Annotated in this window: 430 protein-coding genes, 11 tRNA genes, 3 rRNA genes and 1 riboswitch (2 of these 445 running past the window's edge); of the genes, 197 read left to right on the plus strand and 247 right to left on the minus strand. The window is 32.6% G+C overall.

Annotated features, from left to right (window positions below):
* The 8 genes from CLU81_RS07245 to scpA form a co-directional block, all read left to right on the plus strand.
* Nucleotides 1-237, plus strand: the 3' end of a protein-coding gene (locus CLU81_RS07245; protein ID WP_099709216.1) for an energy transducer TonB. The gene continues 255 nt to the left of window position 1, outside the view; only the last 237 of its 492 coding nucleotides appear in the window; its start codon lies off the left edge, out of view; the stop codon is at nucleotides 235-237.
* A 64-nt stretch (nucleotides 238-301) separates the two neighbouring features.
* Nucleotides 302-1429 carry a methionine aminotransferase gene (locus CLU81_RS07250; RefSeq protein ID WP_099709217.1) on the plus strand — a complete coding sequence of 376 codons (1128 nt, stop codon included), beginning with the start codon at nucleotides 302-304 and terminating at the stop codon, nucleotides 1427-1429.
* Between the two features lie 78 nt (nucleotides 1430-1507).
* Nucleotides 1508-2389, plus strand: coding sequence for an SDR family oxidoreductase (locus tag CLU81_RS07255; protein WP_055095442.1), 882 nt, complete (start codon nucleotides 1508-1510; stop codon nucleotides 2387-2389).
* 257 nt (nucleotides 2390-2646) lie between these two features.
* Nucleotides 2647-3255: a uridine kinase gene (udk, locus tag CLU81_RS07260; protein ID WP_083695767.1), complete on the plus strand. Its 609-nt coding sequence runs from the start codon at nucleotides 2647-2649 to the stop codon at nucleotides 3253-3255.
* A gap of 152 nt (nucleotides 3256-3407) precedes the next feature.
* On the plus strand, nucleotides 3408-3743 hold the full coding sequence (locus CLU81_RS07265) for a septum formation initiator family protein (RefSeq protein ID WP_055095440.1): 336 nt from the start codon (nucleotides 3408-3410) through the stop codon (nucleotides 3741-3743).
* 17 nt (nucleotides 3744-3760) lie between these two features.
* On the plus strand, nucleotides 3761-5125 hold the full coding sequence (locus tag CLU81_RS07270; protein ID WP_099709218.1) for a methylmalonyl-CoA mutase subunit beta: 1365 nt from the start codon (nucleotides 3761-3763) through the stop codon (nucleotides 5123-5125).
* A gap of 44 nt (nucleotides 5126-5169) precedes the next feature.
* The gene (locus CLU81_RS07275) at nucleotides 5170-5373 is read left to right on the plus strand and encodes a hypothetical protein (protein WP_099709219.1); all 204 of its coding nucleotides are present in this window, start codon (nucleotides 5170-5172) and stop codon (nucleotides 5371-5373) included.
* 12 nt (nucleotides 5374-5385) lie between these two features.
* A complete protein-coding gene (scpA, locus tag CLU81_RS07280; RefSeq protein WP_099709220.1) occupies nucleotides 5386-7524 on the plus strand; it encodes a methylmalonyl-CoA mutase in 2139 nt (712 codons plus the stop codon).
* Between the two features lie 54 nt (nucleotides 7525-7578).
* On the opposite strand, the gene CLU81_RS07285 is transcribed toward scpA, so the two are convergent.
* The 4 genes from CLU81_RS07285 to dapF all read right to left on the minus strand — a co-directional run bounded on the left by CLU81_RS07285 (nucleotide 7579) and on the right by dapF (nucleotide 11215).
* A complete protein-coding gene (locus tag CLU81_RS07285) occupies nucleotides 7579-8226 on the minus strand; it encodes a peptidoglycan-binding protein LysM (protein ID WP_099709221.1) in 648 nt (215 codons plus the stop codon).
* Nucleotides 8227-8799: 573 nt separating this feature from the next.
* Entirely contained in the window at nucleotides 8800-9840 is a 1041-nt protein-coding gene (mltG, locus tag CLU81_RS07290) for an endolytic transglycosylase MltG (RefSeq protein WP_099709222.1), read from the minus strand.
* A gap of 10 nt (nucleotides 9841-9850) precedes the next feature.
* Nucleotides 9851-10384: a GNAT family N-acetyltransferase gene (locus CLU81_RS07295; RefSeq protein WP_099709223.1), complete on the minus strand. Its 534-nt coding sequence runs from the start codon at nucleotides 10382-10384 to the stop codon at nucleotides 9851-9853.
* A 48-nt stretch (nucleotides 10385-10432) separates the two neighbouring features.
* Nucleotides 10433-11215, minus strand: coding sequence for a diaminopimelate epimerase (gene dapF / locus CLU81_RS07300; RefSeq protein WP_099709224.1), 783 nt, complete (start codon nucleotides 11213-11215; stop codon nucleotides 10433-10435).
* A gap of 139 nt (nucleotides 11216-11354) precedes the next feature.
* Between dapF and CLU81_RS07305 the strand changes: the two genes are divergently transcribed.
* Together CLU81_RS07305 and CLU81_RS07310 are read left to right on the plus strand one after the other, a co-directional pair.
* Nucleotides 11355-12755 (plus strand): trypsin-like peptidase domain-containing protein, encoded by a 1401-nt coding sequence (locus CLU81_RS07305; protein WP_099709225.1) that lies wholly within the window; start codon nucleotides 11355-11357, stop codon nucleotides 12753-12755.
* A gap of 229 nt (nucleotides 12756-12984) precedes the next feature.
* A complete protein-coding gene (locus CLU81_RS07310; RefSeq protein ID WP_099709226.1) occupies nucleotides 12985-14433 on the plus strand; it encodes a glyceraldehyde-3-phosphate dehydrogenase in 1449 nt (482 codons plus the stop codon).
* A gap of 63 nt (nucleotides 14434-14496) precedes the next feature.
* Here CLU81_RS07310 and CLU81_RS07315 read toward each other — a convergent pair whose 3' ends face one another.
* Nucleotides 14497-14955 carry an Lrp/AsnC family transcriptional regulator gene (locus CLU81_RS07315; RefSeq protein ID WP_041516998.1) on the minus strand — a complete coding sequence of 153 codons (459 nt, stop codon included), beginning with the start codon at nucleotides 14953-14955 and terminating at the stop codon, nucleotides 14497-14499.
* 200 nt (nucleotides 14956-15155) lie between these two features.
* Here CLU81_RS07315 and ald point away from each other — a divergent pair, with 200 nt between their 5' ends.
* Nucleotides 15156-16274 carry an alanine dehydrogenase gene (ald, locus tag CLU81_RS07320; protein ID WP_099709227.1) on the plus strand — a complete coding sequence of 373 codons (1119 nt, stop codon included), beginning with the start codon at nucleotides 15156-15158 and terminating at the stop codon, nucleotides 16272-16274.
* Between the two features lie 135 nt (nucleotides 16275-16409).
* Here the strand turns inward: ald and pafA are convergent, their stop codons facing one another.
* The 6 genes from pafA to CLU81_RS07350 form a co-directional block, all read right to left on the minus strand.
* Nucleotides 16410-18056 carry an alkaline phosphatase PafA gene (gene pafA, locus CLU81_RS07325; RefSeq protein WP_099709228.1) on the minus strand — a complete coding sequence of 549 codons (1647 nt, stop codon included), beginning with the start codon at nucleotides 18054-18056 and terminating at the stop codon, nucleotides 16410-16412.
* A 346-nt stretch (nucleotides 18057-18402) separates the two neighbouring features.
* Nucleotides 18403-18512 (minus strand): 5S ribosomal RNA (gene rrf / locus CLU81_RS07330).
* Nucleotides 18513-18665: 153 nt separating this feature from the next.
* Nucleotides 18666-21547: ribosomal RNA gene (locus CLU81_RS07335) — 23S ribosomal RNA — on the minus strand.
* A gap of 136 nt (nucleotides 21548-21683) precedes the next feature.
* Nucleotides 21684-21757, minus strand: a tRNA-Ala gene (locus CLU81_RS07340).
* A 159-nt stretch (nucleotides 21758-21916) separates the two neighbouring features.
* Nucleotides 21917-21990 (minus strand) — tRNA-Ile (locus CLU81_RS07345).
* 124 nt (nucleotides 21991-22114) lie between these two features.
* A 16S ribosomal RNA gene (locus tag CLU81_RS07350) occupies nucleotides 22115-23628 on the minus strand.
* The 16S, 23S and 5S rRNA genes sit together here with 2 tRNA genes alongside, the layout of an rRNA operon.
* Nucleotides 23629-24838: 1210 nt before the next feature.
* Between CLU81_RS07350 and thrS the strand changes: the two genes are divergently transcribed.
* From thrS to CLU81_RS07415, 12 genes are all read left to right on the plus strand, one after another.
* A complete protein-coding gene (gene thrS, locus CLU81_RS07360) occupies nucleotides 24839-26785 on the plus strand; it encodes a threonine--tRNA ligase (protein WP_099709230.1) in 1947 nt (648 codons plus the stop codon).
* A gap of 22 nt (nucleotides 26786-26807) precedes the next feature.
* On the plus strand, nucleotides 26808-27359 hold the full coding sequence (gene infC / locus CLU81_RS07365) for a translation initiation factor IF-3 (protein ID WP_072974136.1): 552 nt from the start codon (nucleotides 26808-26810) through the stop codon (nucleotides 27357-27359).
* A gap of 115 nt (nucleotides 27360-27474) precedes the next feature.
* Nucleotides 27475-27672 (plus strand): 50S ribosomal protein L35, encoded by a 198-nt coding sequence (gene rpmI, locus CLU81_RS07370; protein WP_007810722.1) that lies wholly within the window; start codon nucleotides 27475-27477, stop codon nucleotides 27670-27672.
* Between the two features lie 101 nt (nucleotides 27673-27773).
* Nucleotides 27774-28118 carry a 50S ribosomal protein L20 gene (gene rplT / locus CLU81_RS07375; protein WP_007810721.1) on the plus strand — a complete coding sequence of 115 codons (345 nt, stop codon included), beginning with the start codon at nucleotides 27774-27776 and terminating at the stop codon, nucleotides 28116-28118.
* Between the two features lie 148 nt (nucleotides 28119-28266).
* The gene (locus CLU81_RS07380; RefSeq protein WP_099709231.1) at nucleotides 28267-28839 is read left to right on the plus strand and encodes a Crp/Fnr family transcriptional regulator; all 573 of its coding nucleotides are present in this window, start codon (nucleotides 28267-28269) and stop codon (nucleotides 28837-28839) included.
* Nucleotides 28840-28917: 78 nt separating this feature from the next.
* On the plus strand, nucleotides 28918-29352 hold the full coding sequence (locus CLU81_RS07385) for a carboxymuconolactone decarboxylase family protein (protein WP_099712696.1): 435 nt from the start codon (nucleotides 28918-28920) through the stop codon (nucleotides 29350-29352).
* Between the two features lie 162 nt (nucleotides 29353-29514).
* Nucleotides 29515-31239: a tetratricopeptide repeat-containing sensor histidine kinase gene (locus CLU81_RS07390; protein ID WP_144444480.1), complete on the plus strand. Its 1725-nt coding sequence runs from the start codon at nucleotides 29515-29517 to the stop codon at nucleotides 31237-31239.
* A gap of 2 nt (nucleotides 31240-31241) precedes the next feature.
* Complete coding sequence (locus CLU81_RS07395) at nucleotides 31242-33005, plus strand: tetratricopeptide repeat-containing sensor histidine kinase (RefSeq protein WP_099709232.1); 1764 nt, start codon at nucleotides 31242-31244, stop codon at nucleotides 33003-33005.
* A 2-nt stretch (nucleotides 33006-33007) separates the two neighbouring features.
* A complete protein-coding gene (locus CLU81_RS07400; protein WP_099709233.1) occupies nucleotides 33008-34783 on the plus strand; it encodes a tetratricopeptide repeat protein in 1776 nt (591 codons plus the stop codon).
* Nucleotides 34784-34795: 12 nt separating this feature from the next.
* On the plus strand, nucleotides 34796-35464 hold the full coding sequence (locus tag CLU81_RS07405) for a response regulator transcription factor (protein WP_099709234.1): 669 nt from the start codon (nucleotides 34796-34798) through the stop codon (nucleotides 35462-35464).
* Between the two features lie 145 nt (nucleotides 35465-35609).
* A complete protein-coding gene (locus tag CLU81_RS26765) occupies nucleotides 35610-35777 on the plus strand; it encodes a hypothetical protein (protein ID WP_158235317.1) in 168 nt (55 codons plus the stop codon).
* 112 nt (nucleotides 35778-35889) lie between these two features.
* A complete protein-coding gene (locus tag CLU81_RS07415) occupies nucleotides 35890-36693 on the plus strand; it encodes an endonuclease/exonuclease/phosphatase family protein (RefSeq protein ID WP_099709236.1) in 804 nt (267 codons plus the stop codon).
* On the opposite strand, the gene CLU81_RS07420 is transcribed toward CLU81_RS07415, so the two are convergent.
* The 15 genes from CLU81_RS07420 to tgt form a co-directional block, all read right to left on the minus strand.
* Nucleotides 36694-37953: an asparagine synthetase B gene (locus CLU81_RS07420; protein ID WP_099709237.1), complete on the minus strand. Its 1260-nt coding sequence runs from the start codon at nucleotides 37951-37953 to the stop codon at nucleotides 36694-36696. It lies immediately after the preceding gene.
* Between the two features lie 342 nt (nucleotides 37954-38295).
* Complete coding sequence (locus tag CLU81_RS07425; RefSeq protein ID WP_099709238.1) at nucleotides 38296-38961, minus strand: response regulator transcription factor; 666 nt, start codon at nucleotides 38959-38961, stop codon at nucleotides 38296-38298.
* A 110-nt stretch (nucleotides 38962-39071) separates the two neighbouring features.
* A complete protein-coding gene (locus CLU81_RS07430; RefSeq protein WP_099709239.1) occupies nucleotides 39072-39863 on the minus strand; it encodes a sensor histidine kinase in 792 nt (263 codons plus the stop codon).
* A gap of 168 nt (nucleotides 39864-40031) precedes the next feature.
* Nucleotides 40032-40793, minus strand: coding sequence for a hypothetical protein (locus CLU81_RS07435; RefSeq protein WP_099709240.1), 762 nt, complete (start codon nucleotides 40791-40793; stop codon nucleotides 40032-40034).
* A 121-nt stretch (nucleotides 40794-40914) separates the two neighbouring features.
* Nucleotides 40915-41655 (minus strand): hypothetical protein, encoded by a 741-nt coding sequence (locus CLU81_RS07440; protein WP_099709241.1) that lies wholly within the window; start codon nucleotides 41653-41655, stop codon nucleotides 40915-40917.
* 131 nt (nucleotides 41656-41786) lie between these two features.
* Nucleotides 41787-42527, minus strand: a complete 741-nt coding sequence (locus CLU81_RS07445) for a hypothetical protein (RefSeq protein ID WP_099709242.1) — start codon at nucleotides 42525-42527, stop codon at nucleotides 41787-41789.
* Between the two features lie 131 nt (nucleotides 42528-42658).
* Nucleotides 42659-43399, minus strand: coding sequence for a hypothetical protein (locus tag CLU81_RS07450; RefSeq protein ID WP_099709243.1), 741 nt, complete (start codon nucleotides 43397-43399; stop codon nucleotides 42659-42661).
* Between the two features lie 126 nt (nucleotides 43400-43525).
* Nucleotides 43526-44287: a hypothetical protein gene (locus tag CLU81_RS07455; RefSeq protein WP_099709244.1), complete on the minus strand. Its 762-nt coding sequence runs from the start codon at nucleotides 44285-44287 to the stop codon at nucleotides 43526-43528.
* 16 nt (nucleotides 44288-44303) lie between these two features.
* Nucleotides 44304-44939 carry a hypothetical protein gene (locus tag CLU81_RS07460; protein WP_099709245.1) on the minus strand — a complete coding sequence of 212 codons (636 nt, stop codon included), beginning with the start codon at nucleotides 44937-44939 and terminating at the stop codon, nucleotides 44304-44306.
* Complete coding sequence (locus CLU81_RS07465) at nucleotides 44940-45326, minus strand: hypothetical protein (protein WP_099709246.1); 387 nt, start codon at nucleotides 45324-45326, stop codon at nucleotides 44940-44942.
* A 137-nt stretch (nucleotides 45327-45463) separates the two neighbouring features.
* A complete protein-coding gene (gene dnaB / locus CLU81_RS07470) occupies nucleotides 45464-47008 on the minus strand; it encodes a replicative DNA helicase (protein ID WP_099709247.1) in 1545 nt (514 codons plus the stop codon).
* Between the two features lie 140 nt (nucleotides 47009-47148).
* Nucleotides 47149-48102, minus strand: a complete 954-nt coding sequence (locus CLU81_RS07475) for an acetyl-CoA carboxylase carboxyltransferase subunit alpha (RefSeq protein ID WP_099709248.1) — start codon at nucleotides 48100-48102, stop codon at nucleotides 47149-47151.
* Nucleotides 48103-48213: 111 nt separating this feature from the next.
* Nucleotides 48214-49101 carry a DMT family transporter gene (locus CLU81_RS07480; RefSeq protein WP_099709249.1) on the minus strand — a complete coding sequence of 296 codons (888 nt, stop codon included), beginning with the start codon at nucleotides 49099-49101 and terminating at the stop codon, nucleotides 48214-48216.
* Nucleotides 49088-50176: an LptF/LptG family permease gene (locus tag CLU81_RS07485; protein WP_099709250.1), complete on the minus strand. Its 1089-nt coding sequence runs from the start codon at nucleotides 50174-50176 to the stop codon at nucleotides 49088-49090. Before CLU81_RS07485 ends, CLU81_RS07480 begins: the two co-directional genes overlap by 14 nt.
* 89 nt (nucleotides 50177-50265) lie before the next feature.
* Entirely contained in the window at nucleotides 50266-51396 is a 1131-nt protein-coding gene (gene tgt / locus CLU81_RS07490; protein WP_099709251.1) for a tRNA guanosine(34) transglycosylase Tgt, read from the minus strand.
* Between the two features lie 365 nt (nucleotides 51397-51761).
* On the opposite strand from tgt, the gene CLU81_RS07495 reads away from it, so the two are divergent.
* The 4 genes from CLU81_RS07495 to CLU81_RS07510 all read left to right on the plus strand — a co-directional run bounded on the left by CLU81_RS07495 (nucleotide 51762) and on the right by CLU81_RS07510 (nucleotide 55164).
* Nucleotides 51762-52622, plus strand: coding sequence for a polysaccharide deacetylase family protein (locus tag CLU81_RS07495; RefSeq protein ID WP_099709252.1), 861 nt, complete (start codon nucleotides 51762-51764; stop codon nucleotides 52620-52622).
* 124 nt (nucleotides 52623-52746) lie between these two features.
* Nucleotides 52747-53046, plus strand: a complete 300-nt coding sequence (locus tag CLU81_RS07500) for a hypothetical protein (RefSeq protein WP_099709253.1) — start codon at nucleotides 52747-52749, stop codon at nucleotides 53044-53046.
* Between the two features lie 240 nt (nucleotides 53047-53286).
* The gene (locus tag CLU81_RS07505) at nucleotides 53287-54135 is read left to right on the plus strand and encodes a transketolase (protein ID WP_099709254.1); all 849 of its coding nucleotides are present in this window, start codon (nucleotides 53287-53289) and stop codon (nucleotides 54133-54135) included.
* 75 nt (nucleotides 54136-54210) lie between these two features.
* Nucleotides 54211-55164 (plus strand): transketolase family protein, encoded by a 954-nt coding sequence (locus tag CLU81_RS07510; protein WP_099709255.1) that lies wholly within the window; start codon nucleotides 54211-54213, stop codon nucleotides 55162-55164.
* 203 nt (nucleotides 55165-55367) lie between these two features.
* Here CLU81_RS07510 and CLU81_RS07515 read toward each other — a convergent pair whose 3' ends face one another.
* Nucleotides 55368-56519 carry an FKBP-type peptidyl-prolyl cis-trans isomerase gene (locus CLU81_RS07515; protein WP_099709256.1) on the minus strand — a complete coding sequence of 384 codons (1152 nt, stop codon included), beginning with the start codon at nucleotides 56517-56519 and terminating at the stop codon, nucleotides 55368-55370.
* A 79-nt stretch (nucleotides 56520-56598) separates the two neighbouring features.
* Here CLU81_RS07515 and CLU81_RS07520 point away from each other — a divergent pair, with 79 nt between their 5' ends.
* Both CLU81_RS07520 and CLU81_RS07525 read left to right on the plus strand, forming a co-directional pair.
* Entirely contained in the window at nucleotides 56599-56988 is a 390-nt protein-coding gene (locus CLU81_RS07520) for an RNA-binding S4 domain-containing protein (protein ID WP_099709257.1), read from the plus strand.
* A gap of 152 nt (nucleotides 56989-57140) precedes the next feature.
* Nucleotides 57141-57641: a phosphoribosyltransferase domain-containing protein gene (locus CLU81_RS07525; protein ID WP_099709258.1), complete on the plus strand. Its 501-nt coding sequence runs from the start codon at nucleotides 57141-57143 to the stop codon at nucleotides 57639-57641.
* Here the strand turns inward: CLU81_RS07525 and CLU81_RS07530 are convergent.
* Nucleotides 57633-58151: a shikimate kinase gene (locus tag CLU81_RS07530; protein ID WP_099709259.1), complete on the minus strand. Its 519-nt coding sequence runs from the start codon at nucleotides 58149-58151 to the stop codon at nucleotides 57633-57635. The genes CLU81_RS07525 and CLU81_RS07530 overlap by 9 nt on opposite strands.
* Before the next feature lie 127 nt (nucleotides 58152-58278).
* Here CLU81_RS07530 and CLU81_RS07535 point away from each other — a divergent pair.
* The 4 genes from CLU81_RS07535 (at nucleotide 58279) to CLU81_RS07550 (ending at nucleotide 59632) form a co-directional block, all read left to right on the plus strand.
* Nucleotides 58279-58351 (plus strand) — tRNA-Lys (locus CLU81_RS07535).
* Between the two features lie 40 nt (nucleotides 58352-58391).
* Nucleotides 58392-58464, plus strand: a tRNA-Lys gene (locus tag CLU81_RS07540).
* Nucleotides 58465-58508: 44 nt separating this feature from the next.
* Nucleotides 58509-58591 (plus strand) — tRNA-Leu (locus tag CLU81_RS07545).
* A gap of 276 nt (nucleotides 58592-58867) precedes the next feature.
* A complete protein-coding gene (locus CLU81_RS07550; protein ID WP_099709260.1) occupies nucleotides 58868-59632 on the plus strand; it encodes a HEAT repeat domain-containing protein in 765 nt (254 codons plus the stop codon).
* A gap of 449 nt (nucleotides 59633-60081) precedes the next feature.
* Here the strand turns inward: CLU81_RS07550 and CLU81_RS07560 are convergent, their stop codons facing one another.
* On the minus strand, nucleotides 60082-60357 hold the full coding sequence (locus tag CLU81_RS07560) for a hypothetical protein (RefSeq protein ID WP_099709262.1): 276 nt from the start codon (nucleotides 60355-60357) through the stop codon (nucleotides 60082-60084).
* Nucleotides 60358-60841: 484 nt separating this feature from the next.
* Here CLU81_RS07560 and CLU81_RS07565 point away from each other — a divergent pair, with 484 nt between their 5' ends.
* The 4 genes from CLU81_RS07565 (at nucleotide 60842) to CLU81_RS07580 (ending at nucleotide 63677) form a co-directional block, all read left to right on the plus strand.
* A complete protein-coding gene (locus tag CLU81_RS07565; RefSeq protein ID WP_099709263.1) occupies nucleotides 60842-61987 on the plus strand; it encodes a DUF6438 domain-containing protein in 1146 nt (381 codons plus the stop codon).
* A gap of 423 nt (nucleotides 61988-62410) precedes the next feature.
* Nucleotides 62411-63229, plus strand: a complete 819-nt coding sequence (locus CLU81_RS07570) for a 1-acyl-sn-glycerol-3-phosphate acyltransferase (RefSeq protein ID WP_099709264.1) — start codon at nucleotides 62411-62413, stop codon at nucleotides 63227-63229.
* A 260-nt stretch (nucleotides 63230-63489) separates the two neighbouring features.
* A tRNA-Lys gene (locus CLU81_RS07575) sits at nucleotides 63490-63562 on the plus strand.
* 42 nt (nucleotides 63563-63604) lie between these two features.
* Nucleotides 63605-63677 (plus strand) — tRNA-Lys (locus CLU81_RS07580).
* Between the two features lie 143 nt (nucleotides 63678-63820).
* Here the strand turns inward: CLU81_RS07580 and CLU81_RS07585 are convergent.
* Nucleotides 63821-64384: a hypothetical protein gene (locus CLU81_RS07585; protein WP_144444481.1), complete on the minus strand. Its 564-nt coding sequence runs from the start codon at nucleotides 64382-64384 to the stop codon at nucleotides 63821-63823.
* 154 nt (nucleotides 64385-64538) lie between these two features.
* Between CLU81_RS07585 and CLU81_RS07590 the strand changes: the two genes are divergently transcribed.
* Together CLU81_RS07590 and CLU81_RS07595 are read left to right on the plus strand one after the other, a co-directional pair.
* The gene (locus CLU81_RS07590) at nucleotides 64539-65444 is read left to right on the plus strand and encodes a LytTR family DNA-binding domain-containing protein (RefSeq protein WP_099709266.1); all 906 of its coding nucleotides are present in this window, start codon (nucleotides 64539-64541) and stop codon (nucleotides 65442-65444) included.
* Between the two features lie 101 nt (nucleotides 65445-65545).
* Nucleotides 65546-66700 (plus strand): acyltransferase, encoded by a 1155-nt coding sequence (locus CLU81_RS07595; RefSeq protein WP_099709267.1) that lies wholly within the window; start codon nucleotides 65546-65548, stop codon nucleotides 66698-66700.
* 90 nt (nucleotides 66701-66790) lie between these two features.
* Here the strand turns inward: CLU81_RS07595 and CLU81_RS07600 are convergent, their stop codons facing one another.
* Nucleotides 66791-67363, minus strand: coding sequence for a helix-turn-helix domain-containing protein (locus CLU81_RS07600; RefSeq protein WP_099709268.1), 573 nt, complete (start codon nucleotides 67361-67363; stop codon nucleotides 66791-66793).
* Between the two features lie 271 nt (nucleotides 67364-67634).
* Here CLU81_RS07600 and CLU81_RS07605 point away from each other — a divergent pair, with 271 nt between their 5' ends.
* The 8 genes from CLU81_RS07605 (at nucleotide 67635) to CLU81_RS07640 (ending at nucleotide 75191) form a co-directional block, all read left to right on the plus strand.
* Nucleotides 67635-68135: a tetratricopeptide repeat protein gene (locus tag CLU81_RS07605; protein WP_233209675.1), complete on the plus strand. Its 501-nt coding sequence runs from the start codon at nucleotides 67635-67637 to the stop codon at nucleotides 68133-68135.
* Between the two features lie 133 nt (nucleotides 68136-68268).
* Nucleotides 68269-69228 carry an ion channel gene (locus tag CLU81_RS07610; protein WP_099709270.1) on the plus strand — a complete coding sequence of 320 codons (960 nt, stop codon included), beginning with the start codon at nucleotides 68269-68271 and terminating at the stop codon, nucleotides 69226-69228.
* 75 nt (nucleotides 69229-69303) lie between these two features.
* Nucleotides 69304-70203 (plus strand): MerR family transcriptional regulator, encoded by a 900-nt coding sequence (locus CLU81_RS07615; RefSeq protein ID WP_099709271.1) that lies wholly within the window; start codon nucleotides 69304-69306, stop codon nucleotides 70201-70203.
* A gap of 37 nt (nucleotides 70204-70240) precedes the next feature.
* On the plus strand, nucleotides 70241-71707 hold the full coding sequence (locus CLU81_RS07620; RefSeq protein WP_099709272.1) for an NAD(P)/FAD-dependent oxidoreductase: 1467 nt from the start codon (nucleotides 70241-70243) through the stop codon (nucleotides 71705-71707).
* A 3-nt stretch (nucleotides 71708-71710) separates the two neighbouring features.
* Nucleotides 71711-72550 (plus strand): phytoene/squalene synthase family protein, encoded by an 840-nt coding sequence (locus CLU81_RS07625; protein ID WP_099709273.1) that lies wholly within the window; start codon nucleotides 71711-71713, stop codon nucleotides 72548-72550.
* A 204-nt stretch (nucleotides 72551-72754) separates the two neighbouring features.
* A complete protein-coding gene (locus CLU81_RS07630; RefSeq protein WP_099709274.1) occupies nucleotides 72755-73195 on the plus strand; it encodes a sterol desaturase family protein in 441 nt (146 codons plus the stop codon).
* Nucleotides 73196-73343: 148 nt separating this feature from the next.
* Nucleotides 73344-73802, plus strand: a complete 459-nt coding sequence (locus CLU81_RS07635) for an SRPBCC family protein (RefSeq protein ID WP_099709275.1) — start codon at nucleotides 73344-73346, stop codon at nucleotides 73800-73802.
* A gap of 93 nt (nucleotides 73803-73895) precedes the next feature.
* Nucleotides 73896-75191, plus strand: coding sequence for a deoxyribodipyrimidine photo-lyase (locus CLU81_RS07640; protein ID WP_099709276.1), 1296 nt, complete (start codon nucleotides 73896-73898; stop codon nucleotides 75189-75191).
* Nucleotides 75192-75395: 204 nt separating this feature from the next.
* On the opposite strand, the gene CLU81_RS07645 is transcribed toward CLU81_RS07640, so the two are convergent.
* Entirely contained in the window at nucleotides 75396-76700 is a 1305-nt protein-coding gene (locus tag CLU81_RS07645; RefSeq protein WP_099709277.1) for an AarF/ABC1/UbiB kinase family protein, read from the minus strand.
* Entirely contained in the window at nucleotides 76697-77359 is a 663-nt protein-coding gene (locus tag CLU81_RS07650; RefSeq protein ID WP_099709278.1) for a TetR family transcriptional regulator C-terminal domain-containing protein, read from the minus strand. The genes CLU81_RS07645 and CLU81_RS07650 overlap by 4 nt, the downstream gene beginning before the upstream one ends.
* A 96-nt stretch (nucleotides 77360-77455) precedes the next feature.
* Here CLU81_RS07650 and CLU81_RS07655 point away from each other — a divergent pair, with 96 nt between their 5' ends.
* Nucleotides 77456-78367, plus strand: a complete 912-nt coding sequence (locus tag CLU81_RS07655; RefSeq protein WP_099709279.1) for a TIGR01777 family oxidoreductase — start codon at nucleotides 77456-77458, stop codon at nucleotides 78365-78367.
* Between the two features lie 3 nt (nucleotides 78368-78370).
* On the opposite strand, the gene CLU81_RS07660 is transcribed toward CLU81_RS07655, so the two are convergent.
* From CLU81_RS07660 to rmuC, 5 genes are all read right to left on the minus strand, one after another.
* Complete coding sequence (locus tag CLU81_RS07660) at nucleotides 78371-78940, minus strand: YceI family protein (protein WP_099709280.1); 570 nt, start codon at nucleotides 78938-78940, stop codon at nucleotides 78371-78373.
* Nucleotides 78941-79386: 446 nt separating this feature from the next.
* Entirely contained in the window at nucleotides 79387-79782 is a 396-nt protein-coding gene (locus CLU81_RS07665) for a VOC family protein (RefSeq protein ID WP_099709281.1), read from the minus strand.
* A 25-nt stretch (nucleotides 79783-79807) separates the two neighbouring features.
* Nucleotides 79808-80356, minus strand: coding sequence for an acyl-CoA thioesterase (locus CLU81_RS07670; protein WP_099709282.1), 549 nt, complete (start codon nucleotides 80354-80356; stop codon nucleotides 79808-79810).
* 6 nt (nucleotides 80357-80362) lie between these two features.
* The gene (locus CLU81_RS07675) at nucleotides 80363-80728 is read right to left on the minus strand and encodes a 6-phosphogluconate dehydrogenase (RefSeq protein ID WP_099709283.1); all 366 of its coding nucleotides are present in this window, start codon (nucleotides 80726-80728) and stop codon (nucleotides 80363-80365) included.
* Between the two features lie 6 nt (nucleotides 80729-80734).
* Nucleotides 80735-82108 carry a DNA recombination protein RmuC gene (gene rmuC / locus CLU81_RS07680; RefSeq protein ID WP_099712698.1) on the minus strand — a complete coding sequence of 458 codons (1374 nt, stop codon included), beginning with the start codon at nucleotides 82106-82108 and terminating at the stop codon, nucleotides 80735-80737.
* Between the two features lie 186 nt (nucleotides 82109-82294).
* On the opposite strand from rmuC, the gene CLU81_RS07685 reads away from it, so the two are divergent.
* The 4 genes from CLU81_RS07685 (at nucleotide 82295) to CLU81_RS07700 (ending at nucleotide 86262) form a co-directional block, all read left to right on the plus strand.
* Entirely contained in the window at nucleotides 82295-83176 is an 882-nt protein-coding gene (locus tag CLU81_RS07685; RefSeq protein ID WP_233209676.1) for a protease complex subunit PrcB family protein, read from the plus strand.
* Between the two features lie 207 nt (nucleotides 83177-83383).
* Nucleotides 83384-83935 (plus strand): RNA polymerase sigma factor, encoded by a 552-nt coding sequence (locus CLU81_RS07690; RefSeq protein ID WP_099709284.1) that lies wholly within the window; start codon nucleotides 83384-83386, stop codon nucleotides 83933-83935.
* A complete protein-coding gene (locus CLU81_RS07695; protein WP_099709285.1) occupies nucleotides 83932-85698 on the plus strand; it encodes a hypothetical protein in 1767 nt (588 codons plus the stop codon). The genes CLU81_RS07690 and CLU81_RS07695 overlap by 4 nt, the downstream gene beginning before the upstream one ends.
* Nucleotides 85699-85734: 36 nt before the next feature.
* A complete protein-coding gene (locus tag CLU81_RS07700; RefSeq protein ID WP_099709286.1) occupies nucleotides 85735-86262 on the plus strand; it encodes a MepB family protein in 528 nt (175 codons plus the stop codon).
* 65 nt (nucleotides 86263-86327) lie between these two features.
* On the opposite strand, the gene CLU81_RS07705 is transcribed toward CLU81_RS07700, so the two are convergent.
* On the minus strand, nucleotides 86328-86696 hold the full coding sequence (locus CLU81_RS07705) for a hypothetical protein (RefSeq protein ID WP_099709287.1): 369 nt from the start codon (nucleotides 86694-86696) through the stop codon (nucleotides 86328-86330).
* Between the two features lie 196 nt (nucleotides 86697-86892).
* Here CLU81_RS07705 and CLU81_RS07710 point away from each other — a divergent pair, with 196 nt between their 5' ends.
* The 5 genes from CLU81_RS07710 (at nucleotide 86893) to CLU81_RS07730 (ending at nucleotide 89357) form a co-directional block, all read left to right on the plus strand.
* Nucleotides 86893-87099, plus strand: coding sequence for a hypothetical protein (locus CLU81_RS07710; protein ID WP_099709288.1), 207 nt, complete (start codon nucleotides 86893-86895; stop codon nucleotides 87097-87099).
* A 65-nt stretch (nucleotides 87100-87164) separates the two neighbouring features.
* Complete coding sequence (locus CLU81_RS07715; RefSeq protein ID WP_099709289.1) at nucleotides 87165-87749, plus strand: pseudouridine synthase; 585 nt, start codon at nucleotides 87165-87167, stop codon at nucleotides 87747-87749.
* Between the two features lie 52 nt (nucleotides 87750-87801).
* Nucleotides 87802-88257: a tRNA (cytidine(34)-2'-O)-methyltransferase gene (locus CLU81_RS07720; protein ID WP_099709290.1), complete on the plus strand. Its 456-nt coding sequence runs from the start codon at nucleotides 87802-87804 to the stop codon at nucleotides 88255-88257.
* 2 nt (nucleotides 88258-88259) lie between these two features.
* Entirely contained in the window at nucleotides 88260-88739 is a 480-nt protein-coding gene (locus CLU81_RS07725) for a hypothetical protein (protein ID WP_099709291.1), read from the plus strand.
* A 30-nt stretch (nucleotides 88740-88769) separates the two neighbouring features.
* The gene (locus CLU81_RS07730) at nucleotides 88770-89357 is read left to right on the plus strand and encodes a hypothetical protein (RefSeq protein ID WP_099709292.1); all 588 of its coding nucleotides are present in this window, start codon (nucleotides 88770-88772) and stop codon (nucleotides 89355-89357) included.
* Here CLU81_RS07730 and CLU81_RS07735 read toward each other — a convergent pair.
* The 3 genes from CLU81_RS07735 to CLU81_RS07745 form a co-directional block, all read right to left on the minus strand.
* The gene (locus tag CLU81_RS07735; RefSeq protein ID WP_099709293.1) at nucleotides 89350-90126 is read right to left on the minus strand and encodes an ABC transporter ATP-binding protein; all 777 of its coding nucleotides are present in this window, start codon (nucleotides 90124-90126) and stop codon (nucleotides 89350-89352) included. The genes CLU81_RS07730 and CLU81_RS07735 overlap by 8 nt on opposite strands.
* Nucleotides 90127-90242: 116 nt before the next feature.
* The gene (locus CLU81_RS07740; RefSeq protein ID WP_233209677.1) at nucleotides 90243-91271 is read right to left on the minus strand and encodes an iron ABC transporter permease; all 1029 of its coding nucleotides are present in this window, start codon (nucleotides 91269-91271) and stop codon (nucleotides 90243-90245) included.
* Between the two features lie 6 nt (nucleotides 91272-91277).
* Nucleotides 91278-92420 carry an ABC transporter substrate-binding protein gene (locus CLU81_RS07745; protein WP_099709295.1) on the minus strand — a complete coding sequence of 381 codons (1143 nt, stop codon included), beginning with the start codon at nucleotides 92418-92420 and terminating at the stop codon, nucleotides 91278-91280.
* A 178-nt stretch (nucleotides 92421-92598) separates the two neighbouring features.
* On the opposite strand from CLU81_RS07745, the gene CLU81_RS07750 reads away from it, so the two are divergent.
* The 8 genes from CLU81_RS07750 (at nucleotide 92599) to CLU81_RS07785 (ending at nucleotide 100316) form a co-directional block, all read left to right on the plus strand.
* Nucleotides 92599-92961, plus strand: coding sequence for a DUF5522 domain-containing protein (locus CLU81_RS07750; RefSeq protein WP_099709296.1), 363 nt, complete (start codon nucleotides 92599-92601; stop codon nucleotides 92959-92961).
* Nucleotides 92962-92992: 31 nt separating this feature from the next.
* Complete coding sequence (locus tag CLU81_RS07755) at nucleotides 92993-93379, plus strand: four helix bundle protein (RefSeq protein WP_099709297.1); 387 nt, start codon at nucleotides 92993-92995, stop codon at nucleotides 93377-93379.
* Nucleotides 93380-93402: 23 nt separating this feature from the next.
* Nucleotides 93403-93912, plus strand: coding sequence for a bifunctional adenosylcobinamide kinase/adenosylcobinamide-phosphate guanylyltransferase (gene cobU, locus CLU81_RS07760; RefSeq protein ID WP_099709298.1), 510 nt, complete (start codon nucleotides 93403-93405; stop codon nucleotides 93910-93912).
* Nucleotides 93913-94061: 149 nt separating this feature from the next.
* Nucleotides 94062-95741 carry a nicotinate-nucleotide--dimethylbenzimidazole phosphoribosyltransferase gene (gene cobT / locus CLU81_RS07765; RefSeq protein ID WP_099709299.1) on the plus strand — a complete coding sequence of 560 codons (1680 nt, stop codon included), beginning with the start codon at nucleotides 94062-94064 and terminating at the stop codon, nucleotides 95739-95741.
* A gap of 63 nt (nucleotides 95742-95804) precedes the next feature.
* Entirely contained in the window at nucleotides 95805-96596 is a 792-nt protein-coding gene (locus CLU81_RS07770; protein ID WP_099709300.1) for an adenosylcobinamide-GDP ribazoletransferase, read from the plus strand.
* Entirely contained in the window at nucleotides 96581-97117 is a 537-nt protein-coding gene (cobC, locus tag CLU81_RS07775; protein ID WP_099709301.1) for an alpha-ribazole phosphatase, read from the plus strand. Before CLU81_RS07770 ends, cobC begins: the two co-directional genes overlap by 16 nt.
* A 67-nt stretch (nucleotides 97118-97184) precedes the next feature.
* A riboswitch (cobalamin riboswitch) is annotated at nucleotides 97185-97388 on the plus strand.
* Between the two features lie 26 nt (nucleotides 97389-97414).
* Nucleotides 97415-99268, plus strand: a complete 1854-nt coding sequence (locus CLU81_RS07780) for a TonB-dependent siderophore receptor (protein WP_099712700.1) — start codon at nucleotides 97415-97417, stop codon at nucleotides 99266-99268.
* Nucleotides 99269-99272: 4 nt separating this feature from the next.
* Nucleotides 99273-100316, plus strand: a complete 1044-nt coding sequence (locus CLU81_RS07785; protein ID WP_099709302.1) for a YncE family protein — start codon at nucleotides 99273-99275, stop codon at nucleotides 100314-100316.
* Nucleotides 100317-100430: 114 nt separating this feature from the next.
* On the opposite strand, the gene CLU81_RS07790 is transcribed toward CLU81_RS07785, so the two are convergent.
* The 3 genes from CLU81_RS07790 to CLU81_RS07800 are packed head-to-tail and all read right to left on the minus strand — an operon-like array spanning nucleotide 100431 to nucleotide 103940.
* Nucleotides 100431-101588 carry an ABC transporter permease gene (locus tag CLU81_RS07790; protein WP_099709303.1) on the minus strand — a complete coding sequence of 386 codons (1158 nt, stop codon included), beginning with the start codon at nucleotides 101586-101588 and terminating at the stop codon, nucleotides 100431-100433.
* Nucleotides 101589-101590: 2 nt separating this feature from the next.
* Nucleotides 101591-102544 carry an HlyD family secretion protein gene (locus tag CLU81_RS07795; RefSeq protein WP_099712701.1) on the minus strand — a complete coding sequence of 318 codons (954 nt, stop codon included), beginning with the start codon at nucleotides 102542-102544 and terminating at the stop codon, nucleotides 101591-101593.
* Nucleotides 102545-102557: 13 nt separating this feature from the next.
* Complete coding sequence (locus tag CLU81_RS07800; RefSeq protein WP_099709304.1) at nucleotides 102558-103940, minus strand: TolC family protein; 1383 nt, start codon at nucleotides 103938-103940, stop codon at nucleotides 102558-102560.
* 266 nt (nucleotides 103941-104206) lie between these two features.
* On the opposite strand from CLU81_RS07800, the gene CLU81_RS07805 reads away from it, so the two are divergent.
* The 3 genes from CLU81_RS07805 to CLU81_RS07815 are packed head-to-tail and all read left to right on the plus strand — an operon-like array spanning nucleotide 104207 to nucleotide 108123.
* Complete coding sequence (locus CLU81_RS07805) at nucleotides 104207-105457, plus strand: hypothetical protein (RefSeq protein WP_144444482.1); 1251 nt, start codon at nucleotides 104207-104209, stop codon at nucleotides 105455-105457.
* Between the two features lie 53 nt (nucleotides 105458-105510).
* Complete coding sequence (locus CLU81_RS07810; RefSeq protein WP_099709306.1) at nucleotides 105511-106671, plus strand: porin; 1161 nt, start codon at nucleotides 105511-105513, stop codon at nucleotides 106669-106671.
* Nucleotides 106672-106692: 21 nt separating this feature from the next.
* Nucleotides 106693-108123, plus strand: a complete 1431-nt coding sequence (locus CLU81_RS07815) for an anion permease (protein ID WP_099709307.1) — start codon at nucleotides 106693-106695, stop codon at nucleotides 108121-108123.
* On the opposite strand, the gene CLU81_RS07820 is transcribed toward CLU81_RS07815, so the two are convergent.
* Entirely contained in the window at nucleotides 108120-108431 is a 312-nt protein-coding gene (locus CLU81_RS07820) for a GNAT family N-acetyltransferase (protein WP_233209678.1), read from the minus strand. The genes CLU81_RS07815 and CLU81_RS07820 overlap by 4 nt on opposite strands.
* 286 nt (nucleotides 108432-108717) lie before the next feature.
* On the opposite strand from CLU81_RS07820, the gene CLU81_RS07825 reads away from it, so the two are divergent.
* The gene (locus CLU81_RS07825; protein WP_099709308.1) at nucleotides 108718-109377 is read left to right on the plus strand and encodes an alpha/beta hydrolase; all 660 of its coding nucleotides are present in this window, start codon (nucleotides 108718-108720) and stop codon (nucleotides 109375-109377) included.
* 584 nt (nucleotides 109378-109961) lie between these two features.
* Here the strand turns inward: CLU81_RS07825 and CLU81_RS07830 are convergent.
* Complete coding sequence (locus CLU81_RS07830; protein WP_099709309.1) at nucleotides 109962-110477, minus strand: hypothetical protein; 516 nt, start codon at nucleotides 110475-110477, stop codon at nucleotides 109962-109964.
* Nucleotides 110478-110644: 167 nt separating this feature from the next.
* Here CLU81_RS07830 and rpmH point away from each other — a divergent pair, with 167 nt between their 5' ends.
* The 3 genes from rpmH to CLU81_RS07845 all read left to right on the plus strand — a co-directional run bounded on the left by rpmH (nucleotide 110645) and on the right by CLU81_RS07845 (nucleotide 115347).
* Nucleotides 110645-110806 carry a 50S ribosomal protein L34 gene (rpmH, locus tag CLU81_RS07835; protein WP_008464848.1) on the plus strand — a complete coding sequence of 54 codons (162 nt, stop codon included), beginning with the start codon at nucleotides 110645-110647 and terminating at the stop codon, nucleotides 110804-110806.
* Nucleotides 110807-110953: 147 nt separating this feature from the next.
* Entirely contained in the window at nucleotides 110954-113809 is a 2856-nt protein-coding gene (gene carB, locus CLU81_RS07840) for a carbamoyl-phosphate synthase large subunit (RefSeq protein WP_099709310.1), read from the plus strand.
* Nucleotides 113810-113964: 155 nt separating this feature from the next.
* Nucleotides 113965-115347, plus strand: a complete 1383-nt coding sequence (locus CLU81_RS07845) for a S41 family peptidase (protein ID WP_144444483.1) — start codon at nucleotides 113965-113967, stop codon at nucleotides 115345-115347.
* 48 nt (nucleotides 115348-115395) lie between these two features.
* On the opposite strand, the gene yiaA is transcribed toward CLU81_RS07845, so the two are convergent.
* The gene (yiaA, locus tag CLU81_RS07850) at nucleotides 115396-115794 is read right to left on the minus strand and encodes an inner membrane protein YiaA (RefSeq protein ID WP_099712703.1); all 399 of its coding nucleotides are present in this window, start codon (nucleotides 115792-115794) and stop codon (nucleotides 115396-115398) included.
* Between the two features lie 273 nt (nucleotides 115795-116067).
* On the opposite strand from yiaA, the gene CLU81_RS07855 reads away from it, so the two are divergent.
* Nucleotides 116068-116373 (plus strand): hypothetical protein, encoded by a 306-nt coding sequence (locus CLU81_RS07855; protein ID WP_099709312.1) that lies wholly within the window; start codon nucleotides 116068-116070, stop codon nucleotides 116371-116373.
* A 27-nt stretch (nucleotides 116374-116400) separates the two neighbouring features.
* Entirely contained in the window at nucleotides 116401-117297 is an 897-nt protein-coding gene (locus CLU81_RS07860; RefSeq protein WP_158235318.1) for a M57 family metalloprotease, read from the plus strand.
* Nucleotides 117298-117373: 76 nt separating this feature from the next.
* Here CLU81_RS07860 and CLU81_RS07865 read toward each other — a convergent pair whose 3' ends face one another.
* From CLU81_RS07865 to CLU81_RS07880, 4 genes are read right to left on the minus strand one after another with little or no spacing between them, the layout of a single operon-like run.
* On the minus strand, nucleotides 117374-117910 hold the full coding sequence (locus CLU81_RS07865; protein WP_099709314.1) for a DUF4252 domain-containing protein: 537 nt from the start codon (nucleotides 117908-117910) through the stop codon (nucleotides 117374-117376).
* 11 nt (nucleotides 117911-117921) lie between these two features.
* Entirely contained in the window at nucleotides 117922-118449 is a 528-nt protein-coding gene (locus CLU81_RS07870; protein ID WP_099709315.1) for a DUF4252 domain-containing protein, read from the minus strand.
* A 17-nt stretch (nucleotides 118450-118466) separates the two neighbouring features.
* The gene (locus CLU81_RS07875; protein ID WP_099709316.1) at nucleotides 118467-118925 is read right to left on the minus strand and encodes a hypothetical protein; all 459 of its coding nucleotides are present in this window, start codon (nucleotides 118923-118925) and stop codon (nucleotides 118467-118469) included.
* The gene (locus CLU81_RS07880; protein ID WP_099709317.1) at nucleotides 118912-119421 is read right to left on the minus strand and encodes an RNA polymerase sigma factor; all 510 of its coding nucleotides are present in this window, start codon (nucleotides 119419-119421) and stop codon (nucleotides 118912-118914) included. The genes CLU81_RS07875 and CLU81_RS07880 overlap by 14 nt, the downstream gene beginning before the upstream one ends.
* 242 nt (nucleotides 119422-119663) lie before the next feature.
* Here CLU81_RS07880 and CLU81_RS07885 point away from each other — a divergent pair, with 242 nt between their 5' ends.
* A complete protein-coding gene (locus CLU81_RS07885; protein WP_099709318.1) occupies nucleotides 119664-121136 on the plus strand; it encodes a S41 family peptidase in 1473 nt (490 codons plus the stop codon).
* 60 nt (nucleotides 121137-121196) lie between these two features.
* Here the strand turns inward: CLU81_RS07885 and CLU81_RS07890 are convergent, their stop codons facing one another.
* The gene (locus CLU81_RS07890; RefSeq protein WP_099709319.1) at nucleotides 121197-122831 is read right to left on the minus strand and encodes an ABC-F family ATP-binding cassette domain-containing protein; all 1635 of its coding nucleotides are present in this window, start codon (nucleotides 122829-122831) and stop codon (nucleotides 121197-121199) included.
* A gap of 200 nt (nucleotides 122832-123031) precedes the next feature.
* Between CLU81_RS07890 and CLU81_RS07895 the strand changes: the two genes are divergently transcribed.
* Nucleotides 123032-123475: a PepSY-like domain-containing protein gene (locus CLU81_RS07895; protein WP_099709320.1), complete on the plus strand. Its 444-nt coding sequence runs from the start codon at nucleotides 123032-123034 to the stop codon at nucleotides 123473-123475.
* An 88-nt stretch (nucleotides 123476-123563) separates the two neighbouring features.
* Here CLU81_RS07895 and CLU81_RS07900 read toward each other — a convergent pair whose 3' ends face one another.
* Together CLU81_RS07900 and CLU81_RS07905 are read right to left on the minus strand one after the other, a co-directional pair.
* Nucleotides 123564-124739 (minus strand): GlmU family protein, encoded by a 1176-nt coding sequence (locus CLU81_RS07900; protein ID WP_099709321.1) that lies wholly within the window; start codon nucleotides 124737-124739, stop codon nucleotides 123564-123566.
* A gap of 368 nt (nucleotides 124740-125107) precedes the next feature.
* Nucleotides 125108-125362: a type B 50S ribosomal protein L31 gene (locus CLU81_RS07905; RefSeq protein ID WP_029272307.1), complete on the minus strand. Its 255-nt coding sequence runs from the start codon at nucleotides 125360-125362 to the stop codon at nucleotides 125108-125110.
* Nucleotides 125363-125611: 249 nt separating this feature from the next.
* Between CLU81_RS07905 and CLU81_RS07910 the strand changes: the two genes are divergently transcribed.
* From CLU81_RS07910 to CLU81_RS07935, 6 genes are all read left to right on the plus strand, one after another.
* Nucleotides 125612-126142 carry a DUF4199 domain-containing protein gene (locus tag CLU81_RS07910; protein ID WP_099709322.1) on the plus strand — a complete coding sequence of 177 codons (531 nt, stop codon included), beginning with the start codon at nucleotides 125612-125614 and terminating at the stop codon, nucleotides 126140-126142.
* A 9-nt stretch (nucleotides 126143-126151) separates the two neighbouring features.
* A complete protein-coding gene (locus tag CLU81_RS07915; protein WP_099709323.1) occupies nucleotides 126152-127108 on the plus strand; it encodes a glycosyltransferase family 2 protein in 957 nt (318 codons plus the stop codon).
* A gap of 132 nt (nucleotides 127109-127240) precedes the next feature.
* Nucleotides 127241-128968 (plus strand): phospho-sugar mutase, encoded by a 1728-nt coding sequence (locus CLU81_RS07920; RefSeq protein ID WP_099709324.1) that lies wholly within the window; start codon nucleotides 127241-127243, stop codon nucleotides 128966-128968.
* Between the two features lie 5 nt (nucleotides 128969-128973).
* The gene (locus CLU81_RS07925) at nucleotides 128974-130011 is read left to right on the plus strand and encodes a YhcG family protein (RefSeq protein ID WP_099709325.1); all 1038 of its coding nucleotides are present in this window, start codon (nucleotides 128974-128976) and stop codon (nucleotides 130009-130011) included.
* Nucleotides 130012-131841, plus strand: coding sequence for an ABC transporter ATP-binding protein (locus tag CLU81_RS07930; RefSeq protein WP_099709326.1), 1830 nt, complete (start codon nucleotides 130012-130014; stop codon nucleotides 131839-131841).
* Between the two features lie 145 nt (nucleotides 131842-131986).
* Nucleotides 131987-132688, plus strand: a complete 702-nt coding sequence (locus CLU81_RS07935; protein WP_099709327.1) for a DUF2971 domain-containing protein — start codon at nucleotides 131987-131989, stop codon at nucleotides 132686-132688.
* Between the two features lie 300 nt (nucleotides 132689-132988).
* Here the strand turns inward: CLU81_RS07935 and CLU81_RS07940 are convergent, their stop codons facing one another.
* Genes CLU81_RS07940 through CLU81_RS07955 form a run of 4 tightly spaced genes read right to left on the minus strand, consistent with a single transcriptional unit; the run spans nucleotide 132989 to nucleotide 138561 of the window.
* On the minus strand, nucleotides 132989-133711 hold the full coding sequence (locus tag CLU81_RS07940) for a hypothetical protein (protein ID WP_099709328.1): 723 nt from the start codon (nucleotides 133709-133711) through the stop codon (nucleotides 132989-132991).
* Between the two features lie 46 nt (nucleotides 133712-133757).
* Nucleotides 133758-134408, minus strand: coding sequence for a hypothetical protein (locus CLU81_RS07945; RefSeq protein WP_099709329.1), 651 nt, complete (start codon nucleotides 134406-134408; stop codon nucleotides 133758-133760).
* Complete coding sequence (locus tag CLU81_RS07950; RefSeq protein WP_099709330.1) at nucleotides 134405-136867, minus strand: carboxypeptidase-like regulatory domain-containing protein; 2463 nt, start codon at nucleotides 136865-136867, stop codon at nucleotides 134405-134407. Before CLU81_RS07950 ends, CLU81_RS07945 begins: the two co-directional genes overlap by 4 nt.
* A gap of 11 nt (nucleotides 136868-136878) precedes the next feature.
* Complete coding sequence (locus CLU81_RS07955; RefSeq protein ID WP_099709331.1) at nucleotides 136879-138561, minus strand: M23 family metallopeptidase; 1683 nt, start codon at nucleotides 138559-138561, stop codon at nucleotides 136879-136881.
* 180 nt (nucleotides 138562-138741) lie between these two features.
* Between CLU81_RS07955 and CLU81_RS07960 the strand changes: the two genes are divergently transcribed.
* From CLU81_RS07960 to rny, 3 genes are all read left to right on the plus strand, one after another.
* A complete protein-coding gene (locus CLU81_RS07960) occupies nucleotides 138742-139032 on the plus strand; it encodes a hypothetical protein (protein WP_065451073.1) in 291 nt (96 codons plus the stop codon).
* A gap of 6 nt (nucleotides 139033-139038) precedes the next feature.
* The gene (locus CLU81_RS07965; protein ID WP_056246511.1) at nucleotides 139039-139332 is read left to right on the plus strand and encodes a cell division protein ZapA; all 294 of its coding nucleotides are present in this window, start codon (nucleotides 139039-139041) and stop codon (nucleotides 139330-139332) included.
* 207 nt (nucleotides 139333-139539) lie between these two features.
* Complete coding sequence (gene rny, locus CLU81_RS07970; protein ID WP_099709332.1) at nucleotides 139540-141102, plus strand: ribonuclease Y; 1563 nt, start codon at nucleotides 139540-139542, stop codon at nucleotides 141100-141102.
* Between the two features lie 67 nt (nucleotides 141103-141169).
* Here the strand turns inward: rny and CLU81_RS07975 are convergent, their stop codons facing one another.
* The 7 genes from CLU81_RS07975 to CLU81_RS08005 all read right to left on the minus strand — a co-directional run bounded on the left by CLU81_RS07975 (nucleotide 141170) and on the right by CLU81_RS08005 (nucleotide 147330).
* Nucleotides 141170-142690, minus strand: a complete 1521-nt coding sequence (locus CLU81_RS07975; RefSeq protein ID WP_099709333.1) for a PAS domain-containing protein — start codon at nucleotides 142688-142690, stop codon at nucleotides 141170-141172.
* A 144-nt stretch (nucleotides 142691-142834) separates the two neighbouring features.
* Complete coding sequence (gene xerD / locus CLU81_RS07980; protein WP_099709334.1) at nucleotides 142835-143731, minus strand: site-specific tyrosine recombinase XerD; 897 nt, start codon at nucleotides 143729-143731, stop codon at nucleotides 142835-142837.
* 81 nt (nucleotides 143732-143812) lie between these two features.
* A complete protein-coding gene (locus tag CLU81_RS07985; protein WP_099709335.1) occupies nucleotides 143813-144421 on the minus strand; it encodes a porin family protein in 609 nt (202 codons plus the stop codon).
* A gap of 192 nt (nucleotides 144422-144613) precedes the next feature.
* Nucleotides 144614-145198 (minus strand): porin family protein, encoded by a 585-nt coding sequence (locus tag CLU81_RS07990; protein ID WP_099709336.1) that lies wholly within the window; start codon nucleotides 145196-145198, stop codon nucleotides 144614-144616.
* 181 nt (nucleotides 145199-145379) lie between these two features.
* A complete protein-coding gene (locus tag CLU81_RS07995) occupies nucleotides 145380-145955 on the minus strand; it encodes a porin family protein (protein ID WP_099709337.1) in 576 nt (191 codons plus the stop codon).
* Between the two features lie 90 nt (nucleotides 145956-146045).
* A complete protein-coding gene (locus CLU81_RS08000; protein ID WP_099709338.1) occupies nucleotides 146046-146627 on the minus strand; it encodes a porin family protein in 582 nt (193 codons plus the stop codon).
* 193 nt (nucleotides 146628-146820) lie between these two features.
* A complete protein-coding gene (locus tag CLU81_RS08005) occupies nucleotides 146821-147330 on the minus strand; it encodes a hypothetical protein (protein ID WP_099709339.1) in 510 nt (169 codons plus the stop codon).
* Nucleotides 147331-147792: 462 nt separating this feature from the next.
* Between CLU81_RS08005 and CLU81_RS08010 the strand changes: the two genes are divergently transcribed.
* The 3 genes from CLU81_RS08010 to CLU81_RS08020 all read left to right on the plus strand — a co-directional run bounded on the left by CLU81_RS08010 (nucleotide 147793) and on the right by CLU81_RS08020 (nucleotide 151456).
* Nucleotides 147793-148353, plus strand: coding sequence for a porin family protein (locus tag CLU81_RS08010; protein WP_099709340.1), 561 nt, complete (start codon nucleotides 147793-147795; stop codon nucleotides 148351-148353).
* A gap of 129 nt (nucleotides 148354-148482) precedes the next feature.
* The gene (gene aroQ, locus CLU81_RS08015) at nucleotides 148483-148896 is read left to right on the plus strand and encodes a type II 3-dehydroquinate dehydratase (RefSeq protein WP_099709341.1); all 414 of its coding nucleotides are present in this window, start codon (nucleotides 148483-148485) and stop codon (nucleotides 148894-148896) included.
* Between the two features lie 70 nt (nucleotides 148897-148966).
* Entirely contained in the window at nucleotides 148967-151456 is a 2490-nt protein-coding gene (locus tag CLU81_RS08020) for a DUF5686 and carboxypeptidase regulatory-like domain-containing protein (protein WP_099709342.1), read from the plus strand.
* Between the two features lie 215 nt (nucleotides 151457-151671).
* Here CLU81_RS08020 and CLU81_RS08025 read toward each other — a convergent pair whose 3' ends face one another.
* The 4 genes from CLU81_RS08025 to CLU81_RS08040 all read right to left on the minus strand — a co-directional run bounded on the left by CLU81_RS08025 (nucleotide 151672) and on the right by CLU81_RS08040 (nucleotide 154989).
* Entirely contained in the window at nucleotides 151672-152547 is an 876-nt protein-coding gene (locus CLU81_RS08025; protein WP_099709343.1) for a cation diffusion facilitator family transporter, read from the minus strand.
* 13 nt (nucleotides 152548-152560) lie between these two features.
* On the minus strand, nucleotides 152561-153874 hold the full coding sequence (murA, locus tag CLU81_RS08030) for a UDP-N-acetylglucosamine 1-carboxyvinyltransferase (RefSeq protein WP_099709344.1): 1314 nt from the start codon (nucleotides 153872-153874) through the stop codon (nucleotides 152561-152563).
* A gap of 95 nt (nucleotides 153875-153969) precedes the next feature.
* Nucleotides 153970-154689, minus strand: coding sequence for a DUF4290 domain-containing protein (locus CLU81_RS08035; protein WP_099709345.1), 720 nt, complete (start codon nucleotides 154687-154689; stop codon nucleotides 153970-153972).
* A 3-nt stretch (nucleotides 154690-154692) separates the two neighbouring features.
* Nucleotides 154693-154989, minus strand: a complete 297-nt coding sequence (locus CLU81_RS08040; RefSeq protein ID WP_099709346.1) for a DUF493 family protein — start codon at nucleotides 154987-154989, stop codon at nucleotides 154693-154695.
* 261 nt (nucleotides 154990-155250) lie between these two features.
* Here CLU81_RS08040 and CLU81_RS27085 point away from each other — a divergent pair, with 261 nt between their 5' ends.
* The 7 genes from CLU81_RS27085 (at nucleotide 155251) to CLU81_RS08075 (ending at nucleotide 161145) form a co-directional block, all read left to right on the plus strand.
* Complete coding sequence (locus CLU81_RS27085) at nucleotides 155251-155406, plus strand: hypothetical protein (RefSeq protein ID WP_233209679.1); 156 nt, start codon at nucleotides 155251-155253, stop codon at nucleotides 155404-155406.
* 2 nt (nucleotides 155407-155408) lie between these two features.
* Entirely contained in the window at nucleotides 155409-156167 is a 759-nt protein-coding gene (locus tag CLU81_RS08045) for an alpha/beta hydrolase family protein (RefSeq protein ID WP_369804815.1), read from the plus strand.
* 394 nt (nucleotides 156168-156561) lie between these two features.
* Nucleotides 156562-157095, plus strand: a complete 534-nt coding sequence (locus CLU81_RS08055) for an AAA family ATPase (protein WP_099709348.1) — start codon at nucleotides 156562-156564, stop codon at nucleotides 157093-157095.
* A 65-nt stretch (nucleotides 157096-157160) separates the two neighbouring features.
* Nucleotides 157161-159056, plus strand: coding sequence for an ATP-dependent DNA helicase RecQ (locus CLU81_RS08060; RefSeq protein WP_099709349.1), 1896 nt, complete (start codon nucleotides 157161-157163; stop codon nucleotides 159054-159056).
* Nucleotides 159056-160003: a methionyl-tRNA formyltransferase gene (gene fmt, locus CLU81_RS08065; RefSeq protein WP_099709350.1), complete on the plus strand. Its 948-nt coding sequence runs from the start codon at nucleotides 159056-159058 to the stop codon at nucleotides 160001-160003. Before CLU81_RS08060 ends, fmt begins: the two co-directional genes overlap by 1 nt.
* Nucleotides 160004-160183: 180 nt before the next feature.
* Entirely contained in the window at nucleotides 160184-160456 is a 273-nt protein-coding gene (locus CLU81_RS08070; RefSeq protein WP_017498096.1) for an HU family DNA-binding protein, read from the plus strand.
* 128 nt (nucleotides 160457-160584) lie between these two features.
* A complete protein-coding gene (locus tag CLU81_RS08075) occupies nucleotides 160585-161145 on the plus strand; it encodes a YqgE/AlgH family protein (RefSeq protein WP_099712704.1) in 561 nt (186 codons plus the stop codon).
* Here the strand turns inward: CLU81_RS08075 and CLU81_RS08080 are convergent.
* Nucleotides 161142-161981, minus strand: coding sequence for an aminotransferase class IV (locus CLU81_RS08080; RefSeq protein WP_099709351.1), 840 nt, complete (start codon nucleotides 161979-161981; stop codon nucleotides 161142-161144). The genes CLU81_RS08075 and CLU81_RS08080 overlap by 4 nt on opposite strands.
* Before the next feature lie 54 nt (nucleotides 161982-162035).
* Nucleotides 162036-162428, minus strand: coding sequence for an START-like domain-containing protein (locus CLU81_RS08085; protein ID WP_026984135.1), 393 nt, complete (start codon nucleotides 162426-162428; stop codon nucleotides 162036-162038).
* A gap of 154 nt (nucleotides 162429-162582) precedes the next feature.
* On the opposite strand from CLU81_RS08085, the gene CLU81_RS08090 reads away from it, so the two are divergent.
* From CLU81_RS08090 to CLU81_RS08115, 6 genes are all read left to right on the plus strand, one after another.
* A tRNA-Met gene (locus CLU81_RS08090) sits at nucleotides 162583-162656 on the plus strand.
* A 78-nt stretch (nucleotides 162657-162734) separates the two neighbouring features.
* Entirely contained in the window at nucleotides 162735-162968 is a 234-nt protein-coding gene (locus CLU81_RS08095) for a GIY-YIG nuclease family protein (RefSeq protein WP_233209780.1), read from the plus strand.
* Between the two features lie 192 nt (nucleotides 162969-163160).
* Complete coding sequence (locus CLU81_RS08100; RefSeq protein WP_099709352.1) at nucleotides 163161-163805, plus strand: SMI1/KNR4 family protein; 645 nt, start codon at nucleotides 163161-163163, stop codon at nucleotides 163803-163805.
* Between the two features lie 145 nt (nucleotides 163806-163950).
* A complete protein-coding gene (locus CLU81_RS08105; protein ID WP_099709353.1) occupies nucleotides 163951-164211 on the plus strand; it encodes a hypothetical protein in 261 nt (86 codons plus the stop codon).
* Nucleotides 164212-164412: 201 nt separating this feature from the next.
* Nucleotides 164413-164601, plus strand: coding sequence for a hypothetical protein (locus tag CLU81_RS08110; RefSeq protein ID WP_144444484.1), 189 nt, complete (start codon nucleotides 164413-164415; stop codon nucleotides 164599-164601).
* A gap of 129 nt (nucleotides 164602-164730) precedes the next feature.
* Nucleotides 164731-165147, plus strand: a complete 417-nt coding sequence (locus CLU81_RS08115) for a helix-turn-helix domain-containing protein (protein WP_099709355.1) — start codon at nucleotides 164731-164733, stop codon at nucleotides 165145-165147.
* Between the two features lie 110 nt (nucleotides 165148-165257).
* Here CLU81_RS08115 and CLU81_RS08120 read toward each other — a convergent pair whose 3' ends face one another.
* The 3 genes from CLU81_RS08120 to CLU81_RS08130 form a co-directional block, all read right to left on the minus strand.
* Nucleotides 165258-166319: a hypothetical protein gene (locus CLU81_RS08120; protein ID WP_099709356.1), complete on the minus strand. Its 1062-nt coding sequence runs from the start codon at nucleotides 166317-166319 to the stop codon at nucleotides 165258-165260.
* A 68-nt stretch (nucleotides 166320-166387) separates the two neighbouring features.
* Nucleotides 166388-167524, minus strand: a complete 1137-nt coding sequence (locus CLU81_RS08125) for an AraC family transcriptional regulator (protein ID WP_099709357.1) — start codon at nucleotides 167522-167524, stop codon at nucleotides 166388-166390.
* A 207-nt stretch (nucleotides 167525-167731) separates the two neighbouring features.
* The gene (locus CLU81_RS08130; RefSeq protein WP_099709358.1) at nucleotides 167732-167971 is read right to left on the minus strand and encodes a hypothetical protein; all 240 of its coding nucleotides are present in this window, start codon (nucleotides 167969-167971) and stop codon (nucleotides 167732-167734) included.
* Between the two features lie 575 nt (nucleotides 167972-168546).
* On the opposite strand from CLU81_RS08130, the gene CLU81_RS08135 reads away from it, so the two are divergent.
* The 4 genes from CLU81_RS08135 to CLU81_RS08150 all read left to right on the plus strand — a co-directional run bounded on the left by CLU81_RS08135 (nucleotide 168547) and on the right by CLU81_RS08150 (nucleotide 170913).
* On the plus strand, nucleotides 168547-169110 hold the full coding sequence (locus CLU81_RS08135; RefSeq protein ID WP_099709359.1) for a DUF6642 family protein: 564 nt from the start codon (nucleotides 168547-168549) through the stop codon (nucleotides 169108-169110).
* A gap of 3 nt (nucleotides 169111-169113) precedes the next feature.
* The gene (locus tag CLU81_RS08140; RefSeq protein ID WP_099709360.1) at nucleotides 169114-170028 is read left to right on the plus strand and encodes an AraC family transcriptional regulator; all 915 of its coding nucleotides are present in this window, start codon (nucleotides 169114-169116) and stop codon (nucleotides 170026-170028) included.
* A gap of 72 nt (nucleotides 170029-170100) precedes the next feature.
* A complete protein-coding gene (locus CLU81_RS08145) occupies nucleotides 170101-170304 on the plus strand; it encodes a hypothetical protein (RefSeq protein ID WP_099709361.1) in 204 nt (67 codons plus the stop codon).
* A gap of 36 nt (nucleotides 170305-170340) precedes the next feature.
* Entirely contained in the window at nucleotides 170341-170913 is a 573-nt protein-coding gene (locus CLU81_RS08150; RefSeq protein ID WP_099709362.1) for a pentapeptide repeat-containing protein, read from the plus strand.
* Nucleotides 170914-171233: 320 nt separating this feature from the next.
* On the opposite strand, the gene CLU81_RS08160 is transcribed toward CLU81_RS08150, so the two are convergent.
* The 4 genes from CLU81_RS08160 to CLU81_RS08175 all read right to left on the minus strand — a co-directional run bounded on the left by CLU81_RS08160 (nucleotide 171234) and on the right by CLU81_RS08175 (nucleotide 179611).
* Nucleotides 171234-172796 carry a DUF5123 domain-containing protein gene (locus tag CLU81_RS08160; RefSeq protein WP_099712706.1) on the minus strand — a complete coding sequence of 521 codons (1563 nt, stop codon included), beginning with the start codon at nucleotides 172794-172796 and terminating at the stop codon, nucleotides 171234-171236.
* Nucleotides 172797-172830: 34 nt separating this feature from the next.
* Nucleotides 172831-174624, minus strand: a complete 1794-nt coding sequence (locus CLU81_RS08165) for a RagB/SusD family nutrient uptake outer membrane protein (protein ID WP_099709364.1) — start codon at nucleotides 174622-174624, stop codon at nucleotides 172831-172833.
* Between the two features lie 16 nt (nucleotides 174625-174640).
* Nucleotides 174641-177874: a TonB-dependent receptor gene (locus CLU81_RS08170; RefSeq protein WP_099709365.1), complete on the minus strand. Its 3234-nt coding sequence runs from the start codon at nucleotides 177872-177874 to the stop codon at nucleotides 174641-174643.
* A 570-nt stretch (nucleotides 177875-178444) separates the two neighbouring features.
* Nucleotides 178445-179611 (minus strand): MFS transporter, encoded by a 1167-nt coding sequence (locus CLU81_RS08175; RefSeq protein WP_099709366.1) that lies wholly within the window; start codon nucleotides 179609-179611, stop codon nucleotides 178445-178447.
* Between the two features lie 102 nt (nucleotides 179612-179713).
* On the opposite strand from CLU81_RS08175, the gene CLU81_RS08180 reads away from it, so the two are divergent.
* The 8 genes from CLU81_RS08180 to CLU81_RS26770 all read left to right on the plus strand — a co-directional run bounded on the left by CLU81_RS08180 (nucleotide 179714) and on the right by CLU81_RS26770 (nucleotide 189062).
* Nucleotides 179714-180547, plus strand: coding sequence for an AraC family transcriptional regulator (locus CLU81_RS08180; RefSeq protein WP_099709367.1), 834 nt, complete (start codon nucleotides 179714-179716; stop codon nucleotides 180545-180547).
* A gap of 70 nt (nucleotides 180548-180617) precedes the next feature.
* Nucleotides 180618-181001, plus strand: coding sequence for a hypothetical protein (locus CLU81_RS08185; RefSeq protein ID WP_233209681.1), 384 nt, complete (start codon nucleotides 180618-180620; stop codon nucleotides 180999-181001).
* A gap of 180 nt (nucleotides 181002-181181) precedes the next feature.
* Complete coding sequence (locus tag CLU81_RS08190) at nucleotides 181182-181712, plus strand: DUF3347 domain-containing protein (protein ID WP_099709368.1); 531 nt, start codon at nucleotides 181182-181184, stop codon at nucleotides 181710-181712.
* Nucleotides 181713-181756: 44 nt separating this feature from the next.
* Nucleotides 181757-182275, plus strand: coding sequence for an AraC family transcriptional regulator (locus tag CLU81_RS08195; RefSeq protein WP_233209682.1), 519 nt, complete (start codon nucleotides 181757-181759; stop codon nucleotides 182273-182275).
* A 330-nt stretch (nucleotides 182276-182605) separates the two neighbouring features.
* Nucleotides 182606-185146: a heavy metal translocating P-type ATPase gene (locus CLU81_RS08200; RefSeq protein ID WP_099709370.1), complete on the plus strand. Its 2541-nt coding sequence runs from the start codon at nucleotides 182606-182608 to the stop codon at nucleotides 185144-185146.
* 9 nt (nucleotides 185147-185155) lie between these two features.
* Nucleotides 185156-187408, plus strand: coding sequence for a multicopper oxidase domain-containing protein (locus CLU81_RS08205; RefSeq protein WP_099709371.1), 2253 nt, complete (start codon nucleotides 185156-185158; stop codon nucleotides 187406-187408).
* 150 nt (nucleotides 187409-187558) lie between these two features.
* Nucleotides 187559-188710: a hypothetical protein gene (locus tag CLU81_RS08210; protein ID WP_099709372.1), complete on the plus strand. Its 1152-nt coding sequence runs from the start codon at nucleotides 187559-187561 to the stop codon at nucleotides 188708-188710.
* A gap of 193 nt (nucleotides 188711-188903) precedes the next feature.
* Entirely contained in the window at nucleotides 188904-189062 is a 159-nt protein-coding gene (locus CLU81_RS26770; RefSeq protein ID WP_158235319.1) for a hypothetical protein, read from the plus strand.
* A 254-nt stretch (nucleotides 189063-189316) separates the two neighbouring features.
* On the opposite strand, the gene CLU81_RS08215 is transcribed toward CLU81_RS26770, so the two are convergent.
* Entirely contained in the window at nucleotides 189317-189769 is a 453-nt protein-coding gene (locus CLU81_RS08215; RefSeq protein ID WP_099709373.1) for a DUF4442 domain-containing protein, read from the minus strand.
* A gap of 231 nt (nucleotides 189770-190000) precedes the next feature.
* Here CLU81_RS08215 and CLU81_RS08220 point away from each other — a divergent pair, with 231 nt between their 5' ends.
* The 5 genes from CLU81_RS08220 to CLU81_RS08240 all read left to right on the plus strand — a co-directional run bounded on the left by CLU81_RS08220 (nucleotide 190001) and on the right by CLU81_RS08240 (nucleotide 194359).
* On the plus strand, nucleotides 190001-190480 hold the full coding sequence (locus tag CLU81_RS08220) for a DUF4870 domain-containing protein (protein ID WP_099709374.1): 480 nt from the start codon (nucleotides 190001-190003) through the stop codon (nucleotides 190478-190480).
* Nucleotides 190481-190610: 130 nt separating this feature from the next.
* On the plus strand, nucleotides 190611-190943 hold the full coding sequence (locus tag CLU81_RS08225) for a PadR family transcriptional regulator (protein WP_008464689.1): 333 nt from the start codon (nucleotides 190611-190613) through the stop codon (nucleotides 190941-190943).
* 3 nt (nucleotides 190944-190946) lie between these two features.
* On the plus strand, nucleotides 190947-192701 hold the full coding sequence (locus CLU81_RS08230; RefSeq protein ID WP_099709375.1) for a PspC domain-containing protein: 1755 nt from the start codon (nucleotides 190947-190949) through the stop codon (nucleotides 192699-192701).
* Between the two features lie 3 nt (nucleotides 192702-192704).
* Nucleotides 192705-193439 carry a head GIN domain-containing protein gene (locus tag CLU81_RS08235; protein WP_099709376.1) on the plus strand — a complete coding sequence of 245 codons (735 nt, stop codon included), beginning with the start codon at nucleotides 192705-192707 and terminating at the stop codon, nucleotides 193437-193439.
* A gap of 86 nt (nucleotides 193440-193525) precedes the next feature.
* Complete coding sequence (locus tag CLU81_RS08240; RefSeq protein ID WP_199174557.1) at nucleotides 193526-194359, plus strand: GIN domain-containing protein; 834 nt, start codon at nucleotides 193526-193528, stop codon at nucleotides 194357-194359.
* A gap of 164 nt (nucleotides 194360-194523) precedes the next feature.
* Here CLU81_RS08240 and trxB read toward each other — a convergent pair whose 3' ends face one another.
* The gene (gene trxB / locus CLU81_RS08245; RefSeq protein WP_099709378.1) at nucleotides 194524-195471 is read right to left on the minus strand and encodes a thioredoxin-disulfide reductase; all 948 of its coding nucleotides are present in this window, start codon (nucleotides 195469-195471) and stop codon (nucleotides 194524-194526) included.
* A gap of 176 nt (nucleotides 195472-195647) precedes the next feature.
* Here trxB and CLU81_RS08250 point away from each other — a divergent pair.
* Nucleotides 195648-195722: transfer RNA gene (locus CLU81_RS08250), tRNA-Pro, on the plus strand.
* 518 nt (nucleotides 195723-196240) lie between these two features.
* Here the strand turns inward: CLU81_RS08250 and CLU81_RS08255 are convergent.
* Entirely contained in the window at nucleotides 196241-196636 is a 396-nt protein-coding gene (locus tag CLU81_RS08255; RefSeq protein ID WP_099709379.1) for a RidA family protein, read from the minus strand.
* A 166-nt stretch (nucleotides 196637-196802) separates the two neighbouring features.
* Between CLU81_RS08255 and CLU81_RS08260 the strand changes: the two genes are divergently transcribed.
* Together CLU81_RS08260 and CLU81_RS08265 are read left to right on the plus strand one after the other, a co-directional pair.
* A complete protein-coding gene (locus CLU81_RS08260) occupies nucleotides 196803-197684 on the plus strand; it encodes an AraC family transcriptional regulator (RefSeq protein WP_099709380.1) in 882 nt (293 codons plus the stop codon).
* A gap of 124 nt (nucleotides 197685-197808) precedes the next feature.
* Nucleotides 197809-198234, plus strand: a complete 426-nt coding sequence (locus tag CLU81_RS08265; RefSeq protein ID WP_099709381.1) for a septal ring lytic transglycosylase RlpA family protein — start codon at nucleotides 197809-197811, stop codon at nucleotides 198232-198234.
* Between the two features lie 54 nt (nucleotides 198235-198288).
* On the opposite strand, the gene CLU81_RS08270 is transcribed toward CLU81_RS08265, so the two are convergent.
* Nucleotides 198289-200457, minus strand: a complete 2169-nt coding sequence (locus tag CLU81_RS08270; protein WP_099709382.1) for a hypothetical protein — start codon at nucleotides 200455-200457, stop codon at nucleotides 198289-198291.
* A 296-nt stretch (nucleotides 200458-200753) separates the two neighbouring features.
* On the opposite strand from CLU81_RS08270, the gene CLU81_RS08275 reads away from it, so the two are divergent.
* From CLU81_RS08275 to CLU81_RS08310, 8 genes are all read left to right on the plus strand, one after another.
* The gene (locus CLU81_RS08275; RefSeq protein ID WP_099709383.1) at nucleotides 200754-203261 is read left to right on the plus strand and encodes a DUF2339 domain-containing protein; all 2508 of its coding nucleotides are present in this window, start codon (nucleotides 200754-200756) and stop codon (nucleotides 203259-203261) included.
* The gene (locus tag CLU81_RS08280) at nucleotides 203248-204474 is read left to right on the plus strand and encodes a hypothetical protein (RefSeq protein WP_144444485.1); all 1227 of its coding nucleotides are present in this window, start codon (nucleotides 203248-203250) and stop codon (nucleotides 204472-204474) included. The genes CLU81_RS08275 and CLU81_RS08280 overlap by 14 nt, the downstream gene beginning before the upstream one ends.
* A 244-nt stretch (nucleotides 204475-204718) precedes the next feature.
* Complete coding sequence (locus tag CLU81_RS08285; protein ID WP_042566029.1) at nucleotides 204719-205486, plus strand: ParA family protein; 768 nt, start codon at nucleotides 204719-204721, stop codon at nucleotides 205484-205486.
* 5 nt (nucleotides 205487-205491) lie between these two features.
* Nucleotides 205492-206394: a ParB/RepB/Spo0J family partition protein gene (locus CLU81_RS08290; RefSeq protein ID WP_099709385.1), complete on the plus strand. Its 903-nt coding sequence runs from the start codon at nucleotides 205492-205494 to the stop codon at nucleotides 206392-206394.
* Nucleotides 206394-206954: a DUF5683 domain-containing protein gene (locus CLU81_RS08295; RefSeq protein WP_099709386.1), complete on the plus strand. Its 561-nt coding sequence runs from the start codon at nucleotides 206394-206396 to the stop codon at nucleotides 206952-206954. Before CLU81_RS08290 ends, CLU81_RS08295 begins: the two co-directional genes overlap by 1 nt.
* A 40-nt stretch (nucleotides 206955-206994) precedes the next feature.
* Nucleotides 206995-207696: a 4-hydroxy-tetrahydrodipicolinate reductase gene (gene dapB, locus CLU81_RS08300; RefSeq protein ID WP_099709387.1), complete on the plus strand. Its 702-nt coding sequence runs from the start codon at nucleotides 206995-206997 to the stop codon at nucleotides 207694-207696.
* 67 nt (nucleotides 207697-207763) lie between these two features.
* The gene (gene lepB / locus CLU81_RS08305; protein WP_099709388.1) at nucleotides 207764-209320 is read left to right on the plus strand and encodes a signal peptidase I; all 1557 of its coding nucleotides are present in this window, start codon (nucleotides 207764-207766) and stop codon (nucleotides 209318-209320) included.
* Between the two features lie 97 nt (nucleotides 209321-209417).
* Nucleotides 209418-210035, plus strand: a complete 618-nt coding sequence (locus tag CLU81_RS08310) for a WbqC family protein (RefSeq protein ID WP_099709389.1) — start codon at nucleotides 209418-209420, stop codon at nucleotides 210033-210035.
* A 144-nt stretch (nucleotides 210036-210179) separates the two neighbouring features.
* Here CLU81_RS08310 and CLU81_RS08315 read toward each other — a convergent pair whose 3' ends face one another.
* Nucleotides 210180-211478 (minus strand): S28 family serine protease, encoded by a 1299-nt coding sequence (locus CLU81_RS08315; RefSeq protein WP_099709390.1) that lies wholly within the window; start codon nucleotides 211476-211478, stop codon nucleotides 210180-210182.
* A gap of 171 nt (nucleotides 211479-211649) precedes the next feature.
* On the opposite strand from CLU81_RS08315, the gene CLU81_RS08320 reads away from it, so the two are divergent.
* Nucleotides 211650-212870, plus strand: coding sequence for a Xaa-Pro peptidase family protein (locus CLU81_RS08320; protein ID WP_099709391.1), 1221 nt, complete (start codon nucleotides 211650-211652; stop codon nucleotides 212868-212870).
* Between the two features lie 285 nt (nucleotides 212871-213155).
* On the opposite strand, the gene CLU81_RS08325 is transcribed toward CLU81_RS08320, so the two are convergent.
* The 9 genes from CLU81_RS08325 to CLU81_RS08365 form a co-directional block, all read right to left on the minus strand.
* Nucleotides 213156-217007, minus strand: a complete 3852-nt coding sequence (locus CLU81_RS08325; RefSeq protein ID WP_099709392.1) for a M43 family zinc metalloprotease — start codon at nucleotides 217005-217007, stop codon at nucleotides 213156-213158.
* Between the two features lie 388 nt (nucleotides 217008-217395).
* The gene (locus CLU81_RS08330; protein WP_099709393.1) at nucleotides 217396-218853 is read right to left on the minus strand and encodes a SusD/RagB family nutrient-binding outer membrane lipoprotein; all 1458 of its coding nucleotides are present in this window, start codon (nucleotides 218851-218853) and stop codon (nucleotides 217396-217398) included.
* Between the two features lie 11 nt (nucleotides 218854-218864).
* Nucleotides 218865-222071: a SusC/RagA family TonB-linked outer membrane protein gene (locus tag CLU81_RS08335; RefSeq protein WP_099709394.1), complete on the minus strand. Its 3207-nt coding sequence runs from the start codon at nucleotides 222069-222071 to the stop codon at nucleotides 218865-218867.
* A gap of 361 nt (nucleotides 222072-222432) precedes the next feature.
* Complete coding sequence (locus CLU81_RS08340) at nucleotides 222433-224595, minus strand: DPP IV N-terminal domain-containing protein (RefSeq protein ID WP_099709395.1); 2163 nt, start codon at nucleotides 224593-224595, stop codon at nucleotides 222433-222435.
* Between the two features lie 2 nt (nucleotides 224596-224597).
* Nucleotides 224598-225893: an aminopeptidase P family protein gene (locus CLU81_RS08345; RefSeq protein ID WP_099709396.1), complete on the minus strand. Its 1296-nt coding sequence runs from the start codon at nucleotides 225891-225893 to the stop codon at nucleotides 224598-224600.
* A 3-nt stretch (nucleotides 225894-225896) separates the two neighbouring features.
* The gene (locus tag CLU81_RS08350) at nucleotides 225897-227132 is read right to left on the minus strand and encodes an FAD-binding oxidoreductase (protein ID WP_099709397.1); all 1236 of its coding nucleotides are present in this window, start codon (nucleotides 227130-227132) and stop codon (nucleotides 225897-225899) included.
* 74 nt (nucleotides 227133-227206) lie between these two features.
* Nucleotides 227207-228217, minus strand: coding sequence for a 4-hydroxyproline epimerase (locus CLU81_RS08355; protein WP_099709398.1), 1011 nt, complete (start codon nucleotides 228215-228217; stop codon nucleotides 227207-227209).
* 2 nt (nucleotides 228218-228219) lie between these two features.
* The gene (locus CLU81_RS08360) at nucleotides 228220-229803 is read right to left on the minus strand and encodes an aldehyde dehydrogenase (NADP(+)) (RefSeq protein ID WP_099709399.1); all 1584 of its coding nucleotides are present in this window, start codon (nucleotides 229801-229803) and stop codon (nucleotides 228220-228222) included.
* A gap of 80 nt (nucleotides 229804-229883) precedes the next feature.
* Nucleotides 229884-230798, minus strand: coding sequence for a dihydrodipicolinate synthase family protein (locus tag CLU81_RS08365; protein WP_099709400.1), 915 nt, complete (start codon nucleotides 230796-230798; stop codon nucleotides 229884-229886).
* 177 nt (nucleotides 230799-230975) lie between these two features.
* Between CLU81_RS08365 and CLU81_RS08370 the strand changes: the two genes are divergently transcribed.
* Nucleotides 230976-231821: an AraC family transcriptional regulator gene (locus tag CLU81_RS08370; protein ID WP_099709401.1), complete on the plus strand. Its 846-nt coding sequence runs from the start codon at nucleotides 230976-230978 to the stop codon at nucleotides 231819-231821.
* Nucleotides 231822-231969: 148 nt separating this feature from the next.
* Here the strand turns inward: CLU81_RS08370 and CLU81_RS08375 are convergent, their stop codons facing one another.
* The 6 genes from CLU81_RS08375 to CLU81_RS08400 form a co-directional block, all read right to left on the minus strand.
* Nucleotides 231970-232986 (minus strand): endonuclease/exonuclease/phosphatase family protein, encoded by a 1017-nt coding sequence (locus CLU81_RS08375; protein ID WP_099712708.1) that lies wholly within the window; start codon nucleotides 232984-232986, stop codon nucleotides 231970-231972.
* 48 nt (nucleotides 232987-233034) lie between these two features.
* The gene (locus CLU81_RS08380; RefSeq protein WP_099709402.1) at nucleotides 233035-233898 is read right to left on the minus strand and encodes a rhomboid family intramembrane serine protease; all 864 of its coding nucleotides are present in this window, start codon (nucleotides 233896-233898) and stop codon (nucleotides 233035-233037) included.
* Between the two features lie 44 nt (nucleotides 233899-233942).
* Nucleotides 233943-234755, minus strand: a complete 813-nt coding sequence (locus tag CLU81_RS08385) for a rhomboid family intramembrane serine protease (RefSeq protein WP_099709403.1) — start codon at nucleotides 234753-234755, stop codon at nucleotides 233943-233945.
* Entirely contained in the window at nucleotides 234752-236671 is a 1920-nt protein-coding gene (mutL, locus tag CLU81_RS08390) for a DNA mismatch repair endonuclease MutL (protein WP_099709404.1), read from the minus strand. Before mutL ends, CLU81_RS08385 begins: the two co-directional genes overlap by 4 nt.
* Before the next feature lie 222 nt (nucleotides 236672-236893).
* A complete protein-coding gene (ribH, locus tag CLU81_RS08395) occupies nucleotides 236894-237466 on the minus strand; it encodes a 6,7-dimethyl-8-ribityllumazine synthase (RefSeq protein WP_099709405.1) in 573 nt (190 codons plus the stop codon).
* 93 nt (nucleotides 237467-237559) lie between these two features.
* A complete protein-coding gene (locus tag CLU81_RS08400) occupies nucleotides 237560-238342 on the minus strand; it encodes a tol-pal system YbgF family protein (RefSeq protein WP_099709406.1) in 783 nt (260 codons plus the stop codon).
* 390 nt (nucleotides 238343-238732) lie between these two features.
* On the opposite strand from CLU81_RS08400, the gene CLU81_RS08405 reads away from it, so the two are divergent.
* From CLU81_RS08405 to hisC, 6 genes are all read left to right on the plus strand, one after another.
* Nucleotides 238733-239827, plus strand: a complete 1095-nt coding sequence (locus CLU81_RS08405; RefSeq protein ID WP_099709407.1) for a DNA replication/repair protein RecF — start codon at nucleotides 238733-238735, stop codon at nucleotides 239825-239827.
* 303 nt (nucleotides 239828-240130) lie between these two features.
* On the plus strand, nucleotides 240131-240829 hold the full coding sequence (locus CLU81_RS08410) for a thioredoxin domain-containing protein (protein ID WP_099709408.1): 699 nt from the start codon (nucleotides 240131-240133) through the stop codon (nucleotides 240827-240829).
* A 10-nt stretch (nucleotides 240830-240839) separates the two neighbouring features.
* Nucleotides 240840-241517 carry a DUF2461 domain-containing protein gene (locus CLU81_RS08415; protein ID WP_099709409.1) on the plus strand — a complete coding sequence of 226 codons (678 nt, stop codon included), beginning with the start codon at nucleotides 240840-240842 and terminating at the stop codon, nucleotides 241515-241517.
* A 124-nt stretch (nucleotides 241518-241641) separates the two neighbouring features.
* The gene (locus CLU81_RS08420) at nucleotides 241642-242703 is read left to right on the plus strand and encodes a glycosyltransferase (RefSeq protein ID WP_099709410.1); all 1062 of its coding nucleotides are present in this window, start codon (nucleotides 241642-241644) and stop codon (nucleotides 242701-242703) included.
* 44 nt (nucleotides 242704-242747) lie between these two features.
* A complete protein-coding gene (locus tag CLU81_RS08425) occupies nucleotides 242748-244304 on the plus strand; it encodes a rhomboid family intramembrane serine protease (protein WP_099709411.1) in 1557 nt (518 codons plus the stop codon).
* 186 nt (nucleotides 244305-244490) lie between these two features.
* Nucleotides 244491-245591: a histidinol-phosphate transaminase gene (gene hisC, locus CLU81_RS08430; protein WP_099709412.1), complete on the plus strand. Its 1101-nt coding sequence runs from the start codon at nucleotides 244491-244493 to the stop codon at nucleotides 245589-245591.
* 15 nt (nucleotides 245592-245606) lie between these two features.
* Here hisC and CLU81_RS08435 read toward each other — a convergent pair whose 3' ends face one another.
* Entirely contained in the window at nucleotides 245607-246437 is an 831-nt protein-coding gene (locus CLU81_RS08435; RefSeq protein WP_099709413.1) for a hypothetical protein, read from the minus strand.
* Between the two features lie 244 nt (nucleotides 246438-246681).
* Here CLU81_RS08435 and murB point away from each other — a divergent pair, with 244 nt between their 5' ends.
* From murB to CLU81_RS08480, 9 genes are all read left to right on the plus strand, one after another.
* The gene (gene murB, locus CLU81_RS08440; RefSeq protein WP_099709414.1) at nucleotides 246682-247695 is read left to right on the plus strand and encodes a UDP-N-acetylmuramate dehydrogenase; all 1014 of its coding nucleotides are present in this window, start codon (nucleotides 246682-246684) and stop codon (nucleotides 247693-247695) included.
* A gap of 29 nt (nucleotides 247696-247724) precedes the next feature.
* Nucleotides 247725-248234, plus strand: coding sequence for a hypothetical protein (locus CLU81_RS08445; RefSeq protein WP_099709415.1), 510 nt, complete (start codon nucleotides 247725-247727; stop codon nucleotides 248232-248234).
* A 2-nt stretch (nucleotides 248235-248236) separates the two neighbouring features.
* Nucleotides 248237-248695: a GNAT family N-acetyltransferase gene (locus CLU81_RS08450; protein WP_099709416.1), complete on the plus strand. Its 459-nt coding sequence runs from the start codon at nucleotides 248237-248239 to the stop codon at nucleotides 248693-248695.
* An 18-nt stretch (nucleotides 248696-248713) separates the two neighbouring features.
* The gene (locus CLU81_RS08455; RefSeq protein ID WP_099709417.1) at nucleotides 248714-249328 is read left to right on the plus strand and encodes an FMN-binding negative transcriptional regulator; all 615 of its coding nucleotides are present in this window, start codon (nucleotides 248714-248716) and stop codon (nucleotides 249326-249328) included.
* 83 nt (nucleotides 249329-249411) lie between these two features.
* On the plus strand, nucleotides 249412-250518 hold the full coding sequence (locus CLU81_RS08460) for a glycosyltransferase (RefSeq protein WP_099709418.1): 1107 nt from the start codon (nucleotides 249412-249414) through the stop codon (nucleotides 250516-250518).
* A complete protein-coding gene (locus tag CLU81_RS08465) occupies nucleotides 250509-251060 on the plus strand; it encodes an RNA polymerase sigma factor (protein ID WP_099709419.1) in 552 nt (183 codons plus the stop codon). The genes CLU81_RS08460 and CLU81_RS08465 overlap by 10 nt, the downstream gene beginning before the upstream one ends.
* Before the next feature lie 155 nt (nucleotides 251061-251215).
* A complete protein-coding gene (locus CLU81_RS08470; protein WP_099709420.1) occupies nucleotides 251216-252040 on the plus strand; it encodes an energy transducer TonB in 825 nt (274 codons plus the stop codon).
* A 142-nt stretch (nucleotides 252041-252182) separates the two neighbouring features.
* Nucleotides 252183-252914, plus strand: coding sequence for a DUF4184 family protein (locus CLU81_RS08475; RefSeq protein ID WP_099709421.1), 732 nt, complete (start codon nucleotides 252183-252185; stop codon nucleotides 252912-252914).
* Nucleotides 252915-252978: 64 nt separating this feature from the next.
* Nucleotides 252979-253359, plus strand: coding sequence for a PH domain-containing protein (locus CLU81_RS08480; protein ID WP_099709422.1), 381 nt, complete (start codon nucleotides 252979-252981; stop codon nucleotides 253357-253359).
* A 67-nt stretch (nucleotides 253360-253426) separates the two neighbouring features.
* On the opposite strand, the gene CLU81_RS08485 is transcribed toward CLU81_RS08480, so the two are convergent.
* Nucleotides 253427-254293, minus strand: a complete 867-nt coding sequence (locus CLU81_RS08485) for a M48 family metalloprotease (RefSeq protein WP_099709423.1) — start codon at nucleotides 254291-254293, stop codon at nucleotides 253427-253429.
* Between the two features lie 329 nt (nucleotides 254294-254622).
* Between CLU81_RS08485 and lipA the strand changes: the two genes are divergently transcribed.
* From lipA to CLU81_RS08500, 3 genes are all read left to right on the plus strand, one after another.
* Nucleotides 254623-255489, plus strand: a complete 867-nt coding sequence (lipA, locus tag CLU81_RS08490) for a lipoyl synthase (protein WP_095382922.1) — start codon at nucleotides 254623-254625, stop codon at nucleotides 255487-255489.
* A gap of 74 nt (nucleotides 255490-255563) precedes the next feature.
* Nucleotides 255564-256562 carry a type I glyceraldehyde-3-phosphate dehydrogenase gene (gene gap, locus CLU81_RS08495; protein WP_099709424.1) on the plus strand — a complete coding sequence of 333 codons (999 nt, stop codon included), beginning with the start codon at nucleotides 255564-255566 and terminating at the stop codon, nucleotides 256560-256562.
* Nucleotides 256563-256588: 26 nt separating this feature from the next.
* A complete protein-coding gene (locus CLU81_RS08500; protein ID WP_099709425.1) occupies nucleotides 256589-258760 on the plus strand; it encodes an ATP-binding protein in 2172 nt (723 codons plus the stop codon).
* A gap of 8 nt (nucleotides 258761-258768) precedes the next feature.
* On the opposite strand, the gene lpxK is transcribed toward CLU81_RS08500, so the two are convergent.
* Together lpxK and CLU81_RS08510 are read right to left on the minus strand one after the other, a co-directional pair.
* Nucleotides 258769-259791: a tetraacyldisaccharide 4'-kinase gene (gene lpxK, locus CLU81_RS08505; RefSeq protein ID WP_099709426.1), complete on the minus strand. Its 1023-nt coding sequence runs from the start codon at nucleotides 259789-259791 to the stop codon at nucleotides 258769-258771.
* A 4-nt stretch (nucleotides 259792-259795) separates the two neighbouring features.
* The gene (locus CLU81_RS08510) at nucleotides 259796-260044 is read right to left on the minus strand and encodes a DUF2683 family protein (protein WP_099709427.1); all 249 of its coding nucleotides are present in this window, start codon (nucleotides 260042-260044) and stop codon (nucleotides 259796-259798) included.
* Nucleotides 260045-260250: 206 nt separating this feature from the next.
* Between CLU81_RS08510 and CLU81_RS08515 the strand changes: the two genes are divergently transcribed.
* The 3 genes from CLU81_RS08515 (at nucleotide 260251) to CLU81_RS08525 (ending at nucleotide 263163) form a co-directional block, all read left to right on the plus strand.
* On the plus strand, nucleotides 260251-261345 hold the full coding sequence (locus tag CLU81_RS08515) for a Nif3-like dinuclear metal center hexameric protein (protein ID WP_099709428.1): 1095 nt from the start codon (nucleotides 260251-260253) through the stop codon (nucleotides 261343-261345).
* A gap of 3 nt (nucleotides 261346-261348) precedes the next feature.
* Nucleotides 261349-262128, plus strand: coding sequence for a zinc ribbon domain-containing protein (locus CLU81_RS08520; RefSeq protein WP_099709429.1), 780 nt, complete (start codon nucleotides 261349-261351; stop codon nucleotides 262126-262128).
* 183 nt (nucleotides 262129-262311) lie between these two features.
* On the plus strand, nucleotides 262312-263163 hold the full coding sequence (locus CLU81_RS08525; protein ID WP_099709430.1) for an alpha/beta fold hydrolase: 852 nt from the start codon (nucleotides 262312-262314) through the stop codon (nucleotides 263161-263163).
* Between the two features lie 209 nt (nucleotides 263164-263372).
* Here CLU81_RS08525 and CLU81_RS08530 read toward each other — a convergent pair whose 3' ends face one another.
* Nucleotides 263373-264053: a helix-turn-helix transcriptional regulator gene (locus CLU81_RS08530; RefSeq protein ID WP_099709431.1), complete on the minus strand. Its 681-nt coding sequence runs from the start codon at nucleotides 264051-264053 to the stop codon at nucleotides 263373-263375.
* A gap of 73 nt (nucleotides 264054-264126) precedes the next feature.
* On the opposite strand from CLU81_RS08530, the gene CLU81_RS08535 reads away from it, so the two are divergent.
* The 3 genes from CLU81_RS08535 (at nucleotide 264127) to rluF (ending at nucleotide 266717) form a co-directional block, all read left to right on the plus strand.
* Nucleotides 264127-265212 carry a cytochrome P450 gene (locus tag CLU81_RS08535; protein ID WP_158235320.1) on the plus strand — a complete coding sequence of 362 codons (1086 nt, stop codon included), beginning with the start codon at nucleotides 264127-264129 and terminating at the stop codon, nucleotides 265210-265212.
* A 55-nt stretch (nucleotides 265213-265267) separates the two neighbouring features.
* Nucleotides 265268-265612, plus strand: coding sequence for an antibiotic biosynthesis monooxygenase (locus CLU81_RS08540; protein ID WP_099709433.1), 345 nt, complete (start codon nucleotides 265268-265270; stop codon nucleotides 265610-265612).
* 271 nt (nucleotides 265613-265883) lie between these two features.
* Entirely contained in the window at nucleotides 265884-266717 is an 834-nt protein-coding gene (gene rluF, locus CLU81_RS08545; RefSeq protein WP_099709434.1) for a 23S rRNA pseudouridine(2604) synthase RluF, read from the plus strand.
* Between the two features lie 76 nt (nucleotides 266718-266793).
* On the opposite strand, the gene CLU81_RS08550 is transcribed toward rluF, so the two are convergent.
* From CLU81_RS08550 to CLU81_RS08600, 11 genes are all read right to left on the minus strand, one after another.
* A complete protein-coding gene (locus tag CLU81_RS08550) occupies nucleotides 266794-267720 on the minus strand; it encodes a magnesium transporter CorA family protein (RefSeq protein ID WP_099709435.1) in 927 nt (308 codons plus the stop codon).
* 194 nt (nucleotides 267721-267914) lie between these two features.
* Nucleotides 267915-269306: a DUF4173 domain-containing protein gene (locus tag CLU81_RS08555; protein WP_099709436.1), complete on the minus strand. Its 1392-nt coding sequence runs from the start codon at nucleotides 269304-269306 to the stop codon at nucleotides 267915-267917.
* 147 nt (nucleotides 269307-269453) lie between these two features.
* Nucleotides 269454-269744 (minus strand): transcriptional regulator, encoded by a 291-nt coding sequence (locus CLU81_RS08560; protein WP_065450961.1) that lies wholly within the window; start codon nucleotides 269742-269744, stop codon nucleotides 269454-269456.
* Between the two features lie 8 nt (nucleotides 269745-269752).
* Nucleotides 269753-270367: a hypothetical protein gene (locus CLU81_RS08565; protein ID WP_099709437.1), complete on the minus strand. Its 615-nt coding sequence runs from the start codon at nucleotides 270365-270367 to the stop codon at nucleotides 269753-269755.
* 618 nt (nucleotides 270368-270985) lie between these two features.
* Nucleotides 270986-271870 carry a bifunctional 5,10-methylenetetrahydrofolate dehydrogenase/5,10-methenyltetrahydrofolate cyclohydrolase gene (locus tag CLU81_RS08570; RefSeq protein WP_056255237.1) on the minus strand — a complete coding sequence of 295 codons (885 nt, stop codon included), beginning with the start codon at nucleotides 271868-271870 and terminating at the stop codon, nucleotides 270986-270988.
* Nucleotides 271871-272018: 148 nt separating this feature from the next.
* Nucleotides 272019-273371, minus strand: a complete 1353-nt coding sequence (gene ffh / locus CLU81_RS08575; RefSeq protein WP_099709438.1) for a signal recognition particle protein — start codon at nucleotides 273369-273371, stop codon at nucleotides 272019-272021.
* A 289-nt stretch (nucleotides 273372-273660) separates the two neighbouring features.
* A complete protein-coding gene (locus CLU81_RS08580) occupies nucleotides 273661-275346 on the minus strand; it encodes an MBOAT family protein (protein WP_099709439.1) in 1686 nt (561 codons plus the stop codon).
* Nucleotide 275347: 1 nt separating this feature from the next.
* The gene (locus CLU81_RS08585) at nucleotides 275348-276769 is read right to left on the minus strand and encodes a GDSL-type esterase/lipase family protein (protein ID WP_099709440.1); all 1422 of its coding nucleotides are present in this window, start codon (nucleotides 276767-276769) and stop codon (nucleotides 275348-275350) included.
* Nucleotides 276762-278246, minus strand: coding sequence for an SGNH/GDSL hydrolase family protein (locus CLU81_RS08590; RefSeq protein ID WP_099709441.1), 1485 nt, complete (start codon nucleotides 278244-278246; stop codon nucleotides 276762-276764). Before CLU81_RS08590 ends, CLU81_RS08585 begins: the two co-directional genes overlap by 8 nt.
* 276 nt (nucleotides 278247-278522) lie before the next feature.
* Nucleotides 278523-279941 (minus strand): HmuY family protein, encoded by a 1419-nt coding sequence (locus CLU81_RS08595; RefSeq protein WP_099709442.1) that lies wholly within the window; start codon nucleotides 279939-279941, stop codon nucleotides 278523-278525.
* 12 nt (nucleotides 279942-279953) lie between these two features.
* Nucleotides 279954-282116, minus strand: coding sequence for a TonB-dependent siderophore receptor (locus tag CLU81_RS08600; protein ID WP_099709443.1), 2163 nt, complete (start codon nucleotides 282114-282116; stop codon nucleotides 279954-279956).
* A gap of 106 nt (nucleotides 282117-282222) precedes the next feature.
* Between CLU81_RS08600 and CLU81_RS08605 the strand changes: the two genes are divergently transcribed.
* From CLU81_RS08605 to CLU81_RS08615, 3 genes are all read left to right on the plus strand, one after another.
* Nucleotides 282223-283125 (plus strand): DUF6607 family protein, encoded by a 903-nt coding sequence (locus tag CLU81_RS08605; RefSeq protein ID WP_099712709.1) that lies wholly within the window; start codon nucleotides 282223-282225, stop codon nucleotides 283123-283125.
* Between the two features lie 382 nt (nucleotides 283126-283507).
* Nucleotides 283508-283810: a transposase gene (locus CLU81_RS08610; protein WP_099707978.1), complete on the plus strand. Its 303-nt coding sequence runs from the start codon at nucleotides 283508-283510 to the stop codon at nucleotides 283808-283810.
* Nucleotides 283807-284673, plus strand: a complete 867-nt coding sequence (locus CLU81_RS08615; protein WP_233209776.1) for an IS3 family transposase — start codon at nucleotides 283807-283809, stop codon at nucleotides 284671-284673. The genes CLU81_RS08610 and CLU81_RS08615 overlap by 4 nt, the downstream gene beginning before the upstream one ends.
* A 306-nt stretch (nucleotides 284674-284979) precedes the next feature.
* Here CLU81_RS08615 and argS read toward each other — a convergent pair whose 3' ends face one another.
* Nucleotides 284980-286758 (minus strand): arginine--tRNA ligase, encoded by a 1779-nt coding sequence (argS, locus tag CLU81_RS08620; protein WP_099709444.1) that lies wholly within the window; start codon nucleotides 286756-286758, stop codon nucleotides 284980-284982.
* Nucleotides 286759-287083: 325 nt separating this feature from the next.
* Here argS and CLU81_RS08625 point away from each other — a divergent pair, with 325 nt between their 5' ends.
* Entirely contained in the window at nucleotides 287084-289504 is a 2421-nt protein-coding gene (locus CLU81_RS08625; RefSeq protein ID WP_099709445.1) for a TonB-dependent receptor domain-containing protein, read from the plus strand.
* Nucleotides 289505-289592: 88 nt separating this feature from the next.
* Here CLU81_RS08625 and CLU81_RS08630 read toward each other — a convergent pair whose 3' ends face one another.
* The 3 genes from CLU81_RS08630 to CLU81_RS08640 form a co-directional block, all read right to left on the minus strand.
* Nucleotides 289593-290264: a copper homeostasis protein CutC gene (locus tag CLU81_RS08630; protein ID WP_099709446.1), complete on the minus strand. Its 672-nt coding sequence runs from the start codon at nucleotides 290262-290264 to the stop codon at nucleotides 289593-289595.
* 206 nt (nucleotides 290265-290470) lie between these two features.
* Nucleotides 290471-290794 (minus strand): GIY-YIG nuclease family protein, encoded by a 324-nt coding sequence (locus CLU81_RS08635; protein ID WP_099709447.1) that lies wholly within the window; start codon nucleotides 290792-290794, stop codon nucleotides 290471-290473.
* Between the two features lie 248 nt (nucleotides 290795-291042).
* Nucleotides 291043-292050 (minus strand): 3-oxoacyl-ACP synthase III family protein, encoded by a 1008-nt coding sequence (locus tag CLU81_RS08640; RefSeq protein ID WP_041519914.1) that lies wholly within the window; start codon nucleotides 292048-292050, stop codon nucleotides 291043-291045.
* A 266-nt stretch (nucleotides 292051-292316) separates the two neighbouring features.
* Between CLU81_RS08640 and CLU81_RS08645 the strand changes: the two genes are divergently transcribed.
* On the plus strand, nucleotides 292317-294728 hold the full coding sequence (locus tag CLU81_RS08645) for a prolyl oligopeptidase family serine peptidase (RefSeq protein ID WP_099709448.1): 2412 nt from the start codon (nucleotides 292317-292319) through the stop codon (nucleotides 294726-294728).
* Nucleotides 294729-294834: 106 nt separating this feature from the next.
* Here the strand turns inward: CLU81_RS08645 and CLU81_RS08650 are convergent, their stop codons facing one another.
* The 3 genes from CLU81_RS08650 to CLU81_RS08660 form a co-directional block, all read right to left on the minus strand.
* Nucleotides 294835-295785: an ABC transporter ATP-binding protein gene (locus CLU81_RS08650; protein WP_099709449.1), complete on the minus strand. Its 951-nt coding sequence runs from the start codon at nucleotides 295783-295785 to the stop codon at nucleotides 294835-294837.
* Nucleotides 295786-295890: 105 nt separating this feature from the next.
* Nucleotides 295891-296586: an OmpA family protein gene (locus CLU81_RS08655; RefSeq protein WP_099709450.1), complete on the minus strand. Its 696-nt coding sequence runs from the start codon at nucleotides 296584-296586 to the stop codon at nucleotides 295891-295893.
* 17 nt (nucleotides 296587-296603) lie between these two features.
* A complete protein-coding gene (locus CLU81_RS08660; protein ID WP_099712710.1) occupies nucleotides 296604-297107 on the minus strand; it encodes a lipocalin family protein in 504 nt (167 codons plus the stop codon).
* Between the two features lie 205 nt (nucleotides 297108-297312).
* Between CLU81_RS08660 and htpG the strand changes: the two genes are divergently transcribed.
* The 5 genes from htpG (at nucleotide 297313) to CLU81_RS08685 (ending at nucleotide 303962) form a co-directional block, all read left to right on the plus strand.
* On the plus strand, nucleotides 297313-299196 hold the full coding sequence (htpG, locus tag CLU81_RS08665) for a molecular chaperone HtpG (protein WP_099709451.1): 1884 nt from the start codon (nucleotides 297313-297315) through the stop codon (nucleotides 299194-299196).
* A 197-nt stretch (nucleotides 299197-299393) separates the two neighbouring features.
* Complete coding sequence (locus CLU81_RS08670) at nucleotides 299394-300659, plus strand: patatin-like phospholipase family protein (protein ID WP_099709452.1); 1266 nt, start codon at nucleotides 299394-299396, stop codon at nucleotides 300657-300659.
* 140 nt (nucleotides 300660-300799) lie between these two features.
* Nucleotides 300800-301636, plus strand: coding sequence for a hypothetical protein (locus CLU81_RS08675; RefSeq protein ID WP_099709453.1), 837 nt, complete (start codon nucleotides 300800-300802; stop codon nucleotides 301634-301636).
* Nucleotides 301637-301769: 133 nt separating this feature from the next.
* Entirely contained in the window at nucleotides 301770-302486 is a 717-nt protein-coding gene (locus CLU81_RS08680; protein ID WP_099709454.1) for a DUF4369 domain-containing protein, read from the plus strand.
* Between the two features lie 216 nt (nucleotides 302487-302702).
* The gene (locus tag CLU81_RS08685; RefSeq protein WP_099709455.1) at nucleotides 302703-303962 is read left to right on the plus strand and encodes a hydroxymethylglutaryl-CoA reductase; all 1260 of its coding nucleotides are present in this window, start codon (nucleotides 302703-302705) and stop codon (nucleotides 303960-303962) included.
* Nucleotides 303963-304120: 158 nt separating this feature from the next.
* Here CLU81_RS08685 and CLU81_RS08690 read toward each other — a convergent pair whose 3' ends face one another.
* The 8 genes from CLU81_RS08690 to idi form a co-directional block, all read right to left on the minus strand.
* Nucleotides 304121-304579: a hypothetical protein gene (locus CLU81_RS08690; RefSeq protein WP_099709456.1), complete on the minus strand. Its 459-nt coding sequence runs from the start codon at nucleotides 304577-304579 to the stop codon at nucleotides 304121-304123.
* 403 nt (nucleotides 304580-304982) lie between these two features.
* A tRNA-Thr gene (locus CLU81_RS08695) sits at nucleotides 304983-305056 on the minus strand.
* 104 nt (nucleotides 305057-305160) lie between these two features.
* Nucleotides 305161-305234 (minus strand) — tRNA-Thr (locus tag CLU81_RS08700).
* Between the two features lie 78 nt (nucleotides 305235-305312).
* Nucleotides 305313-305579, minus strand: coding sequence for a hypothetical protein (locus tag CLU81_RS08705; RefSeq protein WP_026982865.1), 267 nt, complete (start codon nucleotides 305577-305579; stop codon nucleotides 305313-305315).
* Between the two features lie 57 nt (nucleotides 305580-305636).
* The gene (locus tag CLU81_RS08710) at nucleotides 305637-306605 is read right to left on the minus strand and encodes a type I phosphomannose isomerase catalytic subunit (protein WP_099709457.1); all 969 of its coding nucleotides are present in this window, start codon (nucleotides 306603-306605) and stop codon (nucleotides 305637-305639) included.
* Between the two features lie 43 nt (nucleotides 306606-306648).
* Nucleotides 306649-307107: a peroxiredoxin gene (locus CLU81_RS08715; RefSeq protein ID WP_099709458.1), complete on the minus strand. Its 459-nt coding sequence runs from the start codon at nucleotides 307105-307107 to the stop codon at nucleotides 306649-306651.
* Between the two features lie 3 nt (nucleotides 307108-307110).
* Complete coding sequence (locus tag CLU81_RS08720; RefSeq protein WP_065450939.1) at nucleotides 307111-307521, minus strand: 6-carboxytetrahydropterin synthase; 411 nt, start codon at nucleotides 307519-307521, stop codon at nucleotides 307111-307113.
* Between the two features lie 23 nt (nucleotides 307522-307544).
* Nucleotides 307545-308072 (minus strand): isopentenyl-diphosphate Delta-isomerase, encoded by a 528-nt coding sequence (gene idi, locus CLU81_RS08725; protein WP_099709459.1) that lies wholly within the window; start codon nucleotides 308070-308072, stop codon nucleotides 307545-307547.
* Between the two features lie 296 nt (nucleotides 308073-308368).
* On the opposite strand from idi, the gene msrB reads away from it, so the two are divergent.
* The 5 genes from msrB (at nucleotide 308369) to CLU81_RS08750 (ending at nucleotide 312917) form a co-directional block, all read left to right on the plus strand.
* The gene (gene msrB / locus CLU81_RS08730; RefSeq protein ID WP_099709460.1) at nucleotides 308369-308923 is read left to right on the plus strand and encodes a peptide-methionine (R)-S-oxide reductase MsrB; all 555 of its coding nucleotides are present in this window, start codon (nucleotides 308369-308371) and stop codon (nucleotides 308921-308923) included.
* A 7-nt stretch (nucleotides 308924-308930) separates the two neighbouring features.
* Nucleotides 308931-309539, plus strand: a complete 609-nt coding sequence (msrA, locus tag CLU81_RS08735; RefSeq protein WP_099709461.1) for a peptide-methionine (S)-S-oxide reductase MsrA — start codon at nucleotides 308931-308933, stop codon at nucleotides 309537-309539.
* Nucleotides 309540-309763: 224 nt separating this feature from the next.
* Nucleotides 309764-311179 (plus strand): aminopeptidase P N-terminal domain-containing protein, encoded by a 1416-nt coding sequence (locus CLU81_RS08740; protein WP_099709462.1) that lies wholly within the window; start codon nucleotides 309764-309766, stop codon nucleotides 311177-311179.
* Nucleotides 311180-311315: 136 nt separating this feature from the next.
* Nucleotides 311316-312275 carry a quinone oxidoreductase gene (locus tag CLU81_RS08745; protein WP_099709463.1) on the plus strand — a complete coding sequence of 320 codons (960 nt, stop codon included), beginning with the start codon at nucleotides 311316-311318 and terminating at the stop codon, nucleotides 312273-312275.
* A gap of 90 nt (nucleotides 312276-312365) precedes the next feature.
* Entirely contained in the window at nucleotides 312366-312917 is a 552-nt protein-coding gene (locus CLU81_RS08750) for a hypothetical protein (RefSeq protein WP_099709464.1), read from the plus strand.
* A gap of 76 nt (nucleotides 312918-312993) precedes the next feature.
* Here the strand turns inward: CLU81_RS08750 and CLU81_RS08755 are convergent, their stop codons facing one another.
* Nucleotides 312994-314088 (minus strand): hypothetical protein, encoded by a 1095-nt coding sequence (locus tag CLU81_RS08755; protein WP_233209683.1) that lies wholly within the window; start codon nucleotides 314086-314088, stop codon nucleotides 312994-312996.
* 6 nt (nucleotides 314089-314094) lie between these two features.
* Nucleotides 314095-315654 (minus strand): NAD(P)/FAD-dependent oxidoreductase, encoded by a 1560-nt coding sequence (locus tag CLU81_RS08760; protein ID WP_099709465.1) that lies wholly within the window; start codon nucleotides 315652-315654, stop codon nucleotides 314095-314097.
* 454 nt (nucleotides 315655-316108) lie between these two features.
* On the opposite strand from CLU81_RS08760, the gene CLU81_RS08765 reads away from it, so the two are divergent.
* Nucleotides 316109-316348, plus strand: a complete 240-nt coding sequence (locus tag CLU81_RS08765) for a hypothetical protein (protein WP_099709466.1) — start codon at nucleotides 316109-316111, stop codon at nucleotides 316346-316348.
* Nucleotides 316349-316449: 101 nt separating this feature from the next.
* Here the strand turns inward: CLU81_RS08765 and recQ are convergent, their stop codons facing one another.
* On the minus strand, nucleotides 316450-318645 hold the full coding sequence (gene recQ, locus CLU81_RS08770; protein ID WP_099709467.1) for a DNA helicase RecQ: 2196 nt from the start codon (nucleotides 318643-318645) through the stop codon (nucleotides 316450-316452).
* A gap of 87 nt (nucleotides 318646-318732) precedes the next feature.
* On the opposite strand from recQ, the gene CLU81_RS08775 reads away from it, so the two are divergent.
* The 4 genes from CLU81_RS08775 to lptB all read left to right on the plus strand — a co-directional run bounded on the left by CLU81_RS08775 (nucleotide 318733) and on the right by lptB (nucleotide 321687).
* Nucleotides 318733-319698 carry an SIS domain-containing protein gene (locus tag CLU81_RS08775; protein ID WP_199174559.1) on the plus strand — a complete coding sequence of 322 codons (966 nt, stop codon included), beginning with the start codon at nucleotides 318733-318735 and terminating at the stop codon, nucleotides 319696-319698.
* Nucleotides 319698-320513: a twin-arginine translocase subunit TatC gene (gene tatC, locus CLU81_RS08780; RefSeq protein WP_099709468.1), complete on the plus strand. Its 816-nt coding sequence runs from the start codon at nucleotides 319698-319700 to the stop codon at nucleotides 320511-320513. The genes CLU81_RS08775 and tatC overlap by 1 nt, the downstream gene beginning before the upstream one ends.
* A complete protein-coding gene (locus CLU81_RS08785; RefSeq protein ID WP_089055264.1) occupies nucleotides 320506-320859 on the plus strand; it encodes a carboxymuconolactone decarboxylase family protein in 354 nt (117 codons plus the stop codon). The genes tatC and CLU81_RS08785 overlap by 8 nt, the downstream gene beginning before the upstream one ends.
* Before the next feature lie 87 nt (nucleotides 320860-320946).
* A complete protein-coding gene (lptB, locus tag CLU81_RS08790) occupies nucleotides 320947-321687 on the plus strand; it encodes an LPS export ABC transporter ATP-binding protein (protein ID WP_017494919.1) in 741 nt (246 codons plus the stop codon).
* Nucleotides 321688-321781: 94 nt separating this feature from the next.
* Here lptB and CLU81_RS08795 read toward each other — a convergent pair whose 3' ends face one another.
* Together CLU81_RS08795 and CLU81_RS08800 are read right to left on the minus strand one after the other, a co-directional pair.
* Entirely contained in the window at nucleotides 321782-322642 is an 861-nt protein-coding gene (locus tag CLU81_RS08795) for a glycoside hydrolase family 25 protein (protein WP_099709469.1), read from the minus strand.
* Between the two features lie 10 nt (nucleotides 322643-322652).
* Nucleotides 322653-323369 (minus strand): phosphatidylcholine/phosphatidylserine synthase, encoded by a 717-nt coding sequence (locus CLU81_RS08800; protein WP_099709470.1) that lies wholly within the window; start codon nucleotides 323367-323369, stop codon nucleotides 322653-322655.
* 275 nt (nucleotides 323370-323644) lie between these two features.
* Here CLU81_RS08800 and CLU81_RS08805 point away from each other — a divergent pair, with 275 nt between their 5' ends.
* Nucleotides 323645-324628 carry a PorV/PorQ family protein gene (locus CLU81_RS08805; protein ID WP_099709471.1) on the plus strand — a complete coding sequence of 328 codons (984 nt, stop codon included), beginning with the start codon at nucleotides 323645-323647 and terminating at the stop codon, nucleotides 324626-324628.
* Between the two features lie 37 nt (nucleotides 324629-324665).
* Nucleotides 324666-325802, plus strand: a complete 1137-nt coding sequence (locus tag CLU81_RS08810; protein ID WP_099709472.1) for a DUF4105 domain-containing protein — start codon at nucleotides 324666-324668, stop codon at nucleotides 325800-325802.
* Between the two features lies 1 nt (nucleotide 325803).
* On the opposite strand, the gene CLU81_RS08815 is transcribed toward CLU81_RS08810, so the two are convergent.
* The 61 genes from CLU81_RS08815 to CLU81_RS09115 form a co-directional block, all read right to left on the minus strand.
* A complete protein-coding gene (locus CLU81_RS08815) occupies nucleotides 325804-327198 on the minus strand; it encodes a sugar transferase (RefSeq protein ID WP_099709473.1) in 1395 nt (464 codons plus the stop codon).
* Nucleotides 327199-327255: 57 nt separating this feature from the next.
* A complete protein-coding gene (locus CLU81_RS08820) occupies nucleotides 327256-328605 on the minus strand; it encodes an O-antigen ligase (protein ID WP_099709474.1) in 1350 nt (449 codons plus the stop codon).
* A gap of 3 nt (nucleotides 328606-328608) precedes the next feature.
* Complete coding sequence (locus CLU81_RS08825; protein WP_099709475.1) at nucleotides 328609-329679, minus strand: glycosyltransferase; 1071 nt, start codon at nucleotides 329677-329679, stop codon at nucleotides 328609-328611.
* Complete coding sequence (locus CLU81_RS08830) at nucleotides 329676-330794, minus strand: glycosyltransferase (RefSeq protein ID WP_099709476.1); 1119 nt, start codon at nucleotides 330792-330794, stop codon at nucleotides 329676-329678. The genes CLU81_RS08825 and CLU81_RS08830 overlap by 4 nt, the downstream gene beginning before the upstream one ends.
* 1 nt (nucleotide 330795) lies before the next feature.
* Nucleotides 330796-331779 carry a glycosyltransferase gene (locus CLU81_RS08835; protein ID WP_099709477.1) on the minus strand — a complete coding sequence of 328 codons (984 nt, stop codon included), beginning with the start codon at nucleotides 331777-331779 and terminating at the stop codon, nucleotides 330796-330798.
* The gene (locus CLU81_RS08840) at nucleotides 331776-332777 is read right to left on the minus strand and encodes a glycosyltransferase family 2 protein (RefSeq protein WP_099709478.1); all 1002 of its coding nucleotides are present in this window, start codon (nucleotides 332775-332777) and stop codon (nucleotides 331776-331778) included. The genes CLU81_RS08835 and CLU81_RS08840 overlap by 4 nt, the downstream gene beginning before the upstream one ends.
* Nucleotides 332774-334312, minus strand: coding sequence for a glycosyltransferase family 2 protein (locus CLU81_RS08845; protein WP_099709479.1), 1539 nt, complete (start codon nucleotides 334310-334312; stop codon nucleotides 332774-332776). Before CLU81_RS08845 ends, CLU81_RS08840 begins: the two co-directional genes overlap by 4 nt.
* A 5-nt stretch (nucleotides 334313-334317) precedes the next feature.
* On the minus strand, nucleotides 334318-335472 hold the full coding sequence (locus CLU81_RS08850; RefSeq protein WP_099709480.1) for a glycosyltransferase family 4 protein: 1155 nt from the start codon (nucleotides 335470-335472) through the stop codon (nucleotides 334318-334320).
* Entirely contained in the window at nucleotides 335473-336348 is an 876-nt protein-coding gene (locus CLU81_RS08855) for a hypothetical protein (protein ID WP_099709481.1), read from the minus strand.
* A gap of 33 nt (nucleotides 336349-336381) precedes the next feature.
* Entirely contained in the window at nucleotides 336382-337263 is an 882-nt protein-coding gene (locus CLU81_RS08860) for a hypothetical protein (RefSeq protein ID WP_099709482.1), read from the minus strand.
* Entirely contained in the window at nucleotides 337263-338696 is a 1434-nt protein-coding gene (locus tag CLU81_RS08865; RefSeq protein WP_099709483.1) for an MBOAT family protein, read from the minus strand. The genes CLU81_RS08860 and CLU81_RS08865 overlap by 1 nt, the downstream gene beginning before the upstream one ends.
* 68 nt (nucleotides 338697-338764) lie before the next feature.
* Nucleotides 338765-340159: a UDP-glycosyltransferase gene (locus CLU81_RS08870; RefSeq protein ID WP_099709484.1), complete on the minus strand. Its 1395-nt coding sequence runs from the start codon at nucleotides 340157-340159 to the stop codon at nucleotides 338765-338767.
* A gap of 4 nt (nucleotides 340160-340163) precedes the next feature.
* Nucleotides 340164-341000, minus strand: coding sequence for a GNAT family N-acetyltransferase (locus CLU81_RS08875; RefSeq protein WP_099709485.1), 837 nt, complete (start codon nucleotides 340998-341000; stop codon nucleotides 340164-340166).
* A 9-nt stretch (nucleotides 341001-341009) separates the two neighbouring features.
* Nucleotides 341010-341921 carry a polysaccharide deacetylase family protein gene (locus CLU81_RS08880; protein ID WP_099709486.1) on the minus strand — a complete coding sequence of 304 codons (912 nt, stop codon included), beginning with the start codon at nucleotides 341919-341921 and terminating at the stop codon, nucleotides 341010-341012.
* The gene (gene neuC, locus CLU81_RS08885) at nucleotides 341922-343043 is read right to left on the minus strand and encodes a UDP-N-acetylglucosamine 2-epimerase (RefSeq protein ID WP_099709487.1); all 1122 of its coding nucleotides are present in this window, start codon (nucleotides 343041-343043) and stop codon (nucleotides 341922-341924) included.
* Between the two features lie 7 nt (nucleotides 343044-343050).
* Nucleotides 343051-344091 carry an N-acetylneuraminate synthase gene (gene neuB, locus CLU81_RS08890; RefSeq protein WP_099709488.1) on the minus strand — a complete coding sequence of 347 codons (1041 nt, stop codon included), beginning with the start codon at nucleotides 344089-344091 and terminating at the stop codon, nucleotides 343051-343053.
* A gap of 4 nt (nucleotides 344092-344095) precedes the next feature.
* Nucleotides 344096-345235: an acyltransferase gene (locus CLU81_RS08895; protein WP_099709489.1), complete on the minus strand. Its 1140-nt coding sequence runs from the start codon at nucleotides 345233-345235 to the stop codon at nucleotides 344096-344098.
* Nucleotides 345222-345896, minus strand: coding sequence for a cytidylyltransferase domain-containing protein (locus tag CLU81_RS08900; RefSeq protein ID WP_099709490.1), 675 nt, complete (start codon nucleotides 345894-345896; stop codon nucleotides 345222-345224). Before CLU81_RS08900 ends, CLU81_RS08895 begins: the two co-directional genes overlap by 14 nt.
* Nucleotides 345896-346990: a glycosyltransferase family 4 protein gene (locus CLU81_RS08905; RefSeq protein WP_099709491.1), complete on the minus strand. Its 1095-nt coding sequence runs from the start codon at nucleotides 346988-346990 to the stop codon at nucleotides 345896-345898. The genes CLU81_RS08900 and CLU81_RS08905 overlap by 1 nt, the downstream gene beginning before the upstream one ends.
* Nucleotides 346991-347032: 42 nt before the next feature.
* Nucleotides 347033-348109 carry a glycosyltransferase family 2 protein gene (locus CLU81_RS08910; RefSeq protein ID WP_099709492.1) on the minus strand — a complete coding sequence of 359 codons (1077 nt, stop codon included), beginning with the start codon at nucleotides 348107-348109 and terminating at the stop codon, nucleotides 347033-347035.
* Nucleotides 348110-348114: 5 nt separating this feature from the next.
* Nucleotides 348115-348987, minus strand: coding sequence for a beta-1,6-N-acetylglucosaminyltransferase (locus CLU81_RS08915; RefSeq protein ID WP_158235321.1), 873 nt, complete (start codon nucleotides 348985-348987; stop codon nucleotides 348115-348117).
* A gap of 13 nt (nucleotides 348988-349000) precedes the next feature.
* Complete coding sequence (locus tag CLU81_RS08920; protein WP_099709494.1) at nucleotides 349001-350020, minus strand: glycosyltransferase family A protein; 1020 nt, start codon at nucleotides 350018-350020, stop codon at nucleotides 349001-349003.
* Entirely contained in the window at nucleotides 350011-351153 is a 1143-nt protein-coding gene (locus CLU81_RS08925) for a glycosyltransferase (protein ID WP_099709495.1), read from the minus strand. Before CLU81_RS08925 ends, CLU81_RS08920 begins: the two co-directional genes overlap by 10 nt.
* A gap of 2 nt (nucleotides 351154-351155) precedes the next feature.
* Nucleotides 351156-351860, minus strand: a complete 705-nt coding sequence (locus tag CLU81_RS08930) for a class I SAM-dependent methyltransferase (protein ID WP_099709496.1) — start codon at nucleotides 351858-351860, stop codon at nucleotides 351156-351158.
* Nucleotides 351861-351882: 22 nt separating this feature from the next.
* Nucleotides 351883-352821 (minus strand): glycosyltransferase, encoded by a 939-nt coding sequence (locus tag CLU81_RS08935; protein ID WP_099709497.1) that lies wholly within the window; start codon nucleotides 352819-352821, stop codon nucleotides 351883-351885.
* A gap of 8 nt (nucleotides 352822-352829) precedes the next feature.
* On the minus strand, nucleotides 352830-353906 hold the full coding sequence (locus tag CLU81_RS08940) for a glycosyltransferase family 2 protein (RefSeq protein ID WP_099709498.1): 1077 nt from the start codon (nucleotides 353904-353906) through the stop codon (nucleotides 352830-352832).
* 129 nt (nucleotides 353907-354035) lie between these two features.
* The gene (locus tag CLU81_RS08945; protein ID WP_099709499.1) at nucleotides 354036-354926 is read right to left on the minus strand and encodes a glycosyltransferase family 2 protein; all 891 of its coding nucleotides are present in this window, start codon (nucleotides 354924-354926) and stop codon (nucleotides 354036-354038) included.
* An 85-nt stretch (nucleotides 354927-355011) separates the two neighbouring features.
* On the minus strand, nucleotides 355012-356256 hold the full coding sequence (locus CLU81_RS08950) for a TDP-N-acetylfucosamine:lipid II N-acetylfucosaminyltransferase (protein WP_099709500.1): 1245 nt from the start codon (nucleotides 356254-356256) through the stop codon (nucleotides 355012-355014).
* 55 nt (nucleotides 356257-356311) lie between these two features.
* On the minus strand, nucleotides 356312-357580 hold the full coding sequence (locus tag CLU81_RS08955) for an ABC transporter ATP-binding protein (RefSeq protein WP_099709501.1): 1269 nt from the start codon (nucleotides 357578-357580) through the stop codon (nucleotides 356312-356314).
* 48 nt (nucleotides 357581-357628) lie between these two features.
* On the minus strand, nucleotides 357629-358495 hold the full coding sequence (locus tag CLU81_RS08960; RefSeq protein WP_099709502.1) for an ABC transporter permease: 867 nt from the start codon (nucleotides 358493-358495) through the stop codon (nucleotides 357629-357631).
* A 213-nt stretch (nucleotides 358496-358708) separates the two neighbouring features.
* On the minus strand, nucleotides 358709-360676 hold the full coding sequence (locus tag CLU81_RS08965; protein ID WP_099709503.1) for a nucleoside-diphosphate sugar epimerase/dehydratase: 1968 nt from the start codon (nucleotides 360674-360676) through the stop codon (nucleotides 358709-358711).
* 85 nt (nucleotides 360677-360761) lie between these two features.
* Complete coding sequence (rfbA, locus tag CLU81_RS08970; protein WP_099709504.1) at nucleotides 360762-361646, minus strand: glucose-1-phosphate thymidylyltransferase RfbA; 885 nt, start codon at nucleotides 361644-361646, stop codon at nucleotides 360762-360764.
* Nucleotides 361647-361733: 87 nt separating this feature from the next.
* A complete protein-coding gene (rfbD, locus tag CLU81_RS08975) occupies nucleotides 361734-362579 on the minus strand; it encodes a dTDP-4-dehydrorhamnose reductase (RefSeq protein ID WP_099709505.1) in 846 nt (281 codons plus the stop codon).
* Complete coding sequence (gene rfbC, locus CLU81_RS08980; protein WP_099709506.1) at nucleotides 362579-363127, minus strand: dTDP-4-dehydrorhamnose 3,5-epimerase; 549 nt, start codon at nucleotides 363125-363127, stop codon at nucleotides 362579-362581. Before rfbC ends, rfbD begins: the two co-directional genes overlap by 1 nt.
* A gap of 37 nt (nucleotides 363128-363164) precedes the next feature.
* Nucleotides 363165-364304: a DegT/DnrJ/EryC1/StrS aminotransferase family protein gene (locus CLU81_RS08985; RefSeq protein WP_099709507.1), complete on the minus strand. Its 1140-nt coding sequence runs from the start codon at nucleotides 364302-364304 to the stop codon at nucleotides 363165-363167.
* Nucleotides 364297-364908 carry an acetyltransferase gene (locus CLU81_RS08990; RefSeq protein ID WP_099709508.1) on the minus strand — a complete coding sequence of 204 codons (612 nt, stop codon included), beginning with the start codon at nucleotides 364906-364908 and terminating at the stop codon, nucleotides 364297-364299. Before CLU81_RS08990 ends, CLU81_RS08985 begins: the two co-directional genes overlap by 8 nt.
* Before the next feature lies 1 nt (nucleotide 364909).
* The gene (locus tag CLU81_RS08995; RefSeq protein WP_099709509.1) at nucleotides 364910-365512 is read right to left on the minus strand and encodes a sugar transferase; all 603 of its coding nucleotides are present in this window, start codon (nucleotides 365510-365512) and stop codon (nucleotides 364910-364912) included.
* A gap of 1 nt (nucleotide 365513) precedes the next feature.
* A complete protein-coding gene (locus tag CLU81_RS09000) occupies nucleotides 365514-366434 on the minus strand; it encodes a glycosyltransferase (RefSeq protein ID WP_099712713.1) in 921 nt (306 codons plus the stop codon).
* A 10-nt stretch (nucleotides 366435-366444) separates the two neighbouring features.
* Nucleotides 366445-367050 carry an acetyltransferase gene (locus CLU81_RS09005; RefSeq protein ID WP_304529189.1) on the minus strand — a complete coding sequence of 202 codons (606 nt, stop codon included), beginning with the start codon at nucleotides 367048-367050 and terminating at the stop codon, nucleotides 366445-366447.
* Nucleotides 367051-367384: 334 nt separating this feature from the next.
* On the minus strand, nucleotides 367385-368179 hold the full coding sequence (locus CLU81_RS09010; protein ID WP_099709510.1) for a glycosyltransferase family 2 protein: 795 nt from the start codon (nucleotides 368177-368179) through the stop codon (nucleotides 367385-367387).
* 120 nt (nucleotides 368180-368299) lie between these two features.
* The gene (locus CLU81_RS09015; protein ID WP_144444486.1) at nucleotides 368300-369391 is read right to left on the minus strand and encodes a hypothetical protein; all 1092 of its coding nucleotides are present in this window, start codon (nucleotides 369389-369391) and stop codon (nucleotides 368300-368302) included.
* 82 nt (nucleotides 369392-369473) lie between these two features.
* Nucleotides 369474-370613 carry an acyltransferase gene (locus CLU81_RS09020; RefSeq protein WP_158235322.1) on the minus strand — a complete coding sequence of 380 codons (1140 nt, stop codon included), beginning with the start codon at nucleotides 370611-370613 and terminating at the stop codon, nucleotides 369474-369476.
* Nucleotides 370614-370733: 120 nt separating this feature from the next.
* On the minus strand, nucleotides 370734-371894 hold the full coding sequence (locus tag CLU81_RS09025) for a glycosyltransferase family 4 protein (protein WP_099709513.1): 1161 nt from the start codon (nucleotides 371892-371894) through the stop codon (nucleotides 370734-370736).
* A 43-nt stretch (nucleotides 371895-371937) separates the two neighbouring features.
* The gene (locus tag CLU81_RS09030) at nucleotides 371938-373194 is read right to left on the minus strand and encodes an EpsG family protein (protein ID WP_099709514.1); all 1257 of its coding nucleotides are present in this window, start codon (nucleotides 373192-373194) and stop codon (nucleotides 371938-371940) included.
* A gap of 9 nt (nucleotides 373195-373203) precedes the next feature.
* Nucleotides 373204-374598 carry a lipopolysaccharide biosynthesis protein gene (locus tag CLU81_RS09035; RefSeq protein WP_099709515.1) on the minus strand — a complete coding sequence of 465 codons (1395 nt, stop codon included), beginning with the start codon at nucleotides 374596-374598 and terminating at the stop codon, nucleotides 373204-373206.
* 14 nt (nucleotides 374599-374612) lie between these two features.
* The gene (locus tag CLU81_RS09040; RefSeq protein ID WP_144444487.1) at nucleotides 374613-375443 is read right to left on the minus strand and encodes a hypothetical protein; all 831 of its coding nucleotides are present in this window, start codon (nucleotides 375441-375443) and stop codon (nucleotides 374613-374615) included.
* Between the two features lie 162 nt (nucleotides 375444-375605).
* On the minus strand, nucleotides 375606-376214 hold the full coding sequence (locus CLU81_RS27220) for an acyltransferase (protein WP_099709517.1): 609 nt from the start codon (nucleotides 376212-376214) through the stop codon (nucleotides 375606-375608).
* A 56-nt stretch (nucleotides 376215-376270) separates the two neighbouring features.
* Nucleotides 376271-377545: a nucleotide sugar dehydrogenase gene (locus CLU81_RS09050; protein WP_099709518.1), complete on the minus strand. Its 1275-nt coding sequence runs from the start codon at nucleotides 377543-377545 to the stop codon at nucleotides 376271-376273.
* Between the two features lie 54 nt (nucleotides 377546-377599).
* Nucleotides 377600-378565: an SDR family oxidoreductase gene (locus CLU81_RS09055; RefSeq protein ID WP_099709519.1), complete on the minus strand. Its 966-nt coding sequence runs from the start codon at nucleotides 378563-378565 to the stop codon at nucleotides 377600-377602.
* Between the two features lie 191 nt (nucleotides 378566-378756).
* The gene (locus tag CLU81_RS09060; RefSeq protein WP_099709520.1) at nucleotides 378757-379827 is read right to left on the minus strand and encodes a Wzz/FepE/Etk N-terminal domain-containing protein; all 1071 of its coding nucleotides are present in this window, start codon (nucleotides 379825-379827) and stop codon (nucleotides 378757-378759) included.
* A 9-nt stretch (nucleotides 379828-379836) separates the two neighbouring features.
* Nucleotides 379837-382272 carry an SLBB domain-containing protein gene (locus CLU81_RS09065; RefSeq protein ID WP_099709521.1) on the minus strand — a complete coding sequence of 812 codons (2436 nt, stop codon included), beginning with the start codon at nucleotides 382270-382272 and terminating at the stop codon, nucleotides 379837-379839.
* A gap of 49 nt (nucleotides 382273-382321) precedes the next feature.
* Nucleotides 382322-383368, minus strand: coding sequence for a dTDP-glucose 4,6-dehydratase (gene rfbB / locus CLU81_RS09070; protein WP_099712715.1), 1047 nt, complete (start codon nucleotides 383366-383368; stop codon nucleotides 382322-382324).
* Nucleotides 383369-383375: 7 nt separating this feature from the next.
* A complete protein-coding gene (locus CLU81_RS09075; RefSeq protein WP_099709522.1) occupies nucleotides 383376-384383 on the minus strand; it encodes a mannose-1-phosphate guanylyltransferase in 1008 nt (335 codons plus the stop codon).
* A 31-nt stretch (nucleotides 384384-384414) separates the two neighbouring features.
* A complete protein-coding gene (locus tag CLU81_RS09080) occupies nucleotides 384415-385698 on the minus strand; it encodes a nucleotide sugar dehydrogenase (RefSeq protein ID WP_099709523.1) in 1284 nt (427 codons plus the stop codon).
* Between the two features lie 301 nt (nucleotides 385699-385999).
* Complete coding sequence (locus tag CLU81_RS09085; RefSeq protein WP_099709524.1) at nucleotides 386000-386464, minus strand: UpxY family transcription antiterminator; 465 nt, start codon at nucleotides 386462-386464, stop codon at nucleotides 386000-386002.
* Nucleotides 386465-386548: 84 nt separating this feature from the next.
* Nucleotides 386549-387940 carry a UDP-glucose 6-dehydrogenase gene (locus CLU81_RS09090; protein WP_099709525.1) on the minus strand — a complete coding sequence of 464 codons (1392 nt, stop codon included), beginning with the start codon at nucleotides 387938-387940 and terminating at the stop codon, nucleotides 386549-386551.
* A gap of 25 nt (nucleotides 387941-387965) precedes the next feature.
* A complete protein-coding gene (locus tag CLU81_RS09095) occupies nucleotides 387966-388949 on the minus strand; it encodes an SDR family oxidoreductase (protein ID WP_099709526.1) in 984 nt (327 codons plus the stop codon).
* 13 nt (nucleotides 388950-388962) lie between these two features.
* Nucleotides 388963-391407, minus strand: a complete 2445-nt coding sequence (locus CLU81_RS09100) for a polysaccharide biosynthesis tyrosine autokinase (RefSeq protein WP_099709527.1) — start codon at nucleotides 391405-391407, stop codon at nucleotides 388963-388965.
* A 15-nt stretch (nucleotides 391408-391422) separates the two neighbouring features.
* Nucleotides 391423-392214, minus strand: a complete 792-nt coding sequence (locus CLU81_RS09105; protein ID WP_099709528.1) for a polysaccharide biosynthesis/export family protein — start codon at nucleotides 392212-392214, stop codon at nucleotides 391423-391425.
* 71 nt (nucleotides 392215-392285) lie between these two features.
* Nucleotides 392286-392906 carry a recombination mediator RecR gene (recR, locus tag CLU81_RS09110; protein ID WP_099709529.1) on the minus strand — a complete coding sequence of 207 codons (621 nt, stop codon included), beginning with the start codon at nucleotides 392904-392906 and terminating at the stop codon, nucleotides 392286-392288.
* Nucleotides 392907-393087: 181 nt separating this feature from the next.
* Nucleotides 393088-393453 (minus strand): CoA-binding protein, encoded by a 366-nt coding sequence (locus CLU81_RS09115; protein WP_099709530.1) that lies wholly within the window; start codon nucleotides 393451-393453, stop codon nucleotides 393088-393090.
* Nucleotides 393454-393604: 151 nt separating this feature from the next.
* Here CLU81_RS09115 and CLU81_RS09120 point away from each other — a divergent pair, with 151 nt between their 5' ends.
* Nucleotides 393605-394234, plus strand: a complete 630-nt coding sequence (locus tag CLU81_RS09120; RefSeq protein WP_099709531.1) for a MarC family NAAT transporter — start codon at nucleotides 393605-393607, stop codon at nucleotides 394232-394234.
* Between the two features lie 75 nt (nucleotides 394235-394309).
* On the opposite strand, the gene ctlX is transcribed toward CLU81_RS09120, so the two are convergent.
* From ctlX to rpsL, 37 genes are all read right to left on the minus strand, one after another.
* Nucleotides 394310-395245, minus strand: coding sequence for a citrulline utilization hydrolase CtlX (gene ctlX / locus CLU81_RS09125; protein WP_099709532.1), 936 nt, complete (start codon nucleotides 395243-395245; stop codon nucleotides 394310-394312).
* An 86-nt stretch (nucleotides 395246-395331) separates the two neighbouring features.
* Entirely contained in the window at nucleotides 395332-396246 is a 915-nt protein-coding gene (locus CLU81_RS09130) for a dimethylarginine dimethylaminohydrolase family protein (protein WP_099709533.1), read from the minus strand.
* Nucleotides 396247-396312: 66 nt separating this feature from the next.
* The gene (locus tag CLU81_RS09135; RefSeq protein WP_099709534.1) at nucleotides 396313-397590 is read right to left on the minus strand and encodes a citrate synthase; all 1278 of its coding nucleotides are present in this window, start codon (nucleotides 397588-397590) and stop codon (nucleotides 396313-396315) included.
* Nucleotides 397591-397745: 155 nt separating this feature from the next.
* Nucleotides 397746-399038 carry a phosphopyruvate hydratase gene (gene eno, locus CLU81_RS09140; RefSeq protein WP_055093067.1) on the minus strand — a complete coding sequence of 431 codons (1293 nt, stop codon included), beginning with the start codon at nucleotides 399036-399038 and terminating at the stop codon, nucleotides 397746-397748.
* A 101-nt stretch (nucleotides 399039-399139) separates the two neighbouring features.
* On the minus strand, nucleotides 399140-400258 hold the full coding sequence (gene carA / locus CLU81_RS09145) for a glutamine-hydrolyzing carbamoyl-phosphate synthase small subunit (RefSeq protein ID WP_099709535.1): 1119 nt from the start codon (nucleotides 400256-400258) through the stop codon (nucleotides 399140-399142).
* 255 nt (nucleotides 400259-400513) lie between these two features.
* Nucleotides 400514-401002, minus strand: coding sequence for a 50S ribosomal protein L17 (rplQ, locus tag CLU81_RS09150; protein ID WP_007803683.1), 489 nt, complete (start codon nucleotides 401000-401002; stop codon nucleotides 400514-400516).
* Nucleotides 401003-401038: 36 nt separating this feature from the next.
* Nucleotides 401039-402031 (minus strand): DNA-directed RNA polymerase subunit alpha, encoded by a 993-nt coding sequence (locus CLU81_RS09155; protein WP_026109818.1) that lies wholly within the window; start codon nucleotides 402029-402031, stop codon nucleotides 401039-401041.
* 21 nt (nucleotides 402032-402052) lie between these two features.
* Nucleotides 402053-402658, minus strand: a complete 606-nt coding sequence (rpsD, locus tag CLU81_RS09160) for a 30S ribosomal protein S4 (RefSeq protein WP_026982953.1) — start codon at nucleotides 402656-402658, stop codon at nucleotides 402053-402055.
* Between the two features lie 95 nt (nucleotides 402659-402753).
* Nucleotides 402754-403137, minus strand: a complete 384-nt coding sequence (gene rpsK / locus CLU81_RS09165) for a 30S ribosomal protein S11 (RefSeq protein ID WP_007803677.1) — start codon at nucleotides 403135-403137, stop codon at nucleotides 402754-402756.
* Between the two features lie 8 nt (nucleotides 403138-403145).
* Nucleotides 403146-403520: a 30S ribosomal protein S13 gene (gene rpsM / locus CLU81_RS09170; RefSeq protein ID WP_007803675.1), complete on the minus strand. Its 375-nt coding sequence runs from the start codon at nucleotides 403518-403520 to the stop codon at nucleotides 403146-403148.
* A gap of 2 nt (nucleotides 403521-403522) precedes the next feature.
* Nucleotides 403523-403639: a type B 50S ribosomal protein L36 gene (gene ykgO / locus CLU81_RS09175; RefSeq protein WP_072945378.1), complete on the minus strand. Its 117-nt coding sequence runs from the start codon at nucleotides 403637-403639 to the stop codon at nucleotides 403523-403525.
* A gap of 12 nt (nucleotides 403640-403651) precedes the next feature.
* Nucleotides 403652-403867: a translation initiation factor IF-1 gene (infA, locus tag CLU81_RS09180; RefSeq protein WP_007136545.1), complete on the minus strand. Its 216-nt coding sequence runs from the start codon at nucleotides 403865-403867 to the stop codon at nucleotides 403652-403654.
* A 7-nt stretch (nucleotides 403868-403874) separates the two neighbouring features.
* The gene (gene secY, locus CLU81_RS09185; RefSeq protein ID WP_089351921.1) at nucleotides 403875-405221 is read right to left on the minus strand and encodes a preprotein translocase subunit SecY; all 1347 of its coding nucleotides are present in this window, start codon (nucleotides 405219-405221) and stop codon (nucleotides 403875-403877) included.
* 13 nt (nucleotides 405222-405234) lie between these two features.
* On the minus strand, nucleotides 405235-405687 hold the full coding sequence (gene rplO / locus CLU81_RS09190) for a 50S ribosomal protein L15 (protein ID WP_017495009.1): 453 nt from the start codon (nucleotides 405685-405687) through the stop codon (nucleotides 405235-405237).
* Between the two features lie 11 nt (nucleotides 405688-405698).
* Nucleotides 405699-405881: a 50S ribosomal protein L30 gene (gene rpmD, locus CLU81_RS09195; protein ID WP_017495010.1), complete on the minus strand. Its 183-nt coding sequence runs from the start codon at nucleotides 405879-405881 to the stop codon at nucleotides 405699-405701.
* A 12-nt stretch (nucleotides 405882-405893) separates the two neighbouring features.
* The gene (gene rpsE / locus CLU81_RS09200) at nucleotides 405894-406418 is read right to left on the minus strand and encodes a 30S ribosomal protein S5 (RefSeq protein ID WP_085950926.1); all 525 of its coding nucleotides are present in this window, start codon (nucleotides 406416-406418) and stop codon (nucleotides 405894-405896) included.
* A gap of 3 nt (nucleotides 406419-406421) precedes the next feature.
* Nucleotides 406422-406772, minus strand: coding sequence for a 50S ribosomal protein L18 (gene rplR / locus CLU81_RS09205; RefSeq protein WP_042565878.1), 351 nt, complete (start codon nucleotides 406770-406772; stop codon nucleotides 406422-406424).
* 11 nt (nucleotides 406773-406783) lie between these two features.
* Nucleotides 406784-407326 carry a 50S ribosomal protein L6 gene (gene rplF / locus CLU81_RS09210; protein WP_089478372.1) on the minus strand — a complete coding sequence of 181 codons (543 nt, stop codon included), beginning with the start codon at nucleotides 407324-407326 and terminating at the stop codon, nucleotides 406784-406786.
* Between the two features lie 18 nt (nucleotides 407327-407344).
* Nucleotides 407345-407743: a 30S ribosomal protein S8 gene (gene rpsH / locus CLU81_RS09215; RefSeq protein ID WP_017495014.1), complete on the minus strand. Its 399-nt coding sequence runs from the start codon at nucleotides 407741-407743 to the stop codon at nucleotides 407345-407347.
* Between the two features lie 104 nt (nucleotides 407744-407847).
* On the minus strand, nucleotides 407848-408117 hold the full coding sequence (rpsN, locus tag CLU81_RS09220; protein ID WP_007803655.1) for a 30S ribosomal protein S14: 270 nt from the start codon (nucleotides 408115-408117) through the stop codon (nucleotides 407848-407850).
* A 3-nt stretch (nucleotides 408118-408120) separates the two neighbouring features.
* Nucleotides 408121-408672: a 50S ribosomal protein L5 gene (rplE, locus tag CLU81_RS09225; RefSeq protein ID WP_007803652.1), complete on the minus strand. Its 552-nt coding sequence runs from the start codon at nucleotides 408670-408672 to the stop codon at nucleotides 408121-408123.
* 2 nt (nucleotides 408673-408674) lie between these two features.
* Nucleotides 408675-408989 carry a 50S ribosomal protein L24 gene (gene rplX, locus CLU81_RS09230; protein ID WP_007803650.1) on the minus strand — a complete coding sequence of 105 codons (315 nt, stop codon included), beginning with the start codon at nucleotides 408987-408989 and terminating at the stop codon, nucleotides 408675-408677.
* 11 nt (nucleotides 408990-409000) lie between these two features.
* Entirely contained in the window at nucleotides 409001-409369 is a 369-nt protein-coding gene (gene rplN, locus CLU81_RS09235) for a 50S ribosomal protein L14 (RefSeq protein WP_007803649.1), read from the minus strand.
* A gap of 2 nt (nucleotides 409370-409371) precedes the next feature.
* Nucleotides 409372-409632 (minus strand): 30S ribosomal protein S17, encoded by a 261-nt coding sequence (rpsQ, locus tag CLU81_RS09240; RefSeq protein ID WP_007803646.1) that lies wholly within the window; start codon nucleotides 409630-409632, stop codon nucleotides 409372-409374.
* A 17-nt stretch (nucleotides 409633-409649) separates the two neighbouring features.
* Nucleotides 409650-409841, minus strand: coding sequence for a 50S ribosomal protein L29 (gene rpmC / locus CLU81_RS09245; protein WP_007803639.1), 192 nt, complete (start codon nucleotides 409839-409841; stop codon nucleotides 409650-409652).
* 13 nt (nucleotides 409842-409854) lie between these two features.
* Nucleotides 409855-410280 (minus strand): 50S ribosomal protein L16, encoded by a 426-nt coding sequence (rplP, locus tag CLU81_RS09250; protein WP_007803637.1) that lies wholly within the window; start codon nucleotides 410278-410280, stop codon nucleotides 409855-409857.
* Nucleotides 410281-410299: 19 nt separating this feature from the next.
* Nucleotides 410300-411061 carry a 30S ribosomal protein S3 gene (rpsC, locus tag CLU81_RS09255; protein WP_007803635.1) on the minus strand — a complete coding sequence of 254 codons (762 nt, stop codon included), beginning with the start codon at nucleotides 411059-411061 and terminating at the stop codon, nucleotides 410300-410302.
* A gap of 5 nt (nucleotides 411062-411066) precedes the next feature.
* Nucleotides 411067-411480, minus strand: a complete 414-nt coding sequence (gene rplV, locus CLU81_RS09260) for a 50S ribosomal protein L22 (RefSeq protein WP_007803631.1) — start codon at nucleotides 411478-411480, stop codon at nucleotides 411067-411069.
* A 6-nt stretch (nucleotides 411481-411486) separates the two neighbouring features.
* Entirely contained in the window at nucleotides 411487-411765 is a 279-nt protein-coding gene (rpsS, locus tag CLU81_RS09265; protein WP_012022488.1) for a 30S ribosomal protein S19, read from the minus strand.
* A 6-nt stretch (nucleotides 411766-411771) separates the two neighbouring features.
* Nucleotides 411772-412596 carry a 50S ribosomal protein L2 gene (gene rplB / locus CLU81_RS09270; RefSeq protein ID WP_007803623.1) on the minus strand — a complete coding sequence of 275 codons (825 nt, stop codon included), beginning with the start codon at nucleotides 412594-412596 and terminating at the stop codon, nucleotides 411772-411774.
* Nucleotides 412597-412605: 9 nt separating this feature from the next.
* A complete protein-coding gene (gene rplW / locus CLU81_RS09275; protein WP_007803621.1) occupies nucleotides 412606-412896 on the minus strand; it encodes a 50S ribosomal protein L23 in 291 nt (96 codons plus the stop codon).
* 7 nt (nucleotides 412897-412903) lie between these two features.
* Nucleotides 412904-413533, minus strand: coding sequence for a 50S ribosomal protein L4 (gene rplD, locus CLU81_RS09280; RefSeq protein ID WP_089351922.1), 630 nt, complete (start codon nucleotides 413531-413533; stop codon nucleotides 412904-412906).
* Nucleotides 413533-414150 carry a 50S ribosomal protein L3 gene (gene rplC, locus CLU81_RS09285; protein WP_007803612.1) on the minus strand — a complete coding sequence of 206 codons (618 nt, stop codon included), beginning with the start codon at nucleotides 414148-414150 and terminating at the stop codon, nucleotides 413533-413535. Before rplC ends, rplD begins: the two co-directional genes overlap by 1 nt.
* Before the next feature lie 401 nt (nucleotides 414151-414551).
* Nucleotides 414552-414857, minus strand: coding sequence for a 30S ribosomal protein S10 (gene rpsJ / locus CLU81_RS09290; RefSeq protein WP_007803605.1), 306 nt, complete (start codon nucleotides 414855-414857; stop codon nucleotides 414552-414554).
* An 11-nt stretch (nucleotides 414858-414868) separates the two neighbouring features.
* Nucleotides 414869-417025 carry an elongation factor G gene (gene fusA, locus CLU81_RS09295; protein ID WP_055093057.1) on the minus strand — a complete coding sequence of 719 codons (2157 nt, stop codon included), beginning with the start codon at nucleotides 417023-417025 and terminating at the stop codon, nucleotides 414869-414871.
* Nucleotides 417026-417035: 10 nt separating this feature from the next.
* Nucleotides 417036-417512, minus strand: coding sequence for a 30S ribosomal protein S7 (rpsG, locus tag CLU81_RS09300; protein ID WP_007803600.1), 477 nt, complete (start codon nucleotides 417510-417512; stop codon nucleotides 417036-417038).
* A gap of 115 nt (nucleotides 417513-417627) precedes the next feature.
* Nucleotides 417628-418011 (minus strand): 30S ribosomal protein S12, encoded by a 384-nt coding sequence (gene rpsL, locus CLU81_RS09305; protein WP_007136570.1) that lies wholly within the window; start codon nucleotides 418009-418011, stop codon nucleotides 417628-417630.
* Between the two features lie 168 nt (nucleotides 418012-418179).
* Between rpsL and CLU81_RS09310 the strand changes: the two genes are divergently transcribed.
* The 9 genes from CLU81_RS09310 to CLU81_RS09350 all read left to right on the plus strand — a co-directional run bounded on the left by CLU81_RS09310 (nucleotide 418180) and on the right by CLU81_RS09350 (nucleotide 432521).
* Nucleotides 418180-419895 carry a hypothetical protein gene (locus CLU81_RS09310; RefSeq protein WP_099709536.1) on the plus strand — a complete coding sequence of 572 codons (1716 nt, stop codon included), beginning with the start codon at nucleotides 418180-418182 and terminating at the stop codon, nucleotides 419893-419895.
* Nucleotides 419896-419980: 85 nt separating this feature from the next.
* Entirely contained in the window at nucleotides 419981-423208 is a 3228-nt protein-coding gene (locus CLU81_RS09315; protein WP_099709537.1) for a SusC/RagA family TonB-linked outer membrane protein, read from the plus strand.
* 5 nt (nucleotides 423209-423213) lie between these two features.
* Entirely contained in the window at nucleotides 423214-424749 is a 1536-nt protein-coding gene (locus tag CLU81_RS09320) for a SusD/RagB family nutrient-binding outer membrane lipoprotein (RefSeq protein ID WP_099709538.1), read from the plus strand.
* Between the two features lie 302 nt (nucleotides 424750-425051).
* Nucleotides 425052-428207 carry a SusC/RagA family TonB-linked outer membrane protein gene (locus CLU81_RS09325; protein WP_099709539.1) on the plus strand — a complete coding sequence of 1052 codons (3156 nt, stop codon included), beginning with the start codon at nucleotides 425052-425054 and terminating at the stop codon, nucleotides 428205-428207.
* A gap of 12 nt (nucleotides 428208-428219) precedes the next feature.
* Nucleotides 428220-429695 (plus strand): SusD/RagB family nutrient-binding outer membrane lipoprotein, encoded by a 1476-nt coding sequence (locus CLU81_RS09330; RefSeq protein ID WP_099709540.1) that lies wholly within the window; start codon nucleotides 428220-428222, stop codon nucleotides 429693-429695.
* Nucleotides 429696-429823: 128 nt separating this feature from the next.
* Nucleotides 429824-430351: an immunoglobulin-like domain-containing protein gene (locus CLU81_RS09335; protein ID WP_158235323.1), complete on the plus strand. Its 528-nt coding sequence runs from the start codon at nucleotides 429824-429826 to the stop codon at nucleotides 430349-430351.
* Between the two features lie 21 nt (nucleotides 430352-430372).
* On the plus strand, nucleotides 430373-430858 hold the full coding sequence (locus tag CLU81_RS09340; protein WP_099709542.1) for a lipid-binding protein: 486 nt from the start codon (nucleotides 430373-430375) through the stop codon (nucleotides 430856-430858).
* Nucleotides 430859-430945: 87 nt separating this feature from the next.
* A complete protein-coding gene (rlmB, locus tag CLU81_RS09345; protein WP_099709543.1) occupies nucleotides 430946-431680 on the plus strand; it encodes a 23S rRNA (guanosine(2251)-2'-O)-methyltransferase RlmB in 735 nt (244 codons plus the stop codon).
* A 40-nt stretch (nucleotides 431681-431720) separates the two neighbouring features.
* Entirely contained in the window at nucleotides 431721-432521 is an 801-nt protein-coding gene (locus tag CLU81_RS09350; RefSeq protein ID WP_099709544.1) for a DUF2490 domain-containing protein, read from the plus strand.
* A 7-nt stretch (nucleotides 432522-432528) separates the two neighbouring features.
* On the opposite strand, the gene CLU81_RS09355 is transcribed toward CLU81_RS09350, so the two are convergent.
* Nucleotides 432529-433032 carry a hypothetical protein gene (locus tag CLU81_RS09355; RefSeq protein ID WP_099709545.1) on the minus strand — a complete coding sequence of 168 codons (504 nt, stop codon included), beginning with the start codon at nucleotides 433030-433032 and terminating at the stop codon, nucleotides 432529-432531.
* A 67-nt stretch (nucleotides 433033-433099) separates the two neighbouring features.
* The gene (locus CLU81_RS09360) at nucleotides 433100-433861 is read right to left on the minus strand and encodes a rhomboid family intramembrane serine protease (protein ID WP_099709546.1); all 762 of its coding nucleotides are present in this window, start codon (nucleotides 433859-433861) and stop codon (nucleotides 433100-433102) included.
* 150 nt (nucleotides 433862-434011) lie between these two features.
* On the opposite strand from CLU81_RS09360, the gene CLU81_RS09365 reads away from it, so the two are divergent.
* On the plus strand, nucleotides 434012-435289 hold the full coding sequence (locus tag CLU81_RS09365; RefSeq protein WP_099709547.1) for a replication-associated recombination protein A: 1278 nt from the start codon (nucleotides 434012-434014) through the stop codon (nucleotides 435287-435289).
* A gap of 15 nt (nucleotides 435290-435304) precedes the next feature.
* Here CLU81_RS09365 and CLU81_RS09370 read toward each other — a convergent pair whose 3' ends face one another.
* Genes CLU81_RS09370 through CLU81_RS09385 form a run of 4 tightly spaced genes read right to left on the minus strand, consistent with a single transcriptional unit; the run spans nucleotide 435305 to nucleotide 437913 of the window.
* Nucleotides 435305-436057, minus strand: coding sequence for a hypothetical protein (locus tag CLU81_RS09370; RefSeq protein WP_099709548.1), 753 nt, complete (start codon nucleotides 436055-436057; stop codon nucleotides 435305-435307).
* 2 nt (nucleotides 436058-436059) lie between these two features.
* Complete coding sequence (locus CLU81_RS09375) at nucleotides 436060-436746, minus strand: YjjG family noncanonical pyrimidine nucleotidase (RefSeq protein WP_099709549.1); 687 nt, start codon at nucleotides 436744-436746, stop codon at nucleotides 436060-436062.
* A gap of 3 nt (nucleotides 436747-436749) precedes the next feature.
* The gene (gene radC / locus CLU81_RS09380; RefSeq protein WP_099709550.1) at nucleotides 436750-437442 is read right to left on the minus strand and encodes a DNA repair protein RadC; all 693 of its coding nucleotides are present in this window, start codon (nucleotides 437440-437442) and stop codon (nucleotides 436750-436752) included.
* A gap of 12 nt (nucleotides 437443-437454) precedes the next feature.
* Nucleotides 437455-437913, minus strand: coding sequence for a GNAT family N-acetyltransferase (locus tag CLU81_RS09385; RefSeq protein WP_099709551.1), 459 nt, complete (start codon nucleotides 437911-437913; stop codon nucleotides 437455-437457).
* A 129-nt stretch (nucleotides 437914-438042) separates the two neighbouring features.
* Here CLU81_RS09385 and CLU81_RS09390 point away from each other — a divergent pair, with 129 nt between their 5' ends.
* Nucleotides 438043-438669 carry a DUF1287 domain-containing protein gene (locus CLU81_RS09390; RefSeq protein WP_099709552.1) on the plus strand — a complete coding sequence of 209 codons (627 nt, stop codon included), beginning with the start codon at nucleotides 438043-438045 and terminating at the stop codon, nucleotides 438667-438669.
* A 306-nt stretch (nucleotides 438670-438975) separates the two neighbouring features.
* On the opposite strand, the gene murC is transcribed toward CLU81_RS09390, so the two are convergent.
* Both murC and CLU81_RS09400 read right to left on the minus strand, forming a co-directional pair.
* Nucleotides 438976-440331 carry a UDP-N-acetylmuramate--L-alanine ligase gene (gene murC, locus CLU81_RS09395; protein ID WP_099709553.1) on the minus strand — a complete coding sequence of 452 codons (1356 nt, stop codon included), beginning with the start codon at nucleotides 440329-440331 and terminating at the stop codon, nucleotides 438976-438978.
* A 70-nt stretch (nucleotides 440332-440401) separates the two neighbouring features.
* Nucleotides 440402-441088: a lipopolysaccharide assembly protein LapB gene (locus CLU81_RS09400; RefSeq protein WP_099709554.1), complete on the minus strand. Its 687-nt coding sequence runs from the start codon at nucleotides 441086-441088 to the stop codon at nucleotides 440402-440404.
* A gap of 130 nt (nucleotides 441089-441218) precedes the next feature.
* Here CLU81_RS09400 and CLU81_RS09405 point away from each other — a divergent pair, with 130 nt between their 5' ends.
* Nucleotides 441219-447548, plus strand: a complete 6330-nt coding sequence (locus CLU81_RS09405) for an alpha-2-macroglobulin (RefSeq protein WP_099709555.1) — start codon at nucleotides 441219-441221, stop codon at nucleotides 447546-447548.
* Between the two features lie 143 nt (nucleotides 447549-447691).
* Here the strand turns inward: CLU81_RS09405 and CLU81_RS09410 are convergent, their stop codons facing one another.
* A complete protein-coding gene (locus tag CLU81_RS09410; protein ID WP_099709556.1) occupies nucleotides 447692-449836 on the minus strand; it encodes a S46 family peptidase in 2145 nt (714 codons plus the stop codon).
* A 313-nt stretch (nucleotides 449837-450149) separates the two neighbouring features.
* Here CLU81_RS09410 and CLU81_RS09415 point away from each other — a divergent pair, with 313 nt between their 5' ends.
* Nucleotides 450150-450680 carry an outer membrane beta-barrel protein gene (locus tag CLU81_RS09415; protein ID WP_099709557.1) on the plus strand — a complete coding sequence of 177 codons (531 nt, stop codon included), beginning with the start codon at nucleotides 450150-450152 and terminating at the stop codon, nucleotides 450678-450680.
* A gap of 100 nt (nucleotides 450681-450780) precedes the next feature.
* On the opposite strand, the gene obgE is transcribed toward CLU81_RS09415, so the two are convergent.
* The 4 genes from obgE to hpt all read right to left on the minus strand — a co-directional run bounded on the left by obgE (nucleotide 450781) and on the right by hpt (nucleotide 454542).
* Nucleotides 450781-451782: a GTPase ObgE gene (gene obgE / locus CLU81_RS09420; protein WP_099709558.1), complete on the minus strand. Its 1002-nt coding sequence runs from the start codon at nucleotides 451780-451782 to the stop codon at nucleotides 450781-450783.
* Between the two features lie 108 nt (nucleotides 451783-451890).
* Nucleotides 451891-453165, minus strand: coding sequence for a hemolysin family protein (locus CLU81_RS09425; protein WP_099709559.1), 1275 nt, complete (start codon nucleotides 453163-453165; stop codon nucleotides 451891-451893).
* Nucleotides 453166-453364: 199 nt separating this feature from the next.
* Nucleotides 453365-453937: an adenylate kinase gene (locus CLU81_RS09430; protein WP_099709560.1), complete on the minus strand. Its 573-nt coding sequence runs from the start codon at nucleotides 453935-453937 to the stop codon at nucleotides 453365-453367.
* 74 nt (nucleotides 453938-454011) lie between these two features.
* Nucleotides 454012-454542, minus strand: a complete 531-nt coding sequence (gene hpt / locus CLU81_RS09435; RefSeq protein ID WP_099709561.1) for a hypoxanthine phosphoribosyltransferase — start codon at nucleotides 454540-454542, stop codon at nucleotides 454012-454014.
* A gap of 184 nt (nucleotides 454543-454726) precedes the next feature.
* Here hpt and CLU81_RS09440 point away from each other — a divergent pair, with 184 nt between their 5' ends.
* The 6 genes from CLU81_RS09440 (at nucleotide 454727) to purE (ending at nucleotide 461288) form a co-directional block, all read left to right on the plus strand.
* Nucleotides 454727-455998 (plus strand): sorbosone dehydrogenase family protein, encoded by a 1272-nt coding sequence (locus tag CLU81_RS09440; protein WP_099709562.1) that lies wholly within the window; start codon nucleotides 454727-454729, stop codon nucleotides 455996-455998.
* Nucleotides 455999-456067: 69 nt separating this feature from the next.
* Nucleotides 456068-456442, plus strand: a complete 375-nt coding sequence (locus tag CLU81_RS09445; protein WP_144444488.1) for a hypothetical protein — start codon at nucleotides 456068-456070, stop codon at nucleotides 456440-456442.
* A gap of 236 nt (nucleotides 456443-456678) precedes the next feature.
* Complete coding sequence (locus tag CLU81_RS09450; RefSeq protein WP_099709564.1) at nucleotides 456679-458775, plus strand: TonB-dependent receptor; 2097 nt, start codon at nucleotides 456679-456681, stop codon at nucleotides 458773-458775.
* Nucleotides 458776-459351 carry a hypothetical protein gene (locus CLU81_RS09455; RefSeq protein WP_233209685.1) on the plus strand — a complete coding sequence of 192 codons (576 nt, stop codon included), beginning with the start codon at nucleotides 458776-458778 and terminating at the stop codon, nucleotides 459349-459351.
* 231 nt (nucleotides 459352-459582) lie between these two features.
* Nucleotides 459583-460737, plus strand: a complete 1155-nt coding sequence (locus CLU81_RS09460; protein ID WP_099709565.1) for a 5-(carboxyamino)imidazole ribonucleotide synthase — start codon at nucleotides 459583-459585, stop codon at nucleotides 460735-460737.
* Nucleotides 460738-460802: 65 nt separating this feature from the next.
* Nucleotides 460803-461288 (plus strand): 5-(carboxyamino)imidazole ribonucleotide mutase, encoded by a 486-nt coding sequence (gene purE, locus CLU81_RS09465; RefSeq protein WP_039111763.1) that lies wholly within the window; start codon nucleotides 460803-460805, stop codon nucleotides 461286-461288.
* Nucleotides 461289-461354: 66 nt separating this feature from the next.
* On the opposite strand, the gene CLU81_RS09470 is transcribed toward purE, so the two are convergent.
* Nucleotides 461355-461373, minus strand: partial view of a hypothetical protein gene (locus CLU81_RS09470; protein WP_099709566.1) — the 3' end only. 650 nt of this gene lie beyond the right edge of the window; 19 of the gene's 669 nt are visible here — the last part of the coding sequence; its start codon lies off the right edge, out of view; its stop codon occupies nucleotides 461355-461357.

The following is a 461373-nucleotide window of genomic DNA, read 5'->3' on the forward strand; positions in this document are numbered from 1 at the left end:
TTCAAAATTCCAAATGACAATCCAGCTCTAAAGGGTAAAATTTATATGACCTTTATAGTAGAAAAAGATGGTTCATTAAGTAACATTAAAATCCTGAGAGATATTGGATATGAAACAGGAGCCGAAGCTATTCGTGTTTTAAAGGCTTCTCCTAAATGGAAACCAGGACAAAAAAACAACAAATTAGTTCGAGTTCTTTTTTCACTGCCAATTTCTGTAAATAATTTCGCAAAGTAATTATTCAACAAAATAAAATTTGCCTTATATTGTACTCACAAGTTTTCCCTAATCAAACTTTATCATGAGTAAATTACCGCACATAACCACTAGTATTTTTACGGTAATGTCTAAAATGGCAACCGAATATAATGCAATTAACCTTTCGCAAGGATTTCCAAATTTCCCAGTTGACGAAAGACTTACAGATATTATTGCAAGATTATCCAAAGAAAACGTACATCAATATACGCCAATGGCTGGTTTTCCGCCTTTGATGAATCAAATTGCAAAATTAGTCCAAAGCTCTTATAATAGAACTATTAATCCAGAAACTGAAATTCTGGTTACTGCGGGTGCAACTCAAGGAATTTTCACTACGATTCTAGCTTTAATTAAAACGGATGATGAAGTAATTATTCTGGATCCGAGTTATGATTCATATGAATCTCCTGTTTTATTATGCAATGCAAAACCTGTTCGTGTCGCGCTAAATGATGATTATACCCCAAATTGGGAAACTATCGAAAAAGCGTGTTCGTCAAAAACCAAGATGATTATCATCAATAATCCGCATAATCCTACTGGAAAAATTCTGACAGAAGACGATTTTCTTCAACTGGAAAAATTACTTTCAAAATATCCTAACATTTTGGTTTTATCTGACGAAGTTTATGAATACATCACTTTCGAAGAGAAACATATTTCGGCACATACCAAAAACTTTCTTTTAGATCGTTGCATTATGGTTTCTTCTTTTGGAAAATCATTTCATATTACTGGTTGGAAAATTGGTTATACCGTTGCACCGGAATATTTAATGAAAGAAATTAAAAAAGTACATCAGTTTTTGGTTTTTAGCGTCAATAGCATTTCGCAAGCTGCAATAAGTCAATATTTAGATATTGTCGATGTGAATTTACTAGGGAAATTCTATCAGGAAAAACGAGATTATTTTCAAAAATTGCTTCAAAATAGCCGATTTGAATTAAAACCTTGCGAAGGAACTTATTTTCAGGTTGCTTCTTATGCTAATATTTCAGATGACGACGATGTAACTTTTTGCAAAAAACTAATTACAGATCATGGCGTTGCTGCAATTCCAATTTCCACCTTCTATTCTGACCATAAAGATCAAAAATTAATACGCTTTTGCTTCGCTAAAGATAATTTCACTTTAGAATCTGCAGCAAAAAAATTAGGTAATATATAAAGTTTATCAAAATTTTATAACATTATTATGCGTGCATCCTATTTATTTATTTAATATTGTAATCAAAAGAAAAAAAATATGAGCTATACAGATAAAATGTTAAGAGATGACGCTTTAAAAGGTAAGGTCATTGTTGTTACTGGTGGAGGAAGTGGTTTAGGAAAAGCTATGACCAAATACTTCTTAGAATTAGGAGCTCAGGTAGCGATTACTTCAAGAGATTTAGAAAAGCTTAAAAATACTGCCACGGAACTTGAAACTGAAACCGGAGGAAAATGTTTACCGCTTCAATGTGATGTTCGTCATTATGAAGAAGTAGAAAATATGCTTCAGGAAGTTTTAAAAACTTTCGGAAAAGTTGATGTTCTTTTAAACAATGCTGCAGGAAATTTTATTTCTCCTACAGAACGTTTATCTGCAAATGCATTTGATACTGTTATAGATATTGTATTAAAAGGTTCTAAAAACTGTACGCTGGCTTTTGGAAAACACTGGATTGACACTAAACAAACATCGGCAACGATTTTAAATATTGTTACAACTTATGCCTGGACAGGATCTGCATATGTGGTGCCAAGTGCTACAGCAAAAGCCGGAGTTCTTGCAATGACACGCAGTTTAGCGGTAGAATGGGCAAAATACGGAATTCGTTCTAACGCAATTGCTCCGGGACCATTCCCTACAAAAGGTGCATGGGACAGGTTATTACCTGGAGATCTTGCCGAAAAATTTGATATGGCAAAAAAAGTGCCTTTGAAACGTGTTGGTGATCATCAGGAATTGGCAAATTTAGCTGCTTATTTAGTTTCTGATTTTTCAGCTTACGTAAACGGAGATGTTATCACAATCGATGGTGGCGAATGGTTAAAAGGTGCAGGACAATTTAATTTATTAGAAGCAATTCCAGAAGAACTTTGGGATCAGCTTGAAATGATGATAAAAGCAAAAAAGAATAAATAATTTTACGTGCTTACTAAATTCAGAATATTTTATTATTAAAACTATACTGATTGCACAAAATCCCGAAGGTTCTACTTTCGGGATTTTTTTTATGTTTTTCGCCATATAAGTAATATAAGTTCAATGAAGTAATAAATTGTTTAAATATATGTTTGCTTAAATTTACTTATATCACTTATATGGTTTAATTCGTTAATATTTTTATTCAATTCAGTTAAATTATTATTTTTGCCAAACAAATATCAAACAAAAAATATATGCTCATTATTGGACTTGCAGGAGGAACAGGAAGTGGAAAAACGACAGTAGTACACCAAATCATGAACGAATTACCAGACACTGAAGTTGGCGTAATTTCTCAGGATTCGTATTACAAGCAAACTGATAATTTATCGTTTGACGAAAGAGCATTAATCAATTTCGATCACCCGCGTGCCATTGATTTTGAATTATTGGTTAAACATCTAAAAGCATTAAAAGCCGGAGAAACAATCGATCAGCCCGTATATTCTTTCATACAACATAACAGAACTGACGATACAGTATCAACACATCCTAGAAAAGTTATGATTGTTGAAGGAATCTTAATTTTGACAAATCCGGAGTTACGTGATCTTTGCGATATCAAAGTATTCGTTCACGCAGATTCTGACGAAAGATTAATTCGTCGTTTAAAAAGAGATATTTCAGAACGCGGACGTGATATCGACGAGGTTTTAACCCGTTACCAAAACACTTTAAAGCCTATGCACGAGCAATTTATCGAGCCGTCTAAAGCATTTGCCGATATTATAATTCCAAACGACAAATACAATACCGTAGCAATTGATGTAGTTCGTGCCGTAATTAATCAACGAATTTCATAATTTTTATCGTAAATTTATTGCATTAAAATAAGGAGCTATTTCCCGCTATCCGTTTCAATCTTTTGTGCCGAACCCCGGCACAAAAGTATTTTCACTTCTATCGGGGCTAGAACACCAATCGAATTTATAAGAAGTAATCTGTTAAAGAGAAAATGAAATTAAAAAATCCATATAAAGACAAGCGCTGGTTCAAATTAATGAGCAATAAATACGTTTGGGTTTTACTCTTTTTCGTGGTCTGGATGTTATTTTTAGACAATTACTCTTATTTTGATCATCGTTTTCTGGACGGACAGATTAACGAATTACAAGACAATAAAAAATATTATCAGGACGAAATAAAAAAAGATCAGGAACAGATCAAACAACTTAAAAACCCTGAACAAATAGAAAAATATGCTCGCGAAAAATACTTTATGAAAAAAGACAGCGAAGATATTTACATCATACAATTTGAAGGAGACACCATTCAAGATACTAAAGAATAATCAGAAAAAAGCACCCAATGGCTACTACCCTGTTCGACGATTTTAATCCGATTTCATCCAAACAATGGAAACAAAAAATTCAGTTTGAATTAGATGGCGCTGATTATAACGAAACCGTAATCTGGAACTCTCCAGAAGATATTCAGGTAAAACCTTTTTATCATATTGACGAATTTTCAAAATCAGCACCAGTAAAAACCAATGCTTCAAATTTCAAAATTTGTCAAAACATCTTTGTATACGATATCGAAAAATCGATTCAAAGAGCTATAAACACTATTGAAAGAGGTGCAGAAAGTTTACGTTTTACTATAGAAAACGAAAAAATAGATGTTCAAAAATTATTAGAAACTCTTCCTTTAGAAAACAGAACCGTTTACTTTAATTTGAGTTTTATTTCAATCGATTTCGTGAAACTATTAGACACAATTTCAATTCAGAAAAAAGCTGTTTTTTATTGTAATATTGATCCAATTGGTCATTTTGCAAGAGAAGGAAATTGGTTTACTACATCTGATAAAAGTAATTTTGAAACACTTGAAAATATTTCAAAAACAACCACAAATCTTTCACTTTTAAGTATAGATTTAGGATTATACCAAAATTCAGGCGCCAATATTACGCAACAAATTGCCTATAGTTTAGCACATGCAAACGAATATTTGAATCGTTTAACTACTATTACAAAACCAATTGTTTTTCAAATTTCGGTTGGAACTAATTATTTCTTTGAAATTGCGAAACTTCGTGCTTTACGAATGCTTTTCAAATTAATAGCTTCTGAATATAATCCAGATATAGAATGTCACTTTTTGGTAACGCCAACCAAACGCAATAAAACAATTTACGATTACAACGTAAATATGCTACGTACAACAACCGAATGCATGTCGGCAATTTTAGGCGGTGCAGACGCCGTTGCGAACTTACCTTATGATTCTCTATACCATAAAGACAATGAATTTGGTGATCGAATTGCCCGAAATCAATTATTGGTTTTAAAACACGAAAGTTATTTTGATAAAGTAAATAATCCTGCTGACGGAAGTTATTATATCGAAACTTTGACTGCACAACTTGCCGAAAAAAGTTTGAATTTATTTAAAGATATTGAAGCTAGCGGCGGATTTTTAAAACTTCTGAACGATGGAACTATCAAAAAGAAAATTCAGGAAAGTGCCGCTAAAGAGCAGGAACTTTTTGATTCAAAAAAAGAAGTTTTGTTAGGAACGAATAAATATCCTAATAAAGACGACAAAATGAAACATGATTTAGAGTTGTTTCCTTTTGTAAAAATAAAACCAAGAAAAACATTAATTACACCAATAATCGAGAAAAGATTAGCCGAAAAACTAGAACAGGAACGTTTAGAACTTGAATAATATAGATTTCAAATTCTCACATTTGAATATAAACCTAAATAATTATGGAAGCAATTAGACAAATATTATCAGTTGAAAACGATTCTGTAACTATTCTACCTCTTCAAAATGGCAAATCAGAAATTCCAAAATGGCAAATTGATGAAATTAGAAAAAGGACAGAAAACTATTTAAAGGATCCAAATAAGGCTGACGAAATTGATGATTTTTTAAATCAAATTGAAAGTGATTTAAACCTATTTAAATAACATTTTTTAAAATTGAGAAAAGACCTTAAACATATAAAGTTAGATATTAAAAGTGAGAACTTAAATGCTGATTATAAAGATCAAAATTTAAAATCTGAGAGCTTTTTTACAGCAGAAGGAATCGAACTAAAAGAAACCTATTCTGAAAAAGATATTGAGGATTTGGAGTTTCTTGAGTTTGGCGCTGGATTTGCACCAAACCTACGCGGACCTTATGCTACAATGTACGTAAGACGTCCGTGGACAATTCGCCAATATGCAGGATTTTCGACCGCAGAAGAAAGTAATGCTTTTTACAGACGAAATTTAGCTGCGGGACAAAAAGGACTTTCAATTGCTTTTGATTTACCAACACATCGCGGTTATGACTCTGATCATGAAAGAGTTGTTGGTGATGTTGGAAAAGCTGGTGTTGCAATAGATTCTGTCGAAGATATGAAAGTATTGTTCGATCAGATTCCATTAGACGAAATGTCTGTTTCTATGACTATGAATGGTGCGGTTTTACCTATCATGGCATTTTATATTGTTGCAGCTGAGGAACAAGGTGTTGCTATTGGAAAACTCTCAGGAACAATTCAAAATGATATTCTAAAAGAGTTCATGGTTCGTAATACTTATATTTATCCTCCAACGCCTTCGATGAAAATCATTGCAGATATTTTTGAATTTACGAGCAAGAAAATGCCGAAATTTAATTCTATCTCAATTTCCGGATATCATATGCAGGAAGCCGGAGCAACTGCTGATATTGAATTAGCTTATACTTTGGCAGATGGTTTAGAATATATCAGAACCGGACTTTCTACAGGAATGACTATTGACGAGTTTGCTCCTCGCCTTTCTTTCTTTTGGGCAATTGGAATGAATCATTTCATGGAAATTGCTAAAATGCGCGCCGGACGAATGATTTGGGCAAAATTAGTTCAGCAATTTAATCCTAAAAGTGATAAATCTTTAGCTTTAAGAACACATTGTCAAACCAGTGGCTGGAGTTTAACTGAACAAGATCCTTTTAACAATGTAGCCAGAACTTGTATTGAAGCAACTGCGGCAGCTTTTGGAGGAACTCAATCATTACATACTAATGCACTTGATGAAGCAATTGCTTTACCAACAGACTTTTCGGCAAGAATTGCTCGTAATACTCAAATCTTTCTGCAGGAAGAAACTAAAATCACTAAAACAGTTGATCCTTGGGGAGGAAGTTATTATGTGGAAAGTTTGACAAATAAAATTCTAAAAAGCACCTGGAAACTAATCGAAGAGGTTGAAGAACTAGGCGGAATGACAAAAGCTATCGAAGCAGGAATTCCTAAATTAAGAATTGAAGAAGCAGCTGCAAGAAAACAAGCCCGAATTGATAGCGGTCAGGATATTATTGTGGGTGTAAATCAATTTAGATTAGAAAAAGAAGATCCTTTGCATATTTTGGATGTTGACAACCAAATGGTTCGTAAGCAACAAGTGGAAAGGCTTCAAGAAATAAAAGCAACGAGAGATACTGAAAAAGTAAATCAATCACTGGAAAAATTAATACTTTGTGCAAAAACCGGACAAGGAAACTTATTGGAAATTGCTATTGAAGCTGCTCGAAACAGAGCGACTTTAGGAGAAATTAGCGATGCTCTGGAAAGTATTTTTGGTCGATTCAAGGCACAAATTAAATCCTTTAGCGGTGTGTATAGTGCAGCAATAAAAAATGACGAAAATTTTGAAAAGGCAAAACAATTAGCAGATGCCTTTGCAAAACAAGAAGGTAGACGTCCGAGAATCATGATTGCCAAAATGGGACAAGACGGACATGATCGTGGTGCAAAAGTGGTTGCCACAGGATATGCAGATGTAGGTTTTGATGTTGATATTGGTCCGTTATTTCAAACTCCGGCAGAAGCTGCTAAACAAGCTGTAGAAAATGACGTACATATATTGGGCGTTTCATCTTTGGCCGCTGGACATAAAACATTGGTACCGCAAGTTATCGAAGAACTTAAAAAACACGGACGTGAAGATATTATGGTAATTGTTGGCGGTGTAATTCCGGCGCAAGACTATCAATTTCTATTTGATGCCGGTGCAGTAGCTGTTTTTGGTCCCGGAACTAAAATTAGTGAAGCGGCAATTAAAATTCTGGAAATCTTAATTGACTAATAAACATAAAAAAATCCCGAATTTATCGGGATTTTTTTTGCTTTTGTTTGATGTTTAATCGTGTATTGTAGCATTACTATCCGCTTCAATATAAGAAAGATCATAACCGCCAAAGGCTTTCAGATAACTTTTCAAAGAAGTTCCGTAAGCATCTCTAAAATGCCTGTTTCCTTTGTTTTTGAAAAAGTTTTTAACTGAACCTGCTCCTCCAAGATGTGCTGCGGCTAAAATTCCGGATTCGGTAATTGCAATACCATTTACAATTTTTCCTTCATACCTTTCAATTTCATTACGCAGAATCCATTTGTTTTTGGACAACAACGCAATAAATGCTTTTTCTTGTAAGGCCGGATCTTTTAAAAAGGCTTTCTTATTTTGAACACCAATCGATCTTAATGCTTGGGTTCCAAATTGATATTTTCCCATGTAACCAAGTGAATTTACCAATCGGTATTTTCCTTGTGATTCTTTAAAGGCAACGGCTTCTTTAAAACCTATAAGACGTTTTCCTGTAAATGGGACATTTAACTTGTGTAAAGTAGGATAATCATCCTCTTCGAGCGATGGATATATGTATTCAGATCCATCTGTTTTTTCTATTAAAAACCAGGGTTTGGTTTCTAGATTAAAGGGTTTAAAACCCAAACTTAAAAATGTAATAATAACGATCAAACTCGCATAAAAATACCATTTCTTTATCATAAATTGTTTTTCTTCAAAACGCTGTCACCCTCTTGAAATTTCTACGGTGCAAAGATAAGAAATACAAAACAATACTGATAATCAATTATTTGCACAATTCAACAATTACAAATATACTGTCTAATCCCTTTATTGATGCAGTTTTCGAGCGTTCGGACAAGACTAATATTTTGCTTCAAAATTGTCAAAAAAGAAATTCTAAAAATGTCATTTTTATCATTTTTTTATCATTTTTGTTAAAATAGAAAGATAAAACCTACACTTTTTTAATGTTAATTATGAATACCAAATATTATTTTTATGTAAACTTTTAACAATTTACACGAAAAACAAAATTTACGTTTTTCAAATTTTAGGTTTTTACGAATGAATTAAAAAGGGAATTAAGTTTCTCTTCATTCTTGATTATATTTTCTAAAAACAATCTCAAAAATGAGAAATCCACAAATCTATAATTCATTTTAACATTCACTTCCATTCTATATTTTTCGCGTCGAAATCAATGATTAAAACTCATAAAAAAACCGAAGCTTTTAAACTTCGGTTTTTATTTATTTTTTAGAACAAGAAAAACTATCTTGTTACGCCTTGACTAGCTATCCAATCTGAATATTTCTTTGCATTTACATTATGTTCAGCTAACGTAGAAGCAAATTCATGATATCCAAAACGCTCAACACTCGCACAGAAATAAATATAATCGTTCTTTTCAGGATTTAAAACTGCTTCAAGTGCTGTAATATCAGGCATTGCAATTGGCCCAGGAGGAAGTCCAACATTCACGTAAGTGTTATATGGAGATTTCATAATTAAATCATTATAAAAAACTCTTTTTATAACCTGATCAAAGTTATTATCTCTAAGTTTTAAAGCATAAATAACGGTTGGATCTGCTTGTAATGGCATTTCTAAACGCAAACGATTCAAATAAACTCCTGCAATTCGAGGTCTTTCGTCTTTCTTTACAGATTCTTTATGAACTATAGAAGCTAAGATCGTAGCCTGAACTGGCGTTAATCCTTGCTTTTTGGCTTTTTCGATTCTTTCTGCAGTCCAGAAATTATGGTATTCCTTGATCATTTTATCACGGAACTTCTCTGCAGAAGTATTCCAGTAAATCTCATATGTATTTGGAATAAACATCGCAAAAACATTGTCTTCATTGAAACCATTTGTAGCCAGGAAAGTTGAATCTTTAAAAGCTTTCATTAATGATAAACTATCTGCTTCGATCTCAGAACCAACTCTTCCGGCAAAATTCTCTAAACGCTCCTGATTATTAAACGCTAATTTTACAGGAACATTTGAACGCATTGCACGAACCAAATCGATATTATTCATGTCTTTTTTAAGCAAGAAACGACCTGATTTTACATTTTCAGGATAGCTTCTTTTATTAGCAACCATTTCAAAATTCTCAAAGTTTTTGACATATGGTTCTAATATTTTTTTGACATCAGCATAATTAGCTCCTGTTGGAACATATACATATAATTCTTTTTCCTCGAATTTAGTATTAGCGCTGAAAATTTGACTAATTAAAACAAATCCGTAAATCATTAGGGCTGAAATTACGGCTACAGCAGTTATTGTGATTATTTTTTTTAGGCTCAAAGTGTAAATTTTAAATTTGTTTGTTAATTAATTGAAACATTGCTTCGTCTTGATAGTGGTTATTTAGCAAAATCCAATCTTTTTTAATTCCTATTTTCTCAAAGCCAAATTTAGTAAAAAGAGCTATACTTGCTACATTTCCTACAGCAATATTTGCATACAATTGATGTAAATTTAAATTATGAAAAGAATACTTAATTAAAAGTTCTAATGCTTCAGAACCTACATTTTGTCTTTTATTCTCTTCTTTTTGGATAACAATTCCAATTCCTGCCTTGTTATTTTTAGGATCAAACTCAAATAAATCAATCAATCCGATAGCTGGAAAATCTACATCCTGACAAATTGCCAAACGAAGTTGTTTAGCCTCATAAATATCCTGCTGCGCATTTTCGAGATATTGCCTAACTAAAAAACGACTGTAAGGTGTTTGTGTGTTACTAACTTCCCAAATACTTTCGTCATTTTCCATTGCATAAACAAACTCTAAATCATTAGGTTCTAAAGCACGCAGGTAAATATTTTCTCCTTTGAGTGTAATCATTTTGGAATTTTAATTTGTCTTCGACTCCGCTCAGACTGACATCATTGATTAAATTTCTATTGTTCCTTTAAAAACAAATTTTGCTGGTCCGGTCAAGAAAACATTAGTAAAATGATCTCCAATTTTATCAAAAGAAACTACAAGTTTTCCGCCTTCAACATTTAAATTAATTGAAGTTTTATCGGTTTCTCCAATCGCATTCATTGCAATTGCAACTGCCGTTGCGCCAGTTCCGCAAGCTAAAGTTTCGTCTTCTACGCCTCTTTCGTAAGTACGAAGCGAAAAAGTACTGTCGTCAACTTTCTTTACAAAATTAACATTACTTCCTTTTTCTCCATACAATTCACCATAACGAATTGCAGCGCCATTGTCTTTTACATTATAATGTTCTAAATCTTCAACAATCTGAACATGATGTGGTGAACCTGTATTTAAAAATGTGTATGAATCCTTCTTTTGTACTTCATCAACATCGATCATTTGTAACGAAATAATAGCATCGTCACCTACAGAAGCATGATGCAAACCATCTGTTGCAATAAAGGTTGTTTTGTTCTCGATAACTCCCAATTGATTAGCGAAAGCTACAAGACAACGACCACCATTTCCGCACATCGAACTTTGGTTTCCATCTGAATTATAATAGAACATTTTGAAGTCAGTTTCAGAGTCATTTTCTAACAAAATAAGTCCGTCAGCTCCAATACCAAAACGTCTGTCACACAGACGCTCAATTAATTTAATGTCTTCTTTTGGAAAGAAATTTGAACGATTATCAATCATTACAAAATCGTTTCCGGTACCTTGATATTTATAAAATTCTATTTGCATTTTTTTTACATTAGTAACACAAAAGTACGAACAAATAATTAATGAAATGTTAATCAATGTTAAAGAGCGTTAAACCACTTTACAACGGCTTTTTTTTGATATATTTTTACTTAAAATAACCTAAACATAGATAGTAATTATGAAAAGATTTTCAACCTTATTTTTAGTTTCACTCCTAAGCGGTGCTACTACCCTTGGTGCTTACAAGTTATTATTTGAAAGCAACAATTCTTTTTTTGGAAGAGGAAATTCTGTTGTTACTCTTGCCCCCGATTCTTTTGGTAAAAATGTTGGTTTAGCTGCCGAAACAGTCGATTTTACAGCTGCCGCAGATAAGACAGTTCATACGGTTGTTCACGTAAAAAATGTTTCGCGAAGAACGGTTAGTAATCCTATGATGGAATTTTTCTATGGTTATGGAGGCACACAACAACAAGAGCAAGTTGGTACCGGATCAGGAGTCATCATTTCTGAAGACGGATATATTGTGACCAATAATCATGTAATTAAGGATGCGACGGAAATCGAAATTACGTTAAATAATAAAAAATCATATCCTGCAAAACTTATTGGTACGGATTCTAAAATGGATATCGCGTTACTAAAAATTAATGCAGACGAAAAACTTCCTTATACTGCTTTTGCTAATTCTGATAATGTAAAAGTTGGCGAATGGGTTTTGGCAGTTGGCAATCCGTATAACTTGACTTCGACAGTAACTGCCGGAATTGTTTCGGCGAAAGCCAGAAATTTAGATGCAAAAGGAATTCAGTCTTTTATTCAAACTGATGCTGCTGTAAACCCAGGAAATAGCGGCGGTGCTTTGGTAAATACAAGAGGTGAATTGATTGGTATTAATACCATGATTTCGTCAATGACTGGTTCTTATGTTGGATATTCATTTGCTGTTCCTTCTAATATTGCTCGAAAAATAATTGAAGATATTATGGAATTTGGTAATGTTCAAAGAGGAATTTTGGGGGTTGAAGGCGGCGAACTAAATAGTACTGCTTCAAAAGAACTAGGTATTGCAGAAACACAAGGTTTTTATATTAGTAAAGTTTCTAAAAATTCAGGTGCCGAAAAAGCGGGTCTTGCAAAAGGTGATATTATTGTAAAACTTGATGAACAAAATATTGCTACTTATGCTGATCTTTCGGGTTACATTAATACAAAACGTCCAAACGATGTTGTTAAAGTAACTTATATAAAAGACGGAAAAACGAAATCTGTTCCTGTAACATTAAGCAAAAATGAATTTTACAGTACGGAATTTAAAGGAATCGAATTGGAAAATATCGATGCTTCTGATAGAAAGAAATTCAGAATTGATTATGGTGTAAAAATCAAAAACATCAATAATGAAAATCTTATGCAATATCAAAACGAATTACAAGGCAATATTATTTTGAGTATTGACAATGTAAAAGCAACGAATATCGAGACCGTTTCTAAACTTTTAAGTAAAAAAGACGAAGGACAAAGTGTACGTCTTGAAATGATAAATAAAAATGGAGAAATTCTTAGAATTATCATTTAAAAACAGTCTTTGTTTTCTGTTGAAATTTTCAGTCAATCTGAGCTAAAATTTAAAAACTTCGACTAAAAAAACTTCAAAATTAACAATTCAAAAAGCCATTCTGGAAAACAGGGTGGCTTTTTTATTTTCAAAAATAAATCACAAAATTGTTTACGAAATCGATTGAAATGGATACTTTTGCGCAAAATTAAAAAATATTTGTGTTTTTCTTTTTTCAATTTAATCAATTATGAGCAAAAAAACGTTGTACCAAAAAGAGGTATCATTACAAGTCGACCGAAGAAGAGCTGGTGTCGAATTAATCAAAATCATAAGCGATTTATGGTATGATAAATCCATAGAAATGGTTTTATTCAAAAATCAATTATTGGATAAAAATGTCAGCGATATTATTAATTTACATCAATACGCAGGCGAATTTGTAGGTAAACCAATTACTATTTTTGACTCGGTTGAAATTGCAAGAGTTGTTCTTTCGCTAGATCTTCCACCGGCAAAATTAGACCTTGGAAAACTTACTTATGAATATCGTTTAGAAGATGAAAAATATCCGGATGCAAGATATTTTGTTTTGGATAAACTAAAAAAGGCCAAATCATCTGAAGAAATTCAACCTAAGGATGTTGTTTTATATGGCTTTGGCAGAATTGGACGTATATTAGCAAGAGAGCTAATGTCTAAAACCGGAAAAGGAAATCAATTGCGTTTGAGAGCAATTGTTTTACGCGATAAAAGTGATGCATCAAGTTTAGAGAAACGAGCTTCTCTATTACGATACGACTCTATTCACGGTGATTTTCAAGGATCTGTAATTGCTGACCCAAAAAATAATGCTTTGATCATTAACGGAACAACTGTTCATATCATTACAGCAAACTCTCCAGAAGAAATTAACTATACACAATACGGAATCAATGACGCTTTAGTTATTGATAACACAGGCGCTTTTACTACTGAAGAAGCTCTAAAAAGACATTTAACATCGCAAGGTGTTAGCAAAGTTTTATTGACTGCTCCCGGAAAGGGGATTCCAAATATTGTACATGGTGTAAATCATAATGAATATAATCCTGACGAAATTGATATTTTCTCAGCAGCTTCATGCACTACAAATGCCATTACACCTGTTTTAAAAGCAATTGAAGATACTTTAGGTGTTGTCAAAGGACATTTGGAAACTATTCATGCTTATACAAATGACCAAAATTTGGTTGATAACATGCATAAAAAATATCGTCGTGGCAGAGCAGCGGCTTTAAATATGGTGATTACCGAAACTGGCGCCGGAAGCGCAGTTGCAAAGGCATTACCATCTTTAGAAGGTAAATTAACTTCGAATGCTATTCGCGTTCCTGTTCCGAATGGATCTTTAGTTGTCTTGAATTTAGAAGTTAAGAAAGCAACTTCAATTCCTGCAATTAATAAAATCATGAAAAAATATGCCCTTGAAGGCGAATTGGTAGAACAAATTAAATATTCATTGAATAATGAATTAGTTTCTTCTGATATTGTTGGAACTTCTGCACCTTCAATTTATGATAGTAATGCTACAATTGTTTCTAAAGATGGAAAAAACATTGTGCTTTATATCTGGTATGATAACGAATATGGCTATAGTCATCAAGTAATTCGTTTAGCAAAGTATATTGCCAAAGTAAGACGTTATACTTACTATTAATATAAGACCAAAATCAACTATTCTTAAAACCATCAAGTTCTCTTGGTGGTTTTTTGTTTTTATTTAAATCGGTAAAACGGTAGTACTCTTAACTTCTGAAATAACAAAAACCGTATTAATAAGAGAGACTTCGGGCAAAATTGATAATTTCTTTTGATGAAAATGGTGGTAACTTTCCATGTCCGGAATGATAATCTTGAGCATATAATCAAAATTTCCTGAAACATAATTACACTCAACAACTTCTGGTAAATTCAAAATTGACTGATTAAATCCTTCCGAGGTATCATAAGTCTGTTTTGTTAATGTAACCTGACAATAAACAGTCAGATTATTACCTAATTTCTTCTTATTTAAAATCGAAACATATTTCTCTATAACACCCTCTTTTTCAAGACGTTTAACACGATCATGAACAGGAGTTAACGATAGATTAATCTTGTTTGCGATGTCTTTTAAAGTGTAGTGCGCATTTTCCTGTAAAAGTCGTAAGATTTTTTTGTCTATTTCATCTAAAGCCATAACGAAAGCGTTTTCTATGAGTACTAAAATTTAGTCATTTTTTCTTTTTGAGGAAGTAAAATTGATCTCAAAAAGAATAATTTTCTGTAAAAGTATGAAATAAAATAATATTTTCTTATTTAATAAGCCAATATCAATAATATATTCTCTATCAGTAGATTTGTAAAACAATTTACAAAAAACTAAAAAAATATAACAAAATGATAATAGGCGTTCCAAAAGAAATTAAGAATAATGAGAATCGTGTAGCATTAACTCCAGCTGGTGTTTCTGAAATGAAAAAACATGGCCATACAGTTTATGTACAAGCAACTGCTGGTTTAGGAAGTGGATTTGCTGATGACGAATACGCAAATGCTGGTGCTGTAGTTCTTGGAACTATTGAAGAAGTTTATGCTATTGCTGAGATGATTATTAAGGTAAAAGAGCCAATCGCTTCTGAATATCCATTAATCAAAAAAGATCAATTATTATTTACTTATTTTCACTTCGCTTCATCTGAACCATTAACTCACGCAATGCTTGAGAAAGGTGCTGTATGTTTAGCATACGAAACTGTTGAAAAAACGGATCGTAGTTTACCATTATTAGTTCCGATGTCAGAAGTTGCTGGTCGTATGGCTATTCAACAAGGAGCAAAATATCTTGAAAAACCATTAAAAGGAAGAGGAATCCTTTTAGGAGGTGTTCCAGGTGTTCCACCAGCAAAAGTATTAGTATTAGGTGGAGGAATTGTAGGAACTCAAGCTGCAAAAATGGCTGCTGGTTTAGGCGCTCAAGTAACAATTATGGATTTAAGCTTGCCTCGTTTACGTCATTTAGATGATATCATGCCTGCAAATGTAAACACAGAAATGTCTAACCACTATAATATCACAAGAGCAATTAAAGATGCTGATTTAATTGTTGGAGCTGTTTTGATTCCAGGAGCAAAAGCACCTCACTTAATCACTCGCGATATGCTTAAATTAATGCGTCCGGGAACTGTTGTTGTTGACGTAGCTGTTGATCAAGGTGGTTGTATTGAAACTTGCACTCCTACAACTCACGAAAATCCAACTTTTATCATTGATGATATCGTTCACTACTGTGTGGCTAACATGCCAGGTGCAGTACCTTATACATCTACATTAGCTTTAACAAATGCTACTTTACCTTATGCAGTACAATTAGCTAATAAAGGATGGGAAAAAGCTTGTAATGAGAATGAAGAATTGAAAAAAGGATTAAATATTGCAAACGGAAAAATTCTTTACAAAGGAGTTGCTGAAGCTTGGAATCTTCCTTTTAATGAAGAATTAGTGTTAGCAAACGCATAGTGTTAACATTAAAATAAGTGCTTACTAAATAAACACTACTTAAAAGGCTTTTCTTAATTGAAAAGCCTTTTTTAAAGCATAAAAAAAGCCTGTCATGAATATGACAGGCTTTTACTTTATATGAAATAAAGAGAACTATTTTTTCTCGCTTTTCTCGCTTTTATCATTTTTCTCATCCAAAACTTCTTGCAATACTTTTGCTTCAGTACCATTAGGGAAAGTAACTTTAATTTTTTGAGCAATTGTTGGAGCGATCTCTGTTATTGCTTTTTTATGATATGATTCTCCTTTTTTAATATGCCATCCGTAAAAAATAGCCGGCACATGAGTATCATAACTATAAGGTGTTCCGTGTGATGTCCCTGTAGTTGAATATTCTATATCTCCAGGCTTATCAATAATTATCATATCACCATCCTGAGTTACGTCATATCCTTTTGCAACAAAATTTAAGTAATAATCATTTCCAGAATTTGCTAAAATTTCTTCCTCAGTATATACTCTTTTAACTTGAGGCTGTGTAATTAAAAACTCTTTAAAAGCTTGCTTAACTTTTACAAGCTCTAAACCTTTCTCTTTAATAATTTGTTTATTGAAGAAAATATTAAAGTTCGAATAATTTAAAATCAAATCAACGCCAAATGTCTTTACAGAGAAATCTTGCAAGCTCTTCTTAACATCTTTTGAAGGATAATTATCAACATTATATTTATGATCTTTCAGATAGATTACATTTTCAGCACCAGCATGATCAGCTGTCAGGAATAAAAGATAGTTCCCTTTACCAACTGTTGTATCCAAATAAATCAAAAAGTCAGCAATAGTTTGATCCAGTCTCAAATAAGTATCCTGAAGTTCCATAGATCGTGGTCCTAGTAAGTGACCTACATAATCTGTAGAAGAGAAACTAACAGTTAAGAAATCAGTAATATTATCTTTACCTAATTCTTCTTTTTCAATAGCTTTTTTAGCAAATTCCGCTAATAAATCATTCCCAAAAGGAGTAGCTCTTAAAACTCCTGCATCATTCTTCTCATACATACTTTTTAAATTATATGGAAAAACTGGAGCAGCACTTCCGTACAACTTTCCTTCATATGGATTGTTATCTGGTAAACTTTCATTGTAAGTTGAAGCTGGCTTATACAAATCCCATCCTTTATTAATGTAAGGCATGTAATGTTTCTCATTATTAAACTCAGTAACCCAATCTGGTAATTTCTCACCATAAAATGTACTAGAAATAAAAGATCCCGTTTTACTATACCAAAAAGCCCAGTTTGCAAAGTGACCTGCCGGTAAAATTGCTCCACGATCTTTAAGGCTCATACCAATAACTTTTCCTTGAAAATTAGTAGCCATTCTTACTTCATCTGTAATAGTGGTACTTTGAAGGTTTTTTGGAGACATTGCGCCTTCTTCAACTGTTCCATCCCCTACAGTTTTTACAGATGCATCATCAGTACAATACATTTCTTTACCAAGAGTTCTACTAAACCATTCGTTACCTACAATTCCATGAGTCGAAGGAGTTGTACCTGTATAAATAGAAGCATGTCCAGGAGCAGTATAAGTTGGCATATAATTATAATGCATATTCTGAAAAGTATATCCATTATTCATCAATCTCTTAAATCCGTTTGGAGAAAAATCATCCGAAAACCGATATAAATATTCCATTTTCATTTGATCAACTACAATACCTACAACCAACTTAGGGCGCTGCTGAGCACTTAAATTTGAGATAACAAACAATGTCAACAATACAATACTTTTTTTCATACTTAAATTATAATATTTACACAAAAATACTGATTCACATTTTAAAAGGCTAACTCATGATAATTTAAAACACAAAATTGACTTTTATTTAACAGAAACTAGTTTTGAAAATTATTCAAATTCTATTTATGGCGTCCCCCTCCGGGTCGGGCTATCCGCTAAATCTTTTGTGATAGCGGTTTTGTAGAAAATAAGAAGTGCAGGTTATCACAAAAGGATATCGCTTCTATCCCTAACGCACTCTGAGGTAATAAGAAATTTATTTTTCAACAGAAAAAAAGAGCAGAATTAAAAAATGTTATAAACCAAAAAATCCTCATCAAGTAAATGATGAGGATTCTTAAAAGAAAGGCGACGACATACTCTCCCACATAACTGCAGTACCATCTGCGCAGGCGGGCTTAACTACTCTGTTCGGGATGGGAAGAGGTGAGCCCCGCCGCAATAACCACCTTAAGGTCGTTAGTTGCTTTAGGCAACTTTTTAATTGTTAATTGTCAATTATAAATTGTTAATTATCAATTAAAGAATATCTTAACATACTGAGATAAAGAAACATAAAAGTATTTAGAAAGTTTCTCCCCGCACCTTGCAGTGCGGGAAAAGGGTGTACATAAGCTTACGGATTATTAGTACTACTCGACTATGACATTACTGCCTTTACATCTATAGCCTATCAACGTGGTCATCTTCCACGATCCTTAAAAGAAATCTCATCTTGTGGTGGGTTTCGCGCTTATATGCTTTCAGCGCTTATCCCTTCCAAACGTAGCTACTCTGCGGTGCCCCTGGCGGGACAACAGATACACTAGAGGTTTGTCCAATTCGGTCCTCTCGTACTAGAATCAGATCCACTCAAATTTCTAACGCCCACAGTAGATAGAGACCGAACTGTCTCACGACGTTCTGAACCCAGCTCGCGTGCCACTTTAATGGGCGAACAGCCCAACCCTTGGGACCTTCTCCAGCCCCAGGATGTGACGAGCCGACATCGAGGTGCCAAACCCCCCCGTCGATATGAGCTCTTGGGGGAGATCAGCCTGTTATCCCCGGCGTACCTTTTATCCTTTGAGCGATGGCCCTTCCATGCGGAACCACCGGATCACTATGCTCTACTTTCGTACCTGATCGACCTGTATGTCTCTCAGTCAAGCTCCCTTATGCCATTGCACTCTACGCACGGTTACCAAGCGTACTGAGGGAACCTTTAGAAGCCTCCGTTACTCTTTTGGAGGCGACCACCCCAGTCAAACTACCCACCAAGCAATGTCCCCCACAATATGGGGTTAGGCCTCAGATAAACAAAGGGTTGTATTTCAACAATGACTCCACAACGCCTGGCGACGCCACTTCACAGTCTCCAACCTATCCTACACATCATTTATCCAAGGTCAATACTAAGCTATAGTAAAGGTGCACAGGGTCTTTTCGTCCCACTGCGGGTAAACGGCATCTTCACCGTTACTACAATTTCACCGAGCTCATGGCTGAGACAGTGTCCAGATCGTTACACCATTCGTGCAGGTCGGAACTTACCCGACAAGGAATTTCGCTACCTTAGGACCGTTATAGTTACGGCCGCCGTTTACTGGGGCTTCAATTCAATGCTTCTCCGAAGATAACATCTCCTCTTAACCTTCCAGCACCGGGCAGGTGTCAGGCCCTATACTTCATCTTACGATTTTGCAGAGCCCTGTGTTTTTGATAAACAGTCGCCTGGACCTCTTCACTGCGGCCAGCTTGCGCTGGCGACCTTTCTCCCGAAGTTACAGGTCTATTTTGCCTAATTCCTTAGCCATGAATCTCTCGAGCACCTTAGGATTCTCTCCTCAACTACCTGTGTCGGTTTACGGTACTGGTACTAATTACCTGAAGTTTAGAGGTTTTTCTTGGAAGCCCTTAGGCGCACTATCTCTTTGTCCGAAGACTCCGAGTACTATCGTATTTCCCCAAGATCTGTGGATTTGCCTGCAGATCTTATAGGTAGGTACTTCAACGAACTATTCCGTCAGTTCGCGGCGCTTTCATCACTCCGTCACCCCATCACAGTAATTAGTAGTACGGGAATATTAACCCGTTAGCCATCGACTGTCCCTTTCGGGTTCGCCTTAGGACCAGACTAACCCACAGCTGATTAGCATAGCTGTGGAAACCTTAGTTTTTCGGTGTGCGGGTTTCTCGCCCGCATTATCGTTACTTATGCCTACATTTTCTTTTCTAACCAGTCCAGCATACCTTACGATACACCTTCAACCCTGTTAGAATGCTCCCCTACCACTTACAGTAAACTGTAAATCCATAGCTTCGGTAATACGCTTATGCCCGATTATTATCCATGCTCGTCCGCTCGACTAGTGAGCTGTTACGCACTCTTTAAATGAATGGCTGCTTCCAAGCCAACATCCTAGCTGTCTGGGCAGACAAACCTCGTTCTTTCAACTTAGCGTATATTTGGGGACCTTAGCTGATGGTCTGGGTTCTTTCCCTCTCGGACTTGGACCTTAGCACCCAAGCCCTCACTGTTATGAAACATTATATAGCATTCGGAGTTTGTCAGGAATTGGTAGGCGGTGAAGCCCCCGCATCCAATCAGTAGCTCTACCTCTATATAACTTTATGCATAACGCTGCACCTAAATGCATTTCGGGGAGTACGAGCTATTTCCGAGTTTGATTGGCCTTTCACCCCTACCCACAGGTCATCCGAAGACTTTTCAACGTCAACCGGTTCGGTCCTCCACTGTGTGTTACCACAGCTTCAACCTGCCCATGGGTAGATCACACGGTTTCGCGTCTAACACTACTGACTAAAGCGCCCTATTCAGACTCGCTTTCGCTACGGATCCGTGGCTTAACCACTTAACCTTGCCAGCAACGTTAACTCGTAGGCTCATTATGCAAAAGGCACGCCGTCACCCCACGAAAGGGCTCCGACCGCTTGTAAGCGTATGGTTTCAGGATCTATTTCACTCCGTTATTCACGGTTCTTTTCACCTTTCCCTCACGGTACTGGTTCACTATCGGTCTCTCAGGAGTATTTAGCCTTAGCGGATGGTCCCGCCAAATTCAGACAGGGTTTCACGTGCCCCGCCCTACTCAGGATCCCACTATCTATTATACTTGTTACCCATACGGGACTATCACCCTCTATGGTGTCACTTTCCAGTAACTTCCGGTTCCTTGTACATAAAATGTCGTGGTCCTACAACCCCAACAATGCCGTAACATCATTGGTTTGGGCTAATCCGCGTTCGCTCGCCACTACTTACGGAATCACTTTTGTTTTCTTCTCCTCCGCCTACTTAGATGTTTCAGTTCAGCGGGTTTGCCCACCTATCGGTGTACTATGTCTTCAACATAGTGGGTTGCCCCATTCAGGTATCTACGGATCAATCGGTGTGTGCCCGTCCCCGTAGCTTTTCGCAGCTTATCACGCCTTTCATCGCCTCTGAGAGCCTAGGCATCCCCCATACGCCCTTATTTTGCTTATTGTACCAATCATAAAATTAATTATGACCGTTTTTTTTTGCTTTTTACAATAAATTGTAAAAAACGCTTTCTACTTTTTATTATTTTCTTATCTCAATATGTCAATGAACTTTTATTTACTATCTTCACAGTAAATCAGTGGAGAATAACGGAGTCGAACCGTTGACCTCCTGCGTGCAAGGCAGGCGCTCTAGCCAGCTGAGCTAATCCCCCTTTTTAATTAAAAATTAAAAATCGTGAATTAAAAATTATGAACTTTTGATCCTAAATCTTTCAACTTCTAAAATTTCCTTTTTCTAAGCATACAGTCTTTTTAATTTATTTGCTTCTTATAATTTACAATTCATAATTTATAATTAACAATTTAAAAAGTAGTCCCGGGCAGACTCGAACTGCCGACCCCTACATTATCAGTGTAGTACTCTAACCAGCTGAGCTACGAGACTCTGTTTTACTTAAAATTTATTATTTGAACTAACAGCAAGAGTAATTGAATCTGGTGATTCAGAACCTTCTAAATAAACATCTTTTTTCCTCAACGTGTGTTTCCACTAACATTTGAGGCTCTAGAAAGGAGGTGTTCCAGCCGCACCTTCCGGTACGGCTACCTTGTTACGACTTAGCCCTAGTTACCAGTTTTACCCTAGGCAGCTCCTTGCGGTCACCGACTTCAGGCACCCCCAGCTTCCATGGCTTGACGGGCGGTGTGTACAAGGCCCGGGAACGTATTCACCGGATCATGGCTGATATCCGATTACTAGCGATTCCAGCTTCACGGAGTCGAGTTGCAGACTCCGATCCGAACTGTGACCGGTTTTATAGATTCGCTCCTGGTCGCCCAGTGGCTGCTCTCTGTACCGGCCATTGTAGCACGTGTGTAGCCCAAGGCGTAAGGGCCGTGATGATTTGACGTCATCCCCACCTTCCTCACAGTTTGCACTGGCAGTCTTGTTAGAGTTCCCGACATGACTCGCTGGCAACTAACAACAGGGGTTGCGCTCGTTATAGGACTTAACCTGACACCTCACGGCACGAGCTGACGACAACCATGCAGCACCTTGTAATTTGTCTTGCGAAAGATCTGTTTCCAAACCGGTCAAACTACATTTAAGCCTTGGTAAGGTTCCTCGCGTATCATCGAATTAAACCACATGCTCCACCGCTTGTGCGGGCCCCCGTCAATTCCTTTGAGTTTCATTCTTGCGAACGTACTCCCCAGGTGGGATACTTATCACTTTCGCTTAGCCACTGAAATTGCTTCCAACAGCTAGTATCCATCGTTTACGGCGTGGACTACCAGGGTATCTAATCCTGTTCGCTACCCACGCTTTCGTCCATCAGCGTCAATCCATTAGTAGTAACCTGCCTTCGCAATTGGTATTCCATGTAATCTCTAAGCATTTCACCGCTACACTACATATTCTAGTTACTTCCTAATAATTCAAGTTTAACAGTATCAATGGCCGTTCCACCGTTGAGCGATGGGCTTTCACCACTGACTTATTAAACCGCCTACGGACCCTTTAAACCCAATGATTCCGGATAACGCTTGGATCCTCCGTATTACCGCGGCTGCTGGCACGGAGTTAGCCGATCCTTATTCTTACGATACCGTCAAGCTGCTTCACGAAGCAGTGTTTCTTCTCGTATAAAAGCAGTTTACAATCCATAGGACCGTCATCCTGCACGCGGCATGGCTGGATCAGGCTTGCGCCCATTGTCCAATATTCCTCACTGCTGCCTCCCGTAGGAGTCTGGTCCGTGTCTCAGTACCAGTGTGGGGGATCTCCCTCTCAGGACCCCTACCCATCGTAGCCTTGGTAAGCCGTTACCTTACCAACTAGCTAATGGGACGCATGCTCATCTTTTACCGTTGTGACTTTAATTATAAAATGATGCCATTTCATAATACTATGAGGTATTAATCCAAATTTCTCTGGGCTATCCCTCTGTAAAAGGTAGATTGCATACGCGTTACGCACCCGTGCGCCGGTCTCTAATTCCGAAGAAATATACCCCTCGACTTGCATGTGTTAAGCCTGCCGCTAGCGTTCATCCTGAGCCAGGATCAAACTCTTCATCGTATATTTTAATATTATATTGCGATGATATCTATCGGTTCTTTTCAAATCTCTCGATTCTATTACTCTTATTCTTTTGTTTTAACATCTCTGTTAAAACGGCTGTCAATTCAATATGTCTACGAACGTGTATTTCTTTTTCTTTTCGCTTGTCTCTCAAAGCGGGTGCAAAAGTAGAAAACTTATTTCTAACTGGCAAATGTTTTTTGAAGTTTTTTTTAAGAAAATTTTCGTCTCTTTTAACTTCTTTATTTACCAATCTTTCAATGAACTTTCCGTGTTTTGCGGGGTGCAAATGTAATATCCCTTTTCGAATCTCACAAGCTTTTTTTAATCTTTTTTGAAAATAAATTTTCAATTTCAATTCCTTTGCTTGTCAGTATTTCTGTGAACGTCTATCGCTGTTGCGGGTGCAAAAATACACTCTTTATTCGCTTCTGCAAGCTTTTATTTTACTTATTTTTAATCTTTTTTATAACTGACTGGTTTAGCGTTTTTTAGCAGCGAAAGTTTTTTTGAGGTTTTCCCGTTTTTGAGCAATTGGAGCCATTTTACCGCAAAGAGGCTAAGTTTTTCTTCTCTGGATTTGTTTGCCAAAGATCGCAAAGCTGGATTTTTCCTTGACTTTATAGCTCGCAATCCCGATAGCTACCGGGAGCAAAGGCGTTAAGTTTTTGTTTTTGAAATGTATTTTTCTGTTTTACGCCCTGTCTTTCCTTTAGAATCCTCTGCCCTAGCCCCGATAGTAGTGGGAATCCTTTTGCTTTTTCCTTTAAAAAGCAAAAGATTGGAGCGGATAGCGGGAAATAGCTCCTGATGCTTATGTAAATTCTAAATCTGAAAATCCAAATTCCAAAACGAAAAGCTTCTTATGAACCTTCGGCTCGCTCAGCTCGACAAAAACCCTCCTTATATATAGGTGTCAAAAATAAACCTGACAGTCCCGATCCCGAAGTTTCGGGACGGGATAAAAACCTGTCGGGTTGCCGAGTGATATTCTTCCTTATATATAAGGAGTGTGAATTTCTACTTATATATGTATGCTTGCTACAGAAGCTTATTAAACTATATTATTACCTACTTATAGAGTACGAATAAATACATCTGAAAATAATTATGAAATTTTGTCTTACATATTATAGTATAAACATGAATATATGTATTGTATGTATTTCTGTAATGCGTTATATTTGCATTCACAAAATTATAAACAATGATTAAGATTACTTTACCCGATGGGTCAATTAGAGAGTTTGCTTCGGGCGTAACTCCGATGGAGGTTGCTAAAAGCATTAGTGAAGGATTTGCAAGAAACGTGATTTCGGCATCTTTTAATGGTACAACAATAGAAACCGAAACTCCATTGACGACCGACGGTAGTCTTATTTTATATACTTGGAATGATGCGGAAGGCAAGAAAGCTTTTTGGCACTCAACTTCGCACGTAATGGCGCAAGCGCTTGAGGAACTATATCCTGGAATTAAATTAACTCTTGGACCTGCAATTGCTAACGGTTTCTACTATGATGTTGATTTTGAAGATCAGAAGATTGTTGAAGCTGATTTTAAAAAGATCGAAGATCGTGTTCTTGAAATTTCAAGAGAAAAACACGAATTTAAAATGCGTCCGGTTAGTAAAGCTGATGCTTTGGCAATGTACAAAGACAACGTTTACAAGACTGAATTGATTTCGAATCTTGAAGACGGAACTATTACGTTTTGTGATCATGCAACTTTTACTGATTTATGTAGAGGTGGACATATTCCAAATACCGGAATTATCAAGGCTTTTAAAATTATGAGCGTTGCTGGTGCTTACTGGAGAGGTGACGAAAAGAACAAACAGCTAACTCGTGTTTACGGAACTTCTTTCCCTAAACAAAAGGATTTGACTGAATACCTTGAACTTCTTGAAGAAGCTAAACGTCGTGATCACCGTAAATTAGGTAAAGAACTTGAATTGTTTGCTTTCTCTCAGAAAGTTGGACAAGGTTTACCATTATGGCTACCTAAAGGTGCTGCACTTAGAGATCGTTTGGAGCAATTTTTAAAGAGAGCTCAAAAGAAAGCTGGATATGAGCAAGTAGTTACTCCACATATTGGTCAAAAGGAACTTTATGTTACTTCTGGTCACTATGCAAAATATGGTGCTGATAGTTTTCAGCCGATACATACTCCTGCAGAAGGTGAAGAGTTTTTATTGAAACCTATGAACTGCCCTCACCACTGTGAAATCTATAACGTGAGACCTTGGTCATATAAAGATTTACCTAAGCGTTATGCTGAATTTGGTACTGTATATAGATATGAGCAATCTGGTGAATTGCACGGTTTGACTCGTGTTAGAGGGTTTACTCAGGATGATGCACATATTTTTTGTACTCCGGAGCAATTAGATGAGGAATTCAAAAAAGTAATTGACCTTGTATTATATGTATTTGGTTCGTTAGGTTTTGAAAACTTTACTGCTCAAATTTCATTGAGAGATAAAGAGAACAGAGATAAATATATTGGTACTGATGAAAACTGGGAGAAAGCTGAAAATGCGATTATCAATGCTGCAGCTGACAAAGGATTGAATACCGTTGTTGAATATGGCGAGGCTGCTTTTTATGGTCCAAAGCTTGACTTTATGGTTAAGGATGCTTTAGGAAGACAATGGCAATTGGGAACTATTCAGGTTGATTATAACCTTCCAGAGCGTTTTGAATTGACTTACAAAGGTGCTGATAATGAATTACATCGCCCTGTTATGATTCACAGAGCTCCTTTTGGATCTATGGAACGTTTTATAGCAATTTTACTAGAACATACCGCAGGAAATTTCCCACTTTGGCTAATGCCGGAACAAGCTATAATCTTGTCTTTGAGCGAGAAATACGAAATATATGCTAAAAAAGTTTTAGATTTGCTAGAAAATCACGAAATTCGCGCCCTAATTGACAACCGAAACGAAACTATTGGTAAGAAAATTAGAGATGCAGAAATGCAGAAAACACCGTTTATGCTTATTGTAGGTGAGGAAGAGGAGAAAAACGGAACTATTTCGATCCGTCGTCACGGGCAAGAAGGAAAAGGGAATATTACAGTTACAATTGATGAATTTGTCGCTATTGTAAACGAAGAAATAAAAAAGACATTAAAAGTTTTTACAGTTTAACTTAAATTATAAAGTCATAGCAATAAGAAGCAACAGAGGTTACCAACCTCGAGTAGAAAAAAAAGATGCACACAGAATAAACAATAATATTCGTGGTGTACAAGAAGTAAGATTAGTAGGCGAAAACATCGAACCAGGTGTATTTAAGCTTGCAGAAGCTTTACGTTTAGCAGATCAATTTGAATTGGATTTGGTTGAAATTTCACCAAACGCTGAACCGCCGGTTTGTAAAATCATGGATTACAAGAAATTTGTTTACGAACAAAAGAAACGTGATAAGGTTTTAAAAGCTAAGTCTACGCAAGTTGTAGTAAAAGAAATTAGATTTGGTCCTCAGACTGATGAGCATGATTATGAATTTAAAAGGAAAAATGCTGAAAAATTCCTGAAAGAGGGTGCTAAGTTAAAAGCGTTCGTTTTCTTTAAAGGTCGTTCTATCATATATAAAGATCAGGGACAGATTTTATTACTACGTTTGGCAACAGATTTAGAAGAACATGGTAAAGTAGAAGCTATGCCAGTTTTGGAAGGTAAGAGAATGATTATGTTCATTGCTCCGAAGAAAAAGAAATAAGTCTTAAAGTTACAAGTCTTAAAGTCGAAAGTCATAAACTGACTTTTGACTTTTGACATTTAAACTTTCAGACCAAAATATAAGTAAGTAAGAATAAATTAAAACACTAGGAAAAATGCCTAAAATGAAAACAAAATCTAGCGCCAAGAAACGTTTCAAAGTTACTGGTTCTGGAAAGATTAAAAGAAAGCATGCTTTTAAAAGTCACATCTTGACTAAAAAATCTAAAAAACGTAAATTAGCTTTGACACACTCAGCGCTAGTTCACTCTACAGATATGAAAAGCATCAAACAACAATTAAGAATTATCTAATAATTCTTTAGGTTAAACAATTATTTATATAACCTTGGAGTATGGCCATTAAGTTCCTTTGATTTAATTCAGGACGCCTGCTACAAAAACACATTAAAATTATGCCAAGATCGGTAAATTCAGTTGCTAAAAGAGCAAGAAGAAAAAAAATAATGAAGCAAGCCAAAGGTTTCTTTGGTAGACGTAAAAACGTTTGGACAGTTGCTAAGAATGCAGTAGAGAAAGCAATGTGCTACGCTTACCGCGATAGAAAACAAAACAAAAGAAATTTCCGTGCTTTATGGATTCAACGTATCAACGCTGGAGCTAGATTAGAAGGAATGTCTTATTCTCAATTCATGGGGAAAGTAAAAGCTAATGGAATCGAATTGAACCGTAAAGTTCTTGCAGATTTAGCTATGAACCACCCTGAAGCTTTCAAAGCAATACTTAATAAAGTAAAATAAACGTTTTATAAACTCAATTTAGATTACTTACTTATCATAGAAAAGCCATTCGTTACGACGAGTGGCTTTTTGCTTTTAGATCTGTTCCTAAAACAGATATTTTTAGAAATTGAATTTAAAAAGTACATTTGTATAAACGATTATCTTCATGTTTACAGCACTCTTTCAGCATATAGAAAAATTTATACCATTAGAACCTTCAGAAATTGATACTCTGGAATCTTGCTTAAGTTTATCTTATATTAAAAAGAAAGATCACGTTCTAAAAGAAGGCCAGGTTTGTGATACGATGTATTTTATTGTAAAAGGATGTATGCGCCAGTATATTATTAACTCCAGAGGAAGTGAGCAAACGCTTCAGTTTGGGATTGAAAACTGGTGGATTACAGATTACTTAAGTTATCACAACCATGTTCCATCACATTTTTATATTCAGGCTGTTGAAAACACTGAAGTTATTGCAATAGAAAAATCTGTTCTTGAATCTTTATTAGTTGAGATTCCAAAGCTGGAACGTTATTTTAGAATCGTATCTCAGAAATCATTTGGTGCTGCACAAATGCGAATTAAGTTTTTGTTCACTATGTCGGCAGAAGAGAGATACCATCATTTTAATAATTTTTATCCTGAGTTTGTGCAACGTGTTCCACAATATATGCTTGCCTCCTATCTTGATTTCTCTGCAGAATTTATGAGTAAAATTAGAGCTGGAAAGATCTAAATTCATTTCTTGAAGTACTTCAAGTTTTTTAAGTTAAAGATGCCAGACCTTTGTATCAAACTTTTAAAAACAATCAAAATGAAATCAAGAATCGTCATCCCAACAGTTGCTCCAGAAGCTTATCAAGCATTAATGAATTTAGAAAAATACATTTCTACTACTTCATTAACTCCTGTTCATAAAGAACTAATTAAAATTCGTGCGTCGCAAATAAATGGTTGTGCTTATTGTATTAATATGCATACTGCTGACGGCAGAAAACACGGAATCACAGAGCAAAAAATATACTTATTAAATGCATGGCGTGAAGCTGATGTTTATACTGAAGAAGAAAAAGCAATTTTAGCCTTAACAGAACAAGTAACTTTGATTACAAACCATATTTCTGACGAGGTTTATCAAAACGCTGCAAATCTATTTGATGATAAATATCTTGCTGAAATTATCCTGTTAATCATTACTATTAATTCATGGAACAGATTAGCAATAGCAACAGGAATGAGAGCTGTATAAACAATATAATTAACATCTGTAAATTCTCAAGAAAACCTTCGTAATGAAGGTTTTTCTTGTATATACTACTAGACAAGAGCAAGATACCAAAGAATTAAGCAAACACACAAAATACCGTATTTATACTCTTTTTTAAAAGCTAAAAATAGTTATTTTTGACGCATGATACCAAAAAGATTGCGCTCACCTCTATATATAATCTTCACTTTTCTATTTTTTTTATCTTGCCAAGAAAAGGATTCTAAAATTCCTCAACAAAAAAACACAACAGTCGAAGTTCAAAAAGCAATTACTACTGCCGATACATTCTTTAATAACAATAAATTAGATAGTGCTTTTTACTACTATAATAAGGCAAAATTCATTTGTAATCCAATAACCAATGCTGACTATTATGTAACTACATTAAATCGCATGGCTGAAATTCAGCAAATGCATGCAGATTATGCAGGAAGCGAAACTACTCTCACAGAAGTCTTTCCGTTTTTAAAATATGCAAAAAAAACTCCTCAGATATGGAATTCTTATGTTATTCAAAGCATCAACTACTTGAATACTTATGACTATAACAAAGCAATATTATACAATCAAAAAGCTTTAGAACTAAAAACAGAAGAATGGCGTAAACTCATTGCCAAAAACAATATAGCTGTTATATTGATGGAAGAAGGAAAATACAAAGAAGCTCTTTCAATTTTCCTGTCTTTAATATCAAAGAAGGAATTAATTAATGATACTATATTTCAGGGAAGAGCCTTAGATAATATTGGTTTTTGTTACTTCAAAACTAATGATTCAGTCAAAGCTCTTGACTTTCTCAACAAAAGTCTACACCTCAGAAAAAAGACTAACAATCCTTTTGACTTAGGAAAAAGTTATATGCATTTTGCAAAATTCTACGAAAAAAGCAATCCCTCGCTGGCAAAGAAATATATGCTTCTTAGTTATGAAAAATTTAGTTCTATAAATAATACTGACGAAAAATTATCTTCTTTAAAGTTAATAATCACAAATAGTACTAATAAAGAACTAAAGAAGTACTCAACAATCTATGTTAATCTTGTCGATAGCGTCTTTGAAATAAGGCAAAAAGCAAAAAACCAATTTGCTAAAATTAAATACGATTCCAAAAAAGAAAAAAACGAAAACTTAAAACTCAAGACACATAAAGTAGAAAATGAATTACAGTTAGAAAGACAAAAAAACAAAAATATTATCTCGTATATAATTATTGTTTTAAGTCTAAGTCTAATTTTAGTACTCTATTTCTATTTAACTTCTAGAGGAAATCGTGAAAAAATTGAAGCTACGTACAAGAGTGAAACACGCATTGCAAAAAAATTACATGATGAACTCGCTAACGATATTTACCATACGATGGCTTTTGCAGAAAGTAAAAACCTTTCGCTAGCAGAAAACAAAGAACAATTATTGAACAATCTGGATATAATATATTTAAGAACGAGAGATATTTCTAAAGAAAGCAGCCCAATTGTAACTTCGGAAAAATATATACTCCATCTAAAAGAAATGATTTCTGGCTTCAACACTCCTCATATTAATTTACTAGTGAATGGTCTGGAAAGTATTCCATGGAATGAAATTGAAAAGAATAAAAAGGTAACAATATATCGAGTATTACAAGAATTACTTGTAAATATGAAAAAATACAGCAATGCTACTTTGGTGGGCATTACTTTTAAAATGACCTACAATAATGTTGTAATAACTTATACCGATAACGGAAAGGGTATTGACCTTAATACAATAATATTTAAAAACGGACTGCATAACGTTGAAAACAGGATTCTGGCAATTAAAGGAATAATTGATATTGATTCTGCTCCGGAAAAGGGATTTAAAGTTTTTATTAAATTTCCTGTTTAGTAATGAAAAGACAATTACATTTCATTCCGAACAAAACAATCTTAAGGCATCTTATACTGATACAATTTCTATTATTAGGAGGTTCTATAGTATTATTTCAATCTTATAAAAATGAAAATCCTACAAAAGATAATGCAACAGAAATAAAAAGACTTACAGATATCGCAGATGTTTTATTTGACTCAAACCAATTAGAAAGATCTTATGTTTATTTCAACAAAGTCAAAACACTTTGTAATCCTAAAACAAATACTATAGATTACGTTTATGCACTTACTTGTATGGCCGATATTAAAAATTACCAAGGTGATTTTATTACCAGTGAAGCAAATGCAACTGAAACCCTACCCTATTTAAAAAATATTAAAAATCCCAGATACGCATCGAATGTATATAATTTGTTAGGGATCAATTACAGTTGTACATATGATTATAACAACGCAATTTTATACTATAAGAAAAGTCTAGCTTTAAAAACAAAAATATCAAGAAAGTATATGGCTTTAAATAATATAGCTGTAACTTATATGAATCAGGCTAAATATGAAGAAGCCAAGAAAATTCTTGACATACTAGCAACCCAAAAAAAAACCTCAAAAGATGAAACCATAAGCAATAACAACTATTCTTATGTAATAGATAATCTAGGTTATTGCTACTATAAGTTGGGAGATTCTAAAAAAGCGTATACTTATCTTCACTCCGCTTTAGAAATTAGATTAAAACTTCCACCTCAAAACATGTTAATCCCTAGTTACCAACATCTTTCTGATTTTTTCGCAAAAACCAACACTAAATTAGCGAAAACATACGCAGAAAAAGCATATGAAGAAGCATCAAAAATAAACGATATACATGGAATGACTTCCTCGTTAACCTTACTAGTCAAAAATAGTGAAGGAAGTGACTTAAAAAAATACACATTAAATTATATCAAAATCTCAGACAGTACTAATGTAGCAAGGCAAAAAGCAAAGAATCAGTTTTCTAACATGAGGTATACTTCCAAAAAAGATAAAACTGAAAACCTACAACTTAAAGTTCAAAAAGCAGAAAATGAATTAGAAATAGAGAAAGAAAAGAAAAGGAACATAATTCTATATGTTATAATATTATTTATACTTGCACTACTTACATTTCTTTATTTTTATTTGACCTACAAAGCGAGAAAAGAAAAAAATGAAGCTGTTTATAACAGCGAAATGCAAATATCTAAAAAACTTCATGATGAACTTGCAAATGATGTTTATGAAACACTGTCTTTTGCTAATGAAAAAGATCTCGAACTTAGAGAAAATAAAGACAAACTATTAAAAAACCTGAATATAATATACTCTCGAACGAGAGATATTTCAAAAGAAAACAGCACAATTGTAACCAACGGGAATTATAATATTGCCTTAAAAGAAATGATTTCAAGTTTTAATACTTCTAATATTAATATACTTTTGAATGGTCTGGAAAGTATTTCATGGAATGAAGTTGAAGACACCAAAAAGGTAACTATTTATAGGGTATTACAAGAATTACTTGTAAACATGAAAAAATACAGCAATGCCACTTTGATTGGTATTACTTTTAAAAAGACCAATAATAATGTTTCAATAACTTATATCGATAACGGAAAAGGTATTGATCTTAATACAATAACATTTAAAAATGGACTTCATAATGTTGAAAATAGAATCTTAGCAATTAAAGGAATAGTCGATATTGATTCTGCTCCAGAGAAGGGATTTAAAGTTTTTATTAAATTCCCTATCTAATCATGAAAAAACAATTGCGCTTAATTCCCAATAAAACAATCTTAAAATATCTCTTAATAATACAATTTCTATTATTAGGAGGGTCTTTGCTATTATTTCAATCCTATAAAAATGAGAAACCAGTAAACCCAATAAAAAAAGATAATAGTGCCGAAATAAAAAGACTATCAGATATTGCAGATGTATATTTTGATACCAATAAAAAAGACAGCGCAATTTACGTTTTCACTAAGGCTAAAAAGCTTTGCGATCCCAATAAAAATGCTGTCGATTATGTATATGCTTTATCTTGTATCGCTGAACTTCAATTACAACAAGGGAATTATAATGCCAGCGAAGCCAATGCTACAGAAGCATTACCTTATTTAAAACATATCAAAAATCCCAGATATTCATGGATAGTATATAATTTATTAGGTATTAACTACACAGATAATTATGACAACGCCAATGCTATTATATATTTCAAAAAAGCTATAGACCTGAAAACTAGCGCATGGAGAAAATACATCGCTTTAAATAATTTAGCTGCTGTTTATATGAATCAAAAGAAATATAAAGAGGCAATGGATATATTTAATATACTAGCTTCACAAAAAAATATTTCAAAGTACGATGCTATTAATCATAACAATTATTCTTTTGTAATCAATAATTTAGGTTTTTGTCATTATAAACTAGGGAATTCAAAAAAAGCATTATACTGTTTTTACGAAGCATTAAAGATCAGATTAAAACCGGAGACTCAGGAAGGATTGGTGACAACGTATAAATATCTTTCGATGTATTTTGAAAAAACTAATCCAAATTTATCCAGAGAATATGCCAGAAAAGCTTATGATCATGCATCAAAATTAAACAATCCTACAGATAAAATTGAAGCACTAGGATTACTGATCAAACGAAGCGAAGGGACTGAGTTAAAACGACATTCACTATCTTATTTAAGACTTGTTGATAGCGTTAGTATTGCAAAACAAACTGCAAAAAATCAGTTTACAAATATCAAGTATACTTCTAAAAAAGACAAAGACGAAAATTTAAAACTTAAGGCTCAGAAGGTTGAAAATAAACTTCAATTAGAAAGACAAAAAAAACGAATTATTATTGCTTACATTATAATTGTATTTATTCTTGGACTTGTGGCGTTTCTTTATTTCCATCTAAAAGGAAAAGTAAAAAAAGAAAAAGACGATGCAGTCTTTAAAAGTGAACTACGAATATCAAAAAAATTACATGATGAACTTGCTAATGATGTTTATCAAACTATGGCTTTTGCAGAAAATAGAGATCTGAAATTAAGCGAAAACAAAGAACATCTCTTAACCAATTTAGAGAATATATACTTAAGAGCAAGAAACATATCTAAAGAAAACAGTAAAATAACAACAAATGAAAATTATCCCGCAGCATTAAAAGAAATGATCGCCGGCTATAAAACACCTAAAATTAATATTTTACTAAATGGTTTTGATTCGGTTTTGTGGAGTAAAATCGAGAAAAACAAAAAAATAGTCCTTTATCGGGTTTTACAAGAACTGTTTCTAAATATGAAAAAGCATGGTCAGGCAACATTAATAAGTATTACCTTTAAAATAATAGAAAAAAATATAGTCGTTACTTACAATGATAACGGCGTTGGAGTCAATAAAAATGATCTAATTTTAAAAAATGGCTTACAAAATGTGGAAAACCGTATTAAAACTATAAATGGAACTATTATTTTTGACCCTGATTATGAAAAAGGCTTTAAGTTAAGTTTCACTTTACCCATTTAAACAAAATATTATATGTTCAAAAAAGTTTTAGTTGCCGAAGATTTAGATAGTATAAGTATAGCTGTTATACAAGTACTTGAAGACCTTAAAATCCCAACAATTCATCATGTGAAGTATTGTGACGATGGCTTATTAAAAGTAAAAAAAGCATTATTAGACAATGAACCATACGATTTACTTATAAGCGATTTGTCTTTTAAAACAGATCACAGAAAGACGACTCTTACTAATGGCGAAGATTTAATAAAAGCTGTAAACAGTGTTCAGCCTCAATTAAAAAAAATAATTTTCTCTATTGAAGATAAATCTTATCGAATAAAATCACTTTTTAATGATTTGGGGATTAATGCTTATGTTTCGAAAGGAAGAAATAGTATTGAAGAACTAAGAAATGCAATTGAAGGAACTTTTAGAAATGAAGAAAAAATACTTTCTTCTGATTTATCTTTTAGTTTTAACGACAAAGCTCTTATCGAAATTGAATCATATGACATCTCAATCTTACAACTTTTAGCACAAGGATATATTTTAGAGCATATTTCAAATGAATTTAAAGCTTCATGTATTACTCCAAATGGAACAAGTAGTATTGAAAAAAGAATCAATAAACTAAAAATATATTTCAAAGCCAATAACAATGTTCATTTAATTGCGATTGCTAAAGACTTTGGTTTAGTTTAAATTTTCCTGTCTTTTACGGATTCCCGTAAGGAAATGCTTTTTTATAGCTATAGATTTGTATATAATCTATATAACTAACCAAATGAAACCACGATATAGAATTAATTTGGTATCTAGAATTAATACCACTAAAAATAAAATTATTATGAAAACTATGATTCTTTGTCTTTTACTATCAATGAGTTTTGCTTTCATTTCAGAAAAAACAGGATGGATCGAAGTAGATTGGAAAATGATATTTATTCCGGCCCTTCTTGTTTTACAAATTATAATTATTACAACAGCCTTAAAGAACAGATATAAAAAAGAGTAAAACCCGCTATCTAGTTTAATTTTTGTTAATGCTAAAAAAATCAAAACAATTAGAATAAAAGAAACTATTGTCAAATTTTGAAATGCTTATATTTGATTCTTTAAAATTTTGCATGAAAAATATCCTTAGCTTTATTCTTTTATTTTCTTATTTCTTCTCTTTTTCACAAACTAAAATTCTTTCCTGGAATTTAGAAAACTTTGGTAAATCAAAATCTGAATCTGAATTAAATTTTATAGCCAATACCATAAATAACTATGATATTGTTGCAATTCAGGAAGTTGTTGCCGGTTATGGCGGCGCTCAGGCAGTTGCAAAACTCGCAGAAATTCTAAATGAAAAAGGCGCTAAATGGCATTATCGCATTAGCGACCCAACTAGCAGCAGTAGTTACAAAAGAGAGCGTTATGCTTTTATCTGGAAAACTTCTAAAATAAAACTAAAAGGAAATACCTGGCTAGAAAAAAAATATCACGAAGAAATTGATCGTGAACCTTATTTTGCGACTTTTGAAATTGACAAGAGAACCATAACATTAGTCAGTTTTCATGCTATTACAAAAAGTAAACAACCCGAAACAGAAATTAAATATTTTAAGTTTTTACCTGCAGAATATCCGGATTTAAATTTAGTTTTTCTTGGAGATTTTAATTGTCCCCAATCACATACTGTTTTTAATCCTTTAAAAAAAATGGGATATAATTCTTCTTTACAGAATCAAAAAACCACTTTAAAACAAAAATGTTCTGCTGATAATTGTTTAGCTTCTGAATTTGACAATATATTCTATAAGTCTTTGTCGACAAAATATATTAATTCAGGCATAATTTCATTTCATAAAAAATTCATTTCCTTAAAAGAAGCCCGAAAAATATCAGATCATATTCCTATATGGCTTGAATTTTCTTTAAATTAATTATGTTTTCAGCTTTTTCTTTCTTGCAGCCGGAAACAAAACATTGTTAAGAATTAATCTGTAACCCGGAGAATTTGGATGTAAATCTAAAACTGTTGGCGGATCTCCAACCTGATGTTGAAAATCTTCGGGATCATGACCTCCAAAAAAGGTAAACATTCCTTTTCCTTTTTCACCATGAATATATCGCGACTCGCCATTTAGTTCGCAAGTTCCCATAACCAAAACATTAGATTTTATTAATGAAGAATCGAATGAAGTTGTTTGTCCCATAAAACCTTTAACCAATTGTGTATGATTCTGGCACAACATACTTGGAATTGGATCCCATTTTGCCGAAAATTCCATTAATGTAAAGTAATCTTTTTCAACAGGAATTCTTCGTTTTGTTGTCATATCAATATCTGAGAATTCATAAACTTCGGGTCTTCTTTCTAAAACAAAATCTTTGAAAGCAAACGAATTTGAATAATTCAACTTTGATTGATAATTTGAATCACTTGCATCACCATCAAACATAGCTTCACAAATATCAACTCCATCAGCAGCTAAAACAATATCAAAACTATCTGTTGCTGAACACATGGCAAACATAAAACCACCACCTATTACAAAGTCTCTAATTTTTTTTGCAACGGCACCTTTTTCTTGTGAAACTTTAGCATAACCTAGTTTTGTTGCCAGAGCTTCTGCATCCTTTTTTTGATCAATATACCAAGGTGTATTTTTGTAAGCTGCATAAAATTTTCCGTATTGTCCTGTAAAATCTTCATGGTGTAAGTGCAACCAATCATAAAGCAATAACTGATCGCTTAAAACTTCTTCGTCATAGATTGGTGTAAAAGGAATTTCGGCATAAGTCAAAACTAATGTTACAGCATCATCCCAAGGTTGTTTTCCTTTAGGTGTATAAACTGCAATTTTAGGAGCTTTTTCCAGAATAACAGATTCCATATTTTGCGATGGACTTGATATTTCTTCCAGAATTGAAGCTTCTTCACTATCTGAAAGAATCTCAAAACTAACACCACGAATCTGACATTCTTTTCTAATTTCGGCAACATCAGGCAATAAAAATGATCCTCCTCTATAATTAAGCAACCAACTTGCTTTATAATCTTTACTTAAACACCAATAAGTAATTCCGTATGCTTTTAAATGATTTTGCTGAGTTGTCTCGTCCATTGGTAATAAAATAAACGAAGCTTTTGCCGTAAATGAAAATAGAAATATGAAAATATAAACTAAACTCTTATTCATTAGAAAATTATTTTAGTAAAGATATAAAGGAAGCGCCAAAAAACACAACAGAACTCTAGTTTTATAGCAAGTTCAAACGTTAAATACGAAATCAAATAAATAATGGCCTGATTAAGTTGCAAAAACAGGTAAAAACACCTGAACCAGTAAAACTATTTCTAGCTAAATTTGCTATCCCGAATCATCAAACTAATCAATGAAAAAAAACCAAAACCATGAAGTTTAATGATAGTAATAACCAACCAAAGGGATTAAATGCAATGCAGAAAATTGGCTTATGTTTACTAGTACTGACAATTATTTTATATTATGTTTTATCAATACAATTTCTAGCCAGCTAAATTAAAGTGTGAGATCTGCAATTTCGTTTTGAATTGCATACACTACTAAACCAGCTATGTTTCTAGATTCTGTTTTAAGTAATAAATTATTGCGATGCCCTTCAACCGTTCTCGGGCTTAAATAAAGATGTTCAGCAATTTCTGAAGTTGTTTTTTGCTGACAAATAAGTTGTAGAATTTCTATCTCGCGTGGCGAAAGAAAACTAGTTTCTAAATTACCTTTTGTATTTTTAGACGAAACTATTGTCTCTTGTATTGTTCTTAAAACATTTTCATTATAATGAAATCCTTTTCTATGGACTTCATTAATAGTTCTGATTAAATCTTTGGGTGTTGTATTTTTTATCAAATATGCAACGGCTCCAACCTGAATCATATTGGCAATAAATGACTTTGTATCGTAACTGGTTAAAGCGACTATTTTAATTTCGGGAAATAATTTTCTAATTATTTTTGTTGCTTCAACACCATTTAATACCGGCATTTTTAAATCCATTACGATTATATCCGGTTTTGTTTCGATCTCTTGTAATTGAGAAATAAGATCTTCGCCATTTGAGGCTTCAAAAACGATCTCGATATTATCTTCTCTTTGCAACAAAAAAGAAATCCCTTTACGGAACAAAACTTCGTCATCGACTAAAGCAATTTTAATAGCGGCACTCATTTTTTTTATTTTTGGTCGTTTGGTCTGCCGAAATTACAAAATATGAACCAAACAAATACGTAAACCCTCATTATATTATGTGAAAAACCTATTTATTATTCGATTTTAAGTTAAAAAGTAAAAATTACAGCTATTCCTTTACCTACTTCAGAATCTATTTTGATTGTTCCGTTTAAAAACGAAATACGGCTATCAATATTCTTCATACCTAAACCTTTTTGATTTTCAATACTTTTGCTATCAAAACCAACTCCATTATCTTCGTAATTACAGGTATTAATTCCGTTTATATTTTTGAAGGCAACCCAAATTTCGGTTGCTTTTCCATGACGAAGTGAATTATTCATTAGTTCTTGCAAAACTCTAAAAATGTGCAAATGACGATCAATGTCTTTTTCGTCAAAATCAATTTCATTTTTATAATATGTTTTTATTGCTTTACTACTTTCAAATTCTTCGCATAATTCTTCAACACCCGCATTCAATCCGAATTTTTCAAAAACGGGCGGTAATAAATTATGGGCTATTTTTCTCGAATTTTCAAGTGCTTTGGTTGTCAATGCAATTATATTTCCGGTAATTTCCATTGTTTCAGCTTCGGTAAGATTTGGCGCAGTAAGTAAATGACTGTTTAGCGAAACAATATTAAGTTTAGAACTAATATCATCATGCAAATCCTGAGCGATTCTTTTACGCTCTTCTTCCTGAGTCACAATAATCGCATACAATTGATCTTTTTGATATTGGATTTCTAAGTTCTTATTTTCAATTTCTTTCTGAACAATTTTCTTTCTGGAGAAATAGAAAAACAACACCAAAACAAGTCCCATCAATAAAAAGGAAACACAACTAAATATAACAGTTGCTACGATTTCGGATTCTGGAATTACTTTTGGACTCATATAAAAGGGAAGCTTTATTTTTAATATTGTTCATCAAATACAAAATCAAATATATTATATTTAATCTAATTCTTACTTTAAAAGATTCTGGGACAAAAACAAATCTCTACCAAAACATAAATTTTAATAGAGATTTTATTTATTTTTATCTAAAACACACTTTCCGTTTTATGGAGCAGTTGGATCACCATTAGGTGGACAAGGACGCGTTGCATCATAAACATCTTGGCTGTCTGCAGTTTTACCTGTTGAAGATATTCCATTTTTAATCGCATTGTTTTTATCCAATCCTATCAAAATGGTAGTCACTTTTCCAATAGGATTAAGCACTAAAAACAACCCAATATTGGCCGTATTTTTGTTTTTTAACATATCAACAATGATAGCAACTTCTAAACTATAATATTTAAAACGGGATCCTTCATACGAAAGTACTTCGTCTAAATCTGAAACAGTATTCAATTTTTTCTGCCATGCATTAATACCATCCAAAGCAATATCAGGCGAAATTAAATGATCATTTAGAAGCGCTGTTCCTTTACTTGTTTTATTAGTTGATGTTCTTAATACAGAAAATTTATCTGTACCAGAAGCGTCTTTAAGAATTTTAGAATCAACACTGGCAAATTCTTTTCCGGTTTTATCAACTCCAATAACTTTAATTTGTAACGTATTATCACTATAGCCTAAAACAAACTGAACATATTCCACATTTGGTGTTTCCACCAATTTAGACATTGCATCAGTTGGAAATAAATAGGCTGTAACTTGTTTTTGAGAATCTGCGAATTTAGCATCCAGCTTTGCTGTTTGCCAATTCTCCTGTTCCGCTTTCGAAACAGCGGAATTGTTTTCTTGTGAATTCTCTTTTTGACAAGAGAACATCAATAGTGCTATCAAGGCAGCACCAAACAAACTGGTTCTTTTCATTGTTAGTAATTATTAATTAAACAAATAAGCAATTCAGCTTAGACTGAAATATTCAAAATAAAATCTCTATTAAAACATTCATTCCAATAGAGATTTATTAATTGTGGTTAATCTGAAATTATTAATATGGTGGTGAAGGACGTGCTCCGTCAAATACATCACCAGCATCAGCTTCTTTACCTGTAATAGAAGCGTTTTTAATCGAATTGTTTTTATCTAAACCGATCAAAAAAGTAGTTACTTTTCCAACAGGATTAAGTCCTAAAAACAAACCAATATTTACGTTTTTTTTGTTTTTAAGCATATCCGCAACGATAGCAGCTTCTAAAGTGTAATGCTTAAAACGAGCACCTTCATACGAAAGCACTTCGTCTAAATCAGAAACTGTATTTAATTTTTTCTGCCATGCATTAATACCATCTAACGCATCGTCAGGCGAAACTAAATGATCATTTAAAAACGTTGTCTCTTTTATTGTTTTGCTAGTAGATGTTTTTAATGAAGATAATTTATCTATATCAGAAGTTTCGCTAAGGATTTCAGAATCAACGCTTGCAAGTTCTTTCCCTCCTTTATCAACTCCAATAACTTTGATTTGTAAAGTATTATCGCTGTAACCCAAAACAAACTGAACAAATTCTACATTTGGTGTCTCTACCAATTTAGCCATTGCATCAGTTGGAAATAAATAAGCTGTAACTTGTTTTTGAGAAGTTGCGAATTTAGCATCCAACTTTGCGGTTTGCCAATTCTCTTGTTCCACTTTTGAAACTACGGAACTATTTTCTTGCGAATTCTCTTTCTGACAAGAGAACATTAAAAGTGCTATCAACGCAGCACCAAATAAACTGGTTCTTTTCATTATTAGTAATTATTGGTTAAACATAATAGATCATTCAGTTTATACTGAAATAATCAAAATAAATTTCTATCAAAACGTTCCTTCCAATAGCCATTTATTAATTGTGGTTAATCTGAGAATATTCTAATTAATCAAAATGGCGGTGAAGGACGTGTTCCATCATATACATCACCAGCATCAGCCTCTTTACTTGTTAAGGATGTTTTCTTTATTGAATTGCTTTTATCAAGTCCTATCAAAAAAGTAGTCACTTTTCCAATAGGATTAAGCCCTAAAAACACACCTATATTTACTGTGTTTTTGTTTTTCAACATATCAACAATAATAGCACTTTCGATGCTGTAATGTTTAAAACGAGCGCCTTCATAAGAAAGTATTTCGTCTAAATCAGAAACGGCAGACAATTTTTTCTGCCATGTATTAATCCCATCCAAAGCAACATCAGCTGAAATTAAATGTTCATTTAAAAGTGTTGTTCCTTTGTTTGTTTTACCGCTTGATATTTTTAAGGCAGACAATTTATCGGTATCAGAAGCATCTTTAAGAATTTCAGAATCAACGCTTGCAAGTTCTTTCCCTCCTTTATCAACTCCAATAACTTTGATTTGTAAAGTATTATCGCTGTAACCCAAAACAAACTGAACAAATTCTACATTTGGTGTCTCTACCAATTTAGACATTGCATCAGTTAGAAATAAATAAGCTGTAACTTGTTTTTGAGAAGCTGCGAATTTAGCATCCAACTTTGCAGTTTGCCAATTCTCTTGTTCCACTTTTGAAACTACGGAACTATTTTCTTGCGAATTCTCTTTTTGACAAGAGAACATTAAAAGTGCTATCAAGGCAGCACCAAATAAACTGGTTCTTTTCATTATTAGTAATTATTAGTTAAACATAATAGATCATTCAGTTTATACTGAAATATTCAAAATAAATCTCTATCAAAACGTTCCTTCCAATAGCAATTTATTAATTGTGGTTAATCTGAGAATATTCTAATTAATCAAAATGGCGGTGAAGGACGTGATCCGTCATATACATCATCTTCAGAGTCTTCTTTACTTGTTAATGATGTTTTCTTTACTGAATTGTTTTTATCTAAACCGATCAAAAAAGTAGTTACTTTTCCAACAGGATTAAGTCCTAAAAACAAACCAATATTTACGTTTTTTTTGTTTTTAAGCATGTCAGCAACGATAGCAGCTTCTAAAGTATAATGCTTAAAACGAGCACCTTCATACGAAAGTACTTCGTCTAAATCAGAAACTGTATTTAATTTTTTCTGCCATGCATTGATTGCATCCAATGCAACATCAGGCGAAATTAAATGTTCATTTAAAAGCGTTGTCTCTTTTATGGTTTTGCTCGTAGATGCTTTTAATGACGATAATTTATCTATATCAGAAGTTTCGCTAAGGATTTCAGAATCAACGCTTGCAAATTCTTTTCCTGCTTTATCAACTCCAATAACTTTGATTTGTAAAGTATTATCGCTGTAACCCAAAACAAACTGAACAAATTCTACATTTGGTGTTTCTACCAATTTAGCCATTGCATCAGTTGGAAATAAATAAGCTGTAACTTGTTTTTGAGAAGCTGCGAATTTAGCATCCAACTTTGCAGTTTGCCAATTCTCTTGTTCCACTTTTGAAACTACGGAACTATTTTCTTGCGAGTTCTCTTTCTGACAAGAGAACATTAAAAGTGCTATCAAGGCAGCACCAAATAAACTGGTTCTTTTCATTATTAGTAATTATTAGTTAAACATAATAGACATTTCAGCTTGCACTGAAATATTCAAAAAAAATCTCTATTAAAATATTCATTCCAATAGAGATTTATTAATTGTGTTAATCTTAAAATATTCTAATTATTGATTAGCAGGTTCAGGATCCCCATAAGGAGGACAAGGACGTGACGCATCATATACATCGGCGCTTGCTGTTTTACCACTAATAGAAGTTTTTTTAATCGAATTATTTTTATCTAATCCAATCAAAATAGTAGTTACTTTTCCTATTGGGTTAAGTCCTAAAAACAAACCAATGTTTGCAGTGTTTTTGTCTTTTACCATATCGGCAACGATTGCAGCTTCTAAAGTATAATATCTAAAACGTTGTCCTTCATAAGAAAGAACTTCGTCTAAATCTGATAAAGTATTTAATTTTTTCTGCCAAGCATTGATACCATCCAGAGCAACGTTAGGCAAAATTAAGTGATCATTTAAAAGAGCACTTCCTTTGCTTGTTTTGCTGTTTGATGCTTTTAATGCAGCCAATTTATCGATATCAGAAGTTTCGTTAAGGATTTTAGAATCAACACTGGCAAATTCTTTTCCGGTTTTATCAACTCCAATAACTTTGATTTGTAAAGTATTGTCACTATAACCTAAAACAAACTGTACGTACTCTACATTTGGTGTTTCGACCAATTTAGCCATTGCGTCAGTTGGAAATAAGTATGCTGTAACTTGTTTTTGGGAATCTGCGAATTTAGCATCCAGTTTTGCGGTTTGCCAATTCTCTTGTTCGGTTTTTGAAACCAAAGAGCTATTTTCCTGCGAATTCTCTTTTTGACAAGAGAACATTAAAAGCACTGCCAGAGCAGCACCTAATAAACTTCTTTTTTTCATCAATAATGATTATTAATTAAGTATTAATCGCTTTTTTATTAAAAAAAATCACTTTCCATTCATACAACACAAACAGCTGATAAACAACATATAAAATTGCATTAAGCATCCATGTTATCATATTGAAATTGTCACTGAATTTTACCGTTAAATTTCCAACTAAAAATAAAATCGTACTTGCAAAGAGGTACAATAAAACTCCCATGTTAATAAAATAAAATTCTTTTTTATCATCTAACATGTTGTAGAAATGAAACGTTGCATATATAATCAGCAAAAACGAAGTGATAAAGATTTCGTATAAGTTGAACTTAAAAAAAAGTTCGGTTTTTAATCCGTATTGAATCGCCAGAGTCAATAGAACTAATACAAAACCTATCTTTATTGCTTTCTTTTGAAATTGGTCCTTTACTAATTCCAGATAAAACAAGCTTAATAATATAAACTGTCCTATAAAATAAATATGCGATACAAAGAGATTATTACTGTAAAGCTCTTTAAAAACATAAGCGCTTAACTGAACACCAATTATCACAAATAAATAAACAGTAAAGATTTTATAAGCTTTTCCATTCTTAAAAAAGCCAAATCCAAATAATAAGAAATTAATCAATAAAAGAACATACCCCGCGTTTACAAAAAATGACCGCATTTATATATTCAACGGACTACCTGGATCAGCTTTACCAGGAGGGCTTGGTTCTGTAAAATCGTAAATTGCGGGAGGAATTGTAGAAAGTACTTCTTTTTCACCGCTTCCAGTAGGAATCATATCTACATAAATACCTGTTTTAGAATCATACTTTGTTCCTACAATCATTAAAGTTTGTTCTCCTTTAGCATTAATTCCAACATATGCTCTTGCAGCATCAATTCCCTGAGCTAAAACAAGCGCTAAATTTTGTACTGGAATTAAGTAAGAATCTACTTTTACTCTGTTTTCATGTTGTTTTGGGTCTTTCCAATTTTTTACCCATTCTTGTGCTGTTACTAAAGGAATTTGAGTATCTCCTTCTTTTAATCTGTTTTCATCTGCCATAATATAAATTTGTTTTTGGTTACAAGTTAAATAGACGACTATTTTAAGCAATCGAATTGCTAAACTACAGAATTTAAATAAGAATTTTAACATTTAAACATAAAAAAAGCCTTATAATAAGGCTTTTTAATAATTTGTTAAAATGGAACATCACTATCATCATCGTCATCATTCAGGTTACTTCCAAATGCTTCATTTGCTGATGGTAAATTTTTAGTTATAAACGGATTATCATCATGATTCATTTTTGATGGTAAGTCATCATAACTTCCTGAAAAATCATCAAGGTTATCAAACTTTCCAAGGTGTCCTATAAATTTCAATCGAATGTTTTCAATACCACCATTACGGTGTTTCGCGATCATAATTTCGGCCTGACCGGTAGTTGGCGATGCTTCATCATCATCCCATTCTTCAATTTTGTAGTATTCAGGTCGGTATAAAAACGATACAATATCAGCATCCTGCTCAATCGCCCCAGATTCACGAAGATCCGATAGCAACGGACGTTTACTTGATCCACGAGTCTCTACAGCACGCGATAATTGCGAAAGTGCAATTACCGGAACGTTTAGCTCTTTTGCCAAAGCCTTTAAGTTTCGGGAAATTGTCGAAATCTCCTGCTCACGATTTCCTCCACCTTTATTATTTCCTCCGGCAGTCATTAATTGCAAATAATCGATGATTATAATTTTGATACCATGTTGTGAAACTAAACGACGACATTTTGCTCTTAAATCGAAAATAGAAAGTGACGGCGTATCATCAATAAACAAAGGCGCTTTTTCTAAGTTTTTTACTTTGGTACTTAACATTTCCCATTCGTGAGGTTCTAATTTACCTGTACGTAATTTCTCTGACGACAATCCTGTTTCAGACGAAATAAGCCTCGTGATTAACTGAACCGAAGCCATCTCCAGAGAGAACAAAGCTACTCCGTGTCCATATTGAATAGCGATATTTCTCGCCATCGAAAGTACGAATGCTGTTTTTCCCATCGCAGGTCTCGCTGCGATAATAATTAAATCGCTGGGCTGCCATCCTGAAGTCAGTTTATCAAGATTATGAAAACCAGTTTCAACACCACTTAAACCTTCTTGTTTGGCAATTTCTTCAATCTTCTTTTTTGCCTGAAGTACTAAACTCTGAGCAGTTTCAGAACTACGTTTAATATTTCCTTGTGTTACTTCGTATAATTTTGATTCGGCCTGATCCAGCAAATCAAATACATCTGCAGTTTCATCATAAGATGCTTCGATAATTTCAGACGAAATTCGAATCAAACTTCTTTGAATGAATTTCTGAAGAATGATACGAGAGTGAAATTCGATATGCGCCGAAGACGCGATTTTTTGAGTAAGCTGAATTAAATAAAAATCTCCACCGGCCAATTCCAGTTTTCCATTTTTCTTCAATTGGGTCGAAACAGTCAGCAAGTCAATTGGCTGTGTTTCGGTAAAAAGCTGAACGATTGCTTCAAAAATAAATTTATGTGAATCTTTATAAAAAGCATCGGCCTGTAAAATATCAATTACATCATCTACCCCTTTTTTATCAATCATCATCGCACCAAGAACTGCCTCCTCTAATTCAAGTACTTGCGGCGGTAACTTTCCTTTTTCTAAGCTGATAATTGTGGTTTTATCTACCTTTACAGGGTTTACATTTTTGAAATTTTCCATATAGCGAAAGTAACAAAATTTAAAAAAAAATTGCTATCGAGTTATAACTATTAATTGTTTATAAATAAGTGTTTTTTGTTCATAACCAAAAAAAAATCCGAAACTGTAAGGCTTCGGATTTTAATCAATCTTGTAAGAATTTACTCTTTATACTCGCCCATATTACTGTATTTGTCCATTCTTTGGGCAATTAAGTCGGCTGTTGATAAGTCTTTCAATTCATTATATCCTTTGGTAATGTATTCGGCAACTGTTTTAAAGGTAGTTTCGCGATCATAGTGCGCTCCTCCTAGTGGTTCCGGAATAACATCATCAACTAATTTTTGTTTTTTCATATCAGATGAAGTCAATTTCAAAGCATCGGCAGCACGTTCTTTATACTCCCAGCTTTTCCATAAAATTGAAGAACAAGATTCTGGAGAAATTACAGAATACCAAGTATTCTCTAACATATAAACTTTATCTCCAACACCTATTCCTAAAGCTCCACCAGAAGCACCTTCTCCAACAATAATTGTGATAATTGGCACTTGTAAACGAACCATTTCAAAAATGTTTCTTGCGATAGCCTCTCCTTGTCCTCTTTCTTCGGCCTCAAGTCCTGGATATGCACCCGGAGTATCTACCAAAGTCAAAACCGGAATACCAAATTTCTCTGCCATTTTCATCAAACGCAAAGCTTTACGGTATCCTTCAGGATTTGCCATACCAAAGTTACGGTACTGACGTGTTTTTGTATTAAAACCTTTTTGCTGACCAACGATCATAAACGATTGTCCGTTTACTTTTCCTAGTCCACCAACCATAGCTTTATCATCTTTAAAATTTCTGTCTCCGTGAAGTTCTAAAAATGTATCACCGCAAATTGCTCTGATATAATCTAAAGTATAAGGTCTATTTGGATGTCTTGACAATTGAACACGTTGCCAAGCCGTAAGGTTTTTGTATATTTCTTTCTTAGTTTCTACTAATTTCTTGTTGATTTCCTTGCAGGTTGGTGTTACATCAACATCAGATTCTTTTCCAATAATAACACACTTTTCTAACTGTTCTTCAAGTTCTTTGATTGGAAGCTCAAAATCTAAATATTCCATGGATTTTTGAATTTTGTTTGTAAATCGAACCGCAAATATAAAAATATTATATCATTGGCACAGTTAATTGTTAGTAAAGTATCAAATTGTGATTTAAAAATAAGTAAACTATTACAGTTCTTTCTTATTTTTATAATGTTTAAAAACGCCATTTAAGATAACTGTAATTACAATTATAATGGCTCCAATATAAAATTCCGTACTCATTTTTTCTTTTCCTCCAAGAATAAAATAAGCCAGAATAATTCCGTAAACAGGCTCTAAATTAGTCGTTAACATCACCGTATAAGGTGTTAGTTTCTGCATCACTTTTACCGAAGCAGTAAATGCATAAGCTGTACAAACAGATGCAAGAACGAGTAATAGAATCCAGTTATCTAATGACATTGTAAAAAAGTCGGCAGTAAATTTTCCCTGAACTAAAAAATAAACAGAAATAAAGAAAACTCCTGCACCAAATTCATAAAATGTAATAACAGACGGTTCATGATCTGAGATTAATTTACCATTCATCAAGGTAAATAAAACACCAAGAATAATGGCTGCCAATGCATAATAAACACCTGTAAGATATTTAATTTCAACTTGCAAGATCAAAGCAAGTCCGGCAATTATAATTAATCCAAAGAAAACTTCATAAAACAATATTTTTCTTCCGTAAAAAAGCGGTTCTAATAAAGAGGCAAAAAATGCTCCCAAAGAAAATATCGAAAGCGTAATTGAAACATTAGAAACATGAATTGCTTTAAAAAAGAATATCCAATGCAGAGCAATCAGTAAACCAACAAAAATCAGTTTAAAGAGTTCTTTTATCGGAACTTGAAAAGATTGTTTTTTATAGACAATAAATGCTCCTAAAAAAATCATTGCAAGAAGCATTCTGAACCAAACCAAATTTTCAGCATCAATTGTAATTAAAGCGCCTAAAATGGCTGTAAAACCCCAGATAAAAACAATTAAATGTAGATTTAAATAACTTTTTAAATTATCGTTTCGCATTGCGTAATAAGTAAACCGCCAGAATTCCAAAAACTATATTTGGGAACCAAACGGCTAATAAAGGTGAGAATGTAGATTTTTCGGCAAGAGTACCGAATATTTTATCAAAGAATACGAAAGAAAACGCAATTGCAATTCCAATAGCCAAATTCGTTCCCATACCACCACGGCGTTTCATTGACGAAACTGCCACCGCAATAATAGTCAAAATAAAAGCGGAAACCGGAACACTATATTTCTTATAAAGTACAACTAAATAAGTATTAATATTTCCGGAACCTCTTTTCCTTTCTTTTTCAATAAAGTCAATTAATTTTCCAAGCGGAAGTGTTTCTGCAATATAAACTACCGGAGTTAAATCTGCCAGTTCAAATTTAAAAGCTACCTTTTTTTCCGGTACCTTTTCAATTACATCATTCAAATCCCCTAACGTTCTTTTTGTATAATCGTATAGAATATATGTTTTAGCTTTCGGATCCCATTTAATACGACTTGCCGTAATTTTATACGTCAATTTATCCTTTTCAAAATGCTCTAATGAAAAATTAAAAGCCGTTTTAGACTCTTCATTAAAACTATTTACAAAAATAAAATCATTATCATTAATTTGTCTGTACACATTAGTATTATTCCCCATCATCTCTGCTTTTCCTCCACCTTTTAGATACGTATATCTAAAATTATTAAAGCCTTCGCTGGCAGCAGGAACAATAAAAAATCCCATCAAAAGCACAAAAACTGATACTATAGAAGCACCAATAATGTATGGTCTTAAGAAACGTGTAAAAGAAATTCCAGAACTCAAAATTGCAATAATCTCAGTATTATTTGCCAGTTTTGAGGTAAACCAAATTACTGATAAAAACAGAAAAATCGGAAATAATGAATTCGCAAAATAAATTGTAAAGTTGTAATAATAGATTGCGATTTCAGTAAACGGAATCTTATTTTCCAGCATTTTATTAACCTTCTCAGAGACATCAATTACAATTCCAATTGGAATAAATAATAATATCATTACCGAAAAAGTCGCTAAATATCTTTTTAAAATATACTTATCTATTATCGTCAGCATATATTTTTTTTGTTTGTTTTGTTTGAGGTTTCAAGTTTCACGTTCTGGTGAGAACTTGAAACTTGAAACCTCAAACTTGAAACTATATTTTAAAGTCTTTGACTCATATTTTTAACCATCATTTCTTTCCATGGTCTAAAATCTCCTGCTAAGATATGTTTTCTGGCTTCACGAACCAACCACATATAAAAACCAAGGTTATGAATCGTAGCAATTTGTTTTCCTAAATATTCATTAGCAGCAAATAAGTGACGTAAATAAGCTTTTGTATATTCAGTATCTACAAAAGTATGTCCCATTTCATCAATTGGAGAAAAATCAGCTTCCCACTTTTTATTCTTAATATTAATTGTTCCGTTTGCCGTAAACAACATACCATTTCTGGCATTACGAGTTGGCATAACGCAATCGAACATATCGATACCTAACGCAATATTTTCCAAAATATTAATCGGAGTTCCAACACCCATTAAATATCTAGGTTTATCTTCCGGCAAAATTTCACAAACAACCTCAGTCATTGCGTACATTTCCTCCGCAGGTTCCCCTACAGACAAACCACCAATCGCGTTACCTTGCTGTCCTGAATTTGCAATATATTCAGCCGATTGTTGACGTAAATCTTTATAAGTACTTCCCTGAACAATCGGGAAAAACGTTTGCTCATACCCATATTTATAAGGTACTTTATCCAAATGGTTGATACAACGATCCAACCAACGGTGCGTCATATGCATCGAACGTTGTGCGTATCTGTAGTCACAAGGATAAGGCGTACATTCATCAAAAGCCATGATAATATCAGCTCCAATCGTACGCTGAATTTCCATTACGCTTTCCGGTGAAAAAAAGTGATAAGAACCATCAATGTGTGATTTAAACTTTACTCCTTCTTCCTTAATTTTTCTATTATTCGAAAGAGAATAAACCTGATAACCACCAGAATCAGTCAAAATATTACGATCCCAATTCATGAATTTATGCAATCCACCTGCTTTTTCAAGAATTTCAGTCTGCGGACGTAAATATAAATGGTATGTATTTCCCAGAATAATATCCGGATTAATATCTTCTTTTAGCTCGCGTTGGTGCACACCTTTTACAGAAGCAACCGTCCCAACAGGCATAAAAATAGGCGTTTCAATTACGCCGTGATCTGTAGTAATACTTCCCGCTCTAGCTTTAGATTGCGGATCTTTTTGTAATAAATCAAACTTCATCTGTTTCTTTTTTCAGTCGGCAAAGATAAGCTAATTTCAGGGAAAATAAATTAGATAATTTGGCAATTAGAAAATTAGATAATGATTATCGCAACCATAAGTTTTGAGTTTGGAATTTCTAAAATTGGAATTTAAGTATTTTGGGCGTTTTCGCCGCGGCGAACGGGCTATCCACTGCAAGTCCTCGCGCTTCCTTCGTCAGGCTGTGGGCTATCCGCTTCTATCCCTAACGCAAAAAAAGAAGTGACAGTTCCAAGAGAAATTTCTAAATTTGAATAAATCAGTTAGAGTTTCAAAAGAAACTAAATTATTGTCAGGCTGAGCGGAGTCGAAGCCCCGCGTGCCCATAACACAAACAAAATAAAATGAACTTAGCTCAAAAACTTGGATATCCAGAAAACACCAAACTATTAATCATTCATGCCGACGATGCCGGATTATCACATTCCGAAAATCAAGCTACTATAAAAGCACTCCAAAACGGATCTGTAAACTCCTATAGTATAATGGTTCCATGTGCGTGGTTTTTTGAAATGGCAACATTCGCCAAAAATAATCCACAATTCGATTGCGGAATCCATCTAACGCTGACTTGCGAATGGGAAAATTACAAATTCGGTCCAATTCTTCCAATAACCAAAGTATCAAGTTTAGTCGACAAAAACGGTTATTTTTATAAAACCCGAGCAGATTTCAAAAACAACGCAAAACCATCCGAAATAAAAAAAGAGCTTACGGCACAAATCGAAAAAGCATTACAATTCGGAATCAAACCTACACATCTCGACTCACATATGTGCAGCGTTGGCGTTACTCCCGAAATTTTAGAAATCTACAAAGAACTAGGAAGAATCTATAATTTACCAGTTTTCATCAACAAACAATTTGTAGAATCAATAAGCTTATCGGACGAAAAATATGATTTCGAAAACACACTTGTATCCGACAATCTTCTAATTGGATATTTCAGCGACTTCGAAAAAGGCGAACTTAAAGATTCATATAAAAAAGCTTTAGAAAACACAAAACCAGGATTCAACGTCTTTTTGCTTCATCCCGCTTTCGATGATTTTGAAATGCAGGGAATCACTATAAATCACCCAAACTTTGGCTCCGAATGGCGTCAGATTGATTTCGATTTTTTCACAAGTGAAGAATGTAAATTACAACTTCAGAAAAATAATATTCAATTAATAACATGGAGAGAAATTCAGGGAATTAGATAATTTGCCAATTAGAAAATGAGATAATGACTCATTATGTGAATACTAAAACTTTGTCAATTAAATATATAACATTCTGAATCCAATAATTTCATAACTTTAGTATCCACTTAAAAAAGTAGAAATCATGATAAATTCAGAAGACAACAATCCTATAAAAGAAGATCAAATTGAAAGAAATCTGGAAAATTTAGATTATCCGGCAAGTGAAGATATTTACAATCACGAAAACAAACAGGAAAACATTGATTTAGAAGAAATTTCAACTGACGAAACCATCATGCCTAAAGATCACGAATGGAAACAAAACAGCGATAAACTTGGAAATGATTTAGATGTTCCGGGTTCTGAACTTGATGACGAACAAGAAGAAATTGGATCTGAAGACGAAGAAAACAATTTTTATAGCGAAGGTGACACAGAATAAACTTTTCAAAACAATTAAAAATGAAAGTCCCAATTGGGGCTTTTTTATTTTAAATAATCATCAAAAATAGAGTCAGATAAAGAGCACTCATTCAAATAATCTAAACGAATACGAGTTTTTATTTGATATCGAGAAAAAAACGACCGCAATTTAACAAATACGCCAAACTAAAGCGAAAAATCATTTGTCAGCCCGCAAAATAACGATTACTTTTGCATCAGTTTAACTTTTACATATAAAATGAAGCCTAACACACAACAATTAAGCGATTTAACTATCCAAGTAAGAAGAGATATTCTTCGAATGGTACATGCTGTCAACTCAGGTCACCCAGGTGGTTCACTAGGTTGTACTGAATTTTTGGTAACTCTATACCAAAATATTATGGAGCGTAAAGAAGGTTTTGATATGAACGGAATTGGAGAAGATCTTTTCTTCCTTTCAAATGGACATATTTCTCCTGTATTTTATAGCGTATTAGCACGTAGTGGTTATTTCCCTGTTTCAGAACTTGCAACTTTCAGATTATTAAACTCACGTTTACAAGGACATCCAACAACTCATGAAGGATTACCTGGAGTTCGTATTGCTTCTGGTTCATTAGGACAAGGTTTATCTGTAGCTCTTGGAGCAGCTCAGGCTAAAAAATTAAATGGTGATAATCATATCATTTATTCTTTACACGGAGATGGAGAATTACAAGAAGGTCAAAACTGGGAAGCTATCATGTATGCTTCTGCAAAAAAAGTAGATAATATTATCTCGACTATTGACCTTAACGGAAAACAAATCGATGGTACAACTGACGAAGTTTTACCAATGGGAAGTATCCGTGCTAAATTTGAAGCTTTTGACTGGGACGTTCTTGAAATCAAAGAAGGTAACAATATCGATGCTATTCTTGCAGGTTTAAATGATGCAAAATCAAGAACCGGTAAAGGTAAACCAGTTTGTATTTTACTACATACTGAAATGGGTAATGGTGTGGATTTCATGATGCACACTCATGCTTGGCATGGTAAAGCACCAAACAACGATCAGTTAGCAAGTGCTTTAGCTCAAAACATCTCAACTTTAGCAGACTATTAAAAATTAGCTTTAAGCCTTAAGCAGTAAGCCTTACGCCTATTGCCTATAGCCTATTGCGTATAGCAAAAAAACAAAATGAAAAAATACGAAAATACAGGAAGTAAAGATACTCGTTCGGGTTTTGGAGCGGGAATGACTGAATTAGGTCAAAAAAATGAAAATGTAGTTGCACTTTGTGCTGATTTAATTGGGTCATTAAAATTTGATGATTTCAAAAAAAATCACCCAGAGCGTTTTTTCCAAATTGGAATCGCAGAAGCTAACATGATTGGTATCGCTGCAGGTTTAACAATTGGCGGAAAAATTCCTTTTACAGGAACTTTCGCTAACTTCTCTACAGGAAGAGTTTATGATCAAATTCGTCAGTCAGTTGCTTATTCTGATAAAAACGTAAAAATATGTGCTTCTCACGCTGGTTTAACATTAGGTGAAGATGGAGCTACACACCAAATCTTAGAAGATATTGGATTAATGAAAATGTTGCCGGGAATGACTGTAATCAACACTTGTGATTACAACCAAACTAAAGCAGCAACTTTAGCATTAGCAGATCACCATGGCCCTGCTTATTTACGTTTTGGACGTCCGGTTGTGCCTAACTTCACTCCTGCTGATGAGCCTTTCGTAATTGGAAAAGCAATTTTATTAAACGAAGGAACTGATGTTACAATTGTTGCTACAGGACACTTAGTTTGGGAAGCTCTTATTGCTGCTGAAGCATTAGAAGCAAAAGGAATTTCTGCTGAAGTAATCAACATTCACACAATCAAACCTCTTGATGAAGAAGCAATTCTTAAATCGGTTGCTAAAACAAGATGTATAGTTACTGCAGAAGAGCACAACTACCTTGGAGGTCTTGGAGAAAGTGTTTCTGGAGTATTAGCCCTAAACAACCCAACTCCGCAAGAATTTGTTGCTGTAAACGATAGTTTTGGTGAATCTGGAACTCCAGAGCAATTAATGGACAAATACAAATTAAACAATCAAGCAATTGTTGAAGCTGTAGAAAGAGTTATTAAAAGAAAATAATTTTTAGATTTTCTTACTTTATACAAAACCTCGAAAGTGATTTCGAGGTTTTTTATTACTACAACTGACCTACCTTCTAAAGAATTAAAACCTCAAACAAAAGGAATTATCTTCAATCGAATCAAAAGTCTACGCTCTAATTTTTAGACATAAAAAAACCTCGAAAATGATTTCGAGGTTTTTTTATATACTAAAGTCGAGACTTATTTCTTTTGATAAGGATATGTTTTATCCAAATGTATTCTTAACCTTGGATTAACTTTATAATCATCATCTACAAATTTACGTGGATTATCAATAGATTCTGGTTTACTAGGATCTGTAAGCGCACCTGTAGGTCTTCTAGGAATACCAAAAGTTTCAGATTCATTTGTATTTGGCGTCGCCGGATTATCCGCAATAGGATCCCAAGGATAAATCAAACTCACTCCTGTAACCGGAGCATCTACTGGTTTTGTAACCTCAAATCTAGTAGAATATCCATCACCATCATCGTCCAAATCTAAAAAATCAGGAATTCCATCACCATCTGTATCGTAATTTACTTTATAACTATCAGGAGGATTTGGAAATCTTGCCGTATCTCTCAAATCATACAGATAACCATCGCCATCAAGATCTTCTTTATAATCAGGAATACCATCTCCAACATTCACTGCACTACCATTTGAAAAAGTATATTCGTGATCCAATCTCTGAAGATCAAATAATTTAAAACTAAATATTAACGGAGAATAAGCTGGTATATTAGTCTGTGTATTTGCATAATAACCCAACCCTGATGGCAAGAACATAACTCCGGCTCCGAAGTTCTCATAAGTCACCGTACCATTATCAGAAGTTTTTGAAGTACCCGTTTTAAATTGAGGAAAGATCTCTCCCCAACCATCTATAACAGGACTATTCACGTATACATATAACTCAAAACTTCTTCCTATACCATAAGAATTATCGAAGACAGTTCCATCTAATAAATTCCCTGAATATGCTGCATTAACTCGGTCAGTATTACAAGGTGACAACCCTGTTCCTTTATTTAAAATTAAATAACGAACTTTATAATTAACACCACGATTGTAAACAGATCTGGTTGCTAATTCATAATCCTTTTGGTCCATAATAGATATTTGTGTTCCATTAGCCGGGATTTTTTCAAAAGTAATATCAAAATTAGCTGTGACTTCCTTAATATAATGGGTTTTAAGATATTTCTCAATCGAATCATTATCAGCTTTATACTGTACTTCATAATCTCTTAATGGAACTGTCACTACCTCATCATCATCTTTTTTAGAGCAAGAAACGAAAGAAATACCCGCAAGCAATAAAATAAAATAAAATTTAAATTTATTCATTATTGTTAATTTTTTAGGTGCGCAAGATACAATATTGATTTATTTTTGTAAAGAATTTAACTTTGATTTTAGAAAAATTATGAGAATAGACAAATACTTATGGTGCGTGCGCTATTACAAAACCAGAAACATGGTAACTGAAGCGTGCAAAAAAAACCATATTACTGTAAATGGGCAAGTTGCCAAGCCTTCTAAAGAAGTTTTTCCAACGGACAAAATTACTTTTAGAAAAGACCAGATTACACAAATTATAACTGTACTCGATATTCCCGAAAGTCGTGTTGGAGCAAAACTTGTTGATATATATAGAAAAAATGAAACGCCGGCCGAAGCTTATGCACATTTAGAACTATTAAAACTATCCAAAGAACATTATCGCAAGAGTGGAACCGGAAGACCTACCAAAAAAGATCGAAGAGATATCGACGAATATGGTAATGAAATTTTTGACGAGGACGAAACAGAATAAAATCCAATTTTTAAATTCAAAAATTAACTGAATAACAAAATTGCAAACTAAAATTTCAAGTCTCAGGAAATTCTAAAATCAAAACCTCAACATTGGAATTTGGAATTTTTATATTGGAATTTTAAATTTGTACTTTAGCAAAAAAATAAATCATGAGCAAAAACATCATTTTAACCAATCAGGAAATCGAACACAAAATAAAACGTATTGCATACCAAATTTACGAAACGTTTGTAGACGAAGAAGAAATTGTGATTGCCGGAATCGCTTCTAACGGATCTGTTTTTGCCCAAAAAATTGCTTCGGCATTAAGTAACATCTCAACACTTAAAGTATCACTTTGCGAAGTTAAAGTCGACAAACAAAATCCACAATTACCAATTCAAACCTCTTTGACAGCTTCAGAATACGAAAACAAAGGATTGGTTCTTGTTGATGACGTCTTAAATTCAGGCACAACCTTAATTTATGCTGTTCGTCATTTCTTAGACGTTCCGCTTAAGAAATTCAAAACAGCAGTACTTGTTGATAGAAATCATAAAAAATACCCTGTAAAAGCTGACTTTAAGGGTATTTCACTATCTACATCTCTACTTGAGCATGTTCAGGTTGTTTTTGACGAGAATGGCGATGATTATGCCTTTTTAAGCTAAGATCTCTAAAATATCATCAACCGTTTCTTCGACAGTTTTATTATCAACTGTAACTTTATGTTGCGCATGATTGTAATAAAAGCTTCTGTCGAATAAATGCTTTGCAATAAACTCTTTCATTTCCTCTTCATTCATATCAGCAATTAGCGGACGCTTACTCTTGTTATGTATCAATCTATCATATAAAGTCTCTATTGAAGCCTTTAAATATATCGAAGTAACATCATCACTTTTTAATAATTCGTGATTATTAGCATAACATGGCGTTCCTCCGCCTAAACCAATTATACTGTTTTCTGAAGATTGAAGTAATTCCAGAAACATTTCGTGTTCTAATTTTCGAAAATATATCTCTCCGTGTTGTTCGAAAATCTCATTTATAGACAAATTTGCTCTTTTTTCGATGCATTTATCTAAATCCAAAAACGGAATATTTGTAGATTTTGAAAGATTTTGAGCGATGGTTGACTTTCCGCACCCCATATATCCTAATAATATAATCTTTTTCATTTTAATAAGAACCTATAAATTAAGGCGTTGTAAATTTTGATTAAAAAAACACAAATTTAAAACAAAATTGCTTGCAAATATCAAAAATAACTCCTTATATTTGCACCCGCATTCAAGGAAAGAATATGACTCGATAGCTCAGTCGGTAGAGCACATCACTTTTAATGATGGGGTCCTGGGTTCGAGCCCCAGTCGGGTCACAAATTTTGTGATTTAACAAATACTTTTCTTGATAGCAATGACTCGATAGCTCAGTCGGTAGAGCACATCACTTTTAATGATGGGGTCCTGGGTTCGAGCCCCAGTCGGGTCACAAAAGGTCGAGTAATTTATTTTACTTGACCTTTTTTTATTTAAGGCCACGTGGAGAAACGGTAGACTTGCCATCTTGAGGGGGTGGTGCTCGTAAGGGCGTGTGGGTTCAAATCCCACCGTGGTCACATAAAAGCAAAAAGCCTGAGGATATAGATTCTCAGGCTTTTTTTATAATTCAAAAGTCCTTATGATTTTCTTCCAGTTTTCAAAAACTCCAGTATTTATTAAAGATTTTGATTTGAACCCTATCACGGATCTATAATTTATAAATTAAGTTTTTTATCATAACAGCGATAAAAACAATCCATAAATTAATTTTATCTTCGTTTATTAAAGCAGTTGATTTACAGCTACAAAATTAGTTGCAAACAAGTTAGTTGCAATTATGAAAAAACAAAACTATGTTATTTGGACTATTTAAAAGTTTAGACGAAAAAGTTAAAGAAGACAAAGAAAACCTAATAGCCAGGTTAAAAAACTCTGATGCAAAAACTTTAATTATAGAAATGGGAAACAACAATCCAATTTCAAACAATATAATTAAAAAGCAGAAACGTGATCAATCTTTAGGAAGTGAAGATTTTCCTAGCTGGTATGCTTATAGAATTTCTGATAAATTAAGTGATATAAACTTAAAACCCGAACTTATTGAATTACTTAAGAACAAAGATTTTTTTCAATATAAAAAATTCGTTTTAAGATGCCTAAGTAGCTTGTGCGCAAACTGCAAAGATTACGAGCTTTTCGACTTTTTGATTTCAGAACTCAAAAAAACTAATGAAGAAGAAGTAATTACAACTGTTCTAAGCAGGCTTAATGAATTGAAAAAACCCACTACTCTAAATATTGACTATCTTAAACAATTACTATTAAAAGGAACATACCAAAATAGAATTGACGCACTTAATGCTTTAAAAAACTCCGAACACAATGATTTAGAAGAAATTTTAATACAAAAATTTAACACCAGTGACCAACATACTAAATGTATGGTTTGCGCAACACTTAAATCCACAGGAACAATAAAATCATTAGAAATATTGAAAGCAGAATTTAAAAGAACAAGGAGTAATGATTTAAAATGTTTTATTCAAAGTGCAATAGAAGAAATTAACGAGCGAGAAATAGCAAAAGCTAAACATTTAAACTCCCACCAGAATCTTTAAATCTTCTAACAAACGGTAAGAATTCTACATCGTCAAGGTCACAATAAAAACAAAAAGCCTGAGAATATATATTCTCAGGCTCTTTTTTTTATGATTCGAAAGTTCTTATGATTTTCTTCTAGTTTTAAAAACACCTGTATTAGGCTTTAGCTGATCTATTTCTAATTTTCAAATTTAACTTCTATTACTTTCTTGAAAAGTTTGTTATCACTTGTTTTACATTCAAATTCTACGTGGTAAACTTCATTACTAAAAATTGCATCCTGCACAAAACCAGGACTAAATTCAATAATTTTATTTCCAAAAGCTTGATATGATTCAAAGATTGATATTTGGTTTCTAATTTCTGATATTGTCAATAAATTCTGATTTGCATTTATTAGAATATCTTTATAAGTAAAATCCTTGTCTAGTTTGAGGGAAAATGATTCTTCTAAAATTGAATTCTCCTAGATTTTTTCAAAAGTTGTCGCATAACATTTATTATTTAATCTCAAATTTAAACTTGCAACTCTTTCTGTTTTTTCTGTTATAGCAAACACAATATCATTCTTGAAAACTGAAGTTTCAACATAATTATTAAATTCTCGTTTATCGCCTCTGTCTTTTATTGTAGCGCTCCTAAATTCAATATCGTTTATTGACACATGCTCTAGTGGCGCGCAACTAAAATCTAAAAAAATAAGCAAAATATAAACTCCAATAATCTTAAGTGCTTTTTTCATATTGATTTTTTCATTTTTCTTGTCGTTCTGGTAAAATAACAGCTTACTTATATATATTTCTAACGATGTCCGACTTATCTACTCTAAATTACGTCGTCGTATCTGACAAATATCGATCTTTATTTATATTCAAAAATAGGATTTTTATCTAATAAACTATCAGAAGACTTTTATTTATTAAATACTATCCGTACTAACATGAGCGTGAATTTCAGTAGCCTTGCTATTTTGATAAAAGAGAACACGACTCCAAATAATGATATCAAATTCAAATAGCAAAATTACACTTCATTTAAAACCATTAAATCACCTAATAAGTGGTTCGAATTCTGCATCACCAAGGTCACATAAAAGCGGAAATCTTTATTCATAAAGGTTTTCGCTTTTTTAATTCTATATCACTCCAACTTCATATATTATCCACATATTACTTCAAAAATCTTCTATATTTACAATACTATAATATTAATCGTAGAAATAATTTATGAAGCAAAAAATTTCACTTTACGTTTTAACTGTTTTCATTTTATACTCTTGCCAAAAAAATAATGACACTCAATTAAACAAAAATATTCTTGGCGAGTGGACTTACATCAAAACAGAAGACCAAAGAAAACCGCAAAAAATTAGCGATATTAAATTTCCACCGCCTTCTCCTTTTGGCAACCACATATCAGGATACATCTTTTTAGAAAATAATGTATGCGAAAACAAATCTGGCTATTTTAATTTTATCAAAGCAAATGAGAGAGAAGACAGAAAGACATTTTTTTTAGGAACTACAACTAAATATAAAATCGAAAATGATAGTCTAAAAATTTTAGATCTAGTAAGCAAAACTTGGGAGAATCAAAAAATACATTCGATTATTGGAGACACATTGACAACACAAATAAGCGATAGCATCTTTGCAAAATACGCGAGAACAAAATACAAAATCGACCCTAGCGAAAATTACGACAAAATTATAGTTTCGTCTTCAGGCTGTTATGGCTCTTGTCCTGTTTCAAATATTAGCATTGACGATAATGGCAATATTCTCTTTTACGGTCAACATTATAATACTAAAAATGGAATTTTTAAATCTAAAATTTCTAAAAATCAATATCAAAAAATTCAAACCAGTTTTAAAAAAGCAGATATAAAGAATCTTAAAGATAATTATGAAGCAAATTGGACCGATGACGAGACAGTCTCTATAACATTTATCAAAAACAATAAAATAATAAAATCTATTAGCGACTACGGAAGAAAATCGCCGAGCGATTTAATTTGGGCTTATACACCTGTCAGATATTTATATCAGCAAATAAAGCTAAACCCTTTGAAAACGGAAAAACCCTTATTATCACTATGGAGAATAAGCTTTACAAAAGGAAATCAAATTTGTGACTTAACAAAATCTGATAGTTTTTATCTTTTAACCGAAATTTTTAAAGGCAAAGAAATAACCTATAAATTTGAAAATCGTTACCAGATTGAATTTTGGAATGACGAAGATAAAAAAGAAAGAATTAATACCGATGGAAGATTTTTTAAATACAGGGACAAAACTGTTGATATTGGCTATAATTTTTTGACCAAAAATAATCTGACTGACAAATTCAGACAGAAAGACAAATACGACTGATGAAAACTTCAACGATACAGCTGTACTTCAATTAAAATATAAATTGTTAGGCTTTTTTTATGATTCGAAAGCTACCTTACCATTTGCCTATTTTTACAAACCCCATATTTATCAACTTCATTTTCAACCATTTTTCATTCAATTTTTAAAGAAAACACAAAGACAACGTTAAGAAAAAGTATCTCTTTACCTTTCATCGTTACTTTTATTCGCATATAAAATTTTCACATATAAAATCCGAGTATCTTTACCCTCGATTGCATGAGAATATGTAGGTGATTAACGATCTCTTCTCTTCAAAATTCTTACTTCAAGTCATTAAATTATAACAGCAAAACGCAACAAATAAATATTATCCATTACTAATTCTATCCCTTTTAGGTTTTTATTAGTTTTCGCATTCAACCTTAATAGCTATAATATATGACATTGATATCCAAAGAAAAATTTTCTGAAGCTGCCGGCCTTTCTAAAATTCCGATTCCTGGATTATCCTCTTATTTAATGAAAGTAATGAAAATTAACAATTTAAATGAGATGGTAAAAGAAGGAGGCAATCTTGAGGGCGCAGATTTTACTAATTATGCTTTAAAGAAAATTGGCGTGAATGTTCAATTTGACGCTGCCGAATTACTAAATATTCCTCGCGAAGGAGCTTTTATCGTTGTTGCAAACCATCCTTACGGAGGCATCGAATCATTAGCCTTATTAAATACCATTGCAAAAATACGCCCTGATACAATGTATATGGGGAATTTTCTATTAAAGGAAATTCCAAATCTTGAAAAATGTATTATTGCCGTAAACCCATTTGAAAATGTGCAGAATTCTGCTAGTATTACAGGATTAAAAATGACACTTAAAGTTTTATCAGAAGGTGTTCCTGTTGCAATATTTCCTGCCGGAGAAGTATCATCTTTTAATTTTAAGACAAATAAAATCACAGATCCTGAGTGGCATCCTGTAGTAGGAAAAATTATGTGCAAAGCAGACGTTCCTATTTTGCCGATATATTTTCATGGAAATAATGGTTTTTTCTTTAGTATGTTAAAATCAATTCACCCCATGTTACAAACTTCAAAACTGATCTCAGAACTCTTTAACAAACAAGGACATGACTTGAAGATGACTATTGGAAAACCCATTTTTTTAGACAGAGTCAAAGGTAAAGTTTCCGATCCTCAAATGTTAAAAAACCTCAGAACTAAATTGTACGCTCTCAAAAATCAATTACACAATTAAAAAATGTAGATTAAATCTATTTGAAGCTTATAAAAAACCTTGAAAATTAAATACATTTTCTTTCCAAACCTCTTTCAAGTTGTTTAAAACATGGAAATCTTCAAGCAAAAGATTCAGGTTTTACACTATGAAGGCTACCTTACGTGCTTATAACCTCCATTTCAGCATATTAATTCTTTATTAAATTAATCTTAAAATAAGGTATTGTTATATCAAAAATAACTCCCTATATTTGCACCCGCGTTCAAGGAAAGAATTATGACTCGATAGCTCAGTCGGTAGAGCACATCACTTTTAATGATGGGGTCCTGGGTTCGAGCCCCAGTCGGGTCACAAAATTTGTGATTTAACAAAAACACTTTCCTTGATAGCAATGACTCGATAGCTCAGTCGGTAGAGCACATCACTTTTAATGATGGGGTCCTGGGTTCGAGCCCCAGTCGGGTCACACAAAAGGTTGTTCGCCATCGCGAATGACCTTTTTTCATTTTAGTCGTACATGGAGAGCAATAGATTTACCGACTCACAATAATACCCGTAAGGGCATTTGGATTCAAATTCAATTATTGTGGCTGAAACAAAAAATATTTCTTAATACTTATTTTTTTGTTCAACAAGATTCCACTTTTCATTTTTAAATTCATAAACCGGAAGCGGAAGAGTTTTACTGCAAGTAAACGTATAATCGTAATCAAGTACAGCCTTTTGATATTTTTTGTCAAAAATTGGTTTTCTTATAGAAATTATACCATTTGGACAGGCTTTCAAAACCTCTTTCACATTATCCCCATTTATAGACAACAGCTCTTTTAAAGTAATAATTTTAATATTATTATTCTTTAACGCCACCATATTTAAACTAAATCCTTTTGAAACATTAACTAAGCTATCGAGATTTGAACTATTCTTGGTTTTTAACTGTTTCATTACAGAACTTCGAATATCGTAGCGAGGATTTGCCAAAGTCATTATTTCGATCAATGATTCTTTTGGAATTTCCAGCAAACAATTACAATTATTACCTTTTAGTGTTTGAATAATAATTTCGTTTGCCTTTTGATTGTAAATTTCTTTTGGTTCTTTTCGGTCATTAACACACCCCATAAATGAAATACAGATTAAGAGCCGAAGAAGAGGATAATTGATTTTTTTCATTTACTCATTCAAATATTAGATGTTCGATTGCAATAACCAATATAAAACTATTTTTTAAACGAAAAATTACACTGGAATTATAAAACTATAAAAATTCAAACTTTGCTTAGAATCTTCAAATTTTCTTATTTTTAATCCCAAATAAGTTTTAATCATGAGATTCTACATCAACACAGCACATTTGACACAAGAAATTGAATATCCCAAAAGATATCAATCTCAGAATCTAATCAAAAGCTCAGTTACTGTATTTCTTATCCTTTTAGTATTCCTTTTATTATTCAAACCATTTGGAGTTTACGATCCGGAACTCAAAATGCATTACTTACTCATTTGTTTTTTTCATGCCGTAGCTCCGGCACTAATTCTATTCGCTTACTTTGGAATATTAAATTATTCTAAAAAAGCAAAAGATCAAATTAAATGGACTTTACTCAAAGAATATATCCAAATTGGGATAATATTGGTATTAATGGGCACAACGAGCTTTTTAATGCGGGATTTACTTTATAACAACCCAAACAATTGGTCATGGAATTATTTTTTTGAAGAAATTAGAAATTGTCTTATTGCAGGCACATTTTTCTACTTTTTTCTGAGATTATCAAGTTTTTATTTCGAATCAAAAAATGGATCTCCATTTGTTCTTCAATTTACTCCATTAGCAATTGAACCCGCAAAAGCAACTTTAGAAACTACTATTTTTATTAATACGCATGTAAAGCAAGATGATTTCAGCTTAGATATTAATCAGTTACTTTTTGCAAAAGCAGATGGCAATTATATCGAGTTAACAAAATCAAATGAAAATAAAATTACCACTGAAGTAAAAAGAATTTCCCTAACGCAATTTGAAGCTCAGATAATAGACTACCCACACTTTTTCAGATGCCACCGAACTTATTTAGTAAATATGTTTAAGATTGAAAAAATGTCCGGAAACTCTCAAGGCTATCTATTATCCTTTCATGAAACAGATATAAAAATTCCGGTTTCCAGAAAACAAATCGACAGCTTCAACAACCGTTATCAAGAACTTCAAAGTAAATATATTGCCTAAGCTTGTTGCTCGTCACAAAAGCTAGTTACCAGTAACAAGCCTTATTGTTACTGATTTTTCCTGTTGTAGGTTTGCCATCAATAACAATAAACCAATTTATTATGTCAACCACAATTGCTAGCACGAATTCAGATTTTGATTCTTCAAACAAACTATCTTACATAGACAACATCAAAGTTCTATTAACAATCTTAGTAGTACTTCATCACACTTTTATCGCTTACAGTACTTCTGAAGGTTGGTATTATTCGGAACAAACTAGCCTTTTAGGAGCCCGAATTCCTATGACAATGTTTATAAGCATTAATCAATCCTTCTTTATGGGGTATTTTTTTATGCTTGCAGCCTACTTTACCAGTTCTTCTTACTCCAGAAAAGGAACTTCAAAATTCACCAAAGACCGTCTTGTTAGATTAGGAATTCCTATTTTATTTAACTCCTTTATTCTTTCGCCATTCATCTCTTATCTTGTTTACTATTTCGCCAAAGAGCAACATATTAATTATCTTCAATATTTAAGCGGATATGACAATTGGATTGATTTGGGAGTTACATGGTTTCTGGCTGCATTATTACTTTTTTCTTTAATCTATGTGGGAGTAAAAAAAATATTCAATATCAGCTTCACAAAATCTTTGGCAACATCAAATTCAAGAACGATATTATTCTTTGCATTGACATTAGGAATTATTAGCTTTTTGGTCAGAATAAAATTTCCAGTAGGATGGGTTCTCGAACCAATTGGATTTCAACTTGGGCATTTCACACAATATATCGCCCTTTTTATTGTTGGATTATTAGCAGCCAAAAACAATTGGTTTGAGCAACTTTCTAATAAAACAGGCCGACAACTTAAAATATCGGCTTTAGTATGTGTATTGTTTTTTACGGTATTTCTTCTAATTAAATTTAAACTAAACTCCGATTCATCCTGGTTTTCCGGCGGTTTTCATTGGCAAGCTTTATTATATGCCGTTTGGGAACAATGGATTGGAATTTCTATACTAACAGCATTATTAATTAAAGGAAAAAGAAGCTGGAATACTTCTTCAAAACTACTTAGTAAATTATCCCGCTGTAGTTTTGCAGTTTACATTTTCCATCCATTAGTAATTGTCGGATTCACTTTAGCAATAAGAAACTGGGCTATTGATCCAGCAATAAAACTTCTTGTTGCAGCACCTATAATAGTTTTAGGAAGTTTTTTACTTGGTTCACTTATCCTATTAATCCCGGGAGTTAAGAAAATTATTTAGTCAATATTTCTAAAACAAAAGCCCGAAAAATCAATATTTCTCAGGCTTTTACTTATGAATTTCCACAACCTTATAATTACTCAATCTTTTTTATTTCTCTGTTTTAAAGAAAATATTCCCATAAAACAGAACGCCAATAAATATTAATATACAAGAAAATATCCACGTTCTAAATCCAGTATTCAAACCCAGATAAAAACCTTGCACCGAAATAAGATTAGCAAGAAATACTACCCATCCTATTCCAAATTTAAGAATCCGTTCTGTTACTCTCATTTTCTGAGTAAAATGAACAATGAAAAACGGAATAAAAAAACTTAGAAGAACTGCTCCCACTTTACTATTTATATTTGCTTCAAGCGGTAAAGTCAAATATCCAATAACCCCGACTAAGAGAATATTTAAAAGAATTAAAAAAAATCCATCAACAACAAAAGCTGTAGTAGTTTTACTTTGCGCCAATTCATTTAATTCTTGTAAATCTGCTTTATCAATTTGAAGAACATCACAAATAAGACTCAACGTTTTTCCACGTGGTTCATTTTTGCTGTTTTCAATTCTTTGAATTGTTCTCAAATTCACTTTTGATAATTCCGCGAGTTCTTCCTGAGTAAAGCCTTTTAGCTTTCTGGTTTCACTGATTTTTTTTCCTAGAGAATTCATAATTAGTATTTTATATTTTACTCCAAAATTATTTCAAAAAAGACCATCTGATAGCGGTTATCTTATGACATTCTTACGACATTTGACACACATACAAAGGACAAAGCTTTACGCTAAGTTAAAAACTTAAACCCTAATACTTTATTTATCAAAATATATTTCGACAAAAAAAATAATCGTTATTTCACAAAAGAACTTCTCTTACAAAATAAATCTTTCTTAAATTCGTTTCAGAATTAATTAACCTACTAACCTAATCCCAAATTGGTTTATGAAAAAATTATTACCCCTATTACTTATTATGATCAGCTGCTCAACCTGGGCACAATCCGCAACGGCTTATTTTGACAAAGCCATGAAAAAGGCCGAAGCCGGAAACACAAAAGGCGCAATCGCAGATTACACAAAAGCCATTGGAATGAATTCTAAATTTGTAGAAGCTTATCAAAATCGTGGTGTTGCAAAAATAAAACTCAACGATCTAAAAGGTGCTCTTGCCGATTTTAACAAAACGATCGAATTGGACGACATGAATGCTGATGCTTTTACAGGTCGCGCGAATGTAAACTACAAATTACTAAATTTTAAAGAAACAATAGAAGATTGCACCGCTTCTCTTGGTTTAAATCCAAAAGATTATATCGCTTATAACTTAAGAGGTTTAGCCTACAATAAAAGCGGAGACAAAAAGAATGCCTGCAAAGACTTCTCAAAAGCAATCGAATTAGGAAGCCAAAGCGCAATCAAAAACAAAGCAACTTTTTGTAGATAAAAACAAAATCGCTTAAAGCATTACTATAAAAGCAATCTGTAAAATATATTTTTCAGATTGCTTTTTTGATTCCGGGAACATCTTAATTTCATATTAAAGATATCCTTACATTTGCTCTTTAAACCAAACCATAATGGCACTTTTAAAAAAAATAAACCATCGCGTCGAAGCAGATAAAAATTCAGGTTTTGGAACCAATGCCGGCAGTTACGGAGGACGATTCGTAAATAAAAATGGAACTCCAAATATCGAAAAAAGCGGAATGCATTTACTCCGCCGAATCAGCTGGTATCACACCATGATTGATATGCCAAACTGGAAATTCATGCTAATTTTGTTTACCTTTTATATTGCAATCAACTTTGTTTTTGCAGTTATCTATTACGCAATCGGAATCCAGCATCTTGACGGAATTGCACAATCGCAAAGCCCATTGATTCAATTTGGACAAGCTTATTTTTTTAGTGCACAAACTTTTACCACAGTTGGTTACGGACATATAAGTCCCACCGGATTTTTGACCAGCGCACTTTCTGCTGCCGAAGCCTTAATTGGTCTCTTAAGTTTTGCCATTGCAACAGGTTTATTCTTTGGAAGATTCAGTAAACCAACAGCATTTTTAAAATTTTCGCATCATGCCTTAATTTCTCCTTACGGGAAAAACAAAGGATTAATGATTCGTGTTGTACCTTTTAAAAACACCAATTTTACTGATGCTAAAGCAAAAGTCACTTTAGGATTGAGCTTTGAAGAAAACGGTGAAAAAACAAATAAATTCTACAATTTAGAATTGGAACTTGATCAAATAAATGCTCTTTCATTAAGCTGGACATTAGTACATCCCATAACAGAGAATAGCCCTTTATATAATTTCACCGAAGAAGATTTCAAAAAAACACATGGCGAAATATTGGTTTTCATAACCACCTTTGATGATATGTTCAGTAATACCGTTGCAGCCCGAACTTCCTATACTTTTGAGGAAATAATTTATGGTGCAAAATTCGAAACCATGTACAACAGAAGCAGTGACAATACCAAAACCATTCTACATTTAGACAAACTGAACCAATATGAAATGGTTAACCTCTAATAATCCATCATTTTAATCAAGTTTTAAAGTTTTTTTCAGATTTTATTCTATTTTTGTTTATCAAATAGTATTATAATGGTGAACAACATAAGAACGGTCTTCAGTATTAAAGATCTGGAAAACTTATCTGGAATAAAAGCACACACGATTCGCATCTGGGAAAAGAGATATAACATCTTAGAACCAATGCGAACGGACACTAATATTAGACTTTATAATTTACAAAATTTACAGAAGCTTCTAAACATTACATTACTACACGAATACGGTTATAAAATTTCTAAGATCGCTACGTATCCCGAAGAAAAGATTCCGCAGCTTGTGCGCGAAATCATTTCTAAGAAAAATTCTCAAAACTACGCCATTACGTCATTCAAAATGGCGATGATGAATTTTGATCAGGAATTGTTCTTTAATACTTTTGATTGGTTGATTTCTGAAAAAAGCTTCAAGGAAGTTTTCAAAGATCATTTTTTACCATTATTGAAAGAATTAGGATTATTATGGCAATCTGAAACTATCACTCCGGCAAATGAACACTTTATGAGTCATTTGATTAAACAAAAAATCTTAATTTACACAGAAAGTCTTCAAATACAAAAACCAACCAAGACCGATCGCATTTTTGTACTATCGTTACCATTAAACGAAATCCACAAAATAGGTTTGTTATATCTGCAATACGAAATCCTGTCCAAAGGTTACAAAGCAATATATTTAGGAGAAAGTATGCCTATCGAAAATCTACAGGATTTAACCCGTCATTTTGAGAATATTACATTTGTATCTTTCATGACCGTTCAGCCAGATCGCAGCGTAATCAATCAATACGTAAAATCAATGGGACAAAAATTACTGCAACAAAACAATGAAATCTGGCTTATGGGTAACATGACAGAATACATTGAGCAGAAAAATTTACCTGAAAGAATCCGTATTTTCGACACTATGGACGAAACAATTAGCATGTTATAACATTTTTGTTTAAAGTTTTCTTATATTTGTTAAACAAATTATGAAAACTATAGCAATAATAGGGTCCGGCTTCTCAGCTTTAGCTGCTTCGTGTTACTTGGCAAAACAAGGAAACACAGTAACTATCTATGAAAAAAACGAAACTATTGGCGGACGTGCAAGGCAATTCAAAAAAGATGGTTTCACGTTCGATATGGGACCAAGTTGGTATTGGATGCCTGATGTGTTTGAACGTTTCTTTCAGGACTTCAACAAAAAAACATCTGATTATTACGAACTGATAAAACTAAATCCAGCTTATCGGGTTTATTTTGACATAAATGATTTCATAAGCATTTGTGATAATTTAGAAGCTATAAAAACCACTTTTGAAACCATAGAAATTGGAAGTGGCAAAAAACTTGAAACCTTTATCAAACAAGCCAAAAGCAATTACGACATTGCGATTAAAGATCTTGTTTATCGTCCGGGAATTTCACCACTTGAATTAATCACACTTGAAACAACGCTAAAACTCAATCAGTTTTTTAGTACTGTAAGTAATGATATTCGCAAGAAATTCAAAAACGAAAGACTGATTCAAATTCTTGAATTTCCTGTTTTATTTCTGGGAGCTAAACCTTCTAAAACACCTTCGTTTTATAATTTCATGAATTATGCCGATTTTGGATTAGGAACATGGCATCCAAAAACCGGAATGTTTGATGTTGTGCAAGCAATCGAAAAACTAGCCATAGAACTTGGAGTTTCTATACAAACAAATTCTCCAATTGAGAAAATAGTTGTCGAAAACAAAATCACAACCGGAATCATAATCAACGGAAAACATATAAAAGCAGACATCGTTTTAAGCGGAGCCGATTATCATCATACCGAAACTTTATTAAACGAAGAACACCGCGTTTACTCTGAAAAATATTGGGAAAGTCGTGTTTTCGCGCCTTCTTCACTATTGTTTTTTGTTGGATTTGATAAAAAAATAGAAAACATTTCGCACCATTCCCTGTTTTTTGATGTTGATTTTAACCAACACGCAATTGACATTTACGACGTTCCAAAATGGCCGGAAGCACCTTTATTTTATGCTAACTTTCCATCAAAAACAGATACATCTGCAGCACCCGAAGGAATGGAATCAGGTTTTTTCCTAATTCCGCTTGCTCCGGGAATCAAAGATAGTGAAGCGCTTAGAGAAGAATATTTTGAAAAGATAATAGATCGTTTTGAAAAGCTTACACAGCAAAAAATTAAAAATAATATTATCTTTAAAAGATCATTTTGCAAGAACGATTTTGTCACAGATTACAACGCATATAAAGGAAATGCCTACGGAATGGCTAATACATTGCTGCAAACAGCTTTTTTAAGACCAAAGCTAAAAAGCAAAAAAGTCAGGAATTTATATTTCACAGGACAATTGACAGTTCCCGGGCCAGGAGTTCCGCCTGCTTTAATATCGGGAAAACTAGTAGCTGAGTTAATTCAAAAATCTTTTAGATCTTAAAAAATGAAATCACTATTCGACACCGTTTCTTTCAAATGCAGCAAGCTAGTCACGCAAAGCTACAGCACTTCATTTTCGTTGGCAGTCAAAATGTTGTCACCAAGTATTCGTGATGCGATTTACAGCATTTACGGATTTGTTCGCTTTGCCGACGAAATTGTGGATTCATTTCAGGATTATGACAAAGAAAACCTCATCAATGATTTTGAAAAAGAATATTACAAAGCCTTCGAAGCTGGTATAAGTTTGAACCCAATTCTTAATTCATTTCAGCACACGGTAAAACAATATAATATTACAGACGATCTTGTTCAGGCATTTTTAAAAAGCATGAAACTCGATCTCATCAAATCAAATTACAACACACAAACGGAATACGAAGATTACATCTATGGCTCTGCAGATGTTGTAGGTTTAATGTGTTTGAAAGTTTTCGTAAAAGGAAACAATCAAAAGTACGAGCAACTTAAAAATGAGGCAATGCGTTTAGGATCGGCCTTTCAGAAAGTAAATTTCCTGAGAGATCTTAAAGACGATAATTTAGTTTTAAACCGAAATTATTTTCCAGGCGTTAACCTAAATTCTTTCGATGAAAATACCAAAACAGCTATCGTCAACGAAATCGAAGAAGATTTTAAAATCGCATATCAAGGAATTGTAAAATTGCCCATCGAAGCGCAATTTGGTGTTTATACCGCTTTTATTTATTACAAAAAACTATTAAAAAAGCTCAAAAACACACCTTATTACGAAATAGGAAACTCAAGAATCAGAGTTTCAAATTATACAAAAGCAGGACTTTTGGCACAATCTTTTGTAACTTATAAACTAAAATTAGTGTAGCTTCTAACTATACCCATAATCTTTGTCATTCCGAGGAACGAGACTCGAGTGATAGCGAACAGACGAAATAAATCACACAATCCCGAAGCTTCGGGACGCAAAGAAAAACACCAATCTTTGTAGATATAGCAACTAAGATTTCTCCTCCGTCGAAATGACAAGACTGGCGAAAATTGACAATTATAACAATTCAAAATATAAAAAATGATTTCTTTTTTAATCTTTTTAGGCGTTTTTCTCTTCATGGAATGTGTTACCTGGCTCACGCACAAGTATATTATGCACGGATTAATGTGGTATTTTCACGCAGATCATCACCAGCCAAAATACGAACATACTTTTGAGCGCAACGACATATTCTTTGTCATTTTTGCCACGCCAAGTATAATTCTCTTTTATTTTGGAGTTCAGGGCGGATTCAATTATTTGTTTTTCATTGCCTGTGGCATAACTTTATATGGTTTGTGTTACTTTTTAGTTCATGATGTATTGATACACCAACGTTTTAAATGGTTCAAAAACACTAAAAACAAATACCTGATTGGTTTAAGAAAAGCACATAAAATACATCACAAGCATTTAGGAAAAGAACATGGAGAATGTTTCGGAATGTTATTCGTTCCATTTAAATATTACAAGATGTAAAATAATTTGGGCGTTACCCGCAGAAAAAGCGGGTCGGGTCTTCCGCTCCCGCTTTTTTGCATCAGGCAAAAAAAGCCTGACACAAAAAGAGCTCCACTACAACCCCTAACGCAAACGTATTTCAAGAACCATCGTAATAATTGATTTTATGAAAGTATATAAATTAGAAACCGTACAACACTTAAACGCCAGTATCGAAAAATGTTGGGGCTTTTTTTCGAGTCCGCAAAACCTGCAAATAATAACACCTGACGATATGAATTTTGTTATTCAGGATTTCGACGGCAAACGAATGTATCCGGGACAAGTTATCACTTATACTTTAAAACCTCTTTTGGGTATTAAAATCAATTGGATGACAATCATAACCGTTTCTTCAGAAAATCAATATTTCGTAGACGAACAACGTTTTGGTCCCTACGCATTATGGCACCATAAACATTTTTTTGAACCAACAGAAACCGGTACAAAAATGACAGATGTCGTACATTATGCTCTACCCTTTGGTATCTTAGGGCAACTCGCCAATAAAATAATGGTCAGAAATAAATTGAAATCCATTTTTGAGTACCGTCACAAAAAAATTGAAGAGTTATTCAATTCATAATAAATCATGTAATAGATTTCACAGATTAAAAAATCTTTTAAAAATCATTAAAATCTGTGGCAAAAAAACATTCGCAAAACGCGATTTAATATAATGACAAAACAAAAAGCAACCTTTTTCTGGTTCCGACGCGATTTACGTCTCGATGATAATATTGGATTATTTAATGCACTGCAATCTGATTTTCCCGTAATTCCGTTATTTATTTTTGATGAAGATATTCTCGACAATCTTCCTCTAAATGATGCGCGAGTTAGTTTTATTTATGATTCTCTAGAGAAAATAAATGAAGAATTGAATACAATCAACTCTTCGATTTTAATCAAAAAAGGGAAAACGGCAGACGTTTGGCAATCACTTATCGAAGAATTCGACATTCAATCTATTTTCTTTAATAAAGATTACGAACCGTTTGCGATTAAACGTGATATTGCGATTCAGAAATTATTACAACAAAATAATATTGAAACCTTTTCTTTTAAAGATCATGTAATTTTTGAAGAAAAAGAAATCACAAAATCAGACGGACTTCCCTACACCGTTTACACGCCATATAAAAACAAATGGCTCGAGAAATATCATCTCGCAGGACAAGTTCTTGAATATGATACTAAACCTTTATTAAAAAACTTTGCCGAGAATCAATTCTCATTTCCTGACTTATCAGAAATTGGTTTTGAAAAAAGCACTATAAAAGTCCTTCCGCATAATTTAACACAAATTGCGAATTACAAAGAAACCAGAGATTTTCCGGCTTTAGACAGTACATCTTATCTTTCGCCACATCTACGTTTCGGAACCGTTAGCATTCGGAAACTTGTGAATTGGGCAAATAAAAAGAATCAAACTTTTCTAAGTGAATTGATCTGGAGAGAGTTTTTTATCCAAATCCTGTTTAACTTCCCAAATTGTGTAAATCATAATTTCAAGTCAGCTTATGATGGTATTCAATGGCGCAATAACGAAGAAGATTTTAAGCGTTGGTGTTCCGGAACTACAGGTTATCCAATGGTCGATGCAGGAATGCGGCAACTAAACGAAACCGGTTATATGCACAATCGCGTTCGAATGGTTGTTGCGAGTTTTTTATGCAAACATTTGTTGATTAACTGGCAATGGGGCGAAGCTTATTTTGCCGAAAAACTACTAGATTTCGAATTAGCATCAAACGTCGGGAATTGGCAATGGGCTGCAGGAACAGGTTGCGATGCTGCACCATATTTCAGAGTTTTCAATCCCGAAATTCAACAAAAGAAATTTGACGAAAAAGGAATCTACATCCGCAAATGGATTTCTGAATTTGACTTAGGATATAACGAACCAATGGTCGATCATGCTTTTGCAAGAGATCGTGCGATTTCCACTTATAAAGCAGGGATTTTGAAATAGTTTTTTTTTGTTTCAGGTTTCAAGTTTCAAGTTTCGCTATAACTAAAAACCTTTGTCAAAGTTTAAAACTTTGACAAAGGTTTATGTGTAAAAAATCCGTGTAAATCTGCGTTTTCGCGAAGCGAATCAGCGTCATCTGCGTGCCATTTATTGCAAACTTGCAATCCTAAGCGATCTCAAAACTTCGGGTGCAGGAAATAGCTCCTAATACTTCAAATAATTAGTCACGACAATCTTAGCTTTCAAATCAAACATCAAATTATACAAACCAAAGAAAGTTCGATTCATATAAATAAAATGTTTAGAACCACGATTTCCGTTCATTTTTTTGAGATTTGTATCATTTGAGAAACGTTCGCCTAATTTAGCAATACTATCAAAGAAAGTTTCATCGGCAAAATCGAAAGTTTCATCTTGAAAAGGTTTCGTGAAAAGTGACAACAAATCGTGAAACATCTCAGTAAAATATTCAATTTCCGAAGGCGAATCGTCCGGACGAAGAATCTCTAATTCAAACAATTTTTCGTTGAATCTTGTTTTATCTGTAATGACATTTTTATTAATCAATTCAAAATACGGAACATAAAAATCTTCCGGAATTTTCTTCATGCAACCAAAATCCAAAGCGATCAGATTATTTTGGTCGTCTACCAAAAAGTTTCCCGGATGTGGATCAGCATGTACTTTTCTTAAAACATGAATTTGATACATATAAAAATCCCAAAGTGCCTGACCAAGTTTGTCGCCCACTTCCTGATCTGTATTCTTAGCCGTAAACTCTGAAAGGTGAATTCCCGTCATCCAATCCATTGTAATGATTTTCTCTGACGAAAACTCCGGATAATAATTTGGGAACAATATATTCTCAATTTTATTGCAAGCTTTAACGACTTCTTGGCTTTGTTCAAGCTCCAGTAAATAGTTGGTTTCTTCGATAAGTTTATCTTCAACTTCCTTAAAATACTTATCAGAATCTTTTCCCTGAAGGTTAAACATTCTGATCGCAATAGGTTTTACCAAAGCCAAATCTGACGAAATACTATTGGCAACTCCAGGATATTGAATTTTTACAGCTAATTTTTTGCCGTTTTTAGTCGCCAAATGAACTTGTCCAATACTTGCTGCGTTTACAGAATTTGCATTGAATTCGTCAAATATTTCATAAGGTGTTTTTCCAAAATTGGTTTTGAAAGTTTTTAATACTAATGGTGCCGAAAGTGGCGGAACTGAAAACTGTGACAATGAAAATTTCTCCACATAAGCCTGAGGCAAAAAGTTTTTGTCCATGCTTAACATTTGAGCAACTTTTAATGCGCTGCCTTTTAGACTTTTTAATCCGTCATAAATATCCTCTGCATTATTTTCATTTAGTTTATCACGCGTTAAATCGGGATTTACCATTTTCTCAGCATAATGCTTAACATAGTTTACGCCAATTTTTGCGCCTGTTTGCACTAATTTTCCAGCTCTTTCTATTTTTGATGTTGGTATATAATCGATCGTTTTCATTGTTTGCTGTATATTTTTTCTTTGAACAGGAATTTTCCAAAATCCAAAAGATGATTCATTGGCGCAACATTCATTAATTCGAATGACACATTTACTGATTTTTCGATAAAAATATCGGTTTTCTCAAAAGCCGCCGATTCATCGTCCATCCAGAATTTTATAGTTATCATCAATTGCAGCCAAGCGGATTCCTGAATGGCTTTTTCCTGAAATTTTTGAAATTTTTCTTGTTCTAGTCTATAATCGTCTGTCAGAATTTCAGAAACATATTCTTTAAATCCTTCTCGAAGTGATGTTAATTGTACTAAATTTCTAATTGGATTTTTATCAATTTTCAAGGCTTGTAAAACATAACTTCTGTTGGCTGTCAAAATCTCAAAAAAGGTAAAATAGAAACTCAACATTTTATTCTTCATATCATATTCCTGATAATCGACATTTTTATGCAACAAATCAATTGTATTGACCAAAAAGAGTCTGAATATCTCTTTTTCTAAACCTTCTAATGTTCCAAAAAAGGAATAAAACTCAGCTTCCGTAAAATCATTTTCTTTCGCAAAATGATAAACTGACTTTGGCTTTTGCCCCTTTTCTAAAACCTCATCCATATATTTTGAAACGATATCATCCCTTGTAATTGCGTGTTTTTTAGTTGTCATTTCATTAAAATTTAGAATTTGCCTTAAAGGTAAGCAATGTTTAAGTACCTTTACTTATGCTTAAACCCGATGTACTGTTAAATATATTATAATATAATGGCTAAAAATGTTTTACTAACCGGAGGTACTGGATTTGTTGGTAAACATCTTACGGATGTACTTATCGACAATGGTTTTTTGGTTTCTATTTTAAGCCGTTCTGATCAAAAAAACACGCCTTCAATTACGTATTATAAATGGGATTTAAAGAAGAACTTTATTGATGAGAAAGCTATTCTTGAAGCAGATTATATTATCCATTTGGCAGGCGAAGGTATTGTAGAAAAAAGATGGACTACAAAACGTAAGAAAGCCATACTTGAAAGTCGTACAAAACCAATTGATCTTATTTTTTCTATTTTAAAAGAACAAAATAAAAATTTGGATGCTTTTATTTCGGCGTCAGGAATTGGATTTTATGGTGCTATTACAAGCCACAAAATATGTGATGAAACAACACCTCCGACAAATGATTTCCTTGGCAATACTTGTCAGGTTTGGGAAAACACCGTTGACCAGATCGCTACTTTGAACATTAGAACCGTAAAAATTCGCACAGGAATTGTTTTGGGCAAAGGCGAAGGTTTCCTAAAAGAAATTGTTCCAAGTTTTAAATCTGGTTTTGGAGCAGTATTAGGCACGGGAAAACAATATTTACCCTGGATTCATATCGACGATTTATGCCAGATTTATTTAAAAGCAATTCAGGACGAGCAAATACAAGGTGCTTATAATGCCTGCGTAACTGACACCACAACTAATTCAAGATTCTCTAAAGTATTGGCAAACTTATTTGGATATACAATTTGGCTTCCTAAAGTCCCAGCTTTTGTTTTAAAAATAGTTTTGGGCGAAATGAGTATAGCTATTTTAAAAGGCCAAAGAGTTTCCTCTGAAAAGATTCAAAAAACTGGTTTTGAATTTCAGTTTACAGATCTGGAAAAAACACTGGTAAATTGCTTGAATTAAAGCTTATTTCAAAGTTAAATACATTGAATCATTAGTTCGCACCACACCAATTAATTCTGTGTTTGCGGTTTGCGAAATTTTAGTTGCTATTCTGCTTGGAATTTGAATATTAAAATCAGTTACCAAAATAGGAAAATCAGAAATTATCTGGATTCCATCGCCTACTTTTTTAATCAAAGCATTTACGATTACTTCCTTCGTTTTTCCGTGCATTATAAGTTTGCCTTTTATTTGATATTCTTTTTCAATTTCGTTTACATCCTTCAGATCAAATTTCTGAATTTTTCCTTTAAAAACAGCTTTAGGATATCTGTGGCTCTCTAAGTAATTTTCATTAAAATGTTCCTGCATCAGATCTAATTTAAAACGAAAATCTTTGACAATAACAGTACAAATAAATGTACTTGTTTTAGGCTCCAAAAGAATTGCAACCTGTCTGTTTACGGCTTTTACTTCTTCAAAAAACGGAACTGAAGCTTCAAAGTTTATAGTCCCTGTGTTTGTAAAGAATTTTTCCTGTGCAATAACGGAATAAGCAGTAAATAGCAAAATAAGAAAAGTAGTTTTTTTCATAATCGTTAATAATTAAACAATTATGTCATTCACATTTTTTCATTTTAAGAAGAGAGAAAAACTGGACTTAATACAAAAATAGAATGGCAGTACTCCGTGAAAAACAGTAACTAAATGGTTATACTTAAAGTTACGAAATTTTAAGGAATACGGTTGCTTATTTATCCTAAATATTTGTGAATGTTTTTGACTTGTGAAATGTTGATTGTCAGATACAAAATATGCTAAATGTGTTGTCCCTACGGGACAAAATCGTTTTCGCATATTTTGTTTCTACCAATATATAATTCCTACCGGAATATTTTTAAAGATTAGAGATTATCCTTCATAAGAAAGAATATCTCGTAGAGATTAAATGTTGGTAAAAAACAATAACATCTACGAAATAATGTCCCGTAGGGACTACACAAATATTTCTTCAAAACATATTACAAAACAAATATCTTCTATCCTTGAACTTCGGTACAAATCTCAATTAAAAACCCATCTAAATCTCGCACATAAGCTACAATTTGTCCCCAGGGTTTCTGCGTAGGTTCTGTAACTAAAGTTGCTCCAACTGAGATTGATTTCTGTACCAGTTCTTCAACATTATCAGTTATGAATCCTATTTCGATAGCAAAAGGTTTGTTAGTAATATTACTTTCCTGAAAACCTTCTTTTAAGTTTTGTTTTGCTAATGATTTCGAAGCAAATGAAAGTGTTGTTTCGCCAGTAATTAATTCGCCGTAATCATTTCCCGGTGCTATAAATTTTCTCGAAAAACCAAATGCATTTTCATAAAACACTATTGACTTCTCGACATCTTCTACATATAGAATTGTATATCCAAACTTTACCATTTCAATTTATTTTAATAAAACTATTCTAACTAATCTCTAATAAGACATTGTATTTATCTAAACTTGCCAGATCTTCGATAGAACTCACATTTGCAGCTTTTTCATGTTCTTCTACTTCTTTTCTGACTTCGATATGTTTAATTGCTTTTCTAAAGCGTCGAACTTCTTCTAAATTAGACAAAATTAATCCGGGAACCTGAACACTTTTCCCATCTTTGTCTTTGGCGACCATTGTAAAATATGAAGAGTTACAATGCTTGATTGCACCAGTCTGAATATTTTCGGCTTCAACACGAATCCCTACAATCATAGAGCTTCTTCCCACATAATTTACAGAAGCTTTCATCGTAACCAATTCACCAACTTCAATAGGTTTCAAAAAGTTTACGGTATCAACCGAAGCTGTTACGCAATAATTACCGCTAAATTTTGACGCCGATGCAAAGGCAATCTGATCTAGTAGTTGCAAAATATATCCTCCATGAATTTTACCGCTAAAATTGGTGTGCGAAGGCAACATTAATTCGGAAATGCTAATTTTTGAGGAAGAAACGGGTTTAAAATCTGCGGTCATAATTGTTTATTTATATTTAAATGGGGAATTTTCTTTTCGAACTGCTGTGATGAAAAAACGTGAATCTCCCCACCAGCTAAATGTTTTATAGCGTTCGACATAAGTCAACTTTACATATTGACCTTCTAATTCATTCAATTGATCTATTACTTTTTGGTCACTGTCTAAAACTGAAAATCGGAATATTTGAGAACCAGAAACTCCCTGACTAAGTTCTCCTTCCCAGGTTTTCATTATTACACCTTTATGACTCATTCTTATTAATTCTCCAGAGCGATATCCTTCACTATAAGGAACAAAATAAATAAAGGCTAAATAAATGCTGACGATCAAAACGCAAGCTACCGCAATTATTAATAAAATTCTTTTCATGTGATCTTAGTTTAAAGATTGATTTTCATCTGAATTTGATGCTCTTGCAATAATATTTTCCGGAAGCGCTTTTTTTGCCTTTGCTCCCATTTTCTTTAATTTTTCTACACTCGAAATCAAGTTTCCTCTGCCATCAACCAATTTGCTCATAGCATTTTCGTATTCCGTTTTTGTGTCTTTTATTTTATTTCCAATTCTTAAAAGATCCGCAACAAAACCTTCAAATTTATCATATAAAGCTCCGGCTTGTCTGGCAATTTCAAAAGCATTTTCCTGTTGTTTTTGATTCGTCCACATACTATCAATCGTGCGCAAAGTCGCTAATAATGTCGTTGGCGTAACGATCACAATATTGCGATCAAATGCTTTATTATATAATGTAGCATCTTCGTTTAAAGCAATTGCAAAAGCGGGCTCGATTGGTATAAAAAGCAAAACAAAATCAGGACTTTCTATTTGGTATAAATCATGATAGTTTTTACTTCCAAGTTGTTCTACGTGTCTTTTTATGGAGTTTACATGTTCTTTTAGAAAATCAATTTTAAGAATTTCTGATTCCTCATTGATCCATTTTTCATAAGCAACCAGAGAAACTTTAGAATCGACGATCATTTTTTTTCCGTCAGGCAAATTAATTACAACATCCGGAAGAACTCTACTTCCTTCATTATTCGTAAAGCTTTGCTGAACCTCATATTCTCTGCCTTTTTCTAAACCTGATTTTTCTAAAACACGTTCCAGAACCAATTCGCCCCAATTTCCCTGCATTTTACTATCTCCTTTCAGCGCTTTTGTCAGGTTCAGAGTTTCTTTGCTCATTTGTGCATTCATCTCGCTTAAACCTACAATCTGCTGACGTAAAGCAGCGTGATAATCGATACTTTCTTTGTGTGTTTGTTCTACTTTTTGTTCAAAACCCTGAATTTTATCCTGCAATGGCAACAAGATATTCTTCATGTTTTCGCTATTTTGTTCTGTGAATTTTGCCGATTTTTCTTCGAGAATTTTATTGGCTAAATTTTCAAATTCTTTGGTGAATTTCTCCTGAAGTTCCGTGATTTCGTTTTTTTGTTCTTTATGACGTTCCCAAAGATTTTCGAAATCAACTTCTTTTTTTGAAAGCTGAATAGCTAAACTGTCTTTTTCTGTTCTGATATTTTCTTTCTCAGCATTTGATAATTGAAATTGCTTCTGAAAGTTATTTCTTTCGTTCTCGAATTGTTCTTTTTGCAATTGCATTTGATTTGCATTTGCATTTAATCGCTCTTCTAAACTTACTTTTTCTGCTTGAGCTCTTGCCGAAAACAACAATTTTCCTAAATAAATTCCAAGGAATAATGCAACGACAAAGGCCAATAAAAGCGGAAGAAAATCAAACATAACTGAGTTTATTTTTAAAGTAAAAGTAAGCAATAATAAGTATCGGATAATTTTTAAAATCAAATTTTTACTCATTACCACTGATTCTAAATCACTTGAACTTAAAAAAATAAAGAAAAAAAATATTCTTTTTAACGCAACCTTTTCAATAGAACCTCATCTACGAATTATAACCTAATATAATAAATGATGAAAAAATTAATGCTGAGCTTATTTATAGCTTTTGGATTTAGCGCATGTTCTCTTAGTAACGATGACAAAACGAATATAGATTGCGGAACTTATGCTGATGTTTCGTTTACAGGATATCCTCTTTCTTGCAATTATAGCATGATAACAAACCAAACTACTCCTGCGGCACTTATTGCAACTTCACAGGAAAAAATGGATAAGTATTTCAAAAAAAATGCAAGCTCATGTCCTAACGCAAGTGATCCTACAATCGATTTTACTAAATATTATCTAATTGGAGTTTTCTCTGGAATAAAACCTACAAGTGGTTATACTATTAAAATTACCAATATAGTTGAAAACAGCTGCCAAATGGTTGTTAGTTTTTACGAAAAACAGCCGTTAACAGGCGAAACAACATCACCGGCTTCAACTTATCCGGCAGATTATGCTTTGATTCCTCAAACTTCAAAACCAATCATCTTTATTAAAGCTACTGAAAACCCGGATAATATTATTATTGGAACTTATAAAGCACAATGTACCGGAGCAGATTGTCAAAATTTCTTCCAGATAAATGATTTTAGTATTCTAAAATTTCAAAATGTAGTTTCTGGAGGTTATGATTTTAACCAATACAGATACACTGCAAAAGCTAAGAGAGGTGATTATGCTGCATTATTATCAAGTGTTCCTTCTGAAATTTTAAACAACCAAGGGCAAACAAAAACATACGGTACTCCAGATTCAGCTGGTCAGGGCGGTGTATATTTTGAACTTCGTAAAGGTTTAAAAACTACGAGAATTTATATCGACAATAACGATACGGACGATCAGGGAAGTGAAATCAAATTGTTCAAGAAATTAATTAAAGATAAAATCGCGTCTTTAAAATAATCAAATTACGAGGAAAGATTTTGGTGTTTTTGATCCGTCAAAATTAGGTATGGATTTACTTTGAAAGCGAGACTTACAAAATAGAAAATACTGACAATCAAAATCTAACAATCGTAAATTATAATCAAGGCGCAACCCGTACTATTATAAAAGATAGTTTTATATGCTTATAAAAACTATTTTTGCAAAACCAAATTTAACCACTTCTTGAAAGACGATTTAGAAAAATATATCAAGCTTTGCCTTAAAAATGACAGAGAAGGACAACTGAAAATTTATCAGTTGTTCTCTCCTGTTTTATATGGTATTTGCCTGAAATATATGAAAAACGAAGACGATGCCAAAGATGTATTTCAGGAAGCATTTGTAATTGTTTTTCAGAAAATTGGTCAATATAAATTCGAAGGAAGTTTTGAAGGCTGGCTAAAGCGAATTTTTATCAATAAACTGATTGAAACTTTAAACAAAAAGAAAAAGGAAAGTTTCTTTCTCGATGTTTTTGATCCTGACACAGATTTTGTCGAAGAGGAAGAATTAGAAGGAATCCCAATTGAGCAAGAAAAACTGTTAGAATATATTAGGGATTTACCAGATCAATATCGAACGGTTTTTAACTTATACGTTTTTGAAAAATTGAAACACAAAGAAATTGCCGAATTATTAAAGATCTCTGAAGGAACATCAAAATCAAATTTAAATAGAGCCAAGCACATTTTGCAGAAAAGAATTTTGAGCATAAAAAATTTTAAAATAGCATGAAAAAGCAAAACATAGAAGATATTTTTTCATCAATGGAAGACTTTTCAAGTATTCCGCCTCCGGAATTATGGGGGCAAATTGAGGAAAAACTAGATAAACCTAAAAAGAAAAAGAAAGCTATTCTTTGGTGGTCGGCTGCGGCATGCTTACTATTAGGTTTGTTGCTTCCTTCTGTTTTACATTTTACTTCTGATTCTGGAATCAAAAATTTAAATATCGATTCTTCAGAAACCAATAAGGTTGTTATCGAAGAGAAAAATGGAGAGCACGAAAACAACTTGAATAATACTGCAATACCAACTGAGGAAAATAAAGCCTTGAAAGATGGTGTTGAAAAAGAATCAAATACAAACGAAGGAGTTTCACCATCATCAAAAAAAGTAAACAATCAATCTACTACTATTTACCCAAAATCAGAAACCGCAGTAGCTCAAGCTGATTCTGAAAATAAGACAATAAATAATAGTACATCTTCTAAATTAAATATTGAAAAATCAGTTATTGAAAAAAATCCTAAATCAAATATTGAGAAGAAAAATACACGCCAAGCTGTAGCGGAACAAACATTTACAACAGGAAAAGGAGATTCTTTTAATTCTGTTTCTATCCCGAGACTTCGGGACCAACTTCCAAATACTAAAAAAACTGCTACAGATAAGCTTCTTACTGAGAAAACATTTAATTCAGGTAAAACAAACGGATTTAATTCAAACACAAAAAGTCAATTGTCAAATTCTATTTTTGAAGACAAAACAAGCTCAAAAAACAGCAGTAATCTTGCTTTTACTTCTTCAAATTCAACATTGAAGAGTAATAATAATGTAACAAATGCGAGTAAAGTTCAAAATGGAGCAACAACAATCGATTATTCTAAAAGAGATGTTCTTGCAAGTGCTGAATTGAGCAATTCGAAAGCGAATAATTCAAAAGCAAATAATTCGGAAAGCAAAATAGATTCTGTTCAATTGTTACAACTTCAAAATTTGGAAAAAGGTATTGCAACAGCAGAACCTGAAACCAAAAAAGACAAAAAGAACAAATCTCTTTCTAATGCCGAAAAATGGGCTGTAGAGGTTTTTGCCGGTATAGCAAATTCTGAAAATACCAAAAACAACAAAACATTAGGTTATGCAAACGATTCTAAACAAGGTAGTACATACGGTGTAAAAACAAAATATAAGATTAATAATAAATGGGCTGTAGGTTCTGGTCTTAAGATTAATGAACTTGGTCAAAGTATTGCTGATATTTCTTATGTAGACTCAAAAAGTGTCGTTTCGTTAAGTCCGTCAGGTTTTTATAGCGCTGCTGAATCATCGGGTTCTTCACGAATAACAAATAATTCGAGCTATATTTTTGTTTCAAATAGTACTTCAGATGCTTTAAAAATGAATGATATACAAGGTGAGAATTTACAAAGCGGGAACATAGACCAAAGTCTTAAATACATCGAAATGCCTCTTGAAGTTTCATATGCTGTATTTACTAAAAACAAAGCAAGTATCAGTTTAAATACAGGCGGTTTTGTTGGGAAGCTGATTTCTAACGATGTCGCTCTTAATGGCAAATCTATTGGTAATAATATCAATGCAAATGATTTTGTTTACGGTTCGACTTTGAGTACTACGGTACAATATCGCATTTATAAAAAGACAAATGTTTTTGCTGAACCTGCGGTAAATTATTACCTTAATCCTCTGAATAATCAATCTTTCAACCAATTTCAATGGGGATTGAATTTTGGATTAAATGTTTCTTTCTAAAAAACAAAAACAAGTTTCAAAGCTAATCTTCTCAAAATGACAATTAAAAATCACTGGCCAAATCAAAAATCCATCTCTAAAGATTTAAATTTAGCCAAAGAAATGGTTTATGATTGTTTTGATTTTAATTGTTCAGAACCGGAAGCAGTAGTTGAAAGTGCTGATTATAATGGCTATCAATTTTATCTAAACGAAAAACTTATTTGTTATCGGGAAGCAAAAATAACTCCAAAAAAAACAGGTCAGTTTGTGACTTTATGGAAACGTAATAAATCCGGAATAATTGAACCTTTTGATTTTGCTGACGAAATAGATTTTGTAATTGTTAGCACAAGAAAAGAAGATCTTTTTGGACAATTTATTTTTCCGAAAGCCATTTTATTAGAAAAAGGAATCTTCTCTACAAAAACAAAAGAAGGCAAACGAGCAACACGTGTTTATCCGCCATGGAATGAAACAACGAGTTCACAAGCTCAAAAAACGCAGCAATGGCAATTGCGTTATTTTTATGAAATAACTCCTGAAACAGATCTTGAAACTTTTGCAAAATTGTTCCAATCTTAAATAAATAAAAAACGGCAATCTGAAATGTTCAGATTGCCGTTTTCTTTTACTTTAAATAGAAATTATTAATCGTCTAATTTCATATTTCCACGATCTTCATGATTATCAGGATGTGAATTTGGATAACGATTTGGATTCACATCAGAATTTCTGTCTTTGTTCTCAACCGTTTTTTTCGCCTCTTCTTCTGTCGAAACGCCACGGTTTGCATTTGGATTATTTGGATCTATTTCGTTTGAAACTTCTTTAATGTTTTCGTTTACATTTCTTGCACGATCTACAATTTCTTTATTTCCATCAGCGTCTGTTACAACTTCTTTTTTGAGCTTTGATGCATCAGATTCTTTATCATGAGAAACATTTTTTCCTTTTAATTCTTCGCTATCTTTTTGCGTTCCGTTTATCTTTTTGGAACCTAAATTATTATTTTCCATAACATTACATTTTTTTCATTACTATATAATATTACGAATTTTACAAATAGAAAATAAGTTCTTTAACATAGCTTTGGGTTTCTAAACAACTTTTATTTTCAACATTAAAAGTCTAAAATTCAATTTATTGAAAGTAAAAACATTCTAGATTCTCATTCAAAATTGTAACTTTAATAAAATTCTAAAATCATTTGCAATGAACTTTTTCAAAATCAAAACGAGTTGGTCAAACGCCGAATTTATTTTAATAAAACTATGTATGGCATCAGCCTATATTTTAATTGGAAGCTATTTTCATGATTTTTTTAAAGATTACTATTCTCCATTATTCATTCTATTGGGCATAACCGCAATTTGGTTCTTTTTTACATGGCTAAAGAAAATGAAAGCTTCAAAACCGTAATAATATAGTATCGGGAATTATTTACTTTCTCAAACAAAACTATCTTTGCAGTCTAAAAATACAGCATGCATCAACATTTTATTCTTTTTAAACCTTACGGCTATCTGAGTCAATTTATATATGAACTAAAAAGAAAGAAAAAGCTTTTGGGCGAATTATATGATTTTCCCGAAGGAACAATGGCAATTGGTCGTCTGGATGAAGATTCTGAAGGATTGCTTTTATTAACTACTGACGGAAAAGTAAGCGAGCAAATCAGAAGCAAAAAAGTCGATAAAGAATATTATGTCCAAGTTGACGGAGTTATTACGCCAGAAGCGATTGAACAATTGCAAAATGGTGTAGAAATTGGTTTTGATGGCGGCAAATACAAAACCAAACCTTGTTCTGCTTTTATTGTTACCGAAATTCCGGATTTTGGTCCGAGAGCAAAAAAAATACGAGACGAACGACATGGACCAACTTCATGGGCATCGATAATTGTAAATGAAGGAAAGTTTCGCCAAGTTCGAAAAATGACCGCTGCAGTTGGTTTTCCTACTTTAAGATTAGTTCGCGTTCGTATAGGAAATGTATATTTGCAAGACTTAAAAGCCGGAGAAGTTCTCGAAGTTTCCGATTTTTTTAAATTAGAAAATGAGTCAATTTGATAATTAGATAATTGGCAAATAAACGATTAACCGAATAAACAAATAAACGATAATGCTAAACGTAGTTCTTGTAGAACCTGAAATACCTAATAATACGGGAAATATTGGACGATTATGTGTAGGTACAGAAAGTAGATTACACTTGATTCATCCTTTCGGATTTGTGATTAATGATAAAAACCTGAAACGTTCAGGATTGGATTATTGGGTACATCTTGACGTAACCGAATATCAAAATATAGAAGAATGGATTGCACAGATTCCGGATCAATCACGTGTTTTCTTAATGAGTTCTCACGCAGATAAATCTTATCTGGAAACTGATTTTCAAGATGGAGATTGGCTCGTTTTCGGAAAAGAAAGTGTTGGCTTAAGCAAAGAAGTTTTAGCGCGTTTTGAAAATCATTTAACTATTCCAATGTCAAAATTAATCAGAAGCTTTAATATCGCTAATTCTGTCGCTTTTGTAGTTGGTGAAGCAAAGAGACAAATTGGATTGAAGGCTTAAATATGAGACCTTTTATTGACGTAAATAATCTTAGTTATTCTAAAGAAACTTTAATCTACTATTCAAGAAGTCTTATTTCTCTATGGATATGTATTCTAATTGGTTTCTCAATTGGTGCTATTTATGCTTTAAAAATAAAAAACGGTTACTTCTTATCCTTATTTTTATTAGTTTTTATTGTATTTCAAGGTAATGAACAATTCAAATTATTAAAAAGAATTAATGAAGTTCAATTTAGAATTAATTCAAAAGGAATCCAATATAGAGATTTGCCTTTAGTTTCATGGAGTAACATTGAAAACGAAAGAATTGTCACCGAAGGACATCGTAAGTCAAGAAGACATTTTTTTGTTTACTACATTATTAGCGAAGACAATAAAATGAAAATTGATATCGAACAATTAAATGTTGGGATTGGCGATTTAGAACATACCATTACTATTCACAGAAATAGATTTAAGAGAGAAAATAATATTGTTTAATTTTAAACTTCAAAACAAATCAGTTTCAAAATGACAGAAAGAATAATATTTACACTACAAGTAATACAAATAGATTTTTTTACTGCCTTTGGACTTTTTACTATTTTATACTTTCTAACTTCAATTTTTACAAAAAATCAGTTTATAAAAAACGTTGATGAAGAATCAAATCGTTTTATTTCATTTATTGGAATTCTTTATCTAATAATATGGTCTGTTGGATTATTTGTGGAATTAAACATTTTAAATGCCGAAGAAAAATCTCAACTTCTAAATCAAATGTTCGGAAAATATTGGTTTAGCTTTTGGCTTCAACCCTTACTTTGGATTTTAATAAGTCAGCTTTTAAGATTCAAATTCATTAGAAAAAGCATTTTACTAAGATTACTTTTTAGCATTTTATTTATTTTCTCAATAGAAAAATTGGTGATAATTTTCACTTCTTTTCATCGAGACTATTTACCAAGTTCCTGGACGATAAATAATGATTTAGGTATTTATCCTTCGAACTTACTTCTCGAATTACTAATGAAAATTACTGTTTTCTTTTTGTTTGTTGGAATTTTCTTTTTAATCAATCAAAAAATCAATAATTACAAAATTGCAAAAATTAAGTAATCACAAACTTTCCTTTCTCGGCATCAAAAATAATATGTTCGTCTTTGAATAAAGTAGCAAAACTTCCTTTTGAAATTAAATGACAAGGTTCATCCTGAACGATTAAATCCGGTGTCATAATAATCATTTCGTCACTTAATTGTATCGCCAAATCAATATCGTGTGTCGAGAATAAAATACACTTTTGGGTTTCTTGTGTTAGCTTTTTCAACAATTTAAAAAGCGATACTTTATGCAGTAAATCAAGATGTGTTGTAGGTTCATCCAAAATAATTAACGGTGTATCTTGTGCCAAAGCTCTTGCAATTAAAACCTTTTGCAATTGTCCGTCACTAATTTCGAAATGTCTTTTTTGAGCTAAATGTTCGATTTGAGTTAGTTCTAAAGCCTCTTGAACTTTCTCGATATCGGTTTGGGTCAAAGTCCCTATCCAATTTGTGTAAGGCTGACGTCCAAGCGCCACTAATTCAAAAACAGACAAATTACTTGGTGGCAATTTTTCGGTTAAAACCAAACTTAAATTTTGTGCTAAATCTAAAGGTTTATAATCACTTATATTTTTATCATTCAGAAAAACATTTCCCGCTAACGGATGCTGAATTCCTGTAATAGTTCTCAGCAAAGTCGATTTCCCAATTCCGTTTGCTCCAATTAAAGAAATGAGTTTTCCAGAACTTAAATTCAAATTTAAATCCTGAGCAATAGTCACAGTTTCTTTCTTGGACTTATAGCCAATACTTAAATTTGAGGTTTTTAGAATTGTGTTCATTTTTTTAAGGTACTAAGGTTCTGAGATACTACGTTGCTAAGTTTTTTTTGCCGCAGATTTAATGATTTAAAATCTGTGTTAATCTGTTTAATCCGTATAATCTGTGGCCTATATTTTTACTGAAAGTTTCTTTTTCGCATTAGCAAATAAACTACAACCGGCGCACCAATTATAGAAGTTATTGCATTGATTGGCAATGTGGTTTCTAAGCCCGGTAATTGTGATGCTATATCACAAAACAACATAATTATACCTCCATAAAAAAAAGTGCTCCAATATAATATTGCGTGATTACTGGTTTGAAAAGTCAGCTTTGCAATATGCGGAACTGCTAAACCTATAAAAGCTATTGGTCCGGCAAAAGCAGTAATGCTTCCGGCCAGAATACTTGTTGCAAAAATAATCGTAAGTCGGGCTTTCTTATAATTCAGACCCATACTTTTCGCATAATTTTCGCCTAAAAGCAATGCATTTAATGGTTTTATACTACTTGCACTCAAAAGCAAACCAAAACCCACACAAATTGCCAAAATAGAAATAGAAGTCCATGACAGATTTCCTAAACTTCCTAACGACCAAAAAGTGAATTTCTGCAATTGTTCAGCGGAACTAAAATAGGTTAAAACCCCAACAATGGCACTTGTAAAACTACCAAACATAAGTCCAACAATTAATATTGCCATTGTATTTCGTAAACGCTGTGCCACTAATAAAACCAGCAATAAAACTGAAACACTTCCTAATGTTGAAGCCAATACGATTACATATGGAGATAACAAAATTGAATTTAAGAATGCTGGCAATAAACCGGCACCCAAAATTACAATTGCAACTGCCAAAATTGCTCCTGAACTAAGTCCCAAAACATCAGGACCTGCAAGAGGATTTCGAAATAATGTCTGCATCAGCAAACCACTGATAGACAATCCAACGCCAACCAAAACAGCCGTAATAGCTTTTGGTAAACGATAATTGATAATTATATATTCCCAAGTCGATTTACTTGCTTCGCCGCCTGTTAAACTGGTATAAACTTCCTTGAACGGAATTGTAACCGAACCCAGACTAATGTCCAGAAAAAACATAAACAGAAGTGCTAAACCAAGTATGGAAAACAGGATTATATTTCGCTTTTTATTGACCAATTGCTTTTAGTTTAATTTAGATGCAAATGTAAACTCATAACTTGGCAATAAATCAGGATGAAATATTTTGATGTAATCTTTTAATACTAAATCCGGGCGACTTGGTGCTAACTCATAGTAAACAGTTCCGCCGGTTGCCCCAACTTTTCCTTCAAAAGTATAAACGTTTTTGTTTTTAAAAGCATCAAACTGACTGTAATGCGGATTCGTTTTTCCAAATTCTTCTAAGCTTTTAAATGACCCTGAAGCAATCCAGAAATTAGCGTTTTTTGCTTTTACCAATATTTTTTCAAAAGACAAACCTTCACTTCCGGTTCCTTTTAAATCTGCCCATAAATAATTAGCATGAGCATCTTTCATAAACTGAGCTACCCAACTGTTTCCTTTGGCTACATACCAGATATCCTGATACATAGAACCGTATAAAACAGTTGAAGTCGCAGGTTTATCAGCAACTAATTTCTTTGCCTGATCGTAACTCAAAACAATTTTATCAAACAATTCTTTAGCTTGATCTTCTTTACCAAACAAAGCTCCATAAAGCTTAATCCATTCTGCTTTTCCTAGCGGAGATTGCTCCATCCAATCGGCTTGAACGAAAACATTTAGTCCACTTTTTTTCAAATTCTCCAATGTTGGATTGTTATTGTCTACACCAAAAGTTACAATCAAATCCGGAGACAATTCTATTAATTGCTCAATGTTTAATTTCTCATTTTCGCCTACATTTTTAACAGAACCTTTGTCAATTAATGCTCTTGTTTTTTCTGAAGAAATATAATCGGTATGTGGAAATGCAACCAGTTTATTTTCAACTTCCAACATTTCAAGAAATGGAATACTTGTAGTTGATGTTACTACAATTGATTCTAAAGGAACTTTGATTGTATTATATTTTTGTAAACTATCCGGAACTTTTGCATCTTTCTCTTTTAAGACATAAGTGAATTTTGCATTGGCATTTGGCCAAGGATCAGAAACCGTTACAACCGAGTATCCATCATGCTTTACGATTGAAAGTCCGGAAGCATATTCTATACTATTTTTTGCAATTTCAGGTTTTGCAATCTCCGTTGTTTCATTTTTTTTACATGCTACAAGAAGAAAAAAGGGTAAAATAAAAATAAATTTAGGTAGTAAATGTCTCATATATAGGTTCTATTGTTTTTTAGTGGAATTTGGTCTCGTTTTTTCACTATTATGGCATGTAATTTGAATCTTTACATTTTCATAATTTAAGTTTTCGATAGTGACAAAGGTAAGGTAATTTCTATTTTTTTTGTTTACCTTTATTCTTACAAAACCCAAAAAATACCATCTTAATTATATGAATACCACAAAAACAAAAGTTTGCTCGAGTTGTGATTCTTCTTTTAGTTGTGGAGATACATCAACCGAAAACAAGTGTTGGTGTAATGACTTTCCTCCAATTTTCAATCTTTCAGAAGGAGGAGATTGCCTTTGTCCAAAATGCTTTAAAGAAGCTTGCGAAGACAAAATTGATGCGTATGTAGAAACAATGACTCCCCAAAAAGCACTTAAAAATAAAGCGATATCTTTACCCACACAAGAAAAACTAATCGAAGGAATTGACTATTATATTGAAAATGGCAATTACGTTTTTAAACCCTGGTTTCACTTAAAAAGAGGAACTTGTTGCGGAAACGATTGTCGTCATTGCCCGTATTAAATTGTTGATTATAAATTATTAATTGTTAATTATGAAGAATAACGTTATTAAAGATAAAAGTTTTGATTTTGCTATTCGAATAGTTAAGTTATATCAATATCTCTCTCTTGAGAAAAAAGAATTTATACTTTCAAAGCAGCTCTTAAGATCGGGAACAAGTATTGGGGCAATGGTGCGAGAAGCAGAACATGCCGAAAGTAAAAATGACTTTATTCATAAATTTGCAATTGCTCAGAAGGAAGCTAACGAATCTGTTTATTGGCTTGAATTATTAAACGCAACTGATTACTTAAGCAAAAAAGAGTTTGAGAATATTAATAATGATGCAATTTCAATATTAAAATTAATAACCAGCATTATTAAAACTACTAAAAGTCAACTCATTTCTAAACAGCCTCTACTTAAAATTCACAACTAACAATTTACAATTAATAATTAAAAATGATTTACTTAATTACCGGAGGCGAGCGATCAGGAAAAAGCAGTTATGCTCAAAACTTAGCACTGCAACTTTCAAACGCTCCAATATATGTGGCAACCGCCAGAAAATGGGATGCAGATTTTCAGAACAGAATCGACAGACATCAGCAAGAACGCGATGAACGCTGGACGAATATTGAGAAGGAAAAACATTTAAGCGAAATTGATTTTAGCGGAAAAGTTGCCCTGATTGATTGTGTAACACTTTGGTTGACGAACTTTTTTATCGATCATAAAAATGATGTTCCTTTAAGTTTGGAAGAAGCAAAAAAAGAGTTTCTATCAATTGCTGCTCAGGAAAATGCAACCTTGATTATTGTGACAAACGAAATTGGAATGGGTGTTCATGCCGAAACTCATATTGGCAGAAAATTTACAGAATTGCAAGGCTGGATGAATCAGTTTCTTGCGTCAAATGCGAATGAAGTTGTGTTGATGGTTTCTGGAATTCCGGTAAAAATTAAAGGTTAACAATTGCAAAAATCAATATCAATTGCAATTTCAAAAATCAATGTCAATTAAAAAAATACAATCTTTTAAATTTCAAATTCCAACATCGTGAAGTATCTTTACACATAATGAAAAATTGAGATTGAAATTGATTTTTGAAATTGAAAATTATGAGTTATTTAGATGATATCTTAAAATCCCGACGCGATACCCGACATTTTACGACGGATGAAGTTCCTGACGAGGTAATCGAAAAGGCTTTACAGGCTGGACATTGGGCGCCTTCGGTTGGATTAACGGATGCTACAAGATATTATATTATAAAATCTGCCGAAGTCAAAAATGCTGTAAAAAATCTATTTTTAGACTACAATAAAAAAGCAGAAGAACTTACCGATAATCCGGAACAAAAAGAACATTATAAATCGTTGAAACTTGAGGCAATCGAAGAAGCTCCAATTGGACTAATCATTGCTTATGATCGATCTGTTTTAAATCAGTTTACAATTGGAACCGTTGGAAGTAACGAAGCGGTGAAATTTAGCTCTGTTTGTGCAGCACAAAATATTTGGCTTTCGCTTACAGAACAAGGTTACGGAATGGGTTGGGTTTCGATTTTGAATTATTATCAGTTTAAGAAGATTCTGGATTTACCTGATAATATTGAGCCTTTGGGTTATTTCTGTATCGGAAAACCTGCAACGAATTACGATAATCAACCGATGTTGCAACAATTGCATTGGAAACAAAAATCTGAAACTCCGGATTGTAAAGAAATTAAACAAATAATTCAGAATCCTGTTTTAGATTTTGAATCAAAAACTCAAATTCAAGTTGAAAACAAAAGTAATTTCAGCACTCTTTTACAAGACAAAATAGATTCTAAAACGAAACCTATTGGTGCTTTGGGAACTCTGGAAACATTAGCTTTTCAGATGGCAACAGTTTTTGAAACTTTAATTCCAAAAATAACAAACCCAAATATTGTCGTTTTTGCTGCTGATCACGGTATTGCAAATCATGGCGTCAGTGCATATCCGCAAGATGTGACGCGACAAATGGTTGGTAATTTTCTGGAAGGTGGCGCTGCAATAAATGTGTTTTGTAATCAAAATAATATTCAATTATCAATTGTAGACGCTGGCGTTAATTATGATTTCCCTACAAATGCTAATCTTATTCACGCTAAAATTGCAAAAGGAACTCAATCCTTTTTGCATATTCCGGCAATGAGCGAAACTGAATTGCAATTGTGTTTCGAAAAAGGGAAATCAATCGTTACGAATATTGCAAAAACAGGTTCGAACTGCATTGGTTTTGGCGAAATGGGAATTGGAAATACTTCTACAGCGTCTGTTTTAATGAGCCTGTTAACTGGTTTTTCTATCGAAGAATGCGTCGGAAAAGGAACTGGTGTTGAAGATAAGAAATTACTTCAGAAACAAGATTTACTAAAAAAAGCAATTGAAAATTATTCCGGTCAAGCCGAATTAAAACAGCAATTGGCTTATTTTGGTGGTTTTGAAATTATTCAAATGGCAAGCGGAATGTTAACGGCTTTTGAAAACAAAATGCTTATTTTGGTAGACGGTTTTATTTGTAGTGTTGCTTTTTTAATCGCTTCAAAAATAAATCCTGATATTCATAAAAATGCTGTTTTCTGTCATTGTTCTGCTGAAAAAGCGCATCAAAAACTATTAAATTATTTAAATGCAAAACCTATTTTAAACCTCGATTTGCGTCTTGGCGAAGGAACGGGTTGTGCTGTTGCTTTCCCAATTTTAAAATCGGCTGAAGCTTTTTTGAATGAAATGGCAAGTTTTGAAAGCGCTGGAGTTAGCAGGAAATAGAAAAATCCAATATCAATGGCAAATTTCAATATCAATTAAAAAAATAAAAAATCAATTTCTTAAATGAAAAAAGAACTACATATCTTCTTTACCTGTTTAATGTTTTACACCAGAATTCCATGTCCAAAAAACATTGATCACAATCCTGATTATTTGAATAAAGCAACCCGATATTTCCCTTTCATTGGTTGGATTGTTGGAGGTATTTCTTTTTTAGCATTCTATCTTTTTTCACTTTTTTTATCTACCGAAACAGCTGTAATCTTAGCTATTATTGCTTCGATATTGACAACCGGAGCTTTTCATGAAGATGGATTTGCTGATGTTTGTGATGGTTTTGGCGGAGGCTGGACCAAAGAAAAAATTCTAATGATTATGAAAGACAGCGCCATTGGTGCTTATGGAGCAATTGGTTTAGTTTTGCTCTTTTTATTGAAGTTCAAATTGCTTTCAGAATCTATTTTGCTATTCGATGGTAAAAACTCTTATCTTCTTATTCTCCTTTTATTTGTTTCTGCTCACGCTTTGAGTCGTTTGGCTGCAATTTCAATTATTTTCACGCATGAATATTCTCGTGATGATGCTTCGAGTAAAAGCAAACCAATTGCTAAAAAACATACTTGGAAAGAAATTTCAGGATCATTTTTCTTCGGATTACTTCCGTTGTTGGTTTTCTCTTATTTTCAATATAAATTTCTCTTGGCTTTAATTCCGGTTTTTATAATGCGTTATTTTTTAGCCCGATATTTCCAGAATTGGATTGATGGCTACACAGGAGATTGCCTTGGCGCAACGCAGCAGGTTTGTGAGGTTGTTTATTATTTAAGTATTCTATTGGTATGGAAATTTATCTAGTTCGTCACACTGAAACTGTTTGTGAAAAAGGCATTTGTTACGGACAATCTGATGTAGATCTGGCAGAACCTTTTGATTTAGTTTTTGAAAACATTCTTTCGCAATTACCTTCAGAAGCTATTATTTTCTCAAGTCCTTTAAAACGTTGTGTTATTCTGGCTGAATATATCGAGAAGAATATCAAAACTATTTCTTTTGAAAAAGAAGAGCGTTTAATGGAAATGAATTTTGGCGATTGGGAATTGAAAAACTGGGATAATATTCCACAAGAAGAACTTAATCCCTGGATGGAAGATTTTGTCAATATTAAGGTTTCGAATGGAGAATCTTTTGTTGAATTACATCAAAGAGTTGGAGATTTCTTATCTGATTTAATTTCAAAAAAAATAACAAATCCTATTATTCTTGTAGTGCATGCCGGCGTTATACGAAGTATTTTATGTCATCAAACTTCATTGCCTCTAAAAGATGCTTTCAACAACAAGGTAGACTTTGGTCAAGTAATAAAAATAGTACTTTAAACACCATTTTGTTTAGAATTTGTTTTAAAAAGTGAAACAAATTTGAAAATTCGATAATTTTAACTTTATCTTTGCACGAAATTAAGGTTGTGTTCATTTTTAACACATTAAAAGGGAATCAAGTAATAATTCTTGAGCTGTACCCGCAACTGTAAGCTTTGTTCTGAAAAGAATGCTTGTTGTAACTACAAAACCACTGCTCGCCCCGGCGAATGGGAAGGTAAACAACAAGACGCAAGCCAGGAGACCTGCCTTTGTAACGAATATCGAGCTCTCGGGAAAAAGAGTTTAGAAATTATGACTTTAAAAAAACGGTTTGCTTTTTGTTTATTGCTGTTGTGCCAAATTATTTCGGCGCAGAACGACTCTATTACCAAATTGAAAGAAGTCGTAGTTTCTGACGCAAATCTTAAAAAATACTCCAATTCACAATCCGTTTTAAAGCTTAATGATTCTGTCATTAATAAAAATGAGGCTTTATTAACGGATCTTTTAAACTTTAATTCCACTATTTATTTTAAAGAATACGGCCGTGGAATGCTTTCTACAGTCTCTTTTAGAGGAACTACTGCATCACAAACCGCAGTAATCTGGAACGGAATTAATATCAATTCTCAGATGAACGGAAGTACTGATTTCAATACTATTTCTGGCTCTGATTATAATTCGATAAGTGTAAAAGCTGGTGGCGGAAGTGTTATTTATGGAAGCGGAGCCGTTGGAGGAACTGTACATTTAAACAACGATTTGGCATTTTATAGTCGGTTTGAGACTAATTTAAAACTTGATTACGGAAGTTTCAATACTATTGGAATCAATTTTAAAACTAATATTTCGAATGAAAAATGGAGCGCGCAAATTGGCTTTTCAAAAAATAGTTCGACAAATGATTACAAATACATCCATAAATACAACTGGAAAGGCGAACAACGCTGGAATCAAAACGGTCAGTATGATATAATAACTATGAGCGCAAATGTTGGTTACAAATTTGACGCAAAAAATAGTTTGAAATTATACACTCAAACTTCTAATACAGATAGAAACACTTCTTTAGTATCTGAAACGGAAACTAAAACCAGATATGTAAATGGTTTTAACCGAAACTTATTAGAATATGACGGCGATTATGGAAAGTTTACCACTAATCTGAAAGCAGCATATATATTCGAAAACTATCAATATTATCCTGATAATGCGATTAATTTTTTCACTTATGGAAAAACAGAAAGCTTTATCACAAAAGCAGATTTAGGATATAAAATTTCTAAATCAACACAAATAAACGGAGTTCTGGATTACAACAGAACTAAAGGTTACGGAACTGGTTTTGGAGATCACGTTAGAGAAATTAGTTCGGCTGCTTTATTGGTTAAACAAGATGTTTCGACAGATTGGAAAAATGAATTCGGAATTAGAAAAGAGTTTACAGACAATTATCAATCTCCTCTCCTATTTTCTTTAGGATCTTCGTATCAATTTAGCAAATTGTATAATCTGAAATTGAATTTATCACGAAATTTCAGAATCCCGACTTTTAATGATTTGTACTGGGAACAAGGCGGAAATCCAAATTTAAAACCTGAAAGTTCTTATCAGGCAGAAATTGGTAATGTTTTCACTTTCAAAAATATATCATTGACTCAAACCTTTTATTACATGAAAATAAAAGATTTATTGCAATGGATTCCGGGAAGCAACGGTATTTGGTCTCCACAAAATACGGATAAAGTAAATAGTTATGGTGCTGAAACATTATTAAGCTGGAAAAAACAGTTTGGTAAAAACATCTTTGCCGCAAATGCCACTTATGCTTATACGGCTTCAAAAAATGATGAAACCAAAAAGCAGCTTTTCTATGTTCCGTTAAATAAAGTAACTGGATCTGTTTCTTATTCCAGAAATAGAATTTCAGCTTATTATCAATTTATGTTTAATGGTTTTGTTTATACAACCGAAAATAATGACCCGAAGGATATAATAAATGATTATAATGTTTCGAATATCGGAATTGACTATGATTTTAAATTTCTCGACACTTTCAAACTTGGTTTTCAAGTATTAAATCTTTTCAATAAAGAATATGAAAGTTTGGAATACAGACCTCAGCCAGGTCGCAATTTTAATATGTATTTAACCCTAAAATTTTAATATAATGAAGTTTAGCAAATTATTTTTAGTAGCACTTAGTGTTTCGCTATTTGTTTCGTGTTCAAACGATGATAACAATAATGATAATGATACTCCAAAAGGAGTTTATGACAATGGTTTTTTTATCTTAAATGAAGGAACTACAAAAGGTACTGTTTCATTTTCGACTGATGATTTGACTTCTTCTACCAAAGATGTTTACGCTGCTGCAAATGGAACTGATGTACTTGGGAAATATGTTCAAAATATATTTTTTAGTGGCGACAACGCTTATATTATTTCCGGTGGAGCCAACAATATTACAGTAGTTAACCGTTACACTTTTAAATTAATTACTAAGATCGAAACTGGTTTAAAAAACCCAAGATACGGAGTTGTAAAAGATGGTAAAGCGTATGTTACGAATGCAAATACGTATTCATACGAAAATGCTGCAACAGGAGATACAGATGATTATGTTGCCATAATTAATCTTACAACTAATACTTATGAGTCAAAAATCGACTTGAACACAACCGCTAACAGAGTGGTTTTGAAAGATGGAAAATTATATATCACAGATTCTTACAGTGATAAATTATCGATTGTTGATATTGCGACAAAAAAACTGGATGCTCCTGTACAAATTGGTAAAACCGGTGATTGTATTGAAGAAGAAAACGGAATTCTTTACATCTTAAAAGGTGGTTATGAAAATATCAGCGGACTTGTAAAAGTAAAAATAACAGACAAAACATTTACTGAATTTGCTTTTCCTGACAACTTAAAAGAAGCAGGATTTATGGATGTTAATGACAGTAAAATTTACTATACAGTAGGAAGTGCTGTTTATGTAATAAACACTAATGCTACGGCTCCATCTACAACACCACTTTTAACTTCTGCAGCAACTAATATATATGGATTTGCAGTTAAAAACAATCGTATTTATGTTGCGCAAGGAAACTTTAAGACAGATGGTACAGCTTACATTTATAATTTAACCGGTGCATTACAAAAAGAAGTAACTACCGGTATAGGAAGTAACGGTTTTTACTTTAACGATTAATATTTTTTAGAATTAGTTTTTGGATTTTACCAAAAAAGGGCTTTCATTTCTGAAAGCCTTTTTTTATATCTCGTCCTGAAATAAGTTGGCATAAAATCAACCTATTTTATGGAATTACGCTTCTTTAAGAACACTTTTCTTTTTAAAGTATAAGGCAATAAAAGCCAAAATAAAACAAACCAAACCTATAATTATCATGTTCCAAATAGGTTTTGTTGTTTGCGAAAAAGTTCCGTTTTCGATAATTAATATTCTAAAAGCTTTCAAAAAATGTGTTAGCGGAATCACATTTGAAATCAACTGAACTCCTTGTGGCATTTGACTTAATGGCCAGGTAAAACCGCTCAGGATAAAACTGGGAGTTGCGATAACCATTAAAATTTCTGTCGCTTTTAATTGACTTGGAACCAAAATACTAACCAGAATACCTATGAAAGAAACCGAGAGTACAAATATCCCTGCTATAAAAGTTAGCGGAAGCAAATTTTCGTAAAAAGGCAATCTAAACCATAAAGTAAAAAGCCAATAGATAAGCCAAATTCCGAAACTCATAATCATATAAGGAATGATTTTTACCGCTAAAAGTTTTAAAACCGAAGGGCATTTTTTGACCAAATCTTTAAAAGTTCCGTTTTCAAATTCAGAAGCAAAAGAAAGTGCTAATCCTAAAAGTAAAACTTGTTGAAGAACTGTCGCAAGAACTCCCGGCCATAAAAAATACATATAATTGGTACTTCGGTTGTATTTTTTTATAAAAGTAGTTTTGAAAGGTTCATATTGTGAAGCAAGTAAATTTTCCGGAACGCCTTGCTTTCTTAATGTTTCAATTTGAACGCCTGCTTTTAATGTTCCAAGGCAAACTTGTATCGCTGTTGACGCATAATTAGCCGTTAGAACATTAGAGGTATTTACGATCGTTGTAATTTCGGGATATTTTTTTGTGAGTGTCATTTTCTCAAAATCCTTTGGAATAATAACCACACAAGTTGCTTCTTTTTGAATGGCAATCTGCGAAAGATTATTTTGATCGTACAAAATCGAAGCAATAGACAAAACCTCATTATCCTGAAACATTTGAATTGCTTTTGAGCTTAACTCAGATCTGTCCTGATCAACAACAATAATTGGAAGATCAGTAACTTTGCCTTTTCCGTAAACATAACCCAACAAAACGCCATAAAGAATTGGCGCTCCAATAAAAAGCAATCGAAGAACTTTATTACTCCAAAATAATCGGAATTCCCGTTTAAGCAATGAAAAGAAGTTTTGCATAATCAGAGAGATAAAGTAACAGTTGTTTTTGTAATGAGATCTTTTGTATCGCCAATATTCGCAGGCGTTATTTTTATTTCGAATAAACTTTCCTGCATTTCGTAATCCGGATAAGCGGTTGCAATATTTCCGTATGCTCCAAGTTGTTTTATAGTTGAAATAGTTCCTTTTACATCTTTTTTCAAATACGGAATATGAACATTTATTTCCTGATCTTTTTTAAATTTTGCCAATTGATTTTCAGGTATCGTAAATCGAAAGTATGCGCTGTTGGCAATATAACCATTGAATAAAGTATAACCCGGTAATGCCAGTTCGCCAAGATTTAGGGTTATGGTTTCAATACTCATGTCTTGCGGTGCAAAAATATAGCGTTCTTTATCAGCAGTTTCTACTTCCTGCAATGCGCCAAGAGCTCTGTCTTGTTGACCTAAAGCCATTGTTTGCTGTTCAATACGTGCGCCTTTTTTGGCATCATCCAATTCGGCAATAACAGCATTATATTGCGCCTGAGCTCCTTGATATTTAGCAAAAGTTTCATCGTAAGTTTGTTGCGAGATCAAAGAATCTTTTAGCATATTGGTCAATCGCTTAATAGATTTCTGAGCAAATTCATACTGTTCTTTCAGTCCCATTTTTTTGGCTTCAAGCTGTTTGATTTGATTTTCAGTTGCTCCTTTTACCGCCATTTTATATTGCGCTTTTGCAGAAGTAACGGCACCTTCGGCCTGACTTTTTTTAGCATCAACTTCAGGAATATCAAGAATTGCCAGTGTATCTCCTTTTCGAACAATATCTCCTTCTTTGACAAAGATTTTTAGAATCTTGCCGGGGATTTTGCTCACAACTGCAATTTGTTCTTTTTCTATTTTTCCTTGAATTATATTCTCTTTCTGCGCTTTTTGACAGCTTACATAAAGTAGAATTAAGGGAATTATAAGGATTGCTTTTTTCATAAAACAGAACTTTTTATTTAGATATTTTTTTTGATAAATCACCAGTAGCAATTATAGTTTCAATGGCAGCCAATCGCTGATCGATCAAAGTCGTGGTTTTGTTCACTGATGCTTTATAAGAATCATTTTCGGCTTCAAGGCGCTCAGATATATTGATAAGACCTTCCTTGTATTGTTTTATCGCCAGATTCAAATTATTGCCTGCCACTTTTTCCTGCTGTTGCGTGATATCGATTTTTTGCGTTAAAACGCTGTAATCAACTAAGTTTTTTTCAAGAAGTAATTCTAGTTTTTCTTTAGTATCATCAATTTGGTTTTGTACTTGCTCAATATTTATTTTGGCTTCGTGAACTTTGTGTTTTCTTTCAAAACCAGAGAAAACCTCCCATTTCATAGCAGCTCCAACAACCCAATTATTACTTATGGTTACTTCATTTAATCCTAAATATAATGCTTCATTTATTCCCGTGATAACAGGCGTTGTTGCATTTGCATTGAATAAACTGGAATACGAAACTCCTCCAAAAGCACCTAAAGTGGGTAAATAAGTTCCTTTTTCTTTTTTTAATAAATATTCATATGCGGTTTTAAACGATTCGAGTGCTTTAATTTCCTGTTTGTTTTCGGTACTTAATTTCTCATCCGTTATTAAATATGGAGCCAATTCGTAATGAACATTCTCTATTTCACTAATTGAATAGCCTGTTAAATATTGAATTTTTTTATAAACTAATTTTCGTTTTCCGTCCAGTTCAATCTTTTTCGAAGATAATTCCAGCGATGCCAATTTGATTTTATCGCGATCGTATGGTATTGCAAGTCCTTGTTCTATTGCTTTTGTTACGCGCTTAGTTTCTGTATCTAATCGTTTTTCACTTTCCTGTATTAGTTTATCAATCTCCTTCAGTAATTCTAATTGATCAAAAGTGTTTATAACATCTTTAATGATTTGGTCTTTTTCTGATTCTTTTAAAAACACAGTTCCTTTCGTTTTTTCTGCAATAGCTTTTGCTCCGTTTGGTATTTGCATTCCGCTAAATAATACGGTTTTTGCCATCACACTTCCGTTAAAAATATTTCCGTAGTTTTTAAAAGCCGTTTTCCCATCAAACAAAGGATAGTTTACAATTGGTATTGTAGCCGTAGGAAGATCAACAGTCAGTTTATTGTCAAAATAAGAATAAAGTGCACTCGCTTCAACCGTTGGAATGTATTTGTTCCAGACTCCTTTTTCCTGAAGATTTAGTTTTTCAATATCTAAGTCTTTATTTTTTAATGAAGTACTTTTTTCAATAGCCTTCTGAATCGCATCTTCTAAGCTTGAAGAAACCTCAATTTGACCATATCCATAAGTTAGATAAAAGAAGAAAAGTAAAAGAGATAAATGTTTTTTCATTGCAATTCTGTATCTATTATTTGATTAATTCTGAAACAAAATTTGTAGGACATCCTAAAAGAAAAGACAGACATAAATAACGTCTAATTACAAAGTTAAGAATATAAGTCTTACAATACCACCTTGTCAACAAGGAAAACACAGAGAAGATTTAAAACTTTTTTAATATTTTATAGTTGTAAAACAGAAAGTTATGAAGCACTGTTGGACTTTGTCTGTTTTTTCATACCTTAGTGACTGTAATTCTAAATTAACAAAATATTTGTATGAAAAAGAACTTCTTATTTTTTACGATTTTAATGACTAGTTTGTTTTCCATTCCTGTATTTTCTCAAACAGATAATGAACCTGTTGCTTTAGGTTTACCAGGAGATAATCTTAATTTATTTGCAGTTTTAGATATTTTTCAAAAATCTAAAACCTTAGAAGAGTTTGAAAAAGTCCTAAATGAACAAGACAGTAAGGTTAATAATTTGGATTTAAATAATGATGGCGACATTGATTATATTGAAATCGAAAGTCAAAAAGATGGAAATATACACTCAATTGTGCTTCAAGTTGCTATCAATAGTACTGAGAAACAAGATGTGGCTGTTATTGAAGTTGAAAAAGATAAAAAGAACAATATACACGTTCAGATTATTGGAGACGAAGATTTATATGGAAAAAATTACATTGTAGAACCTTCTGATACTGTTGCAGGAACACCAAATCCAGGTTATAAAGGAGATCAAACTGTAATTGTAAACAATAATACTACCAATAATTATAACACCACAACTAGCAATCCAAGTTATGTTACTACAAGTGTGAGTGCGTGGCCAGTTGTATTGTTTTTGTTTTCACCTATTTATGTACCATACAGATCTCCTTGGTATTGGGGATATTATCCTTCGTATTGGCGACCTTGGCGTCCTGTTTACTATCAGGATTACTGGGGATATCATGGACATTATTATCGCAATAATTATTACAGAAGAACAGCTGTTATAAGAAATCCTAGATATTATAATCGCTATGCATCAAGAAGAAATACATCAGTTGTTGTAAGAGATAATAGAGCTAGTGGCCGTTATAATACTACTTATAATGGAAGAGATTATAAAAGACCATCTCCTGTTACGACTACAAGACCAACCAGACCGGCGACAACGCGACCAGTAACTCGCCCTACAAATCCATCAACAAGACCTGGCACAACAAATCCAGGCACAACCAGACCAGTAACTCGTCCAACAAATCCCGGTACGACAAGACCGGCTCCGGTGACGCGTCCGGTAACTCCAACTAATCCGTCAACAAGACCAGTTGTTAGGCCAACGCAGCCTGTAACGCGTCCAGTAACACAACCTGTGACACGACCAACAAATCCAACAACGCGTCCTGTAACACGTCCAACGCAGCCTACAACTCGCCCGGTAACACAACCGGTAACACGCCCTGCGACCAGACCAGCACCAACTAGAAACACTGCAACGCCAAGCCCTGCAAGCGGTAGTTCTAATGGAAGAAGATAAAAATTAAAATTCTATAAAGAATCAATAATAGACTAACTTTTTATTTGCAGACTATGAATAAATCTTTACTAGTAAAAATTGCTTTTATTCTTTTTATAATGCCCTTTTTTGCAAATGCTCAAACTCCTACAGTTCTTGCTCCGGTACCAGAAACACCACCGGAAACGACCGTTAAATATCCACAATTTCAATTTAAGGGATTGTTTCAGGCGCGCTATCTGCAAGCTTTAGAAGATCGTGTTGATGTTATGGGAGTTCAACATTCTACAGGCGATGTTGTTCAAAGTACGTTTGATATCAAAAGAATGCGTGTTGGTGTTAATACCAAATTAAGCGAAGCTACAGAAGTTGTAATTTTGGTGAATCTTGCTGATTTTAAATCTGATCCTAAAGGGAAAGTTTTAGAAAATGCCTACGCCAAATACACTTTTAGTAAATATTTTGCAGTTACAGGAGGACAATTCCGACCAGCTTTTGGTATTGAAGAATTAGTTCCAGTAGATATTATCAAATCATTTGATTTCTCGAATCAATATTATGAGTTTGGAAAAAACGGCTGGACCAGTTTTCAAATTGGAGCTTCTGCAACGGGAGCTTTTGATCTTGGTAACATCCCTTTTAACTACGCTATTTCTATGTTAAACGGAAACGGGAAAGATCAGGAAATGGATAAGGATAACGGAAAACAATATTCGACACGACTGGTTTTTACATTATCAAAATTGCACAAAATTAATTTAGGACTTAATGGAGGTTCCGGAAAAGTCTTCAAAAAAAATGTTTTCGCTGTAGGTGCTGATATTACAAGTGATTTTAAATTAAATGATAAATTTACTTTCGATTTACAAATAGAATATAAACAAGGAACCAATCATAATTTATATTATTCTTTGCCAACTACAGCAAGAACCCCAAATGTTTCAGATTATCAAATGCGAGGAATTTATTTTCTGCCTAATTTGAGATATTTAGTGGATTATAAAAAACTAACTTCATTAGAAGTATCCTGCCGATATGAACGATTTGATCCAAGTTATAAAATCGATTCTAATGTTAGACAAACCTATACACCAATGATCAGTCTTGAATTTGGTAAAGCGTATACTGGCCGAATCGAATTAGGCTTAGAGATTGATCGTTTTGACAAAAACATTCCTGATACGTCAATGTATAATGACAACCTGTTTATAATTCAGTTTCAGTGCAGACTATAATTTAATCTAATTCTTATTGTTATGAAAGAAGTAAAAATTCCTCAAACCTTAATTACGCTTGCTGTTGGAGTAGCAATTTGGTTTATTCCGGCGCCAGATGGTGTAGTAATTGAAGCGTGGCATTTGTTTGCCATTTTTGTCGCAACAATTTTAGGAATTATTTTGAAAGCAGCACCAATGGGAACAATGTGTATGATCGCAATTGCCCTTACCGCTTTCTCACAAGTATTGGCGCCAGGTGAAGCTGGAAAATCAATTACGCTCGCTTTAAAAGGCTTTGGAGATAAAGTAATCTGGCTTATTGGAATTTCATTTTTCATTGCCAGAGGTTTTATAAAAACAGGACTAGGAAACAGAATCGCTTTCTTATTTATTAGAATATTTGGAAAAAGCTCACTTGGATTGGCATATGGTCTAGGATTAGCAGATTTAGTTTTAGCTCCAGCTGTACCAAGTAATACAGCACGAGGCGGAGGAATTATTTATCCTATTATGAAATCTATGTCAATGAGTTTTGGCTCAATGCCGGATCAGCCCGAAACACATCGAAAACTAGGTTCTTATCTTACGTTAAGCAGTTATAATGCAAACTTAATTGCTTCGTCTATGTTTTTAACCGGAACGGCGAGTAATCCAATGTGTCAAAAATTTGCACTTAATTTAGGCATAAAAATTAGTTGGATTTCCTGGGCCACAGCAGCTATAGTTCCGGGTTTGGTGGCATTTTTTGTAATTCCGCTTGTATTGTATAAAATTTATCCGCCAGAACTAAAGAAAACTGGTGATGCACCTCAGATTGCAGCTCAGAAACTTAAAGAAATGGGACCAATAACGCGTGACGAATGGATGATGTTATTGACTTTCTTCATCTTATTATTCCTTTGGATGACGGGCGATTTATTTTCTATTGATGCAACTACAACCGCATTTATTGGTTTGGTTATATTGCTTCTAACTTCAGTTTTGACTTGGGACGATGTCAAAGCCGAAAAAGGCGCCTGGGATACTATCGTTTGGTTTTCGGTATTAGTAATGATGGCGAGTTCGCTCAATGAACTTGGATTTATTAGTTGGTTCAGCGGTTTAATAAAAGCTGAAATTGGCGGATTAAGCTGGCAAATGGCTTTTCCTATTATTGTATTAGTGTACTTTTTTAGTCATTATCTTTTCGCAAGTGCCACAGCTCACGTAGCAGCAATGTACGCAGCGTTATTAGGAGTTGGAGTTTCCCTTGGAGTTCCTGGATTACTATTGGCTTTTATGCTTGGATTTGTTGGTTCAACCTACGGAACTTTAACGCATTATGGACACGGACCTGCACCAGTTTTCTTCGGAAGCGGTTACGTCGACCTGAAAAGCTGGTGGGTCAAAGGATTAATAACAGGATTGACAATGCTCTTGATCTATATGGTTATAGGAGGATTGTGGCTCCGATTAATTGGTGATTTTTAAATTCTGATTCCGGGAGGAAGTAATTCTTTGTATTCCGGATTCTTTTTAATAAACAAGACAATTCTAGGATGAATAGGCATTAATTTAAATTTCTTTTCAATGACGATTTCCATGATGTTTTTAAGTAAAGTATCAATTATCGCTTGATTGTCAAAGCCTTCCGGAGAGTTGATTTTGGTTAAGAAAATTTTCTTTTCCTGAAAAGAATATTCAATAGAAAGTAATCCTTCAGGGACTATGGTTTCAAATTGTCTTGCAAAAGTGTTGTCTTTGATTTCCATAGTTTCAATAGGTTCCATATTAGTCATGTTTTTTTGGGGAGATTGGATTAAAAATAATAGAAAAGAACGATAAGTACATTACATAAAAATCCTGGAAAGAGATTTAAATAATGATTATTATAACTACAAAGGTAATCATTTGATTTTCAATATAAAATTATTTTTTAAAGGCGTAATATTGCCTTAACCTTTCTATGGTTGAAATTTTATTGGGTTTGATGAATAATTGTGGTGTAAGATTTGCTGTGCATATTACTAAAAAAAGTAATTTTAGCTTGAATTTAATCTGTAACCATAATTCTTATTCTGCCAAATGAGTAAAATTCCTGTATACTTTATGCCCGGTCTGGCTGCTAGTCCGGCAATTTTTGAAAGAATCAAATTAGACGAATCTGTTTTTGAGACCTGTATGTTAGAATGGGAAATTCCCCAACCAAAAGAGTCTTTGTCTGATTATGCATTAAGAATATCTAAAAATATTAAACACGAAAATCCGGTTTTAATTGGAGTTTCGTTTGGAGGAATTTTGGTTCAGGAAATTGCAAAGCATATTCAGGCACGAAAAGTTATTATTATTTCAAGCGTTAGAAGTAATGCAGAATTCCCTAGAAGAATGAAAATCGGAAAAACTACAAAAGCCTACAAGCTGATTCCGATGAAGTTAATTTTGAATATCGAAAATCTTGCAAAATATTCTTTTGGCGAAAAAGTCAATAAACGCATTAAATTATACGAGAAGTTCCTGGCGGTTCGCGATCTGAACTATTTACAATGGGCAGTTGAAAATGTTATTTTATGGGATCGAAATGAAATTAATCCAGATGTTATTCATATTCACGGCGATCAGGATGATGTTTTTCCTATAAAGTATATCAACAGCTGCATTGTGGTAAAAGGCGGAACTCATATTATGATTCTGAATAAATATAAATGGCTGAACGAGAATTTACCTTCTATTATATTGGAAGAGTAAATTTTTGTTTCAGGTTTCAGGTTTCAGGTTTCAGGTTTCAGGTTTCAGGTTTCAGGTTTCAGGTTTCAGGTTTCAGGTTTCAGGTTTCAGGTTTCGATAACCTTTGTCAAAGTTTTAAACTTTGACAAAGGTCTGCACGCAATCATTACGCAAAGTTTTTCTCCGCAATCTTGTCATCCCGAGGAACGAGGGATCTCCGCAAGTAGCTCGACATGCTAAATAAACTTTGTGTTAGTTTCTTGTGGAGATACCTCGTTCCTCGCAAAGACAAAACTAAGATAATGCATCTTTAAAAACCTAAAGCCATAGCCCTGATAGAAGCGGTATCCTTTTTATCCGCTTTTTTGCGGATGAAAAGATACAAGTGGATAGCAGGAAATAGCTCCAAATTCTAACATTAAAAATTCTAAATTCCAATCGTTTTTTTTACGCAGGCAATGTCCTTGCGAGGAACGAAGCAATCTCACTGCAATAAAACACAACGTTTAATCTGTAAATGAGATTGCTTCGTTCCTCGCAAGGACAAAAAAATCCCATTCGCCGCGGCGAATGGGATTTTGAAAAATATTATAATTTAAAGAAATTTAGATTTTCTTCATTTGTTCTTTCATCATTGTGATTTGCTCTTTCAGCATTCCTTGTTTGTCTAATTTTTTAGCTTCGTTTAATAAATTAGTAGCTTCAAGTTTTCTTCGGCGTGACATTGCAACTCCGGCAAGGTTTAATTTTGCAACTGCCAAATCCATATCCATTGATAGTCCAAGTTCGATTGCTTTCTTGAAATGTTTCTCGGCTTGGTTGATATTTGTCTGAGATAACATGATTCCGTGTAGGTAATTAAAATATCCTTGTTGTTTGCGTACTAAAGCAGCTTCGGGATTTTTGATATATGCCAGCCATTTTTTAGCTCCTTCAAAGTCTTGTTTTCTTAATTTAAGGAAAGCTAAAAGGATAAATTCGTTTTTAAAGTAAAGAAATATTGGAATTGCAGTAAGCAATAAAAGGAAAATACCATTCCCGATATTACTTTCGGTAAATTGCCAAACGCCAGCAACTACAAGAAGTCCGGCCAAAATAAGTTTAATATTTTTATGAAACATAATAGATGTATATTTGTGATTGCAAATATAGTAAAATGAATTAAAAATATTTTTATTAAAGTACTTGCCAGAAAAAAAAGTCTTTGTATATTTGCACTCGGTTTTTGAGTAACGATATTCAAAAAACAGAAAAGAGATATTAGACACCATTTTAAAGATACAAAGCAATGAGCAAAAGAACATTTCAACCATCGAAAAGAAAAAGAAGAAATAAGCACGGATTTATGGACAGAATGGCTTCTGCGAATGGAAGAAAAGTTCTAGCGCGTAGAAGAGCAAAAGGAAGACATAAATTAACTGTTTCTAGCGAGCCTAGACACAAAAAATAATGTTTGTATAAACATACATAAGGCGATTACTTTTTTAGTATCGCCTTTTTTTATACCTTGTCGGTAAAAAATTTGTAACATTCTAGTTTCTAAAGCACTGTGAATGTTTTTGAATACATATTATAATAACTACACAATACATACAAAATGCCTAAAGACACATCAATAAAATCAGTTTTAATAATAGGTTCAGGACCTATTGTTATTGGACAAGCTTGCGAATTTGATTATGCAGGATCTCAATCTGCACGTTCTATTCGTGAAGAAGGAATTGAAGTTATCTTGATAAACTCAAATCCAGCGACAATTATGACCGACCCAAGTATGGCCGATCACATTTACTTGAAACCACTAACTACAAAATCGATAATTGAAATTCTAAAGGAACATCCACAAATTGATGCTGTTTTACCTACAATGGGTGGACAAACAGCTTTGAACTTGTGTTTGGAAGCTGAAGAAAAAGGAATCTGGCAGGATTTTGGAGTAAAATTAATTGGAGTTGACGTAAACGCAATCAATATTACAGAAGACAGAGAGCAGTTTAAACAACTTCTTGAAAGAATTAATGTACCAACTGCGCCTGCAAAAACTGCTACTTCTTACTTAGAAGGAAAAGAAATTGCTCAGGAATTTGGTTTTCCGCTTGTAATTCGTCCTTCATTTACACTTGGAGGAACAGGAGCAGCAATTGTTTACAAAAAAGAAGATTTTGATGAGCTTTTAACTCGCGGTCTTGAAGCATCACCAATTCACGAAGTTTTGATTGACAAAGCTTTAATGGGATGGAAAGAATATGAGTTAGAACTTTTAAGAGATAAAAACGATAATGTTGTAATCATTTGTTCAATCGAAAATATGGATCCAATGGGAATTCATACTGGAGATTCGATTACAGTTGCACCAGCAATGACATTATCAGACACAACTTTTCAAAAATTACGTGATTATGCAATCTTAATGATGCGTAGTATCGGAAATTTTGCCGGAGGTTGTAACGTACAATTCGCAGTTTCGCCAGACGAAAAAGAAGATATCGTAGCGATCGAGATTAATCCTCGTGTATCTCGTTCTTCTGCTTTGGCATCTAAAGCGACTGGATATCCAATCGCTAAAATTGCTTCTAAACTAGCTTTAGGATATAATCTTGATGAATTGCAAAATCAAATTACAAAATCAACTTCGGCTCTTTTTGAACCGACTTTAGACTATGTAATTGTAAAAATACCACGTTGGAACTTTGATAAATTCGAAGGTGCTGACAGAACTTTAGGACTTCAGATGAAATCTGTTGGTGAAGTAATGGGAATTGGACGCTCGTTCCAGGAAGCATTACACAAAGCAACTCAATCTCTTGAAATTAAGAGAAACGGTTTAGGAGCTGACGGAAAAGGATACAAAAACTACGAACAAATTATCGAGAAACTAACTTTTGCAAGTTGGGATCGTGTTTTTGTAATTTATGATGCAATTGCAATGGGAATTCCGTTGAGCCGTATTCATGAAATCACAAAAATCGATATGTGGTTCTTAAAACAATACGAAGAACTTTATACTTTAGAGAAAGAAATTTCGAACTATAAAGTATCTAATCTTCCTAAAGAACTTTTGCTTGAGGCGAAACAAAAAGGTTTTGCTGACAGACAAATTGCTCACATGGTAAATTGTCTTGAAAGCGAAGTACATACTTTACGTATGGATCAAAACATCAACCGTGTGTTTAAATTGGTTGATACTTGCGCAGCTGAGTTTAAAGCAAAAACACCTTACTACTACTCTACTTTTGAGGCTGAAATCGAAAAAGCAAACGGTGAGCGTTATGTAGACAACGAAAGTATTGTAACTGATAAAAAGAAAATTATCGTTCTTGGTTCCGGACCAAACAGAATTGGACAAGGAATTGAGTTTGATTATTCTTGTGTACACGGAGTTTTGGCTGCGAAAGAATGTGGTTACGAAACAATCATGATCAACTGTAATCCTGAAACGGTTTCAACTGACTTTGATACAGCTGATAAATTATACTTTGAACCAGTTTTCTGGGAACATATATATGACATCATTCAGCACGAAAAACCAGAAGGTGTAATTGTTCAGTTAGGTGGACAAACAGCTTTGAAATTAGCTGAAAAATTATCTAAATACGGAGTAAAAATCATCGGAACTAGTTTTGATGCACTTGATTTAGCTGAAGACAGAGGACGTTTCTCAGATTTATTGAGAGAATTACACATTCCTTTCCCACAATTCGGAATTGCTGAAACTGCTGATGAAGCTTCTGCTCTTGCAGATACTTTAGACTTCCCATTATTGATTCGTCCTTCTTATGTATTAGGAGGTCAGGGAATGAAAATTGTAATCAACAAAAAAGAACTTGAAGAGCACGTTATCAACTTATTGAAAACGATTCCAGGAAATAAATTACTTCTTGATCACTATTTAGCCGGAGCAATCGAAGCTGAAGCTGATGCAATTTGTGATGCTGACGGAAATGTGTACATCATAGGAATTATGGAGCATATCGAACCTTGCGGAGTTCACTCTGGAGATAGTAATGCTACTTTACCTCCTTTTAACTTAGGAGAATTCGTAATGCAACAAATTAAAGATCATACTTTTAAAATTGCAAGAGCACTGAAAACCGTTGGTTTAATCAACATTCAATTTGCGATAAAAGATGATACAGTTTATATTATCGAAGCAAATCCAAGAGCTTCAAGAACGGTACCATTTATTGCAAAAGCTTACGGAGAACCTTATGTAAACTATGCTACAAAAGTAATGTTAGGACATAATAAAGTAACTGACTTTGATTTTAATCCGCAATTGAAAGGATACGCAATCAAACAACCGGTTTTCTCTTTCAGCAAATTCCATAATGTAAACAAAGCATTAGGACCAGAAATGAAATCAACAGGAGAAAGCATCTTGTTTATTGATGACTTAAAAGACGATCAATTCTACGAATTGTACTCTAGAAGAAAAATGTATTTGAGTAAATAATCTCAAATCCTGATAATAAAAAAGCTCCATGAAAATGGGGCTTTTTTTATGACTTTTTCTTAGGTTGAATTTGATAATGAAATATTTAACTATATTTGATAAGCACCAAATTCAATTCCAAAATTTTTATCGTAACTAAATCCGAAGAAAAACATATGAAATCATTTTTCATCTATATCTTATTATTTATAATTGTTTTTAAAGTTGATGTCTTAGCACAGAAAAAAATAAATGAGAAATTCAAAAAAGAAACTATCCTTAAAATTGATTTATTGCTACAAGAAAATTACGTTTTTCCTGATCAAGCCAAATTAATAGCTGACCATTTGAATAAAAGTTTGAAGGAAGGGAAGTTTAAAAAATATGAATTAATTGATTCGTTTGCACTTGCTTTAACTAAAGAAATCAGAATTGTTAATAAGGATAGACATTTAGGTATATGGCCTGCTTTTACTCCTGTAAAAGGACAGGAAAGTTCAAGTGATGATTATCAAATGTATTTAAAAAAATATAAAGGCACCAGAAAAGAAGCCAACGGTTTTAAAGAGGCAAAAATAATAGATGGAAATATAGGGTATCTAAATATCAACTTTTTCCTTGCAGAAACTACAAAAACCCTTGATGCCTATATGTATCTCCTGGCAAATACGGATGCTGTGATTATCGATTTACAACATAATGGCGGTGGTAATCCTAATACGGTAAATTATTTATGCAGTTATTTTTTAGAGAATAATTTATTGATTAATACGCTTTATTTCAGACAAGGAAACCGAAAGGATGAAGTAATTACTCATGAAGTAAATGGGAAGAAAATGATTGACGTTCCTTTATTCATAATTACCGGTTCACAAACTTTTTCGGGAGCCGAGGAGTTTAGCTATAATATGCAAAGTCAAAGGAGAGCTACATTAGTTGGAGAAGTTACTGGAGGTGCCGCAAATCCAGGCGATGTTTTTAAGATAAATTCTGATTTAGAAATCTTTATTCCGACAGGTACGGGTACAAATCCAATAACAAAAACAAACTGGGAAGGAACTGGTGTTATTCCCGAAATCAAAACTTCAGGTGAAAATGCCTATTCTAAAACTATTGAATTGGCAAGTCAGGCTGCGGAAATCTACAGAAACAAAAAAGCATTAGAATCAAAAAACATATATGAAGAATTACAACATATTATTGACAAACAAGCTCAATATTCAGAAATTGATGCTTCAAAAATTGATCAACAAATAACTGATATTTTTAGAAAAGCAGTTGATTTAAATTTATTTAGCGAAAGTGATATTAATTTTTTTGGTTCTCAAAGCATCAAAAAAAATCCACTCATAGCAGAATCTATTCTAAAAAGCAATACTATTTTATATCCCAAATCTCCTATGACTTATCTGGCTTATGGTGATATGCTTGAATCCAATGGTAAGAAAAATTTAGCATTGACTAATTTTGAAAAATCAATATTGTTAGCAGAAGAACAAAAAGCTCCTTATCTGGAAGGTTTGAAAATGCGATATGAAAAAGCAAAAAGCAGTAAATAAAAAAAAGCTCCATTTTCATGGAGCTTTTTTATTTTTGATCGTTTATGTTTATTCGCTTTTTTCGAATACCATATTATCTCTTGTATTTTTTTGCACTGAAATTGCACCAAAAAGCGCCAGTAAAAAAGCAAATGCATAAAAACCTTTTTCACTTGGTAAAATAGTTGCATTCCATAGTCCAACAACTAATAACACAATCGACAACAAAGTTCCGAACCAGCAAATACCATAATAAATATCAGTTACAGGAAGTTTTTCAAGTCTGTCTCTCACGCTTTTTTGTAACGAAACAACAGCAAATAATCCAAACATTAAAACTGTAAAATAATATCCTTTTTCGTTTAATAACATTTCGGCTCTTGCAAGTCCAACGATAAAACCTACTGTTCCAGCTCCAAGAGCTACCCAAGATGCCGCAATAAAAGCATTCGATGTTTTTTGTACCATATTCTTTAATTTAATAATCATGTTTTGGTTAGCAACAAATATAATTAAATAAGATTCTGATTATAATAAAACGAAATAAATATTATTACGTATAATCTTCTAAAATGTTAAACAAAAAAAGCTCCATAATTGAATTTGCTAATATTTTTTTGAAGTACAAAAAAACACATCAAATGTCAGTATATAAAAAAAATAAGAAAATACTTTATTTTTTAACATTTTTTTAGAATTGTTTTTATATTTTTATAAGATTAATCTTAAAATAAAAATACTATGAAAAACCTAAAAATTATGTATCTAATTATCGCTTTTTGCTCCTCACAACTTTTTATTCAATGTACTAGTGATGACAATAAAAAAAATACAGGAAAAACTGAAACTGAACAGTATACAGATGAGGTTATCATGTTAAGAAACTTTCTTTCAACAAGTCTACCAATAGATATAAATAAAATAATTTATGACTCTACCATAAGTAGTTTTATAATTGATGGAGACGTAATAATGCCTTTAGAACAAGCCAGAGGCCATTATAGCAGTTACTCAGGTTTAAAAAACACAAATAAGATTAATCAATAATCAAGTGTTTATCAAATGAAACCCGAAATGGCAGCCTCAGTACAAGTATACACATCTTCAGAAGTTACATCAGAGTGGCGAATTGCAATAAATAAGGCAATAAATATTTGGAATGACACTAATTCAGGTATAAATATAACTACTGTAAACACTTCAACATCTTTAAGCGTCAATGTAGTTATGGGAGAAATAGGCGATAGATCTCATATTGCCAATGGCTATTATCCTTACGGTGGTAAACCCGGAACGAGGATAATGATAAATACTAACTTTATTAACAAATTAAAGGATGCCGATAGACTTCATACAATGATTCATGAATTAGGCCACACTTTCGGACTACGTCATACTAATGAACCTGCTGGATACCTAATACCATGTACTTCACCTAAAGACATTTGGTCCATAATGTTTGGGATGCATGACGACACCACAACATTTACTTATTTTGATAATGTCGCAATTAGCACATTATATCCCGTTGCCCTAGGAACAAAAAAATTATATAGATATAAAAAAAATCAGTATTATTTCTACGCAACAGATGCCTGTGAAATAACTCCTAGTAAAGATAGCTATATTTTGGATGGTGATGCCGGTTATTTACACTCGACACAAATCCCAGGAACCGTACCACTATATCGAATACTCAACGGTTCTACCGTTAAAGATCATAAGTTAAATAAGAATCAAACTTCATCTAATGATGTTATTTTAGGATATTTATATCCTACTCAACAACCTGGAACCACTCCTCTTTATAGTTATGGAATTTACGAATCGAAACCAGGACAAACTCCATCTTATATGTATCACTATAATTACACAACAACTAATTCTGAAGCTATATTAAAAGTCATCATAGGATATGTGAATAACAAAACAATTACAAAAGAAACCCCAAAATATCCTATTGTGTTTTGATAGAAAAAGATAAATGTGGTTAAAACAAAAAGCTCCATTTTCATGGAGCTTTTTTCGAATTTAAAGTAAGAATGTATTATTTCATTAATTGTTGCAAAGGTTTCAATTGATCCATATTAATATTTGATTGTTTCAAAACGCTCATCAAGGTCATAATATTATTAGGATTCATATTTTTTCCTAAAACACGAACCACTGCAAAACCATTTTCTTTTCTGTTGGCAAAAATCACAAATTCCTCGATATTATCATCAGTGCCAACATAACTTACAGATGCACCGTCTTTACCTGAACCAACTGTCATTAATTGTTGATATTTAGGATCTTTCAGAATTGCTTTAACTTTAGTTCGTTCTGTTTCAAACTGCGCCTGATTTTTATCGTTTGCTTTGAATGCCAGAATATTCATTTTGTCGAAAGAATTCAAAGCTTCACTTTGTTCTGTAGATAATTTTGTTTTATCTAAATTCAAAATGCTAGGCGAAACATCGAGCGCAATAAAATCTTTATTATCGCTGTTTTGTACAAAATACTTCTGTAATGAAGGTTCAGAATTACAACTTACTAAAGTTAGCAATACTAAAAGAGCTGTGGTAAAAACGTTTGCTTTCATATATGTTGAATTTATTTTTTGCCTTTAGAGGCTTTTTTAAGATCAGAACCACCAGGAAGTTGCATCTTATCTGTTAGTACTGAAATTTCGTTTAAATCAAAATTACCGGTTAGAGAAAGTAAAACAGTTTCGTCGTTTTTAGCTCCGTCAACAAACATTAGCAATTCTTTAATTTGCGTATCACTTGCACCTGATTTTACCATTATACGAACATTTTTTCCACTGTCGTTTACTCTCATTAATTCTTCTAAACCTGCTGTTTTAATGTATTTATCTGCTGCAGCTTTCATATCAGCTTCAATTTTTGGATTCTTCGTAGTAAACACTTTTAAGTAGTCTAATTTTTTAATCAGATTAATATACTGCTGCGTTTCTTTATCAGAACCATCAGCTTTTACCTTACTCATTAAATCAAACATTTTTTTGTTTACAATCACAGATGTTACATCGTCCTGACCATCAAATTTGTCAAAAGCACCTTGTGCATAAAAAGCTTGTGTAACGAATGCGAAAACTAGTGTTATGATGAAATTTTTCATTTTTGATTGAATTTTAATTATTGTTTAAAAATTTTGTTTTTTGATTGCTCGTATTCCTTAACGTATTGTACACTTTCGATACCTACATTAACATTGTTTGACAATAATGCTAAAGCTTTTTGCGTTGCCGCAAGTGCTTCTTCAGGATTGTCATAGGTTCCTAATTCTGATTGCGCTACAACCGGAGTTGCAGTTTTTTGGCTCACATAAAAAAAGGTTCCTATTCCTAGTAAAAGAACAGCTGAAGCTGCAATTGATAACCACGCCACATTTCGTTTTTTAGTTTGTAGTGGTATTTCCTGCGTCGATTTTTGTTCTCTTACCTGAGAGAAATAACCAAACATTGGTTTGTATTGCTCCAAATGCTGCGCAACATTTGATGACGAAAAGTATTCTTTTAATTCCTTTTCTTCTGCAATAGAAGTTTCTCCCTGAAAGTATTTTTCTAATATATTTTCTATTTTATCTAATTCCATAACTGTGTGTATTAACCATTGATTCTCGTATTTTTTTTCTCGCTCTCGAAAGTGCTACCCGAATAGCCGTTTCATTCATGTTGACAATTTTTGCTATTTCATCAAATTCATATTGTTCAACATCGCGTAACTGAATTAATATTTGAAGTTGTTCAGGCAACTGACTTATAATTTTCTCAACCCATTCCAGACTATCAGAATCTTCCAGCTTTTTATCTAATTGAGGTTCCCGATCTGTAAAATTGTTATGAACTATTTTAAGATTTCCTGCTCTTTTAGATTTTAGCTGATCCAGACAATAATTTTTAGTCATTGTCATCGCAACAGCTTCTATATTATTGTATGCATCCAAATTGTCTTTTTTATTCCATAATTTCACCATTACTTCCTGAGTAGCATCTTCAGCTTCTTCGGTACTAGTAAGCAATCGCTTTGCCAGACGAAAAACTTTGTCTTTAAAAGGATTTACTAATTCTATAAACACAATCTGGTTCATATATGGTTGTTTTGGTTTTTGGTCAATTAAGCAATCTGCCTGTTTTAGAAATTATTTGAACTATTTTAAGCTCTTTTTATTCTATAAACCGAAAGATTACCCGTTAGCTTATATAGTCAAGACGAGGCACAATTCTTTTTGTTACAGCCTAATTTATTTTTTTTTCGAAAAAATGAAATAAACTTATTATAGTTAAAACTAAAGATACTATTTTTACGTTAGTATTACATAGATACAACTATATGAAACCAATTCTAAAAAGCCTATTACTGCTATTTTTACTTGCATTTTCTTTGCAATCTTGCGAAGATCAGGATGATGTTGCAGCTCCTGCTGATTTGCAAATCAACAATTTTATCTGGAAAGGATTAAATCAATATTATTTATGGCAAGCTGACGTACCTAATTTAGCTGATAATCGCTTTAGCAACCAAGAAGCTTTAAATTCATTTTTAAGAGGATATTCAACTCCTGAAAATTTATTTCAGAATTTACTAAATAAACCGATTAGCAAATTTCCAAAAGGTCAGGCAATTGATCGTTTTAGCTGGATTGTTGATGATTATAGCGTTTTAGAACAAGAACTTCAGGGAACTTCTAAGAATGATGGTGTTGATTTCAGGCTTAGCTATAAACCGGGAAGCACAACAGAACTTGTAGGTTTTGTGCGCTATATCCTTCCAAATTCTAATGCATCAACCAAAGCTATAAAACGTGGCGATTTGTTCACAGGAGTAAACGGAACTCAATTAACAGCTTCAAATTATCAAGCACTTTTAGGAGCTGATAGCTATACGCTTAATCTTGCTTCTTACGATGGAAACAATGTTACGCCAAATGGCAAGACGGTTTCTTTAGCAAAAACAACTTTAGACGAAAATCCTATTTTTATCAATAAAGTAATCACTTCTGGAAGTCATAAAATTGGATATTTGATGTATAACGGATTTTACGCCAATTATGACGCTCAGCTTAATGCGGCTTTTGCAGATTTAAAAGCTCAGGGAATTACCGATCTTGTTTTGGATTTAAGATATAACGGAGGTGGCTCTATTCAAACAGCAACACGTTTGGCTAGTATGATTACCGGACAATTTAAAGATAAAATTTTTGCTAAAATAAAATGGAATACAAAAGTAAATGCTTACTACGAAAGTGAAGACGCGGAATCACTTAATGACAGGTTTGTTGACAAAATGGACGGAACTCCAATTAACAGTCTGAATTTGAGCAAAATTTATGTTATTACTACAGGCGGAACCGCATCTGCAAGTGAATTAGTTATAAATGGTTTAGTACCATATATTACTGTTATTAAAGTAGGCGAAACAACTGTAGGTAAAAACGTAGGTTCAATTACAGTATATGATTCTCCAACTTTTAGCAAAACAAACAGAAATCCAAATCATAAATATGCGATGCAACCTTTGGTTTTAAAAATTGTAAATGCTGCAGATTTTGGTGAATACACTGATGGTCTAAAACCAACTATTGAACAAAAGGAACTTATTGGAAATTTAGGAACTTTAGGAGATCCTTCTGAGCCATTATTAAGTATTGCAATTTCAAACATTACTGGTTCAACAGCAAAAAGAACCCAGCTAGGAAACGAAAAAGCATTACAGCCTTTTACAGATTCTAAAGCAATGAATGGTGTCAAAAACCAAATGTATCTCGAAAAAGCTCCCGAAGGACTTTTAAGAGCATTAAAATAAATCACATAAAAAAACCGAAGCTAATAACTTCGGTTTTTTTTATATTATAAAATTGTAAATCTATTTTTCGATTTCTCTCATAGAATCCATTTTCTTGTGAGCAAGGAAACCGGCAACATCTTCAAAGTGCTCTTTCACACGTTTGTTTCCAAATTCAAAAACCTTAGTTGCTAATCCGTCAAGGAAATCACGATCGTGAGAAACCAAGATTAAAGTTCCGTCAAAATCACGTAATGCATCTTTAATAATATCTTTAGTCTTCATATCAAGGTGATTCGAAGGCTCATCCAGAATCAATAAGTTAACAGGCTCCAACAACAATTTAATCATTGCCAAACGTGTTTTTTCTCCTCCGGAAAGTACTTTTACCTTCTTAGTAATATCATCTCCCTGAAACATAAATGCTCCAAGAATATTTTTAATCTGAGTACGAATATCTCCAACTGCAATCGCATCGATAGTTTCAAAAATAGTAGCATTTTCGTCTAACAAAGAAGCTTGGTTTTGAGCAAAATATCCAATTTGAGAATTGTGACCAATTTCAACACTTCCTTCATCGATACCAATTTCTTTCATGATCGCTTTGATCATTGTCGATTTTCCTTCACCATTTTTACCTACGAAAGCAACTTTTTCTCCTCTTTCGATCACAATATTAGCGTCTTTAAAAACTACGTGATCTCCATAAGCTTTAGAAAGTTCTTTTACCACAACAGGATATTGTCCTGAACGTGCTGCTGGTGGAAATTTCAATTTCAATGCCGAATTATCTACTTCATCAACCTGAACAATTACCAACTTCTCAAGCATTTTAACACGAGACTGAACAGCATCTGTTTTAGAGAAAGTTCCTTTAAAACGATCAATAAAAGCTCTGTTGTCAGCAATCATTTTTTGTTGCTCATCGTATGCTTTTTGTTGGTGAATACGACGGTCTTTTCTTAATTCTAAATAATGAGAATATTTTGCTTTATAATCGTAAATTCTTCCCATTGTAACCTCAATAGTACGATTCGTAATATTATCTACAAACGCTCTATCGTGTGAAATTACTACAACTGCTTTTGCCGAATTAATCAAAAACTCTTCTAACCATTGAATACTTTCAATATCCATGTGGTTCGTTGGCTCATCCAGTAAAATCAAGTCTGGTTTTTGCAATAAGATTTTTGCCAATTCGATACGCATTCTCCATCCTCCTGAAAATTCAGAAGTCTGACGTGTAAAATCTTCACGTTCGAATCCTAAACCAACAAGAATTTTTTCAACTTCAGCTTCGTAATTTACTTCTTCGATTGCATAAAATTTCTCACTTAAGTCAGAAACTCTTTCGATCAATTTCATGTAAGCATCACTTTCATAATCTGTACGAACCGTTAATTGCTCGTTGATTTCATCGATTTCAGCTTTCATTTTAAAAATTTCACCAAAAGCTTTTGATGCTTCTTCCATTACAGTAGAACCATCTTTTGTCAACAAATGCTGAGGCAAATAAGCCACTACAGCATCTTTTGGAGTAGAGATACTTCCGGTTGAAGGCTTGCTTTGACCTGCAATTATTTTTAAAAGTGTCGATTTTCCCGCACCATTTTTACCCATAAGGGCAATTTTATCATTTTCATTTATAGCAAAAGAAACATCGCTAAATAATGTAGTTCCACCAAACTGAACCGAAATATCGTTAACTGTAATCATTACTTTCTGTGAATTTGTTTAATCGGTTAATCGTTTAGCTGTTAACCCATTTTTTTCGTGGTGCAAAGATAGATTAATTAGACTATTAGACAATATTATTTAGATTACTGTGATCTCAGTTTTTCTAAATCATATAATTATTCCTACACTTTTTCGAAAATTATTTATATCTTTATAAGAATTCAAAAAATCAGGAAAATATGAGAACGAAATTAAACTTGACGATCTGTCTAATTGCAGGATTAATATTTGGACTTTCTGCAAATGCACAAAAAACCGTAATTAAAAAAGAAGCTTTACCGGCAAATGCTCAAGCTTTCTTAAAGACTCACTTTGGATCAAAAAAACCGAGCTACATACTGGAAGACAAAGAAATCCTCTCTACAGAATACAAAGTTCAATTTGATAATAAAACCGAAATCGAATTTGATAAAAAAGGAAACTGGAAAGAAGTAGACGCTAAAGACAATAAAATTCCGAGTTCTATTATTCCGAAAAAAATTGCTTCTTATGTAAAAGCAAATTTCCCTAAAGAAAAAATAACCAAAATAGAATTAGGATCTTCCGGTTACGAAACAAAACTTACCAATGGCTTAGAATTAAAATTCAATCTAAAAGGAGATTTTACTAAAATTGACAAATAAAAAAACACAAAAACCCGACATGTTTCTAAAAACGTGTCGGGTTTTCTAAATTATCTCATTTTCAAATTGACTAATTATCTAATTAAAATTAATCTTTTCTCCATTTTTTAGTTTCCTCAAAAATATGCTCTAAGATTGCAGATTCTGTTTCGTCGAAATCTATGTTTCGTCTTCCCATAACTAATCTTGCTGTTTCAAAGGCTTTTTTGGTTACATAAGTAGTAAAACCTGCTGCTCCACCCCAAGAAAAACTCGGAACAAAATTGCGAGGAAAACCACTTCCAAAAATATTAGCGCTCACTCCTACTACTGTTCCGGTATTAAACATCGTGTTGATTCCGCATTTACTATGATCCCCCATCATTAAACCACAAAATTGAAGTCCGGTTTTTGCAAACCCTTCAGTTTCGTAGCTCCATAATTTTACTTCTTCATAGTTATTTTTCAGGTTCGAATTGTTGCTATCTGCTCCAATATTACACCATTCACCCAAAACAGAATCACCTAAAAATCCATCGTGCCCTTTATTCGAATTAGCAAAAAGAACCGAATTTTTAACTTCTCCTCCAATTCTTGATCCCGGACCAACCGTAGTTGCGCCGTAAACTTTTGCATTCAGTTTTACCTGAGCATTTTCACACAAAGCAAAAGGTCCACGAATTACCGTTCCTTCCATGATTTCAGAATTCTTACCTATATATATAGGTCCGTTTGAAGCATTTAGGGTAACAAATTCTAATTTCGCTTCTTCCTCAATAAATATATTTTCGGGCGCAATAACATTAACGCTTTTTGGGATTTGTTGCGACTTTCTGTCTTCTGTTAAATAATTAAAATCCTCACGAATTGCAGCATCATTTTTCGAGAAAATATCCCATGTATGTTCAACTGTTAAGCAATCATCGTTGTATTGGATTATTTCGTAAGAATCAAAATCGACTTCTTCCTGATTTTCATTTGTAAAAAAAGCAATTACATCATCGCCTTTAAATATCGCCTGATTTGTTGTTAGATTAGAAACTAATTCTGCAAGAGTATCATTTGGCAAATACGCTGCGTTAATCATTACGTTTTCTTCCAATTCTACCATCGGAAATTTCTCTGATAAATATTCCTCAGTAATTGTAGTTATAGTCGAACCTAAACGTGTTTCCCATTTTTGGCGAATCGTCATTATTCCAATTAGTATATCCGCAACTGGTCTTGTAAAAGTAAAAGGTAATAAAGCATTCCGGACGGGACCGTCAAAAAGAATGTAATTCATAAATAAAAATATTTGGTACTTGTTAAAATCTGATTTGGTTATCGAGTTCAAAGTTACAAATATTTTATGGGTTTGATCAAAAAGTACTCTTATTCAAAATAAGAAAATAATCACTTTTTGGTTAACCTCTTTTTTAAATTAATAATCATTTAACCGCAAAGTGCGCAATGTCTATATTATTTAAGTTTTCATAAAAAGCAAAGTCCGCAAAGCTTTATATACATTTTGTTTTCTGTCCCAAGGCTTCGGGATGTGTTTTCTGAACATAATGCCAAATAAAAAATCTTTGCGCACTTTGCGGTTAGATTTCACAATTCCATAAAAAAAGCCTTCCAATTGGAAGGCTTTTGTATAAGTAAAAAAAGTTATTAGTTTTTAACGTGTTTTGCATATTTAGTTTTGAATTTATCAATACGTCCTGCAGTATCGATAAGTTTAGATTTACCAGTATAAAAAGGGTGAGATGTTCTAGAAATCTCCATTTTTACAACTGGATACTCAACTCCGTCAACTTCAATTGTTTCTTTTGTATCTGCAGTAGATTTAGTGATAAAAACTTCGTCATTTGACATGTCTTTAAATGCAACTAATCTGTAATTTTCTGGGTGAATTCCTTTTTTCATCTTTTTCTTTTATTTATTGTTTAGAGCATTTTTATTTTGAAGCTTTTCCATGGTTAGAAAAAGGTGTAAACAAAGGATACTCTTTTTTGTTTAAAATTTTAATTATTTTGAGTCTGCAAATTTACAATTCTTTTTTAATATACAAATCTTTAACCCACTTTTTTTTAGTTAAATTCAAAAAGCTTTTTTTACCTCTCATTATATTGGGAATTGCTATATTTGTGGATTAATTTTAAAACATATATAAATATGATTAATGAAGTTATAAAAAAGAACGGGATTACTTATGGTGTAATGATTGGAATTGCATCTGCTTTAATAACTGCTACTATCTATGCGGTTGATCTAAATTTGTTCACAGCGTGGTGGATGGGATTATTAGGCATCGCTATTAGCTTGACTATTTCTATCATTTTACTTTCTAAAACAAAGAAAGAATTAAACGGTGTTTTTAGTTTTAAAGATGCTTTTACTACTTATTTTATTGCAGCAGTAATCGGAATTCTGATTTCAACTTTTTTTAATATTATTTTATTTAATGTTATCGACCCAAGTGCGAAAGACACTTTAAGCGAATTAATGATAAAATATACCGTTGGAATGATGCAAAAATTTGGAACTCCAGCTTCTGCAATTAATGAAACTATTGCTAAAATGAAGCTAAGTAATCCATATTCTGCTCTGGAACTATTAAAAGGTTCTGTTTTTGCCATCGTTATTAGTGCAATTTTCGGTTTAATTTTCGCAGCATTTTTTAAAAGCAAATCTACACAAGAATAAAAATTATAAATGAATTTATCTATACTTATACCACTTCTAAATGAAGAGGAATCACTACAAGAACTCTATTCGTGGATTATTAAAGTGATGCAATCTAATAATTACTCGTATGAAATCATTTTTGTAGATGATGGTAGTACAGATAATTCCTGGAATATTATTGAAGGCTTTTCTAAGGAAAATTCCAATGTAAAAGGAATTCGATTCATGAAAAACTTTGGTAAATCACAAGCGCTGCATGCTGGTTTTGCTAAAGCACAAGGTGATGTGATTATTACTATGGACGCCGATTTGCAGGATAGTCCGGATGAGATTCCTGGATTGTATGAAATGATTACAGCTCAGAAATTTGATTTGGTTTCTGGTTGGAAAAAGAAACGTTACGATTCTGTAGTGGCAAAAAATCTTCCTTCGAAATTATTTAATTGGGCTGCCAGAAAAACTTCGGGAGTTGAATTGAATGATTTTAATTGCGGATTAAAAGCGTACAAAAACACAGTTGTAAAAAACATAGAAGTTTCGGGCGAAATGCATCGATACATTCCGGTTTTGGCAAAAAATGCCGGTTTTAACAAAATTGGAGAAAAAGTTGTTATTCACCAGGCTCGTAAATATGGTGAGACTAAATTTGGAATGGAGCGTTTTATAAACGGTTTTCTGGATTTAATCACAATTTGGTTTTTATCCCGATTCGGAAAAAGACCAATGCACTTATTTGGCGCAATGGGTTCGTTAATGTTTATTATCGGATTTTTATTAGCAGGTTATATTGGAGTTTCAAAATTATACCATATGTATAACGGAATGAAATATAGCTTAATAACCAGTAATCCATGGTTCTTTATTGCTTTGACAACTATGATTTTAGGAACTCAGTTATTCCTGGCAGGTTTTCTTGGTGAGATTATTTTGAGAACTAAAAGCAACGAAGCACGTTATAAAGTAGCCCGAGAGGTTAATTTTTAACGTAAAGCCTAGCCCTGATAGAAGGGAAAATCCTTTTATATTGTTTTTTCTACAATATAAAAGATTGGAATGATAGCGGGAAATAGCTCCTGAAAATTATTATTATTTTAAAATATAAAAAATAGACGAATGATGAATATAGCACCTAATATTTTGAATGCTGTAAACGAATGGTTGACACCTACATTTGACAACGAAACTCAAGCTGCGGTTAAGGAATTAATAACGACTTCGCCTAAGGAACTTGAAGAAAGTTTTTATAAAAATCTGGAATTTGGAACTGGCGGAATGCGCGGTGTTATGGGCGTTGGAGATAATAGAATCAACAAATATACACTTGGAAAAAACACGCAGGGATTGTCAGACTACATGCATGAAGTTTTTCCAAATCAACCTTTAAAAGTTGTTATTGCTTACGATTGCCGTCATAATAGTAATACATTGGCAAAAGTTGTTGCTGATGTTTTTTCTGCAAACGGGATTCATGTTTATTTATTCTCGGATTTGCGTCCAACTCCTGAATTATCATTTGCTCTTAAATATTTAGGTTGTCAATGCGGAATCGTATTAACGGCATCCCACAATCCACCTGAATATAATGGTTACAAAGTATATTGGGAAGATGGCGGACAAATCGTTCCTCCTCAGGATGCGGCAATTATCAACGTAATCGAAAATCTGGGTTACGATAAAATTAAATTTAATGCTAACGAAAGCCTTATTCAATATATCGATACCGAAATTGATAAAGCTTTTGTGAAGTCATCTATTGAAAACGCAAGTTTTAATACTCCGGCTGAAGCCAAAGACAACTTACAGATTGTTTTTACTTCATTGCACGGAACTTCTATAAAATCTGTTCCTGACACTTTATCACAAGCAGGGTACAAAAATGTACACATTGTACCGGAACAAGCAATTCCTGATGGGAATTTCCCAACTGTAAAATCTCCAAATCCTGAAGAGCCTGAAGCTTTGACAATGGCTTTGGCTTTGGCCGATAAAACAAACTCGGATATTGTGGTTGGAACTGATCCTGATTGCGATCGTCTTGGTGTTGCTGTTAGAAATAACGACGGCAAAATGATTTTGCTTAACGGAAATCAAACCATGATTTTAATGACTTCTTTTTTATTAAAACAATGGAAAAAAGCCGGAAAAATTAATGGAAAACAATTCGTAGGTTCTACCATTGTTTCTACTCCAATGATGATGGAATTAGCGACAAGTTATGGTGTTGAATGCAAAGTTGGTTTAACCGGATTTAAATGGATCGCCAAAATGATTAAAGATTTCCCGGAACTCGAATTTATTGGAGGTGGCGAAGAAAGCTTTGGTTTTATGGTTGGTGACGCCGTGAGAGATAAAGACGCTGTTGCTGCTACCTTATTAATATGCGAAGTTGCTGCTCAGGCAAAAGCTGCCGGAAGTAGTGTTTATAAAGAACTTTTGCAACTTTATGTTGAAAATGGTTTCTATAAAGAACACTTGGTTTCTTTGACCAAAAAAGGAATGGAAGGTTTACAGGAAATTAATCAAATGATGATTGATTTACGTGAAAATCCTCTAAAAGAAATCAGCGGACAACGTGTTATTATGGTTGAAGATTATCAATCATCAATTGCATTGAATTTATTGACTGGCGAAGAATCTACAATGGATATTCCGAAATCAAATGTGTTGATTTATTATACTGAAGATGGTTCAAAAATTTGCGCCAGACCAAGTGGAACTGAGCCAAAAATCAAATTCTACATTAGTGTAAATGCAGAATTAGATTCAGTTGAAAATTTTGACGCTGCAGAAAGTTTCTTAGACGAAAAAATTCAAAGTATTATTGCAGGAATGCAATTGAAATAAGCCGAATGAGTGACAAACTTGACACTAATAATCAACCTGAACTATTAGACTCCATAATTGGGTTAATAGATCAGACTCGTCATTTTGTTGCCAAAACGGTTAATCAGGAATTAACGCTACTATACTGGAAAATTGGAAAAACGATCAATGAAGAGATACTCAAAAATGATCGCGCTGATTACGGAAAGAAAACTATCCAAATTTTAAGCTTAGAGCTATCCAAAAGATACGGCACGGGATTTAGTAAAAGAAATATACATAGCTTCATAAAACTAAACAGTGTTTTTCAAGACTTTACAATTGTGCAGACAGTGTCTGCACAATTGAGTTGGTCACATTTATATTCAATTTTAAGTATTGAAAATGATATAAAACGTGAATTTTACATTCAAATGAGCGCTCATGAAAGATGGAGCGTAAGAACTTTACAAGAACGCATCGATAGCATGCTTTTTGAAAGAACCGCAATCAGCAAGAAACCCGAACAAACCATACTTAATGACTTAGCTTCATTAAAAAACGAAAAACAAATTAGCCCTGATTTAACCTTTCGGGATCCATATTTCTTAGATTTTTTAGGATTGCATGATACTTATTCCGAAAAGGATTTGGAAAGTTCCATCCTGGCTCAGTTGCAAAATTTTATTACCGAAATGGGAAGCGAATTTGCTTTTCTTGCCCGCCAAAAAAGAATCACAATTGACGATGAAGATTTTTACATCGATTTGCTTTTTTATCATCGTGGTCTGCGCCGATTAGTTGCGATTGACTTAAAACTAGGAAAATTTAAAGCCGGTTACAAAGGCCAAATGGAGCTTTATTTACGTTGGTTAGAGAAAAATGAACAAAAAGAAGGCGAAAACAAACCAATTGGATTAATTTTGTGCAGTGAAAAATCTCCTGAACAAATCAATTATTTAATGCTCGACAATGACGAACAAATCAAAGTCTCCGCTTATTTAACCCAATTACCTGAAAAAAAATTATTGCTAGAAAAACTGGAAAGAGCCATTGCTATAGCAGAAAATAACATCCACAAATAAATGAGTAATTTCAAAAAAATAGTTCCTTTTATATATCCGTATAAAAAATACGCGTTTCTAAACATCTTTTTTAATGTTTTGTACGCACTTTTCAGCACACTTTCTTTTGTTGCTTTAATACCAATGCTTCAGGTATTATTTGACCAAACAAAGGCAAGAAAAATAAAACCAGTATATCAGGGAATTTTAAAACTCCAACAATATGGTGAAGATTATTTGAGCTATTACATCACTACAACAAAAGGTAACCATGATCCCGGATACATTTTGTCTATTATGGTAACGATTATAATCTCAATCTTCTTATTAAAAAACTTAGCAGATTATTTAGCGATGTTTTTTATCACTTTTTTGCGAAATGGAGTCTTAAAAGACATGCGAAATGCTATGTATAAAAAAACATTAGAGCTTCCTTTGGCATTCTATTCTGAAAAAAGAAAAGGAGATGTTATTTCGAGAATCTCGGCTGACGTAAATGAGGTTCAAAACTCATTTTTAGCCATACTGGAACTTATTGTAAAAGAACCATTAACCATAGTTTTTACGATAACAACAATGCTAATCATTAGCACTAAACTAACCTTATTTGTTTTTATTTTTATTCCGATTTCAGGTTACATTATTTCACTAATTGGAAAACAACTTAAAAAGCAATCGACAAAAGCGCAAGAAGAACAAGGAACTTTTTTATCTACTATCGAAGAAACTATTGGTGGATTGAAAGTTGTAAAAGGATATAATTCAGAAAATTATTTTAATAGTGTTTTTCAAAATTCAACAGAACGCTTTTTTCATTTATCAAATAAAATAGGTAATCGCCAGAACTTAGCTTCACCAGCAAGTGAATTTATGGGAATTACCGTTATCGCTATTTTATTGTGGTATGGAGGACAAATGGTTTTGATCGATAAAACTTTGAGCGGACCTTCTTTTATTGCTTACATGGGATTAGCTTATAACATTCTAACACCTGCAAAAGCAATCTCTAAGGCTTCTTACGGAGTTAAAAGAGGAAATGCTGCTGCAGAACGCGTTTTAGAAGTTTTAGAACAGGAAAACACGATTGTTTCAAAACCTAATGCGATCGAAAAATCTTCTTTTGACGATACTATAAACATTCAGCATATTAACTTTAAATATGAAAACGAAACAGTTTTAAAAGACTTTTCTCTTCAAATTAAAAAAGGTCAAACTGTTGCTCTTGTTGGACAATCCGGAAGTGGAAAAAGTACAATTGCCAATCTATTGACACGTTTTTATGATGTAAATGACGGAACGATTTCAATCGACGACATCAACATCAAAGACATGAATTTACAATCTCTTCGCAGCCTGATGGGATTAGTTACACAAGACAGCATTTTATTTAATGATACAATTAAAGCAAATATTTCGTTAGGAAAATTAGATGCTACAGACGATGAAATTATCGAAGCACTAAAAATTGCTAATGCTTATGAGTTTGTAAAAGAATTGCCTTTAGGAATCTACACGAACATTGGTGACAGCGGAAACAAACTTTCTGGTGGTCAAAAACAACGTTTATCAATTGCTCGTGCTGTATTAAAGAATCCTCCAATTATGATTTTAGATGAAGCTACATCAGCATTGGACACTGAAAGCGAAAAATTTGTTCAGGTTGCTCTTGAAAATATGATGCAAAACAGAACATCAATCGTAATTGCACACAGACTTTCGACCATTCAAAAAGCAGATTTGATTGTAGTAATGCAAAAAGGAAAAATTGTAGAGCAAGGAACTCACGATGAATTAATTGCACATAACGGAACTTACAATAAACTCGTTACAATGCAATCTTTCGAATCATAACAACAGAACTTAAATTCTGTTAAAAAATACTTACTAAGTTTATCTGGCGGTTTAATAATCACAGAAAACTAAGTAAGTATTTTTTTTATAGTTTATTATAAAATCAATTTGTAATTTTATTAGAAATACTAAATCGCCTACTAAAATGTATTTCAAAAATCCAAACATAATACTTCCAGAGGATCCAGATACGGTTGTTTGGAAATACTTAGACCTCTCTAAGTTCCTGGATTTATTACTTTCTAAGAAACTTTTTATGTCGCGTTCTGATAAATTTGAAGATCAGTACGAAGGCACTTTTAGCGAACCTACTTTTGAGGAAATTAAAAAGCTAGCCATTGATAATCCTGACTTTTTAAATTACTACAAAACGCATCGTGAACAAGTCGCCATAAGCAGTTGGCATATTAATGAATACGAATCTTTTGCCATGTGGCAGATTTTTACACAAAATAGCGAAGGATTAGCGATTCAGTCTACTATTGGACGATTGCAAAAAGCATTGAAACCTGAGAATAATTTTGATCAGTATATTGGCGAAGTTAATTACATCGACTATAAAAAAGAATATATTCCGTTTGATGATTTGTTCTTCCCTTTTCTCTTTAAACGAAAAAGTTTTCAATACGAACGTGAAGTTCGCATTATAACCGACACTTCAAAAAGCAACATTAAACTTAATGACGGATTGAAAATCAATGTTGATATCAGCCAACTAATTGAGAAGATATACATTCATCCAAAATCGGAAAACTGGTATAAAAAGCTGGTAATTGATTTGGTAGATCGCCTGGGTTTTGGAATTGAAATTGAAAAATCTGATTTAGAAAGCGATATTTTGATTTGATTTTTTTAAGGCACTGAGGTTCTTAGTTGCTATCCCGAAACTTCGGGACTAAGTTTTTTTAGCCACTGATTAAAATGATTTACATTTTGAATACGTCTTGATATTCTGGGTTATTTTGATTAAAATTTTTTTTTATCATTACGTAAACTGGACTAAAGTCCAGCTCTACAAAATTTACCGAACCTTTGGTTCTTTTTTATCGATCGTAATAAAAAAAGCGATTTAAAAAATAATTTTTAAATCGCTTTTTTTTGATTCTAAATCTTAGTAGTACTTCAAAACCTTAGTCCCTTAGAAACTCTAAATAGGTTTATAACTTTTCACTTCCCATTTTTTAGAGGCTAAATCAATGTAGTTATAATGTAAAACATCATTTTTATCGAATTGTCCGTTTTGGTTCGTGTCTTCGATTGTTCTAAAGTATAAGCGGTTTTTAGATTCTATTAAACTCCAATCCACCAATTCCTGAAGATCTGCAGAAACTTTAGTAAAATTCTCACCACTAATATTACTCAAATACAATGTTTTAATATCTCCGGTATCAATTTTACCATCTTTATTAGTATCAGAATCTGTCAAAGTATAAACCATAACTTTATTCTGCGTTCTGTCTGAAACTGTTTTTAAATAAGTCGCCGTTAAAATCAAAACCGGCTTATCAGATAAAGGGCGAATAGAATCTGAATCTACTTTTTGAAATTTCAAATTTTGCAAATAACCTGTAATCTCATATTCGCCTAAATTTGAAATCGTAAAACTCACATCATTCACACTTGAAGATCCATAACGCGCTTTTGTTCCTTTTTCAAACACACGTAAATCTCCAACAGGATGAATTAGATAGTTCGTTCCTTCCATTTGAATAGGCAAATCAGCAACTTCTATTTGCGTTGAATCTGTTTTTGTAACAACACTTCCTTTACTGGCAGCATCATAAATTACTTTCGGTTTCTGAACTTCATCTTTACAACTCACTAATGTTCCGATGATTGCTAAGGCTATATATTTTAAGGAATTTTTCATGTATGCTAATTATATAAGAATATCAAATATAGTATTTTTGATTGTATTATCTACTTTTATTGAATTTTACCAGAGTAAATATATTGAGAAACACAAGTCCTAAATAACCTAACGATAGAATTTTCCATTTGTTTTGAAAAAATGATAATTGAAAAGCTTTTTCCTCCTCTTCTCTTTTATTTTTTAATTCCCAATGTCTTTGTTCTGCCATTAATGCACTAGTATTACAGTTCATTCTCTGATAGTGAATAGTGTCCTTAACTTTTTTTGGTGTATTACTACTTCCTAAAATATAAATATCATTGTCGTTCATAGCCCAGGTTGGAGCATCTTCTTCAATTAAAATATCAAGAGTAGTAATAAAAGTTTGATAATAAGATTTTGAACCAAAATGCATTTTAATTCCATTAACTGTATCTTTTTCAATTCTTAATTTCCTAAGATAAAGTTTCATTTCTTTCAATTTCTTCTTTTCTAAATAACTTCCGTCAAAATTAAATACTTTATATTTTCGTAAAGTAGCAACCTTATATTCTTCGAATTCATTTCCAACAGGAACATTAAGATTAATCCAGCCATAAACCTTAAAAGCATCCACTTTATAAAAATGATAGAAACAAAACACCGGGATCAAAACCAAGGAAATCATTCCCGGAACGTAAAAAATCTTCTTTCGCTTTTCACGTTTTTCTATCATAATCTGGCATTCAATTTTATATTGAAAACTCTCGAAGTCATATAATTTGGAATCGCATATTGATTTTTGGAATATACATCACGAACCCAAGTATTGGTTATTGCATTTTGATTATTGAAAAGATTGAAAATCTCTAATCCAACAGATAATTCTTTGAAGTTTTTCAACCAATTTGCTTTAGCAACTTTAGTACTGTTATCTACAAAAACTTTGGCAAAACCAATATCCACTCTACGATAATCGTTTAATCTGTTTTGGTATAGATACGGATCCGAATATGCTGGCGCGCCTCCAGGCAAACCAGTATTATAAACTAAATTCAGATACAATTTTACACTTGGAATATTTGGCATATAATCCTGAAACAACATCGCAAATTTCAAACGCTGATCTGTTGGTCTTGCGATATATCCTTTATCTGCGTAATCTTCTTCGGTTTTCAAATAACCAAAACTAATCCACGATTCTGTTCCCGGCACAAATTCTCCATTTAATCTAAAATCAAGACCTTGCGCATATGCTTTTGCATTATTATTGGCGATATAACGAATTCGAACATTATCGATCGAATACACATTTACATCAGACAGTGATTTATAATATAGTTCCGTTACCCATTTAAAAGGGCGATTCCACATTTTAAAATTATAATCATTCCCTAAAACAATATGAACAGATTCCTGCGCTTTTACATTTGGATTCACAACGCCATCCAAATCCCTGAGTTCTCTATAAAATGGTGGCTGATGATATAATCCGCCCGAGAGCCTGAAAACCATATCCATATCCCAATCCGGCTTTATGGCAAATTGTGCACGCGGACTAAAAACAACTTGATTTTTTCCTTCAACAGCGGCTCCTGAAACATTCCAACTCTGGAAACGCGCTCCTAAATGATACCAAATTTGATTAGATCCAAGTTCTGCTTTTTTATTGTATTGTGCGTATCCGGAAAATCTGTTTATGGTATTATAGTTTGTTGCACGAACATCCTGATACGGCAACAATGGCCCTGTATAAGGTTGATATGGCTGATTATTTTGTGGCAAAATAACAATTGGAGGATTTATAGAAAATCCAGCTGAATCAATCATTTCCCATTCTACAATTCGATCTCTAATAGATTCTCTGGTATATTTAAGTCCAAATTCTAATTGACTGTCATTTAACCATTCTTTAAATCCTTTAATTTCTGCATTTGCAATTAAAGCATCCAAATCATTTCGGGCGTGACTCAATTGCGAACCAATTCCTTTTGTAAAATCAACTTGAGACTCATCTTGATCTTCACCAACATTTCCAAGACGATACTGCGCCAGAATATCAAAATGTTCCTGCTCTGTAGTATGAAATAGCGAACCTATAAGTTTTAACGTCAAAGTTGGAGAAACTTTATAAGTCGTTTTTAATGCTCCAAAATAAGTATCGTATTTATCTCTTTCCTGACCTTCATAATATACAGCAAGAGACATTGGCTGATCGATTGTTCCAAATTTTGTCTCGCGGGTTAAAGGCTGATACAAATACTTATTTTCAGAAATGTTTCCTAAAAAACTAATTTGCCATTTTTGCGAAATATCATAATTGATATTCGTTTGAATATCGGCAAAAGTTGGTGTATAATTCGTTTCTGTATCTTGGCTATTAACCAACAAACTATTATTTCTATAACGAACTCCTGTTACTGCAGACCATTTTTTATCTTTAGAAACAGCATCAACAGACACGCTTCCGCCTAATAAACTTGCCTCTAAAGAAGCACCAAACTGAGTTGGTTTTCTATACGTAATATCTAAAACAGAGGATAATTTATCTCCAAATTTAGCTTGAAATCCTCCAGCCGAAAAATCAACGTTTTGAACCAAATCTGTATTTGTAAAACTCAATCCTTCTTGCTGACCGGAACGAATTAAAAACGGACGATAAACTTCGATTTCGTTTACATAAACTAAATTTTCATCATAATTTCCGCCACGAACAGCATATTGTGTACTTAATTCATTATTTGAATTTACTCCCGGCAATGTTTTTAGAATATTTTCGATTCCGGCATTTGCTCCGGGAATCTTTTTAATCGTTGCCGCATCAATAGTTGTAATTCCCTGAACCCGTTTTTTATTTTTGGAAGAAACAAAAACCTCTCCCATTTGTTCTTCAGAATTACTCATTACAGGATTAAAAATAAAAACTTCATTTGGTTTCAGATTTACTGCCAAACTCATCATTTTTAAAGAAATGTGAGTAAAAATCAAAGAAGTTTTTTTGTTCGAAGGAACATCGATTTCAAAAAAACCGTTTGCATCTGATTGCGTTGCATTCCCTGAAGAAGTTATATTGACATCGACGACCGGACGTTTTTGATCATCTAAAATAATACCTTTAACATGAGCATTTTGAGCAAATGAAATACAAGAAATGCATAAAAAAAGAAAACCGAATATTACTCTGTTATTATTCAAACGTTTTGATTTTATTTTTGTTGACTTCTAAAAAAATGAGTTTCAAAGATAGCAGAATTACCCACATTATCAATTACTTCAATTTTTAAATCGTTTGCCCCTTCGGCAAGCATTGTATCATCAAAAGTATGTGTGATTTTCTTTGTTTTATTTTCATATTCAAACAAAATCCAGTTTCCGTTTAAATATCCGTTGTATGATTTAATTCCCGATGCAGCATCGTTAATGATAAAATCTATTTTTTTGACATCACTAATCCATTTATCCTGAATTGGTTTTACAATTTTAATTGTTGGCTTAATTGTATCCAAAACCAACCCGAATTGTCCTAATGTTTTTGATTTGGCCGTAAAAACATCTCCTTTTCTAATGGTTCCGTTATAACTGTTTCCTCTTCCAATATAAAGTTTATCTCTTAATTCTTCCGGATATGAACTGTCTTTTATCGTAATCGTAAAATTCGAATGCACCGGAACTGTATCATCATGAATATAGATACGATTGTTTTTTACATCGAAATTCAAATTAAAATCATCATAAAAAGTTCCCGCTGGAAAAAATACTGACATATTATCTTTTTCGAAATTGGAATCTTTATTGACTTTAATAAAATATTTTGAAGTCGCAGGTTCTTCTTTTACAATTGGCGTTGCAGCATCATATTCAACCGGAACCGTAATTGTATTTAAATTCCCAAAATAATCCGAAACTTCAATTCTATACGTCGAAGCTAAATTCGGCTCGACCGGAATAATTCCTCGTAATGAATCTGTTTTTATTATGCTTAAAGCAAAAGGCGTTTTCATGAAAAGTTTTTGAATGCGCTGACCTGATTTTTTATATTTACCATAATCAATCAATGCATTTACATAACGCATTTCGTCAAACGAATAAGTATTGAACTGATAATTATAATTTTGATTTCCGTTAAAAAAAGTAGAAACATTAAAAACCCCATTTTTATTAAAAGAGACATCATCAAAATCTACGGCTACAATTCCAAAACCAATTTTTCCGTTCGCTTTTACTTTACTTGCCAAATAAGTCCCGTCTTTTTGAAGTGCAACATTTAGCAACAAAGGCTGTTTAGATTGATTTACCATAGAATTCTCTAACGGATAAACATAAACACTCGAAACTGTTGGCTTTTTAGTGTCTTTAATATTTTTATCGAATCCAAAAAATATCGGATTAATTACAAATTCTGTTTTAGTATCACGAATTTCAAAATGTAAATGCGGTCCTTCAGAAGAACCTGTATTTCCGGAAAGCGCAATTAGTTGACCTTTTGTAACTTGTAATTCATCTGGCTTTAGAAACATTTCGATTTCGTAAGCCTTCTCTTTGTAATGTGTTTTTTTGACATAATCCTGAATTGGACCAACTGTAGTTTGCAAATGTCCATAAACCGAAGTGTAGCCATTTGGATGTGTAATATAAATGCATTTTCCGTTTCCGAAAGTAGAAATTTTGATTCTCGAAACGTAACCATCTGCAATTGCGTAAACATTTAATCCTTCTCTTTGGTTTGTTTTTAAATCAAAACCGGCGTGAAAATGATTCGGTCTTAATTCCCCAAAATTCCCCGAAAGCTGCATTGGAATATCAAGCGGCGGACGAAAATAATCCTTCGGATATTGGGTTTGAGCGAAAATAAAATTAGTAAAAAACAGGGCAAGCAGTGATAATCTCATAAGGCAACATTTTTGCTAAGATAAAGAAATTAGCTCCTAAAAACGAGTAAAAAGCTACAAAAATACAATTAATTGAATTTCATTTGTTTGATTATTTTTAATGTAAAAAAATCGATAAAAAATTGCATTAATAAAAAGGAATACTAACTTTGTATGATTAAGTAATGAATAGGATTTATAATGAGTGTAATTGCAGAAATAATTGATACTCTTGAATATAAAGTCGAAAAGCTTTTTGAGAAATCAAAGGCCCTAGAAAAAAACAATCAGGTTTTAAGATTAGAACTAGCCAAAGCTGCGCAAATTATCCAGAAACAATCTGAAGAAATGGAGGCTTTGAAGAAGCAATATGATACACTTAAAATAGCCAATTCGTTGCTCGGCAGCGACAATAACAAGAGAGAGACAAAGCTTAAAATAAATTCATTAATTCGCGAAATTGATTACTGTATAGCACAACTATCAGATTAGAAAGACATGGACGGAAAGCTTAGAATTAAAATATCAATCGCAGACAGAGTCTATCCATTAACGGTAGAACCATCTCAGGAAGAAGGACTTAGAAGTGCTTCTAAGAAAATTGATGCTATGATCAAGCAATTCGAAGAAAGTTACGCGGTTCGTGACAAACAAGATGTTCTGGCTATGTGTGCCTTGCAATTTGCATCACAAGTAGAACAAAAACAGATTGATAATGCAATCGATGGTGAAGAAACTATCGAAAGAATTAAAAGATTAAATTCGCTATTAGATCAATATCTCGAAAATTAAACGTTCTTTACAGAAACTAAGATACTGCCTACATTAGTTCACAATTGGTAAACTCAACACTAACAATTTAGAATGAGCAAATCGTCGCTACTATAGTATGCCCTGCTTCGACTGGGAAACTTGAACAGTGAGTTAGCTCAAAACTTGTCTTTACGAGTTTATTCAAGCAATTAATGTAGGCTTTTTTATATATAAATTTTAACAAACATGGACATAATAACGATCATTATTTCAGGGATTGTGGGGATTGCAGCAGGATTTGCAATCGCTAAAATCATCGAAAAAAGCAATATTTCTAATTTAATTAAAAACGCAAAGAAAGAAGCCTCTTCCATTTTAAAAGACGCTAATTTAGAAGCAGAAAATATCAAAAAAGATAAAATCCTTCAAGCAAAAGAGCGTTTTATCGAATTAAAATCAGAGCACGAACAAGTTATTTTAGCTAGAGATAAAAAAGTAGCTGAAGTAGAAAAAAGAGTGCGTGACAAAGAATCTCAGATTTCAAATGAACTTTCGAAAGCCAAAAAAGTAAATGACGATTTTGAAGCTAAAACAAATGAATACAATAATAAAATTGAAGTTTTAGACAAAAAACAAGCTGAAGTAGACAAATTACACAAAAGTCAACTGCAACAACTTGAAGTAATTTCAGGACTTTCTGCTGAAGAAGCAAAAGAACAATTAGTTGAAGGTTTAAAAGCTGAAGCTAAAAGTAAAGCAATGTCTCATATTCAGGATACAATTGAAGAGGCAAAACTTACTGCGCAACAAGAAGCTAAGAAAATTATCATCAATACAATCCAGAGAGTTGGAACTGAGGAAGCGGTTGAAAATTGCGTTTCAGTATTTAACATTGAATCTGATGATGTAAAAGGTAGAATTATTGGTCGTGAAGGTCGTAACATTAGAGCTCTTGAAGCTGCAACCGGAGTAGAAATCATTGTTGATGATACACCGGAAGCTATTATTCTATCTTGTTTTGATCCTGTTCGTAGAGAAATTGCTCGTTTGTCATTGCACAAATTAGTAACTGACGGACGTATTCACCCAGCGAGAATTGAAGAAGTTGTTGCTAAAACAGCGAAACAAATCGACGATGAAATTATCGAAGTTGGTAAACGTACTGTAATCGACTTAGGAATTCACGGTTTACACCCTGAATTAATTAAAGTTGTTGGTAGAATGAAATACCGTTCATCTTACGGACAAAACTTATTGCAACACTCAAGAGAGGTTTCTAAACTTTGTGGTATCATGGCTGCCGAATTAGGTTTGAATGTAAAATTGGCAAAAAGAGCTGGTTTACTTCATGATATTGGTAAAGTGCCAGATACTGAAAGCGATTTACCACACGCATTATTAGGTATGCAATGGGCTGAGAAATATGGTGAAAAAGAAGAAGTTTGTAATGCAATTGGAGCTCACCACGATGAGATCGAAATGAAATCATTACTTTCTCCAATCGTTCAGGTTTGTGATGCTATTTCAGGTGCAAGACCAGGCGCAAGACGTCAGGTGTTGGATTCATACATTCAGCGTTTGAAAGATCTTGAAGAAGTTGCTTACGGATTTAGCGGTGTAAAAAATGCATACGCAATTCAGGCTGGTAGAGAACTTCGTGTAATCGTAGAAAGCGAAAAAGTTTCTGATGATAACGCTGCAAACCTATCTTTCGAAATTTCACAAAAAATCCAAACTGAAATGACTTATCCAGGTCAGGTAAAAGTTACTGTAATTAGAGAAACCAGAGCAGTTAATATCGCTAAGTAATCTCAACATATTATAAAATAAAAAAGGCTATCATAACGATAGCCTTTTTTATTTATGCCAAATTCATTTAAAGATCGTTAAAGACAATTTTAAAGCTTGTTCCCACTCCTACTTCACTTTCTACAGAAATACTTCCTTTCATCGCTTCAATTTGATTTCTGGTAATATACAAGCCGATTCCTCGTGCTTCCTGATGTTTATGAAAAGTTTTATACATTCCGAATAATAAATCACCGTAAACAGCCAAATCGATTCCTAAACCATTGTCTGTAATTTTTAATGATTTATAACCTTCAGGTTCGATCGAAAAATCAAAAACTATTATTGGATCGCGATCCGGATGTGCATACTTTATAGCGTTTGTAGTAAAGTTTAACAAAACACTTTCCAGATAAGCAGGATTAAAATTAATTGTCAAATATTGAGGGACATTATTTACAATCGTAACTTTAGTTTGTTTATCGTAACCTTTGATTGTCGAAATTGTTTTCTCGATGTATTCACAAAGCTTCAAAGGAACGACAGCAATATTAATATTACTCTGCGTTTTTACGATTTGTGTTAAATTAGAAATCGTATCATTTAAATCATTAGAAACTGTTCGCAAATGCTCCAACATTTCACTTACGGTTTCTTTATCACCATCAGCATCAATAAAATCTAAAATCGACTTTATATTTCCTGCCTGCGTATTTAAATTATGTGAAACGATATGCGAAAAATTCAACAATCTACTATTTTGATCGCTGTACAATTTCATCGTTTTTATCAATTCTAATTCTTTTTCTTTTTGCAAAGAAACATCTGTATGAGTTCCAATTACACGTAATGGCTTACCATTTTCATCTCGTTTAATAACTTTTCCACGGTCTAAAATCCATTTATAATTTCCGCTCGAAGTCATTACACGATGATAGTTTTCGTAATAAGGGATCTTATTATCAAAATGCTCTTGTATGTCCGAATAGTATTTGGGAAGATCATCCGGATGCACAATTTTATCCCATCGTTCCGGATCATCAAAAATATCTGCAGAATCAAGTTCCAATATTTTTAGTGACAAAGACGAATAGAAAACATTATTGGTAACCATATCCCAATCCCAAATTCCAGCTGTAGAAGCATCAAGTGCAAATTGAAATCGTTCTTCTGAAATTCGCAGCTTTTCTTCTTTATCTTTTAATTCGGTAATATCCGAAACGTGTCCATAGAAACTAACTCTGCCATCATCAGATTGCTCCGTTTTTGCGGAAATCTTAAACCAGCGTAAACCTTTTTTTGGTAAAACAGCGCGAAATTCAATATCCCAGGGTTTTATTTCTTTACGCGCTTTAACTAAAGATTGAAAAAATGCTTCACGATCCTGAAGAAAAACTCTTTCGTAAATAATAAACTTAATGTCGTTGTTGAATTCACTTGCCGTAAATTCAAAAATTTCATCAGCAGATTTACTAACTAGCGGAAAAGTATAATTGTTATCGGTGTCAACAACAAACTGAAATAACAAATCAGGCATCTCAGCAAACAATTTTTTGTAAAAATTATTCACCTCTAAGCAATCCTCATTTTCATATAAATCAAAAACCATATGCTACTTATTTTTACTTAAATTGAATGATCAATAACATTTAAAACAATAAAAGTGCCGTTTGTCGGTCTTATGTGCTTTTAGTAGAAAATAATATACAATATATTAATTTTTGCTTTAAAAATCAGGACTCTAGCCAAAAAATTATTTTCTTGGATGAAAAGAATGCATTACTTCTTTTAAAAATCTCCTGTCTAAATGCACATAGATTTCTGTAGTTGTTATCGATTCGTGTCCCAACATTAATTGGATAGATCTTAAGTCAGCTCCATTTTCAAGTAAATGCGTCGCAAATGAATGTCGCAAAGTATGCGGACTAATACTTTTATGCAAACCTATTTTTACCGCCAAATCTTTTATGATTGTAAATACCATTGCACGAGTAAGTTGATTACCTCTTCGGTTTAAAAACAAAGTATCTTCGCAACCTTTTTTAATATTCAGATTTACTCTGACTTCCTTTTGATAAATTTCTATGTATTTCTGGGTCAATTTACCAATAGGAACAAAACGTTCTTTATTCCCTTTTCCGGTAATTTTTATGAATCCTTCGTCAAAAAACAGATCTGAAATTTTAAGCGAAACCAACTCCGAAACCCGAAGTCCGCAACCGTATAAAGCTTCCAACATTGCTCGGTTTCGTTCTCCTTCATTTTTACTTAAATCAATTGCAGCAATAAGTGCATCAATTTCAGTGACAGATAAAGTATCCGGTAATTTTCTGCCCGTTTTTGGAGTTTCAATTAATTCCAGCGGATTATCATTTCTATAATCTTCAAAAACCAGATAATTAAAAAAGCTTTTCAATCCCGAAATAATACGCGCTTGCGAACGCGGATTTACTTCCTTAGAAACGGAATATATAAATTGCTGAACAGTTTCATCAGTAATTTTTAAAGGCGAAACTTCTATTTGATTTGTATCTAAAAAAAGACATAATCGCTCAATATCAAAACCATAGTTTTCGATTGTATTTTTAGACAAACCTCTTTCAATTCGCAAATACGATTGATAATCTTTTATGTATCGGTTCCAGTTCATATCTACAAAGTAAAACATTTTTTGGGCATAAAAAAACCTTCCTGATTAAGGGAAGGTTTTAAATATTTTTCAATTAAAAAACTAGAATTTATATCCTAGAGATAATGCAAAAACACTGTTTTTCGCATTAACATTATCATCAAAGTCATCTCCAGCTACATTAGACAACCCCAAAGTATAACGAAGTCCAGCTGATAAATTTTCAGTAAAATCGTATCCAGCTCCCAGATTCAATCCTAAATCAATAGTTTTATAATTATCCTTAATATCTCCCTCTTCTGAGTGTCCTAAAATTGTTGCCTCACCTTTAGCACTCACTAAAATACCAATTTGCGGACCAGCCTCCAAATTAAATTTCTCAGCTACATAATACTTTGCCATTACCGGAACATTAATATATCCTAACTTAGTATTCAATTCTGCTGGATAGACATTATTATTATATTCAAAATCACCCTTTTCTTTTACTCCTTGAGCAGAATACAAAACCTCTGGTTGAATAAAAAATTTATCCGTAATTTTTATTTCTGCAAAGGCCCCTGCCTGAAATCCAACTTTAGAAGAAGCGTTTTCAACATCACCGGTTTGTGTACTAAGAGAAACTGCACCTTTTATTCCAAATTTCACTTCTTGAGCATTTGTAAAAGCAAATGCCATAACTGCCACAGCAGTCATAATAATTTTTTTCATTGTTTTATTTTTGGTTAATTAATGGTCAAATATAAAAATATACTTATTAAATAATTAGTTGTATTTTAACAAATAAAGCAGTAATTAGAGCCGTTATCTTACTAAATCCCATTCATTCACCACTATCATCAACATAATACATAAAAAAACCTTCCTGATTAAGGGAAGGTTTTAAAAATATTTTATCAAATACTAGAATTTGTACGCCAAAGACAATGCAAAATTACTGTTTTTAAAACTTGCATTATACAAATCAGGATATTGAGATTCATCAGAATTATCATTAACATCTGTTAAACCAATTGTGTAACGCACGCCTACAGAGATATCTTCTGTAAAATTATATCCACATCCTAAATTGAAACCAAAATCTGTTGATTTATAAAGATCACTAATGTCTTCGCCTCTGGCTTTTGCCGATAGTAAAAAACCAATTTGCGGTCCCGCTTCAACAGAAAATGCATCTGTTATGTAATATTTAGCTAAAACCGGAATATTTAAATAATTCACTTTGACGGTAGTATTAGAATCTCCGTCGAAACCTTCAATTGTTGTTCCTTGTGTAGAAAACAGAAATTCAGGCTGAATTGCAAATTTTTTAGCAACCTTTATTTCTGCAAAACCTCCAACATGAAAACCAATTAAAGACTTAACATCTTCCTCATAACCTGTAAAGTTTGAGACATTCAGTCCGGCTTTTATTCCAAATCTAGTTGACTGAGCGTTAGCAAATCCAAATACTATACATACCACAATTGTCAAAATAATTCTTTTCATCCCTTATAAATTAAAATTAAAGAAAAACACAATATCAAAATAACAGAATATTCCTATACAAATATAAAGATTTATCTTAAACTAAGTCTACTTATGTAATTAGTTTTCAACATCATACAAAACAAATAAAAAAACCTTCCTGATTAAGGGAAGGTCTTTTTAAAATATTTACAACAAGTGATTAGAACTTATATCCTAATGTTAAAGCTAAAACACTGTTTTTTGGACTATCAATATATTCATTAAAATCTTTAGCATCATAATCTCCAATATTTGATAAACCTAAAGTATAACGAAGATTCACAGAAACATTATCAGTAAAATTATATCCTGCACCAAAATTGAATCCTGTGTCTACAGACTTATAACCGTCTTTTGCATCGTGACCATCTTGTTTCGCTGATACTAAAAATCCTAATTGTGGACCTGCTTCAACTGTAAATTGTTTTGTGATATAAAATTTAGCCAAAACTGGAACATTTATGTAATTCAATTTACTATCAAACTTAGTCATACCTAATTCCTGTTTAGCGCCTTGAGTAGAAAATAAAACCTCTGGTTGAATAGCCAATCTTTCAATAACTTTAATTTCAGCAAAACCTCCAACCTGAAAACCAACTAAAGATTTAGCATTATAATTATATCCCTCGGCAAAAGTCGTAACGTTAAGACCTCCTTTTACTCCAAATCTAGTTTTTTGTGCATTAACAAATCCAAATACCATTACTGCCATTGCAGCTAAAATAATTCTTTTCATTTCTTTTTTATATAATTAATAAAATATACTATTTGTCCATAAAAAAACCCTCCTCATTTAGGAAGGTTTTAAAATATTTTTGACGACAAATTAGAATTTATACGCTAGAGATAACGCTAGGTTACTATTTTTTGCACTATCATAATAATCATCTGCATTATCGATATCTTTATCAGAAAGAGGAGATAAACCGATAGTATAGCGAAGACCTACTGAAAGATTATCAGTAAAATTATATCCAGCTCCTATATTAAAGCCAAGATCTGTTGATCTGGTAAAATCTTTAATATCGTCACCTTCTGCTTTTGCTGACAATAAAATACCTAATTGTGGACCCGCTTCAACACTAAATTTATTTTCAATAAAATAATACTTCGCCAATACTGGAATATTCAAATAATTCAGTTTGACATCACCATCATTTCCAAAAGGACCTTCAACTTTAGTACCTTGAGTAGAAAACAAAAGTTCTGGTTGAATAAAAAATTTCTCAACAACATGAATTTCTGCAAAACCTCCAACGTGGAAACCTATCAAAGATTTAGTATCATCAACATCTCCTCCAACTACAGTTGAAATATTTAAACCTCCTTTTACTCCAAATCTAGTTTTTTGTGCATTAGCAAAGCCAAATACCATTACTGCCATTGCAGCTAAAATAATTCTTTTCATTACAATTTGTTTAAGGGTTATAATAGTCAAATATAAAAATATACTTAATAAAAATTAATTTTTATTTTAACAAATATAGCAGTATCTAAAGCTTTCAACATATTTAAATAAAGCTAACCTATTAGTTTTCAAAAGATCAATAAATTATTATAGAACTTCTGTATATTTTAAATAAGGCTCAAAAAAATATTTATTAATCGAATTTATAATTGAATCCCAAGTTTACACAAGAAAGAGTTCCATTGTTCGAAATTCCTTTGTACGAAGTATATACTTCAATTTTTTTAGTCTGGAAACCAAATTTTGGCTGATATAAAAATCCTCCGTCTATATCTCCGTCAACATTTATTGCATAACCTAAATCTGCTCCAATAAAAAAATTATCTGCAATTGAATATTGTGCAGTTCCGGCAACTGGAATAAAACTTTGATTAGTACTTCTAATCATTTCATAGGCAACATTTCCAATATAAGCAGTATAATCTTTACCTATGTATGTTGTGTAACCTGTAGTTACTCCCGCGCTAAACTTATCAGCTACATTCCACAAATAAGAAACATCAGCACCTAAGTTTACAGAAAACAAATCAGAAGTGTTTCCTAATGGCAAACCAACGTGTGCTCCAACTTTAAAATGTCCGACTTGAGCATTTGCAAAACCAAACGTCATAACAGCGATTGTAGATAAAATAATTCTTTTCATTCTTTTTATTTTGGTTTAAATTAATTCTCAAATATAAAAATATCCTTATTAAAAATCACCTATTGTTTTATTAAATAAAATAATATATAAACTAAAACACCTACAAAATGAAACGTAACATCTAATTATTAACCCTATAAAAAACACAATTTATAACAATCGAATACCTTAATTACATAGTGATTACCAGCTAAGCCAAAAGCAATAAACATAAAAATAAACTTACCAAAATAAATTACTCATAAAACTTATATGAAATATTTTTCGTACTAAATATAAAGTTTTTATTGTAAAAAACAACAATAGCAACTTTCTTAAAAAGAGCCTTTTACCATACCAAAATATAAAAACATGAGAAATTTAGTAATTATTTAAACCAAAATATAAAACAATAAATTCCTAATTCTGTAGTTTTGAATAATAGATAACATTTAAAAAATACCACATTTTAAAAACATTTTTATGAAAAAAATAATTTTAGCAGCTGTATTGTTCATCGCAACATCAGCTACAATCCAAGCACAATTTGTACAAATCGGGGTTAAAGCGGGGGTTAACTTTGCTAACCAAACAGGAGGTTCTAGTTTTAATGGAATTTCTGTAGACAAAGAAGGAATTACAAGTTACCATGCAGGTCTTGTTGCAGAACTTAAATTATTAGAAAAATTCTCGATCCAGCCAGAACTTTTGTATACTACACAAGGAGCAACTTATAAAAATGCTGTTTCAGAATTTAAAAATGAAATGGGTTATATCGCTATTCCAGTAATGGCAAAAATCTATATGACTAAATCACTTAGCTTAGAACTTGGACCACAGGCTTCATTCCTGGTAAGCAATAAAAAAGAATTTGATGTTGCAGATCCAAAAACATTTGACTTCTCTCTTAATGCAGGTCTTGGACTAAAAGTAGTTGGAGGTCTTTTTGTTCAAGCTCGTTACGGAATAGGTTTGACAGAAATTTCAAAAGAAGCTGACTATAAGAACTCTGTATTCCAACTTTCAGCTGGATATATGTTCTAAAAATAAAATCACATACTTTTCTAAAAACCGTTCTATTAATTAGAACGGTTTTTTTATTTTTACACTTTAGTGAAATGTTTTCAGTAAAATGTAAAATGAATTCACATCACTTATAATTAAAATCAAAATATGAAAATCTGCATTATCAACGGACCCAATTTGAATCTTTTAGGAAAAAGAGAACCAGAAGTTTACGGAAGCCAAACCTTTGAAGATTACTTTGAAACGTTGAAGCAAAAATACCCAAACATCGAACTTTCCTATTATCAAAGCAATATTGAAGGCGAATTGATAGGAAAAATTCAGGAATGCGGTTTTACTTTTGATGGTATTATTCTAAATGCAGGCGCCTACACGCATACTTCTATAGGTTTAGGCGATGCTATAAAAGCGGTTACAACTCCGGTTATCGAAGTTCATATTTCGAATACTTATGCACGCGAAAGTTTCAGACATCAATCTTATTTGTCCGGAAATGCAAAAGGTGTTATTTTAGGTTTCGGTTTAAAAAGTTATGATTTAGCAATTCAATCTTTCTTGTAAGTCTTTTTTTAACAAATTTTTAATAAGCTCATTTTTAACTTATTCTATTTTTGTTAGAGAAACCACTTCCATGAGAAACTTTATTTTATCAGCCTTTTTATTTTTTTCGATTTCAAACTTTGCACAAATCAAAGGAACAATAACCGACGATAAAGGAAATCCATTGCCTTTTGTTTCAGTTTTTGAAGAAAACACTTATACCGGAACAACTTCTAACGAACAGGGAAAATATCAACTGAATGTAAAAGAGATTGGTAAAAACAAAATAGTTTTTCAATACCTGGGTTTTAAAACTCAAAAATCAACCGTTTCGTCAGATTCAAAAACAGTTACATTGAACATTGTAATGCAGGAAGAAAGCTTTGCATTAAATGAAGTCGTAATTGATCCCAAAAATAATCCTGCCAACGCAATTATAAAAAGTGCAATAGCAAACAAAAAAGACAATTCTGAAAAAACGGCACGATACATCGCTGATTTTTATTCGAAAGGAATGTTCAAGATAAAAGATCTTCCTAAGAAAATAATGGGAATGAAAGTAGATATCGGCGACGAAATGGCTTCAAATTTAGATTCAACCGGAACAGGTATTTTATATTTATCAGAGACAATTTCTAAGATATCTTTTGAAAAACCCGGAAAACTAAAAGAGAAAATCATTGCTTCTAAAATTTCTGGAAACAATAAAGGATTCAGTTATAATACTGCCACTTTATCTACTTATGATTTCTATGACAACACATTAGAATTCAACATTAACCTCATCTCTCCTATCGCTGATAATGCCTTCAATTACTACAAATACAAACTTGAAGGAACTTTTTTTGACGATAATAATCAACAGATTTATAAAATAAAAGTAACACCAAAACGCGATAAAGAACCAGTTTTCGAAGGTTACATTTACATTGTTGATGATAGTTTTGCAATTTATGCTGTCGATTTAGACATAAAAGGTTATCGAATGAAAAACGAATTTACTGAAGTAATGAATCTAAAACAGAGCTTTAGTTATAATGTAAAAAATAAAATCTGGTCAAAAAACGCTCAAACTCTTTCTTTTAATGCAGGTGCTTTTGGAGTAAAGTTCTCCGGAAAATTCAATTATGTTTATTCGAATTATGAATTTCCGGCTTCTTTCGAAAAGAAAACTTTTGGAAATGAAATCGTAGCTTTTGAAACTGACGCAAATAAAAAAGATGATGCTTTTTGGAATCAAATCCGTCCAATTCCTTTGACAATTGAGGAAAGCAATGATTATACTAAAAAAGACAGCTTACAAACCATTAGAAAATCCCAGAAATACACTGATTCGATAGATGCCAAAAACAATAAGTTTAAAGTTACGGACATCATAATGGGTTATGAATATAAAAATACTTTCAAGAAACACTCTTTTGAATATAAAGGTTTATTGAATCTTTCGTCTTTAAGTTTTAATACCGTTCAAGGATTTAATCTTGATTCTGGTTTTTCATTTAAAAAATGGAATGAAGAAAAAGGAACATCTACTTCTATAAGTACAACTTTTAATTACGGTTTCTCTGATGAGCGTTTTCGTGTTACGGGCGAGTTCAGTCACAAATTCAATAATATAAATTATGCTACAATTTGGGCTTCAGGCGGAACAAAAGTCGCTCAATTTAATAGTGCTCAACCAATAAGCAACTTTGTCAATTCTATAAGTTCATTGTTTTTCAAAGACAATTACATGAAACTTTACAATTTAGAATTTGCTCAGATCAATTATTCGCAAGACGTTGCAAACGGAGTAAATTTGAATGCTAAAGTTGGTTATGAGCAGCGAAAACCTCTTTTTAATACTACGGATTATTCGTTCTTTAAAAGAGACGATATCTATTCTTCAAACAATCCGTTGGCTCCAAATGACTTTGTAACTCCGGCTTTTGATCCGCATCACTTGTTTAAAGCAGCTTTATCGGCGCGAATTAATTTTGGAAATAAATATATTTCTCGTCCTGACGGAAGATATAATTTTAAAAATGATAAATATCCAACGCTCTTTTTAGCTTTTGAAAAAGCTTTTGCCGCTAGTGAGAAAAAATATGAATTCGTAAGAATTGGCGCTTCTGTTCAATATGACTTATCGTTAGGAAATAAAGGAATTCTTGGAATGAATTTTAGAGGTGGAAAATTCTTCAATGCCGAAAATATTTCTTTCATAGATTACAGACATTTTAACGGAAACCAGACTCATATTGGAACAACTGATCGTTATCTGAATGTTTTTAACTTAATGCCATATTATGCCAATAGTACAAATGACAGCTATTTTGAAATGCATTTAGAGCACAACGACACGGGATTTATTATGAATAAAATTCCGTTGTTGAATCTCTTGAAATCTACAATGAATTTAGGATTTCATTCCCTTGCTATTCCAGACAGAAAGCCCTATTCTGAATTTACTGTTGGTTTGGATAATCTGGGTTTTGGAAAGTTTAAATTCTTCAGAGTAGATTATGTTCATTCTTATCAAGGCGGAATCCAACAAAATGGCGTTGTGTTTGGCTTGAAGATTTTGAATGTGTTAGATTAAGTTACTAAGGTTCTGAGTTGCTAAGTTTCTAAGTTAAAATTCTTTTTGGGGTCTCTCCCAAAGAATTAGAACGCTCAAACTAACAATTATATCAATAAAAAAATCCGTTTACTCTCTTAAAGAATAAACGGATTTTTAAATTTAAAACTTTAACAAAGATTCACAAAGAATAGAAACCTTAGCACCTCAGTACCTTTGAACCTTTGTACCTTCTTTTAGTGATAATCATCTGGCTCGATATGAATCAGGACATTTCCTAATTGAGGTATTTTTTCTTTTAATTTATCTTGAAGTTTGTGAGACAAATCGTGTCCTACTTTCACTGATATTTCGGCTGAAACTATAGCGTGAAGATCAACATGATATTTCATTCCCGCTTTACGAATAAAACATTTCTCGGTTCCCAGAATACCTTCAACTGTCAAGGCGACCACTCTAATTTCTTCGACCAAATCATCATTTAAATTCTCATCCATGATTTCGCCAAGCGCAGGTCTGAATATTTTATAGCTATTATATAAGATAAAAAAAGCAGCAAAAAGTGCCGCCCAATCATCTGCAGATTCATAACCTTTGCCCATAATCAGCGCGATCGAAATCCCGATAAATGCTGCTATCGAAGTAATTGCATCACTACGATGGTGCCAGGCATCTGCTGCAAGGGAAGAACTATTAGTCTCTCTGCTACGTTTCATTACCAAACGATATGAATATTCTTTCCAGACAATAATTGCGCCCAGAATATATAAAGTCCATGATTTTGGTAATCCGTGTGGTGTTTGAATGTTGGCAATACTTTCATAACCAATAATAGTTGCTGAAGTAATTAAAAATCCAACAACCAAAAAAGTAATTAAAGGTTCTGCACGTCCGTGTCCATAAGGATGATTTTCATCTGCAGGTTTATTAGAATACTTGATTCCGAATAAAACCAAACAGGACGAAAATATATCTGCAGTCGATTCTATCGCATCTGCAATTAAGGCGTAAGAATTGCCAAAAAAACCTGCCAAGCCTTTTATCAAGGCTAAGCAGGTGTTTCCAACTATACTGAATATAGTAGCTTTTACAGCTTTTTGTTCATCTGTCATTATGAGATTTTATTTACGCTCTCACGATTTTTGCACCAATTGCTCTTAAACGTTCGTCGATACGCTCGTATCCACGGTCAATTTGTTCTATATTTTGAATTGTACTTGTTCCTTTTGCTGAAAGTGCTGCAATTAATAATGAAATACCAGCGCGAATATCCGGTGATGACATTGTTGTTGCTTTTAGTTGAGATTCGAAATTATGTCCCATAACCACAGCTCTGTGCGGATCACATAACATAATTTTTGCTCCCATATCAATTAATTTATCTACGAAAAACAAACGGCTTTCGAACATTTTTTGGTGAATCAAAACATCACCTTTTGCTTGTGTTGCCACAACCAAAACGATACTCAATAAGTCAGGCGTAAATCCTGGCCAAGGTGCATCTGCAATTGTTAAGATAGAACCATCAATATCAGTTTTTACTTCGTAACCGTCTTTGTGAGCAGGAATGTAAATATCATCTCCGCGTTTCTCGATCGTAATACCTAATTTTCTAAATGTATTTGGAATCAAACCTAAGTTTTCCCAACTTACATTTTTGATCGTGATTTCGCTTTTTGTCATAGCCGCAAGACCAATCCAAGAACCAATTTCGATCATATCTGGAAGAATTGTGTGCTCGCAACCTCCAAGGCTTTCAACACCTTCGATAGTCAATAAATTTGAACCAACTCCGGTGATTTTAGCTCCCATAGAGTTCAACATTTTACACAATTGTTGCAAGTAAGGCTCGCAAGCTGCATTGTAAACTGTTGTTGTTCCTTTTGCCAAAACTGCAGCCATAACAATGTTTGCTGTTCCGGTAACTGATGCTTCATCAAGCAACATATCTGTTCCTGTAAGTCCGCCTTCTGGAGATTCTACTCCGTAAAAGTGATCTTCTCTATTGTATCTGAATTTTGCTCCAAGGTTAATAAAACCTTCAAAGTGTGTGTCTAATCTACGACGACCAATTTTATCTCCTCCCGGTTTTGGAATATATCCTTTTCCGAAACGTGCCAATAATGGTCCAACAATCATAATAGAACCACGAAGCGCTCCACCTTCTTTTTTGAAAGCTTCGGTTTCTAAATATCCAACATTAACTTCATCTGCCTGAAACGTAATCGAACCCGGTTCATTGCGTTGAATTTTTACTCCTAAATTACCCAACAATGTGATTAATTTATTGATGTCAATAATATCGGGAATATTATTAATTTTCACTTTATCCCCCGTTAGAAGCACGGCGCATAAAATTTGTAACGCCTCATTTTTTGCTCCTTGCGGAGTGATTTCTCCTTTTAAAGGAGTTCCTCCTTCGATTTTAAAAATTCCCATAGATCTCTTTTAGGTTCTGAGGTTCTGAGATTCTGAGGTTCTAAGCTAAATATCTTAGCATCTTAGTTCCTTAGCATCTTAGCTCCTTTCTTTATTTACTTTTGATTATTTTTCTGAAAAGGTTTTGGTTTCCCCGGACCTTTATTGTTTTTGTTACTTTGAATTTTCGGTTGTCCCGGTGGTGTAATTTTGTTTGACATACGTTTGTTTGTACGCAATAAATCAGTTGTGTTTAAAAGCTCTTCTGTGCTTTGCAACAAATTGATTTTTCCTCCAGACAATTCATATAAATGTTCAAAAATAACATCGTCTTTTACCGTGTCTTTATTCCAGCTTAAATAGGACTTTTTCATATGATTGGCGATTACCAATACCAATGCATTTTTCATTTCGCCTTCCTGCCATTTATTGGCAACATCAATCATATATTTGATGTTATTACCATAAAATCTGTATTTAGGGAAGTTTTGTGGATATTGTAATACATCTGGTTTTAGCTGCAATACATCACGAGACGGAATTGGATATGGAGATTCTACATCTAATTTAAAATCAGACATAATAAAAAGCTGATCCCATAATTTGTGTTGAAAATCCGGCACATCACGCAAATGAGGATTCAAACTTCCCATAACCTGAATGATGTATTTCGCAGCTTTGTTGCGCGTTTCAGCATCTTCAATATGAGTAGCCTGATCGATCAGTTTTTGCAAATGACGACCATATTCTGGAATGATTAAACGTTGTCTTTCAGAATTATATTCTAAATTAAAAACAACATCATTCGCGACTTCTTTTTTATATTTTTCGTTCATAAGTTATAATGAAACTATACCTTCTATGGTAGAAACTTCTTTGTATTTGCCAATCACTTCGTCAGCACTATGCATGGTAACATCTACAGAAACACTGGTAAATTTACCTGTTTTCGATTTTGTAGTTTTAATAACCGCGCCCATGCTGTCAAAAGCTTTTTCAACTCGCTCTACATTATCGTCTACTGTAGGCACAATGAATTTATACAAGTATTCTGCTGGCCAAGTATTTGAATTATCTAACTCAACCTTTAATCTTTCGTAAAATTCGGCGGTGTTTTTTTCTTTATCGTTCTCCATTCGTAATTAAAAATAAACGCAAATATACGGTTTTGATTTCAGATTTTAGATTTTAGATTTTAGATTTTTTTCAGGCTTAAAACTTTGTTTTAAAGCAGCAAAGAAAAAAGCGTTGTAACTTTATTCCTTTGTCAAATTTCCTCTTATATTTGAGAAAAGAATGCAACGAAATCTCTCGCAAAGTCGCAGAGTCGCAAAGTTTTTAAACTTAGAACGTTTTCTTTGCGACTCTGCGACTTTACGAGATTAAAACACAATTCCATGAAAAAAATCATCATCTTCCTTTTTACTATTCTCACTTTTCAAAATATTCAGGCACAGGAAATAAAAACAATGACTTATTTTCAGAATGATACTATCAAACTGGATCTGGATTTGTATTTACCACAGAAAAAACAAATGAAAAAATTCCGTTAATCATTTTCGCTTTCGGCGGAGGATTTTCTGGCGGAGAACGTACTAGCGAAAAAGATTTTGGAATGTTTATGGCAAAAAACGGTTACGCTGTCGCAAGTATTTCGTACAGTTTATATATGAAGGGAAAAGATTTTGGCTGTAAAGGAACTGTAACCGAAAAAATAAAAGCAATCCAGATTGGTGTGAGCGATATGTGGCAAGCGACTTCGTTTTTAATTGAAAATGCAAATAAATACAATCTTGATGCTTCAAAAATATTTATTTCCGGAATTAGTGCAGGTGCCGAAATTGGTTTTCAAGCTTCATTTTGGGATTATAAACTAATGAATTTATACAAAAACAATTTACCGGAAAACTTCAAATATGCCGGTTTTATCGGAGGTTCCGGAGCAATTCAGGATATTAATTTAATCACAAAAGAAAAAGCTATTCATATGTTATTGGCGCACGGAAATAATGATCAAACTGTTCCATATTCTGCCGGCTCTCATCGTTCTTGTCCAACAAATGCTTCAGGTTGGTTGATTCTTTTTGGATCTTACGCCGTTTATAACCAAATGAAGGATCTTAATAAAGATATTGAACTGATTACTTTTTGTGGCGGCGGACATGAATTCTCTGGTTATCTTTTCCATCAAGGACAACAATATGTTCTGGATTTTGTAAATGATGTTTTGAAAGGAAAGAGATTTGAATCGCATATTATTATTCCTTCGGATAAAAAAGGTGCGGATTCTGGTAAATACCTGTTTTGCGAATAATTACAATCTTAAATTGATACTGTATAATATATTCTTTATCTAAACTGGACTAAAGTCCAGCCCTACAATATTTGCCGAACCTGCGGCTCTTTTCTCAATTCCGAAGGAATGATTTATTTTGTAGAGCTGGACTTTAGTCCAGTTTACATGAAAATTTAACACAATCTTAAAAATCATTCCAAAAACAAAACCATTTCTCCTAATTAGCCCTGATGGTCCCGAAGCTTCGGGAGAAATCCTTTTGCTTTTTTCTTTAAAAAGCAAAAGATTACAGTGAACAGCAGGTCCCGAAACCTCCGGATATTTCCTAAAATTGCGAAATCATTCGCTCAAGGCAAAATAATCTTTTTAAATACCAATAAGTTTAGGTAAATTTGCGCTTTATTTTTAGAAAGTGCAAAAACAAATCATAGTTCTCATTGGTGGCCCGGGAACGGGAAAATCTACTCTTATCAACGAATTGGTAGCTCGTGGCTACTGCTGTTACCCTGAAATTTCAAGACAAGTTACGCTCGAAGCACAACAACGTGGTATCGAACAATTGTTTTTGGAACAGCCTTTATTGTTTAGCGAAATGTTGCTTGAAGGGCGTATTAACCAATTTAAAAATGCTCTTGAAGAATCTGACGATGTTGTTTTTATAGATCGCGGTATTCCTGATGTTGTTGCTTATATGGATTATATTGGCGATGATTATCCGGAGAGTTTTGTAAAGGCTTGTGCCGATTTTAAATATTCAAAAACTTTTATTTTACCGCCTTGGGAAGAAATCTACGAAAGCGACACTGAACGCTACGAGAATTTTGAACAGGCATTAACGATACAAAAACACCTTGTTGATACCTATAAAAAATACGGTTACGACTTAATTGAAGTGCCTAAAGATACGGTTGAGAACAGAATTCTTTATATCTTAGATAAAATTTAGGCATATGTTTAAAGTTGTAAAACTAGAAACTGATTTCTAAATTTTTTAACTTTAAAACATGACCAATGCCAGAAGCGCAAGAAATTCTTTTAAAATACTGGAAATACGACAGTTTTAGACCGCTGCAAGAGGAGATTATCGACTCGGTTTTAAGCGGTCAGGATACTTTTGCCCTTTTACCAACTGGCGGTGGAAAATCCATTTGTTTTCAGGTTCCGGCAATGATGCAGGAAGGTATATGTTTGGTTGTTTCGCCTTTGGTCGCTTTGATGAAAGATCAGGTTGCGAATTTACAGAAACGAGAAATTAAAGCCATCGCGCTTACAGGCGGAATTCACACGGAAGAAATAATTGATCTTCTGGACAATTGCCAATACGGAAATTTTAAGTTTTTATATCTTTCTCCCGAACGACTTCAGTCGGATTGGATATTGGAACGCATTAAAAATCTACCTATAAATTTAATCGCTATCGACGAAGCGCATTGTGTTTCGCAATGGGGGCATGATTTTCGTCCGGCGTATTTAAAGATTTCTGAGCTTAAAAAGTTCTTTCCTAAGATTCCATTTTTAGCTTTGACCGCAACTGCGACTCCAAGAGTTATTGAAGATATTAAAACCGAATTAGGATTGAAGGATCCAATTCTTTTTCAGCAATCTTTTGAAAGAAAAAATATTGCTTACATGGTTTTCGAAGTCGAAGATAAACTGTATCGCACAGAACAAATCCTCAAGAAAAATCCACAACCTTCTATTATATATGTACGAAATAGAAAATCGTGTTTGAATATGTCGACGCAATTACAATCATTGGGTTTTAAAGCGACTTATTATCACGGTGGACTTTCGGCGAAAGAAAAAGACAAAAACATGCAATTGTGGATGTCTGAACAAGCGCAGGTTATTGTAGCCACAAATGCGTTTGGAATGGGAATCGACAAAGACAATGTAAAAACAGTCATTCATACGCAATTGCCTGAAAATATCGAAAACTATTATCAGGAATCTGGAAGAGCGGGACGAAATGGCGAAAAAGCATTTTCGGTTTTACTTTATAATAATTCTGATGCTAATCAAACAGAACAGCAATTTTTGAGCGTTTTGCCGGATAAAAAGTTCCTGAAGTTGATGTATGTAAAACTCTGCAATTATTTTCAGATTGCTTATGGCGAAGGTTTAGACGATTCTTTTTCGTTTAAACTAAATCATTTCTGTCATAAATACGACTTCCCTACTTTGAAAACTTATAATGCTTTGCAGTTTTTAAATCAGCAGGGAATTATCACAATGTCACAAGAATTTTCTGAGAAAATCACTTTGCAATTTTTAATCGAATCAAAAGAAGTTCTTCGTTATATGAGTTTGAATCCGAATGATGAAGAAATTATTTTAGCAATCGTCAGAACTTATCCAGGCGTTTATGAAATGAAAACACCTTTTAATCTTTCGCTGATTGCAAAAAAATCACAACATACAGAAGAACAGGTTTCAGCAGTTCTGGAAAAACTGAAAGAAAAAGAAATCATCGACTATAAATCAAAAAACAACGACGCTACTATATTATTTAATGAAGTTCGCGAAGATGATTTAACTATAAATCGAGTTTCGAAATATCTCGAAAAACAAAATCAATTAAAAGAAGAGCAGCTTTTATCTGTTCTACATTATATAAAGGAGAGCAAAACTTGCAAAAACAGATTGGTATTGGATTATTTTGGAGAAGAAACCAATTCTAATTGCGGCGTTTGTTCTTATTGTATTACTCAAAAAGGAAAAATTACAGAAGCTGATTCTATTGCCGATAAAATTCTGCATTTATTAAAATCGGCTGCTTTGACTTCGAGAGAAATTCAAACCCAAATAAAACTGGATGCCAACGATGTTGTTGTGGTACTTCAGGAATTATTAGAAAACAATCATATTACCATTCAACCGAATAACAAATACACTTTAAAATCATAATGGAAAAATTGAAAATCATATTTATGGGAACTCCGGAATTTGCCGTTGGCATTCTGGACACCATTATCAAAAATAATTACGATGTTGTTGGCGTGATTACTGCCGCAGATAAACCGGCAGGACGCGGACAAAAAATAAAATATTCGGCTGTAAAAGAATATGCGCTTGCAAACAATCTAACTTTATTACAACCGACAAATCTTAAAGACGAAGCTTTTCTTGCCGAATTAAAAGCTTTGAATGCCAATTTGCAAATTGTAGTTGCTTTTAGAATGCTTCCTAAAGTAGTTTGGGAAATGCCAAGCTTAGGAACTTTTAATCTTCACGCTTCATTATTACCAAATTATCGTGGTGCAGCACCAATTAACTGGGCAATTATTAATGGAGAAACCAAAACCGGTGTTACAACTTTCTTCATCGATGATAAAATTGATACTGGCGCAATGATTTTAAATTCGGAAATTGCGATTGAGCCAACAGAAAATGCCGGACAATTACATGACCGATTAATGTTATTAGGAAGTAAAACCGTAATCGAAACTTTAAAAGTTATCGAAAACGGAAATGTAACTACTACAATCCAAGAAGATAACGAGGAAATTAAAACGGCTTATAAATTAAATAAAGAAAATTGTAAGATCGATTGGACGAAATCCGGAGATGAAATCAATAATCTAATTCGAGGCTTAAGTCCATATCCTGCTTCCTGGTCTTTTTTGAAAGATAAAGATGAGGAGCAATCTATTAAAATATATGAGGCAAAATTGATTTCTGAAGCACATTCTCATGAGATTGGAAAGTTGATTTGTAGCAAAAAAGAAATCAAAGTTGCGGTTCAGGATGGCTTTATTCAGCTTTTGAGTTTGCAATTACCGGGTAAAAAGAGAATGCAAGTGGCAGAATTACTAAATGGTATAACTTTTTCTGATACCGCAAAGGTCTATTAAAGTCAGTAAAACAGGGGTTTCTACCTGATTTTCACCGATGAACAACCCGCTTTATGAACAAAAAAACGAAGTTATTAACAATTTTTACTAAATTTAAAGAAAACACTTGCAAGGAACGGATTTCCTACTAAATTTGTGTATTAACAATTTTTTTTAACCAACAATTAATAACTAATTATTATGAACAAATCAGAATTAATCGATGCTATCGCTGCTGATGCAGGAATTACAAAAGCTGCGGCAAAATTAGCTTTAGAGTCATTTTTAGGAAACGTAGGAGCTACTTTGAAAAAAGGTGGTAGAGTTTCATTAGTAGGTTTTGGATCTTGGTCAGTATCTGCTAGAGCTGCTAGAGACGGTAGAAACCCACAAACTGGTAAAACTATCCAAATCGCTGCTAAAAATGTAGTGAAATTCAAAGCTGGAGCTGAATTAGAAGGTGCAGTGAACTAAGTAAGAAAGTTCTCTAAACTTATAATATAATCAAAACCCTCCTCATGGAGGGTTTTTTTGTGCGGTTTAACGATTTTATTTGGGATTTTAAAAATTTTATGATTAAATTTAATAAAAATTGTAGCCGTATGATTTCAGAAAAATTAAAAAAAGGACACCTGCTTATTGCCGAGCCTTCGATAATTGGAGATTTATCATTTAATAGATCGGTAATTTTATTAGCAGACCATAACAAAGAAGGATCTATAGGATTTATCATTAATAAACCACTTAAGTATACTATTAATGATCTAATTCCTGAGATCGATGCTTCTTTCAAGATATATAATGGAGGTCCTGTTGAACAGGATAATCTATATTTCATTCACAATATTCCAGATTTAATCCCGAATAGTGTCGAGATTTCTAATGGGATTTATTGGGGAGGTGATTTCGAATCGACCAAAGACTTAATAAACGACGGATCTATTAGTAAAAATAATATTCGTTTTTTCTTAGGCTATACAGGTTGGGATGAAAATCAACTTGAGAATGAAATGCAAGGAAACTCCTGGATCATTGCTGATAATAGTTACAAAAACAAAATTATAGGAAAATCAACAACCCATTTTTGGAAAGAGCAAATTATTGAGCTCGGTGGAGATTATCTTATATGGTCAAATGCACCTGAAAATCCATATCTGAATTAATTTTCAGAAATGGATTCATTTAGTTTCTGCAATAATAAATGAGCCAGATTACTGGTAAACTCCTTTTTTCGATATTTGGTTATCGGCTGTATTCCCGTGATTACATTGGTAAGAAATAATTCATCTGCTTTTTGAAGATCAAAAGGCGAAATTATTTCTTCCAATACTTCTATGCCTTCAACTTTTTTGGCTAAAGCTAAAATTTGCTTGCGCATTACGCCATTCAAACAACCTTCGGAAATTGGTGGTGTAATTAATTTTTTACCCATAACCATGAATAGATTCCCTTGTAATCCTTCGATAACATTTTTAGTATCGTTTATCAAAAGACAATTTGCCAAAGCATTTTCATGAGCAAAAATACTTCCTGTAACGTTTATCAACTTATTAGTCGTTTTAATCGACGATAATAATTGTTTGGTCACATAGAAATCTTTATACAAATCGACTTCGTATTCACCTGATTTTAAAGCGTAAAGCGTGTTCTCAAGTGATATTGCATTAATTAAATAAGAAACCTCATTAGTTTTTGGCAAATACAATCCGCCATCGTTTCTAAAAACAGTAATTCGTGCTCGCGCTGATGCCGAAAATCCATTTTGCTGAACAAGACTTAAAACTTGCTCTTCCAGAAACTCCATTGTAAAGTTCATTGGAATTTCCATTCTAACAACACGCATTGAAGCCATCAATCGGAAATAATGATCTTCCAGAAACAAGATTTTGTTGTTGATTATTTTTAGTGTTTCAAAAACACCATCTCCATACAAAAAAGCACGATTTTGAGTTAATATATTCTCTTCTCGCTCTACTATGTTTCCGTTAAAATTGATCATAAAAAAACCCTGAATTTTGTTCAGGGCAAATATAAGGTATAAAATAGACTTTTACTAAACAGATCCTATAAGATGTTTCAGGTCTGAGATCTGATTCTCCCACAATTGTTTAGCTTCCCCTACTTCTTCTTTTTCAGCAAAATCGACAACCATTAATGATACATCTTTAGTCAATTCGTCAACTAAAATATGCAATTCAAAAAAGTATTCAGTATCCTTACTGCTTTCGTCTACCCATTTAAATTTTACTTTTTCACCGGTTTTCTTAGAAGCCAAACGCGCTTTTTCCTGCGAGTCATTCCAAATGAAAGTGAAGAATTCGCCTCTTGAATTTACATTGTCTGCAAACCATTCTGACAAACCTGACGGCGTTGATATATACTGATATAATAATTGCGGCGAAGAATTTATAGGAAACTCGATTTCGTAACGTATTTTTGGATCCATGTGCTACTTTTAATTTTTTCGAAATATAAGAATATATGTCCAAAAACAATGCATTTTTAAAAATATTTTTTTTTTCTTCATTTTATTCTTGCAACAATTAATATTATTTCTATCTTTGCACCCGCAATGAGGAACACGGTTCACTTGCAATCTTGGCGAGGTAGCTCAGTTGGTTAGAGCGCAGGATTCATAACCCTGAGGTCACGGGTTCAACTCCCGTCCTCGCTACAAAATAAAAAAACACCACTGAAAAGTTGGTGTTTTTTTCGTTTATATCATTTACAAATAGAAGAATTTGTTGTCTATATACTTTATTCTGAAAGATTTAATAAAAACTACACAGGATTTACTTCTAATTTAATCAAAAGATTCAAGTCTCATAATCATCTTGGAACAAAAGGATATACTCTTAAATTTAGACCGTGGACGGTAATTCATGTTGAATTTTTCTATTCTAAATCTGAGGCAATGAAAAGAGAAAAGTACCTAAAAACAGGAATTGGAAGAGAATTTATTCAAAATCTCATTAATAAATTATAAAACAACAGGATTTATATCCGCCGCGGCGGACACGGGTTCAACTCCCGTCCTCGCTACAAAAATTAAAACCCTTAAACAGAAATGTTTAAGGGTTTTTTATTGCAATTTTGTTTTGAAAACATTAGCTTTAACTCTTCAAACTCAGAAATTAGGTTAAGAAATTGTATCTATTGAATAATTCAAAAACAAATAATGAACGATAAATTGACGATTAGATTAAGTGAAGCTTTTAAATCAAAACTAGATATTTTTGATACTTTCATGAATAATGGAGCAAATGATAAAGAAATCGTTGACTTAGAAAAATCACTAAATCAAATTTTACCAAGCTCATATATCGATTTATTAAAGACATACAACGGCGAAAAAAAATCCGTTGGGCTTATGGGCGGATTTGGATTTTTAGGAACCGAGGAAATAGTACTACAATGGGATTTTTTCAAAACAGCAGAAAGTAACATAGAACCCGATTCTGTTTATCAGAAAGACAAAATAAAGAATGAATTATATTCTGTAAAAAGGATTCCTTTTGCTCATGACGGTTCAGGAAATTTCTTATGCATTGACTACGATCCCGGCGTTGAAGGAAAAAATGGTCAAATTTTATATTTACCAACTGGAGATCCCGAACCCGTTTCGGTTATTGCTGATAATTTTGATGAGTTTCTTTCTTTTTTAATTGATGCCGTTACTACTGAGAAATTAGAATTAACAGATGAAAGAGACGAATGGGATGAAGAAGACTGGGAAAAAGCAGAAATTTATTTCGATGGTACCTGGAGAGATGACTGGACAGATATTGCCGACGAATATAATTTGAAACAAGCTAACAACTAATCGAGGATTATTAAGTCTAATAGAAAAAAATAGTTTTATTTTTGCCTCTTTAATTAAAGAACAATAGTTGCTCTGAAAATTAAAAACAAGACAATAAAAAAGTCATTAAAGCAGCATTCTAGAAACAAAGTAATTTATAAGCAACATGGATATAGTTAAATTTAAAATCACATCAAAAACGATAAAAGTAGAAGTACGAAATTCGAATAACTATGTTTTTAATTTTAATACTGCTTTAGAAATTGAAAAAGAAGATAAAGATGTTTTACTAAGACTTTATCATGCATTAGATCTTCTGTTTAAGAAAGAAACTCCACCTGAAGTGAAAAACTATATTTCGCCAAATCAAACTAATATTCTTGATCAGATTTCTGCTGTTGACGGTTTAGAAGAAGAAGAAAAATAACAACCACATCTAATTTTATACACTCTATAAAATTGTAAAAAATATCTTATAAATTTAATATTTTTTCGAAGCGTTATATCTTTTTTTAAAGTAGATTTGCCATTAAGTTTTTATAAATATAATGGAAGATTTACTTAATTCGTCTTATGACTTCGAACTAGTCGATAGTAATCTGGCAAACATAAAAATATGAGTTTGGAAATGAAAAATATATTAAAAAATCTCATAGCTAAATCTGGAAAAAAGACAGTTGTTTCTTTTGAAAATAAAGACAAAAGAAATTCTTTGGATGAATCTTTTGGGAAGGAAAAAATAGAAATCGCTTCTAAATTCATTGGAAACGATGAAAATTCTATTGCTTTATCTAAAAAGCTAGCAGAAGCTCAATAAAAATAGCGTAAGAAATAAATCACTTTAGCCAAAATCAATTAGCTAAACCATAAAAATGTAACCTACAGCTACAGAAATGTGTTTTACCAAACCATAAAAATTTTAAAGAATTTTAGGTATCTTTGAACTATGAGCACATCAACAAAACCAAATCATATAGGGCGAAAAATTAGCCGTATTCGTGAACTGAAAGACATGAAACAAGAAGCTTTGGCGCAAGCTTTAGGAACTAATCAACAGGCGATTTCGGCGATTGAAAACAGCGAAACTATTGATGACGAAAAACTTATCGCTGTAGCAAAAGCACTTGGAGTTAGTGTTGAAGCTATAAAAAACTTTACCGAAGAAAATATGATTAGTTATTTTAATTCTTTTTACGATAACAGTATTGCTAACGGGCTTGTTAATAATGCAAATCATTGCACTTTCAATCCTTTAGATAAACTTGTGGAATCTTTTGAAGAAAATAAAAAACTTTACGAACGTTTATTACAAGCTGAAAAAGATAAAGTCGAATTTTTAGAAAAATTATTAAAAGACAAATAATATTGTTTTCTAAATTATTCTCATAAAAAAAATGCGCAAATGTTTCTGACTTTGCGCATTTTTTTATTCACTTAAGTTTCAATTTACTGAATGTCTTTCGCCAAAAACAATTATTTATTTAATTGCATTTCGAGTGTTTCGCCATTCATTTTTCCTTTTAAAAACATCTGATCATTTCTTCTGATCAATTTACCTTTAAAATTATCTAATTTATCAGATGGATATCGCCAACGAATCCTGATAGAATCATTTTTTTCGTTAAGAAAATAGGTTCCAATATATCTGTATCTCCAGTCATTAAAATCGAATGCAATTTCATCTTCAAGATCCATATAAACAGTTGTCAACACGCTATCTTTTGGACTTTTTGCTTTTAGTGCCACATTATCAATTTTTAAATTTTGGACTTGATATTTTCCAGTTAGTTGCGGATGTTTGTCCGGATAATTATAAATGAAATGAAAAAAAAGTGGCCAAATAAACAATGATACTCTATATATGTTTTTATAATAATTAGGGATATTTACACTTTTAGTTCCTTGTAAAGGCTGAAAAATAAAATCGATTAACCTTTTTGAATCCTGAGATAAAAAATAAAATACTCCCAACAATAATATTATGCCATGTGATAATGGTCCCAACGGCATTTGATAAAAAATATCAAGGCACGTTATAAAAACCAACATAGGAACTGCCAGTATCAATCCAAAAAGTCTAGTTCTTGAAAAAAGTAAAAGCACCGCAGTCAAAATTTGCAATAAGGCTATAAAAACGGTAAAAGGATACGAATATTTGAAGAATGCCCAAACCAGAGTTTCTCCGGATAAACTACTAAATGGTGTGTCGAGTATCCCTAACGGAACGATCATTTGCAATCCTTCAATTTTATGAAAACCAAACATTATTAAATCCAGAGACATCGCATAGATAATCCGATGCTCTAATCTTGTTTTCAGATCGCTGCCATTTATCCCCTTTTCTTTTTCCATCGAATGCCAAACAAAGGGCAAAATCAATGCTGCAATCAAAAATAAAACTGTTATACCAAGTAAAAAAGGAGGCGGAATCCAAGGAGAAAAATACTTAGTTGATAATCGTAAAAAGGTCGCACCGACAACCAAACCAAAGCATAAACCTAACCAAATTTTGTTTTTTAAAGATGTTGAATACATAATCTTGCTGTTTAAATTCTCAGCAAAAAAACGTCTTCTTAAGTCTTGAGTCGTCCTGATGTACCCATTCAGACCTCTTTTGGGTTATTTTTTTTCACGTACTCACTTGGCGTAAGTCCTGTTGTTTTCTTGAAGGCATTATTAAAAGTTGACTTTGATGTAAATCCAGCCTCATAAGCGATACCCAGAATTGTTAAATGACTGTATTGTTTTTGTGTCAACATTTCTTTAACTTTTTCAATCCTGTAATTATTGATTAAGGCATAGAAATTCATATTGTAACTATTATTAATCATGAAAGACATATCATTCATCGAAATTCCGACTTTGTCTGCAAGTGAAGCCAAATTAATCTCAGAATCTGTAAACACCTCATCATGTTCTAATAGATTGTTCAAAATTGACTTGTATTTTGATAATTCTTCTTCATTAAGTCGAGATGCAGGTTTTTCGGTTTGAAACCTAATATTGGGATATATAATATTTTCAAGTACAATGTTTTCATTTTTATCAGTAAAAAAAACTTCTTTTTGTCTCAAAAGATTATAAACCATAAATAGTGTAAATACTAAGTACAAATAGGTACTGACGGAACTAAGGAAGCTGGTTTCCTCTATTTTCATTATCAGAAACAGAACAATTATAAAAAGCATCCATATCAATATACTTTGCAGCCATTTTAAATCTCTTTCTTTTTTCTGAGATGAAAACAACAATACACCTTTTCTATGTTTTTTTAATAATTGATAAGACAAAATCCAATAAACGATTAATTGAACCGGCAATACCAAACGCATCAAACCTCCCAAAATACGACTGAAACTTTCACCAATTAAATCAGAAGTATTTCCCAGCGAAAGAAAATATGGGATAGATATCAAAAGAATAAAAACTAAAGCTGGTATAAAATGCAGCATTATTTTTCCAATACTTATTTTACTCAAATGTGTATAATACCAAATGCTTAAATAAAAACTTGGAGCCACAACAAAGCGAGATAATTCAGAAACCGGAATGATATACGGGAATTTTACATCAAAACCTTCTTGCCAGATTATTTTACTCAACAATGCAAAACCGAATGATACTAGAAAAATGCCAAACCAAAAATTTCCTTTTTTATTAAACGGTAAATAAAAAATTGCCAGCATGCCTATTAGAAAGCAAATTGCAACTGAAAATGAGTTAATAATAATCTCCGGCATCTAATTGATTTTTAATTTTATTAACCAAATGTAAAATTTTAGACCTGATTTTAAATAGATCACTTTTACAAATTCACACTAATTATCGAATTATTTTATTTCCACACAAAAAACAAACCCTTAATCATCTTAATGACTAAGGGTTTATTTTTAACTATTTTAGAGATTGTAAACAAATCATTTCATCGCAAAATATCTATTTGCTTTCTAGCCTTTTCTGATTAAATAAATCAGGATTTCGTCTTCTAGTTCTTTTGACAAATTTTCATATTCTAATTTATGCTGAAAGTGTTTTTCGAACTTTTTCTTATACTTTTCTGTTTTCAATTTGCTATTACAATAATCATCGCAAATCCCTTTGAATTTGTCATCTACCAAATATAAAATCTTTAAGGATTCTATATATTCTATGAATTTCACATTATATAACTCTTTAGGAACAGCCATAGCATATAATTTTATAAAATAAATTGAATTCAAAACCACTAAATCGTAAAAATGAAAAACAATAAATCGACCGCTTAAACTCTTGCTCACAGAAAACCAAACAATACGCTATTTGTTTCTTTTATGGAATAAAACTGCATAAAAAATACTTGTATAAAATTAAGTCATATTGAAATTTAAAAAAGCAATTTGCAATTCAACTCGGTTTCATATTATAAAATGAAACCTGAAAATTGTTTATTTTTTTAAATGCAACATCAAAATCATTAGAAAAAATCAGCAATGTTTAAAATTGTGGGCAATAAAAAAGAATCTCCTAAAATAAAGAATAGCCTTACATTAAATTACCTTTATAAGAATATCATATATTTTGATACTTCTAACTTTCAAAAAAAAGCTTTTTCTAATTTTAATATAGAAATGATTTGCTCTGAAAATTGACTCTTTATTCTTTAAACTAATGTCAAAAATGAGTTAAAATATTCTACAGATTATAGTTTTCTCACAATAAAAAATACTTTTGTCAGACTAAAAAAGCCTCAAATCATTTATATCTAATCTCAATATTTGCTGATATGGATAATGAAAAATTTATTTTCTGCCTGGAAGGTGTTCCTGATGTCGATACACACGTTACCACTCTAGTCGTAAAAAACTTAGAAGAAATAGCAATCGATCAGGGTATTTCCAGCATTTATAAAACCTGCGATACTATTGAAGGTCTCGAAGAAAGCCTGAATGTACTGCTCTATGAAGATCATAATTTTAAGGATTATGAAATCATATATTTAGTAATGCCAGGCGAACCCAATAATATTTGTCTTCATGATTATTATTACAGTTTACAAGAAATTGCAGAATTATTCGAGGGTAAAATGAAAGGCAAAATCATTCATTTTGCCAATTTAAAGGTTTTGGATTTAAATGATGATGAAGCTCAATATTTTCTGGATATTACCGGCGCGCGAGCAATTTCAGGTTATGGTTCCTCTTATAATAAGATAGCAAGCTCCAGCACGATCGACAAAGCTTTTTTTAGTTTATATCAGGAAAATGACGACATTACCGAAGTGGTCGAAGAATTGTATCAAAAACATTATGCTTTGTGCAAATTGCTCGATTTTAGATTGTACTATTAGAATATGGAAACAAACGAAAAAATAAAAACATATGGCGCTAAAGGATTTCGTGAAAAGTTTCTTGGTTTAGAAAATCCAATTCATAAACTTTTCAAAACAAATTCAGATCATTTTTTTTGTTTGAAAATGGAAGAAATAATGCAGCTTCAATATCCTGTTCCGCCTTCGAAACATGATTGCCATACTTTAATTTTTATTACTTCGGGAACGCATATTATAAAATTAGGTTTTGAGGAATGTCAGACTAATAAAAACGAAATCATTGTGGTTCCGGCTGGTCAGATTTTTTCGATTGATCACATTAATAGCAAACATAGTGGTTTTATTTGTCAATTTCATCCGGATGTTTTAATTGGCAAATATGGAAATCGTGACATAATAAATGATTTTGGTTTTCTGAAAATCTCTGGAAATCCCAAAATTATTGTTTCCGAAAAAGATGCTCCTTTTATCAATAATATATTAACGCGTCTCGAGGCAGAATACCTTGAAGCCGAAACGATAAATCTAGATCTGATACAAACTTATTTAGTGACTTTGTTTTGCGAAATGAATAGAAACACTGTCAAAATTCCTAAGGAAGGAACCGCAGCCGAAGTTCTTTCTGCAAAATTCAAAGAGCTTATTTACCCAAATATTAAAATAAACCATCAGGTAAATTATTATGCTTCAATGCTCAATGTTACACCGAATCATTTGAATAAATCGGTTAAGGCAACAACAGGCAAATCTGCAACGACTTGGATTGATGAGACCATTTTACTCGAAGCCAAATATTTACTGTATCAAACTACTCTTTCGATAAGCGAAATAGCAATGATGGTTGGACATGAGGATCAATCTTACTTTAGTCGTTTCTTTAAAAAGCACGAAGCAATCAGCCCGGTTCAATATCGAAAAATGATTGATAAGTCCTAATTATTGATTATAGAATCCTACCAACTCCTAAAGCATTTATGGAAATTTGCCCTGTAAAAAAATGAGCAAATTATGATTTATGTTTTTAAAACCTCCGTTGATACAAAATCTAAATTAGAGCTAGCAACTACAGTTCTTAATGAGGTATTGACTGATAATACTATTTGGAATTTTGATCTGGAAGACTGCGATAATATTTTGAGAATCGACAGCGAAAAGGAAATAACGGAAAGCATGTTACAAAATGACATTTTTGATTGCGTCGAATTAGAATAACCCTTTTTGGTCCCAAACCAACCTCAACTCAGTATTATGGAAACTGCACTACATCAAAACAAGACTTTTGACACCATTGATTATTCTGATCAAAAATTATCTGATAATGAATTTATAAACTGCGAGTTCATCAATTGCAATTTTTCGAAAAGCGATTTTAGCTACATTGACTTTTTAGATTGTACGTTTAAAAACTGCAATCTTTCTTTAGCGAGTTTAAAAAGTACTGGTTTAAAAAACATTAAATTCATTGATTGTAAATTAATGGGACTCGATTTCAGCTCGAGCAATAGTTTTTTGTTTGCGATGAATTTTCAGGATTGTCTGCTTGATTATTCGACTTTCATTTATAAAAAATTAAAGAAAACAAACTTCATTGATTGTTCTTTAAAAGATGTAGATTTTTCTAATACCGATTTGTCTCTGGCAATTTTTAAAAATTGTGACCTTTCAAATGCTACTTTTATGGACTGCATTTTAGAGAAAACAGATTTCAGATCTTCCCGCAACTATGCTTTTGATCCTTCTGAAAACAAAATCAAAAGAACAAAAGTTTCTAATTCGGCGCTTGCGGGATTACTTGAAAAATTTGATTTAGATATTGAGTGAAATGGCATGGCACGCGGATGACACGGATTCACTTCGTGAAAACGCGGATTTATGCGGATTTTTTATTCTTGTTGTTTTACTCAAAACCTTTGTCAAAGTTTTAAACTTTGACAAAGGTCGGTTGGCAATAGTTGATCGCAAGTTTTTTTCCAAAGTTTTGGGATCGCTCAGTCTGACAAAAAAAGCATATAAAAAAATCCGCGTTTTCACGAAGTGAATCCGTGTCATCCGCGTGCAATTTATACACACCAACAAAAACACAAAAGAGGGATACAAAAATTGCATCCCTCTCTTTCTATAAAAACTAACCGTAGAAAAATCTATTTTATCCAATTTGGATCTCCAATTGCATTGTCTTTTAAAGTTTGGTTTCCAATTGTGAAATCTCCATTTGCTGCATCTTTAAATTGAGGATTTGCAGTAGTTCCGGAAGCATCAATTTTATTATTTGTAATTGAAGCATCCATAAAACCTGGCGCCTGATAATAGTAGTTTTTATTAAACACCGGTAAATCTGTGCCTGCCTGATTAGTATAAATTGCTGTTGTTGACGCAATCAAAGTGTTTCTTACTATTGACTTATTTGATGCAAAACGAAGATATAAGATTCTTTTTGGTGTCGAATTATTGGATACATTATAAAGTGTACAACTGTCAATTAATACGTTTGTTGTTAATCCCGTTCCTGAAAAACCATTAGGAGAAGCGACCGCATCAACACGAACAAAATCACGTCCTACTGAACAAGTATTAAACGTACTGTTTTTGACCACTATGTTTGCTACGTAAGTATTTCTGAAATCTATAAAATCTGCTTTTGCATTGGTATTTACATTTTTTACAGTAGTATTTTCTACAGTAAATGAAGTTACTTTTGAAGTTGCAGCATTTCCATACACTAAGGCTCGTAAATAATCATGAATAGTACAACCACTGATTAAAATATCGCCATAAGTAGTATTGGTGCCTGAAACAGTAATAAAATTAGTATCTCCAATAGTTGTTCCTTCAACATCCAGATCAATTAATGAAAGATTTCCTGTGCCGGCAGTAAGCGTAAACCTTACATGCAATAACGGTTTATCGCCTGCACGCAATCCTCTTATAGTAATTGCTTTATTTAATACAATTTCATCTTTGAATACCTGATAATCTCCAGGCATCAATACTAATATTGAACCTGCAGGCGCTGCGGCAATAGCAGCATTTAAATCATCTGTGGGCTTAACTAAAATACCTGCTCCTATATCAATTCCGGTTTTAAAAGTTCTAAGTCCTCTTTTTTTAGTTCCGTTAAGCAAAGTAGCCGTGTAATCAGTTTCTCCAGTTAATCTTGTTACAACTGCAACTCCCGCTGTTTTTTCTGCCGGTGTTATTGTATGAGTAATTCCGCCCGGAGCAACTGTGATTTGTGTTACAGCACTATTTGGAGTCCATCTTAAAGTAACTTGTGTCGCCTCAACATCAACATCTTCAACGGCAAATAAAATTTGCTCGGTCAATGTTTTTGCCGTAACAACAGACCACTTAGAATCTGCTAATCCTGCTGCACTTACTCCTTTTACTCTGATTGAATAAACTGTTTCTCCTTCTAACGCAATTGTTACAGGAAGTTCTGTAGGCAATACATTTACTGTTTTATAAATTGTTTTAAAATCAGCATCATCTGCACTAAATTCTACTACATAATGATCTACATCGTTTTTTACTGTCCAGTTTAATTCTACTGATGTTTGATTTCTAACTACGGCTTTAAGTTCTATTGGAGAAAATACTCTATTGGCTCCTATATCATCCAATACTGCTTCATTGTAACTTTCGCAACCGGCAACTATCAATAAAAACATAGCCAGCAATCCTTTAAATATGTATTTTGCTTTCATAATTATATAACTATAATTTGTTTGTTGATTTTTATTAGTTTCCAAGAACCCAGTCATTTACTAATTGACCATTGCTATTGTCAATAAATGTTTGCCAGATTGGCCAAAATTGTCTTTTATCAGGATCAATACCGGTTTTGTACAAAGTTGTTATTTTATTGTCTTCCAATTTATCCCAGGCTTTTGAAGTATAACCTACCGGAATCTGAATTTCACCTCGGTTTAAACCATAAATATCCAATGTAATTTCATCATCTTTATATTTGTAATACAAAGTCGAAGGCACATCCTGATAATTACCTGTACGAGATTTCAAATCCGCCATTTTAATTTTAGCTTCGTCTAATTTTGTTTTTAATAAATTCCATCTGATAAGAGAATATTTACGTTCCATTTCACCTGTAAATTCATATTTATTTTCTTCGACAATAGCATTCATCATTGCTGCTTTACTTGTCAATGCGTCTACATAAGCATCTACTTTTACGGCCTGATTTGCTGCAGCAAAAGCTCTACGGCGAATTTCTTTTAAATAAACTGCAGCCGCTCCAGGACCTTCTAATTCGTTAGCAGCTTCGGCAGCAATTAAAAGCACTTCGGCATAACGCATATATATTTTATTTAAACCATCGTCATTTGGTGCCGTAACGATTCGGTTCATCCATTCAAAACGGTATTTCCCAAAATACCAAGTCTGTAAATCTGTAAGTTCCTGCTTTGCTTTACCATTTACTGCAGTTCCCCATTTATAAGGAACACAGGTAACATCTCTGCGGGTATCTGCCTGATCATAATCATAGAAAACAAATGGCAATGGTCCGTTAACTCCACCTTTGCTTGGTCCCATTTGTTGAAACTGATCTGCAGTATCATGTTTTACTGCCAAAGTAAAAAGCATTCTTCCTCGTGTATCTGCAAAAGGAATTTCCCAAAGAGATTCTCCTCCGGCCGTTACAATTTCCTGATTGTATTTTTTCCATAATCCTTCAAAAGTTGGCTCTAAATGCGCAGAACCACTAGCAATAACTGATCGACATTCATCTAATGCCAATCTGTACATTTTTACTACTGAAAGCTCCGGATCCGTGCTTCGTCTTACTCCATCAGGATATTGCTGATATCCACTTGCCATCATTGCCAGACGAGCTCTAAAACTTTTCACAAAAGCCTTATTTATACGTTCTGTACTATTTGTTGCCGCAGTTTCGTTTGGCCAACCAACCAAAGTTGAAGCTTCGGCTAAATCTGCGATCAATTGCTTGTAAGTTTCGTCGCGATTTGTTTTAGGTATATAAATAGTTGAAGTAACAACAGGAACAAAACGAGTAGGTACATCTCCCCAGTTTCTAAGCAAATCAGCATAATAAATAGCGCGTAATGTTAATGCTTCCCCTAGCAATTGTGCTAGTTCCTTATTAGATTTTATATTGCCATAGGTACGTAAACCTCTAATACACAAATTTGCACGTTCAATTCCTTCATACATCATTGCCCAGGCATTTTTTGGCGAGTTCATTTCTGTATTATCAGGTCTGGCATTATATACTGCTAAATCAGATTTAGCGCCTTCACTAGACGATGTTAAGAGCCACTCTGCATCTGTATTTAATCCCTGATAAGCTAAAAGCCTTCCCCTATAGGATTGCTCTTCTCCAAATGAGACTTTTATTCCATCAACAGCACCTTGTGCCAATTCAGCATTAGAAAATATAATCTCGTCTCCTAATGTTGATTGTGCAGGAGTATCAAAGAAATCTTCACCAAAATCCTGACACGAAGTCAATAAACCTGAGATAATTAATCCTGCTATTATTACTTTATATTTCATTTTGATAAATTTTAAATTAGAAATTAAGGTTTAAACCAAAAACCAATTGTCTGCTGCGTGGATATGCTGAATAATCGACGCCAGGCGTTAACGGTGTTTTTCTTTTTGTTGACACCTCAGGATCAGGACCGGAATAATTTGTAATTATAAAAACATTAGTTGCTGTAAAATAGAATCTTAACTTGCTTACTCCCAGTTTAGATGTCAATGCTTCTAGTGTAGAATATCCTAAAGTCAAAGTATTTAACCTAAAGAACGAACCATCTTCTACGGCCCAGTCTGTAAACATGAATTTTTGCATATATGGAGACCACATTGTCGTGTTAGCATTTAAAGCTGCCAAATCAGTAGGATTTGTCACTAACTGTCCCGAAGCAGGATCAAGATTTGTCCATCTCTTACCATCGGCCATTTCAGTACTTAAATTCTTGTATTGACCGTTTCTGTTTGCTGTCGAAAATTCGGCTTTGTTTGCATTGTAGATATCATTGCCAATTGTCCAGTTGAAAGCCGCAGAAAGATCAAAACCATAAGCATTAGCATTAATAACCAAACCTCCTGTACTTTTAGGATTAGCATTACCTATAATTGTTTGATCTGACGCTGTAACTTTGTTATCTGCAGAGCCATCGGTATTTTTTAACTTCATCATTCCTGGTTGTACAGCACTACCCAAAACACTAGTTGCATCTACTACTCCGGCTTTTAAAGTATATTTTCCTCCAACATAATCAAAGTCCGAAACTTCATATCGTCCCGCGCTTTGATAACCGTACATTAATCCCATTGGAGAACCTGCATTTACCGCATAATCATTACCAATATCAGTTGATGCCCAATTGGTATTTACACCAAAATTATCCATTACGCCAAGAGAATTGATTTTGTTTTTGTTAATACCAACATTCACAGAAAAATTTAAACCAAAATTCTTTCTTTCGAATGCTATAAAATTCACAGTAGCTTCAAAACCGGTATTTTGTGTTTCACCCATATTTCTATATTGAGTTTTATATCCTGTACCTCCTACCGGAAATTCTATTAACAAATCGTGAGTTACATTTTTATACGCATCGAAAGTTCCATTTAAGCGATTTTTAAAAAAACCAAAATCAAGACCAATATTTTGTGTAACAGTAGTTTCCCATTTAAGATCTGGATTTGCCAAAACACTTGACGGAGCCCAGTAACTGCCAAAACCATCTATAAAAGAGTTAGTGCTGGACATATAACTCTGAACTGTTTGTCCTACCGGAATATTATTATTACCAGCTTCACCATAACTTAGTCTCAACTTAAGAAGACTTAACCATGAAGTATTTTTCAGGAAACTTTCTTCAGAAATCTTCCAGGCGGCTGCTGCTGCCGGGAAATATCCCCAACGATTGTCTCCCAAAAATCTGCTTGAACCGTCTGCACGAAAAGAAGCTGTCAATAAATAACGGTCTTTAAAATCATAATTTACACGTCCAAAAAATGACAATAATTTATCATCAGGGCTGTAAAAATTATCTACTGAAAATGGTGTTCCCTGAGTTGTCAATTTCATTGCATCATCCAAATCAAAGAAATCAGGATACTTTAACATTGTTGTAGTAACATTGTTTGATGTAGTAGTAATCATTTCTTCTCCCAAAAGAGCTGTTAAATGATGATTTACTCCCAGAAGATTTTTAAAATCATAATTTAAGGTATTGGCATTTCTAAAACGCACATCTTTACGATCGCTCATTACCATAGCCGGTTTTCCTGCTCCAACTTTTGCAGTACTTGAAAAATAAGTAGAAGAACCATAGAAACGATAATCCGAATAATTATAATTATCCAATCCCAAGTCACTTTGAAATTTTAAATTTTGAGCAAGTTTCCATCCAAAGCTTCCTAATAAATTATAATTCTTTTTAGTTTGCTGGCGTGCATTATCTGATATTGCCAAAAAAGGATTCACTAAATAACTGTTCACACTTTGATCATCATTATCTGTCGTCAATCCCGGCATTGGAATTGGAGAATATCCAACACTATGACGCAAACGACTATCGAGTGATGAAACTTCGTTTTGTTCATTTACACCACCTCCATTTATTTCTGTATCAGAATAGCGAACTGTAAAAGCAAGATCAATTTTGTCACTTGCTTTGTTTTTCAATGCCAGTGACAAGTTATTTCTTTTAAAATCTGACCCAACCATAATTGCTTTTTCATCATAATAAGCATAATTAAAGTTGTAGCTTATCTTTTCGGTTCCTCCACGAATCCCTAAATCACGGCTATTTACTTCGCCACGACGACCATAGATTTGCTTTTGCCAGTCAGTTCCTTTTACTCCGTTGTATAAATCGCGATCCTGCCAGTTACCAAAATACTTCGTATAAGAATTTGGATTACTTAAAATAGTTTTATCTGTTTGACTAAGTAATGCATATTCATATTGCCACTTTACAAAATCATCAACAGGCAGAACATCTATATCATTTGCCATTGTTTTCATGCCGTAAAACATATTAAAACTAATAGCCATTTTTCCGTCTTTACCAGTCTTAGTTGTAATAATAATAACTCCGTTTGCTCCCCTGGAACCATAGATTGCTGTTGAAGAAGCGTCTTTTAGTACCGTCATCGATTCAACATTTGAGGAAGCAATATCACTCATACTATTAACCGGAAAACCATCAACTATTATTAGAGGTGAAGCATCTTGTGTTAATGATCCACCACCACGAACTCTAATTTTAATATCTGCATCAGGAGAACCTTCACTTGAAGTAACCTGAACTCCGGCTATTCTTCCCGTTAAAGCTTCAGCAATATTAGAAACCGGAATTTTCTTTAGTTCATTTCCTGAAATTGAAGAAACAGCACCGGTCAAATCTGATTTTTTTACTGATCCATACCCAACAACAACTACTTCATTTAATGCATGTGAATCTTCGCTTAAATTAACATCCAATTTATTTTTACCTGCAACGGCTATCTCTTTTGTTTGGAATCCTATAAATGAAAAACTCAATACTGCTTTAGGATTCGTTAGTTTTATTTTATAATGTCCGTCAAAATCAGTAGAAGCGCTATTTTTAGTTCCTTTCTCAACGATATTAACACCTGGTAAAGTCAATCCGGCAGCATCTTTAACAGTACCTTCCAGCGTTATATTTTGTGCGCTGATACGATTGCTCGTCAGGAGGCACAATAAGAAAACAACTGCAAAAGAACAATTTGCTCCTTTTTTAAATAAATCTTTAAAATTCATGGTTAATTGTTTAAATTATTAATTGGTTTTTTAGTTTAGCTCGTCCATTTAATCTATTCTTAATACTTTTTCGATTCAGAATAAAACTTTATCTGTCTTACAATTTCGAAGTATTTCCCTTATTTTTCGGGCTTTTCCGATTTCCAACTATAACGTTTGAAATAATATGTAATCGATTACACAAACATAGATATTTTTTTTATATAAAAAATTAATTTTCCTAAAAATTTCCTAAATAAAATTATATATGAAAAATAAAGGCGGTTTTTTCTACTACATGTGCAATTTATAAGACTAATAAATAGTAAATATATTATTGTAGAATTTACACTTACTTTGACTTTTTCATAAAAAATAATCGATTACATATTTGAATATTGCAAAATTATTAATTGTAAGAAACATGCTTGAGGAATTAAAAACCAAGAATTATTGTAAGAACAAAAAGCAACTTTTAAGAAGAGAAGACAAAACAATAAACCAAATTAAAACCAATCATTATTAAGCACAAAAAAGCCCTTAAACCAATTTAGGCTTAAGGGCTTTTTTACATTATAAAGTAATTATTCTTTATGCATTCTGCAACTGTAAATTGCTTTTGTGTTTCTGCATTAAAGCAAAAGTAATAATCATTCCGGTAATCGCCATTCCAACTCCAATAAGGTTAGGAGAAGCATAACTGTAACCAGCCGCCAAAGGCAATCCTCCTAAAAAGGCACCTAAAGCATTCCCGATATTAAAACTTCCCTGAAGTGCTGCCGAAGCAATCATCTCAGCGCCTGTTGCAGTTTTAATCATTAACATTTGAATTGGTGCAATTACTGAAAAAGAAATAGCGCCTGTTAAGAAAGTCAGAAACAAAGAAATATATTGATTGAAAGAGAATAGGTAAACTAAAATTAAATCAATCGACATTACAAATAATAAAGCCAAAACGGTTGGTGCCGGAGAAAATTTATCTGCAAGTTTACCGCCTGCAAAGTTTCCAACAACCATTCCAAGTCCAGCAAGAATCAAGATATACGAAACATCTTCTGCGTTAAACTTAGAAACATTGATCAATAAAGGTGCGATATAACTAATCCAGGCAAATAATCCTGCAAACCCAATTGCAGTAATTCCGATAATTAACCAAGCTTCCGTTTTCTTAAAAAATAAGAGTTGCGTTTTCATATTTACGTTTCCGCTTTTCTCCAGATTTGGCATCCATAAAGAAATAAACAAAAACGTAAGCAAACCTACAATTGCAATTAATATAAAGGTATAACGCCATATAAAATTGTGTCCAATATAAGTTCCAATTGGAACACCAATTAAATTAGCCAGCGTTAAACCTGAAAACATAATCGCGATTGCCTGAGCTTCTTTGCCTTTGTCTGCCAAACGGCTTGCGACTACAGCTCCAACTCCAAAGAAGGCTCCGTGTGGTAATCCGGAAAGAAATCTGGATGCGAATAAAAAATTATACGATGGCGCAATAATAGAAAGCGCATTAAAAACAGTTAACATTAAAGCTAATATTAAAAGCATTTTCTTTGGAGCTAAATTTCTTCCTAAGATTACTAATAAAGGAGCTCCAATAACAACGCCCAGCGCGTAAGCCGAAATTAAATATCCGGCAACCGGAATCGAAACTTTCATATCTGAGGCAATATCCGGTAACAAACCCATCATAACAAATTCGGTAATACCAATTGTTAATCCTCCTAATGAGAGTGCAATAAGACTTTTTTTCATTTGTTTTTACAAGAAAGGAATAGAATTTCTATGATGCAAAGTTAACGCTGTTAAACACAAAAAAAGTTGTACATTTGCGATATAAACTTGTAAATTTAAGTTATGCCTATTTTAAATCAATTCAAAACTCTTGTTATTGATGAGTTCGAAGATGAGAAATTTCATCTTCCGCCGCACACGCATACTTATTATGAAATTATTTATATCAAAAAAGGAAGCGGAGTTCACCATCTGAATAACAACTTATTACCTTATAAAACGGGAGATCTCTTTGTGATTTCGCCGGAAGACGAGCATTATTTTGACATTAAAAAAAGTACTCGTTTCTTTTATATTAAGTTTACGGACAATTATTTTAATTCGAAACAGAATCTTACTTGCGACGAATTCTTAATTCATACTCCGGAAAGTTTCATGCGTGATAAAACACTAAAAGAAACGGTTCTTAAACTCGACGATCCCTGCAAGACAATATTAAAGAATACAATCGAAAACATTGCCGCATACAATTGCAAAACCGATGTTTCGACTTCACCAATTGTATTTTATCAGATTCTTTCGATTTTTGGATTAATCAAAGAAACCATGCGCGGTCAAAATCTTGTTGTTAAAGGAAATTCTATTGACAACGAACAAATCACTTCTTATATTCATCAGAACATTTACAATCCGAAATTAGTTCAGATTAAAGTAATTGCCAGTCATTTTAATATTGCCGAAACTTATTTTAGCGCTTATTTCAAAAGAACTTTCTCTATTAGTTATCGCGATTATATTCATAATTTAAGAACAACTTTAATCGAAAAACGAATTCATAACAACCAATTACCAATTAAACAAATTGCCTATGAATTTGGTTTTACCGATGAAAGTCACTTATCAAACTATTTTAAAAAGCGAAAAAATATGAAGCCAACAGATTTTAAGAAAACTTAAAATTGGAAATCTTAAATAAATAGCAACGCTTAAAAAAAATATCTAAATTTGTACTTCTAAAATAATTTCATTGGCAAAAAAGCTCCACATATTATTTCTTTTCATAACTCTTGGCTTCCTTTTGATGTCCAATTCTGGTTATGCTTGTGGAAAAGCTTCTGAAAAAACTTCTTGCGAGAAAAAAACAATTTCTAAAAAAGAAACCGCTGATTCTTGCGAAAAGGATTGTTGCAAAGACAATCATAATTCTAAAAAAGATCAGCACGGCTGCAACGGAAAATGCGATCATTCCGGTTGTACAACTTCTGGATTAGCGTTTAGTTTGATAGCAACAAATGAATTTGAATTTGACAATAATCTATTCAATTTCTCTACTGAAAAAACAACTTTACATCACAAAACCGCCAGTATTTCTGATGGTTTTACTTCTATTTGGCTTCCGCCAAAAATATAATATTTCTATTACTGACAGCCATAATTATTTTTAAGCCACAAAGGCTCTAAGATAATAAGGTTCTAAGCAAAAAATTAAACTTTGAGTCTCTGCGACTTTGCGAGATCAAAACATCATATAAAAAAATAAATTATTTAACTTAGAGGATAAATTCACATTCTCTATTAAAATCTTATAAAAATGAAAAATACAATATCAACTATAGCAGCAGTAATAATCGTATTATTTTCTGCAAATATAATTCAGGCAACTACAATCAAAACAGAAACAACTACAATCGAAGATGTAGATTCAAGTCAGTTACAAGCTGTTTACGATGCTTATTTTACTGTCAAAGATGCCTTGATTAAAAGTGATGCCAAATTAACTTCGGCGAAAGCCACAGATTTATTGACGGCAATTACCGCAGTAAAAATGGATAAACTAAAAAGCAACGAACATACTGTTTGGATGAAAGTCGTTAAAAAATTAACCGCCGACGCTAAAAGTATTTCTACAAGCTCAGATATTAAAAAACAACGTGAAACTTTTAAATCCTTAACTAAAAGCACTTATGATTTAGTTAAAGTTTCAAAATCTACTGAAGTTGTCTACAAACAATATTGCCCAATGGCAGATGCTGATTGGTTGAGCAAAGAAAAAGCAGTTAAGAATCCGTATTACGGTTCTTCGATGTTGACTTGCGGAAACGTGGTAGAAACCATCAAATAAATATGACGCTCTACATCAAAAACATGGTGTGTGGTCGCTGTAAAATGGTTGTGAAGTCTGAGTTTGAAAAACTTGGACTTCATACTATTTCTGTTGAATTAGGCGAAGTCGAACTTCAAGATGACATCACCGATTCTCAAAAAGAAATTCTGCTAAAAAATCTTCAGGCTTTAGGTTTTGATTTTATTGATGACAAAAAAAGTAAAACGATCGAGAAAATAAAAAACATCATCGTTGATTTAGTTCATCATAAAAACAATGATCTCAAAATCAATTTGTCTGATTATTTAGTCGAAAACCTAAATCAGGATTACAGCACTTTGAGTAATCTTTTCTCAGAAATTGAAAATACTACTATTGAAAAATATTTTATCAGTCAGAAAATCGAGAAAGTAAAAGAACTCCTTATATATAATGAACATTCGTTAAGCGAAATTGCCGATATGCTAAATTATAGTAATGTCGCGCATTTGAGCAATCAGTTCAAGAAAATCACGGGCTTCACTCCTACTTATTTCAAACAATTGAAGGATAAAAAAAGGATTCAGATTGAGAATTTGTAAAATTATTTAACCGCAAAGCGCGCTAAGATTTTTACGCAAAGCTCGCAAAGATGATAAACATAGCTCAAGGTTTTAACCTTGGGATTCATATTGTAATGAATTCGTTGCGCTCCCAAGATTAAAACCTTGGGCTATGTTTTTTTGCAAAATTATTTTAGACAAAGCTTTGCGAACTTAGCGTTTCTATAAAATCCAGCGTATACAAAATTCCTTGCGCACTTTGCGGTTAAATCTCTTTTAAATAATATTACAAATCATTCTCAAAATTATACAAACCGAAGTAAACGTTACTTCGGAAATTTGCATTGTAATACTTAAAAAGATAAAACAATGACGCATCAATATATAATTTCAGGAATGTCGTGCGATGGATGTCGTAAAAAAGTCGAGAAAACTTTGAATACGATTGAAGGAATTCAAGCCGAAGTAACTTTAAATCCTCCATTGGCAACTATAACAATGGAAAAACATATTGCAACTGAAAAATTTCAAGAAGCTTTAACCGAAGCCGGAAAGTACACTATTGAGATGACTTCATCTAAAAATACCTCAGAAGCGCCCGTTAAATCATGTTGTTCCGGTAACAAAAAAGAAAATCACGAAGGACATCATCACAAAAAAGAAACTGCAGTAACTCACAATCATAATACAACAGGAATTTTTTATTGTCCGATGCATTGCGAAGTTGATAAAACCTATAACAAACCCGGAGATTGTCCCGTTTGTGGAATGGATTTAGTTCCACAAGTGGCTACAAACACAACTCAATTTACTTGCCCAATGCATCCGGAAGTTGTTTCGAATGAACCAGGCGATTGCCCAATTTGCGGAATGGATTTGGTGCCAATGCAAGCTTCTGAATCTGAGGAAAACAAAACTTATACTGACTTATTAAAGAAAATGAAGATTGCGATTTTGTTCACGCTTCCGATCTTTATTATATCAATGTCAGAAATGATTCCCAATAATCCGTTGTATAAAATAATGCCTGTCGAAAGTTGGAATTGGGTTCAATTCTTATTTTCAATTCCGGTGCTTTTTTACGCGGGTTGGATGTTTTTTGTTCGTGCTTACAAATCGATTATTACCTGGAATCTAAATATGTTTACTCTTATTGGGATTGGAACCGGAGTTGCTTTCTTGTTTAGTATTGCCGGAATGTTCTTTCCGGATATTTTTCCATCTGAATTTAAATCACATCACGGAACCATTCATCTTTATTTTGAAGCTGCAACAGTTATTATAACCTTAGTTTTATTAGGACAATTATTAGAAGCAAAAGCGCACGGACAAACAAACGGAGCCATAAAAGCTTTATTGAAATTAGCCCCAACAGAAGCTACTTTGGTAGAAAACGGAAATGACAAAGTAATATCGATTCATAATATTAAAAAAGGAGATTTACTTCGAGTAAAACCAGGAGAGAAAATTCCAGTTGACGGAAAAATTACCATCGGCGAAAGCAATATTGATGAAGCTATGATTACCGGAGAACCAATTCCGGTGGATAAAAAAGTGGGCGATTCTGTAATTGCAGGAACCATAAACGGAACTAAATCATTTGTTATGATTGCCGAAAAAGTAGGTTCAGAAACTTTGCTTTCTCAAATTATACAAATGGTAAATGATGCAAGTCGTTCGAGAGCGCCAATCCAGAAACTGGCAGATCGTGTGGCTAAATATTTTGTTCCAACGGTTGTCATTATTTCGATTATAACGTTTTTCGTTTGGGCGAAATTTGGTCCTGAACCAGCTTATATCTACGGATTAATTAATGCGATTGCTGTTTTAATTATCGCTTGTCCTTGTGCTTTAGGATTAGCAACTCCAATGTCTGTAATGGTTGGAGTTGGTAAAGGAGCGCAATTCGGGATTCTGATAAAAAATGCAGAAGCTTTGGAAAACATGAGCAAAATAGACGTTTTGATCACGGATAAAACCGGAACTATTACCGAAGGAAAACCTTCTGTAGAAAAAATATATGCTGTTAATAATAACGAAGATCTTTTACTTCAAAATATCGCTTCATTAAATCAACATAGCGAGCATCCTTTGGCGCAAGCCGTAGTAAATTTTGCTAAAGCTAAAAACCAAACAATTCTTGACGTTCCGGATTTTGAAGCCGTTGCCGGAAAAGGAGTTATAGGAACAGTGAATAATTCAAAAGTTGCTTTAGGAAATAAAAAACTAATACTTCAGGTTGGCGCTTCTATTTCTGAAGATATTGAAAGCAAAATCGTTGCCGAACAAAATCTGGGTAAAACGGTTTCTTATATCGCCGTTGATAAAGTTGTTTTGGGCTATGTAACAATTACAGACGCCATTAAAGAAAATAGTGTAAAAGCGATCAAAGATTTAATCGATCAAGGTGTTGAAGTGATTATGATGACGGGAGATAATGGGAATACTGCCAAAGCGGTTGCAAATCAATTGCACTTAAGTTCGTTTAAAGCCGATTGTCTTCCGGAAGATAAACTAAAAGAAATTCAGCGTTTGCAAGCCGAAGGTAAAATTGTTGCCATGGCGGGCGACGGAATCAATGATGCTCCGGCTTTGGCTCAAGCCAATATTGGAATCGCAATGGGAACCGGAACTGATGTTGCTATAGAAAGTGCTAAAATTACGCTTGTAAAAGGTGACTTAAACGGAATTGTAAAAGCTAAAAAACTAAGTTATTCGGTGATGAAAAACATCAAACAAAATTTATTCTTCGCCTTTATTTATAATGTTTTGGGCGTTCCTATTGCCGCAGGAATTTTATATCCGGTATTTGGGATTTTGCTTTCGCCGATGTTGGCTGCGCTGGCAATGAGTTTAAGTTCGGTTTCGGTAATTGTAAACGCACTAAGATTGCGAAATCTAAAACTTTAATAAATCAATATGAAACTACATACTATTCTAATTGTGTTTTTAATTGCCGTTAGCGCAAATGCTCAAAAAGTAGTTCGTTACGATTTATACGTTCGCGATACGATTGTCAATTTTTCGGGAAAAGAAAAACGTGCACTTACTGTGAATGGACAAATCCCAATGCCAACTTTGACTTTTACTGAAGGTGATATTGCGGAAATTTACGTTCATAACGAATTAAAAAACGAAGATACGGCGTTGCATTGGCACGGATTATTTCTGCCAAATAAAGAAGATGGAGTTCCGTATTTAACGCAAATGCCAATTAAACCAGGAACGACACATAAATATAGTTTCCCAATTATTCAAAACGGAACTTATTGGTATCACAGCCATTCCGGATTGCAGGAACAAATAGGTTTGTATGGACTTTTTATTATTAATAAGAAGAAAGACGATCCTACTTTTAGAAAAGGAATTGATGATTTACCAACAATTCCGGTTATTCTAAGCGAATGGACGGATTTGAAACCTGAGAATGTTCAACGAATGCTTCACAATGCCAACGATTGGTTTGCTATAAAAAAAGGAACGACTCAAAGTTATGCCGAAGCGATTAAGAAAGGGCAATTTTCGACAAAAGTCACCAACGAATGGAAACGCATGAATGCCATGGATGTGAGTGATGTATATTATGAGAAGTTTTTAATTAACGGAAAAAATGAAGATCAACTTTCGCAATTTAAAGCGGGTGATAAAGTCCGATTGCGAATTGCAAACGGTGGCGCTTCGAGTTATTTCTGGCTGACTTATGGCGGCGGAAAAATAACGGTTGTTGCGAGCGACGGAAATGATGTTGAACCTGTAGAAGTGGATCGATTGATTATTGCGGTTTCTGAAACTTATAATATTGTGGTTACAATTCCTGAAGATCATAAATCGTTTGCTTTTTTGGCTACAGCCGAAGACAGAACCGGATCTGCTTCCTTATTTATAGGCGAAGGAACGAAACAGCCTGTCAAACATCTTCCGAAATTGAAATATTTTGAAGGAATGAAAATGATGAATGATATGATGAAGATGAACGGCGAAATGAATGATATGGGTATGAAAATGTCTCTGAATAAAATGGACATGAATGCTGTGATGTATCCTGAAATTTCGGGCGAAGACGAATCTGAAAAAACCGAAGATCATTCTATGCATAATATGGAAGGCATGAAAATGGACGATATGAAAATGTCTAATGATTCTACAGAAACTGCCGAAATTACAACTTTGAATTACGGAATGCTGAAATCTCCAACCGTGACAACTTTACCAAAAGATGCGCCGGTAAAAGAACTACGTTTTGAATTGTCCGGAAATATGAACCGTTATGTTTGGAGTTTAGACAACAAAGTGATTTCTGAAACGGATAAAATCTTAATCAAAAAAGGCGAAAACGTTCGGATTACATTATATAATGGTTCGATGATGCGTCACCCAATGCATTTACATGGACACGATTTCAGGATTATTAACGAACATGGCGAATATTCTCCGCTTAAAAATGTGATTGATATTATGCCAATGGAAACTGATACAATCGAATTTCAGGCAAATGCCGATGGCGATTGGTTTTTCCACTGTCACATCTTATATCATATGATGGCGGGAATGGGGCGTATTTTTACTTATGAAAATTCAGCTCCAAATCCGTTGATTCATCATCCTGAAATGGCGTACAAAATGCTAAAAATGGACGATCGAATGTTTCATTTTATGGCTGAGAATGATTTTGCGTCAAACGGAAATGACGGTGAAGCAATGTTCAGCAACACGCGTTGGAGCATTGGAACGGAATGGAGATTGGGTTATAACAATGAACATGGTTATGAAACCGAAACGCATATTGGTAGATATATTGGCAAAATGCAATGGTTTATGCCTTTTATAGGTTTCGATTGGCGTTATAGAAGAATGGGAATGGACGAACAGGAACAAAATATGTTCGGACAAAAGAATACCAAAGATAATCGTTCGGTTTTTAGTGCCGGTATGGAATATACTTTGCCAATGCTTGTAAAAGCGCAAGTTGAGGTTTACACCGATGGAAATGTAAGGGTTCAATTTGAACGAAAAGATATTCCGCTTTCGAGCCGTTTGCGAATGAACTTAATGTGGAATACAGATAAGGAATATATGGCGGGACTAAAATATATCGTTGGCAGAAACTTTGGAATTACCACACATTATGATAGTGATATGGGAATTGGCTTTGGATTGAATCTGAATTATTAATAGTTTTTTTTAACCATATAAGTAATTTAAGTTCATTTAAAAGTGTGTTTATAAAACAGATTTTAGCGATGAATAAATTATATCTTAGCTAATAAATGTTCAACTCAATCTTTATTAGAATAAAAACTACAACTTTTCAATAAGCTAAATATGGAGAATCAGTATTGTTATATAGAATTCGATTTTACAAATGAAGGAAACTTTAAAGATTTAAAAGACACATTCGAGGTTATAAAAGATTCTAAAAACAATTCTATTAAAAGAGATGATAGATTTTGGCTTGAAACATTTCCGAAATATTCCTTAGAAAAATTCACATTCTTAGATTCGGATTTAAAACCAAATTTTAAAACAGCTGAAGAAACGGAGCTAAGTTGGCATTTCTATTCCCTTATTGAATTATTATCCATAAATTATGAAATAGAATATATTGATTTGAAAGAGACGAGTCATAATAAAGGTATACTTCTATACGATGCATATTCTTATCCTTATGGAGGAATAAATGGACTTATTGTATTTCTGGAATCTTTTAATTGTAACCCGAAAATATACGATGACGGCACAGGAGTTTATAATTATCCTCATGAAGAATTAAATAAAACTAAAAAGTCTAAGTGGAATTTTTCCAGTTTAAAAAACCTTTTTAAAACTGCGATGTTATTATTGTTTATCACTTTAATTGCTAGTTGTAATAATAAGGAGAAAGATTTACAATTTGAAAAAGAGGTGTTTTATGAGGTTTATCCAGCTCTTATTGATTCGGTTTGGGTAAATGCTGTGCGAAATTATGTTCCGCCTGCGCCTCCTGGAATAGATCCGTCGGAATATAAATTGAATAGGCGAAATGAATCAAACAAACGATTCAATAAAGAACTAGCCGAATTTAAACAAAAGAAATTTCCTGTTGATCTTGTTTTCTTTGATGAATTGGCTGTAAGGGACAATTCTAAAGAACTTCAGGAACATTTTAAAGATGCTGTAATATCGAAAGACAATGTTACGGATACGCTTGATTTTAAACTAGACAGAAAAAAACTGGATGCCTATACTGCTTTTCATCTTAAATATGTTTCCAGAATACCACGTGGAAATGACAGGAAGTTTTATAATGAATGCTGTTATTCTGTAAGGGGAATAGTTATTCTAAGCAGAATTCAATTTGATGATGAAAAAAAATATGGCGTTCTCACTGCAGAAATTGAATGTGGTGGTTTGTGCGGATATGGATATCTAATCTATATTAAAAAAGTAAATGATAAATGGGTCGTTGATAAAATAGAAGATGGCTGGATTGCTTAATTCGGTATTATTTACAAAGATTAACAACAAAACTGTTTCAGGGAAAGATTAAAGAGAGTTTAGTTTTAAATTTAATACTTCTTTGATAGGCATTAACTTATCGTTGACAATTTCTAAAACTAAATCGTATTATATTTGAATCAAATCTTCAATCAAAAAAAAGAAAAGTACTAACAATTAAATTAAACAAAAAATGAAAAAATTATTTACTGTTTTAGCTATCGCTTTATTCACAATTGGATTACAAGCACAAGACACAACACCAGCTCCTAAAAAAGAAAAAGCTAAAAAAGAATCTTGCTGCAAAAAAACTGCTGACAAAAAAGACAAAAAATGTTGCGCTAAGAAATAAGCCGAACACGTTTTAAAAGTAAAAAGCCTCAAATATTTGAGGCTTTTTTTTATGTTTTTATTCGCCACAGATTAAAGGATTAAAAGGATTTTAAAACCAAAGAAACCACAATCATTGTCATTCCGAGGAACGAGGAATCTCCGCAAGAAACTCCATATGCAAAATCACCAATCTTTGTCGAGCTACTCGCGGAGATTCCTCGTTCCTCAGAATGACAAAAATGCGCATATAATCAATGGCAAAAAACTTTAAAACTATTTAATTCTTACGCTCCATTCAAAATCCATTTCTGAAACCTGAACGCCTTCTTCATTTGTTCCTATAGATTTCATCCAGAAAGTTTGTCCCTCGCCTGTTGCGATTGTTCTTTGGATTGCTTCGGCTATTAAATGTCCGTCGTTACAAACGAATGTGATTCTTCCGGTAGCTTTTTTGGTGAAGTTTCCTTTATTATTGGCAACCAACATTGAAATCTTTTTTCCGCTTTGCTGAATTTGAGAAATCACTAAAGCTCCTGTTGTTAATTCGGCTGCCATTGCCTGAACTGCAAAGTACATCGAATTAAAAGGATTCTGATTAATCCATCTGTGTTTTACGCTTACAACGCATCTGTCGTCGTCGATTGCTTTTACGCGTACACCGCAAATGTATGCTGATGGTAATTTGAATAATACAAATTTATTGAGTTTGGAAACTGAAATTGCCATGATATTTATTTTTTTATGTAAAAATACAAAAAAACTATGCACGCACAATAAATTGCAATTACTTTCCTGTTTTGTCAGTAAAATCAACACTTAACAATGATTTTCAGCTGATTATAGAGCGGTTTCAAATTTCAATTTTGTTAAAATTTTGTTAATAATTAGTACTATGCAAAACAAGATACTGTCTTTTAGCCATATATTTGTATAAGAAATTACTATATACTTTTAATCATGGAAACAACAACACCACTCATCATGGAAACATCATCAGAAAAGAACACTGCAACGTTCACACATTTAAGTACTTTGAGTCAATATATTATTCCGTTTGGGAATTATATTTTTCCAATATTGATCTGGACGAGTTACAAAGACAAATCGGAATTTGTAAATCATCACGGAAAACAAACGCTTAATTTTCAGTTAAGCTTATTGCTTTATACTTTGATTTTGGCTTTGATCGCAATTCCGATTTTTATAGCTGTCATTTTTCAAAATCTTCCAATGGAAGCTGTTTTTAACGATGACGATTTCTATATCAGAAATATTAATTTTCAAGGAAACATTGGATTGTTAAGTATTGGAGCAACGGCGGTAGTACTTTTTGGATTATTAAAATTTGTTGAATTCTTTTTAGTGATTTATGCTTCGATAAAAGCTTCAAACGGAGAATTGTATAAATATCCGCTTACGATTCCTTTTATAAAGTAATCTACTGAAATTAAAAGTTATAGTCGAAACTTTACAAGCAATCAACAAGAATTGTTTCGAAATCAATCATCAATCAATCATCATCAATCAAAAAACGAATTGTTCAATCTAAAAAAAACAAAATGAAATTATGAACATTGAAAACACAAAAGCACAGATGCGCAAAGGTGTTCTTGAGTTTTGCATCTTATCAGTATTGAAAGAAAAAGACGCTTATACATCAGAAATATTAGACACTTTAAAAAACGCAAAATTACTAGTTGTTGAGGGAACAGTTTACCCACTTTTGACTAGGCTGAAAAACGACGGTTTGCTAAATTATCGTTGGGAAGAATCGACCTCTGGGCCACCACGAAAATATTATGGATTAACCGAAATAGGACAAACTTTTTTAAACGAACTTAGCGGAACCTGGACAGAATTGTCTGACGCCGTAAATCTAATCACCAATCAAAATCAATAAGTCATGAACAAAACAGTAAATATTAACTTAGGCGGTATGTTTTTTCACATCGATGAAGACGCATATTTAAAATTGACACGCTATTTTGACGCTATAAAACGATCACTTAACAACTCGTCTGGTCAGGATGAAATTATTAAAGATATCGAAATGCGTGTTTCTGAATTATTAACAGAAAAACAAAAAAGCGAAAAACATGTTGTAGGCTTAAAAGACGTTGACGAAGTGATTGCGGTTATGGGACAACCTGAGGACTACATTATTGAGGACGAAGAAAAACCAAATCAGTCTTTTAATGATTACGGTACAAGAAAACATAAAAAATTATACCGCGATAAAGAAAAAGGTATGATTGGTGGTGTTGCAACTGGTTTAGGACATTATTTTGGAATTGACGCTGTTTGGATTAAAATACTATTCTTAGTATTTGTTTTCGCAGGTTTTGGAACAGGGATTTTAGCTTATTTCGTTCTTTGGGTTGTAACTCCGGAAGCGATTACAACTTCTGAGAAATTGGAAATGACTGGAGAACCGGTTACAATTTCGAACATCGAGAAAAAAGTTCGTGAAGAGATTGAAGGACTATCTGACAGATTTAAAAATGCGGATTATGATGCAATGGGAAACCAGGTAAAGTCGGGAGCTGAGAGAATAAGTAGTTCATTTGGAGACTTTGTTATGACGGTTTTTAAAATCTTTGCTAAATTTTTAGGAGTAATCTTAATCATATCAGGGATTAGTATTTTGATCGCATTATTGATTGGAGTTTTTACTTTAGGAACGAATGTTTTTGTTGATTTTCCGTGGCAAAACTTTGTTGACGCAGGAAACTTTACAGACTATCCTATCTGGTCATTTGGTTTACTGATGTTCTTTGCAATTGGAATTCCGTTTTTCTTTTTGACTCTTTTAGGTTTCAAATTGTTATCTCCAAACTTAAAATCAATCGGAAACATAACAAAATACACATTGTTAGCCATCTGGATTATCGCTGTTGCAATTGCAATTAGTATTGGAATCAAACAAGCAACGGAACTTTCTTATGACAACAAAACAATTGAGAAAAAAGATATAAGTGCTCGTGCGACTGATACTCTTTATGTAAAATTCAGATACAATGATTATTACGCTAAAAGCCTTAATCAACATAGTGATTTTGAATTCGTTCAGGATTCTGCAAACAATCAATTGATTTATTCTACTGACGTTCGTTTACATGTATTACATACTGATAAAGCAACGGCTTATTTGCAAATAGAGAAAAGCGCAAGAGGAAATTCTTTTGTGAATGCAAGACAAAGAGCGGAGAAAATCAACTATAAATATCAAATCAATGGTAATCATTTAGTTCTTGATAATTACTTTTTGACAGATGTAAAAAACAAATTTAGAGGTCAGGAAGTTGATGTATATTTGTACTTACCAGAGGGTCAATTATTTAAACCAGACGCTTCGGTTCAGGATTATGATGACTCTGATAATGATTTTTTCAACTTACACTTTAGCGGAGACTATAACTACAAAGTTGAAGGATCAAAAATTAAATGTCTAAACTGTCCAGCAGAAGAAAATGAATATAATGATGGTAACAATGACGGAGACAATGATTACGAATACGACGATGAAGGCAGAATAATTAACAACGATACTGTAAAAGAAGTATCGATTAAAATAAATGGAAAAGAAGTTTTAAACGGGAAAAAAACATCAGGAAAATTAACCACTGATAAAAACGGAGTAATAATTAAAATTAACTAAGCCATGATTAAAATAATCATTCATATTACGAAATTAATTGTTGTTACAATAACCGCATTATTATTTGCTTCATGTAATTTAAACATGAATACTATTGAAGGAAGTGGAAATGTAACGACCGAGAAAAGAATTGTTCAGGGAGATTTTAAAAATATCAGAGTGAGCAATGCGATCGATTTAGTTATCGAACAATCTGATTCTACTTCAATTACTGTAGAAGCTGATGATAACTTGCAGAAAGAAATTGAAACTACGGTTGAAAATGGAACTTTAGTAATCAGATGTAAATTCAATTCTTTCCGTAACATCTCTCAAAAAAAGGTGACTGTTAAAATGCCTGTTATTAATAAAATAGAGGCTTCAAGCGCTGCATCTGTAGCGAGTAAAAATATTATTCAGGGACAAGATATAGAATTAGAAACATCAAGTGCCGCAACAATGGATGTAAATGTAGAATCAGACAACATTTCATGTATAACAAGCAGCGGAAGTTCTATTACAATTGAAGGAAAAGCTTTAAAAACAATTACCAGAGCTTCAAGCGGATCTAGTGTAAATGCTGGTAAATTATTCGCAAATGAAATTGAGGCAGATGCTTCAAGCGGAGGAAATCTGGAAGTTCACCCTATTTTGAGTCTGAAAGCCGGTGCATCAAGTGGAGGAAGTATTAATTATAACAATGCTCCTAAAACAATTGAAAAAACTGCTAGTTCAGGAGGAAGCATTAGTCAGGGCTAAACTTTATTTATCTGTTAAATATAAAAGAAATCATTCATCAAAAGTGGATGATTTTTTTATATTTGTCAAAATCAAATCTAGAATTAATGAAAAAACATGCAGCCCTAATCCTATTATTACTAGTTACAACATTAACTTTTGCTCAAAAAAGAGAAAAAATAAAAGGTTCTAAAATTGTTACTGTATCACAAAAAGAAGTTGGAGATTTTGACGCTATCGAAGCCGACGACAATCTGGAGGTTTATTTGGAAAAAGGAGAAAAAAACGAAATTAGAATTGAAGCCGATGACAATTTACATGATATCATCGGGATGGATTTAAGAGATAAAACACTTCGCTTATATACTTCGAAAGAAAGTACCATCTTCAAAAAGCTTAGCGTACGTATTACATACACAAGTTCCTTAAAGAATGTAATTGCCAAAAATGAAGCTATAATCTATGCCATTCAGGAAGTTCAACTAGATGATATTACTTTTAATAGTGTTGATTTTTCTAAATTATTTCTGAATGTAAATTCAAAAAAATTCACCTTAGTCGCTGATGATAAATCAAAAACAGAATTGAATTTAAAATCTGAAGATGCTAGTTTGCAATTGAGTAAATCTGCTTCTATTAAGACATTAGTATCAGCAATAAAATTCAAATGTGATTTATATCAAAAATCTAATGCCGCTATTGAAGGAATTGCAGAGAAAGCAACTATACGACTAGATAATAATTCAATTTTTACAGGAACAAAATTCACTCTAAAAGAGGCAAACATTACTGCTGAAAGTTATTCTGTTGGAAGTATTTTGGCAGAAACTACCGTTTCATTAGCAATTGGAGATAAAGCCGAACTTTCTCTTTTTGGAAATCCAGCCATTCAGTTAACCCGTTTCTCTGAGGAAGCAAAACTTTTTAAGAAGATAAAATAGAAAGAAAGTTGCAGATTTCAGGTTTTCTTTGTTTCAAGTTATTGGAACGTTATAAAATAAAAAGTCCCATTTGTACTTACAAATGGGACTTTTTAACTTTTATTAATTTTCTATTCACATTTCAACAACTTGAAACCTGAAACAAAGAAAACCTGAAACTTTCTTTATTCTTTAGAAGCCAAATATCTTTCAGCGTCAAGTGCAGCCATACATCCTGTACCTGCAGCAGTAATTGCCTGACGGTACACATGATCTGCAGCATCACCGGCAACAAAAACACCTGGTACGTTTGTATTAGAAGTTCCCGGAGTATTTATGATATATCCAGTTTCGTCAAGCGTAATATAATCTTTGAAGATATCTGTATTTGGTTTATGACCAATTGCAACGAAAAATCCTGTTGCAGGAATATCAAAAACTTCACCTGTTGTTTTGTTTTTTGCTTTGATTGCATGAACAACATTTTCGTCTCCTAAAACTTCTACTGTATCGTGATTCATTAAAATCTCGATATTTTCAGTTTTACGAACACGGTCTTCCATGATTTTAGAAGCTCTAAATTTTTCGCTTCTTACCAACATCGTTACTTTTTTACAAAGTTTAGATAGGTAATGTGCTTCTTCACAAGCTGAATCTCCCGCTCCAACAATTACAACTTCCTGATTACGGTAGAAAAATCCGTCGCAAACAGCACAAGCAGAAACTCCACCTCCCATTTGTAAATAATGTTGTTCTGATGGTAATCCTAAATATTTTGCTGATGCTCCTGTAGAAATAATAACGGTTTCACAGTGCAATTCGATTGTATCATTAATCCAAACTTTATGAATATCGCCTGAAAAATCAACTTTAGTAGCCCAACCATCACGAATATCAGCACCAAAACGTTTTGCTTGTTCTTGTAACTGAATCATCATTTCAGGTCCTGTAACTCCATCAACATAACCAGGAAAATTTTCTACTTCATTAGTTGTAGTCAACTGACCTCCAGGCTGCATTCCTTGATATAATACTGGATTCATATTTGCTCTGGCAGCATAAATAGCCGCAGTATATCCTGCAGGACCAGAACCAATAATTAGGCATTTAATTTTTTCGATTGTATCTGACATAGTATGTATAGTTTTTAGTGATGCAAATGTAAACTTTATTATAAAAATTCACACCCAAAACAAATCCTAAATAACTATCTCGAAATAAGTTTTATTTATTTTCACTTTTTTCTTTTGCAAATCAAATTTATTACTATATTTGCATCCGCTTACGGGCAGTACAACAAATACATCTTCGGGGTGTAGCGTAGCCCGGTTATCGCGCCTGCTTTGGGAGCAGGAGGCCGCAGGTTCGAATCCTGCCACCCCGACAAAAAAGTCTTTTCAGAAATGGAAAGACTTTTTTTTTGCTTTTAACTCAACAATGACAAATACCGAACGATTATAACGTCCCGATTGAAAATCGGGAAGACCAAAGCTTCGAATCCTGCCACCCCGACAAAAAAGTCTTTTCAGAAATGGAAAGACTTTTTTTTTTGCTTTAAAGTCAATTAACAACAAATACTGAACGGTGATAGCGTCCCGATTGAAAATCGGGAAGACCAAAGCTTCGAATCCTGCCACCCCGACAAAAAAGTCTTTTCAGAAATGGAAAGACTTTTTTTTTGCTTTAAACTCAATTATCATATTTCAAACATTGCCCGTGGTTTCAACCATGGGAAACGTATTATGATAATATCTTGCGCACCAACGGTTGAAACCGTTGGCTATGTGTAAAAAATATAGCTGAAGAAATACAATTTATACATCCCAACGAATACAAGAAAGTTTGCAAATTAAAATCCTGCAACCTTAAAAATTTTCTACGTTTAAATAAAAAAGTTTTTACTTAATTTTTCAACATCGCAACAATTTCTATTTCGATAAAAACATCGTTTCTAAACAATCCTTTAACTTCTACTAGAGTACTTGTTGGTGGCATATCAGGATTAATAAATTGATCTCTTGCTTCTCTGTACCCAGCTATTTGTGAAATATCAGTAATAAAAATTCCTAGTTTTACAATATCACTAAGATTCGCTTCACAGGTTTCTAAAATACTTTTGATATTTTCGAAAATTTGAATTGATTGTGTTTTTACATCATTGCCAACCAATTCGCCTTGCTTATTAAGTGGAATTTGTCCTGAGAGAATAATCATCTTCTGATTTTCGAACGGAATTACAACTGCTTGAGATAAACCTTTAATCTCAAATACTTTTTCTGAATTTTTAAATTGTGACATAACTATTTTAAATGAATTAATATTTCACAAAGGTCTATTACATTCCTCATATCAATTTTGTTTAAAATGTCATACTTCATGACTATTTGTATCAATATTGATATAATTGTATTTATGAATACCTGAATGTGTCCTAGGAAAATTTTATACATTCGTAAAAAAAATCATGAACGTTATAAAACAAAAAGGAGATTACGATTCGTTTCCAGGATCACACACCATTATAACGTCTGATAAAATTGGTGTGATGGAGATTTGTCGACAGCAGCACAAAAAACCATTTCATAAGCGAAATTTGCTTAAGGAACATTTCTTGTTATTTGCGATAGAAGGATTAAATGAATTACGTATCGGCAATGAGCTTTTTTCTTTAAAAAAAGGCGAAATGTTATTAATAAAAAAAGCTACTTATGTTGAGATAGTAAAAAGTGGAGATCCTCTAAACGATTTCATGTATGAAAGCGTATCCTTTTCATTGAAGAAAGATGTAATTATCGATTTTATTAAATTGATTGAAATGGATAATTATTTAAAAGAAAAAGAATCAGACAACAGAGCACTTATTCATTCGTACGGAGAACGTTTAAGATCATTCCTCGAATCCTTAAAACCTTATTTTGATGATAACGAGAATATAAAGACAGGATTATTCAAATTAAAAATATTAGAATTGCTTTATGATCTTTCGCAGGCGAATCCAAAGTTTTTAAATCAATTGATAAATATTGACCAAAATGAAACCAGAGATTTATTAAAAACAATAGAAGAACATTATCTACAACCTTATTCTCTTAAGGAACTAGCCTATATTTCTGGAAGGAGTTTGTCGAGTTTTCGTCGCGAGTTTGAATCTTTGTTTCATATTACTCCCGCAAAATGGATTCAGGAAAAACGACTACAAAAAGCAAAAGAATTATTTCTCACCACTCAATTAACGATTGCAAATGTATGCTACGAAGTTGGGTACGAAAATGTCTCGCACTTTTCTCGATTGTATAAAAGTCATTTCGGATATAATCCAACTGAAACCAAAAAACAAACAATTTAAAATTAACACAAGTTCAAATCCTGCCATCTCAACAAAAGTCTTTTCCTTATATAAATAAATCTTATCACCATACATCTTTCTTTTTAGAATAATCTTTTTTTGTCAAAAATTAGAAATTTTAAAAATGAAAAAAAAATTACTATATCTTCTCTTCGTTATTTCGATAACAGCAACTGCTCAAAAAAAACCTGAACTTATAGCTAAAAACTCAAAAACTGACACCCTTCAATTATACAAGAAAAATGCGCATGCTTCTTATTATCATGATAAGTTCAACGGAAGAAAAACAGCAAGCGGCGTAAGATTTGACAACGATAAATTGACTGCTGCTCACAAAAAATTCCCTTTTGGAACAAAACTAAAAATCACAAACGAGAAAAATAATAAATCCGTCATTGTAGAAGTCACTGACAGAGGACCATTTATTAAAGGAAGAGAAATTGATTTAAGCAAAAAAGCTTTTATGAATATTACCTCAAACAAACAAGGCGGATTAGAATATGTAACAATTGAAATTTTAGAAAATAAAAAAACTCTGAGGATCGACTAGTCTTCAGAGTTTTTTATTTATTTGAAAGATTTTCTAATAAGAATGTACGTTTCCTTATTTCTCCATAATAATATACGAAGGATAAGATTCTCGATTTGGCAAATCGAAGGTTTCATCATAAGGTTGTGTTCCTGCACCATTATTATATAATGCCACGCGTTTTACACCAGTTGCCGTGCTTCCACCTGTACCATTAATAACGTTTAGAATATTTCCTGAACCCGCAAAACGAGTGATGCACATTTTTTCGAGTTTCACATTTGGGCTGTTAGGTATTTCAAAACCATTTTTCTTATTTACAATACCATCATTTCCTGTAAAAACTGCATAAGAACCCATTCCTATTGTATGATGTTCTTTTACCGTATTGGCAACTTTGAATGCTGCATAACCATCAACTTTTCCTTCTTGACTGCTCCAGCTTGCTTGATTTGGCGCATCGTATGGAGGTTCATTTTGAAAGAAATAAGTTCTGCCACGTTCTCCTAACCATAACACCTCATATTCTTGATAATGTTCCGTAAATAATGCATAAAGCGTAACATCATTCCCCGTAACAATAAGTCCGTTTTTACACCTGTCTCTTAACCAGCGTGCTTTTCCACCTTTTTGCGAACCGTGATCGGCGCGCCACAACCAGAAGTGATCACCCACAACATTGTTACTATTTATTTGCATAGAAGCATGTATCTGAATATTTTTTGACTGAACACCGCCAACTCTGCAAGTAATATCTGAAAGCAAAATTGGATCAACAGAATGATCAGCATTTGCTCCTTCGTTACCAATTCTAACCTGATACGTTGTACTATTAAATGAATCCATAAGAAGTCCGGAAATTATAATTCCGTCTTTATCATCAGTATAAATACATCCCCAAGTATTTTTTTCGCTAGGTTCTAATGTTACTGAAGCAATACCAGCACCTAAAAGTATTGCATCTTTTCGGTTGACCTGAATTGGAGCATTTAAAGTATAATGTCCGGGAGTGAAAAATATATTTTTACCAGCTTTTAATGCATTGTTAATTTCCAAATCGGTGTCACCTTCTTTGGTAACGTACCAATCTGTAAGCAAATCTTGAACTTTACCTTTCCCCATATCAGTTGTTGACCAAGAAATCCCTACTCTATCTTTTTGCCACGAAGGAACAAACACTTTGTATTCGCCATCTTTATCTATAAAAAGAAAGGGTTTTTCTCTAATAATAGGCGTAGTTGGAACTGGAGAATTAGCTTCGTCTGCTTGCGGAGGATTAACACAACCTTGCCAAACCATATTATACGAACCTCCCATTGCTTCTGAACCGGAAGGAAAAATAGAATTTCTCGTATACCATTGCTGTTGTCCGCCCCAATTTGGTCTGGACGAAGTATAATGCGTATCGGCAATAAAACCTCCGCTTCCCCAAAAATTAGTATCTCCGATATCCGAAATATATTTTGAAGTACTTTCAATCAGCATTCTTCGTGCACTGGTTGATTGAGAAACTGTCCAGGCAAAATCTCGCATTACTTCTACATTTTCTATAGAACGCCAGAATGTGCACGTAGCATTTGCGCCACCTGAAAGATGAGGTCTCGTGAATACAGATCCTAATTTAACATCTGATGGAACTTTGCCTAAACCTCCAATGTGAGAATAAAATCCTAATTCTATTGAATTTGCTTCCACCGATGACGCAGAACCTGATCCGCCTGAATCATAAGTTTGACCGTTAACATTTGCTTTGAAATAATAAGCCTGACGTTTTGTTGTCCACTCGCCGTTTGATCCGCCAAGACCTATAGCGCCAAACTGCGAATTGATATCGGTTCGTGCAGTTTCAGCTTTTTCATATTTTCTGTCGTAGAAATACATATTACCACCGAAAATCTGATTTTCCAACGAAATTATTATTGTGATATCATTACGAGTAATTTTATAATAGTTCTCATATTTATCTGTATTAGGCTTATTATCTGTAAATGACAATTTAGAAGTTGAACCTACAGACACATAATCTGACGCCAAACGACTTCCTCCTCTTGTAATTGTATAATTTCCGGATGAACCAAATGCCGGCCACGATATTGTGATATTGTGTTTTTTCTTATTGTAAACAATTTTGCCTTTTAGATCATTTTCCTGATTTTTTTCATCAGATGAATTGGATGTTACAAAACTGCATAGAATCAGCAGAACTGCAAATGCAGCAAATACTGAGATTAACTTTTTAATCATAAATAAATCTTTTTGGGTTTAATAGAAATAATAGTTTTTCGGGATTCGAAAAATAGTCATAATCTTTAACCTATAAGTTCAATTTTAGTTTCAAAATTCTAATCAAAAACTATACAAAGCCCCGATTTCCCTCTAATAGCAATGTCAAAAGCTAAAAGCTAGATCAATAATAGATTTGTAATTATGAAAAGATAGAAATACTTCATACTTTCAATTAACACGAAAAAACTAATTAAATCGGCTTCGTGTCAAAATGTTATTATATTTACCAATCATAACATCATACTTATTTCTTTATGGAAAGTTTTCTTTTAGTTGCGTTATTTTGTTTTTTAATCTACATCCTAAGTACGATCCAAGGTCGATTTAACAATCTGGAAGACCATATTCAGAGACTTAATAAAAAGATCGATCTTTTAAAAACAGTCGAAAAACCTTCTGAAACTATTCCGGTAATCAAAAAAGAAGAACTCAAAATAGCTCCCGATCAATCTAACAAGGCTACTTTTGAATCTGCTCAACCAGAAGTTACTCAAGAAAAAATTTCTGACGAGCAATTAGAGAAAATTGCATTATCATCTAAAATTGATAATTCACCTAAACCAGTTGAGCCAAAACCAATTGAACAAAAACCAATTCCTAAACCAATTATTCCCGTTGAACCTGAAAAATCATTTTGGGAAAACTTCAAAGAAAAAAATCCGGATTTAGAAAAATTTATTGGTGAAAACTTAATCAATAAAATCGGAGTATTAATTCTGGTTTTAGGAATAAGTTATTTTGTGAAATATGCAATCGACAAAGATTGGATCAATGAACCTGCGCGTGTTGGAATCGGGGTTTTATGTGGCGCCTTAGTTATGGGAATTGCACATAAATTGCGTAAAAACTACGCTGCATTTAGTTCAGTTATTGTCGCTGGGGCCATTGCAATTTTCTATTTCACAATTGGGATTGCTTTTCATGATTATCACTTATTCAATCAAACTGTCGCTTTTAGCATAATGGTTGTCATCACGGCTTTTAGCGCTTTAATATCATTATCTTATGACAGAATCGAATTAGCCGTACTTTCATTAATTGGTGGCTTTGCTGTTCCGTATATGGTTAGTACGGGCGAAGGCAATTATGTCGTTCTTTTTACTTACATCATCATTTTAAACGTCGGGATTTTAGCCTTAGCCTATTATAAAAAATGGAATCTGGTTAATATTCTCGCCTATATATTTACGGTGCTTTTATATGGAGTATGGTTGTCTAGAGATTTAACTTCTGGCAAACCACATTATTTGGGAGCTCTTATTTTTGGTTTTGCTTTTTATTTTATTTTCATTTTGATGAATATCATTAATAACATCAGGTCAAAAGGAGAATTTTCTAAAACTCAACTGACTATTTTAGCCAGTAACACCTTTTTATTTTATGGTGCTGGAATGGCGATTTTAACTAATTATCATCCGGAATTAAAAGGTTTATTTACAACTGTTCTTGCGTTATTGAATTTGATTTATGCCTGGTTTTTATACAAAAAATTCGAACTCGACGAAAAAGCTGCATATCTCCTTATCGGATTAACATTGACTTTTATAACCCTAGCAATTCCTATTCAGTTTAAAGGCAATTATATTACTTTATTCTGGGCTGCAGAAGCTGTTTTACTATTATGGCTTTCTCAAAAATCTAAAATAATCAGTTATCGCTTTGGTTCTGTTATCGTTCATATTTTAATGATCTTTAGTCTGATTATGGATTGGATTAAATATTACAATGGTAATTTAGCTTTAAATATTATCATCAATCCCATATTTATAACAGGTATTTTTGCTACAGCTTCGTTATTTGCAATTTGGTACTTATTAAAAAATGAAACTGAAAAACTAACTATTTTCGACATCACATTTAATCCTGAGAACTACAAAAAACTTGCTCTGGAAGTAGGTTTTGTACTAACTTATTTAACGGGTTTATTCGAGGTAATTTTTCAATCGAATCATTATATAGAAAATTTATACAGTGCAATTGCATTACCTATTTTATATCACTTAGTATTTTCGGCAATATTTACTTCTTTTTTAATAAAACGAAAATCAGAAACAACATATCAGGGAGTTTTATTGATAGCAACTTCTAATATTATTTTATTTGCATTTTGGTTCTCCAACTATCCATTCTTAGAACATAAAGACATTATTAGTTCCGGAATCGGGGAATCTATTGCTTTTTATCTTCATTATGTTTCGTTGTTTATCACGATTTACTTTGCCTATCAATTATTCTTAATCTATAAAAAAGCTGATTTTGACCTTTTCAAACATCGCTATTTTATGTGGATTGCGGCTTTTTTAATCATATATATCGCCAGTTCAGAAGTTATGCTTCACGGCCTTATTATCATGAATTCGCCGGTTACAATTCACGATCTACAAACAAGTACGATGTATGCGAGCTATAAATCTGATTTGCCGTTTTTAAGGGATTTTATAGCAGATGATTATATTGGATTAACCAGAACCAAGATAATCAAAACAGGATTTCCGGTTCTTTGGGGAATTCTCGCTTTTGTCTTTTTAATTGTTGGAATCAAAAAGCAATACAAATCTCTAAGAATTATCGCCTTATCCTTACTTGGATTAACTATTTTAAAATTATTTATATACGACATCAGCAACATTTCTGAAACCGGAAAAATTATATCATTTATCCTTTTAGGAATTTTAATTTTGATTATCTCTTTTGTATATCAAAAAATAAAAGTTTTAGTTATTGATGAAAACAAGCCAAAAGAAAACAATGAAACTGAATAAATTTATCTTAATATTATTTCTTTCCAACCTTTCGTTTGGACAATATAATACAACTGCAAAACTAAAAAAGGCTACCGAAAACGGTATGCATGAAATTGTTTTATCGCCAGAAATCAGATCTTTTTCAAAACAAGATTTAAGCGATATTAGAATATTTGATTCTAAAGGAAATGAGATTCCATATTTCATACAAAACATTAAAGATGTTTCGTCAAATTCATTTGTAGAATATAGTATTATTTCCAAAACGGTTTCTCCAAAGAAAACTACTTCGATTATTATTGAGATTCCATCAAATAAAAAAAATAATCAGCTTTCACTTTTTATTGCAAACTCTGACGTCGAAAAAAAGTGCTCGATTTCAGGAAGTGACAATCAAAAAGAATGGTTTGGAATATCTGATTCGCAAATACTTTCTAATTTAAATAGCACATCAGAAACCAGCGTTATCAAGACTATTTCATATCCTTTAAGTACATATCGTTATTTAAAGATAGATTTTGATGATCGAAAAACGCTTCCTATTAATGTCCTGAAAGTTGGGAATTTCGACACGCAATTGCAAAAAGGTGCTTTACAAGAAATTGTTCCAAAGAAATCATTTACAACAGAAGATCATTCGAAAAAAGAAACACAAATTCATATTCTTTTTAATGCGCCACAAGTCATTAATCAGATTTCGTTTGAAATTTCAAAACCAACTTATTACAACCGTCATGCTATTCTTTTTAGGAAAGTAAAACAAGAAACGAGAAGAAAATCTTCAATAATTGAGCAAGAAATTGCTTCTTTTGAATTAAACTCAAACGAAAAAAACATCATTACTATTCCTGAAATCTTCCAAAAAGAATTTTATATAAAAATAGAAAATCACGATAATCAGCCTTTATCAGTTTCAACAATAAAATACAGTCAAAAACCAATCTCTATTGTTGCGGACTTAAGTAGTGATGAAAGTTACATTCTTAAAACCGGAAACAAAACCCTGACCGAACCTGATTATGACCTTTCAAATTTCAAAAATAATATTGCCGTTAGTTTACCAAAAATATCTATTTATGATATTCAGCAAAAAACTTCGGATAAAAATCACATCGAAAACAAATCTTTTTGGCAACAATCATGGTTTATGTGGCTTTGTATTATACTTGGAGGAATTACAATCTTCTTTTTTACAGCAAGTTTAGTAAAAGATTTAAAAAGGAAGAGCTAAGTAAAAACTTAGAATTAACATTTAAATAGTTTTTTCAAATTCAAACTTTGAATATCTTCATTTTTACCTTAAAAAATGATTTTAACAGAAAGAGATTTCAGTAATAATTTTATTAATATCAAAAAATAAATTCGGCAAAACACGCACAAAACAAAGGCTTCCCAAAGTTTAGCAAATGTTAACAAAATAGATTTTCAGAAACCATAAATAATTGTATTTTTACGGTTCAAAATTTAGAAAATAAATGGGCAAAATCATTGCGATTGCTAATCAAAAAGGAGGCGTTGGAAAGACTACTACATCTGTAAATCTTGCGGCCTCATTAGGTGTTTTAGAAAAGAAAGTATTATTGATAGATGCTGATCCTCAAGCAAATGCTACATCTGGCCTTGGGATTGACGTTGAATCTGTTGAGATTGGAACCTACCAAATACTTGAACACAGTCATACACCAAAAGAAACCGTTGTTAAATGTTCAGCGCCAAATGTTGATGTGATTCCTGCTCATATTGACCTTGTTGCCATTGAAATCGAATTGGTTGATAAAGAAAATAGAGAGTATATGCTGAAAAAAGCATTGGAAAGTGTAAAAGACGAATATGATTATATCATTATCGACTGTGCACCTTCTTTAGGTTTATTAACCTTGAATGCTTTGACTGCTGCTGATTCTGTAGTTATTCCAATTCAATGTGAATATTTCGCTCTTGAAGGTCTTGGAAAATTATTGAACACGATAAAAAGTATTCAAAAAATACACAATCCTGATCTTGACATCGAAGGATTATTGCTAACGATGTACGATTCAAGATTGCGTTTATCAAATCAGGTTGTTGAAGAGGTTCAAAAACACTTTAACGATATGGTTTTTGATACCGTAATTCAGCGAAATGTAAAATTAAGTGAAGCTCCAAGTTTTGGTGAAAGCATCATTAATTATGACGCAACCAGCAAAGGAGCAGTTAATTACATTAATTTAGCTCAAGAAATTATAAAGAAAAACAGTAAATAGTTTTTATGACAAAAGCAATTAAAAAACAAGCCTTAGGAAGAGGATTATCAGCATTATTAAAAGATCCGGAAAACGACATTGTATCAGTAGAAGATAAAAATGCTGACAAGGTTGTTGGAAATATCATAGAGCTTGAAATAAGTGCTATCGAAATAAATCCGTTTCAGCCTAGAAGCAATTTTAATGAAGAATCATTACGTGAATTAGCTACTTCTATTAAAGAACTTGGCGTAATTCAACCTATAACTGTTCGAAAATTAGACTTCAACAAATACCAATTAATTTCTGGAGAGCGTCGTTTGCGTGCTTCGACTTTAGTTGGCTTAACTCATGTTCCGGCTTACATTCGTATTGCCAATGATAATGAGTCTTTGGTTATGGCTTTGGTTGAAAATATTCAGCGTCATGACTTAGATCCAATCGAGATTGCTCTTTCATACCAACGTTTAATTGACGAAATTCAATTAACGCAGGAACAAATGAGTGAACGCGTTGGAAAAAAACGTTCTACAATTGCTAACTATTTGCGTCTTTTAAAATTAGATCCAATTATTCAAACTGGTATTCGTGATGGTTTTATCAGCATGGGTCACGGTAGAGCGATTATCAATATTGAAGATTTAGATATTCAAACAGATATCTATCAAAAAATAGTAAGTCAAAATTTATCTGTTCGTGAGACAGAGACTTTAGTAAAAAATTATCACGAAAGTTTAAAACCAAAAGAAGAAGGAAAAGCTAAACCTGATTCTTCATTTGTAGTTAGAGAAACGCAAAAAAACTCTTTCAATGATTATTTTGGAGCGAAAGTTGATGTAAAAGTCGCTGGAAATGGAAAAGGAAAAATCACAATTCCTTTTAATTCTGAAGCTGACTTTAATAGAATTATAAAATTAATAAACGGATAGTGAATAAGATTGTCCCCATAAGTCTATTGTTCTTTCTCATAGGAACCGTCTCTCTTTTTGCTCAGGCAAAAGAAGAAACGGTTTTGGTCGCTAAAGACACTACCAAGTTAGAAGAAATAGATCCTCTTACACCGGCAAAAGCAGCGTTTTACTCTGCAATCTTGCCTGGTTTAGGTCAAGCCTACAATAAAAAGTACTGGAAAATTCCTCTTGTTTATGGAGCAATAGGTACCAGTTTATACTTTTATATTGATAACAACAAAAAATACCACGATTATCGCGATGCCTACAAACGAAGATTAGAAGGCTACAATGACGATAATTACAAGTTTTTAGATGACAGCCGACTTATTGCCGGACAAAAATTCTATCAACGAAATCGTGACTTATCTGCTTTGTTTGTTGTTGCCTTTTATGTTTTGAACATTATTGACGCCAACGTTGATGCTGCTTTAATTCAATTCAATGTAAACGAAAGACTATCAATGCGTCCGGAAATCTATCCGGCAGATGTAACTTTCAAACCAAACGTTGGACTAACTTTTAATTATCGTTTTTAAATAACTTTTGTTTCTATTTAAAAACTAAAAAATACACAAAATGAAAATTGCGCTTTTAGGATACGGAAAAATGGGAAAAGTAATCGAAAGAATTGCTTTAGAAAGAGGTCATGAAATTGTCTTAAAAAAAGACGAAAACAACACATACGACGGACTTTCTACTGCTGACGTTGCTATCGATTTTAGCGTTCCTACTGCTGCTGTAGACAACATATCAAATTGTTTTCACGCTAATGTTCCTGTGGTTTCAGGTACAACGGGCTGGTTAGAACATTTTGATGAAATGGTAGCACTTTGTAATGAAAAACAAGGAGGTTTTATCTCAAGTTCAAACTTTAGCTTAGGCGTAAATATCTTCTTCGAATTAAATGAATATTTAGCCAAAATCATGGCACAATTTGATTCTTATAAAGTTACGATGGAAGAAATTCATCACACACAAAAATTAGATGCTCCAAGCGGAACAGCTATTTCATTAGCCAAAGGCGTTATTGAACACAGTAATTATGCTAACTGGACTTTAGAAGAAGCAAAAAACAACGAAATTCATATCGAAGCAAAAAGAATTGGTGATGTTCCGGGAACTCATACCGTAACATATGATTCAATTGTAGACAGCATCGAATTAAAACATACTGCTCACAATCGCGAAGGTTTTGCTCTTGGCGCCGTTATCGCTGCAGAATGGCTTGCCGGTAAAACTGGTATTTATAACATGAAAGACGTATTAAACTTAAAATAAACAGATTTAAGCATTAAGGTAAAATTCAAAATAAAACCTTAATACTAAAAACTTTAAACAAAATATCATGACTCTATATCTTTGGTTTGTTTTTTTCTTAGCAGTTCAGATTATTCACTTCATAGGAACCTGGAAATTATATGTTGCAGCAGGAAGAAAACCATGGGAAGCAGCCGTTCCGGTTTATAATTCAATTGTTTTAATGAAAATAATTGGCCGACCAACATGGTGGACAATTTTACTTTTCATTCCGATTATCAACTTGATTATGTTTCCTGTTGTTTGGGTTGAAACTTTAAGAACCTTTGGGAAAAAATCTACTTTAGATACTGTATTAGGTATTTTTACTTTTGGTTTTTATATCTATTACGTTAGCTATACTCAAAAATTAGAATACAATGCTAATCGTACATTAACTTCAGAAAATAAAGCGGCAGATACTGTAAGCTCTTTACTTTTTGCTATTATCGTAGCAACATTAGTACATACTTATGTAGTACAACCTTATACAATTCCTACTTCATCTTTAGAAAAATCATTATTAATTGGTGACTTTTTATTTGTTAGTAAAGTAAATTATGGTCCAAGAGTACCAATGACAACTATTGCATTACCAATGGTTCATGACTCTATACCGTTAATGAAACGTAAATCATATTTAAGCTGGCCACAATTGCCTTACTTTAGATTGCCTGCTTTAGAAAAGATTAAACGAACTGACATTGTTGTTTTTAACTGGCCGGTTGATACTGTACATTATTTTTATGAGCCAAAAGGAAGACCTGGCGTTATAAAACCAATAGACAAAAAATCAAATTACGTAAAAAGATGTGTTGGTATTCCTGGAGATAGCTTGTCTATCAAAGATGGATTTGTTTTTATTAACGGAAAAAAATTAGTTTTACCGGAGCGTGCTAAACCACAATATTCTTATGCAATTGCTTTAGACGGAAAAACTCCTGTAGATTTTGAATCTTTACTAAAAGAATTAGACATTACTGATGGTGCTTATTTTAAAGATGAGCAAAAAAGAGATACTCTTTACTTTAGAGCCTTAACAGAAGCAAGTGCTGAGAGATTCAAAAATACTCCTGGTGTAACTGGCGTAATAAGACAAATTCAAAAAGGAAACGACAATTCAATTTTCCCTCATATCAACAAGTGGAATCAGGATAATTTTGGTCCGATTTACATTCCTGAAGCAGGAAAAACTGTTGCCTTGAATAATGAATCTTTGCCTTTTTACAAAGAAATCATTACAAATTACGAAGGAAACACGTTGCAATTGGACGGTTCAAAATTTATCATAAACGGAAAACCAGCAACAACTTATACCTTCAAACAAAACTACTATTGGATGATGGGAGACAATCGTCATAACTCTGAAGATAGCCGTTATTGGGGTTACGTTCCTGAAGATCATATCGTAGGTAAACCTGTTTTTATCTGGATGAGCTGGGACACTAACGGAAAAGGAATTAACAAAGTTCGTTGGAACAGAGTATTTACAACTGTTGATGGTGAAGGACAACCACAATCTTATTTTAAATATTTCCTGATTATTCTTGCTCTTTACTTCGTTGGAGATTTCTTCTGGAGAAAAAGAAAAGAAAATAAAGCATAAAAAAAATAGTCAAACGTTTAAAAGTCTAAAGTCATAAAGTCAAGCTCAAAACTTGTTTTTATGACTTTTGACTTTTGACTTTAAAACTTTAGACAAAATGAACTCTTTAATACTTCCTACCTATTTTCCTTCGATAAGCCACTTTGCAGTTATGGCTCAATCTGAAAATATTACGTTTGAAACGGAAGATAATTTTCAGAAACAGACGAATCGAAATCGTACTTATATTTATAGTCCAAATGGGATTCAGTTGTTGAATATTCCGGTGAAACATTCTAAAACATTACATCAAAAAACAAAAGATGTATTAATTGAAAATGAATTTGACTGGCAAAAACAACATTTCAAATCTCTGGAAGCTGCTTATAGAAGTTCTCCTTTTTTTGAATTTTTTGAAGATGATATTCGTCCGGTATTCGAAAAGGAACATAAATTTTTGATGGATTTAAACTTTGAAGTTTTAGACATTACAATCAAATGTATGCGCATGAAACTAGAGTTTAATAAAACTACAGAATATTTTCACGAAGTAGAAAACATCTCTGATTTTAGAGTTTTGGCAAACGGAAAAAAAGACCTTAATTCATTCGAAAAATATACTCAGGTTTTTGATGATAAACATGGTTTTATAAATAATCTAAGTGTTTTAGATTTACTTTTTAATGAAGGTAAATTTGCTGTGGATTATTTGAAGACACAAAAGCTACTGGTTTAAATTATTTAACCGCAAAGTACGCGAAGATTTAATCTTACTTTACAAATAGAAAACACAAAGTTCGCAAAGCTAGATCAATAAAAGCTTTGCGAACTTTGCGTTTTATACCTTGCGTTCTTTGCAGTTAAAACTTTACAGGAATTTCTAATTATCTTCTAACGATTTTATTCCTAACCATTGGTTTAACGTTTCCATAATTAACTTTTGATCTTTTTCAGGAAAATTTTTAACTCTTGTCGAGTGACTTCCGGTTGGAAGAACCATTTTCAATGCATCTAATTTAGGATTTGGTGTTGGAGAACAAGAAAACCAGGTATCATAACCTCCGTAGATATATAGAATCTTATCACCTTTGTTTTCAACATATTTTCTAACTTTTTTAATGTATTTCGGGTTGTACTTTATAGCAACATCTTTGGGTGCAAATCGATCATTTGAAGAGCTTTTTACAACTTGCAATAAATCAGCAACCGGAGTTAAATCAAATCCATAATATCCTAATTCGCTCAAATGCTGATAATATGACGGGAGATAATTAAAATAGTTTTTATCATTGTAAGTCCCCATTCCTACTATATCATTTAGATAATTAAATAATTCTTTTGGAGTCGTTGTAACTGGCGGAATATCTTCACATTTTCCTCCCCATTGCCAGAAAGAAAAAGGAAATTCTAAAACGGCATATTCCAAAGATTCATTAAATGGAACTTCAGCAAATGTCATTTTTTTAGCTTCAGCGTATTGAGTAAATTCTCTTAAAACAGCTTCTCTATTTTCTAAAACGGCTCTTTGAAATGCTGTGATTTTTGCTCTGCATTCTGGCGTTCCAACCGTTCTGTCGTGATTTATTGTTCTGGGATCTTCCTGTGTATTAATCAATGGCGCTACATAAGGCATTGCAACATCAACATCATTTGGATATTTTGATTTGTAAATCAATGCTGTTTCTCCACCTTTACTTATTCCGGTTGAGATCCATTTACCGGAATATATTTTCTTTAGTTTCGTTACAATATCATGATAATCGGCAATAGCCTGATCGTTTGTCAAATATTCCCACGGAAGAGGTTCCGGACGTGACTTTCCGTAAAAACGATACTCAACTGCAATTTGATTTGCATTTAATAATTTACTTACTTCACTTTTAATATTACCTGTATTATAACCATGAGTTTCAATAACCATTGGTTTATTAAAATCAAGATGAGAGAGATAAACATAATGTTTGAAGGTTCCTTTTTGAGGATTTTTATGATCTAATGGTTCATCCAAAATCAATTGATAAGATTCTGAGTAACCTTCTAAGTTTTCGATAACGGTAATTTCAGCTTTCGGAAATAATTCAACAAGCTTTTGATGTAAATTTGAAGTTGTTTGTGCTGACCCAAAACAGGACATCAGAACGAAACAAAGTAATACTAATGATTTTTGTATTTTTTGCATTTTTTGATATTTAATTGAGTTTCTAAAAATACAGGCAATACAAATCTAAATATGATATTATATTACCCTTAAATTGTTTTATTTTATCTGATTAAAGTTAAAATAAAACTATACAGAAATAATATCTTAATTTTGAAATGAACTTGAATCATTAACCTTAAAACAAAAAAGATGACTATTGGAGTTGGCGGATCTAACGTAAATACAGAACTGGAAAAAATACAAAACATGACACTGAATGTAAAAGCCATTCAGCCGGAAGAATACCAAACACGTATTCAAAAAGCAGTGTCTCTTATTAAAAAAGCCGGTTTTAAGGCATTATACTTAAATGCAGGAACCAATTTATATTATTTTACAGGAACTAAATGGAATGCTTCTGAAAGAATGGTTGGCGGAATCTTGTTTGAAGATGGAAGTCTGGAATACATTGTTCCTAAATTTGAAGAAGGGACTTTTAAAAAATACAAACAAATAGACGGTAAACTTAATTGTTGGGAAGAGCACGAATCTCCCTCTGTTTTGTTTGGAAAAATACTTCAGGATAAAAACATCACTTCAGGAAAAATTGCTTTAGACGAATCTGCGGGCTATTTTTTAGTTGACGGAATAATCAAGGCTAATTCAGCTTATGAATTTGAGACTGCACAAGCTATTACTGCTGGATGTCGTATGCAAAAATCAGAAAATGAAATTGCAATTATTCAGCAAGCAAAAGAAATCACGATGGTTGTACAACGCGCTGCAGCACGTATTTTGCATCCGGGAATAAAAGCAGAAACGGTTGTTGATTTTATAAATCGAGCACACATTAAAGCAGGAATTCCGTCTGGCTCATACTTTTGTATTGTTCTGTTTGCCGATGATTCTCAATATCCACACGGCGTTACTGTTCCGCAGGATTTAAAAGATAATGATGTTGTATTAATTGATACAGGATGTCGCTTAGAAGGTTATTTATCTGATATCACGCGAACTTACATATACGGAACTCCAACTGAAGCACATATAAAAATTTGGAACTTAGAGAAAGCGGCTCAAAAAGCAGCTTTTGATACAGCACAAATAGGTGCTACTTGTGGATCTGTGGATGACGCTGCCCGAAAAGTAATTGCCGAAGGAGGCTTAAGTCCTGATTATGAACTTCCGGGGTTACCTCATCGTGTGGGTCACGGAACAGGATTAGACATTCATGAATTTCCATATCTTGTGAGAGGAAATTCTACAGTTTTAGAAGAAGGAATGGTTGTGAGTAATGAACCTATGATTTGTATTCCGGGACAATTTGGAATTCGTCATGAAGATCATTTTTATATGACATCAGAAGGTCCAAAATGGTTTACAACTCCTATGCATAGCATTGAAAATCCATTTGGTATTGATGTGAATTAATTTTTTATTCTAAATAAAAACAAAAAGAAGGGGGAAAGTTTGCAATTTGTGCCGTTAGGCACTCAATATTGGTAGCCATTAGATTTGAAATTAGTTGGCGTGCCGTAGGTACGCAATTATATCGTTTTGTTGCGTACCTACGGCACGCTGTTTTTTTTTCTATCCATATTTTCTACCAATATTGAGTGCCTAACGGCACATTTCAACTCTTGATTAGCATAATATTTAAACAAAAAGGGGAAACTATTTATAGTTTCCCCTTTTCTTCTTATAACCAAATTATAATTACTTAATTAATAACTTTTTGTTTTCAGTAAAACTTCCATCTGTTGCTATTACAATGTAAATTCCTTTTCTAAGATGATTTACAGGATAAGAAGTTACATTGCTTTGTAAAACATCTATTAAATTTCCTGTACTATCATAAATCGTTATTTTAGTAGTTGATGCATTTAGGTTTTTGAAACTAAAATTCACTACATCTGAAGCCGGATTAGGATACATTGCAAATGACTTTGTAAAATCGATTTGATCTGGTCCTGCACTTCCGCTTTGCAAATCAATTGTCAATGGATTGCTCCAATCGCTTGATTCGGTAGCATTTTTTGCTCTTACTCTAAATTGATAAACGGTTTGCGTTCCTTGTTTTGGAATCCATAAATAATAGGTTGACGAAGTTCCAAATGTTGTCCAGCCCGTAGTTGCGTTATTTAATTGCACTTCATAACTCGTAGCATTCGCAACTGTAGTCCATGAACTGTAAAATCCTGATGAATAAACTCCTGAATTACCCGCAACCGGCGTAGCCAATGTCGTTGGGTTTGGGTTTGTAACTGTTCCTGAAACTACGGTATAATCTTCTACTTCTCCGTCGGTAATATTACCGCAAGCAGATGGATTTGAATAATATTTCATAACAATACGCATTCTTGTTGATCCTGTAAATGCAGTTGCAGTAAAACTTCCGGTTGCAGTTCCATTCGAAGAAATTCCGTCAATTACTTTTTCTGAAGCTTCAAAAATATTATTTTTGTTATAATCGATCCAGATTCCCCAAAACTCTGTATAAGCATCACCGGAGAAACCAGCTGTTAAACTTACGTTTGTAGGCGCACTTGGCGATACTGTAATTGTTTTGGAAGTATAATCAGCGTAACCTCCTGTATTTTTACCCGAAGCATTATTAAAACTTCCGATAGTTACAAAGTTGATATATTCATATTTATTATCTGCTTGAGTAGTACAATAAGCTGAATTAGCTGTTATCGTTGCAGAAACTTCATTAGAATAAGTAGAATAAATGGCATTGGCTTTTGCACGAACTCTGTATTTATAAGTATTTCCGGCTGTTAAACCTGTATTTGTATACGTTAGCGCTGTACTTGGTAATGTTGTTATTTCAGCAAAAACATTATCGGTCCCTGCTCTTTCGACTACAACGTTAGTAGCATTTGTCGCATTATTAACCCACGTCAATTGCACTTCTAAATTAGCATTATTAGCAGTCGCTGTTAAACTTGTTGGAGCCAAAACTGTTACAGGAGTTTGAGTTCCTGCCAAAATTGATTCATTCGGTTTTGTATTATAAGCATAATCCAAAACACTGTAACCAACTCCTCCAGCTTCTACTTTAATATGCATCCAACCGTAACAAGTACGTCCTCTGCTTGTATATTCAAAACCAACATATCCTGTTTGATTGTCCCAAGCTGTGTAAGTTGCTGTTCTCAAATCTAACTGATCCGGATACGCAGCTCCAGGAGCTATAAAACTACTTGAAGCGCCTATTGAAGTTCCTTGATTAATCAAAGTAATATTTCTTGTTCCGGTTTGGCAAACTAATCTTTTACCATAAGTTTCAATTTTTAAAGCTGCAGCCGCAAATTGCCAAGCTCCATATTCTGTATTGTCTCCAATTGCTAAATTAAAATATTGCCATGTTTGTGCTGCCGAAGCAACATAATCAGGATTATTAACATAGAAAACTCCGTAAGGCGAATCAAATTTCAAATTAATAGTTTTTGTTGAACTATCAAGAGTTGAAATTCCACCTGTTACAGCAGCATCTTTCAAAGTAATAACCACAGAAGCATCATTTGCAGGAAGATGTGCAGTTGCTTTTCCTGTAAAAGATACTGCAACTTTATTATTCGCCTGAAGCGTTAATACAGCTGTTAATCCCGAAGGAACTCCCGTTATTGTATAATCAGTTCCTGCTGTAAAGGTTCCTGTACTTTTAGTAAATGTTCCATTATTGGTAGACAATGTAATTATACTGGTACTTGTAACGCCTCCATCATTTGCTTCTGCTTCATACAAAACACTATCAGATAATGTTACCGCAGTTTTATTAGACATTCCTGTATAAATTGGTGCATTTGGCTGCGTGTTATAAGCATATTCTGAAACGGTAAAAGCATCTCCACCCGCTGCAACATCAACTTTGAACCATCCGTAACAAGTTTGTCCTTCTATTTGATATTCAAAACCTACGTATCCGGATTTCCCTTCCCAAGTAGTATAAGTTGGGGTTCTTAAGTCTAATTGGTTAGGATATGCACCCGGCGCTGTCATATTGCTTGCCGGACCAACTGCTACATTTTGTGCTAGTAGCGAAATATTTCTGGTTCCTGTTTCGCATGCTAACTTCTTACCGTAAGTTTCAATTTTTAATGCATTGGCAACATAACGCCAAGCTCCAAAAGAAGGATCATCTCCTTTTGCAATATCAAAAGCTTTCCAGGTTAAACTCGAAGAGATATTTATATTAGGCATATCAACAAAAAATATCCCGTACGGATCTGTAAATTTCAAATTGAAAAATAAAGATGTACAAGATAATCCTGTTGTTCCTCCGGTAAAAGCAGCGGGTAAAAATGTAATTCCGGCTGTTGTATTTTGTGCTGCGGCGTGATTAACCGCTTTTCCTGTTAGCGTTACTGTTAATTGCCCGTTTGAATTTACTGTAACTACCGGAGTTATACCTGCTGGAAAAGTGTGAGTAAAATGTGTTCCTGCAGTCATTGTTCCTGAGCTTAAAGCAAATGTTTTACCAGCACTTAGCGTAACAATTGATGGCGTATTGAAAGCTCCATCGTTTACAACTGTTTCTTTTAATGTGGTTACACTGGCAACTAAACTACTTTCTGTTGAATTTACTCCTGTGTCTATTAAATTTTGGGGTTGCCAAAGTGTGATTCTCGCAGGATGTTGCAATGCGGCCAACATTCTGTCGATTTGTCCTTGAGTATACATTTTATAACAGCCTTGTGCACCATTATATCCCATGTAGTTTTCGAAATTTACTTTGTCTCCGCTACAATTCGTTCCAGGCGTACAAGCCAAAGTATGCAAACCATCTTCCGGTGGAGTATCTACAACTTCATCAGTTCCAGTACAGCCTCCTTCAAAAGTGTGAATTAAATTTAGAAAGTGTCCAAACTCATGTGTTAAGGTTGCTGAAAATTCTTTGCTATAAGAGTTGTCGTAAAGATAAGCTCCATTAAAAACAACACGCGCTGTATTACTTGCTGTCATGCCTGAATCCGGATACCATGCAACTCCTGAATTGTTTAAAGCACCGTCATTATACAAATCATTCTGAATATAAACGTTCATGTACTTTTTATTGTCCCAGGCGTCTGCAGCAATCTGATCATCGTAGCCACCGCCGTTTCCATAACCGTTTTTAGCAGTATGAAAAACTACACCAGTTGTACAACCACCATTTGGATCTTTTTTGGCAAGTTTAAATTCGATGTTTATTGTTCCTCTTCTTGCTTGAAAAAACGGCTCAACGGTTTGAAAATCTGCGTTTCTTCCGTTGAAGTCATCATTTAATTGTGCCAAATGATTTACGATTTTTTCATAAGTAATTGTTTTACCACTTTGCACATCTCCGTAAATGTGAAAAACTACTGGAATTGTATACGTAACTGCTGCTGTTTTTGAAGTTTTACTTTTTCGCTGAAGCGTAAAATTCTTTGTAAAATTGTCAAAATCTTTTTTCTCCTGAAGTGAATTTGGGTTGGCCCGATACACTTTGGCGTTTTCTTCGGTTGTCCGGCAAGGAAGTCCCTGCGCACTAATTTTCCCTGCCGAGAAAACCAGTAATAACATTAGTAATCTTATTTTCATAATAGTTTTAGGTTAAATTGTTGCCACCAAAATTACCTACATATGTACTATTTTCCTGATACTATCTTAATTAAAAATAATACATAATTAACATCTTTTTAACTTTAAAAAAACACACTTTAAAAAAATAAACACAATAAAATATACATATAATACATAAATTGTCATTTTACTAAACATACACAAACAGCAAACCTGCAAAAATTGTAATCTTCCTAATTTAACCGCAAAGAGCGCAATGAAACAAAAACGCAAAGTTCGCAAAGCTTTTTATTAAAAACTTTGCGAACCTTGCGTAAACCTTCGCGCTCATTGCGGTAAAAAAACAAAAAAACCGGAAAATCTAATTAAAGATCTCCCGGTTTCAAAAACATAAAACTAACTCAAATTAAAATTTGTCCCAAAATATTTTTGTTGTCATTAAATCTCCGCCAATAGCAGTAGCAGCAGCTTCATAATTATTTTTATTCAGCGTTTTATCAAAAAGCGAATAAATATTACGAACCGGAACCTTTCCTTCGGCAGCATCAACTGCCGTTGAAGGCGCTTGCAAAACAGGGTAATCTAATCTTCTATATTCGGTCCAAGCTTCAAATCCTCTATTGTAATAAGCAATCCAAAGTTGGTATGCTATTTTTTGTTTGGCTGTTCCTGTTGCAGTTGCAAAAGCAACATCGGTTCTATCAAGATAAGCTTGCGCATCACCACTTGCAACACCCCAGAAATTCATGCTTGCCAAAATTCCTTTTTTATAATAATCTTCTGCCGTTCCTCCTACAGAAAATCCTCTGTTTGCTGCATCTGCCAACAAGAAACATGTTTCTGTATAGTCAAAAATAACTCCCGGATTTGTTTTCTCTTTTAGCTCTGGCCCCACATTCGAAAAATCACCATAAGTCACCTGTTTAGCATATGGCGCTCCTTTGTAAACACCAGCTTTCTTAGACTCCGGATTAAAGAAAACATCACGTCTTGGATCTTCTTTGGCATTCAATTCATTAACAAAAAACTCTGTAGGCATAATTTGGCTTTCATTAACCAAAGAATTATACAAAGGATTCATATCGATAGTTGATGAAAAATATTGGAACAATGCCGTTTGGCTTTCATTTGTCATAACTCCGGAATTATAAGCACTTTCGATAATAGTTTTGGCTTTTACAGGTTCAATATCAGCAAGGTGTAATCCTAATTTTAGTTTCACACTATTGGCTAATATTTTCCAGTTGTTTACATCACCTTTGTATATTAAATCGGCTTTGCCAAAACTTTCTTTACTCACATCCATATCTGCAATTGCAGCATCTAAACGCGATGCCAAATCCAAATAAATAGTTTTTCCATCATCATATTTAGGAAGTGGATGCGCCACAATATCCAAAGCTTCAGTGTAAGGAACATTTCCAAACAAATCGACAAGCGTTTGATATGCCATCACTATTTGAACTTCAAGAATCGAAATTCTATTCTTCTTAATTGCAATATCAACCGGACCTAAAGCTTCTTTTGCTTTAATTTTTTTTTCGGCGTTTAACAAATCCTGCAAAACATCTCTATACAATATCACCGAATGAGAATTTCCTAAATTCCTTCTTTCCTGATTGTAATTTACCTCATCTGTATAGGTTGAAGTTGTCCAATATTGTGCATATCCTCTAAAATTGTTGTCATTTACAGAAGCATTATTTAGGAAATAAGCATAATTAACCTGAGCATTTGTCATCAAAGCACTTGGTAAAACGGTCGTATATGCCTTTTTATCCTGATTTAAATCGTCTACATTGTCACATGAAGCAATCGAAAGTAAAATGGCTCCTGCAAAAAATATTGTTTTTACTATTTTCATTTTGTTTGTTTTTAGAATTGAACTTTCATGTTAAAGTTATACTCCTTTGATGTAGGCAAAACTCCGGTTTGAAAACCTTGAAGATTTCCTGAAGAAAGTCCCGCTTCCGGATCTGCATATGGTAAATTTTTACTTATGATCCATAAATTAGATCCGTTAATAGCAAAAATCATATTGCTAATAAAAGTCTTTGCAAGAAATTTTGAAGGCAATCTATAGCTTAATCCAACCTCACGTAATTTTACATAAGACGCATCATAAACATATTGCTGTTCCGGCATTGAGTTATAAAAAGAATATCCGTTTGAACCTTCAACACTTACAATTTTATCGTTTGGAGTTCCGTCTTCTTTTACACCCGGCAATAAAATTCCTCCACCATTTGCAATAGGATCTCTCTGTGGATGTCCTAAATGGTTATTTGATACTGTACTTTCATAGATTCCGGTAGTGTGACCAAAACGTTGATCTAATGAGTAAACATCTCCACCTTTTTTGACATCTATTAAGAAATTAAATGTGAAGTTTTTATACGTCAAAGCGTTATTTACACCCCCAATCCAATCTGGATTCACGTCACCAATAGTTGCTCCGGCAGTTTGTAAATATCTTCCGTTTGAACGAATTACTTTTTGTCCGTTTAAATAGGTAAATCCTGATCCTATAAGTTGTCCAACAGGTTTTCCAACCTCAGCAACATAACCTACACCTTGAAAAGATCCTAACGAAATTCTGTCAGCTCCTCCTAATGAAATTACCTCATTTTTGTTCGTTGACCAGTTTACTTTTACTTCCCAAGAGAAATTTTCAGTTTTCACCGGAATTACATTCATAGTTACCTCAAATCCTTTATTCTGAACATCTCCGGCATTTATCCAAGCTCTAGTATATCCGGTTTGTGATGGCGTTTCGATAGAAAGAATCTGATTTGTAGTATTTGATTTGTAGTAAGAAAAATCAAAACCTAATCTGTTTTTAAACAATTTAAATTCAATACCCGCTTCAAAACCTTTGGTCAACTCACTTTTTAAGTTTGAGTTACTTTTACTGTTTTCTGTAGAAAAACGAATTCCGTCAGGACCAAAATTATCCCCTTTAGGATATGTTGCCGAAGTCACTGCAAAAGGAGCATCATTTCCTGTTTCAGCATAATTCAAACGTAATTTTCCAAAAGAAAGCCAATTGGTTTTAATGTGATTACTAAAGATATATGTTCCCGTAATAGAAGGATAAGAATATGTATTATTATCCTTTGGCAATGTCGATGATTGGTCTACACGATAACTACCTTCTAAGAAATAAGTATCTAAAAAATTAAAACTTGCATTGGCATAAATACTATTTGTTCCCAAAGTTGTCTGAGATTCTCCCGGACTGTTTATTTTATCAATAGAATTATTCAAAGCATAAATTCCCGGTACTACCAATCCTCCATTTGTAGCTGCATATATCGAATTACTAATTGAACGTCTTGAGTTTGCCCCAACCATTCCGTTAAATTTGATTCCATCGGTAATTCCAGTCTTAAAACTTAAAATTAAATCAAAATTGACCTCTCTAAAAGTTTTATCATATCTAGTATACTGCCCTAGCGCATTTGGAGTTCTTTTTGATCCCACAGCAATACGCTCTTCTTGCAATTGGTGGTAATAATCTACAGCACCTTTTCCTGTAATATCAAACCAATCATTTACTTGTGTAGTTAAATTTACGTTTCCAAAGAAACGATCACGAGCTAAAGTGTTGTAATTATTATACCTCTGAAAGTATGGATTATCATGAAACTGAATAGCCAAATCAGTTGGACCAGCGACACTCCATGTTGTGTTTTCTCCCGTTAGATTATAAGCATCTCTTAAATCCTTAAAATCTACACTTGTTGAATACCATTGTCTAATACTGCTTAAAAAATTATTTCCTCCGTCACCATAACCTGTTTCATTCATTCCTTTTGCATTCGCCTTTAAGTAATTGGCTGAAGCCGAAATTTTAGTTTTAGGCTTTAAATTATAACTTGCAGAGAAATTAAAATTATCCTTGCGATTATCGCTATTTGGCAAAATTCCCTGATCCATATTATAATTCGTATATCCAAATCTGAAATCACCATTTTCATTAGATCCCGCAACTGCAACATTATTTATGTACGTCACACTCTTTTGATAAAAACTATTTGGGTTTTCCTGTACCGCTGTCCAAGGAGTTGCTTTTCCATAACCTGGTAACTGAGGATAAAATGATTTCCAATTGTAAACTAATAAATTAGGATCAAATTTTGGTCCCCAAGAAGCATCATCGGTAGCAGCATAAGGATGCACGCCGCTTCCTAAATTTACGGTACCATAAAAATCTCCATAACCCCCGCCATATTGATTTTGATATTCCGGTAATGTCTTTTTATCGACTACACCAACAGTAATTCCAGAGCTAAAAGTTACTCCCAAACCACCTTTTGATTTACTTCCTTTTTTAAGGGTAACCAAAATAACTCCGTTTGAAGCTCTTGAACCGTACAAAGCAGAAGCCGCCGAACCTTTTAAAACGTTCATTGTTTCGATATCATCCGGATTAATATCCGCAGCAGCGTTTCCATAATCGTATCCACCAACATTACCACCGCTTTTTTGATCGGCACTATTAGTATTATCATTGTTTAACGGAATTCCGTCTACAATCCACAATGCCTGATTGTTACCTGTTAATGAAGTTGTACCACGAATAATTACATTGGTAGAACCTCCAATATTATTATTACGTCTGATTTGTACACCGGCAATTTTCCCTGAAATTGAATTGGCTACGTTACCAGTATTTACTTTTGTCAAGTCTTCTCCTTTAATTTCCTGAGTGGCATATCCCAGAGATTTCTTTTCTCTTTTAACACCCAAAGCCGTTACAACAATTTCCTGAAGTTGCTCTGAGCCTCCAGCCATAACTACATTTACAGTAGTGTTTACAGCTGTTATTTCCTGAGTTTTCATCCCAATATAATTAAATATCAGTACAGAATTTGAACTTGCTTTAATCGAATATTTTCCGTCAAAATCTGTTTGAGTTCCCGTCTTTGTTCCCTTAATCAATACACTCGCACCCGGCAAAGGCATTCCTGCATTATCTGAAACAATTCCCGATACAACCCGCTCTTGTGCGAGCGCAAATTGTGCTAGCAGTACAAAAAAAAGTACCACCGTTTTTCTTTGAAAAAACTTAAATTTCATAAAATGGTTTTATAATTAGTATTGGCAAATATTTTGCTTTTTTGACAATTCCAATGACAATATATTACCACAAAAACCTATTATATTACCCTTTAATTACACATTTCTCATTTTCATATGTATTATCTTATCCTCAAAAATCAACCTTCTTTATAACTTAAAATATTTACCGTCTACTAATTCATTTTAACCGCAAAGCGCGCTAAGATTTAATTTTACTTTATGCATAGAAAACACAAAGTTCGCAAAGCTAGATCAACACAAAGCTTTGCGAACTTTGCGGTTAAATTCCTCTCAAAACAAAAAAAGGAGAACTTCTTTTTACAGAAACTCTCCCTTTTTTAAATCTAATTTTTGAATTTTATTTTGCTCCCGGAGGAGATTTCTCATATATGAATTTTATAAAAGTATCTACTAAATGTTTTGTAGTTCCTTCGCCTTCATAGATAGAATGTGAACGATTTGGATAGATCATTAAATTGAACATTCTATCGTATTTTATAAATTCATTAATCAAAACCTCAGCATTTTTATAATGTACATTATCATCACCAGTTCCATGAATGTAAAGTAAATTTCCTTTCAAATTCTTAGCGTATGTTACCGGCGAAGCCTTAATATAAGTTGCTTCGTTCTCGCTTGGCAATCCCATATAACGCTCTGTGTAGATATTATCATAAAAATGCTGATCTGTAACTGCCGAAATAGCTACACCTGTTTTGTAAATATCAGGATATTGAAACATTAAATTCAACGTCACAGCTCCACCGCCGCTCCAACCATGAACAGCAACTCTGTCAGCATCAATAAAATTCCATTTTAGAATTTCTTTTGCAGCCATCGCCTGATCGCGAGTATTTATAATTCCCATGTTTTTATAAATAGACTTTCTCCATTTTGTTCCTTTCAAAGATGGAGTTCCTCTATTGTCCATTGCAATTCCTATGTATCCTTCCGGAATCAGTAAATCAATAAATTCATTAAGATAAGGCATATCATTTGCAACACAAGCCATTGGTTCTCCATAAACATAAAAGAATAATGGATACTTTTTTGCTGGATCAAAATCTAGTGGCTTAGCCATAATTCCGTCCATTTCGACACCATCAACCGTTGTTACTTTAAACTTTTCCAAAGAAAAATTACGATTTGGTTTTGTAAAAACATCTGCTTCTTTTGGCAATATTTTTTTATGATCAGATAACGAAACTAAACGGATATTTATATCTCGATTGATGTTCATATTCATATGTTTTGCATATGATCCATCAGTAGAAAATTTATACAAATTCGTTCCTTCAAATATTTCAGGAGTAATTCTTTGAGTTTTTCCTGACTTTAAATTCGTTTCATACAAATATCTTTGCGTTGCATCTTTAGGACTTGAGATATAATAAATAGATTTTGTCTTATCATTATAAGCCTGATAATACGCATCATAATTTCCTTTAGTAACTAACTCTTTCTTTTTTCCGTCGCTGCTTATTTTATAAATATGCATCCAGCCATCAGCATCAGAACTCCATAAAAAAGCTTTTCCGTTGTCTACAAATTGACACGGAAAACCATCGTAGATCCCCGAAGAAATATCAAAAACATCAATCCACTCCGGTGACTTTTCCTGATAGATTAAATTTGCTTTTCCGGATTGTGCATTGCAATTATAGATTGAAGCCTGATTTTGATATCTGTTCAACTGAATCACCATTACGGCATCTTTGGTAACCCATTCCATACGAGCCAAATAATTATTATCAGGTTCACCCGGAATATCCAGCCAATTTGTTTTTAAAGAAGTAATATCAATAACCCCAATTTTTACAGAAGATGGTTTTTCTCCCGCTTTAGGATATTCTACAGGAACTACAAATGGATACAAAGCATCTGTATTATTAATCATTAAATGGAATTTTGTCTCCGAAGCATCAACACGCCAAAAAGCAATACTTTTTCCGTCAGGACTCCAACGAAATCCATCGCGAGCCGCAAGTTCTTCTTCATAAACCCAATCAAAAGTTCCGTTGATTACCTTGTCAGTTCCATCGGTTGTTAAAGGAGTAATTTTGCCCGAAGCCAGATTCTCCAAATAAATATTGTGTTTAGAAACATAAGCAACATTTTCGTTATCCTTTGAAAATTTAGCAAACATCAAAGAGGATTCTTCTAAGTTGCCTCCCAGTTTTCTTCCTTTTCCGGTAGCTAAATCAAAAAACCAATAATCGCCTTTCGTTTTAGCTCTCCAAACCATTTTTGAATTGGTATAAACCAGAACTTTTGTCTTATTCTGATTCCAAACCAAATCTTCAACTTCTCCATTAAAACCTGCATTTTTTAATTGCTGATCCGTTAAAACCGTAGTACTTTGATTTAATTTATCAACATCATAAACTAAAACATTACGGTCAGAATTCACCCAAAAAGAATGTGAATTAGGTAACCATTTTAACTCATTAATATCAATGCCGGTTTGAGCAAAGATTCCTGAGCAAATAAAAAGTAGTAATAAAAATTGTTTTTTAATCATGTTTATTTGGTGTTAATTAGCTGTTCTATTTCTGTAATTTCGATTGGTATTTCTTCAGATAAATTGATATTTCCATTTTCGGTCAATAAGTAATCATTTTCTAATCGGCAGCCAATTCCTTCTTCGCGAATATAAATTCCGGGTTCACAAGTCAGAACCATTCCTTTTTCGAAAGGTTTTGAATACAAACCAACATCATGAACATCAAGTCCTAAAAAATGCGCTGTTCCGTGCATGAAATATTTTTTGTATGCCGGATTTTGAGGATCTTGAGAAGCGATATCTTCCAGCGTAATTAATTTTAGCTTAACTAATTCTGCTTCGATCAGACTTGCCATTTGCAATTCGTAATCTTTCGACAAAACTCCCGGTTTCAAAAATTTCGATCCTTCTTTCAAACAATACAAAACCGATTCATAAATTTCTTTCTGACGTGCTGAAAATTTTCCGTTTACCGGAACACAACGTGTAATATCTGAATTATAATTAGCATAACAAACACCAAAATCTACCAAAACCATTTCACCTTCCTGACAAACTGAATCATTGGTATTATAATGAAGCGCGCAGGCATTTTTCCCAGAAGCTATAATTGGTTTGAATGCATGACGATTTCCTCCGTTTTTAATATAATGATATGCCAGTTCAGCTTCTAATTCGTATTCTTTTACTCCAGGTTTTACAGCTTTCAAAAGTCCTTCAAATCCTTTTACACTTATAGAAACTGCTTTTTTCATCAAGTCAATTTCTTCAACAGATTTTACCGGTCGAAGTTCTCTTGTAATTTTGGCAACACGCTCGTATTGATGCAACGGATATTTTTGTTTACACCATTGAATCATTCGATCCTGACGCGTATTCATTTCCGAAGTTATTCTTTTAATGTGCTCATTATGTCCTAAATAAATCACATCTGCTTCAAATGCAAAAAGTTGAATTGTCTTTTCGAATTCATGAATCCATTTTACATTTTTAATTCCTGAAATAGCCGAAACTTTTTCTTTGGTCAAAAAATCTCCATCCCAAATCAAAGTCATTTCCGTAACTTCTTTTACAAATAAAATGGCGCGATTATCTTCTTTAAAAGCATCTGGATAAAGTACTAAAATAGTTTCGTCCTGTTCAATTCCTGACAAATAAAACAAATCATTATTTTGTGCAAAACCCATTACATCATCAGCATTATTAGGCATTACATCATTTGATGTTAGAATTGCCAAACTATTATTTTGCATCTTTTCGATAAACCTTTTTCGGTTATTCTCAAACAAAGAAACTGGAATTGAATCGTATCTCATCTTTTATAATTGAAACATTTTAGTATCAACAGAAGTCGTTTTACCCGAAATTATCTCGGTAATTACTTTTCCTGTTGCCGGTGCAAGACTTAAACCCATCATGGCGTGTCCGGTTGCGAAAGTCAAATTTACAACTTTTTCTGCTCGTGAAATAATCGGCATACCAGAAGGCGTACACGGTCTGAATCCAAACCAGGTTTCTTGTTCTTCAGGCATATTGATTTTCATTTCAGGATAAAACTCGTTTATACTATTGACAATTCCCTGCAATCTGTTTTTATTGATTTTCGTATCTGCTGTGTGCGTGATTTCCATTGTACCACCAAAACGAATATCATTATTCATTGGCGTTACAGCCACTTTTCCTTCACACAAAATAGAAGGAATTGATGGCTTATGATTTTTATCTTTCAAAGTAAAACTATATCCTTTTCCCGGTAAAATCGAAATCGAAATTCCTGTTTTTTTCGCCAATAAAGGACTCCATGAACCTGCCGCTAAAACTACTTCGTCTGTAGCAAATGCACCTTTATTAGTTATGACTTTTGTAATTTTATTATTCTCAAAAACAAAATCCTGAACCATTGTTGCCGGATGAATTTCGACTTTTAATTGTTCTAATTCCTTTTTTATAAATTGTAGAAATTTTTGAGGATACAAATGTGCATCTCCGGTATAATGAACTCCGCCCTGAACATCTGTTTTTGTTCCATTCTCTAATTTTGCAACCGCTTCTGCCGAAAGATAATCGACTTTTAAACCCATTTTTTCTGCTTCTCTTCCTTCAAGAAACATTTCGTGACCAGTTTTTTCTGTTTTATATAACATCAAAAGTCCTTTTTCTTCGTAGAAAAATGAATTATTATTTTTGGCAAAATCCTGATATAATTCCTTACTCAACAAAGATAAATCTCGCAAAGCAGGCATCGCTTTTTCTACATGTTTTGCGTTTGCATGTCTGTAAAATTGCAATCCCCATTTGATTAAATCAACATCTAATCTGGGTTTTACGTAAAACGGACTTTGACTATTAAACATCCATTTCATTCCCTGTGCAATCATCCCGGGTTGCGCCAACGGAATTATATGCGACGGAACAATCATTCCTGCGTTTCCGTAAGAACAGCCATCATCCATCGCAGATTGATCAAAAATAGCCACCTCATACCCTTCTTTAGCAAGATAATAGGCTGAACACAGACCAATTATTCCTCCTCCAATTATACTTACTTTTTTCATTTAGACAGAATTAAAAAATTCATTGAAAGAAGTTAGTATTTCTTCCTTCAATGAATTAAAATTTTTATTAGTTTTTAAATCACCTGAAAACCATGCGCATACGGATCATCTGATTCGTCGATCATGATCGTATTATAACCATATACTTTTGCCCAGCCCTGAATACTTGGTACAATTGCAGAAATTTCGCCAATAGAAGTTTCTTCTACAACTCTGCCAATAAATTTGCTGCCAATATAACTTTCGTGAATAAAATCTTCACCTACTTTAAGTTTTCCTTTTGCGTGTAATTGTGCAATTCTTGCCGAAGTTCCTGTGCCGCAAGGCGAACGGTCTATGGCTTTGTCTCCATAAAAAACCGCATTTCTTCCTGATGAACTTGGATCAAGCGGTTCGCCAGTCCATAACATATGACTCACATCGCGAATCGTATCATTTTGTGGATGTATAAAATAATCCAGATATTTCTCGTTGATTCGCTTGCGCACTTCCTGACTAAACTGAATAATTTTGCTGGCAGTAAAATCCTGAATTCCTGAGAAATTCTTCTGCGGATCTACAATCGCATAATAATTCCCGCCATAAGCCACATCAAAAGTAATCTCACCCAATTCAGGACAATCAATAGTTAAACCTTCTGCTGCTAAATATGATTTTACATTGGTCAAACGTACCCAATCTACCTTGCCTAAAGTTTGTTGGTATTCAATATTTACCAAACCTGCCGGAGCTTCCATTTTTATTTTTCCGGGTACTTTAGGCGTGATCAAACCTTCTTCAATTGCTATCGTAATCGTACCAATTGTTCCGTGACCGCACATTGGCAAACAGCCCGAAGTTTCGATAAATAAAATTCCAAAATCATTATCAGGATCACTTGGCGGATATAAAATACTCCCACTCATCATATCGTGACCGCGAGGTTCAAACATCAATCCTTTTCGGATCCAATCAAATTCTTTTAAAAAATGCTGACGTTTTTCGCTCATATTAGCGCCTACCAAATTTGGTCCTCCGCCAGCTACAACTCTCACAGGATTTCCGCAAGTGTGTGCATCTACACAAAAAAAAGTTTTCTTTGACATTGTTATATCTGAGATTTTGTTTGAATATTATTTAGCGTTCTTAAAATTTGCAATGGATTTTCATTCTGCAATTCCGAAGGTAATAATTCATTTGGCCAATTTTGATAACTAAATGGCCGCACCCAACGATAAACAGCATGAATACCAACTGCAGTAAATCTTGAATCAGAAGAAGCCGGATAAGGTCCTCCGTGAATCATTGCCGGACAAACTTCAACTCCTGTAGGAACGCCATTAAAAATCAAGCGCCCAACTCTGTTTTGCATTGCCGCAATTAATGTATTATATTCTTTTAATTCGTCTGATTCTCCAATAATTGTTCCCGTCAATTGTCCCTCCAATTCATTGATAATTTTCAGCAATTGCTCTTCATTATCACATTGTACAAGTATTGAAAAAGGTCCAAAAACTTCGTGACTTAATGTTTTATTTTCTAAAAAAGTTTTTCCATCAACAGTCAAAATCTTCTGAGATCCATAATTTGGAGCCACTTCGCCTTTATATTCAGCAATTTTCGAAACTCCATTTTGAGAAGCCATTGTTGCTGCGCCTTCCTCAAAGCTATTTTTCATTGATGGATGCAACATACAAAATGGTTCAATTTTTTCAATGGCTTTTGCCAATTCTTCTGAAAATTTATTTAATTCAGCTCCTTTAATCCCAATTAGCAATCCCGGATTAGTACAAAACTGACCCGCACCAAGCGTAATTGATCCTGCATAAGCCGAAGCCCATTTTTGACTGTTTATTTCTAATGCTTTTGGTAATAAAACTACCGGATTTACGCTCCCCATTTCAGCAAAAACCGGAATTGGTTCTGGTCGTTGTGCTGCAAGATCAAATAAAGCTCTTCCGGCGCGAATACTTCCTGTAAAACCAACTGCTTTTACCAACGGATGTTTCACCAAACTGGCACCAAGAGTTGTTCCGCCACCAACAAGATTAGAGAAAACTCCATTTGGCATATTTGTTTTTTCTGCTGCTTTAAGAATTGCCGAAGCAACCATTTCGCCAGTTCCCACATGCATCGAGTGACTTTTTACAATTACAGGACATCCCGCCGCCAAAGCTGAAGCAGTATCTCCTCCGGCTGTTGAAAATGCAAACGGAAAATTACTTGATCCAAAAACCACAACAGGTCCTAATGGCACCATCATTTTACGCAAATCTTCTTTTGGAGCAGGAACTCTGTCTGTTATTGCGGTATCAATTGCAGCTTGAACCCAGCTCCCTTCGGCAAGCATTTGAGCAAACGAACGCAACTGACCAACCATTCTGCCTCGCTCCCCCTCTGCCCGACCTATAGGAAATCCGGATTCACTGCAATACTGTACTAACAAATTATCTCCTAAAGCTAAGACTTCATCGGCAATAGCATTTAAAAAATTAGCTTTTTCAAGACCGGAACAATTTCTATAAATCCCAAATGCCTGATTGGCCAACGTAACAGCTTCTTCTATTTCTTCTTGAGTTGCCTCTGTAAAAACCCAAGGATTTTCCTTATCTAACTGCGGATTAAATGTTTTGAATGTTTTTTCTCCGCTAGCTTTAAGTGTATTTCCCACGTAATTTTTTCCTGTAATCATCTTTCTTTTTTGTTTTTTGAATAAATACTTTACAATTCTTAAAAGAAGAAACTTGTAAAACCAATTGAATCAGTTCTTGATTATAAATTTTTATAATCCGGTAATTCTGGTCTTGATTCTAATGATCTGGCAATAATTCCTAAAACGTGTTCTCTCTCAGCTCCACGAAGCGGCAATCTTGGTGCACGAACATTTTCTGTTCCAATTCCTGTTGCTACTTCTGCAAGCTTGATATTCTGAACTAAAAAAGCATTGATATCTAATTCTAATAAAGGCAAAAACCATCTGTATATTTTTAGCGCTTCGTCAATTCGGCCTGCTTTTGCCAATTTGTAAATCGCTACAGTTTCTCTTGGGAAAGCATCAACTAAACCAGAAACCCATCCGTGAGATCCCATCAATAAACTTTCTAAAGCCAATGTATCGACTCCTGATAATATTTTCAATCGATCTCCAAAACGGTTGATCATTCTTGTTACATTCGAAATATCTCTTGTTGATTCTTTTACAGCCTGAATGTTATCGAATTTCAGGATTTCTTCGAACATATCAAGTGTAACTTCAATTTTATAATCAATTGGGTTATTGTAAACCATTATTGGAAGTGAAGTACTTTTAGCCACTTCAGAGAAAAATGTTACGGTTTCAAAATCAGAAGCTTTGTAACGCATTGGAGGCAACATCATCAATCCTTTTGCTCCGTCTTGCTCTGCTTTATTTGCAGCCAAAATTGCTCCTTTGGTAGTTTGTTCAGCAATATTCATAATTACAGGAACCTGATTATTAACCATACTCACAGTACCTTTTACCAACTCTCTCTTCTCCTCTTCTAAAAGGGTGCTTGCTTCTCCTAAAGTTCCACCAAGTATGATTCCTTCAACACCTGCGTCTAGTTGTGCTTTTAAGTTTACTTCAAACATTCTGAAGTCTAATTTATCATCTGCAGTAAATTTTGTAGTTACCGCCGGCATAACGCCTTTCCATTGAATACTCATAATATCGATTTTAATTAGGACCAAAATTATTTATATTGAACAAAGCAGGAGGCTGATAAATTATCTCAAAGTAATACTATATTACCCTATATAAGATACTTATGTAAAAAACCAACTAATATATTGCTATTTTTTTATCGAAATAAAATATATTTGATATAACTAACTAACCCAACCATGAAAGTTTTTCCATTTAAAATCCCTAAATCGGGAGAAGATCCGCTTATATATCAAGAAGATAGAGAAATTGTTTTCTACGACAAGCTTCATCAACATGAAGAAATTCAAATTAGTTTTATCGAAAAAGGCGAAGGTGCCGTTTTTGCCGGAGACACTATTTCGCACTACAACCAAGGTGATATATTAGTGATTGGCAGCAATTTACCTCATGTTTTTAGAAGTGAAGTGCGCGAAAATGAAGCTTCAATAATGCTTACGTTATTTTTCACTACAAACTCCTTTGGAAAGGATTTTTTCAACCTGAATACTTTCAAAAACATTCATCCATTTTTAGAAAGCAGCAGAAACGGCTTTATAATCCACAATGCTCCGAAGAAAATTACCAAGTCTTTTAAAAAGCTAAATAAAGCCGACAATTACCAACGTTTTATTCTGTTTTTGGAAATCCTAAAATGGCTTTCAAATAACGATAAAGAACAATTATCGAATCATTTATATGATAAAAAAATCACCGATAATGAAGGTAAAAGAATGCAAACAGTCTTTGAACATGTAATGACTAATTTTAGCAAAAACATAAATTTGGACGAAATTGCCTCGATTGCAAATATGACCAAAAATGCATTTTGCCGGTATTTTAAAGTCCGGACGAACAAGTCTTTTTTCCAGTTTTTAATAGAAGTGAGAATTGAGCATGCTTCAAAGCTATTGGCAAATAACAGTGAACTTTCCGTTTTAGAAATTGCCGAGTTATGTGGCTTTAATAACATCTCAAATTTCAATAGAAAATTCAAAGAATTAAAACAAACTTCTCCTTTGCAATATCGAAAGTTAAACTTGTAAACTACCGTAAAAATTTTACCGCAAAGGCGCAAAGATTTAATTTTACATTGCGCATAGAAAACGCAAAGTTCGCAAAGCCAGATGAATATAGCTTTGCGAACTTTGCGTAAACCTTCGCACCTTTGCGGTTAAAATTTCAGTTAAAAAACTATTCAATAGAAAGTCTTGTCATAATGGGGTAATGATCCGAGTTTTCGAAATCAGGAAAACTCTCGAATTGCTTGACTTTCATTTTACTATCCGTAAAAATATAATCAATTCGGGCTGGATAATAACGGAATTTATAAGTAGCTCCAAAACCTTCTCCGGCTTCTTCAAAAGCATCTTTTAGTTTTCCTTTTATACTTCGATATACATATGAAAACGGACTATTATTCATATCTCCACAAATAATAATCGGGGTTTTGCATTGTTTGATATTCTCCTTAAATATTTGTGCTTGTTCTTGCTGTTGCCTAAATCCTTTACTGATTCGGGTATAAATCAATTGAGATTTTTCCTGATTTACATTGTCTATATTATTAGAAATATCACTAACATCAGGCGAAATCTTGATCGACTGCAAGTGCATATTATAAACCCTGATAATATCTTTTCCGCGTTTTATATCAGCATAAATTACGTTGTTATCTGAATTTGGAAAAATGATATTTCCTTCATATAAAATTGGAAACTTGGAGAAAATTGCCTGACCGGTTTTGATTTTATTTCCTTCAATAAAAATATAACGATGTGGATATACTTTTAAATCAATATGAGCCGAGTTTGAATATTCCTGAATACACAGAATATCCGGATCTTTTTCGTCAATAAAAGCTTTAATGTTTGACGGAATATCATCACGATCTAACCATTTAAAAACATTAAAAAGTCGGACATTATAACTCATCACAGAGAAATCTCTTTCATCCGGAACATATTCTTTGGTTGAGAATTTATAAAACTTACTGATAAAGGTGATTCCGGTTAACAAGACTAAACCAGACAAAATAAGTCGCTTTTTAAACTGAATTGCCCAGTAAACAAAGAAAAATCCATTGAGGACAAAAAAAGCTGGCATAAACAAAGTCAGCACCGATAAAAGCGGAAAACTTTTAGGTGCTAAAAATGGTAAAATATAGATGCTAAATGTCAGTACAGTCAGAACTATATTCAAAAAGAACATTATTTTATTAAACCACGAAAGGTTTTTCATATTTGTTTGCTAAAAGGATTATTTTCCAGCTTTAAATAAAAACTCTTTTTCTTCTTTTGTCAGACAATCATAACCGGACTGGCTAATCTTGTCTAAAATTTCGTCGATTTGTTGCTGCGTTTTGTCTTTCGTAACAATTCGGGACGTCACTTTTTCAGTAGGTTTTTTGTAATTTTTATGAACTTTTGTGAATGGGGTCGATGGGGATTTTCTAAATAGATTTGTAAAAAAATCAAGCGTTTTGGAAATAATAATGCTCAAATCTGTTCCGTTTTGAAGCAACTTAATATAAATAAATCCAAAAATTGCTCCGGCTAAATGCGAGATATGTCCGCCGGTATTATCCAAACGAAACTGCATTAGATCTAAAACCAAAATTACAGCCGTAATATGCCAAAGCTTAACGTTTCCAAAAAACATTAAACGCACATTCATCAAAGGCTGATAAGTTGTGGTTGCAACCAAAATTGCCATAATAGCAGCAGAAGCACCAACGATAGAACCTGCAATATTTAGAAAGTAAAAACTTAAAGCAAAAGCAACTCCCGAAAAAATAGCACCTAAAATGTACAATCCTAAATATTGCTTTTGAGTAAAGAATGTCATAAATAAATTACTGGCAAAATTTAAAACCAACATATTAAATAACAAATGGAAAAATCCATCATGAAAGAATGCATACGTTAAAAATGTCCAGGGTCTAAACAAGAAAGATTGAGGATCTGACGACAATGCCAACCAGCTTGGGAAAGCAAATTGACCAATAGAATATTGGTAGAAAAACACTAATGAAACCAGAAAACAAGCAATGTTCCAATAAATGACACGCATTGCAATTCCTCCTAATTTATATTGTAGTTTTAAATCGTCAAGAATATTCATAAAAGCTTTTCTTTAGTTTCTATTTTTTATATTAAAGTTAAAAATTAATTCCAACGATTTTGATTAAACTGATTTTTTTTCCAATACCACATCATAAAATACCCAACAATTGCACCTCCGATATGTGCGAAATGGGCAATCCCAGTACCTCCACCCCCAAATATAGAATCTCCTTTTAAACCTAAAAATAAATCTACTGCAATAATACCCGGAACAAAATATTTCGCTTTGATAGGAACTGGTATAAACATTAGAGCTAATTCTGCATTCGGAAACATAAAGGCAAAAGCTACAAGAAGTCCATAAATAGCTCCCGAAGCACCTACCATTGGAACCTGAGTAATTACAGAAGCATTAAACAATCCTTTAAATCCAGCATCATCAAGATTTGTCTTTCCAGCCTTCTCTAATATTGGTTTGATTTGCTCCAAAAACAAATCAGATCTAAAACTAGAACCATCACTAAAATTTACATTTAATATTTGATGTAAAGTTGCATCCGATAAGCCTAAACCTCTTACTGGTTCTAAAGCTGACTGAAATTGCAAATAATTCACTCCGATTTGTAATAAGGCTGCACCTAAACCACAGGAAATATAAAAGAAAATAAATTTTTTACCTCCCCAAAAGTGCTCTAAAGCTGATCCAAAAGAAACCATAGCGATCATATTAAAAGCAATATGCATAATACCTCCATGCATAAACATATGCGTTAAGGGTTGCCATAATCTAAAAAAATCACTTTCCGGAAAAAAAAGTGCAAAAAACTGCTCTGAAACTGGTACCAATTGAGAACCAATAAAAAATATGATATTAATTATCAATAATTGTTTTACTACAGGAGTCATATTCATCATAAGGCAAACTTTTTATCTATATCTTCAACACGCATGGTGATGAAGGTAGGTTTTTGAAAAGGTGAAATATTTGGATCTTTACAGGCAAACAATCCGTTTACCAAATTATCTTGCTCTTTTTCGGTTAAATAAGATCCGGTTTTAACCGCTAAACTCTTCGCCATAGATTTTGCAATCGTATCATTCTGACTGTAACTATTAGCCGGAATTCCGTCTTGCAAATCACTTAATAATTGTTCTATTACTAACGAAACTTCGCTTTCTGTAATATTTACAGGAATTCCCGAAATGACAATATGATCTGTTTGAGCTTCATCAAAAACAAAACCTGTTGTTTCAAGCGAAGGTTTCAACTCTTCGATTAATTCCATTTCGCCTGACGAATAAAATAAATTCAGCGGAAACAATAATTGCTGACTTGATGCTTGATTAACGGTCATATTCAACAAAAATTGCTCGTATAAAATACGTTGATGCGCACGTTGCTGATCAACAATAACCATTCCTGATTTTATTGGCGAAACTATATATTTTTTATGAATCTGATACGTTCCCTGAGTCGCTTGTTCTATCTCATCATCATTGAATAATGACGAAGTTACTTCTTCATTTTCGAATGTAAAAGGCGAACTTTCGATACTTTCTGTTTCCAAACCTACGTACAAACTTTCCCAGCTTGCGGTTGGCTCTACTCGTTTAGAATATCCTCCTGAATAAGAATTAGAATTCGATCCGGAACTATAGCTTGATCCAGATCCTGAACCTGAATTTGAACTTGATTTAGAATAATGCTGATTTGTTTTATCATCCGTAAACGGATTAAAAGTGCCATCGACCTGAATCGTTGGTGTTTCGGCTTCTAAATCTTTATAATGATATGGTGTATCTAAATTTGCATCGCGATCAAAATCTAAAACCGGCGCAACATTAAACTGTCCTAAACTATGTTTTATTGAAGCTCTTAAAATAGCGTATAATGCCTGTTCATCATCAAACTTAATTTCCGTTTTAGTTGGATGAATATTGATATCGATTGTGTTTGGCGGAACTTGCAAATACAAGAAATAACTTGGCTGAGAACCGTCTTTCAAAAGTCCGTCATAAGCTGCCATTACTGCGTGATGCAAATAACCGCTTTTAATAAAACGATCGTTTACAAAAAAGAATTGTTCACCTCGGCTTTTCTTGGCAAATTCAGGTTTGCACACAAATCCCTGAACGTTTATAATTTCTGTATCTTCATTAACGGGAACTAATTTTTCATTGGTTTTACCGGACATTATCCCAACAATTCGCTGACGATAACCTGCCGCCGGCAAATTATACATTTCGCTTCCGTTATGATAAAATGTAAAATGAATATTTGGATGCGCCAAAGCTACTCGCTGAAATTCATCCATAACATGACGAAATTCAACCGTATCTGATTTTAAGAAGTTACGACGTGCCGGAATATTAAAAAATAAATTTTTAACCGCAAATGATGTTCCTTTTGGTAAAACAGCAACTTCTTGTGATACAAATTTACTTCCTTCGATTATAATATGAGTTCCAAGTTCGTCCTGATCTTGTTTGGTTTTCATTTCCATGTGCGCAATTGCGGCAATAGAAGCCAATGCTTCTCCACGAAAACCTTTGGTAGCAAGTGAGAATAAATCTTCGGCCTGACGTATTTTTGAAGTTGCGTGGCGCTCAAAACACAAACGAGCGTCGGTAACATTCATTCCCATACCATTATCGATCACCTGAACTAATGATTTTCCAGCGTCTTTAATGATCAATTTAATATCAGTTGCTTTTGCATCAACAGCATTTTCTAATAGCTCTTTTACAACTGAAGCTGGTCTTTGAACCACTTCTCCAGCAGCAATTTGATTAGCAACGTGATCAGGAAGTAATTGAATTATACTCGACATTAAAAAATTTGGGTTAAAGGTTGTTCCTGGATTTCAACAAGATATTCTCTGTAAAAATCTCAGGATAATATTATTAATTTATTCCTGGTTTTTAAAAACCATGGTGTACAAATTTAATGAATTTCTGTTGGGTTTTAGAATAACAGCTATCATAAAAAAAACAAAAAAACCTATACTATTTTTACACAGTATAGGTTTTAGTATTTTTAAAACATTTGTGTTTTATTCGTTCTCGATTTTTCTTGGTTTATCTTCGATTTGAAGCGCACCTGAAGACAATAATGGTTGGTGAAACGGATGTGACATTGAAGCTTGTTGACGAATATATGCCATTTTTATAGCTGCAATTGCTGCTTCGGTTCCTTTGTTTCCGTGAACTCCTCCACTTCTGTCAATAGATTGTTGCATGTTATTATCTGTTAAAACACAAAAAATAACCGGAATATCAGTCTGAACATTCAAGTCTTTAATTCCTTGCGTTACACCTTCACACACAAAATCAAAATGTTTAGTTTCTCCTTGAATTACACATCCAATTACAATAACTGCATCTACATTTTGCGTTTGCAACATTTTCTTTGCACCATAAATCAGCTCAAAACTTCCCGGAACATTCCAACGAATAATTTGCTGTTGCGGTACATCACAATCAACTAAGGCATCAAAAGCGCCATTATAAAGTCCTTCTGTTATGGTTTCGTTCCACTCAGAAACAACAATCCCAAATCGAAAGTCTTTCGCATTTGGGATCGTGTTTTTATCGTATTCTGATAAGTTTTTATTTTCAGTAGCCATCAGTAATATTTTAAATTTTTGATTTTCGTCCCGAAGTCTCGGGATAGATTCTTAAATACAAATCTACAATCTTAAATCTAAAGTCTAAAATTTTTATTGCGCTAATCCAATCAATACATCAACAGAAGCTGCTTCTGGAGTTGCATCGTAGTTTTCTTTAATATCTGTTAAGTACTTGATAGCATCTTCTTTTTGACCTAAAGCCAAAGCTGTTTTACCTGCTTTTAATAAGAAACGAGGTGTTGTGAAATCATTTTTATTAGATTCAGCAGCTTTTACATAATAGTCTAAAGCTTCTTTTTGTTGGTTCTTTTGAGAATAAGCATCTCCAATTGCACCAATTGCCAAAGCTCCAACGATAGCTTCTTTTGATTTAAATTCTCCTAAGTATTTAATAGCGTCATCATATTTACCAATGTTCAAAGAAGCAATACCAGCATAGTAGTTCGCTAAATTTCCTGCATCAGTTCCAGAATACTCGTCAGCAATTTTAACGAATCCGAATTTACCTTCAGAACCATTCAAAGCCAATTTGTATAATGAATCACTTGCTACACCATTTGTCGCTTTTTCAAAATTTTGTTGCGCAACAAACATTTCGCTTGCAGCTTCATTTTGTTTTGGAGCTTCAATAAATTTTTGGTAAGCTAAATATCCAATAGTTGCAACTGCAATACCAGCAACTAAACCAATAATAATTTTTTGATTTTTAGCAACCCAATCCTCAGTTTTTGAAGCGGTTTCATCTAATTTTGAGAACACACCAGCCGTTGTACTATCCTTCTCGTCAATGATTACTTGTTGTTCTTCTGTAACAACATCTTTAACTTCCTTTTCTTTTGGTGTTTTATATCCTCTTTTATTATAAGTTGCCATTTCAATTTAATTTAGTGAACGGCAAAAATAAAATTTTTATTGAAACTAAAGCAAAAAAAAGCAAATTTATATCCATTTTAAAAAAATAATTCACTAAACAGTAACTTCTTTAGTATTTCAGAGAAAATAATTCATCTCGAAATGCCCGAAAAGTCTATTGTTTCGATAATTTTTATACTAATTATTTTCTGCTCAACTCAAACTCTCAAATCCTGAAAAAGTAATTTTTAAACACAGATTTTACAGAATCTCTCAGATTAAGCATTTATTGAATTAAATTTGCGGAACAAAATCCTTTTTAATCTTTTAATCTGTGGCAGAAAAACCTAATCTGCAGGATAAAGTGATAATCTGGAAACGTCAACTTTTATCATTACAGTTTCAAAAACAATGCATTTAAACAAAATTTCTTTATTCAATTATAAAAATTTCTCCGAAATCAGTTTTGATTTTGACCACAAGATCAATTGTTTTGTGGGTAAAAACGGAATTGGGAAAACCAATGTTCTTGATGCAATTTATCATTTGGCTTATGGAAAAAGTTATTTTAATCCGTTGGCGGTTCAAAATATCAAACACGGAGAAGAGTTTTTTGTAATCGATGCCGAATTAGAGAAAAATGAAAGAACGGAACAAATCGTTTGCAGTTTAAAAAAAGGACAAAAGAAAATTTTAAAAAGAAACGGAAAAGCCTACGATAAATTCTCCGATCATATTGGGTTTATTCCGCTTGTAATTATTTCTCCCGCAGATCGTGATTTAATTGTTGAAGGAAGTGAAACACGCCGTAAATTTATGGACAGCGTGATTTCGCAATTAGATTCGACTTATTTACATCAGCTTATTCAATATCAAAAAGTAATTGTGCAGCGAAATGCTTTGCTTAAATATTTTGCGCTGAATCATGTTTTCGATAATGATACCTTATCTATATATAATGAACAACTAAATAGTTTTGGGCAATCGATTTTCGAAAAAAGAAAAGATTTCCTGGAACAATTCATACCTATATTTAATGTGCATCACCAAGCCATAACAGGATCTGAGGAAACTGTGCAATTGGTTTATGAAAGTAATTTGTTCGAAAAAGATTTATTGACATTATTAAAGGAGAATATTAATAAAGATCGCGCGCTGCAATATACAAGTGTCGGAATCCACAAAGATGATTTATCTTTTGAAATTGATTCACATCCAATAAAGAAATTCGGATCACAAGGTCAGCAGAAATCTTTTTTGATTGCTTTGAAATTAGCACAATTCGAATTTTTAAAGAAACAAAGTGGCGTAAAACCGTTATTATTATTTGATGATATTTTTGACAAATTAGACGAAAATCGCGTTGCCAAAATAATCGAAATGGTAAATAGCGAAACTTTTGGCCAGCTTTTTATATCAGATACACATCCGGAACGTACCGAAGCGATAGTAAAATCAACACATCAGACTTATAAGATGTTTAATTTAGGGGGATTTTTTTATTGAGAATTAAACGGTTTTAAGCTTTGACAAAGTTTACTCCCAAAGTTTGTCATTTCAACGAAGGAGAAATCACACTCGGGATTCGACAAAGATTGGCGATTTTACTTGTAGAGTTTCTAGTGTGATTTCTCCCTTCGGTCGAAATGACAAAAATGCGTGTACTAAGTAAAAAACACCCACACTAAATAAAAAAATCACGCTAATTCGTTCAATTCATAGCAAACCATTTTTTTTTCACTTTCTATTATGAACTCAAAAATTGAAAAATCATTACTTTAGCAATTCTATATTTTAAAATTCAGTCTTATGAAGTTTTCTAAAATTTTATTCCTAATAGTTTCCGTTGTACTAATTTCATGTAACAAAAAAGAAGACAATTCTTTTAAGGAGATTGCTCCGAAAGATTTTGCAGAGAAAATCAAAACAACCGAAAATCCTCAAATACTTGATGTTCGAACTCCCGAAGAATTCGAATCTGAACATATTGATAATGCCGCAAATATAAACTGGAACAGTGAAGATTTTGCCGAAAAAGCAGCTTCTTACGATAAATCGAAACCTGTTTTTGTATATTGTTTAAGTGGCGGAAGAAGTAAAAAAGCTGCCGCAAAACTAAATGAATTAGGTTTTACCAATGTTTATGAATTAGAAGGCGGAATCATGAAATGGAACGCAGAAGGATTATCAAAGCCTTCGACGGCTCAAGTTGGAATGACTATGAATGATTTTAATGATTTATTAAATTCCGACAAAAAAGTTCTGGTTGATTTCTATGCAGAATGGTGTGGTCCATGCAAACAAATGGAACCGTATCTTTTGAAAATGCAAAAAGAAATGGCTGACAAAGTGGTTATCATTAGAATTGATGTGGACAAAAACAAAACTTTGGCAACTCAACTAAAAATTGACCAGCTTCCTACTATGGTTTTATACGAAAACAAAGCTGTACAAAAAAAATTGATTGGTTTTATCAGCGAAAAAGACTTAAAAAAACAACTGCAATAATATAACGAATATGCTAACTAAAGAATCATTGCAATTTTTAGACGATTTAAAAAAGAACAACAACAGAGATTGGTTTCAGGAGAATAAAAAACGATACGAAGTTTTCAAAAAAGATTACCATCAATTGGTTAGTGACTTTCTGGATGCGATGAAACCTCTTGATCCGTCATTAGAACTATTGGAAGTTAAAAATTGTACTTTCAGAATCAATCGCGACATTCGGTTTTCTAAAGACAAATCTCCTTATAAAGCACATCTTGGAGTTTGGATGTCATGTGGAACTAAAGGCTTAAACCGCGCCGGATATTATGTACATATAGAAAAAGGCGCCAGTTTTATTGCCGGTGGGTTTTATTCGCCTGAAGCGGAAGATTTAAAAAAGGTTCGTAAAGAAATTGCTTTTTTCCATGATGATTTGGAAGCTATTTTAGCAGATAAAAACTTCAAAAAAGAATTTGGAAGCCTGGATGTAAACGAAACTAATTCGCTTAAAAATCCGCCGAGAGGTTACGAAAAAGAACATCCTGCAATTGAGTTTTTAAAACTAAAAAGTTTTACGGCAACTCAAAAATATGATATTTCGGAAGTGACGCAAAAAGACTTTGTTTCCAAAATAAGCAAGAAATTAATCGCCTTAAAACCATTGAACGAATTCATCAATCGCGCTTTGGATACTGACGAATTTTAAAAAAAAGTTGCCACTAATTTCACTAATTAAAACCTTTGACAAAGTTTAAAACTTTGTCAAAGCCAAACAATAAAAATTAGTGCAAATTCGTGAAATTCGTGGCAAAAAAAATTAAGTTTGCCGAATGAAAAAAAGAAAAATACTTTTTCTGGGAGAATCTTATCGTGCAGACGCGATTACGTGGATGAAAGGTTTGAAAGAATTTGGAGATTTTGAAATCTGCACTTGGGAACTTCAAACGCCAAATAATTCGAAACTCAATCGATTCAAGCGTATTTTAGAATACATCTTCTCTCCTATTTCTATTCGAAAAACTATTCGGGAACAAAAACCGGATATGATTATTGCAGAAAGAACCACAAGTTATGGTTTTCTTGCTGCGATTTCAGGAATGCATCCAATTGCGATTGCGCAACAAGGCCGAACTGATTTATGGCCGGACGGTTCTATTTTACTTCCTTTTAAGAAAATCATTCAGAAATATGCTTTCAAAAAAGCCGATTTAATTCATGCTTGGGGTCCGGTTATGACGATTTCTATGAAAGCTGTTGGCGTTGATATGAATAAAGTTTTGGTTATCCCGAAAGGAATTGACTTATCGCTTTTTTTTCCTTCGATAAATAATTCAAGCAAAATTGAAGCGATTGTAACTCGTTCTTTACAACCTGAATATCGTCATGATTCTATTTTGAAAGCTTTTGCAATTCTTAATCAAAAAGGAATTGATTTTTCGCTAACTATTGTTGGTGACGGAACAAGATTGCAATTTTTGAAAGATTTAGCAACAGCACTACAAATCGAAAACAAAGTAATTTTCACAGGAAGAATTCCAAATACTGACCTTCCTAAATTACTACAACAATCGAATATTTATATTAGTATGCCAATTACCGAAGGCGTTTCGGCTTCTTTATTTGAAGCAATGGCTTGTAATTGTTATCCTGTAGTTTCAGACATTCCCGGAAATCAAAGCTGGATTAAACATCGTGAGAACGGACAATTAATTGAAATCGATAATATCAAAATGCTTGCCGAAGAACTTATTTGGTCTTTCGAAAATATCGAATCCCGAAATAATGCTATTTTGCAAAACAGAAAGTTTGTAGAAGAGAATGCGAATTATAATATCAATATGAAGATTATTGCCGATAAATACCATGAGTTACTAAGCCAATATTCTAATTAACTCCTCAATAAAACCAATCAAAGCAACCTTTTTTATATTTTAAAATGAAAGATCTTTTAGAAAAAATCAAATTAATTTACTTGCCTTTTTTAATAATTGCAATTAGTTTTATTTCTATCTATACTTTCCTGCATTGGTTTTTATTTATCAAATTTGAATTATTTCCTGCTAAAGAAATGTTTTTAAAGTTTTGGCTTCCTTGTGGTATTCCATGTATTCTTGTTTACCTTTTTTTAAGTCCAAGATTAAAGAACTTAAAATTTAAAAATGATAATAAATCCTTTTTCTTTCATTTAATGGCAGTCGTAGTAATCGCAATTCCAACTATGATTGCTCAGGAATATTTGATTACAGCAACTGGAAAACTGACTCCGCTTGAAACTATTTCTGAGATTCCGAAACATGAAAAGACAAAATATTATACTTTACAAAAATTCTATATTGACAAAAAGAATATTGGCGTTCTAAACACTGGCGAAGCAACCGGAAAAAACAATGAACGTTTTAATATGCTTATCTATGTGGCAATGCCTATTTTAAAAACAGCCAAGGAAACATCTAAACATGAATGTAAGTATTGGCTAGGAAAAAGATACTCCGAAGAAATAAGCAATAGTTTATCTAATGGTGAAAAACAGATTAGATTTAAGGATTTTGCTGCAAGAACTGAAAAAGAATTTAATAATACCGATTTTAATCAATTTACTTATTTAGAACTCGTAGGAAACACAGAAGATCATGATAATTTTAATTCGGCAATAGAACAAAACACGCATTACGATCTTAATAAACCCTTTTTATTAATAGCACACGACGAACCTTTTAAAAACCGAAACGGTAAAAAACTCGAATGGGTTTTAGGCGCTTTAGGAATTGGTCTTTTATTTTGGTTTATTCTAATCTTTTTTACCAAACTGCAACCACAAAGCGTCAGAAACCTTAGAATTGGGAAAAAATCAAAATTAGATAGTCTAAAAGATACTTTTGATTTTTTAATGCCAAGAGAAGATTTTTACATCACTCCAATTTTAATTAACCTCAACTTATTCATTTTCATTTTAATGGTTTGTACAGGTTTTGGTCTTTTTACTTTTAAAGGAAAAGATCTGCTTGATTGGGGCGCAAACTTCAGACCTTTTGTCGAAGACGGACAATGGTGGAGATTGCTTACATCTGTCTTTTTGCATGGCGGTATAATGCATTTAGTCTCAAATATGTTTGGTCTTTATATTGTTGGTTTATTTCTGGAACCTCTTTTAGGAAAAGCAAAATATCTTATAATATATCTGGTTACAGGAATTTTTGCAAGTCTCGCCAGCATTTGGTGGCATGATGCAACTGTAAGCGTTGGAGCATCAGGAGCAATTTTTGGGCTTTATGGACTTTTTATCGCATTATCGTTTCGAAAAGTTTTTTCACCATTGTTAAACAAAGCTTATTTAGTTTTCGGTGCAATATTTGTGGGCTACAATTTATTAATGGGATTATTTGGAAATATTGATAATGCAGCGCACATTGGAGGACTTATAAGTGGTTTTGTTATTGGCTGTATAATAGCATCACATTTAAGAGAACAAAAGGACTTTGACGATCAATTCTAATTGGAATAAAACCTTTTTGCATTCAAATCAGAACTGCAACTTTATTCTTAAGAATTGATTTAAATACAATTACATCATTATAATTCATTCAAACTTACACAAAGAAAATCTAAAAATACCTCGTAACTTTCTTCCTATTTCAACGACATACTATTGTATTGAATTGTTTAATTTAATCGAAAAGAGATGAATAACAGAAGAAATTGGCTAAAACAAATAGGATTAGGCACAATAGGATTAGGATTTTGTCAGCTTGAAGCATTTGCAAGTCCTGCAGAAGAATACATTTTACCTGATTTAGACAATTCTCCAATATTACTCAGATCGAATGAAAACCCTTACGGACCATCTCCGTTAGCACGTGCTGCAATGGCAAAAAGTATTAATACCAGTAATCGATACGGCTGGACTCTTTGGCCTGAATTAATTACGCTAATTGCTAAAAAAAATAATGTTTCAGATAACAATATTACATTAGGCGCGGGTTCAACTGAAATTTTAGATTTAGTACTTCAATACACGGCATCCAAAAAAGGGAATTTTATAATGGCCGAAACTACTTTTGATTATTGGACCGCTCCTTATGAAAAACTAGGACTTAAGAAAATAACCGTTCCATTAACCAAGGATAAAAAACATGATTTGCCTGCCATGTTGAAAGCCATTGATTCAGAAACTAAAATGATTTATATCTGTAATCCCAATAACCCAACCGGAACAATCTGTAATAGAGAAGAATTGGTTTCTTTTATAAATGAAGCTTCAAAAAAAGCAATCGTTTTTGTTGATGAAGCTTATATCGATTTTACAAAAGAGCAATCTTTAACAAATCTTGTTTTAGAAAATAAAAATGTGATTATCACCAAAACATTTTCAAAAATGTATGGTTTAGCAGGCGCTCGCGTTGGTTATGCTGTTGCAAATTCGGCTACGATAGATGAAATTAATACTTTTAAATCTTCTCCAAATATGTCTGTCAGCGTTGTATCGGCTACAGCTGCAATTGCATCTTTAAACGATGAAAATTTCATTCGACAAGTTTACACTTCAAATGAAGAGGTGAAAAAATATACGATAGAGCAAATTACCAAACTTAATCTGGAATGCATTCCGTCTTATTCAAATTTTGTTTATTTCTCTTTAGAAAATTATAAAAAAGATTATTTCAAACAATTAGCAGATCATAATATAATGGGAACCAGAATTTATGAAGAAAACGGAAAATGGACCAGAATTACGATAGGAACCTTAAAAGAAATGCAACGATTTATTGCCGCTATAAACTAAAGTCTATACTATTAATTAACATCCTACTGTTGCAAAAACTCCAACTGGCTTAATTGCTCTTCCTTTTTCGGCAGGTTTTGATAAATAAAGCGTTGGGCTCGTAACATTGTAATGACTTGCTGTGTCGATAATTAAATCTAATTTGTTGTCGTCATCAAGATCTCCGGCAAATATTATTTTAATCATTTGGTCATCAAAATTTTTCTTTGCAACCAGAAGTTCGGTAGTTTCTTTACCGTTAACAACCGTTTTTAGATATAATTTATAATTTGAAACTACAATCCAATCTGAATCTTGTTGTTCTTTTTTCTTTTTGCCAGTCGCCAACAAAGTGTATTCGACGTTCTTGTAGTTAAATTTAAAACTCTCTTCCGGATAAATACTTTCAGGTATTTTGACGCTTGATATATTTCCGTCAATAAAATAAGGAAGTTTTTCAATTAAAATCAAACAAGAATCTTTTGCCTGAGCACTAACTTCCCAACCTGTTTTCTCTTCGTCAGTTTCGTCAATTATTGGATCATTTACTCTTTTAAAAGACACTTTGGTTTCGGCAAGTGAATAATTGTCCTTGTTTTTAAAAAGTCCAAACCAAACTTTCTTACTATAATTTTCTTCAATTTCATCGGAATGAAAGGTTTCCAAACGAATAATTTTTACTGGCAAAGTATTATCATCAGGAAAAGAAAACTCCTCTTTTATGGGGTCATTTTCTACAATTTCCGACTCTTTATCAGAATTTTTACTTACCTCGGTTTTTAATGCAATTTCCTTTTTGGAATCATTACAACTAATGAATTGAAAAATTATAATTGTAAAAAACAGGATTTTAAAGGCTACTTTCATTTATATGGTATCGTTAATTTGGGGAATCAAACATACAAAAGAAAAGATTCATATCAGAAAAAGAATATAAAAATTGAATTACGAAATTGAAAAGTTTTCATTAAGTAAATCTTTTATAAAGTGAGATAAAGCGAATTAAACTTTCTACCTCATAATTTTTCAAAATCTAACTCAAATAAATTATAATCCGTACTTTTGAACCCAGAAATATCCCAACTTTTCGGGATTCAAAAGCCTTTTATTTATGGAAATCCAATCCAATTTTTCTTTAAAAAACTACAATACTTTTGGCATTGAAGCCAAAGCCAAACAATTTGTTGCAGTGCATTCAGTTGCCGAATTGAAAACAATTCTAGAGGAAAATAAAAACGACAAGAAATTTATTTTAGGAGGCGGAAGTAATATGCTTCTTACTAAAGACATTGATGCTTTGGTGATTCATATTGATTTAAAAGACAAAAAAATCATTAAAGAAGACGACGATTTTGTTTGGGTTGAAAGCCAAGCCGGAGAAACCTGGCACGATTTCGTATTGTGGACTATCGACAATAATTTTGGAGGTTTAGAAAACATGTCTCTAATTCCTGGAAATGTTGGTACAACGCCAGTTCAGAATATTGGCGCATACGGAACGGAGATTAAAGACACTTTTGTTTCGTGTGAAGCAATAAATATTGAATCGCTGGAAATAAAAACTTTCTCTAATACCGAATGTGATTTTGGATATCGCGAAAGCATCTTTAAAAATGAAGTTAAAGATCAATATATAATTACTTCTGTGGTTTATAAATTGACGAAACGCAATCATAAAATCAATACTTCTTACGGAGATATTACTGCTGAATTGGCTAAAAACAACATTACAAATCCAACTTTAAAAGATGTAAGTAATGCTGTAATCGCAATCAGACAAAGCAAATTACCCGATCCAAAAGAATTGGGAAATAGCGGAAGTTTCTTTAAAAACCCTATTTTATTGAAATCTGATTTCGAAAAAATTCATGCGAAATTCCCTGAAATGAAATATTATGAAGTTTCAGAAACCGAAGTAAAAGTTCCGGCTGGTTGGTTAATTGAGCAAGCAGGATTTAAAGGAAAACGTTTTGGTGATGCAGGTGTTCATAAAAATCAAGCTTTGGTTTTGGTAAATTACGGAAACGCAACCGGACAAGAAATCTTGGCTGTTTCGAGAGATGTTCAGAAAACCGTTTTTGAAACTTTCGGAATTCATATTGAAGCAGAAGTTAATGTCATTTAAAAACAAGCATAAAACCCTTTAATTTCTAAATGAAAAAAATTAATTTCTTTGTAATTTTAATACAATTGTCTGGAATGATTTTCCTGATTCATGGCATATTACAATTACGATATTACTCAGTAGCAGAACAATATATTTGTGCTGTAAAACATTTTCAAGGTCAACAAACAGATTGCTGGAATGAATTATTCCCAACAAAAGAAATTTTACTTGATTTTTGGCCAAGTATCTATATCTGGATATTCCTTGGTTTATTAATTGGGATTTTTGTAATTTCTTTCCTGAATTGGAAACATAAATTTTCGTCACTAAATTCGATTATAGTTGCTATAGTAATGTATATCATTATAAGGCTTAAGTTTTTTAGAAGAGGTGTTTTCTCTCGTTTATTTCACTCTTTTACATCTGCATTTTCTGATGATATTACCGTACAATTTATTGTTGGAGGAGTTCTTTTTACTTTAATGGGACTTGCAATTCTATGGCTCAGTGTTCATCCAAGTTGGTTTAGCTCCAGAAAAGACTTAGTTTCAAATTAAAAATGGCACAAATACCTTCAATAAAAACAGCAAATCCTAGTGATGAAAAAGTCGCTGCAATTATCGAAGAATTGTCCATAAATCTCTATCTTCGTTTTGGAAGCGACGGAAAGAATTCTTTTACAGATTGGCAATATAACAATCCTGAATTTATCTTTGTTATTGCCGAACTCGAAGATGAAATTGTAGGGTGCGGCGCCATCAGACCAGTTAACGATAATACCGCTGAAGTAAAACGAATGTATTCAAAATTTCCCGGAAAGAAAATCGGGCAAACAATTTTAGCTTTTTTAGAAGAAAAGGCCAAAACAATTGGATATACGGATTTGATTCTGGAAACACGAATAAAAAATCAAGAAGCAATTCAGTTTTACCAAAAACAAGGATATAACACAATTCCGAATTACGGAAAATATATAGATCGACCAGAAGCTATTTGCCTTGGAAAATCTCTAAAATAAATCTCATTACCTGAAGCAATGTACACACCTAAAATATACAAAGACGAAGATCCGGAATCAATCAGAACTTTTTTGAAAGAAAATAGCTTTGGAATTCTGATTAATCAAACTCACGGAAAATTATGCGCAACACATATTCCGATTGAGTTTGAAGTAAATGCTGATGGAAAAGAAATTCTGCAAGGACATCTTTCTAAACTTAATCCGCAAGCAGAAGGTTTTGCAGAAAACGATCAGGTTTTAGCAGTATTTACAGGACCTCATAGTTATATTTCTTCGTCTTGGTACGATCATGAAAATGTACCAACATGGAATTATATAGCCGTACATGTTTACGGACGAATTAAGATTGTTGACGAGGAAACTACTATAGAACAGCTTAAAAAATTGGTTGATAAATACGAAGCCAATTCTGTAAATCCTGTTCGTGTTGAAGATTTATCAACAAAAACAATGCGCGAGGCGAGAGGAATCTTTGGTTTTGAAATTGAAATCGACGAGATTCAGGCCACTAAAAAACTATCTCAAAACAGAGACGATCATAATTATAAAAATATAATTTCGGAGTTAGAAAAAAGCGAAAACCCTCAGGCTATTGCTGTTGCGAAAGAAATGTCGAAATGCCGAAAGTAAATCGGCTTTAGCCATTGAAATCTAGGAATTCATAAGTACATTTGCACTCGCAAGATTTAGAAATTAAAAGACATTAAAATCAGATGCTTATAACTTTACTTTACTTCTTTATTGCTATTGTTTTTATTCAGGTTTTCTATTATTTAGGAATTTTTGGAAAATTTGCCTTTGGTAAACCCCAAGAAATCACATCAAAAAATCTTCCTGTTTCAGTAATTGTATGTGCTAAAAATGAAGAAGAAAACGTTAAAAAATTCATTCCATTATTAGCGGAACAAGATTATCCTGATTTTGAAATTGTTTTAATTGACGATGCTTCAAGCGACGAAACGTTAGAAGTTTTTGAAGAATTTGAACAACAATACCCGAATATTCGTTTGGTTAAAGTACAAAATAACGAAGCCTTTTGGGGAAATAAAAAATACGCCTTAACATTAGGAATCAAAGCATCAAGAAAAGATTACTTATTATTTACTGATGCTGATTGTTATCCAACTTCAAAAAACTGGATCACTGCAATGACTTCACAATTTACAATGAACAAAACTATTGTTTTGGGTTATGGCGGTTATGAAAAAATAGAGCGTTCGTTATTAAATAAAGTAATTCGTTTTGAAACTGTTTTAACGGCGGTACAATATTTTTCGTGGGCAAAATTGGGTCTTCCATATATGGGAGTTGGACGAAATCTTGCTTATAAAAAAGAAGAATTTTTTAATGTTAATGGTTTTATAGATCACATTCAGGTTCGTTCCGGCGATGATGATTTGTTCATTAATCAGGCTGCAACCAAAGAAAACACTGCAATTTCTTATGCTCCGGAAAGTTTTACATATTCAAAACCAAAGGAAACTTATAAAGAATGGTTTACCCAAAAAAGAAGACATACTTCTACGGCAGAATATTATAAGTTTTTTGATAAAATGCAATTGGGTTTATTCTTCTGCACACAATTATTATTCTTTATATTAGTTATTGTTTTATTGGCTTTCCAATTTCAATGGATCGCTGTATTGGCAATTTTGGCAACGCGCTACACTATTGTTTGGACAGTAATTGGATTTTCTGCGGGGAAATTAAAAGAAAATGATCTTAAAATTTGGTTTCCTATTGTAGAAATCGTGCTTATATTCACGCAAATTAATATCTTTATAACTAATATCTTTTCAAAACCTGTACATTGGAAATAAATTCTAAAATAGAAAAAGCAAAAAAAGGCGACCAGATCGCCTTTACTTTTTTATTAGATTATTACTGGAATGAGGTTTATGGCTTCATGTTAAAACGTACCGAAAACGAAACTACTGCCGAAGATATTACCATTGAGACTTTCTCAAAAGCTTTTGATAAAATAGCCACATACAATTCTGAATTTCAATTCAATACCTGGCTAATTGCAATTGCAAAAAATGTTTACATTGATTTACTTCGAAAAAAGAAAACTAATCTTTTTATAGAAATCACTGACGCCGACGATCAGCAGGCTTACAATATTGCTGACCCTACTCCATCTGCCGAAGATGCTTTAATTAAAGAGCAAAACCTCTCCCGATTGCTTCTTTGCATCAAAGAATTAAAACCCCACTATCAGGAAGTAATCCAGTTACGTTACTTTCAGGAAATGACTTATCAGGAAATTGCCGTCAAGATTGACGAGCCTCTGAGCAACGTAAAAGTAAAATTACTTCGTGCCAAAAAATTATTAGCAGAAATCATTGAACGTAATAGATAATTTATTATCTTTAGGTAAAGAATAAAATATAATCGTATTTATTCTTAAAAAAATAAATTATTCATATACTAAAATAACAATCCCTACGTTGTTAGCTAAAACCAAAACCCAATTGCTTATGATTTAAAGTTACTTAACCTTAAAATCCAAAAATCATGTCTAAATCAAACATCTACGAAACCACTTGGACTGACCTAGTTTTCGAAAACAAAAACAAAGAGTACGGCGCGTATCAATTACGTCAGGAAAATTCTAAAACTACCATTACAGCACTATTTGCAGGACTGCTACTATTGGCAAGCATTGGAACTGGTTCGATGTTGATTAATAAATTAAAAGGCGGGACTGTCATAGAACCATCAACCGTTCCTGACACTCCAATGCATCCAACAAGAGTTGACATTATAATTCCTGTTGAACCGGTAGCTCCAAAACCAATTGCGCCTCCACAACAAACTGCACCTGCTCCTGAAGTAGCTCAGTTAGTACATCCTGTGGTTGTTACAGCGCCTGAGGCTGCACCGGAAATTGCAACTAATAAACAAAACGGTCCTATTGTTGACAATGCTACACCTGGAAATGGAACTCCTAGTAATAATGCATTACCTGATGGTAACGGTCCAGAAACAGTAGTAGTACCATCAGTGAATCCAGAGGTTCCTGTAATTGCTGCCGCATTAGACAAATTGCCAGAGTTTCCTGGAGGAATTAATAAGTTCTACACTTTTGTGGGAAATAATTTCAACAGACCTGAATTAGATGCAGAAAAAACATTAAAAGTGTATGTTTCTTTCGTAATCGAAAGAGACGGCTCAATGACTGACATCGAAGTAAAAAGAGATCCAGGTTACGGAATGGGTAAAGAAGCTATTAGAGTATTAAAATCATTAAAAACAAAATGGAGTCCGGGAATGCTAAACGGAAAAGCAGTAAGAACTGCCTACAATCTCCCAATAACGATAAAAACTGAACTAGAATAATAAATATTAAAAAGCAGAACTTAGGTTCTGCTTTTTTTTTGCTTCTATTTTAAAATTAAGAGATTAAGGGAAATAAATTTTCTGCTTGATTTATTAATCTTAATTTTAACCTCATACAAAACCTTAATTCTATTTAAACTGAATGCCTTTTACTTTTTCTCATCCTGCAATAATTTTACCGTTAAGATATTTACCTAAAAATTATTTTTCATTAACTGGACTTATAATTGGCAGTTTGACACCCGATTTTGAATATTTTATTCGGATGAAAGTTCAAAGCATATACAGCCATACCCTTTACGGAATATTTTGGTTTGATCTGCCATTAGCAATATTACTTACGTTTATCTTTCACAATATTGTTCGAAACGATTTATACCATAATTTACCGCTGATTATTAAATCCCGAATTTTAACCTTTTCTGATTTTAATTGGAACAATTATTTCAGAACTAATTCGATTGTTGTATTAATTTCTATAATAATTGGTGTTGTATCGCATATATTCTGGGATAGTTTTACACACGATCACGGTTATTTTGTGAATCATATTACTGAACTTAGAAATTCTGTTTCTCTTTTTGATATAAAAATTCCCGTTTTAAAAATAGCACAACATCTAAGCAGTTTAATCGGTGCAATAGTCATAGTTTTTGCAATATCAAAACTTCCAAAAGACAACACTTCGAATACTTTAGTAAATAAATCATATTGGGTTTATTCTATACTTTTTACGGTATTAATTATTACAATCCGATTTTTAAACGGTCTTGATTTTAAAGCATACGGAAATATTATAGTTTCTTTAATTTCAGCTTTTTTACTTTCGCTTATTTTGACTCCACTTTTTATAAAAGGAGCTCGAAAAAATTAACAAAATCAATTACTTTTACAACTTCTAAAAAAGAAAAAATTGTAATAAAATAAAAAACTACAAAATGGGAATATTTTCAGCTATTCTTGGAAACGCTGGTTCAGTAAGCCAAGAAGATTTAATTAAAAAATACGGACAGCTTTTAACTGATAAGGAAGAAATCGAAATGGGTTTTAAATTAATCCGTGATACTTTTATCTTCACTAACAAAAGATTAATTCTTGTTGACGTACAAGGAATAACAGGAAGCAAAACGGAATACAAATCAATTGCCTACAAAAGCATTACAAGATTCAGTGTAGAAACCGCAGGAACTTTTGATCTTGATGCTGAATTAAAAATATGGGTTGCCAGCGAATTGCAACCAAGCATCGTAAAACAATTCAATAAATCTGTAAATGTTTATGATGTGCAAAAAGTATTAGCATTTCACGTTTTAGGTTAATCTTAAAAATAAAGAACCCGACAAATTTTTGAAACTTGTCGGGTTTTATTTTTCTAATTAGAAATTATTATTTCTTTTTCGTGGTCTTTTTCGTGGTAGCTTTTTTAGTAGTTGTTTTTGCCGGCGCTGTATTTACAATTTTTTGTTGCACATAAGGCTTATACAAACCATCTTTTTCAGCACGTTTTTTAGCATCTTCAGCTCTTTGTTTAGAATCCGGGTGAGAACTCATCATTTGATCAATAAATGAAGCTTCACTTCCTTCGCTCATCTTAGCAAGAATTCTAAAAGCAGATTCTTCGGCATTAACATTATAACCATTCTTTTTCAAAAAGTTATAAGAAAACAAATCAGCTTCAGCCTCTTGTTTACGGCTAAATTTACTATCAATAATTGCACTTCCTATTTTCCCTAATTGACTATCTGTAACTGTTGCAACAGTTGTAGATTGTGAAGCTGCAGCATCCATTAAAGCTTCTTTTTTATAAGCCGCTTTTATAGCATCTTGAGAATCATGATTTGCAACGTGACCAATTTCGTGACCAATTACAGCCAACAACTCATTATCATCCATGATATCCATTAAACCGGTATATACACGAACACTTCCGTCTGCAGTTGCAAAAGCATTTACTTCTTTTAGCTTATAAACTTTATAGTTTAAAGTGTAACCTTCACCAGCAGTATATTTTCCAAAAACCCTGTTCAGTCTTAAAGTATAAGGATCTGTTGCACTAGCAACTTCATGCTCAGCATCCATTTTATCAACTGCTGCCTTAGACAAAGCTGCTGCATCAGCATTACTGAATGTAAAACCTGTAATTCCTTTTTGAACGGCTCCTATAGCTTTATCTCCAAAATTAATTTGCGCATTCATTCTAGTGAAACCAAAAGTGGCAAATAAAACTCCAAATACAATAAATTTCTTTTTCATGTTTTTTATTATTACAATTTAACAACAAATGTAGTACAACATCAATGCCTTTTTATTTCGATAAAGATTATTTTTTTAACAAATAAAGATATAAATTTTAAACGAGTAAAAATCAGACTTCTATCATTATTATTCGTCTTTCCCTAATTAACAAACAAAAAATACGCATTTGAATCAACATCATGATTTAAAAACAGAAATTTAACATTATGATAAAATTATCACCAAAACAAGCTTTTAGAAATCCCAGTAGATCAATACCAAATTAAATCTTAAACGAATCTCCAAATAAACTACATTGCTTATCTTTGTACTTTGAATTTTGATATATGGAAACAGTCATTGAAAATATACCAACTGGAAAACCTAAATGGTTAAAAGTAAAACTTCCAATTGGACAAAAATATACTGAACTACGTGGTTTAGTTGATAAATACAGCTTAAATACAATTTGTACCTCAGGAAGTTGTCCTAATATGGGCGAATGTTGGGGCGAAGGAACGGCAACATTTATGATTTTAGGAAATGTTTGTACGCGTTCTTGCGGATTTTGCGGCGTTAAAACCGGAAGACCAGAAACCGTAGATTGGGACGAACCGGAAAAGGTTGCTCGTTCTATAAAAATCATGAACATCAAACACGCTGTAATTACAAGTGTTGACAGAGATGATTTGAAAGATGGCGGTTCTATTATCTGGATTGAAACTGTAAAAGCAATCCGTAGAATGAACCCAAACACTACTCTTGAAACTTTAATTCCTGATTTTCAAGGAATCGAAAGAAATCTGGATAGAATTGTAGAAGCAAATCCTGAAGTGGTTTCGCATAACGTTGAAACGGTTCGCCGTTTAACTCGCGAAGTTCGTATTCAAGCAAAATATGATCGTAGTTTAGAAGTTTTACGTTATTTGAAAGAGAAAGGAATCAACAGAACTAAATCCGGAATTATGCTTGGATTAGGCGAAACTGAAGAGGAAGTTTTTCAAACTATGACAGATTTACGCAATGCAAATGTTGACGTTGTTACAATTGGTCAATACCTACAGCCAAGTAAAAAACATTTACCCGTTAAAGAATTTATCACGCCAGAACAATTTGCCAAGTATGAAAAATTTGGTCTTGAATTAGGTTTCCGTCACGTTGAAAGCGGACCTTTAGTTCGTTCTTCATACAAAGCACAAAAACATATTTTATAAAAAGTTTAATCGTTCATTCGTTTATTCGGTAAATCGATTAGACGAATAAACGATTTACCGAATAAACAAAAAACTTGAAAACTAGAATTGCTATCAACGGTTTTGGAAGAATTGGAAGACATCTATTCCGCCTTCTTATAAACCATCCCCAAATAGAAGTCGTTGCAATTAATGATATTGCAGATAACAGAACCATGTCGCATTTGATAAAATACGACAGCATCCACGGTGTTTTACCCTATAAAGTTAGTCATGATGACGAGGGTATTATCGTTGAAGGAAAACATTATTTATTCTTTCATGAAAAAAGTATTCCGAATTTAGACTGGAAAAGTCATGATATTGATTTCGTAATCGAGTCTACCGGAAAATACAAAACGCATGAAGAACTTAATGCACATATTGAAGCCGGAGCTAAAAAAGTAATACTTTCTGCTCCATCAGAAGTTGATACTATAAAAACAGTAGTACTTGGTGTAAATGAAAATATCCTAGATGGAACTGAAAATATTGTTTCGAATGCAAGTTGCACGACAAATAATGCTGCTCCAATGATAAAAATCATCGATGAATTGTGCGGAATTGAGCAAGCTTACATAACAACAATACATTCATATACAACAGACCAAAGTCTTCACGACCAGCCACATAAGGACTTGCGACGCGCAAGAGGTGCAAGTCAGTCGATTGTTCCAACAACTACAGGTGCAGCTAAGGCATTAACAAAAATTTTTCCTAAATTGCATCATAAAATCGGTGGTTGCGGAATTCGTGTTCCGGTTCCGGATGGTTCCTTGACAGACATAACATTTAATGTAAAACGTGCTGTTACGATTGAAGAAATTAATAACGCATTTGAAAAAGCCTCAAAAACAAATTTAAAAGGAATATTAGATTACACAGAAGATCCAATCGTTTCTGTTGATGTAATTGGCAACACACATTCGTGCTTGTTTGACGCGCAACTAACATCTGTCATTGACAAAATGGTAAAAGTTGTGGGTTGGTACGATAATGAAATTGGCTATTCATCAAGATTAATAGATTTGATTTTACTAATAAAGAAAACGTAGAATTCATTGTAAAAGCATTGCCATACATGAAATATCATCTTTTTATTCTTGTTTGTTTTTTTAATTCATTTTTGTATTCTCAAACCAAAAAGAGTACAGATAGCATTTCCTATTATAACAAACTGGTAAACAAGAATCTTAATAAAAAAGAATATAATCAGGCGGTCTTTTACACGAAAAAATCAATCGATTTTTGCGAAACCAATCATAAAACCGAGAATTTAGCCAATCAGACTTTTAAGCTTGGTAAAATTTATTACAGTCAAAAAAAATACGAAGAAGCACTAAAAAACTTCCACAAGAGTATTTCTTATTTTGATGACGTAAATCCAACTTGCACCAAAGTTTTGGCGCTGCATTATATTGGCGTAACCAATACTGCAAAAGGAGATCATAAAACTGCTGAGATTTATTATAAAAAAGCAGATGATCTTTTAAAACAGCTGAATATCACCGATCATGCCGAGGTTTTAAATTATCAGAAAGCAATAGCGCTAAAAACAAGTAAAAATTTGCCTTTGGCCGCAAAATCTTTTCAAAAGATAATTAAAAAACCAGATAATCCGTCTCTTGTAAAAACCAAAACTGACGCTTATTATCAACTTGGCTTAATCGAAACGCAACTAAAACGAAACGATTCTGCGATAATTTATTTTGATCGCGCTTTAGATTATAATGCCAAAACCAATAATCTGGCTCAAAAATCTAAAATCATTTTAGGAATTAGTGAGTACTATAAACGAAATAGAAACTTTGATCTTGCTTACTCTTATTTAGACGAACATTATCAAATAGAAAACTATCTCCTTAAATTAAAAAATGCAAAGATTGATCTTAATGAATTCGAGAAATTCAAAAAAAATCAATCTTTAAACAATACGCTTAAACGCGAAAGTGAAGAAAAAATTCAGCTGAAAACATACCGATACTCAAAACTTGTGAGTATTCTGGCTATTGCACTTATTTCGATTTTATCGCTTTTGAGTTTAGCTTTATATAAAAATAATATTATTCGAAATCAGAATAATTTACTTTTAAGAGAAAAAAATAAAGAGCTTATTCTGGCAAAGAACAAAGCCGAAAAAGCATCAAAAGCCAGATCTGAATTTCTATCAACTGTAAGTCATGAACTGCGGACGCCTTTGAACGCTATTAACGGAATTACGCATTTATTACTGGAAGACAATCCTAAAAAAACACAATTAAAATATCTTGAGTCTCTAAAATTCTCCGGAAATTACCTCACTACTTTTATTAATGAAATTCTTGAAATCAACAAAATCGATTCGACTAAAGTTGAAATAGAAAACATTAGCTTCAATCTAAAAGAATTATTATTCAATATTCAGAGCTCTCTGAAAGAATTAGCGACAGCCAATAAAAATTATTTTAATCTGGAAATAGACAAAACAATTCCGGATAATTTAATTGGCGATCCAACCAAGCTATCGCAAATCATACTAAACTTAATAAACAACGCATTAAAATTTACGCAAAACGGAAACGTAAATGTTATCGCAAAATTATACGCTCAGGAAGACGATATTGCAACTGTTTATTTTGAAATAGTTGACACCGGAATTGGGATTCCAGAAGATAAATTACAAAGTGTTTTTGAAAGCTTCTCTCAAGGATCAATTGAGGTTAATAGAAAATATGGCGGAACCGGATTGGGTCTTACCATTGTAAAAAAATTAATTGAGCTTTTGGGCGGAGAAATAAAACTAAAAAGTGAAGTTGGAAAAGGATCCACCTTTACCTTCAAACTAAATTTTAAAATCAACAACGAACCATTGGAAGTAGTCGAAGAAGCCAAACCTTATAATGACAAGCAGCTAAAACACAAATCGATTTTATTGATTGAAGACAACAAAATCAATCAAATGATTACCCGAAAAATGCTTGAAAACAAAGCGATTTGTTGCGAAATTCTTGATAATGGTGAAGATGCTGTAGAACTTCTAAAAGTCAAACGTTTCGACATGATTTTAATGGATGTTCATTTACCTGGAATAAATGGAACGACAGCCACTCAACAAATCAGGGAATTTGACAAAACGACTCCAATTATTGCGTTGACAGCAATTTCGCTTGACGAAAACAGAGATATGCTTTTATCTTTTGGAATGAATGATGTTATTACAAAACCATTTGTTCCGGACGAATTTTACAGCACAATTGCGAAGTTTTTTGATTAGATTTTTTCTTAAGCTTCTAAGTTTGACTTAACATACTCCAAAATTGTAGCGTCAAAATTTTGCTGATGTTTGATAAACGTACTTTTTATTGGCAGATAATACAATTGCGAAACAAGTTTAGAATCTTTTAAACGCACATAATCTTTCTCTGTTGTAATGATTTTTTTGTTCTGCGCTTTATTCTGAATCGAATCTAAATCAGAATCTAAAAAATTATGATGATCCGGAAAAGTCAGACATTCATCTTTTTCATTTTTTAAATAATCAAAAAACGGTGTTGGTTTTGCGATTCCAGCCAAAAGCAATTTAGGTTCATTTTTAATTTCATTTACAGCGATTTTCTCTTCTTTGCCATAAATTGCATCATCATAATCAATGAATGTAAAGTAAGATTGCTGCGAACAACTAAGCTTCAGTTTCAATCTGATTTCTTCTTGCTTTTCACCTGATAAATCTTTTGGACATTTTGTTACCACAATGATATTGGCACGATTTGATCCGCTTCTGCTTTCGCGTAAATTTCCGGTTGGAAGCATAAAATCATCGGCATACAAATCACCGTAAGAAGTCAGTAAAATATAAAAACCTGCTTTTACCTTTCGATGTTGGTAAGCATCATCCAATAAAATTACCTGAGGTTTTTCTTGATGTGAAAGCAATTGCGTAATTCCGTTTGTTCTGTCAGCATCGACTGCAACCTGAATATTTGGAAACTTTTGATAAAATTGAAATGGTTCATCTCCCAAAATTTCAGCATTTGAAGTTGAACTAGCCAAAACAAAACCTTCGGATTTTCGTTTGTAACCGCGGCTTAAAGTCGCAACTTTATATTGATCAGACAATAACCGAATCAAATATTCGATTTGAGGAGTTTTACCAGTTCCGCCAACACTCAGATTTCCAACAGCAATAACCGGAATATCAAATGAAGTTGATTTCAGAATTCCTTTATCAAAAAGAAAATTCCTGATTGAAGTAATGAATCCGTATAAGATGGCAAACGGAAAAAGTATTTTTCGAAGTAAGTTCATAGATTTATTTTATTCCTAAACTTCCCAATATATCTTCAGGATTTAATCTTGTTGTTTCGCCATTTTTAATATTTTCTTCTGCTTTTTTAACTTTTTCAATAAATTCAGCAGAATAATAACTTTCTTTTTTCTTGTTTTTTTTTGAATCCATTTCGACAATTTCAATACCGTCAAGATCTTTAAAAAAAGCTTCAAACATTTTCATAAATGCCTTTCCCGTTTTGGTACGCTCATTAATTTTTATTGTAGTCATGGCTATAAATTTTGAATAACAAAGATATAACATTCGTAATTATTTAGTACGAATTAGTATTACCATTAGTATGAATAATTATTACCAGATATAATTATTATTCGTTAATTTGTTTTATAAATTCCTTTCAGATTCCAAATTTCAAGATTTCCTCAATAACAGTAAACTTGAAACAAATAAAACCTGAAACTTGAAACAAAAGAATAATGAAAATCAAAAACATAATAGAAGTTCTTGAAGAAATGGCACCTTTGGCTTACGCCGAAGATTTTGACAATGTTGGACTTTTAGTCGGAAATGCTGAAACTGAAAGCACAGGAGTTTTAGTTTGTCACGATGCTTTAGAAAATGTAATTGAAGAAGCTATTGCTAAAAATTGCAATCTTGTGGTTTGCTTTCATCCTATTTTATTCTCGGGAATTAAAAAAATTACAGGCAAAAACTATGTTGAGCGTGCGATTTTGAAAGCTATTAAAAATGACATTGCCATTTATGCTGTTCATACCGCGCTTGATAATCATTCGGCTGGAGTTAATAAAATATTTTGTGATGCTTTAGGATTAACAAATACTAAAGTTTTAATTCCAAAACAAAGCTTCATCCAAAAATTAGTTACTTATACAATTCCGGATAATTCAGAAAAAGTACGTAATGCAATGTTTGAAGCCGGTGCAGGAACAATTGGTAATTATGACAACTGCAGTTTTAATACTGAAGGCTTTTTTACCTTTAAAGGAAATGAAGACAGTAATCCTGTAATTGGAGAAAAAGGAAAATTACATACCGGAACTGAAATTAAGATTGAAGTTGTTTTCGAAAAACACTTACAATCTAAAATTCTAAAAGCTCTTTTTGCAAATCATATTTATGAAGAAGTCGCTTATGAAATTTATGATCTTCAAAATTCGCATCAAAATATTGGATTGGGAATGATTGGGGAATTTGAAACTGAAATGGACGAAAAAGAGTTTCTGCTTTTTGTAAAAGATAAAATGATTGCCGATGGAATTCGTCATTCTTCCTTTCTTGGAAAAAAAATTAAGAAACTAGCCGTTTTGGGCGGTTCAGGAAGTTTTGCCATAAAAAATGCAATTATGGCTGGAGCCGATGCTTTTTTGACTGCCGATTTAAAATACCATCAGTTTTATGAAGCTGAAAACCGACTACTTTTAGCCGATATTGGTCATTTTGAGAGCGAACGCTATACAAAAAACTATATTGTTGATTATCTTCGAAAAAAAATCCTTAATTTTGCAATCATTTTATCAGAAGAAAATACAAATCCAGTTAAGTACTTATAGAATATGGCGAATACGAAAGAATTAAGTGTTGAGGACAAGTTAAGAGCAATATACGATTTACAGCTTATTGACTCTAGAATTGACGAAATCAGAAACGTAAGAGGAGAACTTCCTTTAGAAGTGGAAGATTTAGAAGATGAAGTTGCAGGTTTAAGCACTCGTTCAGAGAAACTGAAAAGTGAACTTGAAGTGATTGAGGATCTTATCAAATCGAAGAAAAACGCGATTGATGAGCACAAAGAGGTTATCAAAAAATACACAAAACAACAAGAATCAGTTCGTAATAACAGAGAATTTAATTCTTTGACTAAAGAGGTTGAATTTCAAGAATTAGAAATTCAATTGGCTGAAAAGCAAATCAAAGAAATGAAAGCTTCTATCGAGCATAAAAAAGAAGTTATTTCTAATTTAAAAGAAAAACTTGATGCTAAAAGCTCTCATTTAAAACATAAAAAAAATGAATTAGATGCGATCATGGCAGAAACTCAAAAAGAAGAAATCTTCTTATCTGAGAAATCAGCTGAGTTTTCAGGTCAAATCGAAGAAAGATTATTAGCTGCTTATACTAGAATCAGAACTAGTGTTCGTAATGGTTTAGCTGTAGTATCTATCGAAAGAGGTGCTTCTGCAGGATCATTCTTCACTATTCCGCCACAAACTCAAGTAGAAATCGCTTCTAGAAAGAAAATCATTACTGATGAGCACTCTGGAAGAATTTTGGTTGACAGCGCATTAGCTGAAGAAGAAAAAGAAAAAATGGAACAATTGTTCTCTAAATTCTAAATATTTAAAATCCCGATTTAATCGGGATTTTTTTTGCTTAAAATTTTCCGCCACGAATTTCACCAATTTCACTAATTTTTATATCCTAAGAATAAAAATTCGTGCTAAATTTGTGAAATTCGTGGCGATACTTTTTAATAACAGCTTTCGAATAATTATACTTTTATCTTTAAATTATTTATTTTGGGAATTAAAAAAGGAATTCGTTTCATTACAGTAAAATCGGTTGGACAATATATCAATTTCTTAAGTTATGTTCGTCCACAAAAAGCTGTCGAACTTTCATATGCTCTTTTTAGCCAACCCAGAATTGGCCGATTACAAAAAGAGAGTTTACCAAAAGTCCTGAAAAATACCGAAACAGAAACGTTTCATCACAACGAACATCATTTTCAGACTTATATCTGGAAAGGAAACGAAACCAAAATTCTACTTGTTCACGGATGGGAAAGTAATGCGTCACGCTGGAAAAAAACCTTACCACATCTTCAAAAATCAGGAAGTACAATCATTGCCATTGACGCACCTGCGCATGGTCAAAGCAGCGGCAAGGAATTTAATGTTCCACTTTATGCTGAATTCATTAATAAAGCAGTCGAAAAATATCAGCCTACAATTATTATTGGTCATTCTATTGGTGGCGCGGCTTGCGTTTATCACCAATATTTATTTCCAAATACCAGCATTAACAAAATGGTGATTTTAGGAGCTCCATCAGAATTGAAAACCTTAATTAATAATTACATTTCGATGTTAAGTCTGAATACGAAAATGTTTTCACTTTTAGAAAGTAAATTCATGAGTCGCTTCAACTTTAAACTGGAAGATTTCTCCGGACAAAGATTCGCCTCAGAATTTAATGTTGCGGGTTTAATTGCACACGATACTTCTGATAAAATAGTAGCTTTTGAAGAAGGACAGAAAATTGCCAGTAATTGGAAAAACAGTCAATTTATTGAAACCAAAGGTTTAGGTCACGGAATGCATGACGATGAATTGTATCAAAAGGTTATTGAGTTTTTGTTTTCTTCTTAAGGTTCTGAGGCACTAAGTAGCTAAGGTTCTAAGTTTTTTCCTTAAAAACGGTCGTATTGTCATTTCAACGAAGGAGAAATCTTCGCAAGTAACTCCGTAACGAAAACCCAATCTTTGTCGAGCTTCTCACGAAGATTTCTCCTTCGTCGAAATGATAAGATTGCGTGAAATCTATTAATCTGAAGTCTAAAATCTGCAATCTAAAATTTTTAAACAACTACATTAAAATACTTCAACAATTCCTTCTCACCTTTTCCTGTGATGATTATTGCTCTTGAATCTTTTGTTCTTCTGAGCCAATCTTCATTTATCATTTTATTGAATAAAAGCGAACCGATCGAACCCGCGATATGATTTCTTCTTTCGCTCCAATCCAGGCAAGGTTTTAAGAATATTCGTTTTTGCTTTTGGGCTTCTTCGATATTAATTCCAAAATCAGAAAACCACTTTTCTCCTTGAGAACTGATTTCAAAATTATTTTTATTTTCTACTAATATCTTTTGATTTAGCAAACTATCAGTTACGGCGACACCAATTTTTCCTGCTAAATGATCGTAGCAAGTTCGGCAGTATTTTATTGGAGGATAATTTTCGGTTTCTTTTTTGGATTGAATTGCAGGTTTCGGAATAAGATTCGCCATTGCTTCAATAACGTATGCGACTTCTTTATTCGAAAATCTGTAATACTTATGACGTCCTTGCTTTTCTACAGAAAGTAAATTTGCTTCAAGAAGTTTCCCCAAATGCATACTCATATTTTGTGGAGACGTATTTACTGCAATTGACAATTCTGTGGCCGTAAATGCTCTTCCGTCAAGCAATGTCCACATAATTGCTGCACGAGTTGGATCGCCAATTAAAGTTGCCGTTTTTATAAATTGATCTTCCATTTGAATTTTTATAGTTAAGTACAGAATGAAGTATCCCTTTGTAAAGTTAAATAACTTTGTCAAAAAAATAAATATGAACTCTTCTTTATTCTTGCAATCTGATGTTTCTGATCCTTATTTATTATATGAAAATATGCGGAATAAAAATGCCGTTTTTTGGGATGAATCCAATAAAATATGGGCAATATATTCTCATAAACATTGTGTTGAAGTTTTAAAAAATCCTAAAGCACAAATTCCGACTATAAATCCTGACAACATTCAGAAGCTAAACAAATATGCTTTGGATATTTTGAATAATTTGACTCGATTATCAAATGGAATTCAACATGAAATTGGGAGAGAAATTTCGACAATGCTTTTTTCAAAAATGAAATCTATTGAAATCAGTTCGGTTATTAATGCATTAATTCAAAATGATTTAATCGAAAGCAAAATAGATTGGGTCGATTCTGTATCCAAAAAACTACCGATATTAATTCTTCTAAAAAGTTTTAATTTTAATGACAACGATTCTAATTTTATTTCAAAAAATATAGAAACTATAGTCAAAATAATGCTTCTGAAGAAAACAGACGAAGAAGTAGCTTCTATTAATGAAATTTCAGAAGATTTGTTTTCAAGAATTAAGAAGTATTTATTCAATATTGTTGATGAATCATTATTATTTTCCATCGGCGAAAAGCATGCAATTTCATCTGATCAGATTATAAAAATAGCGGTAAGTAATTTAATTGGTTTATTTATTCAGAGTTATGATGCCGGACGCGGAATTTTGAGTAATTCGTTCTTGCAAATTATTCAGAATAAAACTTTTTCAGATAAAACAACGATAGAGAAATCAGTTATAGAAACGATTCGATTCGATCCTCCAATTCAGAATACAAGAAGAATTGCAACTGAAGATTTTTATATCGGCGAAAGCCTTATTAAGAAAAATGATTTGATTTTAATTGTTTTGGCTTCGGCAAATCGTGATTCTGAAACGTTTAAAAATCCGGCTACTTTTGATATTGAAAGAAATAACAATATCGAAAATCTAACTTTCGGAATTGGCGGTCATATGTGTCTGGCCAAATATTTCTCGATTCAGTTAGCTGCTGAAGCTTTATGGCTTTTATTTGATAAGTATAAAACAATATTCAATACGAACCAATGATCAATGCCAGATTGCCTAAAAATATTTGGATTTCAATAATTAAAAAATAAAAAAAATGATAGCAGTAATTTTTGAAGTAATTCCTAACGAAGGAAAAAAAGGAGAATATCTTGATATCGCCGCAAGTCTGCGACCGGAATTAGACCATATAGAAGGTTTTATATCTATTGAGAGATTTCAGAGTTTTAGTGATCCTGAAAAGGTTTTGTCTTTGTCTTTTTGGAGAGATGAAGAAAGCATTCAGCAATGGAGAAATCTCGAAATGCATCGTCATGCGCAATCAAAAGGCAGAAATGAAGTTTTTAAGGATTATCATTTAAGAATTGCAACTGTAGTTCGTGATTACGGAATGTTCGATAGAAAAGAAACTCCGGAAGATAGTTCGTCATATCATGAGTAAAGGTTCAAAGTTGCAAAGGTTTTCTTTTTAGGTTCTGAGGCTCTGAGGTTCTGAGTTGCTAAGTTTTTTTGATATTATCTTACAGATAAAGTAACCGCATGTTTGTTATCTTGAGCGCGAAAATTAAAAAGAAAAAATCCGTTTTAATCCGCGTCTTTGCGAAGCAAATCCGTGTCATCCGCGTACTATAAAACTTTTATGAAGATTTTGCCCCTCATAAAGTCTGAAATCTAAAATTCTAAGAAGTCTAAATTTTGCTTACTTTTGCAATATGGAAGAGAATTTAAAACGTCTTAATAAATTTATTGGAGAAACAGGTTATTGTTCTCGTCGTGAAGCGGATAAACTTATTGAAGAAGGACGTGTAACAATAAATGGTGTTGTGCCTGAAATGGGAACGAAAGTTTCACCAAATGATGAAGTACGTATTGACGGAAAATTGATTGTTGAGAAACATGAAAAATTGGTTTACCTGGCTTTCAACAAACCGGTTGGAATTGAATGTACAACGAATTTAGAGGTACGAAATAATATTGTGGATTATATTAATTATCCAAAACGTATTTTTCCGATTGGAAGATTGGATAAAGCCAGTGAAGGATTAATTTTTATGACGAATGATGGTGATATCGTAAACAAGATTTTGCGCGCCAGAAACAATCACGAAAAAGAATATACGGTAACGGTTAACAGACCGATTACGGATCGTTTTATTGAACGAATGGGAAATGGTGTTCCGATTTTGGATACGGTTACCCGAAAATGTAAAGTGGAACAGATCAGTAAATACACGTTTAAAATTATTTTAACGCAAGGTTTAAACCGTCAGATTCGTAGAATGACTGAATATCTGGGTTATGATGTAACGGCGCTTAAACGTATCCGAATTATTAATATATCGCTTGATATTCCGGTTGGTCGTTATCGCGATTTGACTGATGATGAGATTAAAGAATTAAATCAATTGATTGAACCATCCAGTAAAACCGAGGAAGCGAGTTTACCAAAAGTAGAAGCTCCTAAAGCTCCTAAAACTCCTCCAACCAGAAGAACAGAATTTATTTCAAAATATGATCCCCGATTTAAGAAAAAAGGAGATTATTAAATTTATAAAAAGAGAAATCCCATTCGTCGCGGCGAATGGGATTTCTCTTTTATAAACTATTTCGAAAATATTTTTATCAAAACCATCTTCTTCTTTTAAACAAAAATGCTCCGCAAGAAGATAAAATAACGGATATAAAAAGAAGTATCCAAAATCCATATTTACTTTCTTCCATACCATTTGGCACGTTCATTCCGTATAAACTGGCGATCAAAGTAGGAATCATTAGAATAATAGAAATCGAAGTCATTTGCTTCATAATATTATTCATATTATTAGAAATTACCGATGCATAAGCGTCCATCATTCCTGTCAAAATGTTGCTATAAATATTGGCTGTATCTTGCGCCTGGCCTAACTCGATATCAACATCTTCTAATAAATCAGAATCAAAATGTTCTCTGTGAGCTTTTAGATTTTTAATTCTGTGAAATAAAACATCGTTTCCTTTTAAGGAAGTAATAAAAAACACCAAACATTTTTCGATTTGCAAAAGCGCTTGTAATTCTGCATTTTTGATCGATTTCTCCAAATTATCTTCGGCCAGTTTTATCTTTTGATTGATTTGTTTTAGATATTTCAAATACCAAACACTTGACGACAATAACAATCTTAAAACTAAATCGTAGTTGTCTTTTATATGTATATTTTTTCGTCTGGTGTATTGTACAAAATCAGAGATTATTTGTGTTTCATAAAAGCTAATGGTAACACAAATATCTTTTTTAAAAATTAAACCCATCGGAATGGTTTGAAAAGGCAACTTTACGTCGTTACTTTTTATAGGAACACGCATAATAATAAGCGTCCAGCCATCTTCTATTTCGATACGAGGTCTTTCGTCGATATCTTCAATGTCATTGTAAAATGCTTCAGGAATTTGAAGCTCTTCCAGTAAATATTTTTTTTCGGTTTCTGAAGGAGATTCGATATTGATCCAGCAATTTGGAATCCATTCTTGAGTTTCGATTAATCCGTTGTTGTTTTTGTAAAAGGCTTTCATTTCAAAATTGCGGGTTTTATTATAGCAATTTGAAAAGATCAAAAAGCTATTTTAATTAAATACTAACGAATAATAATCGTCCATTGGAGAAGTCATTTTTTAAGTGCTGCAAAAGTATCTTTTATTTTTAAAATCAAAAACAATTAGGCATTAAAAAACCGCCTTAATAACATATTTAAGACGGTTTTCATTAACTATTTATTACTCACAAACTCATAATAGAGCGCTTTTGATAAAAATGATTCATTCTGATATCCATTAATTAGCTCTTCTCTGTTAATTTCTTGCAATCGACCATCTAAATCATTCTTTAAAAAATATTCTCTTCGGGCTTCATCATTAAAATTCAAACTGCTTAAAAACCTTGGTTCTACTCCTTTATTTACAGAGATATTGTAATTTGTAATTAGATTTCCCCAATTTACAAAACTACACAAAAGTATTGTTCCGTAGAAATACCAAACCATTTGATTGACTAAATAGGCATTTGTTTTTTGTCTTCTGATTTTTAAGAATGTAAACACTAAGCCTATTATTGCTAAAATTAGAAAAGCATAAACTCCCAATCGTTTGTAGGTTAACCCGAAGAAAGAAACATATTCTGAGTTTTTAATGATTGTACTTACTATTAAAAGCCCATTTAATACGATCCAAATTTGCGCCAGTTTTTTAAGATTTGCTGCTTTTTTATCAAAATTGAATCCGCCTTTGAAATAAAATAAGATTACACCAACCGCCATTATGATCGAAAAAATCACAGCATTTACTCTCTCGTGTGTATCTGAACTAAGTTTAGAAGCTTGAGCTGTGACAACTTCAAAAAACTGCTCGTAATTATAGGTCACGATAAAAATTAAAAGCATAAAATTCAGAAGAAATAAAGTAATTTCTCCGCTCTTTCTTTCGAAATCTAAATCAAGAAAAGAAAATGTATTTTGATTTTTGATTTCGTTTACATTACTGAATTCATTGTCAAGTATTTCGTTTTTTTCATAACAAATTTCCGGTACCCAATAATTCCAAAAACTGAACGAGATATAAAATCCCAGAATTCCTATTAGAATAACCTGAACAATATCAAGATCTAAAGTATAATCTGTTAGCAAAGACGAAAAATGAGCACTCCCGAATGAATAAGCTGCAAAAAAGACCACTAAAAAGATCGTTGGAATTACAACATAAGCCACTAGTTTTTTAGCAAAATTGTTGTGAATTTTTCTTTCCGGAAGCCATTGACCAAACATAAAAACACGTCCTAATGTGGCAAATGCATTTAAAAACACAAGCGGAAAAATTTGTATTATTTTAAGTTGTGAATCCTGAGTCTTGAATTGCAAAAAGAGAACTGATATTGCCATAGCAAAAAAAGACGCAGCATCGCCATACCAGGCAAATGCCAAACAAGATAAAACTGAAGTAATTACCAAAACCAAATGCGACCTGTCAACAGAACGATCCTGAAATGAATAGGAAATTAAACAAGTTAATAATAGTCCAAAAATAGCGAGATTAACTCCTACTGACTCGTTGTAAAAAAGCAGTGTAAAAATCAAACTGCTAGCTAAGATAATCTGGTGTTTTTTCATGATTGTTGATTTTAATTTTTTGTTTATCAAATATGGAATTGCCCTTTCTTAAATGGTTGTTTCACCTTTTTTTCAATGGCAAATTCATGATTTTAAATTTCAAAAGTACTTTGTATTTCAAAGTATTTAGATAAAAAAATATAGTTATTAAGATTTCATTAATTTTTCAAGATAAGATAAGTGCTCTTTAAAGGCCGCACGTCCTCTAGGTGTAACTTGATACGAGGTTTTGGGCTTTTTGCCTACAAACTCTTTTTTGACTTCGATATATTCTGACTTTTCAAGCGCTGAGGAATGACTTGCTAAATTTCCATCGGTGATATTAAGGAGGTTTTTCATCTCGGTAAAATCAACCCATTCATTAACCATCAGAATGGACATAATTCCCAATCTGACACGGCTTTCAAAATCTTTATTTAGTTTATCAATAATTCCCATTGCTTGGATTATTTATATTTTTTGAACATTATTAATCCGTACAAGATATGCAAAATACCAAATCCTATGATCCAAAAAACTAAACCATATCCAATATAAAAAAGAGAAATAAACCCTAATACTAACTCACAGAATCCTAAATATTTAATATCCGAAAAAGTATACTTTTCAGCATTTATAAGTGCCAAACCATAAAAAATTAAAGTTGCCGGCGCTACTAAACCATAAATTTCATGATACAAAAGTGCCAAACAAAATATACCTCCAGCCAAAAGTGGAACGGCTAAATTAAACAGCATTTTTTTTGTTGCAGATGTCCAAATAGGCAAATCATATTTTCTACTTTTTCTGATCGTAAAAAGAAGTCCAAACGCAAAAGCACAGATCAAAATAACAACTCCGGTAATAAATAAATGAGAAACCAAATTGGCTGAATATAATTTATGTTCTCCATCAAAATATTCAAGTCCGTTTGCTTTAAAAAGCTGATAAACATATAAGCCTCCAATTAAAGCTGAAAGTCCGGCAAATACTCCTGAGAGTCCGCTTAACGATATAAATCTTGAAGAGCGCTCCATCATGGAACGAATATGTGCTAAATCTTCTTGGTGCTTCTGATTCATAATAAAAGTACTTTGTATTGCAAAGTTATGTTTTATTTTGAATTGACAAGTATAAAAATTGGATTTTTTTATTGTGATTTTTTTCGATGCGTTTAAATAAATCTGTATTATCTAAAATGTGTAATCCCTACGGGATATTTTATGGGTTCACGATATATATTTTTACTACCGACCTGTAACTCCTAGCGGAGTTAAATCTCGTCCCGTTGAACAATTATCAAGTTAGGTTTATTTTTAAAACGCAATCTTGTCAGGCTGAGCGGAGTCGAAGCCCCGTAAGTAACTCGACACATAAAATTTTACCGCAAAGTTCGCAAAGTATTACGCAAAGTTCTCAAAGCTTTGTGAATTGCGCTTTGCTTTGAGATCGCAAAGGGATTGTGTTTAAAGCTTAACTTAATGACATTGCCCGTTGAGATTTAATCACTCTCCTAATATTTGCGTGAGGGATAGGAATAAGCTACCGAAGTAGCATGGATAGCCCGACCATATTTGCGAAAGGCGCGCATAAGCGGTATGTTAAATAGCGCCTTTTGTAAATACGGTCACGCCCAAAGTATATAAAACAACAAAGCCTACTCGATTGAATAGGCTTTGTTTATGATTTGATTGCAAAAATTATTTTTTCGCGCTTCTCATTTTTCTTGCTAAAAGTGTATTTTTAAGCAACATCGCAATTGTCATTGGTCCTACTCCACCAGGAACTGGCGTGATAAACGATGATTTCTTGCTTACACCGTCAAAATCAACATCACCTTTGATAACATACCCTTTTGGGTTTGATGCATCTTCTACACGAGTAATTCCAACGTCTACGATTACAACTCCGTCTTTAACCATATCTGCTTTTAAGAATTCAGGAACTCCTAAAGCCGTGATAATAATATCTGCATTTTTAGTGAATTCAGCTAAATTTTTAGTTCTACTGTGAGTTAATGTAACTGTTGAATCTCCAGGATTTCCTTTGCGGCTCATTAAGATACTCATTGGGCGACCTACAATGTGGCTTCTACCAATAACAACGGTGTGTTTTCCGGCAGTTTCTACGTTATAACGTTCTAATAATTGCATGATTCCGAATGGTGTTGCAGGAATGAAACTTTCCATTTCTAGAGCCATTCTACCAAAGTTTGTTGGGTGAAAACCATCAACATCTTTATCTGGATCGATTGCCAATAATATTTTTTGTTCGTCGATATGTTTTGGCAATGGCAACTGAACGATGAATCCGTCAAGATCGTCATCTTCGTTTAATTCTTTGATTTTTGCCAGTAAAGCTTCTTCGGTGATGTCTTCCGGTAAACTTACCAAAGTTGAATCAAAGCCTATTTGCTGGCAAGATTTTACTTTACTTCCTACGTAAGTTAAACTCGCTCCGTTTGTTCCAACAATTACTGCTGCCAAATGAGGTACTTTTCCTCCGGCATCTTTTATTGATTGAACTTCGGCTGCAATTTCGTTTTTAATGTCTTCAGCTGTTTTTTTACCGTCTAGTAGTTGCATTGTTTTTTGTTTCAAGTTTATTTTTTTTGTTTCAGGTTTCAAGTTTCAGGTTCTTCCTTAAAACGAAACTATAATTTATTTAATCAAAAAAGTTTCAAGTTTTAGTCTCTGAACTTGAAACTTTAAACTTGAAACTTTTTGTATTTTATTATCTCGGCATTCCGCCTGGCATTCCTTTCATGCCTCCCATCATTTTCATCAGGTTTTTTCCGCCTGGACCTTGCATCATCTTCATCATTTTGCTCATTTGGTCGAATTGCTTCATTAACTGATTTACTTGCTCGACTTTGGTTCCGGAACCTTTAGCGATTCTGGCTTTCCTTTTTACGTCGATTATGGCAGGTTTGCTTCTTTCGATTGGCGTCATCGAGTGAATGATTGCTTCTATATGTTTAAAAGCATCATCTTCTATTTCTACATCTTTCATGGCTTTTGAAGCTCCCGGTATCATTCCAACCAAGTCCTTCATATTACCCATTTTCTTTACTTGCTGAATTTGAGTTAAGAAATCATCAAAACCAAATTCGTTCTTAGCGATTTTCTTTTGAAGTTTTCTTGCTTCTTCTTCGTCAAATTGTTCTTGCGCTCTTTCTACAAGAGACACAACGTCTCCCATACCTAAGATACGCTCAGCCATACGATCTGGATAGAAAACATCAATTGCTTCCATCTTCTCGCCTGTACCCACAAATTTGATTGGTTTGTTTACAACCGATTTAATCGAAATTGCAGCTCCACCACGTGTATCACCATCTAATTTCGTTAAAATAACTCCGTCGAAGTTTAAGATATCGTTGAAGGCTTTTGCTGTATTTACAGCATCTTGTCCTGTCATTGCATCAACAACAAACAAAGTTTCTTGTGGCTGAATTGCTTTATGAACACGAGCAATTTCATCCATCATTTCCTGATCTACTGCAAGACGTCCGGCTGTATCGACAATAACTACGTTGAAACCGTTTGCTTTTGCATGTTTGATTGCGTTTTGAGCAATCTCTACAGGATTTTTATTTTCCGGCTCTGAGTAAACCTCAACACCTATTTGATCTCCAACAACGTGCAACTGATTAATCGCCGCAGGACGGTAGATATCACAAGCTACAAGAAGTGGTTTTTTATTTTTCTTAGTCTTTAAAAAATTGGCAAGCTTACCAGAGAAAGTTGTTTTACCAGAACCTTGCAATCCTGACATTAAGATAATGCTTGGATTTCCAGAAAGGTTGATTCCCGCAACATCTCCACCCATTAATTCTGTTAGTTCGTCTTTTACCAACTTCACCAATAATTGTCCTGGTTGAAGTGTTGTTAAAACGTCCTGACCAATTGCTTTTTCTTTTACTTTGGCAGTAAAATCTTTAGCAATTTTAAAGTTAACATCGGCATCAAGTAAGGCACGACGAACTTCTTTTAAGGTTTCGGCAACGTTTACTTCTGTAATTTTACCGTGTCCTTTTAATATATGGAACGCTTTATCTAACTTATCACTTAAATTATCAAACATAATTTTTTCTTTATTTGAAGTGCAAAGATAATCTAATTAGATATTTCAGGCAATTTTTTATTTAAGTACAAAGTACGTTTTGATTTTACCGCAAAGTGCGCCAAGTTTTACGCAAAGTTCGCTATGTTTTTTTGCTCGCAAAGTCGCTAAGACGCAAAGTTTTTTTGTTTCACGCAGATTTAGCAGATTTTAAAAATCATTTTAATCTTTTAATCTGTGGCATTCATTAAAAAAGCGCAAAATATAAACCTTTGCGCCTTTGTAACTTTGTCCCTTTGAACCTTCTTAATTAAAATTGGAAATAAATAAAAGGTTGTGAACCTGCAACTGCTGTTGCGTAAACGATCCAATATACGAAACCAAGGATAATTGCTTTTCCTAATAAAGGTGTTTTATCGAAAACAAATTTCATTTTGTCTGTAATAACTTCAGGTAAGAAATGCCAAACATATCCGAAAAGCATTAATCCAAACACATTTTTATATCCTAAAACAATTGCTTTCCAATGTTCTGGTTCGAAAGTCAATTGACCAATATTATTGATTACTTGTAACGCCGTTTCGAAATCTCTGGCGCGGAAAAAGATCCAACAGAAAACTACAAAATGGAATGTAATTACGATTGAAAAGAATTTCCATAAAAAACCTGAACCTTTACCATCTTTCTTAGAAGGGAAAAATTCCATGAAAATTTTATGTACCGCTAATGCTAATCCGTGTAATGCTCCCCAAACAATAAATTGTGCTCCGGCTCCATGCCATAATCCGCCTAAAAGCATTGTGGTAAACAAATTGAAATTGGTTACAAGCGTTTGATTTTTTTTCTTCGAAAGTAAAAATGTCAAACAAAAGATAACTAGTGCTCCAATTGCAATACCTAATGGAATATAACTCACACTTACGTTTGAAATTCCCCAAAGCAATAACCCAAAAAAGAATAAACTTGGGAATAAATATCCTGCGAATGTTCCTTCTCTGTTTCCTCCAATAGAGATATACAAGAAATCTTTTAACCAAGTTGAAAGCGAAATATGCCATCTTCTCCAGAAATCTGTTATCGAAGTTGATTTGTATGGTGTTCTAAAGTTGGCCGGTAATTTGAAACCTAATAACAAAGCAATTCCGATTGCCATATCTGAATATCCTGAAAAGTCACAATAAATTTGAATCGCATATCCATAAGATGCCATTAAATTTTCGAATGAAGTATAATTCATTGGCGTATCAAAAACACGGTCAACGAAATTTATAGAGATATAATTTGAGATTACAGTTTTCTTAATTAATCCGCCAATGATTAAAAACAAAGCGTTATTTACATCTTGCTTTGTTAGATTTAATTTTTGATAAATCTGCGGCAAGAAATCTTTTGCTCTAACGATTGGTCCGGCAACTAATTGCGGGAAAAACGAAACGAAAAATAAATATTCGATATAGTTTTTTGTCGGTTTAATTTCTTCACGATAAATCTCAATAATATAACTCATCGATTGAAAAGTATAAAACGAAATTCCGACAGGAAGAAAAACATCATGAAGCTGATAATTACCATGAAACATATCATTGAATGTCACAATCATGAAATTCATGTACTTGAAATATCCTAGTAATCCTAAATTCAGGATCACACTTATTACAAGATAAATTTTCTTTGTACTGTCTTTTGTTGCTTTAAAAATAATCTGACTCAAGCCATAATCGACAACAGATGAAAGCAACAATAGTAAAAAGTAAATTCCGCTTGACTTATAATAAAAGAAAAGCGAGAACAGAATAACATACGTTAATCTTAAATAAAATGTCTTGCGTAAAAAAGCATACACAAAATAAAAAACCAAAAACAGTCCTAAGAATAAACCTGTGTTAAACAATAATTTTTCCTCGGGATTGTATATAAACCAACTTTTAGCTTGTTCTAAGGTAATTGCACCAAAATTTTGAACAAACCAATCATTTATGCTATCAATTGTAATCAACTTAATTCTTTAATTTAAAATTATTGTATGCGCTTAAAAATGCCTGTGTAAACAAATTCCCTTGCTTTTCGTATCCGTTTTTAGAATAATGAACCCAATCCGGTCCTATTAATCCTTGAGTTTTTAATTGATTAATTCCATGCATTCCTCCAAATTCATCATATAAATCCCAAACGGCAATATTATCCGTTTCGGCAATTTGAATTATACTTCTGGCATAATCGAATATATAAGTATTAGTTCTTCTGCCTTTAAGCAAAGACGGCGCCGGCGTGCTAATAATTATCGGAACGTTTATATTTTGTTCTCTGACTTTCTTAATAAACTGACGAATCTGTTCAATATAAGCCGGAGCTTCCATATGATCGTAGCTTTCATTTGTTCCTAAAGAAAGGACCAACAAATCAGGATGTAACGCTTTTAACTGCTCAAAGAACAAAGGATATTTAGTATAATCCGAAAACTTAGCACCGTTTACTCCAATACTGCTGTAAATTAACCCTGGTGAATCCTTCTCGAGAACAATTCCGTTTAGTTCATATTTTTTAGCGTCTTTATTCGGAATCAAATAAATTTTATCTAATGCTTTATCTGAATTGTAATAATGACTAAAGGAATCTGATTCTAAATCTAAAGAAACAAACGAAGAATTCTTGATTGCCTTAGGTTTTGTTTCGTTTGTTTGAATTTTCAAAACTCTTCCAGCACGAATATTATCTGACTTTAAGTGATTGTTTCTTTTGATTTCGGCAACTGAAACATTGTATTTATCAGCAATTGTCGATATCGCTTCTCCTTTTTTGATTTTGTGTGTTATTACTTTTCGCTCTGTCGACTGAATAATATTGGTTTGCGCTGATGTTGCCAAATCAAACATATTCTGGTTTTGCGGCGTAATAATTCGAATTGTATTAAACTTATAAGCCGCATCTTTGACATTCAGTTCAACTGCAAAACCACCAGTATCTCTCCAAAGTCCAATTCCGCTTAAACCAATAGGAACGTTTTTAAAGGGATGAATATTTCGGTAACTTTCCCATACTCTATTCGAACGAAAACGCTCATTATAAGATCCGTTTGTATTGGCTAATTGATAAGGAAAAACTAAACCACGACCTGCATTTCCAAATTTCTGCTGTAGATTCTTTCTGATTTCATTGGTCATTAAATCACCCTGAATATGAGAATCTCCAATATGAACAATGTTTATCTTTTGATTGTTGTTCTTTTCATTTTTCTGCAATTTCTCAAAAAAGCTTTCTAATACTTTTGCATTATAAATCTCCTGATCAGAAAAGGGTTCAATCACTGCTGAATCGACTTTGTGAATCATATTTTTTGCTATTGGATGTGAATCTGTCGTTTTTGGTTTTTCGTTTGTTGAGAAAAAAAGGCAACAAAACAAAATTAGAAGTCTAGTCATCTACGCTATCTTTTTTTACAGAAACAGAGTCTGTATTTGTTTTTTTGACTGTTTTTCGTTTATCGGTAACAGTTTCTCTATTCTCACGAAGTACTTTATATTCTTCGTATCCTTTGTTCAATTGATCGTACAATAATCTACCAATTGCTTTTGCACCACGCTGATTAAAGTGTGTATAATCTTTATTGGCTTTCGCCGGAGATTCGTCAACCCATTTTACCATCGATCCGTCACCGCCCATTAAAGTATATAAATTTACAAATCCTGATTCGGTTTCTAATGCATATCTTTTTTGAGCTTTCATTAAAGGAACAACAGCAGAATCTGTTTTCATTTCAAGATCATACTTAGTCGATTTATCTGCGGTTGAAATAATCAAAATCGAAACTCCAGGGAATGATTCTTTGATTTTATTTACTGTTTTTTTCATTCCTCTTTCGTACCAGAAATAATTCTTAGTTCCGTAGTTCAATACGTTGGTTCCATAATGCAAGATAATCAAATCGTATTTTAGATTAGTATTAAATGCTTGCATTACGCCTGCATCAAAACCAGAAATTGGCAATCCTGAATTTCCTCTTTGTGAGAAGTTATCAACGTGAACTCCTTTTCCATTATCAAAATTAAATCCGTAAATCGGAATTGAATCTGCGTGAATAAAGTTTGCTTTGAAAGCTTTTATACTTCCTGAAGTAACTTTTAAAGTATTTACTAAATTATTCGGAATTAAGCTTTTTCGTAATGTATCTCTTCCGATCACAAAATTTACATTTCCTCTTTTAGAAGCTCTTCCATAAAACAATGTTGGATTATCTAATGATGTTGAGTTTTTATTTAATCCAGCTTCGTATTGAACCCAGGTTGAATTTGCTTTATCATTTGCAAAAAATACGTGTCCGTTTACACCAAAAGGACTTATTGGTCTCTTGACATTCAAATATGATTGTGTTTTCCAGTTCTTAGAATACAATGATTTTACGGAACCTCTGGAAGCAGAAGATTCCGAAGTTATAGGCACAAAACCAACTCCGTTTCCACCAAAACGTTCCTGATAATTGGCACGAACATCCTGCACAATTAAATCTCCATCTGTCATGGAATCTCCATAATAAGCAATTCTGACATTGCTCTGCGGATTCTTTTCAAGCTGGTATAATTTTTCATAAAAAGATATCAAATACTGATAACCTTTGTAATTATCAAAAGTCTCAGATGGAAATTCAATTCCTTCTGTAGCATTATAAATGATTTTTTCCTCGCCCAGTCTTCGCTCGCTCTCCTCGATACTATCGCCTTTTAGCGATAATGAATCTTTTGCCACTGATTCTAAAAGCATACTATCGATTAGTACATTTTTGGAATCAATTTTACTTTCTGAAAAGATTTTATCCGGCAAGATTTGCTTAAATCCAATAAAGGCTACAAACGCTAAAGCTACGATTGCAAAAGACTGAAAAAAATAAGATTTTGTATTCACCTACTAATTATAAATTTGAAGAATAGCATTACAAGAATTAAACCATATTTAAATCTGTATTAATTGCCTGTAAAAAAATATGCGCAAAGATAGGACTAAAAATGAATGTATTGTTCATTTTATTTGAACTAAAAACAAAAAAAGAGGCTAGACGAATCTAACCTCTTTATCAAAAAAAAATAAAAAAAACAAAGCTAATGATTAACTATTTTTTGATGCAAGACATCATATAGTATTATGAAATAACCTTTATAGTCTTTAGTTTTTCATTATGAATTATTTCAAAATAGCATATTGGAATGTAGGATAACCTCTTTCTCCTCCAGCATTTAAACCTCCTGTAAATTTCACTTTATAAACATTTCCTGCAGGATCTTTAACCACAAAGAAACGATCTGTTTTCACTGTAAGTGCAGAAATTGGATTTCCGTTTGCATCAGTTCCTCCTCCAGTAGTACTTCTCCAGTTTGAACCGATATTTCTTTGATCCGCTGTGAATTTAGCGCTCTCAACATTTGCTAATGTAAATGCATCGTATGTAAAAGCAGTTGTAAGTACCTGATAAGCTTGTGCGCCACCATTAAGATTACCTAAAACAAAATCTGCAAAACTATATGGAGTTAACCCATTTTGTCCTTGGATAACATTAGTAAAACTTGTAAAGCTAATATCCCATTGTGCTTTTTGAGGCTCTACACTAACCGTTTTTTTATCCAGAAGACTTAAAAATGTAAAGTTATAAGCTGCATTTTTTGTAACAATAATTTCTTCGTGAGTTGTAGCTGCAATATCAGCATACTGAACTTTATAATCATTACCACTTCTTAAAATTCTAACTTTTTTCCATCCTCTCGAAGTTCCTGTGCCTGAACCTTCTTTACCTGGTGCTGGTTGTACAGAAGCAGGATTACTTCCCATATTAATTAAATATACTTTGTTATCAGCATCTGTTGCAGAGATTGTCGCAATAGCTGTTTTAGTAAGAATTCCAGTAGGATCATCAACTTGAGCAGGATCTCCACTACCATTAACAAGCATTGTTGCATCTTCTGCTTGAACTTCATCAATATTAGTACTAGCTGTTTGCTTAGCAGACATTTTCACAGTATGGTTTATTACAACTCTAAAATCTGCTCCAGAATAAAAACCTAAATCCCAAGAAGTTCTTAGAACACTTGTCATTTTTCCGCTGCTTAAATCAACGAAAACTTGATTTGGCTGTGTTGGCCCACCAACTTCAGGGGCTAACGAACTTCCTAAAGATGCAGTTTCATTAAAGTTCACCTGAATAGTTTTCTTTTCAGCAATTGTAGTATTGATAGTAGCACTTACAATAGTAAATACTACATTTTTCACCTGACCTTCCACAGCATCTTTTAATTTATTGAAAGTAAAAGACACGGAAGAAACATTTTTTTCAAAAGGAATTACAACCGTTTTTCCTGCAGCAGCTGGCAAAGTCGTAAAGTCAGTACCACTTACAACAGCAGTTTCCACAAATGATACAGTTAGCGATCCGGCAGCTGCTGTAGGAGTTGCAAATTTTATCTCGATTGGAGTTGCGGCAGCAGTTAAATTTACTGAAGTTGCAGCAAAAGCGACTGAATTAACAGCAACCGTTTGATCATCGTCATTATTACAAGCTGTAAAAGCAAGTAATACGAAAGAAAGAATTAAAATAAAGTTCTTTTTCATGGTATTTATATATTAATTAAAATTTAGATTATACGTAAGTTTTAAGAAGTAAGAGCGGCCATATCCTAACATCATATCAGTACTCGCTCCGCCATGTGCTCCTCCAGATGCATCGCCTCCCCCTCCATTCTGAACAGATTGAAGACTAGTAACATTAAAGAGGTTTCTGGCTCCAACAGTAATTTCAAATTGATTTTTAAAAAATGATTTTCGAATAGAAGCATCCATCCAACTATAAGGCTGTAATTCCTCTAAAAAGAAACCAGCTTTTCCATCGGCGCCAGTTCCTGCTACATACTGTTGCTGCTGCCCATTATATTTATAAAAAACAGCCAACAAAGTATTCCATTTAGAAATATTATAAGAGATGCTTGAATTTAATCTTAGCGAATAGAAAAACTTATCATCAGATACTAAGTTTTCAGCAGCTAAATCAAGTTTTCTGGAAATTCCAACTACCGCAGCTCCCAACATTACATTCCAATTTTTATAAGTGTATTGCTCAACAGTGGAAATGTTCCACATTTTGTATTTGTTGATATTAAGATATTTATAATTCCAAGTCGGTTTGACCTGAGTTGTAACCAAATCAATTCGATCGTCAACATCTAAATAGGTTACAGCCAAGTTATTTGAGATTTGTCCACCAGAATCAAACGTACAAGCTCTTTTAAAACTTACTTCATAAGAAGTGCTGTTTTCAGGAATCAAATCTGGATTTCCTTGCATATTGTGATTAGAATCGACAAAATATGTATACAATTCATCAAAGTTCGGAGTTCGATATGATTTACCTAAAGAAGCTCTTGCTTCCAATCCTTTATCAAAAAGATATCGTAAACCTAATGAACTTGCATACTGATTTTCAAAAGCGGATTGAAATGAAAATCGAAGTCCCGGACGAATTGAGAATTTATCGCTTACACTAATTTCGGCAACCGAATAAATATCATAATTCTCAAGTCTCTTCCTAATATCTACTGCCTGCTGATTATCATCTCTAAAAGCTCCAACTGATGAATCATAAAATCCATTTTCATTTGTAATTTCATAACCTAGCTGAAAATCAACTTTTTTACTATCAAAGAAATTACTCAATGTTCCCGTAGAATAAAATACCTCTTTTGATTGATAATTCTTTCTCTCGTTATTAAATTCTTTGCGTGTTTCAATTTGATACTCGAAATTTTCTAAATCACGTTCTTGTTTTTGTTGAGAAACCGAAACATTATATTTTAATTTTGAGAAGACATTACCACTTGCGTTTAGATGATGATAAAAACGATTGGTAATATATCTTTTATCCTTTGCAAAATAAGTATCCGGAAAAGGATAATTATCCTGTATATTTAAGATTGGACTGTAAAAATGTACATCTTCACCATAATAATCAAATTTGTAAAAAATTCTAAAAGCATCTTTTTGATACCCCAGAATCGCATTTCCTACCAATTGTTCTTTCGGCAGTTGTGTATATCCCCTAAGATCATCATTTTTGTCGTAATCTTTTCCTTGTTTATTATCATAAAAACCAGCCATTGCATTGCGATTCGCTCCTATGTTAACAAACCAATTTTCATTAAAATTATGACCAATTTTAACTGATTGTATATGACGTCCTTTATCAAAAAAAGCAAATTCCTTTCCAACTGTTTCTTCCTGAACAGTTGCACTTATCTGCCACTTATATCCGCCTCCTTTTTTAGTAATAATATTTAAAATTCCCGTTACTGCATTCGCTCCGTGAGTTACTCCCATCGAGCCTTCAATTATTTCAATACGTTCAACATCATCAAGATTCACCTGTGTTAAATCGACATTTGTCCCCATACCTGTATCACTTACTAGTGGTATGTTATCAACCAAAATTTTAAAATACTGGGCATCTAATCCAAACATAGAAACCTTTGAGCGCCCATCATCACCATTCGACGTTACGCTAATATTCAGATACTGATTTAAAACATCAGCTAAATTATTTGCTGCAAGTTGCTTTATATTCTCTTTAGTAATCACTCGAACATTAAAAACAGATTTTTTTATAGATTGTGGTTCCAATTGTCCAGTAACAACTACTTCAGAAAGTTTTTCTCGAGATGCAACAGTATCTTTTTGCTGCGCAAAGGATATTTGGCAAAAAAGAAAAGCAGCAAAAAGGGTAAATTTTATTTTCATTATTTTTATTCAGTCTTAATAATGGCGCAAATATAGAAACTATTTTTATTTGTTCTAAATAAAAAACATATATTTGCGAAAAATTTTAAAACAAAAAAATAAAGTTATGATTTCAAAAAGCCTCTATTTTTCAGCCATAATGGCTTTGACATGCAGCCTTGGTTTCAGTCAGGACAAAAAACAACAAGACATTAAGTCAATCAAATCAATGTGTGGTTGTTATGAAGTAAAATTTAATTTTACAGAAACTTTTAAATACCCTAAAGATTCTATTACATATAAGTCTTCACCAACTAAACATGAATCTGCATTAGAATGGGTAGAACTTTTAGAAGACACTCCAAATAAAATTGTAATGCAACACTTATTAATAGTAAGCGATGATATGATCATCAAACACTGGAGACAAGATTGGCTGTATGAAAACACTGATTTATATTCATTTGACAAAGGAACTTCTTGGAAATACAAAAAATTAGAAAAGAAGGCTGTTAAAGGACAATGGACTCAAAAAGTATATCAAGTAGATGATAGTCCTAGATATGAAGGATCTTCGACTTGGGTACACGTTGACGGACAAGATTACTGGTCAAATGTTGCTGATGCGCCTTTACCAAGAAGAGAGCAAACTATACGTAATGACTATAATGTTTTGAAAAGAAGAAACATTCATGAAATTACTGCTACAGGATGGAATCATGAGCAAGACAACGATAAACTAGTTAGAGATGACAGTGGAAAAGATGTCTTGTTAGCACAAGAAAAAGGAATGGATATTTACACTAAAGTTCCAGATGTTAAATGTATCGCTGCTCAAAAATGGTGGGTTGCCAACAATGCACTTTGGAAAAATGTTCGTGACAAATGGCAAACTCTTTTTGACAGACATCAAGACTTAAACCTAGAAGCTAAAGTTGATAGAAAAGCTCTTTATTCTCTTTTGTTTGATTTAAAACCAGACGCAACAAAAGCAGAAACAGATGCAATCATCAACAAGTTCGTAAAATAAAAATGTTTGTGTTAGTTGCAAAAAAGCCGATAGTGTCAAAACTATCGGCTTTTTTATTTTAAAAAAACCGCCTGAAATTTAATCCAGACGGTTTACCCTTTTATGTTTTCCACTAAATGTTTACTAATCCAATATAATTCAAAACGATATAGGGATTTATTGTTACTATATTATAAACGCAATAAAATGCATTTAATTTTTATCTCTCGTTACCGTAAGAATTCTTTCCTGTGCAAATCGTTAAACATTGTGCATTCTAAAAACATAATAGTAAGTCCTCTTTTTTGTCTCAACAATCAATACTTTATTAAAAATGGAGTTGCTACATTTACTGGGACATAAATTTTAAGACTGTTTAAATAAAAATAAATATCTTAGAATTATGAAAAAACGAGTTTACAGTGCTGAGTTTAAATCATCAGCAGTACGATTAAGTTACGAGCGAGAAAACATCAAAGAATTAGCAGATGAACTAGGCGTCCAGGTAGAGCGTATTTATAAATGGAGGTCTTCTCAAAAAACATTTACTAATCTACAACCAATTATTTCTAAAAAGACAGAGATAGATTCTTTAGAAGTAAAACAATTACGAAAAGCCCTTAAAGAAAAAGAATTAGAGCTTGAGATATTAAAAAAGGCCGTTCACATCTTTTCCAAGAGCGATGGGAAATCTACCAATTTATAGTCAGCTATAAACATTTATATCCTATTGAAAAGATGTGCAGCGTTTTAAAAGTAAGCCGAAGTAGTTATTATAGATGGTTCAGTGGCGGTCCTTCTAATAGATTTATAGAAAATAGTCTATTTACAGATTTAATAAAAGAAGTTTTTGATCTAAGCAGTCAAACTTACGGAAGTCCCAGAATAGCGGAACAGCTAAAAAGAAAAGGATATAAAATATCCAAAAGGAAAGTTGCTAAATTGATGCTTCTTAATGGCTGGAGAAGTAAACTTAAAAGACGCTTTAAAGTAACCACAGATTCTAATCATCGATATCCAGTGTGCAGTAATCATCTCAATAGAAATTTTACACCAAAATCACTTAATGAGGTTTGGGTGTCTGATATAACCTATATAAGAACAGCTGCCGGCTGGTTATATCTTACTACTATTATTGATTTATATGACAGGCAGGTTATAGGATGGTCATTAAGCACACGAATGTATACCGATCAAACGATTATTCCAGCTTGGAAAATGGCAGTATCAAAAAGAGAAATAACAGAATCTTTACTTTTTCATTCAGATAGAGGAATACAATATGCTTCGATAGAATTCAGAAAATTGATTAATAAAAATACTTTAATCACTCAAAGTATGAGTAGAAAAGCTAATTGTTGGGATAATGCTGTAGCTGAAAGTTTTTTCAAGACCCTTAAAGCAGAACTTATCTATCAGCATAAATTCACAACCATTGAAGAAGCTAAATTAGCAGTCTTTGAATATATAGAAGTATGGTATAATAGAAAACGTCTGCATTCTTCTTTGGGATATAAAACACCTAAAGAAATGGAACTAGAATTTTATAAAATAGAAAGTGTAGCATAGGTCTTAGAAAATTTGTCCGACTTTTTGTTGCAAGTCCAAATAAGGTAAGGCATAAAAAAAACCGTCTAAATCAAGTTTAAACGGTTTAATCCTTTATTCCTTATTTTATTTTCTACTTAAAGTTTACTAATTTAAAATAACTAAAAATAAATATAAGGAGATGTTTTACTAATTATTAACCTAACAAAACATATCGTAAAAGTAGCTTATCATACAGCCGAAATCCGACACTATAAGTTTTTAAAGCAATAAAAAAAGCCAATAGTTTTTCAACTATTGGCTTTTTATTCTTAAGTATTAAAACTTTTACATTCTTTCCGGAACTTCGATTCCTAATAATGTAAAAGCTGATTTTATAACTTCGGCTACTTTTTGAGAAAGCTGAACTCTGAATATTTTTTTTGTCAAATCGATTTCACCTAATATATGAACTGATTGATAAAATGAATTATACTCTTTTACCAAATCATATGTATAATTAGCGATTAAAGCAGGACTATGATTTTGAGCTGCATTTTGAATTACTTCCGGGAAAAGCTCGATTTGTTTTACCAGTTCTTTTTCTTTTTCGTGTAATTCTTGTATGTCTGTTTTGGCTGAAAAATCAAAATCGGCTTTACGAATTATTGACTGAATTCTCGCGTAAGTATATTGTATAAAAGGACCTGTATTTCCAGCAAAATCTACAGATTCTTCAGGATTAAACAAAATACGTTTTTTAGGATCTATTTTTAAAATGTAATATTTCAATGCTCCTAAACCAATTGTTTTGTACAATTTAGCTTTTTCTTCTGCAGAATAACTGTCCAGTTTTCCTAAATCTTCTGAAATTTGTTTTGCTGTGTCTGTCATATCTTGCATCAAATCATCAGCATCTACAACAGTTCCTTCACGGCTTTTCATTTTTCCAGAAGGTAAATCTACCATTCCGTATGACAAATGATATAGAGTTGAAGACCAATCAAAACCTAATTTTTTCAAGATTAAGAATAAAACTTTGAAGTGATGATCTTGCTCGTTTCCAACTGTGTAAACCATACCTCCAACATCTGGCATGTCTTTAACACGCTGAATTGCAGTTCCAATATCTTGCGTCATATAAACCGCAGTTCCATCTGAACGCAATACGATTTTACGATCTAAACCTTCATCTGTTAAATCAATCCAAACTGAACCATCAGGATCTTTTTCGAAAACTCCTTTGTCAAGTCCAACCTGAACTACATCCTTTCCTAATAAATAAGTATTACTTTCATAATAATATTTATCAAAATTAACTCCAAGATTAGTGTATGTTATTGCAAAACCATCATAAACCCATTGGTTCATCATTTTCCAAAGCGAAATTACTTCTTCATCTCCAGATTCCCATTTTTGTAGCATTTCCTGAGCTTCAACAATAATTGGAGCTTGTTTTTTTGCTTCTTCTTCGGTTTTACCGGCTTCTATTAATTGATTGATTTCGCCTTTATAAGCTTTATCAAATTCAACATAATATTTACCAACTAACTTATCCCCTTTTAAACCTGAACTTTGAGGAGTTTCGCCATTTCCAAATTTCTGCCAAGCCAGCATTGATTTACAAATATGAATTCCACGATCGTTTATAATTTGAGTTTTATATACTTTTTTTCCAGAAGCTTTAATGATTTCGGCCACAGAATATCCTAACAAATTGTTACGAACGTGTCCTAAATGCAAAGGCTTATTTGTATTTGGCGAAGAATATTCGACCATTATTGCTTTATCTTCCGGATTTGGAGTTACATATCCAAACTTATTATTCTCTCTGATTTCATTAAAGAAATTTAAATAATAACTATCAGCAATTACTATATTCAAAAATCCCGAAACAACATTAAAACCTGCTACTTCAGGAAGATTATCTACTAAATAGTTTCCTATTTTATTTCCTAATTCTACAGGATTGCTTTTGATGACTTTTAGCAAAGGAAAAATCACCATTGTAATATCGCCTTCAAACTCTTTTCTAGTAGTTTGAAATTCGATTTTATCAACAGTAACATCAAATAATGCTTGTATTGCTTTTTGTATAGAAGGAGTAAGAATTTGTTGTAATGACATGTAAACTTATTTTTAAAGTGAGCAAAGATACTGCTTATTCATCAATTAGAGAAAACGAAAAACATATAAAATACAAGAAAACGATTAGAATTTCTTAAAAAGTAAATCGTTCTCAATGTTAAAATTATCAAAAAATCAAAACGCTAATCTCCTATAAAACAGATGATCTCTAAATAAAACTTTTTTTTATTTGATTTTCCTGTAACATATCGATGATAAAAGAGTCTTAATAGGGACACTTTAAATTCGTTTAAAGAAAAAAACTAAAAAAAAACAAAATAACAATCATCATCATCAATCAATCAAAAAAATCAATTATTACCATATGAAACTAAAATTCTTACTGTTTGCATTACTGGGTGTATTTGCAACAGCACAAGCTCAGAATGCCGGGGTAGTATCCGGAAAAATTACCGAAAAGTCAAATAATGCACCAATTTCTTATGCTACGGTTTCTATTAAAGACAACGGAAAAGTAGTATCAGGAGTTAACACAGATGACAATGGTGATTTTAGTATTAAAAATTTAGCGCTAAAAAACTATACTATCGAAATTCAATACATTGGATTTAGAAAATATATTGGTTCAGTAATCTTAAGTGATAACAAAAAAACAGCTACTGTTAATGCATCTCTTGAAGAAGAAGCTACTCAGCTAAAAGGTGTTAACATTGTAGCAGAACGCTCTACTATTGAACAAAAAATTGATAGAAAAGTAATTACTGTTGGAAAAGATTTAACAACAGCGGGAGCTTCTGCTTCTGATATTATGAGTAACATTCCGTCTGTAAATGTTGATCAGGATGGAAAACTTTCTCTTCGTGGAAACGATAATGTGCGTGTTTTAATTGACGGAAGACCTTCGAATATTGACCCTGCTCAATTATTGAAACAAATTCCATCAACTTCTATCAAAAAAATTGAGTTAATCACCAATCCAAGTGCGAAATACAATCCTGAAGGAATGTCTGGAATCATCAATATTGTTTTGCACAAAAATGCTAACACAGGTTTCAACGGAAGCTATAGTGGCGGTATTACTTTTGGAGAAACTGCCAAATACAATCAATCATTAGATTTGAATTATAAAACTGGAAAAGTAAACTTCTTCGGAAATGTGGGTGAAAATTTTGGAACTTATTTTAACAATGGCCGAATTGCAAGATTAGATCAGGATGTTAACCAAAAATTAAAAATCTCTAATGACAATGACAATTATTTGTATAAAGTTGGTATGGATTATTTAATCGATGATCATAATACTTTATCTTTTTATACAAATCAAAATAAATCTACCGGAACCGGAATTGTATTAACAGATATTGATTATAATAACGGTGATCCGGATATTAAAAACATCTATCAAAAAGCAAGATATCAAGGACCTAATCAAACTGGTACTTATAATTTAGCTTACAAACACATCTTTAAAAAAGAAGGTCATACTTTAGATTTTGAAGCAAACTATAGTGATACTAAAGAAACTCAAGATGCAAGTTTTGATACTAAAACAACAAGCCCTAATAACACTTCTAAAGACATTGTTTACAATGACGCTACAGGCGAGAACAGAAAACTAGGTACTTTCAACGTTGATTATGTAAACCCGTTAAACGAAAAAACTACTCTTGAAGCTGGTGCTGAAGCCAGAATTACAAGAACGGATAACGATTACCATACAGCTAATCCTGCGGTTACTGATCCTATAGATCAAACTTCTATCTATACATATGATACCGATATTTACTCTGCTTATGTAACTTTTGGTCAGAAATTCAAAAAATTCAGCTACCAGATAGGAACTCGTTTTGAAAGCTATCAGGTTAAGTCTAATCTTAATTATGGTTATAAAACTTTTAATGATGATTATATCACTTTGTATCCATCAGCATATTTTACTTATAATTTAAATGAGAAAAATGTATTGCAATTAAGCTATAGCCGTCGTGTTGACCGCCCAAGTTTAGAGCAGACAAAACCAATTCGTGAATTTTCTACTCCGCTGGTAACGTCTTACGGAAATCAGAATTTAAGACCTCAATTCACCAATTCGGTTGAAGTAAATTACACTAGAACTCTTGAAAAAGGAAGTATAACTACAGGAGTTTTTGTAAGAAGAATCAATGATCAAATAAGCAGAACTTTAAGTCCTGATCCAAATGACGATTCAGGATATAAACAAGTTTTAGGTTTTGCAAATTATGACAATAGTAGCTCTTATGGTTTTGAAGCTTCGTTAAATTATAAGCTTACAAAATGGTGGGATATCCAACCATCGATTGACTTTTCAAGTATAAAACAACACGGTGTTGTATTTGAATTTGATCCAAAAACAGGTAAAAGTTCACCGCTTGAACGCACTGTAACAACATCGGCATTTAATGCTCGTATGAACTCAAACTTCAAGCCTACAAAACGTTTAAGCTTTTTATTATTTGGTTTTTACAGAGGTCCGGTTGAAGAAATTCAACAACACAGAAAAGAAATGTACAAAATGGACATTGGTTCACGTTATACATTGTTAGACAATAAAATGAATATAAGTGTACGTTTTAACGACGTTTTCAACACAATGAAATATGCTTTTGACGGTGTTTATCCTTATCCTCAGGAAGGGCAATTTACATGGGAAAGTCAAACGGTTTATTTAGGATTGACTTATAACTTTGGAGGTGCAAAAATCAAAAACCTTCAACGTAAACAAAGAGAAGATAACACTAATAAAGGTGGTGGCGGAATGTTTTAATCCCTCTTTTATTAGTAGATTTTAATAGTTCTTGTAGAAAAGAAAAGCCTGGAGTATGCCAACTCCAGGCTTTTTTATGTAAATGCTTTTATAAAAAATTCTTTAATTCTTTTACTTCTTCCGGATTTGCAGTTTCTGTATTATCTGTAATCGCCGATGAATGATAAAAAGTAGGTTCCAGTTTATCCTGTAATAATTTAATATTCGAAGATCGTAAACCTCCGCCAGGCATTATTTCTATTTTATCTTTGGACCATTTTTGAATTTTCTCTAAAGTAAAAATTCCTTCTTCGACATTGATTCCTTGTCCTGATGTCAAAATAGTATTAAAACCACATTCAATTACATCTTTAAGAGATTCTTTGACATCTTTTACAACATCAAAAGCACGATGAAAAGTACAGGAAAGCGGACTTGCTAAATTGACTAATTCTTTGTTGCGTTTTTTATGAACACTTCCATCTGCTTTTAAAATTCCGAAAACAAAACCATCAACTCCCAATTTCTTAAATTGCTTGATATCTTGTTTCATTTCGACAAACTCCTCATCACTATAAACAAAATCTCCACCACGAGGTCTTATGATTACATGCATTTTTATGGATACATTCTCCCTCACTTTTAAGGCTAAAATATAGTTAGGAGTTGTTCCGCCAAGCTTCATATTATCACAAAGTTCAATTCGATCAGCTCCATTTTCTTGTGCAATTATGGCTGATTCGTAATTAAAACACGCTATTTCCAGTTGATTTTTTTTCATTTTAATCTAATTTAAAAAAGTATTCTTCGTCCTCACCTATTGTATAGACAATTTAATCGCAATCTACTGTCATCCTGAGCGGAGTCGAAGGCGTGCCAATTGGAACGCGGCCTTCGACTCCGCTCAGCCTGACAACCCCTTCGCTCTGACAGACAATATTGTCTACAGAACATTAATTGAGAGCAAAGTCGAAGGCTAATTTACTACTAAATCTTCTTTTTATTAAAATTTTTAAAATGAGTTTCATTCAAACATTCAGAAAGTTTTTTCAAATCATCCCAATTATCATTTATAATAGCTTCTTTCTTTTTCCTACTCCAACCTTTTACTTGTTTCTCGAATGAAATAGCTTGAATTACATCATTAAATTCAGTACAAAAAACTAATTCTAATGCTCTTTTATCATAAGTGTAACTTTCTTTATTTGAACCAAAACTATGTTCATTGAACCTTCTATCTACGTCATTTGTTATTCCAGTATAATAACTATTATCAGAACATTTTAATATATAAACATAATATCTTTTCATTTTTTACTTTATTTAAAAATATTTTAAAAGTAAGAAAAATATTTCATTAAATTTTCCCGATGATCTCAACGTATGTCATCCTGAGCGAAGTCGAAGGCGCGCCAATTGGAACATGGGCTTCGACTCCGCTCAGCCTGACAATTATCTCACACAATAAAGCAACGACTTCGCTTAACTTGAAAAATGAGTATAAAAAAACCTGCTCTAAAAAGAGCAGGTTTTTAAAATATGATATAAGAACACTTAAATTACCATTTGATAATCGCACTTGCCCAGGTAAATCCACTACCAAAAGCAGCCAAAACAACTGTATCTCCTGATTTGATTTTTCCTTGTTCCCAAGCTTCTGTCAATGCAATTGGAATAGATGCTGCAGTTGTGTTTCCGTATTTCTGAATATTATTATGAACCTGATCGTCGCTCAATTTGAATTTATTCTGAATGAATTGCGAGATTCTCAAATTTGCCTGATGCGGAATCAACATATCAATATCTGAAACTTGTAAACCATTTGCTTCCAAACCTTCATTGATTACTTCAGCAAAACGAACTACTGCATTTTTAAACACAAATTGTCCGTTCATATAAGGATAATAACTTTCATCATTCGGGTCATTATCTGCTAAGATATCCGTTACCCAACGCGCTCCCATTCCTGGTGCCTGCAAAGCTAACTCTTCAGCATGTTGTCCTTCAGAGTGTAAATGTGTCGATAAAATACCTTTTGTCAAATCTTCTTCACGGCTTAAAACTGCCGCTCCTGCTCCATCTCCAAAAATTACCGAAACTCCACGTCCGCGAGTTGTCATGTCCAATCCTGTTGAATGCACTTCTGAACCAATAACCAATATGTTTTTATACATTCCGGTTTTAATGTATTGATCCGCTACAGAAATCGCATAAACAAAACCAGAACATTGATTTCTAACATCTAATGCTCCTACAGTTCTTAATCCTAAATCACGTTGTACTAAAACTCCAGGTCCTGGAAAATAGTAATCAGGACTTAATGTAGCAAAAACTACAAAATCAATATCTTCTTTGGCAACGCCAGAACGTTCTATAGCAATTTTAGCTGCTTTTACTCCCATTGTTGTCGTGGTATCTTCTCCACGAATAATATGTCTACGCTCCTGAATCCCTGTTCGCTCCTGAATCCACTCATCATTGGTATCAATAATCTTAGACAAATCATCGTTGGTCACAACATTTGAAGGAACATAATATCCTAAGCCCGCTATTTTTGAATGATACATATTCTTTTATTATTTGTTAAAAAATTGGATTGCAAATTTAAGTATTGTTTAAAACATAAGCGTACAAATTACTCTTTTTTTCGTAATTAGCAATTTAATATACTTTAATTATACAACCTATTAAAGCAAGTTCAATTCTAAAAAACCAGTTTTTAGCCCAAAACAATGAAAAGTATGAAAAATAACGCATAAAATGTAACAAGAGTAAACTACCTTAGACAAACATTTATGAAAGCCACTTTTTTCAAACCCATAAAATTCAAACTATGAAATTAAAGGTTACATTATTCTTATTTTTAAATATTGGTTTCTTTGCTTTTGCTCAGGAAAACCTAACCTACCAAAAACCTTCTAAATCTATTCTGGATTTAGCAGATTATGAAAGAGCTCCGACAGTATCGATGGATACTAAAAAAGAAAATATGCTCTTAGTATACAGAAGTACATACAAAACATTGGACGATTTAAATCAGGAAGAACTTCGTTTGGGAGGTCTAAGGATCAATCCTGTTACCAATATTTCAAGTACAGTTACTTATATCAATAATCTGAAATTAAGAAAGATTAGCGGTAAAGACGAAATTCAAGTTACAGGTTTACCAAATAATCCTAAAATCAGTAACGTTCTTTGGTCTCCAAATGACAAAAAAATCCTGTTTTCGCATACCACAAATACTGGTGTAGAACTTTGGGTTTTGGATGTTGCATCGGCGCAAGCCACAAAACTAACAGAAGCTACTGTAAATGCAAATCTTGGAAATCCGTTTAGCTGGTTCTTAGACAACGAAACTATTTTGGTAAAAATGCTTCCAAAGGACAGAAAACCACTTTTAGATTCTAAAAAAGATTTACCAACCGGACCAATTATTTCGAATACTTCTGGAGAAAAATCTCAAAACAGAACCTATCCGGATATGTTGAAAAACAAAAATGATGAAGTTAATTTCGAAAACATCATTACATCTGAATTATACAAAGTCAACATCAATGGAAATGCGGTTTTATTTAAAGAAGCTGCAATGTTTGCTGGAGAAAGAATATCTCCTGATGGCAATTATATTATGTTGACAACCATTCAGAAACCATTTTCTTATGTTGTTCCTTTAAGCAGATTTCCATCGAGATCAATTGTTTACGACATTAGAGGAAAAGAAATCAAAACGGTTAACGAAGTTCCGTTGAACGAAATTATACCAAAAGGTTTTATGGCTGTTCGAAAAGGAAAAAGAGAAATGGCTTGGAGAAATGACAAACCTGCAACTTTATCTTATGTTACAGCTTTGGACGAAGGAGATCCTGCAAACAAAGTAGATTTTAGAGATGAGCTTTTTCTTTGGGATGCACCTTTTACAAGCGATGCAACTTCATTGGTAAAAATACCTCAGCGTTATAATGATGTTGTTTGGGGTAATGATAATATTGCTTTTGTTACTGACGAATGGTACGACACTCGTAATACCAAAACTTATTTGATTAATCCATCAAATCCAAGTCAGCAAGCAAAAGTAATTACGGACAGAAACCAACAAGACGTTTATTCAGATCCGGGTATTTTTGAAACCAAAAAGAATGAATACAATAAATATGTTCTGGCAATCGAAAAAGACAACGCTTACAGAATTGGTGACGGATATACTAAAAGCGGCCAGTTCCCATTTATTGATGAATTTAACTTAAAGACATTACAATCTAAACGTATTTATACTTCTTCTTATAAAGACAAAAAAGAAGATTTATTGGAAATTGAAGATTTTAGATCTGGTAAAGTTTTAGTTCAGATTCAGTCAAAAAGTGAATATCCGAATTATTACTTCAGAAATATTAAAAAACAAAACAGCTTAACTCCAATTACAACTTTCAAAAATCCGTTTGAAAGCATCAAAGATGTAAGCAAAGAAGTTATTAAATACAAACGTAAAGACGGATTAGAACTTTCAGGAACTTTATATCTTCCTGCTGGTTATGATAAAGCTAAAAAAGAGAAATTACCATTATTGATCTGGGCTTATCCTGCCGAATATAAAGACAGAAATAGTGCAGGACAATCTACTCAAAATTCAAATGAGTTTACTTTTCCTTATTATGGATCTTTTGTGTATTGGGTAACCAAAGGATATGTGGTTTTGGATGATGCAGCTTTCCCAATTATTGGAGAAGGAACTACAGAACCAAACGATAACTTTATCTCACAATTAGTAGATAATGCCGAAGCTGCAATTAATGCAGTTGATGCTTTAGGATATATTAATCGTAAAAAAGTCGCTATTGGCGGACATTCTTATGGTGCATTTATGACAGCAAATCTATTAACACATTCTAATTTGTTTGCCTGCGGAATTGCAAGAAGTGGAGCGTATAACAGAACTTTGACTCCGTTTGGTTTTCAAAGCGAGCAACGTAATTACTGGGAAGTTCCAGATGTTTACAACGCAATGTCTCCTTTTATGAATGCCGATAAAATGAAAACTCCAATTTTATTAGTTCACGGTGAAGCCGATAATAATCCCGGAACTTTCACTTTGCAAACAGAAAGATATTTTCAGGCTTTAAAAGGTTTAGGAGCTCCAGCAAGAATGGTGATTTTACCAAAAGAAGCACATAGTTATGTAGCAAAAGAAAACATCTTGCACTTACTTTGGGAACAAGATCAGTTTTTAGAAAAGTATTTAAAAAACTAGATTATTAGATAAAACAAACCCGATAGATTTCAAAAATCTATCGGGTTTGTTTTTTTTTATAGCATTAAAAAGAATTATCTAATTTTCTAATTGACACATTATCTAATTACAAATAATTTAAACCTAAGAAAATTTCCTGTTCAAGAGGTAAATCGATTTCACTTTCAAAAAATACTAGTTGTCTTTTATAAACAGTTTCAATCAAATAATGATTTCCTCTAAAATAAGTTCTTCTAATTTTTACCGGCAAATTAGATTCTGTAACCATTTTAAATTGATGCGGATAAACCAAAGTCTTATGATTTTGATCTTCATATGGAAGTAATAAATGCGTTGGAAGTTCATTTACTTCTCCAAAAAGTGACGCTACATATTTAGTTTCCGGATCTTCGTATATTTTTGTTGGATTGTCTTTAACGATGATTTCTCCGTTTCGCATTACAATCGCTTCATCTGCAAATGACAAAGCATCTGTACTATCGTGCGTTGCAATAATGCAAGTAATTCCTTTTTGTTTTAAGTAGCGGAATAAATTTCGGCGTAGAGCATTTTTTCTAAAAGCATCGATTTGGCTAAAAGGTTCGTCCAGTAAAATTACTTCCGGCTCTAACGCCAAAACTCTTACTAAAGCAACTCTTTGTTGTTGTCCTCCACTTAAAAATTTTGCTTTTACATTAGAGAAAGATTCCATTTCTACCATTTCTAATAATTCCTGAACACGAAGTTTTTTCATGTTTGCAAAACCATTCGAAAGAAACTTTCCAACATTTTCGGCTACAGTTTCAAAAGGAGACAAATCAAAATCCTGCGCCAGATATTTCATATAAGGCATTCCGGGAATTAAATTATACTTTGGACCTAAAACAGGTTTTTCATCATAAAAAATCTTGCCTTCATCAAGATCGTATAAACCGTATATTAATTTAAGAAGTGTACTTTTTCCGCAGCCACTTTCACCTATAATAGAAATATTGTCGCCTTTATTTACAGTAAAAGAAACGTTTTTTATAACAGGGGTTTCGGTGTACGAAAAAGAAATATTTTGAATGTCGAGCATGGGTTGTATTTGAAAGTCCAAATTTACAATGTTTAATTTCTAAAGTCAAAAAAAAGCTGCTTCAATTACGAAACAGCTTTTAAGAAATTTTATTGCGTCAGAAACTTATTTTCCGGCTTGAGCTTTTGCATCATTTACCATTTTGTCATTTGCAGTAATTGAGAACTCTACACGACGGTTTTGTGCTCTTCCTTCAGGAGAATCATTTGTTGCAATTGGATCAGCGATTCCTAAACCAGAAGTTTTGAAACGGCTTGATTTTAATCCTTTTGAAACTAAATAAGCTTGCACAGATGCAGCTCTTTGTCCTGAAAGTGTTAAGTTATATTCTGGTTTTCCTGTATTATCAGTATAACCAAAAATTTGAATATCTGTATCTCCGTACTCTGTAAATACAGGAATCAATTTATCTAAGTTAGCTTTTGCCTGAGATGTCAAAGTCGATTTGTTAGTATCAAAACGAACAGAGTTTTCATTCAAAGTTAAGTGAATTCCTTCTCCAACTCTCTCAACATCAGCACCTGGTAAAGCCTGATCAATTTCACGGGCTTGTTTATCCATTTTGTTTCCAATAAGTGCTCCGGTTCCACCACCTACGGCAGCACCAATTGCAGCACCTAAAGCAGCATTACCTCCGTGACCTAAATTATTTCCTAAAATACCACCAATAATACCACCGGCAACTACTCCAATTCCAGCACCTTTTTGTGTGTTATTTGCATTTTTTACTGAATCACAACTTGTAAAAAAGCTTGCTAATACAAATAAACTACTTAGGCTTAAAACGGTTATCTTTCTCATATTTTTATTTTTTTATATTAATTAGCTCTTTGAAATTGGTAAGTTACATCCTTAACTTGTCCGCCAACATTGATATTATCGATCAATTGGAACGAGTTATCAGTTAATCCGGCTACTTTAAGTAAATATCCTGATTTAACATTTTTTGATTTTAATCCCGGATCTACAATCTTAAGTACAAAAAGTCCCTGATTGTTGATACTCCAAACGATTGGAGAAGTAAAAGCTGTACAACTTGGCGCATTTAGAGCCATAGTACCTTTATTATTGTTCGAAATAAAGTTCCATGTACTTCCAATAAAACATTTAGAATCTGCAAGATCAAACGAGTTTACTTTAATATAGTCTGAACCTGGATAAGATACATTTGTAAGTACCCAATTTCCTTTAAGTGCTACTTGAGTAGGTCTGTCAAGTTTAGTTGATAGTGTAGGCGCTTCTGTTGAAGCTGTTGTAGACGAAGCTGATTTGCACGCGAAAAACATCGTGGCGATCAAGCAAATGAAAATAACTTTCTTCATTTTGTACATTTTTTTTAAGTTAATACTGACACGTTTAACAATTATTATACCACAAAGATACAATTCATAGGAATATCTTGAGTTCCAAAATCTAATTATTTTCTTTCAAAATTAACACTTACGCCATTTTGTCACCCAAAAAACAATTGGTATTCTATTTGAAGAAATGAGAATCATCACATTAAACTAAAAAATAAAAATAAATATGACAACAGGTAAAATTAATGTTTCGGTAGAAAACATCTTTCCCTTAATCAAAAAGTTCTTGTACAGCGATCACGAAATCTTTTTACGTGAGCTGGTTTCGAACGGAACAGACGCTACTTTAAAATTAAAACACCTAATTAGTATTGGCGAAGCTAAAGTAGAATACGGAAATCCTGTAATCGAAATCAAAGTTGATAAGGAAGGAAAGAAAATCCACATCATTGACCAAGGTTTAGGAATGACAGCTGATGAAGTTGAAAAATACATCAATCAGGTTGCTTTTTCAGGAGCTGAAGAATTTCTTGACAAATACAAAGATTCTGCAAAAGATTCTGGAATTATTGGTCATTTTGGTCTTGGTTTTTATTCTGCATTTATGGTTGCAGAGAAAGTAGAAATCATTACAAAATCATACAAAGACGAACCTGCAGCACACTGGACATGTGACGGAAGCCCTGAGTTTACTTTAGAACCGGCTGACAAAACTTCACGTGGTACAGAAATCATCTTACATATCGCTGAGGATTCTCTTGAGTTTTTAGAAGATTCTAAAATCAGCGGATTATTGAATAAGTATAACAAGTTTATGCCTATTCCAATTAAATTTGGATCAAGAACAGAAACACTTCCAAAACCGGAAGATGCTCCTGAAGATTATATCAACGAAACAGTTGAAGTTGATAATATCATCAACAATCCAAATCCAGCATGGACAAAACAACCAAGCGAATTATCTGAGGAAGATTATAAAAACTTCTACAGAGAATTGTATCCAATGCAATTTGAAGATCCGTTATTCAACATTCATTTGAATGTAGATTATCCTTTTAACTTAACCGGAATTTTATATTTCCCTAAGTTAGGTTCGGATATGCAAATTCAAAAAGATAAAATTCAATTGTACCAAAACCAAGTTTACGTTACTGATAATGTAGAAGGAATTGTACCTGAGTTTTTGACAATGTTAAAAGGTGTTATCGATTCACCGGATATTCCATTAAACGTTTCTCGTTCTGGTTTACAAGCAGATGGTGCGGTTAAGAAAATCTCTAACTATATCACTCGTAAAGTAGCTGATAAACTAAAAGCTTTATTCAACGAAAACCGTGCTGATTTTGAAGCAAAATGGAACGATATTAAAATCGTTTTAGAATACGGAATGCTTTCTGAAGATAAATTCTACGAAAAAGCAGGTGCGTTTGTCTTATATCCAACAGTTGATGATAAATATTTTACTCTTGAAGAATTAAAAGAGAATTTAAAAGAAAATCAAACTGATAAAGACGGAAAATTAGTTATTCTTTATGCTGGAAACAAAGATGCTCAGCACTCTTATATTGAAACAGCAAAAGAAAAAGGATACGAAGTTTTACTATTGGATTCTCCAATTATTTCGCATTTGATTCAAAAAATTGAAGGAGATAATAAAGACGTAACTTTTGTTCGTGTTGATTCTGATCATATTGATAATTTAATCAAAAAAGACGAAAACACAATTTCTAAATTATCTGACGAAGAAAAAGAAACACTTAAAACTTCATTAGAAGCTTATATTCCAAAAGCATATTCTGTACAATTGGAAGCTATGGACAGCCAAGCTGCTCCATTCATTATCACGCAACCAGAATTTATGCGTAGAATGAAAGAAATGAGTCAGTCTGGTGGTGGCGGAATGTTCGGAATGGGTAATATGCCGGAAATGTACAATTTGGTTGTAAACACAAATTCTGATTTAGCAACAAGTATCTTGAATACTGAAGACAAAACACATCAGGAACATTTGGTAAAACAAGCTTTAGACTTAGCTAAATTATCGCAAAACCTATTAAAAGGAGAAGCTTTGACTGCTTTTGTAAAAAGAAGTTTCGAAATGATTAAATAAGATTTTACAAAAATCTATCCCGAAAACCTGCAAGTTATACTTGCAGGTTTTTTTTACATCCTATTTTAAAACACTAAATGCCAATCAATTACAATTAAAAAAGGGTGTTTGTCCCCTTTCCCGAGAAGAATGAATTCTATAATTTTATTATCCCTTAAACACAACTCACTGAAAGTCAATATTTAATCCTAGAAATCATGGATAAAAGAAAATTTACTGAAAACGGAGAAGTCTTAACCATTCTAAAAGAATTAAAGGAAGAAATAAAGAATAAAAAATTCTCAGATATTACAGACAATAATAATTGCCAATATGTAGATCTCGTGCAAGAAGGCGGTGGTGTATTAGGCATTGCTCTCGTTGGCTATGTTTATGTTCTTGAACAAGTAGGAATTCGTTTTCTAAGTCTCGCCGGAACTTCAGCCGGAAGTATTAATACGATGCTAATGGCCGCAGCAGGAACTTGCGATATTCAGAAATCAGAATGGATATTAGATTGTCTCTGTAATAAAAACCTGTATGATTTTGTAGATGGTGATCATGATGCACGCGAATTTATTGATGCATTATTAAGCGATTCCAGTAATCTGAAATTAATTTTAAAAGGAAGTCAAGTCGTTGATAATTTCAAAGACGATCTTGGATTAAATCCCGGTAAAAATTTCCATCAATGGATGTCTAATCTTCTTTCACAAAAAGGAATAAAAAATTATGCCGATCTTAAAGCTTTAAGATTAAAAGGAGTTTCGGACGACAATCAATTATTTAGAATAAATCAGGTAAAGCAAGGCGACAAAGAAATCTACAACCGACCTGATCATTGGTGCGAAATGGCAATAATTGCAGCAGACATTACAACAGAGAGCAAAATTGTATTCCCAAAAATGATTGATTTATTTTATTCGAATCCGGATGTTCAGAATCCTGCAGATTTCGTTCGGGCTTCGATGTCGATTCCGCTTTTCTTTACACCTTTTAAAATTCAAAATATTCCCGGAGGAGTTGAAGCATGGAACAAATGGAATGAAGCAACCTGCTTGAGAACCTCAGTTCCATCTGAAGTTATGTTTATGGATGGAGGTATAATTTCGAATTTCCCAATTGATATTTTTCATGAAAACCTAACAGTTCCAGCCTCTCCTACTTTTGGAATTAAATTGGGATACGATAAAAATGAAATTAATAAAAACGAAAAAATAACCAATGTTGTTAGCTCTATGTTTGACACTGCAAGGTATGGTTACGACTCTGAATTTTTAAGAAAGAATCCGGATTTTAAAAACCTCATTGGATATATTGATACCGGAAGCCACAATTGGTTAAACTTCAATTTGACCGAAGATGCAAAAATTGACCTCTTTATACGCGGAGCCCAAAAAGCAGCAGAATTTTTAACGAAATTTGATTGGGAAAAATATAAAGAAATCAGAAGAGCCAAAAGCGAATATTACAAAACTGTTTAAAAAATGAATCTGCTATAAAACATTATTACATAAAATAACGTTTATAAAATCCTATAAGTCCCACTTATAGGATTTTTTTATTGCAATTTATTTTTTATTACATTTGAATCCCATTTATCTAACTCAAACAAAAAAACAATATGAAAAATACGAAAAAAACGATCCTTTTATTTCTAGCAGTTTGTACCACAGCGCTAACTTATGTTTCATGTTCTAACAATGACAGTATTGTTCAGCAAATGGATGTAACTTCAGTTGGAGCCTCTATAGCGATTGACGCCGTAAACGAAATGGACATCAACACAGGATTACTTATAACAACACCAACTGCTTCGACCGGAAAACCAACCGAAACTCCTCCAGCAGGAATTTGCGGTACACTCACAGTATCTCCAACAACAGACACTTACCCAAAAGTATTTACTTTAGATTTTGGAACTGCAGGTTGCACAACTGACCAACTTACAAGAAAAGGAAAATTACAAATCACTGTTTCCGGACCTGTAACCTCAACGGGAAGCAAAATGACCATCGAAAGAATTGGCTACTCTATCAATGGATTAAAAGTAGAAGGAACTATTGAATACACAAACACGACAACGACTCCAACTGTACCACAATGGACTAGAAAAGTGACAAATGGAAAATTAACTGATACACAAGGAAAAACCTTTACAAGTTCAGGCACATGCACAGTAAAACAAACTGCAGGTGTTGATACTCCTTTTTTATTAAGTGATAATGTATATGAAATGACTGACGGAACTCACACCGTAACGTCTGATAAAGGAGGAACATTAACCTTGACAGTTCTGGAAACATTGGTAAAAAAATATTCTTGTACTTTTATTTCTAAAGGAAAATTGAAAGTTCAGGGTGGAGCCTTAAACGGAGTTGTTGATTACGGAAACAATGATTGTGACGGTAAATACACTTATACTCACGAAAACGGAAAGATTTTCAATTTAGTAATGTAAAAGAATTTTCTTCCATAAATAATAAGAATCCCAATCTATTTTCAGATTGGGATTTATTTTTTAGCAAAATTTAACAACTACATCTATACATTCAAACTATTTTCTTTATTTTGCAGCCAAATCTAAAAAACCAATGAAAAAATCAATTATTGCCTTTTTTACTCTCGCTGTATTAGCATCTTGTAGCAAAAAAGAATCTACAGACAACTTACATATTACCGGAAATATAAAAGGATTAAAAAAAGGAACTTTATATATTCAAAGAATTGTTGATACTTCTCTTGTTGCTATTGACAGTATCAAAATTGACGGAAATTCAACTTTTGAAAGAGATATAAAATTAGAATCTCCTGAAATGTTGTATTTATTCCTGGATCGCGGAGTAACCAATTCATTAGACAATAACATTTTATTTTTTGCAGAACCAGGAAACATCAATATTGATACTAATCTGGATAATTTTATTTATAGCGCTAAAATCACCGGATCTAAAAATCAGGAATTGTATGAGCAATATCAAAAAATAAATTCTCGTTTTATTGGGGAGAATCTTTCTTTGGTTGAACCAAGATTTAAAGCCTTAAAAAGAAAAGATCAAAAAGCAATTGATAGTATTGACGCAAAACAATCTTCAAATATCAGAAGAAAATATCTATACGCTACAAACTTTGCTATTAACAACAAAGATCACGAAATCGCACCTTATATTGCATTAGCAGAGATTTATGATATCAATATCAAATTCCTTGATACGATTCAAAAATCAATGACTCCAAAAGTTGCGCAATCACTTTACGGAAAAAAGTTAACCAAATATGTTGCTGAGATTAAAAAGCAACAGCAAAAATAGATTTTTGAAGTTATAACAAGACATCAACTGATCTTTTTTACAATACTCTTAATCCTGTTTTTTTATTAAAACAGGATTTTTTTATGTCCTTTTTTTTAGTATATTTTTTAAATTCTTAAATATCTGATAATAAGATAATTATATAAAAATAGTTCGGAATTTTCATTCAATTATTTTTCATTTGGAGTAACTTAGCTCATCCTAAATAAAAAAATTATGAAAAATCCACCTAGTATTATTAGTCGTGCAAAGTTTGATTTTATTAATTCATCTGTAATCGAAAAACTTGAATCTTACAATTCAAAACTTAGCCCAGAATTAGAGACAATTCCTAAACTCGATCCTTATTCTTTAAACGGTCAAAAATTGCGTTTAGATTTTATTCGAAAACAATTAAGTACAAATGTCGATTACTTATCCGGAGAAAAAGTATTCAAAGACAACGAAAGTTTAAAAGGGAATATTGAAAATTATATTGGCATGACGCAAATTCCTACTGGAATTATCGGTCCAATAGTAATTAATGGCACACATGCACAAGGAGCATTTTATGTTCCACTTGCAACCACCGAAGGCACATTATTGGCATCATACAACAGAGGCGCAAAAGCTTGTAGAGAATCTGGTGCAATTACCACAATTACATTACAAGAAGGAGTACAAAGAACACCAACCTTTAAATTTAAAAATTTAATTGATCTTGGAAAATTTGTAACATTTGTATTAGACCATAAAGAAATATTTAGCTCATTAACCCGAGAATCCAGTAATTATGCCATCTTAAATGATGTGGGAATAAACATAGAAGGAAATATTCTGATTTTAAGATTTGAATATACCTCTGGAGATGCATCAGGTCAAAACATGGTTACGATATGTACAGACAGAATCTGTAAATATATCCTTGAAAACTGCCCAACGAAACCTGTTTTTTGGACTATTGAAGGAAATACATCCGGAGATAAAAAATCAACATCATTGTCCACAAGAGTACGCGGAAAGAAAATAACTTCTGAAATCACACTAAAAAGAAACGTTATCGAATCTGTACTAAAAACAACTCCTGAACTCTTACAGCAACAATGGAAAATAACAACTTCGGGCGCCATAAAATGTGGTAGTAATGGCACAGGAATGCATCCCGCTAATGCGCTTGCAGCACTTTTCATAGCATGCGGTCAGGATGTCGCTTGCACCGGAGAAGCTTCTACAGCTTTAACAAGAATGGAAATAGACGAAAATGGAGATTTATATTGCGCAATCACAATGCCTAATATAATTGTTGGCACAGTTGGCGGCGGAACTTCTTTTCCAACACAAAAAGAGTGTTTACAATTAATTGACTGTTATGGTCCTGGTAAAAGCACTAAACTTGCCGAAATTGCTATTAATGTTTGTTTAGCTGGTGAAATCTCAATTTTGGCTGCTATGTCGTGCGGGCAATTTACGGCCGCACATCAAAAATTTGGACGATAAAAACATCTCAACCCTATTGAAATATCAAATCGAAACGAATCCCTTTTATAGTATCACAATGCACTTTATACTAAAAGCCAAAATCATATTTATACAAAAGGAGACTATCTTTTAAAACAGCCTCCTTTTGTTATATAAATACTTATTAGAAATCTAATTTATCCTCTCAATACAGCGCCCAGAATTCCAAATACAAATATAAGCCCATACAATACTAAGATAGCTACCGTCAAAATACCAATAAATTTATAGTGTGATTTTAGATATCCAAAAGAATTCGTCAATGCTTCTGAATCATTATCTCTAAAAGCTCTTTTAGCATTTACCGCAAACTTATTAAGATAATAAACCGGGAAAAAATAAATTGCTGCGATAAAAACATATACAAATGCCATTATTATCCCAAAAGAACCTCCCATTCCTCCCATTCCAGGCATAGTACTTCCCATTGCCGAAAAAATACTTCCTGCAAAAACAGCAAATATTAGCATAAGTCCAATTCCAACAAAGCCTAAAATTGATAAAAAGTTGGCCCATTTTGCGGTTTCTTTCAAAAAGTCTTTTGCAGTTTCGTTTAGCTGCAATTCAAATTTTTCAAATACAGAAGTTTCTTCCATGTTTATTATTATTTTTTTTGGTTAAGCAACAAACATAAGAAAAATATTATCGTATTCTCTGGATCAATACAAAAACCTGTGGAGTTATAAAAACTAAGAATGAATTTAACCGCAAAGTACGCTAAGATTCTTATCTAATAGTAGGTGTAAAAAACACAAAGTTCGCAAAGCTTTGTGTTGATACAGCTTTGCGAACTTTGTGTTTTTATAAAATCCGATATGTATAAAAAACTTTGCAAACTTTGCGGTTAAAATAATTAGTCAATACAAAATACTTTAAATTTCTCAACATGCTTTTGTATTGATCTGTATTCTCTTTTAAATTTCAATAAGTTAAAACGTAGTTTTTAGTTCGGTTTAGATCAAAAAAAAACCACCACTAAAAAGTGATGGTTTTCCGTTGAGCCGGCGGAGGGACTCGAACCCACGACCTGCTGATTACAAATCAGCTGCTCTAGCCAACTGAGCTACGCTGGCGACTCATTACGGGTGCAAATATAAAATGGATTTTTGTAATTTCCAAAATAAATTTACTGCTTATTTTATTAAAAAACCACCACTAAAAAGTGATGGTTTTGTTGAGCCGGCGGAGGGACTCGAACCCACGACCTGCTGATTACAAATCAGCTGCTCTAGCCAACTGAGCTACGCTGGCGACTCATTACGGGTGCAAATATAAAGCGGTTTTTCGTTTTACCAAAATAAATTTGCACTTTTTTATACTTTTTTTTGCTTACAATTCGTTGATTTTAGCAATCAATTGATTAGCAGTTTCTTCCAATTCAACATTGATTTGTTTGAAGTGTGCTTTTTTGTTTTCAACGTTCTTAGCATTCACTTTAGTGATCAAAGTATCAAAAGCTGCAATAGCCTGATCGATCAAAGCATTCGTTTCCGGAGTAGGATTTCCTGTAGTAGACATTTCAAATAAGTAAATTGCCTCAATAATATCTCCTAATACGAAGTTGATGTCTTTCTTTAAATTTTTAACGTTTGCCATTTTTATTTTTATTTTAATTTGCGACTGCAAAAGTACACATAATCTTTTTATTAAGCGCTATGAAATGTAAATTTCTAAAATTGAAGCATTTCCAGTTAAGAAAAATGCATTTATCTCAGCAGGAACTAAAACGGTATCTCCTTTTTGATACACTTCTTTAAAACCATCATATTCGATTTCAAAACTTCCTTCGATACACATATAAACGGTAAAAATCGCTCCGGATTTAGAAACCGTTATTTTATCTTGCAACGGAATAAAATTCGTGGTAAAATAAGGACAATCAACAACTACATTTGAAGTATCTGCTTTTGTCTCGTATTTTTTTTGTGTATCAACCTTATTATAGTTTATAGCATCAAGTGCTAAATCTACATGAAGTTCTCTTTTATTTCCGTTAGCATCGACGCGATCAAAATCATATAAACGATATGTAATATCCGAAGTTTGCTGAATTTCGGCAACCACAAGTCCGGCGCCAATAGCATGAACGGTTCCGGTTTCTAAAAAGAAAACATCACCAACTTTTGCTTTTACATCATCAAGAATAGAAACCAATGTATTATTGTGTAAATGTTCTAAATATTCTTCTTTACTTGAATCTTCTTTAAAACCAACAATAATTCTTGCATCAGTATCAGCTTGCAGAACGTACCACATTTCGGTTTTACCAAAAGAATTGTGACGTTCTTTTGCTAATTTATCATTTGGATGAACTTGTATCGAAAGATCTTCACGAGCATCCAGATATTTAAAAAGTAACGGAAACTGTTTTCCAAAACGCTTATAAACTTCTGTTCCCAGAATTTCGCTTGGCGTTTCATCAATAAGATCCATTAATGATTTTCCTTTCAAAGTTCCATTAGCAATAACACTTACATCGCCTTCTACGGTAGACAATTCCCAGCTTTCGCCAGTAATTTTAGAAACAATTGGTTTATTAAGAACTGTTTTTAGTTTTTCTCCTCCCCAAATTCTTTCTTTCAGAATTGGTTCAAATTGCAATGGATATAATTTCGGCTTCATGAATATATTTATTTGGCTAATATTATTAGTTAAACACTGAGTTTTACGATACTAATTCTTTAATAGTCTCAAGTGCTTTTGGGATGTGTTTTGCAGCATTCATACTATCAAAAATCAAAATAACAACGCCATTTCGATCAATAACATATGTCACTCTTCCTGGCACAAGGCCAAATAAAGTATCACGAACGCCAAAAAGGTGTCGTAATCTTTTATCCTGATCTGATAACAGTATAAAAGGCAATTGATGTTTTTTGGCAAATTTTTGATGTGATTTTATACTATCACTGCTTATACCAATAACCTCAGCTCCCAAGTCTTTGAAATCTTCGTATTGATCTCTAAAACTACAAGCTTCGGTAGTACAACCAGGCGTATTATCTTTTGGGTAAAAATAAATCACGAGTGGTTTCCGCCCCAAAACACTTTGGCTTTCAAAAACTTCACCATGACTATCTTTTGCAGTAAAATTCGGAACTATATCTCCTATTTTTAATGACATTTATTATTCTCCTTTATAAGTTACAAAATTGCGGTCCGTTTCATTCAAAACGATTTCTAAGTCAAAATCGGGCTGAATTCTTTTTCTAATTTTATTCCATATCACAACTGCAATATTTTCTGCAGTTGGATTCAAATCCTGAAATTCCGGAACATCCAGATTCAGATTTTTGTGATCAAACGGTATTTCTACTTCTTCGAGTATAATATCCGCTAATACTTTCACATCTAAAACAAAACCAGTTTCTGGGTCAATTTTTCCTGTAACACTTACTGTTAAACCATAATTATGACCATGAAAATTAGGATTGTTACATTTTCCAAAAACAGCATTATTTTTTTCAAATGTCCAGTCTTTTCTATGCAATCGATGTGCAGCATTAAAATGTGCTTTTCTTGATATGGTTACTTTCATTTAGGCTTTTGGTTGTTATGGTTTTATATTTTATGGTCTTCTAAATAATGATAAAATTCATCAAAAATTATTTTGAACCAAACGGTATAAATCTCGGGCTGTTTTTCAATATCACTTTTTACATCTTCAATCTTCATCCATTTCCAGGCTTCGACTTCTTCGAAGTTTATATCCGGATTCTCATTATAATATCCAATCATAACATGATCTAATTCATGTTCTGTAAGACCATTATCAAAAGGAGCTTTATAAATAAAATGAAACAGTTCTTTCAATTCTGTTTTAAAACCCATTTCTTCAAACAATCGTCTGCTTCCTGCTTCAATATTCGTTTCGCCTTCACGCTGATGACTACAGCAAGTATTTGTCCAGAGTAAAGGTGAGTGGTATTTTTGATGAGCACGCTGCTGTAGCATAATCTCGTTTTTACTATTTAAAATAAAAACCGAAAAAGCGCGATGTAATAGTGCTTTTTCATGTGCTTCTAATTTTGGCATTAAGCCAATTTGCTCATCATTTTGATTAACTAGTATTACGTTTTCTTCTATCATTAGGGCGTTTTGTACAAACAAAAATACGAAAAAAGAAATGGCTTGAAAATCTTAGAAAAGATTGTGAAAAGTTTAACGAGCATTGCATTTTATACAAAACTGATTTACAAATATTTACAACTACTCTCCTTCTTAAAAACCTTTAAAAATAAGACATAAAAACTACAACATGTTATTTTTCGTAAATAATAAAAAGTTAAAACATACTTAAATAAATCTGAATTATAAAGTACACGACATTTCGAGGTAAAATCTCGTCGTATCTTTGAAATACAGAATTAAAGCACACAAAAACAATGAAAACAAAAACTCAAATCTTTAGCCTTTGCTTTTTAATTCCGCTTTTTATTTTACAAGCATGTGGACAAAGCGCAAAAAAACAAAATACAAAAACAGTGGTCATGGAAAACAAAATCTCTAAACCCGGAAATCCTTATTATTCGAATACAGATACCACGAAACTAAATGTGAGTAATGCGGAATGGAAAAAAGTACTTCCCGATGATATTTACGCCGTAATGCGTGAAGCAGATACCGAAAGACCTTTTACAGGAAAATATTGGAAAACTGACGAAAAAGGAACTTATTATTGCGCTTCCTGCGGAAATTTACTTTTTAGATCCGGCGCCAAGTTTGCAAGCAGCTGCGGATGGCCAAGTTTTTTTGAACAAGACAACAAAAAAAGTGTGGTTTACAAAAACGATAATTCTCTGGGAATGGAAAGAATCGAAGCGCTTTGTGGTCGTTGTGGCGGACATTTAGGACATTTATTCGATGACGGACCTGCCCCAACCGGAAAACGTTATTGCATGAATTCGATTGCATTAGATTTTATTCCTGATAACAAATAACAAAGACATGAAAAATACAATATTGATTTGCCTTTTTGCCTTATCCTTAAACGGATTTGCGCAAAATAAAAAAGCCTCAAACCTAGAAACGATTACCCTTGGCGGAGGATGTTATTGGTGCGTAGAAGCTGTTTATGAAAATCTTGACGGAGTAAAATCTGTGGTTTCAGGATTTTCAGGAGGAAAAGTAGCTAACCCAAGTTATGAAGAAGTTTGCACGGGAACAACCGGTCATGCCGAAGTCGTACAAATTACCTTTGATAAAAACGTAACCGATATAAATGAAATATTTAAAGTTTTCTTCACCGTTCACGATCCAACGACTTTAAACCGACAAGGTGCAGATGTTGGAACTCAATATCGTTCCGTGATCTTTTATAAAAATGAAGAACAAAAAAAGGCAGCGCAAAGCATTATCGCAGATCTTAACAAAGCAAAAGTTTACGATAGTCCGATTGTGACAAAAATAGAACCTTTTAAAGCTTTCTATAAAGCCGAAGATTATCATCAGAATTATTATGCGAATAATAAAAATCAGCCGTATTGCAAAATGGTAATTCAGCCCAAAATCGAAAAATTCGAAAAGGTCTTTAAAGACAAATTAAAAAAGAAATAAAAATACTTTATCTGGTTAATAATAGTTGCCGTCCATTTTTATGGACGGTTTTTTTTATGCTCTTTTTTGCCACAAATTGCACTAATTTACACGAATTATATTTTTACGTTGATAACATAAAAATTAGAGAAATTCGCGGCAAACTTTTTACACAAAAATCAATTCATTTTTTTTTGTAATTTGCAACAACAAATCAATCAAGAACCAAAACTAAAAACCATCAAATGAAACGATTATTTCTATTATTTGTTTTCTTAATTACTGTTAATCAAATTCATTCACAAGAAAACCTGCCAACAGATTATCTTTCAAAAGAATTCCACAAAGGCCGCAGAGAAGCTTTCAGAAATCTTATGCCAGCCAATTCTGTCGCGATTATTTTTTCTTATCCCGAAAGAGTTTTTTCAAAAGATATTAATTATAATTTCCATCAAAATCCTGATTTGTATTACTTGACAGGATACAAAGAGCCCGATGCTGTTTTATTAATTTTCAAAGAAAATCAAGGAACAGATCAAACCTATAATGAAGTTTTTTTTATAAGAGAAAAAAATGCCGGAAAAGAAATGTGGACAGGAAGACGACTTGGCGTTGAAGGCGTGAAATCTCAATTGGGAATTTCTACCGTTTACAACGGAAAAGATTTTAAGGATTTCGCAATTGATTTTAAAAAATTCGATAAAATAATTTATGACAATATCCCTGTTGATATTAGAAATAACACATCAGGTTTTGACCTTTTTGGATTACTGCAAACCTTCAAAACCAAAGCAGAAATCACAAAAGAAGATCCTATTTCTCTAGAGCTTTTCAAATCAATTACATCTACGCTTAGAGAAATCAAAACCCCTGAGGAAATGGAATTAATGCGTAAAACCGTTAAACTTTCCTGTATTGCACACAACGAAGTAATGAAAGCCGTTGGACCAAATATGAGCGAAAATGAAGCTGACGGAATTCACGCCTATATTCACCGCAGATATGGTGCCGAAGGCGAAGGTTATCCGCCAATTGTTGGTGCTGGAGCAAACGGATGTATTCTACATTATGGAGAAAACAACAGCACAAAAATGGACAACCAATTACTACTAATGGATGTTGGATCTGAATACCACGGTTATTCCGCCGATGTTACCAGAACAATTCCTGCAAACGGAAAATTCACTGAAGAACAAAAAGCCATTTATCAATTAGTTTACGATGCTCAGGAAGCCGTTTTTAAAATCTGCAAAGAAGGAACACCTCTTATAGACTTGAATAATACTGCAAAAGACGTTCTCGCAAATGGTTTAATAAAATTAGGAATCATCACAGATCCAAAAGATGTAAAACTTTATTATCCGCACAGTTGTTCTCATTTTCTCGGTTTAGATGTTCATGATAAAGGAAATTATAGCGGTCCAAAAAGCACTCTTAAAGAAAATATGATTATCACTGTTGAACCTGGAATTTATATTCCGGCAAATAGCAAATGCGATAAAAAATGGTGGAATATTGGTGTTCGTATCGAAGATGATATTGCAATCAAAAAAGATTCATATGAAAATTTATCTGCTGAATCTCCAAGAAAATGGCAAGATGTTGAGAAACTTGCCGCTCAAAAAAGCACATTAAACGAAATGAAATTACCTAAAATATAATTTGTTTTAGCTTCATAACTAAAAACAATTCAAAACCTCGCCATATTTAAGCGAGGTTTTTTTATGCAGTTTTAAGAAAAGCTTTCAAAACTTAAACTGATTTTTACCGTACTTTGTATTCTTAAACACATTAAAAATGAAAGCACTTACCTTCTCCTCTTTCGGAGATTCTGATGTTTTGGAATATATTGAAATTCCGAATCCGCAATTAAAAAAAGATGAAATTCTTGTCGAAATGAAAGCCATCGGATTAAATTTTGCCGATGTTTACAGACGAAAAGGAAACTATCATTTAAAAGGAAATCCTCCTTTTATTGCAGGTTACGAAGGTGCCGGAATTATTGTTGATGCTAATAATCATCCGGAATATAAAATTGGAGATCGCGTGGCTTTCGCCGATGTTCCTTTTGCAAACGCTGAATTTGTTGCCGTTAATACAAATCATGCCCTCCCTTTGCCCGAAGCTATTTCTTTTGAAACTGCCGCTTCTATTTTACTGCAAGGTTTAACAGCACATTATTTAGCAACAGACAGCCATAAAACTCAAAAAGGTGAAACCGTTTTAATTCATGCCGTTGCTGGCGGAGTTGGTCAGTTTCTAACACAAATCAGCAAACTTCTCGGAGCGACTGTTATTGGTTTAACCTCTTCTTCAGACAAAGCAAAAGTTGCACTTGAACAAGGCGCAGATCATGTTTTTCTATATAATGAAGATTGGAAATCAGATATTTTTAAAACGATTCCAAAAGGTGTCGATGTAGTTTACGACAGCATCGGAAGCACATTAACAGAAAGTTTTGAAGTCACAAAAGAATGCGGACAAGTTGTTTTCTTCGGAATGGCAGGCGGCGATCCTGAACCTGTAAATCCAAGAATGTTAATGGACACTTCAAAAACATTAACTGGAGGAGATTTATGGAGTTATTTGAACTCAAAAGAAGAAAGAATCAAAAGGGCCAATCAATTATTCTCTTGGATTATCGAAGGAAAAATTACACTTTCAACACCAACATCTTTCAAATTATCCGAAGGAAAACTAGCACACGATTATCTTGAAAGCCGAAAAAGTACAGGAAAAATAATCATGATTCCTTAGATTTGAAATTAAAATAACAACCTACAAACACGTATGAAAGAAAATTTTATTAAGCACTTCATATCCACTTTATCTCTTCTTTTTCTTCTAATGGTTAGCTATAATAGTTATTCACAGAAAAACAAATGTATTATTTATTTCAAGGATGGTACAACTGTGACAGGTTTAGGCAAGATGAAAGTGAATGGAGATGTCAAATTCAAATTAAATAAAGATACCGAAAGTATAAATTATGCTCAGGTTTTGATTGACAAAATCAAAACCAGTGAATATGTTTTCCTGGATACTTACAAATATGTGATAACAACCGATGGCTTTTCTTCATGGCTAAAAGTTATTATTGAAGGCAATACAACTTTATACCAGAGAGAACCTTCCAATTATTATTATTCTGGTAGCATAACTCCAATTACTAATTACTATGTTTCGCATAAGGGCGACTCAAACATTTTTAAAATAACATCAGAAGGAATTAGTACAAATTTTAAAAAAGCTGCCAGTAATTTCTTTAAAGATTGTCCAATTTTAGTCGAAAAAATAAACTCAAAAGAATTCACCAAAGATGACATTGAAAAAGTTGTAAAATTTTATAATAACAACTGTAGCAATGCAGAATCTGCAACAACATCAATTACTAATTAAATTAAAAACAAAAAACGCTTTTAAAAATGATTCGTGAATTCTTAACGATTATTTTTTATTAAAAAGTCTATCGATTTTACAACTGATTAATCTCGATCTTTGTCAATTCAGATAATTCTAAAATTCGACCAACATCATTTTTATTCGCTACAAAAAACAAATAATTATCTCCGTGCGTATCGTAAGTCATTAATTCGAGATCACGTTTCTCTAAAGCCGATTGTATATAAGGAAACAAATCATGGCTATAGGTTTCTTCCGGATATTCGAAGTTAAGATCTTCACCTATCATTTCCGATATAAAGGCTTCCGCATCTTCAGGATCAAATTTCCAGTCGCTGTTCCAGGCATCGATAATTTCAAAAAAAGCCCAATGACCTTGCACTATTTCATGATATTCTGTATGACCTTTTTTAAAATTCTTTAAAAGTTTTTTCGACTGCTTTTGAACCAACTTATCATCTACATTTCCTCTGGAAACCAATTTTATAAATTCCTCAAAAGTTTCCTGGGTAATCTCAACATCTTCCGGTAATAAATTTTCTTGAGAAGGAAGCTCAATACTTTCCGGTAATTCTATTTCTAAGTATTGACAAATTCCCTGTAATACTCTTTCAAATTCTTTAAAGCCTATCTTCTGAGTATCGTTTTTCGGATCATTTATATCAATGTATTCCGCATCCAATATTCCTTTTGTATAATCCAGAAAATAACTATTGTTATAAATCATTCTAAAATCATTTGTCTCTAAACTATTCGTACAGCAAAAGAAAATGATAAAATTATGCAAAACATGTTTAAGATACTTTTTTGTTTCTGGAGTTGGCTCCGTATAAAACTGAATATGAATATAATCGAATTCTAATTCTGCCTGAATATCTTCTTCAGAAACAGCTCCAATATTGAGCTTTTTATAGATTTCGTTTAAGACTTCATAAGCATTTTTAAAACCTGCTTTCTTAATTTCGCTTTGAGCTTCTTCATTATTAAATGAATTTGGAAACGAATACAAATTCACCGAAACAGTATCATAAATACCTTTCAGTTTAATCTCTAATCTATTTTCTCCATTATATAAAGAAGTATAAACAGAGTCAATAACATCAAAAGAAACGATTGATTTAGGATCGTTATTTCTACCAAAGAAATTAGAAAAGAAGTCTTTTATCAAAATATACTATTTTAAAGTTTCAGCAATCATCAAAGCACATTTTTCACCATCGATTGCTGCCGAAATAATTCCTCCTGCATAACCTGCTCCTTCTCCACAAGGATACAAACCTTTTATTTGCAAATGCTCATAAGTAATTGGATCTCTTGGAATACGAACCGGAGACGAAGTTCTGCTTTCAGGAGCGTGCAAAATTGCTTCATTGGTCAAATAACCACGCATAGATTTTCCGAATTCTTTAAATCCTTCGCGTAATATTTGCGATAAGAAACCAGGAAAAACCTGTCCCATTTCTACAGAAGTAGTTCCCGGAACATAAGAGGTTTTAGGAATATCTGCCGAAACTTTATTTTGGGTAAAATCAACCATTCGTTGCGCCGGAACTTTTTGAGTTTCTCCAGCCAAATGCCACGCTTTTTGTTCAATGCTTTTTTGGAATTCCATTCCTGCCAAAGCACCAAATTTTGCAAAAGGTTTAAAATCTTCCAATTTCAACTCGATTACAATTCCTGAATTTGCCGTAACCTGATCACGTTTAGATGGTGACCAACCGTTTGTAACAACTTCGCCTGGACTTGTAGCACAAGGCGCAATTACACCACCCGGACACATACAGAATGAATACATTCCGCGACCGTTTACTTGCTTAACGATTGAATATGGCGCCGGTGGCAAATGTTCGCCACGATAATCACAGCTATATTGAATACTATCTATTAATTGTTGCGAATGTTCTGCGCGAACTCCTAAAGCAAAAGGTTTCGCTTCGATAAATATTTTCTTTTTATCCAGTAATTCAAAAATATCACGCGCCGAATGTCCAGTTGCTAAAATCAATTTATTAGCTAGAATTTTATCTCCGGTTTGCGTTACAATTCCTTCGACTTCATTATTCTTTACCAGAATATCAGTTACTTTAGTATCAAACAAAACCTGACCACCAAATTCGATAATTTTGTTTCGAATATCTTCAATGATTTTCGGCAATTTATTTGTTCCAATATGCGGATGCGCTTCTACCAAAATATCTTCAGAAGCTCCAAAAGCAACTAAAAGTTCAAGAATTCTGGTTACATCTCCACGCTTTTTAGAACGCGTATATAATTTTCCATCCGAATAAGTTCCTGCTCCGCCTTCGCCAAAGCAGTAATTAGAATCTTCGTTAACCAAATGATCAACATTGATTGCTTTAAGATCACGTCGTCTTCCACGAACATCTTTTCCACGTTCGATTACTATTGGCTTTAAGCCTAATTCGATTAATTGCAAAGCAGCAAAAAGTCCAGCCGGACCTGCACCGACAACAATCACTTCTTGTGCCGCTGAAACGTCCTTATATATAGGTAGCTCAATTTTTGTTTCCTGAAACGGTTCTCCCTGCAGATAAATAATAACTTTCAGATTGATTTTTATCGCTTTTTGACGCGCATCAATTGATCGTTTTAAAATAGAAACATGCTGAATTTCCTTAGCAGAAACTTTTATCTGTTTAGACAAATAGTCTTTAAGTAATAATTCGTTTGCAGCAATTTCTGGAGTTACCTGAAGTAAAAGTTCTCTTGGCATTTTATTTTATTTATTCAATTAGCTTTTCTATCTATGAAAAGAACATGCAAAAGTACTATTTTGATCTGACTTTATATAATTAACCGCAAAGTGCGCTAAGTTTTTTTAAGGTATGGTTTTACAAAAACGCAAAGTTCGCAAAACTTTGTGTTGATATAGCTTTGCGAACTTTGCGTTTTCTATTCGCAAAGAAAAATTAAATCTTAGCATACTTTGCGTTTAATTACGCAGCAACTTTTCTCTTCTTTGTAAAATCTTTAATATTTATTTTAAACCACAGATTACTTAGATTAAAAAGATTTCTGTTGCGAACAGGTTAGACGCACTGCAGTGCGCCTCTACAGAAAAAAAACTCAGTCCCGAAGCTTCGGGATAGCATCTCAGAACCTCACAACCTTTTTTCAAAAAAGACTTTGTACCTTTGTCACTCTGAACCTATGTACCTCTAAAAAAAATGTCTAGAAAAATAAAATTGATTTGGGATTTTCGTGGTCCGGCTTCGGCAAAAACAGCCGAACATCATGAAATTCATCTAAAAGAATATATCGCAATAGAAAAACTTCCGCTGAATATTACGGGTTTTAAAATCATAAACGAAATGCAAGCTATTGCTTTTATGGTTGTAACCGATGAAAATATGATTCAAGTACGAGATGCTTTGAAACCGCATCGAGGAGAAATATATGAGGAATAAATTCCAATAAAAAAATTCCAAATTCCAATTGCTTATATAGCCTGGAATTTGGAATTTATATTTTACTGTTTTGTTTTTTGTTTTTGTTTCGGAATTTATTTTTAATTCGCTACTTCACTAATAAATTTAATTCGCATTAAGCGTAATTCATCAATATCATAATCACCATCGAATTCTTTAAGCGCGTCTTCGATTTTATCGGATTCTGATTCCATGAAATAATCGTGAATTTCTTCTTGTTGATCGTCGTCAAGCATATCATCAACCCAATATTTGATATTCAGTTTTGTACCCGAATAAACGATTTGCTCCATTTCTTTGATTAAAGCATCCATAGATAACCCTTTTGCAGAAGCAATATCGTTCAATGATAATTTTCGATCTATATTTTGAATGATATATAATTTATTGGCAGAATTTACTCCTGTAGATTTCACCACAAGATCGTCTGGACGGATAATATCATTATCTTCTACATAACGACTGATTAAGGCAACAAATTCTCCACCATATTTCTTTGCTTTACCTTCTCCAACACCGTGAATATTGTATAACTCAGTTAAAGTCATTGGATATTTCAGTGCCATATCTTCAAGCGAAGGATCCTGAAAAACAACAAACGGAGGAACTCCCAGTTTTTTGGCCACTTTTTTACGAAGTTCGCGCAACATTCCCATTAAAACTTCATCGGCAGTACCTGATGATTTTGATGCTGTTACGATTGCTTCATCTTCAGTTTCATTGTATTCATGGTCTTCAGACATCATAAATGATTCTGGCTTTTTAATGAAATTCAAACCTTCTTTGGTGATTTTCACTACTCCATAAGTCTCAATATCTTTAGACAAATAACCTGCAACTAAAACTTGTCGAAGTAATGCCATCCAATATTTTTCGTCATGATCTGAACCTGATCCAAAAAAGGATTGCGTATCCGTTTTATGTGCTTTAATTACTGCGTTTACACGACCAATTAATGTAAATACAATTTCTTTTGATTTATAAATATGTTTGGTATCGCGAACGATTTCCAACAATTTAACGACTTGTTCTTTGGCTTCAATTCTCGTTTTAGGATTGCGAACGTTGTCGTCCATATCTGCACCTTCGCCAGTTTCGCTATCGAATTCTTCCCCAAAATAGTGCAATAAGAATTTTCTACGCGACATTGAGGTTTCGGCGTAAGCCACAACTTCCTGCAATAAAGCAAAACCAATTTCCTGTTCAGCAACTGGTTTTCCGGACATAAATTTCTCTAACTTTTCTACATCTTTATAAGAGTAGTAAGCCAAGCAATGTCCTTCGCCTCCATCACGTCCCGCACGACCAGTTTCCTGATAATAACTTTCGAGTGATTTCGGAATATCATGATGAATTACAAAACGAACGTCTGGTTTGTCGATTCCCATTCCGAAAGCAATTGTTGCTACAACCACATCTACATCTTCCATCAGGAACATATCCTGATGTTTTGCACGAGTTTTAGCATCTAAACCTGCATGATAAGGAACAGCACTGATTCCGTTAACTTGTAAAACTTCGGCAATCGATTCTACTTTTTTACGGCTTAAGCAGTAAATAATTCCCGATTTGCCTTTATGTTGTTTGATAAATCGGATGATATCCGACTCAATATTTTTAGTTTTTGTGCGAACTTCGTAGTATAAGTTCGGTCTGTTGAATGATGCTTTAAAAGTATTTGCATCAGACATATCAAGGTTTTTCAGAATATCTTCCTGAACTTTTGGGGTCGCAGTTGCGGTAAGTCCAATAATTGGCACTTTACCTAATTGTTTAATTATATTTTTCAGATTTCGGTATTCAGGCCTAAAATCATGACCCCATTCTGAAATACAATGTGCTTCATCAATCGCTACAAATGAAATTGGCACGCTTTGCAAAAAAGCCACATATTCTTCTTTTGTCAAAGATTCCGGTGCGACATACAAAAGTTTAGTTAAACCAGAAGTGATGTCTTTTTTTACTTGCGCAATTTCTGTTTTGGTAAGAGAGGAATTTAGCACATGCGCAATTCCGTTTTCTGAAGAAAGGCTTCGAATAGCATCAACCTGATTTTTCATCAAAGCAATTAAAGGAGAAACAACGATAGCTGTTCCGTCCTGAATTAAAGCGGGTAATTGATAACAAAGAGACTTTCCACCGCCTGTTGGCATAATTACAAAAGTATTCTTTTTATCTAAAATACTCGTAATGACTTGCTCCTGCAAGCCCTTAAATTGGCTAAAGCCGAAATACTTCTTTAATTCCTTGTGTATTTCAATTTCGTTTGAATTCATTCTTTATATTAATGGATATTTTGTATAAATTTGCAACACATAAAGATACAACTTTCTTTTATACATACAAATTTTAAATATTCTGTTTTGATCACAAAAGAAAATATATTGGCCATCGCCAAGAAAACCATACTCTCTGAAAGTGAAGCGATTACAAAGTTAATTGATTTTTTGGACGAAAATTTTTACGAAGCAACACAACGTATTTACGAAACCAAAGGCCGATTGATCGTTACAGGCATTGGAAAAAGTGCCATTATTGCTCAAAAAATGGTTGCCACTTTTAACTCAACAGGAACACCTTCTATGTTTCTACATGCTTCAGAAGCTATTCATGGAGATTTAGGAATGATTCAAAAAGAGGACATCATTATTTGTATTTCAAAAAGCGGAAATAGTCCTGAAATAAAAGTTTTAGTGCCTTTATTAAAACGTTTTGGCAATATTTTAATTGCGATTACCGGAAATATCACTTCTGCTTTAGCCAAAGGTTCTGACTATGTTTTGAACACAACAGTCGAAATGGAAGCTTGCCCAATAAATTTAGCACCAACAAACAGTACTACAGCGCAACTTGTAATGGGCGACGCACTTGCAGTTTGTTTAATGGAAATGCGTGATTTTAAACCTGAAGATTTTGCAGTTTATCATCCTGGCGGAGCTTTAGGAAAAAAACTATTGCTTCGTGTAAAAGATATGATCGAGCATTCTTTAAAACCTCAAGTTACTCCGGAAACTTCAGTTAAAAAGGTAATCTTTGAAATCTCAGAAAAAAGATTAGGCGTAACAGCCGTTATCGAAAATGATAAAATTATCGGAATTATTACTGACGGAGACATCCGAAGAATGCTAAATGACGTAGATACTATTGCAGATTTAACCGCAAAAGATATTATGTCGAAAAACCCTAAATTTGTATCTTCAGAAACTATGGCGGTTGACGCCTTGAATATTTTGGAAGATTTTTCAATAACACAACTGATTGTCTCTGACAACGGCGAGTACAAAGGAGTATTACATTTACATGACATTTTAAAAGAAGGAATCGTATAATGGCAAAAAAAAACCTTGGCGAGATGTCATTTTTAGACCATCTTGAAGAATTAAGATGGTTACTAGTTAGGAGTACAATTGCAATTTGCATCATGGGATTTTTCACTTATTTTGTAAGTGATTATTTGTTTGATCAAATTATTTTAGGTCCAATAAGACCCTCATTTTTTACTTATCGCTGGTTTTGTGATTTATCACATCAATTAGGATTTGCTGACAGTATTTGTATTACCGAACTGAATTTTATTATTCAGAATACAGAAATGGAAGGTCAGGTAAACATATTCGTATGGATGTGTCTTTTGGCCGGATTCATTTTAAGTTTCCCTTATATTTTATGGGAAATCTGGAAATTTATCAGCCCGGCATTATATGAGAAAGAGCGTAAAAATGCAAAAGTTTTTATCTTCGTTTCTTCTTTACTTTTCTTCTTAGGAGTATTATTTGGTTATTATGTTGTAATACCAATGTCGGTAAATTTCGTTGCCACTTTCTCCGTGAGTGATGTTGTAAAAAATCAATTTACACTTGATTCTTATATGGGAATGGTAAAAACAAGTATTCTTGGAAGTGCTGTATTTTTTGAATTACCAATTGCTATATATTTCCTAACTAAATTAGGATTAGTAACCCCTACTTTCTTAAGAAAATATTGGAAATATGCTGTAGTAATCATCTTGGTTATCGCTGCAATCGTAACTCCTCCAGATGTAGTAAGTCAAACTATTGTTGCAATACCAATGTTGCTTATCTACGAAGTGAGTATTTTGATTTCGAAGGTTGTTTATAGAAATAAAATGAAAGAAAATGTCTGATATCATACAAGAATTTAACGACTATCGTTCTAAAATGAACGAAAAATTATTAGCTGACAATAACAAAATTGTTAAGCGAATTTTTAATCTGGACACCAATGCTTATGCTCCGGGAGCGCTTGATGTAAAGACAAAAGAACTTTTAGGATTAGTAGCTTCGGCAGTTTTACGTTGTGATGATTGTGTAAAATATCACTTAGAAACCAGCCATAAAGAAGGAGTTACCAAAGAAGAAATGATGGAAGCAATGGGAATCGCAACTTTGGTTGGAGGAACAATTGTAATCCCGCATTTAAGAAGAGCTTACGAATTTTGGGAAGCTTTGGAAGAAGCAGAAACTAAATAATTGTTAATAGGTTTATTTGTTGAATCGTTTATTCGTTAATTTGCGACGATTAAACGATTTATACGTTTAAACGATTAAACTTAGAAAATGAAATTAAGAGCCGATAATTTAATCAAAACCTATAAAGGTCGTAGCGTTGTAAAAGGAATTTCTGTTGAGGTAAATCAAGGAGAAATCGTGGGACTTTTGGGTCCAAATGGTGCTGGAAAGACAACTTCATTCTACATGATTGTTGGATTGGTAAAACCTAATTCAGGAAACATCTATTTAGATGATTTGAATATTACTGATTATCCTATGTACAAACGTGCACAACAAGGAATTGGTTACTTAGCACAAGAAGCTTCTGTTTTTAGAAAACTAAGCATCGAAGATAATATTCTAAGTGTTTTGCAATTGACCAAGCTTTCAAAAGAAGCTCAAATTGCAAAAATGGAAAGTTTAATCGAAGAATTTAGTTTAGAACATATTCGTACCAACCGTGGAGATTTACTTTCGGGAGGTGAACGTCGTCGTACTGAAATTGCCCGTGCTTTGGCAACTGATCCAAAATTCATTTTATTAGATGAACCTTTTGCGGGAGTTGACCCTGTTGCGGTTGAAGATATCCAAAGAATTGTAGCGCAGTTAAAAAACAAAAACATCGGAATTCTAATTACCGATCACAACGTTCAGGAAACTTTAGCTATTACTGATAAAACATACTTAATGTTTGAAGGAGGAATCCTGAAAGCCGGAGTTCCGGAAGAATTAGTAGAAGATGAAATGGTTCGCCGTGTTTATCTTGGACAAAACTTCGAATTGCGTAAAAAGAAACTTGAATTTTAATTCGATATATGTAAATGGTAAAAAGTAAAATGTTAGTTACTTTTTACCATTTTTTCTTTTGATGTCTTTCTTTTCACATTTTACAACTAACATCTTACTCGACAGTAATAAATTGCAATTGCTCTAAATCTCCGTTATATATATTGACATCTACTCTGTGTTTAATTCCCGGCAAAGAAGCTTTCTCTGTAAATTGCCAAAAAAGCCAATCTGGTTCAATTTTTTCTCTGTAAAAATTATAATTGGCGATCCAGAATAAATATTCTCCAAATTCTTCTTTCAAAAAATCATCATAATAACGTTCTCCTGTATAAATAATTGGACGCACTTGATAATGTGCTTCAACTTTATTTAACCAACGTTTTAATCCTTTTTTCAAACTGTCTAAAGGTTGATTCTTCGGTAATTTTTCAATATCTAAAACAGGTGGCAAATCGCCTTTTTGCAATTTTACTGTTTTAATGAAAAGATTTGCCTGTTCGATAGAATTTTCATTCGGACGATAATAATGATAAGCACCTCGCATAATTTTATACTCTTTTGCTCCTTCCCAATTTTTCTTAAACTGTCTGTCAACTCGATCATTTCCTGCTGTTGCGCGAACAAACACAAATTTTACAGGATATTTTTCGTCTAGAACCTCAACTTCATCCCATTCTACGGTTCCTTGAAATTCTGAAACATCAATACCTACTACTTTTCCTTTGTGATTCTCGAGAACCCGAATATTTCGAACATCCGAAAGGTGTTTGTCAACCTCATCTTCATCTAAAACTTTGCTTGATTTAAAACCAAGATAATATTTCAATCCATCACGATAATGATAGATTGACGCAAAGAAAAGCACTATTAAAAAGCAATAAATAATGAAGCGAAGTCCTGTTGCTAAAAATGACCTTTGAGGCTTAGCTTTTCTGGAATAAGAAGTTCTACGTGTGGTCGTTTTTCTTGCCATTCAAATAAAACTACTTTTTCAGAAACAAATTATTCACCACTGACAATAACACATAAAAAATGATGATTAAAGGAATTGCGATATATTGAAGCGTCACTACCAATAGTAATGAAATCAATAAAAATACAATTTGAAGGACATTGTCTTTTACCGTAAACTTTTTGATTTTTAATGCAAACAAAGGTATTTCAGCATTCAAAATATAAGCACTGCATAAAGTAATCGCCAACAAAACCCAGTGATTGGTTAGAATTCCGAATATTACTAAAGAATCTGAATACTCAATAACCAAAGGTAAACTCAAAATAAACAATGCATTTGCAGGTGTTGGCAAACCAATAAACGAATCGGTTTGGCGTGTATCGATATTAAAATTGGCCAATCTGTAGCAAGAACCTAAAGTAACTATAAATCCTAGAAAAGGAATAATGGTCAAGGCTATTTCATCATTAGGATTTGCACTTTTTAAAAACAAACTATACATTACATAACCTGGTGCAACACCACTGGTTACCATATCTGCTAAAGAATCTAACTGCAAACCAAGCGGACTTGAAACTTTGAATAATCTAGCAAAAAAACCATCAAAAAAATCAAAAAAGATTCCTAAACAAACCATATAAAAAGCCATTTCGAAATTGCCTTTTGACACAAAAACAACTGCAATACAGCCACAAAAAAGGTTTATTAATGTAATTAAATTAGGAATGTGTTTTTTAATATTCATCTTTTAAAATTTTAGATAATGGTAGGGAACAAATTTAGCATAATAACTCTATGTAAAATGTGTTTTTGCAAGAGTTTTTTACTTGAAAATTTGAGTTTCGCAATATTTATCAAAAGGAATAATTTTCCTGAGTAAAATATTATATTTTTGGTAAAAATTAAAACAGACTTCGGTTTGCAAAAAAAGATCCGTTGAAGAAAATCCTTGCGTTTTTATTATTTAGTACCTGCACAGTACAATATGGGCAAACCGTTCGAAAATATTCGAATGAATTTATGAATATTGGCGTTGATGCTGCCGCATTGGCAATGTCAAGTGCTGTTGTTGCTTCTACAAATGATGTAAATTCTGTTTATTGGAATCCCGCAGGTTTAACGAATCTTGAAGATCATCAGATCTCTTTAATGCACGCCAATTATTTTGCAAATATCGCGCAATATGATTATATAGGTTATGCAAGTCCTATTGATGACAGAAGTGCCTGGGGAATTTCGATGATTCGTTTTGGGGTGGATGATATTATGGATACGACACAATTGATCGATAATCAGGGAAACATCGATTATAACCGAATTAGTTTGTTCTCTACGGCTGATTATGGTTTTACTTTTTCATATGCAAGAAAACTTCCGGTAGAAGGATTTCAATATGGTGTAAACGCAAAAGTTATCAGACGAATTATCGGGAAATTTGCTAATTCCTGGGGTTTTGGTTTCGACGTTGGATTGCAGTTTGAACGAAATGACTGGAAATTTGGTTTGATGCTTCGCGATATTACAACTACATACAATGTCTGGAATATTGACGAGAAAGAATATGCAAAAATTGCCAATGCCATTCCTGGTGAAAACAATGAATTACCGGAAAGTACTGAAATAACTTTGCCAAAAGCACAATTAGGAGTTTCAAAAAGATTTGATTTCCACAATGATTATAGTCTATTAGTTGCTTCAAATTTGAATATGCGTTTTGAGCGAACTAATGATATAATATCAACCAAAGCAGTAAGTATTGATCCTGCAGTAGGTTTTGAATTTGGATATACTGATCTTGTTTTTTTGAGAGCCGGAGCAGGGAATTTTCAAAATGTGACACAACTGGACAATACCGAAAAAGTAAATTTTCAACCAAATATTGGACTGGGTTTTAAGTACAAAGGTATTCAGGTTGATTATGCGTTGACTGATTTGGGTAATCAAAGTACCGCTTTGTACTCAAATATTTTTTCATTAAAGGTAGATTTAGGTATCTTTAGATAATATTTACTAATCATTAAACTTCTTAAAATTTTAAATTATGAAAAATGTCATTTTCAAAAAAACACTTTTTATTTTACTATTATTACTAAGTTTTATTGGTTTTAGCCAAAATATACCTTTATCGAAAGATGCTAAAATTAGCGTTATCACTTGCGGATTAGGCAACGAAACGTATTCTTATTTTGGTCACACTGCGATTCGTGTTGCTGATCCTGTAAACAATATTGACCTTGTTTACAATTATGGTGCTTTTGATTTTTCGACTCCAAATTTTGTAATGAAGTTCGCCAAAGGTGATTTACAATATTTTGTAGTTTTGCATCCATTTCCAGATTTTATTAATGAATATACGAATGAAAAAAGAAGTGTTTTTGAGCAAGAATTAATTATTCCGCAAGATTTAAAACAAAAGCTTTTCGATAATTTAAACACGACATTACTTTCTGAAGATCGTTATTATACTTATAAATTTATTGATAAAAACTGTACTTCAATGGTTGTTGATATTATCAATAAAACTTTGGGCGGAACAGTAATTACAAAAAAAGGAGAAACTGATATTACGTATCGTTCTATTTTGTTTCCTTACTTCGATGGACATTTTTACGATCAATTAGGAACAAGTCTGATTTTTGGAACTAAAGTAGACCAATTAGGAACCAAAATATTTTTACCTTTTGAGTTGAAAAACAGTTTAGAAAAAACGACTTTTCAAAATCATCCTTTGGTAAACAAAAGCAAAACATTCCTTAGTTTTGAAAAAGAAACACCAAGTTCATGGTGGAATAACATTTATACTTATCTAATTATTCTTGCTTTTATCGTTTTAGCACACAACAAAATAGTAGACAAAATCTATCTTTTGATTTTATCTTTTGTGGGACTATTTTTTGTTGTTATGGGATTTTATTCTTTTCACCTGGAACTGGCGATGAATTATAATGTACTTTTATTTAGCCCTCTTTTGTTGGTTTTACTTCTTTTTTCAGTTATAAAAAACAAAAGATGGACTTATAGATTTGCCGTTTTACATTTGATGTTTCTGGCAATTTACATTATTCTATTGGTCAATAAAGCTCATTTCTTTATTGTTTTACCAATGATAATTACAAGCGGATTTGTTTTGACAAGAGTTGCAATCCGAAATAAAAAACGTATTCCGATTATTATCTAAACTATTGTCCTCGATAGAATAAAACGGTTGTAATTGTTTTGAAAGTGATACTCAAATCAAGAAAAACACTTCGATGTTTGATGTAGTATAAATCATACTGAAGTTTTATTAAACTCTCATCAATAGATTCTCCGTAAGAATAGTTTACTTGCGCCCAACCGGTTAATCCTGGTTTTATAACATGTCTTGTTTCATAAAAAGGCATTATTTGGGCAATTTCGTCAACAAAAAATGGTCTTTCGGGTCTTGGACCAATAACAGCCATATCGCCTTTTAAAATATTGATAAATTGAGGTAATTCATCTATTCTTGACTTACGCATAAATTTTCCAAACGGCGTTATGCGTTTATCATTTGAAGTGGCAAAAACAATCCCATTTGCTTCTGAATTTTCGACCATTGTTCTAAACTTATAAATTTTAAAAACAATTCCGTTTTTCCCCACGCGTTCTTGTGTATAAAACAGACTTCCTTTATTGCCAAGTAGATTTCCAATAAAAATCAGAGGTATAAAAACAGCGCAAAGTAACAACCCAACAAAAGATAGAGAAAATTCAAAAAGCCTAACTACTGATAGATATAACTTATTATTATTGCTTCGGCTAAAAGGAAAAAAGCGGTAGAAATCCCGAGCAATATAATGAACAGGAATACGCTGTGTTTTATTTTCATAAACCTGCGTGTATTCTCTAATTATATTTCCTGATTCTAATAAGTGAAGTAATTGTTGGTATAAATCTGCAGTAATTCCATCCGTTTTTTGAGAGGCAATAACAATCTCTGAAACATTATTTTTGCTTACAAAAGATTCTAAATCGCTCTTTTTGATTTCTTTTACGTAATGAAAGTTTAGATTTTCTTCGGAAATTGAATCTGAATTTACAAATCCAATAATTTTATAATGCGGATCTACGTTTTCGAGCCCTAAAACCAATCCTTCAACCTGATCCTGATCACAAATTAAAACTACATTTTGTGAAAAACGATGTGATGCCAAAAAAATGGCATAAAAGAAACGCCATAATAATAAGACTGTCAGTATCGAAAAATAAAAGATCAATACAATCAATCGCTGCTTAGGAAGTTCAGGAGATAAAATAGGCGTAAATAAATAAACCAATGCTGCTGTTGTAATGGCTAGAACAACACTTCGCAGAATTTGAAATTGATTGCTGGCAACTTGCAAATTATACATTTCAAAGATAGTCCCAAAAACATTGATATAACAAATAAGTAAAACTGGTCTAAAGTAGTTACCACTCTCTAAAACAAAATAATGGTAATCAAATATTACACTTAGCAAGTACAAAACTGACAAAACAAAAAAAGAATCACAAATACGGAGTAAAACTTTTCTTTCGGAAATTTCGAAGTGCATTTTTTTATTGGAAAGCATTTATTCTTTTTGTTTAGGGGCGTTAAACTGAAGCAAATATATTATAAAAAAGAAAACTTAATCGACCGAATTTTCTGCTTTTTCAGGAATTTTAACCTGAACTGAAAGAAGAGTCAAAGCATAGACAAAAGCAGGCGCCGCAATTCGCATTGCAGCATGATTTATGGTCAATAGCCAAAAAACATAGAATGAAAAAAAGTACAGATGTTGTTTATTATTAATATATAATACAACTGGCGTTATAAAAAGTATTAAAAGTCCAAAAATGCCAAATAAACCATGCTCACATAACATTCTCGTTATTTCATTGTGTGACGCAACCTCTTCTCCTAACTCTTCAATTCTTTTGTATTTACTTAATCCTGCACCTACTCCTAAAATGGGGTTATCCAAAAAAAGTTTGATTTCGGCATCCATAATTTCCTCTCTACCTCCCAAACGATCCTTTTTCACTCTTCCTAATTGATCTTGATTTGCATATCGCTTATTAATTAAGCCGCTAGTTTGAAGCGAGCTATAAGTCCAAATTCCTATAGCCATTAAAGCAGTTAAGATAAAAACCCAGGTAAACTTAGCTTTCCCTTTATCATTTGAGAAATAATACAGTAAAAACAAAAGGAAAACAACCATGACTACAGCAGTCATAACACCTCCTCGGGAAAAAGTTACAATACCTCTATAACTAATAAATAGTAATAGACTTCCATTTATAAACATCTCAAATTTTGACTTTGAGAATAAAATTAATTGTGTAAAAAAAATAAAAATTCCTAATCCTAAAATTGTAGAAACTTGATTTGGTCCAAATCCTCCAGAGGTTTCAAAATTAGACTGTGTTCCAGTAACAACATCTTTAACGCTAGGATTGTACACGAACAAATAAATTGTAGTGGTAACAATTGGCATTCCTATTATATTCAAAATACGCTGTAAATCAGAAAACAAAATTCTTCTTTTAAACATATATAAAGCACTGAACACTAAACAAACAGGACCAGATAAATTAAAAACTAAAGCCTTTCTGATATCAAAATTAAAATCTAAGTTATTCGTTGTAACTAAAATAGCAGGAATTAATAAAAGCAGTAACAATAGATAAATAATCCCGTTTCTTGAAAAGTTACTATACACCATTCCTAAAAACATAAAGAAAATGACATTAAACTTTACATATTCATTATTAAAATTACCGCCCGTCATACGCAGAAAAACCTCGACACCAACTAAATAAGCAGCAACAAATAACACTTCATTATTTTTATTCTTGGTTCGAAACACTAATAGCAAGCCAACTAATGGTATTATTAAGGCATAAATTTTAGACAAAAAAGGCACTGCAAAAACTGCAAGACCAATTAAGGCATGAATTACAAGAAGGTAAACATATGATAATTTGAAACTTTTCATTATTTATTCTTTATAGGCTAAAATTAGCTTTTTAATTACCATTTCTTCTGAATAATTCTCTAACACGGATTGTTTAAAATTAATTCCTAACTTCTTTCTAAGATTATTATCATCTACTAATCTCATCAGTTGAGACTCTATTTCATTTTCAGAATATGGATTAAATAATAAACCTGTCATTCCTTCTTCTATCAAAGAGGAACAATATCCAACATTCGTACAAACTACCGCTAATTCGGCTAAGCCATATTCAAGTAAGGTCACTGGAAATCCCTCTTCTGTTGATGCTAAAATCCCAATAGATACTTGTGACAGAATGTTTTTTACATCACTTCTTTCACCATAAATATGGATGTATTCCTCTAAAGAATTAGATTTCATAATCTTCTTTAATTCATCAGAATAAGAATCAAAATAATCTTTTCCAATCAGATGTAAACTCCAGTCTAATTCATGCAATTTTAAATTTAAAAAAGCTTTTAAAATAGAAATATGATTTTTAGGTTTTTTTAAATTTGCCAAAAAGACTATACGTTTTCCTTCTGTTCCTTTTAGTATAGTTGTTCGCTGTAATTCATTTCTATCTAATGTGAAATTAGGGATAAATAGTATTCTTTTACAAAGCATGTTTTTTTCACTCCATTCCTTCAATTGAAGATTAACGACAAAAATAGAGTAAAAAAAGAGTGACATAAAAATTAATACTCTATTCTCTTTCTTAGATTCTTTTGCACGACTTCCGTAGTGATCATGCCAAATAATTTTAATTTTTGGAAAGGTCAATTTTACTAAAACAGCAATAAAGAAAGAGGAACTGTGAGCATGAATAAAGTCAACTTTATTTTGTCTTATATATTTTCTTAAACGAAAAACAGCTTTAATATCAATTTTATTCTTTTTATTTAAAAACAAATAAGCTACGTTTCTATCAATCTGATTTAAGAGAGGCCCTTCTTTTCGAGTTGAAATTATACCCGAAAATTCAATTTTTTCAGATAAAGCGTTAGCATAATTCACAGCCATTCGCTCAGCTCCTCCAATTTCTAAAGAATCTATAATTTGTACAACTCTCATTTAACTAACAACATTTTAATTTCTTCTTCAAAAATTTCTACAGTATAATTTTGCGACCATTTTTCAGACAGTTTACTTTTAGAAAAGAATTTATCTTCATTTCTAATTATGTTTTCTATTTGTGCTAAATCATTTTCTAAATCCATCTCGAGCAAAATTCCTCTATTGCCATTTTCTAACATAAAGGGAACACATGAAACTGATGTCGCAATTGGAACACATCCATAAAACATTCCTTCTGCAACAGCTTTTGGCCAACCTTCGCTTTTTGATGGCAAAATAACAAAATGACTTCTTTGGTAAGCTAGTTTTACTGTTTCTTTATTCTGATTTCCATTAAGAAAAACATTATCCTGCAAATCATTTTCTTTAATGTAATTTTCTAATGAAGCTCTTTCAATTCCTTCTCCATAAAAATTTAAAATAGCTTTATTTCCTTTCTTCACTAGTTGTTTTAATAATTTTAAAGCATACATTGGATTTTTACCTACAACCAAACTACCTACAAAAATAAATTCTATGGTTGAATCAAAATTCAATTTCTGAATACTTGTTTTTTCAATATCTGCGTAAGTTGCGGTAAAAAAAGGCTTAATATTTTTTGATTGGTTTTCCCAGTCTCCATAAACCAAAACCTGCATATTTTTCGTCAAAAATGTATTTCCCAAAATGTATTTCTGTAATTTATAAGTCCAAGGCTGTTTACTTGCCGGATCCCAATTACCTGCATATTTAGCTGTTTTTGTTTTTTTCGGGAATAAAATCTGAACAAAACATCCAATCAATCCTGTATTTCCGGGACAGCGCAAATGAATGTGATCTGCTTTTTTCATTGCCCAAAAGACCGTCCAAAAAATTCTTGGTAATTTATAAAGTGATATCAGATTATTTTTTAAACTGGTAAAACTAAATTCTGAGACATCCCTAAAATCTATTTTATGGTGTTCATAATCTAAGTCAATTTCTGTTGGACTTCCTTTTGACGAAGGTGCTACAATAATTACTTCATCTACATATTTAAGCCAAATATTCATCTCACGTATGTAAGGTGCATAACCAAAATATTGATTTTCCACTTTATTATGAATTACATGTGTAATTATTGCGAACTTCATTTTATATTTTTTCTAACAATCTTGTAATAACTTTTTGCGGAGCCAAATATTTATTAAAATACTCTCTGCTTTCAAGTTCTAATTTCCTTCTTAAATCAACATTTGTTGTTAATTTATCAATAGCTTCTTTTATGTCTTTACTATTATTTACATAAAGTACATGTTTATTATCCAACAAATCTGCTGGTAATATATTGTAATGAGATGTTGTGATTATGGCTTTTCCTAAAGCTAAAAATTCGGCTAATTTCCAACCGTGACATGAAAGTACAGCGGGTGTATTAAAGACGAAGGCAGATTTTTTTATTTTTTTAAGATATACTGCTAAAGAAATACGTTCCGAGTAAACTAAATCATCCAATCCTAAATTATTTCCATCTTTTCTAGCTGCAAATCCGCCTTCAAAAGACACTTTTGTATTGTCTTTGCAAGATTCTATAAACAATGCTCGATTTTTATTTGTTTCTGGTTCTTGTTTCCAAATACTATTCATAAAAAAAACATAGTTTCCTGAAGACAAATCGTTTTTATATTTTTTTAAGGCAAATCTCTTATATTGTCTCCAATAATTGGCAATAAATTCACGCTTATGTGAAATGGAATCTCGAAACCTGCTAAAATTTAAAACTAAGTGATAAACTGTTTCTAATAAATTCCAAATCTGAATACCAAAACTTGGGCCAATGGCTATAATTTTAGCCTTATCTGATGTTTCTAAATTCTCGATATTGTAATTTACCTTACCATAAACTGAACACCATTCCAGGGCTTTTCTATCAATTTGTGATGAATCTTTCGAATCTATTATTAAATTTTGAACTTCTCCATTGTCATCTTCAATTATAAAAGCAAAAGTTCCCTGGGCAAATTCAGGAAACTTTGAAACACTAAATTGAATGTTTTCAAATATTTCGTTTAAACCTTTAATATAGTATCCGTCATAAAAAACATCACAAAGGCCATAAATATAAACTTTAGGTTTCATTTCGTAAATTTTGGTTTATTAAACAATAAACTCCACCAGCCAACAGTTCTACCTATTGCTTCCGTAAACGCTTCTTTTTTGTTTGGCTCTGTTATTACATTGCTCCATCTAATGACAGTTAATAATATTGTAATAGCGTTCCATTTAAAACGATCATTAAAACTGGGGTTTGAATTTTTAATTCTCCAAACATACCAGCCGTTTCTTACTACCATTATACCATATTTGTATTTATTTGGTCTCCCGGATTCAGCATGAAAATGGGATAAATTTGCTTTTGTATTAATTACATTTTTACCAAACTTCAAGGCTCTTAAACTAAAATCTGCATCTTCGTATAAACCATAACCTTCAAAAAATCTTGAAAAATTAATCTTGTCAAAAACACTTTTCCTGAAAGACATCGACATTCCAATCAGTAAATCTACTTCATAGGTTTTTCCCGTCATTGGAAATCCACATGTTTTACCATGTGAATACTCTGGCATCTTTCCAGGACCTAAATTAGAAGCGAGCCCGAGATAATTTCGAATCACATTTCTCAAACCTTCTTTATAAGCATATCCTTCAAACAGATAATACTTTTTAGGGTTATAAAAAACATTATCTATCTGAGGTTCCCATTTATATTCATTTATCGCCACACCGCCAACCCCAATAACATCAGGATTTGCATGGAACGTTTGAAGTATTTCCGAAAAATAATCTTCTTCTAAAACGGTATCATCATCTAGAAAACAAACAATTTCTGAATCACTGGCAATCTTAGAAATTCCGAAATTTCTTTGTTTTGTCAATCCTCTATCTTCATTAGAAACTAAAAAATATTTTATATTCTTAAAATGGAATTGATTTAAAGCATTTTTTGTTCTATCATCCGTAGAGCCGTCAACAATTAAAATTTCATCTGGATAAAGAGTTTGATTTTGAACAGATTGCAACAATGCAATTAATGAATCGGGTCTTAGATAAGTACAAACTATTAAGGAGAATTTCATATCTTATTTTTTAATTCATTGGCCCAATATAAACTCTGAGCCCATTGTTTTTGAAAATTACTCCAATATTTAATTGGATTTTTAATAGTTTGAACTTTATAAAATTTAAAAAACAATGTTGATTTATATCCATTAATTTGCTCTGGAGTTTTATGCAATAGATTGAACAGCATTATTGTAGGTGATGGTTTTGGCTGAACAACATCATTCTGCCAGGCTAAAACCGGCTTAGTTCTAAATCCTCCTGTTGGTGCACTTAAATGTATAATTTCAGGATCAGGAAAATACAAAATATCAACTCCTGAATTTCTCATTTGCATTCCAAAATCACTGTCTTCTCCATAACCAAACTCAAAACCCATTCTAAATGAAACCTTATCAAGTAAACTACTTGTAATAAAACTATTTCCAGAACCAAAAAAATCTGCTTGGTTTACAAGATTAATTTTTCTTTCTTCATTAATCTTTGGATAAAAATTACTTGAAACCTCCGAACCATATTTTATACAATTTTCAAGAGTTTTTTCTATTAAATCTATTCCAAATCTATTGTCATCATCATTAAGAAAAACCCATTCACTATCGACTTCAGCTAAAGCTACATTTCTTGCATTACAAGCTCCAGCCTGATGTGTAAAAATATGTTTTATTGCAAATGGCCAATTTTCATCTGTAATATAATCAAGTTCTGATGTGCTTTCAGGATTTGGATTTTGTTCAACTACAATTACTTTTTTTGGTAAGTGAGTTTGTTTTGACAAATCTTTTAATACATCATATAAGTACTTTTTTCTTCCAATGGTTGGAATTATTACATCTATAGTACCTTTTTCTAATATTTTTTTTGAAGATTGAACTTTAATACTATCCAATAAATCATTGTTAAGTACTCTTCTACGGTAAAACAAACTATTAATAAAGGGCAAAAGGGTAATTTTTTTCTCATATAAAAACAAATTGAGCAACAATAAGAAAACCCAGCTTACTTTATAATGCTGTTTTACAAATCGAAATAAGATATATAAGCTTTGTTTATCATTTGCTTTTTTATCTGAAAAATCATTTAAAAATGCTGGCTCTGAATAACATAACAGGCCAATAGGCATGGCCAACTTTGCTAGTGAATTCAAAAAATAATCAAAGTTATCAGACTCTTTAATTTCACCCTTGAAAGACAATAAAACTGATGCGTGAACACCTCCCACGGAACTGCTCATTTGCCAGGTTGGATAACGTACATCTTTTTTGATTTTCATAAAAGGAGCCCCATCAACATAACCAATTGCTTCTGATAGATATGTACTATCAGAAACATTATAAGATGCCATTATTTTATTATGATGAAAAATTTCCTGGAGTTTTGAAAGATTTAAATTTGTCTTTAAATCAATATGACACCAGATAATTAATTGATCCGAATATAAATTGGCTATTTTAAATAAAGCTTTAGTTATATTTAATTTTTCGAAGTCAATACGCTTTTCATCATATTGAACTTCAACAACTTTATTATTTTGATGATAAACAATTACCATTTTTTCTACTTATTTTGATTAATTGTTTTCTGATAAAATTCTATATTTCTTTTGGCAATTTTATTGATGTCAAAATTGTCTTCGACTCTGGTTCTGGCTTGTTTACCTATTTGCAAACTAAGCAAATCATCTTTCAACAATTGAATAATTTTTTCTGCATATAAATCATGATTTTCAGGATGAACCAAAAAACCACTTTCTTCGTCAATAATTAATTCTTTTGACCAGCCAATATCACTATTTACGATTGCCTTTTGCAACGCCATTGCTTCAATTGTAACCATTCCAAAGGTTTCTGCAAAGCTTGGAAAAACACAAACATTTGCTTTTCTTATGTGGTTTTGTACTTCGCTATAAGAAATGCTTCCTAAATAACTAACGTTTTTCAAATCATCATTTTTGAATTGATTCTGCATTAATTTCCAGGTTGAATTTGAGTTTGTTTTTATATCGTAAGAATCACCACCTATCAGGATCAATCTTGCGTGAGGTAAAACATTCCTGACTTTATTAAAGATTTCCGGTAATTCTAAAACTCCTTTTTTTCTAATTAAAGTTCCAATATATAAAATTGATCCTTTTTCAAATACTTTAGGATTATTATTCTGGAAACTTCCCAATTCAATACCGTTGTAAATAGTTGTAATTGCCTTATTTTTTATTTTAAAAAGCTTCTTCGACACTTCTCCGGCATATTTTGTTGGAGCAATAAAGTCCTTCGCCCCTTTTACCGCTAATTTCTCAAACCAAAAATTTTTTGCTTTTTGCTTTCGCTTTTCTAAATGACAAAAATAAGCGTCACTTCCGTGAAAACGCATTACAATTGGAACTTTAAAATTCATAAAAGCCGAAATCCCTGTCCAATCTATAACTTCTAAAAGTTCTATATGTCCTTGTTTAATTACAGAGCTACAATATTCCTGAATATATTTTCTATGCAAGAACCATCCAAAAAATCGGAATTTTTTATTTTTTATCAGATGAATTTCAAGTTCATTTTCTATAAATACTTCCTGCGTTTTTTGCCCATATACAAATACAGTAACTTTTATTCCTTCTTTAGTTAAAGCTTCTGCCAGGTTTTTAATACTCGTACCAATACCAGCTGCATGAGCAACTTTCTCATGAGGAAACTCTGGTGTTAAAAATGATATATGCATTTATTTATTAAAAAAATCTTTTAGAATTATAGCTGTAAACTTTTTTGCTCCTTCATCATTCATATGCCCACAATCAGAAAAATATTTATCTTCGATTACAACATTTTCATAGTTGTGAATTTCCGGATATAGCTTTTCCACTTTTTTAAAATAATCAAATCCTTTAACGTTTTCACACATTGGCGTCATTACAGCGATCAGATTAATTTTATTTGCCTTGCAAATTTGCTTTATTTCTTCGTAGTATTGATTTTTTACAGGATCAGTCTTAGACAAATTCTCTTCTAAACTTCTTTGACTTTTTTCTAAAGCATGATATCCTCCATAATTTAGCTCCTTGCTTTTTTTATTAATAGTACAAAAAAACATTTCCCTAAAACCAATTTTAGTTTCGTATTTTAAATACCTATAAAATGGAATATAATAATTTGCATTAAAATCAGGTAAAAGCCTGAAATGTGTCTTTATTGCTGAAGAAGATTTTAAATAAGGATAAAACTTTAAAATTGTAGCTTCAGAATTATTTCTTGATCTTAAGGTTACATCAACATCAATAATTAAATTTTTTATTTTATTTTTCTTTTCCAATAGTAGCTTTAAAACTAAATCAGACTCAAATAACTTAGAACCTTGCATTCCAAAATTAAAAGTTACCAACCCACGATCTTCAAACATTTGAGTCACAAAATGATTATTGGCTCTGGATGAGCCTAATATCACAACATCATAATCTTTTGGAGTTGAATTGAATATATACCCTATTTTTCCTCTATTTTTTGAAACAGAAAAAGCCTTTGAATAAATCAAATCTAAAACTACTGCAATCGTAAGAGTCAAAATCAATATTTTGAGCACAAAAAACAAAAAATTTTTCATCATTAAAAATTATAGAATACTTAAAATGCTACGTTATTTCTGAAAAAAATCTTTTAGAATTTTAGCCGTAAAAATTTTTGAACCTTCATCAGTCATATGACCACAAGAAGAAAAATATTTATTTTCGATTACTACATTTTCATAATTATGGATTTCGGGATATGCTTTTTTTACTTTATCAAAATAATTCATTCCAACAACATTTTCGCACATTGGCGTCATTACTGCGATAAAATTAATGTTGTTGGCCTTGCAAATATTTTTAATCTCTTCATAATATTTATTATGAGGAAGTAGTTTTAGATTTACAATATTATTTTTCATATTGCCATTTTTGTGTTTTTGCAATGGATAATATCCCAAGTTATCTAAACTATTTGTCTTTTTATGGATCGCCGCAAATAATGTTTCTCTAAATCCTATTTTGGTACCGTATTTAATATATCTGTAAAAAGGAATATAATACAATTCCTTAAAATTGTCTTCTTTCGAAAAATGCTCTTTTATAGTTTCAGAGTTATGGATATAAGGCAGAAACAAAGCTGAGATTCCTTCTGCTTCGTCTTCGTTTGATAAATTTAAATCGGCTTCTAAAATGACATTCTTTATAACATATTTTCTTTCGATCATAAGTTTTAAAAGCAACGATGCTTCAAATAGATGTCCGCCGCTCATTCCATAATTAAAAGACTTTAATCCTTTATCTTCAAACATTTGTGCAACAAAATGATTGTTGGCTCGGGAAGATCCTAAAAAAACTACATCATATTTTTTAGGTTTTGAGTTATATACATCTTCAATTTTCCCCCTGTTTTTTGTTTGTAAAAAAACAGCAGTATAAATTCCGTCTAAAACAACTGCAACTAAAATTGTTACTGTAAAAATTTTAGTAATATAAATTAAAAAACGTTTCATTAAAATTGAAAATATATAAATTCCTTATAATCCGAAAATGTACCAAAAGCCATAATTGCAAGTATTGCAAGTGCAATTTTTAATGTACTCTTATTACCTGAAAGAGGTTCTGTTTTAGTGCGACTATTCCATTCAACCAAAACAAACAATCCTACCAGTGCCAACAACTCATAACTGTAACGTTCATTGTCTAAATATTGAAAACCAAAATCTCTATTGGTAACGATTCTTTTTAAATATAAAACAGCATCAGTAATAGTTTTTGCTCTAAAAAACACCCAGGCAACACAAGTAATTAAAAAAGTCGAAAGAATACTCAACATCACTTTTACTGAATCAAAATTCCAAGAAATTTTCACATCATCAATATTGTTTCTGTTACTATTGGACAACAATAATGGCAAAAAGTAAAGCGCATTTATGAAACCCCAAGCGAGGTAAGTCCAGTTAGCTCCGTGCCAAAAACCACTCACAACAAAAATAATAAAGGTATTTCTGATTTTCATCCAAAGTCCGCCTTTACTTCCTCCAAGAGGAATATAAAGATAATCCCTAAACCAGGAAGAAAGTGAAATATGCCAACGACGCCAAAACTCTGCAATATCTCTTGAGAAATAAGGGTAATTGAAGTTTCTGAGTAAATCTAAACCAAATAGTTTTGAAACTCCAAGTGCAATATCTGAATATCCTGAAAAGTCTCCATAAATCTGAAAGGCAAAATAAATTGCACCCAAAATTAGAGAGAACGAATTCATACCTGTATAATGATCAAAAATAGCATTGGCATAAGTAGCACAAGTATCTGCAATAACTACTTTTTTTACTAATCCCCAAATAATCTGACATACGCCATCTTTAGCCATCTGAAGATCAAATTCTCTTTTTATTTTTACCTGAGGCAGTAAATGCGTTGCTCTCTCGATTGGTCCTGCAACTAATAACGGAAAGTAACTTACAAATAATGAATAATCTACAAAGTTATATTCGGCTTTTATTCGTTTATAATAAATATCGATAACATATGATAATCCATGAAAAGTATAAAATGAAATTCCAACCGGAAGAATTACATTAAGCAAAATTGGACTCGCTTTAAAACCAACATTATTTAATAGTTCTGCAAATGATGAAGCGAAAAAATTGTAGTATTTAAAAACTCCCAGAAATCCTAAATTGGTCAAAACGCTAAGCCAAAACCAAAATTTTCTATTTCGTTCTGTTTTTCCTTTTTCAATTTGAATTCCTGTATAGTAATCCAAAAAAGTAGAAAAAACCAACAGAAATAAAAATCTCCAATCCCAACAAGAATAAAAATAATAGCTGGCAACAATTAATAAAGCATTTTGAGTGCTTTTTGTTTTATTAAAAACGAACCAATACAAGAAAAAAACGATTGGTAAAAAGATGGCAAAAGCCAGAGAGTTAAAAAACATATGGTAAAATCAATATTAGATAATAATGGTGCATTTACTTGCTATCTTAATGAGATTGGACTCAAAATTTATGCAATTATTTTTTTCATAGCTTCAAATATACGTTGAGAAGCAAGTTGTGGCGGATGCTGATTAATTTTTTCAAACCATTTCTTAGTATTTATAAGAATTTCTTCATCTTGTTTTAATACTTTTTCTATTGCATCTGAAATTGAATCCGGGTCGTCCATAAAGAAAACCGGATCTTTAGCGGGCATCGATCTAAAATGTACATATCTGTAACATTTAAAAATGTCCCAGGTTTTATCTAATTGTACTTTTTGATTGTAACGAAAATAACCACATGGTTTTTCATGAGAAACGAAATCAAAAACCATAGAAGAACCTAGATTTAAAACCATTTCGCAATGTTCTGCTAAATTAGATAAGAGATAATCATCTTCTTTTGTTGGTAAAATCGTATTCCAAGAAGATGAAAATGGCTTCCATAATGGATCAATTGCTTTGAGTATATCTGGGTATTTTTTTAGAACCTCATCATAACGTCCCGAAAAATCTACCGGACATCTTCGAAAAATTATTCCTAAATTAAATCCTTTATCATTCAATTTCTGAATTGCCAGCGCGGCGTCTTCCAAATATTTAGGATCATCAGGACTTGTGGTAACATCATCTCCGGAAAAACAAATGTATTTTTTTGTTAGATCAAGCTCATTTTGCTGGAAAAAGTCTTCTCTGGAAAGTAACCTTTCTTTATCAAAATGAATTTCAAATTGAGGTGTGCCCGTAACAAAAATATTTTCCTCTTTGATATATGGATAATAAAACAACAATTCTTGTTTCATATGATCACTCCATACAAAATAATAATCGGTTTCTATTACCATCATCGCTTTAGGTAAATTATCCCATGAATAGATAAATGCAGCGGTTGGAATTCCTAAATCTCTTGCTGCTAATATTGGTGCAATTGCAGTTAAAGGACGTTGATTAGTACAAAAAACTATTGCCGGATTTTCTTGTTTCAAAGTTTTTATACTTTGATAATAATAAAGTGTTTTCTTTTCTAATCGAGCTATTTTTCTCCTTATTTTAATAAGTCCGCTATCTGTTGAATAAGCAAAGGTTAGAAAGCGTATTGCGACACTTTTTAGTGTTTTCTTTATCCCTTTATATGGCAAAGGAAATCGATAAGAATCATAAACCTTATCGTTCGTTTTTTTTATATTTAAATTGAGCTCAATTTCTTTCCTTGCATTTTTATAAACTTCCGTTAATATATTACTTTTTGAACTTTCAATTTTGATTTCTTTAAAAGACAGTTCTGTCAAATTAAAAGGCGTATTGTTCCAAAAAGTAACTTCAAAATTTTCATTTTGACCTACATTATAAAAATTAGAATAAGCAAAATTACGTAGACCAATTCCGTCAGGAAGAAAGATGAGTATTTTTTTATTTTGCATTTTTTTATTTTAAACTACCTATTCTTCCGTGGTCAGAATAGGATCTATGTACTATAAATTCATTATCTAAAGGAAGTTCTGAAAGAAAAGTAATATCACAAAAATAATTTTCCTCAAGAGGATTCAACCTCCATGGCACGATACTTTCATGATCTAATACCCAATTATTTTTCTCTAAATCTTTAACTTTTAAATCATTCCAGGATGTTATATAATCTATCCATAAATAGCCTAATGACCAAGCTTCTTCTTCCAATTTCTGAAGATTATTAACATCTACAACTCTCAATCCTCCAACATTCTCCTGACTAACAGCTGTAGAACCATCACTAAGAACGATTCCTTTTAAGGATGGCTGCTTAAAATAATGTGTTTCTTTTTGTATCAGATGATCAACATCAACTGTAATCTCTTTACAAACGTTATCAATTGTTTTTACCTCGCAATTGGGATTTATTTTTACATATCTAACCAAATCATAGTAACGAATCCAGCGCATATTTCTATACAATCCTAATCCTGCTGCATTTGCTGCAGTAGCCGCTAAGGGATAATATTGTCTTGCCAGTTCATATAATTTACCTAAAATACCTTTTCCTCGGCATTCTTCGTTTAGATATACATTTATAATCCATGCTAAACCTCCACCAAAATTAGCTCCCACATGTCCAACTACTTCACCTTTGTCATTTAAACAAATAAAAGAGCGTCCATATTTTTCATCTCCATATTGCCAATCCCAAAACTCTTTTTGATGAAGAGGATGATTCTCTCTATATATAATTTTAAAAAAAGTTAATAAGATATCCCAATCTTCGATTGTAGCTTCTCTAGTTATCATAATATTTATCTATCTATAATTTTTACCTCCGGGAAGATCATTACAGTCAAATCTATTTAATAGTAATTGATTTTCTGTAAAAGTATTTTTCCCTCTTTTTGTTGTAAATCCTATTTGGTATCCTTCTTCTTTTGCAAAGGCAGCAACCTCATTTGTGCACGTTTCCGGAGTTCCGTATGGATATGATACCATATCTATATTTGAATTGGTTAATTTTTGCAAAAATGTTTTTGAATTTTCTAATTCAAATTTAATAACATCCGGAGTCTGCAAACCTAACGGACAATGACTATGTGTATGGCTTCCCAGACAATTTATTTTTGCCAGTTCTTTAATATTAGATTCTGACATATATAATGAAGATAAAACCTCATCCTCATTAAAATAGATATCAAACAACTCTTTAACAATTTTTTCTTGTTGATTGAAAGTCAATTTAAAATTCAGAATATATTTTAGAACGGCACTATTTTTATCATCATAAATATATGTTGCCTCAGCTTTTTCTTTTTCGGAATTGGAAAAACTAAAACCATCAATATTATAAATTTTCTCTAAAAATTCAGAAGTAGAAATAATCGATCTTAGAAGATGAATTTTATGAACTGTACTCACCTTTTTTTCTTGATGATTCATTGAGTTAACAAAAAATATTGCCTGAATATCAAGTTCATCTAAAATAGGGATTGCAAAATCAAACTGCTCTTTCAATCCATCGTCAAAAGTAATTAAAAACTTATTTTCCGAAGATTGCAATATTCCATCTATATCGTTTAGCAATTCTTTTGGTTTAATAATATCTCCTTCATTTTTAAGTAACAATAATTGCTCTTTAAATTTTAATGGAGTTACGCCAAATATACTTGGATATTTGGTATCAAAATTATTTCTGATATAGTGGTAATTACTGACTGTTAACATCTAACTATCTCTGAATTGTTTTTGGTGATTGAGTTGCCAAAGATCGTTTTTTAAAAGTGATTCCAGAAATAATTGTGTACTATTTCCATCTCCATATTCTGCATCCGAAATCTGAACATGATGGGTATCAATTATCGACAATGCTTCTTTAATACTATCAAAAGTGTAGTCTACATTTACAATATCTGCATGAACTGAGCGGTTATTTTGTCTGGTACCAATGTTTATAATAGGAATTCCGTAATAAGGAGCTTCGCGAATTCCTGCACTACTATTACCAATTATAAATTGGCTGTTTTTTAATAACGTAAGAAAATATTCAAATCGCAATGATGGAAAAATCCTAAATCTTGAATTATCTTTTATTCTATTGTAAGCATCAATAATAAACTGACTTCCTAAATCATTATTTGGAAAAATAACAACATAATTATGATTATCACTAAGTAATGAACTTACAAAATCGTCTGCATATTTTTGCATATGCTTAAACTCGGTTGTAACCGGATGAAACATGACAATAGCATATTGATCAAAATCAATTTGATAATATTCTTTAACAATGTCAAGTTGCGGTAATTGATCCGAAAACATAATATCGATATCCGGCGAACCAATTTCAAAAACAGATTCGGGAATTTCGCCCATTTGCAAAAGTCGTTTCTTAGCTTCGGCATTTGAGGTAAAATGAATATGACTTAATTTACTCACGCTATGTCTGATCAATTCATCTACAGTTCCGGATATTTCGCCTCCTTCTATATGTGTAACAAGAATATTATTAAGGGAACCAACTATTGCACCTGCAAGTGTTTCAACACGATCTCCATGAACCACAATCATATCCGGATTAATATCTTTACAATAACCTGACAAGCCTTCAATAGTTTTAGCAAGCGTTAAATCCATTGTGGTTTCGTGGGTATAATTTTCGAATACATGAATGTTTTTAAAATTGCAACGTTCGATTTCAATTAAAGTATAACCATATTCCTCTTGCAAATGCATGCCTGTTACAAATACAAAAACTTCAAACTCTTCTTGCTTTTCAAGAATTGAAATCAATGATTTAATTTTTCCAAAATCAGCCCGGGTTCCGGTTAAAAAAAGGATTTTTTTCATTATTATTTTATTGAATATCCTCCCAAGTTAATTGTTCGTCATTCTCTATATTTCGTGTCGCAGTTTTACCTATTAGATCATTAAAATGTTCTGCTAATATTTTACCTGTTCCCGGACGTTTTACCCAAATGTTTTCTTTTGTAAAAACATCTCCTTTTTTAATTGGAGTAATTGTGCAAACTGTAGCAAAAGCAAAATCGATTGTAACTTGCTCTTCCTTTGCAGGTTCCTTAGATCCACCGCGCATTTGAGCAATTTCGGCAGAACCAATAATTAATTCCTGACAAGCTTTTTCATCCATACTGCATACAATATCCGGACCTGTTCGCTGCATATGATCTGTAAAATGGCGTTCAAGAATACTTGCTCCCAAAGCAACTGCTCCTAAACAGGCATTATTATTTAAAGTATGATCGCTTAGTCCAAAAACCTTATCTGGAAATGCTTCGTGTAATTGCGTCATCGCACCAAATCTTACTAAATGAATTGGTGTTGGATATAAATTAGTGGTATGTAATAATGCAACTGGTACATTGTATTTATCAAAAATTGCCACTGCTTTCTGAACACTTTCTATGGTATTCATTCCGGTACTTAAAATAACTGGTTTTCCAAAAGAAGCAATGTGTTCCAGCAAAGGGTAATTATTACATTCACCTGAACCAATTTTATAAGCAGGAATATCAAATTTCTTAAGCCTTTCTGCTGCTGCACGAGAAAATGGTGTCGAAATAAAAATCATGCCTTTACTTTCTACATAATTTTTAAGTTCAAGTTCATCAGCTTCATTTAAAGAACAACGCTCCATTATTTCATAAATAGAAACATCTGCATTTCCGGGAATTACTTTTTTTGCAGCTCCACTCATTTCATCCTCTACAATATGTGTCTGATGTTTTACTACCTCAACACCTGCTCTTTGCGCTGCATCAACCATTTCTTTAGCCACTTTTAGTGATCCTTCATGATTAATTCCTATCTCGGCAATTACTAAAGGCGCGTAATCTGCCCCAACTTTTCGGCCTGCTATTTCAATATATGGATTCATAAAATTATATGCTTATATTATTAACTGTTTTTGGATTTGTACTAGTATTAAAAATCGACCATTTATACTTCATCTTAAGAAAAGGTTTTTCTAAAAACTCATAAGATAATCCCGCAACTATTACTGTACTAATTATTGAAAGTATATAAAGTGTGATTGTATTTACAAAATCAAATTTCAAAAGAATGTTTATACACAATACAATCATAATCTGATGATACATATATAGTCCGTATGAAATTTTGCCTAAATATGTAAAAGGTTTAATTTCTAAAACTTTTAAAAGCCTTTTGTTGTAAACTAAATTAAGGATTATTGTTATGAACAAAACTGCATAAAATGAAGAATTGAAATATGGCACTTGAAAATTATATACTAAGGCCAACATTAAAATTAAGATTGCTAAAACAAAACTCACATCGTTTGCAATTCTTTTTATGAAATGGTGATTCTTATGAAGATAATAGGCTCCTAATGCTCCAATTGTTAAAGAATCTAATTGAATTGAAGCGCTATAATCCCGGATTATCATGATATATTTTATTCCGTCTAAAAATGAAAGAGATAATAAAAGCAATAAAACATTATAAAATACTATTATAAATAAAAACCAATTTTTAAGATTTGAAATTTTATTTATCAGAAGTGGCCAAATAAAATAAAACTGTTCTTCTGTACCAATCGACCAGGTTTGTGTAGCAAAAGGAACTATTTTAATACTAATTAACAGATTTGATAAAAAACAAATAAATAAAAGACAAACTAAAAAAAACTGAGAATTAGTATCAAAATCTAAATGAAGATTTGGAATATGGAAGAGACTTATTTTTGGAAGAATAAACAACGAAAGTAAAACTATAAAATAATATAAAGGCCAAATTCTAAGTACTCTTCGCCAGTAAAAAAAAGATATCTTGATTTTGCCGTTTACTTCTTTTTCCTTTATTAACAAATACGTAATCAAGAAACCACTCAAAACGAAAAATAAGGACACTCCTAATCTTCCTAAATGTCTTACTTCATGAAAGTGATTTTCTAAATTAAAATAACTTTTGTTTAATTCCAGATGACTTATTATAACCATTAAAGCAGCAATGCATCGAATACCATTAAGATTAGGAAAATAAATATTATTCTTTGTCATTTTGCGCTTTGCTTATAAATCTTGCGTAATCTAAATCTTCAAAAGTATCAATATCAACTTTTGCAAAAGCATGCTCTACTTCTAGTGGAAAAGCATTTTCTGAAATTACAATATCACTCATAATCAAGTGCGTTTTTGTAATATATAATAATCCATTTTCAAAAAAAAGTGGTTCTAAATCCTGACTTCTTTGCCCAATTTTATAATTGAAAGGTTGATATTTGCCTTCTATTATTTTTCCAAATTTCTGATGATTCCTTGAAACAGTAAACAAACTATCATAACCTTTACTGTTATAAATCTCAAAAGCTTCATTCAACAAATTATCCGGTCGCAACGGATTTGTGGCTTGTAATAAAACTACATTTTCGACATCACTGCTATCAATAGATTCCAAAACATGTTTAATTGCCGAAATAGTAGGTTCTAAATCTCCTGAAATTGATGCTGGTCTATCAATGACTTTCGCACCAAATTGTAATGCAATTTTTTTTATCTCGACGTCATCTGTTGAGACATAAATTTCATCGATTAGTGTTTTATTCTTTTGGGCATAAATAATAGAATGCGCTAATAAAGGCAATTCATCAAAAATCTGAATGTTTTTTTCAGGAATCCGTTTTGAGCCTCCACGTGCCGGAATTATAGCAATTGTTTTCATTAGCTCAAGCTCTTTTTAGCATTTTCAATTATTGTATTCATAGTCTTGTTCCAATTTTGCATGGAATATAAATTTTCAGGAATAGTAAAATTATTGTGCCCATCCTGATACAAAAATTCTTGTATTGCTTCAATCCAATCTTCTATAAAATTTGGTTTTTCAATTAATTTTCCAAGTTTTCCGTATTGCAAAACCTCTGGAACTCCACCATTTGCAGAAGCGATACAATAGCAACCACAATGTAAGGCTTCAATTAAACTCATTCCAAAACCTTCGTGACAAAGAGTAGAAAACAAATAACAATCGGCAATTTGATAATATTGAGGTAAATCATCATTAGGAATCTTTCCTAAAAAAGAAACTCCATCGATTTTTACGTCTCGATTTGCTCCAATTATTAGTAAACTAATATCTTTATCTTGAGTATAGATTGTTTTCCATACATTCAGAATAATTTCTAATCCCTTTTTTGGACGGTCTTGCGAACACCAGACAAATACTTTTTTACTGGTAATATTCAGCTTGGTTTTTAATATTGCCTTTTCTTCAATTGATATTTTGTGAAATTTTGAAGTATCAATTCCGTTATGTAGTACTGAAAATTTTGTTGGTAAAATAGTATAATACTCTTTATGTACTTTATAGGAATCGTGGGTTAATAAAACCATTTCATCAATATTTTCAAAAAACCATCTTCCGGTAAAATTCTCGTAAAACGGTGGAAATCCATGATAAAAAAACTGAAGAAAACATTGCTTTCTCTTTCCGTTCTTTTCCAAAAATTCAATAAGTGGTTTTACAATTCCAAAATTATCTACAATTTGAATAATGAATTTATCTTCTTTTTCAAGAATTTTAGCAAGAGCTTTAAAATAACCTAAATATGGATTTTTGGAAATCTTCTTTTGTATTTTTAATTCGAAAGTATCAGAAACTAATTGATATTGAATTTCAGGATATAATCGTTCTGGTTTCTCACAAATAATATAGTCGACTTTATGATTATTACTTAAATAATTATGATATAAAGTTGTCCAGCTTCCAATTTTGGAATAGGGCAAAGGAACTTGTGAAATCAGAATTACTTGAGGCATTTTATCAGGATTTGCGTAAAAATAATAAAATTTAAATCTTTCTTATTTTTTTATTTTAAAAGTAATTTTTTTTAAATCATCACTGACTTCATAAGTGTATGGAGAAGTATGATAAAATGAAATTATATGAAGTAAAATCATGTCGTTAATTTCTTTTAGAGAATAGTATTTTGGAACTTTTTTTCTCAGTAATTTCTTTATTTTATATTTTAAAGAGCCTTGAAAATCATCTTTTATAAAACTAATATTGAGAATTCCGTTTTTAAAATTTGCCAATTCATAAAATAAAAAGTGAGTTATTACATCTACTTTATTAAGCAATATTTTTTGCGTCTGATCTTGTTTTAATTCTTGAAAATCTAATGCTGAAAATTCATTCCCCCAATTTTCATTATTTACTGCTGCCTTTTCGTTTTCATTGTTGAATAACAAATGATGATGATTTATTTGAACCACATTTGTTAGTTGTAAATCTTTTGCAAGAATCTCTGTTTCTTCTCTCCGATAACTTTTATGCCATTGATGAAGCATTAAAATTTCAGTATTATAAAAAACACTTTCTACACCTATCCTTTCTAATCGATTATGAATATCAATATCCTCAGCTCCCCAAAAATGCAAGAACTCATCATAACCGTTAATTTTTCTAATTTGTTCGATAGAAAACAGCGATAATCCTTGCGCACCAACTCCGCTGCTAAAATCGGCAGTATAATTATCAAATGGTTTTATAGTCAGAGATTCTTTCTCATTCAAAAAACCAACTTTAAAATAATAAGCTTTTAATGGATTTTTTAACTCTTGTAACTTTGCAATAAAATTGGGGCTAAAAATCATGTCCACATCTGCTGTAAAGACATAATCTGTTGTAACATTTCTTAATCCAATATTTATAGCTTTGGCTCTTGACCAAGGCTGAAGTTCTGAAAAATTGTAAATATATGTTGCAAAAGTATAAGATGAAACCAGTTTTTTAATCTCAGAAGCCGAAGAAACGTTAGAACCATAATCTACCAAAATCACTTTAAAATCATGATTGGTTTGCTCGATTAAAGAATCTAAAGAACGTTTAACGCGTTCCGTTTCTCTATTGCGATAAGGATAAAGTATAGTTAGCATAAAAATTAAGATCTTAGATTGGTATCGATTTGTTGTAAAAGTTCCTGACTATCATTTTTAAATTTTCGGGCAAAAAAAGATTCATTATCTCCCAATTCATTGTTTACAAAATTGCTCTCAAATATCTTAAGATGCTTTTCAGATATATAAGCCGGACCTGGATCAACTGACCAGTCTACGTAAGTTAAATTACCTTTTAAATTACCAATGTCAGAATTTCCGATAATGGTTGGTATTAAAATCTCTTCGGAACAATATGAATTTCTAAAAAAACGTTCATATTCTGGATGAGAATCTAAGAATTCTAATATATAGCCAAGTGTTGAATGACTTAGAATCCACCAAGTTGGTCCAAAAAAAACTTTTTGAAACGGAAAATTCTTTTTAGGAAAATATAAGCTAATATTCTTTTCTATTCTTAATAGAATTTTTATCCAAATTGGCTTATTTGGTTTTCTTCTATAAAACAAATCAAAATAAAATTTTGTTACCCAGCCTTTTTTCATCTCGGACGGGAATCCTTCTTTTATGCTAATAAATTCGCCGCCCTCATTTAATTTTGAATATAAAAAAACATTCTTTTTAATGGGATAATCACTACCGCTTATTAAAGCATAATAATTATAATTCTCTTTAAAAGCTTCTGCCATTAAATTAAGTATAGCTTTTTGATGTGACCAGCCAGCCCACCAAACTTTATGTCTTTTAATAAACTTAATGTTATTAAAATCATCCAAATTTGTTGGCATTACAGAATTTTTATCAATGTGTATATAGAAAAACACATTATTATCTGTAAGTGCCGAAATTAACTTTTTAAGATGATCGTAACTGTGATAAGCGGTTATAAGATAAGCTATCTTAATTTTATTCTCCATTTTCTCCATCAATTTACAAATAAGTGACTGCCTCCTGTTTTGAGAGTCCTTTCCAGATTAAAAAGTATTTCATGATTTTTTTATTCAATATGAACTTGGCAAAAAGTCTGCTTTTAATAAAATAAGAAAAAGAAGATTCTGATTTAATCGATTTTAATTCACCTGTATACTCTTTATGATTTTGTTCTATTTTAGAGACTTCATCAAACATCCAATCTTCTATAACATTTCCCATGTGATAAGCATAATTGTTGGAAGTAGATAATCTCCAAAAACCATTTCTAACAACTGGAATATCCAAAAATTTAGATTCGCTATTTCCTCCAAGTTTGTAATTTGTATATCGATCTTGTAAATTATCAAAAACAGAAGCTCTGTAAGTTGTAACAAAATGCCCTGCTCCAACAACTGCTTTTTTATCTTGATTTGTTATTGTGAGGTATTTTTTTAATTGAACAGAATTATAAAAATCAATATTTCCGGCACTATGTGCAAATTTCTTTAATGCTTCCGGGTTCTCAACAGTTGTAAATTTTAATTTTTTAGAGAAAAATAAATCCCAATATATATTTGCCGTATTAGATCTTAAAGATCTTGAAGATGGTGTAGGACATACAGCACCTGTTTTAGGAAAATTTTCAAAAACATCATAGGTTACTTTTTGCCAATTATCTAAAAAAAGCACATCTGAATCTGAAATAGTAATTAAAGAAAATTTATTCCCAGAAATACCTTTTAAAATCGCATTTAGCTTTCCGATATTAAAGGTGTGAATTATCTCTTGAATTTTATTTTCTACATATAAATTGTCCAAATAATTCTTTATCAATTCACAACTGCCATTATTTACAATTGTAATAAAGGTTTTATCATGAATTGTAGCAAAAAGGGATTTGAGACATAGTTTCAAAATCTCAAAACCATCTTTAAAATAATCGTCCTGATTAGGTATATAAACAGGAATAATAATCTGATGATAATAATCTGATGTTTCCTGAACTTTATCTTTATGTGGATTAAAACCTACTCGCATGCTAAAATATTCTTATAAATATCTATAACCTTTATTCTATTACTTGAATAATCTAATCTTTGCATTACTATATTTTCATTTTCAATCGCTGCTTTTTCTACCATTTGAAAATTAGAAATGGCTTGCAAAATAAGCATTTTAATTTCAGAAACTGATTCTGGATTTTCGATTAAAAACCCATTTACTCCATTTGTAATTATTTCTTCGGTTGCTCCGCCTGGATTTGACTGTATTGGAAATGCTCCCATTACAATTGCCTCCAAAAGTGTATTAGGCATTCCATCAGAAATGCTATTACCAATATAAAATAACGATTTTCCCATCAACTGCATCAATTCATGATGCGAAAGTTCATGTCTGTCATAAACTTTAAAATTCAATTGATTTGATTTTATATAGTCAATTACTTCATTATGTGCCCCAAATACAGTCACATCATAGTCTTGAATTCGATCTTGAATAGTATGTAATGCCTTTATGATATTTAATCCTCTTCCAAGAATATGCTCGTAACCCTTTACTAAAATTATTTTACGCTCTGAAATTGGAAGTTTATAAGATTGTAACTCATTTAACTTATACCCTGTTCCACCTGGAATAACCCCTGAATGGACTCCGGAAAAACCATGTTTTTTGGCCAAAATAAAATCTCGCTGACAATCTGTGTGTAAGAAATCAACTCTTTGCAGAACTTGCCTTATTTTTTTTAAATGTGATGAAAACTGCTGAAAATAATACAGATCATTTCCCCAACAAGAATATAGCCATTTTATTTTAGGATACTTTTTCATTGTTTTAAGAATGGGATAGCTACAATTTTGCATCTCAAAGCTATGAACTATATCTGGCTGAATTTCTAAAATTATTCTTTCTAATTCTTCATTTGCTGTTACTTCAACAAAGGGCAGAATTTTTTCATAGAGAAATGGTGCTTTTTTACTTAAAAAATATTCTCCTTTTATATGCGGTACTTTCCTCTTCTTCCAATCTGTAAATTGATTTACGGAATCTAATGTTTCTAACTTACCTTTTCCTATAACATCAAACCAATACAATTCATAAGAAGTATCTTTTAAATTTTCTATCCAACGAATAGCATGAATAGACGACATAGAAATTAAAAGTATTTTCATTCTTAATTCATTGGTTTTATAATTGTTCCGGAAAGACCTACAATCATCGTAGATTTATTAAAATTTGATGCTGCCTTGTCTTTTTTGTATAAAAAATTAATGATAGGTTTTGCAATAAATCTCATCAATTTCTTTTTTCTTCCCCATAAATACATATTTACCCATAAGCCAAGCATTTGTGCCAAAGCAGCATTATAACCTCCCATTGGATTTATTTTTATGGATGTAAAACCAACTCGTTTAAAAATCATTTCTAAGGCAAAAGGAGTATATCTGTAATAATCATGAGGAACTTCATGCAAAGACATTAAAAATGGCACTGTAAAAAAGAACATTCCACCAGGTTTAAGAACTCTTTTAACTTCCGTTAAATATTGATCCGGATTTGGCACATGCTCCAAAACTTCGGTAGAAAATACGACATCAAAACTTGCATCTTCAAAAGGCATAACTTTACCATCCCAAAAAAAATCAGGTCTAACTCCTTCATAATCCAAGCTTGATTCAATATCCAAACCTACATAGTTCTTTACTTTTTGGTTAGAAAGAATAATTTCTTTGTATGGCATAGAACCACAACCAGAATCTAAAACTTCTCCTTCGAATATTGGAAATACGTTTGACACTGCTTTTAAGATTTCACTTCGAACAATATAACTTTCAAGATTGTCTTTTGAAAGTTTAATATTTGTAAATGAGTTAGACATAGAGTAGATTATTTTTGAACAATTATAAAAGTTTGTAACCTTTTTTAAAAAGACTGTAGATAGTAAATCCTACTGTTGTTTTTACTATTTCTAAATATTGAAAAAGCTGAAATTCTAAAATTAAAAGACTTTTCAAATAAGAAAATTTATATTTATTATTCTCGACCAAAGCAGCTCTAAGTACAATTTTATGCCGATTCTTTAAATATGTTTTTAAAACTCTTGAATCTGCTTTCTTGTTCTCTTCAATCAGTAATAAATGTTTCCTGATGGCTTTAAATTCGGATTGTATTTCTTTGAAATTAAGTTTAGCTATTTCATGAGATAAAGAATCTTCATGTACACGATATTCAATTAGTGGCTGATCTATATAAATTATTGAAGGTTCCTGATATAACATTCGAAGATTAAAATCCCAATCATCCATATTTGTGATCATTTCGTCAAATAAATATGTTTGCTTTTGTAAAAAACTCTTTTTCCATGTTGGGGTAAAAGTATAGAATGATATTTTACCCACTAAATAATCTTCAATTGTATTTTCAGAAAAGAAAACGTGTGTTTTTTCTATCTTCTTTTTATTAAAATCTATAAATTCTAATGATGAAACGATTAAGTCAGGTAATTTTGAAAAAAAATTACTTGAAACTTCAAAAGCATCCAAGACCAACAGATCATCACTATCAAACCACTTAACATATTCACCTTTACTCAGTTCAAAACCATAGTTTCGACATGCATTTGGGCCTTTTGGTCTTTCTTGGGGTCTCTTATGATATTGAAATCTATTATCTCTTTCGATATATTCAGCTAAGATATCAGCGGTATTATCTGTAGAACCATCATCAACAACAATACATTCCCAATTTTTATAGGTTTGCATCAAAATGCTGTCAAGGGTTTCACTTATCAAATGAGCCCTATTATATGTTGGGATTATTATGGAGATTAATTCTGACATCAAATTAATTATTTACTAATTTTTAATTGAATACTTTTCAAATCAGAACTAATCTGGTAGTTATATAAATAATCCTGATAATAAATTACCAAAACTTTTAAAAGCATATCATTAATTTGTTTTAAGGAATAATATTCCTGAGTTTTAATACGAAGAAGTTTCTTTATTTTGTATCTCAACGTCAATTGATAAGGATCTTCCTGAAAAATAATATTAATAATTTTGGAATTAGTTTTTGGCAAAACAATATCCAGGAAATTTTCAACCACATGTTTTTTATTCAATAAAACAACCGATTCCTTATTTGAATTTAAAAGCTGAAACTCTTTTTCAGCAATTAATTTTCCCCAATTTTCATTGTTAGGTTTTTCGATGTGATTATTTTGATTAAACCTTAGTTTTTGTTTGTTAAGATTAAACACATTTGACAATCTAGGTTCACTTGATAATTTATTATTATCAAAAGTCTCAAAAGTTTTATGCCATTGGTGTAAGAGTAAAATTTCAATATCATAAAACCTTGAAGAAAAACCAGCTTCTTGAAGTCTTAAATGCACATCTTCATCCTCTGCTCCCCAAAAATGAAAAAACTCATCAAATCCTCCAACCATCAATAATGAATCTAATTTGAATAATGATAAGCCTTGCCCTTCCGGTATACTTTTAGATGCGATAGCATAATTATCAAATTCTTTAATCTCAATACTTTCATGTTTATCTAAATAACCAACCTGGAAATAAACATTATCTTTTTTATTTTTCAATTCAAAGAGAACATCTACGAATCTTTTATTAAAAATAATATCTATATCTGCAATAAAAACATATTCTGTTTTTACAAATTTTAATCCGATATTAATCGCTTTAGCACGAGACCAAGGTTGATTATTATGAAAAGAATAAATATAATTTACAAATTCATATTGCTTCAACAATTCTTTAACCGAAGCTGCTATTTCAAAATCAGACCCATAATCAACAAAAACCACATCAAAATCCTTATTCGATTGATTAACCAAAGAATCTAAAGATCTTTTGATTCTTTGTAATTCTCTGTTTTTAAAAGGATATACTATAGTTATCATTAATTAAAAAAAAATTAAAATTTTATTTATTATCATTAGCTTTTGCTAAGACAAATTATATGTATTCATCTAAAGATTTTCACGAATTATATTACAAACGCATTTCTTAAATACATAATAATTAGTTCTCTATACGAAAAGCGATTTCAATTTAAACCTGATATTATATCTTGGAAAGGCAATTATACTTTTAAAAAAGAAATAATATTTAACACAAAATTGATTCTTTGTTTTAGCTCTTTCAAATCTTGAATAATAATAATTGGACTTAAGTTTTTTAATTTGCAATGTTGTAAAATTATCTATTGCAAGGTTAAATCTCTTTCTTCTTTCGTAGGCATTTATCATTGTATAAAAATGCCAATACTGTGCTTTATAGAGGTTTTCGTTTGTCGAAATACTATTGTCATGAATTCGATAATGATACAAAACTTTGTCTATAAATAAATGCTTTCCTTGCTCTTCTAATTTATAATATAGATCTTGATCAACAGCTCGTTTCATTATAAAATCTATACCAATAGATTTAAAAAAACATTGTCTTTTAAAAGTAGCAAAATGGGTTAGAGCTCCTTCTCCATAAGTTAAATAAGATTTACCTAATGGAATGCTGCAACCGTGTGAGCTTACATTTTTAAAACTCATATTTAAATCTACCAAATCATATTTAGAAGTAATAATTGCAACTTCTGGATTGGTTTTATGTTTTTCAACCATTATTTGCAAAGCATCATTTGTAATTGCATCATCAGGATCTAAAAAGCCTAAAATCTCTCCCGTAGCTAATTGTGCACATCTATTTTTAGTATAACCACAACCTCGATTTATAGGATTGGTAAACAATTTAAATCTATAATCACCTTTAATTATATTTTCAATAACCGTAACCGAATCATCTGTAGAACAATCATCTATAATAATTACTTCCCAATTTTGATAAGTTTGGTCAAGAATGCTTGAATAACAATCTTTAAAAAAATGTCCATTATTGTAATTAGCTATTAGTATTGAAAATAACATCTATATCTCTTTAGAATTCAAGTTAACCATTATCTAATAAAACTTTGTATAAAAAACATTTCCGTTTGAATATCTGAATGTTTTGTTAGTTTAGCTTTTTTTTATTTTTTACTTCCCAAGCAATATCAAACAACTTTGCTATCTTCTTTTTAGCTGCTTCTTCTGAATATAGATTGAATAGCTTTTCTTTATTTATTTCATATTCTTTTTTATCTAAAGAAACCAAATCTATTTCTTTTAAACTTTTAAAATCAAAAATTTTAATTCCAGAATCCTTAAATGATTTATAAACCGGACTTTTAGAATTTACAAAAATCCTCGCTCCAAAATATCCCATTGTAACAATATTACCAACTCCTTGTTGACGAACATGATTAAAAACAATAACTCCGCAGCTCAGTAAAATTTCGTTGTATTCTTGCAAAGTAATAAAATCAGTAAGAGGAATAAAATTTGATCCAAGTAGTTCCTTTCCTTTTCGAATTATAAATTCTATATAATCTTGGCTTCCTCCGTAACTAAGAGGAACATAAACTTTTTTATTACCCAAATTTATTTGTGATAGTTTAAGAAAAATATCTAAATGATTATTCGAAGGATCTGCTGAATTACCAACTAAAATATTACTTTTTCCTAAAACATTATTAGAGATTTTATTTCCCAATAATCCCTCTATACTTCCATAAGCAAATGGAGCATAAATAGCTTTAAGTCCTATTTTTTTTATAATTTTAAACTCCTCAAAAATAACTGGAACCACAATATCAATTTTTGCAGCAGCTTTGTAAAAAACCGTATTAAAATTCACATCTAAGATATTTATTATCTTTGATGGTAGAAGATATTTAAATAACCTTAGATTTTTAAATAGCCAAAAGCTAGAATTACTAAAAATTAATTTATTTTTTATTTTTGGCTTTTTAGCTTGATAAATATATGATTTGGTATTTTTTTCAAATATTGTATTCTTTAATAATGGCCAGTTACCATATAAATCATATCCCCAAATAAACCATACTTTAATGATCTTTTGAGAAAGCTCCAGCACAATATTTTGCTTGGTTTGATCTAAAGCATGGAGAAAAACAATTGGATATGAATCTTCTATTTCATTTATTCTTCCTATAAAACTTTTAAAATTTTCTTTATCAGAAGCATCAAAAGTCTTAACTAATGTAGAAGTCACATATTGAAACACATCTCCTTGTTTCTTAATAATCCAATATTCTGAAATTCCTGGATGGACTGATTCAAATAATTTTATTGCCGGATCAATAAATTTATCATCATCAAAAACATGAATTACTTTATTGTTCTTATTCAAGTTCATTTAAAAGTTAATCAACTTAATTATTTTTGCTAGCAAATTCTCTACGATTTGTAAATTATTGATTTTTCCAATCAAACAAGGGTTTAATATAACCCGGCTCTCTGCCCATATAAACTCCCAGCTCTCGACCTCCGTCAATTACTGTAAAATGAATAATATCACTCGATTTAAATATTGATTGCCTTTTATCTTCAACAACAAAAATTGTTAAGCTAAAACTACCAGATTGAAAGAAATTTGCAGGAAAAGTACAAGTCAAAATATTTTCTCCTTTTTTTAATATTTCTCCGGAACTACTATTAGAAAAAGAGAATAAAGGTTCTCCCATGTCATTATAAAGATGATAGGTTATGTGATACCTCTCTGCATCATTCCCTTTTAAAAATATGTTAGTTACTAGCTCAATTTTTTTATTTTCTAATAATGGATCATCATAGCTTTCTCCAACATTTTGCAATCCAATTTCATTTAATCTAAATATTTGATTATCGAAATTGTCAAATTTTTTACTATTTGACCTTTCAGAATCAGATCCACCTAAATAATAAGAAACTGCTGCATCAATATCTTTATCTAAAACTAATTTTCCATTCTCCAAAACAATTCCTCGTGAACATAAACTCTTTACCGCTGCCATATTATGACTTACAAACAAAACTGTACGTCCTTGACCTTTCGAGATATCCTGCATTTTACCGATAGCTTTTTTCTGAAATTCAGCATCTCCCACAGCCAGAACCTCATCTATAACTAAAATCTCCGGTTCTAAAAAAGCTGCTACCGCAAATGCTAAACGAACTGTCATTCCTGAACTATACCTTTTTACCGGAGTATCAATATAACGTTCACAGCCTGAAAAGTCAATAATTTCGTCAATTTTTGAAGCTATTTCTTTTTTTGTCATTCCTAAGATCGCACCATTCAAAAAGACATTTTCACGTCCAGTCATTTCTCCATGAAATCCAGTACCAACTTCTAATAAAGAGGCTATCCTCCCTCGCGATTTTATGCTTCCTGTTGTTGGAGCGGTGACTTTAGATAATATTTTTAAAAGTGTAGATTTTCCTGCACCATTTTTACCAATAATTCCTAAAACTTCTCCACGCTCAACTTCAAAATTAATATCCTGTAAAGCCCAAACGTAATCAGAGGTTCCTTTTGTCGCACGATCATTTACATCTCCAATCTTTAAGTATGGATTTTCTTTTCCTCTTACTTGATGCCACCATCGATTTAAATCATGACTTAATGTACCAGTTCCTACTTGTCCCAAACGATATTGTTTAGAAATATTTTCGGCTTTTAAAATAATATCTTTTTCCAATTGTAAAATGTAATTATAAATTTTGAATTGCGATTTTTAGCTAAAAAACTAAACAGTATCGATAAAGCTTTTTTCTGTTTTATTAAAAACTAAAAGGCCTATAAAAAATATGACAATTGTTATTCCAAATGTATAAACTAATCCCAAAATTGAAATTTGACCTACATTCAAAAGCATATATCTACTAGTTTCAATTACATATGCTAAAGGATTATAGTCAACGATCCAACCATATTTTGGCAATTTTTGCTTTATTAATTCCATAGGATACATAACTGCTGATAAATACATAAGCAGTTGTATACCGAAACCAATTAAATTACTAAAATCTCGATACTTTGTTACCATTGAAGAAATCAGCATTCCCAATCCCAGACCTAAAATTCCCATGATAATAATTAAAACAGGAAAAAAGAAGACTGAACTATTTAACGATAAATTAGCTTCATTAAAATAATAGAAAATATAAAAGACTATAAAAATCAAAAATTGGATTCCGAATTTGATCAAGGTAGAAATTACTACCGATAAAGGAGTGATAATTCTAGGAAAATAAACTTTACCAAATATTCCTGCATTGGCCTTAAATGTATCCGAAGTACCATTAAGACAAGCTGTAAAATAATTCCAGACTGTAATTCCAGCTAAGTTAAATAAAAACGGAGGAACAGATCCAGTATTAATTCCTGCAACATTATTAAATATTATAGTAAATGTTATAGAAGTAAACAAAGGCTGAATTAAATACCATAACGGTCCTAAAATAGTTTGTTTATATACTGTTATTACATCTCGTTTAACAAATAGAAACAATAGATCTCGATATTGCCAAACTTCTTTAAGATTTAAGGAGAAGAACTTATTTTTTGGCGTTATTTCAAACAGCCATTGATTGGTATTATTTGTAGTATTCATTTTTTATATTTCCTAACAATTAATGCTCTGGAATTTTATTTATTTAATAAAATATATTTTAAATCTATTCATGAATAATAAAATCCACATTATTCTTCTAATTAACAAGATTTTTATTCGTTTAAAAATCACTAAAAAAGCAAAAAGGCGTTTTAAAAAAAACACCTTTTACTCTTTTATATTTGAATTATATGTAAATTTTATCTTATAATTTTATTTATCCAGAACTTCAAAAGCCGAATTCATACTTTTAAATTCCGGGACAATTTTTTTCATCTTAGCAACAATATCATCATTGTCATAAAAATCTGCGATACCTATTAATTCATCAATCTCTGTATGAAGATTTTCATATTCATCCTGAATTTCCTGTGCAATCATAATTTTATTATGATAGGTTGGTAATGTTTTAGAAGTATCATTTAATAATTCTTCATAAAGTTTTTCACCCGGTCTTAAACCAACAATTTTTATCTTGATTTCTTTGTCTGGAATAAATCCGGCTAATTTGATCATTTTTTTTGCCAAATCAATAATACGAACCGGTTTACCCATATCGAAAATATAAATTTCGCCTCCATTACCCATTGCACCCGCTTCCAAAACCAATTGACAAGCTTCTGGAATAGTCATAAAATAGCGAATAATATCCTGATGCGTGATAGTAACTGGGCCTCCTTCTGCAATTTGTTTTGTAAACAATGGAACAACTGATCCGTTTGATCCCAAAACATTCCCAAAACGTGTTGTAATAAACTTTGTTACTACTTCGGTATTTTCTTTTTGATTTTTTAAATACAAAGACTGCACATATTTTTCAGCTATACGCTTACTCGCTCCCATTACATTACTTGGATTAACAGCTTTATCTGTTGAAACCATAACAAATTTCTTAACATGGTATTTGCACGATAAATCAGCTAGATTTTTAGTCCCCTTAATATTTGTCAAAATAGCCTGCGAAGGATTTTCTTCCATCAATGGAACATGTTTATATGCAGCTGCATGAAAGACAACATGTGGATTATAATTTTTAAAAACTTTCTCGAGTGCCTTTTTACTTTTTACATCAGCGATTACTGCAACAATTTTTGAAGCAGAACCTATTGCTAAGGTTTCCAAACACAAATTATGAAGTGGTGTTTCGGCATGATCTAAAATAATGACCATTTTAGGATTGAAACCTAATACCTGTCTTACTATTTCACTACCAATTGATCCGGCAGCACCGGTAATAAGAACAGTTTTATCTTTTAATTGTTTTGAAATTGATTTACTATCTAAAACAATTGGTTTTCTTTCAAGTAGATCTTCAATTTGTATATTTTTTACTTTTTGAGAAATCTCCTTTTGATTTTCCCAATCCGAAATAAGCGGAACTGTATAAACTCTATAGTTGAATTCTAAGCATTGATCAACAATAATTAATTGCTCATCTTTAGACAAACTTTTATCGGCAATAATGACTCCTTCTGCGGCTACAGAACGCATTAAAGCGGGCAATTTTTTTCTCAAAATCAAAATTGGCAAATCCAGCATTCGCTTAGATGCATTTTGATTATTCTTATCAACAAAACCAACAATTTTAAATCGTGAAGGGGTTTCAAATTTCAATGCATTTGCGACTGAAATTGCATTTGCATCAGTTCCGTAAATGACTGTTCTAATTAGTTTAGAATTACTTTTCTCTGAAAAGTATAATTCAAAAGTTTGTTTTACAATAACACGATATAAAAATAAACCACAAAACGATAGTACTAAATTAATAAAAAGAGCCGTATTTAGAAATGCTTTGTGTCCTGTATATAATTCAAAAACTAAATTAAAAAATAAAAAAAACACTAAAACTGACATTTGAGAAAACAGCAATTTTATCGCGTCAATATAAGAGGAATGTCGAATAATCCCAGAATAAGTTCTAAATAGCCAAAAGAAAAAAACGTTTACGACAATTAAACTAGATACAAAATAAAAATGTTGAGACGTAATGATATAACCTAAAGCCGTACCTTCAAACAACATATAAGTAAATGTAAATGCAAAAATCAGAACCATTATATCTATTGCAATAATGATCCATCTTGGCAAGTAACTAAGGTTATTAATACTTGCTCTCAAATTTCTTGGTGAGAAAAAATTAAGCAATAAAGAGGCTATTTGGTTTGACTTATCTGTATTCAATTTGGTTCAGTTTAATTTTATAAACTTTGTATGACTTACAAAAATACGAATTAAAGGTTTTAAAAAATTATTTATCACGTGTAAATTAAATTTTAACACCTTTTTTCTTTTGTTTCAAAAATTCTATTAAGTATGCGCCATATCCAGATTTGACTAAAGGCAGTGCTAATTCTTCAAGCTGAGTATCGTTTATGAACCCTTGTCTCCAGGCAATTTCCTCAATACACCCCACTTTCAAACCTTGTCTTTCTTCAAGTACCTGAACAAATTGCCCAGCTTGCATTAAACTATTAAAAGTTCCGGTGTCTAACCATGCGGTTCCTCTACTTAAAATACCAACTTTTAAAGCCTCTTTTTCCAAATACACTTTATTTACGTCAGTAATTTCATATTCTCCTCTTGCACTTGGTTTGATGTTTTTAGCTATTCCCACTACCGAATTATCATAAAAATACAATCCTGGAACTGCATAACTAGATTTTGGTTCTTCTGGCTTCTCTTCTATAGAAATTGCTTTAAAGTTTTCATCAAATTCTACTACACCATATCTTTCAGGATCTGAAACATGATATGCAAAAACGACTCCGCCTTTTGGTTTTGTATTTGATTTTAAAAGTTCTTGCATATTTGAACCAAAAAATATATTATCTCCCAAAATTAAAGCCACATCATCAGTACCTATAAACTCTTCTCCAATTACAAAAGCTTGTGCAAGACCATTTGGAATAGCCTGCTCTGCATAACTAAATTTACAGCCTAAAGTAGAACCATCGCCAAGTAATTTCTTAAAATTTGGCAAATCATGCGGAGTAGAAATAATTAATATTTCATTAATTCCAGACATCATAAGAGTCGATAATGGATAATAAATCATTGGTTTATCATAAACTGGCATCATTTGCTTGCTCATCGCAAGAGTTAAAGGGTGCAATCTTGTACCTGAGCCTCCAGCTAGAATAATTCCTTTCATAAATTCTTTTTTTTTACGCTATATTTTATTAGATTTCATTCCATAGTTTTCAACTCTTAGTATTTGAAAACCAAATCATCTTATTTATTAGATAAACATTTTTTTTAAACTATCCTTGTAATCTCGTATATTTAAATTATAAACCTCTTTAATTTTTTTCTTATCTAATAGTGAAAATTCTGGACGCTTTGCTGGAGTTGGATAAGATACTGAAGGAATCCCTCCGATTTGACAATCATATCCTCCAAATTCTTTTATACTCAACGCAAATTCGTACCAGCTTATTTCACCTTCGTTTGAATAGTTATAAATTCCGGAAATCCAATTTGGAAATTGAATAATTTCTATAATTGCCTGCGCCAAATCAGCAGCATGCGTTGGTGAACCAATTTGGTCGTTTACAACATTTATTGATTCTCTTTCTTGCATTAAACGCTGCATTGTCTTCACAAAATTATTTCCAAATTTACTATAAACCCAAGATGTTCTGATAATAATTGAGTCTGAATTTTCTTTCAAACAAGATATTTCACCTGCTCTCTTACTAGCGCCATATATATTAATCGGATTTGTTTCAGCATCTTCAGTCAAAGCTGTCGAAGAAGATCCGTCGAAAACATAATCTGTGGAAATGTGAATTAACTTTGCCTTTTTGTTTTCGGCATATTTCGCAATTATTTCTACTGCCAAATGATTGACTGTAAAAGCTAATTCTTTTTCGGCTTCTGCTTTATCAACTGCGGTATAAGCTCCACAATTTAAAATAATATCAGGATTAATTTCGTTTAATTGAACTTGAAGCAGTTCTAAATCATCCAAAGTAATTTTTGTTCTATCAGCAAAATACCATTCATATTGCGGATACTCTGAAGATAAAACATTAAGTTCTGATCCTAATTGTCCGTTTGCTCCTGTTACAAGAATTTTTCCCATTAAAATAAACTATTGCAATTATCAATATAAGGCAAAACTTGATCTTTTTCAGAAACTATGGCTTCTTCTAAACTTATTCCCCAATCAATACTTAACGATGGATCGTCAAATTTTATTCCTCCTTCAGAATCTTTATTGTAAAACTCATCACATTTATACATTACAGATGCGGTTTCGCTTACTACCGAAAATCCATGGGCAAAACCTTGCGGAACTAACAATTGCTTTTTATTTTCAGCTGATAATAAAACGCTAAAAGATTTTCCAAAGGTCGGAGAATTTTTTCTTAAATCAACGGCAACATCTATAATTTCACCTTCTAAAACACGAACCAATTTTGTTTGCGCATAAGGTGGATTTTGATAATGTAAACCGCGCAATGTTCCCTTTTTTGAATAAGATTGATTATCCTGAACAAACTCAATATCAATACCTAAATCACTAAATTTTGTTTTGCTGTAGGCCTCAAAAAAATAACCACGTTCATCACCAAAGACTGTAGGTTCTACTATTACTAGATCTTTTATAAATGTTTTTTCTATTTTCACGGTACTATATAATTCTGTATTATTTTTTTAATTATTCTTATTTAAAAAAAACATCTAAGACATCTTTTATTCTTGATCTGTCTTGATCTGTCAAATTTGAACCAGACGGTAAACATAATCCATTTTGAAATAAACCTTCAGAAACTTGTTCGCCATAGTAAGGATATTTTTCAAAAATTGGCTGTAAATGCATTGGTTTCCATAATGGACGACTTTCAATATTTTCGGCTTCAAAGGCCATTCGTAAATCTTCTCGAGTTTTTCCTTCTGTTTTTTTAGGGTCAACAATGATCGCTGATAGCCAATGATTAGAATAATAATTATTATCAATTTCTTTTAAAATAGTAACCCCATCAATATTTGCGAAATAATCGGCATAAAATTGGTTCATTTTTCTTCTTAAAAGTACGTGCGAATCTAAGACTTCCATCTGTCCTCTCCCGATACCAGCACAAATATTACTCATTCTGTAGTTAAAACCCACCTCACTATGCTGGTAATGAGGCGCATTATCTCTTGCTTGCGTTGAAAGAAAAACAGCTTTGTCTTTTGTCTCTTTATTTTGTGTTACAATTGCTCCTCCGCCAGATGTTGTAATAATTTTATTCCCATTAAAAGAAAGTGCTGCTATATCTCCAAATGTGCCACATTTTTTATTTTTATAGTGGCTTCCCAAAGCCTCTGCACTATCCTCTAAAACAGGAATACCATATTTAGCAGCAACAGCATGTATTTCTTCAACTTTATATGGCATACCATAAAGATGAACAGCAATTATAGCTTTTGGTTTTTTTCCATTCGAAATTCGATCGACAATTGCTTTTTCTAAAGAAACTGGACACATGTTCCATGTTTCTGATTCACTATCAATAAAAACAGGCGTTGCTCCTTGATATAATATTGGATTTGCTGAAGCTGAAAAAGTCATACTCTGACAAATAACTTCGTCTCCAGACTTAACATCAAGCAATATTAAACCTAGATGAATTGCCGCTGTACCAGAACTCATTGCTCCTACATGAGATTCATCATTTAAATACTCCTCTAAATCTTTTTCAAAACCATTGACATTTGGTCCCAAAGGAGCCACCCAATTGGTATCAAAGGCCTCTTGTACAAAATTGCGTTCGTTTCCTCCCATGTGTGGCGAAGAAAGCCATATTTTTGAGTTATTCATTATCATTATTGTATTTTATAATTTTCCCAGGGTTTCCTACTACTACTGCATAATCGGGAACATCATTAATGATGACTGCTCCCGCACCAATAGTAGCCCATTTTCCTATTTTTTTTCCTTGAATAACTGTAGCTCCTATTCCTATCTGGCTACCTTCTCCTACTAACACATTGCCAGCCAAAGTAGCATTAGGGCAAATATGAACAAAATCCTCTAAAAAACAATCGTGTTCTACTATTGCTCCTGTGTTTATAATACAATGTTTCCCTATTACAACAGCCGGATTTATAATGGCTCCTGCCATTACTACACTTCCATCATCAATAGTTACATCATAACCTATTATTACTTTAGGATGAATTAAAACAGGATATTTTAATTTATATTTTTTAGTGGTTATTTTTCTTATCCTATTGTTTCCAATAGAAATAAACAAATTTTCATCTAGATTAAATTTAAAATCATTTGATTTTATTACCTCTATACCAAATATAGCATCCAATTTTGGGTCATCATCAACTATTACTTTAATTTCAAATAAATTATTTTCCTTAATTATATCTATTATCACTTTACAATGACCACTCGCACCAAATAAATACATATTAATTACCTTTAAATGTTTCTGTTGTAACCTGTCCCTCCATATTTATTCCTTCGCTAATGAATACTTTTTTTAAAGTTAAAAAAAATATTTTCACATCTAGTACAAAACTAATATTATCAACATACCAAACATCATACTCAAATTTTTTCGGCCAACTGATAGCATTACGTCCATTTACTTGTGCCCAACCTGTTATACCTGGTTTCACTTCATGACGTCTTCTTTGCTCTTCATCGTACAAAGGCAAATATTCTGGTAATAACGGACGTGGTCCTATTAAACTCATATCGCCTTTCACAACATTTATCAATTGAGGAATTTCATCTAATGATGTTTTACGAACAAATTTTCCAATTTTTGTCAAACGTTGATCGTCAGATAGTAAATTCCCAACTACATCCTTTTTATCGTTCATGGTTTTGAACTTAATAATTTTGAAAATTTTTCCATTTTTTCCCGGACGCAATTGGAAGAAGAACGGTTTACCTTGGTTCGAAAAAAACAATCCTACCGTACAAAATAGCAGTAACGGACTAAAAATCAGTAAACTTAAAAATGAAGCTGTAAAATCAATGACTCTTTTAAAAAAGGACCTATACATTTTATTTCTTTAATTTTACAGGAAGAATACTGACCATAAAAAATTGAATGAATTTTTTAGAACTTCTCATTAAGCTAAAATTATATCTCAATAAAATAAAAAACCTTGTCAAAACATTCTTTGAATATAACTCGTAAATGTATCTCTCTTTTGATACTTTCGGAAGCAATTCTACAAACCCTTTAATATTCTCAATATACCAACCCTGATGAACCATTTTTAATCTTTCTGTCAAAGCAAAAAATGAATTTGAATTTAATTGTCCATGAACATTACTATCATGAATCCTATATAAGATAAAAGCATTGTTATCTATGGAAATTTGATAATTATTTGCTCTTGCAAAAAAATAAACAAACCAATCATGAGAGAAGAACTTCCAATTTTCATAATCAGTGACCTCCAAAGTGTTTTTTAACTTAATACAAAAATCACTGGTAAACACATACGTACAACCTGCACTCCCTCCTTCAAACAAATAATCATACTTTTTCTGAGGATAACTTTTATTAATTATTGATTTCTTATTAGTCTTTTCATTCCACAAAATCAGATTTGAAAAATAAAGACTTGAATTTTCTTCAGTTAGTTTTTCAGTTGCTGCAAGTAATTTGTTTGGCAACCAAATATCATCTTGGTCTGCAAATGAAACAAAATCATATTGGGAAATAAAATCATCATCAAGAAATTTAATTGCTCCAAAAAAATTATTAGCAGCACTTCCTGTTGGACGATTATTCACAATTAATTGAATTCGTTTGTCGTCCTTAAATGAATTTACAATTGCTAATGTACCATCTTTACTTACATCATCAAAAACAACAATATGAACCTCCGCTCCTTTCTGATTTAATATTGAATCTATTTGTTCTTTTATATATTTTGCTCCGTTATATGAAGCTAGAATCACAAGAATTCTCATCTGTTTTTTTTTACTTTCCAATTATCTTCCATTTTTTTGTGGATTCACTATAGACCTTAATGACTCTAGCAGGCGAACCGACTGCTATAGAATTAGAAGGAATATCTTTTGTGACAACACTCATTGCACCTATTATTGCACCGTCGCCAATAGTAACTCCTGGCAATATTGAAACAAACTCTCCTATCCAAACATTTCTACCGATATTAATTTCTTCTGATTTAAGAACGCGAGAAATAGGTTTTTCATTAGGACTACTTTGTATTTCCCCATTATAACAACCATGATTATGATCGGAAATAAAAACCTTTGATGCTATTAATGTATTATCTCCAATAGTTACTCCATTGGCAACACCAATGTGAACATAATCATTAATCTCAACATTCTTTCCAATTATAAGAAAAGGATTTTTCTCCTTTGAATTAATAATATCAATTCTTAAATTAATTCCTGTAGTTAATCTCTCTCCTCCTTTTATTCCTTTTTTACCACGAATGTATACTGGAAATCTAACTATTCTCGCATTTGGATAAAATAAAACCGTTAATATTTTATCTTTTATTAACCTAAGTAATCCAAAAAATCCATAATTCGTATAAATCTTTCTCATCATTTAATTTTTTATTGTTTTATTTTGGAAACAAAAACTTTTATACCATTTATTATTCATACAAGCTCTTTCAATAAGTAAAAAAAAAAAGAAAACATCATGATTAACAATAGTAACTGAAAAACATAAATCATTTAATTTATAAAAATAATGTGAAAAAGTATTTTGAAAAGATAATTCCCAAATAAACTAATAATTACCCTATTTATTTACTTCATTATCCTAACTATTAGCACTGATATCCTCTATTAATAATACGGTCTCTATTATCTTAAATTACAATATTTTTTTCTTAAAAAATTTTATGTTTAAGTTTATTATATCCATTATTAAAATACTATCTAAGTTTGACGATAATGATTCTTCTAATATATTTCAAACATGAAAATGCAACCAATAGTAAATATTCAAAATAATTAATTATTTTTAAATTCAATACTTCCCGTAAATTTTTCAACTCTCCTTTTTCCATTTCTTTTAGATTTCCAGAAAGCCCAGAATGTCCAAAATGTGGCTTCCCTCCACCTGTAAAAGCCAAACTCTCGTTTAAAAGATAACAATTGTAATTTTGAGCGATTTTAATAAAGAAAATTCCCTCTTCAGCAAATCTGAGATTTTCATCAAAATATCCAACAGTTGAAAGGATTTCTTTTTTAAAAATAACTGTTGGAACAATAAAAACAAATTTTAGCAATAAATCCCTTGAAGAAATCTTATTTAAATCACCTAATTTTTTCCACAAAATATTTGAGAATTTTTCTTCATTTCTGCATGCTCCTAAAAAGTCAATAGCAGGATTTTCTTTTAGCACTTGAATCTGTCTTTCTAATTTATTTGGCGACCACTCATCATCACTATCAAGCAATGCTATCCAATCTCCCTCAGCTACTTTCATGCCTGCATTTCTTGCTGTAGAAACACCTCCATTTACTTTATTAATTAATTTTATATCAATTGAAGAACTATTTTTCAGTATTAATTCTTCAACAATAGTTTTCGAATTATCATTCGCTCCATCGTTTACTACTATGATCTCTATTTCTCCTCTGAAAGTCTGATTAAGTACTGAATTAATACACGTTGTAATTGTTTTTTCGGAATTGTACATTGGTATGACAACTGAAATTTTCATATTCTATTATATTTTATTAATCCGTTTGATAATAATTAGTATCATATTCTGAAGTTTTTTATTGTAAATTCTTTTGAAAAAAATATCCTCATACAACTAGTTATAATGACTACCTAACTGCTATTTTTTAATATTCTTTTTATAACTATCTATTTTATCCGAAATAGTTTTATTACTAGATTCCATCCTTAGGCCAGATAAATTTGATGTATAAAAATAAAATTCATTCTTACTTTTCAAATAAGATGTTTGATTAATTCTAATATTCCCTTCTAAAATAAAGTTTTTATGTTTATTTTGAACCAATCCTTGCAATGAAAAAGCATTTTTTGATTTTATATCTGTATGGTTTTCTATGTTTATATTCACTTTTTTATTAATATCCCCTTCCAATCCTTGCAATACAACTAATATACCACTCCATTCATTATTAAAAGTAACAGGATTTACTATATTGATATTCTCAATTATATCGTCATTTGTATTTGGTTCAATATCCAATCCACTTTTTGGGTTATTACCGTTAGTATTAGACAATACTGGCGATAAAATATTAATGTCTGTTCCGCAAGTAATTGAAATTCCATTTCTTCTAACATCATTAATCAATGCATTTACTACATTTATTCTCTCACTACACTCATTACCTAACTTGCCGATGTATATTCCATCTCCCCAAGTTTCATAAACTTTGGGTTCGATTATTAATACATCCTTAGCACCTCTAATACTTATCCCAAAACCCCATTCTCCAGTGCTAGCCAAATGTTTATATTTATCACCCATAATATTAGGAAAATATACTTTTACATTCTTAACTCCATTTAGATTCAAAATCTCATAATTAGTTAAATTATTAGGCTCAATAATTATTTTTGATTTAGCTTGAAATAACAAAACACTATTGTCTTTTAATTTTAATCCTTTGATATTAACTAAAACTGGAAAATTTGGAAGTACTACAATTTCATTTTCATTGATCGCATCTTGAATATTTTTTGTATAATCGACCGTACCATCTTTTACGAAATTTTCAGGTAAGCGCTTTTCTGCATAATAAGCAGTTTTTAAATATTTTTTATAGTCTTTGTCGTATTTGTTTATGTTAACACGTTTGTTTAATAACGTAGAATTTAAAGGAAGTACTTTATAATCTTGAGAAAACATACTGACACTAAAGAGTATGATCAAAAAAAATAATTTATTTTTCATTATATATGTTTCTTAAATTGATTAAAACTTTCCTATTACTTTCAGCTAAACAATTTGCACTATCAAAATTTATACTATTTAATTAAGTTGCGACTATTCTTCTTGCTATTTTTTTATACCAATCTTTATCCATACAAGGTCTTTCTATTAGTAAAAAGAAGCATGAAGATATTATCCCAATAGCAAATATTAATATTGATATGTATATGAAAGTATTTATATAACTATAGTTTGAAAAAGTATATTTTAATATATTATTGCCTATCAAACTGATTATTGGATAATGCAATAAATATATCGAGTAACACATCCCTCCAATATTTGTAATTAATTTGAATGATAAGAACCTGAAAATTTTATGAAAAAGAACATAATAATAAAACAAAAAAATACAACTCAATTGCGCTAATTCAAAAATAATTCTACTATAAATACTATTAAAATCATTGACGTCAAATAACCAAATGAAACAAAACAAAAACACACCTATTAAATAATCTATTTTTGTTTTCCGTAATAACTGATAATTTGACACATACAAATCTGCCAACAAGAAACCGATTATAAAATATTGAAAATATTTTATAAGACTTAAATAAGGCAATGAATATAATTGATTAAAAATCAAAAACAGAATTGCAATACACAACAATATTGATCTTCGATTAGAAGCTTTTTTTATTAAAAAAACACAAGCTAATAGAGGGGCTAAAATATAAAATTGCACTTCAATTTCTAACGACCACGTCACTACATTCAATGTAGAAGTAAAGTTTGGGTAAATAAAATTGTTTAAATAAAATATAGAAGATAAGTAACTAGCTATTCCATCGCGAATTGAAAAAGTTTTAGCCACATAAACTGAACCTAACAATAAAAGCGTCATTACTATGATATAAGGAGGCTCCAATCTTGTTAACCTTTTTAAAAAATAATTTTTTAAAAGTACTTTATTTCCATTATTTAAATGTTCATTGGCAAAAGGCAGAGCCAATACGAAACCGCTAATTACAAAAAAAAGGGGTACACCCAAAAAACCATGCTCCAAAATTCTACGCAAAAAAGAATAATCAAAATCATCATGATATTGGTTAGTATCTTTTTCAGCTAAAAAATGGTGGATATGGTAAAAAATAACGCTGGTAATTGCTACAAATCTCAATCCATCTATTTCTGGTATAAAACTAGCTTTGGCAGTAATTCTCTTAAACGATAATTTCAAAATAATAATTTAATTGTTTTTCCTATAATAATTCATTCTTAATCGTTGAGAAACGAATATATAAATTCTCCGATATTTGTAATATCAAAATCAAGTGGATAAACTTAGTTTTTATCAATCCTAAATTTCAAATACTTTATCCAAACTATTTAACTGATTTTCCTCAGTAAAACTTGTTTTTACAAGATTGTAACCATTAATGGCTATAAAATCATATAGCTCCTCGTTCGTTATAAGTTTTTCAACATATTCAGCATATTCCTTTGCAGAATTATGATGGGGTAAAAATCCTGTAAAACCGTTTAATATGTAATCCGAAACTCCACCAACAGCATTGGCTACAACAGGTTTTTTTAATATCATAGCTTCCATTATAACTCTCGGCAAACCTTCAGTTTCTGATGGATGTATTAAAATGTCACAAGCGTTAAAATAAGTAATTACGTTTGATTTGTTTTTAACAATTTCAACCACATCATCTAGTTTATACAATCGTACCAAATCAACTACCTTATTGTAAAAAACTTCCGACTCCCCTCCTTTATATACTAATCCAGCAAGAACCAACTTGAAATCTATTCCTTTTCTTTTTAATATTTTTGCCATTTCTAATGACACTAATTGTCCTTTATCTTTTAAAAAACCTCCAGCATGTAATATTATTTTAGTGTTTGCTTCTTTTTCAATAAAAGCTTTTTCTTTAGACAAACTAAATTCTGAAATGGCATTATGCACAACATACAAATTATCTAATGACGTAAGACCTCCACAAAAAAGGGCCTGCTTAGTAGCATTTGAAACACATACAAACCTATCTACCAGATGTTTATAAAGAAATTTGTCAAGTTTGGTTATTTGACTGAGAATAAACCATCCTCGGGCAAAAAACAAAACCTTAAATTTTTTATTTGAAAAAAAAACCAATGATGACAATACCTTAGAATTATTAAGAACAATATAATCAGGCTGTATTTCCTTAATTATACATTGAACTTTTTTTCTTATCCTAATTAAATGAGGAACAAACAAAATAAAATTTACTATTTTTATAAATAAAACAGTAGAAGTATTAATGATGTAAGGAGTATCTCTTTTGTCAATAATACGCAAATCTATTCCTCTCTTTGTTACATTCTCTAAAAAAGGTTTGCAGGATCCATAAAAATCTATTATTGTTACCTTATGCTGTTTCGATAATCGCTCTGCAAGTTCTACGGCACTTATTCTTGCTCCTCCGTAATCTTGTACGGCTTCTAAAAAAATTATTTTTTTTTGCTTCATTTAAATTATTTTAATCTAATAACAAATAGAATTACAAGTAATACTATTTTTTGTTGTTCAAGGCGTTATTAAATGACTCTCTCAAGTTCGCATCAACTAATCCTTCCCTATCTATCGTCATTTCCTTATCAAATACTGAATAGTAAGGGTAATAAACATTATATGCATGTGTATCTTTAATCAAATTATCCGTAGATCTGAAATAATAATTTACTTTATGATAAGCCGGAACAAATAAAAACAATAAACATACAAGAACATTTATTAATAGCACCACTCTTGAAATAATTCTATCACTACCTAAATTTTCATTGGAATGGAGTATTCTTTTTAAGCTATTTTTAATATTATTAAACATCAAACCAAATGTATTTGCCGCATAAACAATTACAAATGGGGCTAAATAGTTAAGAAATCTACCAAGTCCTGCGATAAGAATAAAAACAAGCGACAATGAAAAATAAATGTAAATCAGGTCATCAAATAAAGAGACTTGTTGATATCTTTTGTTATACATATAAATACAATAGGGAAAAATCACAAATACCACAAATGTATATATCATACCAACAATATTGACCCCAACACCCGAATAAGCTTCAAATTTATTAGAGGCAAAATCTCCTAAAAACAACATAATAAGTTCAATGGGGAAAATTGAACTTAAAAAGATTAGAAACAGAGCAATTAAAGATAAAATCAAGAATCCTTTTCCATTTATTTTTGAGTTTCTAAACAATGGGAATAACAATAAAATTAGTGCCGAATAATGGAATAATATTGCAACTGACACAAACATATAATACTTTAACCATTTTTTTCTTGAAAAATAAGGATATACGAGTGCAAAAATCATAATAGCAATTGATTCTCTCAAAATCTCAAAATCTAAATAGAAATAAAAGAAAAAAGCATATACAATTAAAGCTACATACTTTTTTGAGGCATACTTTTTTATAAAAACAAAAAGGACTATGTTTACAAAAACAGCATGAACAAATTGAAAAAACCAGAATTCATTAACTATAGTTTTACACAAAGAAACAAGTAACACAAATAAAGGTTCCCATTGAAATGTACTAATAAATTCAAAACTTATTTCGTTCAAGTTTGGGATTTCATTTTCAAAACTACGTTCATAGGACAACGAGTCCCCACCCACTTTCCATCTTAGTCCAGCAATAAGAATAAAGACCAAGAGATAAAACCAATATAATTTATCAAATTGTCTTTTAGAAACATTAAAATCAAATAATATCGAACTGAACACCAATGAAAGTAAAACAAAAAAATAGATCATACGAAATTATTAAATGCTTCTATATTTTTTTATAAAATAAATTAAAGAAAATAGGTAAAAAAGCATTGAAAAAAAAACCAAAATCATTCTGACAAAAAAAGGTGTCTCAAGAAACATCGATACGATACTTAATGAAAAAACCGGAAAAAATAACATTAAAAAATGACCTTTATTGAATGGAACAGGATACAAATAATTAGAAACAACCCAAGATAAAATAACAAGAGTCAGATTTGAAATTATCAAAGAAAACACCACTCCTCTCAAGCCATCGAATTGAATTAATATATAAAGGCTGAGAAAATTAACAAATAGAGAGAAAAAAAAAGTATATGAGAGATATTTGGTTTTCTCCTTAATAACAGGTCCAATATCAACTACTTCCTTAATCAGAAATAAAGAAAAATAAAGAGATAGTCCACCAATATATTTATGTCCTTCATAGAACTCTTTTGATGTCATCAAAGCAAATATTTCTTGAGAAAATAAAGATATGATACAAACCAATAGAAAAATTACAGAACTTATTATTGGTAATACAGAAGAAAATATGGCTTTGCTGTTTTCACTCTTAAATTTATCAAACATAAATGGTCTCCAAGCCATAACAAAAGCAGCATAAAAAAGCTGTATGCCAGAAGATAATTTTAAAGAGACTGCATACAATCCAATAGCAGATAAACTAAGAAAACTTAACATAAAAAAACGATTTGCTTGGGACATCAAAATACTCCCAAGTCTCGCAGGAATTTGTGGCAGGGAATATACTAATGTTTTTTTAATTACTCTTATCGAGTAATGAAAGCAAACATATTTTTTAATAAAAACAAATAACAAACTCGAGGAAAACAACAACGCTGATAATTGCGCGAAAAAAACACCTTGAATTCCCATTTTATTATAAACGACAAATAATAGAACAAATAACAAAGATGTTAAAACCTTAACAATAATAATAATGAAAAATTTCAAATTTTCTTTTTCAAACCTAAGAACAATAAGCCCTAACACATTCATATTAATCAGTGGCAATTGAAAACAAGCAATCCTAATTATCTTTTGATATTTATAGTCCTCTAATAATAAATTTGCTAATAATGGAGCAGAAAAATATAATATACTTGAAACCAATACTGAAGCGATAAAAACAAACAAAATCACATTAAATGTCAATATTTTTCTTCTTACTCCCGTTGAGTCATAATAATATCTTTGAAGAGCAGTTTCAATCTGTAATACACCAAATATCGTAGCAATCCCCAAAATTACCCCAACCATATCTATAACTCCATATTCTATTTTAGTAAAACGTCTAGTATAAATAGGTAATAACATAAAACCTAACAACCCTTCAATTGCTGTGGCCAACCCAAATAACAAAAATGATTTAAACAAATCTTTCATTTAACTACTCCTCTCTATAAAAAATTGCTTAGCCAATTTTTGAATTCATACTCTTTGATAACTTCATCATCAATCTCCTTGTATTCTGAATCTATAAATTGCTTTATAGTACTAAAATCATCAATTCCAAGTATAAATATATTTTTTGGGTCATAAAAAGGTTCATTTTTAATTGCAATAAAGTTCGTCACTAATTTTCTTTTAAAAAATAATGCTTCCATAGGACGCAAGGTCATACCGTTATTACCATCAGGCACTAGATCTAATATACATTTTGAACGTGAAATCAAACTAAGATATTCTTTATAAGATATTGGCTTTATATGATCAGTTCTACTGTCTTTTTTGTCCGGAACCACGTGAAAAAAAGTTTTAACACTGTTTTCAATCATTACATTATTCAATTCAAAAAGGATCTCTTTTCTACCTTTGTCGATACCCAAAAAAAGTAAATCAATGTCTTTAAATACTTCTTTAATTTCTATATTCTTAAAATAAAATGTTGAATTAAATTTTAGACCATATTCTTTACAATCTACCGGGTCATAAGACCACATTTCACATAATTCCTTTGGGACCTTCATAGGATTCACCATTTTAATAGCAGGATTCCAATACCAAAGAATCAATCTAATATTTTGATTATGTTTCTTAATGTACTGTATGTGATCTATTCTATGACTGGCAAATACAATAATTGTATCTACTTTATCTAATTCTTTTTTCCAATCATCATACCAGTAAGCAACACCTATATTCAACTTTAAAGCTATCTTACGAGCTATTTTTTTTAAAAAATAAATTTTTTTAAATGTAGAGTAAATCTTTATCCCTTCTTTTTTCATAAAGGGAACAAATTCTGGAACGGAGTCATAAACAATAAGCATACTCATTCACAATATTAAATAAACACTGCTTGTATAGCAATATTTAGATTGGTTAAATTTTATACGAAATTTTAGCTTTTATAGTATCTGTTTGAAATACTTTTCTTTGAATCTATTAAATCAATCTTGAAAATTTACACTCTTTAACACACGTGCGGGGACTCCTACTGCAATAGAAAAATCAGGAATAGATTTTGTTACAACTGAATTTGCTCCAACAATTGAATTCTTACCAATTTTAACGTTTGCAAGGATGGTTACGTTTTGACCAATCCAAACATTATCTTCAATAATAATTGGCCCTTTTGAATCTAATTTCCTTAGTGAAGGGGGAGTGTTTATATCTCTAAAATCCATGCTTCCATGAGAATGATCAGAAATAAATACATTACTTGCAATTAAAACATTATTTCCTATTACTATTTTATTTATCGCAACTAACTGACAATTTGGATTTATTGTAACATTTTCACCTATTATTATTTCGGGTTCATACGAATATTTTTGATACCTACTTATAGCTTGAATCCTTAAATTTTTTCCACTGTCGAAGTTTTTGCCAATTATAATTTTATCTAATCCTATTGCTTTTACTGGAAACTGAAAACGAGCTATCCCATTGACTTCCTTTAATTTCTTACTTAAAGAAATCGAAAGTAAAGAATTAAATAAATAAATAAACTTCAAAAAAAGATTATAACTAAAAAAAAAAGATAAAAATTTAAGCATATGTAATTTAAAATAAATTAGATAAATAGTTAAACATACCTATTCTCTGATTTTTATTATAGTTTTCCGTCTACTCCTTCTGACAAGATTCCTTTAACATCATAAAGAACCCCACATTCCTTTTGCAAAGACTGGGTATTAATAGTCAAAAACTCTTTATGTGCTACTCCTAAAACTACTGCATCAAATCGTTCAGTAGGTAAAATCGCGGTTGTTACTAAATCATATTCATGTTTTACTTCTGATGGATTTGCCCATGGATCATAGGTGGTTACTACAATACCATAATCCTTCAAAGCTTCAATGACATCAACAATTTTTGTATTACGCACATCAGGACAATTTTCTTTAAAAGTAATTCCTAACATCAATAAATTAGCCCCTTTTATAGAAATGCCCTTCTTAATCATCAATTTTACTACTTGTGAAGCTACATACTCACCCATACTATCATTTAATCTACGACCAGCCAATATAATTTCAGGATGATACCCAAATTCCTGTGCACGTTGCGCTAAATAATACGGATCAACTCCTATACAATGCCCTCCAACCAATCCTGGTTTGAAAGGCAGAAAATTCCATTTGGTACCTGCTGCTTCCAAAACAGCATGCGTATCAATATTCATTAAATTAAATATTTTAGCCAATTCGTTTACAAAAGCAATATTAATATCACGTTGTGAATTTTCAATTACCTTTGCAGCTTCGGCAACTTTAATGCATGGTGCTAAATGAGTTCCTGCCGTAATAACACTTTTATACAACTCATCTACTACGATACCTATTTCTGGAGTAGAACCTGCGGTAACTTTTAAAATTTTTTCAACTGTATGTTCTTTATCTCCTGGATTAATTCTTTCTGGAGAATATCCAGCAAAAAAATCAACATTAAAAACTAATCCGGATATTTTCTCCAGTACAGGCACACATTCTTCCTCTGTAACTCCTGGATATACTGTAGATTCATAAATTACAATATCTCCCTTTTTTAAAACCTTCCCAACTGTTTCACTTGCTTTATAAAGTGGTGTTAAATCAGGTCGGTTATTTTTATCAACAGGTGTTGGCACAGTAACTATGAAAACATTACATTCCTTTAAAACTTCCAAATTATCTGTACAAAAAAGCCCTTTTTGATCTGAAAACTGATTGACTAAGACAGCCTGAAGGATATCATCTTCTACTTCAAGAGTACTGTCATGACCTCTATTTAATTCTGTAATTCTGAATTTATTTATATCAAAACCCACAGTAGAATATTTAGTAGCAAATAATCTGGCCAACGGAAGTCCAACGTAACCAAGTCCAATAATCGCAATTTTTTTCATGATAAATCTAATTCTTAATATAACCAACTATTCAATAGATTGATCCTTAAATTTTTATTTTAAATTATTATAGTACCAAGTAACAGCTTCTTTTAAACCATCTTGAATGGAAAAATGAGGTTGATATCCTAATAAGGCTCTAGCTTTATCGATACTAGCCAAAGAATGAGGAATATCTCCCGCTCTATTAGGGCCGTGAATTACTTCAACATTAGCTATTTTCGCATCAAAAGTCGATAAATTTTCCTTTAATAAACCGACTAATTGTTTCAGAGTCGTTCTGTCTCCATAAGCCGTATTATAAACCGTATTAACTGCCGTTGGATTTTGAGTAGTCATAGCCAACTCATTCATTTGAATTACATTATCGATATATGTAAAATCTCTGGAGTAATCACCATCTCCGTTAATTACAGGACTTTCATAATTCATCAATTGCATAACAAACTTAGGTATCACAGCTGCATACGCTCCGTTTGGATCTTGTTTTCTTCCAAACACATTAAAATATCTTAGTCCAATGGTTTCCAAACCATACGTTTTGCTAAAAATTTCAGCATATAATTCGTTAACATATTTTGTGATAGCATAAGGAGAAAGTGGTTTTCCAATAACTTCCTCTACTTTTGGCAAACCAACTGAATCTCCATAAGTTGATGAACTAGCTGCGTAAACAAATCTTTTTACTTTAGCATCACGTGAAGCAGTAAGCATATTTAAAAACCCAGTAACATTGACATCATTTGTTGTAATAGGATCATTTATAGAACGAGGTACTGAACCCAACGCAGCTTGATGTAAAACGTAATCCACCCCCGCTACAGCTTTTTGACAATCCGATAAATTACGGATATCCCCTTCTATCAATTCATATTTAGAATCATCTAAAAAATTTATCAAATTTTTTCTATTCCCTGTTGAAAAATTATCTAAGCAAACTACTTGATAACCTTTATTTAAAAAGTACTCAGATAAATTGGACCCAATAAATCCAGCTCCTCCTGTAATAAGTATTTTCATTAATTTTTGTTTTTATATTTTGAAAACATTTGCGTAATCTTTTATTTTAGGTAAACTTTTTATATTTTTATCAAGAGCACTAAAAAGTTACTAGATCTTCTTCCTATTACCCATTATTTCTAAATACTTTACATCGTTTTTACCTCCTTAGAATCCTAACAACTATCTGGCTTCGGTTAACTATCTTAAATCTATGACGCCCTAAATATCTTCCTTACAATCAAGAATAGAACTATCAAAAAACTCGCTAAAAATCCACCTAGAACAATTCCTTTGATTTTTCCAAAACGTTCTTTTACTAAAGGTAAAATTGGTTTGTCAATTATTTGTATCAAGGGAGTATCTCTTCTTAATGTAACTTTTGCCAACTCTGTCTGTTTCACTAGCTCTGTCAGTATAGCAGTATTTGCCTGAACATCGACTTGTCGACGAGCTGATGGTGTTTTACGCACATTTAAAGCAGGGTTTAAATTAAAAGTATTATCTGTTGCAACCGCTACTCCTGTAATTGCAGCATTTAACTCTCCTCTAATTGAATCTGTTTGTCTTTCAAGAATAGCCATATTAACTCTCGCTTTCTCACTTTTAGTAGAAATGTAAAAATCAGAAACCTGTTTAGCCAAGCCTTCACAAAAAAATTTTGAAAAAAGTTCATTTGTAGACGCAACATCTATACTAATTATCGAAATTTTTTTATCTTTTTGAGCTACTGACAAACCTTTTTTTGACAAAGCAGAATACATTTCACCCATTATACTATCTTGATCTCTACTAAACTTTCGACGATCCGCGTTAGGCGGAAATTGAATATTCACGAATCTTGGATTATCTTCCCATTCTTTTCGCCATTTGTTGTTCTGAATATACATTTCACCCAAAGAAATTACTTTTCCCTTCAAATTAACAGGCATCAATAGAGTCTTTTCGACCATTGATCGAGATTTAAAAAGCTCTGCTAAATTAGATCCAGAAAACATTCCTCCACCACTACTTCCACCAAGATCAAGCCCTAATGAACTAACCAATCCTAGAGCACTCCCCAATCCTCCACCTCCAGATTTGTCATCTTCCAAGGCGAATGACAAAGTGGCTGTATAAATTGGCTTTTTGATAAAAGCATACGTTAAACCAATGCTTCCACCCACCACTCCGGCTAACATAATTATTCTCCATTGAGAAAGCAAATAACCATACCATTCTTTTGCTTTTTCGAATAATTCTTTCAACGAAATTTCGTCATTTTTAATAGTTTCGATATCCATTAAAATAATCTATTTAAAAGCTGTTACAATTAATAATGCTAAACTAGTGATAACACTGCCTATACTGACCCATTCTCCTGTAGTCATTCTATTAGTTTCAGGTTTTTCTGGAACGACAATTTGAGAACCTGGCGCCACTGTTGGATAAGATCTGAAAAACAAAAATGATCCTGTCACTGAAGCTTTACCATTTGGATAAATAATATAAGCCTTTTTCTTCCACCCCTTACTGTCTGCTCCTCCTACGGCATTAATATAGTATTTAAAACCTTTTCCTCTTCTGTAAGGAATTTCAGAGGTAAGCAAAACATTCCCTGTTACCTTTACACCTTCATTAAAAGTTGCGACTATAATTTGATCCCCCGGAAACAACGTAACATTTGAATAGTGATTTTTATCTTTAACAATCTTTTCCCAATTAACTGGTATAGTTGCAAATTTTAAATCTTCTTTCAATTTTCTTGCTAATTTATCATTTGAATCAATAGAGTCATTTTTAGATTTATTCAAATTTAAATCTACACTTTCAATCTGATCAATTTGATCTTGATTGATTGGTCTTTTAATTTTCACCCCATCAATATCAGCAATTGATGTAATTCCACCTGCTCGCATTACAACATTATAAACAGTTTCTTTTTTATTTGCTAAAACATACTTTCCTGGATACGTAACAGCTCCACTAACAACAACCATCTCAGGTTTTTCATAAACAGCAATTCTTCTAATATTAATAACATCAAAAGGTTTTAGAATAAAATTTTTAATCTGTTCATTATTTCCCGCTGTAATTTCAAGTTCTAAAAGCTCAATACGTTTTGGATCATTCTCATCTATCACATCAGATTTAATCATTCGTGCAATTTCAACTCTTTTAGATGCCGAACCCGTTAAACCACCAACTTGGACAACCAAATCATTTAATGTTAAATTTTCAAAATATTCATATACTCCAGGATTTTTAACTTCTCCGTCAATAGTCACTTTATACTTTTCTCTGAAATCCAAAATAGAATAAACCGTCAAAATATCTTCTCTTTTTAACTCTAAATCAGCGTTTAAATCTCCTGATAAAGCAGCATTTAAATCCACGTTTACAATTTCAGTAGTCAAATCAGATTTTAAACGAATAATTCTGGCTCTTTTTGTATAAGCATCTTCTTTAAGCCCCTCTGCTCTGGTAATAAGATCTGAAATCCTCATACCTTCATTGTAAGAATAATAGTCAGGTCTAAAAACGGCTCCATCAATTTTAATACGGTTTTCAAACCTATTTAAAATTTTAGTTACTTTAAAAACATCTCCAGACTGAGGTAAATAAGAATTATATTCACTTTCGTTTATATCATGAACTTTAAATTCTTTTCCTGTTTTTTGCATCACACCCACAGAAGCTGTGTAAGCAAATTCATTAAATCCCGATGCAAAATTTAGCAAATCGGTAAAAGTCTCTCCCTTTTTTATTTCAAAAATCCCGGGGCGTTTTACTTCTCCATTAAGAATTACGCGTTGACTATAAGTAGGAATCCTAATGACGTCATTATCTTTTAAGTTGACATTATCTGATTGGTCTCCTTTTACCAAAAATCTATAAATATCAATATTTTTGTAAACTTTATTATTTCTAATTAACTCAATATTTCTGTAACTGCCATTTTTACCAGGACCTCCCGCCAAATGTAAAGCGTTGTAAACTGTAGCTAAAGATGATATTGAATAATTACCTGGCTGTTTACCACCAACAACAGTAATTTTTATTGTACGTATTCTACTCAAACTAACGCTTACTTGTGATTGTCCAGATCGAACAGAACTGTAAACCTTTGCAATCGACGCTTTAATTTTTTGTGTCGCTGCTTCAACCGTGATTCCCGAAACTGCAATCTGTCCAACATATTGAATACTAATTTTACCTTCAACACTTACTGGAATACTAGCATTATATTCCTGAACTCCATAAACGCTTACTTGTAACTCATCACCTGGTCCTAAGATATAATTCATTGGTGTTGCCAATTTTAGATCTGGCTCAAAATTTAAACTAGGATTATCAAAAAGTTCAGATCCGAAAATTAAAGCATTGACAGAATCTTTAACTTTGTTATTGACGATTTTTGCTTGATCCCTTCCAAATTCTGGTTTACTATTCTTAGTCTGATTAGTATTAGAAATATTCCCGGATGTATTGGTTAGATCTTGTAACTTAATTTTAAGTTTGTCAAACTCGTCCTGACTCATTCCTTTAGATAGCGCTATTGGTTCAGCCTGATCAATAGTCATATTGTTACTCTGTAATTGTGCAGCAATTTTGACAAGATCATCTTGAGACAAATAATCGACTTTAATAGCACTTAGATCTTTAGATTGAAGTATGCCTTGGGCATTAACAGTTATAGACGTTAATAAACCGAAAAACAGTATAAGAACGCAAGTTATTTTTTTCATATGAATTATATTTTTAACCTAAAAAGATTTAAAACAGAGATTTAGATATTTATGAATATTGCTTTTGATAATATTCTTTATAGATACCTGATGTGACATTTTGCAGCCATTCCTCATTATTAAGATACCAATTAATCGTTTTTTCTAAACCCTCTTCAAAAGTTACTGATGGTTTCCAACCTAATTCTTTATTAATTTTTGAAGCATCAATTGCATATCTTAAATCGTGTCCTGGTCGATCCTTCACGTAAGTAATCAACTCTTGGGATTTGCCTTCTGATCTACCCAATTTTTGATCCATAATATTACATAGCAACTTTACTAAATCAATATTCTTCCATTCATTGAAACCTCCAATGTTATAGGTTTCATGATTTTTCCCATCATGAAAAACTAAATCAATTGCAATTGCGTGGTCTTCTACAAATAGCCAATCACGTGTATAATTACCATCTCCGTAGACTGGCAACGGTTTATTATTAATTATATTATTTATAAAAAGAGGGATTAATTTTTCCGGAAAATGGTATGATCCATAATTATTAGAACAATTTGTCAAAACATAAGGTAAACCATAAGTTTCACCATAAGCTCTTACAAAATGATCTGAACTTGCTTTTGACGCAGAGTAGGGTGAATTTGGATCATAAGATGTCGTTTCTGTAAAAAGTCCTTCTGCACCTAATGAACCATAGACTTCATCCGTACTTATATGATAAAAACGCTTACCTTCAAAATTATCTTTCCATTGATTCTTCGCTGCGTTCAATAAATTCATTGTTCCGATAACATTTGTCTTAACAAATGATAATGGATCTTCAATAGAACGATCAACATGAGATTCTGCAGCCAGATGTAAAACCCCATCAAAATTATGAATAGAAAAGAGATCATTTATAAAAGTTTCATCTACGATATCCCCTTTTACAAATGTATAGTTAGCATTATTCTCAATGTCTTTAATGTTTTCAAGATTTCCTGCATATGTTAACGCATCTAAATTATAGATTTGATATTCTGGATATTTATTAACAAATCGTCTTACGACGTGTGAACCAATAAAACCTGCGCCTCCTGTTATAAGAATTTTTTTCATTTTCATATTAATTTAATAATTCTGAGTTTTGTCTTTCTAATTCACCATATAAATCTTTTACATCTTGCGAGTTCTCTCTTTGTAAGATTAAATTTGCGCTATCTGTATAAACAAAAATAGTGTTTTTCAATCCTAAAAACGCAGTGTACTTTTCGGTACCGATAACCATATTTCCATTATTATCAATAGAATGTCCTTTTGAAACCAGATAATCGTAAACTGATTCAAAAGATCCTAAATCAGACCAAGAAAATGCAGCAGGAACTACCTTGATTTTTTTACTACGCTCCATAACAGCATAATCAATACTAATTGATGGAATTTCTAAAGACAAATCTAAATCTAGAAAACCTTCTTTACTTGCCTCCCAAACTGCTTTAGATTTTTCATATACATCTGGTTGGAATTGTTTTAATTCATCAAGAAGAACTCCAGCTTTAAAACAAAACATTCCACTATTCCATAAAAAATTACCTCTCGCTATAAACTCTTTGGCTGTTGTTTCATTTGGTTTTTCACGAAATGACAAAACTTTATCTCCTTTCGATTCTATATATCCATAACCTGTTTCAGGCTTAGTTGGAATAATCCCAAAAGTCACAATAAAACCATCTTTAGCTTTTAAAATAGCTTCATCTATAGCTTTATTGTAATCCTCCATTTTTTCAATAATATGATCCGAAGGAGTTACAATCAAAATATCTTCCGGATTAGAGGCAAATGCAGCAAAAGCAATTGCAGCAGCAGTATTTCGTGGAGTAGCTTCAACAATATTAGTATAAGTCGTTTTAGACTTATCCATTACTGTCCCACTTAGACTATGATTATCAACATTTCCAACAACCATGACTTTATCCGCCAAATGGCTATTACGATCAACTGTCATTTCGAATAAAGATTTACCTTCAAACATTTCCAAATATTGTTTAGGCTGACTTCTTCGCGAAAGCGGCCACAATCGACTGCCTATTCCACCAGTTAGAATTACGTGTATGATTGAATTGTTTGTTTCCATTTTTTTTAAATAAAAAAAGAACTTTTATTTACTACAACCTATTATCTGCTATAGCTCCTAAAACGCCTTTTACATCATATAATAAACTATTTTCTTTCTGTAATTCTGAAAAATCCAAGCTTAAAAATTCACTGTGAGCAACTCCCAGTACAATAGCATCAAACTTTTCTTTTGGGACAGAATTTACAGTTTCTAAACTATATTCTTTTTTAACTTCATCAATATTAGCAAGCGGGTCGTATAATGTAACAGTTATCCCATATTCTTTTAATGACCTTACAACATCAACAATTTTTGTATTTCTTACGTCAGGGCAATTTTCTTTGAAGGTAATTCCTAGCATTAAAAGATTAGCACCATTAACTGAAATCCCTTTTTTAATCATCAACTTAACGACTTGCGAAGCTACATATTCTCCCATACTATCATTTAGACGTCGGCCTGCCAAAATTATTTCTGGATGGTATCCAAATTCCTGAGCACGTTGCGCTAAATAATAAGGATCTACTCCAATACAATGTCCGCCAACTAAACCAGGTTTAAAAGGCAAAAAATTCCATTTTGTTGCAGCTGCAGTTAGTACTTCATGCGTGTCAATATTCATTAAGTTGAATATTTTAGCCAATTCATTAACGAAAGCAATATTAATATCGCGTTGTGAATTTTCAATAACTTTAGCAGCTTCAGCAACTTTTATTGTGGGTGCCAAATGTGTTCCTGCAGTTATTACAGATTTATATAAAGCATCTACTTTTAATCCTATTTCTGGCGTTGATCCTGAAGTTACCTTCAGAATTTTTTCAACAGTATGTTCTTTATCGCCCGGGTTTATTCTCTCTGGTGAGTAACCTGCAAAAAAGTCTTCATTAAATTTTAACCCTGAAATTTTTTCCAAAACCGGAACGCATTGTTCTTCTGTAACTCCGGGGTAAACAGTTGATTCGTATATTACAATATCTCCTTTTTTTAAAACTTTACCTACAGTCTCACTCGACTTATATAAAGGTGTTAAATCTGGGCGATTATTTCGATCTACGGGAGTCGGGACAGTAATTACAAAATAATTACAATTTGCAATATCATTTAACGAAGTCGTACAATATAATCTTGTTTCAGCATTAGACTGATCGACCAAAACTTTTTGCAAAGTTTCATCATCGACTTCCAATGTTGTATCTGTACCTGATTTTAAAGATGCCACTCGTGACTGATTTATATCAAATCCAACAACGGAATATTTCGTAGCAAACAATCTCGCTAAAGGTAAACCAACGTAACCTAAACCAATAACCGCTATTTTAATATTTTTATCCATTTTTATGTTCTTTTTTAACTAATTCAGTCATTAAAACTCACGGCTTCGCCCTTCTGAATCACAAAATTTGATACAGATTCCTAAAAACCAATTTCGGCAAATATAACATATTAAGTCAATTTATTCAATACGCTTTCCCGTAATCCTATAAAAACGGACTAATTAAACAAAACCAGCTTCACCAATCTACTATCAATCAGTCTGTAAAAAATTACATTATAAAAAAAACAGAAAAATAAATTCTCAAATTAAAGAATTCCATCTTCTGTTTTTAATTGAAAATAGTTAAACTATAACTACTTTATTTATATTTTATTTTAAGGACGCAGCCTAAAGATTCTAAAACTAATGTATAATATGTGTTTGATACCTCCTGAACAATAGCATCCTGATTACTGAAAGCTCCGGCTTCTATTTTTATACGATCTCCAACCTGAATTGAAGTAACTGATATATCACTTATGTTTGGAGCTTTAAGACTTGTTTTTATACTGTTAATCTCTTCATCACGGACGATCGCAGGTTTCCCGAGCCAAAATAAATAACGTACTACTCCGGATACTTGAAAAACAGAATTACGGTCAATATCTGCCAATTGAACAAATACATAGGAATTAAAAAGAGGTACTTCAACCTTTTTCTTACGATCTGACCATTGTTTCATCTGGATAATTAATGGACAATAACACTCAACACCTATTTGATTCAACTTGTCGGCAACTTTTTTCTCCCATTTAGGCTTTGTATACACTACATACCAATTCATCTTTTCTTTTTATATTGAAATAAAACTTTCAAACCCATCCATTCTTTTCTCATTTCGTACCAAATTTATCCCAATAATTTTTATCTAAGAACCTATTCCTTTGTAAATAAATCCTATTGATTCCATTTCTTTTGAATTCAATATATTTCTACCATCAAAAAGAAACGCAGGCTTATGCATTGAGTCATAAATTTTTTGCCAATCATAAGTTGCAAACTCGTCCCATTCTGTTAGAATTGCAACTGCATGCGCGCCTTTACAGGCATCATATGCATTATCAAACGTTACAACTTTTGAATTATTTTCCTGAGCAGATCTTGTTTCTAAATAATCCAGATCATTTAACATTTTATTTCTCGAAACTTTCGGATCATAAACAGCAATTTTTGCCTGCTCATTAATTAGATCATCGGCTACATAAATTGCTGCAGATTCTCGTGTATCATTCGTATCCTTTTTAAAAGCCCAGCCTAAAAAAGTAATCTTTTTATCTGCAACCGTATTATATAAGGTTTGAACAATCTTATTTGAAAATCTTCTTTTTTGATGATCATTCATTATAATAACCTGTTCCCAATAATCAGCAACTTCTGTTAATCCGTATGATTTTGCAATATAAACTAAGTTCAAAATGTCTTTCTGAAAACAAGAACCTCCAAATCCAACCGAAGCTTTTAAAAACTTTGATCCAATACGGCTATCCATTCCTATTGCCTTTGCTACTTCATTAATATCTGCACCTGTTTGTTCACACAATTCAGACATTGCATTTATAGACGAAATACGTTGCGCTAAAAATGCATTTGCTGTAAGCTTAGACAATTCTGAAGACCAAACATTTGTAGTAAGGATTTTATCTTTACTAACCCAGTTAGCATATACATCAACCAGTGCATTAATTGCCTCTTCACCTTCTGGTGTCGAATCTCCACCTATTAAAATTCTATCTGGATTTAATAGATCTGTAACCGCAGTTCCTTCAGCCAAAAATTCAGGATTAGATAAAATCTGGAACTGAACTCCATTTCCTGTATTATCTAAAATACTTTTTATTGCTTCAGCTGTCCTCACTGGAAGGGTTGATTTCTCAACAACAATTTTATTCTGCTTAGCCACTTTTGCAATTTGTCTGGCACAAAGCTCTATATATTTCAAATCTGCAGCCATTCCTTTTCCTTTACCATAAGTTTTGGTTGGCGTATTAACTGAAATAAAAATTACCTGAGCTTCATCAATTGCTTTTTCAACTTCTGTCGAAAAGAAAAGATTTCTCCCTCTTGCTTCGGCTACTATTTCTGAAAGTCCAGGTTCATAAATTGGAATATTATCTGTGTTTGGATCATTCCAGTCTTTAATTCTTTGTTCATTCAAGTCTACAACTGTCACTTGAATATTTGGACATTTTTGAGCAATCACTGCCATTGTTGGACCTCCAACATAACCTGCTCCAATGCAACAAATTTTTGTAATTTTCATTTAATTTACTATTATCTTGATCCTTTTATTTCAAATTATTCCAATACCAAATCACTGCTTCTTTCAAGCCATCTTGTAAAGAATATTCAGGATTGTATCCCAACATTGTTTTTGCTTTATCAATACTTGCCAATGAATGTGGAATATCTCCCGCTCTACTTGATCCATAAACAATTTCCACATCAGCAATTTTAGTATCAAACTCGGCTAAATACTTTTTTAAATATCCAACTAAATCATTTAATGTATTTCGATCTCCAAAAGCCGTATTATAAACTGTATTAATTGCATTAGGATTTTGAGTTGTTATTGCCAGCATATTCATCTGAATTACATTATCTATATATGTAAAATCACGCGAATAATTTCCATCACCATTAATTACTGGACTTTCATATTTCATCAATTGTGCAACAAATTTAGGAATCACTGCAGCATAAGCTCCATTAGGATCTTGTTTTCTTCCAAATACATTGAAATATCTTAAACCAATAGTTTCTAATCCATAAGTTTTACTAAAAATCTCAGCGTACAATTCGTTTACATATTTCGTAATTGCATATGGAGACAAAGGTTTTCCAATTACATCTTCAACTTTTGGCAATCCTACCGAATCTCCATAAGTAGATGAACTAGCTGCATATACAAAACGTTTTACTTTTGCATCTCTTGAAGCGACTAGCATATTCAAAAAACCTGAAACATTTACATCATTTGTAGTTATTGGGTCGTTTATAGATCTTGGAACAGAGCCTAAAGCTGCCTGATGTAAAACATAATCTACATTTTGAACTGCTAAATTACAATCTTCAATATTCCTAATATCTCCCTCAATTAGTTTAAAATGTGGATTATTTATAAAATCCTTCAAATTATAATGATGTCCTGTCGAAAAGTTATCTAAACAAATTACTTTATAGTCGAGTCCTAAAAAATACTCACACAAATTTGAACCAATAAAACCCGCTCCTCCGGTAATTAGAATAGTATTTTGGTTTGACGTTTTCATTTAGTTCAGATTATTATTTTTTTATTTTTTGCAAAATAGATTTCCAGAATCCTGTTTTATCTTCATCATCATGATATCCATTTGAATAAGCTCCATAACCATATCCGTAACCATATGTTGAACCATACTTTGCTTTATTCTCATAACCATTCAAAACTATACTTGCATTATTTAATTCACCACGCTTAACTCTTGTATTCAACAACGTTATCATGTCTTTTTTAGTATAATTTTGCCTAACGATATAGAGCGAAACATCAGCATACTGAACTAATTCTAATGCATCTGACACAAGACCAACTGGAGGTGTGTCTAAAATAACATAATCATATTTTTGCTTTAATTCATCTATCATTTCCTTCATGGCCTCACTCAAAATCAATTCAGAAGGATTTGGAGGAATCGGACCGGAAAGTATAACATCAAGATTTGGAATTTGTGTCTTATTGACAATTTCATCCAGACTATTTTGTTTAATTAAGTAATTTACTACTCCTAATTGATTTGTTAAACTAAACTCAGCAGCCAATCTTGGCTTTCTTAAATCTAACCCAACAACAACTGTTTTCTTCTCACTTAAGGCAAAAACAGTAGCTATATTTATTGAACAAAATGTTTTTCCTTCTCCACTAATAGTAGAAGTAATCATTAAAGTTTTTGCTCCACTTACTTGTTGCTTTTTATACAAGAACTGAAGTGAAGAACGAATTCCTCTAAAAGCTTCTGAAAGGGCTGATTTTGGTTTATCAAATACGGCTAGATTTATAAAATCTTTATTCATTCCGATAACTCCAATTAGCGGTATACTTGTCAATTTACTAATATCATCCGTATTTTGAATCGAGTCATTGATAAAAAATAACAAGAAAACAAATGACAAGGGCACTAATATTCCTAAAAACAGCGCCAATACATAATTTGCTGAAGTTTTTGGACCAATCAGTCCTCCTCCAATATCTTTTGCCGAATCAATAAAATGAATATCTGATAAATTAGACGCCTTTACAATTTCTGCTTCATTTCGCTTCTTAAGAAATTCAGTATAGATATTGTCATTCAAATCATACTTCCTTTGTATTTTCAATAATTCCTGTTGTTCTTCAGGAAGTCGTTTTACTGTACTTTCTGCCTCTCCAATTTTTGCATTAACAAGAGACAGGTCGTATAATAAAGATGTTTTTGCCGACGCTATATTTTCTAACAAAACATCCTTAACTGCCCGCATCTGATTATCAAAATCCTTAAAAATTTTATCACTCTTTACAGCATAAGACATTTCTGATCTTTGTGTAGAGAGCGCGATAAGTTTTGAAACATTTGTAACTACATTTGGATCTTCAATTCCCGCCACAGATGGCGCGGGCAATCTTGAATAATCAACACTATTATTTAAATATGCTTTTAAAGAATTATAATAACTAATTTTTCTCGAAACGCGATCTCGTTCAACATCAAAATCCGTGATTTTATCCGAAACTTTTGCTCCTCCGCCTTCAATTTCATAAATATTTTTATCTTTCCTGAAAGTTTTTAATTCATTACCAGTTTGTTTCAATTGCGATTCCATTGCAACCAAAGTACTATCGATAAATCTAATCGTATTAGTTGCAAACTGATTTTTTCCGTCTAGTTGAATTTTAATCAACATCTTTACAGTTGCATTCAAATATTCAACCATTCTTGCTTTATTTGTGCCTGACATGCTAAGTGTCAACAACGAACCTCCGCCTTTATCACCATCAACACTAATTCCTCTGTATCGAGATACGGTTCCATCAAAATTATTGAATCTTACAAAGTATTCTTTCCCTTTATAAAAACCAGGATTATCATTTATTTGCAATTTCCAATTTAAAAAAGGCAATACAACTTGTTCCCCAACTTTATATTTCTTTACAAACATTCCAGGCTGAACGGAAGTATTACTATATACATTAGTAGAATAAGTAATTAAAGAAACTGAATTAACCTCAAAAGGAATCTTAATTTGGTATTCATTTTCGCTTAGGAATTTAATACTGATTAAAGCATTAGCGAGCTGCGGTTTTGTTTTATCAATACTTACATAAAAAGGAACTGCTCCATAAGAATCTACCAAATTATATTTTCCTTGTTCCAAATAATCTATATAATACTGTAATTTATCTACAACCATTTCATTGTGTGAACGTGATTGTAGTATCGTAGAAATTCCATTTACCTGATCTGAAATACCGCCCCAATTGAAAACCAAACTGGTATTAGAGGTAAAAAATGGATTACTTTCTTCCTTGATCGAAATCATGGTCTGCATAGAGTAAATTTTCTCTTTTCGAATATTTACTTGGTATGCTATAGTAAATGCAATTATCAAACTAACCAAAAACCATTTCCAGTAGCTGGCAATTTTCAGCAAAAACCCTTTAAAATCAAAACTCGAATGATTCTCAAAAATGGAAAAATCTTTTATATCTAACATCTTTTGAATTTAGTTTTAATTTTTGATAATCAAATAAACTGTTGTTGCCAATGATAATAAGGTAATAATAGTACCTATAGATTGAATACCAGTCTGACCGGTTCCCCAAGTTTTTTGTTTCAATGGTTTTACATAAATATAGTCGTTCGGCTGTAAGTAATAATAGGGTGATTTCATCACATTCACATCCGTAAGATCTAAATTATTCATTAATACTCCAGTTGGTGTTTGACGAATTACAGTTACAGTTCTTCTATCTCCAACAGTATTAATATCGCCTGCATTTGCAATTGCTTCCATAATATTTACATGTTCCTGAAACAATGTCTTTGTTCCGGCACTTCCAACTTCTCCGTTTATCGTGTATCTAAAACCAGCTAATTTTACTGTAACAAAAATATTTGCTTCACTTTTGAAATATTCTTCAAGTAGTTTTTTTTCAATTTTGGTTCTAACTTCTTCAAGAGTATATCCAATTACATTAATTTCCCCTAAAATTGGCATTCTAATATTACCATGATCATCTACTGTAAATCCGTCAAAATATAAAGCTGATTCTGACTTACCAACTGTTGAGGCACTCTCGGTAGTACTAAAAATTGACACCAACTTAGGATCTATTGCTTTTATGGTAACGCTTAAAACATCATTTGTTTGCAATCTGTAAGGTTTGGTTTCTACTGCGGAGATATTATTTTGTTCTCCTGAACTATTTTTATCTTGCAAATACACTAAATCTTTTATAGGAATACAGGATGTAAATAGCGTACTGATTAGTAGTAATATAAAAAAGGTATTTTTACTCATTATTGGGATTTTATCGCAAATATAGCTTTTACTTTAATCTTCAGGAAATCTATATTTTATTTGGGGTATATTTAGTTGTTTTTGAAAGTTTTTTCAAACGGAACTCTATGCAAGATACTTCGTCCGAGTGTAATTTCGTCTGCGTATTCTAATTCATCACCTACAGAAATACCTCTTGCAATTGTAGAAATTATAATTTCTGATTCAGCAATTTGTTTATAAATGTAAAAATTAGTGGTATCTCCCTCCATAGTTGAACTTAATGCGAAAATAATCTCAACTACTTTTCCTGCTTTTACTTTTTCGACTAAACTTGAAATATTTAATTGACTAGGACCAACTCCTTCAATTGGAGATATTTTACCACCAAGAACATGATAAATTCCTTTGTATTGTCCCGTATTTTCAATAGCCATAACATCTCTGATATCTTCAACTACACAAATCGTTTGATGGTTTCTTGAATTGTTCGCGCAAATTTCACAAACTTTTGTATCTGAAATATTATGACAGCTTTCGCAAAACTTAATGTCGGCACGCATATTTAGTAGTGCTTGCGACAAAAAGCTTGTTTGTTCTTTTGGTTGTTTTAATAAATGAAGTACCAATCGCAATGCCGTTCTCTTACCAATACCAGGTAATTGTGACATTTCGTTGACTGCTTTTTCTATTAATTTTGATGAAAATTCCATGACGACAAAAGTAATATTTTTAATGGTTTAGTAGACTTGGGGACAACTAAATTCAATATAATCAAGAATACTAATTATAGATACAAAAGGTTCTTTCTAGCCCAGATGGCAACGGTATCCTTTTGTGGTGGGGTTCACCACAAAAGATATAGTGGACAGCTGGAAATAGCTCCTAAAAAAATTAATATTGATTTGTTGCCAATAAAACTAATGTACATGCAACTTCGGCTTTAATATTATTAAGTTCTAATAATTGATAAAATTCCGGATTTTCTGTTCCAGGATTAAAGACAACTCTTTTTGGCTGAGCTTCGATAATGTAATTATAATAATCACGTTGGCGTGCAGGATTCAAATATAAGGTAACGGTGTCTATATTTTTTACAGGAATTGCTTTAGTATGAATTTTAACACCGGCAACTTCACCTGTGTTTTGACCAATTGCTAAAACAGTATGTCCTTTTTCAACTAACATATTTACAGCTCTAAAAGCATAACGATCTGGTTTTGTGGTAGCTCCCAGAACTAAAGTTTTTTTATTTTTCATCATTTTTAAATATTCTACAAAAGTAATCAAAAAGAACGAGCTTAGTTTATGTTATTGATTTAGAAATAACAACATTAAAGACAATATCCTAACAAGTATTTGCTTTCAGATATCAAAAAATGACTATTTTTACTTCACTAACCAAAACAATATGGATTTATTCATTTATTTATTTGCCGCTCTTTTTTCAGTTTTAAACCCAATCGGAACGGTTCCTATTTTCGTTGGACTGACCCAACACGATTCTCAAGCCGAACGTTCTCGTATTTCGCTTTGGACTGCTATAAACGTTTTTATAATCTTGATAGTTTCCTTTTTTATTGGCCAATATGTTTTAACATTTTTTGGAATAAGCATTGACGCACTTCGTATTGCAGGTGGAATTGTGATTGTAAATTCGGGATTCTCTTTACTATCAGGAAAAATCAATAAAAAACGAGGAATCAATAAAAAAGTTGAAACGGACGCGCAACAAAGAAATGACATTGCCTTAACTCCGCTAGCAATCCCAATGTTAGCTGGACCTGGATCAATTTCTTTATTAATTGCTTTTTATCAGGAACATCACGGAATGGAAGAAATCATTATTTCTTGTTTAGCAATTCTGGCAATTGCTCTTGCTATTTTTGCAATATTAAAAAGCGCTCATTATTTAGCAAGAATACTTGGTGCTTCCGGAATTGTAGCGATATCAAGAATTGTTGGTTTTATTGTAATCTCTATCGGAATTCAATATATTGTAAGCTCTATCATTAACATCGTTAAAGGGAATTTGATGTAAATTACCTTTCAATTTATATAAAAGCAAAAAGGGATAAAACTTAATGCTCTATCCCTTTTTTTATATCTAAAAAATCTAGTTTCTTGGCAAAAACACTTCAGCCATCATACATCTTGCACTTCCTCCACCACAAGCTTCTATAGTATCTAAGCTTGAACTTAAAATTTCAGCGTGATTTTCTAATTGTGAAATTTGTTTTGGAGTCAAACTTTGATGTGCTGATGCACTCATCACAATATATTTTTTATCATTAGTTCCACGAACTTCTAACATATTACCGGCGAAATTATTCACCTGAGCTTCTGTAATTAGAATAACTTCTTTCTTATCAGCTTTTAGATTTTCAAGAACCATTTTACGTTCTTTTTTGTCATCTATACAATCGGCACAAATAACAGCAAAAGTTTCGCCTAAACACATCATAACATTTGTATGATAAATTAGTTTGCGTTCGCCATCAACAGTTTGAAAAGCTTCGAAGATTACCGGAGCATAATCAAAATCTTCACAGAATTCAATAAATAATTCCTCATCGGCACGAGGTGACAAAGCGCAATAAGCTTTTGCATTAGCACGATCTAAAAGTAAGCTTCCGGTTCCTTCCAGAAAAAAACCGTCTTCTTCTGCAGATGTATAATCCATTATATTATTAATCACAAAACCTTTATCTTCAAGAGTGTCTAAAATATCTTCACGACGTTCCTGACGACGATTTTCAGCAAACATTGGATATAATGCTACATCTCCATTTTCATGGAAAGAAACCCAGTTATTTGGAAAAATACTATCTGGAGTATCTGTTTCCAAGTTATCTTCAATTACTGTAACATCAACTTCTACAGCTCTAAGTTTTTCAACAAAAGTATCAAATTCTTGCTGTGCTTTGGCATTTACTGTACTTGGCAAAAGTCCATCTAATACTTTTTGATAATAATTATTTACAGCAGTTTGTTCATTCATTCTGAAAGCAACTGGCCGAATCATTACGATTGCATTGGTTGTTTGTTTCATGTCTTATATTTATTATTTTGTTTCAAGTTTTAAGTTTCAAGTTCCACGTTGCTGTAACCTGAAACTTAAAACTTGAAACAAAGTATTTAGTCTCTAATTAATGGTAAAGTTGAACATCTCAACAATCCTTCTTGTTTTGCAATCTCTGCATAAGGAATTTCTTCAACTGTAAATCCGTTTGCACGAAGCCAATTGTTTAGTCGAGTAAAGTTTTTTTCTGAAACTACTACATTTTCATCAATCGAAAATACGTTTGAAAACATATTATACATTTCATTTCTTTCGATATGGAATAAATTCTCAAATCCAAAAAGATTAACTAAATACAAATAATCAGCTTCTTCACGAAAACCTCTTTTATAAATAATTCCTTTATCTTTTCCAACAGGCTGAAAACAACAATCTAAGTGCAATGCATTGTCACGAGCTTCTAATTTAGATTTTACTAAATCAAATTCTTTGACAATTTTATTAGGAAACAATTCTTTAATATAATTTACACCATACATATTTGTTCGTGCCGTAATATAATCTTTATAATCACTTCCTTTATAAGTTCCAATAAAGATATGATCGTTCCAAAGCATAACATCTCCACCTTCAATATGAACTTCTTCCGGAGGACGAACTACCTTTAGAGGATTCATTTGATCAATTACATATTGAATCGCATCTAACTCACGTTCTCTATCAGGTAAAATATTAGATTTCACAAAAGTATCATCAATTACAAAACCAATATCTCTCGCAAAAATCTGATTGTAATTTTCAATCATTTCCGGACGATAAACAGTTACATCATATTTTTTAAAAACAGTATTAAAAGCTTCCATTTCAACAACCATATCTTCTTCGATTGGATAGGTTCCTGCTTTAATATGTTCCAATGATTTAGGATCATAAGCCTCATCTACAGATGGAGTTGGCCCATTATGAACAGCTGAACCCAAAACTACAGCCCGTAATCTTGACGTTTCGTTCTTTATATTTAATTGCAACATAACTTTATTATATTTTGGGCAAAGATAAAAAAAAGCTTCACAGTTAAGTGAAGCTTTAAAATGATTTTATTTGTTCGACTTAAAGTCTCTCAAGGGATGTCCTGTATAGATTTGTCTTGGTCTACCAATTGGTTCTTTGTTTTCACGCATTTCTTTCCATTGCGCGATCCAACCTGGTAATCTTCCAATAGCAAACATTACAGTAAACATATCTGTTGGAATTCCAAGTGCTCTGTAGATAATACCAGAGTAAAAATCAACATTTGGATATAAGTTTCTTGATTTGAAGTACTCATCTTCTAATGCAGCTGATTCTAATTTTTTAGCAATTTCCAAAATAGGATCATCAACTCCTAAAGTTTCTAAAACTTCTTTAGCTGCTTTTTTAATGATTCTTGCTCTTGGATCAAAGTTTTTATATACTCTATGACCAAATCCCATTAAACGGAAAGGATCATTTTTATCTTTTGCTTTCGCCAAAAATTTATCGGTATCTCCACCATCTTTATTTATTTCTTCAAGCATTTCAAGTACAGCTTGATTTGCACCTCCGTGAAGTGGTCCCCAAAGAGCAGAAACTCCTGCAGAAATTGAAGCAAATAAACCAGCATGAGATGAACCAACCATTCTTACAGTAGATGTAGAACAGTTTTGCTCGTGATCTGCGTGAAGAATAAACAATTTATCTAATGCATCAACAATAATTGGATTTGCTGAATAAGGTCCTGTAGGCAATTTAAACATTAATTGCATAAAGTTTTCTACATACCCTTGTGTATTGTCATAATAGTTTAATGGGTAACCCATAGATTTTCTATAAGTCCAAGTCGCAATTACAAGAAATTTACCCATTGTTTTACAAATGGCTTCGTACATTTCTTTTTCATTTTCAACATTAACTGCTTTTGGATTAAATGCTGTCAAAGCACTTGTTAAAGCAGATAAAACACCCATTGGATGTGCTGTCTTTGGAAAACCATCAATGATATTTTTCATTTCTTCGTTTACCAAAGTATGTTTTTTAATACCATTCTCAAACTGCTCTAATTCCTGAGCTGTTGGCAATTCACCAAAAATCAAAAGATAAGACACTTCTAAGAAGTTTGCTTTTTCAGCTAAATCTTCAATTGAATATCCTCTGTAACGTAAAATTCCTAATTCTCCGTCTAAGAAGGTGATTTCACTTTTACAAGATCCAGAATTCTTATATCCCGGGTCAATTGTAATAAAACCAGTTAAATCACGTAATTTGTTAATATCGATAGCTGATTCATTTTCGCTTCCTGTGATTACCGGAAGTTCAATTTTTTGACCATCTACTTCTAATGTAGCTATTTTTGACATAATATATCGGAAATAAATCTTTAAAATAATAATTTATCAAATCTAAGGAATTTAAGACTAATTAAAAAAAGAATACTGCTATGAATTTGTTAAAACTCCAAAAAAAAACCACCCATTAAGAAATGGATGGTTTAAATCTATATATAACCTTACAATTATTTAATCTTGAAAGCGTTTAATCCAGGAAAATAAGCAGTACTTCCTAATTCTTCTTCAATTCTTAATAATTGATTGTATTTTGCCATACGATCAGAACGAGAAGCAGAACCTGTCTTAATTTGACCACAGTTTAAAGCTACAGCTAAATCAGCAATAGTATTATCTTCTGTTTCTCCAGAACGGTGAGACATAACTGAAGTATATCCTGCATTTTTAGCCATGTTTACAGCTGCAATAGTCTCAGTTAAAGTACCGATTTGGTTCACTTTTACTAAAATTGAATTTGCAATTCCTTTCTCAATTCCAGTTGACAAACGCTCAACATTAGTAACGAATAAATCATCTCCTACTAACTGAACTTTATGTCCGATTTTTTCAGTCAAATATTTCCATCCATTCCAGTCATCTTCGTACATACCATCTTCGATAGAAATAATTGGATATTTAGCAGCAAGTTCAGCTAAATAATCAGCTTGCTCTTCAGAAGTTCTGATTTTTCCAGTTTCACCTTCAAATTTAGTATAATCGTATTTACCGTTTACATAAAATTCAGAAGCAGCACAGTCAAGAGCAATCATAATTTCGTCACCGAAAGTATATCCAGCTTTTTCAACTGCAAGTTTAATAGTATCCAAAGCATCTTCAGTACCACCAGCCAAGTTTGGTGCAAAACCACCTTCATCACCTACAGCAGTACTTAAACCTCTGTCATGTAATACTTTTTTCAAGCTGTGAAAAATCTCAGTTCCCATTTGCATAGCATGTGTAAATGAAGTCGCCTTTACAGGGAAAATCATAAACTCTTGAAAAGCAATCGGTGCATCAGAGTGAGAACCACCATTGATGATATTCATCATTGGAACAGGCAATGTATTTGCAGAAACTCCACCAACATATCTGTATAATGGTAATCCAAGTTCATTTGCAGCAGCTTTTGCAGCAGCCAAAGAAACTCCTAAAATAGCATTAGCTCCTAATTTAGATTTGTTTGGTGTTCCGTCTAAATCAATCATTAATTGATCAATTGTGTTTTGTTCGAAAACAGAAGTTCCAACTAATTCTTCAGCAATAACAGTATTTACATTATTCACTGCATTCAAAACTCCTTTTCCTAAGAACGCTTTTCCTCCGTCACGTAATTCAACAGCCTCATGTTCTCCAGTTGAAGCTCCAGATGGAACAGCAGCTCTTCCTAAAACTCCATTTTCAGTTACTACATCAACTTCAATAGTAGGATTACCTCTAGAATCAAAAATTTGTCTTGCGTGAACTTTAATTATAATACTCATTATTTTTGTTTTTTATTAATAAATTATATTTTTTTTTCGAAATTATAAAATTATTTGATAGTAAAAACGTATTATCACTATTAAACACCTTTATTTATTAACTACATCGTTTTAGCAGTAGCAAGTTTTATATTCTCTACAAACTCATCAAACAAATAAGAAGAATCATGTGGTCCAGGACTAGCTTCCGGATGGTATTGTACTGAAAAACAATTCTTATTTTTCATACGCATTCCCGCAACAGTTCCATCATTTAAATGTAAATGTGTTATTTCTAATTCTGGATGATTATCTAGTTGTTCTTTGTTAACAGCGAATCCATGATTTTGAGAAGTAATTTCACCTTTACCAGTTAATATATTTTTAACCGGATGATTTATCCCTCTGTGTCCATTAAACATTTTATAAGTTTGAACTCCATTTGCAAGAGCAATTACTTGGTGTCCCAAACAAATACCGAATAACGGCTTATCATTTGCTAAAATTTCTTTTGCAACTTCAATAGCTCCAAAAAGAGGATCTGGATCTCCAGGTCCGTTAGACAAGAAATATCCATCAGGATTAAACTCTGCTAAATCTTTATAAGTTGAATTATAAGGAAACACTTTAATATAACAATCTCTTTTCGCTAGATTTCTCAAAATGTTCTTTTTGATTCCAAGATCTAAAGCAGAAACCTTATATGTAGCGTTTTCATCACCAAAAAAATAAGGCTCAGTAGTTGAGACTTTCGATGCCAACTCCAAACCTTCCATATTTGGCACATTAGCCAATTCCTTTTTTAAATCTTCAATCGAAGTTCCGTCTGTACAAATAACAGCATTCATTGCTCCATTGTCACGAATGTAACTTACCAAAGCTCTTGTATCAACATCTGAAATACAAATTAAGTTTTGCTTTGTAAAATAATCTTCTAAACTTCCGGAAGCATCTTCTCTTGAATAATTAAAACTAAAGTTTTTACAAACTAAACCTGCAATTTTAATGCTATCAGATTCTATTTCCAAATCATTAACACCATAGTTTCCAATGTGAGCATTAGTAGCTACCATTATTTGCCCAAAGTAAGATGGATCTGTAAAAATCTCTTGGTATCCAGTCATTCCAGTGTTAAAACAAACCTCTCCAAATGTCTTACCACTTATACCGATAGATTTTCCATGAAAAATGGTTCCGTCGCTTAATAGTAAAATGGCGCTTTGTCGTGTAGTGTATTTCATTCTTTAATTGTATTGTTTTTTTTTGAATTGTCTACTAAAATATTCACTAAGGAGTATTTTACTTGTAATTAGATATTTTGCAAATTTACTTTTTTAAAAGAGTGCTTCCAAGATTTTTTAAAAATTTCATTCTTAAAAATAAAACCAAGAGAATAAAATAAGTTAAAATCTACACACTTTTAAAAAATTTCAAAAAAAAAGGATAAACTAAAAATTAGTTTATCCTTGATTTTTATAGAATCATTACTTTCATAATTATTCAGAAGCTTCAGTAGTCGTTTCTGACTCAGCAGCTGGAGCTTCAGTAGTTTCCTCAGCTTTTTTTGCTTTACCACCACGACGGCTTTTTGCTTTTTTAACTTCTTTTTTACCACCATTGTAAAGTTCATTGAAATCTACAAGTTCGATCATTGCCATATCAGCATTATCTCCCAAACGATTTCCAACTTTAATGATACGAGTGTATCCACCTGGACGGTCTCCAACTTTAGCAGCTACGTCTCTGAATAAATCAGTTACCGCATATTTACTACGTAAGTAAGCAAAAACGATACGACGATTGTGAGTAGTATCTTCTTTTGATTTTGTGATTAAAGGCTCAACGAATTGTTTAAGCGCTTTAGCCTTAGCAACAGTAGTGTTAATACGTTTGTGCTCAATAAGAGAACAAGCCATATTAGCTAACATAGCTTTTCTATGTCCAGTCTGTCTGCTTAAGTGATTGAATTTTTTTCCGTGTCTCATTGCTATTTTAAATTTAATCCCGCAAGCGGGATTGAATTATTCTTTATCTAATTTGTATTTAGCTAAGTCCATTCCGAAAGTTAAATTTTTAACCGCTACAAGTTCATCTAGCTCAGTTAAAGATTTTTTACCAAAATTACGGAATTTCATTAGGTCATTTTTATTGAACGATACTAAATCACCAAGTGTATCAACTTCAGCCGCTTTCAAGCAATTTAATGCTCTCACAGATAAATCCATATCAACAAGCTTAGTTTTAAGCAATTGTCTCATATGCAATGACTCTTCATCATACGATTCTGTTTGTGCAATTTCGTCAGCCTCGAGTGTAATTCTTTCGTCAGAAAATAACATGAAGTGGTGAATTAAAACTTTAGCAGCTTCAGTAAGAGCATCTTTTGGATTAATAGAACCATCAGTTTTAATTTCAAAAACTAATTTTTCGTAATCTGTTTTTTGCTCAACACGGAAGTTTTCAATCGCATATTTTACATTTTTTACCGGAGTAAAAATTGAATCTGTAAAAATAGTACCAATTGCAGCGTTCTGTTTTTTGTTCTCCTCAGCAGGAACATATCCTCTACCTTTTTCGATTGTTAAATCGAAGTTCAATTTGATTTTAGAATCTAAATTACAGATAACAAGGTCTGGATTCAAAACTTGGAAACCTGAAATAAATTTTTGAAAATCACCTGCTGTTAGTTGATCTTTACCAGAAACAGAAATTGTAACTGCTTCATTATCGATATCTTCAATTTGACGTTTGAAACGAACTTGTTTTAGATTAAGGATAATTTCGGTAACATCTTCAACAACACCTGAAATAGTAGAAAACTCATGATCTACACCTTCGATACGAACAGATGTAATTGCATAACCTTCTAATGCTGAAAGCAAAACTCTTCTAAGTGCATTACCAACTGTCAATCCATAACCAGGTTCTAAAGGTCTAAATTCGAATTTACCTTCAAAATCGGTTGAATCGATCATGATAACTTTATCGGGCTTTTGAAAATTAAATATTGCCATAAATTTCGACTAAGTCAATTATTATTTGTTGTACAACTCTACGATTAATTGTTCTTTAATGTTTTCTGGAATCTGAAGTCTTGCAGGTACAGAAACAAAAGTTCCTTCTTTAAGATCATTATTCCAAGTAATCCATTCATAAACATGACTTGAATTTGATAAAGAACGTTCGATAGCTTCTAAAGATTTAGATTTTTCACGAACTGCAACTTTATCACCAGGTTTAAGGTGGTAAGAAGCGATATTTACAACCTCACCATTTACAGTAACGTGTCTGTGAGAAACTAATTGTCTAGCACCTCTTCTAGAAGGAGCAATACCCATTCTAAAAACAACGTTATCTAATCTTGCTTCGCATAATTGTAAAAGAACTTCACCAGTAACACCTTTAGTAGCTGATGCTTTTTTGAATAAATTTCTGAATTGTTTTTCTAAAATTCCGTAAGAATATTTAGCTTTTTGCTTTTCCATTAACTGAACAGCGTACTCAGATTTTTTTCCTCTTTTTTTAGCCATCCCGTGTTGTCCAGGTGGGTAATTTCTTTTTTCGAAAGATTTATCATCTCCGAAGATTGCCTCGCCAAATTTACGAGCAATTCTAGTTTTTGGACCAGTATATCTTGCCATTTCTAAAAAATTAAATTTAAGGTAGAGATTATGAATTCAGGTCAAATCCTTCGATAATCTATATTCTACCTTGTTTATACTATGAATAAATAAAATTAAACTCTACGTCTTTTTGGAGGACGACATCCGTTGTGAGGCATTGGAGTAACATCGATAATCTCTGTAACTTCAATTCCACCATTATGAATAGAACGAATAGCAGACTCACGTCCGTTTCCTGGTCCTTTTACATAAACTTTCACTTTTTTAAGTCCAGCCTCAAGAGCTACTTTACTACAATCTTCTGCTGCCATTTGGGCTGCGTATGGAGTATTCTTTTTAGAACCTCTAAAACCCATTTTACCAGCTGAAGACCAAGAAATAACTTCACCTTTTTTGTTTGTCAAAGAAATGATGATGTTATTGAAGGTAGCAGAAATATGAGCTTCTCCCGTTGATTCAACGATAACTTTACGTTTTTTTGCAGTTGCTTTAGCCATATTACTTATTATTTAGTTGCTTTTTTCTTGTTAGCAACAGTTTTTCTTTTACCTTTTCTTGTTCTAGAGTTGTTTTTAGTTCTTTGTCCTCTTAACGGAAGACCAGATCTATGACGAATACCTCTGTAACAACCAATATCCATCAAACGTTTGATGTTCAAAGAAACTTCAGAACGTAATTCTCCTTCAATTTTGTAAAATGATACAGCATCACGAATTGCTCCGATCTCATCATCATTCCAATCTTGAACTTTTTTATCTTGGCTAACTTGAGCTTTTTCTAAAATCTCAATAGCTCTACTTCTTCCTAATCCAAAGATATAGGTAAGTGCTATAACACCTCTTTTATTTTTTGGGATATCTACCCCTGCTATTCTTGCCATAATTATCCTTGTCTTTGTTTAAATCTAGGATTCTTTTTGTTTATTACGTACAATCTCCCTTTTCTACGCACAATGATGCACTCGGGACTTCTCTTTTTTACTGATGCTCTAACTTTCATAGTGAATATCCTTTAATATCGATAAGTAATTCTTGCTTTTGACAAATCATAAGGACTCATTTCTAGTTTCACTTTATCACCAGGTAATAACTTGATGTAATGCATACGCATTTTACCAGAAATATGAGCAATTACGATATGTCCATTTTCTAACTCTACACGGAACATCGCATTTGACAATGCTTCAATGATTGATCCGTCTTGTTCTATTGCTGATTGTTTTGCCATAAATATATTAAGCTACCGCTTTTCTATTTTTACCAGTCTTCATTAAACCATCATAATGTTTGTTTAACAAGTATGAATTGATTTGTTGAATAGTATCTATTGCAACTCCAACCATAATTATTAATGAGGTACCTCCAAAAAACATTGCCCAAGATTGTTGTACATCCATAATACTTACAACAATAGCTGGGAACACAGCAATCAAAGCAAGGAATAAAGATCCTGGGAAAGTTATTAAAGACATCACTTTATCCAAGAAGTCTGAAGTTTCAGCACCTGGACGAACTCCAGGAATAAAACCACCGCTTCTTTTCAAATCATCGGCCATTTTGTTAGTAGGTACAGTGATTGCAGTATAGAAAAATGTAAATACAATAATTAATGTTGCAAATACAAAATTATACCAAAAACCAAACATATTACTAAATGCACCAACGATAGATTGTGATGTATCTGATTTAGACAATCCAGCTACAGCTGCAGGTATAAACATAATTGCCTGAGCAAAAATGATCGGCATAACTCCAGAAGCATTAAGCTTTAAAGGAATCCATTGTCTGTTACCGCCAGCTAAATCTTGCTCGTAATCTCCAGTTGTTGTACGACGAGCGTATTGAACCGGAATTTTACGTACTGCCATTGTAAGCAATACACAAGAAATGATTACCAATAACCACACAATAATTTCAATAACTAATAACATTGGACCACCATTGTTATTGGTAACTCTAGAAGAGAACTCTTGCATGAATGCTTGAGGTAATCTTGCCAAAATACCAACCATAATCAATAATGAAATTCCATTTCCAATACCTTTATCTGTAATTTTTTCTCCAAGCCACATAGCAAAAATTGTACCTGTAACTAAGATAATAACTGAAGAGAACAAAAATTCAGGAGAATTAAAACCTAACAAGAATGCACTTCCAGGCAATGTTCTATACAAATTATAGATATAAGTTGGACCTTGAACCAGTGTAATAGCTATAGTCAACCAACGAGTGATTTGATTAATCTTTTTTCTACCACTCTCTCCATCGTTTTGAAGTTTTTGTAAATAAGGAATCGCAATTCCCATTAACTGAACAACAATAGATGCAGAAATATAAGGCATAATACCTAAAGCAAAAACTGAAGCTTTAGAGAAAGCACCTCCTGTAAACATGTCTAGGATAGATCCTAAACCATTTTTAGTTTGTCCCGCTAAACCTGTTAATTGAGTTGCGTCAATTCCAGGTAGCGTTACGTGTGCACCAAAACGATATACTAAAAGCAATCCTAATGTAATTAGGATTCTGTTTTTCAGTTCTTCGATTTTCCAAACATTACTTATTGATTCAATAAATTTCTTCATCTTAGTAGATAAGTTATATAGTTACAGCTTCTCCTCCAGCAGCTTCAATAGCAGCTTTTGCAGTAGCAGTAAATTTGTGGGCAGTTACTTTTAATTTTGCTTTCAATTCTCCTCTACCTAAAATCTTAACGATTTCATTTTTGGTAGCTAGACGATTTGCTACGAAATCTGTCATAGAAACAGAATCAGTAATCACACCATTGTCTACTAATAATTGAAGCGTATCTAAATTAACACCTTCGTATTCTTTACGATTGATGTTTGTGAAACCAAACTTAGGCACACGTCTTTGAAGTGGCATTTGCCCTCCTTCAAAACCAATCTTTTTAGAATAACCAGAACGAGATTTTGCTCCTTTGTGACCTCTTGCAGAAGTACCACCTTTTCCAGAACCTTCTCCTCTACCTAATCTTTTATTTTGATTGTGTGTTGACCCTTCAGCTGGTTGTAAGTTACTTAAATTCATAACAGTATTTGTTATTTAGCTTCTTCGACAGAAACTAAGTGTTTAACTTTGTTTATCATCCCAAGGATTGCAGGATTTGAATCATGCTCTACAACTTGTCCCATTTTACGTAGACCTAAAGCTTCCAAACCTCTTTTTTGAGAAAGAGGGCAGTTGATTTTGCTTCTTACTTGTTTTACTAATAATTTAGCCATAATTTCCTTGAATTAACCTTTAAAAACTTTTTCTAAAGAAACACCTCTTTGTTTTGCAACAGTATGAGCGCTTCTCATTTGCAATAAAGCATCAAAAGTTGCTTTTACCACGTTATGAGGATTTGATGATCCTTGAGATTTAGACAATACATCGTGAATACCTACTGATTCAAGAACTGAACGAACAGCTCCACCAGCAATAACTCCTGTACCATGAGAAGCAGGAATTAAGAATACACGCGCACCACCAAATTTACCTTTTTGTTCGTGAGGAACAGATTGTCCATTCAAAGGAATTTTTACTAAATTTTTCTTAGCATCTTCTACTGCTTTCGCAATTGCTTCAGAAACGTCTTTAGATTTTCCTAATCCGTGACCAACTACTCCATTTTCATCACCTACAACTACAATAGCAGAAAAACCGAAAGCTCTACCTCCTTTTGTAACCTTAGTAACACGATTAACACTTACCAGACGATCTTTAAGTTCAAGACCACTTGGTTTTACCAATTCTACATTTTTGTATTTAGACATAATATATTAGAATTTAAGTCCAGCCGCTCTTGCGCCTTCTGCTAATGATTTAATACGACCGTGATACAAATATCCACCTCTATCAAAAGTGATGGTATCAATCCCAGCTTTTAACGCTTTCTCTGCAACAAGTTTTCCAACAGCAGCAGCGATTTCAACGTTAGTACCTTTTCCTATTTCTTTTTCTCTTGAAGATGCAGCTAATAAAGTAACTCCATTTACATCATCAATAAGTTGAGCGTAAATTTCTTTGTTACTTCTAAATACAGATAGTCTTGGGTTAGTAGCAGTACCACTAATCGATTTTCTAATTCTGAATCTAATTCTCTGTCTTCTATCAGATTTTGTTAATGACATAATCTTATTTTTTAAGCTGATTTACCTGCTTTTCTTCTTAATACTTCACCCACAAATTTAACACCTTTTCCTTTGTACGGCTCAGGCTTACGGAAACCTCTGATTTTCGCAGCAACTTGACCTAAAAGTTGTTTATCAAATGATGTTAATTTTACGATAGGGTTTTTACCTTTTTCAGATATTGTTTCTAAAGCTACTTCTGGAGCAATTTCTAAAACAATATTGTGAGAATATCCAAGAGCTAAATCTAACTTTTGACCTTGGTTTGAAGCTCTATAACCAACTCCAACTAATTCAAGTTCTTTTGTAAAACCTTCAGATACACCAATTATCATGTTATTGATTAATGATCTGTATAATCCGTGTTTTGCTCTTTGGTCTTTATGATCAGACGATCTCTCTAATAAAATTTGATCGCCTTCAACTTTTACAGTAATGTCCGAAAACTCCTGAGTTAGTTGACCTTTTTTTCCTTTTACCGTAACGATACCATCTTTAACTTCAACAGTTACTCCAGCAGCGATTACAATTGGGCTTTTACCTATTCTTGACATCTTATTTAGTCTTTAAAATTAGTATACGTAACAAATTACTTCACCACCTACATTTAATTGTTTCGCTTGTTTTCCAGTCATAAGACCTTTTGAAGTTGAAACAATTGCAATTCCTAATCCGTTAAGGATTCTTGGTAATTTGGCAGCACCTGCGTATTTACGTAAACCAGGTTTACTAATTCTTTGGATATCTTTAATTACAGGCTCTTTAGTATCTTTATCGTACTTCAAAGCAATTTTGATTGAACCCTGAACAGAGTTGTCCTCAAATTTGTAACTCAAGATATAACCTTGATCAAATAAGATCTTAGTTATTTCTTTTTTTAGATTAGAAGCTGGAATTTCAACAACTTTGTGGTTTGCAGCCACAGCGTTACGAACTCTAGTCAAATAATCTGCAATAGGATCTGTATACATATGTATTTGATTGCGATTATGGTTTTCGGGAGGCACTCGCCTCCCGAACCTTTAATCAATTAAAATTATTTTTTGGTTTGCAAAAGTAATAACTTATTACGAGATTACCAAGATGCCTTTTTAACTCCAGGAATTAATCCATTATTAGCCATCTCACGGAAAGTTACACGTGAAATACCGAATTGACGGATATACCCTCTTGGTCTACCTGTTAATTTACAACGATTGTGTAAACGAACTGGTGAAGCATTTTTAGGTAATTTTTGTAAACCTTCAAAATCTCCAGCTTCTTTCAAAGCTTTTCTTTTCTCAGCATACTTTGCTACCGTTTTTTCTCTCTTAACCTCGCGGGCTTTCATTGATTCTTTAGCCATGTCTTAATTCTTTTTAAAAGGTAATCCTAATTCAGCCAATAATGACTTTGCTTCCTTGTCTGTTTTTGCAGTAGTAACAAATGTAATATCCATTCCTGAAATTTTGTTTACTTTGTCAATATCAATTTCTGGGAAAATGATTTGCTCTAAAACTCCAAGGTTGTAATTACCTCTTCCGTCAAAACCAGTAGCTTTAATACCACTAAAATCTCTAACGCGTGGTAAAGCAGAAGTAACAAGTCTATCTAAAAACTCATACATTCTTTCACCACGTAAAGTAACTTTTGCTCCAATAGGCATCCCTTTTCTCAATTTGAAAGACGCAACGTCTTTCTTTGAAATTGTAGATACTGCTTTTTGTCCAGTGATCTTTGTTAACTCATCAACTGCATAGTCAATAAGTTTTTTATCAGATACAGCTGCACCAACTCCACGGCTCAAAACGATTTTTTCAAGTTTTGGAACTTGCATTACGTTTGTATATCCGAATTCCTCTTTAAGAGCAGAGATTACTCTACTCTTATATTCTTCTTTTAGTCTAGGTGTATATGCCATTACTATAGTACTTGATTAGATTTTTTTGAAAATCTTACTTTCTTATCTCCTTCTACTCTAATACCAACTCTAGTTGTTTCCTTAGTTTTAGGATCAATTAGTGAAATGTTAGATATTTGTATAGAAGCTTCTTTCTTAACGATACCACCTTGAGGGTTTTTAGCACTTGGTTTTGTATGTTTTGAAACCATGTTTACACCTTCAACTATCGCTTTATTTTTCTCACGGTAAACACGTAAAACTTTACCTTCAGCACCTTTATGGTCTCCAGCAATAACTCTTACGATATCTCCTGATTTTATTTTTAGCTTTATCATCTTAAAACGAATTAAAGCACTTCTGGTGCTAATGATACAATTTTCATGAATTGTTTTTCACGAAGTTCTCTTGCTACCGGACCAAAAACACGAGTTCCTCTCATTTCCCCTGCAGCGTTCAAAAGAACACATGCATTATCATCGAAACGGATATAAGAACCATCAGCTCTTCTCACTTCTTTTTTGGTACGTACAACAACTGCAGTTGAAACAGCTCCTTTTTTAACGTTACCGTTAGGAGTTGCATCTTTAATAGATACTACAATCTTGTCACCAACAGAGGCATACCTTCTTTTGGTACCTCCTAAAACACGGATAGTTAAAACTTCTTTTGCTCCCGTGTTATCTGCTACTTTTAGTCTTGATTCCTGTTGTACCATAATTATTTAGCTCTTTCTAAGATTTCAACTAATCTCCAACATTTTGTTTTACTTAAAGGACGCGTTTCGCTAATTCTTACAGTATCTCCAATGTTACAGTCGTTTGTTTCGTCGTGTGCAACGTATTTCTTTGTTTTCAACACGAACTTACCGTATAATGGGTGCTTTACTTTTCTTACTTCAGCAATAACAATAGACTTATCCATTTTATTTGAAGTAACAACACCTATTCTTTCTTTTCTTAAATTTCTTTTTTCTTCCATCTTTCAGCAGAATACAATTATTGTAACTCTCTTTTAGTTAACTCTGTAGCCAATCTTGCAACTGTTCTTCTTACACTTCTAATTTGAAGTGGGTTCTCAATTGGAGAAATAGCGTGAGCCATTTTTAGGTCAGCATATATTTTCTTAGTTTGACTAAGTTTTTCTTGCAACTCCGCTGCAGAAAGATCTTTTATTTCTGATTGTTTCATAATATAAATTTAATTATGCTTCGAAATCTCTAGCAACGACGAATTTAGTTTTTACTGGAAGCTTTTGAGCTGCAAGACGTAACGCCTCTTTTGCAACTGATAAAGGAACTCCTCCAACTTCAAACATAATTCTTCCGGGTTTAACAACGGCAGCCCAATATTCAACGGCACCTTTACCTTTACCCATACGTACCTCAAGAGGCTTCTTAGTAATTGGTTTGTCTGGAAATATTTTGATCCATAATTGTCCTTCTCTCTTCATGAAACGAGTTGCAGCAATACGCGCAGCTTCGATTTGACGAGAAGTTAAGAACATTCCATCTTCATGTACAGATTTAATACCAAACATTCCATTAGAAAGTTCATGCCCTCTTTGAGAGTTACCTTTCATTTTACCCTTTTGTACCTTACGGTATTTTGTTCTTTTAGGCTGTAACATTTTTCTTTAGTTTAAAAATTTACTTTCTTTTACGAGCGTCTGGTTTTCCACCTTTATTAAAAGGCTTTCTATCTCCTCTTGGAGAATCGCCACCTTTACCACCACCAGTTCCAGATTGTTTTTTATCCATTCCTGCAAGTGGAGAAAGATCTCTCTTTCCATAAACTTCACCTTTCATGATCCATACTTTGATACCCATTCTACCGTAAGTAGTGTGAGCTTCAGCCAAAGCATAATCAATGTCAGCTCTGAAAGTTGATAGAGGAATTCTACCTTCTTTGAAACCTTCTGAACGCGCCATCTCAGCACCATTCAAACGACCAGAAATCAAAACTTTGATACCTTCAGCGTTCATACGCATAGAAGCAGCAATAGCCATTTTGATTGCACGTCTGTAAGAAATACGACTTTCGATTTGACGAGCGATGCTTGTCGCCACAAGATAAGCATCTAACTCAGGTCTTTTGATTTCAAAGATGTTGATTTGAACCTCTTTGTCAGTAACTTTCTTAAGTTCCTCTTTTAACTTGTCTACCTCTTGTCCACCTTTTCCGATAATGATACCAGGTCTAGCAGTAGTGATAGTAACGGTTACAAGCTTCAAAGTTCTCTCAATGATTACTTTAGATACACTAGCTTTTGATAAACGAGCGTGGATATACTTTCTGATTTTGTGATCTTCGGCAAGTTTATCACCGTAATCATTTCCACCATACCAGTTTGAGTCCCACCCTCTGATGATACCAAGTCTATTTCCAATTGGATTTGTCTTTTGTCCCATGCTGCTTAAGAATTGCTTTGTGTGTTATTGATAGCTCCAAGCACGATTGTTACGTGGTTAGAACGTTTTCTTATTCTGTGTGCACGACCTTGTGGAGCTGGACGAAGTCTTTTCAACATCATTCCACCATCTACTCTGATCTCTTTAACAAATAATCCAGCTTCTTCTAAATTACCTTCACTATTTTTTTGCTCCCAGTTGTTGATTGCAGATAATAATAGTTTTTCTAATTTTCTTGAAGCTTCTTTAGAACTGAATCTTAAGATGTTAAGTGCTCTTTCTACCTTCTGACCTCTTACCAAGTCCGCTACTAAGCGCATTTTTCTAGGTGAAGTAGGGCAGTTATTCAATTTTGCGAAAGCAATAGACTTATTAGCCTCTTTTCTCGCATCTGCTGTTTCTCTTTTACGAACTCCCATTGCTTCTTATTTTTTACCTTTATTTTTTGCTCCAGCATGACCTCTAAAAGATCTAGTTGGTGAAAATTCTCCTAATTTGTGACCTACCATGTTTTCTGTTACGTAAACTGGTACAAATTGACGACCGTTATGAACTGCGATAGTTTGTCCAACGAAATCTGGAGTAATCATAGAAGCTCTAGACCAAGTCTTTACTACACTATTTTTACCACTTTCTACGTTTTCCTGAACTTTCTTGTCTAACTTATAATGAACGAAAGGTCCTTTTTTTAATGAACGTGCCATATCTTATTATTTCTTTCTACGTTCTACGATATACTTGTTACTCGGGTTTTTCTTAGAACGAGTTCTATAACCTTTTGCTGGTATTCCATTTCTTGAACGTGGATGTCCACCAGAAGAACGTCCTTCTCCACCACCCATTGGGTGATCAACAGGGTTCATTGCAACAGGTCTTGTTCTAGGTCTTCTTCCTAACCATCTTGTTCTACCAGCTTTTCCTGATACAACTAATTGGTGGTCTGAATTAGAAACAGCTCCAATTGTAGCCGAACAAGTTAACAAGATCAATCTTGTTTCACCAGATGGCATTTTAATTGTAGCGTATTTTCCATCTCTTGCCATTAATTGAGCAAATGTACCAGCCGAACGAGCGATTACCGCACCTTGACCTGGACGTAACTCAATACAAGAGATTACAGTTCCCAAAGGAATTCTGCTTAAAGGCAATGTATTACCAATTTCAGGTTGAGATTCTGGACCAGAAACTAATTTCTGACCAACTTTCAATCCGTTTTGAGCAATTACATAAGTTTTCTCTCCATCAGCATAAGCTAATAAAGCGATAAATGCAGTACGATTTGGATCGTATTCGATTGATTTCACAGTAGCCGGAATTCCGTCTTTAGTTCTTTTGAAATCAATAATACGATATCTCTGCTTGTGACCACCACCCGTATAACGCATGGTCATCTTTCCTTGACTATTTCTACCTCCAGAGTTTTTTATCGGCGCTATCAAAGAGCGTTCCGGCTTATCAGTTGTAATGGCGTCATAACCATTCACAACTCTAAATCGCTGACCTGGGGTAATAGGTTTTAATTTTCTTACTGACATTTTTCTATCTTAGATATTGTTGTAAAAATCAATTGTTTCTCCTTCTTGTACTTGAACAATCGCTTTCTTAATTGCATTTGTCTTTCCACTGATCAAACCACTTTTAGTGTATTTTGTAGTTCTATCCGGTCTTACGTTCATCGTGTTAACTGAAACGATAGTTACTCCATAAGCAGCTTCAATAGCTTTCTTAATTTGAACTTTGTTTGCTTTTTTGTCAACAACGAATCCGAAGCGGTTTAAAACTTCACTTTCTTTGGTTACTTTTTCTGTTACTATAGGTCTAATTATGATGCTCATATTCCTACTATTTACTTAAATTTTCTTCAATTAACTCCAAAGAGCCTTCTAAAAGCACTAAATTATTAGTGTTTAAAATAGCGTAAGTGCTTAATTCTGAGCTAGTTACGACATTTGAAGCCTTTAAATTGCGTGACGACAAATATACATTTTTATTTGACTCGCCCAACACAAATAGAGATTTTTTATTATCTAACCCTAAAGCTTTCAAAACGTTAATGAAATTTTTAGTGTTTGGAGTTTCAAAATTAAAGTCCTCAAGAACGATAATATTTGACTCTTTTGCTTTGATTGAGAAAGCTGATTTTCTCGCCAATCTTTTCAAGCTTTTATTCAATTTGAATGAATAACTTCTTGGTCTTGGTCCAAAAACTGTTCCACCACCTTTAAACAATGGATTTTTAATACTTCCCGCACGAGCAGTACCTGTTCCTTTTTGTTTTTTAATCTTACGTGTACTTCCTGTCACTTCAGCTCTTTCTTTAGCTTTGTGAGTCCCTTGTCTTTGATTAGCAAGATATTGCTTTACATCAAGGTATACAGCGTGATTGTTTGGTTCAATTGCGAATACTGAATCAGAAAGTTGAACTTTTCTTCCAGTATCTTTTCCGTTGAAATCTAATACTTTTACTTCCATTACTTCTGAATGATTACATAAGAGTTTTTATGTCCAGGAACACATCCTTTAATAACAAGTAGATTCTTTTCAGCAACTACTTTTAAAACTCTAAGGTTTTGAACTTTTACATTGTCTCCTCCCATTCTTCCAGCCATACGCATTCCTTTGAATACTCTAGATGGATATGAAGAAGCTCCCACAGAACCCGGCGCTCTTAAACGGTTGTGTTGACCGTGAGTTGCTTGTCCAACACCACCAAATCCGTGACGTTTAACAACCCCTTGAAAACCTTTACCTTTAGATACACCTTGTACATCTACAAATTCTCCTTCAGCAAAAATAGAAACATCAATAAGATCTCCTAATTTTTGTTCAGTTGCAAAATCTTGAAATTCAACGACTTTTTTCTTAGCAACAGTTCCAGCTTTTTTAAAGTGACCTAAAGCCGCTTTAGTGGAATGTTTCTCGTTTTTGTCATCGAAACCAAGTTGCAACGCTTCGTACCCGTCAACACCTTTGGTTCTGACTTGGGTAACAACACACGGCCCAGCTTCGATTACTGTACAAGGAATGTTTTTCCCATTTTCGTCGAAAATACTAGTCATGCCGATTTTTTTACCAATTAACCCAGACATAAATATTAATTATTAATTACTAAAATTCCCTTCAATTTGAAAATAACAGAAATTTCCAAACAGGGAGTGCAAAAGTAGATATTAAAATTGAATATACCAAACAGTTACAAAAATTAAATCGCTCATTATCAAAATCCAAGCTCAAAAGAAACCACCTCGACCTCTTTTATATTTCGATAAAAATAATTAAAATCAAAATTCATTACAGATTAGTACTACAAAAAAATTCCGTTAACAAAAACCAAAATCATCGCCACACAGCTCTAAATAAGGCTTTTCTAATAAACCAACATTAAATTATTGTTTTCATTTAATTAAAAAAACTAAACACAACAAAAATTAAAGCAACAAAAAAAGCGAAACATTTCTGTCTCGCTTTTTTTTATAAAAATATAATAAAATTATACTTTGATCTCTACTTCAACCCCACTTGGCAATTCAAGTTTCATTAAAGCATCAATAGTTTTAGATGAAGATGAATAAATATCAATCAATCTCTTGTATGACATTACTTCAAATTGCTCTCTCGCTTTTTTGTTAACGTGCGGAGAACGTAATACAGTGAAAAGTTTTTTGTGAGTTGGCAACGGAATTGGACCTGTTACAACTGCTCCAGTAGTTTTTACTGTTTTTACGATCTTTTCAGCAGACTTGTCTACCAACATGTGATCGTAAGATTTTAGTTTTATTCTGATTTTTTGACTCATTTTCTTAAGAATTAAGCGTTACCTTTTGCTTTTTTAATTACAGCTTCTGAAATATTAGAAGGTGTTTCTGCATAGTGAGAAAACTCCATTGTTGAAGTAGCTCTACCAGAAGATAATGTTCTTAATGTTGTTACATATCCAAACATCTCTGACAAAGGCACATCAGCTTTAATAGTTTTAGCACCGTTTCTGTCACCCATGTCATTAACCTGACCTCTACGACGGTTGATATCACCTACGATATCTCCCATGTTTTCTTCAGGAGTAATAACTTCCATTTTCATGATTGGCTCAAGAATAATTGCTCCAGCAGCTTTTGCTACTTCTCTATAACCCATTCTTGCAGCTAATTCAAAAGAAAGAGCATCAGAATCGACAGGGTGGAAAGATCCGTCTGTCAAAGTTACTTTCAAACTATCCACTTGATAACCAGCCAAAGGACCAGTTTTCATAGCTTCACGGAAACCTTTTTCTACAGATGGAATATATTCCTTAGGAACGTTACCACCTTTTACTGCATTAATAAACTGTAATCCTACAGGAACTTTACCATCAACTTCGTCAGCTGGCTCAAGTGTAAATACGATATCACCGAATTTACCACGACCTCCTGATTGTTTCTTATAAGTCTCTCTGTGTGTAGCAGTTCTTGTAAACGCTTCTTTATATTCAACTTGAGGCTCACCTTGGTTGACTTCAACTTTAAATTCACGTTTCATACGATCTACCAAGATATCTAAGTGAAGCTCACCCATACCTGAGATAATAGTTTGCCCTGAAGCCTCATCTGTTCTAACAGTAAATGTTGGATCTTCTTCAGCTAATTTAGCCAAAGCCATACCCATTTTATCAACGTCAGCTTTAGTTTTAGGCTCAATTGCAATACCGATTACCGGCGCAGGGAATTTCATAGACTCAAGAATAATTGGGTGTTTTTCATCACACAATGTATCTCCAGTTTTAATATCTTTAAATCCAACAGCAGCTCCAATATCTCCAGCTTCAATAAATTCAATTGGATTTTGTTTGTTAGCGTGCATTTGGTAGATACGAGAAATTCTTTCTTTATTTCCTGAACGTGTGTTCAAAACATAAGAACCAGCATCTAAACGACCAGAGTAAGCACGGAAGAAAGCTAAACGACCTACGAATGGGTCAGTAGCAATTTTAAATGCCAAAGCAGCGAACGGCTCTTTTACGTCTGGTTTACGTAAGATTTTAGTTTGATCTTCTTCTAATAATTCAGCATCATCAGGATGAATTCCTTCAATACCTTCCTTATCCATTGGAGAAGGTAAATACTTACAAACTGCATCTAACATGAATTGAACTCCTTTATTTTTGAAAGAAGAACCAGCAATCATCGGGATGATAGCCATATCCATAGTAGCAGCTCTTAAAGCGTTGTTGATTTCCTCTTCTGTAATAGAGCTTTCATCTTCCATGAATTTCTCTAATAAGTTTTCATCGTAATCAGCAACTGCTTCAATAAGAATAGATCTGTATTCTTTAACCTCTGCAACCATATCAGCAGGAATTTCAACAATATCAAAAGTCGCCCCTTGAGTTGCATCATGCCAAATGATAGCTTGGTTTTTTACTAAATCTACAACACCTTTGAAATCATTTTCTTCACCAATTGGCAAAGTGATTGCAACAGCATTTGATTTTAACATATCACGAACTTGTTGACAAACTGCCAAAAAGTTAGATCCTTGACGGTCCATTTTATTTACGAATCCCATACGAGGAACTCTGTACTGATCTGCAAGTCTCCAGTTAGTTTCTGATTGAGGCTCAACACCATCAACAGCACTAAACAAGAAAACCAAACCATCAAGTACACGTAAAGAACGGTTTACCTCTACAGTAAAGTCAACGTGTCCAGGAGTATCAATGATATTGAAGTGGTAAGGCAATGATTCAGGCAAAAGTTTACCTTGTTCAGTTGGAAAATTCCACTCACAAGTTGTTGCAGCTGAAGTAATTGTAATACCTCTTTCTTGCTCTTGAGCCATCCAGTCCATTGTTGCAGCACCATCGTGTACTTCACCAATTTTGTGTGACTTTCCAGTATAAAAAAGGATACGCTCAGTTGTTGTTGTTTTACCAGCATCAATGTGAGCAGCAATTCCGATATTTCTTGTATATTTTAAATCTCTAGCCATTTCTTACGAATTAAAATCTAAAGTGAGAGAAAGCTTTATTAGCTTCTGCCATCTTGTGAGTATCCATTCTTTTCTTAACCGCAGCACCTTCTTCTTTAGCAGCAGCTAAACATTCTGACGCTAAACGTTGTGCCATAGATTTTTCATTTCTTCTTCTAGAATAAAGTATTAACCACTTCATTGCCATAGAAATTTTTCTGTCTGGTCTAATTTGCATTGGAATTTGAAATGTAGCTCCACCAACTCTACGGCTACGTACTTCTACGTGAGGCATAACGTTTGTTAAAGCATCTTTCCAAATTTCTAATGAAGATTTTTCTGAATCTTGCTTTTTAGACTCAATGATGTCAATAGCATCATAAAATACTTTGAAAGCTGTAGATTTCTTACCGTCCCACATTAAGTTGTTCACAAAACGTGTTACCAGTTGGTCGTTAAACCTTGGATCTGGTAAAAGTGGTCTTTTCTTTGCCGCTCTTTTTCTCATGTCTTTTTTTTAATAAAAAGTTATAGGTCATCCGTTAAATGTTATGTGTCATCCACTTTAGCTTACACCAAATTTCAAACCCTTAACTCCTAACCTCCAACTTTAACGTTTTAAATTACTTTTTTGCTTCTTTTGGGCGTTTAGCACCGTACTTAGATCTTCTTTGCGTTCTTCCTGCAACTCCTGACGTGTCAAGCGCTCCACGAACGATATGATATCTAACACCTGGTAAATCTTTTACCCTTCCACCTCGCACTAATACTATCGAGTGCTCTTGTAGATTGTGTCCTTCTCCAGGGATGTAAGCATTCACTTCATTACCATTTGTCAAACGTACACGCGCAACTTTACGCATTGCAGAGTTTGGTTTTTTTGGTGTAGTAGTGTAAACACGCGTACAAACCCCTCTTCTTTGAGGACAAGAATCTAAAGCAACCGATTTACTCTTCTTAGTGATCTGAGTTCTTCCTGTTCTTACTAATTGTTGAATTGTTGGCATAATTAATACTAAAAATTTATTATGTATATTAAATTCCCGCTTTTTACGGGGTTGCAAATGTATAAAATATTTTTCACTATACAAACGTTAATTCATTAATTTTCAATAACATTATTTAAGCTTATGAATTTAGAAACAAACAATAGATATTTGCAATACTTTTAATAAATGAAAAAATTGCTTTCGAAACCCTTTTTACACCTACTCTTTTTTTGCATAAGCATTTCCTGCTATGCACAAAACTTCCATTTAAAAATAAACGGATCAAACCAAACTCAATCCCAAACAATTGACTCTCTAAGCTATACAACAAATCACAATAATATAAAATCCTTATTTGACGAAATAAAAAACACTTCAGAAAAATTATCAAAAAAGGGATACATTGACAATAAAATCTTAGAAACCAATAAAACAAACGACAGCACTTATACAACAATAATTGAGCTAAACAGAAGAACAAAATACATACATATATATATAGGTAGAAATAAATCTTTTTTTGATGTTTCAGAAACAAACAAAGACACTTTAATCATACCATATGAAGAGGTAGAAAACTTTCTGAATCAAAAAATAATTGACGCAGAAAAAAGAGGTTTTGCCCTAAGCAAAGCAAAACTTGAAAACATCCAAACAAAGAATTCAATAATTTACGCCGATTTAACTTTTAAATCCGAAAAAAAACGCACAGTAAATTCAATTATTCTTAACCAGGAAAACAACAATAAAAAAAGCTATTTCCCAAAAGGACACCTAAAGCAACTCAATAAAAAATACCTTAATAGAACTTTTAACCAAGAAACAGTAAAAGAACTTTACAACGATATTAACAGCTACGAATTTGTCACTCAGACTAAATATCCTCAAATATTATTCACAAGTGATTCTACCAAAATCTACACTTATATCGAAAAAAGAAAGGCAAATACTTTTGATGGTTACATCGGTTTTTCGAATGACGAAAACAAAAAGCTAACACTCAATGGATACCTAGACATAGCACTATTAAACACTCTTCATGCCGGAGAACAATTTTCGCTATATTGGAAAAGCGATGGAAATCAACAAAAAACCTTCAATACAAAAATAGAAATCCCATATATTTTTCAATCATCATTGGGACTAAAAGCACAATTAAACATCTTCAAACAAGACAGTACTTTTCAAAACACTAAAACCTCCATAGATCTAGGCTATCTTATAAACTACAATACAAAAATATACTTTGGCTATCAATCCACAGAATCAAGCGATATTCAAAACACAAATAACGCAACCATTAGTGATTATAAAAACTCATACATCACTTCAACTTTTGAATATAAAAAAAGAGATCCCGAAAACAATCTTTTTCCGAGGAAAGCTTCTATAAATTTTATAATGGGATATGGAAAACGAAACACAAACGGTGATCCGGAAACAGTAGATTCAAGCCCCCAATTCTATACAAATTCAAATCTTTCTTACAATTTCAAAATAGATAAAAGAAACTATATCTATATAAATCCACAATTTTTCTATTTGAAAAGCAAAAATTACATTACTAACGAATTATTTAGATTTGGCGGAATAAATTCGATAAGAGGTTTTTCAGAAAATAGTCTTCAAGCAAATTTCACATCCATGCTTCTTACAGAATACCGATACATTGTTTCAGATAATTTATATATAAACTCAATTATCGATTACGCAATATATCAAGACTTAACAAGAAATTCAAATCCCAAAAAAATTAACAATTTAACAGGAATTGGAATTGGGGCAACAATACAAACATCTGGCGGTTTATTGAGGATTAATCTCGCAAACGGAGGCGAAAGCATTAAAGAAATACAATTATTTAACACTATGGTCAGCATATGTTATAATGTTAAATTTTAACCCTTCTCAAAAAAACTTTAAACTATCATTAGGAAAGTTAACAAATTATTAAGAGTTTTGCAACACTAATTCAAAATATTTAAAAATGAAACTAAAGTTCAATGGATTCTTAGTACTACTGTTAGTGCTAATGGCGCAGCTAAGTTTTGCGCAAGAAAGAACCGTTTCAGGGACAGTTTCCGACAATGCAGGAATGCCTTTGCCAGGCGTGAGCGTATTAGTAAAAGGAACTAAATCTGGAACACAAACTGATTTTGACGGAAAGTTCTCCATCAAAGCATCAACAAGCCAGGTATTGGTATTTAGCTACATTGGGATGAAAACCCAAGAAATAGCAGCGAGCTCATCACTAGTTAATGTAAAACTAGGTGATGCAGCACAAGAACTTGAAGGCGTTGTTGTAACGACAGCTTTAGGTGTAAAAAGAGAGAAAAAATCTTTAGGTTATTCTTCTCAATTAGTAACAGCTGAGCAGGTTAATAGCTCACCAACAAACAACTTCCTAAACAATTTATCTGGAAAAGTTGCCGGTTTAGAAATTAAAGCAAACTCTAACTTTGGAGGATCTACAAACATTGTCCTTAGAGGTGTTAAAAGTATCACTGGTAACAACCAAGCTTTGATTGTTGTTGATGGTGTAGCAGTTAGTAATGCAAATTTAAATGACACAGATTCACAAAACGGAAGACAAGGATTCGACTTTGGTAACTCTGCATCTGATATTGACCCAAACAATATTGAATCAATCAACGTTTTAAAAGGTGCTGCTGCAACAGCTCTTTACGGTAGTCAAGCTTCAAACGGAGCGATCATGATTACTACTAAAAAAGGGAAAAAGAATTCTGCATTAGGAGTTTCTGTTAGCTCAACAGTATCTGTTGGAGCAATAGACAAAAGCACTATGCCAAGATACCAAACTCAATACGGAGAAGGATATGGCGGAGAAGACAGTAGTTATACTGCTGACGTATTTGGTAATCCAAACGGACTTGTAGCTTCAACTGGAGACGATGCTTCTTACGGAAATAAATTTGACCCAAACATCATGGTATACCAATGGGATGCATTCGTATTAGGAAATCCTAACTACGGAAAAGCAACTCCTTGGGTAGCTGCTAAAAACGACCCTAAATCATTTTTTCAAAAATCAACTACCTACACAAACAACGTAAATTTAAGTGGTGGTGATGAAAAAGGAGCATACAATTTAGGATTTACAAACATCAACAACACAGGTGTTTTACCAAACAGTTTATTGAACAAAAACTCTCTTAACGGTAACTTCTCTAGAGATCTATCAGACAAATTAACTTCGACTGCATTCTTTACTTTTACTGACCAAAACACGACAGGTAGAAATAACACAGGATACGGAGACAACTTCATTGGAGGATTCAGACAATGGTGGGCAGTTAACAACGACATTAAAGAATTAGAAAGAGAATACAACAGAACAGGACAAAATACTACATGGAATCAAACTGATCCAACTAGTGGAAATTTAGCACCTGCTTTCTGGAACAACCCATATTTTGACAGATACCAAAATTACGAACAAGATTCTAGAACAAGATTCTTAGCAGGTACAAGTTTATCTTATAAAATTACACCAGACTTTGTACTTTTAGGACGTGCAACTATCGATTACTCTAACGACCAACAAGAATTAAGAAAAGCAGTTGGAAGTCACGCTGAAACATTTGGTATTAGTGGAGCTAACGATGGTTCAGGATATTCTTTATACAAAAGAGATTTCATGCAACAAACTTATGACTTCATCGCTACTTATAACTTTCAGTTAGGCGAAAACATTGGAGCAAAAGCTTTAGGTGGTTACACTTATTTAAGATCTGATGCATATTCAATTCAATCATCTACAACTGGTGGTTTAGCATCTCCAGGATTATACAGCTTAGAAAACTCTAATGTATTTTTACCAGCAAGAGAATCTCAAATTGCTTATGAAAAATCAGGATTGTACGCTCAATTATCATTAGACTACAAGAAATTCTTATTCTTAGAAGGATCTTTCAGAAATGATAAGAGTACAGCTTTACCAACAGAAAACAGCAACTACAACTACTACTCAATAGGTTCAAGTTTAATCTTCTCTGAATTAGTACAAGCAGACTGGTTATCTTTAGGAAAAGTAAGAATCAATTATGCACAAGTTGGTAATGACCCAGCAGCAGGAAGACTTGGAGCAAAAGTAAACAACTACGGTATCGACGGAAATCCTCTTTTTGGAAACAGCCCAACATATTTAGATTTTGCTAATTTAAAACCAGAAACTCAAAAAGCTTGGGAAGCAGGTTTAGAGATGTCAATGTTTAAAAATAGATTAAATTTTGATTTGTCATTATACAAAACAAACACAGAAGATCAAATTTTCAACGTACCACAATCTACTTCAACTGGAGTAAACTTCGCAACAGTTAATGCTGGAGAGATCGAAAACAAAGGTATCGAGTTAGCTTTATCTGGAAAAGTAATCAAAACACAAGATTTCACTTGGGATCTTGGAGTTAACTGGTCTACTAACAAAAACACAGTAGTTTCTTTAAACCAAGGAAGAGACAATTTATTATTAGCAACTTTTCAAGGAGGAGCTTCTTTAAACGCAACTGTTGGACAACCATACGGAACATTAAGAGGAAAAGACTATACTTATGACGCTAATGGAAATAAAGTTATCGATGCAGATGGATTTTACGTATTAGCATCAAACAAAGTTATCGGTAACACTCAAGCAAAATGGCTAGGTGGTATATCAAACAAATTCTCTTACAAAAATCTTTCTCTTAACTTCTTAATCGATGTTAAAAAAGGAGGAGATATCTTCTCACTAGATCAAGCGTACGGACAAGAAACAGGTATATATGACCTAGGAATAAATGACTTAGGAAACTCTGTTAGAAATCCTTTAACAAACGGAGCAGATAGCGGTGGTGTAATTTTAGCTGGAGTTCATGCTGACGGAACACCAAACACAACTAGAATTGACGCTTCAACTTCTGGTGGTACAGCTTTTAGCTCTGATGTAAATCCAACTAAAGCTTATGTATACGATGGTTCATTTGTAAAATTAAGAGAAGTAGGTTTTACATATACTGTACCATCACAAATTTTAGACAAACTAAAACTTAAAGGATTATCTTTTAGCGTAATCGGAAACAATGTATGGATCATCCAAAAAAACCTTCCTTACTCTGACCCTGAAGCAGGTTCATCAGCAGGAAATATTCAAGGATTTCAATCAGGAGTTATGCCAGCAACAAAAGTATACTCATTTAACGTAAAACTTAACTTCTAGACAAAATGAAAAAGATATTATTATCAATAGTAACACTAACTGTACTAACTCTTTCGAGTTGTGTTAGTGACAATGACAGTTTTAATGACGATGAGAAAAAGTCTTATGACGTTTCTGCAGAATCATTATTAACAGATGCACAAAAAGAATTAACAGATCAATTAACAACTCCAAGTGTTAATAATAATCCGTTACGTTATTATGTTCAATATTGGGCTGCTACATTATACGCTGCAGAATCAAGATACAACTTAACAACCAGAACAATCCCGGATACACACTGGACAAACTTATATCAAAATGTTTTAGGTAATTTACAAACATCAGAGCAAGTATTACTTAAAGCAGTAAAACCTGGTAACGTAGCAGATAGCGACTGGCAAAAACAGCAGCAAAACAAAGTTGCAATACTTGAAATCTTAAGAGTTTATACTTACCAAATATTGGTTGATACCTTTGGAGATATACCTTATTCAGAGTCATTACAGAATCCAAAAATTATTCTACCTAAGTATGACAATGATGCTGCAATTTATCCATTATTAATTACTCGTTTAAATGCTGCAATTGCAAAACTAGACACAAGTGGAAAAAGTTTTGACAAAGGAGATCTTGTTTACAAAGGAAATGTTGCTGACTGGAAGTTATTCGCAAATTCGCTAAAACTTAAAATAGGAACAAACCTTTCTGATATAGATCCAGCTTTAGCTAAAACAACTATTGAAGAAGCTTATACTGCAGGGGTAATATTAGATAACCCTAAAAATGCTTTATTTACATATGCATCATTTGCTCCTAACTACAACCCAATTTTTGACAATTTGGTTGCAAGTCAAAGAAATGACAACGTTCCTACAACTACTATAGTTAACAGAATGAACGCATTATCTGACCCAAGAAGACCAATTTTCTTCACGCCAATGGCTGACGGAACTTACAAAGGAGGAAATCCAGGATCACGTAATGCAAATCCTTACGAAACATCTTATTCACATGTTGGTGATGCAATTAAAAAGCCAGCTGCACCAGGTGTTTTATTAGAAGCATTCGAAGTTAACTTCTACTTAGCTGAAGCTGCTGCAAGAGGATTATCAGTAGGAAACACTCCAGAATACTACTACAATAAAGCAATCACTTTGTCATGTAATTTTTGGGGAGTTACTCCTGAAGAAACTAATGCATATTTAGCTCAGCCAACAGTAGCTTATACAACAGCTGCTACTACTCCAATTGACGGATTCCCTGGAACCGGAACTGGTACATGGCAAGAAAAAATTGGTTACCAAGAGTGGATTGCCTTATACAACAGAGGCTTCCAATCATGGACCGCTTTTAGAAGATTAGATTTCCCTATATTAATAACTAGTGCTACTTCTTTATCTATCGCAAGAGGACAAGTACCAGTTAGATGGTTTTACCCAAATGCTGAACAAACAGTTAACGGTACAAACTGGCAAGCTGCATCTGCAGCAATTGGAGGAGATCTTTTAACTACAAAAATTTTCTGGGATGTAAAACAGCCTCCATTAAAAGACTTGTAACAATAACATAATTTAACATAAAACCACCCTCGAAAAGGGTGGTTTTTTTTTGCAAAAGTTATAAAAAAAAGAAAAACAACTATAATTTTCCGAAATTTAACATTTCATCGAATACCAATACTTTCCATTATTATCATATTTCAAGTTAAAAATTACGAATTTACAATTTATGTATCTTTTTTAACTATAAAAAAACAATATCTTATAGTAAAATCATAATTTAACTAAAAAAAAAGCTTTTTATATTAGGTAGATTAACAAATTATTAAGATTTTTGTCGAACTAATTCAAAATAATTAAAAATGAAACTAAAGTTCAATGGATTCTTAGTACTTCTTTTGGTACTGGTAGCGCAATTAACTTTTGCGCAAGAAAGAGCTGTTTCAGGTGTTGTTTCCGATAATTCAGGTATGCCTTTACCAGGTGTAAGTGTATTAGTAAAAGGAACAAGAACTGGAACACAAACTGATTTTGATGGTAAATACTCTATCAAAGCGTCAACAAGTCAAGTTTTGGTATTTAGTTACATTGGGATGAAATCTCAAGAAGTTTCTGCTGCCACAACATCAGTAAATGTAAAATTAAAAGATGATTCAGTGGAACTGGAAGGTGTAGTAGTAACTACAGCTATCGGTATCAAGCGTGAGAAAAAATCTCTAGGTTACGCATCAACAACACTTAATTCAGAAGAATTAAACAAATCATCTCAAGGAAATATCGCAGATGCGTTAAAAGGTAAAGTTGCCGGTGTAACTGTTTCGAGCGCTTCTACAGATCCAGGTGCTTCATCTGGGGTAATCATTAGAGGATTCAGTAGTTTATACGGTAACAACCAACCACTTTATGTAATAGACGGTATTCCTATTAACAACGGATCTACTTATTCTGATAGTTTAAGTGGAGGATATGATTTTGGTCGTGGATCAGGAGATATCAATCCAGAAGATATCGAAACAATGTCTATCTTAAAAGGAGGTGCTGCAACAGCACTTTACGGATCAAGAGGAGCAAGTGGAGTTATCATTATAACTACTAAAAAAGGTAAAGCTGGAAAAATGAGTGTTAGTTTCGCAAATGCGACTTCATTTACAGAAATTCTAAGAACTCCAAAATATCAAGACCAATTTGGTCAAGGTTGGAATGGACAACACGTACTTATCGAAAATGGTTCTTGGGGACCTAAATTTGATGGTGTTGTTAGACCATGGGGTAGCGTTGTTGATAATTCTCAAAAAATCAAACCTTACTCTTTTCAACCAGATCAGTTAGAGCACTTTTTCGATACTGGAACAAATGCTTTAAATACTCTTTCTATTTCTGGAGGTACTGGAGATACATCTGTTAGATTATCTTACTCAAACTCACAACAAGATGGTATCATGCCGTCTGATGCAGATAAATTTGAAAGAAATACTTTAGGAATCTCAGGAACATCTAAAGTAAACAAAATGACCATCACAGGTAGTTTGAATTATGTAAATACTGGTGGTAGTGCAGTTGCAACTGGACAAGGATTAACTGTTATGAATAACTTAATGCAAATTCCAACAGATCTTCCTATCACTGAATTTAAAAACTACAAAGATAAATTCAACAATGTATCAAATTATTACACTCCTTATGGTGTAACAAATCCTTATTTTACATTAAACGAAAATGGATCAAAATATGCTAAAGACAGAGTTTACGGATCTATTGAATTAAAATATGATCTTAACAAATGGTCAAATTTAGTATACCGTTTTGGAGTTGATCAATCTAGTGAAAGCATAGCACTTTGGGAAGAAAGAGTAGACGCTGCTCCTGGAAGTCCAAATGACGGATCATCAACTGAATCACCAGGTTCATATTCTGAATCAAAAACTATTACAAAACAAATAAACCACGAGGTTTTATACAATTTAGATTTCACGCTTAATTCAGATTTCCAATTACAAAGTACATTTGGTTTCAACATGAACCAAAGAACAGGAAGTACAATTTCTGGAGCTGTAGGAAGTCAGGATATTTTAGGTTTTCACTCACTTGACAACTCTTCAGAAACTGCAGTAGCAACTTCTAGCAGAAGTGAAAGAAAATTGTATGGTCTTTACAACAGTACGTCTTTAAGTTTTAAAAATCAATTATTCTTAACTACAAATTTACGTAATGACTGGTATTCAACTTTACCACAAGGGAGCCGTTCAGTTTTATACGGTGGGGTGAATTTAAGCTGGGCATTTACTGATACTTTCCCAGAAATTAAAAGCGTAGTAAATTTCGGAAAATTAAGAGCTAACTACGGAGAAACAGGAGTTGATACAAATCCTTACCAAGTTCAATCTGTATATACAAAAGGAAATGTTGGTCTTGGATTCGGAAATTTAACTTATCCTTTTAGCGGAGTAAACGGTTATGAAGTTGATAACAGAGCTGCTAATCCAGATTTAAAACCGGAAAGAAGAAAAGAATATGAATTTGGTATTGAAGCATCTTTCTTCAAAAACTTTATTAATATTGACCTTTCTTACTATGATTCTAAAGTTGTTGATCAAATTATTCCTTTAGCTTTAGCTTCTACAACTGGATATACAACGCAAATCGCGAATGTAGGAACTATTTCAAATAAAGGTTTTGAAGGATTAGTAACTTTCAATTGGATCAAAGCTAAAAGTACAGGTTTCGGATGGTCAACAACTGTTAATTATGCTAAAAACAATTCTAACCTAGTAGAATTAGATCCAAGATTAAAACAACTTAACTTAGGTGGTACGACTTCAATTGGATTAATTGCACAAAAAGGTCAACCACTAAGTTTAATTCAAGGATCTGTTCCAGAAAGAGACCCTCAAGGAAATATAGTAGTGGATATAAACGGTATTCCGGTTGCATCTACACAAAAACAAGTATATGGTGATACTCAATACGATTATACAATGGGTATTGGAAATACTCTTAGTTATAAAAACTTTACCTTAGACTTTTCTTTTGACATTCGTCAAGGTGGTTTAATGTTCTCTAGAACTGCAGACATAACACGTTTCACAGGTAACTCTATTACAACAACATACAACAACAGACAACCGTTTATTGTTCCTGGTTCAGTAGTAAAAACTACAGCAGCAGATGGATCTGTTACTTATGCACCAAATACAGTAGCTGTTGATTCAGCACACCAAGATGACTACTATTCATCTGATGCATTAGCAAGAGAAACTGTAATTGACAAATCTTTTATCAAATTAAGAGAAGTTGTATTAGGATATGAATTCCCTAAAAAACTTTTAGGAAATGCGCCTATTCAATCTTTGTCTTTATCAGTGATTGGAAGAAACTTATTCTTATGGACACCTAAGAGCAATCAATATATTGACCCGGAAACATCTACTTTTGGTACAGATTTATCAGGACAATTTGGAGAATTTAGTGCAAATCCTTCAACAAGAAGCTTAGGTTTTAGCGTAAAAGCAAACTTTTAATAAAAAAATAATATGAAAAATATATCAACAATACTAACCTTAATCTTTTCTATAGGAGTTTTTACTTCTTGCGATGGAGATTTGGATGTAAACACAGATCCTAACAAACCTGGACAAATCAATGCTGGATTAGCACTAGCTTCATCAGAAGCGTCTATCATAGCAATGACTGGTGGAGAATTAGCAAATTTAGGAGGTTTTTACGCACAATACCACACACAATCTCCAAGTGCCGGTCAATATGATGTTATTGATCAGTACAATTTAAATACTGCATTTGCCAACAGGCCTTGGGATGAACTTTATGCTGGTGCACTAAACGACTTACAATTTGTTTTAAGCGAAGCAGCTAAAAACAAAAATACCGGACAAACACTAATTGCTACTTTATTACAAGCTTATACATTTCAGGTTATAACAGATCTTTTTGGAGATGTTCCTTACAAAGAAGCTTTAGCCGGAATAGGAAACTTCAACCCTAAAGTAACTTCTCAAGAGGAGATCTACAAAGATCTATTAGTAAAAATTGATGCGGCTGTAAATGCTTACAAAGCAAATCCAGTAGATTCTGGTTTTGGAAAACAAGATCCAATCTACGGAGGTACTGAAAGCGAATGGATTAAATTTGCAAATACATTAAAGTTAAAAATCTATATACACTTAGCATATACACCGCTTGCAAATCCAGCGGCAGTTCAAGCTCTTTTAGCAGAAAACAACTTCATTACAAGTGATGCTAAGTTTGGAATATTTACTATTCAAACTTCTCAACGTAATCCATTTTATGAAGTTAACTTATCTTCCGCACCTGGTCTAGGAGACATTAACCATATTGCGAGTAACACTTTATTACAATTCTACACTGAAAATAATGACCCTCGTATAAGTGCTGTATATAGACCTACAGCTGCTGGTGCTTATCTTGGTTTGAATCAAGGTGATGGTGAAAACTTCACTAACACTGCTCTTGCTTATGCAAGACCAAATATTACAGCACAAACTCCGGTTTACTTACTAACTGTAGCAGAAAGCAACTTCTTACAAGCAGAGGCATTGATCAGATATTCTGGACAAGCAGGAGCTAAAGCAAAATACGATCTTGGAGTTCAAAACTCTTTTGTAACTTATGGTTTACCAATTGCAGGAGCAACAACTTTAACTGGAGCTACAGGACCTTATGCTTTTGTTGCCGGATTACCAACTGAACAAGCAGTGAGACAAGTAATCATACAAAAATGGGCTGCTTTAGCTAATGTAAACAATGTTGAAGCTTACATTGAAACTACAAGAACTAAATTCCCTGAAGTTGTTCCTTTTGGAACTCAAGATTACGCTAAAGGAAATAGAATACCTTCTCGTACTTCTATTTTAACTGGCACCACTATTCCAAGTGTTTTATTTTATCCTCAAAGCGAAATTGATAAAAATACAAGCATAAAACAAAGAGCATCAATTACTCAAAAAGTATGGTGGGATCAGAAAAATTAATATAATACTTTAAGTATATGAAAAATTTAAAAACAACAAAAGTAATAGGGATTTTATTTCTATTTCTAGCAATAACTTCTTGCAGCCTTGACCCTGTAATAAATTCAAAAATCACCTACTATCCAAACATGGAAATTAATGGTGATGTAGTAACAGTACTTACAAAAGGATCTGCTTACACTGAACTTGGCTGTAAATCTGAAGCAGATGGAAAAGCTCTACCAGTAAAAACAACTGGAACAGTAGACTCAAACACAATAGGTGTTTATAAAATCGTTTACTCATCTACAAACGTAGATGGTTTCTCAGCGGCTAAAACTAGAACCGTTATAGTATTAAGTCCAGATCCAAGTACAATTAATCTGGAAGGAACTTTCTATAGAGGAGCAAATGCTAATGTTGTCAAAAGAATTTCTGACAGAGTTTATGTATGCGACAATGCTACTGGATACACTGTAGGAGACCCAAATGATATTACATTAACATTCTATAACTTAGACGATAAGAAAATCTATGCTCCATTTACAGCTAATGCATCCAAAACGGGATTATCAGCAGAAAGTAATATTGGAACAATTGTAAATCAAAATTCATGGAACTGGGTTATCTACGCATCAGGATTTTATGGTACTGCAGTGAGAGCTTTTACACGTTAAATTCATTAAAAATAAAAAATTATGAAATCAAAAATAATTAAGGGACTACTTGCTTTGTCTATTACCTTAGTTTTTACTTCATGCAATAACGATGGTTATGATGAGTACAAACCACTAGTAACACCATCTATCGAAATGAATGGAGATTGGTACATTGATGGTAGCAATACGAGCAAAGTTTTATTCCAACATTCATCATTTGTTACATCTGATACCAACGAAGGGAATAATACCATGTATATTGATGACCGTACAATTGGTTATCTTAAAGGTAAAATTACTGTAGACACTAAAAGCTTAACATTTAGCACAACTAACTCACCTAATTTAATAGATGAAGGTACTTTCACAATTACTGAAGGTAAAATTTTGAAAGGTGCTGCACATTCAAAAACAGGAAATGTTACTGATAGTATTTACTTTAAAGGTGTTTTTAGCTATGCGCCAACTGAAATCATAACTTTTGCTGGTCATAAAAAAACTGGGTTCTTAGAAGATAATTACTAAAATAGTAATTTACTAATACTAGAAAACCACTCTGTTCATTCAGAGTGGTTTTTTTTTTTATATAAACATTATACCTATATTTGTCCCATGGAAAAAGAACATCAAATATTTGGAATTAGAGCCATTATAGAAGCAATTCAAGCAGGAAAAGAAGTTGATAAAGTATTTATACAAAAAGAAATTTCCGGAGAATTAATGAAAGACTTGATGAAAGTGATGAAACGCGCTAACATTAATTTCTCTTACGTACCTGTAGAAAAACTAAATAGACTAACGCCAAACAATCACCAAGGAGCCGTTGCGACAATCTCCCCTATTGGTTTTATAGAATTAGAACATTTAGTAGAATCAACAATTGAATCAGGCTCAAAACCATTATTTTTAATATTAGACCAAATCTCTGATGCCAGAAATTTTGGAGCCATAATCAGAACTGCTGAATGTACCGGAGTAAACGGAATCATTATTCAAAAAGCCGGTTCAGCACCTGTAAACGGAGATACAGTAAAAACATCTGCCGGAGCAGTTTTCAATGTGCCAATTTGTAAAGTTGAACATATTAAAGATGCCATATTTTATCTTCAGGGTTCAGGAATAAAAACTGTTGCCGCAACTGAAAAAACAGATCAGAATATTTACGATATAGCTTTAAACGAACCCGTAGCAATTATCATGGGATCTGAAGACAGAGGAATAAATCCATCTGTACTTAAAATTGTTGATGAAAAAGCAAAATTACCAATGTTTGGAACAATAGGATCTCTAAACGTTTCGGTAGCTTGTGGAGCATTTCTATACGAAGCCGTTCGCCAAAGAAGTTAAAAGTATTGAGAATTAAGACGTCACATAAACAAAACAATGAATGTCTTCAAAATTTACTCATAACATATCACTTAAAAAAAATACTCTTATACTTGTAATTTTTCTAATTACAAGTATAAGCTATGCTCAAACAACTACCTACAATCAATTTTGGAATGAATTTCAATTCAACCGAACCATAAATGAAAAATGGTCTGCCGAATTAAACCTCGGAGCAGCTTATAGCAGCACCGAATCTTCTTCTAATATTTTTCAACAAAACATACAAAGATCAGCAAGAATTTGGGGACATTACTACCTATCTCCGCGCTGGAAGCTCTCCTCTTTCGTAGCATACAATTTTAATAAAGACGTTCCTGAAATAGGACAATTTAAATCACCCGAAGTACGTTTTGCCCTTCAGGGTATTTATTACTTTCATAAAACCGGCTATACATTAAGCACCAGAATGAGAATGGAACTTCGACATATGCGAAATGAAGAAGGCGCTTATGACAATGTTCTCCGATATCGTCAACAAGTAAAATATCTAAAACCAATAAATAGTAAAATTCTTCGTGAAGGCGTAGTTTATGCAATAGCATCAGATGAATTGTTCTTTAAATCAGGTACGAAAGTAACTGGACTTAGCTTCTTTGACCGAAATAGACTTAATATTGGAGCAGGTTATTTATTTACCGATGATATTCAAGCAGAACTAACTTATGCTAATGAATATCTTCCCAGAGACGGAGGAAATCAAATTGTCAATGCAGCATCATTAACGATTATTTTCAATAATTTTTTTGAAAACCTAAAGAAAAAATTGTCACACAAACATGAAGAAGTAAACGAAGACTAATATTTTACTATTCTTCCTTTTTTAAAAAACAACTCAACTGTTTCATGATTGCATCTTTATGCAGTTTAAAAGTATAATCCCGAACAAACTCAGTTCCTTCCATTCTAATCTCTGCTACCGTTGCTTCAAATTTAGAAAACGACTCAATATCCTTATCATCTATTAGATACAAAACCTGCATAATCGAATCATTATGTCTGTATTGTGTATCATAATGTGCCAGTTTGTAAACCTTATTATCTGCAAGATGTATCACTAAATCATCTTTGATTTTTTTTCCTTCTTTTTTCGACGGAAACGGTGTTGGCTGCAAAGAAACAAAGTAATGCTCTTTATCAGTCACGATATTAATTTTTAAAGACTTTGATTTTGTTGTATAAAAAACAGCCGGATCAAAATAATATACCATTGTACCATCTGCCAACATTCTGTTCTTTATATCGCATTGCGCAATTATTTTTGAACTGATTAGTACTAAGAAAACCAAAACTGTGAAGCTTATTTTTTTCATAACAGGTCAGATAAATGAGAATGACTATTACAAAAATAATCAATATAAATCAAACCAAATGTCTTCACTAGATTTTATCTCCTGATTCTGTTTTGGTTACGATATAATTAATCAAAACATCTGAATTAAAATAATTAGACAAGTACTCCTCTTCTTCTGGAATTTCGGTATTCACAAAATTCCCGTTCTCGTCAAAGTGTTTCATGAAAGCATCATCTTCAGGATTAAAATCCGGCTTTTGCCAATCATAAACAATAGGTTTTGCGTATTCAGGTGTTTTATAAAGTAAAGACATTGCAAAGCCAGTGATAAAACCTGCCAAATGCCCTTCCCAGGAAATCGTTTTATCAACGTCTGGAAAAACGTACCAAATCATTCCGCCATAAAGTAAAGTTACCGCAAACGAAAGTGCAACTAAACGATAATATCTGGTTTGAATTCCTTTGAAAAATATAAAACTTACCAAAACATAAATCAATCCGCTTGCGCCGATATGGAAATTTTCACGTCCGATAATCCATGTTATTAATCCGGAAAATAAAATCCCATAAACGATAACACTAAAAGATTGTTTGGGATAAAAAAATTGAAGTGCTGCCAATAAAACCAAAAGCGGAATTGAGTTATTATATAAATGACTTAAATTTTCATGAATAAAAGGACTAAACAAAACGCCTTGCAAACCTGCAAAATCACGAGGATAAATTCCGTTTTGATAAAAATCAAAATCAAACCGAATTTGAACCCAATATACAATCCACAAAAAAAGGACAAAAAAAACAGGAAGACCTATAACAGCAGTCGTAAACTTAAAATGGTTGTCGTTCATGATTATTAAATATTATAGTATTGCCAATATCAAAAAACTATCCAAATACAATATACTGATAATTTGTCAGCTACAGCCTCCTCATCCTTTGTTATGATTTGTAACCCTTTTATACTATAAAATTAAAATTGAAAATAGTAATTTTACAAAATGGAAGCACCTTTAGCCGAGCGTATTCGCCCACAGCAATTAGAAGATTACATCAGTCAAAGTCATTTGGTTGGTCCAAATGGTTCGTTAACACAACAAATTTCAAAAGGAATTATTCCGTCATTGATATTTTGGGGACCTCCGGGAACTGGAAAAACAACTTTGGCTCAAATCATCGCTCAGGAATCCAAACGTCCTTTTTATATATTGAGTGCAATTAATTCCGGAGTTAAAGATATTCGTGATGTAATTGAAAAAGCGAAACAAAGCGGTGGATTATTTACGGCCAAAAACCCTATTTTATTTATTGATGAGATTCATCGTTTTAGTAAATCACAGCAAGATTCACTTTTGGCTGCTGTAGAAAAAGGCTGGATAACACTTATTGGCGCAACAACCGAAAACCCAAGTTTTGAAGTCATTCCTGCATTATTGTCACGTTGTCAAGTATACATATTAAATGCCTTTACAAAAGCAGATCTAGAGTCGCTATTGCATCGCGCAATGAAAACGGATACTTATTTGGCTTCTAAAAATATTACACTAAAAGAAACTGAAGCTCTACTCCGACTTTCTGGCGGAGATGGCCGAAAATTACTGAACATTTTTGAACTCGTTATAAACGCTTCGGCTGGCGATGAAATTATCATAACCAATGATCGTGTTTTTGAATTAGTACAGCAAAATACTGTTTTGTATGACAAAAGTGGTGAACAACATTACGATATCGTTTCGGCATTTATTAAATCAATTCGTGGAAGCGATCCCAACGGAGCCGTATATTGGCTTGCCAGAATGATTGAAGGCGGAGAAGATGTGAAATTTATTGCCCGAAGAATGCTTATTCTTTCAAGCGAGGATATTGGAAATGCAAATCCTACAGCTTTTATTATGGCAAACAATACATTTCAGGCTGTGACAACTATTGGATATCCTGAAAGCCGAATTATTTTAAGTCAATGCGCTATTTATTTAGCTACTTCTCCAAAAAGCAATGCGTCTTATATGGCGATTGGAAATGCGCAACAACTAGTTAAACAAACCGGTGATTTACCTGTGCCAATTCATCTAAGAAATGCTCCAACCAAACTTATGAAAGAATTAGGTTATGGTGATGATTATAAATATTCGCATGATTATGCCAATAATTTTGCAGAGCAGGAATTCTTGCCGGACGCCATAAAAAAAACGGTTCTTTACAATCCGGGAAACAATTCTAGAGAGAACAGTAACCGCGAATTTTTAAAGAACCGTTGGAAAGATAAATATGGTTATTAAAACCCTATTTTATATTTAGAATTTAACAACAATTTTTTCTGAAACTAATTTATCGTTTTGATAAGATTCAAAATACCATTGTCCGTCTTCTTTCAAAATTAATGACCCTTGCACATTATCTTTTATTGCAATAAACACATTAGTTTGTGAAGTTTTAAGCAACTTCATAACAACTTTTGGTGTTTTGTCAATCAATTGATAACCTGATTCTGTAGGTTGTGCATACAATAAATTAGGATCTTTAAGATCTGGCGCTGGAGCAACAAGAACTAATGTTGATGAAGTAGCAACAGATGCAGCAGCAGGACTTACAGGTACAGCTTTTACTGTTGGAGCAACTGATTTACCACTATATTTATAGTGCAATCCAGTTATAGATACAAATGCCAAATCCAGACACTCTCTATAAGCAATTTCATAATCCTTTTCTTTGCTTTTACCAATTTCCGAAGTGTAGATCACTTTTCCATAACAATCTTTAAACTCAACAAAAAGTTTTGTTACTAAAAATCCATTATCTCTCTTCACATCTACATACAAAAGATCACAACGATCTCCATATCCTGCAGGAAGTTGCTCATTAGCATAAAAAGCCTGAAAACCAGCTTTATTTAAATTTGATTTTGTCATTGTAGACATTCTATATTGATTTTCGGTTTTAAGAAAATCATATTTTAACGGAACAATCACCGCTTTATAATCATTAATAGATTGCGAAAATCCAATAAACGAGGCTAGAAGTGCAATTAACAAAAATTTTATTCTCATAATTATAAATATTTTTTAAGTTCTAATAAATGGTTTATTTGTTTGATATTTTCAGGAGCTTCAATATTTTTTTCATTAAAAAAGATAGCATCCAGACCGGCATTCAATGCACCATTAACATCTGCATCGAGACAATCTCCAATCATAATACTACTTTCTTTTGAGGCTTGAGCCAAATTGACAGCATAATCAAAGATAATACTATTTGGTTTTTTAACACCCGCTAATTCAGAATTTGTTATTGTATTAAAATAACCTCCAAGAGCAGCATTATTTATCTTTTTATCCTGAACAGCAGCAAAACCGTTAGTGATAATATGTAGTTTGTATTTTGGTTTTAGATAATCCAAAACTTCGATTGCTCCGTCAAAAAGATAATTATTATCAGTTAAAAATTCGATATAATCATTTGCAATCTGATTGATATCTTCATCTGAAATTTCATAATTCAAAGCATCAAACGAAAGCTTCAATCTATTGTAACGCAACTCGACGTGCGTAATTTCATCGTTTTGATATAATTTCCAGCAAGCCTGATTTATAGGAGCATATTTTGCAATAAAATCCTCGATCTTAATATCGGGAAAGCTGTTCTTAAAAATACGATCAAAAGCCATTTCTGAGTTTTTATCAAAATCCCAAAGCGTGTGATCTAAATCAAAAAAAATGTCGGTAATAGTGGTATTCATAACTTATAAAATTCCTTCATCTACAAAACTATAATAATTTGTTTCAGTAATAATCAAATGATCTAAAACTTTAACATCTAAAAGCTCACCTCCAATCTTTATTTTCTTTGTAATTTGTTTGTCGGCTTCACTTGGAATTAACGATCCCGAAGGATGATTATGACACAAAATCAAGCCTGTAGCTTTAGTTTCAAACGCATAATGAAAAACTAAACGCGTATCAACAACAGTACCTGTTATTCCTCCTTTGCTTAGTTGTACTTTAGAAATTATCTTATTAGAATTATTAAGAAAAAGCACCCAAAATTCCTCGTGCGGTAATTCACCAATAATGGGTTGCATAATTTCAAAAACTGATTTGCTTGATGTAATTTTCTTTACTAACTCAGCCGCGTCTTCAGATCTACGGCGACGCCCTATTTCAAAGGTCGCAACAATTGAAATTGCTTTTGCCTCCCCTATTCCTTTAAAATTCATCAATTGAGAAATAGACATTTTTCCTAAAGAATTTAGATTATCTACGCTCGCCAAAATTCTTTTACTCAAATCAACTGCAGATTCATTTCGACTTCCTGATCCAATTAAAATGGCGATTAATTCAGCATCGCTTAAAGCATCAATCCCTTTTAACATTAATTTTTCTCGCGGCCGATCGTCTTCTGACCAATCTGAAATTGGAAAATAACCTTCTTTCATAGCATTCAGTAATTATATAGATTTACGCATACAAACACTATTCTTCAAACCTATATAAGGTTCGTAATTCTCTACAATTTCAAATCCCACTTTTTGATATAAACTAATAGCTTCAGTCTGTTTATAAAGTGTTTCTAAAATCATAGTTTCAAACCCCTGCTTCTTCGCCTCTATTTCTAATTCTTTAATAACTTGCTGAGCCAATCCCAAGCCTCTTGCTTCAGGCAAAACAAACATCCTTTTTAACTCAATTGTATTGTCATTATATTTCTTAAAGCAACCACTTGCAACGGGTTTTCCTTCTAAATAAATGAGAACAACATTATCATTAAATTCAATCAAATTATTGCCCCAATAATCCTTTTTTAATTCCGGATAACGTTCCCATAAAAAAGTATCAAATATTTTGATCAGCGTTACAAAATCCGGATTCTCACTTGTTATCTTTACAACTTCTATTCTTGAATTCATTTTACTATAATCTTAAAAGGCGAATATATCTAAAAAATAAGAAAAATCACTCATAAAAGTAATTCCTATTTTCAAATTAACTAATTTTAGAATCAAATCATCAATCCAATCAACTTAATCACAAAAAGAATGAAATCTGTATCTACTTTGATAATCTTATTTTTACTATTTTCTTGTAATCAAAAAGAAAAAAGTAATGCTTACGCTAAAAATGAAGCACAACAAACTAATACTTTTGCCGATAAATTATCAAATGCGGCAATCTCAATAATTGATCCTTCTGTAGATTATGATCCTGCTTATTTTTCGATCGAATATCCAAACGGAGATGTTCCTGCAAACAAAGGCGTTTGCACAGATGTTGTAATTCGGTCTTATCGAAAATTAGGGATTGATTTGCAAAAAGAAGTTCACGAAGACATGATGGCTCATTTTTCAGAATATCCCAATTTAAAAAAATGGGGAATGACTAAAACCGATACGAATATCGACCACAGAAGAGTACCAAATTTAGAAGTCTTTTTTGAAAGAAACGGAGAAAAACTTGTTATAACCGAAGATCCAAAAGATTATAAAACCGGAGAAATTGTAACATGGCTAATCAATAATAAATTACCTCACATTGGTATTGTGACAAATAAAAAATCAGAAGACGGAAAACGTAATCTAATCGTACATAATGTTGGCAACGGACAAGTTCTTCAAGATTGTTTATTTGAGTATAAAATTGTTGGGCATTACAGATATTGGAAATAAAAATATTGCAAATCAAATCCGTTTTTATCCGCGTTTTTACGAAGTAAATCTGTTTTATCCGCGTCAAAATTAGACGCTGATCTTACTGATTCGCTAAAGCGAAAACGCTGATAAAAACTGATTTTTCTAATTGCTTTCTTAACTAAACTATTAAGAAATTTTATAGATTTCCTCTTAACTTAATGACATTGAGCTTCGGGGCCAAATTCCAACTTAAAGTATTTATTAAAAAAAATAAATCGAAAAAAAATGCCAATTACAAAACTGCAATTGGCACATTATCTCATTATCAAATTGACTAATTATCTAATTAATCAACCCTTTTACTTCATCAAAATTCAAACCTCCATAATTTCCTGAACTCATCAATAATAAAGCTGAGTTTTCAAGATTTAAATTGAATAAATATTCTTTAAATTCTGCTGGATTGGTATAAATAATTAAATCTTCACGATTAAAAGAACTTGCAATTTGTTCGTAAGTCACTTCCTCTAATTGCTTAATTTTTACCGCGTCAGGCGAATAAAATACAACAGCAACATCTGCATATTCAAGAGCTCCTTCGTATTCTTTAAGAAATTCAGCATTCAAACTGCTATAAGTATGTAATTCTAAACATGCAACCAGAGTTCTGTTTGGATATTGCTCTTTCACCGCTTTTGTTGTTGCAGCCACTTTACTTGGCGAATGCGCAAAATCTTTATAAGCAACTTTTCCTTTTCCTTCAGCAATTTTTTCTAAACGTTTCGATGCACCTTTAAAACTTGCAATTGCTTCGTAGAAGTCAGCTTCGTCAACGCCCATATTTTGGCAAATCCATTTTGCTCCCGCAAGATTATTTAAGTTATGCGCACCAAAAACTTCAATTGGCATATCGCCTTCCGGAGTTTCCAATAAAGTTACGCCATCACTAACTGTATATTTTGGAGTAGAATATGCTAATTTACGAATTGGATTTGTAGCCGCTTCCGCAACACGTTTTACTTCAGAATCGTCTTCGTTATAAACCAAGATTCCGCCATTTGTAATTTTAGCAATGAAAATCTCAAATTGCTCCACATAGTTTTCATACGTTGGAAAAACATTAATATGATCCCAAGCAATTCCCGAAATTAAAGCAATATTTGGTTGATACAAATGAAACTTTGGACGTCTGTCAATTGGAGAAGATAAATATTCGTCACCTTCCAAAACCATAAAATCGTTTTCTTCAGTAAGATGTACCATCGTGTCAAAACCTTCTAATTGTGCTCCAACCATATAATCAACCTCAATATTATGATAATGCATTACGTGCAAAATCATCGAAGTAATTGTAGTTTTTCCGTGAGAACCACCAATCACAACACGAGTTTTATTCTTAGATTGTTCGTATAAAAATTCTGGATACGAATAAATTTTCAAACCCAATTCCTGCGCTTTAAGCAATTCCGGATTATCCGCTTTAGCGTGCATTCCAAGAATTATTGCATCAATATCAGCAGTGATTTTTTCAGGAAACCAACCTAATTCAGCAGGCAAAATTCCCTTTTTCTCTAATCTTGATTTTGATGGTTCAAAAATAGCATCATCACTTCCTGTAACCTGATATCCTTTGTTATGTAATGCCAATGCTAAGTTATGCATAGCGCTCCCGCCTATTGCGATGAAATGTGTTTTCATTTTAAATTCCAATTTTTTTAAATTCCAAATTCCATTCTTAAGAATAAAACTTAGCTATAAGATTTGATTATTATACGTCAAATTTTCTTTTTAAATCCTGTGCTTTTTTAGGATCTTTTAATTTATTCAAATATAAATTATATAATTTTTGAAATGTGACTTTTGATTTACCAATTTCATTTGCTTTCATATAATTTTTTTCTGCCGATGTATATCTCTTAAAATATTCGTCAATTCTTCCTCTGGACAAGTAACCATCAACAGGCGAAAACTGCGCCAATTCATTCGAATATGAAATTGCTTTTGACTCACTTCCTCCTAAAATCCCGGGCAATTGCAAGTATATTTCGATCAATGCCCATCTCGCCTGAACGTGTTTTGGATTCAGAACAATTGCTTTTTCAAAAGCCTGTTTCATACCATCAACCATCGTAAAAGCTTTTAATTTATTCACCTCCATCGCTCTCATCGCCAAACAACCGCCATATTTAAAGAAATAATCAGCTTCAGTAGGTTTCAATTCCTTAAGCTTTTTGAAATATTCAGCTCCTTTTACCCATGATTTTTGATGCGCTTCAATTTCACCCAAATAATCAAGTGTCTTTATATCCAAAGGTTTTGTTTTTAGAATTGCTTCAAAAACAACTTGCGCTTCATCATATTTTTTTGCCTGAAACAACTTTTCGCCTTTTTCAAAATTCGATTGTGACCATCCTAAAATGGGCATTAATAAAAAAAGAAGCAGCAGTTTTTTCATGTTTCAAAAATAAGGAAATATAAAATGTATCATTTGCTTTTAGAGATAAATTAGTAATTTGTACGAAATTTATTTTATCACGTTCCCAACCTTTATTCCAAAATCGCACTCTATATACCAAAACTGACTTATGAAAAATATCTTATTTGTTTTCTTATTGTTTACTACCGCTTTATTTGCTCAAAAAAACGATAAAAACTGGGCTAAAGTTGCCTCTTATGAAAATGAAGGTAAAATAAAATCCGCAAATGAAATAGTCGACAAAATTTACAAAAAAGCAGTTTCAAGAAAGGACGAAGTGCAAATGATAAAATGTTTTTTTTATCAATCTAAATATTTGCAGGTAGTAGATGAAAATGCGAAAACTAAAATCTTAGATCATCTTAAAACAGATATTAGCCGTGTTTCTATACCATCAAAAGCAATTTTAAATTTAGTGTATGCGAAATGTCTGGATAATTATTCTAATTATGACTACGCAGTTGCTGTCGTTGATAGTGCTGTTGCTGTTGTAGATGAAGCTTCGGTATTAATAGATTCGGCTGCAGCGACAATAGATACTTCCAGAATTGACGGTATAGCGATTCCGAAATCAAATGATACAGACATTGATTTTACATCTGAAAAAGAAATAATCGCACTTTATGAAAAAACACTGGAAAATGAGTCAATCCTAAAAAAAACATCTTTAACAAAATACAAGGCTATTTTTAGTTTTTTGACATTAGAAAGGCTGAAAAACGAAAACTTATATGATTATTTATTAAAGGAAAACATAGCGTTTTTTACTGAAAAAATTGAGCAATGGGAAATTGAAAGCAGTCAGATTCCAGCATATAAAAAAGAACTTTTAGGAAATTCAGAATCATTTTTAGAGCTTGATGTAAATTTTATGACAGAAGAAAATTTCAAAAAAGTTCTTTCACTCTATCAAAAGCTCGAATCTGACAATCCATCATTAGAAAATCAATTTGACCGAATTATTTTTTGCAGTGAATTTATGCCGGAACCTAATGAAGACTTCATAACGTTTTTAAATGAATTTCAAAAACGTACAGATAACCCGATTCTTATTCAAAAAATTCTATTAAAAAAAGCAGAAATCCTTCATAACCTGGCTTCAAAAGAATTACATCCTGATTATAATATCCAAGCGGTCAAAATATACGACGATGTAGTAAAAATTAACAATCAAACCTCCTCCGCTCAAACTGCTTTGGAGCAAAAACAAATTGTTACTTTAAAATCATTAAATGCCCGACTTCAAAAGTTCATATACAATAAAGAGAATACCAGAGCTTTTATCACTTATAAAAATCTTGACCATTTAAGAATATCATTCTATACAGTAGATCAAAAAAAGTTCAGGAAATTTTTAGATTCATATGATAATATTGGACTCGATAGTTTAGTCGATGTTATTACAAAAAAACAAATCAAAATAGCTTCAAAAGACTATCAGCTTCAAAATAAAAAGGATTATTTTGAATATACAACAGAAGTTCTTTTACCAACATTGGAAACAGGAACTTATTTAATTTATTTTGAAAGTGATTCTGATTCAAAAGAAGAAAAAGCATATTCTTATGAAATCATTACAGTTTCAAACCTTAGTATTCTCGCCTCTCAGGAAACCAACAAAGAAAACTTTCAGGTTTTGGATAGAAAAACAGGAAAACCTCTTGAAAATGCAATCATAAAATCTAAGCTCTATACTCTTAAAACAGATTCAAAAGGACTAGCTTCTTACATCGGACCAAACAACGACGATTACGATGAGCAATTAGAAGTTTCATTGGCAAATGACACTATTTTATCCGAGAAGAATTACCTCGCACGTGTGCAGCAATACAATCAAACAGAAAACAATACTTCAACAGGAAAAGTTGAATTTTACCTGGACAGAGCAATTTATCGTCCAGGGCAAACTGTTTACTATAAAGGAATTGCAATCAAAAAACAAAAAAATAAAAACACTATTGTTGCGAATACCACTTTTAAACTTTTTGTTAGAGACGCTAATCGTCAAACTTTTAAAGAACTTGAAGTTGTCACCAATGAATTTGGGTCTTTTTCAGGAGAATTCACTTTGCCAAAAAACAGCCTTACAGGTGATTTTAATATTTATGCAACTCAACCGGATAACTATGAAAAAGGAGACGTTGCGTTTAAAAGCAAACCAAATGCATCCTTTTGGAAAACTGTAAATCTTGAAAATTCTTCAACTTATTTTAGAGTCGAAGAATACAAACGTCCAAAATTTAAAGCAGATTTTGATCCTAAAAAAGAAAGTTTCCAGGTTAATCAATCTATTAAAGTAAGCGGAACAGCAAAAGCATTTGCCGGAAGTAACATTTCTGACGCAAAAGTAACTTACAAAGTAAATCGTTTTACGCGTTATGTTAGTAGAAATTATAGTGATTATTGGGGGCTTGAACAAAACGAAATTATTGCAACCGGCGAAACCAAAACAGATGCTTCCGGGAAATTTATAATTGAATTTATTGCTGAACCTTCAAAAAATGCAATCAAAGAACAATTGCCTGTTTTTAGCTACAGTATAACAGCCGATGTAACTGATATTAATGGCGAAACACACACTGCGGAAACTACTGTAAAAGTTGGCTATCATGATTTGATTATAAATGCTAGTATTCCAAGTAGTATTGAAACTAAGAAAAAAAACGAAATCACGCTTACAAGCACCAATTTAAACGGAGAATTTTTAGCTGCAAAAGGTGAAATTAAATTGTATTTCGTTAGCCCATTTTCTAATAAATTCAAAGAAAACGTTTGGCAAAAACCGGAAATCGAAAGCATTTCAGCATCAGATTTTGAAAGATTATTTCCTTATGAAATTATAGAATCTAAGACGGATAAAGCAAACGAAATTTTATTGTTCTCAAAAAAAGTAGACACCGAAAAAGACAAAGAAATAGCACTTGATTTTATTTCAGATTACAAATCCGGAAATTATAAAATTGTTTTTTCAGCAAAAGATACTTTTAATAATCTTATAGAATCGTCATCTAATTTTGAAATTAAGCAAAGCAAAGACAAATTTAATCCAGGCAAATTATTTACTGCAGAACAAATAAATACTGATCCCAAAAAAGATGGCTTTGTAGTAATTAAACTTTCTTCTGTAATTCCAGATCTTTATATCAATACAAACGGAAATTATGGTTATCAAACCTATTTTGAAAATATCTATCATTTGCAAAACAATGAAATAACAATAAAAGTTCCACTAAAAAAAGAATTCGAAAACTCAGTATGCATAAGTTTTCAAAGCATCTTCGATAACGAAATTTTTAATGACCAAATATACGCTGATCTAAAAACACAAGAATCTAAACTTGAATTACTTGTAGAAAGTTTTAGAAGTAAAATTGAACCCGGAAGTAAAGAGAACTGGTCTTTTAAACTTAAATCAATAAATTCAAAAACCGAAGCAGAAGTTTTAGCCTCTATGTATGATAGTTCTTTAGATCAATTTATAAAAAAGGACTGGAAGAATGACTTAAGCATAAATAATTACCATTATAATTCTACTAATTTTAAATCTGGTGTAGGTTTTGAACGAATATATTCTTCTCTGAAAAACCTTAATGAATTTTTACCGCTAACTGAATTCAAAAATGATAAAACACAATTAAACTGGTTTGGCTTTGACTTCGACAATAGTCGATACGGAGATTCACTTGGTATAACAACAGTAGATATTAAAGACAGAAAAGTAGGCGCAGAAACTATTAAAGGAGATCCAGATGCCGTTTTAACAGTTGATGAACCTGTTGGTGCTGCTCCTGTGTCTGTTATTATCGAAGAAGATTCAGTGGGAGCGTTCAAAACAAAAAAAGCCTTAATATATAACAGTCGTTCAGAAAAATCTTCTTTCAAAATAAAAGGCAGCGTAACAATTTCTCCTGATTCTTTGTATATAATTGATGGACAAATTGCTTCTGAAAAAGAGGCTAACAACATAAATCCAGCAGATATTCTTTCAATGGATGTTTTAAAAGGCGAAAAAGCCACAGCGCTTTACGGAAGCAAAGGGGCAAATGGCGTAATTATCATCACAACCAAAAAATCTTTAGAAGAACTAACAAAAGTAAAAGCAAGAAAAAATCTTTCTGAAACCGCTTTCTTCTTACCGAATTTAAAAACTGATTCTACAGGAAAAGTGAGTTTTAATTTTACTTCTCCAGAAGCTTTAACCGCTTGGAAACTTCGCTTATTGGCACATAATAAAGATGCTGTTTCGGGATATTTAGAGAAAAGTGTAGTGACTCAAAAAGAATTGATGGTTTTGCCGAATTTCCCACGTTTCTTTAGAGAAAAAGATACGATTGTAATCTCTGCTAAAATTTCGAATATTACAGATAAAGCAAAAACCGGAATTGCAATTTTGCAGTTTTTTGACGCTACAACAATGCAGCCTATTGACGCCAAAATGCTAAACGCAAAAAACGTCAGAAACTTTACTGTTGGAGCGTTCGGAAATACTACGGCAACCTGGACGGTTTCGATTCCGGAAGGTTTGCAAGGCGTTCAATATAAAATTTTGGCTAAATCTGGTGATTTCTCAGATGGAGAAGAAAACATACTTCCTGTTCTAACAAACAATATGTTGGTTACGGAAAGTATGCCGATTTGGGTTCGCGAGAATTCAACTAAAGAATATACGTTTGAAAATTTAAAAAACAATACTTCTACAACTTTAAAAAATCATCAGTTTACGTTAGAATATACCTCAAATCCGGCTTGGATTGCGATTCAGTCTTTGCCTTATTTAATGGAATATGAACACGAATGTGCTGAACAAACTTTTGCTCGTTTTTATGCCAATGCTTTGGCTTCAGAAATCATTTCGAGTAATCCGAAGATTGCAACGGTTTTCGAAAACTGGAGAAAGAACGGAAAACTGAATTCGAAATTAGAAGAAAACGAAGAACTAAAATCAATCATTCTTGCCGAAACGCCTTGGTTAAATGATGCACAAAGCGAAGATGAAAAGAAAAAGAGTTTGGCGCTTTTGTTTGATTTAGAAAAAATGAAAACTTCGCAAGAAGCTACTTTCGATAAATTAAAACAGAAACAAAAACCATCAGGAGCGTTTTCATGGTTTGACGGAAGTGACGAAAGCGAATACATTACGAGACACATTCTGGCAGGTTTAGGTCATTTATCAAAATTGGATAAATCTGAAAATAATGCTATTAAAATAAATCAAATTGCAGAAAAAGGAGTTCCGTTTTTAGACAATAAATTTCTGGAATATTATAAAAGTCGAACTAAAAACTTAAAGAAATCAGAGAAACTAATTTGGTTTAATCCGTATTCTGATTTGCATTATTTATACACAAGGAGTTTTTATTTAGACAAATATCCGCTTTCAGATACTTTGAAAAAAGCAACAAGATTATATCTGGAAACTGCTAAAAAAGATTGGTTAAATTATTCGCTTTACGAAAAAGGATTAGCTGCTTTGACTTTAAATCGTTTTGGAGAAAAAGATACTGCCAAAAAAATCATCGAAAGTCTAAAAGAAACAGCTTCGAATAATGAAGATTGGGGAATGTATTGGATTGCCAACAAAGCAGGTTGGTATTGGTATCAGGCGCCTATAGAAACTCAGGCTTTATTGATTGAGGCTTTCGCCGAAGTAAATAACGACACCAAATCTGTTGATGCCATGAAAGTCTGGTTGCTAAAGAACAAACAAACCAAAAACTGGCCAACAACAAAATCTACTACAGAAGCTGTTTATGCTTTACTGATGCAAGGCAATGATTGGTTAAGTGTAAAAGACAATACCGTTATTAAAATTGGCAGCGAAAAGATCTTAACCAAAAAATTAGCCGAAAACGAAAAAGAAGCTGAAACAGGTTACATCAAACTGAATTGGAAAACGGATGAAGTTAAAAAAGATATGGCTTCAATCAGCATTCAGAACAAATCTAAAGTTCCTGGTTTTGGAGGTGTATATTGGCAATACTTTGAAGATTTGGATAAAATCAAAAACAATTCCGGTACTGTTCTATCTGTTTCTAAAGAATTATATTTAAAGAAAAGCTCGCTTAAAGGAGATCAATTACAAAGAATTACAACCAAAAACCCTTTGAAAACCGGTGATTTAATTACCGTGAGATTAGTCATAAAATCGAAAGAAGACATGGAATATGTTCATCTAAAAGATATGAGAGCTTCTTGTTTTGAACCTGTAAATGTACTTTCAGAATATAAATACAAAGACCGTTTAGGATATTATATGAGTACAAAAGATGCCGCAACTCATTTGTTTTTTGATCACATCGATAAAGGAACTTATGTTATCGAATATGATATTCGAGTAAACAACAATGGTGAATTCTCCAACGGAATTACAACTATTGAAAGTATGTATGCTCCGGAATTCTCAAGTCACACAAAGGGAATTCGAGTAAAGGTTAAATAATTGAGCCTTCGACTCCGCTCAGGATGACACTAGATTTCATAACTACTTTTTGTCAGTCTGAGCGAAGCCGAAGACCTTTTTAAACATAAAAAAACCCGACAAATTTTAAATCTGTCGGGTTTATTTTTTAGAAAAAAATCAGATTATTTTATAATCGTCATTTCGTCAACAATATTTTTAGCTCCGGCGTATTTGTCAATAATCCAAAGTACGTAACGAATATCTACGTTAATTGTTCTTTGCAATTTTGGATCAAAAATAACATCTCCAGCCATAGCTTCAATGTTTCCGTCAAAAGCAATTCCAATTAATTCTCCTTTTCCGTTAAGAACCGGTGAACCAGAATTTCCTCCTGTAATATCATTATCTGTCAAGAAGTTTACTGGCATATATCCAGCTTTATCAGCATATTGTCCAAAATCTTTTGCTTTGTTTAATTCCAACAAACGTTTTGGCAAATCAAATTCCTGATCTCCTGCTTTGTACTTTTTAACCATACTTTCCATGGTTGTGTAGTTGTTTACTTTAGCATCATTACGTGGATCTGCAGGCAAAGCGCGAACTTTTCCGTAAGTTAATCTCAACGTTGAGTTTGCATCCGGATATTGAATTGCATTCAATTTTGACTCTCTTAAACCTTCAACCAATTTGCGATAAGCAATTGCAAAACCATCATCAGCTTTTGCCTGATCGTCAGTTTTTGCACGGTATTTTGTCAATAAATCATTAGAAATAATATACAAAGGATCGTGTACAATTGCCAATGGTTTTGGATCAGCCATAAAAGCCAATACTTTATCTTTAGAAGTAAAATAACTTATTTCTGTAGCTTTTGCAACATCAGCAGTAAAGTCTCCTTTATTCTCTGCTTTCATTTTAGCAATTTGTGGAGCTAAACCATATTCAGCAGCTTTAGAAGCATATAAATTCAACTGAGCCGTTAAAACATCTTTTTCAAGAGGCGCATAAAATTCACCATAAATGCTTTCGATCATTGCATTAATCTTAGGCAACATTTCTGCTTTTTTAGCATCATTTTCATTATAGTAAGTGATCAATGCATTTCCTAAATTTGCAGGTCCCGCTCCATAGCTTGAAGTACGTAAAAGTTGAGATAAATAATTATCATGAGTCGCTTTTAAATTCGTTTCTCTGTAATAATCATTAATCGTAGGAATTACATTTTCGTATTTCTCTTTATTAGCTGGTTTAGTTGCCCATTCATAGAACTTATCTTCTTGCTGACTTTTAGTCTCTGCAGTTCCAGCTTTTGTTAAAGCATCGATCATTCCCTGACGGTTTTTCCAGTAATTTGCTGTCGAAGCATATTTAGACGCATATTGCAAACGAACTGTTGCATCTTTATCCATATACTTTTTCATTACATCCATTCCGGTTTTAGCACCTTCAACCCAAGCAGGGTAAGCAAACTTAACGTTTTGTTCAATTCCGCCCGCTGGCATCCAACGATTTGTTCTTCCAGGATATCCTAAGATCATAGCAAAATCATTCTCTTTTACACCTTTAATACTTATTGGTAAATAATGTTTAGGTTGCAAAGGCACATTGTCTTTAGAATAAGCTGCCGGATTTCCGTCTTTATCTGCATAAACTCTAAACATAGAGAAATCTCCTGTTTGACGAGGCCACTCCCAGTTATCAGTGTCTCCACCAAATTTACCAACACTTTCCGGTGGCGTTCCTACTAAACGAACGTCTGTGTAATCTTGGTAAACGAAATAATAATATTCATTTCCCTGAAAGAAAGGACGAACAGAAACTGTGTATTTTCCACCTTCATTATTCTCTTTTTCGATCAAAGCAATTTCTTGCTGAATAACTTTGTTTCTTTCTGTTTCTGTCATTTGATCATTTACTTTTGATAAAATTCTCTTAGAAACATCGTCCATACGAACAAAGAAACGAACATATAAAGATTTTGGTTTCATTTCGGCACTTCTCTCTTTTGCCCAAAAACCATCTTTTAAATAATTTTGTTCAGCAGTCGAAAGTTCAGCAATTGCATTATATCCGCAATGGTGATTTGTTAAAACCAATCCGTTTTTAGAAACGATTTCAGCAGTACATCCTCCATTAAATTGTACAACAGCATCTTTCAAACTATGATGATTAATACTGTAAATTTCTTCGGCTGTTAATTGCAAACCCATTTTTTCCATATCTCTATGGTTCAATCTCTCGATAAACATCAAGAACCACATTCCTTCATCTGCTTTTACAGGAAAAGCCATTAGGCACATGGTCAAGAATAAAACTATTTTTTTCATGTTATTTTGTTTAAGTCCTGCGAATATAACTCATTTTCGCAACAATAAATAACACATATCACCAAAACCAAAAGATGCGACGTGCTTTTTAAGACAATTTTACGAAATTCATAATTTCATAAAGACAAGAATATCATCTTTCCTGTAGATTCTTACTTTAGAAAAGTCTTAAAATTCAAAACAAAAACAGTTAAAGATTAGCATTTCTTTGTCTTAATTGTAAAAATTTACTTTCATAAATTAAAAATTAAAATAAATTATTTCTTACAAATTTAATTCTATAAGTTTGCCTTAATTATTTAATCAAAATAAAATGAAAAAATTACTATTGGCTGTTGTACTCTTAGTTGCAACAATTGCAAATGCTCAAAAAGGTTCTATCTTATTAGGCGGAAATGTTGGATTTGCATCAGAAAAAATTGGTGATGATAAATTTGAAGGATTTGAATTTTCTCCAAAAGTAGGATATCAGTTTACTGACCATTGGACAGCAGGAGTTGAAGGTTCGATCACGAACTACAAAGAAACAGGTTCAGCGAGACAAGAAGCATACAAAATTGGAGCTTTCGCGCGTTATTCAACACCTCTTTCTGACTTATTCTCTTTCTATACAGATCTGGGAGTTGGTTATCAAGACACAACATTAAATGATGCTAAAGGAATGTACGCAAGCTTAACACCAGCATTGTTCATCAACATGAAAAAAGGTTTTGGTTTAAATTTCTCTATTGGAGGAGTAAACTACGATAACCTTTCCGGAAAAGGAACTCCAAGAGAAGAACGCATTGGTTTCGATTTTGGAAAAAATTTCAATGTTGGAATATCTAAAAATTTCGGACTTTAGCTGTTTGACTAAATCATCTGAAATAATTTGTTTTTTTCGTTTAAAAACAGAAAACCCGACAATTTAAGTTGTCGGGTTTTAATATTTAAAACAGATCGTTTTAATCGTTTAGCATTTTCCAAAGCTTATCTTTTAAGTCTGTCAAACCTTGTTGAGCAACAGAAGAGATAAACATATAAGGAACATCTTTGAAAGCAACATCAAGTTCTGTTTTCAATTCAGCTTTAAGTTCGTCGTCCAGCATATCACATTTTGAGATTACCAAAAGACGTTCTTTATCTAACATTTCAGGATTGTATTTAGTTAACTCATTAACCAAAATATCATATTCACCTTTAATATCCGGCGTATCAACCGGAACTAAAAATAGTAAAGTTGAATTACGCTCAATATGACGTAAGAAGTAATGACCTAAACCTTTACCTTCGGCAGCACCTTCAATAATTCCCGGAATATCCGCAATTACAAAAGATTGATAATCTCTGTAAGCAACAATTCCTAAGTTTGGTTTTAAAGTTGTAAAAGGATAATCGGCAATTTTTGGTTTTGCAGAAGTTAATACAGACAACAATGTTGATTTTCCAGCATTAGGAAAACCTACTAATCCAACATCTGCAAGAACTTTTAATTCCAAAATCACGTCCATCTCAACACCTGGTAAACCTGGTTGTGCGTAACGTGGCGTTTGATTTGTAGAACTTCTAAAGTGCCAGTTACCTAATCCACCTTTTCCTCCTTTAGAAAGGATTCTTTTTTCACCATCTTCGGTAATTTCGAATAAAGTTTCTCCGGTTTCTTTGTCTTTTACAACAGTTCCTAAAGGCACTTCGATAAATTTATCTTCTCCGTCAGCACCTGTACTACGGTCTCCTCCTCCATCTCCACCGTGACCAGCTTTAATGTGTCGGGCAAATTTCAAATGAAACAGTGTCCAAAGTCCTTTATTTCCAACTAAATACACGTGTCCTCCTCGACCACCATCACCTCCGTCAGGGCCTCCTTTTTCAATAAATTTCTCTCTATGTAAATGTGTAGATCCTTTTCCTCCCTTTCCGGAAGAAACATATATCTTAACATAATCTACAAAATTTCCTTCTGTCATTTTCTTTTTGTTTATGTATAGTTTCAGGTTTAACGTTTCAGGTTTCAAATTGGCGTAACACACTTAACTTGAAACCTGAAACAAAATAAAACTTGAAACAAATTCTCTCTACTCTTTTAGTGCTTTTACTAACACTTTATCAATCTTTACGCCATCCATATCTAATACTTCAAGCACAAATTTTTGCCAGATTAACTTTTCGCCTTCTTTTGGAATATGCGAAAGCTCTGTCATAATCATTCCGCTTACGGTGTTTACTTCGTAATCATTTGTCAATTCGTCTAACTCAAAATAAGTTAGAAAATCATGCAAGGAATAATGTCCGTCAACCAACCATGAACCATCTTCACGTTCAATCAATTGGAATTCGTCTTTATAAAAATCAGATGCATCACCAACTAAAGCTTCAAGAATATCATTTAAGGTAATTATACCTTGAAAAACACCATATTCATCTGAAACTAAAGCGTAATGTACGCCTGTTTTTTTGAAATTCTCCAACGCTTTATAAGCCGTTGTTTGCTCCATTAAATAAGGAGCATCTATCATTATTGCATTCAAGTCGAAATTATCACTTTCGATGTTTGCGAATATATTTTTTAAAGTTACGATTCCAACAATGTCATCGTAATTATCTCTGTAAACTGGATAAACGGTATGTAAATCCTGTAATACTAATTCCTTAATTTTTGCCTTATCAGCAGTAAACGGCAACATGTCTACTGATTTACGGTGCGTCATTAACGAATTTACTTTTCTGTCACCAATGTGAAAAACACGTTCTACGATATCTTGTTCTATTTCCTGAACTTCTCCGCCTTCGGTTCCTTCTTTAATGATGGCTTTAATTTCTTCTTCGGTTACTTTACCGTCTGCTGTTGGTTTTATCTGCAAAACATTCAACAAAAAATCTGTTGAAGAAGTTAACAGCCAAATAAACGGCGCGGTAATAATCGAAACGATTTTCATTGGTAATGCTACCATTTTTGCAATCGATTCTGGATAATTTAAACCAATACGTTTTGGTAATAATTCACCTAAAACTAAAGAGAAAAATGTCAAAACTACCACAACAATTCCCACTGCAACTGAATGTGCATATGGTTTTAAAACGGCAAAACCGCTTACAAATGTTTCTACATCTATTGTGATTTTATCCCCACTGTAAATACCGGTTAAAATTCCGATTAAGGTAATTCCGATTTGTACAGTAGATAAAAACTTGTTTGGTGAATTGGCTAAATCGAGCGCAATCTTCGCACTTTTGTTTCCCTTTTTTGCGGCGGTTTCCAATCTATTTTTTCTTGCCGAAATAAGTGCAATTTCGGACATAGAGAAAACGCCGTTTAATAGTATTAGAAAAAATATTATTAGTATTTCCAATTTGAGGTTTATTCGTTATTTAATGGTTCGTTTATGTAATTTGCAATTCTAGTATTTCATAGCCCAGATGGAAGTGAAAAGCCCGGAGCTAAAAAAACTAATTTTTCTTGCCAGAAAACAGCGACAGGAGGAAGCTCGTTTTAAGGTTAGAAAAATAGTTTTTTTAGCGAGGACTAGTAACGTACAGCTGGATTAGCTACTACAAATTATCTATAACTGACGTTAAGCGTTGTGTAATTTCTTCGATAGTTCCAATACCGTTTACGGCGTGAAACTTATTTTGTTCTTTATAATATCCAATTAGTGGAGCTGTTTTTTCATTGTATTCCTGATATCTTACACGAATTTTTTCTTCGTCCTGATCATCAACTCTTCCACTTGTTTTTCCTCTTTCTAGTAAACGTGCTACCAGAATTTCATCATCTGCTTCTAATGCAATTGTTGCTGTAACGCTTGATCCAATTGTTGGTAAAAACTTGTCTAAAGCTTCTGCCTGATCTAATGTTCTTGGATAACCGTCAAATAAAAAACCGTTTGTATCAGGATGTTTGTTTACTTCGTCAATTAACATTGCAGTTGTAACTTCGCAAGGAACCAATTCTCCATTGTCCATAAAAACTCTTGCTTTTTTACCTAAATCTGTGTCATTTTTTAAATTAAAACGAAAAATATCTCCTGTTGAAAGGTGTGTTAATTTGTATTTTTCTTTCAAAAATTCAGCCTGAGTTCCTTTTCCTGCTCCTGGTTTTCCAAATAAAACAATGTTAATCATAATATGAATGAGTGTTGTTACTTCTGTTGTTTATAAGAAGTTTTAAATGAATATATAGTTGTGTGTGTTTTTAATTATTCAGCCAATTTATAGACCTCCGGAAGATTTCTTCCTAAACCATCGTAGTCTAATCCGTAGCCAACAATGAATTTATTTGGAATTCTGATTCCGATATAATCTATTTTAATGTCTTTTTTGTAAGCTTCCGGTTTAAAGAACAAAGTCGCAATTTTAAAATGCTTTACGTTTTGTTGTTTAAAAAGGTGCTTTAATTCCTCGATCGTATTTCCGGTATCGATAATGTCTTCGATAAGAACAACACTTCTTCCGGATAAATCCTGATTGATACCAATTAATTCTTTTACAGAATTGGTAGTTTCAGTTCCTTCGTAAGATGACATTTTGATAAATGAAACCTCGCAAGGACTTTTATATTTCTTCAAAAAATCGGCAACAACCATAAATGCGCCGTTCAAAACTCCAATAAAAATTGGAGTATCATCTCCAAAATCATCTTCTACTTGTGCAACTAATTTGGTCAAAGCAAAATCAATTTCTTTAGCCGAAATAAATGGAACAAATTGTTTATCGTGAAGTTGTATCATTATTTTTATGTTTAAAATAATGCGCAAAGATACAGAATTACAACCAAACTGTAAGTATCAAAATATCGCGCGCACATATTTTTTTGAGATTGTTAAATATCATTAAATATTTACATTTTTTTTCCTTTAAATATTCAATATTTCACTAAATTGTTCTCCTTTAAACTTTTAACCCCAAACCTCTATGAAAACCGTTTCAAATATATTATCTATATCCTTTTTGGCTGTATTAACAGCTTGCAATGGACAATCAAAAGCAGAGAAAGAAACGATCTCAAAACAACCTTCGATAGTTGTAAAAACTGCAATTGGCGATCTTACTTTGCCTGCACCATACGCCACAGAATCAAAAACAAAAAACAGTAAAGTACTTGGCTGGCCAGAAGGCAAAACACCAAAAGCGCCGGAAGGATTTACGGTGACAAAATTTGCTGATGGTTTTGATAATCCACGTTGGAGTTATATTGGACCTAATAATGATATTTTTGTTGTGGAAAGCGGAACAAGAACAAGCAAAAATCAAATTATAGTTCTTCGCGATACAGATAAAGACGGAAAATTTGAAACTCGTGAAGTTTTCTTAAAAGGCCTGAATAGACCTTTTGGAATGCTGATTCTAAAAGACTTTTTTTATGTTGCCAATACTGACGGTTTATACCGTTATCCTTATAAAAATGCTCCGCTAAAATTAGAAACACAAGGAGTGAAAATTGTTGATCTTCCTGCCGGAGGATATAACAATCACTGGACAAGAAATATAATTTCAAATCCAGAGGAAACAAAAATCTATATCGCTGTTGGTTCCGGAAGTAATGTTGGAGAAAACGGAATGGACAAAGAAGTGCGTCGTGCAGCAATTTTAGAAATTAATCCTGACGGAACTGGCGAAAAAATTTATGCTGACGGACTTAGAAATCCAATGGGAATGGATTGGAATCCTGTTAATAAGGAATTATGGACAGCTGTCAATGAGCGTGATGAATTGGGCGACGACTTAGTTCCGGATTATATTACGAGTGTAAAATTGAATGGTTTTTATGGATGGCCATATTCTTATTATGGAAATAATCCTGATCCAAGATTGAAAGGTGCACGCAAAGATTTAGTTGCCAAAGCTATTGTTCCTGACGTTCCTGTTGGTTCTCATACTGCTTCTTTAGGATTGGCTTTTTATACAAAAGATGCTTTTCCTACAAAATATAGAAATGGAGCTTTCGTCGGACAACATGGTTCTTGGAATCGCTCTATAATATCGGGTTATAAAGTTCTTTTTGTTCCGTTTGCAAATGGAAAACCTTCTGGAAAACCTGAAGATTTTTTAACTGGTTTTGTTGCCAATGCTGATACAGCCGAAGTTTATGGTCGTCCGGTTGCTGTAACTGTTATGAAAGACGGATCACTTCTTGTAAACGATGATAGCGGAAACACAATTTGGAAAGTTACTGCGAATAAATAAGATTAAATTCCAATATTTAAATTCCAAGCGTTTCATAACTATGTGCAAAAACCTATCAAAACCCAGACAATGAAAAAACTAATATATATTATGCTGATAATTCCCAATCTATTTTTTGCGCAAATTCGAGCGAAATTAGTAGATTATGATGCAAGTAAAACTCCAGCATATTGTAGTAATCAAAAATCATACGGAGTATTGAAATTTGAATTACAAGAGAAAAATAGACAAAAAGGTGAAGTTGCATTTATTCTACAAGAATGTCCCAGAGAGTTAATGGAAAAAGTTGGTCAATATAAAAATGATTCTATTTATTTTGTAACATTTGGAAATAAAGTGGACAAAAAGTTAATTAAAATAGCAAAGAAAATTTGTCAAAAAGATTATCCAAAAGACGATACAAACATATTTTGGTTTGGGTTTATTAACATTGACTACCGGTAACAACCGGAATTCAAATTTGATTCGACTAATTAATTTTACCGCAAAGTTCGCTAAGCTTTATTTCTGTTATTTTTATAAAAATGAAAAGTTCGCAAAGCTTTATATCGAACTAGCTTGGCGAACTTTGTGTTTGCTAAAGCTAAATAAGGGATAAATCTTAGCGCCCTTTGCGGTAAATTTTTTCGCCTTCTATATTCCTTAATAATTAAGCATAAAACCGCTCAACAAACCCTTTTATGATTCTAAAAAAACATTGCTTTCTTATTCTTGTCGTAATTGTTTTTCAAAACACTTATGCACAAGAACAGAAAAGCAAACCCATTGATTCTCTTCAAACACAAAAGCTGGAAGAAGTTGTTATCAGTTCCCTTCATATTAATGATAGTTTACAGAATGCACCCGCTTCGATAGGAATTTTATCCAAAAAAGAGCTGACGCAAAATAACGCCACAGATATTAGCACTGTCATTAATACGATTCCGGGAGTATTTATGCAGTCTTCTAATATCACGACAACCCGAATTTCGATTCGTGGTATTGGCGCAAGAACTCCATATGGAACCAATAAAATCAGAGCCTTTTATGGTAGTATTCCGCTGACTTCTGGAAATAGCGAAACTGTTATTGATGATATTGACTTAGAAAACATTGGTCAAATCGAAGTTATAAAAGGTCCGCTTTCGAGTATTTACGGCGCAGGTTTGGGCGGCGCGATTTTGATTTCGCCTCAACTTTCGAAAAATAACGGACAAACTGCCGGAATAAGTACTGTTTTTGGTTCGTTTGGATTACTGAAAAATACTTTGAATTATAGTCTGACCGAAAAAAAATCAAGTTTAAACTTAAGTTATCATAAACTAAAAACCGATGGTTGGCGAGAAAATAGCGCCTACGATCGAGAAGGAATTACGCTTTCAGGAGAATTGTTTAAAAAGCAAAACAGCAAGCTTACTTACTTTTCGAATTATACATATTTGAAAGCTTACATTCCGAGTTCTATTAGTAAACAAGTTTTTGATTCTAATCCAGAATTGGGCGCTCCAACTTGGGTCGCTTCAAAAGGATTTAAAGAATACAAATCGACTTTGGCAGGATTGGCTTATGATTTTAAAATCAATAATAATCTAAGTAATTCAACTTCAGTTTTCGTGAATTATAAAGACAGTAATGAACCAAGACCTTTTGATATTTTACGTCAATATACTTTTGGAACCGGCGCGAGAACGCAATTTTCAGGAAACTTTAGAATTAGTAAAATCGAAAATCAGTTTATTGCCGGAATCGAATATTTCACAGATAATTACAGCGGAAATACTTTTGAGAATCTATACAAAACCAATAATGGCCAAGGAAGTTTACAAGGAAATCAATTAACAGAAACAGATCAGAAAAGACATTTTTATAATATCTTTTCTCAAATCAGAACTTTACTTTCTGAGAAATTTGAGTTTCAAGCGGGATTAAACTACAACGAAACTCATTTTGAACTCACAAACTTTCTTCCTCAAAAAACGGCAACAGAAAAATATAGTTATGACGGAATCCTTTCGCCACAATTGTCTTTTCTTTATAAACCAAATCAGCAACAAACCTTATATTTCTCCGCAAGCCGAGGATTTTCATTGCCTGCCACCGAAGAAACGCTCACAAGTACAGGCAACATAAACCCGAATATAAAACCCGAAAACGGTTATAATTTTGAAGTTGGTGGAAAATTCTATTTCTTCAATAAAAATCTCTATACCGAATTTGCCGTTTATCGAATGGAAATTAAAGACTTATTAGTGGCAAAAAGAATTGGCGACGATCAATATGAAGGTATAAATGCCGGAAAAACTTTTCACGAAGGAATCGAAGTTTCGGCAAAACACAATTGGTTCATTAATCGTTTTTTTACTTTGAATTCTTTTGTTGGAGCTTCTTTAGGGAAATATGAATTTAAGGATTTTATCGATAACGGAAATGATTATTCCGGAAATAAACTAACCGGAGTTGCGGCGAATAAAGTAAATGCAGGAATAACTTTAAATACCAATTTAGGCATTTATTTTTCTGCCAATTTTCAGTTCGTAGATAAAATTCCGATGAATGATGCCAATTCTGCTTATTCAGATTCCTATAATATCATCAATTTAAAAACAGGTTATCGTTTTGAAATACTTCCTAATTTAAATACCAATTTAGCTTTTGGCGTTAATAATCTTTTCGATGAAAAATATGCTTCGATGATTTTACCTAATGCCGTTGCGGTTGGAAATTCAAGTCCACGATATTATTATCCCGGACTTCCTATAAATTATTACGGAACTATTTCGCTAAATTACTTATTTTAGATGTCTACTAAAACCGATAAAATGTCTTCTGAATTACAAACAAAACTCAATTATCTAAAAGCTTATAGAGAAAATCGTCTTATGGTTGCGCAAGATGTTTTAGAAAATCCTTCCTTATTTAAAGAACTGGTTTCGATTTGTTTTTCTCCATTAGACAAAAACAATCATAAAGCGTGTTGGATTTTAGAATTTGTATCTTATGAAGAATTGATTTGGTTACAACCTCATCTTGATATTTTCTGTTCGAATTTGAAGATTTTAAAAGATGAAAGCTCCATTCGTCCCATTGCAAAAGTTGTTCAGCTTCTTGTAAAATCACATTATAAGAAAAACGAAAATAGTATTCAACTTTCCGAAGCCAATCTTCAAGATTGTATCGAAGCTTCTTTTGACTGGCTTATAAACGATGTTAAAGTAGCAACAAAAGCTTATTCGATAAGAACTTTATACGTTTTAGGAAATCATTACGATTGGATTCATCCTGAATTGCAAATTATTTTAAACAAAGATTATGCAGATCATTCCGCCGCTTATAAAGCTGTAGCCAAAGAAGTTTTAAAGAAAATAGAAAAATAATCTTGCCACAGATTAATTTTACCGCAAAGCACGCTAAGTTTTTTACCCTAATATTATGTTGAGAAAACACAAAGTTCGCAAAGCTTTGTGAATATAAACTTTGCGAACTTTGCGAAACCTTTGTGTTCTTTGCGGTTAAATTTTAGAAACAGATTAAAAAAAATTACGGAAATTCATCTAATTCATGGCAAAAAAAAGATTAAAAAGTATCTTTGCAAAAACACAACTACAATGAATTATTTTTCTTCTGATTTTAAATTAGGAATATTAGGTGGCGGACAATTAGGAAAAATGCTTTTGTTTGACACTCGAAAATTTGATATACAAACTTATGTTTTAGATCCAAGCGACGAAGCTCCGAGTAAAATTGCCTGCAATAAATTCTTCCAAGGCGATTTGATGGACTATGAAACAGTTTATAATTTTGGGAAACAAGTCGATGTTTTGACTTTCGAAATTGAATTGGTTAATCTTGAAGCTTTGACACAATTAGAAAGCGAAGGTTTAAAAATATATCCTTCTCCTAAAACCTTAAAAGGAATTCAGAATAAAGGAATCCAAAAACAATTTTACGCAGATAATAATATCCCAACTGCACCATTTGAAAGATTCGAGAATTTAGACAATCTAAAATCTACTGTCATATCGAGCGGAGTCGAGATGCCTTTCGTTTGGAAATGTACCGAATTTGGTTACGACGGAAATGGTGTAAAAGTAATTCGTCAGGTTTCTGATTTGGATACTTTACCAAATGTAGAATGTATTGCAGAAACAATGATTCCGTTCAAAAATGAATTGGCAGTTATTGTAGTAAGAAATCCGTCAGGCGAAATCAAAACATATCCGGTTGTAGAAATGGAATTTCACCCGGAAGCTAATCAGGTAGAATATGTAATTTGTCCTGCCAGAATCGACGAGAAAGTTGCCGAAAAAGCCAGAGCAATTGCTTTGAATGTTTCGGAGAAATTTAATCACGTTGGTCTTTTGGCAGTTGAAATGTTCCAAACCAATGATGATGATATTCTGGTAAATGAGGTTGCTCCTCGCCCACACAATTCAGGACATTATTCTATCGAAGCAAGTTATACTTCGCAATTCGAAAATCATTTGCGTGCGATTCTAGATCTTCCGTTAGGAAATACAGATAGCAAAGTTGCCGGAATTATGGTAAATTTAGTTGGTGCCGAAGGTTTTTCAGGAGACGTAGTTTACGAAAACATTGAAACCATTTTAGGTTGGAATGGCGTTACACCACATATTTACGGTAAAAAACAAACGCGTCCGTTCAGAAAAATGGGTCACGTTACAATCGTAAACGAAGATATGGCTGAAGCCAGAAAGATTGCAGAAGAAGTTAAAAATACGATTAGAGTTATAAGCATATAGTTTTCAGTCTCAGTAAAAGCTTGAAACCTGAAACAAAACAAACAGTTTTAAACAAACAAAAAAACATGAGCAAAGTAGCCATCATAATGGGAAGTATCTCTGACATGCCAGTCATGCAAGATGCCATCGACATATTAAAACAATTCAATATCGAAACTGAAGTAGATATCGTTTCGGCACACAGAACGCCGGAAAAATTATTCGATTTCAGTAAAAACGCACATACTCGCGGAATTTCGGTAATTATTGCCGGAGCTGGAGGAGCGGCGCATTTACCAGGAATGGTTGCTTCGATGTCGCCACTTCCTGTAATTGGAGTTCCTGTAAAATCAAGCAATTCTATCGATGGTTGGGATTCGGTTTTATCGATTCTACAAATGCCGGGCGGAGTTCCTGTTGCAACTGTGGCGCTAAACGGCGCAAAAAATGCCGGAATTTTGGCAGCACAAATCATCGGAAGTCATGATAAAAAAGTACTTGACACGATTATTGCTTATAAAGAAGAATTGAAAGCTGCGGTTAATAAAGCAGCTGAAGGTTTGAAAAAATAAATCCTTATTATAGAAAAAGGCTTCCATTATAGGAAGCCTTTTTTTTGCCCTTTATATTTCTTTGAATTATGCTTCATCTTCAATT

It is taken from the genome of Flavobacterium sp. 9 (genome assembly GCF_002754195.1).
Lineage (GTDB): Bacteria > Bacteroidota > Bacteroidia > Flavobacteriales > Flavobacteriaceae > Flavobacterium.

Bases quoted from the DNA above. Each gene is read 5' to 3' on its own strand.
- CLU81_RS08630 (WP_099709446.1), bottom strand. From the start codon at position 290,264: ATGAAAAAAAATCAACTGGAAATAGCGTGTTTTAATTACGAATCAGCC.
- CLU81_RS08120 (WP_099709356.1), bottom strand. From the start codon at position 166,319: ATGTATTCAACATCTTTAAAAAACAAAATTTGGTTAGGTTTATGCTTT.
- CLU81_RS09340 (WP_099709542.1), top strand. From the start codon at position 430,373: ATGAAATCAAAAATAATTAAGGGACTACTTGCTTTGTCTATTACCTTA.
- CLU81_RS07695 (WP_099709285.1), top strand. From the start codon at position 83,932: ATGAAAAAGCAAAACATAGAAGATATTTTTTCATCAATGGAAGACTTT.
- recQ (WP_099709467.1), bottom strand. From the start codon at position 318,645: ATGAATTCAAACGAAATTGAAATACACAAGGAATTAAAGAAGTATTTC.
- CLU81_RS08285 (WP_042566029.1), top strand. From the start codon at position 204,719: ATGGGCAAAATCATTGCGATTGCTAATCAAAAAGGAGGCGTTGGAAAG.
- CLU81_RS08485 (WP_099709423.1), bottom strand. From the start codon at position 254,293: ATGAAAAAGAAATTTATTGTATTTGGAGTTTTATTTGCCACTTTTGGT.
- CLU81_RS08705 (WP_026982865.1), bottom strand. From the start codon at position 305,579: ATGGCAAACGTTAAAAATTTAAAGAAAGACATCAACTTCGTATTAGGA.
- CLU81_RS07385 (WP_099712696.1), top strand. From the start codon at position 28,918: ATGAAATCAAGAATCGTCATCCCAACAGTTGCTCCAGAAGCTTATCAA.
- infA (WP_007136545.1), bottom strand. From the start codon at position 403,867: ATGGCAAAACAATCAGCAATAGAACAAGACGGATCAATCATTGAAGCA.
- CLU81_RS07800 (WP_099709304.1), bottom strand. From the start codon at position 103,940: ATGAAAAAACATTTATCTCTTTTACTTTTCTTCTTTTATCTAACTTAT.
- CLU81_RS08320 (WP_099709391.1), top strand. From the start codon at position 211,650: ATGACTATTGGAGTTGGCGGATCTAACGTAAATACAGAACTGGAAAAA.
- CLU81_RS08800 (WP_099709470.1), bottom strand. From the start codon at position 323,369: ATGAATATTAAAAAACACATTCCTAATTTAATTACATTAATAAACCTT.
- CLU81_RS07465 (WP_099709246.1), bottom strand. From the start codon at position 45,326: ATGGCAGATGAAAACAGATTAAAAGAAGGAGATACTCAAATTCCTTTA.
- CLU81_RS08625 (WP_099709445.1), top strand. From the start codon at position 287,084: ATGAAACTAAAATTCTTACTGTTTGCATTACTGGGTGTATTTGCAACA.
- CLU81_RS08660 (WP_099712710.1), bottom strand. From the start codon at position 297,107: ATGAAGAAAGTTATTTTCATTTGCTTGATCGCCACGATGTTTTTCGCG.
- CLU81_RS08550 (WP_099709435.1), bottom strand. From the start codon at position 267,720: ATGAAAGCCTTTTACAAAAACAACAACGGATTAATCGAAACTCAAGAA.
- CLU81_RS08180 (WP_099709367.1), top strand. From the start codon at position 179,714: ATGCCTATTTTAAATCAATTCAAAACTCTTGTTATTGATGAGTTCGAA.
- CLU81_RS09000 (WP_099712713.1), bottom strand. From the start codon at position 366,434: ATGAGAATTCTTGTGATTCTAGCTTCATATAACGGAGCAAAATATATA.
- CLU81_RS07930 (WP_099709326.1), top strand. From the start codon at position 130,012: ATGAGTAATTTCAAAAAAATAGTTCCTTTTATATATCCGTATAAAAAA.
- CLU81_RS07895 (WP_099709320.1), top strand. From the start codon at position 123,032: ATGAGAACGAAATTAAACTTGACGATCTGTCTAATTGCAGGATTAATA.
- CLU81_RS08895 (WP_099709489.1), bottom strand. From the start codon at position 345,235: ATGACAAAGAATAATATTTATTTTCCTAATCTTAATGGTATTCGATGC.
- CLU81_RS09445 (WP_144444488.1), top strand. From the start codon at position 456,068: ATGAAAAAACTAATATATATTATGCTGATAATTCCCAATCTATTTTTT.
- CLU81_RS09080 (WP_099709523.1), bottom strand. From the start codon at position 385,698: ATGGATAAAAATATTAAAATAGCGGTTATTGGTTTAGGTTACGTTGGT.
- murC (WP_099709553.1), bottom strand. From the start codon at position 440,331: ATGAAAACACATTTCATCGCAATAGGCGGGAGCGCTATGCATAACTTA.
- CLU81_RS08420 (WP_099709410.1), top strand. From the start codon at position 241,642: ATGAAAAAAAGAAAAATACTTTTTCTGGGAGAATCTTATCGTGCAGAC.
- rplR (WP_042565878.1), bottom strand. From the start codon at position 406,772: ATGTCATTAACAAAATCTGATAGAAGACAGAGAATTAGATTCAGAATT.
- rpsM (WP_007803675.1), bottom strand. From the start codon at position 403,520: ATGGCAAGAATAGCAGGGGTAGATATCCCAAAAAATAAAAGAGGTGTT.
- CLU81_RS07610 (WP_099709270.1), top strand. From the start codon at position 68,269: ATGGCACTTTTAAAAAAAATAAACCATCGCGTCGAAGCAGATAAAAAT.
- CLU81_RS08640 (WP_041519914.1), bottom strand. From the start codon at position 292,050: ATGTATCATTCAAAAATAGCGGGCTTAGGATATTATGTTCCTTCAAAT.
- CLU81_RS09040 (WP_144444487.1), bottom strand. From the start codon at position 375,443: ATGAAAAAAGAAGGGATAAAGATTTACTCTACATTTAAAAAAATTTAT.
- CLU81_RS08380 (WP_099709402.1), bottom strand. From the start codon at position 233,898: ATGAATATTCTTGACGATTTAAAACTACAATATAAATTAGGAGGAATT.
- CLU81_RS07255 (WP_055095442.1), top strand. From the start codon at position 1,508: ATGAGCTATACAGATAAAATGTTAAGAGATGACGCTTTAAAAGGTAAG.
- CLU81_RS08995 (WP_099709509.1), bottom strand. From the start codon at position 365,512: ATGTATAGGTCCTTTTTTAAAAGAGTCATTGATTTTACAGCTTCATTT.
- CLU81_RS08675 (WP_099709453.1), top strand. From the start codon at position 300,800: ATGAAAAATACGAAAAAAACGATCCTTTTATTTCTAGCAGTTTGTACC.
- CLU81_RS09350 (WP_099709544.1), top strand. From the start codon at position 431,721: ATGTCTTCAAAATTTACTCATAACATATCACTTAAAAAAAATACTCTT.
- CLU81_RS07940 (WP_099709328.1), bottom strand. From the start codon at position 133,711: ATGAAAAATTCCTTAAAATATATAGCCTTAGCAATCATCGGAACATTA.
- rpsK (WP_007803677.1), bottom strand. From the start codon at position 403,137: ATGGCTAAAGCAACTGCAAAAAAACGTAAAGTTATCGTTGAATCAACG.
- CLU81_RS08690 (WP_099709456.1), bottom strand. From the start codon at position 304,579: ATGGAAGAAACTTCTGTATTTGAAAAATTTGAATTGCAGCTAAACGAA.
- CLU81_RS07745 (WP_099709295.1), bottom strand. From the start codon at position 92,420: ATGAGACATTTACTACCTAAATTTATTTTTATTTTACCCTTTTTTCTT.
- CLU81_RS08110 (WP_144444484.1), top strand. From the start codon at position 164,413: ATGAAAAATATATTAAAAAATCTCATAGCTAAATCTGGAAAAAAGACA.
- rfbA (WP_099709504.1), bottom strand. From the start codon at position 361,646: ATGAAAGGAATTATTCTAGCTGGAGGCTCAGGTACAAGATTGCACCCT.
- rpmD (WP_017495010.1), bottom strand. From the start codon at position 405,881: ATGGCTAAATTATTAGTAAAACAAGTAAGAAGCAAAATCAACTGCCCT.
- udk (WP_083695767.1), top strand. From the start codon at position 2,647: ATGCTCATTATTGGACTTGCAGGAGGAACAGGAAGTGGAAAAACGACA.
- CLU81_RS07650 (WP_099709278.1), bottom strand. From the start codon at position 77,359: ATGACAACTAAAAAACACGCAATTACAAGGGATGATATCGTTTCAAAA.
- CLU81_RS08720 (WP_065450939.1), bottom strand. From the start codon at position 307,521: ATGAAAGTAACCATATCAAGAAAAGCACATTTTAATGCTGCACATCGA.
- CLU81_RS09330 (WP_099709540.1), top strand. From the start codon at position 428,220: ATGAAAAATATATCAACAATACTAACCTTAATCTTTTCTATAGGAGTT.
- CLU81_RS08130 (WP_099709358.1), bottom strand. From the start codon at position 167,971: ATGGCTGTTCCTAAAGAGTTATATAATGTGAAATTCATAGAATATATA.
- CLU81_RS08840 (WP_099709478.1), bottom strand. From the start codon at position 332,777: ATGAAATTCTCCTTAATAGTTTGTACTTATCTAAGACCCGATTCATTA.
- CLU81_RS09120 (WP_099709531.1), top strand. From the start codon at position 393,605: ATGGATTTATTCATTTATTTATTTGCCGCTCTTTTTTCAGTTTTAAAC.
- CLU81_RS08865 (WP_099709483.1), bottom strand. From the start codon at position 338,696: ATGTTTTTTAACTCTCTGGCTTTTGCCATCTTTTTACCAATCGTTTTT.
- CLU81_RS08360 (WP_099709399.1), bottom strand. From the start codon at position 229,803: ATGATTACAGGAAAAAATTACGTGGGAAATACACTTAAAGCTAGCGGA.
- CLU81_RS08810 (WP_099709472.1), top strand. From the start codon at position 324,666: ATGAAAAATGTCATTTTCAAAAAAACACTTTTTATTTTACTATTATTA.
- CLU81_RS08480 (WP_099709422.1), top strand. From the start codon at position 252,979: ATGGGAATATTTTCAGCTATTCTTGGAAACGCTGGTTCAGTAAGCCAA.
- CLU81_RS08555 (WP_099709436.1), bottom strand. From the start codon at position 269,306: ATGAAAAAACACCAGATTATCTTAGCTAGCAGTTTGATTTTTACACTG.
- CLU81_RS08275 (WP_099709383.1), top strand. From the start codon at position 200,754: ATGGAAAGTTTTCTTTTAGTTGCGTTATTTTGTTTTTTAATCTACATC.
- CLU81_RS08385 (WP_099709403.1), bottom strand. From the start codon at position 234,755: ATGATGAATATGACTCCTGTAGTAAAACAATTATTGATAATTAATATC.
- CLU81_RS08460 (WP_099709418.1), top strand. From the start codon at position 249,412: ATGCTTATAACTTTACTTTACTTCTTTATTGCTATTGTTTTTATTCAG.
- CLU81_RS08950 (WP_099709500.1), bottom strand. From the start codon at position 356,256: ATGAACTTGAATAAGAACAATAAAGTAATTCATGTTTTTGATGATGAT.
- CLU81_RS27085 (WP_233209679.1), top strand. From the start codon at position 155,251: ATGAAAAAAATCATCATCTTCCTTTTTACTATTCTCACTTTTCAAAAT.
- CLU81_RS08205 (WP_099709371.1), top strand. From the start codon at position 185,156: ATGAAACTACATACTATTCTAATTGTGTTTTTAATTGCCGTTAGCGCA.
- CLU81_RS09060 (WP_099709520.1), bottom strand. From the start codon at position 379,827: ATGGATATCGAAACTATTAAAAATGACGAAATTTCGTTGAAAGAATTA.
- CLU81_RS08670 (WP_099709452.1), top strand. From the start codon at position 299,394: ATGGATAAAAGAAAATTTACTGAAAACGGAGAAGTCTTAACCATTCTA.
- CLU81_RS09075 (WP_099709522.1), bottom strand. From the start codon at position 384,383: ATGGAAACAAACAATTCAATCATACACGTAATTCTAACTGGTGGAATA.
- ffh (WP_099709438.1), bottom strand. From the start codon at position 273,371: ATGTTTGATAATTTAAGTGATAAGTTAGATAAAGCGTTCCATATATTA.
- lepB (WP_099709388.1), top strand. From the start codon at position 207,764: ATGACTCTATATCTTTGGTTTGTTTTTTTCTTAGCAGTTCAGATTATT.
- CLU81_RS08815 (WP_099709473.1), bottom strand. From the start codon at position 327,198: ATGCTTTCCAATAAAAAAATGCACTTCGAAATTTCCGAAAGAAAAGTT.
- CLU81_RS09010 (WP_099709510.1), bottom strand. From the start codon at position 368,179: ATGAAAATTTCAGTTGTCATACCAATGTACAATTCCGAAAAAACAATT.
- CLU81_RS08355 (WP_099709398.1), bottom strand. From the start codon at position 228,217: ATGTCAAAGAAAACTTTTTTTTGTGTAGATGCACACACTTGCGGAAAT.
- CLU81_RS08445 (WP_099709415.1), top strand. From the start codon at position 247,725: ATGAAAAAAATTAATTTCTTTGTAATTTTAATACAATTGTCTGGAATG.
- CLU81_RS08115 (WP_099709355.1), top strand. From the start codon at position 164,731: ATGAGCACATCAACAAAACCAAATCATATAGGGCGAAAAATTAGCCGT.
- CLU81_RS08290 (WP_099709385.1), top strand. From the start codon at position 205,492: ATGACAAAAGCAATTAAAAAACAAGCCTTAGGAAGAGGATTATCAGCA.
- CLU81_RS09405 (WP_099709555.1), top strand. From the start codon at position 441,219: ATGAAAAATATCTTATTTGTTTTCTTATTGTTTACTACCGCTTTATTT.
- CLU81_RS07515 (WP_099709256.1), bottom strand. From the start codon at position 56,519: ATGAATAAATTTAAATTTTATTTTATTTTATTGCTTGCGGGTATTTCT.
- rplC (WP_007803612.1), bottom strand. From the start codon at position 414,150: ATGTCTGGGTTAATTGGTAAAAAAATCGGCATGACTAGTATTTTCGAC.
- CLU81_RS07795 (WP_099712701.1), bottom strand. From the start codon at position 102,544: ATGAAAAAAGCAATCCTTATAATTCCCTTAATTCTACTTTATGTAAGC.
- CLU81_RS08005 (WP_099709339.1), bottom strand. From the start codon at position 147,330: ATGAAAAGAATTATTTTATCTACAATCGCTGTTATGACGTTTGGTTTT.
- CLU81_RS08650 (WP_099709449.1), bottom strand. From the start codon at position 295,785: ATGCTCGACATTCAAAATATTTCTTTTTCGTACACCGAAACCCCTGTT.
- CLU81_RS08150 (WP_099709362.1), top strand. From the start codon at position 170,341: ATGGAAACTGCACTACATCAAAACAAGACTTTTGACACCATTGATTAT.
- CLU81_RS07615 (WP_099709271.1), top strand. From the start codon at position 69,304: ATGGTGAACAACATAAGAACGGTCTTCAGTATTAAAGATCTGGAAAAC.
- lipA (WP_095382922.1), top strand. From the start codon at position 254,623: ATGGAAACAGTCATTGAAAATATACCAACTGGAAAACCTAAATGGTTA.
- CLU81_RS07635 (WP_099709275.1), top strand. From the start codon at position 73,344: ATGAAAGTATATAAATTAGAAACCGTACAACACTTAAACGCCAGTATC.
- ykgO (WP_072945378.1), bottom strand. From the start codon at position 403,639: ATGAAAGTTAGAGCATCAGTAAAAAAGAGAAGTCCCGAGTGCATCATT.
- CLU81_RS08600 (WP_099709443.1), bottom strand. From the start codon at position 282,116: ATGAAAATAAAATTTACCCTTTTTGCTGCTTTTCTTTTTTGCCAAATA.
- CLU81_RS08415 (WP_099709409.1), top strand. From the start codon at position 240,840: ATGCTAACTAAAGAATCATTGCAATTTTTAGACGATTTAAAAAAGAAC.
- CLU81_RS08175 (WP_099709366.1), bottom strand. From the start codon at position 179,611: ATGAAAAAAAGTCTTATTGCACTCTCATTAGGAGGATTAACAATTGGT.
- CLU81_RS09430 (WP_099709560.1), bottom strand. From the start codon at position 453,937: ATGATTAACATTGTTTTATTTGGAAAACCAGGAGCAGGAAAAGGAACT.
- CLU81_RS08560 (WP_065450961.1), bottom strand. From the start codon at position 269,744: ATGGGAATTATTGATAAACTAAATAAAGATTTTGAAAGCCGTGTCAGA.
- CLU81_RS08215 (WP_099709373.1), bottom strand. From the start codon at position 189,769: ATGGCAATTTCAGTTTCCAAACTCAATAAATTTGTATTATTCAAATTA.
- CLU81_RS08610 (WP_099707978.1), top strand. From the start codon at position 283,508: ATGAAAAAACGAGTTTACAGTGCTGAGTTTAAATCATCAGCAGTACGA.
- CLU81_RS07605 (WP_233209675.1), top strand. From the start codon at position 67,635: ATGAAAAAATTATTACCCCTATTACTTATTATGATCAGCTGCTCAACC.
- CLU81_RS08350 (WP_099709397.1), bottom strand. From the start codon at position 227,132: ATGAAAAAAGTAAGTATAATTGGAGGAGGAATAATTGGTCTGTGTTCA.
- dnaB (WP_099709247.1), bottom strand. From the start codon at position 47,008: ATGGAAAATTTCAAAAATGTAAACCCTGTAAAGGTAGATAAAACCACA.
- CLU81_RS07625 (WP_099709273.1), top strand. From the start codon at position 71,711: ATGAAATCACTATTCGACACCGTTTCTTTCAAATGCAGCAAGCTAGTC.
- CLU81_RS08140 (WP_099709360.1), top strand. From the start codon at position 169,114: ATGGAAACAAACGAAAAAATAAAAACATATGGCGCTAAAGGATTTCGT.
- CLU81_RS08820 (WP_099709474.1), bottom strand. From the start codon at position 328,605: ATGAAAAGTTTCAAATTATCATATGTTTACCTTCTTGTAATTCATGCC.
- CLU81_RS07485 (WP_099709250.1), bottom strand. From the start codon at position 50,176: ATGCTGACGATAATAGATAAGTATATTTTAAAAAGATATTTAGCGACT.
- CLU81_RS26770 (WP_158235319.1), top strand. From the start codon at position 188,904: ATGAAAAAATTATTTACTGTTTTAGCTATCGCTTTATTCACAATTGGA.
- CLU81_RS08795 (WP_099709469.1), bottom strand. From the start codon at position 322,642: ATGGCAAGAAAAACGACCACACGTAGAACTTCTTATTCCAGAAAAGCT.
- CLU81_RS07935 (WP_099709327.1), top strand. From the start codon at position 131,987: ATGTATTTCAAAAATCCAAACATAATACTTCCAGAGGATCCAGATACG.
- rlmB (WP_099709543.1), top strand. From the start codon at position 430,946: ATGGAAAAAGAACATCAAATATTTGGAATTAGAGCCATTATAGAAGCA.
- carA (WP_099709535.1), bottom strand. From the start codon at position 400,258: ATGAAATACACTACACGACAAAGCGCCATTTTACTATTAAGCGACGGA.
- CLU81_RS09135 (WP_099709534.1), bottom strand. From the start codon at position 397,590: ATGTCAAAAATAGCTACATTAGAAGTAGATGGTCAAAAAATTGAACTT.
- CLU81_RS07565 (WP_099709263.1), top strand. From the start codon at position 60,842: ATGAAGCAAAAAATTTCACTTTACGTTTTAACTGTTTTCATTTTATAC.
- CLU81_RS08200 (WP_099709370.1), top strand. From the start codon at position 182,606: ATGACGCATCAATATATAATTTCAGGAATGTCGTGCGATGGATGTCGT.
- CLU81_RS09415 (WP_099709557.1), top strand. From the start codon at position 450,150: ATGAAAAAATTACTATTGGCTGTTGTACTCTTAGTTGCAACAATTGCA.
- CLU81_RS09460 (WP_099709565.1), top strand. From the start codon at position 459,583: ATGAATTATTTTTCTTCTGATTTTAAATTAGGAATATTAGGTGGCGGA.
- CLU81_RS09440 (WP_099709562.1), top strand. From the start codon at position 454,727: ATGAAAACCGTTTCAAATATATTATCTATATCCTTTTTGGCTGTATTA.
- CLU81_RS09115 (WP_099709530.1), bottom strand. From the start codon at position 393,453: ATGAAAAATAAAAAAACTTTAGTTCTGGGAGCTACCACAAAACCAGAT.
- CLU81_RS08960 (WP_099709502.1), bottom strand. From the start codon at position 358,495: ATGAATACTACAAATAATACCAATCAATGGCTGTTTGAAATAACGCCA.
- CLU81_RS09385 (WP_099709551.1), bottom strand. From the start codon at position 437,913: ATGAATTCAAGAATAGAAGTTGTAAAGATAACAAGTGAGAATCCGGAT.
- CLU81_RS08855 (WP_099709481.1), bottom strand. From the start codon at position 336,348: ATGAAAAATTTTTTGTTTTTTGTGCTCAAAATATTGATTTTGACTCTT.
- CLU81_RS08000 (WP_099709338.1), bottom strand. From the start codon at position 146,627: ATGAAAAGAATTATTTTAGCTGCAATGGCAGTAATGGTATTTGGCTTT.
- rplQ (WP_007803683.1), bottom strand. From the start codon at position 401,002: ATGAGACACGGAAAAAAATTCAATCACTTAAGCAGACAGACTGGACAT.
- CLU81_RS08935 (WP_099709497.1), bottom strand. From the start codon at position 352,821: ATGTCAGAATTAATCTCCATAATAATCCCAACATATAATAGGGCTCAT.
- CLU81_RS07275 (WP_099709219.1), top strand. From the start codon at position 5,170: ATGGAAGCAATTAGACAAATATTATCAGTTGAAAACGATTCTGTAACT.
- CLU81_RS07960 (WP_065451073.1), top strand. From the start codon at position 138,742: ATGAGTGTAATTGCAGAAATAATTGATACTCTTGAATATAAAGTCGAA.
- CLU81_RS09100 (WP_099709527.1), bottom strand. From the start codon at position 391,407: ATGTTAGATATAAAAGATTTTTCCATTTTTGAGAATCATTCGAGTTTT.
- CLU81_RS07495 (WP_099709252.1), top strand. From the start codon at position 51,762: ATGAACTTAGCTCAAAAACTTGGATATCCAGAAAACACCAAACTATTA.
- rpmC (WP_007803639.1), bottom strand. From the start codon at position 409,841: ATGAAACAATCAGAAATAAAAGATCTTTCTGCAGCGGAGTTGCAAGAA.
- CLU81_RS07915 (WP_099709323.1), top strand. From the start codon at position 126,152: ATGAATTTATCTATACTTATACCACTTCTAAATGAAGAGGAATCACTA.
- radC (WP_099709550.1), bottom strand. From the start codon at position 437,442: ATGAAAGAAGGTTATTTTCCAATTTCAGATTGGTCAGAAGACGATCGG.
- CLU81_RS08080 (WP_099709351.1), bottom strand. From the start codon at position 161,981: ATGATCAATTTTAACGGAAACATAGTAGAGCGAGAAGAGAATATATTA.
- CLU81_RS07430 (WP_099709239.1), bottom strand. From the start codon at position 39,863: ATGAGTCCAAAAGTAATTCCAGAATCCGAAATCGTAGCAACTGTTATA.
- CLU81_RS08595 (WP_099709442.1), bottom strand. From the start codon at position 279,941: ATGAAAAAGAACTTTATTTTAATTCTTTCTTTCGTATTACTTGCTTTT.
- dapB (WP_099709387.1), top strand. From the start codon at position 206,995: ATGAAAATTGCGCTTTTAGGATACGGAAAAATGGGAAAAGTAATCGAA.
- CLU81_RS07670 (WP_099709282.1), bottom strand. From the start codon at position 80,356: ATGACCGCAGATTTTAAACCCGTTTCTTCCTCAAAAATTAGCATTTCC.
- CLU81_RS08760 (WP_099709465.1), bottom strand. From the start codon at position 315,654: ATGCCAAGAGAACTTTTACTTCAGGTAACTCCAGAAATTGCTGCAAAC.
- CLU81_RS09130 (WP_099709533.1), bottom strand. From the start codon at position 396,246: ATGTTGCAATTAAATATAAAGAACGAAACGTCAAGATTACGGGCTGTA.
- CLU81_RS08085 (WP_026984135.1), bottom strand. From the start codon at position 162,428: ATGGATCCAAAAATACGTTACGAAATCGAGTTTCCTATAAATTCTTCG.
- mutL (WP_099709404.1), bottom strand. From the start codon at position 236,671: ATGTCGAGTATAATTCAATTACTTCCTGATCACGTTGCTAATCAAATT.
- CLU81_RS08500 (WP_099709425.1), top strand. From the start codon at position 256,589: ATGAAATATCATCTTTTTATTCTTGTTTGTTTTTTTAATTCATTTTTG.
- CLU81_RS09375 (WP_099709549.1), bottom strand. From the start codon at position 436,746: ATGAATACCACTATTACCGACATTTTTTTTGATTTAGATCACACGCTT.
- rpsQ (WP_007803646.1), bottom strand. From the start codon at position 409,632: ATGGAAGAAAAAAGAAATTTAAGAAAAGAAAGAATAGGTGTTGTTACT.
- CLU81_RS08010 (WP_099709340.1), top strand. From the start codon at position 147,793: ATGAAAAAAATAATTTTAGCAGCTGTATTGTTCATCGCAACATCAGCT.
- CLU81_RS08765 (WP_099709466.1), top strand. From the start codon at position 316,109: ATGTCTAGAAAAATAAAATTGATTTGGGATTTTCGTGGTCCGGCTTCG.
- CLU81_RS08830 (WP_099709476.1), bottom strand. From the start codon at position 330,794: ATGAAGTTCGCAATAATTACACATGTAATTCATAATAAAGTGGAAAAT.
- CLU81_RS09360 (WP_099709546.1), bottom strand. From the start codon at position 433,861: ATGAACGACAACCATTTTAAGTTTACGACTGCTGTTATAGGTCTTCCT.
- CLU81_RS07880 (WP_099709317.1), bottom strand. From the start codon at position 119,421: ATGAACCAGATTGTGTTTATAGAATTAGTAAATCCTTTTAAAGACAAA.
- CLU81_RS08195 (WP_233209682.1), top strand. From the start codon at position 181,757: ATGGTTGTGAAGTCTGAGTTTGAAAAACTTGGACTTCATACTATTTCT.
- CLU81_RS08515 (WP_099709428.1), top strand. From the start codon at position 260,251: ATGAAAATCAAAAACATAATAGAAGTTCTTGAAGAAATGGCACCTTTG.
- CLU81_RS07570 (WP_099709264.1), top strand. From the start codon at position 62,411: ATGACATTGATATCCAAAGAAAAATTTTCTGAAGCTGCCGGCCTTTCT.
- CLU81_RS08860 (WP_099709482.1), bottom strand. From the start codon at position 337,263: ATGAAACGTTTTTTAATTTATATTACTAAAATTTTTACAGTAACAATT.
- CLU81_RS07660 (WP_099709280.1), bottom strand. From the start codon at position 78,940: ATGAAAAAAACTACTTTTCTTATTTTGCTATTTACTGCTTATTCCGTT.
- CLU81_RS08745 (WP_099709463.1), top strand. From the start codon at position 311,316: ATGAAAGCACTTACCTTCTCCTCTTTCGGAGATTCTGATGTTTTGGAA.
- ribH (WP_099709405.1), bottom strand. From the start codon at position 237,466: ATGGCTACTGAAAATAAAAACTTATCAGAATACGATAAAAACACGATC.
- CLU81_RS07900 (WP_099709321.1), bottom strand. From the start codon at position 124,739: ATGAATTACATTCTTTTTGACGGTCCCGTCCGGAATGCTTTATTACCT.
- CLU81_RS08210 (WP_099709372.1), top strand. From the start codon at position 187,559: ATGGAGAATCAGTATTGTTATATAGAATTCGATTTTACAAATGAAGGA.
- CLU81_RS08635 (WP_099709447.1), bottom strand. From the start codon at position 290,794: ATGAAAAGATATTATGTTTATATATTAAAATGTTCTGATAATAGTTAT.
- idi (WP_099709459.1), bottom strand. From the start codon at position 308,072: ATGATAGAAGAAAACGTAATACTAGTTAATCAAAATGATGAGCAAATT.
- CLU81_RS07525 (WP_099709258.1), top strand. From the start codon at position 57,141: ATGAGCAAAAACATCATTTTAACCAATCAGGAAATCGAACACAAAATA.
- thrS (WP_099709230.1), top strand. From the start codon at position 24,839: ATGATTAAGATTACTTTACCCGATGGGTCAATTAGAGAGTTTGCTTCG.
- CLU81_RS07445 (WP_099709242.1), bottom strand. From the start codon at position 42,527: ATGAAAAGAACCAGTTTATTTGGTGCTGCCTTGATAGCACTTTTAATG.
- CLU81_RS07825 (WP_099709308.1), top strand. From the start codon at position 108,718: ATGAGTAAAATTCCTGTATACTTTATGCCCGGTCTGGCTGCTAGTCCG.
- CLU81_RS08340 (WP_099709395.1), bottom strand. From the start codon at position 224,595: ATGATTAAAAAACAATTTTTATTACTACTTTTTATTTGCTCAGGAATC.
- CLU81_RS08220 (WP_099709374.1), top strand. From the start codon at position 190,001: ATGGAAACAACAACACCACTCATCATGGAAACATCATCAGAAAAGAAC.
- CLU81_RS09105 (WP_099709528.1), bottom strand. From the start codon at position 392,214: ATGAGTAAAAATACCTTTTTTATATTACTACTAATCAGTACGCTATTT.
- rplT (WP_007810721.1), top strand. From the start codon at position 27,774: ATGCCAAGATCGGTAAATTCAGTTGCTAAAAGAGCAAGAAGAAAAAAA.
- fmt (WP_099709350.1), top strand. From the start codon at position 159,056: ATGGAAAAATTGAAAATCATATTTATGGGAACTCCGGAATTTGCCGTT.
- CLU81_RS09315 (WP_099709537.1), top strand. From the start codon at position 419,981: ATGAAACTAAAGTTCAATGGATTCTTAGTACTACTGTTAGTGCTAATG.
- cobT (WP_099709299.1), top strand. From the start codon at position 94,062: ATGAGTTATTTAGATGATATCTTAAAATCCCGACGCGATACCCGACAT.
- CLU81_RS07595 (WP_099709267.1), top strand. From the start codon at position 65,546: ATGTCAACCACAATTGCTAGCACGAATTCAGATTTTGATTCTTCAAAC.
- CLU81_RS08685 (WP_099709455.1), top strand. From the start codon at position 302,703: ATGAAAAATCCACCTAGTATTATTAGTCGTGCAAAGTTTGATTTTATT.
- CLU81_RS09090 (WP_099709525.1), bottom strand. From the start codon at position 387,940: ATGAAAATTACAAAAATTTGTTGCATTGGAGCAGGTTATGTTGGAGGT.
- CLU81_RS08540 (WP_099709433.1), top strand. From the start codon at position 265,268: ATGATAGCAGTAATTTTTGAAGTAATTCCTAACGAAGGAAAAAAAGGA.
- CLU81_RS08280 (WP_144444485.1), top strand. From the start codon at position 203,248: ATGAAACTGAATAAATTTATCTTAATATTATTTCTTTCCAACCTTTCG.
- CLU81_RS07475 (WP_099709248.1), bottom strand. From the start codon at position 48,102: ATGGAATATTTAGATTTTGAGCTTCCAATCAAAGAACTTGAAGAACAG.
- CLU81_RS09320 (WP_099709538.1), top strand. From the start codon at position 423,214: ATGAAAAAGATATTATTATCAATAGTAACACTAACTGTACTAACTCTT.
- CLU81_RS07450 (WP_099709243.1), bottom strand. From the start codon at position 43,399: ATGAAAAGAACCAGTTTATTTGGTGCTGCCTTGATAGCACTTTTAATG.
- rplB (WP_007803623.1), bottom strand. From the start codon at position 412,596: ATGTCAGTAAGAAAATTAAAACCTATTACCCCAGGTCAGCGATTTAGA.
- argS (WP_099709444.1), bottom strand. From the start codon at position 286,758: ATGTCATTACAACAAATTCTTACTCCTTCTATACAAAAAGCAATACAA.
- rpmI (WP_007810722.1), top strand. From the start codon at position 27,475: ATGCCTAAAATGAAAACAAAATCTAGCGCCAAGAAACGTTTCAAAGTT.
- CLU81_RS07705 (WP_099709287.1), bottom strand. From the start codon at position 86,696: ATGGAAAATAATAATTTAGGTTCCAAAAAGATAAACGGAACGCAAAAA.
- CLU81_RS07730 (WP_099709292.1), top strand. From the start codon at position 88,770: ATGACAGAAAGAATAATATTTACACTACAAGTAATACAAATAGATTTT.
- CLU81_RS08310 (WP_099709389.1), top strand. From the start codon at position 209,418: ATGAACTCTTTAATACTTCCTACCTATTTTCCTTCGATAAGCCACTTT.
- rny (WP_099709332.1), top strand. From the start codon at position 139,540: ATGGACATAATAACGATCATTATTTCAGGGATTGTGGGGATTGCAGCA.
- CLU81_RS08940 (WP_099709498.1), bottom strand. From the start codon at position 353,906: ATGATAACTATAGTATATCCTTTTAAAAACAGAGAATTACAAAGAATC.
- CLU81_RS07405 (WP_099709234.1), top strand. From the start codon at position 34,796: ATGTTCAAAAAAGTTTTAGTTGCCGAAGATTTAGATAGTATAAGTATA.
- rpsH (WP_017495014.1), bottom strand. From the start codon at position 407,743: ATGTATACAGATCCTATTGCAGATTATTTGACTAGAGTTCGTAACGCT.
- CLU81_RS08160 (WP_099712706.1), bottom strand. From the start codon at position 172,796: ATGAAAGCAAAATACATATTTAAAGGATTGCTGGCTATGTTTTTATTG.
- CLU81_RS08930 (WP_099709496.1), bottom strand. From the start codon at position 351,860: ATGTCTAACTCATTTACAAATATTAAACTTTCAAAAGACAATCTTGAA.
- CLU81_RS07665 (WP_099709281.1), bottom strand. From the start codon at position 79,782: ATGGTAAAGTTTGGATATACAATTCTATATGTAGAAGATGTCGAGAAG.
- rpsG (WP_007803600.1), bottom strand. From the start codon at position 417,512: ATGAGAAAAAGAGCGGCAAAGAAAAGACCACTTTTACCAGATCCAAGG.
- rfbB (WP_099712715.1), bottom strand. From the start codon at position 383,368: ATGAAAAAAATTCTTATAACAGGAGGCGCAGGTTTTATTGGTTCACAC.
- neuB (WP_099709488.1), bottom strand. From the start codon at position 344,091: ATGAATCCATATATTGAAATAGCAGGCCGAAAAGTTGGGGCAGATTAC.
- CLU81_RS07295 (WP_099709223.1), bottom strand. From the start codon at position 10,384: ATGATTACACTCAAAGGAGAAAATATTTACCTGCGTGCTTTAGAACCT.
- ald (WP_099709227.1), top strand. From the start codon at position 15,156: ATGATAATAGGCGTTCCAAAAGAAATTAAGAATAATGAGAATCGTGTA.
- CLU81_RS07725 (WP_099709291.1), top strand. From the start codon at position 88,260: ATGAGACCTTTTATTGACGTAAATAATCTTAGTTATTCTAAAGAAACT.
- CLU81_RS08835 (WP_099709477.1), bottom strand. From the start codon at position 331,779: ATGAAACCTAAAGTTTATATTTATGGCCTTTGTGATGTTTTTTATGAC.
- rpsJ (WP_007803605.1), bottom strand. From the start codon at position 414,857: ATGAGTCAAAAAATCAGAATAAAACTAAAATCTTACGATCACATGTTG.
- CLU81_RS07720 (WP_099709290.1), top strand. From the start codon at position 87,802: ATGCTAAACGTAGTTCTTGTAGAACCTGAAATACCTAATAATACGGGA.
- CLU81_RS09015 (WP_144444486.1), bottom strand. From the start codon at position 369,391: ATGAAAAATAAATTATTTTTTTTGATCATACTCTTTAGTGTCAGTATG.
- CLU81_RS07810 (WP_099709306.1), top strand. From the start codon at position 105,511: ATGAATAAATCTTTACTAGTAAAAATTGCTTTTATTCTTTTTATAATG.
- CLU81_RS09025 (WP_099709513.1), bottom strand. From the start codon at position 371,894: ATGAAGCAAAAAAAAATAATTTTTTTAGAAGCCGTACAAGATTACGGA.
- CLU81_RS08920 (WP_099709494.1), bottom strand. From the start codon at position 350,020: ATGCGAGTAGGTTTTAATCCACATAAAGATAAAGTTCAGGAAACATCA.
- eno (WP_055093067.1), bottom strand. From the start codon at position 399,038: ATGAGTATTATAATTAAAGTTCACGCAAGACAAATTTTTGATTCTAGA.
- CLU81_RS09325 (WP_099709539.1), top strand. From the start codon at position 425,052: ATGAAACTAAAGTTCAATGGATTCTTAGTACTTCTTTTGGTACTGGTA.
- CLU81_RS08655 (WP_099709450.1), bottom strand. From the start codon at position 296,586: ATGAGAAAGATAACCGTTTTAAGCCTAAGTAGTTTATTTGTATTAGCA.
- CLU81_RS08850 (WP_099709480.1), bottom strand. From the start codon at position 335,472: ATGCATATATCATTTTTAACACCAGAGTTTCCTCATGAGAAAGTTGCT.
- CLU81_RS08230 (WP_099709375.1), top strand. From the start codon at position 190,947: ATGAACAAAACAGTAAATATTAACTTAGGCGGTATGTTTTTTCACATC.
- CLU81_RS08750 (WP_099709464.1), top strand. From the start codon at position 312,366: ATGGTTAGCTATAATAGTTATTCACAGAAAAACAAATGTATTATTTAT.
- CLU81_RS08880 (WP_099709486.1), bottom strand. From the start codon at position 341,921: ATGTTAACAGTCAGTAATTACCACTATATCAGAAATAATTTTGATACC.
- CLU81_RS08680 (WP_099709454.1), top strand. From the start codon at position 301,770: ATGAAAAAATCAATTATTGCCTTTTTTACTCTCGCTGTATTAGCATCT.
- CLU81_RS07285 (WP_099709221.1), bottom strand. From the start codon at position 8,226: ATGATAAAGAAATGGTATTTTTATGCGAGTTTGATCGTTATTATTACA.
- CLU81_RS08510 (WP_099709427.1), bottom strand. From the start codon at position 260,044: ATGACTACAATAAAAATTAATGAGCGTACCAAAACGGGAAAGGCATTT.
- CLU81_RS08260 (WP_099709380.1), top strand. From the start codon at position 196,803: ATGAACGTTATAAAACAAAAAGGAGATTACGATTCGTTTCCAGGATCA.
- CLU81_RS07585 (WP_144444481.1), bottom strand. From the start codon at position 64,384: ATGAAAAAAATCAATTATCCTCTTCTTCGGCTCTTAATCTGTATTTCA.
- CLU81_RS07435 (WP_099709240.1), bottom strand. From the start codon at position 40,793: ATGAAAAGAACCAGTTTGTTTGGTGCTGCCTTGATAGCACTATTGATG.
- dapF (WP_099709224.1), bottom strand. From the start codon at position 11,215: ATGCAAATAGAATTTTATAAATATCAAGGTACCGGAAACGATTTTGTA.
- rpmH (WP_008464848.1), top strand. From the start codon at position 110,645: ATGAGCAAAAGAACATTTCAACCATCGAAAAGAAAAAGAAGAAATAAG.
- CLU81_RS07790 (WP_099709303.1), bottom strand. From the start codon at position 101,588: ATGCAAAACTTCTTTTCATTGCTTAAACGGGAATTCCGATTATTTTGG.
- CLU81_RS08100 (WP_099709352.1), top strand. From the start codon at position 163,161: ATGAACGATAAATTGACGATTAGATTAAGTGAAGCTTTTAAATCAAAA.
- CLU81_RS07860 (WP_158235318.1), top strand. From the start codon at position 116,401: ATGGCAGCCTCAGTACAAGTATACACATCTTCAGAAGTTACATCAGAG.
- CLU81_RS07560 (WP_099709262.1), bottom strand. From the start codon at position 60,357: ATGAAAAAAGCACTTAAGATTATTGGAGTTTATATTTTGCTTATTTTT.
- CLU81_RS08365 (WP_099709400.1), bottom strand. From the start codon at position 230,798: ATGAGTATTCAATGGAAAGGCGTTATGCCGGCGGTAACTACAAAATTT.
- CLU81_RS08915 (WP_158235321.1), bottom strand. From the start codon at position 348,987: ATGGAGAATAAAATTAAGATAGCTTATCTTATAACCGCTTATCACAGT.
- CLU81_RS08535 (WP_158235320.1), top strand. From the start codon at position 264,127: ATGAACTCTTCTTTATTCTTGCAATCTGATGTTTCTGATCCTTATTTA.
- rpsL (WP_007136570.1), bottom strand. From the start codon at position 418,011: ATGCCAACAATTCAACAATTAGTAAGAACAGGAAGAACTCAGATCACT.
- CLU81_RS07500 (WP_099709253.1), top strand. From the start codon at position 52,747: ATGATAAATTCAGAAGACAACAATCCTATAAAAGAAGATCAAATTGAA.
- cobC (WP_099709301.1), top strand. From the start codon at position 96,581: ATGGAAATTTATCTAGTTCGTCACACTGAAACTGTTTGTGAAAAAGGC.
- hisC (WP_099709412.1), top strand. From the start codon at position 244,491: ATGAATAACAGAAGAAATTGGCTAAAACAAATAGGATTAGGCACAATA.
- CLU81_RS09400 (WP_099709554.1), bottom strand. From the start codon at position 441,088: ATGAAAAAACTGCTGCTTCTTTTTTTATTAATGCCCATTTTAGGATGG.
- CLU81_RS08435 (WP_099709413.1), bottom strand. From the start codon at position 246,437: ATGAAAGTAGCCTTTAAAATCCTGTTTTTTACAATTATAATTTTTCAA.
- CLU81_RS07685 (WP_233209676.1), top strand. From the start codon at position 82,295: ATGATGAAAAAATTAATGCTGAGCTTATTTATAGCTTTTGGATTTAGC.
- CLU81_RS08315 (WP_099709390.1), bottom strand. From the start codon at position 211,478: ATGCAAAAAATACAAAAATCATTAGTATTACTTTGTTTCGTTCTGATG.
- CLU81_RS08870 (WP_099709484.1), bottom strand. From the start codon at position 340,159: ATGCAAAATAAAAAAATACTCATCTTTCTTCCTGACGGAATTGGTCTA.
- CLU81_RS09005 (WP_304529189.1), bottom strand. From the start codon at position 367,050: ATGATGAGAAAGATTTATACGAATTATGGATTTTTTGGATTACTTAGG.
- CLU81_RS08925 (WP_099709495.1), bottom strand. From the start codon at position 351,153: ATGAAAATACTTTTAATTTCTATGTCGTCTATTCATGCTATTCGTTGG.
- yiaA (WP_099712703.1), bottom strand. From the start codon at position 115,794: ATGGTACAAAAAACATCGAATGCTTTTATTGCGGCATCTTGGGTAGCT.
- CLU81_RS08455 (WP_099709417.1), top strand. From the start codon at position 248,714: ATGTACACACCTAAAATATACAAAGACGAAGATCCGGAATCAATCAGA.
- lptB (WP_017494919.1), top strand. From the start codon at position 320,947: ATGAAATTAAGAGCCGATAATTTAATCAAAACCTATAAAGGTCGTAGC.
- CLU81_RS07315 (WP_041516998.1), bottom strand. From the start codon at position 14,955: ATGGCTTTAGATGAAATAGACAAAAAAATCTTACGACTTTTACAGGAA.
- CLU81_RS07305 (WP_099709225.1), top strand. From the start codon at position 11,355: ATGAAAAGATTTTCAACCTTATTTTTAGTTTCACTCCTAAGCGGTGCT.
- carB (WP_099709310.1), top strand. From the start codon at position 110,954: ATGCCTAAAGACACATCAATAAAATCAGTTTTAATAATAGGTTCAGGA.
- CLU81_RS07875 (WP_099709316.1), bottom strand. From the start codon at position 118,925: ATGGAATTAGATAAAATAGAAAATATATTAGAAAAATACTTTCAGGGA.
- rpsN (WP_007803655.1), bottom strand. From the start codon at position 408,117: ATGGCTAAAGAATCAATGAAAGCCCGCGAGGTTAAGAGAGAAAAAACG.
- trxB (WP_099709378.1), bottom strand. From the start codon at position 195,471: ATGTCAGATACAATCGAAAAAATTAAATGCCTAATTATTGGTTCTGGT.
- CLU81_RS08370 (WP_099709401.1), top strand. From the start codon at position 230,976: ATGAAAGTTTTTCCATTTAAAATCCCTAAATCGGGAGAAGATCCGCTT.
- lpxK (WP_099709426.1), bottom strand. From the start codon at position 259,791: ATGAACTTACTTCGAAAAATACTTTTTCCGTTTGCCATCTTATACGGA.
- obgE (WP_099709558.1), bottom strand. From the start codon at position 451,782: ATGACAGAAGGAAATTTTGTAGATTATGTTAAGATATATGTTTCTTCC.
- rplF (WP_089478372.1), bottom strand. From the start codon at position 407,326: ATGTCAAGAATAGGTAAAAGCCCAATTGTAATCGCTGCTGGAGTAACT.
- CLU81_RS26765 (WP_158235317.1), top strand. From the start codon at position 35,610: ATGAAAACTATGATTCTTTGTCTTTTACTATCAATGAGTTTTGCTTTC.
- CLU81_RS08425 (WP_099709411.1), top strand. From the start codon at position 242,748: ATGAAAGATCTTTTAGAAAAAATCAAATTAATTTACTTGCCTTTTTTA.
- CLU81_RS08070 (WP_017498096.1), top strand. From the start codon at position 160,184: ATGAACAAATCAGAATTAATCGATGCTATCGCTGCTGATGCAGGAATT.
- rplN (WP_007803649.1), bottom strand. From the start codon at position 409,369: ATGGTACAACAGGAATCAAGACTAAAAGTAGCAGATAACACGGGAGCA.
- pafA (WP_099709228.1), bottom strand. From the start codon at position 18,056: ATGAAAAAAAGTATTGTATTGTTGACATTGTTTGTTATCTCAAATTTA.
- CLU81_RS07440 (WP_099709241.1), bottom strand. From the start codon at position 41,655: ATGAAAAGAACCAGTTTATTTGGTGCTGCGTTGATAGCACTTTTAATG.
- CLU81_RS08330 (WP_099709393.1), bottom strand. From the start codon at position 218,853: ATGAAAATAGTAAAAACAATATTTTTTGCAGGAGCCATTTTACTTTCG.
- CLU81_RS07390 (WP_144444480.1), top strand. From the start codon at position 29,515: ATGATACCAAAAAGATTGCGCTCACCTCTATATATAATCTTCACTTTT.
- CLU81_RS07415 (WP_099709236.1), top strand. From the start codon at position 35,890: ATGAAAAATATCCTTAGCTTTATTCTTTTATTTTCTTATTTCTTCTCT.
- CLU81_RS08875 (WP_099709485.1), bottom strand. From the start codon at position 341,000: ATGATAACTAGAGAAGCTACAATCGAAGATTGGGATATCTTATTAACT.
- CLU81_RS07910 (WP_099709322.1), top strand. From the start codon at position 125,612: ATGATTAATGAAGTTATAAAAAAGAACGGGATTACTTATGGTGTAATG.
- CLU81_RS07710 (WP_099709288.1), top strand. From the start codon at position 86,893: ATGAACTTTTTCAAAATCAAAACGAGTTGGTCAAACGCCGAATTTATT.
- CLU81_RS09410 (WP_099709556.1), bottom strand. From the start codon at position 449,836: ATGAAAAAAATAGTTTTATTCTTGACCATGTGCCTAATGGCTTTTCCT.
- msrA (WP_099709461.1), top strand. From the start codon at position 308,931: ATGAAAAATACAATATTGATTTGCCTTTTTGCCTTATCCTTAAACGGA.
- CLU81_RS08570 (WP_056255237.1), bottom strand. From the start codon at position 271,870: ATGCAACTACTAGACGGTAAAAAAACAGCTGAAGACATTAAAAACGAA.
- CLU81_RS08025 (WP_099709343.1), bottom strand. From the start codon at position 152,547: ATGACAGATGAACAAAAAGCTGTAAAAGCTACTATATTCAGTATAGTT.
- rpsS (WP_012022488.1), bottom strand. From the start codon at position 411,765: ATGGCACGTTCATTAAAAAAAGGACCTTTCGTTCATTATAAGTTAGAC.
- CLU81_RS07870 (WP_099709315.1), bottom strand. From the start codon at position 118,449: ATGAAAAATTTCATCATAACACTAGTTTTCGCATTCGTTACACAAGCT.
- CLU81_RS08145 (WP_099709361.1), top strand. From the start codon at position 170,101: ATGATTTATGTTTTTAAAACCTCCGTTGATACAAAATCTAAATTAGAG.
- CLU81_RS09390 (WP_099709552.1), top strand. From the start codon at position 438,043: ATGAAATCTGTATCTACTTTGATAATCTTATTTTTACTATTTTCTTGT.
- CLU81_RS09310 (WP_099709536.1), top strand. From the start codon at position 418,180: ATGAAAAAATTGCTTTCGAAACCCTTTTTACACCTACTCTTTTTTTGC.
- CLU81_RS07455 (WP_099709244.1), bottom strand. From the start codon at position 44,287: ATGAAAAAAAGAAGTTTATTAGGTGCTGCTCTGGCAGTGCTTTTAATG.
- CLU81_RS08520 (WP_099709429.1), top strand. From the start codon at position 261,349: ATGGCGAATACGAAAGAATTAAGTGTTGAGGACAAGTTAAGAGCAATA.
- fusA (WP_055093057.1), bottom strand. From the start codon at position 417,025: ATGGCTAGAGATTTAAAATATACAAGAAATATCGGAATTGCTGCTCAC.
- htpG (WP_099709451.1), top strand. From the start codon at position 297,313: ATGACAACAGGTAAAATTAATGTTTCGGTAGAAAACATCTTTCCCTTA.
- CLU81_RS07735 (WP_099709293.1), bottom strand. From the start codon at position 90,126: ATGAACACAATTCTAAAAACCTCAAATTTAAGTATTGGCTATAAGTCC.
- CLU81_RS07955 (WP_099709331.1), bottom strand. From the start codon at position 138,561: ATGAGATTATCACTGCTTGCCCTGTTTTTTACTAATTTTATTTTCGCT.
- CLU81_RS08170 (WP_099709365.1), bottom strand. From the start codon at position 177,874: ATGAATTTTAAAGATTTATTTAAAAAAGGAGCAAATTGTTCTTTTGCA.
- CLU81_RS07770 (WP_099709300.1), top strand. From the start codon at position 95,805: ATGAAAAAAGAACTACATATCTTCTTTACCTGTTTAATGTTTTACACC.
- CLU81_RS08565 (WP_099709437.1), bottom strand. From the start codon at position 270,367: ATGAATCAGAAGCACCAAGAAGATTTAGCACATATTCGTTCCATGATG.
- CLU81_RS07480 (WP_099709249.1), bottom strand. From the start codon at position 49,101: ATGCGAAACGATAATTTAAAAAGTTATTTAAATCTACATTTAATTGTT.
- CLU81_RS09355 (WP_099709545.1), bottom strand. From the start codon at position 433,032: ATGAAAAAAATAAGCTTCACAGTTTTGGTTTTCTTAGTACTAATCAGT.
- CLU81_RS09095 (WP_099709526.1), bottom strand. From the start codon at position 388,949: ATGAAAACGTCAAACCAAAATACTATTCTAATTACCGGAGGAGCGGGT.
- CLU81_RS07845 (WP_144444483.1), top strand. From the start codon at position 113,965: ATGAAATCATTTTTCATCTATATCTTATTATTTATAATTGTTTTTAAA.
- CLU81_RS27220 (WP_099709517.1), bottom strand. From the start codon at position 376,214: ATGCTTAAATTTTTATCTTTTTTTTTTAGTTATAATCTTTTTTTGAAG.
- murB (WP_099709414.1), top strand. From the start codon at position 246,682: ATGGAAATCCAATCCAATTTTTCTTTAAAAAACTACAATACTTTTGGC.
- rfbD (WP_099709505.1), bottom strand. From the start codon at position 362,579: ATGGGAAAAATTCTTGTAACAGGAGCAAACGGACAATTAGGATCAGAA.
- rpsC (WP_007803635.1), bottom strand. From the start codon at position 411,061: ATGGGACAAAAGACAAATCCAATTGGAAATAGACTTGGTATCATCAGA.
- CLU81_RS08040 (WP_099709346.1), bottom strand. From the start codon at position 154,989: ATGGAGAACGATAAAGAAAAAAACACCGCCGAATTTTACGAAAGATTA.
- CLU81_RS09365 (WP_099709547.1), top strand. From the start codon at position 434,012: ATGGAAGCACCTTTAGCCGAGCGTATTCGCCCACAGCAATTAGAAGAT.
- CLU81_RS08400 (WP_099709406.1), bottom strand. From the start codon at position 238,342: ATGGCAACTTATAATAAAAGAGGATATAAAACACCAAAAGAAAAGGAA.
- CLU81_RS07600 (WP_099709268.1), bottom strand. From the start codon at position 67,363: ATGAATTCTCTAGGAAAAAAAATCAGTGAAACCAGAAAGCTAAAAGGC.
- CLU81_RS08585 (WP_099709440.1), bottom strand. From the start codon at position 276,769: ATGACTAGACTTCTAATTTTGTTTTGTTGCCTTTTTTTCTCAACAAAC.
- secY (WP_089351921.1), bottom strand. From the start codon at position 405,221: ATGAAGAAATTTATTGAATCAATAAGTAATGTTTGGAAAATCGAAGAA.
- cobU (WP_099709298.1), top strand. From the start codon at position 93,403: ATGATTTACTTAATTACCGGAGGCGAGCGATCAGGAAAAAGCAGTTAT.
- CLU81_RS07270 (WP_099709218.1), top strand. From the start codon at position 3,761: ATGGCTACTACCCTGTTCGACGATTTTAATCCGATTTCATCCAAACAA.
- CLU81_RS07520 (WP_099709257.1), top strand. From the start codon at position 56,599: ATGAGAATAGACAAATACTTATGGTGCGTGCGCTATTACAAAACCAGA.
- CLU81_RS08845 (WP_099709479.1), bottom strand. From the start codon at position 334,312: ATGGTAATTGTTTATCATCAAAATAATAAAGTTGTTGAAGTTCAATAT.
- CLU81_RS09065 (WP_099709521.1), bottom strand. From the start codon at position 382,272: ATGAAAAAAATAACTTGCGTTCTTATACTGTTTTTCGGTTTATTAACG.
- CLU81_RS07780 (WP_099712700.1), top strand. From the start codon at position 97,415: ATGACTTTAAAAAAACGGTTTGCTTTTTGTTTATTGCTGTTGTGCCAA.
- CLU81_RS07830 (WP_099709309.1), bottom strand. From the start codon at position 110,477: ATGTTTCATAAAAATATTAAACTTATTTTGGCCGGACTTCTTGTAGTT.
- rplW (WP_007803621.1), bottom strand. From the start codon at position 412,896: ATGAGCATCATAATTAGACCTATAGTAACAGAAAAAGTAACCAAAGAA.
- CLU81_RS08825 (WP_099709475.1), bottom strand. From the start codon at position 329,679: ATGAGAGTTGTACAAATTATAGATTCTTTAGAAATTGGAGGAGCTGAG.
- CLU81_RS08325 (WP_099709392.1), bottom strand. From the start codon at position 217,007: ATGAAAATAAGATTACTAATGTTATTACTGGTTTTCTCGGCAGGGAAA.
- CLU81_RS08715 (WP_099709458.1), bottom strand. From the start codon at position 307,107: ATGTCATTAAAAATAGGAGATATAGTTCCGAATTTTACTGCAAAAGAT.
- CLU81_RS07420 (WP_099709237.1), bottom strand. From the start codon at position 37,953: ATGAATAAGAGTTTAGTTTATATTTTCATATTTCTATTTTCATTTACG.
- CLU81_RS09030 (WP_099709514.1), bottom strand. From the start codon at position 373,194: ATGATCTATTTTTTTGTTTTACTTTCATTGGTGTTCAGTTCGATATTA.
- CLU81_RS09370 (WP_099709548.1), bottom strand. From the start codon at position 436,057: ATGAGAATAAAATTTTTGTTAATTGCACTTCTAGCCTCGTTTATTGGA.
- CLU81_RS07655 (WP_099709279.1), top strand. From the start codon at position 77,456: ATGGCTAAAAATGTTTTACTAACCGGAGGTACTGGATTTGTTGGTAAA.
- CLU81_RS09085 (WP_099709524.1), bottom strand. From the start codon at position 386,464: ATGAATTGGTATGTAGTGTATACAAAGCCTAAATGGGAGAAAAAAGTT.
- aroQ (WP_099709341.1), top strand. From the start codon at position 148,483: ATGAAAATCTGCATTATCAACGGACCCAATTTGAATCTTTTAGGAAAA.
- rplP (WP_007803637.1), bottom strand. From the start codon at position 410,280: ATGTTACAGCCTAAAAGAACAAAATACCGTAAGGTACAAAAGGGTAAA.
- CLU81_RS07965 (WP_056246511.1), top strand. From the start codon at position 139,039: ATGGACGGAAAGCTTAGAATTAAAATATCAATCGCAGACAGAGTCTAT.
- CLU81_RS08805 (WP_099709471.1), top strand. From the start codon at position 323,645: ATGAATATTGGCGTTGATGCTGCCGCATTGGCAATGTCAAGTGCTGTT.
- CLU81_RS08255 (WP_099709379.1), bottom strand. From the start codon at position 196,636: ATGTCACAATTTAAAAATTCAGAAAAAGTATTTGAGATTAAAGGTTTA.
- CLU81_RS08785 (WP_089055264.1), top strand. From the start codon at position 320,506: ATGTCTGATATCATACAAGAATTTAACGACTATCGTTCTAAAATGAAC.
- murA (WP_099709344.1), bottom strand. From the start codon at position 153,874: ATGGGAATTTTTAAAATCGAAGGAGGAACTCCTTTAAAAGGAGAAATC.
- CLU81_RS08225 (WP_008464689.1), top strand. From the start codon at position 190,611: ATGAACATTGAAAACACAAAAGCACAGATGCGCAAAGGTGTTCTTGAG.
- tatC (WP_099709468.1), top strand. From the start codon at position 319,698: ATGGCAAAAAAAAACCTTGGCGAGATGTCATTTTTAGACCATCTTGAA.
- CLU81_RS08335 (WP_099709394.1), bottom strand. From the start codon at position 222,071: ATGAAATTTAAGTTTTTTCAAAGAAAAACGGTGGTACTTTTTTTTGTA.
- CLU81_RS07805 (WP_144444482.1), top strand. From the start codon at position 104,207: ATGAAAAAGAACTTCTTATTTTTTACGATTTTAATGACTAGTTTGTTT.
- rplD (WP_089351922.1), bottom strand. From the start codon at position 413,533: ATGGAAGTAAAAGTATTAGATTTCAACGGAAAAGATACTGGAAGAAAA.
- recR (WP_099709529.1), bottom strand. From the start codon at position 392,906: ATGGAATTTTCATCAAAATTAATAGAAAAAGCAGTCAACGAAATGTCA.
- CLU81_RS08375 (WP_099712708.1), bottom strand. From the start codon at position 232,986: ATGTTCTTTTTGAATATAGTTCTGACTGTACTGACATTTAGCATCTAT.
- rplX (WP_007803650.1), bottom strand. From the start codon at position 408,989: ATGATAAAGCTAAAAATAAAATCAGGAGATATCGTAAGAGTTATTGCT.
- ctlX (WP_099709532.1), bottom strand. From the start codon at position 395,245: ATGAAACAAACAACCAATGCAATCGTAATGATTCGGCCAGTTGCTTTC.
- CLU81_RS08645 (WP_099709448.1), top strand. From the start codon at position 292,317: ATGAAATTAAAGGTTACATTATTCTTATTTTTAAATATTGGTTTCTTT.
- rplO (WP_017495009.1), bottom strand. From the start codon at position 405,687: ATGAATTTAAGTAACTTACAACCAGCTGAAGGGTCAACACACAATCAA.
- CLU81_RS07250 (WP_099709217.1), top strand. From the start codon at position 302: ATGAGTAAATTACCGCACATAACCACTAGTATTTTTACGGTAATGTCT.
- CLU81_RS07645 (WP_099709277.1), bottom strand. From the start codon at position 76,700: ATGAAAACGATCGATTATATACCAACATCAAAAATAGAAAGAGCTGGA.
- CLU81_RS08945 (WP_099709499.1), bottom strand. From the start codon at position 354,926: ATGTTATTTTCAATACTAATAGCTAATTACAATAATGGACATTTTTTT.
- hpt (WP_099709561.1), bottom strand. From the start codon at position 454,542: ATGATACAACTTCACGATAAACAATTTGTTCCATTTATTTCGGCTAAA.
- CLU81_RS08985 (WP_099709507.1), bottom strand. From the start codon at position 364,304: ATGAATAACTCAAAAATATGGCTTTCTTCGCCACACATGGGAGGAAAC.
- CLU81_RS07820 (WP_233209678.1), bottom strand. From the start codon at position 108,431: ATGACTAATATGGAACCTATTGAAACTATGGAAATCAAAGACAACACT.
- CLU81_RS07640 (WP_099709276.1), top strand. From the start codon at position 73,896: ATGACAAAACAAAAAGCAACCTTTTTCTGGTTCCGACGCGATTTACGT.
- CLU81_RS08135 (WP_099709359.1), top strand. From the start codon at position 168,547: ATGGATAATGAAAAATTTATTTTCTGCCTGGAAGGTGTTCCTGATGTC.
- CLU81_RS07945 (WP_099709329.1), bottom strand. From the start codon at position 134,408: ATGATAGAAAAACGTGAAAAGCGAAAGAAGATTTTTTACGTTCCGGGA.
- CLU81_RS09450 (WP_099709564.1), top strand. From the start codon at position 456,679: ATGATTCTAAAAAAACATTGCTTTCTTATTCTTGTCGTAATTGTTTTT.
- CLU81_RS07750 (WP_099709296.1), top strand. From the start codon at position 92,599: ATGAATACCACAAAAACAAAAGTTTGCTCGAGTTGTGATTCTTCTTTT.
- CLU81_RS09050 (WP_099709518.1), bottom strand. From the start codon at position 377,545: ATGAAAAAAATTGCGATTATTGGACTTGGTTACGTTGGACTTCCGTTG.
- CLU81_RS08410 (WP_099709408.1), top strand. From the start codon at position 240,131: ATGAAGTTTTCTAAAATTTTATTCCTAATAGTTTCCGTTGTACTAATT.
- CLU81_RS08165 (WP_099709364.1), bottom strand. From the start codon at position 174,624: ATGAAATATAAAGTAATAATAGCAGGATTAATTATCTCAGGTTTATTG.
- CLU81_RS08900 (WP_099709490.1), bottom strand. From the start codon at position 345,896: ATGAAAACAATTGCTATAATTCCGGCACGTGGAGGCTCAAAACGGATT.
- CLU81_RS07530 (WP_099709259.1), bottom strand. From the start codon at position 58,151: ATGAAAAAGATTATATTATTAGGATATATGGGGTGCGGAAAGTCAACC.
- CLU81_RS07310 (WP_099709226.1), top strand. From the start codon at position 12,985: ATGAGCAAAAAAACGTTGTACCAAAAAGAGGTATCATTACAAGTCGAC.
- CLU81_RS08060 (WP_099709349.1), top strand. From the start codon at position 157,161: ATGCCAGAAGCGCAAGAAATTCTTTTAAAATACTGGAAATACGACAGT.
- CLU81_RS08470 (WP_099709420.1), top strand. From the start codon at position 251,216: ATGTCTAAATCAAACATCTACGAAACCACTTGGACTGACCTAGTTTTC.
- CLU81_RS07265 (WP_055095440.1), top strand. From the start codon at position 3,408: ATGAAATTAAAAAATCCATATAAAGACAAGCGCTGGTTCAAATTAATG.
- rpsD (WP_026982953.1), bottom strand. From the start codon at position 402,658: ATGGCAAGATATACTGGTCCAAAAACTAGAATTGCTCGTAAATTTGGC.
- CLU81_RS08020 (WP_099709342.1), top strand. From the start codon at position 148,967: ATGAGAAACTTTATTTTATCAGCCTTTTTATTTTTTTCGATTTCAAAC.
- CLU81_RS08190 (WP_099709368.1), top strand. From the start codon at position 181,182: ATGAAAAATACAATATCAACTATAGCAGCAGTAATAATCGTATTATTT.
- neuC (WP_099709487.1), bottom strand. From the start codon at position 343,043: ATGAAAAAAATCCTTTTTTTAACCGGAACCCGGGCTGATTTTGGAAAA.
- CLU81_RS08075 (WP_099712704.1), top strand. From the start codon at position 160,585: ATGATTTCAGAAAAATTAAAAAAAGGACACCTGCTTATTGCCGAGCCT.
- CLU81_RS07985 (WP_099709335.1), bottom strand. From the start codon at position 144,421: ATGAAAAAAATTATTATGACTGCTGTGGCAGTTATGGCATTTGCTTTT.
- CLU81_RS08530 (WP_099709431.1), bottom strand. From the start codon at position 264,053: ATGGAAGATCAATTTATAAAAACGGCAACTTTAATTGGCGATCCAACT.
- CLU81_RS07675 (WP_099709283.1), bottom strand. From the start codon at position 80,728: ATGAAAAGAATTTTATTAATAATTGCGGTAGCTTGCGTTTTGATCGTC.
- CLU81_RS07460 (WP_099709245.1), bottom strand. From the start codon at position 44,939: ATGCGGTCATTTTTTGTAAACGCGGGGTATGTTCTTTTATTGATTAAT.
- CLU81_RS07865 (WP_099709314.1), bottom strand. From the start codon at position 117,910: ATGAAAGCAAACGTTTTTACCACAGCTCTTTTAGTATTGCTAACTTTA.
- CLU81_RS07715 (WP_099709289.1), top strand. From the start codon at position 87,165: ATGCATCAACATTTTATTCTTTTTAAACCTTACGGCTATCTGAGTCAA.
- CLU81_RS09335 (WP_158235323.1), top strand. From the start codon at position 429,824: ATGGAAATTAATGGTGATGTAGTAACAGTACTTACAAAAGGATCTGCT.
- CLU81_RS08450 (WP_099709416.1), top strand. From the start codon at position 248,237: ATGGCACAAATACCTTCAATAAAAACAGCAAATCCTAGTGATGAAAAA.
- CLU81_RS08740 (WP_099709462.1), top strand. From the start codon at position 309,764: ATGAAACGATTATTTCTATTATTTGTTTTCTTAATTACTGTTAATCAA.
- CLU81_RS07975 (WP_099709333.1), bottom strand. From the start codon at position 142,690: ATGGTTTTTGATTTATATGAAAATGAGGATTGCTTAGAGGTGAATAAT.
- rluF (WP_099709434.1), top strand. From the start codon at position 265,884: ATGGAAGAGAATTTAAAACGTCTTAATAAATTTATTGGAGAAACAGGT.
- CLU81_RS07395 (WP_099709232.1), top strand. From the start codon at position 31,242: ATGAAAAGACAATTACATTTCATTCCGAACAAAACAATCTTAAGGCAT.
- CLU81_RS07995 (WP_099709337.1), bottom strand. From the start codon at position 145,955: ATGAAAAGAATTATTTTAGCTGCAATGGCAGTAATGGTATTTGGATTT.
- CLU81_RS08990 (WP_099709508.1), bottom strand. From the start codon at position 364,908: ATGTATTTATTTGGTGCGAGTGGTCATTGTAAAGTGATAATAGATATA.
- rplV (WP_007803631.1), bottom strand. From the start codon at position 411,480: ATGGGAGTTCGTAAAAGAGAAACAGCAGATGCGAGAAAAGAGGCTAAT.
- CLU81_RS08605 (WP_099712709.1), top strand. From the start codon at position 282,223: ATGATTTCAAAAAGCCTCTATTTTTCAGCCATAATGGCTTTGACATGC.
- CLU81_RS08270 (WP_099709382.1), bottom strand. From the start codon at position 200,457: ATGATTAAAAAGTTAATCTCAGTATTTGCTGCATTTGCAGTTCTGCTG.
- CLU81_RS08910 (WP_099709492.1), bottom strand. From the start codon at position 348,109: ATGCTAACTATACTTTATCCTTATCGCAATAGAGAAACGGAACGCGTT.
- CLU81_RS07885 (WP_099709318.1), top strand. From the start codon at position 119,664: ATGAAACCAATTCTAAAAAGCCTATTACTGCTATTTTTACTTGCATTT.
- CLU81_RS07815 (WP_099709307.1), top strand. From the start codon at position 106,693: ATGAAAGAAGTAAAAATTCCTCAAACCTTAATTACGCTTGCTGTTGGA.
- CLU81_RS08235 (WP_099709376.1), top strand. From the start codon at position 192,705: ATGATTAAAATAATCATTCATATTACGAAATTAATTGTTGTTACAATA.
- CLU81_RS07590 (WP_099709266.1), top strand. From the start codon at position 64,539: ATGAGATTCTACATCAACACAGCACATTTGACACAAGAAATTGAATAT.
- CLU81_RS07510 (WP_099709255.1), top strand. From the start codon at position 54,211: ATGAAAAAATACGAAAATACAGGAAGTAAAGATACTCGTTCGGGTTTT.
- CLU81_RS08345 (WP_099709396.1), bottom strand. From the start codon at position 225,893: ATGAGATACGATTCAATTCCAGTTTCTTTGTTTGAGAATAACCGAAAA.
- CLU81_RS07380 (WP_099709231.1), top strand. From the start codon at position 28,267: ATGTTTACAGCACTCTTTCAGCATATAGAAAAATTTATACCATTAGAA.
- CLU81_RS07425 (WP_099709238.1), bottom strand. From the start codon at position 38,961: ATGAGTGCCGCTATTAAAATTGCTTTAGTCGATGACGAAGTTTTGTTC.
- CLU81_RS07700 (WP_099709286.1), top strand. From the start codon at position 85,735: ATGACAATTAAAAATCACTGGCCAAATCAAAAATCCATCTCTAAAGAT.
- xerD (WP_099709334.1), bottom strand. From the start codon at position 143,731: ATGAACTGGAACCGATACATAAAAGATTATCAATCGTATTTGCGAATT.
- CLU81_RS09035 (WP_099709515.1), bottom strand. From the start codon at position 374,598: ATGAAAGATTTGTTTAAATCATTTTTGTTATTTGGGTTGGCCACAGCA.
- CLU81_RS07785 (WP_099709302.1), top strand. From the start codon at position 99,273: ATGAAGTTTAGCAAATTATTTTTAGTAGCACTTAGTGTTTCGCTATTT.
- tgt (WP_099709251.1), bottom strand. From the start codon at position 51,396: ATGAAGTTTGATTTATTACAAAAAGATCCGCAATCTAAAGCTAGAGCG.
- CLU81_RS07920 (WP_099709324.1), top strand. From the start codon at position 127,241: ATGAATATAGCACCTAATATTTTGAATGCTGTAAACGAATGGTTGACA.
- CLU81_RS07855 (WP_099709312.1), top strand. From the start codon at position 116,068: ATGAAAAACCTAAAAATTATGTATCTAATTATCGCTTTTTGCTCCTCA.
- CLU81_RS07990 (WP_099709336.1), bottom strand. From the start codon at position 145,198: ATGAAAAGAATTATTTTGACAATTGTGGTATGTATAGTATTTGGATTT.
- CLU81_RS07905 (WP_029272307.1), bottom strand. From the start codon at position 125,362: ATGAAAAAAGGAATTCACCCAGAAAATTACAGATTAGTTGCATTTAAA.
- purE (WP_039111763.1), top strand. From the start codon at position 460,803: ATGAGCAAAGTAGCCATCATAATGGGAAGTATCTCTGACATGCCAGTC.
- rmuC (WP_099712698.1), bottom strand. From the start codon at position 82,108: ATGTTTGATTTTCTTCCGCTTTTATTGGCCTTTGTCGTTGCATTATTC.
- msrB (WP_099709460.1), top strand. From the start codon at position 308,369: ATGAAAACAAAAACTCAAATCTTTAGCCTTTGCTTTTTAATTCCGCTT.
- CLU81_RS09155 (WP_026109818.1), bottom strand. From the start codon at position 402,031: ATGGCAATATTTAATTTTCAAAAGCCCGATAAAGTTATCATGATCGAT.
- CLU81_RS08405 (WP_099709407.1), top strand. From the start codon at position 238,733: ATGCATTTAAACAAAATTTCTTTATTCAATTATAAAAATTTCTCCGAA.
- CLU81_RS08240 (WP_199174557.1), top strand. From the start codon at position 193,526: ATGAAAAAACATGCAGCCCTAATCCTATTATTACTAGTTACAACATTA.
- CLU81_RS07755 (WP_099709297.1), top strand. From the start codon at position 92,993: ATGAAGAATAACGTTATTAAAGATAAAAGTTTTGATTTTGCTATTCGA.
- rplE (WP_007803652.1), bottom strand. From the start codon at position 408,672: ATGGCATATACACCTAGACTAAAAGAAGAATATAAGAGTAGAGTAATC.
- CLU81_RS08035 (WP_099709345.1), bottom strand. From the start codon at position 154,689: ATGAACGAAAAATATAAAAAAGAAGTCGCGAATGATGTTGTTTTTAAT.
- CLU81_RS07890 (WP_099709319.1), bottom strand. From the start codon at position 122,831: ATGATTACAGTTAACGATATTTCGGTTCAGTTTGGTGGAACTACATTA.
- CLU81_RS08265 (WP_099709381.1), top strand. From the start codon at position 197,809: ATGAAAAAAAAATTACTATATCTTCTCTTCGTTATTTCGATAACAGCA.
- CLU81_RS07505 (WP_099709254.1), top strand. From the start codon at position 53,287: ATGAAGCCTAACACACAACAATTAAGCGATTTAACTATCCAAGTAAGA.
- CLU81_RS08105 (WP_099709353.1), top strand. From the start codon at position 163,951: ATGGATATAGTTAAATTTAAAATCACATCAAAAACGATAAAAGTAGAA.
- CLU81_RS08905 (WP_099709491.1), bottom strand. From the start codon at position 346,990: ATGCCTCAAGTAATTCTGATTTCACAAGTTCCTTTGCCCTATTCCAAA.
- CLU81_RS07550 (WP_099709260.1), top strand. From the start codon at position 58,868: ATGTTATTTGGACTATTTAAAAGTTTAGACGAAAAAGTTAAAGAAGAC.
- CLU81_RS09055 (WP_099709519.1), bottom strand. From the start codon at position 378,565: ATGAAAATACTTATTACAGGAGGAGCTGGATTTATTGGGTCCAATTTA.
- CLU81_RS08125 (WP_099709357.1), bottom strand. From the start codon at position 167,524: ATGCCGGAGATTATTATTAACTCATTTTCAGTTGCAATTTGCTTTCTA.
- CLU81_RS07925 (WP_099709325.1), top strand. From the start codon at position 128,974: ATGAGTGACAAACTTGACACTAATAATCAACCTGAACTATTAGACTCC.
- CLU81_RS07630 (WP_099709274.1), top strand. From the start codon at position 72,755: ATGATTTCTTTTTTAATCTTTTTAGGCGTTTTTCTCTTCATGGAATGT.
- CLU81_RS08475 (WP_099709421.1), top strand. From the start codon at position 252,183: ATGCCTTTTACTTTTTCTCATCCTGCAATAATTTTACCGTTAAGATAT.
- CLU81_RS08710 (WP_099709457.1), bottom strand. From the start codon at position 306,605: ATGAAGCCGAAATTATATCCATTGCAATTTGAACCAATTCTGAAAGAA.
- CLU81_RS07400 (WP_099709233.1), top strand. From the start codon at position 33,008: ATGAAAAAACAATTGCGCTTAATTCCCAATAAAACAATCTTAAAATAT.
- CLU81_RS09455 (WP_233209685.1), top strand. From the start codon at position 458,776: ATGTCTACTAAAACCGATAAAATGTCTTCTGAATTACAAACAAAACTC.